This is a genomic window from Pseudomonas putida, from assembly GCF_030159595.1.
GTDB classification, from domain to species: Bacteria; Pseudomonadota; Gammaproteobacteria; order Pseudomonadales; family Pseudomonadaceae; genus Aquipseudomonas; species Aquipseudomonas putida_AC.
In genome coordinates this window covers 241,881-667,178 of record NZ_BSKJ01000002.1, presented here as the reverse complement: position 1 = coordinate 667,178, position 425,298 = coordinate 241,881, and the positions used below count along the sequence as shown (strand labels likewise).

The window sequence follows — 425,298 nt, the reverse complement described above, 5'->3', positions numbered from 1 at the left end:
CCTGATGAAAAATCAGGACGAATACATCACCAAAGGTGTCAAAACAGCTTGCTGAAAACCATAGAATCTCCCACAGGTTCGGCGTGGCCTGTCAGACCTGTGCAATCCCTGTGGGAGCGGGCTTGCCCGCGAAGAGGCCGTCACAGGAAAACGGTTGACTCAAACCCCACCAAACTGCGCCCGATACTGCGCCGGCGTCATGCCAATCCGCTCACAGAACACCTTGCGCATATGCCGGTCACTGCCAAACCCGCACTGCGCCGCCACCACCTTCAATGGCAGGTCGCTGCCTTCGAGCAGTTTGCGCGCCCTGTCGATCCGCGCGTTCTGCAGGTACTGCAATGGCGTCACCCCCACCTCGCGCTGGAACGTGCGGGCGAAGTTGCGGCTGCTCATGGCCACCAGGTCGGCCATTTTCTGTACGGTGAATGCCTGCTCGATATGGTCGACGATGTGCGCCTGTACCCGGGCAATGGGCGAATCATCACGCGGCACCGCCGCCAGCAACGGCCCGTACGGGGTCTGCCCACCCTGGCGATGACGGGCGACCAGCAGCACCTTGGCCACTTCCAGGGCCAGCGCCTTGCCGTGGTCCTCGGCCACCACCGCCAGCGCCAGGTCGATACCCGCAGTGATCCCGCCCGAAGTGATCAGGCAGCGGTCGATCACATAGATCTGCTCGGTCTCGACCTTGGCCTGAGGAAACGCCCGCGCCAGGCGCTCGACGTAATTCCAGTGGGTGGTGCAGCGGTAGCCGTCCAGCAGTCCCGCCCGGCCCAGCAGGAACACCCCGGTGCAGATGGCGCCAAAGCGCTTGGCGCTGCGCACCGCCTGCGGCAACCAGCGCTCCAGCGCTGGCACGGCAATGTCATACGCGCCCGGGCCGCCGGGCACCAGCAACAGGTCGACGGCGTCCGGCAAGTCTTCCAGGCGCAGGTCGGCCACCACTTTCAGCCCACAGGAGCCGCGCACCGCTGCTTGCCCTTCGGCCAGGGTGAGCAGCCGGTATTGCCGCTCTGCAGGCAAAAAACGGTTGGCGATGGCGAATGCATCCATGGGGCCCGTGACGTCCAGCAAGAGCACGTCGTTGAACAGCACCATGGCCACGGTGCGGTGAGCGTTTACCTGCATGCTTCTTCGCTCGATAGCTGAATACAACGTGCATCTTACGGTATACCGCCGCGCACAATTAAGAACAATTCAGGTTTGGCTCAGGACTTTGTCATGTGCCGGGGGCGAGACTTTCTGCATTCAACAGGAGAGTCGCCATGCACCCCGGCACGCCCCAAGAGCCGCTGCAAACCCCCGGCGCACTGACGCCCGCACGGTTGCGCCAGGCCAAGGAACTGATGCTGCGCAGCTCGCTGTCGATCATCGAGATCGCCGGTGTGTGCAACCTCACCCGCAGCCATTTCTCCCGCGCCTTCAAGGTCAACACTGGCCTTTCGCCCCAGGCCTGGCGCCTGCTGGCACGCATGGAAAAGGCCAAGCGCCTGCTCACCACCGAAGCACCGATCACCCATGTGAGCCTGGAGTGTGGCTTTTGCGACCAGGCCCATTTCACCCGCGCCTTCAGCCGCCTGGTTGGCCAGCCGCCCAAGGCCTGGCGTCAGGCGCAGGTCATTCCTTAAGCCGAATCTATCCATCGGTATAAGCCCCAGCGGACAGTGCCGGCCCGTATTCCCAACCCAAGGAGTCATCCCATGAGCCAACCCGATTACAAGCGCTTGAACAAAGACGACGCCGTGGTCCTGCTGGTGGATCACCAGACTGGCCTGATCTCGCTGGTGCAGGACTTCTCGCCCAACGAGTTCAAGAACAACGTGCTGGCCCTGGGTGACCTGGCCAAGTTCTTCGGCCTGCCGACCATCCTCACCACCAGCTTCGAGCAAGGCCCGAACGGCCCGCTGGTACCCGAGCTGAAAGCGATGTTCCCGGACGCGCCATACATTGCCCGCCCAGGCCAGATCAACGCTTGGGATAACGAAGACTTCGTCAAGGCGATCAAGGCCACTGGCCGCAAGCAACTGATCATCGCTGGCGTGGTGACCGATGTGTGCGTGGCGTTCCCGACCCTGTCGGCGCTGGCTGAAGGCTTTGAGGTGTTTGTGGTGACCGATGCTTCGGGTACCTTCAACGAAACCGTGCAGCAGGCAGCGTGGGTACGCATGACCCAGGCGGGCGCGCAAATGATGAACTGGTTCTCGGTGGCGTGTGAGCTGCACCGTGACTGGCGCAACGATATTGAAGGGTTGGGCAACCTGCTGTCGCAGCGCATTCCTAACTACCGCAATCTGATGAACAGCTATGCAGCGTTGACTTCGCGTTGATGTAAACCTGTACCGGCCTCTTCGCGGGTAAACCCGCTCCCACAGGAGGGGGGCGTAACCTGAGGGTTGCGCGATCCCTGTGGGAGCGGGTTTACCCGCGAAGAGGCCGGTACAGGCTACAAAGGATTCACAGGCAGGGTGAAGCGAATCCGGCACCCACCCAACTCCGACACCAAGGCCTGCAACTGCCCACCATGGGCCTGCACCACCGAACTGCAAATGGCCAACCCCATCCCCATCCCGCTGCTCTTGGTGGTGTAGAACGCCCCGAACACCTGCTCCCGCTCCTCGGGCGCAATTCCCGGCCCGTTGTCGTCCACGCAAATCTCCACCGCATCCCCAACGACAGCCGAAGCAATCCGCAGCACCCCGTCACCGCGATACCCCGCCAGCGCCTCCAGCCCGTTGTTGATCAGGTTGTACACCAATTGCTGCAGTTGCACCGGGTCGGCCATCACGCTCACCCCAGCCTGCAACCGTGTCTGCACGTCCACCGTGCCCTTGGCGGCATCGGCCGAGGTCAGGCGCACGACTTCGCGGATCAGCTCATCCAGCTTCACTGCCTTGAGCTGCACCGGCGATTGCTTGGCCAGCGAACGCAGTGCGCGCACGATATTGGCCGCACGTTCGCTGTCGTTGCGGATGTCTTCCAGGCCGGCAATCGCTTCTTCCAGGTCGGGCTTGGCGCGCTTGAGCCAGCGCAGGCTGGCGGCGGCGTTGGAGGTGATCCCCAGCAAAGGCTGGCTGATCTCATGGGCGATGGACGCCGACAGCTCGTTCATCACCTGCAGGTGCGCACTGCGGGCCAGCTCTGCACGGGAGCGGCGCAGTTCGGCCTCCATCTGCGCGCGGCTCTGGTTGTCTTCGGCCAGGCGCGTATAGAACTTGGCAGTTTGCAGCGACACCGCCGCCTGCGAGGCGAGGATTTCCAGCATCGCCAGGCGCTGGCTGCCGAACAGGTTCGGCACCAGGCGGTTTTCCAGGTACACCAGGCCGATCAGCACGCCCTGGATCACCAGCGGCAGGCACAGCACTGAACGGGCATTGCGCGCCTGCAGCTCCTGGCGGAAGGCTTCGGGACAGTCGCTTTGGGCATCGTTGAGCACCAGTGGCTTGCGGGTGCGCATGGTGGCGTTGATGACCGACAGTGGTGCCTGGGTCATGAATTTCTGGCAGTTGTCCATGCTCACATGCAGCCCGGCATCGTCGATGTAGGCGAGGGCGGCCATCTGGAATTCGGCGCCACTGACGATCAGCAGTGCGCCATGGTCGGCACCGGAATGCTGGGTCAGGTGGCCCATCAGGGTTTCGATCAGCCCTTCGAGCAGTACTTCTTCGGACAAGGCGCGCGCCGCTTCTATGCCCGCTTCCAGGTCCAGCTTGGCCTGGTGGTTGGTGTGGCAGGTTTCCTGGATCGGCTGGGTGCGCAAGAAGGGGTGCAACGCCTCCAGCTGATGCACCTTGCCGGTCGCCCCCCAGATATGGAAACAGTCGCGGGCAATGCGCAGGTGCAGGTTGGCACCGGAAATCAGGCCGCTGGGGATGCACACCTCGGCCAGCTGTTCGTGGGCCAGGGCCTGTTCGTGGGTGAAGCCGGCAGCGGCGGCGGCGATCTGCGCCTGGTCGAAGCAGCGGATGGCGGTCAGGCCGTCGCCTTCGAGCTTGGCGATCACGCCTTCAATCAGCAACAGCTTGTTGCGGAAGGTGGCCGGGTTGAAGCCTGCCCAGCGGCCGAAACGCTCGCGCAGGGCCCGCAGCTCGCGCAGCTTGTCGGCAACGCTGCCAGCGGCCTCGGGGCTGCCCAGCGCCAGGCCGCGGAACAGGTGATAGTCGGCCAGGTTGATGTGCGCCGGTACCGCCCAGGTGTTGTCTGCGGCCAGTGCCAGGTTGCGCATGGCGTGCGGGATATTGCCCAGGTAGAAGTCGCACATACCGGCCAACAGGTACTGGAAAAACCGCGTGGTGGGCGATTTCGAGGCTACGGCCGAGGTTGGGCAGGGCGTGCCGCTCAAGTTTGCGACGAACGCTTGCTGGGCCTGCAGGATCAGCTCAACGTCGCGGTAACCGTAGCGACGCACGGTGGCCAGGCCTTGCGCCAATTCCTCGACCACGTCCGGCAGGTAGCGGCCCATGAACAGCGAGTCGGAAACCAGGTGGTTGCAGGCATAGCAGCTCATTGCCAGGTCGCCGCTCAGGCGCCCCGAATCGACCGCATCCAGCGCGGTGCGGCGGGCGAACTCGATGGGTGAGGTCCAGGCGCTGACCTGGTCCAGGGCCAGCAGCGCGCTGGTCAAGTCAGCGTCGAAACCGTGCCGTTCGATCAGCTTGAGCGCGGCCAGGCAACAGGCGTGGCCATCATGGTACGCACCGAAGCGCTCGGCAATCATCACCCCGTACCAGGCCATACCATAGGTGCTGCCTGGGGCAACGCCGTGCAGCAGCGACAGCTCCATGAGCTTGGCCAGGTGCAGGAAGCAGATGTCGTCCTTTACGAAAAAAGATGAAGACAGGGTGGCCAGCAGGCTGATGGCAACCGTCACTTCCTCCGAGTCGGTGCGCTGCAGCGACTCCAGGCAGTGCCGTCCTTTCTGTTCGACCAAGGCCTGAACATGGGCATGACTCGCCTCGACCTGTTGCCAGCCGATGCCCCGTACCGGGCTCATACCCAGTAAGTCCAGGCCGGATATGGCGCTGTCGATGGCCGCCTGATAGTCACCGTGCAAGGTACACAGCAGTGCCTGCAGCCGGCACACCCGTGCCTGGTCCAGCACAGAGCGCGCACGCTGGCGGCATTCAGTGATGCGGGCCTCGGCTGCGATCATTCGCGACAGTTGCATGTCGCACTCCGTCGCCATGCAGGCGATGGCAAAGCCATGCGCGGCGTGGCTTTCCAGCGTGGCGCCGTGATGCAGCAACTGCTCGGCCGTGTGCAGGTAGCCAGCGGCCTGCTCGAAAGCGCCGCTGTCGCGTGTACGTGCTGCCGCTTCGCGCAAAAGCCGCAGGAACGCTTCGCAGTCATCCGCTGCAAACCCGCATGGGCTGGCGCGTTGCAGCTGGCTGGCGAGCTCGAACGGTGCCTCGTGCAGGTGGCCCGGCCAGGCCTGTCGCATGGCCAAGGCAATATGTGCATGCAGCTGGGTACGCTCGCGCATGGGGGTGAGCGCGTACGCGGCTTCCATTACCCGCTCATGGGCAAAGCCCAGGCCGTTCTGGCCCTGCTGCAGGAAACCCGCGCCAATCAAGGCTTTCAACGGTTCGCCCGGCGCCTGGGCGAGGACCTGGTGCAGCAGGCGCTCATCGCAGCGGCTGCCCGCCGCGCTGGCCACCCGCAGCAGGTCGCGCTGCGGCACCGGCAGGCGCGCCAGGCGGTGGACCATCAGGTCGGCGACATTGTCGGAATAGCGGTGGCGGGCCACGGCCTGCAGGCACCATGACCAGCGCATGGCCTGGGTGTCGAAGGTGAACAGCTGGTCCTCGACCATGGCCCGGAGGATCTGATTGATGAAGAACGGGTTGCCCGCCGTCTTGTCGTGCACCAGTACGGCCACCGGCAATGCGTCCTCGGGGCCGACGTGGTAGCGCTCGCCGATCAGCTCGGACACCGCGCCCACGGCCAGAGGCCTCAGGTTCAGCGTGGTGCTGCGCACCGCTGCGGGTAGGGTAAGGGGGGTACTGCTGGCTGGCGCATCATTGCGCCGGGCGAAGATCAGCAACAGATTGCCGGGCGCGTGAGCCAGCAGTTGCGTCAGCAGTTGCTGGCTGGCGTCGTCGGCCCACTGCAGGTCATCGAAGAACAGCACCAGCGGCTGGCCGGGGCGGCTGAACACCTGCAGGAACTCGACAATCGCCCGCAGCTCCTTCTGCAGCGCCAGGCGCGTGGGCTTGGCCGGCAACTCGGGCAGGGGGCCAAGGATCAGTTGCAGGTCTGGCGCCAGCTTGCCGAGCAGCCGGCCCTGGCCTTTGATGCGGCGCAGGATTTCGCGGCGCAGGGTGTCGAGGTCCTGGCTGTTCTTGGCCAGCAACTGGGTGGTCAGCGCGCCGAGAATGTCGACCCAGGGTGCGTAGGGCCCGGCTTGGGCAACGCCGTTGCACTTGCCGATGGCCCAGTAACCCTGGGCGTTGGCCTTGAGCGCTGCCTCGACCAGGCTCGACTTGCCCATGCCGGTAGCGCCGTTGATGAACAGGGCTTGCGGCTTGCTGTCGCGGCGCAGGGCCTTGAGCAGCAGGGCGATGGCCTTCTGTTCGGCGCAGCGGCCATACAGGCGTTCGCGGCTGGGCGTGGCGGGGTCGGCGCAGCCGGGTTCGAAGCCCGGCATGGTCTTGCTGGCGGCCCATTGCCGCTGGCAGTGGGCCAGGTCTATCGCCAGGGCGCGAGCACTCTGATAGCGGGTGTCGGGCTCCTTGGCCAGCGCCTTGGCCAGCACCCGGCTGAGTGGCTGCGGCACGTTGCTGTCCACGTCGCAGGCCGCCCTCGGCTGCACCCCGGCATGCAGCTGGCGCCAGTGCTGAGTGTCGCGCCCAGACAAAGGCAGTTCGCCCAACAGTAACTGGTAGAGGATCGCCCCCAGGGCATAAACGTCACTGCGCCGGTCGCTGCTGCTGCCATGCGGGCAGACCTGCTCTGGCGCCAGGTACGACCAGTTGCCGAGCGGGGTGCCCTGATCGCTGATCAGCGCCGTTGGGTCGGCGCGAAAGCAGCCTAGCCGGACCCGCTGGTTGGCGTACAGGCACACATGCTCGGGCTGCAGCGCGCCATGCAGCACATTGCGTTCGTGGGCCTGCGCCAAGGCATTGGCTGCGCTTACCGCAATGTCGAGAAATGGCGCCAGGGCAGCGGGGCCTTCGGCGATCAGGTCGGCAATGGAGTGGCCGGCCGGGTACACCAGCAGTGGGCCTTCGGCCGAACGCACGAACGCCGAGGGGATCACCGCCCACTGTGGGTCGAGTTGCAGGCGGTAGTCCCGTTCCAGGCGCTGGCAGGCGGCGGGGGCCTCGCGTGGGGCGCGCACGGCGATCCAGGCCTGGTGGGTGGCAGGGTCGCGCAGGCGAAAGTAGCTGAGCTCACCTTCCTGGCCCAGCGTGCTGATGTCGCACCGGTTCAACCAGCCCTCGTCGACCGACGGGTCGTAATCGATGGGCCTGTGGGCGAGGCGTTCATCGAGCATAAAGCACCCCCTGCTAGCGACATCCTGAGGCGCGAGTATACGCAGTGGGCCCAGTAGGGATGCGGGTTGCAGCCTGCCTGGCAGGAACGGGCACGCTGTTGTCCGTTATCGCCCCCTGGGGGCTGGCGGGCTTTTGTATAGTCCTGAGGGCAACCTATCCCTCGGGATAATTGATTGAACGCGTACGCTGGCCTAGCCTGCCCGGGGCTGCGTAAACGCCCGTGCCCGCGCGAGGAAGCCATGATCCGAATAGGCAATGCCCAGGTGTCGCTGGAGCGGCGAGAAGTGTTTCTCGACGGCAAGCCGATCCTGTTGGGTGGCCGCGCATTCGAGGTGCTGGCCACGTTGATCAAGGCCAAGGGCCGGGTGGTCGGCAAGGACGAACTGTTCAGCCAGGTGTGGGCCGGCACGGTGGTCGAGGACAACAACCTGCAGGTGCAGGTGTCGTTGCTGCGCAAAGCCTTTGGCGACCGCGGGCTGATCCAGACCGTACCCCGCCGGGGTTACCGCCTGGCCGCCGAGATAAGCCTTGATGTCCCTTGCCAGGCGCTGGGCCACTCGCCGCTGGGTGCCGGGGCCGGCACGTTTGAACCTTTGGAGGACAGTGTGAGCGTGCCGGTGCTGGTGGTGGACGACGACCCGTCGGTGCGTACGGCACTGGGCCGTCTGCTGCGCTCACAGGATATCCCGCATCATTTGTTCGCCAGTGCCGAGGCGCTGTTCGACGCCCACTTGGTAACCCCCTACGCCTGCCTGCTGCTGGACATGCACCTGCCTGATACCAGTGGCCTTGAGGTGCAGCATGCCCTCTGCCGGCTGGGGATGCCCTGGCCGATCGTGTTCATGACCGGTTTTGGCACCATCCCGATGACGGTGCAGGCCATGCGAGCCGGGGCTGTGGAATTCTTGACCAAGCCTTTTGACGAAGACCAGTTGCTGACGCTGCTGCAGGCCGTGCGTACGCGGGCTGTGATCGATGGGCGCAAATGGCACCATGCGCGGCAGGTCGAGGCAAAGTACCAACGCCTGACCCAGCGTGAGCGCCAGGTGTTCTCGCTGGTGGTCGATGGCCTGTCGCACAAGCAGATCGCCAGGCAGATCGGCACCAGCGAGGTGACGACCAAGGTGCACAAGAAGAACATCATGAACAAGATGCAGTCCCGCTCGCTGGTGGAGCTGGTGGCCATGCACAACGTCATCGGGGCGCGGGTAGAGGGCCTGGCCGGCGCATGAGCAGATGGGTGTGCATCGTCGACGACGATGCATCGGTGCGCAAAAGCCTGGCCAACCTGCTGCGTTCGGCCGGGTTCGAGCCCTTGCCGTTTGCGGCGGGGGATGCCTTCCTGAGTTCGGCGCTGGCGCGGCAGGCGGGCTGTGTGCTGCTCGATCTGAAAATGCCCGGGATGAGCGGGTTGGCGGTGCAGCGTGAGCTGGCCAGGCAGCAGTGGCGGTTGCCGGTGATCTGCATGTCGGCGCATTGGGATGATGACGCGGTGCATGCGGCAATGAGCCTCGGGGCGCTGGCCTGCCTGGGCAAGCCTTTCAGTGAAGAGGTGTTGCTCAGGGTGGTTGAGGAGGCGTTGGCTGGCTAACTGCTCCCCGGCCGGTACTGCAGGGCCTCGGCCAGATGTGGTCGGGCAATTGCCTCACAACCCTCCAGGTCCGCCAGTGTCCGCGCCACTTTCAATAACCGGTGCGCCGCCCGCAATGACAAGGTCAACCGCTCGCAAGCGCCCTCCAGCCACGCCTGGTCCGCAGCCGTTAATACGCAATGGCGACGCAATCCATCAAGGTCGAGAAACGCATTCACACACCCTTGGCGGCGCTGCTGTACTTCACGCGCCTGCGCCACCCTGGCTGCCACATCGGCACTGGCTTCACCACAGGGCTGGTTGTTCAGCGTGGTGCTCTCGCGGGCCACGGTCAGGTGCAGGTCGATACGGTCCAGCAGCGGCCCCGAGAGCTTGTTACGGTACCGCGCGATCTGCTCGGTGCTGCAACGGCAGCGTCCAGTGGGGTCGCCCAGGTAGCCACAAGGGCAGGGGTTCATCGCGGCGACCAGCTGAAAGCGTGCCGGGAAGCGCACCTTGTCGCGGGCCCGGGCAATCACGATTTCGCCCGACTCCAGCGGCTCGCGCAGCACTTCCAGCACGCGCCGCTCGAACTCTGGCAGTTCATCCAGAAACAGTACGCCATGGTGGGCCAAGGTGATTTCGCCCGGTTGCGGCCGGCTGCTGCCCCCAACCAGTGCCGGGCCGGAGGCGGAGTGGTGGGGGTGGCGAAACGGCCGCTGCGGCCAGCTGTTCAGTGGTGCATGCCCACTGACCGACTGGATGGCCGCTACCTCCAGCGCCTCGTGTTCGTCCAGCGGTGGCAGCAGCCCGGGCAGGCGGCTGGCGAGCAAGGTCTTGCCGGTGCCGGGCGGGCCAGTGAACAGCAGGTTGTGTGCCCCGGCCGCTGCCAGTAGCAAGGCCCGCTTGGCCGCCAGTTGACCCTGCACTTCGCTCAGGTCCGGGTAGGGCCTTTGCTGCAGGATCAAGCCATTGGCAGCATACGGCGGCAGCGGCACCTGGCCGTTCAGGTGCGCGACCAGCTCCAGCAGGTGCCCCACCGCATACACCACCAGCCCGCCGGCCAGGCTGGCTTCCTCGGCATTTTCCTGCGGCACTACCAGCGCTCTGCCTGCCGCTCGTGCCGCCAGTGCAGCCGGCAGCACGCCCTGCACCGGGCGCAGCTTGCCAGACAGCGCCAGTTCGCCCAGGCATTCGACCTCGGCGAGGGTGGCAATGGGCACCTGGCCGTCGGCGGCAAGGATGCCCAGGGCAATGGCCAGGTCGTAACGCCCGCCGTCCTTGGGCAGGTCGGCAGGGGCGAGGTTCTGGGTAATGCGGCGCTGCGGGTAATTCAGGCCGGAGTTGACGATGGCGCTGCGCACCCGGTCTTTGCTTTCTTTGACGGTGGTTTCCGGCAGGCCGACCAGGGTGAGATGGGGCAGGCCATTGGCCAGGTGGGTCTCGACACTGACTGCCGGTGCCTGCACGCCGACCTGGGCGCGGCTGTGGATAAGAGCTAGGGACATGGACACTCCGTTGTCGCGGCTGGGGGCCGCTTCCTGCGGCTGGGCCAAGAATAGCCAGCCTGGGCAAGGCAGGCGCAAGAAGTGTGCGTCGTGGTTTTTCAGGGCAGGGGTTTTCCCTGTGTTTTCATGCAAATTGGCATAAATGGATCCAATTATCTTTGCGCAGGTGCCCGCTATGGCTTAGTGTTGTCGAGCAACTGCCGTTGCCATGGGATGGCACTGCGGCTTCTCTCAAATGGACTTGAGGTATTGCTCCGTGCAAACGCTCGCCCGCACGCGCCAGGTTATCCGCGAACTGGTGCAGGCCAATTCATTCATTGAACTTACCCGCTTTTTCGACAGCCTCGAGGCGCAATGGCACCAAGCCCCGCCCGGCGAGTTTCCCGCCTACATGGTGGCCCTCGAGGGGCATATGCTGGTCGACCTGGGCAGCCAGGGCGACAGGGCCCTGAGCCAGGTGCTCAAAGCCTGGATCGATGCCTGCCCCAAGGCCTACCACCCGCAGGTGGTAATGGGCCTGCATTGCTTCCACCGCGCCTGTCAGGTGCAGGGCGGCGGTCAAAGCAACGCGGCACGCGTGCTGGCCGTCGAGCAGATATGTGAACGCGCGACGGCGCACTTGCTACGCGCCATGGACCGTTCTGCCCAGCCCGTGGCAGCGGCCATTGGCATGCTGCGCATCAGCGCGCAGTTCCGCGAGCCCGGCTGGTTGGTCGAACTGTTCCAGGGGCAGCCCGCACGCTTCAGGCCCAGTGCTCATGCCGACGTGGAAGTGCAGGAGGCTGCGGCGCCATTGCTGGTGAAGCATGGGCTGTTGCCGCTGGCCGAGTTGCCACAGGCGTTGCCGGGATGCCTGAGCTGGCGGGCCAATCATGAGAACGAAGCTCCCCGCTATTACTGGTTGCGCCATGCGCTGGTTGCCCGCCCTGGTTGCTTTGAAGCGATCCAGGCCCTCGCCGTTTACCTGCTGCCCCGTTGGGGCGCCAGCTTCGATGCGCTGGAACTATTGGCCAATGGACCGTTGTGCGAGGCGTGGGACGAAGCGTTGCGTAATGCGTTGCGCTGGATGGCCGTCGAAGACAGGCTGAAACTGCCACACGCCGACCAGTTACAGGCCGTCGCTGATTGGCAGCAGCTATTTGACGTCTGGTTGCAACGCCCGCTAAGGCCCAGGGAGGGGGCTGTCGTGTTGGCTTGGCGAGCCGCGCTGCGCTGCAGTGCCTTGCAAGACCATGCTGGCGGTATGCGCGACTTCGCCGCGAGCTTGGCGTGCAACGTCGATCATGGCGCAATCCGAGCCATGGGCGTGCCATTTCGCTGCTTGGTCGAGCTGATACTGCGCGATGGCCTGGTAGATGAACAACAGCTATTGCGCACCGCCATCGAGCGCCTGTGTGAAGGCCGCTCGCATGCTGGCGCGAGTGCACTGCGCGCTGCCGGGCATCGCTTCGGCCTGTGGGGGCTGGCGCGCTCGGCCGAGCAGGCAAGGGCATGGTCGCAGGTGGCTGTGAAATACCAGCGCGCGGGCCAGACATCGGGCCTCGAGGTGCTCGGGGTGGCACGGCTGCTGTGGGCCGCCAACCGGCATGAGCTGACCTGTTACCTGTATGAGCGCTGTGCCGAGCTGAACCTGCCGGGGGCTGCCCTGGGGCTGTACGAGCTGCACAGCGGCGGCATGAGCAACACCCCGGCGCACTATCTGGATGACGAGGCGGCTGAGTACTGGCTGCAACGTGCGGTTGAGGCGGGTAGCCGGCAAGCCAAATACAACCTGGCCTGCTTGCGCATGGAGGGTGATGAGGATCTGAACGAGCGCAGTACCATGCTGGCCGTCAGGCGCCTGCTGGTCGATGCGCTGGGCAACGCGCAAACCAATGCCCGTGCGCGCTTGCACCTGGGGATTCTGTTGCGCCAGTTTGGTGAAGCGCAGGAACGGGCAGAGGCGGTCGCCTACCTGTCGAGCCTGGTCGAGCACCCGGACCCATGGATTGCCGGGCGTGCCAGCGCCGAACTGGGGCTGGCCTGGATGCAGGGGCGCGGCACCCGCAAGCAGAGCCGCTTCGCCGCCATCGAATGGGTCAATCGGGCGGCCACCTTGCAGCCAGGGGACTCGGCCATCGAGGATATCCAGGCCGAGATACTCAATTCACACAACCGGGTGAAAACCTTGTTCACCCAGTGCGGCGCTGCCCTGTTTCGCGGCACCCTGCATGCCAGCGAACTGCCGCCGAAACAGGTAGCACCCGAGCCCGCCCACCTAAGGGCCTCGGCCTGAGTGCAAACGGGGTAGGGGGTAGCCTCAGGGCTTGGCGCCAAGAATGATGTGCGAGGCCTTGATCAGTGCAGTGGCTTTCACACCGGGTGCAAGGCCCAGTTCCTGCACGGCTTCGCGGGTCACGATGGCATACACCTCGGTACCCCCGGCCAGTTTCAGCACAACCTCGGCATTTACTGCGCCATCGCCCACCCGCACCACTTCACCTTCCAGTGCATTTCGGGCCGACAGCTTGTAGCCGGCAGCGTCGGTCAGCAGCACCACCCACGGCGCCTTGACCAGGGCTACGGCCTCTTTGCCAACGTTGATGCTGAGGTTATGCAGGCTGGCCATGGTGACCACCGCCACCAGCTTTTCGCCGCCGCCCAGGGTCAGTTCGACTTCGGCATTGACAGCACCGGGCTGAACGTTGGTGACTTTGCCTTCAAAAACATTACGTGCGCTGACTTTCATGGGGAAACGCTCCGTGTAACTACCCGCGCCAGAGGGATTCAGGCGCGCACATAAACCCAGGCGGTCAGGCCCGAGGCGAGGGTGACGGCGACGCGCTTGTAGTCGGCGACTTCATAGCGGTCCGCCGCCGCCAGCTCTTCTTCGCTGATCTGGAAGACCATGCCGGTCACGCTGTCATCGGCCTGGCTGCTGGGGGTAACGATGGGATGATGGGCCTTGCCGCTGGTTGCCAGCACGGCCGGGTCGGTGATCTCGACCCAGTCCTGGCGGTAACCCGGCATGCGGTCGGCCTGGCCGTTCAGCTCACGGCCGAAGTTGGCCAGCTGCACGGCCTTGTCCTGCAAGGTGCCGTAGGAAAACAGCAGTACCGGGTAGGCGCTGGAGGGCTGCATTCACTCACCCTGTGGGGTCGGGTTCAGCCGTGCTTCCAGCTCGGCTACTTGCTTTTCCAGGGCCTCGAGGCGTGCGCGGGTGCGCGCCAGCACGACCATCTGGCTGTCGAATTCATCGCGGCTGACCAGGTCCAGCTTGCTGAACGCACCTTGCATCAGCACCTTGAACTGGCTTTCCAGCTCTGCGCGGGGCTGGGCGGTATCGCCGCTGAACAGACGCGAGGCCTGGTCGCTCAGGGCATCGAGAAGGGCTTTGGGCGCGAGCATGGGGCAGTCCACTGAAACTGAGAAATGGCCGGCAGTGTAGCACGGGCGATTGTGCCGCTTGGGTTCGCGGCATTGCACGTTTTTCGCGCAATGCGCCGTGCCGGTGCGCACCGAAATTGTGCATGTTTTCCATGCTGGCGACTGGCCAATCCCGACAAAATCACATAACCCACTGTTTTCCGGTGCTTTGATGGAACTGGCAAGGTTTCTGCAAAGACCTGTACGAGCCATGCACTGATGCAGTTCCTTGTGACCAGGCAGTGCGCACGCGGAGACGGATGCCGACGACGCGTTACAAAGCCAAGCGCTGCGCTTAGACTTGAGACGGGTTTGTTTTCCTGGGGCAAGTCCACCAAATCGGGAGAGAGTTTCATGAAGCTAGTCACAGCCATCATCAAGCCGTTCAAGCTGGACGACGTGCGCGAGTCACTGTCGGAAATCGGCGTGCAGGGCATCACGGTCACCGAAGTCAAAGGCTTCGGTCGGCAGAAAGGCCACACCGAGCTGTATCGCGGTGCTGAATATGTGGTCGATTTCCTGCCCAAGGTGAAGATCGATGTTGCCATCGATGACAAGGACCTTGATCGGGTAATCGAAGCCATCACCAAGGCAGCCAACACCGGCAAGATCGGTGACGGCAAGATTTTCGTGGTGAATCTGGAGCAGGCGATCCGCATCCGTACCGGCGAAACCGATACCGACGCGATCTAAGCAGCAAAAAAAGCCTCACCAAACCCAAAGCCCCAGGAGAAAACAACATGACTCTGCGTAAGATCGCAGGGCTAGGAGCCCTATTGTCCCTCGTAATGCCCGGGCTTGCCCTGGCAGAGGAAGCTGCCCCAGCGCTGAACTCCGGCGACACCGCCTGGATGCTGACTGCAACGGCGCTGGTGCTGTTCATGACTATCCCGGGCCTGGCCCTGTTCTATGGCGGCATGGTGCGTTCCAAGAACGTGCTGTCGGTGATGATGCAGTGCTTTGCAATCACCGGCCTGATGAGCATTCTCTGGGTCGTCTACGGCTACAGCATGGCCTTCGATACCACCGGTATGGAAAAGGGCGTGCTCAACTTCAACTCCTTCGTCGGCGGCTTCTCCAAGGCCTTCCTCAGCGGCGTCACGCCCGAGAACCTGACGTCGGCCACCGCGCTGTTCCCTGAAGCGGTGTTCATCACCTTCCAGATGACCTTTGCCATCATCACCCCGGCGCTGATCGTGGGTGCCTTCGCCGAGCGCATGAAGTTCTCCGCGATGCTGGTGTTCATGGGCATCTGGTTCACCCTGGTGTATGCGCCGATCGCGCACATGGTGTGGAGCGGTGACGGTGCACTGATGTGGGACTGGGGCGTACTGGACTTCGCGGGCGGCACCGTGGTGCACATCAACGCCGGTATCGCAGGCCTGGTCTGCTGCCTGGTGCTGGGCAAGCGCAAGGGCTACCCGACCACCCCGATGGCCCCGCACAACCTGGGCTACACCCTGATGGGCGCGGCCATGCTGTGGATCGGCTGGTTCGGCTTCAACGCAGGCTCCGCAGCTGCTGCCAACGGCACTGCCGGCATGGCCATGCTGGTCACCCAGATCGCCACCGCTGCTGCGGCACTGGGCTGGATGTTCGCCGAGTGGATCGGTCACGGTAAACCAAGCGCTCTGGGCATCGCCTCGGGTGTGGTTGCCGGTCTGGTCGCCATCACCCCGGCTGCAGGCACCGTGGGCCCGATGGGCGCTCTGGTGATCGGCTTGGCTTCGGGTGTGATCTGCTACTTCTGCGCCACCACCCTCAAGCGCAAGCTGGGCTATGACGACTCGCTTGATGCCTTCGGCGTGCACGGTATCGGCGGCATCATCGGTGCCATCCTCACCGGCGTGTTCGCGGCCCCGGCGCTGGGCGGCTTCGGCGCCGTCACCGACATCGGCATGCAGGTCTGGATCCAGGCCAAAGGCGTGATCTTCACCGTGGTCTACACCGCCATCGTCACCTATGTGATCCTCAAGGTGCTGGATGTGGTGATGGGCCTGCGGGTCAACGAAGAAGAAGAGTCGGTCGGCCTCGACCTGGCTCAACACAACGAACGCGGCTACAACCTGTAACTGCGACGCTGTAAAAACTTGCCCGGCTTGCCGGGCATTTTTTTGCCAGATTTTTAGCATTTCGCGCACGGCAAACGGTTTATTCGGCACGTTCGCGACGTAGGTAAAAAACTTACAAGTCGTAGGGCGTTTATGGAGCTTTGCTTTTTCCACGGGCGCGCTAGAATGCGCGCCGAAGGGTGTTTGACGTGAAGTCCACACGCTTCTCCAGCCTTTGCTAGGCTTGCCAATAGCGTGTGGCCAGCAGGGGCTAATGGATTTGTCAGGTCCTGCCAGGAGCAGGGCCTGCTGGGTGCCGCCTCCCATCAGGAGCGCCGACCCAAGGGCAGTGGCCTAACCCACGGCCAGTTGAATTTTCACTGGTGGCTGCCGGTCTACGGCTGCACTGGTCTATAACTAACCTGCTTTTCGCAAGTCATGAGGTAGAACATGAGCGACGACGATCTGGAAAACGACGACCTCGAAGTAGGCGACGAAGACGAGGGTGATGAAGGCCTGGAAGCGGCGGCTGACGACGGCGCCGAAGACGCTGGCGATGACGACAGCAGCCCGGCACCCGCTGCCAAGGGCAAATCCAAGGCGGCCGTCTCGGTAGACGAGATGCCGAGCATGGAAGCCAAGCAGAAAGAGCGTGATGCACTGGCCAAGGCGATGGAGGAATTCCTTTCTCGCGGTGGCAAGGTGCAGGAAGTCGAGGCCAACGTGGTCGCCGACCCGCCCAAGAAGCCGGACAACAAGTACGGCAGCCGCCCTATCTGAGTGGCTGATCGCAAAAAAGCCCGCCGTCGCTGCGGGCTTTTTTGTGGGTGCTGGAAAATTGGAGAAATTTCCCACAAGAAAAAAGGACGCATCTGATAGATCTTATTTGCGCCGCCAGGCAAGCATCACGCTTCAAGCCTGGAGGATTTATGGACAAATTGGTTCGTCGTCGCGAGCTTTGCAAGGAAGACTTGCTCAGGGTGGAAGACCCTTTTTTTGCTGAGGGGAAAGTAAGGCGCGCGCTCTCAAGCTGGGAATACTTGCAAGGCAAGACTGAGTTTTTGGAGGATTGCGGCATCACTTTCGGGCGAGCGCTCTCTGAGCGAGACCTAGAGAGGCTATTAAAAGAGATCAGGGATGGCAGGTGGCTGTTTTTGACTAGCCATCCATTCAGGCCGATGAGGCTGGATGGCCATTTAGGTGAGGCGCAATGCTTCCCTATACCTGAGCAGAGCAACAGGCAGGCTGAAAACGAAAGAGGCCCCGGTAAATGGCGCACCATCGACATCGATTATGCCGGGTTGAAGAATACATTTGCCATTTTGCAGAACCGCCTGGGTTCGCTAGGTGACGAGGGGCGTCTTTTCGGTTCTGAAGGCAAGGATTATGACAACACCTCGCGTGTCGTGACTCAGCAGTGGGTACCCCTTGATGGCCACGATGATCATTTGGCATCGCGATCAGTCATTCATAGCTATGGCGAGTTACGGGCTATCACGCAACGGTACTTCGAGGGGGAGGACAAGTGGCAGATCAGTGGAAAGTCTTGGCACTGGCAACCCGCTCTTCCGTTTGAAACCTATGAACACCGAGAAAAGAAATGATGCCTTCTGGACGAAAAGCAGAGGGCTGGGTATTGAGGTTTTGGGGAGGACTGGATGCCCTTTACCTACTGCTATACGTCGTAGGTAATATTCGGCGTGGACACTTCCCGGTAGTTACGGACCTGCAGAACATGCTGGGCATTTGGAGCGAGCAAGGCTTGCTCACCGTCGCGCTGATGGTGATCAATGTAGGTTTGCAGGCGTCGATCATTTTCAGCAGTGTGCTTTTGCTGCGCGCCCGAAAAGCGGGAATCTATGTTGGGTTAGCACAAATACCTTGGAGGCTGCTGTTCGCTGTGCCGTCGCTTTCGGTGTTGTTGGTTTGGGCCAGTTTGGTAACTGACTACAACCCGTGGTTGATGCTCGGTTTGATTGTTACTTCAGAGTTCATCAAAGGCGGCATGTTGATGCGGTTGTTGCGTCGTCAAAAAATGCTTCGCAGGTTTGCTGGCGGTTGAGCAAAGCGGCCCGCAGTCGCTGCGAGTTTTATTGTGCCTGTCAGATTTGTACTGCCTGTGCAGGCCTCTTCGCGGGCTTGCCCGCGAATGGGCCGCAACGCGGCCCCTGTCAGCGCCAGCGCGCGAGGATGTCGGGCAACTGCGACAGCCGCTGGATCTCGGCATCCGGTGCCTGCTCACCTGTCCAGGCCTTGCCTTGCGGGTTGAACCACACGGCCCGCAGCCCGGCGCGCTGGGCGCCGGCGATGTCATCGCCGGGGTGATCGCCAATGTGCACCGCCGCGCTGGCGTCCGCCTCACCACGGCGCAGGGCTTCCAGGAAGGGTGCCGGGTCCGGCTTGCCGATGCCGAGGTCCTCGGCGCACAGGGCAAAGCGGAAGTAGTCCGCCAGCCCCAACCGGCTCACATCGGCATTGCCGTTGGTGACCACGCCCAGGGTGTAGTGATGGCGCAATATCTCCAATACCGGCTGCACCTCGGGGAAGATCTCCACCTGGTGGCGAGCATGCAGGAACACTTCAAAGCCTTCGTTGGCCAGCGCCTGCGCGTGTTTCTCGCTATAGCCGACCTCTTCCAGGGCATGGAACAGCACCCGTCGGCGCAGCGCGCTGATGCGGTGCTTGAGGCCGGGCTCGGCCTGCACCAGGCGCTCGCGGATGGCGAACAAGTGCTCCACCGGCACGCCGCCCAGGATCGGGGCGTTGGCTTCCAGCCAGTCGCGCAGCACGACTTCTGCACTGGCAATGACCGGCGCGGTGTCCCACAGGGTGTCGTCAAGGTCGAAGGTGATCAGCTTGATGCTCATGAGTCTGTGCCTTTGCTGCGTTTGGCCCGAGGGTGGGCGCTGTCGTACACCGCGGCCAGATGCTGGAAGTCCAGGTGGGTGTAGATCTGGGTGGTGCTGATGTCGGCATGGCCGAGCAGCTCTTGCACCGCGCGCAGGTCCTGAGACGATTCCAGTATATGGCTGGCGAAGGAATGGCGAAGCATGTGAGGGTGCAGGTGCTGGCCCAGCTCGCGTTCGCCGGCAGCCTTCACCCGTCGCCGAACGTCCCGAGGGCTGATGCGGTTGCCCTGGCGGGTGATGAACACCGCGCGATCGCGCGGGTTGCCGATGCCGCGCAGGCGGTACCAGGCCTGCAACGCCTCGCGGGCCTTGCGCCCCACTGGCAGTACGCGCGCCTTGCCGCCTTTGCCCAGCACTTGCACCAGGCCGGCGGCGAGGTCGAGGTGATCGAGGTCGAGGTTGGTCAGCTCGGACAGCCGCAGGCCCGACGAGTAGAGCAGCTCCAGGATGGCGTGGTCACGGCGGGCGAAGAAGTCGTCGTCGACGCCACCCTCGAGCAACTGCTGGGCGCGGTCGGTGTCCAGCACCTTGGGCAGCCGTCGTTCACCCTTGGGCGCGCTCAGACTGGTAGCCGGATCGTGCTGGCACAAGCCTTCGCGGATGAGGTAGCGGTACAGGCCACGTACCGCTGAAAGTAGCCGCGCCAGGCTGCGCGAGGACTGGCCGTGGTGGTGCAGGCGGGCGATCAGCTGGCGCAACGGCTGGATCTGCAGCGCCTGCCATTCGGCAATGCCGTGTTCCTTGCAGTAGGCCATGACCTTGTCCAGGTCGCGACGGTAGCCCAGCAATGTGTGCTCCGATACCTGGCGCTCGTTGCGCAGGTGTGCGCAATAAGCCTCCAGCTGGCGTTCCATCAGCGTACCGAGCGCAGGGTCTGGGTAACGCGTGGTACAACGCGGCCCAGCACCTCGGCAATGTAGCCGAGGAACAGGGTGCCGACGCTGCTCTTGTAGTGTTGCGGGTCGCGGCTGCCGATTGCCAGCACCCCATGCAGCCCTTGGTACTCAAGGGCGGCCACGGCGCTGGAGCCTACTTCTCGGCGCTGTTCCTCACCGAACAGGAAAGCCAGCTCGTGTTCGCGCAGGTTGCCACTGACCGTCTTGCCACCGCCCAGCAGGGCACCGATGGCCTGTTGCGCCTCGGCATTGCTGACCCAGCGCCCAACCGGCGCGATGTTGTCACCGAACAGGATCAGGCTGACGAAGGGCACCTGGAACTCCTGGCGCAGGCTGTCTTCGACAGCCATCACCACTTCTTCCAGGCTGCCGGCATCGAGCAGGTCGAGGATCAGCCGGCGGGTCTTGTCGAACAGCCGGTCGTTGTCGCGGGCCACGTCCATCAGTTGCGACAGGCGATGGCGCATCTCGATGTTGCGGTCACGCAGCAGTTTGAGCTGGCGCTCCACCAGCGACACGCTGTCGCCACGCTGGTGGGGGATGCGCTGTTCGAGCAGCAACTCGTCGTGCTCGGCGAAGAAGGTGGGGTGGGCGCGCAGGTAGGCGACCACCGCTTCGGCATCGAGCTCGGCGGACTGCTGGGGTACAACCTGGGGCTGATCGGTCATGGCGGTTACTCGCTTAGAGACGAACCTGTCCTTCGTAGACGCGTACGGCCGGGCCGGTCATCAACACAGGCTTGCCGGGGCCAGCCCATTCGATGTGCAGGCGCCCGCCGGGCAGGTCGAGGGACACCGGGGAGTCCATCCAGCCTTGGCTGATCGCCGCCACGGCTGCGGCGCAGGCGCCGGTACCGCAGGCCTGGGTTTCGCCCGCGCCGCGCTCCCACACGCGCAGGTTGGCGCGGTGGCGGTCGATGACCTGGATGAAGCCGGCATTCACCCGCTGCGGGAAGCGTGGGTGGTTTTCGATCTTCGGGCCCAGTTCATGCACGGGGGCAGTATGCACGTCGTCGACGCGCAGCACGGCGTGCGGGTTACCCATGGACACGGCGGCGATCGAATGCAGCTGGCCGTCGACTTCCAGTGGATAGTTCAGCGCCTGCTCGTCAGCGACGAAGGGGATTTCGGCAGGGTTGAAGCGCGGTGGGCCCATGTCGACACTCACCTGGCCGTCGTTCTGCACGTCCAGCACGATGATGCCGCTCTTGGTTTCCACACGAATGCGCTTTTTCGCGGTCAGGCGCTTGTCCAACACGAAGCGGGCGAAGCAACGCGCACCGTTGCCGCACTGCTCCACTTCGGAGCCGTCGGCGTTGAAAATGCGGTAGCGGAAGTCCACTTCCGGGTTGTTCGGTGCCTCGACGATCAGCAACTGGTCGAAGCCGATACCGGTGTGGCGGTCACCCCATTGCTTGGCGTGCTTGGGCTGGATGTGCGCGTGCTGGCTGACCAGGTCGAGGACCATGAAGTCGTTGCCCAGCCCATGCATCTTGGTAAAACGCAGTAGCATGGGCTTACTCCGGCAGCAGGCTTTCGCCAGCGTACAGTTCGGCGATGGTCTCGCGGCGGCGTACTTCGAACGCCTGGTCGCCGTCGACCAGGATTTCAGCGCAACGGCCACGCGTGTTGTAGTTGGAGCTCATGACAAAACCATAGGCGCCCGCAGACGCTACGGCCAGCAGATCGCCTTCGGCCAGGTTCAGCACGCGGTCCTTGCCCAGGAAGTCGCCGGTCTCGCAGATCGGTCCGACCAGGTCGTAGGCACGGCCTTCGCCCTCGCGGGGCGTTACCGCGCTGACACCCATCCACGCCTGGTACAGGGCTGGTCGGATCAGGTCGTTCATGGCCGCATCGATGATGGCGAAGTCTTTGTGTTCGGTGTGCTTGAGGTATTCCACGCGGGTCAGCAGCACGCCGGCGTTGGCCACGATGTAGCGGCCTGGCTCGAACACCAGGGCCAGGTCGCGCTTGCCTACACGCTCGCGGATGGCCTTGATGTAGTCGGCCACCAGCGGTGGTTCTTCATCGCGGTAGCGCACGCCAACGCCGCCACCCAGGTCCAGATGGCGCAGGTGGATGCCGCAGTCGGCGAGGCGATCGACCAGGTCCAGCAGGCGGTCGAGAGCATCGAGGAAAGGCTCGACGGTGGTCAGCTGCGAACCGATGTGGCAGTCGACACCGACCACTTCCAGGTTCGGCAGCTGCGCGGCGCGCACATAGATGGCCTCGGCGTCGGCGATGGCGATGCCGAACTTGTTTTCTTTGAGGCCGGTGGAGATGTACGGGTGGGTACCGGCGTCGACGTCCGGGTTGACCCGCAGCGAGACCGGGGCCACCTTGCCCATCTCGGCGGCCACCACTTGCAGGCGCTCCAGCTCGTCGGTGGACTCGACGTTGAAGCAGTGCACACCGACGTCCAGGGCACGGCGCATGTCTTCGCGGGTTTTGCCGACGCCGGAGAACACCACGCGGTCAGCGCGCCCGCCAGCGGCCAGTACGCGCTCCAGCTCTCCGCCGGAGACAATGTCGAAACCTGCGCCCAGGCGCGCCAGCACGTTCAGCACGCCAAGGTTGGAGTTGGCCTTGACCGCGAAGCACACCAGGTGCTCGGTGCCTTGCAGGGCGTCGGTATAGCTGCGGTACTGGGCCTCGATGTGGGCGCGCGAATACACATAGGTCGGGGTGCCGAACTGTTCGGCGATAGCCGACAGGGCCACGCCTTCCGCGAACAGCTCACCGTCGCGGTAGTTGAAAGCGTTCATCTGGTTTCCTTACTGCGCTGGCGATTGCTCGGGCTCGGACTGCAGCTCGGGCTGCTGCGCTTGCGCGGGGGCCGGCTTGGCTTTTGGCTGGTGCTGGTGCGCCTTGTGCGCTTTGCCATTATCGCCGTCTTCAGGCAGATACAGCGGGCCTTTCTGGCCGCAGGCCGAAACGAGGCAGGCAACAGCGACCAGCGCCGCGAAGGAGGAAATCAGGCGCTTCATGGGTGAAATCCTTAGAAAAATGCAGTATTGCGCCCGAGTATACCGAGCGACCGGCGGCTTGCCTATGCAAGGGCCAGTCCGCCGGGCGGGCTATTCTTGGCGCCTTCAATGGCTAAACTTTGCATTCGGCGCCCAGCGCCCGTATCTTGCCCGGCTTGCCTGTAACGCAGCCAATTTCGAGGTTCCTGCAATGAGTTTGAGTGAAGCGCGTTTCCATGATCTGGTCGACGCGACCCAACAGGCCCTGGAAGACCTGTTCGACGAGAGCGGCATGGACCTGGACATGGAGAACTCCGCCGGTGTCCTCACCGTCAAGTTCGAAGGCGGCGCCCAGCTGATCTTCAGCCGCCAGGAGCCGCTGCGCCAGCTGTGGCTGGCCGACCGTTCCGGTGGTTTCCACTTCGACTACGACGAAGAGAGCAAGAAGTGGGTGTGCGAGAAGAGCGAAGAGCTGCTGGGCGAAATGCTTGAGCGCATCGTCTGGGAGCGGGCCGGCGAAAAGCTGGACTTCGACGAGATCTGACATGAGCAGCGCCCAGGCCCGGCCACCTAAACCGCTCTTCAGCAACGTCAGCCCTGCCGTGCCTTCGCCTTGCATCAGCGTATGTCGGCTGGATGAACAGCGGGTGTGCACCGGCTGCCACCGGCATGTCGAGCACATTCGCGAATGGCGCTCGGCCGATGACGAACGGCGTCGGCAGATCTGCCGCCAAGCCCAGGCCTTGCGCGAGCAGGCTAAGGCACACTGAGCGCAGGGGCTTGAGTATTTACCCGGCTGTGGTAGTGTCGGGTTCTGCGTCGGTGACGCCAAAGCCTTCTCAAACCCCGCCCTTGGGCGGGGTTTTGCTTTATCTGCACACTGAAAACTGCCTGTTCAAAGGAGTCTGACTGGATCATGAGCACCAAGCCTTCCCTCATCCTCACCCGATTGGACGTACAGCGTCTGGAGCGTCTGATCGACAGCCTCGACGAGAGTACGCCGGGTGTGCTCGCCCTGCAGGACGAGCTGGACCGCGCCGAGCAGGTGGTGGGTCACGAGGAAGTGCCGGCAGGCGTGGTGACCATGAACTCCCGCGTGCACTGCCGTGAGGAAGCCAGTGGCAAGGATTACCACCTGACCCTGGTGTACCCGAAGGATGCCGGGCCGGAAGGCAAGGTCTCGATTTTGGCGCCGATTGGTTGCGCCTTGCTGGGGCTGTCGGTGGGCGAGCAGATCGACTGGCCGGCACCGGGCGGCAAGACCCTCAAGCTGAAACTGCTGGAAGTGGAATACCAGCCGGAAGCGGCGGGCGATTTCGACCTGTAAGACCTGAGGGGGCTGCAAAGCAGCCCCCGGTCATTCCCTCAGTACCTGCTCCAGCCCCTCATTCAACGCCTGCTCCAGCACCCGCTTGTAGCTCAGGTACACCTGCGTCGCCCCCAGCCGGTCATCCAGCAGCTCGGACAAATCCAGGTCGGTGATGTAGCACCGGTACTGTCCGGCACCGCGTCGTTGCCCGATGATCTGCCTGGCCACCACCGCATACAGCTGTTCACCATGCTCCAGCTCGGAAAATTCTTGCTGGCCACAGTACAGCGTCACATGCGCCGCCCCCGCGACACCGGCCTGGATGATGGCCTGCACCTCGTAGTAAGGCTGGTCGATGCCCTCGACCGGGGCCAGGCATGGCTCGATGCTGCGCGCCTTGCCTGTCCCGGCCGGCAACAGCTGTGCGTAGTGGATGTCCAGTGAGGTTGCGCGCTGGCTGTCCAGCGGTAACCGGGCATCGCGGCGCATCACCACCGAACGCAGGAAGCGCTGCAGTGGCAGCAACAGGTGGGATTCGTCATGCAAGGGCAGGCGTTGTTGCCACAGGGCATTGTATTCATCCAGCACATACAGGTCGGCCCAGCCACCTTGCAGGCGATAGAACACCTGGATGCACGCTGGGCGGCCTTGCTCCAGTACCAGGCGCAGGTCGTGGTCTTGCAACGCATTGGCATCCAGGTACAGCGGGCTGTAGGCACTGCGTTCCTCGCCCAGGTGACCCAGCAGCGCATCCTGCTCGGCCAGGGTCGTCAGGCTGACATGCCCGGGTAGCAGCTCCAGAACATGGGTGTGCTGGGCCACTTGCAGCAGGTAGCGGTGGTTCAGGCCCTGGTCCAGCAATAGCTGCACGGTGTCGAAAATTTCCTCCACGCGCTGGCCGATGGCCTGGGCGCGGCTCTGGCAGAAGCAACGCACGCGTAGCCGTGGCCGGTGGCCGCGCAGCACCGGGCTGTTGAGGAAGTCGCGCAGGCAACGCACCAGCGCGTGCTCGCCGTCGTAGCGCTGCACCAGCACCTCGTTCCAGCTGTTCAGGGTGACTTGGTCCAGGGTCAGCACCAGGTTCTCGCGTACGCCGGCATAGCTCAAGGCGTCGGTGCGTTCGGTGGTCATCAGGATATTCAAGTCGCGGTGGTGGCGCAGCGGGTCGACGGCGACGTTGACCAGCAACAGCACCTCGTCGGCGACGCTGGGTTGCAGCAGGCGCACTTCGCTGACAATCGGCAAGGGCAGCGCAATGCTGTGTTGCAGGCAGCCAACCAGGTTGGACAGCTCGTACTCGGTGAGGTCGCTGACACCCGGGTGCAGCGCCAGGCGCGTGCTGCTGTCGATCACGCCATTGCGATGCGCCCAGGCCAGCAGTTCAAGCAGCTCGCGACAGCGTTTGATCGGGCTGAAGTGCTCTACCTCATGGGTATTCAGGTTGCCGGTGTAAATCTCCCAGTGGTTGCTGCCAGGTTCCTTGCGGTTAGGTGCCTGGACCAGGGTCAGGGTGCCTTCGGCAAGGTCCGGGGCGATGCCGGGGTTGATCACTTCGACCTTGCCTGCGCGGCGCTCGAAGGCCGCGTACAGGCGCCGACCCAGCACATTGAGGTCGCGCTGGTCGGCGCGGCTGCTGGCGTTGCGGGTGCGCGCAAACTCGCTGAGGAAGCGGTAGCTATGGTTCAGCTCGGCTACCAGTTCGCGGCGCTCGGCGGCGACCTGCTGCACTTTCCATTGGCTGCGGCTGTCCAGCAGGGCCAACTGACGTTCGTCCCAGCCCCACTCGTCTGCCAGGCGCTGCAGCAGCCGGCGTTGCCAGCCATGGCTGCGACCTTGGTCGCTGAGCTTCTTGTTCACCTTCAGGTACAGGCTGCGCCGTACCAGTTCCAGACGCGCGGGTTCGCCCCGCTGCAGCAGGTAGCGCTCGATGCGCCGGTAGACCATCACATACGGGTCCAGCTCGTCGAGGTCGAGCTGGTTGGCGAACACCGCCTGCTTGTAGTCCAGGCTCAGGCAGCTAACGGCCGGGTGCTCGCTGGCGTAGGCCTCGGTCAGCAGTAGCTTGAGCAGTGATTTATAGGGTGAATCGATACCCTTGAACAACTGCCACAGGCCGGCACCGACGAACTCACCGGAAGGGATGTGCGCCAGGTTACCGAGGTCGAGCGCGTCCTGGCTGCGGATGAAGCGCTTGGTGAGCAAGGTCTGGGTGTAGGCGTGGTAATTGTGTTCCTGATAGACGGGTACCAGCCACCAGAGTGGCGTGCGCCCGGCCAGCCAGAGGGTAGTGCGGTAGAACTCGTCCAGCAGCAGGTAGTGCTGGGTGGTACCGCAGTCGTCGGAGCCCAGTTGGCCATCGCGCTGGCCCTGTGCAAAGCCTTGCGTGTCGATCAGGAAGAAATGCGCCTCGGCGCCCAGGCTGGCTGCCCAATCTTCCAGCAATTGGCACTTGCGGCGCAGTTCATCCAGCAGCGGCTCAGGCAAGCCGGGCGCGTGGCACACCCACAGGTCCATGTCGCTGTGTTCGGCCTGTGCCAGCGAGCCCAGGCTGCCCATCAGGAACAGGCCGTGGATCGGGCGTGGCGGGTTGCCATGGCGGGCCTTGTAGGTGAACGAGCGCGCCAGGCGCTGGGCCTCGGCCACCCGGTCGGCGCTTGGCTCGTAACCCGACACGCCCGCCGGGGTGCTGCCCGAGACGTAACCCGGCAACAACGGATGGTTCACATGGAACAGCAGCGGCAGCAGCGTCAGTACCTGTTGCTGGCGCGTCGACAGGCCTTCCATGGCCCGCTGCAGCCGCCCTTGGTTCAGCCGCAGGAAGCGCGCACGCAACGTCGCCAGGACCTTGCGGTCGATGCCTTCGTCCAGGTCGGGGCGGATTTCGTGAGGGTGGTTCATTGCGCACTCGGGCAGGCCAGTGGAGCTGTGGCGAGTTTAGCCTGAGTGGCGGGGTCGGATAAGCGGCAATTGAAATATTGGCGCCATTTTTACAGCGCTTGCCGGGCGGCTGCAGTTTTCACCGAGCTTGAGGCATGATGGGGGTCTTGAATTCATGAAGAGTAGTCCGATGCGTGTATGGATCGATGCCGACGCCTGTCCCAAGGCGGCCAAGGATCTGATCGTCAAGTTCGCCCTCAAGCGCAAGTTCGAAGTGGTGATGGTGGCGGGCCAGGCCGTGGCCAAGCCGGCGTTCGCGATCGTGCGGCTGATCGTGGTGCCCAGCGGCATGGATGCGGCCGACGATTACCTGGTGGAGCACGCCGTGCCTGGCGAACTGGTGATCTGCAGTGATGTGCCGCTGGCTGACCGCCTGGTGAAAAAGGGTGTGGCGGCGCTGGACCCGCGCGGGCGCGAATTCGACGAACGCAACATGGGCGACCGCCTGGCGGCGCGCAACCTGTTTACCGACCTGCGTGAGCAGGGCCAGGTGGGGGGAGGGCAGGCGGCCTATGGTGAGCGCGACAAGCAGGCGTTTGCCAATGCGCTGGACCGCATCATTGCCCGCCTATCCAAGCCCTGAGGCGACCCTGCGAGGGCATGGTGTGGGTTAACTGTCTTCTGCAAATACTGGAAGCTTGCGCGGTACCTGTGGGAGCGGGCTTGCCCGCGAACACGGGCGAAGCCCGTGCCATCCACCGCGGTGTCTGCTTCGCGGGCTTGCCCGCTCCCACAGGGATTTGCGTAATACTTGCGGGTTACTCGTGTGTGAGTTCCAGCACCCGGTCCACCAGCTTGTAGATCCCGCCAGCCGCCTCGCTGATCGACTTCGCCTCCATGTACGCCGGTGTCGTCACCAGCTTGCGCTGGGTATCTTCGACAATATCGTGCACATCGCACTCTTCATGGGTGCCGCCCATCTTCGTCACGGCCGCCGCAGTGCCTGCGTCGGTGCCGATGGTGCAGACCACGCCTGGTCCATAGATCTTCGCCGCCAGCGCCGGCGAGATGCAGATCAGGCCTACCGGCTTGCAGGCGTCGGCAAAGGCTTCGGCCAGGGCCAGTACGTCCGGGTTGACGGTGCAGTTGGCGCCTTCCACGGCGAAGTTGGACAGGTTCTTCGCCGCACCAAAACCGCCAGGCACGATCAGCGCATCGAAGTCATCGGCCTTGGCCTCGCGGATGTCCTTGACCTCGCCACGCGCAATGCGCGCCGATTCCACCAGCACATTGCGCGACTCCGGCATTTCTTCGCCGGTCAGGTGGTTGATGACATGCATCTGCGCAATGTTCGGTGCGAAGCACTGCACCTGCGCACCGCGCTGGTCGAGGCGCAGCAGGGTGATCACGCTTTCGTGGATTTCGGCGCCGTCATACACGCCACAGCCGGAAAGAATCACCGCTACTTTTTTTGTCATGTTCACTACTCCTGAGTCGAGGCGCTAAATGTCCTCTAGTTTGGCAGATGTCGCCATAGGGGTTGCTGCTAGCGCGGCCTAATCTTGAGGGATACCGCCTGAGGCCGTACCCATGGACCTGATACTGCTGGCCGTGCCGTTCTTCTTCGTGCTGATCGCCGTGGAGCTGGTGGCCGACCGTGTGCGCGGCCAGCGCAACTTCACGTTGGCCGACTCGATCAACAGCCTGAGTACCGGCGCGTTGTCGACCAGCACCGGGTTGCTGACCAAAGGTGTAGGGCTGGTGACCTATGCCCTGGCGTTCGAACACCTGTCGCTGGTGCGCCTGCCGCCCGAGGCCTGGTGGGTGTGGCTGCTGGCATTCGTCCTGTACGACTTCTGCTACTACTGGCTGCACCGCCTGGGCCATGAGCGCAACGTGCTGTGGGCCGCGCATTCGGTGCATCACCAGAGCGAGGAGTACAACCTCACCACGGCGCTGCGCCAGACCAGCAGCGGCTTCATCTTCTCGTGGGTGTTCTACTTGCCGCTGGCGCTGCTCGGCGTGCCGCCATTGGTATTCATCACCGTGGCATCGCTCAACCTGCTGTACCAGTTCTGGGTGCATACCCGGCACATTCCCAAGCTTGGCTGGCTTGAGTGGGTGTTGATCACGCCCTCCAACCATCGTGTCCACCATGCGCAAAACCCTGCTTATCTGGATCGCAACTACGGCGGCGTGTTCATTCTCTGGGACCGTCTGTTCGGCACCTTCAAAGAAGAAGACCCGGCCGAACCGGTCGTGTTCGGGGTGACCACGCCGCTGGCCAGCTGGAACCCGCTGTGGGCCAACCTGCAGTTCTATGCCCAGCTCTGGCATGACGCCCGGCGCGCCACAAGCCTGTGGGACAAGCTGCGCATCTGGTTCATGCCCACCGGTTGGCGCCCGGCCGATGTGGCCGCACGCTACCCGCAGGCCAAGCAGGACCTGGCGCTGTTTCGCAAGTTCGAGATTGCCCTGGGTCGTGCCCAGCAGGCCTATGTGGCGGTGCAGTTCGTGCTTTATGTGGCGTTGGGCAGCTACTTGATGGATGTGGCCGAGCGCGTGCCAGTCGCTGCGTTGGTGCTCGGCTGGTCGCTGATGGGGTTTGGCTTGTTCGTGCTGGGCGCGTTGCTGGAGAACCGGCCCTGGGCTGCGCGCCTGGAACTGACGCGGCTGGTGGTGAATGCGCCGGCGCTGTACCTGGCTGGCGCACTGGGCCTAGCGGTGGTCGCGCCGCTGGCCTGGGTCCTGTTCGTGGTCTACAGCCTGCTCAGCCTCTGGAGCCTGGGCCTCGCTCGCCGCCTTGCGCTCCGCGCGCAGGGTGCGGAAGCGCCGGCGCAGCCACAGCAGGGCGCCCAGCCCCAGCAGGCCACCGAGCACCCATAGCTCGTAACGCTTCACGTTGCCCAGCAGGCCTTCGAGGATGGCGCCGAAATGATACGCGGCCGCGCCCAGCGCTATTGCCCAGATGGCTGCGCCAATCCCGTTGAGCAGCAGGTAGCGGCGCGGCGGGTAACCAGACAGCCCAATGGCCACCGGCATGACCGTGCGCAGGCCATACACGAAGCGGAAGCTCAGCACCCAGATGTCGGGGTGGCGACGGATGTGGTCCAGCGCCCGGTCACCCATGGCCTGCCAGCGCGGCTTGCGCGCCAAAATCCTGCGCCCGTGGCGGCGGCCCATGAAGTACCACAGCTGGTCGCCGGCGTAGCTGCCGAAGAACGCCACCAGGCACACCAGGTTGATGTCCATGTAACCGCGGAACGCAAGAAAACCCGCAAGCACCAAGATGGTCTCGCCTTCGAAGAAGGTGCCTAGAAAAAGGGCGAAGTAGCCGAAATCCTGCAGGAATTGTTGAAGCATTTTCTGAGGTGCTGGCGAAATGAACGCGAAGCCTACCCCTTCGCGCGCATTCGTGAAAGTGTCCAAATGTGTCTCGACATGAACAATCCCTACTCTGACAATGCCAGGGGCCACGCGCTATGGCTTGCCCTGGCGTGTAACACAGGCGTCATAATGGGCGCTTATCTTGCCGCTCAATTGATGATAGGGCGTTAACGTCCTCAGGAACGCCAGATGAATAACGAAGTGCTCACCCCTGTCGCGATCAAGGATGCCCAGGAGCTCCCAGAAGAGATGGTGCAAACCCCGCCAGACCTGCCGCCGGCACCCGAGCCTGAGCCTGCAGCGGAACTGGTGGCGGAGCCTGTGGCCCCGGCGCCCGCGCCTGCCCCGGCAATCGCCGTCCCTGGCCTGGACGACAGCAGCCTGTACATTCATCGCGAGCTCTCGCAGTTGCAGTTCAACATCCGCGTGCTGGAGCAGGCGCTGGACGAGAACTACCCGCTGCTCGAACGCCTCAAGTTCCTGTTGATCTTCTCCAGCAACCTCGACGAGTTCTTCGAGATCCGCGTTGCCGGCTTGAAGAAGCAGATCAACTTCGCCCGTGAACAGGCCGGCGCGGACGGCCTGCAGCCGCACCAGGCGCTGGCACGCATCAGCGAACTGGTGCATATCGAGGTAGAACGCCAGTACGCGATCCTCAACGATGTGCTGTTGCCGGAGCTGGAAAAGCACCAGATCCGCTTCATTCGCCGCCGTTACTGGACGCCCAAGCTCAAGACCTGGGTGCGCCGCTACTTCCGCGACGAAATCGCCCCGATCATCACCCCGATCGGCCTCGACCCGACGCACCCGTTCCCGCTGCTGGTGAACAAAAGCCTCAACTTCATCGTCGAGCTCGAAGGTGTCGACGCCTTCGGCCGCGACTCGGGCCTGGCGATCATCCCGGCTCCCCGCCTGCTGCCGCGGGTTATCCGCGTGCCGGAAGAGGTGGGGGGGCCAGGCGCCAACTACGTATTCCTGTCGTCGATGATCCACGCGCATGCCGATGACCTGTTCCAGGGCATGAAGGTGAAGGGCTGCTACCAGTTCCGCCTGACCCGTAACGCCGACCTGGCGCTGGACTCCGAAGAGGTCGACGACCTCGCCCGTGCCCTGCGCGGCGAGCTGTTCTCACGCCGTTACGGCGATGCCGTGCGCCTGGAAGTGGCCGACACCTGCCCGAAACACCTGTCGGACTACCTGCTCAAGCAGTTCAGCCTCAGTGAAAGCGAGCTGTACCAGGTCAATGGCCCGGTCAACCTCACCCGCCTGTTCAGCATTACCGGCCTGGACAGCCACCCGGAGTTGCAATACACGCCGTTCACCCCGGCAATCCCCAAGCTGCTGGTGAACGCCGACAACATTTTCAGTGTGATCGGCAAGCAGGACATCCTGCTGATGCACCCGTTCGAGTCCTTCACCCCGGTGATCGACCTGCTGCGCCAGGCCGCCAAGGACCCGCATGTGCTGGCCGTACGCCAGACCCTTTACCGCTCCGGGGCCAACTCGGAAATCGTCGACGCCCTGGTGGACGCGGCGCGTAACGGCAAGGAGGTCACTGCGGTGATCGAATTGCGCGCGCGCTTCGACGAAGAGTCCAACCTGCAGATGGCCAGCCGCCTGCAAGCAGCCGGTGCGGTGGTGATCTACGGCGTGGTCGGCTTCAAGACCCACGCCAAGATGATGCTGATCCTGCGCCGCGAGCAGGGCGAGATCGTGCGTTACGCGCACCTGGGTACCGGCAACTACCACGCCGGTAACGCCCGCCTGTACACCGACTACAGTCTGCTGACCTCTGACGACGCCCTCACCGAGGACGTCGGCAAGCTGTTCAGCCAACTGATCGGCATGGGCAAGACCCTGCGCATGAAAAAGCTGCTGCACGCGCCGTTCACCCTGAAGAAGGGCATGCTCGACATGATCGCGCGGGAAACCCAGTTTGCCCTCGAAGGCAAACCGGCGCACATCATTGCCAAGTTCAACTCGCTGACCGATGCCAAGGTCATCAAGGCGCTGTACAAGGCCAGCCAGTCGGGCGTGAAGATCGACCTGGTGGTGCGTGGCATGTGCTGCCTGCGCCCAGGCATTCCGGGGGTTTCACACAATATCCAGGTGCGCTCGATCATCGGCCGCTTCCTGGAGCACACGCGGGTGTTCTACTTCCTCAATGGCGGCGAAGAGCAGATCTACCTGTCCAGTGCCGACTGGATGGAGCGCAACCTCGACAAGCGTGTCGAGACTTGCTTCCCGGTGGAGGGCAAGAAGCTGTTGCTGCGGGTGAAAAAGGAGCTGGAAGGCTACCTGACCGACAACACCCACGCCTGGACTTTGCAGCCGGACGGGCGCTATGTGCGCATCACCCCGACGGGCAACCAGAACCCGCGCAGTGCCCAGGCGACCCTGCTGGAGCGCCTGAGCAACCCGCTCCTCAACGTACGCTGAGGACGAAGCCGACCCGGGCCAGCCACTCCGCCTCGTTGGCGAAGTCGGCCTGGGTCAGCTGGTTCTGCTCCAGCCAGCCTTCCGGGAAGGCCACATCCAGGCTGTTGTCGCCGGCCTTCAGTTCCACCTTTGGCATTTGCTGGTTGCCGCGGATGTGGTGGAACAGGATGGCGAAGCGCAGCAACACGCACAGGCGGATCAGTTGCACGCCTTCATCGCCGAACTCGGCGAACTTGTCCTTGGGGATGTTGCGGCGGTGGCCGCGCACCAGCAAGGCCATCATCTGCTGGTCCTCGCGGGAGAAGCCCGCCAGGTCGGAGTGCTCGATCAGGTAGGCGCCGTGCTTGTGGTAGTGATAGTGGGCGATATCGAGGCCGACTTCGTGCACTTTCGCCGCCCAGCCCAGCAGATCGCGCCAGTTTCCATCTTTCAGCTGCCAAGCGTCAGCCACTTGATCGAAGGCGTGCAGGGCTTTGCGCTCGACGCGCGCTGCCTGGCCCTGGTCCACATGGTAGCGCTCCATCAGCGAATTGAGCGTTCGCTCACGCACATCTTCGTGGTGGTGGCGCCCCAGCAGGTCGAACAGCACGCCTTCGCGCAGGGCGCCGTCGCAGTGGTCCATGCGCTGCAGTTCCAGGGCGTCGAAGATTGCTTCGAGAATCGCCATGCCCGCCGGGAAGATGGTGCGGCGGTCCGGCTTGATACCGTCGAAGTCGATCTTGTCGACCTCGCCCAGCTTGAACAGCTTGCGCTTGACCCAAGCCAGGCCCTCCGCGTTGACCTCACCATTGCCCAGACCGCCGGCCTTGATGGCGGCGCCGATGGCGCGAATGGTGCCGGACGAGCCGATGGCCTCATCCCAGGTCAGGCGATGCAGGGCGTGCTCGATGCTCATCAGTTCCAGGCGTGCGGCGGTGTAGGCCTGGGCATAGCGCGCCGGGGTGATCTTGCCGTCGCGGAAGTAGCGCTGGGTGAAGCTGACGCAGCCCATCTGCAGGCTTTCGCGCAGCAGCGGCTCGAAGCGCTGGCCGATGATGAACTCGGTACTGCCGCCGCCAATGTCGGCCACCAGGCGCTTGCCGGGTGTATCGGCCAGGGTGTGGGACACACCCAGGTAGATCAGGCGCGCCTCTTCACGGCCGGAGATGACCTCCACCGGGTGGCCAAGGATGGCTTCGGCACGCTGGATGAATGCATTGCGGTTGCGCGCTTCGCGCAGGGCGTTGGTGCCCACGATGCGCACGGCGCCAGCCGGCATGCCGTTGATCAGCTGGGCGAAGCGCTTGAGGCATTCGAGGCCTCGTTCCATGGCTTCTTCGCTAAGCAGGCGGTCCTCGCCGATGCCGGCGGCCAGCTGAACCTTCTCGCCGAGCCGCTCGAGAATGCGGATTTCGGTATGGTGGGCCTTGGCCACGACCATATGGAAACTGTTGGAGCCAAGGTCGATGGCAGCGATCAGGGACAGGTTCTTCGCGATGGTATGCGGCATGATCTGGTTGTTCTCGGTCGTTAACCCGGCAATCGTGCCACGATAGCAGGCTGTCGCCAACGCGTGACACGCAGCCGGTGTGCTGGCCTTGATGCAAGGCAATGTGCCATTCGATTCTATGACGGCTGTGTGACAGTTTCGATTCGCGGCGTCTTGCACAACTATAGTTACACTCAATCGTCCGTGGCTTCCTGTAGGCGGCGGGGGCGGCTATGATGGGCAACGTTTTTATTGCTTACGACCTTGGAGATTTCCATGAGCGACAAAATCAAACACGTCACCGACGCCAGCTTCGACGCCGATGTACTGCAGGCTCAAGGCCCGGTGCTGGTCGACTACTGGGCTGAATGGTGCGGCCCATGCAAGATGATCGCTCCGGTTCTGGACGACATCGCTGCCACCTACGAGGGCAAGCTGACCGTCGCCAAGCTGAACATCGACGAGAATCAGGAAACGCCGGCCAAGCACGGCGTGCGTGGTATCCCGACGTTGATGCTGTTCAAGAACGGCAACGTCGAAGCCACCAAGGTTGGTGCACTGTCCAAATCGCAGCTGGCCGCGTTCCTCGACGCCCACCTGTGATGTGAAAAGGCCCCGCAAATGCGGGGCTTTTCTTTTTCAGAGCACTAGACGCAGAAAAAAGCAAGTGTTACATTCGGCCTCGCACTGCTTTTCCAGTGCCCTCTACACGCCGTCGCCGAAGCATCCCTAATTCGAATCAGTACGCGATCCTGTCGCCATCTAGCGGCGCGGCCTCATTAAGCCAGAAGCTTAATTCTCCCTTCTTACATGATTACGTCACTCCCCTTATGAACCTGACTGAACTCAAGCAAAAGCCGATTACCGATCTTTTGGAAATGGCCGAACAGATGGGCATCGAAAACATGGCCCGTTCGCGCAAACAGGACGTGATTTTCGCCCTGCTGAAGAAGCACGCGAAAAGCGGCGAAGAGATCTCGGGTGACGGCGTGCTGGAGATTCTCCAGGATGGCTTCGGTTTCCTGCGTTCGGCTGATGCGTCCTACCTGGCCGGCCCAGACGATATCTACGTCTCGCCCAGCCAGATCCGCCGTTTCAACCTGCGTACCGGCGACACCATCGTCGGCAAGATCCGCCCACCGAAGGAGGGGGAGCGTTACTTCGCCCTGCTGAAGGTCGACACCATCAACTTCGACCGCCCGGAAAACGCGAAGAACAAGATCCTCTTCGAAAACCTGACGCCGCTGTTCCCGAACAAGCGCCTGAAGATGGAAGCCGGTAACGGCTCCACCGAAGACTTGACCGGTCGTGTCATCGACCTGTGCGCCCCGATCGGCAAAGGCCAGCGTGGCCTGATCGTTGCACCGCCAAAAGCGGGCAAGACGATCATGCTGCAAAACATCGCGGCCAACATCACCCGTAACAACCCCGAGTGCCACCTGATCGTCCTGCTGATCGACGAGCGCCCGGAAGAAGTGACCGAAATGCAGCGCACCGTGCGCGGCGAAGTGGTCGCCTCCACCTTCGACGAGCCGCCAACCCGCCATGTGCAGGTTGCCGAAATGGTGATCGAGAAGGCCAAGCGCCTGGTCGAGCACAAGAAGGACGTGGTCATCCTGCTGGACTCCATCACCCGTCTGGCGCGTGCCTACAACACCGTGATCCCGAGCTCCGGCAAGGTGCTGACCGGTGGTGTCGACGCCCACGCCCTGGAGAAGCCGAAGCGCTTCTTTGGTGCTGCGCGTAACATCGAGGAAGGCGGCTCGCTGACCATCATCGCCACCGCGCTGGTCGAAACCGGCTCGAAGATGGACGAAGTGATCTACGAAGAGTTCAAGGGCACCGGCAACATGGAGCTGCCACTGGACCGCCGCATCGCCGAGAAGCGTGTGTTCCCGGCCATCAACATCAACCGTTCCGGTACCCGCCGCGAAGAGCTGCTGACCGCCGACGACGAACTGCAGCGCATGTGGATCCTGCGCAAGCTGCTGCACCCGATGGACGAAATCGCCGCCATCGAGTTCCTGGTCGACAAGCTCAAGCAGACCAAGACCAACGACGAGTTCTTCTTGTCGATGAAGCGCAAGTAAGCTTCCCGAGCAGGCAGTAATTGGGGCCGCTTCGCGCCCCTTCGCGGGCAAGCCCGCTCCCACAGGGTCAGTGCGATCCTTGTGGGAGCGGGCTTGCCCGCGAAGGGCTGCGAAGCGGCCCCAATGCATTTTTGCCCCCAAACAAAGACCGAACGGCGCTACACTCTGCACCCCCGACCGATACGGCCAACACGAGGCTCATGCATGCAGTATCGCGACTTGCGCGACTTCATCCGTGGCCTGGAGCAGCGCGGCGAACTCAAGCGCATCCAGGTTCCGATCTCCCCTGTTCTGGAAATGACCGAGGTCTGCGACCGCACCTTGCGTGCCAAGGGCCCGGCGTTGCTGTTCGAAAAGCCCACCGGCTTCGACATCCCGGTACTTGGTAACCTGTTCGGTACGCCAGAGCGCGTGGCCATGGGCATGGGCGCCGAGTCGGTCGACGAACTGCGCGAGATCGGCAAGTTGCTGGCGTTCCTCAAGGAACCCGAGCCGCCGAAAGGCCTGAAGGACGCCTGGTCCAAGCTGCCGATCTTCAAGAAGGTCGTGTCGATGGCGCCAAAAGTGGTCAAGGACGCGGTGTGCCAGGAAGTGGTGGTCGAGGGTGACGATGTCGACCTCGGTGCGTTGCCGATCCAGCACTGCTGGCCCGGCGATGTGGCGCCACTGATTACCTGGGGGCTTACCGTTACGCGTGGCCCGAACAAGGACCGACAGAACCTGGGCATCTACCGCCAGCAGGTGATCGGCCGGAACAAGGTCATCATGCGCTGGCTCAGCCATCGTGGTGGCGCCCTCGACTACCGCGAGTGGTGCGAGAAAAACCCAGGCCAGCCGTTCCCGGTTGCCGTGGCGCTGGGCGCTGACCCGGCGACCATCCTTGGCGCTGTGACCCCGGTACCGGACACCCTCTCCGAGTACGCCTTCGCGGGCCTGCTGCGCGGTAATCGTACCGAGCTGGTCAAGTGCCGAGGCAGCAACCTGCAGGTGCCGGCCACCGCCGAAATTATCCTGGAAGGTGTGATCCACCCGGGCGAAATGGCCCCGGAAGGCCCGTACGGCGACCACACCGGGTACTACAACGAAGTGGACAGCTTCCCGGTGTTCACCGTCGAGCGCATCACTCACCGGCAGAAACCGATCTACCACAGCACCTACACCGGCCGTCCGCCAGATGAGCCGGCGATTCTCGGTGTGGCGCTGAACGAAGTGTTCGTGCCAATCCTGCAGAAGCAGTTCCCGGAAATCACCGACTTCTACCTGCCGCCGGAAGGCTGTTCGTACCGCATGGCCGTGGTTACTATGAAAAAGCAGTACCCGGGCCACGCCAAGCGCGTGATGCTGGGTGTGTGGTCGTTCCTGCGACAGTTCATGTACACCAAGTTCGTTATTGTCACCGATGACGATATCAACGCCCGCGACTGGAACGATGTGATCTGGGCCATTACCACGCGCATGGACCCCAAGCGTGATACGGTGATGATCGACAACACCCCGATCGACTACCTCGACTTCGCGTCGCCGGTATCGGGATTGGGGTCGAAGATGGGCCTGGACGCCACGCACAAGTGGCCGGGCGAGACTACACGCGAATGGGGACGGGTCATCGTCAAGGACGAAGCCGTCACCCGCCGTATCGATGAGCTGTGGGATCAGTTGGGAATAGATTGATGCAGGTAACGTTGCAGCCGTCCGGGGCGGTGCTGGCGCTCGAACCCGGGGAGCGGATCCTGGATGGAGCGCGGCGGTTGGGCTATGACTGCCCGAACAGCTGCCGCAATGGTAATTGCCATGTCTGCGCCGCGTTGTTGGTCGAAGGCCGGGTACGCCAGGATGGCGAAGTCCGCGACCATGGCGAGTTGTTCACCTGCATCGCCGAACCGCTGGAGGACTGTGTGTTGCTCTGGGATGGTGTGCTCGCCCTGGGCGAGCTGCCGGTGCGCAAGCTGGCGTGCAGCGTCAGTGAGTGCGTCGACGTCGGTGGCGACGTCTGGCGGGTGCGTTTGCGCGCGCCAGCCGGCAAGCCGCCGCGCTACCACGCCGGGCAGTACCTGATGATCGAGCGCGAGGGCGGCAAGCAGGCGGCCTTCTCGCTGGCCTCCGCGCCCCACGCCGGGCGTGAGCTGGAGCTGCATGTGCTGGCGCGTGAGCCCAGTGCACTGCAACTGATCGAGCAACTCAAGCGTGACGGTCTGGCGCGCATCGAAATGCCCTTTGGCGACACCCACCTGGCCGAGTTGCCTGAGGGGCCGCTGGTGCTGATTGCCGCTGGCACCGGCATGGGCCAGATGCACAGCCTGCTCGAGCACTGCCGAGCCCAGGGCTTCAAGCACCCGGTGCACCTGTACTGGGGTGTGCGCAGGCCAGAAGATTTCTACCAGATCGAGCACTGGGAAGAATGGCAGCGCCTGCCCAACCTGTTCCTGCATCAGGTCGTCAGCGACCTGTGTGGCTGGGAAGGCCGTTGCGGCATGTTGCACGAAGCGGTTTGCGAGGACATTGCCGACCTCAATACCGTGCATGTGTATGCCAGTGGTTCGCCAAACATGATCTACGCCACCCTCGATGCCCTGGTCGAAGCCGGCATGGATGCGCACCGCATGCGTGCGGATGTGTTTGCCTACGCACCACGCGGTTAATAACCGAAGTTCGAGAGTGTGGGTATAAGGCGGTAATTGTTACCGCCTTGGCTAATAACTTTCACCGTTGTTGAAACAGTACTCCCCAGTCGTCGGAACCGCGCATGAAACACTGACGCGAGGGCTTGAGTATTCCTGCAGTTCTGGCCTATGGTTACTGCAAGCGCCCTTGGTATAGAGGCTTTGGGCCGCACCGTAATCGAATCTCGCTACATCCGTAGTTCACAGGGATAATGGCGGCAGCTTATGTCGGCACTTGAAAGTATGTCCTGGGAAGTTTCATATCCTCCGGCACTCGACTTCGGTCAGCAACATACTCACGACCAGTTGTTCAACTCCATGAAGACGACCATGTCGCGCCATCAGGGTGGGCCCGTGTGGTTGTTTGCCTATGGTTCGTTGATCTGGCGGCCGGAGTGCAATTCGGTAGAACGCCAGCGCGCGCGGGTGCACGGTTACCATCGGGGCTTGTACCTGTGGTCGCACGAACACCGTGGCACCCCGGAAACCCCTGGACTGGTGTTTGGCCTGGACCGGGGTGGCTCTTGCAGCGGTTTTGCCTACCGGCTGGATGAAAGCAACCTGGATGACTCGCTGATGGCCTTGTGGCAGCGGGAGATGCCGTACCCGGCTTACCGGCCACACTGGCTCACCTGCCGGCTGGGCGATGGCAGCAAGGTGCAGGCCCTGGGTTTTGTGCTGGAGCGGCATTTGCCGTGCTATGCGGGGAACCTGCCGGATACCTTGCTCAGCCAGATCCTGGCCAGTGCCAAGGGGCGTTATGGCACCACGCGTGATTATGTCGAACAGACCTTGAATGCCCTGCGCAGCCACCAGATGCCCGATCGCAACCTGGAGGCACGGTTCCGGCGCTGCCATAACCTGCGCGAAGTGTGAGTAACCTGTACCGGCCCTTTCGCGGGCAAGCCCGCTCCCACAGGTACTGCACATTTCTCAAGGTCGGTGCAATCCCTGTGGGAGCGGGCTTGCCCGCGAAAGGGCCAGAACTGTCTTACCTAGCCAGCACTACCAACTTACCCACAGCCTGCCGTTGCCCCAGTTTCTCAATGGCAGCCCCGGCCTCGGCCAGTGGATAAGTCTGCGACACCAGCGGCTTCAACCTGCCTTCGGCATGCCAGGCAAACAGCTGCCTGAAGTTGGCCGCGTTATCTTCCGGCTGGCGCTGTGCAAACGCTCCCCAGAACACGCCCATCACTGCCGCGCCCTTGAGCAATACCAAGTTTGCCGCAAGTTGCGGGATGGCTCCGCTGGCAAAACCCACCACCAGCAACCGGCCATTCCAGGCCAGCCCGCGCACTGCCTGCTCGAACAGTTCGCCGCCCACCGGGTCGTAGATGACGTCCACACCCTGACCGCCGGTCAGGCGTTTGATCTCGTCGCGCAGGCTGGCCTGGCTGTAGTCGATCAGCTTATCCGCCCCGGCCGCCTTGGCCACGGCCAGTTTCTCGGCGCTGCTGGCCGCCGCGATCACCCGCGCGCCCATGGCCTTGCCGATCTCCACAGCAGCCAGGCCGACCCCGCCCGATGCGCCCAGTACCAGCAGCGTCTCGCCCGCTTGCAACTGGCCGCGCTGACGCAAAGCATGCATGGACGTGCCGTAGGTCATGCCGAACGCCGCAGCGGTGGTGAAGTCCATGCTCGCCGGGATCGGCAGCACGTTGTAGAACGGCACCGCCACCTGCTCGGCAAACGCGCCCCAGCCGGTCAGCGCCATGACTCGGTCACCCACCTTGAACGCGCCAGCCTTTTCCCCGACTGCGGCCACCACGCCTGCGGCTTCGCCGCCAGGGGAGAACGGCAACGGCGGCTGGAACTGGTACTTGCCTTCGATGATGAGGGTATCGGGGAAGTTGACCCCGGCGGCCTGCACATCCAGCAGGATCTCGTTCTTCTTCGGCAGCGGGCTGGCCACGTCTTCCAGCACCAGGTTGCGCGCCGGGCCCAGGGTTTTGCACAACACAGCTTTCATCGGGGCTATTCCTTTGCGGGTAGTGGCCGATAAGTGTAGGAGGGCCGCCTGCCGGGTCAACGAGCATGGCCCGTCCTGATGTGTAGGCATAAGTGGCGGCATAAGCCCGGGCTTGGGTTTGAGCGGTGTGCTGGGTAAGCTGGCGCCAACTGTATTGAGGAGCGAATTCGTGAAAGCGTGGATCTTGATGGTACTGGCGCTGCTGCTGCCGGCTGCGGCCATGGCCGAGGAAGCCAAGGAAGGGGCGCCCAAGGTCGCCTACATCAGCCTGAGCCCGCCCTTTGTCGGCAACTATGCCCTCGACGGCGGCCCACGGCTGCGCGTGTACAAGGCTGACGTGGCCCTGCGCGTGACCGGTGACGAAGCGGCCAAGGCGGTGAAGCACCACGAACCGCTGATCCGCAACCAACTGGTGGCGCTGTTCACCCAGCAGACGGTGGACAGCATGAGTAATGTCGAAGCCAAGGAAAATCTTCGCCAAGAGGCGCTGAAGCAGGTGCAGCAGGTGATGGAAGCGGAAGAGGGCAAGCCGATTGTTGAAGATCTGTTGTTCAACAACCTGATCGTGCAGTAACTCGCTTTATCTGAGCTGGCTCGGTCTGGGTAGAAATGCTTTCAATGACCTAGCAGGGACTTGTGGGAGCGGGCTTTCGTTCAGGACGCCAGGCTCCGGCGAAACCGCGCCAGCGCTACGCTGAAGAACACCAGACCGATCAGGCCCAGCGCCAGGATATCCGGCCACACCACCGTCCAGCCGGCATCCCGGAACAGGATCGCCGCACCCAGGCTGACGAAGTGCGTCGACGGCGACCCCTGCATCACCCACTGCAACCACTGCGGCATGCTGTCCAGCGGGGTGCTGCCACCAGACAGCAACAGCATCGGGATGATTACCGGGATCGCCAGCAGGCCGAACTGGGGCGTCGAGCGTGCCAGGGTGGCGAGGAAGATGCCCAGCGCGGTACTGGCAAACAGGTACAGCGCCGTCACGGCCAGGAACAGCCCCATCGAGCCGGACAGCGGCACGCCCAGTGCGCCTTTCACCACGACCACCAGCGAAATCCAGGTGCAGATCACCACTACCAAGGCGTTGCTGCCGATCTTGGCCAGCATGATCTCCAATGCCGTCAGCGGCAGCACCAGCAGGTGGTCGAGGGTGCCATGCTCACGTTCGCGCAGCAGCGCAGTGCCGGTGAGGATGATCGCCAGAATGGTAATGTTGTTGACGATCTGGATCACCGCCAGGAACCAGCCACCCTCCAGGTTGGGGTTGAACAATGCCTTGGGGTTGATCAGCACCGGGCTTTGCACGTTGCCACGCGGGCTGTAGTCGAGCAGCTCGCGCTCGAAGATGCGGCCGATGTAGCCGGCGCCCATGAACGCCTGGCTCATGGCCGTGGCGTCGACGTTGATTTGCAGCTCCGGCGAGCGACCGGCCAGCAAGTCGGCCTGGAAGTTCACCGGCACATTGATCACGAACGTGTACTGGCCGCTGTCCATGGCCTGGTCCAGGTGCTCCGGTGCCAGCGGCACGGCGGGCTGGAACTCGGGCGGCTGCAGGGCTTCGCTGAGCTTGCGCGAGAGCAGGCTGTGGTCTTCGTCCACCACGGCGACGCTGGCGTTGTGCACGCCGATCACCGAGCCGGCTGCCGGCATGTAGATCGCCACGCTGAAGGCATACAGCAAAAACAGCAGCAGCACGCTGTCATGACGCAGGCTGGTCAGTTCTTTCAGGCCCAGGCGCAGGGTGTGGTTCAGGCGCGACATGTCAGGCCTCCTGCTTCTTCAGCATGGCCAGGCTCAGGCCGGTAAAGGCAGCAAAGAAGCCCAGCAGGATCAGGCACTGTGGCCACAACTCGCGCAGCCCCAGCGCTTTAGTGAAGGTGCCGACCGCGATATCGAGAAAGTAGCCCGCCGGGAACAGCTGGCCCATCACCGCCGCTGCACCGTCCAGCGACGAGCGTGGCACGATCAGCCCGGAAAACTGGATGGTCGGCAGGCTGGTGATGATCATGGTGCCCAGGATGGCCGCGATCTGGGTGCGGGTGAAGGCCGAGATCAGCAGGCCCAGGCTGGTGGTGGCCAGCAGGTAGGCTACGCCACCGCAGGCCAGCGCCAGCACACTGCCTTTGAGCGGCACGGCGAACAGCCAGCGGTTCATCGCCACCAGCAGCGCCAGGTTGACCAGGCTTACGGCCAGGTAGGGCATCTGCTTGCCGAGCAGGAACTCCAGGCGGGTGAGGGGGGTGGCGTAGAAGTTGGTGATGGAGCCGAGTTCTTTCTCGCGGACAATGCCCAGCGCGGTGAGCATGGCCGGGATGAAGGCCAGGATCAGCGCCATCACGCCCGGGCCGATGGCATTCACGCTGACCACGTCCTGGTTGTAGCGAAAGCGCGTTTCCAGCCGCACCAGGTCCTGGCGCGGCTGCGGCTGTGGGCTGGCCTTTGCCAGTTGCTCAAGGTTGGCCTGGTGCACGGCTTCCACATAGTTGCGGCTGGTTTCTGCGCGGAACGGCATGCCGCCGTCAAGCCAGGCCGCCACCACCGGTTGGCGCCCGGCGTACAGGTCGCGGCCAAAGCCGGGTGGAATCTCCAGCGCCAGTTTGATTTCCGAGCGCTGCAGGCGCTGATGCATTTCGCGGCTGTCGCGGATCGGCGCTTGTTCAGCAAAATAGCGTGAGCCACGGAAGGCTTCGAGGTAGGCCCGACTTTGCGGGCTCTGGTCCTGGTCGTGTACGGCGAAGGCGAGGTTTTCGACATCCAGCGAAATGCCGTAGCCGAAGATCACCATCATGAACAGCGCGCCCAGCAAGGCGAAGGCCAGGCGCACTTTATCGCGCAGCAGCTCCTTGCCCTCACGGCTGGCCACCGCCAGCAGGCGGCGCAGGCTGAAGCCCTGACGCAATGGCGGGGTGGCTGTGGTTGCCTGCTCCAGCACGGCGGTATCCGTGGCTTGCGGCGCAAGCTCCTGGGCCTGCTCCAGGCATCGCACGAACGCGTCCTCCAGGGTGTCGCCCTGGTATTGGCGCTGCAGGGCATCCGGTGTGTCGCAGGCGAGCACCCGCCCGGCATGCATCAACGAGATGCGGTCGCAGCGTTGGGCTTCGTTCATGAAATGGGTGGAGAGGAAAATGGTCACGCCCTGTTCGCGTGACAATTCCACCAGCAGGCGCCAGAAGTCGTCGCGGGCAGCCGGGTCGACGCCGGAGGTCGGTTCGTCGAGAATCAATACTTCCGGGCGATGCAGCACCGCCACTGCCAGAGACAGGCGCTGGCGCAGGCCAAGGGGCAGGGCGCCGGACGGCTGGTCGGCGATAGCGGCGAGGTCGAAGCGCTCGATCAACTCATCGATGCGCTGGGCGCTCTCGGCCTTGGGCAAGTCGAACAGGCGGGCATGCAAGGCCAGGTTCTGTCGGGTGCTGAGCTCGCCATACAGCGAGAAACTCTGCGACATGAAACCGACCCGCTTGCGCGTGGCCAGGTCACTGGCGTCCACCGGGCGCCCCAGCAGGCTGGCGCTGCCCTCGCTGGCCGGCATCAGGCCGGTGAGCACCTTCATGGTGGTGGTCTTGCCGCAGCCGTTGGAACCGAGGAAGCCGAAAATCTCGCCACGGCCAATGGCGAAACTGACCTTGTTTACCGCCGTGAAATCGCCAAAACGCAGGGTCAGGTCGTGGGCCTCGATGGCGACCGGGCCGTCCGTGGCCGGGCGCGACGGGATGCTCAGCGGTTGATGCTGTGCCTTGCCCGCGCCCTGGTAGTGGGTGAAGGCGTCGTCCAGCTTGCCGCTGGGGGTGACTGCAGCCAGTTCGTGGCTGGGGCCTGCGGCCAGCAGGCGGCCGCCATCGAGCATCAGGCAATGCTCGAACTGTTCGGCTTCCTCCATGTACGCGGTAGCCACCAGCAAGGTCAGTTGCGGGCGCTGTGCGCGAACCTGTTCGACCAGCTCCCAGAAGCGCCTGCGCGACAGCGGGTCGACGCCGGTGGTGGGTTCGTCGAGGATCAGCAGGTCTGGCTCGTGGATCAGCGCGCAGCACAGCCCCAGCTTCTGCTTCATGCCACCCGACAGCTTGCCGGCCGGGCGCTCGGCAAAGCGTTGCAGGTCGGTGGCTTGAAGCAGGTTGGCCATGCGCTGCTCGCACTCGCGGCGGCCCAGGCCGAACAGGGTGGCGAAAAAGCGGATGTTCTCGCTGATCGACAGTTCCGGATACAGGTTGTTGCCCAGCCCCTGCGGCATGAACGCCACTTTCGGATACAGCGCCGCGCGATGGCGCCTCTGGCGGATCGAGCCACCCAGCACCTGCAATTCGCCCTGTTGCAAGCGTTTGACGCCTGCGATCAACCCCAGCAAGGTCGATTTACCGGCGCCGTCAGGGCCGATCAGCGCGCAGCGGGTGCCCGCAGGCAGGCTGAAGCCGAGGGTGTGCAGGGCCACCAGGTCGCCGTAGCGGTGGCTGATGCCCTCGGCCAGCAGTGCCGGGGCGTTCATTGCAGGTTGGCCGGCCAGTCCACCTCAGCCGTGCGCACATAGCCGGCGCCCGGCATACCCGGCTTGGCCTGCGGTACGGCACCTGGGTCGGTCAGGCGAAGCTTCACGCGGAACACCAGCTTTTGCCGCTCGTCGCGGGTTTCTACCTGTTTGGGGGTGAACTGGGCCTTGGCTGCGACGAAGGCCACTTTGGCCGGCAGGGCGCGGTCAGGAAGGGCGTCGAGCACGATGCGCGCCTGATCGCCTACGGTCAGCTGGCCGCTGGTGGAGGCCGGCAGGTACAGGTTCATGTACTGGTCGCTGGGGTCGATCAGCATCAGCACGCGGCCGCCGGCACCCAGCACTTCACCAGGCTCGGCCAGGCGCAGCTGGATAATGCCGTTGATGGGCGCGCGCAGGCTGCTGTCGTCAATTTCGCTGGTGAGCTGGGCAACCTGAGCCTCGGCGGCTCCGATAGCGGCCTTGATCGCCGCCAACTGGGCGCGGGAGGCGACCACGGCGGCGTTGGCCGTGTCGAAGCGCGCCTGCTGCTGGTCGAGCAACTGCTGGCTGGCGTATTTACGCTGGAAAATCTCGCGCACGCGCTTGAGCTCCTGGCTGGCCAGCAGCAGTTCGCTTTGCCGCAGCTGCACGCTGGCCTGGGCGGCGGCGTAGTTTTCCCGGGCGCGCAGCACTTCGGCCTCGGCCTGGGTGCGCTGGGCTTCCATGGTGCGGGTGTCGATGCGTGCCAGCAACTGGCCGCGGGTAACCTTGTCACCTTCGTCGACCAGCACGTCGGCAAGGCGGCCAGGGATTTTACTGGCGATCTGTACTTCGGTTGCTTCAAGGCGGCCGTTGCCCATGCTCAGGCCTTCGGGCAACTGGTCGTGGAGCGACTTCCAGTACCCCAGCCCTCCGGCTGCAGCGAGCAGGGCGATCAGCGCGGTGGCGAAGATTCTGGGGGCGTATCGGTTCATCGTTCTGCATCCTTGCGGTCATGCACACCACATCATGGCGCGCGGCCATATGTGGCGTGTTGATATCGGTCAAACCCTTGACCTTAGCTGCACATTCAACGCAGCGCGACAATCACCGCCCATTGCTCGGGCGTCACCGGCATCACCGACAGGCGGCTGCCTTTTTGCACCAGCGGCAACTCGGCCAGGCCGGCTTGCTGTTTCAGCCAGCCCAGCTCCAGCACGCGTGGCAGGGTTTGCACATGGGCCACATCCACCGCGCTCCACGGGTTCTTCTCGGGCGTGGCCTTGGCATCGTAATAGTGGCTTTGCGGGTCCAGCGCGGTCGGGTCCGGGTAGGCCGCGCGAGTGATTCGGGCAATGCCGGCGACGCCCGGTTGCGGGCAGCTGGAGTGGTAGAAGAAGAATTCGTCACCCACGTTCATGGCCCGCAGGAAATTCCGCGCCTGATAGTTGCGCACGCCGTCCCAGCGGGCTTCGCCCAGGCGCCCGAGGGTTTCGATGGAGAGCTCGTCGGGCTCGGACTTCATCAGCCAATAGGCCATGGATGCTGCTCCTGAAAAGGTTTGAAATAACCTGTTGCACGAAACCGACAGCCGGTTGGCGTCAAGGTTTGCGTGCAGACGCAGGTTGTCGGAAAATGCGCCCCGTTTAAAGCGCTATGCGCCGGCGGTACCCAGAAAATCGCCGTGCACTGAACAGTTTGCCTGGGGGGCAATCTTCGATGAATCAACGTAAAAAGCCGGATCTGCTGTGGATCCTGGTGTTCATTTTTGGCCTGGGTGTGGTCACGACCGGTTATGCGCAAGGGTTCTGGGAGCGCAAGCTGGACAACGCCTATCAGATGCCGGTCGACGCCAGCCAGCCACAACAACGTTGATGCCCTGCTGGCACCGCTCAACGCGGCGCCAGGTACCAGCCACGGTCCGAGACCGTCCCCTGCAGTGGTACATCCCAACTGGCCTGCGCCAGCCGCTCGACCTTCTGGCATTCATGCGCCAGCCCCAATAGCAAAGGCTTCTTCCAGGTTTTGCGACGCCCTTGGTAGGCCAGGCTGCGATCATAAAAGCCGCCGCCCATGCCCAGGCGACCGCCTACCTCATCAAAACCGACCAGCGGCAGCAGGATCAGGTCCAGCGCCCAGATCGGCCGTTGGCGCTTGCGGTCGGTGACCGGCTCAGAAATGCGGAAGCGGTTGGGCTTGAGCTTTTCACCCTGCTCGAAACGCTGGAACACCATGCGCGTGCGCGGCCAGGCGTGCAGCACGGGCAGGTAGGTGCGCTTGCCGCGCCGCTGGGCCTCGCGCAGCAGCAGGCTGGGGTCTATTTCGCCGTCGTTGGGCAAATACAGGGCAATGTGCCGTGCGCGGCGGAACAGCGGGTTTTGCGCCAGCTGGCGGTACAGGCCAAGGGTGGCCTGGCGTTGCTGGGCAGGGGTGAGGGCGCGGCGGGCATTGCGAAGCAAGCGACGGAGCTGGGGGCGGGTGAGCGGCGCGGTGTCGGTCATGGCACGGGCGATCCCAGGAGTGCTGGCCAACATCAAGACGGTTGGCCAAAACGAATTGCCCGCCGGAAGGGGCGGGCAAGAAAATTCAGGCTCCCCGATCAGACCGCTGTCGGTGTAGCCCTTGAACCCGAAAGTTCAAGGTGGAGATTGCAGGGGGCGTTAAGGCTTTCCGTCGGGCGGACATGCACACCGGCCCCAGCGTGCAACCCCCGTGGTTGTGCGTATCGGCTCAGGGACATAACCGACTGGCGCATCCACCAGGGAGTGGCGCCAGTATACCAATCTCAGCCGATTTTGGTATCCGTGTCGTCGGACAAAGCCTTGTCTACCCGATCCAGCAGGTCGCGCACCTGTTCGCGGTTGGTGCCGCTGACCGGAGCATCGGCGCGGTCTTCCTGGCGGTGCAGCATTTCGTGGGTAATGTTCAATGCCGCCATGACCGCGATACGGTCGGCGCCAATCACCTTGCCGCTGCTGCGGATCTCACGCATCTTGCCGTCCAGGTAGCGGGCGGCGCTGACCAGGTTGTTGCGCTCTTCCGGCGGGCAGATGATCGAGTACTCCTTGTCGAGGATCTGCACGGTGACGCTATTGCTTGAACTCATGAGTCTTGCTCCAGAGCCTTGAGGCGTAAAATCATCGACTCGACTTTGCGCTTGGCGATCTCGTTCTTTTCGATGAGGTGGGCGCGCTCTTCGCGCCAGGACTTTTCCTGAGCTACTAGGAGTGCATTTTGCCGTTTTAGTTGCTCGACGCGGTCGATCAGCAACTCGAATCGGCTCATCAGTGCCTGCAGGTCGTTCTCTTGCGTGGGTTGCACTCGATTCGCTCCGTCGTTCAGTCACCTGGCGATGATGCCTCTCCCTGGGCGGCGACGGCCAGTGCCGATGGTCTTGGCGCGCCTGCCGGTGCTAGGATACAAGGTCTCCATTCTAGTCATTGCGCCGTCTGGCGCCTAGTTGCCCATGCCCAATACCCAATCGCCTTACATCGCCTTCGCCATGCTGCTTTCGAGCAATGGCCACCCCGTCACCCCGGCCGAGCTGCACGGCCTGCTGATCGGTCGCAGCTGCGCCGGTGCCGGCTTTGACGCCGACAGCTGGCTGGCCGATGCCGCCCAACTGCTGGAAACAGAGCCCGGTGATACCGTGCGCAATGCTCTGGTCGGCCTGCAGGAAATGGTCAAGGGCGAGCTCACCAGCGACGACATGGCCATCGTCCTGCTACTGCCTTCCGACGACGCTGCACTGAGCGACCGTGCCACCGCGCTGGGCCAATGGTGCCAGGGCTTCATTACCGGTTTCGGCCTGAATGCCGGCGGTAAGGACCTGTCCGACGAAGCCAAGGATGTGCTGCAGGACCTGGTGGCCATTTCCCAGGTACAGGAAGCCCTCGAAGAGTCCGAAGACGGCGAGAGCGACTACATGGAAGTCATGGAATACCTGCGCGTGGCGCCCCTGCTGCTGTTCTCCGAGCTGGCCAAGCCGGCCGCACCCGCGCCCAAGCCATCGCTGCACTGATCAACCGGGGGTAGTCTGCCCATGAGCCACATTCCCAAGGCCGAGTATGCCCGTCGGCGCAAGGCGCTGATGGCGCAGATGGTCCCCAACAGCATCGCCATTCTGCCCGCCGCCGCCGTTGCCATTCGCAACCGCGACGTCGAGCATGTGTACCGCCAGGACAGCGATTTCCAGTACCTCAGCGGCTTCCCGGAGCCGGAGGCGGTCATTGCGTTGATCCCCGGGCGTGAGCACGGCGAGTACGTGCTGTTCTGCCGTGAACGCAACCCCGAGCGCGAACTGTGGGACGGCCTGCGGGCCGGCCAGGAAGGTGCCGTACGCGATTTTGGCGCCGACGATGCGTTCCCCATTACCGACATCGACGAAATCCTGCCGGGCCTGATCGAAGGCCGCGAGCGGGTGTACAGCGCCATGGGCAGCAATGCCGAGTTCGACCGCCGGCTGATGGACTGGATCAATGTGATCCGCTCCAAGGCCCGGCTGGGTGCCCAGCCGCCGAACGAGTTCGTTGCGCTGGATCACCTGCTGCATGACATGCGTCTGTATAAATCGGCAGCAGAAGTGAAGGTGATGCGCGCTGCTGCAGACATTTCGGCGCGGGCCCATGTGCGCGCCATGCAGGCCTGTCGCGCCGGGTTGCACGAATACAGCCTGGAAGCCGAACTGGACTACACGTTCCGCAAGGGCGGGGCGAAGATGCCGGCCTACGGCTCGATCGTCGCGGCTGGGCGCAATGGCTGTATCCTGCACTACCAGCAGAACGACGCCCCGCTCAAGGATGGCGACCTGGTGCTGATCGACGCGGGCTGCGAAATCGACTGCTACGCCAGCGACATCACCCGCACCTTCCCGGTCAGCGGGCGTTTTTCGCCCGAGCAGAAGGCCATCTACGAGCTGGTGCTCAAGGCCCAGGCGGCGGCCTTTGCCGAAATCGCCCCGGGCAAGCACTGGAACCACGCCCATGAGGCGACCGTGAAGGTGATCACCGAAGGCCTGGTGGAATTGGGCCTGCTGAGCGGCGAGGTGCAGGCGCTGATCGACAGCGAAGCCTATCGCGCCTTCTACATGCACCGTGCCGGGCACTGGCTGGGCATGGATGTGCACGATGTGGGCGAGTACAAGGTCGGCGGCGAGTGGCGGGTGCTGGAGCCCGGCATGGCGCTGACCGTCGAACCGGGCATCTACATTGGCGCCGACAATCAGGCCGTGGCCAAGAAATGGCGCGGCATTGGTGTAAGGATCGAGGACGACGTGGTGGTGACCAGGCAAGGTTGTGAAATCCTGACGTCGGGCGTGCCGCGCACGGTCGCCGAGATCGAGGCGCTGATGCAGGCCGCCCGTAAGGACGCGGCATGAACCGGGTAAACCTGGCGATCATCGGTGGTGGCTTGGTCGGTGCAAGCCTGGCCCTGGCCCTGCAAGCCGGGGCCAAGGTGCGCGGCTGGAAGATCCTGCTGATCGAGCCATTCGCCCCCGGCGACAGCTTCCAGCCCAGCTACGATGCGCGTTCTTCGGCGCTGTCGTTCGGCACCCAGCAGATCTACCAACAGTTGGGCCTGTGGCAGGCCATCGGCCGTCGCGCCGAACCGATCCGGCAGATTCATGTGTCCGACCGTGGCCGCTTCGGCGCTACCCGCCTGGATGCCCTGGAAGAGGGCGTGCCGGCTTTGGGCTATGTGGTGGAAAACGCCTGGCTGGGCCAGTGCCTGTGGCAAGGGTTGGACAGTGAAGTGGTGAGCTGGCGCTGCCCGGCGGAAGTGACCTCGATGCAGGCGGTCGAAGGCGGTTACCGGCTGCGCTTGAACGACGATACCCAGCTGGAGTGCGACCTGGCGGTACTGGCCGACGGTGGCCGTTCCGGCCTGCGTGAGCAGCTGGGCATTCATGTACGCCACACGCCTTACCAACAGAGTGCGTTGATCGCCAACATCACCCCGGGTGAGGCCCACGGCGGCCAGGCGTTCGAGCGCTTCACCGAAGAGGGCCCTATGGCCCTGCTGCCGCTGCCAGAAAACCGCTGCGCGCTGGTGTGGACACGCCAAGGCATGGATGCGCGGCGCCTGGCCGACATCGACGAGCGCAGCTTCCTGCGCGAGCTGCAGGGCGTGTTTGGCTATCGCCTGGGCGCGTTGCGCCAGGTCGGCGCACGGCACCTGTACCCGCTGTCACTGATCGAGGCCCAGGAACAGGTGCGGCCGCACCTGGTGGTACTGGGCAATGCCGCGCACAGCCTGCACCCCATTGCCGGCCAGGGCTTCAACCTGTCGCTGCGCGATGTGCAGTCGTTGGCCGAAGCGCTGCTGGCTGGGCCCCAGCAGCCTGGCGACCTGGCCACGCTTCAGGCTTACGCCCAGCGCCAGCGCCTGGACCAAGCCATGACCATCGGCTTTTCCGACCAGGTCACCCGCCTGTTCGGCAGCAATCAACCGTTGCTGGCCGCCGGGCGTAACCTTGGCCTGCTCGGGCTCGACCTGCTGCCGCCCGCCAAAAGCTGGTTCGCTCGCCAGGCCATGGGCCTGGGCACCCGCCCCGATCCGCGGGGTCAGGGATGAGCAACCCGCGTAAAATGGCACGTCGTGCACGCATGTTGCGTTGGATACTGAACCTCTACCCACCCTATTTGGGCGCGGGTATCCGTGTGCAGCACATCAGCCCGGACCTGCGCAGCGTCAAGGTGGCGATGAAGCTGACCCGCTGGAACCGCAACTATGTCGGCACCCAGTTCGGTGGCAGCCTGTATTCGATGGTCGACCCGTTTTACATGTTGCTGCTGATCGAGCAGCTGGGGCGTGACTACATCGTTTGGGACAAGGCCGCCAGCATCGATTTCATCTCGCCGGGCAAAGGCCCGGTGTATGCCGAATTTCACGTCGATGACGCGCTGTTGGACGACATCCGCCAGCAGACCGCCACCGGCAAGAAGTGCCTGCCACGTTTGCAGGTCGATATCCGCGATGGCGCCGGTGAGCTGGTGGCGCGGGTCGATAAAACCCTATATGTGCGGCTCAAGCCGCAAGCGAGGCTGGCGTAAGGCATGGAAATGCGCGCAGATCTGTTGATTGTCGGTGCCGGTATGGTCGGCAGCGCCCTGGCCCTGGCGTTGCGCCACAGTGGCCTGCAAATCCTCTTGCTCGATGGCGGGCCGCTGACAGTCAAGCCGTTCGATGCCCAGGCCCCGTTCGAGCCGCGTGTCAGCGCGCTGTCGGCGGCCAGCCAGCGCATCCTGGAGCGTCTTGGCGCCTGGGACGGTATTGCCCAGCGGCGTGCCACGCCGTACTCCGACATGCAGGTGTGGGATGGCAGCGGCACCGGGCAGATTCACTTCTCGGCTGCTAGCGTGCATGCCCAGGTGCTCGGCCATATCGTCGAGAACCGGGTGGTGCAGGACGGCCTGCTGGAGCGCCTGCACGACAGCGACATTGGCCTGTTGCCCAATGCGCGCCTGGAGCAGCTGCGTCGCTCCGGCGATGAATGGCTTCTGACCCTGGCCGATGGCCGACACCTGCGCGCGCCGCTGGTGATCGCGGCCGACGGTGCCAACTCGGCCGTGCGGCGCCTGGCAGGTTGCGAAACCCGCGAGTGGGATTACCTGCACCACGCCATCGTTACCAGCGTGCGCTGCAGTGCCGGGCACCAAGCCACGGCCTGGCAGCGCTTTACCGATGAGGGGCCACTGGCCTTCCTGCCGTTGACCCGCGATGGCCAGCAGGACTGGTGCTCGATTGTGTGGTCGACTACCCCGGAGCATGCCGAGCAGTTGATGGCGCTCGATGAAGCGGCCTTCCTGAAGGCGCTGGAGCGGGCGTTCGAAGGGCGCCTTGGCGATGTGCTGCAGGCCGACCCTCGGGTGTGTGTGCCGCTGCGCCAGCGCCACGCGAAACGCTATGTGGATGAAGGCCTGGCCTTGATCGGCGATGCGGCGCACACCATCCACCCGCTGGCCGGGCAGGGCGTGAACCTGGGCTTCCTCGATGCCGCAGTGTTGGCCGAAGTGCTGGTCAATGCCTGCGAGCGCGGTGAGCGGCTGGCAGATGTGAAGGTGCTGAGCCGTTACGAGCGACGGCGCATGCCGCACAACCTGGCGCTCATGGCGGCAATGGAAGGCTTTGAGCGGTTGTTCCAGGCCAACCCGTTGCCGTTGCGCTGGTTGCGTAACAGCGGGTTGAAGCTGGTAGAGCAGATGCCGGAGGCCAAGGCGGTATTCGTGCGTCAGGCGTTGGGTTTGAGTGGGGACCTGCCGGATTTGGCCAAGGCTTGAGATTGTCGGGTCCGCTTTGCAACATCTGGTAACGGCACAAAGGATGAGCCGTAAAATGGGATTCACTACCATTTGCACCTCTCAAACGATCCGAGGAGTGCTTCACATGTTGCCACGCAAGCCCCTACTGGCCGCCCTGGCCCTGACCCTGTTCGGCGGCACCGCCCAGGCGGCAGACGAAGTGGTGGTGTACTCCTCGCGCATCGACGAGCTGATCAAGCCGGTGTTCGATGCCTATACCGCCAAGACCGGGGTCAAGATCAAGTTCATCACCGACAAGGAAGCCCCGCTGATGCAGCGCATCAAGGCCGAGGGCGACAACGGCGTGGCCGACCTGCTGCTGACCGTCGATGCTGGCAACCTGTGGCAGGCCGAGCAGATGGGCATCCTGCAGCCGATCAAGTCCGACATCATCGACCAGAACATCCCGTCGCAGTACCGCGCCTCGTCCCATGACTGGACCGGCCTGAGCCTGCGCGCGCGCACCATCATCTACTCCACCGAGCGGGTCAAACCCGAGGAGTTGAGCACCTACGAGGCCTTGGCCGACAAGCAGTGGGAAGGCCGCCTGTGCCTGCGCACGGCGAAGAAGGTGTACAACCAGTCGTTGACCGCCACCCTGATCGAGACCCATGGCGAGGCCAAGACCGAGCAAATCGTCAAAGGTTGGGTCAACAACCTGTCCACCGACGTGTTCTCCGACGACAACGCGGTGATCCAGGCCATCGAGGCCGGCCAGTGCGACGTGGGTGTGGTCAACACCTACTATTACGGCCGCCTGCACAAGCAGAACCCGAACCTGCCGGTGAAGATCTTCTGGCCCAACCAGGGTGACCGTGGCGTGCACGTCAACCTGTCCGGTATCGGCCTGACCAAGCATGCACCGCACCCGGAAGCGGCGAAAAAGCTGGTTGAGTGGATGACCGGTGAAGAAGCGCAGAAGCTGTTTGCTGACATCAACCAGGAGTTCCCGGCCAACCCGAAGGTCAAGCCTTCGGAGGAAGTGGCGGCATGGGGCAGCTTCAAGGCTGACAGCATTCCGGTGGAAATCGCCGGCAAGCGGCAGGCTGAAGCCATTCGTCTGATGGATCGGGCTGGTTACAACTAAGCGCCAGGCTTTATCCTTCCGGGGCCCGCAAGGGCCCTTTCGCGGGCAAGCCCGCTCCCACAGGAACTGCACAGAGTCCAAACCTTGTGCGGTCCCTGTGGGAGCGGGCTTGCCCGCGAACGACCGCAAAGCGGTCGCAAATCAGCCACAGAGACATTGAACTTGCCCCACACCCCCCAACGCCGCTGGTACCTCCCGGTCTCCCTCATCGCCGCCCTGGTGCTGTTGCCCCTGAGCGTCCTGCTACTGTCCTGGCAGTCGATCGATACGCAGATCTGGTCGCACCTGCTCGACACCCAGATGACCCGCCTGCTCAGCAATACCCTCACGCTGGTGGTGGGTGTAGGCATCGGCGTCACCGTGCTGGGCGTCAGCCTCGCCTGGCTCACCAGCCTCTGCGAGTTTCCCGGCCGGCGCTGGCTGGATTGGGCGCTGATGTTGCCATTCGCCATCCCGGCCTATGTACTGGCGTTTGTCTTCGTCGGCCTGCTGGACTTCGCCGGCCCGGTGCAAAGCGCCCTGCGCGAGGTGTTCGGGCCGATGCGCCTGCCGCGGGTGCGCTCCACCGGCGGAGTGATCATTGTTCTGGTGCTGGTGTTCTACCCCTACGTCTACCTGCTGGCGCGCACGGCCTTCCTGGCCCAGGGCAAGGGACTGATGGAAGCGGCGCGGGTATTGGGGCTGTCACCCTTACAGGCATTCTGGCGCGTGGCCTTGCCCATGGCGCGGCCAGCCATCGGTGCCGGCATCGCCCTGGCCTTGATGGAGACCCTGGCCGATTTCGGCGCGGTGGCGGTGTTCAACTTCGATACGTTCACCACCGCTATCTACAAAACCTGGTACGGCTTCTTCAGCCTCTCCAGCGCTGCCCAGCTGGCCAGTCTGCTGTTGCTGGCGGTGATGCTGGTGCTGTACGGCGAGCGGCGTGCCCGGGGTGCCAGCCGCAGCGGCAACGAACGGCCACGCGCGCAGGCGCTGTATCACCTGCGCGGGCTCAAGGCGCTGCTGGCCAGTGGCTGGTGCCTGGTGGTGTTCGCCTGTGCCTTTGTCATCCCGCTGCTGCAACTGCTGGCGTGGTTCTGGCAGCGCGGCCGGCACGATCTGGACGAGCGTTACGTCGGCCTGGTGCTGCACACTTTGTACTTGGGCGGCATGGCGGCGCTGGTCACGGTGTGCGTGGCGCTAGTGCTGGCCTTTGCCCGGCGCCAGGCGCCGACTGGTGGCATTCGCGCCGGGATCGGCCTGGCCAACCTGGGCTATGCCTTGCCCGGCTCGGTGCTGGCGGTGTCGATCATGCTGGCCTTCAGCTACCTCGATAACCACCTGGTCATCCCGTTGTCCAGTTGGCTGGGCGGGGCAGGCAAGCCGCTGCTGCTGGGCAGCCTGTCGGCGTTGTTGCTGGCCTACCTGGTGCGTTTCATCGCGGTGGCCTACGGGCCACTGGAGAGCAGCCTGGAGCGTATTCGCCCGTCACTGCCAGAGGCTTCCCGCAGCCTGGGTGTCGGTGGCGTGGGATTGTTTTTCAAGGTGTATCTGCCGCTGCTGGTGCCCGGCGCCCTCAGCGCCGCGCTGCTGGTGTTCGTCGATGTGCTCAAGGAAATGCCGGCTACCCTGCTGATGCGACCGTTCGGCTGGGATACCTTGGCGGTACGGGTGTTCGAGATGACCAGCGAGGGCGAATGGGCACGCGCATCGTTGCCGGCACTGACGCTGGTTGTGGTGGGCCTGCTGCCGGTCATCGGCCTGATCCGCCGTTCGGCACGTCGACCCGGTCACAGTCACTGAGGGTGCCAGCCTGCGTCCTTGCGGCTACAATGCGCGGCATTCGCGCGGCGGGTCCTTACAACAAGAGCTGACGACCAACGTCATCGACCGCCGCCGCTTCGCCACGCCCGGAAGGAGAAACCCATGGGACAGCGCACGCTTTTGTTTGACCTGCACCTGGCGCTAGGCGCCAAGACGGTCGATTTCGGTGGCTGGGACATGCCCCTGCACTATGGCTCGCAGGTCGAGGAGCACCACCAGGTGCGCAGCGACTGCGGCGTTTTCGATGTTTCCCACATGACCGTGATCGATGTCGATGGCACCGATGCCTGCGTTTGGCTACAGCGTATGCTGGCCAACGACGTGGCCCGCCTCGACGACGTCGGCAAGGCACTGTACAGCCCGCTGCTGAACGCGCAGGGTGGGGTAATCGACGACTTGCTCGTCTACCGCACGGAAAACGGCTACCGCCTGGTTACCAATGCCGCCACCCGGGCCAAGGTGCTCGGCTGGTTACAGCAGCAGCGGGCTGGTTTTGCCGTGAACTTCCAGCCCCGCCCCGACCTTGCCATCCTCGCCATCCAGGGGCCGCATGCCCGCGAGAAGGTCGCGGCCTTGCTCAGCCCCGCACGCGCTGCACTGATCCGCGAGTTGCGTCCGTTCGAGGGCGTCAACGAAGGCGACTGGTTCATTGCCCGCACGGGCTATACGGGTGAAGACGGCCTGGAGATCATCTTCCCAGGCGATCAGGCTGTGGCTTTCTTCAACGACCTGGTCGGCGCCGGCATTGCCCCAAGTGGCCTTGGTGCTCGTGACACCCTGCGCCTGGAGGCCGGCATGAACCTGTACGGCCAGGACATCGATGAAACCCACACCCCGCTGACGTCCAACCTGGGCTGGAGCATCGCCTGGGAGCCGGCCGAGCGCGACTTCATCGGCCGCGCCGGCCTGCTGGCGGAAATCGAGCAGGGTGTGCAGGAAAAACTCGTCGGCCTGGTGCTGGAAGAGCGCGGTGTGCTGCGCGCCCACCAGGTGGTGCGCGTAGCCGGGATTGGCGAAGGGGAGATCACCAGTGGTAGTTTCTCACCTACGCTGAGCAAGTCCATTGCCCTGGCGCGCGTACCCATGGCGACCGGCGACCGGGCCGAGGTGGAAATCCGCGGCAAGTGGTACCCGGTGCGGGTGGTCAAACCGACCTTCGTGCGCCACGGCAAGGTTTTGATCTGAACAAATTTTAACCGGCGGGCGTACCGCTGAGCCAATCGAGGAATTCAAGACATGAGCAATATCCCCGCCGACCTGCGTTTTGCCGAAAGCCACGAGTGGGCCCGCCTGGAAGCCGACGGTACTGTGACCGTGGGCATCAGTGACCACGCCCAGCAAGCCCTGGGTGATGTGGTGTTCGTCGAGTTGGCCGAAGTCGGCAAGGTGTTCGCTGCTGGCGACGCCGCCGGTGTGGTCGAGTCGGTCAAGGCCGCTTCCGACATCTACGCCCCGATCGGTGGCGAAGTGATCGCGGTCAACGAAGAACTGGCCGACAGCCCTGAACAGCTCAACGAAGAACCTTACGGTGCATGGATCTTCAAACTGAAGCCAAGCAACCCGGCCGAGCTGGACAAGCTGCTGGATGCTGCCGGCTACCAGGCCGCCATCGGCGAATAAGGCTTCTGGCCTCATCGCCGGCAAGCCAGTTCCCACAGAGATAGCGCGCGCCCTAGGGCCTGTGATTAACCTGTGGGAGCTGGCTTGCCGGCGACAGGGTCGGTACTGCCAAGCAAGATTCCCCGCAGAATCGGCAATCCTTCCTAGACTTATAAGTCTCCATGAGACCCGGTCTAGGAAGAGAGCGTCGTCATGTCCCAGTCGCCATCCCTGCATCAACTGCAAGAGCTCAACCCTTTCCTGCGTCGCCACCTGGGCCCCGATGCCGCAGAGCAGCAGGCCATGCTCAACGCGCTGGGTATTGCCAGCCGCAATGAGCTGATCGAGCAGACCGTACCCCCCGACATCCGCCTCAACCGCCCCCTCGACCTACCCCCGGCGCTGGACGAGCAGGCCGCCCTGGCCAAGCTCGCCGCCTACGCCGAACAGAACCAGGTGTGGACCAGCCTGATCGGCATGGGCTACCACGGCACCATCACCCCCACGGTCATCCTGCGCAACGTGCTGGAGAACCCCGGCTGGTACACCGCGTATACACCGTACCAGCCCGAAATCGCCCAAGGCCGCCTTGAGGCGCTGCTGAACTTCCAGCAAATGGTCATCGACCTTACCGGGCTGGCGCTGGCCAACGCCTCGCTGCTCGACGAAGCCACCGCCGCCGCCGAAGCCATGGCCCTGGCCAAGCGGGTGGCGCGCAACAAGAGCAATGCCTTCTTTGCCGACGAGCACTGCCACCCGCAAACCCTGTCGGTGTTGAAGACGCGCGCCGAGGGCTTTGGCTTCGAACTGATCGTCGACGCTGTGGATAACCTCGGCAAACATGCGGTGTTCGGCGCTTTGCTGCAGTACCCTGACACCCACGGCGAAGTGCGCGACCTGCGCCCGTTGATCGACCAGTTGCACAGCCAGCAAGCGCTGGCCTGCGTGGCCGCCGACTTGCTCAGCCTGGTGGTACTGACGCCGCCCGGAGAGCTGGGCGCCGATGTGGTGCTGGGCTCGACCCAGCGCTTTGGCGTGCCGATGGGCTACGGTGGCCCCCATGCGGCCTACTTCGCGTGCCGCGACGACTACAAGCGGGCCATGCCGGGGCGCATCATTGGCGTGTCGCGCGATGCCCGTGGCAACACCGCGTTGCGCATGGCGCTGCAAACCCGCGAGCAGCACATCCGCCGCGAAAAGGCCAACTCCAACATCTGCACGGCGCAGGTACTGCTGGCCAACATTGCCGGCTTCTATGCGGTGTACCACGGCCCGGAAGGCCTGCAACGCATCGCCCAGCGTGTGCACCGGCTGACCTTCATTCTGGCCGCTGGCCTTGAGGCCAAAGGCATCAAGCGCCTCAATCAGCATTTCTTCGACACCCTAACCCTGGAGGTTGGTGGGGCCCAGGCGGCCATCATCGAAAGCGCCGAAGCGGCGCAGATCAACTTGCGTATTCTTGGACGCGGGCACCTGGGCGTGAGCCTGGACGAAACCTGTAACGAACAGACGGTGCTGCGCCTGCTCGACATCTTTCTGGGGGTGGATCACGGCCTGGAAATCGCCGCCCTTGACCAGTTGGCCCTGCCCGAGGGCATCCCCGCCAATCTGGTACGGCGCACACCGTTCCTCGCTCATCCGGTGTTCAACCAGCACCACAGCGAAACCGAGATGCTGCGCTACCTCAAGCAACTGGAGAACAAGGACCTGGCGCTGAACCAGTCGATGATCCCGCTGGGTTCCTGCACCATGAAACTCAACGCTACCAGCGAGATGATCCCCATCACCTGGCCCGGTTTTGCCCAACTGCACCCGTTTGCCCCGGCGGGCCAGGCCACGGGCTACAAGGCGATGATCGACGAACTGGAAAGCTGGTTGTGCGCCATTACCGGCTTCGATGCCATCTGCATGCAGCCCAACTCCGGTGCCCAGGGTGAATATGCCGGCCTGATGGCCATTACCCGTTACCACCGCAGCCGTCACCAGCCACAGCGAACGTTGTGCCTGATCCCGTCGTCAGCCCATGGTACCAACCCGGCTTCGGCGCAAATGGCGGGCATGGAGGTGGTGATCGTGGATTGCGACGAACACGGCAACGTCGACCTGGCCGACCTCAAGGCCAAGGCCCACGCGGCCGGGGAGCGCTTGTCTTGCCTGATGGTCACATACCCGTCCACCCACGGGGTGTACGAAGAGGGCATTCGCGAAATCTGCGAAGTGGTCCATCAGCACGGCGGCCAGGTGTACATGGATGGGGCGAACCTCAATGCCCAGGTGGGCTTGGCTCGCCCGGCCGACATTGGGGCCGATGTCTCGCACATGAACCTGCACAAGACCTTCTGCATCCCCCACGGCGGTGGCGGCCCGGGCATGGGGCCGATCGGCATCCGCGCGCACCTCACGCCGTTCGTCGCCAGCCACCCGGTGGTACCGGTGCCCGGCCTGGACCCGAACAACAGCGCGATCAGCGCCGCACCCTGGGGCAGCGCGAGCATCCTGCCGATCAGCTGGATGTACATCGCCATGATGGGGCCGCAGCTGGCCGATGCCAGCGAGGTGGCAATCCTCTCGGCCAACTACCTGGCCAGCCAGCTGGGCGGCGCCTTCCCGGTGCTCTACCGGGGGCGCAACCAGCGTGTGGCCCACGAATGCATCCTCGACCTTAGGCCGTTGAAGGCGCAGACCGGCATCAGTGAAGAGGACGTGGCCAAGCGCCTGATGGACTATGGTTTCCACGCCCCGACCATGTCATTCCCGGTGCCGGGCACGCTGATGGTGGAGCCGACCGAGAGTGAATCGAAGGCCGAGCTGGACCGGTTTGTCGAGGCGATGCTGGCGATTCGTGCAGAGATTGCCGAAGTGCAGGAGGGCAACTGGCCGGCGGAAAACAACCCGCTCAAGCATGCGCCGCATACCCTGGAGGATGTGTTGGGGGTGTGGGATCGGCCCTATAGCCTGGCGCAGGCAGTGGCACCTAGTGCTCATGTGCGTCAGCACAAATACTGGCCGGCAGTGAACCGGGTCGACAACGTGTATGGGGACAGGAACCTGTTCTGTGCGTGTGTGCCGGTGGAGGCGTATCGCTGATCGTTGTTTGCCTGTACCGGCCTCTTCGCGGGTAAACCCGCTCCCACAGGTACTGCACAGCATTCAAGGTCTGTGCGGTCCCTGTGGGAGCGGCTTTAGCCGCGAAGCAGGCGACGCGGTTATTCGGCTACCGCATTCTTGGCCAGAATGGCATTCGCCAGCTCCATATCAGAAGCCTGCATGCCTGGATTCTCCGCCCGCACCTGCTTCAACGCCGCCTCCAGGAACGGCCCACGAATGGCGCCTTCGCTGGCCACGAAGCTGCCGGCATCATCCTGTGCGGCTACTACCAGCTTGTGATCGTGCGAGGTCAGGTAGCTCGATGCCGTGGTAGCACCGGAAGTCATCACGTTACGCCAAAAGGTATCGGCCATGGCCGAGCCAATAGGCAACGAAAGCAAGGCAGCGGCGGCGATGGCGGTTTTGAGACGCATGTTGAAACACCTCGAAGGGTGAGGGTTGAAGATGCGCCGTTGGATCTTTTCCGATGAGGCAAGTTCCTTGAATACAAAGGACTTTTCGTCAGGTGCAGACGCGCAGCACTTCCTCTGGGCGGGTATGCCCGCAAGCCACTTTGGCCTCCCCGCAACGGCGCAGGTCAATCAGTCCATCGGCCAACGCCTGGCGCCGTAGATCGGTCAGGTCGGCGTTCGGGCCAATCAAAGCGCGCAGGCTTTCGCTGGGTTGCAGCAGTTCGAACAACCCCGTGCGCCCGTGGAAGCCGGTGCCACGGCAGGTTCGGCAGGCTGTTGATGCATGTGCCTGGCAGTCTGTACACACGGTACGCACCAGGCGCTGGGCCATGACCCCGACCAAGGTCGCCTTGATCAGGTAGTCGGCCACACCCAGTTCTTGCAGGCGGGTGATGGCCGCGCAGGCGTCGTTGGTATGCAGGGTCGACAACACCAGGTGCCCGGTCAACGCGGCCTGCACCGCCACCCGTGCGGTTTCGCGGTCGCGGATTTCGCCGATCATGATGATGTCCGGGTCCTGACGCAGCATGGCCCGCACCCCATTGGCAAAACCCAGGTCCAGCGCGGGCTGCACCTGCAGCTGGTTGAACGCGGGCTCCAGGCGCTCGATCGGGTCTTCGATGGTGCACAGGTTGACCTGTGGCGTCGCCAGCAGCTTGAGGCTGGCGTACAGCGTGCTGGTCTTGCCAGAGCCAGTGGGGCCGGTGACCAGGATGATGCCCTGGCGCTGGCGCAGCAGGCTTTGCCACTGGGCCAGTTGCCGTCCTTCCAGACCGAGGCGGTCGAAGCCGTCGTGCAACTGGTGTGGGTCGAACAGGCGCAGTACCAGTTTTTCGCCGAACGGGGTCGGCAGGGTAGACAGCCGCAGCTCCACCTCGCCGCCGCCTGGCAGCCGGCTTTGCAGGCGACCGTCCTGTGGTCGACGCTTTTCCGCGACATCCATGCGGCCCAGGTGTTTCAGGCGGCTGACCAGCGCCAGGGTCACCCCGGTTGGGAAGGCGTAGACGGTGTGCAGCAGGCCATCGATGCGGTAGCGCAACTGGCCCTGTTCGCGGCGTGGCTCCAGGTGGATATCGCTGGCGCGTTGCTCGATGGCGTACTGCAACAGCCAGTCGACAATATGCACGATGTGCGCGTCGTCTGCGCTGGCCTCGGATTGACGCTTGCCCAGCTCCAGTAGCTGTTCGAGCTCGCCCAGGCTGGCCGACTGCTGGTGTTGCGCGCCTTTCACCGACTGGGCCAGGCGCTGGAACGATTGCCCTGACTGGCGGATCTGCGCCGGGCTGGCCAGCACGCGGCGGATTGGCCGGCCCAGGCTGCGGGCCAGGTCTGCCTGCCAGTCATCCTGGTAGGGCTGGGCGCTGGCGACGGTAACGCTGGACGCTTCGGCGGCGACGATGAGGATGCCGTGGCGCTGGGCGAAGGCCGGAGAGATCAGGCCGGCGACTTGGGGCAGGTCGAGTTGCATCGGGTCGATGCGCAAGTAGGGCTGGCCGACCTTGCCGGCCAGCCATTGGCAGAGGTGGTCCAGGTCCAGAAGCTGGCCGGGGTGTTGGCGGTCTTGCAGTCCGCAGGCGGCTATCTGCTCAAGCGGGTGGCCGGCCGGGTGGGTGGCGGCGTATTCGAGGACTGGCAAGGTGTCGTTGGCGTGCAGGTGCTGGTCGGCGAGCAGGGCTTCGAGCACGCGCTTGAGGTCGAGTGCCGGGTTGTCGGGGGTGTGCATGGTTGGCGTCCGTGCCTGATGAGGGAGTCCTGACCAAGGCTAGTCGGGCGCGGGACGTTTACCGACGCTGAAGGATTTCGGGATTTTGCTGTGCCTGTACCGGCGATAGGGCCGGTAAATATTTACACGGCTGCCAGCGCCACCCGCTGCTGGTTGCTCAGGCTCACTTCACCCACACACACCAGGTTACGCAGTTTCTGCGCAATCACTTCGGCCCGGTGCCAGCTCAGCCCGCCAATGCCGACTTCGATATCCAGCCAGTCGTCCTGCTGGCTGACCTGCACGCTGTGCGGGGTCAGGAACTGCAGGGCAAACAGGTTGAGCACCCGGCACAGGCTGTCAGGCTCGGCGTCGGCTTGCAGGCGATAGTGCACGGTGCTGTGGGCGTTGCTGGCGGCCCAGGCGTCGGTACGGGGCTGTGCGTTCATGCTGGTCTCCGCGAATGTGGGAGAAATTCTTGCACGTTGGTAGCGGTATTTTTTCGCTATGATTTGATCATTTCGCTGTGTTGGCGAATTGATTAATTCAGATATTGGCTTTCAGGAGATTGAATAATGCATAGCGAGCTGGACGCCTACGACCGCCGTATTCTAGAACTGCTGCAAGAGGACGCTTCTCTGTCCAGCGCGCAGATCGCCGAGCGTGTTGGGCTTTCGCAATCGCCGTGCTGGCGGCGCATTCAGCGCTTGAAGGAAGAGGGGGTGATTCGCGGGCAGGTGACCTTGCTGGACCGCAAGAAGGTTGGCCTGAACACGCAGATTTTCGCCGAGGTGAAGCTGAATGCTCACGGGCGCTCGAACTTTACCGAGTTCACCGAGGCGATCCGTGGGTTCCCGGAGGTACTGGAGTGCTATGTGCTGATGGGGTCGGTGGACTTTCTGTTGCGCATCGTCACATCGGACATCGAGGCTTATGAGCGCTTCTTCTTCGAAAAGCTATCGAACGTGCCGGGTATTCAAGAGGTGAACTCGATTGTGGCTTTGTCGGAGATAAAATCCACCACGAGCTTGCCACTTTCGCGTTAAGGCTATTCGCGGGTAAACCCGCTCCCACAGGGTTATCAGTGAGCCAGAGATCAGCGCGATCCCTGTGGGAGCGGGTTTACCCGCGAAGCAAGCGACGCGGTCTTACGCCTTGAGCAGGTGCTTCCAGCCACGGCTCTGATCCACCGCCCGAGCTTGCTCGATACGCGCCTCAAGCACTTCATCGCTGATCGGCAACTCCGCCAGCTCATGCAGTTTCTTCAGGTCGCCATACAGGCGGTCCATCTGCGGCGCCTCCAGTACCTGGCGGGCATGGTGCAGCCAGGCCAGCAGCTGTTCGATACGCGGCAACTGCTCGGCCAGGTCTTCCGGGCGCTGGGTGTACAGCGGCAGCTTCAGCGCACGGCCTTCTTCGCCCAGCAGGTGCCCCAGCCAGCTGGCCAACTGCGCCTTGCCCTGGCGTTCGCCACGGCCTTTGCGTTCTGCGGTCCAGGCACGGGCCAGCAGCCAGCGCGAGGTTTCCAGCGAGAATTGGCCCCAACGCACGTCTTCCAGCTCTTCGGCGAATTGTTCTGGGGCGGCGCGGCGGATGTCTTCGTCATCGTTGCCGGCCTGCACCAGCGGGCGCCAGTCTTCCAAAAGAGCGTCCAGGTTGCTGCGCAAATCGCGGGTAGTGGCACGCGGCGCGGCCTGGCCCAGGCTGGCGGTGATGGCGCGCAGTTCGCTCAGGCACTCGACCCAGTCTTGCAGCAGGCGCCAGTGGCCATTATGCCGATATTGCTCCGCCAGGCGCTGGCTGCTGCCCAGCAGTTGCCAGGCCAGTGCGGCGTAGGCATCGTCCACAGCCATTTCGGCGTCCAGCTCGGTGTGCGGCAGGCCCAGCTCGTAGCTGTCCGGCTCCAGCAGGCGGTAGCCACGCTCGGCCTTGCTGATGTCGCACGGCATCAGTGGCAGGCTGGCGGCCAGCTCGGCAGCCAGCTCCAGCAGTGCCTGCGGTTCACCTTCGCGCAGCTCCAGCTCCAGCTCGCAGATTTCTTCCTTGCGCTTGCCGGCGATCACGAAGCCCTGGTCCAGCGCGGCCTCGATCACCACTTTGCTCTTGCCACGGCCCCAGGCGATTTCGGCGTATTCACGGCTGAAGTCGGTGGTGAACAGTGGCTTGATGGTTTTCTTGTCCAGGTTGGCCAGTTGCTCGGGCCAGCAGGTGGCGTCCAGCTTCTTCAGGTCGAGCTTGACCTTGTCCAGGTTCCACTCGTACTCGTTGCGCTCGGACAGGCCAGCCACGCTGGTACCGCGGCACTTGAGGGTCTGGATGACGGCGTCGCCGTCGCGGCGCAGGCGCAGGGCGACACGGGCGGCGGACAGCTCACGCTCGGGGGTGTCGAAGTACTGGTTGAGCAGTTCGCGGGTCTGCCAGCCGGACTTGTTGCGCTTTTTCAGCAGAGGGTGCTCGCGCAGGGCGGCAAGGGTCTCGCGGCTGGCGCGGAGCTTCAGTTCGGTTTCTTTGTGCATCACAGACTCGAAGGGGGGCGTGGTTGGCAGAGAGTCTACAGCAGTCCGCTGCCAACGGTTTATTCCAGACAGCGGATAGTCCTATGATGGGCAACGCTTCCGAGGAGTATGTGCATGCCGTTGCCGACGCTGAAAGACCAGTTTGCCGCCTTGATCGCCGCGCCTTCGGTCAGCTGCACCCAACCCGCGCTGGACCAGTCCAACCGCCAGGTCATCGACCTGCTGGCGGGATGGCTGGGCGATCTGGGTTTCACATGTGACATCCAGCAGGTCACCCCCGGCAAGTTCAACCTGCTCGCCAGCCGTGGCGCCGGCCCGGGTGGCCTGGTGCTGGCAGGGCACAGCGACACCGTGCCCTATGACGAACAACTGTGGGCCAGCGACCCGTTGAAGCTGACCGAGGTCGATGGCCGCTGGGTTGGCCTGGGCAGCTGCGACATGAAGGGCTTCTTCGCCTTGGTCATCGAAGCCGTCATCCCATTGCTGGAGCACGACTTCAAGCAGCCACTGCTGATCCTCGCCACCTGCGACGAAGAAAGCTCCATGTCCGGCGCCCGCGCCCTGGCCGAGGCCGGCCAACCGCTGGGCCGTGCGGCAGTAATCGGTGAGCCGACCGGTCTGCGACCGATCCGCATGCACAAGGGCATCCTCATGGACCGCATCGACATCCTCGGGCGCAGCGGCCATTCGTCAGACCCAAGCCTGGGCCGCAGCGCCCTGGAGGCCATGCACGCGGTAATGGGCGAGCTGATGGGCCTGCGCCAGCAATGGCAGCAAACCTATCGCAACCCACAGTTCACCGTGCCGACCCCGACCTTGAACTTTGGCTGCATCCACGGCGGCGACAACCCCAACCGCATCTGCGGCCAGTGCGCCCTGGAGTTCGACCTGCGGCCGTTGCCGGGCATGGATGTGGAGCAGCTGCGCGCCGCCATTCGCGAAAAGCTGGTGCCGGTCGCCGAGCGTCATGATGTGCGCATCGATTACGCACCGCTGTTTCCGGAGGTGCCGCCGTTCGAGCAGGCCGCCGATGCCGAACTGGTGCAAGTGGCGGAACGCCTGACCGGCCATCGCGCCGAAGCAGTGGCGTTCGGCACTGAAGCGCCTTATCTTCAGCAACTGGGCTGCCAGACCATCGTGCTGGGCCCTGGCGATATCGCCTGTGCCCACCAGCCTGGCGAATACCTTGAAATGTCACGAATCGAGCCTACCGTGCGTCTATTGCGTGACCTGATCCGGCACTATTGCCTGCACTAAACGTCAATCGAGTTGATTCGTTCCTGCCTAGAGGAGACCGCGCGTGACCGCAAGCCTGTTCCGACGATGATCCTGAACGCCCCTGTACCGCCGTTCTCCGTCCACTTATCCACAGGCCCTGTCATGCCCGACTACGTCAACTGGCTGCGTCATGCCTCCCCGTACATCAATGCCCATCGCGACTGCACTTTCGTGGTCATGCTCCCAGGCGATGGGGTGGAACACCCTAATTTCGGCAACATCGTCCACGACCTGGTGCTGCTGCACAGCCTTGGCGTGCGCCTGGTGCTGGTGCATGGCTCGCGCCCGCAGATCGAAAGCCGCCTGGCTGATCGCGGGCTGACCCCGCACTACCACCATGGCCTGCGCATCACCGACGCAGCCACCCTCGATTGCGTGATTGATGCCGTTGGTGCCCTGCGCCTGGCCATCGAGGCACGTTTGTCGATGGACATCGCCGCGTCGCCGATGCAGGGTTCGCGGCTGCGTGTGGCGTCCGGCAACCTGGTCACCGCGCGGCCTATCGGCGTGCTGGAAGGGGTGGATTACCACCACACCGGTGAAGTGCGCCGTGTCGACCGCAAGGGCATCAGCCGCCTGCTCGACGAGCGTTCCATCGTGCTGCTGTCGCCACTGGGCTACTCGCCTACCGGCGAAATCTTCAACCTGGCCTGCGAAGACGTGGCCACCCGCGCTGCCATCGAGCTGGGTGCTGACAAGCTGCTGCTGTTCGGTGCCGAGCCAGGGCTGCTGGATGCAGATGGCAAGCTGGTGCGAGAGCTGCGCCCGCAACAGGTTGCCCCGCATCTTCAGCGCTTGGGCAGCGACTATCAGGGCGAGTTGCTGGATGCTGCTGCCGAGGCCTGCAAGGGCGGCGTGGCGCGCAGCCATATCGTCAGCTATGCCGAAGACGGCGCCTTGCTGACCGAGCTGTTCACGCGTGGCGGTGGCGGTACGCTGGTGTCGCAGGAGCAGTTCGAAGTGGTGCGCGAGGCGACCATCGAGGACGTAGGCGGCCTGTTGGAGCTGATCAGCCCGTTGGAAGAGCAGGGCATCCTGGTGCGTCGTTCGCGCGAGGTGTTGGAGCGTGAGATCGAGCAGTTCAGCGTGGTTGAGCGCGAGGGCATGATCATCGCCTGTGCGGCGCTGTACCCGATTGCCGATTCCGAGGCAGGGGAACTGGCGTGCCTGGCGGTGAACCCGGAGTACCGTCATGGCGGGCGTGGGGATGAATTGCTGGAGCGTATCGAGAGCCGGGCGCGGCAGATGGGGTTGAGTACCTTGTTCGTGCTGACGACGCGTACGGCGCACTGGTTCCGCGAGCGCGGGTTTGCGCCTAGCGGGGTTGAGCGGCTGCCGGCTGCACGGGCTTCGCTGTACAACTACCAGCGCAATTCGAAGATATTCGAGAAGTCCTTGTAACCTGCACCGGCGATAGGGCCGGTACAGCCAATGCATTTCCCGGAATGAAAAACGCCGCCCTTGGGGGCGGCGTTTTTGTTTACACGGTATGCAGGTACCAGTTGTACTCAAGGTCGGAGATCGAATGCTCGAACTCCTCCAGCTCGCTCTCCTTGCACGCGACGAAGATGTCGATGTACTTCGGATCGATGTACTTGTTCAGGATCTCGCTGTCGTCCAGCTCGCGCAGGGCATCGCGCAGGTTGTTCGGCAGGCTCTGCTCCAGTTGCTCGTACGAGTTGCCTTCGATCGGCTCACCCGGCTCGATCTTGTTGGTCAGGCCATGGTGCACGCCAGCCAGCACGGCAGCCATCATCAGGTACGGGTTGGCGTCGGCACCGGCCACGCGGTGCTCGATGCGCACGGCGTCCGCCGAGCCGGTCGGCACGCGCAGGGCCACGGTGCGGTTGTCCAGGCCCCAGCTTGGCGCGTTCGGTACATAGAACTGCGCGCCAAAGCGGCGGTACGAGTTGACGTTCGGGCAAAGGAACGCCATGGACGCAGGCAGGGTCTCGAGCACACCGCCGACAGCGTGACGTAGCGCGGCGTTCTGCTCGGGATCCTCGCTGGTGAAGATGTTGTTGCCATCTTTGTCCAGCACGGAAATGTGTACATGCAGGCCGTTGCCTGCCTGGCCCGGGTAGGGCTTGGCCATGAAGGTGGTGTCCATTTCATGGTCGTAGGCGATGTTCTTGATCAACCGCTTGAGCAGTACCGCGTAGTCGCAGGCCTTGAGCGGGTCGGCCACATGGTGCAGGTTGACTTCGAACTGCGCCGGGGCGCTTTCCTTGACGATGGCGTCGGCCGGGATGCCTTGTTCTTTCGCGCCTTCAAGGATGTCCTGCAGGCAGTCGGCATATTCGTCGAGGTCGTCGATCAGGTACACCTGGGTCGACTGTGGGCGTTTGCCCGAAATGGGCGAGCGTGGCGGCTGCGGGCGGCCGTTCACGTTCTCCTGGTCGATCAGGTAGAACTCCAGCTCGAATGCAGCGCAGATGGTCAGGCCCATCTCGGTGAACTTGCTCACCACTTGGCGCAGCACTTCACGAGGGTCGGCGAAGAACGGCTCGCCTTCGATCTCGTGCATGGTCATCAGCAGCTGGGCAGTGGGGCGCTTTTGCCACGGCTCGTTACAGAGCGTGTCAGGGATCGGGTAGCAGATGCGGTCCGCATCGCCGATGTCCAGGCCAAGCCCGGTGCTTTCGACGGTGGAACCGTTGATGTCCAGGGCGAAGAGGGAGGCCGGCAGGTTGATGCCTTTCTCGTAAACCTTGTGGAGGCTGGTGCGCTCAATGCGCTTGCCACGCACCACACCATTCATATCTGCAATCAGAAGGTCAACGTAGAGAACCTCAGGATGTTCCTTAAGGAACGCGTTCGCTTCGTTAAGCTGAACGGCACGCGGGGGTACCGACATGATGCAACACCTTTGTTGTTAAAAATATCAATCAAGGGGGGCTTGCAGGACCAGTCAATCGAAAAGCCATACTGATGTCAAGCCAACCCCATGATGCCCTGAAATGGCACATCTACGGCAGATTTGCTGCATATCGGGGCGTGCCATTATCCGCTATTTCCGTTGTGAAGGGCTATCTCAAGCGCACCGTCTTTTATTTTTTACGCAGGTGTTGTGTAAAAAAATGAACAAGGCTAAGCTCGGTCTCAACCCAAAACACAATAATACGAGGGTCACATGGTCCGCTTGCCGCGACCTGAAAGCACTGCCTGCGCAGCGCCATCGGGTACCTCCGTCGTTTTTGCAAGCTTCGTCAATGGCGTGGCCGCCCTGGCCGCAATAATTGACGTTTGGCGCGCCCGGGCCCGCCCTCGTAGCGGCTTGCCGCCCTTCGTTTCGTCTTCCTGCCTTTCGAACTCATTACGGATACAGCTGTTTTCAGTGTATCCACTGCGGCGCTGCGCGGGGGTTTTTGCTTTAGCAATGTACTCCATCCAGAATCAGAGCGCGGACCACCTTACCTCCTGAGGTATTTATGAGTAACAACCTCGACCAGCTCACCGATTGGTTGAAAGAGCACAAGATCACCGAAGTCGAATGCATGATCAGTGACCTGACCGGCATCACGCGCGGCAAGATTTCGCCTACCAACAAATTCATCGCCGAAAAAGGCATGCGCCTGCCCGAGAGCGTGCTGCTGCAGACCGTGACCGGCGACTACGTCGACGACGACATCTATTACGAACTGCTCGACCCGGCAGACATCGACATGATCTGCCGCCCTGACGAAAAGGCCGTGTTCCTCGTGCCGTGGGCCATCGAGCCGACCGCTCAGGTGATCCACGACACCTACGACAAGAAGGGCAACCCGGTCGAACTGTCGCCGCGCAACGTGCTGAAGAAGGTATTGAAACTCTACGCCGACAAGGGCTGGCAGCCGATCGTCGCGCCCGAGATGGAGTTCTACCTGACCAAGCGCAGCGAAGACCCGGACTTCCCGCTGCAGCCCCCGGTTGGCCGTTCAGGCCGCCCGGAAACCGGCCGCCAGTCGTTCTCGATCGAAGCCGCCAACGAATTCGACCCGCTCTTCGAAGATGTCTACGACTGGTGCGAACTGCAGCAGCTGGACCTCGACACGCTGATCCACGAAGACGGCACGGCGCAGATGGAAATCAACTTCCGTCACGGCGACGCGCTGCACCTTGCCGACCAGATTCTGGTGTTCAAGCGCACCATGCGCGAGGCGGCGCTCAAGCACAACGTGGCCGCCACCTTCATGGCCAAGCCGATGACCGGCGAACCGGGCAGTGCCATGCACCTGCACCAGAGCGTGGTCGACGTGGCCACCGGCAAGAATATCTTCAGTAACGAAGACGGCAGCATGAGCGCGCTGTTCCTCAATCACATTGGTGGCCTGCAGAAGTTCATCCCCGAAGCGCTGCCGCTGTTCGCCCCCAACGTCAACTCGTTCCGCCGTTTCCTGCCCGATACCTCGGCGCCGGTGAACGTGGAGTGGGGCGAGGAGAACCGCACCGTGGGCCTGCGTGTACCGGATGCCGGGCCGCAAAGCCGCCGGGTCGAGAACCGCCTGCCGGGCGCTGACGCCAACCCTTACCTGGCCATCGCCGCCAGCCTGCTGTGTGGCTACATCGGCATGGTCGAAGGCATCGAGGCCAGTGCGCCGGTGCAGGGCCGTGGCTATGAACGTCGCAACCTGCGCTTGCCGCTGACCATCGAAGATGCCCTGGAACGCATGGAAAACAGCCGTGCGCTGGTGCAGTACCTGGGCAAGAAATTCATTACCGGATATGTCGCCACCAAGCGCGCCGAGCACGAAAACTTCAAACGCGTCATCAGTTCCTGGGAGCGTGAGTTCCTGCTGTTCGCTGTCTGATCAACCCTGGTGCCGCAGGAGCGCGGCGGTCGAATTACGGAGAAGCACATGAGCGTCAACAACCCGCAAACCCGTGAATGGCAAACCCTGAGCGGGGAGCATCATCTCGCACCTTTCAGTGACTACAAACAGCTGAAAGAGAAGGGGCCGCGCATCATCACCAAGGCCCAGGGTGTGCATTTGTGGGACAGCGAGGGGCACAAGATCCTCGACGGTATGGCTGGCCTTTGGTGCGTAGCGGTGGGCTATGGGCGGGAAGAGCTGGTGCAGGCGGCAGAAAAGCAGATGCGCGAGCTGCCGTACTACAACCTGTTCTTCCAGACCGCCCACCCGCCCGCGCTGGAGCTGGCCAAGGCGATCACCGACGTGGCGCCCGAAGGCATGACCCATGTGTTCTTCACCGGCTCCGGCTCCGAAGGCAACGACACCGTGCTGCGCATGGTGCGCCACTACTGGGCGCTGAAGGGCAAGCCGCACAAGCAGACCATCATCGGCCGTATCAACGGCTACCACGGCTCCACCGTGGCCGGCGCCAGCCTGGGTGGCATGAGCGGCATGCATGAGCAGGGCGGCTTGCCGATTCCGGGCATCGTGCATATACCGCAGCCGTATTGGTTCGGTGAAGGTGGCGACACGACCCCGGACCAGTTTGGTGTGTGGGCAGCCGAGCAGTTGGAGAAGAAAATCCTCGAAGTCGGCGAAGACAACGTCGCCGCCTTCATCGCCGAGCCGATCCAAGGCGCTGGCGGCGTGATCATCCCGCCAGAAACCTACTGGCCGAAGGTGAAGGAGATCCTCGCCAAGTACGACATCCTGTTCGTCGCCGACGAAGTCATTTGTGGTTTCGGCCGTACCGGCGAGTGGTTCGGTTCTGACTACTACGACCTCAAGCCCGACCTGATGACCATCGCCAAGGGCCTGACCTCCGGTTACATCCCCATGGGCGGTGTGATCGTGCGTGACACCGTGGCCAAGGTGATTAGCGAAGGTGGTGACTTCAACCACGGTTTCACCTACTCCGGCCACCCGGTGGCGGCGGCGGTAGGCCTGGAAAACCTGCGCATCCTGCGCGACGAGAAAATTGTCGAGAAGGCGCGCACTGAAGCGGCACCGTATTTGCAAAAGCGTTTGCGTGAGCTGCAGGACCACCCGCTGGTGGGTGAGGTACGCGGCCTGGGCCTGCTCGGCGCGATCGAGCTGGTCAAGGACAAAGCCACCCGCAGCCGGTACGAAGGCAAGGGCGTAGGCATGATCTGCCGTAATTTCTGCTTCGAGAACGGCCTGATCATGCGTGCGGTGGGTGACACCATGATCATCGCGCCGCCGCTGGTGATCAGCCACGCCCAGATCGACGAGCTGGTGGAAAAGGCGCGCAAGTGCCTGGACCTGACGCTCGAAGCGATCAACTGAGCACCTGCTAGGCTAGCGATGTGACATTAAGTCGTTACAAGGCCCTGCTTTCCTTGAAACAGAGCCTTGTAACTTGCCAGACTAGCGACTGCTTCAGTCGCCCAAACGCGTGTACTGCGGGACCTGGCTGCTGAACGGATGGCTAATCAAAAAAATCTGGAGCATGACGCATGAATAAAATGGGCAAGACGTTGCTGGCCGCAGCCCTGATGGGTGCCATGGCTACTGCTGCACAAGCTGACGACAAGGTGTTGAACGTCTACAACTGGTCGGACTACATCGCGCCAGACACCATCGCCAAGTTCGAGAAGCAGACCGGTATCAAGGTCAAGTACGACGTCTTCGACAGCAACGAAACCCTCGAAGCCAAGCTGCTGGCCGGCAAGTCGGGCTACGACATCGTCGTGCCGTCCAACAACTTCCTGGCCAAGCAGATCAAGGCCGGCGTATACGAGGAACTGGACCGTTCCAAGCTGCCGAACTGGAAGAACCTCGACCCGGACCTGCTCAAAGCTGTTGGCGACGCCAGCGACAAGGACAACAAGCACGCCTTCCCGTACATGTGGGGCTCGATCGGCATCGGCTACAACCCGGAGAAGGTCAAAGCCGCGCTGGGCGTGGACAAGATCGACTCGTGGGACGTGGTGTTCAAGCCGGAGAACATCGCCAAGCTCAAGAGCTGCGGCGTAAGCTTCCTCGACGCGCCGACCGAAATGCTGCCAGCCGCGCTGCACTACCTGGGCCTGCCGAGCAACAGCACCAAGAAAGAAGACCTGAAGGCCGCCGAGGACCTGTTCCTCAAGATCCGTCCTTCGATCACCTACTTCCACTCGTCCAAGTACATTGGCGACATGGCCAACGGCAACATCTGCGTGGCCGTCGGTTACTCGGGTGACCTGGAGCAGTCCAAGGCCCGCGCCCATGAAGCTGGCGACAAGGTCAAAGTGGACTACGTCATTCCGAAAGAAGGTGCCGGTACCTTCTACGACATGGTCGCCATCCCGAAAGATGCCGAGCATAAAGACGCTGCCTACCAGTTCATGGACTTCCTGATGCAGCCAGAAATCATGGCTGAAATCACCAACGCCGTGCGCTTCCCGAACGGCAACGCTGCTGCCACCCCGTTCGTGGACAAAGACATCACCAGCGACCCGAGCATCTACCCGCCTGCCGAAGTGAAGAAGCAGCTGTACGCGATCGCTGCGCCTGACGCTTCCGTGCAGCGTGTGATCACCCGCAGCTGGACCAAGATCAAGTCGGGCAAGTAAGCCCGATGCGGCACCTCTGGGCCGGGGTTTTCCGGCCCAGAACCTGTGAAAGGCAATTGATGATTGCGGCATCGAAGCTGCGAAGGTAAGTTGCGCGCCGGTTTTGCGTGTGCGGCAGCATTGTCGCTACCCAGGCACTGATTGTGAGGAGCACCCACTTGTCTATTTCTGTATTCCGCAAGGCCTTGATGGCTGGTGCGGGCCTGACGCTGGCATGCAGCGTCCAAGCGGCGCCTACGGTGCACTTCTACAACTGGTCCGACTATATCGGCCCGACCACACTCGCGGACTTCGAGAAAGCGACGGGCATCAAGCCCGTGCAGGACGTGTTCGACTCCAACGAAACCCTGGAAGGCAAACTGCTGGCCGGTAATACCGGTTATGACGTGGTGGTGCCGTCCAACCATTTCCTCGGCAAGCAGATCAAGGCGGGCGCGTTCCAGAAGCTCGACAAGAACCTGCTGCCCAACTATGCCAACCTCGACCCGGCGTTGATGAAACGCCTGGAAAAGAACGACCCGGGCAACCAGTACGCCGTGCCTTACCTGTGGGGCACCAACGGCATCGGTTACAACGTCGACAAGGTGAAGGCCGCGCTGGGCGTGGACACCATCGACTCCTGGGCCGTGCTGTTCGAGCCCGAGAACATGAAGAAGCTCTCCAAGTGCGGTGTGGCTTTCCTCGACTCGGCAGACGAAATGCTCCCGGCGGTGCTCAACTACATGGGGCTCAACCCCAACAGCACCGACCCGAAGGACTATGCAAAAGCCGAGCAGAAGCTGCTGGCCGTGCGCCCGTATGTGACCTACTTCCACTCGTCCAAGTACATCACCGACCTGGCCAACGGCGACATCTGCGTCGCGGCAGGCTTCTCGGGTGATGTGTTCCAGGCCAAGGCCCGCGCTGAAGAAGCGAAGAAGGGCGTGAACCTGGCCTACGCCATTCCCAAGGAAGGCGGCAACCTCTGGTTCGACGTGTTGGCGATCCCCGCGGACGCCAAGAACGTCAAAGAGGCGCATGCCTTCATCAACTATTTGCTGAAGCCTGAGGTTATCGCCCAGGTCAGTGATTACGTCGGTTACGCCAACCCGAACCCCAAGGCTGGCGACCTGATGGACCAGGCCGTGAGGACTGACGCCGCGGTTTACCCACCGCAGGAAGTGCTGGACAAGATGTTCGTGAATTCAGAGTTGCCACCCAAGGTGCAACGTTTGATGACGCGTAGCTGGACCAAGGTCAAGTCGGGCAAGTAACAATCCAGGCCCGCCGCCCAAGCCGGGGCGGGCACACAAATCTTGTTGGGAGTTTCACTCATGGCAGTTGCCTCCGGTGCCTATAAGAAAGCCCTCGAGGGTGGCCAGCAACCCAAGCAGGTGCTGGTCAAAATCGACCGGGTCACGAAGAAGTTCGACGAAACCATCGCCGTAGACGATGTGTCTCTGGAAATCCGCAAAGGCGAGATCTTCGCCCTGCTGGGTGGCTCCGGTTCCGGCAAATCGACCCTGCTGCGCATGCTGGCCGGCTTCGAGCGCCCTACCGAAGGGCGGATCCTGCTCGACGGCGTCGACATCACCGACATGCCGCCCTACGAGCGGCCGATCAACATGATGTTCCAGTCCTATGCGCTGTTCCCGCACATGACCGTGGCGCAGAACATCGCCTTCGGCCTGCAGCAGGACAAGCTGCCCAAGGCGGACATCGACGCCCGCGTGGCCGAGATGCTCAAGCTGGTGCACATGACCCAGTACGCCAAGCGCAAGCCGCACCAGCTGTCTGGTGGCCAGCGTCAGCGCGTGGCCCTGGCCCGCTCTCTGGCCAAGCGCCCCAAGTTGCTGCTGCTCGACGAGCCGATGGGTGCGCTGGACAAGAAACTGCGGTCGCAGATGCAGCTGGAACTGGTGGAGATCATCGAGCGTGTGGGCGTGACCTGCGTGATGGTGACCCACGACCAGGAAGAGGCCATGACCATGGCCCAGCGTATCGCCATCATGCACCTGGGCTGGATCGCCCAGATCGGCTCGCCTGTGGACATCTACGAGACGCCCACCAGCCGCCTGGTGTGCGAGTTCATCGGCAACGTCAACCTGTTCGAAGGTGAAGTGGTCGACGACGCCGAGGGCCACGCGATCATTGCCAGCCCGGAGCTGGAGCGCAAGATCTATGTGGGCCACGGCATCACTACCTCGGTGGAAGACAAGCACATCACCTACGCTCTGCGGCCGGAGAAGATGCTGGTCACCACTCAGCAGCCGACCTGCGAGCACAACTGGTCGCGCGGCAAGGTGCACGACATTGCTTACCTGGGCGGCCACTCGGTGTTCTACGTCGAGCTGCCGAGCGGCAAGGTGGTCCAGTCGTTCGTCGCCAACGCCGAGCGCCAGGGCACCCGCCCTACCTGGGGCGATGAAGTGTATGTGTGGTGGGAAGACGACAGCGGCGTGGTACTGCGGTCATGAAACTGCGCAAGCTCAAGCGAGCCTTCCAGCGCCTGACCCCGAAGGGGCGGCACATGGTGATCGGCGTGCCGTTCATCTGGCTGTTCCTGTTCTTCATGCTGCCGTTCTTCATCGTGCTGAAGATCAGCTTCGCCGAAGCCGACGTGGCGATCCCGCCGTATACCGAGATCTACAGCTACGTCGAAGACAAGATCCAGCTGGTACTCAACCTGGCCAACTACGGCCTGCTGACCGAGGATGAGCTGTACCTCTCGGCTTACCTGGGCTCGCTGAAGATGGCGTTCTTCAGCACCCTGCTGTGCCTGCTGATCGGCTTCCCGATGGCCTACGCCATCGCCAACGCCAAGAAGGAGACCCAGACGGTCCTGCTGCTGCTGATCATGATGCCGACCTGGACCGCGATCCTGATCCGCGTCTACGCCTGGATGGGCATCCTCAGCAATAACGGCCTGCTCAACGGCTTCCTGATGTGGACCGGGTTGATCGACCAGCCGCTGCAGATCCTCAACACCAACCTGGCGGTGTACATCGGCGTGGTCTATTCGTACCTGCCGTTCATGATTCTGCCGCTGTTCGCCAACCTGGTTAAGCACGACCCGAGCCTGCTCGAAGCGGCGTCCGACCTGGGGTCGAGCACCTTCAACAGCTTCTGGAAAATCACCGTACCGCTGTCGAAAAACGGCATCATCGCCGGCTGCATGCTGGTGTTCATCCCGGTGGTGGGCGAGTTCGTGATTCCTGAACTGCTCGGCGGCCCGGAAACCCTGATGATCGGTAAGGTGCTGTGGCAAGAGTTCTTCAACAACCGTGACTGGCCGGTAGCCTCTGCCCTGGCGGTAGTGATGCTGGCGATCCTGATCGTGCCGATCCTGCTGTTCAACCGCAGCCAGGCCAAAGAAATGGAGGGCCGCGCATGAAACGCTTCAGTTTCTCCAAGCTGATGCTGGTGCTCGGCTTGCTGTTCATCTACTTGCCGATGCTGATCCTGGTGATCTACTCGTTCAACGCCTCCAAGCTGGTGACGGTGTGGGGTGGATGGTCGATCAAGTGGTACGTCGGCCTGCTCGACAACACCCAGCTGATGGGTTCGGTGATGCGCTCGCTGGAAATCGCCTGCTACACGGCGGTGGCGGCGGTGGCGCTGGGTACCCTGGCGGCCTTCGTGCTGACCCGGGTCACCCGCTTCAAGGGTCGCACGCTGTTCGGTGGCCTGGTCACCGCACCGCTGGTCATGCCTGAAGTGATCACGGGTCTGTCGCTGTTGCTGCTGTTCGTGGCCATGGCGCAGATGATCGGCTGGCCGCAGGAGCGCGGTATCGTCACCATCTGGATCGCCCACACCACGTTCTGTGCAGCGTATGTGGCGGTGGTGGTGTCGGCACGCCTGCGTGAGCTGGACCTGTCGATCGAAGAAGCGGCAATGGACCTGGGTGCCAAGCCGTGGAAGGTGTTCTTCCTGATCACCATCCCGATGATCGCGCCATCGCTGGCGGCGGGCGGCATGATGTCGTTCGCGCTGTCGCTGGACGACCTGGTACTGGCCAGCTTCGTGTCCGGCCCTGGTTCGACCACCTTGCCGATGGAAGTGTTCTCGGCGGTGCGCCTGGGCGTGAAGCCTGAGATCAACGCCGTGGCCAGCCTCATTCTGCTGTCGGTGTCGCTAGTGACCTTCTTTGTCTGGTACTTCAGCCGCCAGGCCGAAGAGCGTCGTCGCAAGGCGATTCAGCAGGCGATCGAAGAGGGTGCGGCGGCCAATGCCTCGCAGCCTCAGGTCAAGCGCCCGGCGCAGGTGGCTGCGTCGGCCTGACCTGGCCTCTTCGCGGGTGAACCCGCTCCCACAGGGAATTGCACAACCTTCAAACTGTGCACGGTCCCTGTGGGAGCGGGTTCACCCGCGAAGGCCCCAGCACAATTTCAAAGCCAGATTGCATCCCAGTGTGGATAGTCCCTGACACTCCTGACCAGTCCAGCCCGCAAGGGGTTGGCAACGATGTATCTGGCTACATGCACCATGCTTTCCTCTCTTCTCAATGCCCGGTCCTGATACCCAGGCTGCCACACCGGGTCATGCTCAACCCCCGCCTGATGCAAAACCAGACTGGATCTGGATTTGAACCTGCGCATCAATGTACCCAGCGTTGTGCCTTTCAACTCGATCAGCCAATGCAGATGGTCTGGCATCAGTACCCAGGCCAGTGAACGGCAGGCGTGCTCCTGATCGGATTGCCGCATTTGGTGAATGACCAGCCTTGCATGGTGGAAATCATGGAACAGTGGTTTGCGCTGATGTGTAACCGTGGTCAGCAGGTACAACCTACCGAGTTCTGAATAGCGACCACGGCGCAGCAGATGGGATTGGGCTAGAGGCATTGGCTTCTTCCTTGAAAAGTGACCTCTCCAAGGTAGTGGCTGTGAAACCGCGAAAGTGCTTTGGATAGTTTCTGGATATGGCAGGGGGCTTGTGGGTGGCTGTACCGGCCCTTTCGCGGGTAAACCCGCGAAGAGGCCCTCAAACCGTACGACTTTTCATCAATTCAAACCCAATGCTTCAGTCAGAGCAGCTTGGGAATTATCCTACGACCCGTGTGGAAGCTGCTCTGTTGTAGGGGAAATGCCCCAGGGATAACGTCGTTGGGTCGCCACTTCGGTGACTGGGTGTGAGAACCCAACGATATAGTGCTTCGTCATGGCAGCCGTGCGCGGGCAGGCTTACGTCTGGCTGCGTTCCTATATCCGCGGTTTCTCACCTCGCGTACGGTTGCCGCCCTGATCCGTGAGAAAGATGAGGGTGGCAGCTCCTTGACCAGATATAGGAGATCCACCATGACTAACCATCCAACTAGCAGCACCACCGTCGGCCAAGAAACCTGCATGGACCTCTTCCGCGTCCAGGCCAATATCCCCTTCAACCATGCCTTCTCCGAACTGTCAGTGATGCTCGGATGCATCAACCACCTGACGACCGAAGCCGAGATGGAAAATGACCGGTTGGCCGGTAGCGCAGCGCGAATCCTGAGTGGCTTTGCCAAAGCACTGATCGATGACATTGAGCTGGGGCTGAACAAGGCTTCCGTCCAGGTTTGACCTGTTCTGGCCTCTTCGCGGGCACGCCCACATCCACAGGAAAAGCAGAGGCGTGAGGCCGGCGAGCATCTTTCGAAGGCGGGCCGGGAAGAGGCCCGCTCAGACGCTGAAATTACCGAGCTGACCCCTTCCAATGATCCTTTATGCATGTGTAATTATGCTGGTTTGGTTATAGCCCCCGACGGGGCTGTGTTCGATCAATCACTGTGGTTTTGGTGGCGCTAAATCCTGCGCGGCATCGTCTCTACTATTTTGCGAACGATAAATTTCTGTGCGGAGGTTTTTTGATTTGTTTTGGACTTTTATGAACTCAAGGACTCGTTTGTTATCTGCGGGAAGAGCTTTTATAGCTTCAGCGTTTTTTCTAAGAAATGCTAATGCTTTATAGTAGGTGTCTTCAATGTGTTCGTTTCCATTTGAGTATTCTGAAGTGGACGTTTTTTTCGGAGAAGCAACCACGTCTTGTTGGATGCTTGGTTTCAATATGCTGTTTGAGGGGGTAGTGGATTTAAGTTTTTGCGAGGAGATTTTTTCACTGGACTTGAAGGTTTTTATTGTGTCTTCTCCCCAGCTGACGGGTACATTTTTAATCGGGTGTCGTTCTATATTAGGGCGCTTTGAAATCGTTGGATTTTTCCTTCTGGCTACCAGGTTGAAAACGCCGGCTTCCCCAGAGTGATCTGAAAGATTTACCGGGTCACCTGAGCAGTAAGCGTATGCATTTAGGCCGCCCCGTCCGAATGGGCTCCATTGATCGGGAGAATAGAAACGCATGAGTTTGGGGTTGTAAAGTCTGCGGCCACTACCGAGGTGATAGGTATCTATATTCCAGTCAAAACGCTCGCCGGTGAACAAGGTCATAAGCGTTGGCGGAATATCGTTGGCGACATGTCCATAGCAGGAAAATGCAAGCGATTTTTCATCATTGCAAGTTTTGGCGGTAAGTACAGAGAGGGCGTTGTCAGTAGCAAGAATGGATGTGAGGGTGTTATTGGCTACTGTTTCAATTTCTGCATGATTACCGCTTTGGGTTGAGAGAAAGGAGTGGGAGCCTGAGTCATTAATTGTGGTGGCCAGCTTCTGGTTGGTTCGATAAAATAGTTTCATGTAAATTATCCTTGGTTGCTGGGCGTTCTGTACAAGCTTCGGATTATTATTCAAGCTGCGTGTTTGCGGAAACTGGCATTTTTACTAGTTTTTTATCCGATTGCTTGTCTCACATTCATTGTCAACGATCGGGAAGGGTCCTTTTCCTGTCAGAGACTATTCTCTAACAGTGTATCCACCCAAGGTGCTCCATTCTAAAAATAGGTATGGCTCTCGTCTGTGCCTTTAGCCAACCCTGAACTACGCTGACAGTCGCATCCCACAAATCATTTGTGCGCAAGCAAGGAGCCAGCATGGCGTTGGTGCGTCCGCTGTCGGTCATTTGCCTGGGGCTGCTGTACGTGCTCACCGGCTGTAGCAAGGAAGAGTTCCCCGAGACGCTGCCTCGGGTTGGTGTGCAACAGGTTCAACCCACCGATTTCGCTGCCAGGGTCACCCTGACGGGCGATGTGCAAGCGCGGGTGCAGACTGACCTGTCGTTCCGTGTGGGCGGCAAGATCATTTCGCGCAGCGTCGATGTGGGCGACCACGTCAAGGCCAACCAGGTGCTGGCGCGGCTGGACCCGAAAGACCTGCAAAACAACGTCGACTCGGCCAAGGCCGAGGTGTTCGCCGCCCAGGCGCGGGTCACCCAGACCAGCGCCGCCTTTGTGCGCCAGCAAAAGCTGCTGCCCAAGGGTTACACCAGCCAGAGTGAATACGACTCCGCTGAAGCCGCGCTGCGCAGCAACCAGAGCGCGCTCAAGGCCGCCCAGGCGCAACTGGCCAACGCCAACGAACAGCTCAGCTACACCACACTGGTCTCCGAGGCCGCTGGGGTAATCACCGAACGCCAGGCCGAAGTGGGCCAGGTGGTGCAGGCCACCATGCCCATCTTCAGCCTGGCCACCGATGGCGACCGCGATGCGGTGTTCAACGTGTACGAATCGCTGCTGGTGGCGCCGCCCAGCGATGCCGGGGTGATCGTCAGCCTGCTGGACAACCCCAAGGTCCAGGCACATGGCTTCGTGCGTGAAATCACCCCCACGGTATCGGCGCAAAGCGGCACGGTGCAGGTCAAGGTAGGCCTGAAAGATGTGCCCGCGGGCATGCAGTTGGGCGCACCGGTCACCGCCACCACCAATGCCCAGGGCCGGCCCAGCGTCGAGCTGCCGTGGTCGGCACTGACAAAAGCCCTGCATGAGCCTGCCGTATGGGTGGTGGGCGAGGGCGACAAGGTTGAACTGCGCAAGGTCGAGGTCAGCCGTTACCTCACCGGCAAGATCGTGGTCGCCAGCGGCCTGAAAGGCGGCGAGACCGTGGTGGTCAATGGCGGCCAGTTGCTGCACCCCGGCATGCAGGTGCAGAAGATCGACGCCAAGGCCCAAGGGGGTGAGCTATGAAGCGCCTGCTGCTGATGCTGTCGGCTGGCGTGCTGCTGGTGGGGTGCAGCAGCGAGGACGAGGCGCCAGAGCCGATTCGGCCTGTGTTGTCGGTCAAGGTAGAACCCCAGGTGCAGTCGCAACTGGGGCGTTTTGCCGGCAGCATTCAGGCGCGCTTTGAAAGCACACTGGGCTTTCGGGTTTCCGGGCGTATCGCCCGGCGTTGGCTGGATGTGGGCGCCCAGGTGAAACCGGGCGATACCTTGGCCACCCTCGACCCGACCGACCAGCAAAACCAGCTGCGTGCTGCCGAAGGCGACCTGGCCAAGGTGCAGGCCCAATGGATCAACGCCCAGGCCGATGCCCGCCGCCAGCAGCAACTGTACGACCGTGGGGTAGGCGCCCAGGCCCAGCTGGATATCGCCCAGACCAACCTGAAAACCACCAGCGCGGCGCTGGAACAGGCGCGCTCGGCGCTCAGCCAGGCGCGTGACCAGCTTGACTACAGCACCTTGCGAACCGACCACGCTGCCGTGATCACCGCCTGGCAGGCCGAAGCCGGGCAAACCGTCACCGCCGGCCAGGCCGTGGTAACCCTGGCCAGGCCGGATGTGAAGGAAGCGGTGATCGACCTGCCGATCGGCCTGGCCGAGCAGTTGAGCCAGGGCCTGACCTTTACCGTGGCCTCGCAACTGGACCCGACCATCAACACCACGGCCAGCCTGCGCGAGCTGGAACCCCAGGCCGACGCCACCACCCGCACCCGACGCGCCCGCCTGACCCTGGCCAGCACACCGGCGGCGTTCCACCTGGGCACCGCCATCAGCGTGACCTTGAGCTCGGAAGTGACCCCACGCAGCGAGTTGCCCGCGAGCGCCTTGCTGGAACGTGACGGCAAAACCCAGGTATGGGTGATCGACACGCAGCAGAAGACCGTGGCAACCCGTGACGTGGCGCTGATCGAACGTACCGCCGACAGCATCGTGCTGACGTCGGGCGTGCAGCCCGGTGAGCGCGTCGTTACCGCAGGTGTGAACAGCCTGAAGCCTGGCCAAAAGGTCACCTTCGACGAGGATGCGCAATGAAAGGAAGCTTCAACCTGTCCGATTGGGCACTCAAGCATCAATCCTTCGTCTGGTACCTGATGTTCGTTGGCTTGCTGATGGGGATTTTTTCCTATTTCAACCTGGGCCGTGAGGAAGACCCGTCGTTCACCATCAAGACCATGGTGATCCAGACCCGTTGGCCAGGCGCAACCCAGGACGAGACGCTGTACCAGGTCACCGACCGCATCGAAAAGAAGCTCGAAGAGCTCGACTCCCTCGATTACACCAAAAGCTATACCCGGCCGGGTGAGTCCACGGTCTATGTGTACCTGCGCGACACCACCAAGGCCAAGGACATCCCGGATATCTGGTACCAGGTGCGCAAGAAGATCCAGGACATTCGCGGCCAGTTCCCTCAGGGCATCCAGGGGCCTGCGTTCAACGACGAATTCGGTGATGTATTCGGCTCGATCTACGCCTTTACCTCCGATGGCCTTACCCTGCGCCAGTTGCGCGATTATGTGGAGCAAGCCAGGGCTGAGGTCCGCGATGTTCCCAATATTGGCAAGATCGAGTTGATCGGTACCCAGGATGAAGTGCTGTACCTGAACTTCTCTACCCGCAAGCTGGCCGCGCTGGGCATTGACCAGCGCCAGGTCATGCAGGCCTTGCAATCGCAGAACGCCGTGACCCCGGCCGGCGTGATCGAGGCGGGCCCCGAGCGCATTTCGGTGCGCACTACCGGGCAGTTCGCCTCGGAAAAAGACCTGGAAACGGTCAACCTGCGCATCAATGACCGCTTCTTCCGCCTGGCGGATATTGCTGATATCGAACGCGGGTATGTCGACCCGCCGTCACCCATGTTCCGCTACAACGGCCAGACTGCGCTTGGGCTGGCCATCGGCATGAAGGCGGGTGGCAACATCCAGGTGTTCGGTGCGGCGCTGAAAAAGCGCATGGACAAAGTGGTCGAGGACTTGCCGGTAGGGGTTGGGGTACACACCGTGTCGGACCAGGCGGTGGTGGTGAAGCAGGCTGTCGGCGGCTTCACCAGCGCGTTGTTCGAAGCCGTGGTGATCGTACTGGGGGTGAGCTTCATCAGCCTGGGCGTGCGCGCAGGCCTGGTGGTGGCCTGCTCGATCCCGCTGGTGCTGGCCATGGTGTTCGTGTTCATGGAGTACAGCGGCATCACCATGCAGCGGATTTCGCTGGGCGCCCTGATCATTGCGCTTGGCCTGCTGGTAGACGATGCGATGATCACCGTGGAGGTGATGGTCACGCGGCTGGAGATGGGCGAAAGCAAGGAGCAGGCGGCAACCTTTGCCTACACCTCCACAGCCTTCCCCATGCTGACCGGCACCCTGGTGACTGTGGCCGGTTTCGTGCCGATCGGCCTGAACGCCAGTTCGGCCGGTGAGTATACCTACACCCTGTTTGCCGTGATTGCCGTGGCGCTGATCGTGTCGTGGGTGGTGGCGGTGTTCTTCGCGCCCGTGCTGGGCGTACACATCCTTAGCAGCAAGGTCAAACCCCATGAAGCCGAGCCTGGCCGCCTGGGCAAGGCCTTCGAACATGGCCTGCTGTGGTGCATGCGCAACCGCTGGTTGACCATCATCGGTACCGTGCTGTTGTTCGTGCTAGCCATTTTCTGTGAGCGTTTTGTGCAGAACCAGTTCTTCCCGTCCTCGGACCGCCCGGAAATCCTGGTCGACCTCAACCTGCCGCAAAACGCCTCGATCGAGGAGACGCGCAAGGTGGTCGACCGCTTCGAGGCACGGATCAAGGATGACCCAGACCTGGTTCGCTGGAGCACCTACATCGGCCAGGGGGCTATTCGTTTCTACCTGCCCCTCGATCAACAATTGCAGAACCCGTACTACGCGCAGTTGGTGATCGTCAGCAAAGGCTTCGAAGAGCGTCAGGCCATGATGGATCGCTTGCAGAAGATCCTGCATGAAGAGTTCGTCGGCATCGGCACCAACGTACAGTCGCTGGAAATGGGCCCGCCGGTAGGGCGGCCGATCCAGTATCGGGTCAGTGGTGGCAACATCGACGAGGTGCGCAAACACGCCATCGAACTGGCCACCTTGCTCGACCAGAACGAGCACATCGGCGAGATGATCTACGACTGGAACGAGCCGGGTAAGGTACTGCGGGTGGAAATCGCCCAGGACAAGGCACGCCAGCTGGGGCTGTCGTCGGAAGACGTGGCCAATGTGATGAACAGCATCGTCAGCGGTGTGCAGATCACCCAGGTCAACGACAACATCTACCTGGTCAACGTGGTGGCCCGTGCCGAAGACAGCGAGCGCGGCTCGCCTGATACCCTGCAAAACCTGCAGATCCTCACGCCCAACGGCACTTCGATCCCATTGCTGTCGTTCGCCACGGTGCGTTATGAGCTGGAGCAGCCGCTGGTGTGGCGCCGGGACCGCAAACCGACCATCACCATCAAGGCTTCGGTCAATGGCGACATCCAGCCCACCGACCTGGTGGCCCAGCTGAAGCCGAAGATCGACGAATTCGCCAGCAAGCTGCCGGTGGGCTTCGAAGTGGCCACCGGCGGTACGGTGGAGGAGAGCGCCAAGGCGCAAGGGCCGATCCGCAAGGTGATTCCGTTGATGCTGTTCCTGATGGCCACCTTCCTGATGATCCAGCTGCACAGCGTGCAGAAGCTGTTCCTGGTGGTGAGTGTGGCGCCGCTGGGGCTGATCGGCGTGATCATCGCGCTGGTGCCGACAGGCACGCCGATGGGCTTTGTCGCGATCCTTGGCATCCTCGCGTTGGCGGGCATCATCATTCGTAACTCGGTGATCCTGGTGACCCAGATCGACGAGTTCGAGGCCCAGGGCTTCTCGCCGTGGGACGCGGTGGTGGAGGCTACCAACCACCGGCGCCGGCCGATTCTGCTGACGGCGGCGGCGGCGAGCCTGGGCATGATCCCGATTGCCCGCGAAGTGTTCTGGGGGCCGATGGCCTACGCCATGATTGGCGGGATCATCGTGGCCACCCTGCTGACGCTGCTGTTCCTGCCGGCCTTGTATGTGGCCTGGTACAAGATCCGCGAGCCGCAAAAACAAAACTGAAGCCTTACTCGGACCCTGTGGGAGCGGGTTTACCCGCGAATGCGATGGTGCATTTACCGCCGCATTCGCGGGTGAACCCGCTCCCACAGGGCCTTCTGTTGCCTTCAAGAAAGTATCTTGAATTTGGTTATATAAACATTCTTAAACAGTATTTTTAAGAATAACTCCGCCTCACTACTATTGCCCTCAAGCCAGGCGCAAATCCCCTTCAAACCTCTGCCCGGCACCCTCACTCCAAGGAGAACGAGCATGAGTGCATCTCTGCGTAGCATCGACGGTCAGGACGAAGCCACCATTCTGCGTGAAATCCAGAGCGCCCTGCGCGACCTGCGATTTGGTGCGGTGGAGATCACCGTGCACAACGCTCAGGTCGTACAGATCGAGCGTAAGGAGAAGTTCCGCCTGCAACAGCCCGGCAACAAGTCCGGCTGATCGCACCTCACATCCAAAATTAGAAAAATGCCAATCGGGAGCTTCACCATGTCCATCCGCCGTTATGCGCTCGCCGCCCTGGCCAGTGCTGTTTTTGCCGGTTCCGCCATCGCCAAGGACTACGAACTGCTGAACGTGTCCTACGACCCGACCCGCGAGCTGTACCAGCAGTACAACGCCGAGTTCATCAAGCACTGGCAGCAGGCCCACCCGGGCGACAAGGTGAAGATCCAGCAATCCCACGGCGGCTCGGGCAAGCAGGCCCGTGCGGTGATCGACGGCCTGCGCGCCGACGTGGTGACCCTGGCCCTGGCCGGTGACATCGACGAAGTGGCCAAGCTCGGCAAGACCTTGCCGGACAACTGGCAGACCCGCCTGCCGGATGCCAGCACCCCGTACACCTCGACGATCGTGTTCCTGGTGCGCAAGGGCAACCCGAAAGGCATCAAGGACTGGGGCGACCTGATCAAGAAGGACGTTTCGGTCATCACGCCCAACCCTAAAACGTCTGGCGGTGCGCGTTGGAACTTCCTGGCGGCCTGGGCCTATGGCCTGAAAGCCGGCGGTAGCGAAGACAAGGCCAAGGCCTATGTGCAGGAGCTGTTCAAGCATGTACCGGTGCTGGACACCGGCGCCCGTGGCTCGACCATCACCTTCGTCAACAACGGCCAGGGCGACGTGTTGCTGGCCTGGGAAAACGAAGCCTTCCTGGCGCTGAAGGAAGACGGGGGTGCCGACAAGTTCGACATCGTCGTGCCGTCTCTGTCGATCCTGGCTGAGCCGCCAGTGGCAGTGGTGGACAAGAACGCCGAGAAGAAGGGCAATACCGACATTGCCACCGAATACCTCAAGCACCTGTACAGCCCGGCCGGGCAGAAAATTGCCGCCGAGAACTTCTACCGCCCGCGTGACGAGAAGGTCGCTGCCGAATTTGGTAAGCAATTCCCGAAACTGGACCTGGTAACCATCGACAAGGACTTCGGTGGCTGGAAGACTGCACAGCCCAAATTCTTCAATGATGGCGGTGTGTTCGACCAGATCTATCAGGCACAGTAAACGCCAGGGAAAAGCGGGGCCGCAAGGCAGCCCCAAGATTCAGAAGCTTGCACCGGCCCGGGATTGATTCCGGGCTTCGTGCGTTCAACCAGGGATACTTATGTCACGTCGTATTTCCCCCGTCATACCCGGCTTCGGGCTGACGCTGGGCTACACCTTGGTGTACCTCAGCCTGATCGTGCTGATACCGCTGGCAGCCATGTTCATTCATGCCTCTCAGCTGACCTGGGAGCAGTTCTGGAACATCATCAGTGCGCCGCGGGTGATCGCCGCGCTCAAGCTGAGTTTCGGCACCGCCCTGTTCGCCGCCATCATCAACGGGGTGATCGGCACCCTGCTGGCCTGGGTGCTGGTGCGCTACACCTTCCCAGGCCGCAAGATCATCGACGCGATGATCGACCTGCCGTTCGCGCTGCCCACCGCCGTTGCCGGTATTGCCCTGACTGCCCTGTACGCGCCTGCGGGCTGGGTCGGCCAGTTCGCCACCGACCTTGGCTTCAAGATCGCCTACACCCCGCTGGGCATCACCCTGGCGCTGACCTTCGTCACCTTGCCGTTCGTGGTGCGCACGGTGCAGCCGGTACTGGCCGACATCCCGCGTGAAGTGGAAGAGGCCGCCGCCTGCCTGGGGGCCAAGCCGCTGCAGGTGTTCCGGCATATTCTGGCGCCGGCCCTGCTACCCGCCTGGCTCACCGGTTTTGCCCTGGCCTTCGCCCGTGGCGTGGGTGAGTATGGATCGGTGATCTTCATTGCCGGCAACATGCCGATGAAAACCGAGATCCTGCCGCTGCTGATCATGGTCAAGCTCGACCAGTACGACTACACCGGCGCGACCGCCATCGGCGTGCTGATGCTGGTGGTTTCCTTCATCCTGCTGCTGCTGATCAACCTGCTGCAGCGCCGCATCGAAACCCCTTGAAGGAGGCCGGCATGTCCAGTTCATCCCTGAGTGCAAGCGCCGCCGCCAACGCCGCCCGCCGTGGCAGCGCTACTTCCCGGCGCATTCTCATCGGCCTTGGCTGGCTGGTGTTCGCGCTGTTCCTGCTGCTGCCGCTGGTGATCGTGGTATCGCAGGCGCTGAAGAACGGCTTTGGTACCTTCTTCGAAGCGATCTTCGAGCCTGATGCCTTGTCGGCTCTGAAGCTGACCCTGCTTGCCGTGGTCATCTCGGTGCCATTGAACCTGGTGTTCGGTGTCAGCGCCGCCTGGTGCGTGAGCAAATACACCTTCCGTGGCAAGAGTATCCTGGTCACCCTGATCGACCTGCCGTTCTCGGTGTCGCCGGTCATCGCCGGCCTGGTCTATGTGCTGATGTTCGGTGCGCAAGGCCTGTTCGGCCCCTGGCTGCAAGACCACGACATCCAGATCGTCTTCGCCCTGCCGGGCATCGTCCTGGCGACTATCTTCGTTACCGTGCCGTTCGTGGCCCGTGAGCTGATCCCGCTGATGCAGGAGCAGGGCACGCAAGAAGAGGAGGCCGCGCGCCTGCTCGGTGCCAATGGCTGGCAGATGTTCTGGCATGTGACCTTGCCCAACATCAAATGGGGCCTGATCTATGGCGTGGTGCTGTGTACTGCACGGGCCATGGGCGAGTTTGGCGCGGTGTCGGTGGTGTCGGGCCACATTCGTGGCGTGACCAACACCTTGCCGCTGCATGTAGAGATCCTCTACAACGAGTACAACCACGTCGCGGCCTTTAGCGTGGCCAGCCTGTTGCTGATCCTGGCGCTCTTCATCCTGCTGCTCAAGCAGTGGAGCGAGAACCGTATTAACCGCCTGCGCCACAGCGCCGCGGAGGAATGATTCATGTCGATCGAAGTTCGTAATGTCAGCAAGCGCTTCAACAGCTTCCAGGCCCTGAACAACATCAACCTGGACATCAACAGCGGCGAGCTGGTGGCGCTGCTGGGCCCGTCCGGCTGCGGCAAGACTACCCTGCTGCGCATCATCGCCGGCCTGGAAACCCCGGACCAGGGCAACATCGTGTTCCATGGCGAGGATGTATCCGGCCATGACGTGCGTGACCGCAACGTCGGTTTCGTGTTCCAGCACTACGCACTGTTCCGCCACATGAGCGTGTTCGACAACGTCGCCTTCGGCCTGCGCATGAAGCCCAAGGGCGAGCGTCCGAGCGAGAGCAAGATTGCCGAGAAAGTGCACGAGTTGCTGAACATGGTGCAGCTGGACTGGTTGTCCGACCGCTACCCGGAGCAACTGTCTGGCGGCCAGCGTCAGCGTATTGCCCTGGCGCGCGCCTTGGCCGTGGAGCCCAAGGTGTTGCTGCTGGACGAGCCGTTCGGCGCGCTGGATGCCAAGGTGCGCAAGGAGCTGCGCCGCTGGCTGGCGCGGCTGCACGAGGATATCAACCTGACGTCGGTGTTCGTTACCCACGACCAGGAAGAAGCCATGGAAGTGGCCGACCGCATCGTGGTGATGAACAAAGGCGTGATCGAGCAGATCGGTTCGCCGGGCGAGGTGTACGAGCAGCCGGCCAACGACTTCGTCTACCACTTCCTGGGCGACTCCAACCGCCTGGCCCTGAGCGAAGGGCACCATGTACTGTTCCGCCCGCACGAGGTGTCGCTGTCGCGGCATGAGACCGAGGGACACCATGCGGCTGAGGTGCGGGATATTCGGCCGTTGGGTGCTACCACGCGGGTGACCTTGAAGGTGGAAGGGCAGAGCGAGCTGATCGAGGCCGAGGTGGTCAAGGACCATGACAGCCTGACCGGGTTGGCGCGAGGGGAGACATTGTTCTTCCGGCCGAAGGTTTGGCAGAAGGTGGCGGATATCTGAGCCGCCCTTGATGATGAGAAGCCCGGGCTTGGTCCCGGGCTTTTTTATACCTGTCAGATTGCCGGCGATCGAGGGCGCAGCCCTCGCGGCTATCTCATGCCTTGCACGAATATTTTGCATGCCTGCAATGCATCGTTTTTGCACCGACCAGCCGCAGCCCGCGCAATCCGCGGCTTTCACGCTATCCACTCAAGATGTTATTCACTTAAGTTCTAACCATAATTTTAAACATTACTTTAAGAGATAAGCCTCTGGCCCCGATGATTCAGCCACACACCTGAATCGAGACCCCAGGAGTTTGATCAATGGGTAATGTCCAGTCGGCCGTCAGGGCCTACGACCAGCCATGGCGCCCGGCCCCGGGCGACCTGGTCGAGCTTGGACGCACGCTTCGCCTCCCGCTGGGCCAGCTGCGCCTGCAACGCACGCCTGTCAGCGGGCTCAAGCGCCGCGACAAGCTGGTCTTGGGCCTGCTGGTGCTGGCCCTGCATGGCGCTGCAGCGTACTGGGTCAGCCAGGCACCGACGCCCGAGCTGCCGGTGGTGCCACCACAAGTGCCGCCCATGACCATCGAGTTTGCCGCACCGGCACCGCCCGTGGTCGAGCCGCCACCGCCAGCCCCCGTGCCGCCCGTGGTCGAGCCGCCACCACCACCTGTAGTCGACGAACTGGCTGCCAAGCCCAAACCCAAGCCAAAGCCCGTGCCCAAGCCTGTGGTCAAGCAAGCGCCCAAACCACAGCCAAAACCGGTCGAGGCACCGCCGCCAGCCCAGGTGGCCGCGCCGGCGCCGCCTGCACCCGCACCACCTGCGCCGGCCCCGATAACCCCGGCATCGGCCAACGCCGCGTACCTGAAGAACCCGGCGCCGGAGTACCCGCAGATGGCCCAGCGCCGTGGCTGGGAAGGCACCGTGCTGTTGCGCGTCGAGGTGCTGCCCAGCGGCAAACCAGGGCAGATCCAGATCCAGAAGAGCAGTGGCCGTGATGCCCTCGACGCTGCCGCGCTGGCCGCCGTGAAACGCTGGAGCTTCGTGCCCGCCAAGCAGGGCGACGTGGCCCAGACCGGCTGGGTCAGCGTGCCGATCGATTTCAAGCTTCGCTAACTATTTCGCAGAACACAGGAAGACACCATCATGAGCCTGCTGGCATCCCCCCTCGAATCCGTTGAAAGCGCAGTCATCTGGCTGCTGGTCGGTTTCTCTGTCGTCACCTGGGGCCTGGCCCTGGTCAAGGTCGCGCAGTTCGTGCGGCTGAAGAACCAGGACAAGCGCTTCCACCAGCAGTTCTGGGCTGCTTCCAGCCTGGACTCGGCCGCCGAACTCAGCCATGAGTTGCCTGGCCCGGCTGCACGCGTTGCCCAGTCTGGCTACGCCGCCATTGCCGTTGGCGACACCCAGGCCAACGACCTGAGCCATGCCATCAACCACCAGGACCGCCTGGAACGCGCCTTGCGCCAGCAGATCGTGCGTGAACGCCGCTCGCTGGAAACCGGACTGGCGGTGGTCGCCAGTATCGGCAGCACCTCGCCTTTCATCGGCCTGTTCGGCACCGTGTGGGGCATCATGGAAGCGCTCAAGGGCATCAGTGCAGCCGGCTCCGCCAGCCTGGAAACTGTCGCCGGACCGATCGGCGCGGCACTGGTGGCTACCGGTGTGGGTATTGCCGTCGCCGTGCCTGCGGTGCTGGTCTACAACTACTTCCTGCGCCGCCTCAAGCTGACGGCCGCCGACCTGGATGACTTCGCCCACGACTTCTACAGCCTGGCGCAGAAGAGTGCCTTCCGTGTGCTGGTACACCCTGCTGTGCAAAAAGCCCAGGCCGGTTTTACCCAGCCGGTGAAGGAGGCGTCCTGATATGGCCTTTTCGACCCAGGACAGCGACGAAGTCCTCAGTGAAATCAACGTCACGCCCTTGGTGGACGTCATGCTGGTGCTGCTGGTGGTGTTCATCGTCACCGCGCCGTTGCTGACCAACGCCATCCCCATCAACCTGCCCAAGACCGAGGCCGTGGCCCCGGTGGAGCAGAAAGACCCGCTGGTGGTCAGCATCGACGGTGAAGGCAAGTTGTTCATCAACAAGGACCAGATCCAGCCCGACCTGCTGGAAACCAACCTCAAGGCCGCCAAGGACAAGGACGCAGACGTGCGCGTGCAGCTGCAGGCCGATGACGGCGTGAACTACGGCGAAGTGGCGCGGGCCATGGCGGCCATCGAACGTGCGGGGATCAGCAAGCTGGCGGTGATAACCGCGCGCTGATAGCTGCAAAACCTCTTCAGGCAAGTGCTTATGGGCCACATCTCTTGGCAGGGGTTGGCCCTCTTTTTTTTGCCGGCGATAGGGCCATTAGCCAAAATCAAATTTTTAGTTATTAATAAATAGCTTCTTATTCCTTTACGAATATAACTCCCTCCCTATACTTGTCTCCAAGCACGCAAACTTACTGGAGGCGTCCCCATGCGCAATGAGTCAATTCGTTACCTGATTGTGCCGGGCTGGCAAGGATCGCCAGACAACCATTGGCAAAGTCACTGGCAGCGCACCCTGCCCAACAGTGCGCGGGTCGAGCAGCACGACTGGCTCACCCCGCAACGTCAGGACTGGGTGCAGGCGCTGGAGCAGGCGATTGCCGCCGAGCGCTCGCCAGTGATACTGATTGCCCACAGCCTGGGGTGCATCACCGTCGCCCATTGGGCCGCGCAGGCCAGCCCAGCCTTGCTGCGCAGGGTGCGCGGTGCTCTGTTGGTGGCCCCGGCAGATGTCGAACGGCCCACCTGCGCGCCAGCCCTGCGCAACTTCGCGCCGATCCCGACCGAGGCGCTGCCGTTCCCCAGCCAGGTGGTCAGTTCGGACAACGATCCGGCCGTGAACGTGCCACGGGCGCTGTACCTGGCCCAAGCCTGGGGCGCCGAAGCGGGGTTGCTGAGCAACGCCGGGCACATCAACGTCAAGTCCGGCCATGAGCGCTGGGAACAAGGCTTCGCCTACCTGTACCGCTTGCAGAGCCGGGTTGAGCAGCGCGCACTGCGTCGCGCCTGACAGCCCTTACTGTTTACCGTTTACCTGACGCCCGGCCAAAGCAGGCCTGGGGCGGGAGTTCGTCATGACGTTTCAAAACCCGTTTGGCCAGCCGCTGCTGACCTTCCCCGAGCTGGACAAGAGCCCGCTGAGCATCCGCGCCAAGGCCTTGGTGTTCATCGACCCGCGTTCGCAGCAGCTGCGCGAAGACCTTGAGCGCCTGGCGCCGCAACCCTTGCCGGTGCTGATCCGTGGCGAAACCGGGACGGGCAAGGAGCTGCTGGCCCGTCAGATTCACCGTGCCAGCGACCGTGGCGGGCTATTCGTGTCGGTCAATTGCGCCGCCATCAGCCCCACTTACGCCGATGCCGAACTGTTCGGTTACAGCGCTGGCAGCCATGGCGGCACGGCCAGCAGCCGTGCCGGCTGGTTTGGCTCGGCCAACGGCGGCACGTTGTACCTGGATGAGATCGCTGACTTGCCGCTGGCCATTCAGGGCAAGCTGCTGGCGGCCCTGGAAAACCGCGAGGTCACCCGGGTGGGCGCGCAGCAGCCACAGCCGGTGGATGTGCGGCTGGTGGCTGCGACCAGCATCGACCTGGCGCGAGTGGTGCGTGCGGGGCGCTTCAACGAGCGCTTGTACCAGTACCTGCGCGAAGGGGCACTGGTGCTGCCACCGCTGCGTGAGCGGCCAGGCGATATCCTGCCGCTGGCCGAGTACTTCGTCGGTATCTACAGCGTACGCCTGCAGCGGCCTGTGCCCCTGGTGAGCGAAGCGGCGCAGCAGGTGCTGGAAGCGCACCCTTGGCCCGGCAATACGCGTGAACTGGAGAACGTCATCCACTTTGCCCTGCTGGTGAATGACGGCGAAGAGATCCAGCCAGAGGACCTCGACCTGCTCAACCCCGCGCGCTAGACATCGCTCATAAGCAAAGTGGCTGATGGCAGTTTGTTTTTGGAATAAGCAGCTAAGTAAAAGATATTGTTACGGAATAAAAAATCTAGGTATTGTCCGCCTCACGCCCACTGATGAAGCGGTTGGGCACCCGATTCGCCATCGTCGATGGCCCAGATTCAGAACAAGGACCACCATGAAGAAGACCCTGCTGACCACCGCCCTGGCTGCTGCCCTGTCGTTCTCCGGCCTGGCCGCCGCCGCCGAAAAACTGGTGGTTGCCGCTACTCCGGTACCGCACGCCGAAATCCTTGAGCTGATCAAGCCGACCCTGGCCAAAGAGGGCGTGGACCTGCAGATCAAGGTCTTCACCGACTATGTGCAGCCGAACGTGCAGGTGGATCAGAAGCGTCTGGACGCCAACTACTTCCAGACCCTGCCTTACCTGAAGAGCTTCAACGAAGGTAAAGGCACCCACCTGGAAACGGTGATCGGCGTACACGTCGAACCCTTCGGCGGTTACTCGAAGAAGATCAAGAACCTGTCCGAGCTGAAGGAAGGCGCCACCGTTGCCATTCCTAACGAAGGCAGCAACAGCGGCCGCGCCCTGATCCTGCTGCAGAAGGCTGGCCTGATCACCCTGAAAGACCCGAAGAATGCCCTGGCTACTCCCAAGGACATCGCCGAGAACCCGAAGAAGCTGAAGTTCCGCGAGCTTGAATCGGCCATGCTGCCGCGTGTGCTGGACCAGGTCGACCTGGACATGATCAACACCAACTACGCCCTGGAAGCCGGCCTGAACCCGGCCAAGGACGCACTGGTAATCGAAGGCGCCGACTCGCCGTATGTGAACTTCCTGGTTGCCCGCCCGGACAACAAGAACAGCGAAGCCATCCAGAAACTGGCCAAGGCCCTGACCAGCCCTGAAGTGAAGGAATTCATCGCCAAGAAGTACCAGGGTGCGGTGCTGCCGGCGTTCTGATCCGGTTGTAGATTTTTTGCGTGACCAACGCCGGCATCCTAGTGCCGGCGTTTTTGTTTCTGGGGCTGCAAGGCAGCCTCCAAATGTATGGCCAGGTGAAAAATTCTCGGTGATATGCATATGCGATAAAGGTATTTATTAAAAAGTTTTTTAGATCATTAGAGTCTAGTCATTGTGCCCCGCGCACCCCGCAGACTTGCTCTACCATGACCCTCGACATCGCATTCATCCTCAGCACGCTACCCGCCTTTCTCAAGGCCGTGGGCGTGACCTTGCAGGTCGGCCTGATCGCCATCGCCACCTCGCTGCTGGTCGCCCTGGTCAACGCCACCCTGCTGGTGCTGCGTACCCCCTACCTGTGGCGCCTGGTCAAAGCCTATGTGGAGCTGGCGCGTAACACGCCGCTGCTGATCCAGCTGTTCTTCGTCTACTTCGCTCTGCCGAGCCTGGGCCTGAAGATTTCCGGTTTTTCCGCTGCGGTCATCACCATGACCTTCATGGGCGGTGCCTACCTCACCGAAGTGTTGCGGGCCGGCATCGAGGCGGTTCCGCGTGCCCAGCTTGAGTCCGGGCGCTCCATAGGCCTGTCCGAGGGCCAGTTGCTGCGCCATGTGCTGCTGCCCCAAGCCGGTATCCTCAGCCTGCCGGCACTGTTCGCCAATTTCATCTTTCTGCTCAAGGAAACCACCGTGGTGTCGGCGGTGGCCGTGCCGGAAATCCTCTACACCACCAAGAACTACATCGCGCTGTACTACAAAACCTACGAAATGCTCACCGTGCTGACCTTGCTCTGCGTGCTGCTGTTCCTGCCGCTGTCGTTGCTGCTGCGCTATGTGGAAAGGAGGCTGCAACATGGCCAGTTCGGGATTTGAACTGTTGCTGCAGACGCTGCCGCAACTGGCCGGCGGCGCCGCGCAGACCTTGGCCATCTCGGCGCTGGGCATGCTGTTCGCGACGCTGGGCGGTGTGCTGTACGGCGTGCTGGCAACCCTGGGCAACCGTGCCCTGAACATCGTCTTGCAGGTGTACCTGGAGCTGTTCCGCGCCATCCCGGTGCTGGTCTGGCTGTATCTGGTGTTCTTCGGCCTGCCGATCTTCTTTGCCCTGAGTATCCCCAGCTTCTGGTGCGCCGTGCTGGTACTGGCCCTGTGGGGCGCCAGTGAGGTGGGCGAGGTGGTGCGCGGTGCACTGGCTTCGCTGCCGCGGGGCCAGCGCGAGGCCGGGTTGTCGATCGGCCTGGCCGGCTGGCAGCTGTATGGCTATGTGCTGCTGCCGCAGGCGCTCAAGCGCATGACCCCACCGACCATCAACATCTACACGCGGATCATCAAGACCAGTTCGCTGGCGGTGCTGATCGGCGTGGTCGAGGTGATCAAGGCCGGCCAGCAGATCATCGAGCGCACCTACGAATCGGTGCTGATCTACGGTGCCTTGTTCCTGTTCTTCTTCATCGTCTGTTATCCGCTGTCCGCCGCTTCACGCGTGCTGGAACGCCGCTGGGCACACTCATGAGCGCATTGATCGAATTCCAGGGTTTCAACAAGTTTTTTGACCAGCACCAGGTGCTCAAGGACGTCGACCTCAAGGTGGCGGCCGGCGAAGTGGTGGTCATCCTCGGCCCCAGCGGTTGCGGCAAGAGCACACTTCTACGCTGCCTCAACGGCCTGGAGCAGGCCCACAGCGGCCACCTGCGCCTGGCCGGGCAAGAGTTGCTCGCCCCGCGCACCGACTGGCGCGACGTTCGCCAGCGGGTGGGCATGGTGTTCCAGAGCTACCACCTGTTCGGCCACATGAGCGTGATCGACAACCTGCTGCTCGGCCCACTCAAGGTGCAAAAGCGCGAACGTGCCGAAGCACAGGCCCAGGCCGAAGCGCTGCTGGCGCGGGTCGGCCTGCTGGACAAGCGCGACGCCTTCCCCCGGCAGTTGTCCGGGGGCCAGCAACAGCGCATCGCCATCGTGCGCTCACTGTGCATGAACCCCGAGGTGATGCTGTTCGACGAGGTTACCGCCGCCCTTGACCCGGAAATGGTCAAGGAAGTGCTGCAGGTGATTCAGGGCCTGGCCCGCGACGGCATGACCCTGCTCATCGTTACCCACGAAATGGCCTTCGCTCGCGCGGTGGCCGACCGCATCGTGTTCATGGAGGCCGGCAGGATCCTTGAACAGGGCGACCCCGAGAGCTTCTTCACCCGACCGCAGACCGCACGCGCGCAGCAGTTCCTGGAGAAATTCTCCTTCGTAGAAAGCCTGCCAAAGAAACTGCACAAGGAACTGTCATGAAAACTGCCAACCTCACCAAACTGCTGGCGCCGTTGTTTGGCCTGGCCCTGCTGGCCGGCTGCAACAAGGCCGAAGAGCCACCCAAGCCAGCAGCGGCATCGCCAGCCACCAGCTACCTGGAAACCATCAAGGCCCGTGACAAGCTGATTGTCGGGGTGTTCACCGACAAGCCGCCGTTCGGTTTCGTCGATGACAAGGGCCGCTATGTGGGCTTTGACACCGACATTGGCCGGCGCCTGGCCAAGGACCTGCTGGGTGATGAAAACAAGGTCGAGTTCGTTGCCGTGGAACCGGCCAGCCGTATTCCGTTCCTGCAGAGCGACAAGGTCGACCTGATCCTCGCCAACATGACCGTAACCCCGGAGCGCAAGGAAGCGGTGGACTTCACCAACCCCAACCTGCGCGTTGCCGTGCAGGCCATCGTCGCGGACGGTAGCCCGGTGCAGAAGCTCGACGACCTGGCCGACAAGACCATCATCGTCACCACCGGCACCACTGCCGACATCTGGCTGACCAAGCACCACCCGGACTGGACACTGCTCAAGTTCGAGAAGAACAGCGAGTCGCTGCAAGCCTTGGCCACCGGCCGTGGCGATGCTTATGCCCAGGACAACCTGATCCTGTTCAGCTGGGCCAAGCAGAACCCGGGTTTCCGCGTGCTGCCCGAGTTGCTGGGTGAAGAAGCACCGATTGCGCCGGCGGTGAAGAAGGGCAACACCGAATTGCGTGACTGGGTGAATGCCGAGCTGGCGAAGCTTGGGGAAGAGAAGTTTCTGCTGAAGCTGTATGACCAGTATGTGCGCAAGGAACTGAGCGATGACACCAAGCCGGAAAGCGTGATTGTGGAAGGGGGCAAGTGGCAGGGCTGACTGTGTAAACGGGGCTGCGCAGCAGCCCCCTCGGTTATCTGGCGGGCACTAATCTCAGCGTGCTCTGCGCCGGAATCACCCCCATCTGTGCCCGCTGATACTGCCCCTGCACATACCCCTCGGCCTGGTCCGCATAATGCCTGTCGAACGGCACGCCACTCTGCCCGACCGGGTTGGTGGTCAGTGCTTGCCCGGCGTCGGCGAAGTCGATCAGACGCCGCGTCGACGGCCCATAGGTCACCGGCCATGGCGCCGGGCCGATCTTCGCCGAGAGGTTGTTCGGCACTTCATGGGTACCGGGTGCGGCGAACGGTCCGACGTTGAACAGCAGGTTCAGCGGCTTTTTCACCCCCAGCGGGTGGTTGTGGGTCAGGGTATGGGCCTTGCCCCATTGCCAGCTGGCAGGGTCGCTGCCCAGCGTATCGCGCAGGTGCTTCAGGCTGTGCTGCCAGGCCTGGCGCACGATGGCGGTGCGGTCGGTGCGCTGGTTGCCCCCGCGGGTGGTCCACCAGGGGGAGTCGGCATCCGCCGCCAGGCGCGGCAAGGCGGCATCGATGGCGCGGGTGCTGATCAGCACGGGGAACCAGGTGTCGCCCAGTTCGTCATGCAGGGCCGCGAAGGCCAGTTCGTAGAGGAACTGGTTGAACAGCGTGGCGCTGGTCGAGTCCAGCGGGTAGTCACCGCGCCAGGCGGCCAACTGCTCCACCAGTTCCTTCTCCTCGCCACCCTCGGCCACGGCGCGCAGGGTTGCCAGTAGCGGCGCAAGGGTGCGCGGGCCGTGGTCACTGGCGGTATCCAGTTGCAGGGCCTGGCTGTTCTGCGTATCCCATTTCACCTCAGGGTTGGCCAGCTGACGGTCGAGCTGGCGGCCACGGTCGGGCAGGTTGTAGTAGCCCGGAATCGGCACCACTGCCGGTGGCTGGAAGTTGGCCGAGACGATATAGCCACGCGCCGGGTTTTCCTGCTGCGGGTTGGCGCTGAAGGGGTAGAAGCCGAGCTTGTCGGCCTGCGCGCTGGCGCCATCGAGGATGAACGCCGGGTCGACGCCGTCGGGTCGGATGGGTAGCTGTGCAGCGGCCCACCAGCCGATATCGCCACGGGCATTGGCCCAGACAAAGTTCAGCCCCGGCGCATGGACCTTGGCCGCAGCCTCGCGCATCTTGCCCAAGGTGTCGGCACGGTTGAGCTGGTAGAAACCTTCGAGGATCGGGTTTTCGGTTTCCAGAAACGCCCACCACATGGCGATTGGCGTGGGGCCGGCCGTGGCGCCCAGCACGTCGTTGACGATCGGGCCATGGGGCGATCGGCGCAGGCTGAGGGTGACCGGTGCTTCGCCTTTGACCGCGATCTGTTGCTCGGTCTTTTCCAGTGCCTGCCATTTGCCATCGACCATCACCTGGTTGGTATCGGCCGGGTGGGTGCGTTCGGCGATCAGGTCGACGTCATCGTTCTGGAACATGGTCAGGCTCCAGCCGAAATCGCGGTTATGGCCGAGCAGGGCAAACGGGTTGAGCGCCTGAAAGTAGCCGTACAGGTTGAAACCGGGTGCCGAGAGTTCGGCTTCGTACCACACCGCCGGCACTGCGAAGCCGATGTGCGGGTCGCCAGCCAGCAGCGGCTTGCCGCTGTGGGTATGGCTGCCGGCCACCGCCCAGGCGTTGCTGCCTTCGAATTGCGGGATGCCGGCCTCGCCCAGTGCCTCATGGCTGAGGCGGGCGAGGGCTTCCAGGCTTTCCCAGTCGGCAGCGGCCAGTGGCGTGTCCAGCGCCCCCTCGGGTTTCCAGCCGAGGTCGAAGATGTTCAGGTAGTCGGGGCCGAGCTGGTCGCGGATGTAGGTTAGCGCGGGCTCGGTGCGGAACGCGGCAGCGAAACTGTAGGCCAGGTAACCGGCGATGCTCAGGGTGTCTTCGGCAGTGAACGGGCGCGGGGTGATGCCGAGCAGGTCGAATTCCATGGGTTTGGGATGACTGACCTGCCAGCTGTTGACCCCGTCGAGGTAAGCGTGCAGGGCCTGCCAGGCGGGTGACTGGCGGTCCAGTCGCTTGGCCATCAGCGCCGCCTGATCGCGAATGCGCAAGCTGCGAAACAGGGTGTCGGTGGGCAGCAGCTTGTCGCCCAGCACCTCGGCCAGCTCACCACGGGCCAGGCGACGCAGGATCTCCATCTGGAACAACCGGTCCTGGGCGTGCACATAGCCCAGGGCGCGGTACAGGTCTGCCTCGTTCTGGGCCTGCAGGTGCGGCACACCGCGTGCGTCGTAACGCACACTGACCGGCGCCTGCAGGCCGGCCATGGCCACCTCGCCCTCGCGCTGCGGCAGCTTGCCCTGCATGTACCAGTAACCGGCGCCAGCGGCCACGGCAACCACCACGGCCAACAGGGTCAGGCTGCGTTTCATGAAGTCTCCTTGTGCATGCGTCATTCGGCCCAAGGACAATAGCAGCCCACGGCCAGCGTATTCGAGGCGCTGACTTTGCGGCCGTCGAGCAGTGCGTTAAGGATAGGCTCGATGAAACTGTTGCTGGCATTGCACACCGCGCCTTCGCTGTACGGGCCGAAGTAGGCCAGGCGACCTTGTCGGTCCCAGATGGCCACGGCCGGGGAGGCGGGCAGGTGCTCGCTGCCGGGCAGGCTGGCGATGGGCTTGAGGGCGGTGAGGTTGGCAGGCAACTGGCCGTGGCTGCCGGGCTTTTGCAGCACATGGAACGTTACGCCGTGGCCTGCGAACTGGCTGACCAGGTCGCCCAGGTGCTGCTGGTTGCCGACGTTGCAGGGGCAGGCTGGGTCCCAGAAGTGCACGACGCGGACTGGGCCTGGGCCGGCAAGTTCGGCAGGCAATTGCAGCTGGCTGCCGTCGAACAGTGTGGTCTGGTTGTCGAACGGGCGCAGGTAGCGTGCCTGGAAGGTGGTGTAGGCCTGCCAGAGGATGGCGGTACCGACCAACAAGGCGATTACCGTGCACAGCGGTTTGATGATTTGGCTATTCATGAAGAGTCGGTGGCCCTTTGTGGGAGCGGGCTTGTCCCGCGAAGCAGGCGACGCGGTGGATGGCACCGGCGTTGCCGGTGTTCGCGGGGCAAGCCCGCTCCCACAGTGATCGCGCCAGCTTTCAGGTTTTGTGCATGACAGTTGATCCAACAGTTTGATCGGTGCTGGTTGTTCAAAGGTGAGCAAGCTTGCCATGTCGCCGGCCAGAGCTGAAGATTCCAGATCAATACATTGCATCAATGTGGATGTGCTCGATGCCTGCTGCTTTTCACCCCGACCACCTACGCTCACGCCTGGCGCCGTTGACCGCTCGCCAGCCGTTAACAGCCGAGGCGCAGGACTACCAGCGCTTCTACGGCCTGAACATGCCGGTACACAGCTGGCTGGGCGGGTTCCAGGCGTCGGGGTTCGACCTGGTCGGGCAGGTGTGGCTGCCCGAGCGGCAGACCGCGACGCTGTTCCTGCTGCACGGCTATTACGACCACATGGGCCTTTACCGGCATGTGATCGAGTGGGCGCTCAAGCAGGGTTTCGCCGTTGTCAGCTGCGACCTCCCCGGCCACGGCCTGTCCAGTGGTGAGCGGGCCAGCATCAGTGACTTCGCGGTGTACCAGCAGGTGCTGGAGGCGTTGTTCGAGCAGGCCCGCACGCTGCAACTGCCGCGCCCCTGGCACCTGTGCGGGCAAAGTACAGGTGGCGCCATTGCGGTGGATCACCTGCTGCATCAGGGCGCGCGCAGCCCGATCGATGGCCAGGTCATCCTGTTGGCACCGTTGGTGCGGCCTTGTTCGTGGCGCTGGTCGAAGTTGAGTTATCGCGTGCTGCGCCACTTCGTGAACGGCATCGAACGGCGCTTCAGCGAAAACACCAACGACCCGAGCTTCCTGCCGTTCCTGGAGGCCGACCCGTTGCAACCGCGACGTTTGCCGACTGCCTGGGTGGGCGCACTGATCGCCTGGGTCAAACGTATCGAGGCCGCGCCGCGTAGTTCGCGGCAGCCGTTGATCGTACAGGGGGAAGCCGATGGCACGGTGGATTGGCCCTACAACCTCGAAGTGCTCAAGGCCAAGTTTGCCGAGCCGCAGATATTGATGTTGCCCGAGGCCCGCCACCACCTGGCCAACGAGCTGCCGGGCATTCGCCAGCGCTACTTCGACTTCATCGACCAGCGCCTGGGCTGATCACTTCAAGTCGTTGGTGCTTTGGCCAACCGCCAGGCCGGCGCGCACGGCGGCCAGGGCGGCCTGGTAGTACGCCTTGCCGTCGGGTGACTCGGCAAAGGTGGCGAACGCTTCCAGCTCGGCGTCGGACAGGTCGCGGTAGACATACAGCAGGGTGTTGTTGAGGTCTTCGCCGATCTGGCTCATCAGGCGCTGGCGCTGGCCGTCGAGCAGGCCTTGGGCCTGGCCGCCGCCAAACAGGCCGGGGATCATCGAGCTGAGGCTGTCGGCCGCCACGCCGGCGATGGCCAGGCTGACTTCGGCGCCGGCCTCACGCGCTGGCAGGGCCTGGGCCAGGTGGCCGATGACCAGCAGGCGGTCGTCGCTGGCCTGGATCTTTGGCAAGCCCTTGGCATTCTTGGCCAGTTCGTCCTTGCGTGTGGCTTTGAGTTCCGCTGCCACCACCTTGCGTCCCAGCGGCGACTGGAAGAACGCCAGGGCCGGTGCCGGATTGGCCAAGGTGGCGCGCAGCTGCGCCTGGGCGCGACGGTCCACCGCCTGGGCCTGGAAGCGCTGGTTGCTGTTGTTGACCAGCGCCTGGTAGACGGCGGGTGGCAAACTGTTGCGATAGCGCGCCTGGGCGGCGGTGAGGGCATCGTTGAAGTGGGCGCGCTGGTCGGGCCAGCCGGCGGCCTTGTACAGTTGATCCAGGTTGTCTGCCCAGACAGGCATGGTGCAGATCATCAGCAGAATCAGGGAAAACAGACGGCGCATTCAGGACTCCTGTCGGCAGGCGGCTATTGTCCTTGGCCCGGCGCCGGTTTGTCGAGATATCCGCGAACTTCTCGGCCAAGTGGCGCTGTGCGCCGGCATGGCTAATGGATATGATGCGCGCCATGCACAACTCCCCCGAACACCCGATGCTTGCGGCCGTCGTCGACGATCTGGCCACCCATGGCTGGTCCCAGCAGGCGCTGTTTCTGCCTGCCGACCTGGTACGCGCGCTGGCGGCCGAATGCCGGCGCCGTGATGCCGAAGGCGAACTCAACCCAGCAGGGGTTGGGCGCGGTGTTGCCCAGGAAGTGCGCGAGGCCATCCGTGGCGACCAGATCCAGTGGATCGACCCTGGTCAGGCCGAGGCCTGCGACCAGTACCTGGCGGCCATGGACCCGTTGCGGCTGGCCATCAACCAGGGGCTGTTCCTGGGCCTTGAAGACTTTGAATGCCATTTTGCCCTGTACCCACCGGGGGCGTTTTATCGCCGGCACCTGGACCGTTTTCGCGACGATGACCGGCGCATGGTGTCGGCCGTGTTGTACCTGAATGAAGGCTGGCAGCCAGAAGACGGTGGCCAGTTGCGCATGTTCCTGCCCGATGGCGTCGAGCACGACATTGAGCCAGTGGCGGGCAGCCTGGTGGTGTTCCTGTCGGGAGAAGTGCCGCACGAAGTGTTGCCAGCCGGGCGTGAGCGGCTGTCGTTGACGGGCTGGTTCAGGCGCCGTGGCAATGACCCGTTCTGATCTGCCCAAGGTGCTGGTCAGCGCCTGCCTGCTCGGGCAGCCGGTGCGCTATGACGGCCGGGCCAGTGGGCACCCGGACCTGTTGCAGCAGTGGCAGGCCGAGGGGCGCGTGGTGCCGTTGTGCCCGGAGGTGGCAGGTGGCTTGCCGACCCCGCGCCCGCCAGCCGAGATACCCGGCGGGCAGGGCGGCGAGGTGCTTGATGGCACTGCACAGGTGCTGACGATGGCGGGCGAAGATGTCAGTGCCGCGTTTCTGGCCGGGGCGCAGCTGGCGCTGGAACGGGTGCGTCGGCATGGCATCCGTGTGGCGGTGCTGAAGTCTGGCAGCCCCTCGTGTGGCAACCGGTTGACCTATGACGGCACGTTCAGCGGTGTGAAGGTGGCGGGGGAAGGGGTGACCACCGCGTTGCTGCGGCGGGAGGGGGTGCGGGTGTTCAGTGAGCTGGAGCTGGAACAGGCGCAGCAGGCGCTGGCCGGGCTTTCAGTTTAAGCCTGTCCTGGCCCTTTCGCGGGTAAACCCGCTCCCACAGGTACTGCACAGGTCTTGAGTCATGTGGTGATCCTGTGGGAGCGGGTTCACCCGCGAAGAGGCCGGTACAGGCTGTAAAAAATCTTACTGCCCGGCCGCAGTCTCCTGCACACCCTTGAACCACTTCTGCTCAAGCTCGGCCGTGCGGCCACTGTCTTTCAGCCGTTGCAGCGCATTGTTCACCGCACTTTCGAACGCCGGGTTGTCCTTCTGGAACGGGATCACCAGCTTCTTCTCGCCAAACGGAAGGCTCACATCGAGCGGGCCGTCGCCCTTGAGCGCATCACTCGATGGTGTGAATGCGACGTCATATTTGCCACTCTCGACACCGCTCAATACTTCGGCTGCCGGGGCTTCGACGAACTCGGCGCGCAAGTCCAGTTCCCGGGCCAGGTCCTGGCCAAATTCGATGTCGAAACCTGTCAGATGGTCGTCTTGCTTGAAGGCGTACGGCGAATTGTCAGCCTGTACCGCAATCCGCAGTTCGCCCCGGTCGGCGATTTCGTCTATCAGCTCCGCCTGGGCCAATGGACTGATCAGTACTGCCAGCAGTACCCCTATGGTCGAACGCATGAATGCCCCTTTTCTTTTAGCAGATGAATAACTTTCGCCACGGCTTTCTTCCTCGCCGTGATCGAGCGCAGCCTATGACCTTGAAGCCTCGGCATTGTTTAACCCTGACCGAAATATTTCTGTCAGGCAATGTGAACACCTTGGCGAATATTTCAACTAAGGTGAACTACCGCTGCCTTTGGATCCCAGGCTGCGGTCAATAAGTGAATCACAGGAGAAGTGAATGAACAGCCTATTTTCGCGTGCTGCCGTTGCCGGTCTGCTGATGGGAGCGTCGATGTTCGCCAGTGCCGCGGACGCCCTGAAGAGCCAGGAGCCGCCCAAGGAGGCCAAGGTCTTCATCGTTTCCCCCGCCGAGGGTGCCACGGTCGACAAGACCTTCACCGTCAAATTCGGCATCGAGGGTATGGCACTCAAGCCAGCGGGTGACCAGACCCCGCACACCGGGCACCACCACCTGCTGGTGGATGTGGATAAAGAACCCGTGGCCGACATGCCGCTGCCAACCAGCCTGATGCCCGAAGCTGGCACTGCACTGCCGGCGGGCCCGCAGGTGTTGCACTTTGGCAAGGCGCAGACCGAAACCAGCATTACCCTGACGCCGGGCAAGCATACGCTGCAACTGATCCTGGGTGACCAGTATCATGTACCGTTCAAGCCGAGCGTCGTGTCGAAGAAGATCACGGTTGAAGTGAAATAAAAAAAGGGAGGCCACCAGGGCCTCCCTTTTTTATCCTGCAAGAAAACTTAGAACAGAACGCGGGAACGGATGGTGCCCTTGACCTGTTGCAGTTTCTCTTGCGCCAGGTCGGAGTACTCGGCGTCAACGTCGATTACCACATAGCCGACTTTCTCGTTGGTCTGCAGGAACTGACCGGAGATGTTGATGCCGTTCTCGGCGAAGACTTTGTTGATCTCGCTGAGCACGCCCGGGATGTTTTCGTGGATGTGCAGCAGGCGGTGCTTGCCTGGGTGGGCCGGCAGGGCAACTTCCGGGAAGTTGACCGAGGACACCGAGGTACCGTTGTCGCTGTACTTGACCAGCTTCTCGGCCACTTCCAGGCCGATGTTGGCCTGGGCTTCGGCGGTGGAACCACCGATGTGCGGGGTCAGGATCACGTTGTCCAGGCCGCGCAGCGGGCTTTCGAACTCTTCGTCGTTGGAGCGTGGCTCGACCGGGAACACGTCGATGGCGGCGCCGATCAGGTGCTTGTCCTTGATGGCGGCGGCCAGGTGGTCCAGCTCAACCACGGTGCCACGGGCGGCGTTGATCAGGATCGCGCCTTTCTTCATTGCACGGATTTCCTTCTCGCCGATCATCCACTGGGTGGATGGCAGCTCAGGCACATGCAGCGAAACGATGTCGGCCAGGCCCAGCAGCTCGTTGAGGCTGGTGACCTGCACGGCGTTGCCCAGTGGCAGCTTGGTCAGCGGGTCGTAGAAGTACACCTGCATGCCCAGGTTTTCGGCCAGGACCGACAACTGGGTCCCGATCGAACCGTAGCCGACGATGCCCAGCTTCTTGCCACGGATTTCGAACGAGTTGGCCGCGCTCTTGATCCAGCCACCACGGTGGCAGGAGGCGTTCTTCTCGGGGATGCCGCGCAGCAGCAGGATGGCCTCGGCCAGGACCAGCTCGGCTACCGAACGGGTGTTGGAGTACGGCGCGTTGAACACGGCGATACCGCGCTCACGGGCCGCTTCCAGGTCAACCTGGTTGGTGCCGATGCAGAAGCAGCCAACGGCTACCAGTTTCTTGGCGCAGTCGAAGATCTCTTCGGTGAGCTGGGTGCGCGAACGGATGCCGATGAAGTGGGCATCGGCGATCTTTTCCTTCAGCTCGGCTTCCGGCAACGAACCAGTGAGGTATTCGATGTTGGTGTAGCCGGCGGCCTTGAGGGTATCGACCGCGTTCTGGTGCACACCTTCAAGAAGAAGGAACCGGATCTTGCTCTTGTCGAGAGAAGTCTTGCTCATCTGCGTAAACCTGTATCCCGGAGAAAAAATGGCGAGGGGTGATGCCAGGCGCGAGGGCAGCCTTAGCATGAACAGCGGGAGGGCTATGCTAGCATACGCGACACAATCTGAGCTTATCCCGACAGGTGAAGAGTGCTCAGGGTGACTATGAATAAGTCGAGAGTTCCAGCGATGACCCACCCCGCTGTAATTGAAGAACTGATGACCCTTGTCGACCCTGGCAAGGTCCTGACCGACGCGGCTTCCCTCGAAGCCTTTGGCAAGGACTGGACCAAGCATTACCCGCCGGCGCCCAGCGCCATCGTCTTCCCCAAGACAGTAGAGCAGGTGCAGGCGATCGTGCGTTGGGCCAATGCGCACAAGGTGGCGCTGGTCCCGTCCGGCGGACGTACCGGGCTTTCTGCCGGTGCCGTGGCGGCCAATGGCGAAGTGGTGGTTGCCTTCGACTACATGAACCAGATTCTCGGCTTCAATGCTTTCGACCGCACCGTGGCCTGCCAGCCTGGGGTGATCACGCGTCAGTTGCAAACCTTCGCTGAAGAGCAGGGCCTGTATTACCCGGTGGACTTCGCTTCCAGCGGTTCCAGCCAGGTAGGCGGCAATATTGGTACCAATGCCGGCGGGATCAAGGTCATTCGCTACGGCATGACCCGCAACTGGGTGGCCGGGCTGAAAGTGGTCACCGGCAAGGGCGAGTTGCTGGAGCTGAACAAGGACCTGATCAAGAACGCCACCGGCTACGACCTTCGCCAGCTGTTCATTGGCGCTGAAGGTACGCTGGGCTTCGTGGTCGAGGCCACCATGCGTCTGGACCGGGCACCGCGCAATCTCACGGCGATGGTGCTGGGTACGCCGGACTTCGACTCGATCATGCCGGTGTTGCACGCCTTCCAAGGCAAGCTGGACCTGACCGCCTTCGAGTTCTTCTCGGATAAAGGCTTGGCCAAGATTATGGCGCGCGGCGATGTGCCCGCGCCGTTCGCGACCGACTGCCCGTTCTATGCGCTGCTGGAGTTCGAGGCCAGTACTGAAGAGGTCGCCAACGAAGCCTTGGCCACCTTCGAGCACTGCGTCGAGCAAGGTTGGGTACTGGACGGCGTGATGAGCCAGAGCGAAACCCAGCTGAAAAACCTGTGGAAGCTGCGCGAGTATCTGTCTGAAACCATCTCGCACTGGACCCCGTACAAAAACGACATATCGGTCACTGTGTCGAAAGTGCCTGCGTTTTTGCGCGATATCGACGCCATCGTCGCAGAACATTACCCAGATTACGAAGTGGTGTGGTACGGCCATATCGGCGATGGCAACCTGCACTTGAACATCCTCAAGCCCGAGCACATGAGCAAGGACGCGTTCTTTGCCTCGTGCACCAAGGTTAACAAGTGGGTGTTCGATATCGTCAAACGCTACAACGGCTCGATTTCCGCCGAGCACGGCGTGGGCATGACCAAACGCGACTACCTGGGTTACAGCCGCTCGCCTGAAGAAATCGCCTGCATGAAGGCAATAAAGGCCGTGTTCGACCCTAACGGCATCATGAATCCGGGTAAGATCTTCGCACCTGAATAAAAAGCAGTATCCAGAGGAGTCGGCCATGAGTTACCAGCACCAGTATGTAGACGGCACGCGCATTCACTTCCCGTTGGGCAAAGTGGTATGCATCGGCCGTAACTATGCCGAGCATGCCAAGGAGCTGGACAACCCGATCCCCACCGAGCCGCTGCTGTTCATCAAACCGGGCAGCTGCGTGGTACCGGCCGAGGGTGGCTTCAAGATCCCGGCCGAGCGTGGCTCGGTGCACTATGAGGCGGAGATTGCCGTGCTGCTGGGCAAGCCACTGTCGACTCACCCGAGCGAGGAAGAGGTGCTGGACGCCATTTCCGGTTACGCCCCGGCGCTGGACCTGACCCTGCGTGATGTGCAGGCCAAGCTGAAAGAGAAGGGCTTGCCGTGGGAGCTGGCCAAGTGCTTTGACGGCGCCTGCGTACTGCCGCCGTTCGTATCGGCTGGCAGCTTCGAGGACGTGACCGACATCCCGGTACGCCTGACTGTCAACGGCGAAGTACGCCAGGACGGCAACAGCGCGATGATGCTGAACCCGATCGTGCCGATGATCCAGTACATGGCGGCGCATTTCTCGCTGCAGGCGGGGGATGTGATCCTCACTGGCACCCCGGCGGGCGTGGGGCCGTTCAATGTCGGTGACGAGCTGGTGCTGGAGCTGCCGGGTGTAAGCCGCTTCGAAAGCCGGGTGCTCTGAGCCGAAACCGCGTCGCCTTCTTCGCGGGCAAGCCCGCTCCCACATGTACAGCGTCGCCCTTGAGCGTTGCGCAGTTCCTGTGGGAGTGGGCTTGCCCGCGAAGAGGCCGGTCCTGTTTACTGATTTTTCACACCCTATCCGGATAATGCGCGGACGTACGCCCATTTCCCCAGGACCCGCGCATGCCATCACCCTCCGCTCCGGCAACCCCCAAACGTCGCTTCTACCTGCGCTGGCCCTTCGGCCTGGCCGTGGCGGCGGTGATCGGTTATGGCGTGGCCGTTGCCATGCACTGGGATGACCGCGGTGCGCTATGGGTCAAGGAAAGCTTCGAAAGCACCGCCGAGCGCAGCGAAAGCGTGTGGCTGCCGGACTATCAGGTCGACATCGATGCCAAGCCACTGCCGGGCATGGACGATGACGAAGCCTCGGACCTGTCCTTCAACCCGCATACCCGTACCCTGTTCGCGGTCATGGGCAAGAACCCGATCCTGGTCGAGCTGAGCCTGGATGGCGATGTACTGCGCAAGATTCCGCTCAACGGCTGGAGCAACCCGGAAGGCGTCGCTGTGCTGGAAGACGGCTACCTGGCGATCACCGACGAGCGCCTGCATGACCTGACCGTGGTCAAGGTGGATGCACAGACAGCGGTGTTGAACCACGACGATTTCCAGAGCCACGATCTGGGCCAGTCGGTCAAAAGCAACAAAGGCTTCGAGGCCGTGGCCTGGGACCCGCTGCGCCAGCGCCTGGTCATCGGCGAGGAGCGCCCGCCCAAGCTGTACACCTGGAACACCGATGGCCGCAGCCCGCTCAAGGGCCAGAAGCAGCCGTTGCCTAGCGAAGAACTCGACCTGCGCAACCTCTCGGCGCTGGGCGTCGACCCACGTACTGGCCATCTGCTGGTGCTTTCGGCCGACTCCAACATGCTGCTGGAACTGGATGAGCAGGGCCAGCAAGTCAGCTTCATGACCTTGCTGGGCGGCTTCAACGGGCTTGAAGACACCATCCCGCGCGCCGAGGGGGTGGCCATGGACGACAAGGGCAACCTGTACATGGTCAGCGAGCCGGCGCTGTTCTATCGCTTCAAGAAGAACTGACAGCATCATCAGATTTGCCTGACGCTGGTATTAAGCTTTGCTTCAGCCGTTAATGGTTAGATTCGCCACCCCTGTGCCGAGTCTGCCCTTATGCGCCGTTTTATTCGCCTGTTCCTTGTTCTGGCCGCCCTCGGCCTGCTCCTGCTTGGCTGGGCCGGGCAGGAGTTTCGCCTGTTCGAGCGTGGCTGGTTCAACCTGAAGACCTGGTGGCAGCCTGCCGAGCAGAGTATTGGCCTGGACCGTTACCGGGTGGTGGTGGAGGCGAAGGTGGTCGAAGGGCTGGATGACGACATCTCGGCGCTCACCTACGACCCGGACCGCAAGACCCTGTTCACCGTCACCAACGCCCGTTCGGAGCTGATCGAGCTGTCGCTGGATGGCCGCATCCTGCGCCGCGTGCCGTTGACCGGCTTCGGCGACCCGGAAGCCGTGGAATATGTGGGCCCCAACAGCTATGTGATCACTGACGAACGTCAGCAGCGGTTGATTCGCGTGCGTCTGGAAGACGACACGATGTTCCTCGACGCCGGTGACGCCGAGCAGCTCAGCCTGGGCATCGGCCTGAACGGCAACAAGGGTTTCGAGGGGCTGGCCTACGATTCGGCGGGCAAGCGCCTGTTCGTGGCCAAGGAGCGTGACCCGATGCTGATCTACGAGGTGCACGGCTTCCCGCATGACAACCCGGAAAAGCCTTACGCGGTGCATGTAGTGCAGGACCGCAAACGCGATGCGCGGCTATTTGTGCGGGATTTGTCGAGTTTGCAGTTCGATGAGCGCAGCGGGCACTTGTTGGCACTGTCGGACGAATCGCGCCTGGTGCTGGAGCTGGATGTAGAAGGCAGGCCGCTGAGCACCTTGTCGTTGCGCAAGGGCTTCCAGGGTTTGCAGGCGACGGTGCCGCAGGCGGAGGGGATTGCAATGGATGAGGCGGGGACCATTTATCTGGTCAGTGAGCCGAACCTGTTCTATGTGTTCAAGCAGCCGGCTGATTGATCGCCTGTCAGGGCCTATTCGCGGGTGAACCCGCTCCCACAGGGATTTCACAGGCCTGAGGCCAGCGCAGTACCTGTGGGAGCGGGTTTACCCGCGAAGAAGGTTACTCGGCCTTCAGGGTCTTCACACCTTCAGCGGTACCCAGCAGCAACAAATCCGCCGGCCGCGCCGCGAACAGGCCGTTGGTCACCACGCCTACGATGGCGTTGATTTGCGCTTCCAGCTCCACCGGGTTGGTGATCTGCAGGTTGTGCACGTCGAGGATCACGTTGCCGTTGTCGGTCACCACGCCTTCGCGGTACACCGGGTCGCCGCCCAGCTTGACCAGCTGACGGGCCACATGGCTGCGAGCCATCGGGATCACTTCGACCGGCAGCGGGAAGGCGCCCAGCACCGGCACCAGCTTGCTGCCGTCGGCGATGCAGATGAAGGTCTTGGCCACGGCCGCGACGATCTTCTCGCGGGTCAGGGCTGCGCCGCCGCCCTTGATCAGGTTCAGGTGCGCGTCGCTCTCGTCGGCGCCATCCACATAGAATTCCAGCTCGCTCACGCTGTTCAGCTCGTAGACCGGGATACCATGGCCCTTCAGGCGCTGGGCGGTGGCTTCGGAGCTGGCGACTGCGCCATCGAAGGCGGTCTTGTGCTGAGCCAGGGCGTCAATGAAGAAGTTGGCGGTCGAACCGGTACCGACGCCGACAACGCTCTTTTCATCCAGCTTGGGCAGAATGAAGTCGACAGCGGCCTGGGCGACGGCCTGTTTGAGTTGGTCCTGGGTCATGCGGGCTCCGAAAAGGGGCAGGGCGGTTTTCAAAGTTGCCTAGTATAACGGCTTGGGCGGCTTTGCTGTGGTCGCCCGACGTAGCGCTGGGGTAGACTCCCAGCCCTTGTCCCGCGGCCCAGTGATGCTTTCCCGATGCTCGAACAGTACGTCAAGAAGATCCTCACCTCGCGCGTCTATGACGTTGCCGTCGAAACCCCGTTGCAGAGCGCCGGGCAGCTGAGCAAACGCCTGGGCAACCAGATTCTGCTCAAGCGTGAAGACCTGCAGCCGGTGTTCTCGTTCAAGATTCGTGGGGCGTACAACAAGCTGGCCCAGCTGAGCCCGGAAGAGCTGGCCCGTGGCGTGGTTACCGCTTCGGCTGGCAACCACGCTCAAGGCCTGGCCCTGGCCGCGCGCGAGCTTGGTATCAAGGCCACCATCGTGATGCCCAAGACCACCCCCGAGATCAAGGTCGAAGGCGTGCGTTCGCGTGGTGGCAAGGTGGTGCTGCATGGCGACTCGTTCCCCGAGGCACTGGCCTATTCGCTGAAGCTGGTGGATGAGAAGGGCTTCGTTTATGTCCACCCCTACGACGACCCGCACACCATCGCCGGGCAGGGCACCGTGGCCATGGAAATCCTGCGCCAGCACCCTGGCCAGCTGGACGCCATCTTCGTGCCTGTGGGCGGGGGCGGCCTGATCGCCGGCATTGCTGCCTATGTGAAATACCTGCGCCCGGATATCAAGGTGATCGGCGTGGAGCCGGACGATTCCAACTGCCTGCAAGCAGCCATGGCGGCGGGTGAGCGCGTGGTGCTACCGCAGGTCGGGCTGTTTGCCGACGGCGTTGCGGTGGCGCAGATCGGCCAGCATACCTTCGATATCTGCCGCCACCATGTGGATGAAGTCATTACGGTCAGCACCGACGAGATTTGTGCGGCAATCAAGGATATCTATGACGATACCCGCTCAATCACCGAACCTGCTGGCGCCTTGGGCGTGGCGGGCATCAAGAAATATGTCGAGCTGTACGGCGTGGCCGGGCAGACCCTGGTGGCCATCGACTCTGGCGCCAACGTCAATTTCGACCGCCTGCGCCATGTGGCCGAGCGTGCCGAGCTGGGCGAAAAGCGCGAAGCGATCATCGCCGTGACCATCCCCGAGCGCCCGGGCAGCTTCAAAGCCTTTTGCGAGGCCATCGGCAAGCGCCAGATCACCGAGTTCAACTACCGCAAACACACCTCCGACGAGGCGCACATCTTCGTTGGCGTGCAGACCCACCCGGAAAACGACCCGCGTGCGGCGCTGGTGCAGCATCTGACCGAACAGGGCTTCCCGGTTACCGACCTGACCGACAACGAACTGGCCAAGCTGCACATTCGCCACATGGTCGGCGGCCATTCGGCCGGTGCCAGCGACGAAATGGTGCTGCGCTTCGAGTTCCCCGAGCGGCCGGGGGCGTTGTTCAACTTCCTCAACAAGCTGGGTGGGCGCTGGAACATCTCGATGTTCCATTACCGTAACCATGGCGCGGCTGACGGGCGCGTGGTGGCGGGGTTGCAGGTGCCGGAGGACGAGCGCCACCTGGTGCCGGCAGCATTGGCCAAGATCGGTTATCCGTACTGGGACGAGACCGAGAACCCGGCCTACAAGCTGTTCCTGGGCTGAGCGGCTAAGCTTGGCTTATCGCTCAAGGATGTGAAGACATGGAACACCTGACCACCCTCAAGACCTTGCACATGATCGCCACTGCACTGCTGGTTTTGGGTGCCCTGGGCCTGGCGATCTGGACCGTGCGTGCCCGCAGGCAAGGCGATGCCGAAGCCTACGCCAAGTTGCTGCGTCGACCACTGGTGTTCGTCTGGCTGGTGATGGGCCTGTGCCTGGTGAGCATGCCGTTCACCGGTTGGTGGCTGGTGCATCTGGTGGGCTGGCCGCTGGGGCAGACCTGGGTGCTGGCGTCCAGCGTCATCTATACCTTTGGCGCTTTTGCCGTGTGGTGGCTGCTGGTGCGGCTGAACCGGCTGCGCAAGGCTGAGGTGGTGGGGCTGCGGTTTACCCTGGCGCTGGCGGTGTTCAGCGGGGTCTGCTTCCTGTCCATTGCCGGGCTGATGGGGGCCAAGCCAGTGTGATGGAATTTGGGCCGCAAAGCGGCCCTGGCAATTCAAGCCCTGAGCGAAACCACCGGCCACCCATGCTTCTCAGCCTCGGCCCGAAGATTCGGGTCCGGGTCCACCGCCACTGCATGAGTCACCCGCTTTAACAGCGGCAAATCATTCATCGAGTCGCTATAGAAATAGCTGTCCTCAAGATCAAAGCCGTTCTCCAGCATCCAGCGCTCCAGCCGCGTCACCTTCCCTTCACGGAAACACGGTATATCGGTACTACGCCCGGTATAGCGGCCTTCATGCATTTCGCATTCAGTCGCCAACAACACCTTCACCCCAAGGCGCCGGGCAATCGGTGCGGTGACGAAGCGGTTGGTAGCGGTAATGATCACCAACTGATCGCCCGCCTCGCGGTGCTGCTGCAGCAAGGCCAAGGCCTTGGGCAGGATGATCGGCTCGATGCAGTCGCGCATGAAGTCGCGGTGCCATTCGTCCAGCTGGGCTGTGGGCGTTGCCGCCAGGATTTCCATGGAAAAGGCCAGGTAGGCCTGCAGGTCCAGGGTGCCATTGAGGTAATCCTGATAGAAGCCATCGTTGCGCTGCTTGTAGGCAACCGGGTCAAGGATGCCGCGCTGGCACAGGTAGTCACCCCAGGCATGGTCGCTGTCGCCACCGAGGAGGGTATTGTCCAGGTCGAATAAAGCCAGGCGCATCGCGGTCACTCGTGTCAGCCACAGGGTAGGCCCGCAGAATACGGAGTTTTCACGCGGCTGCACATAAGCTTGGCGGGCGCGTTGCTGCGCTCGCAAGCTTTGTGGAACAATGCGGTGACATGCGTTTGCGAGGTTGCTGCCGTGATCGACCCGGATGGTTTTCGCCCCAATGTCGGGATCATTCTCACGAATGATGCCGGGCAGGTGCTATGGGCTCGCCGGATCAACCAGGATGCCTGGCAGTTTCCCCAGGGGGGTATCAACCCTGACGAGACGCCGGAAGACGCCCTGTACCGCGAGCTGAACGAAGAAGTTGGCCTTGAACGCGATGATGTGGAAATTCTTGCCTGCACCCGCGGCTGGTTGCGTTATCGTTTACCCCAGCGACTGGTCCGTACCCACAGCCAGCCGCTGTGCATCGGGCAGAAGCAGAAGTGGTTTTTGCTGCGCCTGGTCAGCAACGAACAGCGGGTGCGGATGGACCTGACCGGCAAGCCGGAGTTCGATGGCTGGCGCTGGGTGAGCTATTGGTACCCGCTGGGCCAGGTTGTGACATTCAAGCGCGAGGTGTACCGGCGCGCCCTGAAAGAGCTAGCACCGCGTCTGCTGACGCGCGACTGACGACGGAGTTCGACCCCGAGCCATGCTCAATACGCTGCGCAAGATCGTCCAGGAAGTAAACTCCGCCAAAGATCTCAAGTCGGCGTTGGGGATCATTGTCTTGCGCGTCAAGGAGGCCATGGGCAGCCAGGTCTGCTCCGTCTACCTGCTCGACCCGGAAACCAACCGCTTCGTGCTGATGGCCACCGAGGGCCTGAACAAGCGCTCCATCGGCAAGGTCAGCATGGCCCCCAATGAAGGCCTGGTCGGCCTGGTGGGCACCCGGGAAGAGCCGCTGAACCTGGAAAACGCCGCGGATCACCCGCGTTACCGCTACTTTGCCGAAACCGGCGAAGAAAAATTCGCCTCCTTCCTCGGTGCGCCGATCATCCACCACCGCCGCGTGGTCGGGGTGTTGGTCATCCAGCAGAAGGAGCGCCGCCAGTTCGACGAGGGCGAAGAGGCCTTCCTGGTCACCATGAGCGCCCAGCTTGCCGGCGTTATCGCCCACGCCGAGGCCACCGGCTCGATCCGAGGTCTGGGTCGCCAGGGCAAAGGTATCCAGGAAGCCCGCTTCGTCGGTGTGCCGGGCTCGCCTGGTGCTGCCGTGGGGCGCGCGGTGGTCATGCTGCCACCCGCCGACCTGGAAGTGGTGCCGGACAAGACCGTCGATGATATCGACGCCGAACTCAAGCTGTTCCAGAACGCCCTCGAAGGCGTGCGCGACGACATGCGCAAGCTCTCGGCAAAGCTGGCCACCCAGCTGCGCCCGGAAGAGCGTGCGTTGTTCGATGTGTACCTGATGATGCTCGAGGACGCGGCCCTGGGCGGTGAGGTGACCGAAGTCATCAAGACCGGCCAGTGGGCCCAGGGCGCCTTGCGCCAGGTGGTGGGCGAGCACGTCAACCGCTTCGAGCTGATGGACGATGACTACCTGCGCGAGCGCGCTTCCGACGTCAAGGACCTTGGCCGGCGCCTGCTGGCCTATCTGCAGGAAGCCCGCTCGCAGTCGCTGGTGTATGCCGACAACACCATCCTGGTCAGTGAAGAGCTGACCCCGGCCATGCTTGGCGAAGTGCCGGAAGGCAAGCTGGCTGGTCTGGTCTCGGTACTGGGCTCGGGCAACTCCCATGTCGCGATCCTTGCGCGTGCCATGGGCATCCCTACGGTGATGGGCCTGGTCGACCTGCCGTATTCCAAGGTCGACGGCATCGAGCTGATCGTCGATGGCTACAAGGGCGAAGTGTTCACCAACCCCAGCGAAGTGCTGCGCAAGCAATACAGCGAAGTGGTCGAGGAAGAACGCCAACTGGCCCAGGGCCTGGATGCCCTGCGCGAACTGCCCTGCGTCACCCCGGACGGCCACCGCATGCCGCTGTGGGTCAACACCGGCCTGCTGGCCGACGTGGCCCGCGCCCAGCAGCGCGGCGCTGAAGGGGTGGGCCTGTACCGCACCGAAGTGCCGTTCATGATCAACCAGCGTTTCCCCAGCGAGAAAGAGCAGCTGGCCATTTACCGCGAGCAGTTGGCGGCCTTCCACCCGCTGCCGGTGACCATGCGTACCCTCGACATTGGCGGTGACAAGGCGCTGTCGTACTTCCCGATCAAGGAAGAAAACCCGTTTCTCGGCTGGCGCGGCATCCGCGTTACCCTCGACCACCCGGAAATCTTCCTGGTGCAGACCCGCGCCATGCTCAAGGCCAGTGAAGGCCTGAACAACCTGCGCATCCTGCTGCCGATGATTTCCGGCATCCACGAACTGGAAGAAGCGCTGCACCTGATCCACCGTGCCTGGGGCGAGGTGCGTGACGAGGGCACCGATGTGCCGATGCCGCCAGTGGGTGTGATGGTGGAGATCCCGGCAGCGGTGTACCAGACCAAGGAGCTGGCGCGGCAGGTGGACTTCCTGTCGGTGGGGTCCAACGACCTGACCCAGTACCTGCTGGCGGTAGACCGCAACAACCCACGGGTCGCCGACCTTTACGACTATCTGCACCCAGCGGTGTTGCAAGCGCTGAACACGGTGGTGCGCGATGCCCATGGTGAAGGCAAGCCGGTGAGCATCTGCGGTGAGATGGCCGGTGACCCTGCGGCGGCGATTCTGTTGATGGCCATGGGCTTTGACAGCTTGTCGATGAACGCCACCAACCTGCCGAAGGTGAAGTGGATGCTGCGCCAGGTGAACATGGGCAAGGCCAAGGAGTTGCTGGCTGAAGCCTTGAGCCATGACAACCCGCAGGTTATCCACAGCTCGCTGCAGTTGGCCCTGAAAAACCTTGGGCTGGCGCGGATGATCGGGCCAGGGGCCAATAAAACCCTCTGAAATTTTGGGGCCGCTTTGCGGCCCCATGGCCCTCAAACCGATAGCTCAACTTCCCCAAGATGCCCGCCAAAGGGCCCGAAACTGCGCTCAATCAGCCGCCTTCGTCCCTGATCATCCACAATCAGCACCGTGCTCGCCCGGGTCCCGTAATTCTGGCTGGCGATGAACACGCTCGACAGCAACTTCTCGGTCGCCATCCCAACACCGGTCTCAGGCAAGTCGCCATCAGCCGCTGGCTCGTTATCCGCCAGCAAAGCCAGCAACCGGCGCGGTTCCGGCGTTTCCAGCAGCCCCTCCAACCCGCTGCGTGCCTTCACCAGCTTCGGCCACGGCGTGTCCAGCCCGGCGTTGGATAACCCGTACACCCCGGCGTCCAGCAGGCACGGCGTAGCGTCACGGGCATGCAGGTAACCCAGCTGCCGCCCATCACCCACCAGCAGGTTGAACCCCGAATACAGCCCGCTGCGGCTGGCCACCTGGTCCAGGTAAGCCTCGACCCCCAGCTCGCCCTGCAGGTATGCCGCCACCAGTTCACCCCGCGAGCGGGGCCCCAGTGCCTGGCCCGGGTCGCGGATATTGGTCAGCGCGGCAAAACGCCCCTGCGGCCCCACGCCAAGCCAGGTACCACCGGCCTCCAGGTCGCGCCCGGCGTACACCCCGGGCGCATCCTCCCAGGCCGCCAGGGCCTGGGTGGGGCGGGCATGGAATTCGTCGCGGTTGGCCGCGACGATCAGCGGCAGGGCATGCCCCGGCCGCCAGGCAAATACGATCAGGCACATCGGTTGGGCCTCTGTGTTTTATGCCACTGTACCCACAGCGGCGGGGCGGATCCATCCTGACACAGAGTTCACTAGAGCCCCGAGCCCGGCTTCCGTTACCATGCCGGATTGTTTTGCTGGGGAAGCCGAATGGAATTCGTGCTCTATCTGTTGTTGGGCGCCTGCGCTGGCGTGCTGGCCGGGCTGTTTGGCGTGGGCGGTGGCATTATCATCGTACCGGTGCTGGTGTTCAGCTTCACTTTGCAGGGCTTCGATGCCTCGGTGCTGACCCACCTGGCAGTCGGCACGTCGCTGGCCACCATCGTGTTCACCTCGATCAACGCTGTGCTGGAACACCACCGCAAAGGTGCGGTGCAATGGCCGATCTTCGCCTGGATGACGTTGGGCATTCTCATCGGCGCCGGCATCGGTGCCAAGACCGCCTCGCTGATCCAGGGCCCGCTGCTGCAGAAGATCATCGGCGTGTTCGCCTTGGTCATTGCCGCGCAGATGGCCCTGGACCTCAAGCCCAAGGCCAGCCGTGGCATCCCCGGCAAACCCGCGCTGATTGGCGCGGGTGGGGTGATTGGCTGGGCCTCGGCCATATTTGGCATTGGCGGCGGTTCGCTGACCGTGCCGTTTCTCACCTGGCGCAGCCTGCCCATGCAACAGGCAGTGGCTACGTCCTCGGCTTGTGGCTTGCCGATTGCCGTGGCCAGTGCCCTGAGCTTCATGCTGCTGGGCTGGCACGAAGAGCATCTGCCGGCTCATAGCCTGGGTTATGTCTACTTGCCGGCGATGATCGGTATTGCCGTGACCAGTATGTTTTTCGCCCGCTTCGGTGCGCGCCTGGCGCACAAGCTGTCGCCCCGTTTGTTGAAACGCCTGTTCGCAGCCCTGCTGTTCTGTGTTGGCCTCAGCTTTTTGATTTGAATCGAGAGGAAGTTCCATGCTGCCTTACCCGCAGATAGACCCCGTGGCCCTGGCCATCGGGCCGTTGAAAATCCACTGGTACGGCCTGATGTACCTGATCGGCATCGGCGGCGCCTGGCTGCTGGCCTCGCGCCGGCTGAACCGCTTCGACCCTACCTGGTCGCGGGAGAAACTGTCCGACCTGGTGTTCTGGCTGTCGATGGGGGTGATCGTCGGTGGCCGCCTGGGTTATGTGCTGTTCTACGACCTGCATGCCTACCTGGCCAACCCGACGCTGATCTTCGAGGTGTGGAAGGGCGGCATGTCGTTCCACGGCGGCTTCATCGGCGTGATGCTGGCGGCGTTGTGGTTCGGCAAGCGCAACAACAAGTCGTTCTTCGAGCTGATGGACTTCGTTGCCCCACTGGTGCCGATTGGTCTGGGCGCCGGGCGTATCGGCAACTTCATCAACGCCGAGCTGTGGGGTAAGGCGACCGACGTGCCGTGGGCGATGGTGTTCCCGCCGTTCAGCGACCCTGCCCAGTTGCCCCGTCATCCGTCGCAGCTGTACCAGTTTGCCCTGGAAGGTGTGGCATTATTCGTGATTCTCTGGTTGTACTCGCGCAAACCGCGCCCGACCATGGCCGTTTCCGGCATGTTCGCGCTGTTCTACGGCATTTTCCGCTTTATCGTGGAGTTTGTGCGGGTGCCTGATGCCCAGCTTGGCTACATTGCATTCGGCTGGTTGACCATGGGTCAGTTGCTCTGCGTGCCGATGATCGTCGGCGGCATCTTCTTGATCTGGTTGGCCTACAACCGCAAACCTACGGCAAAACCAGCCGTATGATTTTCACGGCAGGGGTGATCCCCCTGCCGTTCTTGTTACAGGAACGTCATGAAACAGTATCTAGATCTGGTCCGTGAAGTCATCGAGAACGGTACGTTGCAAGGCAACCGCACCGGCATCCGTACCATCAGCCTGCCGGGCGCCATGCTGCGCTTCGACCTGCAGAAGGGCTTCCCGGCCATCACCACGCGCAAGCTGGCGTTCAAGTCGGCGATCGGCGAGATGGTCGGCTTCCTGCGGGGCGTGAAAAACGCCGGTGAATTCCGCGAGCTGGGCTGCAAGGTCTGGGACCAGAACGCCAACGAAAACGCCCAGTGGCTGGCCAACCCGTTCCGCCAGGGCCATGACGACCTGGGCGAGATCTACGGCGTGCAATGGCGCCAGTGGCCGGGCTACAAGCGCATTCCGCTGAGCAATCCTGCCGCTATCGAAATGGCCGAGAAGGCCGGCTTCCGTCGCATTGCCCAGGACGAAGAAGATGGCCAGGCGTTCGTGGTGCTGTACAAGGCCATCGACCAGGTGCGCCAGTGCCTGGACACCATCGCCAACGACCCGGGTAGCCGGCGCATCCTGTTCCATGGCTGGAACTGCGCGCAGCTGGACGAAATGGCGCTGCCGCCGTGCCACCTGCTGTACCAGTTCCACCCGAATGTAGAGACCAAGGAAATCTCCTTGACCCTTTACATCCGCTCCAACGACCTGGGCCTGGGTACACCGTTCAACCTCACCGAAGGCGCGGCGCTGCTGTCGCTGTTTGGCCGCCTGACCGGTTATACCCCGCGCTGGTTCACCTACTTCATCGGCGATGCCCATGTGTATGAAAACCACCTGGACATGCTCAACGAGCAGCTCAAACGCGAGCCGCTGGAAGCGCCGAAGCTGGTGATCAGCGACCGCGTACCGGCGTTTGCCGAGACGGGCAAGTATGAGCCGGAGTGGCTGGAGAAGATCGAGCCGCGTGATTTCTGGCTGGAAGGGTATGAGCACCATGCGCCGATGACCGCGCCGATGGCGGTCTGATAGATCTCTATTGTTTGAACTGGCCTCTTCGCGGGTTCACCCGCGAAGCTTTTGAATCAATGCCCGTGACTCCGCCCCACATGCGAATGCTCGGCATCCGGCACCGATACCGCCCCGTTCGTCTCCAGTTGCTGCAGGATCGCGCATTCACTCCCCTGCGCATTGCAGCGCCGCCGCAGCTCCACCAACTGCTCCTGCAACGCCACCAAGCCATCGATCCGCGCCTGCACATGCTCGATATGCTCGTCGATCAGCGCATTGACGCTGCCGCACGAGCCTTCCGGGCTGTCGCGCAGGCTTAGCAGGCTGCGGATTTCGTCCAGGGTCATGTCCAGCGTGCGGCAGTTGCGGATGAAGGTCAGCCGCTCGACATGGGCTTGGGTATACAGCCGGTAGTTGCCTTCGGTGCGCGCAGGCTCGGGCAAAAGGTTTTCACGCTCGTAGTAGCGGATGGTTTCCACCGCGCAGTCGGTGGCTTTGGCCAGTTCTCCGATCTTCATCACGAAATCTCCAGCAAATGGCTTGACCCTATAGTGGCTACAGGGTGTTCACTTGGCAACAGGCTCAACTTAAGGATGACCCCATGAACCAGCCTGTCAGCCACGAACACAAGCACCCGCACGATCACGCCCATGGCGATGACGACCATGGCCATGCCGCCCACGGTCACAGCTGCTGCGGCTCCAAAGCAGCGCCGTCTCTGGTGCAACTGACTGAAACGGCCAGTGCTCAGGCACAGCTCAGCCGTTTCCGCATCGAGGCCATGGACTGCCCCACCGAGCAGACCCTGATCCAGGACAAGTTGGGCAAGCTGGCCGGGATCGAGCAGCTGGAATTCAACCTGATCAACCGCGTGCTTGGCGTGCGCCACACCCTGGGCGGTACCGCCGACATCGAGCGGGCCATCGACAGCCTGGGCATGAAGGCCGAGCCGATTGGGGCCGAAGACGACAACACGGCAGCCGCACCACAACCGGCCAAGACCCGCTGGTGGCCACTGCTATTGTCGGGTATTGCCGCGATCGCCGCCGAAATCGTGCACTTTGGTGCGTTTGCGCCGGAATGGGTGGTGGCGGCATTGGCGCTGGCGGCTATTGTTGGCTGCGGCTTGGGTACCTACAAAAAGGGCTGGATCGCCCTGAAGAACCGCAACCTCAACATCAACGCGCTGATGAGTATTGCCGTGACCGGCGCCGTGCTGATCGGTCAGTGGCCGGAAGCGGCCATGGTGATGGTGTTGTTCACCGTCGCCGAGTTGATCGAAGCGCGCTCGCTGGACCGTGCACGCAATGCCATCGGGGGGCTGATGCAACTGACCCCGGACATCGCCACGGTGCAGCAGGCCGATGGCCAGTGGCGCGAGGTGGAGGTGCGGGAGGTGGCCATTGGCGCCTTGGTGCGGGTGCGCCCCGGCGAACGCATTGGCTTGGACGGTGAAGTGACCAGCGGTCAATCCAGCGTCGATCAGGCACCGATCACCGGCGAAAGCCTGCCTGTGGAGAAAGCGGTGGGCGACAAGCTGTTCGCCGGCACTATCAACCAGGCGGGGGCGCTGGAGTTTCGCGTTACCGCCGCTGCCGGGCAATCGACCCTGGCGCGGATCATCAAGGCCGTGGAGGAGGCGCAAGGCGCGCGGGCGCCGACCCAGCGCTTCGTCGACCGTTTTTCGCGCATCTACACCCCGGTGGTGTTTTCCATCGCCCTGGCTGTGGCGGTGATTCCGCCGCTGCTCATGGCTGGTGGGTGGTTCGACTGGATCTACCGCGCCCTGGTGCTGCTGGTGGTCGCGTGCCCGTGCGCCCTGGTGATCTCGACCCCGGTGACCATCGTCAGCGGCCTGGCCGCTGCGGCGCGCAAAGGCATCCTGATCAAGGGCGGTGTTTACCTGGAGGGCGGTCGTCACCTGGACTTCCTGGCCTTGGACAAGACCGGCACCATTACCCACGGCAAGCCGGTGCAAACTGACGCCAAGGTGCTGGAGCCGCTGTTCGAAGGCCGCGCACAAGCCCTGGCCGCCAGCCTGGGTGAGCGCTCGGACCACCCGGTTTCCCGCGCCATTGCCCGGTTCGGCAAAGAGCAAGGCCTGGCCTTGAGCGAAGTGGATGACTTCGCTGCCCTGGCCGGGCGTGGCGTGAAGGGCACTGTCGACGGTGAGGTCTACCACTTGGGTAACCACCGCCTGGTAGAGGAACTGGGGCTGTGCTCGCCCGCGCTGGAGGCCCAGCTGGATGCGCTGGAGCGTCAGGGCAAGACGGTGGTCCTGCTGCTCGACCGCTCTGGTCCGCTGGCGCTGTTCGCCGTGGCCGACACGGTCAAGGACAGCAGCCGCCAGGCCATTGCCGAACTGCATGAGCTGGGCATCAAGACTGTCATGCTGACCGGCGACAATCCGCATACCGCGCAGGCCATCGCCGCCGTGGTGGGTATCGACCGTGCCGAGGGCAACCTGCTGCCTGCCGACAAGCTGAAAGCCATCGAGGCCCTGTACGCCCAGGGCCATCGGGTGGGCATGGTCGGTGACGGCATCAACGACGCCCCGGCACTGGCCCGTGCCGAAATCGGCTTTGCCATGGCGGCGGCCGGCACAGACACCGCCATCGAGACCGCCGACGTGGCGTTGATGGACGACGACTTGCGCAAAATCCCGGCCTTCGTCAGGCTGTCGCGCCAAAGTGCGGCGATCCTCATGCAGAACATCGTTCTGGCGTTGGGCATCAAGGCGATATTCCTGGCGATCACCTTTGCCGGCATGGCCACCCTGTGGATGGCGGTGTTCGCCGACATGGGCGTGAGCCTGCTGGTGGTGTTCAACGGCTTGCGCCTTTTGCGCAAATAGAGGACGTGCATGCTGAGTTCGGAGCTGAAAGCCTTCTACATGGTGGCCCGCCTGGGCAGCATCACCTTGGCGGCGAAGAAGCTCGGGCTCAGCCAGCCCACGGTGACCACGCAGATTCGCAACCTGGAAAGCCAGTACGCGGTAGAGCTGTTCTACCGTGGCGGGCGGCGCCTGGTGCTGAGTGAAGAGGGCGTGCGCCTGCTGCCGATGGTGAAGGCGCTGCTGCAGCAAGAGGCCGATATCGAGTTCGAGCTGCGCAACAGTGGTCAGGCTCAGGGCAGCTTGCGCATCGCCGCCACAGCGCCTTACTACATACTCGACTTGGTGAAGATCTATCGCGAGCGTTTGCCGCAGGTGGAGGTGGCGGTGGAAATCGGCAACTCGCAGCAGGTGCTGGAAATGCTTGAAGACTACCGGGTGGACATCGCCGCTTCGTCGCAACTCGTGGAGGACGCACGGCTGGTGCGCCGGGTACTGGGCACCGATCCGTTGGTGGTGGCGGTGCACCGCAACCACCCGTTGGCCCATCGCCAGACGGTGTCCATCGACGTGGTGGCCGGGCATTGCCTGTTGATGCGCGAGAAGGGCTCGACCACGCGCAAGCTGACCGAGCAGATGCTGCAGGAGGCCGGGGTGAAGGCCGGAGCTTTGCTGGAAATCGGCAGCCGCGAGTCGATCCGCGAGGCGGTGCTGCGCAACATCGGTATCAGTGTGATTGCCCGGCATGAGGTGCCACATAACCCCGAGTTGCGGGTGCTGGCGCTGGAGGATGCGCCGGTGATGCATGAGTATTTGTATTGCCTGAAGGAACGGCGCCAGGCCCGGTTGCCGGCTGCGTTTCTTGGGCTGGCGCAGGAAGTGGCGGGCTCACACTTCTGATCGTTCTGTAATGGCTGTACTGGCCTCATCGCCGGCAAGCCGGCGATAGGGCCCTCACAGCCACTCCAAAATCTGCCTATACCACTATCACCCGCTTTTGCCCAAACGCCACAGAACCTTCGCACAGCCTTCCTAGCATGGCCCCATCTCTTCGATGAGGCCCTGCCATGAACCACGCCACTCCCGGCGCACAAATGAAAGTGCGCAACATCCACAAGCGTTTCGGTGCCTTCACGGCGCTCAACGATGTCTCGCTGGACATCGCCGCCGGCGAGCTGGTGTGCCTGCTTGGCCCGTCCGGCTGCGGCAAGACCACGCTGCTGCGCTGCATCGCCGGCCTGGAGCGCCAGGACCGTGGCACACTGTACATCGGCGAGCGCGATATCTCGGAGCTGCCGCCCCAAGCCCGTGACTACGGCATCCTGTTCCAGTCCTACGCGCTGTTCCCCAACCTTACCGTCGAAGCCAACATCGCCTACGGCCTGACCGGCAGTGGCCGCGAGCAGGCCCGCCAGCGGGTGGCCGAAATGCTCGAACTGGTCGGCTTGGCCGGCAGCGAGAAGAAGTACCCCGGCCAGCTCTCGGGCGGCCAGCAGCAACGCGTGGCCCTGGCGCGTGCGCTGGCGCCATCGCCATCGCTGTTGCTGCTCGACGAGCCGATGTCGGCGCTGGACGCCCGGGTGCGTGAGCACCTGTGCACCGAGCTGCGCCAGCTGCAACGCCAGCTGGGCATTACCACCTTGATGGTCACCCACAACCAGGACGAAGCCATGCTGATGGCGGATCGCATTGCGGTGATGAACAACGGTCAGGTCGAGCAGTACGCCACCCCACAGGAAATCTACGACCAGCCGGCCACACCGTTCGTTGCCGAGTTCGTCGGCCAGGGCAACTGGCTGCCATTCCAGAGCAGCAGTGAAAGCCACGCCCAGGTCGGTGGCATGAACATGCGCCTGGCGCCGGGTTCGACCCAGGCCAGCAGTGGCCGGCTGTTCTGCCGCCCGGAGGCAATCACGGTCAACCCGGTGGTGCATGAAGAAAACCTGTTCCCGGCCAAGGTCCGCGAAATCACCTTTCTGGGTAACCGTTGCCGTATGAGCTTCGAGCTTAAGGCCTTGCCAGGCCACGCCCTGCTGGCCGAGGTGGCCCCCGAGGCCATGCCGCGCCTAGGCTCGCAGGACATCTGGGTGGCGCTGCCACCGCAGAGCCTGCAGGTGTTTGCCTGAGATGGCCGCGCCAATGTCCCTGCCGCTGAGCCAGGCCAAAGCCGCGCCGCGTGCAGGCGTCGCCCTGGGTGACCGGTTGTTCGTCGTCGGCGGCAAGAGCCTGCTACTGATCCTCTTGGTGCTGGCCGTGCTCATGCCGCTGCTGGCGATCTTCTGGCGTGGCTTCAGCGCTGACGCAGGCCAGGGCGGCGGCCTGCTGGCTGCCCGCGAACTGTTCGCCAGCGACAACTTCCACTGGTTGCTGGGCAACAGCCTGTCGGTGGCCTTCACCGTCGCGGCCATCGTGGTGCCGCTGGCTTATCTGTTCGCCTATGCCCTGCAACGTACACTGATCCCGGCCAAGGGCCTGTGGCGGGGGATTTCCCTGCTGCCGCTGCTGGCGCCGTCGATGCTGCCGGCCATTGCGCTGGTCTACCTGTTCGGTAACCAGGGGCTGTTGCGGGGGTTGCTCAGCGACAACATCTACGGCTTCTGGGGCATCGTGCTTGGCGAGGCCATCTACACCTTCCCGCATGCGCTGATGATCCTGCTGTCGGCGCTGTCGCTGGCTGATGCTCGTCTTTTTGATGCTGCCTCCAGCATGGGCGCCGGCCCAGGTCGGGCGTTCACCAGCATCACCTGGCCGGCCACGCGCCAAGCGGTGTTCGCGGCATTCTGCCTGGTCTTTACCCTGACCATTACTGACTTCGGTGTACCGGTGGTGGTGGGGGGCGACTATCAGGTACTGGCGCTGGAAGCCTACAAGGCGGTGGTCGGCCAGCAACAGTTCGGCCGTGGCGCGCTGATCGGCATGGTGCTGCTGTTGCCGGCCCTGTTCAGCTTCAGCGTCGACGCCTGGCTGCGCCGGCGCCAGGGCGAGGCCATGAGCGGTCGTGCCCAGGTGTTCGAGCCCAAGCCATCGCGCAGCCGCGATGCCTGCTTCCTGGCCATCGTGCTGCTGGTGTGCGCGGCGTTGTTGCTGGTGATTGGCATGGCGGTGTATTCCTCGCTGGTCACCTTCTGGCCCTACAACCTGTCGTTGTCGCTGCGTCACTACATGTTCGAAGACACCGCAGGGGGCGGCTGGCTGGCCTACCGCAACAGCGTGACCATGGCCATCGGCACCGCGCTGATCGGCAGCGTCGTGATCTTCACCGGTGCTTACCTGATGGAGAAAACCCAGGGCCAGCGCCTGCTCAACCAGATGCTGCGCCTGCTCAGCTTCATCCCCATGGCCGTGCCCGGCCTGGTGCTGGGCCTGGGCTACGTCTTCTTCTTCAACCTGAACGGTAACCCGCTGCATGTGTTGTATGGCGGCATGGGGCTGCTGGTGGTGTGCACCATCGCCCACTACCTGACCACCGCGCAGATGACCGCGACCACCGCCCTGCGCCAGCTCGACGGCGAGTTCGAGGCCGCCGCGCTGTCGCTGAAGGCGCCGCTGTACAAGCACTTTCTGCGGGTAACCGTGCCGATTTGCTTGCCGGCGCTGCTGGACATCATCCGCTACCTGTTCGTCTCGGCCATGACTACCGTGTCGGCGGCGATCTTCCTGTACAGCCCCGACACCATCCTGGCTGCCGTTGCCGTGCTGAACATGGACGACGCCGGCAACGTTGGCGGTGCTGCTGCCATGTCCACCCTGATACTGCTGACCAGTGCCGGCGCTTCATTGCTGCTGGCTGCAGCCTCACGCGGCCTGCTGCGCCGCTCTCAAGCCTGGCGCCAACGCGCCGCGACCGTCTGACCTGTAAGGAACCTACCCATGTACAAGCACCTTGCACTTGCCGCTGCCGTTTCCGCCGTGTTCAGCCTGCAGGCTTCAGCCGCCGCTACCCAGCTGACGGTCTACACCGCGCTGGAAGCCGAGCAACTGAAGAGCTACAAGCAGGCCTTCGAAAAGGCCAACCCGGACATCGAGATCAAGTGGGTACGCGACTCCACCGGCATCATCACCGCCAAGCTGCTGGCCGAGAAAGACCGCCCGCAAGCCGACGCGGTATGGGGCCTGGCAGCGTCCAGCCTGGCCATCCTCGACCAGAACGGCATGCTTGAAGCCTATGCACCCAAGGACTTGGGCAAAATTTCCGGCAACTACCGGGACGCTGCCAACCCACCTGCCTGGGTGGGCATGGACGTGTGGGCCGCGACCCTCTGCTTCAATACCATCGAGGCCGAGAAGCAGGGCCTGAGCAAGCCGGTGAGCTGGCAGGACCTGACCAAGCCTGAGTACAAGGGCAAGATCGTCATGCCGAACCCGGCCTCGTCGGGTACTGGCTTTCTTGACGTGAGTGCCTGGTTGCAGACCTTTGGCGAGCCGCAGGGCTGGGCCTACATGGATGCGCTGCACCAGAACATCGGCCAGTACGTCCACTCCGGCTCCAAGCCGTGCAAGCTGGCAGCGGCGGGCGAGTTCCCGATTGGGATTTCGTTCGAGTATCCGGCGGTGCAGCTCAAGCGCCAGGGCGCGCCGCTGGACATCGTGCTGCCGAAGGAAGGCCTGGGCTGGGAGATCGAGGCGACTGCGGTGATCAAGGGCTCGCCCAAGGCGGATGCGGCCAAGCGCCTGGCTGACTTCTCGGCCAGCCCGGCGGCCATGGAGTTGTACAAGGAGAACTTCGCTGTGCTGGCGGCACCGGGCATTGCCAAGCCGCAGACCGAGTTGCCAGCGGATTATGAGCAGCGCCTGATCAAGAACGACTTTGCCTGGGCCTCGAAGAATCGCGACCAGATCCTGGCCGAGTGGCGCAAGCGTTATGACGGCAAGTCGGAGAAGGTGGCTCAGCAGTAACCAGCACTTTGCAGGTCTGGCCTCTTCGCAGGCAAGCCCGCTCCCACAGGATCACCACAGGGCTGAATGCTGTGCAGTACCTGTGGGAGCGGGCTTGCCCGCGAAGAGGCCAGACCTGCTCACTCAAAATTGTGAAACCAGCGCCTCCAGCTGTTCCTGCCGTTCAGCCTGATTCAGCTTCGACCCTGGATTGAGCGTCGACCACTGCGGATGTGCCCGCGCCTTGACCAGCGCCTCTGGCAACTTGCCCTCCCGCCACGTCTTCTCATCCAGCTCTCCCAGCCGAATGCTGTCCTGCGCCGCATGCCCGCGGTTGTCCAGCGCAACCATCAACTGCTGCTGACGCAAGGCCAGCAAGCGCAATACCGTGTCGTCCACGGTCAGCTCACGTTTGCCCTTTAGCTTGCTCATCAACCGCGAACCATAGTTGCGTGCCGTCTGCAGCGCACCGCCGGCAATTGCACCTGCCAAGGCCGCTGCACCGAGGGTAAGGCCGCCAACCAGCAAATCAACCCCGGCACCGGCTGCCGCCCCCGCTGCCACACCGCTGCCCAGGCGTACGCCCAGCAGCTTCAGGGTTTCGGGGTTGAACAGGTCGTCACCCCACCGGCCATCCAGCAATGGCAGGTCACTGGCATGGGCGTCTTCGCGGCGGAAGGCATACAGTTTGAGTAATGCCTCCACGCAGCGCTGCTCCCGCTGACGTATGTCCCGGCGTAGCGCTTCGATGGCCCGGGCTTCGGCCGCCGGCTCAGCCTCGACACTGCGCCGGCAGGCGGCGCAGTCCAGCAGCAGCTCGGCGATCAGGCGCTTGCCACTGTGCTGGCGCGCCAGGCGCTGCGCCTGCTGGTCGTCGATCAGCCGCTGCAGGGCAGGGCGAGCGTCTTCCAGCAACAGGGCCAGGCTTTCGTACAAACGCCGCTCGCCATCTTCGGGCGGGGCCACGCTGTCGAACCTCACCAACGCGTGAAGCCCAAGCCTGGCAAGGGCTTCACGCCATTGCGGCTCGCGGTGCTGGTGGCTGGCGACGAAGTTGAGCACCGGCAGCAACGGCTTGCCGCAGCTGGCCAGCACTTCCAGTTCATCGCGGTATTTAGCCAGTACCGGCTCGCGCGCATCGATCACATACAGGCCGGCATTGCTGGCCATTAACTGGCGCAGCACCTTGGCCTCCTGCTCGAAACGCTGGCGCGCTTCACTGCCTTGCAGAAAACGCTCCAGGCGGGCAGGGCCGTCCAGGCGTTCGCCCGGGCGCTCCAGGCGTTCGAGGTAGTCGAGCAGGGCGATGGCGTCTTCCAGGCCTGGGGTGTCGTACAGCTCCAGCAACGGTTCGCCGTCCACCGACAAGCGCGCACCTTCTACATGGCGGGTGGTGCTGGGGCGGTGGGACACTTCGCCAAAGCCGATGTCACGGGTCAGCGTACGCAGCAGCGAGGTCTTGCCGACGTTGGTATGGCCGACCACGGCCAGTTTCAGTGGCTCAGTCATGGCCATGCTCCAGCCAGGTCAACGGTGAGGTGTCGGCGTGGGTCAGGCCAAGGCGGTCGAGAGCCTCGTGCCAGTCGCCCAGGCGCTGGGCATCCAGGGCCTGGCCGGGGGCGGCCTGGAGCAGCCAGATTCGCGTTGCGCCGGCATTGCGCGCCAGTTCGGCGAGCAGTGCGAGGCTGCCGCGGTCGGGCGAGCGCCGTGGGTCGCAGGCGATGGCCAGGCGTGCAGGGGGGAAGCGGCTGAGTTGTTCGAGCAGCCGGTTACGCGATTCGCGGCTGTCGAGCACACCGGCATCGATCACGTTTTTGGGCAGGGCGGGCGGCCAGGGGCGCTGGTCGTCCAGTTCCAGGCCGACCAGCAGGGCACCGCTGCTGCCGCTTTCCAGCTGGCCGGCGGCAAACTGTGGCAAAGCCTCGGGGGCCGCGTCCTGCACGCCGATACGCTCGCTGCGGGGCATCAGCACATCACGCAGTTGCGCGTAGCCGGGCAGGCTCAGGTCCAGCGTCAGGCGCTCGCGGCCCTGGCGCCAACGCCACAGGCACACCCCGGCCAGCAGCAGGCGTGGCAGCAGGCCATACACCAGCACTACGCCTAGCAGCCAGCTGGCCCAGGCCTGGCGTGCCAGGTCCAGGGCGGGCAGTGTGTCGCCGCTGGCGCGGATCATGGCTTCGTCGGGCACGGCAAAGCCCAGCAGTGAAGGCAGGGCGCCCAGGGCTTGGGTCAGGTGGATGAACGGGTCGGCGGCAAGCAGCGTGGTTTCCCAGACGAAGCCATAGCGCCGGGTCGCCAGCAAGGCCAGCAGCATGCCCAGGGCGGTGAGCATGGCCAGCAGCCACAGGCCATGCACCAGCAGGCCGAGCAGCCAGCGGTTGAGGCGTTGACGTTGCAGCAGCACCAGCAGCGCAGGTGCCAGGTGTGCGGCCTTGGCATCGCGGGCAAAGCGTTCACTCAGCCATAGCCACAGGCGGCCCAGCCCCGCGCCGTGCTCGCCGCTGAGGGCAAATCCGACGGCCCAGCCCAGCAGCATGAGCAGGTTCAGGCCGAGCAGGCTGCCCAAGGCCCAGAATACGTTGACCGGCCGTTGCCCATCGCCCAGGGCGGCCAGCGCCATGCCGGCGCCGCTGAGCACGGCCAGCAGCAACAAGGCTAGCAGCGCCAGGCGTGCACCCTGCTTCCAGTGGTGCAAGGCGACAGTCATGCCGTCGCGTTCGGCCAGGCACAGCGCACGGGTTTCGATACGGGCTGCCAGGTCGCCGCCCAGCTGGCGCGCGCGGCGGTTGGCTTCCTGGTCTTCCAGGGGGCCGGCATGTTCCTCGCGCAGGCGTACCGCTTCGGTGAGCCAGCGCTTGTCCAGTGAAGTGGGTGCAGTCACAAGGTCTTCCATTGCACAGGTCAGGGCAGAAGCATAACCCACACGCCCGGTGCTATCCTCGCTGGCATGAATACATCACTCCCCCTCAGCCTGATCGCGGCTTACGCCGAGAACCGCGTGATCGGCGTCGACAACTCCATGCCCTGGCATTTGCCGGGGGACTTCAAGTACTTCAAGGCCACCACCTTGGGCAAGCCGATCATCATGGGGCGCAAGACCTGGGACTCACTGGGGCGGCCACTGCCCGGGCGGTTGAACATCGTCGTCAGTCGCCAGCCGGGGCTTGAGCTGGCAGGCGCCGAGGTGTTCGCTTCGCTGGAGGAGGCGCTGGTGCGGGCCGAACAGTGGGCGCGCGAGCAAAGCGTTGATGAGCTGATGCTGATTGGCGGGGCGCAGCTGTATGGGCAGGCGCTGGAGAAAGGGCTGGTCAGCCGCATGTACCTGACACGGGTGGAAATGGCGCCGGAAGGGGATGCGTGGTTCCCGGCGTTTGATGAGGGGCAGTGGAAGCTGGCGTCGAGCGAGGCGCAGGCTGAAGAAGGCAAGCCTGCCTATCACTTCGAGGTTTGGGACAAGGTTTGATATTGCCGGGGCTGCGCAGCAGCCCCGGCGATCTGTCAGGTATGGCTCAACTCGGCATGCTCATCGCCCGCCAGCACAGCCTTGTCGGTCTCTTTCAGCAGTTGGCTGGTGACCACGCCCGCCGTCATCGAACCGTTCACGTTCAACGCCGTACGCCCCATGTCGATCAGCGGCTCCACCGAAATCAGCAACGCCACCAGCTCCACCGGCAAGCCCATGGCCGGCAGCACGATCAATGCAGCAAAGGTGGCCCCGCCGCCCACGCCGGCAACGCCTGCCGAACTCAGGGTGACGATCGCCACCAGGGTGGCGATCCACAGCGGGTCGAAGGTATCGATGCCTACCGCCGGCGCCACCATCACCGCCAGCATGGCTGGGTAGAGGCCAGCGCAACCGTTCTGGCCAATGGTGGTGCCGAACGAGGCGCTGAAGCTGGCGATGGATTGCGGCACGCCCAGGCGACGGGTTTGCGCCTCGATGTTCAGCGGAATGCTGGCGGCGCTGGAGCGGCTGGTGAAGGCGAAGGTCAGCACCGGCCACACCTTGCGGAAGAAGCGCAGCGGGCTCACGCCAGTGGCGGCGAGGATGATGCCGTGCACCACGAACATCAGCGCCAGGCCCAGGTACGACACCACCACGAAGCTACCCAGCTTGAGGATGTCTTCCATGTTCGAGCTGGCCACTACCTTGGTCATCAACGCCAGCACGCCATACGGGGTCAGTGTCATCACTACGCGCACCAGGCGCATCACCCAGGCTTGCAGGGTGTCGATGGCCGACAGGGCACGTTCGCCTTTCTCGGCATCGTCCTTGATCAGCTGCAAGGCCGCCAGGCCGATGAACACGGCAAAGATCACCACGCTGATGATCGAAGTCGGCTTGGCCCGCGCCAGGTCACCCACCGGGTTGCTGGGGATGAACGACAGCAGCAGCTGCGGGATGTTGAGGTCGGCGACCTTGCCGGCATAGTCGCTGTGGATAACCTGCATGCGCGCGCTTTCCTGGGCGCCGGCCACCAGCCCCTCGGCGCTGAGGCCGAACAGGTTGGTCAGCACGATGCCGATCAGCGCGGCAATGGCGGTGGTCAGCAGCAGGGTGCCGATGCTGAGTACGCTGATGCGGCCCAGCGAAGAGGCATTGTGCAGGCGCGCCACGGCACTGAGGATTGAGGCAAAGATCAGCGGCATGACGATCATCTGCAACAGGCCGACATAGCCGTTGCCGACCAGGTCGAGCCAGGCGATGGTGGCCTTGAGCACCGGGTGGCCCGCGCCGTAGACCGTGTGCAGGGCCAGGCCGAAGAGCACACCCAACACCAGGCCCAGTAGCACCTTCTTGGCCAGGCTCCAGTCGGTGCGGCGGGTTTGCGCCAGGCCTAGCAACAGGGCCAGGAACGCCAGCAGGTTAAGAGACAGCGGCAGGTTCATTGAAGCTCCAGCGAAAAAAAGCAAAAGAAGCATCGCCTCTGTGAGCGATTGCGAACGGAAATGCTAACAGCCTGAAAACAAACGAATTTATACCCAAATGGAATGTGCATAGTCGTTTATGGAATAACTGCGTGTCGCGGATTGCAATGAACGCGGCGTTTGCAGCTGCCTGGACGTCGTTATCGGGGGTTGCCGGAAGGGATTGTTGCACTAGCGTTTCCGGGTCATTTCAGGAGATTCGTACATGAAAGTCGCTGTGAAAGCTGCCGCCATCGGCCTGTCCCTGCTGTTCAGTATCGAAACTTTCGCCACCGAGCTCAAACATTGGCCTGTCGAGGCTGCCAAGCAGCTCGACAGCATGATCGCTGCCAATGCCAATAAGGGTAACTACGCGGTGTTCGACATGGACAACACCAGTTACCGCTATGACCTGGAAGAAGCCCTGCTGCCATTCATGGAAAACAAGGGGCTGCTGAGCCGCGACAAGCTCGACCCGTCGTTGAAGCTGATGCCGTTCAAGGACACCGCCGAGCACAAGGAAAGCCTGTTCAGCTACTACTACCGGTTGTGCGAAGTTGACGACATGGTTTGCTACCCGTGGGTGGCCCAGGTGTTCTCGGGCTTTACCCTGAAGGAGTTGAAGGTGCAGGTGGATGAGCTGATGGCGTCTACCAAGCCGATCCCCAGTACTTATTACGAAGGCGATCAGGTCAAGACCATCGAAGTACAGCCGCCCAAGGTCTTCAAAGGCCAGGCCGAGCTGTACAACAAGCTGATGGAGAATGGCATCGAGGTGTATGTGATTTCGGCGGCCTCCGAAGAGCTGGTGCGCATGGTCGCGTCAGACCCCAAGTACGGCTACAACGTGAAGCCGCAGAATGTGATTGGCGTGAGCCTGCTGCTCAAGGACCGTGCCAATGGTCAGCTGACCACGGCACGCAAGCAGATCAGTGCCGGGCACTATGACGCCAAGGCCAACGAAGGGCTGGAACTGACGCCTTACCTGTGGACCCCGGCTACCTGGATGGCGGGCAAGCAGGCGGCGATCCTGACCTATATCGATGAGTGGAAGAAGCCGGTGCTGGTGGGGGGCGACACGCCGACCAGCGATGGCTACATGCAGTTTCATGGGGTGGATGTAGATAAGGGCGGTATCCACCTGTGGATAAACCGCAAGGCCAAGTACATGGACCAGCTCAATGGCATGATTGCCAGGAACGCGGCGGCGCAGGCCAAGGAAGGGTTACCGGTGACGGCGGACAAGAACTGGGTGATCGTGACGCCGGAGCAGATCCAGTAGGCTCATGGTATGTGCACCGTGATTCGATAACTGCCGCTGGAAACACGTTTGCCGTAGCGGTCGTGGAGGGTGAACGTGTGGCCTGCCTGGGTCTCCTGCTGAATGACCGTGGCGGGCTCGCTGGAGAAAATATTCTTGGCGTGCAAATGGGCAGGAGGTACGTCGGGTGCGGTGATGGCGCTGGGGCAATCGGCAAATACCAAACGCCCTCTTTCGGCATCCCAGGCATGGCGACAACCCAGTGCATGTACCGAGCCCCTGAAACTGATGGTTCCGGTAAGTGCGCGCTCCTGACCTTGGGTAGAGGTAGGTAGCAGGCATACATACCCTATGGTCATGCGGTACAGCAGACGTTTCCAGCTCATGGCTGCCATTCCCCCCGAGGCTGCTTTTTAGGCAGTATGGGAGCGAAAAGCAAAAAAAAACCGGCGCACGGGGCGCCGGTTGGTGTTTTCAGACGCTTCTTACAGGCCTTCCAACATCGCCTTGTTGCGCACGGCACCCTTGTCGGCACTGGTTGCCAGCAGGGCATAGGCCTTCAGCGCGGTGGTCACCTTGCGTGGGCGTACTTCGGCAGGCTTCCAGCCCTTCTTGTCCTGCTCGATGCGGCGCTCGGCCAGCTCTTCGTCGCTGACAAGCAGGTTGATCGAACGGTTAGGGATGTCGATCAATACCTTGTCGCCGTCGCGCACCAGGCCGATGGCGCCGCCAGCAGCCGCTTCCGGCGAGGCGTGGCCGATCGACAGGCCCGAGGTACCGCCCGAGAAACGGCCGTCGGTCAGCAGGGCACAAGCCTTGCCCAGGCCTTTGGACTTCAGGTACGAGGTCGGGTACAGCATCTCCTGCATGCCCGGGCCGCCTTTCGGGCCTTCGTAGCGGATGATCACGATATCGCCGGCCTTCACTTCGTCGGCGAGGATGCCGCGCACGGCGCTGTCCTGGCTCTCGAAGATCTTGGCGTTGCCTTCGAACACATGGATCGACTCGTCGACACCGGCGGTTTTCACCACGCAGCCGTCGAGGGCGATGTTGCCGTACAGCACAGCCAGACCGCCTTCTTGCGAGTAGGCGTGCTCGAAGCTGCGGATGCAGCCGTTTTCACGGTCGTCATCGAGGGTTTCCCAACGGGTCGACTGGCTGAACGCAGTCTGGGTCGGGATACCGGCAGGGCCGGCCTTGAAGAAGGTGTGCACGGCTTCGTCATCGGTCTGGGTGATGTCCCATTTGGCGATGGCTTCTTCCATGCTGCGGCTGTGCACGGTCGGCAGGTCGGTGTGCAGCAGGCCGCCACGGGCCAGCGAGCCGAGGATGCTGAAGATGCCGCCGGCGCGGTGCACGTCTTCCATGTGGTACTTCTGGATGTTCGGCGCCACTTTGCACAGCTGTGGCACTTTGCGCGACAAGCGGTCGATGTCACGCAGGTCGAACTCCACTTCGCCTTCCTGGGCTGCGGCCAGCAGGTGCAGGATGGTGTTGGTCGAACCGCCCATGGCGATGTCGAGCATCATGGCGTTTTCGAACGCCTTGAAGTTGGCGATGCTACGCGGCAGTACCGACTCGTCGTTCTCGCCGTAGTAGCGCTTGCACAGCTCGACGATGGTGCGGCCGGCGGTGAGGAACAGCTGCTCGCGGTCGGCGTGGGTGGCCAGGGTCGAGCCGTTGCCCGGCAGGGCCAGGCCCAGGGCTTCGGTCAGGCAGTTCATCGAGTTGGCGGTGAACATGCCGGAGCACGAACCGCAGGTCGGGCAGGCACTACGCTCGTATTCGGCGACTTTTTCGTCCGAAGCCGAGGAGTCGGCCGCGATGACCATGGCGTCGACCAGGTCCAGGCCGTGGCTGGCCAGCTTGGTCTTGCCGGCTTCCATCGGGCCGCCGGAAACGAAGATCACCGGGATGTTCAGGCGCAGGGCGGCCATCAGCATGCCGGGGGTGATCTTGTCGCAGTTGGAGATGCACACGATGGCGTCGGCGCAGTGGGCGTTGACCATGTATTCCACGGCGTCGGCAATGATCTCGCGGCTTGGCAGCGAGTACAGCATGCCGTCGTGGCCCATGGCGATGCCGTCATCGACCGCGATGGTGTTGAATTCCTTGGCCACACCACCGGCGCGCTCGATTTCGCGGGCGACCAGCTGGCCCAGGTCCTTCAGGTGCACATGGCCCGGGACGAACTGGGTGAACGAGTTGGCGATGGCGATGATCGGTTTCTTGAAGTCTTCGTCCTTCATCCCGGTGGCGCGCCACAGGGCACGGGCGCCGGCCATGTTGCGGCCTTGGGTGGACGTCTTGGAACGATAATCAGGCATGAAGCACTCCTGGCGGCTTAATCAGGTCACATAAAGGGGAGTGAGCTTCTCTTGTCCTTTGTGCCGCAGGCCGGTTGCCACTGGCACGGATGGGGCCGAAGACACCACGGGATCGCCGCGTGCTTGGCCAGAGCTCATAAACCCGCCGGGGATGACTGGCGATGAATAGGCCGATTCTACACCGCTGGCGCGGCGAGGGAATGGGGATGTGTCTGGGCGGTGGCTTTCACCTAATGACCGGTCGCTTGTAGGACGCTTCCGAAACGCCGGTCCAGGGGCTGACCTGCCGTCCCAAGCTGACTATAGATCCGACCGCCGCATGTGCGGCTTCACGAGATACACCCTCAATGGACCTTCCCAGTTTCAGTTCATACCGAACTCGCAAATTGGCACTGAGCGCGTCGTCGCCAGGGCTTCCGAAGGCTTGAGCCCGTGTGGCTGAGGTGCGCGGGTGCCTGCGTCGGCGCCTCAATCACCAACCATGTGGGCAACCTGCGCGACGCCACCGTCAGCCTGTTGTACCGCAAACGGGTGCTGTGGCTGGTGTTGCTGGTCTTCGGCAACCTGTTCTCGGGGGCGGGGATTGCGGTGTTCGAGGAAACCATTGCCGCGCACATTGTGCTGGTGTTCTTCCTGCTGCTGCTGGTGTACTTCGGGATTGCTTCGTATGTGCTGGGCATATGATTACGCTAGGGTGCCCATGATCACGTCGGTGTGCTTTTCGGCAGTTTCAGGTGCTGCAGGTGCGGCTTTGCAAACGATGCCTCTATAGGCCTCCAGATATCGGTTCAGTACGAACCGATATCTGGTACTCAGCGAGCGGTCGTCTCGGGTTTGTCGAAGGGCTTCCGTGCAAGTTTAGTATGAGTCTACTGCTTTGGGCTGTGTTTTAGGCCAGCGTTACGACGTGCGTGTTAGACGTGTAGGTGCCTGATGAAGTGTGTATCAGTGCTATTAGTTTGAAGGTTCCTAGGTAAGAAAGTGTGGATTTTGAAAGTGTGTGCTCTACTGTTTTTGTAGGCGCTGTTATGGTTGTTTGAGAAATCTCATTCTGGATGTATGCGCTATTCAGTGCTAACAGGAAAACCTCTTCGCCCCCTTGTAGTGGTGCGCCCAGCTCTGTGCTAAATGCCATTTTTCCTGTGCCAGACCCGACGCGGTCCATGAAGGTGGGACTGCACTCGCCAGCTTGAATTATGTGTGCGGGATTTGGGGCGGAAATTTGAGCTTCGCTCATGAAACTTATTGAAGGGGAGGTGCGTGTCTTGCCATCGCGGATGATTTGATAGATGACGTGAACTTCTCCTCCATTTGTCTGGATGGATAGCGCTTTGTCGATACTGATATCGACAGGTTCATCCAGATTTTCGAGAGGTACGTCAATTATTCCGCTGGAGCGTGGATAGGATCCAACGAAGAAGAGTCGAACGATATCGGCTAGCGTTGCGTCAGGGTAAATGGGTATTGATATGCTAAAGCCATTTTCCACAGTGTCCCACGGAAGGACTCCATTCTGTAAATTATCAATAACAGGACGGTAAAGCTCTGCCCCAAAATCATAATTTGTGGGGGGCGGGGTATTCTCGGGTATTCTAACGTTTAGGTAAGAAAGATTAACGCGGCGCCCATGTTCCTCGCGTAGTCTCTCGCCAGGGATGAAGTGTTCCATCGTGCTGCCAATGTTTTCTTCTGCTATGAGGAAAAAGCTGACTGCGGTGCCCACGTTTATTGTGATGTGGTCGCCTTTCTCAAACAGGTCCGACCAAGGAATGATCACAGTGATGCCCGTGTTCAAAGTTTCGAGCGGTACGAAATTTTCGTCGTTTGCTTCTTTGAGTGTGGGTGCCTTTAATTCTACTTGATGCGGGTCGTTGTTCATTGGCGTAGCCTCCAAGGATTACCCGATTGGGTGGCCTATTGGAATCCCGCGACTTGGCGAAGGCAACTGGCAAAAATGCTAGGTGCCCGCCATGTATTAACAGTGTTGTACGAGGTGAAGGAAGGGCCTCGGCTGTGTGCGCCGAGGCCGCGAGCGTTAAGTCCGGAAATTGTCCTTAACTGTTTGGCAGCAACCGGCAGGTGATGCTCTTGATGTAGCGGGTTTCGGCAATGGCCGGGTGCACCGGGTGGTCTGGGCCCTGGCCACCGCGCTCGAGCAGTTGCATGTTGCGGTCCAGGTGGCGGGCGCTGGTCAGCAGGATGTTGTTCAGGTCATCCTCAGGCAGGTGCATCGAGCACGAGGCGCTGACCAGAATGCCGTCCTTGTTGAGCATGCGCATGGCCTGTTCGTTGAGGCGACGGTAGGCCGCTTCACCGTTTTTCAGGTCTTTCTTGCGCTTGATGAAGGCGGGTGGGTCGGCAATGATCACGTCGAAGCGTTCTTCGGCGGCCTTCAGCTCGCGCAGCGCTTCAAATACGTCGCCTTCGATGCAGGTCAGTTTCTCGCTGATGCCGTTCAGTGCGGCGTTACGCTCCACGCCGTCCAGGGCGAAGCCCGAGGCATCGACGCAGAACACTTCGCTGGCGCCGAAGGCACCGGCTTGCACGCCCCAGCCACCGATGTAGCTGAACAGGTCGAGGACACGCTTGCCCTTCACATAGGGGGCCAGACGTGCACGGTTCATACGGTGGTCGTAGAACCAGCCGGTTTTCTGGCCTTCACGCACCGGGGCTTCGAACTTGACGCCGTTCTCTTCCAGCGGCACCCAGTCCGGTACTTCGCCGTACACGGTCTCGACGTAGCGCTGCAGGCCTTCGGCATCGCGCGCGGCGGAATCGTTCTTGAACAGGATGCCGCTAGGCTTGAGCACCTGCACCAGGGCAGCGATCACGTCGTCCTTGTGCGCTTCCATGGTGGCCGAGGCCAGCTGCACCACGAGGATGTCGAAGAAGCGGTCGACCACCAGGCCCGGCAGCAGGTCGGAGTCGCCATAGACCAGGCGGTAGCACGGCTGGTCGAACAGGCGCTCGCGCAGCGACAGGGCCACGTTCAGGCGGTGAACCAGCAGCGACTTGTCCAGCGGCAGCTTGATGTCGCGCGACAGCAAGCGGGCGCAGATCAGGTTGTTCGGGCTGAGTGCAACGATGCCCAGCGGCTTGCCGTTGGCTGCCTCGAGAACGGCCTGCTGGCCGGCCTGGAAGCCTTGCAGCGGGGTCGCAGTGACGTCGACTTCGTTGCTGTAGACCCACAGGTGGCCGGCGCGCAGGCGGCGGTCGGCATTGGCTTTGAGGCGAAGGCTGGGCAGGGACATGACGTCGCTCCGGGAAAAAAGAGCGGGAGTATACCCTGTTGGCCCGCACTTCGGTTCGAGGGCGCGACAAAGCGCTTGCGCGCTCAACTGGGTTAGAATCCCCGGTCCTAAACGAGTGTGCACGTATGTCCCAAGAACTCAGCGCCGAACAGATCCAGCAAGCCTTGCAAGGCATTACCATCCCGCCGCAACCGCAGATCATGGTCGACCTGCAGTTCGAGCAGTACATGCCAGACCCTGACCTGGAAACCATCGCCAAGTTGATTTCCCAGGACCCGGGCCTCTCCGGTGCCTTGCTCAAGCTGGTCAACTCGCCGCATTTCGGGCTTTCCAACAAGATTGGTTCGATCCAGCGCGCGGTGAACCTGCTGGGCAGCCGTTCGATCATCAACCTGATCAACGCCCAGTCGATCAAGGGCGAGATGAGTGACGAGACCATCGTTACCCTCAACCGCTTCTGGGATACTGCCCAGGACGTGGCGAACACCTGCCTGACCCTGGCCAAGCGCACCGGCATCCAGGCTGCGGACGAGGCCTATACCTTGGGCTTGTTCCATGACTGCGGCGTGCCGCTGATGCTCAAGCGCTTCCCCAACTACATGGATGTGCTGGAAGAGGCCTATGCCAAGGCTGGTGAAGAAACCCGCGTGGTCGATACCGAAAACCACACGTTCAACACCAACCATTCGGTGGTCGGCTATTTCACCGCCAAGTCCTGGCGCCTGCCCGAGCACCTCAGTGCAGCCATCGCCAACCACCACAATGCCCTGGCGGTGTTCCGCGACGAGAGTTCGCGCAATACCCAGAGCCAGCTGAAAAACCTGTTGGCGGTGCTGAAGATGGCCGAGCATATCTGCGCCTCCTACCGGGTGCTGGGCAACCAGGCGGTGGATCATGAATGGAACGTGGTGGGCCCGCTGGTGCTCGATTACATTGGCTTGTCGGAATACGATTTCGAAAACCTCAAGCAGAACATTCGCGAGCTGGGCGGGCACTGACACATGCCGGAATTACCCGAAGTAGAAACCACCCGGCGCGGTATAGCGCCCCACCTGGAAGGCCAGCGCGTCAGCCGCGTGGTGGTGCGTGACCGGCGCTTGCGCTGGCCGATCCCGGAAGACCTGGATGTGCGTCTGTCGGGGCAGCGCATTGTCAGTGTCGAGCGGCGCGCCAAGTACCTGTTGATCAATGCCGAGGTCGGTACCTTGATCAGCCACCTGGGCATGTCGGGCAACTTGCGGCTGGTCGAACTGGGCTTGCCGGCGGCCAAACATGAGCATGTCGATATCGAGCTGGAGTCGGGGCTGATGCTGCGTTACACCGACCCGCGCCGCTTTGGCGCCATGCTCTGGAGCCTGGACCCGCTGAACCACGAGCTGCTGCTGCGCCTTGGGCCTGAGCCGCTGACTGATCTGTTCGACGGTGAGCGCCTGTTTCAGCTGTCCCGCGGGCGGTCGATGGCGGTCAAGCCGTTCATCATGGACAACGCCGTGGTGGTGGGGGTGGGCAACATCTACGCCACCGAGGCGCTGTTTGCTGCGGGGATCGACCCACGCCGGGAGGCGGGCGGGATTTCCCGGGCGCGCTACTTGAAGCTGGCGATCGAGATCAAGCGGGTGCTGGCGGCGGCAATCGAGCAAGGGGGTACCACCCTGCGCGACTTTATTGGTGGCGATGGGCAGCCGGGGTACTTCCAGCAGGAATTATTCGTCTATGGTCGCGGTGGGCAGCCGTGCAAGGTGTGTGGCACGGTGTTGCGCGAGGTGAAGCTGGGGCAGCGGGCGAGCGTGTACTGCCCGCGTTGCCAGCGCTGAGGCAAGGGCGAGGCCCTTGCCAGGCGGCGATCAGTCCTTGCCGGTAATGCGGCGGTACTTGGCCATCAGCTGCTCTTCGGTTTCTGGGTGGGCTTCATCCAGCGGGATGCAGTCGACCGGGCAGACCTGCTGGCACTGCGGCTCGTCGTAGTGGCCCACGCACTGGGTGCACAGGTTAGGGTCGATCACATAGATCTCTTCGCCTTGGGAGATAGCCTCGTTCGGGCACTCGGGTTCGCAGACGTCGCAGTTGATGCAATCGTCGGTGATGATCAGGGACATGGGGACTCCGGCCGGGGCTCTTGGCCCGGGCATGTTCAACGCAATGGGCACAATTGTGCCGCATTCGCGCCCGCAGTGCACGCGGGCGCGACAATCAGGCGATGGGGCTTACTTCTTGAAGCGTTCGGTCAGCGCGTCGGCCACCACCGGATGGACGAACTTGCTGATATCTCCGCCCAACGCAGCGATCTCCCGGACCAACGTCGAGGAAATGAACGAATAGCGCTCGGAAGGTGTGAGGAACAGGCTCTCGACATCGGGGGCCAGTTGCCGGTTCATGTTCGCCAACTGGAACTCGTATTCGAAGTCGGACACGGCACGCAGGCCACGCAGGAAGACGTTGGCGCCCTGTTCCTTGGCGAAATGCGCCAACAGGGAAGAGAAGCCGATGACTTCGACATTGGGCAGGTGCTTGGTGACCTCACGGGCTAGCGCCACCCGTTGTTCCAGCGGGAACAGGGGGTTTTTCTTCGGGCTGGCCGCCACTGCGATGATCACATGATCGAACAGTCGCGAGGCGCGCTCGACCAGGTCGCCATGGCCTTTGGTAATGGGGTCGAAAGTACCCGGGTACAACACTCGGTTCATCGCGTCATCCTGGCTGGAGTGCGTTGGGGAGTCGGATGGTAGCGCAGCGACGGCGCCTCGGCCAAGTCATGCGGCCGGCTGATGGCACTATAGACAGGGGGCGTATTCGTTGTCATGCATTGCGTGCCAGGCGGGCGATCAGTGCTTCGGTGAGCTTGGCGCTGATGGCATACACCGACAGTTGCGGGTTCGCGCCGATGCTGGTGGGGAACAGCGAACCGTCGTGGACGGACAGGTTTTCCAGCTGGTGGTGACGGCCCAGGCTGTCACACACCGCTTGGCGCGGGTCTTCGCCCAGCGCACAGCCCCCCATCACATGGGCGCTGCCCAGGCGTGTGCGGAAGGGTTCCAGGCGCAACGTGTCGATCATGGCCAAGGCCTGTTCCAGGCTGGACGTGGCGCTGGCATCGCTGTGCACGGGGGTGACCTGGGTAGCGCCGGCGGCAAACTGGATCTGCGCCATGCTGCGGTAGGCGCGACGCAAGCCGTCGCGCAAGTAGTCGGTGACCGGGTAATCGAGCACCGGTGAGCCATCGCCACGCAGTTCCACGGCACCGCCCTGGCTCTCAGGGTGGAAGCCATCGCGCAGCAGCGCCAACATCACATGGGTGTGCGGCAACTCGGCCATACGCTGCGCGTTCTCTTGGCCGTGCCCGCCCAGCAGGGTGCTGGCCAGGGCTGGGTGCAGCGGCGGCACTTCCAGTTTGTAGCCGACCGGGCCATCCGTGCCGCCTTGCCACTGGAAGTGGTCGCTGTAGATGGACTGCGGGGCGCCGTAGTAAGGGTCGATACGGTCCTTGAAGTGCGCTGCGCTGAAGTTCACCAGGTGCAGGAAGGTGCGTTTGCCCAGGCGGCCATGAGGGTCCGGTGCGTCGGAACGCAGTAGCAGGGCCGGGCTGTTGATGCCGCCGCCGGCGAGCAGGTAATGGCGCGCGCGGATGCTGACCTGCCTACCGGTGGGGTGTACGCCTTGGGCATCCAGAGCCAGGCATGTGAGGCCCTGGATGCGCTCGCCGTTGTGGGTGAAGCGCTCGGCCCGGGCCAAGTACAGCAGTTCGCCTCCATGGTCGAGGGTGGCGGGAATACGGGTTACCAACATCGATTGCTTGGCATTCACCGGGCAGCCCATGCCGCAGTAGCCCAGGTTCCAGCAGCCGCGTACGTTGCGCGGGATAATCGCCCAGCGGTAACCCAACTGTTCGCAGCCTTGGCGCAGTACGTCGTTGTTGGCGTTGGGTGGCATGGCCCATGGCGTAATGCCCAGGTCCTGCTCCATGCGCTCGAACCAGGGGCGCAGGTCATCTTCGCCCAGGCCCGTCACGCCGTGGGCCGAGGCCCAGTGCGCCAGCGTCTGCGGCGGGGTACGAAAGCTCGACGTCCAGTTCACCAACGTGGTGCCGCCTACGGCGCGGCCTTGCAGGATGGTGATGGCGCCATCCTTGCTCATGCGCCCCAGGCCCTCCTGATACAGGGTTGCATAGGCTTCGTTTTCCAACAGGTGGAAGTCGCTGCTGGTCTTGAGCGGGCCTTCTTCGATCAACAGCACCTTGAAACCGGCGGCGCTGAGCATGTGTGCGCTGGTGGCGCCGCCGGCACCGCTGCCAATCACGGCAATATCGGCCTCCAGCAAAAGGTCGTGCTCCAGGCGTGACGCGTCATGGGTGATCCAGCCGCGTTCGAGGCCTTGGCGAAACGGGTCGGCTACAGGCATTGGCGATGCTCTTGTTGTTTTCAGATTTTCGGTGGGCCCGGGTAACCGCAGGCGGCCCAGGACTCGGGGCGTTCGTACCAGGCCATTTGCAGCAGTTGCAGCAATGAAGCGTGGCCCATGCGTAGCAGGTTCAGTGAGCTGTCCTGCCAACGTTGCAGGAAGGCTGTGACTTGGGTGGGGCTGGCCTGTTCCCAGGCGCCCCAGACACCGGTCAACGGGCCACGCGTAAGCGGCAGGCTGAGCACGTCGAACAGTTGCCGGGTGAGCTTGAGCATTTCCGGCGACAAGGCCGCCAGCTTGTGGTCGAGGCTGTGCAGCACCGACGTTTCGGTGGCCAGCGTGCCGGCCAGCACCACCGGAATCAGCGCCCGTAGCAGCGGCAGGTCGTCGTCGCGCAATACCTGATAACCCCGTGCGCTGGCTTGCCCGGTGCAGCCGACCAGGCTGGTTGCGCTCAGAAAGACGCTGGCGCCAAGGGTGAAGCGCAGCAAATCACGGCGGTGCATGCGGCTGGCCCTCAGCGGATGAACAGCTTGTAGACCAGGCGCTGCAAGGCTTTGCCATAAGGTGGGTAGATCAGCCGCGCGGCGTTGAAACGCTGCTTGGCCAGCACGGCCTTGGCCTTGCTGAACGTAAGGAAACCGTCGTGGCCGTGGTAATGGCCCATGCCCGAAGGGCCTACGCCGCCGAAGGGCAGGTCGTCCTGAGCCACATGCAGCAGGGTGTCGTTCAGGCATACCCCGCCCGAGTGGGTGTGGCTTAGCACATGCTCTTGGCCGGCCCGGTCATAACCGAAGTAGTACAGCGCCAGAGGGCGCGGACGTTGGTTGATATAGGCCAACGCCTGGTCGAGGCTGTCGTAAGGCACCAGTGGCAGCAGCGGGCCGAAGATTTCGTCCTGCATCACCTGCATGTCATCGCTCACCCCCGCCAGCAGGTGCGGTGGCAGGCGCCGGCCCTGGCGGGTTTCGCCAGGGTACAGGTCGAGCACTTGCGCGCCTTTTTCCCGGGCATCGTCCAGCAGGTGCTGCAAACGCTGCAGTTGGCGCGGGTTGATGATGGCGGTGTAGTCAGGGTTGTTGGCGATACGCGGGTACAGGCGGTGAACGGCGCGCTGGTAGGCGTCGCTGAAGGCCTCCAGCCGCTCGCGTGGCACCAGCACATAGTCGGGGGCCACGCAGGTCTGGCCGGCATTGAGGGTTTTGCCGAAGGCGATGCGCTCGGCGGCGGTGTCCAGCGGCACGTCGGCCGACACGATGGCCGGCGACTTGCCGCCTAGCTCCAGGGTGACCGGGGTCAGGTTCTGCGCCGCAGCCAGCATCACCTGACGGCCCACGCTGGTGGCCCCGGTGAACAGCAGGTGATCGAAGGGCAGGCGGGCGAAGGCTTGGCCCGCCTCGACCTCACCGAGCACCACGCTGACCAGGTCGGTGGGAAACACACGCGCCAGCAACTGCTTCAATGCCTGGCCACTGGCGGGCGTGGCTTCGCTGAGCTTGAGCATGACCCGGTTGCCGGCAGCCAGTGCGCAGGTCAGCGGGCCAATGGCGAGGAACAGCGGGTAGTTCCACGGCACGATGATACCCACCACCCCTAGCGGTTGGTAACGCACCTGCGCGCTGGCCGGCTGGAAGGCCAGACCAACGCGTCGCCGGCTGGCGCGCATCCAGCGCTGCAGGTGTTTTTCGGCGTGGCGCAGGCCCTGTATCGAAGGCAGCAACTCGGCCAGCAAGGTCTCGTCGGCGCTGCGCCCGGTAAAGTCCTCGCTGATGGCCTCGATCAGTTCATCCTGGCCGGCCAGCAGGGCTTGGCGCAGGCTTTTCAGCCATTGCCGGCGCTGGGCGGCAGGTGGCAGGGGGTTACCTGCAAAGGCCTGGCATTGGGCTGCGAACAACGCTGCAAGGTCGAGGTCGGAATGCACAGGGGGCAAGGCACTGGGCGAGTTCATGGCGGTGTCGAGTCCGGGCAGGGAATCTCTAGAGCCTATACTCTAATTTGGACCATGGTGCGAATTTTTCCACGCTTTCGAACGGTGCATTCCACCTGCAATACGCCGTAAGATGGCCCTTTGAAGAATGCCCGTAGACTGGGAGCTGAGCATGGCCCCGCGCATGAAGACCCGAGAGCGCATCGTGCAGAACAGCCTGGAGCTGTTCAACGAGCAGGGCGAACGCAGCGTCAGTACCAACCACATTGCTGCGTACATGGAAATGTCGCCCGGCAACCTGTATTACCACTTCCCCAACAAGCAGGCGATCATCGCCCTGTTGTTCAGCCAGTATGAAGAACTGGTGGACAGTTTCCTGCGCCCGCCGCAAGGCCGCGCAGCGACCGTGGAGGACAAGCGCTTCTACCTCAAGGCCTTGCTGGCGGCGATGTGGAACTACCGCTTCCTGCACCGTGACCTGGAGCATCTGCTGGAAAGCGACGCGGAGCTGGCCGCCCGCTACAGGCGCTTTTCCGAACGCTGCCTGCGCCAGGGCCAGGCGATATACCGCGGGTTTGTCGAGGCCGGCATCCTGGCCATGTCACCCGCGCAGATCGAATCGCTGACCATCAATGCCTGGATCGTGCTGACGTCGTGGGTGCGTTTTCTCAGCACCACGCGTGAACATTCCGCGCACTTGGGTGAAGAAGCCTTCAAGCGCGGCGTCTATCAGGTGCTGGTGCTTGAACTCGGCTACGTTACCGACAACGCCCGCAGTGCCGTGGACAGCCTGTGCCAGGAGTTCCATGTACCGTTCAACCAGGCCCTGGAACAGTAACCCAGGGCCCTAGTGCCATCGATCAGGAGATTGTCATGCCCCTTGCGCAATTGATCACCCCGCAGCAGTTGGCAGAGCGTCTGGACTCACCCAAGTTGGTGATTCTCGACTGCCGTTTTGCCCTTGAGGATGTGGACTATGGCCAACGCAGCTATGCCCAGGGGCATATTGCCGGGGCGCATTTTGCCGACCTTGACCGCGACCTCAGCGGGCCGGTGAGCAAGGGCCGCACTGGGCGCCACCCATTGCCCGATGCGCAGCGGCTGGTCGCGCGCCTGCGTGAGTGGGGCCTGGACAACGACAGCGAGGTGGTGCTGTACGACGACGGCCCCGGCGCCTTTGCCGCCCGTGCCTGGTGGCTGTTGGTCTGGCTGGGCAAGCGCAGCGGTGTGGCGATTCTCGACGGTGGCCTGAAGGCCTGGCATGCAGCGCACCTGCCGCTGAGCCTGGACCCGCCGCCCAAACGCGAGGGCAATTTCAAGGGTGAGCCGGACGCCAGGCTGCTGATCGATGCCGACCATCTGGGCAAGCGTCTGGGTAGCAGTGACCTGACCTTGATCGATGCGCGTGCCTTGCCGCGTTTTCGCGGTGAAGTGGAGCCGATCGATCCGGTGGCGGGGCATATTCCCGGGGCGCAGTGCGCGGCGTTTACCGACAACCTTGCGGCTGATGGGTGCTTCTTATCGGCAGATCAGCTCAAGCAGCGCTTTGCCGAGAAGCTGGCCGGGCGCGCGCCGGAGCAGTTGGTGTCTTACTGCGGGTCAGGGGTAACCGCTTGCCATAACCTGTTTGCGCTGGCGTTGGCGGGGTATCCGTTGGGCAAACTGTATGCCGGGTCGTGGAGCGAGTGGATCAATGATCCGAAGCATGGTGTAGCCACTGGCGAGTAATCGGTGAACGCCTTATTGGCCGTCCACCAGCCACTGCGGAATCCGCCGCTCCAGGTAGTACCCCGGGTTTCGCAGGCTGCCGTCGACAAAACCCACATGACCACCGCGGCTGTGCAGTTCGAAGCGGGTCTGTGGAGCCAATTCTCGGGCCGTAGGCAGGCTATGGCCAGACACGAACGGGTCATCGCTGGAGTGGATGATCAGCGTCGGCGTGCGGTTCTGGCCGAGGAAGAAGTGGCTTGATGAACTGCGATAGTAGTCGTGCGCATCCCGAAATCCGTTGAGTGGGGCAGTGACTTTGCCGTCGAAGTCCCAGAATGTGCGCAAGTTGGTCAGTTGGCCCAGGCGTTCCAATGTGGCCAGCCGATCATGCTGGCCGTTGTTGTGGAAGTGCCGCTGCTTGAGCTGAACATACGCCCGCATCTCGCGCATGAAATGCGCCTGATACACCTTGGAGAAACCCTGGCCGATACGGTCGGCGCAGTGGTCCAGGCGAAAGGGCACCGACACGGCAACCGCTGCTTCCAGTTGGCTGGCAACCCCGCTTTCGCCCAGGTATTTCAACAGTACATTGCCACCCAGCGAGTAGCCCACCGCATACAGTGGCGCCAAGGGGCGTTGGGCACGCAGGTGGTTGACAATTTCCGCCAGGTCTTCACTGGCGCCGGAGTGGTAGCTGCGTGGTAGCAGGTTGGGTTCGCCCGAGCAACCGCGCCAGTTCGCTGCCACGCTGGCCCAACCGCGCCCTTGCAGCGCTTGCTGCAAGCCTTTGACGTAGGGTGAATGTGACGAGCCGGTCAGCCCATGCAGCACAAGCACCAGCGGTGCATGTGCTGCATGGGGGCCATGCCAGTCGAGGTCGATGAAGTCGCCGTCGGCCAGCCACAGCCGCTCGCGGTTGCGCTGCAGTTCAGGCAGCTTGCGCCACAGGGGCCCCCACAGGGTTTGCAGGTGGGGGTTGGAAAGGCCGGTGGCCGGGCGAAATGTGGCGCTTTGGCTGGGCATGCTGGGCGACTCGTGATGTGCCTGCCTAGAGTGCCATGAAAAAGCGCCACAGTACCTGCGCTATTGGTCGGTTGTGGCCCTTTGCCAGAGCGCGTAGTGCACCTGGCCGGTTTTCTTCTCGCGGTGCAGGCGCCAGTTGCCTGGCAGTTGCAAGGTTGAAGGCGCGGCTTCGCTTTCGGTGTAGACCCACGCCTGTTCGCGCAGCCACTGATTCTGCTCCAGCAGATTGCAGGTGTTGGCCAGCAGGTCCTGGTGGAACGGCGGGTCGAGGAACACCACATCGAACTGCTGCTTGGCCGGGCCTTGCAGGTAGCGCAGGGCATCGGTTTGCAGGATCTGCCCGCGTGGGCAGCGCAGGATTTCGAGGTTGTTCTTCAGGTTGGCAATGGCCGCCGGATTGCTGTCCAGTGCCACGGCGTCCTCGGCCCCGCGCGACAGGGCTTCGAGCACCAGGGCACCGCTGCCGGTGAAGGCGTCCAGCACGCGGGCACCCTCGATGTAAGGTGCCAGCCAGTTGAAGACGGTTTCCCGCACGCGGTCAGGCGTTGGCCGCAGGCCTTCGCCTTCCGGTACCGCCAGGCGGCGGCTGCGCCACTCGCCGGCGATGATGCGCAGGTGGCCCTGGCCCTTGCTTTGGCCCGACTGCGGGCGGGCGGGAGGGGTGGATCTTGGCATTAGTGCTCCGGTACCCCGAGCGGCTGCTCGGAGGGCTTGTCAGTGGGGGCTGGCAGCGGTTTTTGTGGCACTTTCGGGCCAGCGGTGACGATCACCAGTTTATCGGCTGACAGGTGTTTGTTCATGGCCGCCTTGACCTGCTCGACGGTGAGGGCCTGGGACTGCTGCATGAAGTCCTCCAGCCAGGTCAGCGGCAGGTTGTAGAAGCCGATGGCACCCAGTTGCCCGACGATGCTGGCGTTGCTGGCATTGGACAGCGGGAAGCTGCCTGCCAGTTCGCGCTTGGCATCGTCCAGCTCTTGCTGGGTAGGGCCCTGTTTGAGGTAGTCGGCAAGAATGCCCTGCACCAGCTTCAGCGTGCCTTCGCTCAGCTCGGCGCGGGTTTGCAGGTTGATCATGAACGGGCCGCGCACCTGCATCGGGCTGAACACCGAGTACACGCCGTACGTCAGGCCGCGCTTCTCACGCACTTCGCTCATCAGCCGGGTGCCGAACGCGCCGCCACCAAGGATCTGGTTGCCCAGCGACAAGGCAGGCCAGTCCGGGTCCTGGCGGTCGATACCCAGTTCGGCCAGCATCAGGTGGGTTTGCTTGGACGGGAAGTCGATGTGGGTCAAACCTGGCTTGGGTTCGGCGGGCTGGGCCGGTGCGGCCAACGCCGGGCCTTTGGGCAGGCCGGCGGACACCTGGGCGGCGATGGCTTCGGCTTCGCTGCGGCTGAGGTCGCCGACCAGGGCGATGACCGCGTTGCCGGCAGTGTAGGCTTTGGCATGGAAGGCGCGCAGCTGCGCCAGGGTGATGCCGTTGATGCTGTCGGCGGTGCCGTCGCTCGGGTGGGCGTAGGGGTGATCACCGTAGAGGTTGCCGAACAGCGCCTTGCCCGCGATTTTGCCGGGGTTCTGCTTCTCGTATTCGAAGCCGGCCAGCATCTGGTTCTTGATGCGCTTGAGGGCGTCCTCGGGGAAGGTCGGTTTGCCGGCCACTTCGGTGAACAGCTTGAGCGCAGGTTCGCGCTTGTCCTTGGTGCTGAGGCTGCGCAGCGACGCTACGGCCATGTCGCGGTAGGAGCCGTTGCCAAAGTCTGCGCCCAGGCCTTCGAAACCTTCGGCGATGGCGGTGACGTCCTTGCCGGCCACACCCTCGTTGAGCATGGCGTTGGTCAGCGCCGCCACGCCGGGTGTTCCTGCGTCCTGGCTGCTGCCGGCGGCGAAGGTGACGCGCAGGTCGAACATCGGCAGTTCGCGGGCTTCCACGAACAGCACCCGGGCGCCTTCAGCAGTGCTCCAGTGCTGGATGTTCAGCTGACGCCGGCTGGGTGCCTTGCCATCCAGCTCGGCCAGCGACTGCAAGGTGTTGGCGGGGCGGGCGGCGCTGGTGTCTGCCTTGGCGGCGTTGTCGGCCAAGGCCGGTGCGGCCAGCACTGTCGCCAGCGCCAGGGCGCGGATGCCCGTGGCCAGCAGGGTTGGGCGCGGTGCGCGACGATCACTCATGAGCGGACTCCTCGGGCAGTACATGGGCAACGCTCAGGCGTTCACGGGTGAAATAGGTGCGCGCGGCGTCCTGGATGTCCTGCGGGGTGACGCGCTTGAGCTCGTCCAGTTCGCTGTCGATCAGCTTCCAGGACAATCCGACGGTTTCCAGCTGGCCGATGGTGGTGGCCTGGCTGCTGATGGAGTCGCGGTCGTAGACCAGGCCAGCGATGACCTGGGCGCGTACGCGTTCCAGCTCTTCGGCGCTAGGTGGGGTGGTCTTGAGTTCTTCAAGCAACTGCCAGATGCCTTTCTCGACATCGGCGAGGGTTTTTTGCTTCTGCACGTTCGGCGTAGCCGAGATCAGGAACAGGCTGTCGCCGCGGGTGAAGGCGTTGTAGCTGGACGAGGCACCGGCCACCAGCTCCTGACCGCGCTCCAGGCGGGCCGGCATGCGGGCGCTGTAGCCGCCATCGAGCAGGGCCGAGATCAGGCGCAGGGCATGCACGGTGCGCGGGTCCTTGGCGGTGGGCAGGCCGGGCACGTTGAAGCCGTAGATCAGGCTGGGCAGTTGGGTGCGTACATGCAGGGTCAGTTGACGCTGGCCAGGCTCGGCCAACTCCAATGGCAGCTTGGCCGGCGGTACGGCGCGCTTGGGGATGCTGCCGAAGTACTTCTGCGCCAGGCCCTTGACCTCGTCGGCGGTAACATCACCGACCACCACCAGGGTGGCATTGTTGGGGGCGTACCAGCTTTCGTACCAGTGGCGCAGTTCCTCGACCTTCATGCGCTCAAGGTCGGCCATCCAGCCGATGGTCGGGGTGTGGTAGCCACTGGCCGGGTAGGCCATGGCGCGGAACAGCTCGAATGCCTTGGAATTGGGCTGATCGTCGGTGCGCAGGCGGCGTTCTTCCTTGATTACCTCGATTTCTCGGCTGAACTCGTCGGCAGGCAGGCGCAGGCTGGCCAGGCGGTCAGCCTCCAGCTCCAGGGCTACCGGCAGGCGGTCGCGGGCCAGCACCTGGTAATAAGCGGTGTAGTCGTCGCTGGTAAAGGCGTTTTCGTCAGCGCCCAGGTCTCGCAGGATGCGCGAAGCTTCGCCGGGGCCGACCTTGGCGCTGCCCTTGAACATCATGTGCTCCAGCGCGTGGGACAAGCCGGTCTGGCCCGGGGTTTCGTAGCTGGAACCGACCTTGTACCAGATCTGCGAGACCACCACCGGGGCGCGATGGTCTTCACGCACGACTACCTTCAGGCCGTTGTCGAGAATGAATTCGTGGGTGGGTTGCACATCGGCGGCGAAGGCCGCGAGCGGCAGGCAGAGCGTGCCGAACAACAGGCCAGCGGCGCGGCGGGCTAGAGCATTCATACGGTGTTTAACCTGTTCGGCGGCCCGCTGGGTTTAGCGTCGACGGGCCAGGAGGTGCTAGGATACTGATCCGGTTGCCTGGCGACCATGCCTGTCGCCGTTCTGGCCCACAGGACACTAAGACAAAACGTTGCGCATGAACCAGCCGGCTTCAAGATAGTCTGTTCTGCGTAGAGAGAATTCCCGATGTGCCGTTGCTGGCCCATCGCTACCCTGAGATAGCCGTCCTCCATGTTTGGTTCCAACGACGACAAAAAAGCGCCGGCCGAGGCTGGCGAGAAGAAAGGCCTGTTCAGCTGGTTTCGAAAGAAGCCGCAGCAACCTGTCGCCGAACAGCCACAAACCCCCGAACCCCAGGCTGCAGAGCCTGTAACGCCGTCGTCCGCCGTCGAGCACACTGAAGCTGCTCCGGTCGAGACGGTGGTTGCACAAGCCCCCGCACCTGCACCTGAGGCCCCTCGGGCTGCTGAGCCGGCAACCGCCCCAGTGGTTGCCCCGATCCCAGAGCCTGCACCCGCCCAAGGGGTTGCGCCGGTCCTTGAGCCTGTACCTGCCCCAGTGGTTACCCCGGCCCCTGTGGGAGCGGGCGTGCCCGCGAATGTGGAGCCTGCCACCCCGCAGGTCGAACCCCCTGCGCCAGTAGCGGCCCCGGTCATTCAAGCTGTCGAGCCCCCTGTCAGCAACCTGGTCCTGCCCGTTGCCGAAGAGCCGGTCGCCCTGGTCCCAGACCTGGAGCCAAAGGCCCCGCCAGCGATCCCCGAGCGTCAGGTGGCAGCGCCCGTTGAGCCCGAGCCAGCTCCCGCAGCCGCCGCAACCGTTCCCGAACAAGCCAAACCCGGCTTCTTTGCCCGCCTGAAGCAGGGCCTGTCCAAGACCAGCGCCAGCATCGGCGAAGGCATGGCCAGCCTGTTCCTCGGCAAGAAGGTCATCGACGACGACCTGCTCGACGAAATCGAGACGCGCCTGCTGACTGCCGACGTCGGCGTGGAAGCCACCTCGGCCATCGTCCAGAACCTGACCCAGAAGGTCGCACGCAAGCAGCTGGCCGACGCCGACGCGCTTTACAAGTCGCTGCAGGAAGAACTGGCCGCACTGCTGCGCCCGGTCGAGCAGCCGCTGAAAGTGCAGGCGCAGAACAAACCCTATGTGATCCTGGTGGTTGGCGTGAACGGCGCCGGCAAGACCACCACCATCGGCAAGTTGGCGAAGAAGCTGCAGCTGGAAGGCAAGAAGGTGATGCTGGCTGCCGGTGACACCTTCCGTGCCGCAGCGGTCGAGCAGTTGCAAGTGTGGGGCGAGCGTAACCAGATTCCAGTGATTGCCCAGCATACTGGCGCCGACTCCGCGTCGGTGATCTTCGATGCTGTGCAAGCCGCCAAGGCCCGTGGCGCCGACGTCCTGATCGCCGACACTGCCGGCCGTCTGCACACCAAAGACAACCTGATGGAAGAGCTGAAGAAGGTCCGTCGGGTTATCGGCAAGCTCGACGCCGATGCGCCACACGAGGTACTGCTGGTGCTCGATGCCGGCACCGGCCAGAACGCCATCAGCCAGGCCAAGTACTTCAACCAGAGCGTCGAGCTGACCGGCCTGGCCCTGACCAAGCTGGACGGCACTGCCAAGGGCGGGGTGATCTTCGCCCTGGCCAAGCAGTTCAACATCCCGATCCGCTTCATCGGTGTTGGTGAAGGCATCGACGACCTGCGTACCTTCGAAGCCGAGCCGTTCGTCAAGGCTCTGTTCGCCGAGCGAGACTGAACATGATTCGATTCGAACAGGTTGCCAAGCGCTATCCCAATGGTCATGTGGGTTTGCATGAGCTGAGTTTCCGGGCGCGCCGGGGCGAGTTCCTGTTCGTCACCGGTCATTCGGGCGCCGGCAAGAGCACCTTGCTGCGCCTGCTGCTGGCCATGGAGCGCCCGACCAGCGGCAAGCTGATGCTGGCCGGGCAGGACCTGGGCCAGATCAGCAATGCGCAGATCCCGTTCCTGCGTCGGCAGATCGGCGTAGTGTTCCAGAACCACCAGCTGTTGTTCGACCGCACCGTGTTCAACAACATCGCCTTGCCGCTGCAGATCCTTGGCTTGTCCAAGGCCGAAATCGCCAAGCGGGTGGACTCGGCCCTGGAGCGTGTGTCGCTGTCTGACAAGGGCGAGCTGTTCCCGGCCGACCTGTCCACCGGGCAGCAGCAGCGGGTGGGTATCGCCCGCGCCATCGTCCACCAGCCGGCCCTGCTGCTGGCCGACGAACCTACCGGTAACCTCGACCCGCGCCTGGCCGCAGAGATCATGGGCGTGTTCGAAGACATCAACCGCCTGGGCACCACGGTATTGATCGCCAGCCACGACCTGGCACTGATTGCGCGCATGCGCCACCGTATGCTGACTTTGCAGCGCGGCCGTTTGATCGGCGATGGGGAGGCCGGGCAATGAGCACTACACGTACGCCAAAGGTTTCCGAGCGGGTTGCGCCAAAGCCGGCCGACGCGCAGCCGGCGAAGAAGAAGCGCGGTGAAGACGATGACGGCCCGGATTTCCGTACGCTGCTGCATGCCTGGCTGGAAAGCCACCGTGCCAGCATGGCCGACAGCCTGCGCCGTCTGGGCAAGCAGCCGATCGGCAGCTTTTTTACCTGCCTGGTGATGGCGGTGGCGCTGAGCATGCCCATGGGCCTGTCGTTGCTGCTGAAAAACGTCGAGCAGCTGGGTGGCTCGTGGCAGCGCGCTGCGCAGATTTCGCTGTACCTCAAGCTGGATGCCGGCAGCCGCGATGGCGAAGCCCTGCGCGACGAGATCAAGGGCATGCCTGGCGTGGCGGACGCGCAATTTGTCAGCCGCGAGCAGGCGCTGGAGGAATTCCAGCAGCAGTCCGGCCTGGGCGAAGCCCTGCGTGAGCTGCCCGACAACCCGCTGCCGGGTGTGGTGGTGGTGACCCCGAGCGAGGTCGACAAACCAGCCTTGGAAGCCTTGCGTCAGCGCCTCTCAGAGCTGCCTCGGGTGGAAGTGGCGCAACTGGACCTGGTGTGGGTCGAGCGTTTGGCGGCCATCCTCAAGCTGGGTGATCGCTTCGTTTTCGGCCTGGCCGTGATGCTGATTTCTGCCCTACTGTTAGTAATCGGTAACACAATTCGTCTACACATTGAAAACCGCCGAATCGAGATCGAGGTCATCAAGCTGGTCGGCGGCACAGACGCCTATGTACGGCGGCCTTTCCTGTACATGGGGGCCCTGTATGGCCTGGGTGCGGGCCTGCTGGCGTGGGGTATCCTGGCGTTTGGCCTGAACTGGCTGAACGAGGCGGTGGTAGGGCTTTCCGGGCTGTATGGCAGTGATTTCGCACTGGGTGGAGTGCCTGCGTCCGATGGTCTGTCCCTCTTGATCGGAGCAGTGTTGTTGGGGTATATCGGTGCATGGATTGCCGTCGCTCGTCATCTGAACGAGCTGGCGCCGCGATAGTTTTTATGTGCCAGCATTGACATTTTCTTCACTGCGGAACTTGTACCGTCGTTCCAGGTCAATGTTGGCAGCGCCCACAAGGCGCGAGTTTGGTAAGTCGGAGGTTCTTGAATGACCACATCGTTGCAACCTGCCTATGCCCTGGTGCCCGGTGCGAACCTGGAAGCCTATGTGCACACGGTCAATAGCATCCCGCTGTTGACGGTCGAGCAGGAGCGTGATCTGGGCGAGCGTCTCTATTATGAGCAGGATGTCGAGGCCGCTCGTCAAATGGTGATGGCCCACCTGCGTTTCGTCGTACATATCGCCCGTAGCTACGCAGGCTACGGGCTGGCCCAGGCCGACCTGATCCAGGAAGGCAACGTCGGCTTGATGAAAGCGGTCAAACGCTTCAACCCGGAAATGGGCGTGCGCCTGGTGTCGTTCGCCGTGCACTGGATCAAGGCAGAAATCCACGAGTTCATCCTGCGCAACTGGCGCATCGTCAAGGTGGCGACCACCAAGGCCCAGCGCAAGCTGTTCTTCAACCTGCGCAGCCAGAAGAAGCGTCTGGCCTGGCTGAACAACGACGAAGTGCATCGCGTGGCAGAAAGCCTTGGCGTCGAGCCGCGTGAAGTGCGAGAGATGGAAAGCCGTTTGAGTGGCCAGGACATGGCCTTCGACCCGGCAGCCGAAGCTGACGACGACAGCGCCTTCCAGTCGCCTGCGCATTACCTGGAAGACCACCGGTACGACCCGGCGGTGCAGTTGGAGGACGCCGACTGGAGCGACAACTCCACCAGCAACCTGCATGAAGCCCTGCAAGGGCTGGATGAGCGTAGCCGCGATATTCTCTACCAGCGCTGGTTGGCTGAAGAGAAAGCCACGTTGCATGAGCTGGCAGACAAGTACAGCGTCTCGGCTGAGCGGATTCGCCAGCTGGAGAAGAATGCGATGAACAAGGTCAAGGCGTTGATCGCGGTCTGATCGAGCCTGGTTGTATTGAAAAGCCGCTGGCCCGGGTAGGGTTGGCGGCTTTTTTATTTGTGTTGGCTGTGCAGGCCTCAGCGCTTTCTGGATGAATCGAGCTGCATCAGGTAGCTGGGCCCGCCCAACTGGCTCATCTGCCGGCGAATCCAACCGGCCCGGCTGGCCACATAGGCACTCGGCCGGCTCGCACTCCACTTGATCGGACTCGGCAGTACCGCCGCCAATTGCGCGGCCTGCTGGCGGCTGAGCCGGCTGGCATCGACACCAAAGTGATAACGCGCCGCCGCCTGGGCACCGAACACGCCCTTGCCCCATTCGGCACTGTTGAGATAGACCTCGAGAATGCGTTCTTTCGACCAGAACAACTCGATCAGGGCCGTGAACCAGGCCTCCAGCCCTTTACGGAACCAGCTGCGCCCAGACCACAAGAACAGGTTCTTGGCCACTTGCTGGGTCAGGGTGCTGGCCCCGCGAACATTCCCGCCGCGCTCGTTGTAGGCCAGCGCCGCCTGGATGGCCGGGATATCGAACCCCCAGTGGCTGGCGAACTTCTGGTCCTCACCCGCAATGACGGCAACCTTCAGCTCATCGGAGATGCTCTCCCACGGCTCCCAGTCGCGTTGCAGGTCGATCGGCTCGCCACTGACCCACGACTGCACCTTGCGCTCGACCATCAAGGCTGTACCGGGCGGCGGCACCCAGCGGAACACCAAGACCAGCACGATGCTGCCAGCAGCGAACCAGAGCAGGGCACGGGAAAGGCGGCGCAGGAGAGTTGGAAGCATGGCGATAGCTTGGCCGTACGGGTGGAAGGGGCCATTATACAGACCCGATACAAGGAGTCGTCCCATGCTTCGCAGCTTCCTGATGCTTGCCGCCTTTTTCGGCTTTACCGGGGTCGCCCTGGGTGCCTTCGCCGCCCACGGCCTGAAAAGCCGCCTGACGGCAGACTACCTGGCGATCTTCCACACGGGCGTGACCTACCAGCTGGTGCATGCCCTGGCGATCTTCGGTGTCGCCGTGCTCTCGGCGCACCTGCCCGGGCGCCTGGTGGGCTGGGCTGGCGGCCTGTTTGCCCTGGGTATCGTGCTGTTTTCCGGCAGCCTGTACCTGCTGACCCTCAGCGGCCTGGGCAAGCTGGGCATCATCACGCCGATTGGCGGCCTGTGCTTCCTGGCCGGCTGGCTGTGCCTGGGCCTGGCAGCCTGGCGGCTGGGCTGACCGGGTGGTCCACAATCGCGACTAATGGCGCGCACCGCCCTTGGGTTGCGGGGCGGTTCGGCGCTAGAATGCGGGCCCCAAAGAACAATGGTGGCCGTGCGCATGCGCATTCAACTGAACGGTGAACCTTACGAACTGCCTGCTGGCGAAAGCGTTGCAGCCCTGCTGACCCGCCTTGAGCTGGCCGGGCGCCGTGTCGCAGTGGAACTGAACCTGGATATCGTGCCGCGTAGCCAGCACGACAGCACGCTGCTGAACGACGGCGACCAGGTCGAAGTGGTCCACGCCATTGGTGGCGGCTGACAGCAGCCCGGCGGTTCACAAGCTAGCCCTGCAACCTTTTCCCGAGGAACAACGATGAGCAACGTTCGTAGCGACAAGCCCTTCACCCTGGCCGGGCGCACTTTCCAGTCGCGCCTGCTGGTCGGTACCGGCAAGTACCGTGACATGGAAGAAACCCGCCTGGCCACCGAGGCCTCGGGTGCCGAAATCGTCACCGTCGCCGTGCGCCGCACCAACCTTGGCCAGAATGCGGGCGAGCCGAACCTGCTCGACGTACTGTCGCCCGACAAGTACACCATCCTGCCGAACACGGCAGGCTGCTTTGACGCGGTGGAAGCGGTGCGCACCTGCCGTCTGGCTCGTGAACTGCTGGATGGGCGCAAGTCGCACGAATCCCGCACGCTGGTAAAGCTGGAAGTGCTGGCCGACCAGAAAACCCTGTTCCCCAACGTCATCGAAACCCTCAAGGCCGCCGAAGTGCTGGTCAAGGAAGGTTTCGACGTGATGGTGTACACCAGCGACGACCCGATCATCGCCCGTCAGCTGGCTGAAGCCGGCTGCATTGCGGTCATGCCGCTGGCTGGCCTGATTGGCACCGGCCTGGGTATCTGCAACCCCTACAACCTGCAGATCATCCTGGAAGAATCCAAGGTGCCGGTGCTGGTCGATGCCGGCGTAGGTACCGCTTCCGACGCCACCATCGCCATGGAAATGGGCTGCGAGGCGGTGCTGATGAACTCGGCCATCGCCCACGCCCAGCAGCCAGTGCTGATGGCCGAAGCCATGAAGCACGCCATCGTTGCCGGTCGCCTGGCCTACCTGGCCGGCCGTATGCCGAAAAAACTCTACGCCAGCGCCTCTTCGCCGCTGGATGGTCTGATCAAGTAAGAGCCCCTGATGACTGAATCGCACGATACGCCGATCACCCCTGACGGCGACGCCCGCCCGCACCGCCGCATCAAGAGCTTCGTGATGCGTGCCGGGCGCATGACCGAAGGCCAGCAGCGCGGCCTGGACCAGGGCGGTCCGCTGTATATCCTGCCGCTGGCTGACAGCCAGGTGGACTACGACCAGGTATTCGGCCGTTCGGCGCCGCGTACCCTGGAGATCGGCTTCGGCATGGGCCATTCCCTGCTGGAAATGGCGGCTGCCGCGCCTGAACAGGACTTTATCGGTGTGGAAGTGCACCGTCCGGGCGTGGGTGCGCTGCTCAACGGCGTGCTGACCCAGAACCTGAAGAACCTGCGGGTGTATGACTGCGATGCCATCGAAGTGCTGAACCGCTGCGTGGCGGACAACAGCCTCGACCGCTTGATGCTGTTCTTCCCCGACCCATGGCACAAGGCGCGCCACCACAAGCGCCGCATCGTCCAGCTGGAGTTTGCCGAGTTGGTACGGCGCAAGCTCAAGCCGGGTGGGGTGTTCCACATGGCGACCGACTGGGAGCCGTATGCCGAGTACATGCTGGAAGTGATGAGTGCTGCGCCGGGTTATCGCAACCGTGCGGCCGACGGCACCTATGTGCCACGCCCGGAAGAGCGCCCGATCACCAAGTTCGAACGCCGCGGCGAGCGACTAGGGCATGGGGTGTGGGACTTGAAGTTCGAGAAGGTGGATTGATCGGCTGATACGGCCTTTCGATGTGCTGGTGCTTGCAGAAATGCAGGCGAAAAAAACCGCCTTGAGAAAGGCGGTTTTTTTGTGAGCGACAGGACTGAGTATCCTTCGCTCTGGGACTTCACTGAAAACCCCCACCTGGTAGAACGATCATAGGTAGCCCGCGAAAGCGCGTCAATGCATGAAAACATGCGGCATCACGTGTGTCGGAGCTGTTAACAGCTTTGGGAGGCTGCTCCACATATCATCGCATGGCTCCCTTGTGGATGGATTCAGTGATGGGCCGGGTAGGAGAAGAATGCTGCTTTCCGGCCCCTTCGACACGGCCTGAGAACCGTGCCGGTAAATGTTTATCGAAGGGCCATTGACCTGGCCACTTCACTGAAAGCCTTCACCTGGTTTTCGAAGGCATCGAAGTGCCGGTTAGATGCTGGAAGATTGGCCCGCCAACATGGAGGCCAAGGCATATGAAGCGATTGCTTGATGCGCTGAGCCGTGTTTGGAAGCTCATTCGGATCTTGACCTTGCTCAAGACCGTTTCGGGATTTCATGCGCGACCACTTCGATGATGCCCGTTAAAGGCTAGTCAGGTGGTAGGGCTGCCCTGGTATCCCGGGGCAGCTTTTAGCAATGCTTACCCGCGGCGATCCGCCACCACACCAATCAACACCAGCACCACCAACAGCACCGGCGCCAGCGCGTAGTTGTTGAACTGGCTCAACCCCTTCACCACCCACGGTGTGGCATAGATTAGCGCCGCACCGCTGCCGATCATCACCATCAGCGCCATGAACGGCACACGCAATGCGCCCGCCAGGCCACCAATGCGTTGCTCGGCCCAGGCTTTGACATCACTGCCGAACAGCACCAGCAGGCAGCCTACCAAGGCCAGTGAAATCTCCGACAGGTTACCGCGGCTCCAGCGGGAAACCGTCGCGAGCAGATCAAGTACCAGATCCATGGGTCATCCTTAGGTCAAGAAATACTGCAGCAAGTCATTGAGGAACAACTGGCCCCTTGGCGTGGCTACCAGTCGATCCGGTTCGACCTGTAAAAGGCCCTTTTGTTCGGCAGCGTGGCGTGCCTCGCGCAGTTGCTCCAGTGGCAAACCTGTGCGCTGGGTGAACAGCTCGGCTTCCACGCCTTCAGTCAGGCGCAGGGCGTTCATCAGGAACTCGAACGGCAGCTCGTCGACCGGCAGCAGCTTCTCGCCGGCTTTGAACGGCTTGGCCAGGTTCAGGTAGTCCTTGGGCAGACGGGTCTTCCAGGTGCGCAGGATGCGCCCATCGGCAAAGGTCAGCTTGCCGTGGGCACCGGCGCCGATGCCGATGAAGTCGCCGAAGCGCCAGTAGTTGAGGTTGTGTCGCGCGGCGCGGTCCGCCTGGGCATAGGCCGAGACCTCGTACTGGCGAAAGCCATGCTCAGCCATCAGTGCTTGGCCGGCTTCCTGGATGTCCCAGAGAATGTCGTCTTCGGGCAGCTCTGGCGGCTGGTTCCAGAACACCGTGTTTGGTTCAACGGTCAGCTGGTACCACGACAAGTGGGTTGGCCCCAGGTCGATGGCCTGGCGCAGGTCGCCCAGCGCATCATCCAGCGACTGGTCGGGCAGGCCGTGCATAAGGTCCATGTTGAAGTTGTCGAAACCGGCCGCACGCGCCATGCCGGCAGCACGGACCGCTTCATCGCCATTGTGGATGCGCCCCAGTGCCTCCAGCTTGGCCGGCTGGAAACTCTGCACACCGATGGACAGGCGGTTGATGCCGGTTTGCCGGTAGGCCTTGAACTTGTCCTGCTCGAACGTGCCTGGGTTGGCTTCCAGGGTGATCTCGATCTCCGGCGCGAACGGGATGCGCTGTTCTACACCGCGCAGCAGCCGGCCAAGGGCGTTGGCGCTGAACAGGCTGGGCGTGCCGCCACCGAAGAAGATCGAGCTAATGGGACGGCCCTGTGCGGCAACAAGCTCTTGATCGAGGTCGTCCAATAGCGCCGTGACGTAGGCGTCCTCCGGCAGTTCAGGCCCGGCAGCGTGGGAGTTGAAGTCGCAGTAAGGGCATTTGCGTACACACCACGGGATGTGGATGTACAGCGCCAGCGGCGGCAGGTTGGTAAAGCCTACCGCGCCGGGGGTGGACAGCGTTGCGATCATGCCAGGCCCAGACGTTGGCGCAGCAGGGCCATGGCACGGGCGCGGTGGCTAAGCTGGTTTTTGTCCACAGGGGCCAGGTCGGCGCTGGAGCAGTTGCGCTCCGGCACCCAGAACAGCGGGTCGTAGCCAAAGCCGTGCTCGCCGCTGGCCTCGAAGAGGATGCTGCCGTGCCACAAGCCTTCGCACAGGATCGGCAGCGGGTCGTCGGCATGGCGCACCAGCGCTAGCACGCAGACGAACTGCGCGCCACGCTCGGCTTCGGGCACGTCCTTCAGGGCTTCCAGCAGCTTGGCGTTGTTGGCCGCGTCACCCTTGCCGTCGGCATAGCGCGCCGAGTAGATGCCTGGCGCGCCACCGAGGAAGTCCACCGCCAGGCCGGAATCGTCGGCCAAGGCCGGCAGGCCTGAGATTCGTGCGGCGTTGCGCGCCTTGAGGATGGCGTTCTCGACGAACGACAGGCCGGTTTCTTCCGGCTCGACCTGGCTGAATTCACCAATCGAGCGCAGCTGCACGGACTGGCCGAGCATGGCCTGGAGTTCCTTGAGTTTGCCAGCATTATGGCTGGCCAATACGAGTTGCTGGAAATTCATCATTCGCCGGGGAAAACTTCCTGGTTGAAGCTGAGGGAATTGCTGATTCCGCCGGTTTCGATATTCAGGTCGAAGGTGACGGTTTCTGGCTGTTCGATCTTGAACTGGGCGATGTAGTACACCGCGCCCTGTTCGGTAATCTGCTTGAACGACAGCGGGCTGCTGCGCCCGGTCAGGTCCTTGACCGTGCCGCTGACCACCGCCATGGCGGGTTTGTTGGCCTTGAGCACGGCAATGTTGAGCACGCCCTGGTTCTTGCTGCGTACAAGGCCGGTGGCTGCGGCCACTTCGGGTGTGAGCATGCTCGACGTGAACGCGCTGTAATGCACCGTCACGTCGCCAAACACTTCCTTGCGCTCGGGGCGGGCGGCATCGGCAGCCAGTACCGGCAAGGCCAGGCACAGGCTGATCAGGAACAGGGCTAGGCGACGCATGGGGCGATTCCTCCGGTGGGCGTCAGACCGCGAGCTGGTGCTCTTGCAGGCCCGGGCTGCTGACGCGATAGATGCCGATCTCACCTAGAAGATTAGGCCAAAGCCGGCCACCCCACCCGTTGCGGTGCATGTTGTCGACGGCCAGGCGGTCGAGCACCTTCGCCCGGCGTTCGTGCACCAGCTCTTCGAAGTCGGCGAAGGTGCAGAAGTGGATGTTCGGCGTGTTGTACCAGGTATACGGCATGAAGTCCGATACCGGCATGCGGCCCTTGGTGGCCAGGTACCAGCGGCAGCGCCAGTGGCCGAAGTTGGGGAAGGTGATGATGCACTGGCGGCCCACGCGCAGCATCTCGTCGAGGATGCGGTCGGGGTACTCCACGGCCTGCAGGGCCTGGGTCATGATGACCACGTCGAAGCTGTTGCTGGCGAAGTTGCCCAGGCCCTTGTCCAGGTCCTGCTCGATGACGTTGACGCCCTTGGCCACGCAGGCGGCGATGTTGTCGGCGTCGATCTCCAGGCCATAGCCGGTGACCTGCTTGCGGTCACGCAGCGAGGCCAGCAGTTCGCCGCTGCCGCAGCCCAGGTCGAGTACCCGGCTGCCGGCGGGGATCCAGTCGTGGATGATTTCCAGATCGGCTCTCATGCTGTCCTCAGATGGCAATGCGGTTCATGTAGTTCGAGAAACCCTGCATGTAGCGAGGTGTGGGGATCAGGAAGGCATCGTGCCCGTAAGGCGAGTCGATCTCCAGGTAGCAGACGTTCTTGCGTGCCGCCATCAGGGCGTCGACGATCTCGCGCGAACGGGCCGGCGAGAAGCGCCAGTCGGTTGTGAACGACATGATGCAGTAGTCCGCCTTGACGTGGGCCAGAGTGGCAGCCAGGTCACCGCCCTGGGCGGCGGCCGGGTCGAAATAGTCCAGCGCCTTGGTCATCAGCAGGTAGGTGTTGGCGTCGAAACGGCCGGAAAACTCCTCGCCCTGGTAGCGCAGGTAGCTTTCCACCTGGAACTCGACACTGTGGAAGTCGTAGTTGAGCTTGTCACTTTTCAGCTCACGGCCAAACTTTTCACCCATCGAGTCGTCGGACAGGTAGGTGATGTGGCCGACCATGCGCGCCAGCATCAGGCCACGTTTGGGGATTACACCCTGGTCCTGGAACGAACCGCCGTGGAACTCGGGGTCGGTGAGGATGGCCTGGCGTGCGACTTCGTTGAAGGCGATGTTCTGTGCCGACAACTTGGGTGCCGAGGCGATGTCGACGCAATGGCGTACGCGCTCGGGGTAGGTCATGGTCCATTGCAGCGCCTGCATGCCGCCGAGGCTGCCACCGACGATGGCCGCCCATTGCGCAATGCCCAGGCGGTCTGCCAGGCGTGCCTGGCTGTGCACCCAGTCTTCGACAGTCAGCACGGGGAAGTCGGCGCCATAGGGCTTGCCGGTCGCCGGGTTGATGCTGCTGGGGCCGGTGCTGCCATTGCAGCCACCCAGGTTGTTCAGGCTGACCACGAAGAAACGGTTGGTGTCGATCGGCTTGCCTGGGCCGATGCAGCTGTCCCACCAGCCCGGCTTGCGGTCGGTGGCGGCATGGTAGCCAGCGGCATGGTGGTGGCCGGACAGGGCATGGCAGATCAGCACGGCGTTGCTCGCGCTGGCGTTCAGGGTGCCATAGGTCTCGTAGACCAGATCGTAACTGGCCAGGGAGCGACCACAGGCCAGTGCCAGCGGTTCATCGAACCGGGCGGTTTGCGGTACTACCAGACCGACGGAATCTTCGGGAAAGACAGTGGACATCGACCCTGCTCACGCTTGACGGAGGCGTAAGTCTAAAGAGCGCTACCCCCAGCGGCAAGCAAAGGCTTGCCACTGGAAGCAACCAGGGTCAGATCATGCGCCACAGTTCTTGTGGCATGCTGGCGTAGGCGGCCAGTGGGGGCATGACGAACGACTGGATCACCTGGATCGCCAGGAAGGCGAAGATTGGCGAGATATCCATCCCACCCAGGTTGGGCACGATGCGGCGGAACGGTGCCAGCACCGGCTCGCTGATCTGGTAGGCCAGCTCGGCCGCCGGGTTGTGGCTGTTGGGCGCAACCCACGAAACGATCACCATCACGATCATCGCCACCCAGAAAATCTTCAGGAACAGCGAGGTGATGCCGATGATTGCCCACATCAGCAGGTGCAGGATGTCGCCGAAAGTGCCGTAGGTGACCATCAGCACGAAGCCCATCAGCAGGGCCTGGATGATAACCGCCAGCAGCAGCGACGAGGTGTCCAGCCCGCCGATGCTGGGGATGATCCGGCGGATGGGCTTGAGCAGTGGCTGGGTGGCACGCACCGCGAACTGGCACAGCGGGTTGTAGAAGTTGGCTTTGACCAGTTGCAGGACAAAGCGCAGCAGAACGATCACCAGGTACAGGCTGACCAGGGTTTGCACCACGAAGATCGCGGCGCCGGACAGTGCATTCATCTAAAGCTCCTTATTTGCCCAGTTGTTCGGCCAGCTCGGCGGAGCGCGTGGCCGCAGCCTGCAGTGCCTGCTCGACGATGGCTTCGAAACCGCTGGCCTGGAACGACGTGATCGCCGCTTCCGTGGTGCCGGCGGGCGAGGTGACGCGGCGGCGCAGTTCGGCGGCATCGACATCGCTGGCAACGGCCATGCGGGCAGCGCCAAGCGCGGTCTGCAAGGTCAGCTGGGAAGCGGTTTCACGTGGCAGGCCGAGTTTTTCGCCTGCTGCGGTCATGGCCTCGATCAGCAGGAAGAAGTACGCAGGGCCGCTGCCGGACACAGCGGTCACAGCATCCAGTTGTTGTTCCTGCTCCAGCCACAGGGCAGTGCCCACGGCCGACAGCAGTTGTTCGGCCTGCTGGCGCTGCTCGGCAGACACTTCAGCAGTGGCGTACAGGCCGCTTACGCCCTGGCGCAGCAGTGCCGGGGTGTTGGGCATGCAGCGTACAACAGGGCGAGTGCCCACCCAGCTTTGCAGGCTGGCGCAGGTGATGCCGGCGGCGATGGACACGATCAGCTGGCCATCCTGCAGGTTGGGTTGCAGGGCCTGGCACACGGCTTTCATGACCTGTGGCTTGACTGCCAGCACGATGACGTCGGCGCCGTCGATGGCCTGGGCGTTGTTCTCGAAGGTTTCGATGCCGTGCTCGGCCTGGATGCGGCTTCGGGTCTCGGCGCCCGGGTCGCTGGCGCGGATCTGCGAAGCTTCCAGGCCCTGGGCACGCAGGCCACCGATCAGGCTGGCGGCCATGTTGCCGGCGCCGATAAAGGCAATGCGAGTCTTGCTCATGTCAGGTCCTTGTGGAAAAGAGTGAGTGAAGCATAGAATCAGGTGTTGCCGTAGTCGCGCGCGCCGAACAGGGCGGTGCCGATGCGTACCCAGGTCGCACCCTGGGCAATGGCCGCTTCCAGGTCGTGGCTCATGCCCATGGACAGGGTGTCCAGGCCAAGATCCAGGCCTTCCTGCAGCTTACGCAGGCTGGCGAAGGCGGTCTCCTGGGCAGCGCGGTCATCGGTGGGTTCGGGGATTGCCATCAGCCCGCGCAGGCGCAAATTGGGCAATGCGGCTACCGCCTTGGCCAGTGCCGGCAGGTCGGCGGGGGCGCAGCCGGACTTGCTGTCTTCACCACTGACGTTCACCTGTAGGCAGATGTTCAATGGTGCCAGCCCGGCAGGGCGCTGCTCGGACAGACGTTGGGCGATTTTCAGGCGGTCCACGGAATGCACCCAGTCGAAATGCTCGGCGATGGCTTTGGTCTTGTTCGACTGAATGGGGCCGATGAAGTGCCAGATCAAGGGCAAGTCGCTGAGCGCCTGCTGCTTTGTCAGCGCTTCCTGTAGGTAGTTTTCCCCGAAGTCGCGCACGCCGGCGGCATGGACCTCGCGGATGGCGCTGGCGGGCTTGGTCTTGCTCACGGCCAGCAACTGGACGCTGGCCGGATCGCGCCCGGCTGCCTGGGCAGCACTGGCGATACGGGCGGAAATCGCGGAAAGGTTGTCTGCTAGGGTGGACATGGATGGATGCCGGCAGCTGTAGGGTTTGCGGCATTCTACCTACTTGAAGGCCTTTGAGGAGTCTCATGGATGTGACTGACCTGTTGGCCCGGGCCGTGGAGGCGGGGGCTTCGGACCTGCACCTGGCGGCGGGCCAGATACCGATGTTGCGCCTGGAGGGTGAGTTACAGCGCATGAACTTGCCACCGATGGTGGCGATAGAACTGGCCGATGGCTTGGCGCCCTTGCTGGCTGAGCAGCAACAGCGGCAATGGGCCCAGGGCGATGAGCTGGACCTGGCGTTGGCGTTGCCCGCACTCGGCCGCTTTCGGCTGAACCTGTTTCGCCAGCTGAATGGCCCCGGGGCAACCTTTCGGCTGATCCCCGGGCGGATCGCCACGTTGGATGAACTGGACCTGGGGGATGTGTATCAAGCTGTTGCGCAATGCCGAGATGGCTTGATCCTGGTGGGTGGTCCGACCGGCAGTGGCAAGTCCAGCACGCTGGCGACCTTGCTTGACCATCTGAACCGCGAGCGGGCGCTGCATATCATCACCCTCGAAGACCCGGTCGAAGTTATTCACAGCAGCCAACGCAGTCTGGTCAATCAGCGTGAGATTGGCCGCCATAGCGGCGGCTTTGCTCAAGGGTTGCGCAGTGCGATGCGCCAGGACCCGGATGTGATCATGATTGGCGAGTTGCGCGACCTGGAGACGGTTCGCCTGGCGTTGCGCGCGGCCGAAACCGGGCACCTGGTGCTGGCGACGGTGCATACGCGCTCTGCAGCCAGCAGCATCGACAGGTTGGTGGAGGTGTTTGCTGCCGAAGAGAAGCCGTTGGTGCGGGCGATGTTGGCCGAGTCGTTACGCCTTGTGGTGGTGCAGATGCTGGTCAGGCGCGTGGGCGGCGGGCGGGTGGCGGCGCGGGAAGTGCTGGTGGCGACGCCGGCAGTGCGTAACCTGATTCGGGAGGGGCGGATGGCGCAGTTGTGTTCGGTGATGCAGGCGGGTGGTGCAGAAGGGATGCGGACGATGGAGGGGGCACTGCGGAGGTTGATAGAGAAGGGGCTGATCAAAGATCTGTAGTGCTTGCACTGGCCCTTTCGCGGGCAAGCCCGCTCCCACAGGGACAGCACAGGGTTTGAGAACTGTGGGATCACTGTGGGAGCGGGCTTGCCCGCGAAGAGGCCGGACCTGCTTAGCGCTTGGCCAGGCTCAGCTGCTGCTGTTCTTTCGGCAGCACCCGCTTGGCCACTACATAGTGCTTCTGCCAGTAGGGCTTGCTCAGGGTGTCGATGCTCACCCGCTTGCCACGCCGAGGCGCATGGATGAAGCGGTCGTTGCCCAGGTAGATGGCAACATGGTTCACCCGACGGCTCTTGATGTTGAAGAAAATCAGGTCACCAGGCTTCAGGTCACCCTTGGCCACTTTCACACCGTGGCCTTGGGCCATGGCATTGGAGGTGCGCGGCAGGTCGACGTCGGCGACGTCGTTGAAGGCGTATTTGACCAGCCCGCTGCAGTCGAAGCCTTTTTTCGGGCTGCTGCCACCCCAAACATAAGGGGTGCCGAGCACATTCACCGCACGGCTGAGCACATCGCTGCTCTGCTTCGGCGACATGGCAGCAACGGGCACGCCGCGGCTGCTGGCAGCGTTGCTCGGGCGCGCGCGCAGGGTGGTCTGCTTGACCGGCGCATGTTTCACCGAGGCATTGGTGGTGTAGCCGGTGAAACCATTGGGAAGACGTTGCTCACGATTGGTGGCGTGGGCGGCCAGGGGCAATAATAGACAGAGGGTCAGCCATGTCTTGAATAAAGGCGGCATAGATGAAGCTCTTATGAATAGTTATGTGTTGGGCGCGCAACTTTATAACAGCTTTTTGATCAATCTATGATCCGTTTGTCGATTGCCCAGGTGCCGTACGTCGGCCTGCGACGAAAAAGTCACATTTTTTTTTAGAAAATTTTCGGATAACCCACAGGGGCTATGAATGAACAGTTATCAACAGGGGGCGCCCTTTCACGACACTCACAGCAAGACCATCGGCTACCTGCTGTGGATTTTCGGCTTCACCGGGTCACATCGCTTCTACTACGGCAAGCCGATTACCGGGACCCTCTGGTTCTGCACCTTCGGCCTGTTGGGCATTGGCTGGTTGATCGACCTGTTTCTGATCCCGTCCATGGACCGTGAGGCAGACCTGAGGTTCCAGTCCGGGCGTATCGACTACAACATTGCCTGGATCCTGCTGACCTTCCTCGGAGTGTTTGGCCTGCACCGGCTGTATCAGGGCAAGTGGATCAGCGCGATCGTCTATTTCTTTACCGGCGGGCTGTTCCTGTTAGGTGTGCTGTATGACTTCTGGACGTTGAACAGCCAGGTTTCCGAGGTGAACAGCAGCCGGCATTGACACCAAGCCAGTGTGGGAGCGGGCTTGTTGACACCAAGCCCGCTCCCACAGGTCCCATTTCCAGATTATTGGCGGGTCTGTCGCTGTTGCAGCAACAGGTTACTGAATCCAGCCCCGGCCAGCTGCTTTTGCGCCCCGGTCAGCTGTTCACGGTTGCTGAACGGCCCGACCAGTACGCGGTACCAGGTTTCGTCCTTGACCGTGCCCGACTCCACCTTTACCGACTGGCCCAGCAGGATGATCTGCGCGCGCACCTTGTCGGCATCAGCCTGCTTGCGGAACGAGCCGGCTTGCAGGAAATACTGGGTGGTGGCTGCCGGCTTGATCACCGGCGGTGCGGGGGGAGGGGTCTGGCCCAGCAACGCCGCCTGGGCCCGCGCAGTGTCGATTTTCGCAGCTTCTGCCGGCGTCACCGGGGTCACCGGCTGGGCGGGTACCGGTGGCGTCTTCTCGGGTACGGCCTCTGGCGGCACGATCACCTCAGACTCCGGCAGCAAGGTGTAGAAGTCGTACTTCGGCTTCACCGGTTGCTGTGGGGTGGCCTGGGCCGGCTTGCCGGCTTCGACCACTTTCTCCGGCTTCTGCTGCTCGGGCTTGGTGCGTTTGATGTCTTCGCCACCCGGTTCGAGCTTCATCAGAAATACGATGAACGCGCCTACGGTCAGGCCGACGGCCATCCATACCCAGCCGGGGATCGGCTGTTTGGCCGGTGCCGTCTGGCGGCTGGCGCCGCGCTTGGGTGCGGGTTTTTTCTTGGCAGCCAACTTACATGCGCTCCAGGGTTTCCAGGCCGAGCAGTTCCAGACCTTGTTTGAGGGTACGGCCGGTCAAGGCGGCCAGGCGCAGGCGGCTTTGCTGCTGCTCAGGGGTTTCGGCGGCGAGGATCGGGCAGTTCTCGTAGAAGCTGGAGAACAGGCCGGCCAAGTCGTACAGGTAGCTGCACAGTACATGTGGCGTGCCCTTGTCGGCGACGTTGTTGAGGATTTCGCCAAACTGCGCCAGACGTGCAGCCAGGTCTTGCTCGTGGGGCGCTTGCAGCACGATGTTGCCATCGACTTCGTCAAAGCCCTTGCCCAGTTTACGGAATACGCCGGCCACGCGGGTGTAGGCGTACAGCAGGTAAGGGGCGGTGTTGCCTTCGAAGTTGAGCATCAGCTCGAAGTTGAAGCTGTAGTCGCTGGTGCGGTGCTTGGACAGGTCGGCGTATTTCACCGCGCCGATGCCTACCACTTCACCGATGTGACGCAGGTCTTCGTCGGCCAGGCTCGGGTTTTTCTCCTTGACCAGCGCATAGGCGCGCTCCTTGGCCTCGGTGAGCAGGTCGATCAGCTTCACGGTGCCGCCGTCACGGGTCTTGAACGGGCGGCCGTCGGCGCCGTTCATGGTGCCGAAGCCCATGTGCTCCATCTGCATCGGGTGGCCGACGAAGCCAGCGCGGCGTGCCACTTCGAACACCTGGTTGAAGTGCAGGGCCTGGCGCTGGTCGACGAAGTACAAGGCGCGGTCAGCCTTGAGCACGTTGCTGCGGTAGCGCACGGCGGCCAGGTCGGTGGTGGCGTACAGGTAGCCGCCGTCAGCCTTCTGCACGATCACCGGCAGTGGCTCGCCTTCGCTGTTCTTGAATTCTTCGAGGAACACGCACTGCGCGCCTTGGTCCTCGACCAGCAGGCCCTTGGCCTTGAGGTCGGCCACCACGTTGGCCAGGTCGTCGTTGTAGGCGCTTTCGCCCATCACGTCGGCCATGGTCAGTTTGACGTTGAGCAGCTCGTAGGTCTTCTGGCAGTGCGACAGCGAGATGTCCTTGAAGCGTGTCCACAGGGCCAGGCACTCAGGGTCGCCAGCTTGCAGCTTGACCACCAGGCCACGCGCGCGCGTGGCGAACGCTTCCGATTCGTCGAAGCGCTTCTTCGCCGCCCGGTAGAAATTTTCCAGGTCGGACAACTCGTCGCTGGTGATCGGGTTTTCCTGCAGGTAGGCCATCAGCATGCCGAACTGGGTACCCCAGTCGCCCACATGGTTCTGGCGAATGACGTTGTCACCCAGGAATTCCAGCACGCGTGCGACGCTGTCACCGATGATGGTCGAGCGCAGGTGGCCGACGTGCATCTCTTTGGCCAGGTTCGGCGCCGACATGTCGATGACGACTTTCTCGCTCGGGCCGGCCTTGCGCACGCCCAGGTGGGCATCGGCCAGGGCAGCGTCCAGGCGGTTGGCCAGGGCGTCGGTGTTCTGGAAGAAGTTGAGGAAGCCAGGGCCGGCGATCTCGACTTTGCTGATGTCGGCGCTGGCCGGCAGGGCATTGATCAGTTTTTCGGCCAGGTCACGCGGCTTCATGCCCGCCTGCTTGGCCAGCATCATGGCGATGTTGCTGGCGAAATCGCCGTGGGTCTTGTCCCGGGCGTTTTCCACCTGGATCGCCGGCGACAGCCCTTCAGGCAGCACACCGTCGGTGACGAGTTGGGTGAGGGCTTGCTGGATCAGCTGGCGAATGGTGTCTTTCATGGGGATCTCTTTTCGACCGCAAGCGCGGTGAGCGCCTGGATGCGCAGGTGGAAAAACTGGGCATTATCCGTGGCTGGGAGCGGGTTGCCAACCTTTGGGGCTGCAAAGCAGCCGGACGTCAGTACAGGTCGACCGGGTCGACATCCAGTGACCAACGCACCTGGCGCCCGCTCGGCATCTGCTCCAACACTAGCAACCAGGCGCTGATCAGTCGATGCAAAGGCGCCCGGGTATTGGCCTGTATCAACAGTTGCGCCCGGAAGCGCCCGGCGCGGCGTTCCATGGGGGCCGGTACCGGGCCCAGCAATTCGATGCCCGGCAGGCGCTGTTCAGTCACCAGTCGCTCGGCGGCGGCGCAGGCTTCGTCGAGGAAGCCTTCGGCCTGCCCTGGCTTGTGCGCTTCGGCACGCAGAAGGGCCAGGTGAGAGTAAGGCGGCAGCCCGGCGGCGCGGCGTTCGTCCAGGGCCTGCTCGGCAAAGGCGAAGTAGCCCTGCTCGGTCAGTTGCACCAGCAGCGGGTGGTCGGCCAGGTGGGTCTGGATGATGACCTTGCCGGGTTCTTCGGCGCGCCCGGCACGCCCCGCCACCTGCACGATCAGCTGCGCCATGCGTTCGCTGGCGCGGAAATCACCCGAAAACAGCCCGCCATCGGCGTCGAGGATGGCCACCAGCGTTACGCGTGGGAAATGGTGGCCCTTGGCAAGCATCTGCGTGCCGACAAGGATGCTCGGCTGGCCGCGCTGGATGGTGTTGAACAAGGTGTGCATGGCGTCCTTGCGCGCCGTGCTGTCACGGTCTACCCGCAGGATCGGGTAGTCCGGGAACAGCACCTTCAGGCGTTCTTCGGCGCGCTCGGTGCCGGCACCGACCGGGCGCAGGTCAACGTGGTTGCACTGCGGGCACTGGTGCGGAAGGCGCTCGTCATAGCCGCAATGGTGGCAGCGCAGCACGCCGGAACGCTGGTGCACGGTCATGCGCGCATCGCAGCGCGGGCATTCGGACAGCCAGCCGCAATCGTGGCACAGCAAGGTCGGGGCAAAGCCACGGCGGTTGAGGAACACCAGCACTTGCTGGCCTGCCTCCAAGGTCTGGCGGATGGCTTGTTGCAACGGGCCGCTGATGCCACTGTCCAGTGGCAGGCTTTTCACATCCAGGCGCAGCATGCGCGGTGGCCGCGCGCCGCCGGCGCGCTGGTTCATGCGCAGCAGGCGATAGCGGCCGGTCAGGGCGTTGTGCAGGGTTTCCAGCGACGGCGTGGCTGAGCCGAGCAGGATCGGGATGTTTTCCTGGTGGGCGCGCACCAGTGCCAGGTCGCGGGCGTGATAGCGCAGGCCCTCCTGCTGTTTATAGGAGCCGTCGTGCTCCTCGTCGATGATGATCAGGCCGGGGTTTTTCATCGGCGTGAACAAGGCCGAGCGGGTGCCGATGATGATATCGGCTTCGCCGTCCCTCGCGGCCAGCCAGGCATCCAGGCGCTCGCGGTCGTTCACTGCCGAATGCAGCAAGGCGATGCGGGCGTTGAAGCGTTGCTCGAAGCGCGCCAGGGTTTGTGGGCCGAGGTTGATCTCTGGGATCAGCACCAGTGCCTGCTTGCCGGCCTCCAGGGTTTCACGGATCAGTTGCAGGTAGACCTCTGTCTTGCCGCTGCCGGTGACGCCGGCCAGCAGGAATGCGCCGAAGCCGCCAAAGCCCTCGCGCACGGTGTCGAAGGCGTCGCGTTGCTCTTCATTGAGCGGCAGTTCCGGCTGTGCCAGCCAGTGTTCATGCCGTAGCGCCGGCAGGTGGCGGCGAACTTCGATCTGCACCAGGTCCTTGGCCAGCAGCAAGTCCAGGCTGTCCTTGTTCAGGTTGAGCTTGGCCAGCAGGCTGTGGGCCACGCCGTGCGGGTGCTGGGCCAGGGTCTTGAGGGCGTCGCGCTGGCGCGGTGCGCGGGCGATGCGCGGGTCCTCCAGGCGTGCGCCGGGGGCAATGTGCCAGAAGCGTTCCTGGCGCATTTCGGCGGGTTCGCCTTGGCGCAGCAGCGTGGGCAGGGCCCAGCTAAGGGTGTCGCCCAAGCTGTGCTGGTAGTACTGGGCGGTCCACAGGCACAGCTTGAACAGCGACGCCGGGATGGGGGATACCGGGTCGAGCAGGGCGCTGGCTGGCTTGAGCTTGTCGGCAGGCACTTCGCTCTGCGCGCACACGTCCACCAGCACGCCGATCATTTCACGGCGGCCGAAGGGCACGCGGATGCGCATGCCCGGGGTCAAAGCCTGGCGCGCCATGCTCGCCGGCGCCTTATAGTCGAACAGGCGACGCAGCGGGGAGGGTAGGGCAAGGCGCAGGATGACGTCGGACACGCGGAAAGTCTCAGAGGGCGTTACAAGGACTGGCGAGCCTAGCAGACGACGGTCGGTGCAAGCGACATCTTGCGCTGACAGGATGCTCTGGTATTATTCGCCGCCTAATTACGTGCGGTATTCAACAATTGGTGTTGGGTGGCGGCACGCAGCTCGAGGAAGTGACCATGAAAGAAGGTATCCACCCGAACTACGAAGTAGTTGCAGTCACCTGCAGCTGCGGTAACAAGTTCGAAACCCGTTCGACCCTGGGCAATGTCCTGTCGATCGACGTTTGCAACCTGTGCCACCCGTTCTACACCGGTAAGCAGAAAGTCCTGGACACCGGCGGCCGCGTACAGAAGTTCGCCGATCGCTTCGGTATGTTCGGTACCAAGAAGTAATCATGCACATGGCGAGCCCTTCGGGCTTCGCGTTGTTGCTGAAGAAGGCGCCCCTTGTGGGCGCCTTTTTTGTGGGCGTTATCTGGCATGTCCCGGCCCTGGCGTTCTGTCCGCTGGCTGAGCAGGCGCAGCAAGTTGCGGTACGTCAGGTGGTAGATGGCGATACCTTGCGCCTGGCCGATGGCCGCAGCGTGCGGCTGATCGGCATCAATGCACCGGAAATCGGCCGCAAGGGGCGTACCAGTGAGCCCTATGCCGAAGCTGCCAGGCGGCGCTTGCAGGCCTTGGTCAACGCCAGTGGTGGGCGTGTCGGACTGGTGCCCGGCATTGAAGGCAAGGACAAATACGGCCGTACACTGGCGCATATCTACGGCCGTAATGGCGACAATCTGGAAGCACAGTTGCTCAGCGAGGGCTTGGGTTACCAGGTGGCGATTGCCCCGAATGTGCGCCTAAGCGGCTGCCAGCAACTTGCCGAGCGAGCGGCGCGCAAGGCGGGCAACGGCTTGTGGCGCCGTTCGCCCGTGGTGCCTGCCGAGGATGTCAGGCAGTCGGGTTTCAGTGTGGTTGGCGGCCGTATCAAAGGTATCGAGCGCAACCGTGGCGGCGTCTGGCTGACCCTCGACGACGCTGTGGTGCTGCAGGTTCCCGCTCGTCTGCAACGTCACTTCCCCGCCAGCTTCTTCGATAATCTCAAGGGACGCCAGGTCGAAGCGCGTGGCTGGGTGCTGGACCGTTCCCGCAAGGGGAGGCTGAAGCCCGGGCAGCGCCGCTGGGTGTTGCCATTGACCGATCCGAGCATGTTGGAGCGTATTTCAGGCTAAAAGATGTAGACATTTCGCTATTGGATTGTACACACTGTGAGCCGTATGCCACCGTGGGTTATAGCGTAAAGTCGTAGGCTAAAGGCCTTGACACAAGTGACCGACCAGTCTTGTGACTCCCCGGCTCTTTGCGTATCCTCGGCGGTCCGTCAGAACAGTAAATAGCGGAATGCCCACCATGTCAGACCTGAAAACCGCCGCTCTCGAATACCACGCTCAACCTCGTCCGGGGAAACTGAGCGTCGAACTCTCCAAGCCCACTGCCACCGCCCGTGACCTCGCCCTGGCTTACAGCCCAGGTGTTGCTGAGCCCGTGCGTGAAATCGGCCGTGATCCAGAGCTGGCTTACAAATACACCGGCAAAGGCAACCTGGTTGCGGTGATTTCCGATGGTACCGCCATCCTCGGTCTGGGTGACCTCGGCCCACTGGCTTCCAAGCCGGTCATGGAAGGCAAGGGCGTTCTGTTCAAGCGTTTCGCAGGTATTGATGTGTTCGACATCGAAGTCGAATCGGAAAGCCCGCAAGCGTTCATCGACACCGTTCGCCGCATCTCGATCACCTTCGGTGGCATCAACCTCGAAGACATCAAGGCACCTGAGTGCTTCGAAATCGAGCGCACCCTGATCGAACAGTGCGACATCCCGGTATTCCACGATGACCAGCACGGTACCGCCATCGTGACTGCGGCCGGCATGATCAACGCCCTGGAAATCGCCGGCAAGAAGCTGGAAGACGCCAAGATCGTCTGCCTGGGTGCCGGCGCTGCCGCCATCTCCTGCATGAAGCTGCTGGTGAGCATGGGTGGCAAGGTCGAGAACATCTACATGATCGACCGCAGTGGCGTGATCCACGCTGGCCGTGACGACCTGAACCAGTACAAGGCGCAGTTCGCCCACGCTACCGACAAGCGCACTCTGGCTGACGCACTCGACGGTGCCGACGTGTTCGTAGGCCTGTCCGGCCCGAACCTGCTGAGCGCGGAAGGCCTGAAGTCGATGGCTGCCAACCCGATCGTGTTCGCCTGCTCGAACCCGGACCCGGAAATCTCGCCAGAGCTGGCGCACGCCACGCGTAACGACGTGATCATGGCCACCGGTCGTTCCGACTACCCGAACCAGGTCAACAACGTGCTGGGCTTCCCGTTCATCTTCCGTGGTGCCCTGGACGTTCGTGCCAAGCGCATCAACGAAGAAATGAAGATCGCTGCCGCCATTGCCCTGAAGGATCTGGCCAAGCTGCCAGTGCCGAAGGAAGTCTGCGAGGCTTACGGTGTCGAAGGCCTGGAATTCGGTCGTGAGTACATCATTCCGAAGCCGCTTGACGCTCGCTTGATCACCGTCGTTTCCGACGCTGTGGCCAAGGCTGCCATCGAATCCGGCGTGGCTACCCTGCCGTATCCGAAGCATTACCCGCTGACCAGCGTGGATGAAGTGTTCAACGGCTGATTGCCGCTGTAGCGACACGAAAAAGCCCCGGCTCGTATGAGCCGGGGCTTTTTATTTGCCTTCAGGTTTTGCGCGATCGCAAGCCCTTTGCGGACCCTGTGGGAGCGGGTGAACCCGCTCCCACAGGGTCGATGTCGCCTTGGCGACTGATTTAGAACAGATCCATCGGCGCCGCTTCATCCGCTGGCAGCGGGCTGCCCGGTGCTCCGCCATTGCCCAGTTCATCCACCGACGGTGGCGAGTCTTCGGCCTTGAACAGCTCGAAATAGGCATTCGGCGTACTCGGCGAGGCGGCGCGGCCACTGACCGGGTCCACGCGAAGGCTAAGGATGCCTTCTGGCTCCGCCGGTGCATGGTTGGGCTTGTCCTTGAGCGCCGCGCCCATGAAGCTCATCCAGATCGGCAATGCTGCCGTACCGCCATACTCACGACGGCCAAGGGTTTCCGGCTGGTCGAAGCCGACCCACACAGTGGTCACGTAATCGGCGTTGTAACCGGAGAACCAGGCATCCTTGGATTCGTTGGTGGTACCGGTCTTGCCTGCCAGGTCGGTGCGGCCCAGTGCCAGTGCCCGGCGGCCGGTGCCGCGCTTGATCACGTCCTGCAGCATGCTGGTGAGGATGTAGGTGGTGCGCCCGTCGATGATCTGTTCGGCCACTGCGGGAGCCTGTGGTGCAGTCGCTACCTGGCCGAAGGCCGGTGGCGCCTCACCCGGCATGGCTACGGTGCTGATTGGCTGTTCGGGTGCGGCCAGGCCCGCCTGATCCTCGGCACCTTGCGGTACGCGGGCCGGGTTGGCGGTGAACAGCGTCTCGCCGCTGCGGCTTTCGATGCGGTCGATCAGGTACGGTGTGATCTTGTAGCCGCCGTTGGCAAAGGTGCTCCAGCCAGTGGCGATTTCCATCGGGGTCAGGGTGGCGGTGCCGAGAGCCAGCGACAGGTTGCGCGGCAAGTCTTGCTTGTTGAAGCCGAACTTGGCGATGTAGTCGATCGTGCGGTCCACGCCCATGGCCTGCAGCAGGCGGATCGACACCAGGTTGCGCGACTTGTACAACGCCTCGCGCATGCGGATCGGGCCGAGGAAGGTGTTGGTGTCGTTCTTCGGTCGCCACACTTTATCTACGGACTCGTCAACGAACACGATCGGTGCATCGTTGACCAGGCTGGCTGCGGTATAGCCACTGTCCAGCGCAGCGCTGTAGATGAATGGCTTGAAGCTCGAGCCTGGCTGGCGCTTGGCCTGCATGGCGCGGTTGTAGTTGCTCTGCTCGAACGAGAAGCCGCCAACCAGTGCGCGAATGGCGCCATTGTACGGGTCTAGGGTGACCAACGCACTTTGCGCGCCAGGCACCTGGCTGAACTTGAATTTGCCATCTTCCAGGCGCTGCAGGCGCAGCAGGTCACCGACCTGGGCCACGTCTGCCGGTGATTGCGGTGAACGGCCCTGGGCGTTGCTGTTGATGAACGGGCGTGCCCACTTCATGGTGTCCCAGGCTACCTCGGCTTGCTGGCCATCACGGGTCAGTACCTGAAGGCCGGCCTTATCCACATGGGTGACGATGGCCGGCTCGAGGCCGCCCAGGGTGCGTTGCTTGCCCAGCTCCTGCAACCAGGCTGCCTGGGTGCGGCCCGGGAAGCGTGCTTCAGGGCCACGGTAGCCGTGGCGTTCGTCGTAATCAGAAAGCCCGTTGAGGACAGCCTTGTTGGCCATTTCCTGCATGTCGCTGGGCACCGTGGTGGTGACCCGGAAACCCTCGGTGTAAGCATCGCTGCCGTAACGGCCGACCATCTCCGCGCGGGCCATTTCGGCGATGTAGGGGGCATTCACCTCAGGCGTCGGTACATGGTAGCTGGCGTTGAGCGGCTCGGCCAAGGCGGCCTGGTAGCTGGCCTGGTCGATTTTGCCCAGCTTGTACATGCGGCCGAGGATCCAGTCGCGTCGCTCCTTGGCACGCACCGGGTTGGCCAGCGGGTTGAAGCGCGACGGCGCCTTGGGCAGGCCGGCGATCATCGCCATCTGCGCCAGGCTCACGTCACGGATCGACTTGCCGTAGTACACCTGCGCGGCGGCGTCGATGCCGTAGGCGCGGTTGCCCAGGTAGATCTTGTTCACATACAGCTCAAGGATTTCGTCCTTGGTCAGCTCACGTTCGATCTGCAGGGCCAGCAGGATTTCGTTGGTCTTGCGCGAGAAGCTGCGTTCGCTGGTGAGGAAGAAGTTTTTCGCCACCTGCATGGTGATGGTGCTGCCGCCGGTCTGGATATGCCCGGTTTTTACCAGCTGGGTTGCCGCGCGCATCAGGCTGCTGGGGTCGACACCGTAGTGGTTGAGGAAATTGTCGTCCTCGGCTGACAGAAGCGCCTGAATGAACTGTGGCGGAATTTCCGCGAAGCGGATGGGTGAGCGGCGCATTTCGCCAAACTCAGCAATCAGCTTGCCATCGCTGCTGTACACCCTGAGGGGGATCTGCAACTGGATGCTTCTGAGCGACTCGACCGAGGGCAGGCTGGGGCTAAGATACAGAAACGCACCGCTCACACCGAGTACGAGCGCGCAGATGACTGCGACGGAAGACCACCAGAAGAACTTCAGCAGACGTATCAAGGCTTTTCGGTGTCCAGGTTGGGAGTGGATTGCACGCAGGTCCGGCGGACCAAAAAACGCTGGGCATTATAAGCATTTTTTCGCCTCTCCGGGTTACCGGCCAGGCTGCCCGTCGCCTCGATGAGCAGCCCCGGCCCAGTGTTGCCGCGGGGTTGCGACAGATCGCTGCGACAGGCAGCAAGGAAGCCGCGATGTTAGGACGCTTCGGCAAGGATGCCGGTTCACTTGTAGGGGTAGAAATCGCCCCGGACGCTGTTCGGGTTGTGCAGCTTCAGCGGCGCAGCCGGCGTTGCCGGGTGCTCGCCTCGGCCCAGGAGCCGTTCGAGTCAGCGGCTGGCGAGGATTGGACAGCGGAGCCCGCTGTGGTGGTGGCAGCCTTGCGTCGTGCCTACCGGCGCAGTGGCCTCAGGCAGCGGCGGGTAGCGTTGGCGTTACCCGCCAACCAGGTGATCTGCAAGCTGTGTCATGTCCCGATGGAGCAGGCCGGTGCAGCGCTGGAGGCGCAATTGCTGGCCGATGCTGAGCGACTGTTTCCGTTTCCGCTGGAGGACCTGGCCCTGGATTTTCAGGTGTTGGGGGCGTCTCGCGCACAGCCGGGGTGCGCCGAGGTGATGGTGGCCGCATGCCGGCAAAGTGCGTTGGCGTCACTGGAGGCCATCGTTGGGGACGCAGGGTTGCAGTTGGAAGCCGTCGAAGTCGATAACATCGCCCTGTGCCGCATGTTGCCTCAGGGCGGCTTCGAAGGCTCGGCATTACTGCGTGTCGAGGCGCATGGCGCCGTTCTTTATGACTGGCATCCCGGTCGACCCAGCCAGCGTCGTGAATTGCAAGCGCAGGGGCCCAAGGGTACGGGGCGGCTGTCGGAGGGGCTGCATGCGCTACTGGCCGATGAGCCTCTACCTGGGGGCCTGTGGATAGCCAGCAGTTGTTCGGTGGACCCTGACTGGCTGCAAAGCCTGGGGCGTCAGTTGAAGACGACGTGCCGGCATTTGCCTGGCCCGGCCGGGCTTGAGCATGTTGACGGGTCGATGCTCCTGGCGTGCGCCTTGGCGCTTGGAGGATTGCGGCCATGATGCGACTGAATCTGCTACCTTGGCGCGAACGGCAGCGCGAGGCCGCGCTTCGACGCTTTCGCACCCAGTTGGTTGCCGGCGCCATTCTGGCGCTGTGCGCTGTGATGCTGGTCGACCAGTTGGCCCGTCAGCGCGGGCAGCAGCAGGCGCTGGCCAATGCCCGGCAACAGGCTGCCCTTGGCAGCCTGGCCGAACAATTGAGGCCGTTGGATGATGTGCGTGCGCAGCATCAGGCACTGCTTGCCCGTTCGGCTGCGCTTGAGCGTTTGCGCGCTCAGCAAGGTGTTCTGGGTGATGTGTTCACGACCCTCGAGGGGGCGCTGCCGATGGGCGTCCAGCTGCACGGCCTCAGCCTGGAAAAGGGTCACTTGCAGATGGCCGGGCTGGCTACGTCCGGCGCCGTGGTTGCGCAGTTCATGCGTGATCTGGAGCGTTCAGGTGTTCTGCTCGACCTGGAGCTCAAACACGTCAGGAGCTTGCCGGGTGGCGATGAGTTTCTGCTGGCTGCACGCGTTTCGGCGTTCTGGTCGTGAATGCAGCGCCGATCGTCACCTGGCTGGCGGTAGCCGAGAGCTCCAGCCGTATCAGGTGCATAGCGCCAGTGCTGGTCGCTGTGCTGGTGTTCGGTATGGGGTGCGCGTTGCGTCTGCCAGCAGGGCTTCAGCAGCAGGCGCAAGAGACGACCAGGCAAGCTTCATTGGGCGAGCAGCGGTCAGTCAGCGCGGCGAAGCTGGTCGAGCTGGAGCAACTGCAGGCAGCGCGGGTGGTGGCCGAGCAGGCGCTAAAGGTGGCTCACTGGCGCCTGGCCAACGGGGAGGACATGAGCGACTTGCTCGACAGTCTGGCTTCGTCGGGGCATGCGCACGGCTTGCTGGTCGAGCAGCTCGATGTGCATGAAACCGAGCAGCAGGCAGGCTATCGCAAAACACCCCTGCAGGTGCAGGTGGTGGGGCCTTATGTGGCCTTGCGTCAATGGCTGCACGACTGGCTGGGCCAGGCGCGCCTGCTGCGTAGTGGTGACATGAGCCTGGCCGCTGTCGCGGGGCAGCCGGGGCTTTTACGCCTGCAGCTGCGTGTAGAGGCCTTCCAGGCGGCCGCACCTGTACCGGCACCCGATGTGCTTGCGCGCACCCCGGCCAGGGCCGCAACGCCAGAGCCAATGGTCGACCCATTCGCGCCAGCAGCGAGACGAATGGCAGGCTCTGGGCTGGCCAGTGTGCCGCTGGCACAGTTGGAAATGGTCGGCAGCCTGTCGCGTGGGACGTCGCACGAGGCGTTGCTGATGGCGGCTGGCAGGCTCTACCGCGTGCGGGCAGGCGAGCCTTTAGGGCGTAACCACGGTGTGGTGGAGAGGATCGATCAAGGCCGGGTCGAGGTACGCGAACGGCTTTTCATGGCGGGGGAGTGGCACGAGCGCACGGCGTTCATCACCCTTGCAAAACGCCTGGGCAAGGAGGCCCCGGACCGGAATGAAAATGTTGATGAAATGGGTGTTGGCAGCCTTGCTGCCGATCCCGCTGGCGTCGGCGACGCCTTTCCAGGGTGAGCCCCTGTCGTTGAATTTCCAGGATGTGGAAGTGCGTTCAGTGCTGCAGGTGCTGGCTGATTATGCGGGCGTCAACCTGGTTGCCGGCGATGACGTACAGGGCAACGTGACCTTGCGCTTGCAGGATGTGCCCTGGGATCAGGCCCTTGACCTGGTCCTGCGTAGCAAGGGCCTGGCCCGTCGCCAGGAGGGCAATGTGCTGCTGGTGGCGCCTGCGGCAGCGTTTGTCTCGCAGCCGTTCGATACCCCTGTGGGGTCGGTGCCAGATGCGCAGATGCAGCCGTTACGTCGTGAGCTGATACCTGTCCATCATGCCAAGGCCGCCGAGCTGGTTGAGCTTTTGCTGACCAGCCTGGCGGATGATGGCACCCTCACCGCTAGCGGCAGCCTGGGTGTCGATGAGCGCACCAATACCCTGGTGGCGCATCAGTCCGCCGACCGCTTGGCGGAATTGCGGCAGCTGGTTGCGCAGCTCGATGTGCCTGTGCGGCAGGTGGCGATCGAGGCGCGTATCGTCGAGGCCAACGTCGATTACGAGAAAAGCCTGGGCGTGCGCTGGGGTGGGCCGCTGTACGGTGAAAACCTGCGGCCGGGCAAGGAGCTGTTCGTCGATCTCGGTGTAGAGCGTGCGGGCGGTAGCGTTGGCTTGGGTTTGCTGCGTGGCGACGTGCTGCTCGACCTGGAACTCAGTGCCATGGAAAAAAGCGGCAACGGCGAGATTATCTCGCAGCCCAAGGTAGTCACGGCTGACAAGGAAACGGCCAGGATCCTCAAAGGCACCGAGGTGCCTTACCAGGAAACCAGCCAGAGCGGCGCCACTTCGGTTTCCTTCCGCGAAGCTTCGCTGTCGCTGGAGGTGACCCCGCAGATCACACCGGACAACAAGGTGATCATGGCCGTCAGGGTGACCAAGGACGAGCCGGATTACGTCAATGCCTTGAACAACGTACCGCCGATCCGCAAGAACGAGGTCAATGCCAAGGTTCGCGTGGCGGACGGCGAAACGATCGTGATCGGTGGCGTGTACTCGACTTCGCAAAACAATGTGGTCGACAAGGTGCCATTTTTGGGCGATCTGCCGTATGTTGGGCGGCTGTTTCGACGCGATGCATTACAAGAGAAAAAATCCGAGCTGCTGGTCTTCCTGACTCCGCGTATCATGAGTGACCAGGCGATTGCTGTGAGTCGTTGATTCTGTGCGAAATTTGATACTTGTGGGGCCCATGGGCGCTGGTAAAAGCACCATTGGACGCCTATTGGCCAAAGAGCTGCGCCTGCTGTTCAAGGATTCCGACAAGGAAATCGAACTGCGATGCGGCGCCAACATCCCGTGGATTTTCGACAAGGAAGGCGAGCCGGGTTTCCGTGACCGCGAGCAGGCGATGATCGCCGAACTGTGCGAACTCGACGGCGTGGTCCTGGCGACCGGCGGTGGTGCAGTGATGCGCGAAGCCAACCGCCAGGCATTGCACCAGGGTGGCCGGGTGATTTACTTGCATGCCTCGGTGGAACAGCAGGTTGGTCGCACCGCGCGCGATCGCAATCGCCCGCTGCTGCGCACCGCCAACCCCGAGGCGACCCTGCGTGCCCTGCTGGAAACCCGTGACCCGCTCTACCGCGAGATCGCCGACGTGGTGGTGGAAACCGACGAGCGGCCGCCACGCATGGTGGTGATCGATATTCTCGAACGCTTGCAGCAGTTGCCGCCCCGTTAACCCGGGACTATTCTCGGCCACCAGCGCCGAGGCGAGGTTCAACGTTACCGCGTGAGTTGCCCGAACGGCGCCGCGCCCAAGTACATTGTGGGGATACATGCAGACACTTAAGGTCGACCTGGGCGAGCGTAGCTACCCGATCTACATTGGCGAAGGCCTGCTGGACCAGCCCGAACTGCTGGCGCCGCACATTGCCGGCCGGCAAGTCGCCATCGTTTCCAACGAGACCGTCGCGCCCCTGTATCTCGAACGCCTGACCAAGACCCTGGGTGCCTATTCGGTGCTGCCGGTGGTATTGCCCGATGGCGAAGCCTACAAGAACTGGGAAACCCTGCAGCTGATCTTCGATGGCCTGCTGACCGCCCGCCATGATCGCCGCACTACCGTGGTCGCTCTGGGCGGCGGCGTGATCGGTGACATGGCCGGCTTCGCGGCCGCTTGCTACCAGCGCGGTGTCGATTTCATCCAGGTGCCGACCACCCTGCTGTCCCAGGTCGACTCCTCGGTGGGCGGCAAGACCGGTATCAACCACCCACTGGGCAAGAACATGGTCGGTGCCTTCTATCAGCCCAATGCGGTGCTGATCGACACCACCAGCCTGAAGACACTGCCCGCGCGCGAGCTGTCGGCAGGCCTGGCCGAAGTGATCAAGTACGGCCTGATTTGCGACAAACCGTTCCTCGCCTGGCTCGAGGACAATATGCAGGCCCTGCGCGCCCTGGATCCTGTGGCCCTGACCGAGGCAATCAGCCGCTCCTGCGCCGCCAAGGCTGCGGTAGTGGGGGCCGATGAGCGCGAGTCCGGCGTACGGGCCACGTTGAACCTGGGGCATACCTTCGGGCATGCCATCGAAACCCACATGGGCTATGGCGTGTGGCTGCACGGCGAAGCCGTGGCAGCGGGCACGGTGATGGCCCTGGAAATGTCCATGCGCCTTGGCTGGATCGACCAGGCCGAGCGCGATCGCGGAATCCGCCTGTTGCAGGACGCAGGTTTGCCGGTGGTGCCACCACTGGAAATGACCCCGGCGCATTTCATGGAGCACATGGCGGTCGACAAGAAGGTGCTCGACGGTCGTCTGCGTCTGGTGCTGCTGCGCCAGATGGGCGAGGCCGTGGTGACCGACGACTATTCGAAAGAGATTCTACAGGCCACGCTGTCGGCGGATTACCGCGCGATCGTGGCCCAGCTTTGAGGTTGTGACAGCGCAATGACCAGTTTGCATGCCGATGAGGCCTTTCTCGACCATTACCAGTTGAGCCACGATCCGTTCGCGCCGCGTGTGCCCGGCTTCAAGTTCTTCCCGGCCCAGCGCAAGCCTGTGCTGGGTCAGTTGCACCACTTGGCGCGCTACAGCCAGTTGATGCTGGTAGTCAGTGGCCCGCTGGGCAGCGGCAAGTCGCTGCTGCGCCAGGCCCTGGTGGCCAGTACCAACAAGCAGGCGGTGCAGAGTGTGGTGGTGTCTGCCCGCAGTGCCAGCGATGCCTCTGGCATGCTGGCCCAGGTCGCCCAGGATCTGGGCGTGGACCAGGCGCAGGTGCAGGCGATCCTGTCCAAGGTTGTACAGCTGGCGCTGACCGGGCAGGAAGTGTATTTGCTGGTGGACGATGCGGAACAACTCGACGAGTCGGCACTCCAAGCGTTGCTGGAATTGGCGGCGGGTGTACCGGAAGGACGTCCGCATGTGTTCCTGTTTGGTGAGCCGTCACTGATTGCCGGGCTGGATGAGCTCAATATCGAGGAAGAACGCTTCCACATCATCGAGCTCGCCCCCTACAGTGAGGACGAAACCCGCGAGTACCTGGAGCAGCGCCTGGAAGGGGCTGGCCGGGGCATCGAGGTATTCAGCCGTGAACAGATCGTCGATATCCATGAACACTCCGACGGTTGGCCTGGCAACATCAACCAGGTCGCCCGTGACACTTTGATCGAAGCCATGATCGCCAGCCGCTCGACGGCCAAGCGACCATCCATGGGGTTCAAGATGCCTAAAAAACATGTGCTCGCGCTGTCCGCTGTGGTCGTGGTCGCCGTTGGCGCCGCGGTGTTGATGCCCAAGAAAGGCGATAAACCCCCGGCCGAAGCGCCAACCGCCCAGGCCCAGTTGCCGCTTGGCGAGGGCAAGCAGGGTGCTGCCATCGAGTTCTCTGGCTCGTCCCAGCCGATGCCGTTGCCACTGGTTGGCCAGTCCCAGCCGGTGATGCGCGAGCCGCTGGCCCAGGCCGCAGGCATGGGGGAGGGAGAAGAAGGCAGCCCGGCGGGTGACACTGCCCTGCAGCCCGGCAACCCGCCGCCAACCGTGACCACCATTGCGCCGCCGCAAGGCGTGCCGGCCGGCCCCGCGCCTGTGCCTGCCCAGCCAGTAGCCAGTGTGCCTGCCCAGCCTGTGCAGCCGGTAGCGCCTGCGCCAAAACCCGTCGCAACCCAGCCTGCCAAGCCGGTTGCACCTGCCAAGCCTGCGCCAGCACCGACCCAGGTCGCCGTGGCCAAGCCAGTTGCCAAGCCTGTTGAAAAACCAGCGGCCGCTGGTGGTGGTGGCGGTGGCTGGTACGCCGGGCAAAAGCCGGGCAATTATGTGGTGCAGATCCTTGGCACCAGCTCCGAGGCTTCGGCCCAGGCGTACGTCAAGGCCCAGGGTGGCGACTATCGCTACTTCAAGAAAAACCTGCAGGGCAAGCCGCTGTATGTAGTCACATACGGCAGCTTCGCCAACCGCGACGCAGCGGTTGCGGCCATCAAGAACTTGCCAGCGAAGGTCCAGGCTGGTAAACCTTGGCCACGTACCGTCGCCAGCGTCCAACAAGAGCTGGCCTCGGCCCGCTGATACCTTCCGGGCGGCACCACCCCGCCGCCCAGTTGCTGAGCGATTACTGACTTTCGACTAGCCTGCTGCGTTTCAACGCGGCAGGCTTTTCTGTCCCAGACTGCCGGCCACAAGCCCCTAGTTGCAGTCATGGCTGAAACGCTTCAGACTCGAGCCAAGCCGCTATCACGGCGCATGGCGCAAAAACATTCAAAATTGCGACATAAATTTTCAATGGTGAGACATGAAAATTTGTGGGCATCGCTGTCGCTGTGCAACAATGGTTTTCCATGACCACCGCAAAAAAGCTGGCGTTTGATCGGCGTGGATGGTAAGTGGTTGTTAAAAAAGAGATTTACCTCCGGTTGAGAGGTGAACCTGGTGAGAAAAGTGTCTATGAAAACAGGTCTGTACCATCCCGAAGAATTCAAGGACAACTGTGGTTTTGGCCTGATCGCCCATATGACGGGCGAACCGAGCCACCACCTTCTGCAAACCGCCATGCAGGCGCTGACGTGCATGACCCACCGCGGCGGTATCAACGCCGACGGCAAGACCGGTGACGGTTGCGGTCTGCTCATGCAGAAGCCCGATCAATTCCTGCGTGCCGTGGCCCAGGAACACTTCGCCGTCGAGCTGCCCAAGCAGTACGCCGTTGGCATGGTGTTCTTCAACCAGGACCCAGTCAAAGCTGAAGCCGCTCGCGCCAACATGGATCGCGAAATCCTCGCTGCCGGCCTGAAGCTGGTCGGCTGGCGCAAGGTGCCAATCGACACCAGTGTGCTCGGCCGCCTGGCCTTGGAGCGCCTGCCGCAGATCGAGCAGGTGTTCATCGGCGGTGAAGGCCTGAGCGATCAGGAATTCGCCATCAAGCTGTTCAGCGCCCGTCGCCGCTCGTCGGTGGCCAACGCCCACGACGCCGACCACTACATCTGCAGCTTCTCGCACAAGACCATCATCTACAAAGGCCTGATGATGCCGCGCGATCTCGCGGCGTTTTACCCAGACCTGGGTGACGAGCGCCTGCAAACCGCGATCTGCGTGTTCCACCAGCGCTTCTCCACCAACACCCTGCCGAAATGGCCGCTGGCGCAGCCGTTCCGCTTCCTCGCCCACAACGGCGAGATCAACACCATCACCGGCAACCGCAACTGGGCCATGGCCCGTCGCACCAAGTTCGCCAACGACCTGATCCCCGACCTCGAAGAGCTCGGCCCGCTGGTCAACCGCGTCGGTTCCGACTCGTCGAGCATGGACAACATGCTCGAGCTGATGGTGACCGGTGGCATCGACCTGTTCCGCGGCGTGCGCATGCTGGTACCGCCAGCCTGGCAGAACGTCGAGACCATGGACGCCGACCTGCGCGCCTTCTACGAATACAACTCCATGCACATGGAGCCGTGGGACGGCCCGGCCGGTATCGTCATGACCGAAGGTCGCCACGCGGTGTGCCTGCTCGACCGCAACGGCCTGCGCCCGGCGCGCTGGGTGACCACCACCAACGGCTACATCACCATCGCCTCGGAAATCGGCGTATGGGGCTACCAGCCTGAGGAAGTACTGGCCAAGGGCCGTGTCGGCCCGGGTCAGATCCTTGCCGTGGACACCGAAACCGGCCAGATCCTCGACACCGACGCCATCGACAACCGCCTGAAGTCGCGCCACCCGTACAAGCGCTGGCTGCGTCAGTACGCCACCCGCATCCAGGCGACGCTGACCGACGACCAGGGCGCGGCCAGCTACGACGCTGACCAGCTCAAGCAATACATGAAGATGTTCCAGGTCACCTTCGAAGAGCGTGACCAGGTGCTGCGCCCGCTGGGTGAGCAGGGCCAGGAAGCCGTTGGTTCGATGGGGGATGACACGCCGATGGCCGTGCTCTCGCAGCGCGTGCGTTCGCCTTTCGACTTCTTCCGCCAGCAGTTCGCCCAGGTGACCAATCCGCCGATCGACCCGCTGCGCGAAGCCATCGTGATGTCGCTGGAGATCTGCCTGGGCGCCGAGCGCAACATCTTCCAGGAGTCCCCGGAGCACGCTTCGCGGGTCATCCTCAGCTCGCCGGTCATCTCGCCTGCCAAGTGGCGTTCGCTGATGAACCTGGAGCGTGAAGGTTTCGACCGTCAGCTGATCGACCTCAACTATGAACAGAGCGTTGGCCTGGAAGCGGCCATCCGCAATATCGCCGACCAGGCTGAAGAAGCCGTGCGCGCCGGCAAGACCCAACTGGTGCTGAGCGACCGCTACATCGCCCCAGGCAAGTTGCCGGTTCACGCTTCGCTGGCCGTTGGTGCAGTGCACCACCGCCTGACCGAGCAGGGCCTGCGTTGCGACAGCAATATCCTGGTGGAAACCGCCACCGCCCGCGACCCGCACCACTTTGCCGTGCTGCTGGGCTTCGGTGCCTCGGCCGTATACCCGTACCTGGCGTATGAAGTGCTGGCCGACCTGATCCGCACCGGCGAAGTGCTGGGCGACCTGGACGAAGTCTTCAAGTACTACCGCAAAGGCATCTCCAAGGGCTTGCTGAAGATCCTGTCGAAGATGGGTATCTCCACCATTACCTCGTACCGCGGTGCGCAGCTGTTTGAAGCCATCGGTCTGTCCGAGGAAGTGGTTGGCCTGAGCTTCAAGGGTGTGTCCAGCCGTATCAAGGGTGCGCGCTTCGAAGACCTGGAAAACGACCAGAAGCTGCTGGCGGCCGAAGCCTGGAGCGCGCGCAAGCCGATCCAGCAAGGTGGCCTGCTGAAGTTCGTCCACGGTGGCGAGTACCACGCCTACAACCCGGACGTGGTCAACACCCTGCAAGCCGCCGTGCAGCAGGGCGACTACGCCAAGTTCAAGGAATACACCACGCTGGTCGACCAGCGCCCGGTGTCGATGATCCGCGACCTGCTGAAGGTGAAAGTGGCCGACCAGCCACTGGCGCTGGAGCAGATCGAGCCGCTGGAGGCCATCCTCAAGCGCTTTGACTCCGCCGGTATCTCGTTGGGCGCACTGTCGCCAGAGGCCCACGAAGCGCTGGCCGAGGCGATGAACCGCCTGGGCGCGCGCTCCAACTCCGGTGAGGGCGGTGAAGACCCGTCGCGCTACGGCACCATCAAGAGCTCGAAGATCAAGCAGGTGGCCACTGGCCGCTTTGGCGTGACCCCGGAGTACCTGGTGAACGCTGAAGTGCTGCAGATCAAGGTTGCCCAGGGCGCCAAGCCGGGTGAGGGCGGCCAGCTGCCAGGCGGCAAGGTCAACGGCCTGATCGCCAAGCTGCGCTATGCGGTACCAGGCGTGACCCTGATTTCGCCACCGCCGCACCACGACATCTACTCGATCGAAGACCTGGCCCAGCTGATCTACGACCTCAAGCAGGTCAACCCGCAGGCGCTGGTTTCGGTCAAGCTGGTGGCGGAAGCTGGCGTCGGCACCATCGCCGCTGGCGTGGCCAAGGCCTACGCCGACCTGATCACCATCTCGGGCTACGACGGTGGTACCGGTGCTTCGCCGCTGACTTCGATCAAGTACGCCGGCGCCCCGTGGGAACTGGGCCTGGCCGAAACCCACCAGACCCTGCGCGGCAACGACCTGCGCGGCAAGGTACGGGTACAGACCGACGGCGGCCTGAAAACCGGCCTGGACGTGATCAAGGCGGCCATCCTCGGCGCCGAGAGCTTCGGCTTCGGCACCGCGCCAATGATCGCCCTGGGTTGCAAGTACCTGCGCATCTGCCACCTGAACAACTGCGCCACCGGCGTAGCCACCCAGAACGACAAGCTGCGCAAGGACCACTACATCGGCACCGTCGACATGGTGATCAACTTCTTCACCTTCGTCGCCGAAGAAACCCGAGAGTGGCTGGCCAAGTTGGGCGTGCGCAGCCTGGGCGAGCTGATCGGCCGTACCGACCTGCTCGACGTGTTGCCAGGCGACACCGAGCGCCAGCACCACCTGGACCTGACGCCGCTGCTGGGCAGCTCGCATATTCCGGCTGACAAGCCGCAGTTCTGCGAAGTGGACAAGAACCCGCCGTTCGACCAGGGCGAGCTGGCCGAGAAGATGGTGGAAATGGCCATGCCGGCCATCCGCGATCAGGCGGGTGGCGAGTTCAACCTCGACATCTGCAACTGCGACCGTTCCATCGGTGCGCGTGTGTCGGGTGAAATCGCCCGCCTGCACGGCAACCAGGGCATGGCTGCGGCGCCGATCACCTTCCGCTTCAAAGGCACTGCGGGCCAGAGCTTCGGCGTGTGGAACGCCGGCGGCCTGAACCTGCACCTGGAAGGTGACGCCAACGACTACGTCGGCAAGGGCATGACCGGTGGCAAGGTCACCATCGTGCCGCCAGCCGGCAGCCCGTTCGAAACCCAGCACAGCGCCATCGTCGGCAACACCTGCCTGTACGGTGCCACTGGCGGCAAGCTGTTTGCTGCGGGTACTGCGGGCGAGCGCTTCGCTGTACGTAACTCCGGCGCCCACGCTGTTGTCGAGGGCACTGGCGATCACTGCTGTGAATACATGACCGGCGGCTTTGTCTGCGTGTTGGGCAAGACCGGTTACAACTTCGGTTCTGGCATGACTGGCGGCTTCGCCTATGTGCTCGATATGGACAATAGCTTCGTCGACAAGCTCAACCACGAACTGGTGGAAATCCAGCGGATCAGTGGTGAAGCGATGGAGGCCTACCGCAGCCACCTGGCGCGTGTCCTTGCCGAGTATGTGGAAGAAACCGGCAGCGAGTGGGGGCGCGAGCTCTCGGAGAACCTGGACGACTATGTGCGGCGCTTCTGGCTGGTGAAGCCGAAGGCAGCCAACCTGAAGCAACTGTTGTCCAGCACGCGTGCCAACCCGCAGTAAAAACAGCTGCAAGTGGCAAGCCTCAAGCTGCATGTAAAGGCAGTACGAGGTTTGCCCGGCTTAAGTGATCGTCTTGCGGCTTGCAGCTTGTAGCTTGCAGCTGCTGTAAAGAGGTTTTGAAAAATGGCTGAACGTCTGAACAACGACTTCCAGTTCATCGAAGTGGGCCGCAAGGACCCGAAGAAAAAGCTGCTGCGCCAGCGCAAGAAGGAGTTCGTGGAGATCTACGAACCGTTCAAGCCGCAGCAGTCCGTGGACCAGGCGCACCGCTGCCTGGGCTGCGGTAACCCGTATTGCGAATGGAAGTGCCCGGTGCACAACTTCATCCCCAACTGGTTGAAGCTGGTGTCCGAAGGCAACATCCTGGCTGCCGCCGAATTGTCACACCAGACCAACACCCTGCCGGAAGTGTGCGGCCGTGTGTGCCCGCAAGACCGCCTGTGCGAGGGTGCCTGCACCCTGAACGACGGCTTTGGCGCGGTGACCATCGGCTCGGTGGAGAAGTACATCACCGACACCGCTTTTGCCATGGGCTGGCGCCCGGACATGTCCAAGGTCAAGCCAACCGGCAAGCGCGTCGCCATCATCGGTGCCGGCCCGGCCGGCCTGGGCTGCGCTGACGTGCTGGTGCGTGCCGGCGTGACCCCGGTGGTGTTCGACAAGAACCCTGAAATTGGCGGCCTGCTGACCTTCGGCATCCCCGAGTTCAAGCTGGAAAAGACGGTGCTCAGCAACCGCCGTGAAGTGTTCACCGGCATGGGCATCGAGTTCCGCCTGAACACTGAGGTGGGCAAGGACGTCACCCTGGAGCAGCTGCTCGCTGAGTACGACGCCGTGTTCATGGGCATGGGTACTTACACCTACATGAAGGGTGGCTTCCCAGGCGAGGACCTGCCGGGCGTGCATGACGCGCTGGATTTCCTGATCGCCAACGTCAACCGCAACCTGGGCTTCGAGAAGTCGCCGGAAGACTTCGTCGACATGCAGGGCAAGAAGGTCGTGGTGCTGGGCGGTGGCGACACTGCGATGGACTGCAACCGCACCTCGATTCGCCAGGGCGCCAAAGCGGTGACCTGCGCCTATCGCCGTGACGAAGCCAACATGCCGGGTTCGCGCAAAGAGGTGAAGAACGCCAAGGAAGAGGGCGTGAAGTTCCTCTACAACCGTCAGCCTATCGCCATCGTCGGCGAGGACAAGGTCGAAGGTGTGAAGGTGGTCGAGACCCGTCTTGGCGAGCCGGATGCCCGTGGCCGCCGCAGCCCCGAGCCGATCCCGGGTTCTGAAGAGATCCTGCCGGCCGATGCCGTGGTGATCGCTTTTGGCTTCCGCCCAAGCCCGGCGCCGTGGTTCGAGCAGCATGGTATCCAGCTGGACAGCCAAGGTCGTGTGGTAGCCCCGGAGAAAGGCAAGTTCAAGCACCAGACCAGCAACCCGAAAGTGTTTGCCGGTGGCGACATGGTGCGCGGTTCGGACCTGGTGGTGACGGCAATCTTCGAAGGGCGTACCGCTGCTGAAGGCATCCTGGACTACCTCGAAGTCTGAAGTCATTTAGATTTTGTATACAAAATCTATTGATCCAGGACATACCCATAGAGAAAAGGCACGGCAAACAGCCGTGCCTTTTCTTTGTGCGTCTGAGAAAATGCCCGCACTATTTTTCCGGATGCCGACATGACTGCCCTGAAGAACGATCGTTTCCTGCGTGCACTGCTCAAGCAACCCGTAGACGTCACCCCGGTGTGGATGATGCGCCAGGCCGGCCGCTACCTGCCGGAGTACCGCGCCAGCCGTGCCAAGGCCGGTGACTTCATGAGCCTGTGCATGAACCCGCAGTTCGCCTGCGAGGTCACCCTGCAGCCGCTGGACCGCTACCCGCTGGATGCAGCGATCCTGTTCTCGGACATCCTCACCATCCCCGACGCCATGGGCCTGGGCCTGTACTTCGAAACCGGAGAGGGTCCACGCTTCAAGAAGGTCATCAGCACCCCGGCAGACATCGAAGCACTGCCAATCCCCGACCCGCAGAAAGACCTGGGCTATGTGATGGACGCGGTCAGCACCATCCGCCGCGAGCTCAACGGCCGCGTGCCGCTGATCGGCTTCTCCGGCAGCCCGTGGACCTTAGCCACCTACATGGTCGAAGGCGGCTCGTCGAAGGACTTCCGCAAGACCAAGGCCATGGCCTACGACAACCCGCAAGCCCTGCACCTGCTGCTGGACAAGCTGGCCCAGTCGGTCACCAGCTACCTGAACGGCCAGATTCTGGCTGGCGCCCAGGCTGTGCAGATTTTCGACACCTGGGGCGGCAACCTGTCGGCGGCGGCCTATCAGGAATTCTCCCTGGCCTACATGCGCAAGATTGTCAGCGGCCTGATCCGCGAGCACGAAGGGCGCAAGGTGCCAGTGATCTTGTTCACCAAGAACGGTGGCCTGTGGCTGGAAAGCATCGCCGACGCCGGTGCCGACGCACTGGGCCTGGACTGGACCTGCGAGATTGGTGATGCCCGCCGCCGCGTGGGTGACAAGGTGGCGCTGCAAGGCAACATGGACCCGACCGTGCTGTACGCCAAGCCCGAGGCCATTCGCCAGGAAGTGGCGCGCATCCTGGCCAGCTATGGCAAGGGTACCGGCCATGTGTTCAACCTCGGCCATGGCATTACCCCGGAAGTCGACCCGGAGCATGCTGGCGTGTTCATCAACGCCGTGCATGAGCTGTCGGCGCAGTACCATCAGTGAGTTGATCGCTGAAAACCAAAGCCCGGCCCTGTGCCGGGCTTTTTGTTGCATTAAGTTTTAATTCAGCGATCGTCGTTAATCTGGTCCCATCGAAACCCAAAAAGGACCCGATCCCCATGAAAGCACGTTATCTCGCCCTGATCCTCGCCCCTCTGTTCAGCACCGCCGCACTGGCTGCGAGCTATACCGGCCCCGGCGCCCAGTCGGTCACTACGGTGGCGGCCGCCAACGACGCTGCCGATGACACTCCGGTGGTGCTGCAAGGCTTCGTGACCAAGAAGATCAACAACGACGACAAGTACGAGTTCAAGGACAACACCGGCACCATCACTGTCGAGATCGATGACGAAGACCTGCCGCCTACGCCGTTCAATGACAAGACCAAGGTCAAGCTGACCGGTGAGGTGGAGAAGCACCTGATGAGCCGGGAAGTGGATGTGGATATTGTCGAGATCATCAACTGATCCGAGGGCCTATTCGCGGGTAAACCCGCGAATGGCCCTCAAGCCATTTTCGGTGGAAGCTTGCTCAGGTGCAACGCTACCAGCAACGCCACCGCCAGCAAGCTGCCAATGAACAGCCCGATGCCATTCCAGCCCCACTGGTGCCAGAACACCCCGCCCGCAGTACCCGCCACGCTCGACCCGGCGTAATAGCTGAACAGGTACAGCGACGAGGCCTGCCCCTTGGCCTTCAGCGCCCGGCGGCCGATCCAGCTGCTGGCCACCGAGTGCGCGCCAAAGAAGCCGAAGGTGAACACCAGCATGCCTAAGATCACCATCGTCAGCGGGCTGGCCAGGGTCATCAGTAAGCCTCCCGCCATCACCACGATACTGGCCCAGAACACCTTGCGCCGGCCCAGCTTGTCCGCCAGGGCGCCCACTTGCGCTGAGCTGTAGATACCTGACAGGTAGACCACCGACAGCAAGCCCACCAGCGCCTGGTTCATATGGTAGGGCTCGGCCAGCAAGCGGTAGCCGATGTAGTTGAACAGGGTGACGAAGGCCCCCATCAGCAGGAAGGCTTCAAGGAACAACCAGGGCAGGCCGGCATCCTTGAAGTGCATGAAAAAGCCGTCCAGCAGGCTGCGCGGGTTCATCGACTGTGGGCGGAAGTTGCGCGATTCGGGCAATACCTTCCAGAACACCAGCGCGGCCACCAGGGCCAGGCCGCCGATGGTCAGCATCGCCGTGTGCCAGCTGACGAAGTCGATCAGTACGCCAGTGATGAGCCGCCCACTCATGCCGCCAATCGCGTTGCCCCCGATGTACAGGCCCATGGCCAGGCCGATGTGCTGCGGGTGGATTTCTTCGCTCAGGTAGGTCATGGCCACTGCCGCCAGGCCACTCAACGACAGGCCGACCAGTGCGCGGGTGACCAGTACCAGCTCCCAGCTCGGCATCACTGCGCTGGCCAACGTGGAGAGGGCTGCGCAGACCAATGCAAAGACCATTACCGGCTTGCGCCCGATGCGGTCAGAAATGGGGCCGGTGATCAACAGGCCGAACGCCAGCATCGCGGTTGAAACCGACAGCACCAGGCTGCTTTGCGCCGCATTGATGGCAAATTCCTTGGACAGCAGCGGCATCATCGGCTGCACGCAGTACAGCAGGGCGAAGGTGGCGAAGCCGCCGCTGAACAGGGCCAGCACGGTCTTCATGAAGGCGGGGGTGCCTTTCTCGATCCACATTTCGTTCAGGGGGGCAGGTTCTGGGTCGGCGGGAAGGGGGGCTACAGCAGTTTTCACGGGCGGGTACCTCTGGCGCAATGAAAAAAGCATATAGCTGGCTAATGATTAGATCCAATATATTGTTCGACCTATTTAAGATGTTTTGCGACCTGTTTGGAGCTGATCATGGAACTGCGCCATCTGCGTTACTTCATCGCTGTGGCCGAAGAGCTGCACTTTGGCCGCGCCGCCCAGCAGCTGGGTATTTCGCAACCACCTCTGAGCCAGCAGATCCAGGCGCTGGAGCAAGAGCTGGGGGCCCGGCTGTTTGAGCGTACCAATCGTCGGGTCGAGCTGAGCGAAGCTGGGCGGCTGTTCCTTGAAGAGGCCCGCCAGGTGCTGGCGCAGGTGGAAAAGGCAGCTGATGTGGCCCGGCGTGCGCAGTTGGGAGAACTGGGTGAAATGAAGATCGGCTTTACCTCGTCTGCGCCCTTCACCTCGAAGATCCCCAAGGCCATCCATGCCTTTCGCCAGCGCTTCCCGGCGGTGCACCTGAACCTCAAGGAAATGAGCAGCCGCGATGTTGCCGAAGGGGTGTTCGACGAGTCCATCGAAGTCGGGTTGATGCGGCCGATGCCGCTGCCTGAAGGTTTGCAGGTCACCGAGTTGTTTCGTGAGCCGCTGGTGGCAGTCATCAATGCTTCGCATCCGCTTGCCGAGGGCACTGAACAGGGTGTGCACATGGCGGCGCTGGCCCATGAGCCATTCGTGTTCTTCCCACGCAGTTATGGCAGCGGCTTGCATGCGCAGTTGCTGAGCCTGGCGCGTCAGGCAGGTTTCAGCCCGCACTTTGCCCAGGAGGCGGGGGAGGCGATGACCATCATCGGGCTGGTGTCGGCGGGGTTGGGGGTGTCGGTGTTGCCGGCGTCATTCCAGCGCATGCGCATCGAGGGGGTGGTGTACCGCACCTTGCTGGATGAAGGGGCGATGTCGGCGGTTTGGCTGGTGCAGCGCGAGCACGGCAATTCGGTGATGGCCAAGGCGTTTGCCGAGCTGTTGACGGGGCAGGTGGTCGGCCAGGGCTGATGCCGGTCAAATGGCACTGGTCATTGCCGCAGTGCCGCCACATACTCGGGCATTCGTTGAAACACGGAGGTCAATCATGCGGCGCGTGGTGTTCAATCAGAAAGGTGGCGTGGGCAAGTCGAGCATTGCCTGCAACCTGGCGGCGGTCAGTGCCAATGAAGGCTATCGGACCCTGTTGATCGACCTGGATGCCCAGGCCAACTCGACCCAGTACCTTACCGGCCTCACCGGCGAGGACATCCCCATGGGGATTGCCGACTTCTTCAAGCAAAGCCTGTCCAGCGGGCCGTTCAGCAAGAAGAACAAGGTCGATATCTACGAAACCCCGTTCGACAACCTGCATGTGGTCACCGCCACGGCAGAACTGGCCGACTTGCAGCCCAAGCTTGAGGCCAAGCACAAGATCAACAAGCTGCGAAAGCTGCTGGACGAGCTGGACGAGGACTACGAGCGGATCTACATCGATACACCGCCGGCGCTTAATTTTTATGCGGTCTCTGCGCTTATTGCCGCCGATCGCGTGCTGATCCCCTTCGACTGCGACAGTTTCTCGCGTCAGGCGCTGTATGGCCTGCTGGCGGAAATCGAAGAGCTCAAGGACGACCACAACGAGGACCTTCAGGTTGAAGGAATCGTGGTCAACCAGTTCCAGTCCCGCGCCAGCCTGCCGCAGCAGATGCTCGACGAACTACTGGCCGAAGGCTTGCCGGTGCTACCCGTGTACCTGGGCAGCTCGGTGAAGATGCGTGAATCGCACCACGCCAGCCTGCCGCTGATTCACCTGGAACCGAAGCACAAGCTGACGCAGCAGTTTGTCGAGTTGCATTCGCTGCTTGAAGAAAACGCTTAAACCCCTTGGCTACGCACCCACTCCAGCAATGACTGAAGTGGAAATGCCCCGGCTTGCCGGCTGATTTCGCGGCCGTTCTTGAACAGCAGCAGGCTGGGGATCGAGCGGATGCCCAGTTGCCCGGCGAGGTTGCGGTTGGCTTCGCTGTCGAGCTTGGCCAGGCGGCAACGGCCGGTCAGTTGGCGGGCGGCCTGTTCGAAGGTGGGGGCGAAGGATTTGCACGGGCCGCACCAGTCGGCCCAGATGTCGACCAGCAGCGGCAGGTCGCCTTTGATCTGGCTGGAATAGCTGGCTTCGGTGAGCTCGAAAGGGGTGCTCAGCAGCACATCCTGTTTGCAGCGGCCGCATTTCGGGGCGTCACCCAGGCGCTCGGCGGGCAGGCGGTTGAGGCCGTTGCAGTGGGGGCAGGGGATTACCAGTGGGTCAGACATTTCATCTCCGGGGTTGGATTCTCGTTTCCCTTGTGGGAGCGGGCTTGCCCGCGAACACCGGCGAAGCCGGTGCCATCCATCGCGTTGCCTGCTTCGCGGGCAAGCCCGCTCCCACAGGGTTGGGCGTTAATCATGAAGAGCAGCTGATTTCCAAATGCTTGCCCCATTCCGGCGGCCGCTCGGCGTAGGCCTGCATCCCGGGCTGTTCCTCAAAGGGCCTGGTTAGCACCTGATGCAACCGCCGCACTTCACTGTAATCCCCCGCTTCGGCCGCCTCGATGGCTTTCTGCGCCAGGTAATTGCGCAGCACATACAGCGGGTTCACTGCATGCATCCGCTCCCGGCGCCCTTGGGCATTGCCGGGTTCGCGTTCACAGCGGGCCAGGTAGTCCGCGCTCCAGGCATCGAAACCGGCCAGGTCGATGAAATCATCGCGTACTACGTTCAGCGCTTCGGCAACCGGCTGTTCGCCCAGCTTGCGGAAGAACAGGCTGTAGTCCACGCCACCACGCTGCATGCACTGCAGCAGTTTCTCGACCAGCGCCATGTCCTCATCCTCGGCAGTGGTCAGGCCCAGGCGCCTGCGCATCAGGTCCAGGTAATGGGCCTGGTACAGCGGCAGGAACAGCCCCAGTGCCTCTTTAAGTGGCTCCACCTCGATCACCGTGGTCAGGGCCTGGGCCAGTGCGCTGAGGTTCCAGTGGGCGATGGGCACCTGATTGGCGTAACTGTAGCGACCACGGTCGTCGGAGTGGTTGCAGATGAAGTTGGCGTCGAAGTCGTCGAGGAAGGCGTAGGGGCCGAAGTCGAAGGTGATGCCCAGGATCGACATGTTGTCGGTGTTCATCACCCCGTGGCAGAAACCATAGGCCTGCCAGCGGGCGATCAGTTCGGCATTGCGCTCGACAAGGGTGTGGAACATGGCCAGGTACGGCTGTTCGGCATCGCGGCATTCGGGGTAGTGCTGCTGAAGTACATGGTCGATCAGCACGCGCTGCTGCTCGGGCTGTTTGGTGTAGTAGAAGTACTCGAAATGGCCGAAGCGCACATGGCTCTGCGCTACCCGGGTGAGCATGGCGGCGCTTTCGCGGGTTTCGCGCCATACCGGGGTGCTGGAGCCGACTACGCACAGCGCCCGGCTGGTGGCGATGCCCAGCGCGTGAAGGGCTTCGGAAGCGAGGAACTCACGGATCGAAGAACGCAGCACGGCGCGGCCGTCGCCCATGCGTGAATACGGGGTCTGGCCGGCACCCTTAAGATGCAGGTCCCAGTGTTCACCTTTGTCGTTGAGCACTTCGGCCAGCAGCAGGCCACGGCCATCACCCAGGCGTGGGTTGTAGGAGCCGAACTGGTGGCCGGAATACACCATCGCCCGTGGGTCGGCCTCCTCCCACAGCTTTTGGCCGCTGAACAGCTCGGCGAACACCGGCAGCTCAGCCTGGGCCGGGTCGAGGTCGAGCAGGGCCATGGCCGACTCACTCGCTACCACCAGACGTGGCTCTGCAATGGGTTCGGGCAGGACCTGAGTGGAAAACGCATCGCCCAGGCGGGCGAAGCGGTTGTCGAAATCGAGTTGGTCGAGGGCTTTCACGGGCTGCTCCTGAGATTCAGCACAGAATAAAGCATTCGAGCCCACTCAGGCCGGTGCAGTGCCATCCGGCTTAGGTTGCTCCATCGGAATCAACTGCTGTTTACCGCCGCTGGCGTCCATCAGGAACACCTCGACCTGGCGCACCGAGATCTTGATGTTGTGCGCCTTGAACTCGCGGCTGATGTAGCGGTTTATCTCGTCCAGCGTCGGGTTGCGGTCGCCCAGGTCGCGTACATGCATGCGCAACTCATGGTCCAGCGAGCTTTCGCCAAAGTTGAGGAAGTACACGATCGGTTCCGGGTCTTTGAGCACCCGTGGGTTCTCATGTGCGCCTTTGAGGAGCAGGTCGCGCACCAGGTCGAGGTCGGAGCCGTAGTCGATGCCCAGCTTCAGCGTCACCCGGGTGACCGTGTCGGTCAGCGACCAGTTGATCAGCTGGCCGGTGATGAAGGTCTTGTTGGGGACGATGATGTCCTTGCGGTCGAAGTCGGTGATGGTGGTGGCGCGGATGCGGATCTTGCTGACCGTGCCGGACAGGTTGCCAATGGTGATGGTGTCGCCGATCCGCACCGGGCGCTCGAACAGGATCATGATGCCGGAGATGAAGTTGGCGAAGATTTCCTGCATGCCGAAGCCCAGGCCCACCGACAGCGCGGCCACCAGCCATTGCAGCTTGTCCCAGCTCACCCCCAGGGTCGACAGGGTGCTGACGATGCCGATGCCGACGATGGTATACGACAACAGCGTGGTGGTGGCGTAGGCGCTGCCCTGGGCCAGGTTCAGGCGTGACAGCACCAGTACCTCCAGCAGGCCCGGCAAGTTGCCGGCCAGGGCGAAGGTGATGCCGACGATCACCAGCGCACCCAGCAGGTCGCCAAGGCTGATTGGCACCATGCTGGCGGCGGCACCGGTGCCGCTGGTGTATTCGTACAGGACGAAGTTGTTGAGGTAGGCGAACACGGAGATCAGGTCCGACCACACCCAGTACAGGCCGGCGATGAAGCCACCGAGCAGGGCCAGGCGGATCAGGCGCAGCGACTGCTGGTTGACCTGCTCGATGTCCAGCGTCGGCTCTTCGGTGATGACTTCGCCATCCAGCCCTTCCTTGGCCGCTGCCCGTTTGCTGAGCGCGCGCTGATAGGCCAGGCGCCGTGCCGCCACCGACAGGCCGCGCACGAACGCGGCCTCGATCACCAGCCAGAACAGCAGCAGGTACAGGGTGTAGATCAGCCGGTCTGTGAGCTTCAGCGCGGTGTAGTAGTAGCCGAAGCACACGGCGACGAACAGGGCGATGGGCAGGGCGGTGAAGGCTACGCCCACGGCCCTGCGGAACAGCGAGGTGTCGCGGTGTGCCGGGCTGCTGAGCAGCAGGCGGCTGAGCAGCCAGGCCATCAGCGCGTAGCAAGTCAGCACCACGCCGATACCCAGCACGTCGTCGGCCAGCGCCGAGGGCTGGTGCTCGGCCACCGCCACCACACCGACCAGCGCCAGCACCACGGTGCCCAGGCGGCGCACCCAGCCGCGCAGGAACTCGACCTGTGGCTTGTGCCAGCGGAAATGGATTTCTGCCACGCCACCCGGGGCAAGGATGCGGTAGGCGGTGTAGAACACCAGCCAGGCCTGGGCCAGTTGCCAGAGGGCGGCGCCCAGGTTGGCGTTTTGCCCGCGGGCGTCGATCTGCAGGGCATAGCTGCACAGCGCCAGGCCAAGGCTGACCGGCATCGCCAGCAGGATGTTGATGAGGATCGCCTGGGGTGTGTGCCACTGGCTGTCACGGCGGAAGTGGCCAATGTCCTGGTGCACCTTGCCCAGGCGTTGGTACAGGTATTTGCGCCGCCATAGCAGGGCTCCGATCACCAGCAGCAGTGGCAGGAACAGCAACGGTCGCTGGCTGAGGCCGTCGGCCAGCTCCTTCAGGCCCGAGCCCCATGGCAGGTTGGCGACCTGGTCGGCCAGGCGCTCAGGTACATAGCTTAGCCAGTCCCAGTCCAGCGGCTTGTTGCTGGGGATCCAGAACATCTGCTCGTCGAGGGTGGTGCGCAGGCTCTGGGCAGTACCCAGCAGTTGCTTCTGGTTCAGCTGCAGGGTGATCGACTCATTGAGCAGCGCCGACAGTTCGCGATTCAGTCGTTCAAGCAGGTCGCTGCGGTTGATTGCCACTTCCAGCAAGGCTTTGCGCAGTTGTGGGTTCACGTCTTCCTGCGGTTGGACGGCCAGCAGCTTGTCGACGTAGGTGACCGGGCTGCTCATCTGCTCGCGTTGCTGGTTGACCTCGAACTGGTACAGGCGGGTGTCGGCGATCTGGTCGGCCAGGTCGCGGTCGACTTTCAGGTGCGGCAGGGTCTGCTTCTGCTTGTAGAGGATCTTCGACAGCAGCAGGCTGCCCTTGAGCACGTTGATCTGCTCGTCCAGCGCCTGATCGGCCTGCGTCAGGCTGTCGAGCTGCTGCTTGGTGCGAAGGTTCTGCTGGGTCAGCTCGTTGAGGCGGTCTGTGCTTTTCAGCAGGTAGTCGGAAAGCTTGAGGTTGAGCGCGCTTTCGGTGGCCAGCAGGCTGCTGCCGCCGACCTTCTGGGCTTCGATCGACTGCTGGGTGACCGCTTCCTGGGACTGGGCCAGGCGCTTGTCGTTGATCAGGGTCTGCAGGTCCTGGATTTCCTGCTCAAGGCGCGCTGCACGTTCGATCAGCAGGTCGTGGCGGGCGTTGCCCAGGTCTTGCAGCAGGCTGTTGCCGGCCAGCTCCTGGCGGCGCAGCAGGGTCAGCGCGTTGAGCGAGGCCAGTTCGGCATTGAGCTGGTTACGCTGGTCGGCGTTGATGGATTTGCCGCCGTCCTTGCCGGTTTTAAGGATGTTGTTGATCTGCTGGGTACGGGCCTGGCTGTTGCTGATTTCGGCCTGGGCGCGTTCCGGGCGGGTTTGCGAATTGATGATCAGGCTGTTGGCTTCGGACAGCGCTTTCTGCAGCTCGCCCTGTTGGGTGTTGCGTTCGCTGAGCATTTGCTCCAGCTGTGGCACGCTGAGGTTGGCGTAGCGTTGAGCCACGGGCTGCGGCTTGCTTTCCTTGAGCCTGGAGAGCTCTTTCTGGCTGTCGCTGGTTTCTTTGGGGGCGCCGGTCAATTGCTGCTTCAGCGCGGCAAGCTTCTTCTCGTTGTCTTCCTTGCTGGCGAGCAGGCTCAGCGTCTGCTCCAGCACCTGCTGCAGGGCCTTCTGGTCAGCCTCGGGCAGTTTGCGCTCGGCGATCTTGTCGAGGCTGTTCTGGATGCTGGCGGTGGTCGGAGCCTCTGCTGCAGTGGCAGCGAAGGAGAGGGACAGGCACAGCCCGAGGAGGGCTGTGCGAAGGTACACGCGCAGGGACATAGGCAGACTACTTGTGGATCCGGCAGAAACGAAGTTTAGAGGAACAATCCTGGTCCGGGTCGCGTTCCTTCGGGGAATCTGACGCCTACTTTCTGGATCTTGTTCCCGTCCATGGTCGCTACGGTCCAGATCGTGCCATGCCATTCGACCTGGTCACCTACTACTGGAGCGCCTCCGACCTTCTGTCGGATGAACTGCGCCAGCGGCATCTTGGCGTCCAGGCCATCGAGTTTCAGGCCGTACAACGCTGCTACCGCGCCCAGCTCGGCATCGCCTTCGAGCACGAAATCGCCGAAGAAGCGCAGGTCCAGGCCGCGCTGTGGCGCCTGGCTGAACAGTTTGCCCAAGGCCGGCAGGTTGTGCTCGTGGCCGATCACGCAGAGCATGTCGCCCACTTCCAGCACGGTGCTGCCAGACGGGTGCAGCAGTTGCTCGTCACGGAACAGGGCGGCAATGCGCGTGCCCTCTGGCATTTTCAGCTCGCGCAGGGCGGCACCAATGCACCATTTTTCGGCACCCAGGCGGTACACGAACAGTTCCCACTCGCTGGTGATGTGCACTTCCAGGGCAGAGCGGGAAATCGGTGCCGGGTCTGGGGGTACCGTCACCTTCAGCAGTTTGGCCATCCACGGCAGGCTGGTGCCTTGCACCAGCAGTGACACCAGCACGATGAAGAACGCCAGGTTGAAGAACAGCTGGGCGTCCGGAAGGCCGGCCATCAGCGGAAACACCGCCAGAATGATCGGCACCGCGCCGCGCAGGCCTACCCAGGAGATGAAGCCCTTTTCGCGGCCATGGAAGGCCTTGAACGGCAGCAGGGCGGCGACCACCGACAGCGGTCGCGCTACCAGGATCATCCACAACGCCAGGCCCAGCGCTGGCAGGGCGATGGGCAGCAGGTCGTGAGGGGTGACCAGCAGCCCCAGTACCAGGAACATGCCGATCTGGGCCAGCCAGGCCATGCCGTCGAGCATGTGCAGGATGCCGTGGCGGCTGCGGATCGGTTTGTTGCCCAGCACCAGGCCGCACAGGTACACGGCGAGGAAGCCGCTGCCATGCAGGGCATTGGTCAGCGAGAACACCACCAGGCCGCCGGCCACTACCAGGATGGGGTACAGGCCGCCGGCCAGGTTGATGCGGTTGACCAGTTGCAGCATCAGCCAGCCGCCACCCAGGCCCAGCAGGCCGCCGATACCGAACTCGCGCAGCAGGTGGCCCAGCAGGCTCCAGTGCAGGCCGGTCTGGCCGCTGGCGATCATGTCGATCAGGGTGACGGTGAGGAACACCGCCATCGGATCGTTGCTGCCCGACTCGATTTCCAGGGTGGCGGTAACCCGCTCGTTCAGGCCTTTGCCGCCCAGCAGCGAGAACACCGCCGCAGCGTCGGTTGAGCCGACGATGGCACCGATCAGCAGGCCCTGGATCAGGCTCAGGTTGAACAGCCAGGCGGCAACCAGGCCGGTGAGGGCGGTGGTGATCATCACCCCGACCGTCGCCAGCGACAGCGCCGGCCACAGCGCCACGCGAAAGCTTGCCACCCGCGTGCGCAGGCCACCGTCGAGCAGGATGACGGCGAGTGCCAGGTTGCCCACCAGGTAGGCGGTCGGGTAGTTGTTGAAGATGATGCCGCCACCATCGACACCGGCGACCATGCCGACGGCGAGGATGATGACCAGGATAGGGATGCCCAGGCGCGACGAGAGCGAACTGACCAGGATACTTGCACCCACCAGCAATGCGCCGATCAGGAACAGGCTATTGATGGTGCTTGCATCCAAAGGCAGGTACTCCGAAACAGCGGGGGGAAGGGACTTGGTAGCGGACTTTTCAGAAAAAGCTAGCAGGTCGCGTGCCAATCGATTCTAACCTGAGGCTGATGCGGGCTGTAAAGCGATACCGCACTGTAGTTACGGCTTGCGGATGTAGTGGTGCCCCCCACAGTCAGGTAGCCGAGTAGCATGAACGACAAACAACGCCTCCCCCTTGCCCAAGTGGCCCAGCGCCTGCTCGGGCAATTTCCTGATTTGCACGGTCTGGCGCGCCAGGCGGCGGGCCATGTGCTGCGCCACCAGTTGGGCTACTGGCTGGACCCGGACAAGCTCTTCTGGCACGAATTCCAGTCGGCGGCGAGCAGCTCACGCAGTTACACCGGCTGGCGCCACCGTGGGCCGCCACGGCGGTCCCTGAGCCTGACCGAGCTGGTTATCCAGCGCTTCAGCCCTCAGCAGCAGACTGCTGCCGATGAGTTGAGTGTCTACGGCGGTTTCTACCGGGTGGATGCCAGCCATAGCGATTATGACGAGCGTAACGAAGTGCGGCTCGACCCGCAGGCGATGCTAAAGGCGTTCTGGCAAATGGATTTTGCGGGGCGCTACAGCGAGGCACTGAGCCGTTTTCGTGAGCAGCGTGGCGAAGATTACTGCGTACTGGCCCGCGCCCGCTTTCTTGCCGCTGTCGGTCAATCCGTGCTGAGCGAACCTGAGCGGCGTGAACTGCTGGCGGCAACACTCCGTGTGACGATGCTGCCGAGTAGTCTGAAAGCGTTGCGCGAGGATTACCCTGCAAATGCCCGGGGTGGCTGGTGTGCGCTGTCCAGCCATGCCCCTGATGCCAGGCCACTGTTCTTGTACACGCTCAAGACCGGTAGAGCGTGCGCTTTTCTACCCGATGCGCAGGATGTGCTGCTGGTATTTGGCGGCCGCGAGGCGTTACAGGCCTGGATTGCAGCGCATGCTTTTTCGAATGACACGCAGCGGCAAGCTGTTGTGGGTGACCTGTTCATTCGTGTTCGTGAGATGTTCATGGATGCGCTGGTCCATGAGGCCCACGAACGGCTGACCACCAATGCACAACTGCGCAAGGCCGAATGGCTGGCCGGGCTACAGGCTGCAAACAGGGTGATTGCGCCTATGGCGCCACTGGGCTGGCCAGTGATACTGACATCGCTCGGGCTTGGTACTGCGAGCCTGGCCCTGCACCTGGATCGAGCGCTCAATGGCAAGGCTGCCTGGCTTACGGCTGCCTGGTGGGCGGTGGTTGTGGATGTGCTGTTCATTCTGCTCGACGTGGCAATGCTGCGTGCCAGTGAGCTGTTCAACGATGCCCGCTTGCCGCCGCATGTGGCAGGCCAGGCGCAGACCGCTGTTGCTGAGGTTGACTGGGGGCGTTACATGGCACCGGCGGCGGACGAGTTGCTGGCCATGTCGGATCAGGCCTTGGCTCGCCAGGCAGCTTTGCTTGGAGCGGTGCCTTGGGCCGATCTCGACAGGGTAGGTGCTGGCGGTGCTTATCTTGATGCTTTCAGTGAGCCCTACCCGGTGTACCGCGATGAGCATGGCTTTGGCTCGGCCGCCATTGCCGAATACACCAGCTCGCCGGAGCGCTACAACAACCTGTGGCAGGGGCTGCCTTTGGAAGGCTCACATGCCGAGAGTGTCCGGCGCAGCCAGGACCTTGCCCATGCGCTTGGGCAAATAGGTGTGGACAATCAGGTGCGGCTGTACCGCGCGGCTTCCGGCCTGCGTAGCTCTGGCATCCCGACGACAGGCGAGGGTGCCCTTGCCGTAGGGGACGTGTTGGTGACCAGCGACTTCACTTCGTTTACGGAGAACCCTTATGCCCTTTGGGAGGTATTCAATGACCCGCAAACCCAGGTAAGCGGCAAGGGGGCGTTTGGCGACAATGCATTGGTGTATGTGCTGGAGCCGGGTGAGGACGTGCAGGCAACGCCGATTGGGCCTTTTTCAAGGCGTCCGGACGAGGCGGAGTCGCTGATGTTACCAGGGCGCTATTTGCAGGTTGAAAAGCTGACGCCGGTGAAAGGGGGGAATCATCGCTTCATGGAGGTGTGCCTGAAGGCACTGGCGCAGGCGCCGGAGGGGGCAAGGGTGCGTGAGATGCGCACGGGGGCGTTGTTTGATCGCCAGGTGATGGCTGAGCGGTTGGGTGTGGAGGATGACGGGTTGATGCGCACGTTCTTTGCGCTACCGACCTGATGCCAGTCAACCAAGGGATTTGGGGCCGCGTTGCGGCCCTTCGCGGGCAAGCCCGCTCCCACAGGTTGCGCGCTGGTTCAGGAAGGCGCTATCCCTGTGGGAGCGGGCTTGCCCGCGAAGGGCTGCAAAGCAGCCCCAATGGTGGTGATGTCAGGCCTGCTTCACTTCACGCATTGGCTTGCCCTTGACCGGTGCATCGCCTGCCACGTAGTACTTGGCAGTGCTGCGCGCCAGCGGCTTGCGGCCACGGATCTTGTCCGAGATCTTCTCGGCGATCATGATTGTGGTGGCGTTGAGGTTGCCGGTGATGATCAGCGGCATGATCGACGCATCGACCACGCGCAGACCCTTCATGCCGTGCACGCGGCCTTCGCCGTCGACCACTGCCATGTCATCGGTGCCCATCTTGCACGAGCAGGATGGGTGGAAGGCGGTTTCGGCGTGCTCGCGGATGAACTTGTCCAGCTGCTCGTCGGTTTGCACGTCGGCGCCCGGGCTGATTTCGCGGCCACGGTACGGGTCCAGCGCCGGCTGGGCCATGATTTCACGGGTCAGGCGGATGCCGTCACGGAATTCCTGCCAGTCCTGCTCGGTGGACATGTAGTTGAACAGGATGCTCGGGTGCTGGCGCGGGTTCTTCGACTTGGCCTGGATACGACCGCGGGCAGGCGAACGCATGGAGCCCATGTGCGCCTGGAAGCCGTGTTCCTTCACGCCATTGGAACCGTTGTAGTTAATGGCCACCGGCAGGAAGTGGTACTGAATGTTCGGCCATTTGAACTCAGGGCGGGTACGGATGAAACCGCCAGCCTCGAACTGGTTGCTGGCGCCGATGCCGGTGCCGTTGAACATCCACTCGGCACCGATGGCCGGCTGGTTCCACCACAGCAGCGAGGGGTACAGCGATACGGGCTGGGTGCACGCGTATTGCAGGTACAGTTCCAGGTGGTCCTGCAGGTTTTCGCCAACGCCCGGCAAGTCGTGCACCACCGGGATATCGAGGCTTTCCAGCAGGGCGCGCGGGCCGACGCCGGAGCGTTGCAGCAGTTGCGGCGAAGCGATGGCGCCGGAGCTGACGATCACTTCCTTGCGGGCACGGGCTTCAACGCGTTCTTCGCTGTCGCCAACCAGATAGGTCACGCCAACGGCGCGCTTGCCGTCGAACAGCACGCGGTCGCTCAGGGCGTGGGTAACGATGGTCAGGTTCGGACGCTTCTTGGCCTGATCGAGGTAGCCACGCGCGGTGCTGGAGCGGCGGCCGTTCTTGGTCACCGAGCGGTCCATCGGGCCGAAGCCTTCCTGCTGGTAGCCGTTGAGGTCTTCGGTGCGCGGGTAACCAGCCTGCACGCCGGCATCGACCATGGCGTGGAACAGCGGGTTGTTGCCGGCCTTTGGCGTGGCAACGCTGACCGGGCCTTCGCCGCCGTGGTAGTCGTTCGGGCCGATGTCGCGGGTTTCAGCTTTGCGGAAGTACGGCAGGCAGTCCAGGTAGGTCCAGTCAGCGAGGCCTGGCAGTTCTGCCCAGCCGTCGAAGTCCATGGCGTTGCCGCGGATGTAGCACATGCCGTTGATCAGCGACGAGCCACCCAGGCCTTTGCCGCGACCACATTCCATGCGGCGGCCGTCCATGAACGGCTCCGGGTCGGTCTCGTAGGCCCAGTTGTAGCGGCGACCCTGCAGCGGGAAGGCCAGGGCGGCTGGCATCTGGGTGCGGAAGTCGAAGCGGTAGTCGGGGCCACCGGCTTCCAGCAGCAGTACGGTAACGCCGGCGTCTTCGGTCAGGCGGGTAGCCAGGGTGTTACCGGCGGAGCCTGCTCCGACGATGATGTAATCGAATTCTTGGGACATGAAAGTACCCTCGTGTTGGCGGTGATCAGGGAGCGGGAACGCCCGTGCGCAGAGGCACGGGCGTGGCTGGACAGGGCCTTAGAAGACCGAGTTGTAGCCGCCCAGCTCGACCTGGACCGACTTGATGCGAGTGTATTGAGCCAGCGAGCTGACGCCGTTCTCACGGCCGACGCCCGACTGCTTGTAGCCACCGACCGGCATTTCGGCCGGCGATTCACCCCAGGCGTTGATCCAGCAGATACCGGCTTCCAGCTTGTGGATGATGCGGTGGGCGCGGGTGATGTCGTTGGTGCACACACCGGCGGCCAGGCCGTATTCGGTGTCGTTGGCACGACGGATCACTTCTTCTTCGGTTTCGTAGGTGAGGATGCTCATCACTGGGCCGAAGATCTCTTCCTTGACGATGGTCATGTCGTCGGTGCAGTCGGTGAACACGGTCGGGGCCACGAAGGCGCCCTTGGCGAATTCACCTTCGGTCAGACGCTCGCCGCCGCACAGGACGCGGGCACCTTCTTCTTTACCCTTGGCGATATAGCCCAGCACGTTTTCCATGTGGGCGAAGCTGACCAGCGGGCCGAAGTTGGTGTTTTCGTCTTCCGGGTTGCCAACACGGATGCGGGCAACGCGCTCGGCGATCTTGGCTTCGAAAGCGGCTTTCATCTCGGCAGGGATGAACACGCGGGTGCCGTTGGTGCACACCTGGCCCGAGCTGTAGAAGTTGGCCATCATGGCGATGTCGGCGGCCTTGTCCAGGTCGGCATCGGCGCAGATGATCAGTGGCGACTTGCCGCCCAGTTCCATGGTGACTTCCTTCAGCGAGGAGCTGGAGGCGCTGGCCATGACTTTCTTGCCGGTGGTGGTGCCGCCGGTGAACGAGACTTTTTCGATGCGTGGGTGTTCGGTCAGCCAGGTGCCGACTTCGCGGCCGCTGCCGGTCAGTACGTTGAACACACCGTTCGGCAGGCCGGCTTCGGTGTAGATCTCGGCCAGTTTCAGGGTGGTCAGCGAGGTGACTTCCGACGGCTTGAAGATCATCGCGTTGCCAGCGGCCAGGGCCGGGGCGGACTTCCACAGGGCGATCTGGATCGGGTAGTTCCAGGCGCCGATACCCACGGTCACACCCAGCGGCTCGCGGCGGGTGTAGACGAAGGACGACTCACGCAGCGGGATCTGCTCGCCTTCGATGGCCGGTACCAGGCCTGCATAGTATTCCAGCACGTCGGCGCCGGTGACGATGTCGACGTAGCGGGTTTCGGAGTACGACTTGCCGGTGTCCAGGGTTTCCAGCTGAGCCAGCTCATCGTTGCGCTCGCGCAGGATGTCGACGGCGCGACGCAGGATGCGCGAACGCTGCATGGCGGTCATCGCAGCCCAGACTTTCTGGCCACGCTCGGCGCTTTCGACAGCTTTCTCGACGTCAGCCTCGGTGGCACGTTGCACGTGGGCGAGGACTTCGCCGGTAGCCGGGTTGATGGCTTCGAAAGTGGCATCGCTGCCAGCGTCGACGTAAGCGCCATCAATGTAGAGTTTTTGCGTTCCGAAACGGGCCATAGTGTCCTCGCAAGTGCAGTGTGTGGTTTGGCTTGCGCGTCACGCTCCAGCCGGGTTGGCAAGGGCCGTGCGCGCTTGTTCAGCGGCCTGGTCGTTTTTGCCCAGGGTGTGCTGTTTAGCCAGTTGTAGATCCATGTATTCGTAAGCAATCCGTATCGCCTGGTCGGTGTCGAATGCATCACCCGACAGGGCACCACGCAGCCACAAACCGTCGATAAGGGCTGCCAGGCCGCGGGCTGCCTTGCGCGCATGGTAGAGCGGCAGGGCGCGGCGGAACTGGCAGCACAGGTTGGAATACAAGCGGTGGTCGTTGATCCGCTGCAACCTGTGCAAATCGGGCTGGTGCATGCTGGAAGCCCAGAAGGCCAACCAGGTTTTCATTGCCGGGCCGTTCACCTGGCTGGCATCGAAGTTGCCCTCGATGATCACTTTCAGGTGGGCGCGCGGGCTGTCGTCCGTCAGGGCCTGGCGACGTGCTCGAACGCCTTCGTTGAGCATGTTCATGATGTAACCCATCGTCGCTGCGATCAGGCCGTTCTTGTCCCGAAAGTAGTGACTGATGATGCCGTTCGACACACCGGCCAAACGGGCAATCAGCGCAATGCTGGCGTCCCCCAGACCGACCTGATCGACCGCCTGCAACGTGGCTTCGATCAACTGCTGGCGGCGGATGGGTTGCATACCGACCTTGGGCATCTTGCTATCTCCTCAGGCCTGCGAGCAGACGACGGGCGGCTGACTCGGCGAAGGCCAGTCTATTTTGTTTTGATTGAACGTTCAATCAATAAAGAATAAGCTCTGCGACAATTTGTGCCATTGACAGTTTTTCAGGCGGTCGAGAAGGCACGAGTTGACACCCCAGGAAATCGCGTAACCCCCGGAATACAAGGCGTTGACGGGCATGAGCGATGCGAAATGCAGATTCTGCCGTACGGTCACTGGCCCTGCGACAGGCCCTTGGAGCGGGCGGGGTGATCTGTGACGAATGCGCGCACCTCAGCCGAGGCGTGGGCATTTTCAGCAGGCCACCTGTCTGTTTTTTGCAACGTATCGATTCGGGATCACGGTTTCCAGGGTGCTTTTATAACACCTGACGCAGTGGGGATATTCCACCAATTGCTCGGGAAAGACTGATTAGCCTCCACAGCCGTACTGCCCGGAGCATTCGTGCAATGAGTTCTGCCTCACTTACCAAGCCCCCCGCCGAGAGGGTACGGGTCAACCGCGTGGTGTTCTTCACCTCCGCGCTGATGATCCTTGTTCTGACTGCCTTGCTGATCGCTGTACCCGAAACCGCCGGCCAGGTGCTGGGCGTGGCCCAGAAATGGCTGACGCGCACCTTCGGCTGGTACTACATGCTGGTGATCTGCGGTTACCTGCTGTTCGTCGTCTACCTGGCCTTCTCCGACTACGGCAGCCTCAAGCTGGGTGGCAAGGACGACCAGCCGGACTTCAGCTACGGCGCCTGGGCCGGCATGCTGTTCTCGTCGGGCATCGGCATTTCGCTGCTGTACTTCGGCGCTTCCGAGCCGCTGGACCACTACTTCAACCCACCAGAAGGCACACCGGCCAGCCTCGAAGCCGCGCGCCAGGGCCTGCAACTGACCTTCCTGCACTGGGGCCTGCATGGCTGGGCGATCTATGTCTTGGTCGGCCTGGCCGTGGGTTACTTCGCCTATCGCCACAACCAGCCGCTGGCACTGCGCTCGGCGCTCTACCCGCTGGTGGGTGAGCGTTGGGTCAAGGGCGCTGCCGGCAACGCCGTGGACATCTTCGGCATGTTCGTCACCCTGCTGGGCCTGGTGACTAACCTGGGTATCGGCTCGATGCAGGTGTCATCCGGCCTGGAATACCTGTTCGGCATGGACCACAGCAAGACCAACCTGCTGGTGGTGATCCTGGTCATGGCGGGTGTGGCCACCGTGGCTGCGGTCTCGGGTGTGGAAAACGGCATTCGTCGCCTGTCCAACCTGAACATCATGCTGTTCAGCGGCCTGCTGATCTTCGTGCTGCTGGGCGGCGAAACCCTGCACCTGCTCAATGGCTTCGTGCAGAACATCGGTGACTACCTCAACGGCATCGTGCTGAAAACCTTCGACCTGTATGTGTATGAAGGTGAGGCTGGCAAGTCCGAGCGCTGGCTGGGCCTGTGGACCGTGTTCTATTGGGCTTGGTGGATCTCCTGGGGCCCGTTCGTCGGCATGTTCATTGCCCGTATCTCCAAGGGCCGCACCGTGCGCCAGCTGGTGATGGGCGTGCTGCTGATCCCGTTGGGCTTCACCCTGGCCTGGCTGTCGATCTTCGGCAACACCGCACTGGACCTGGTCATTAACCAAGGTGCTGTGGAACTGGGCAAGACCGCGCTGGAACAGCCGTCTATGTCGATTTACCAGCTGCTGGAATACTTCCCGGCGGCCAAGATCGTGATCGGTGTGGCGGTGTTTGTCGGCTTCGTGCTGTTCCTCACCCCGGCCGACTCCGGTGCGGTGATGATGGCCAACCTGTCGTGCAAAGGCGGCAAGGTCGACGAAGACGCCCCGCACTGGATGGTGGTGTTCTGGTCGGTGATCATCACCCTGGTCACCATCGGCCTGCTGTTTGCCGGTAACTTCGAAGCCATGCAAACCATGGTGGTGCTGGCAGGCCTGCCGTTCTCGGTGGTGCTGGTGCTGTTCATGTTCGGCTTGTACAAGGCCATGAAGCAGGACGTGGTAATTGAAAGCGAGCGCGCCGAACTGGCTGCCCGTGGCCGCCGTGGCTTCACCGAGCGCCTGACCCAGCTGGAACTGCAACCGACGCAGGCCGTGGTGCAGCGCTTCATGGACAAGCAGGTCAGCCCTGCGCTGAAAGAAGCCGCTGCGCAGTTGCAGACCCTGGGCTTCGAGGTGGAAACCCGTGTTGGCCAGTCGCGCAACATGATGGGGCTGCGGGTGATGATGGACGAGGGTAACCCGTTCGTTTACGAAGTGAGCCTGGACGGCTACATGGCCGCGCCGAGCGAGGCGCCGGTGGAAGGCGAGCCGGAAGTGCGCCAGCGCTTCTACCGTGCCGAGGTGTACCTGCACGACGGTAGCCAGGAGTACGACCTGATGGGCTTTGCGCCGGAGCAGATCGTACGGGATGTGCTGGATCAGTTCGAAAGCCACCGCCAGTTGCTGGGGCGTGTGTATAGCTGATTGCTGTTGAGGCAAAAGAAAACCCCGCTCAGGTGAGCGGGGTTTTTTATTGGAGCTGCAAAGCAGCCCCAGCTTCTCAGCGGTTGGTGTAGCGCCCGTTCTTGCCGTGCCCCGGCATCGCCTGGTTGCTACGCACGGCGATCATCTGCTTGAGCCTGATCAATTCGATGCCTTGGCGCTTGAGCCCCGGCAGCTCCCTTTCCAGCACTTCCAGCGTTTGCGGGTAAGGATGCCCGATCAACACCGCCGAACCCTGCTTGCGCGCCAGGGCGATGCCTAGCTGCAACTGGCCGCGGATTGCCTCGGTAGTGCGCACATCGTCGAGGAATACATCACGCGAAACGTGGGCCAGTCCGATGCGCTGGGCCTCGGCAGCAGCCACGGTGGCGGCGCTGGTGCGGCTGTCGACGAAGAACAGGTGGCGTTGTTGCAACTCGCCCATCAGCCAGGCCATGGGTTCACGCTGTGCGGTCATGCGGCTACCCATGTGGTTGTTGATGCCGGCAGCGTACGGCACCTTGGCCAAGGCTGTCTCCAGGCGCCGGGCCAGTTCCTCGATGGCGATGCCCGGGTGCCAGGCATAGGGCCCGGTGGCGGGGTCCATGGGCATGTGCAGGATCACCGTCTTGCCGGCCTTGTGGGCCTGGCGGGCGAAGTCGCTGGCGTGCGGGGTGTCGGGCATGATCGCCATGGTCACCGGGCCGGGCAGGGCGAGGGTGCGGCTGTCCCGCTCGCTGTTCTGGCCCAGGTCGTCGATGATGATGCTCATGTAGGCCTTGCCGGCCGGCGCCGCTTGCGCGACGCCGGCCAACAGGCAGAACAACAGGCACAGCAAGTAACGCATCGCGTGGATCATTTGCCCGAGGTGATGTTCAGCCCTTTGAGCAGGCTGAGGGCCTGGCTCAGCTGGAAGTCATCGTCCTGTGGGCGCTCCTTGCGCTTACTGCTGCCGGTCGGGCGGTCGGCGCCGCCGTTGCCGTTGCCCAAGTGGCCCTGCAGGTCGGCTTCCTTGAAGTTGTCGGTGTCGACTTCGGCGGTGAGCTTGGCCGGGCGTACTTCGATGTCGGGGACGATGCCCTGGGCCTGGATCGAGCGGCCATTGGGGGTGAAGTACAGCGCGGTGGTGAGCTTCAGGGCACGGTCGTTGGCCAATGGCAGCACTGTCTGCACCGAGCCTTTGCCGAAGCTGTCGGTGCCCATCAGCACGGCGCGCTTCTGGTCTTGCAGGGCGCCGGCAACGATCTCTGAGGCGGAGGCGCTGCCACCGTTGATCAGCACTACCAGTGGTACGCCTTCGCTAGCGTCGGCCGGGTCAGCCGAGAAGCGCAGTTCGGAGTTGGCGATGCGGCCTTTGGTGTAGACGATCAGGCCTTTGGTCAGGAAGTGGTCGGCCACTTCCACTGCCGATTGCAGCACGCCGCCGGGGTTATTACGCAGGTCCAGCACTACCCCGCGCAGTTTCTTGCCGTTGTCCTTGCGCAGCTTGGCCAAGGCCTTCCCCACTTCCTCGCCGGTCTTGACCTGGAACTGGGTGATGCGGATGTAGCCGTAGTCGTTCTCCAGCAGTTGGCTCTTCACGCTCTTGACCTGGATGACCGCGCGGGCCAGGGTCACGTCAAACGGGTTGCCGCCGTCGCGCACCAGGGTCAGGGTGATCTTTTCGCCAACCTTGCCGCGCATCTTGTCGACGGCCTCGGTCATGGTCTGCCCGCGAGTCGGGGCACCGTTGATCTTGACGATCAGGTCGCCGGCCTGCACGCCGGCACGCGAGGCCGGGGTGTCGTCGATCGGTGACACCACCTTGATGAAGCCGTCTTCCTGGCCCACTTCGATGCCCAGCCCGCCGAACTCGCCGCTGGTGCTTTCTTGCAGCTCCTGGAAATCCTCGGGGCCGAGGTAGGCCGAGTGTGGGTCAAGGTTGCTGAGCATGCCCTTGATGGCGTTTTCCAGCAGGGTCTTGTCGTCCACCGGCTCCACATAGGCCGCCTTGATGCGGTCCATGACCTCGGCGAAGGTGCGCAGCTCTTCCAGCGGCAGCGGCGCCTTGGCGGTCACCTCGGTCGCAGGCACTGCGGCGGCCTTGGCCGGCTCGGCGGCGGTGGCCAGGGGCGCGCCGACCGCCAGGGCGATGGACAGGGCCAGCTGGGTGAGACGAGGCGAGTGCAGCATGTCGAACGAACTCCTGATCCTGTAAGCGCTCCCTGGGGAGCATCGGCGCAGCACGCAGGCTACGCCGTAGAAATTTGACTAGCCCCGGCACCATTGCGAAGGGTCGGTTGGCCGGCCCTGCTGGCGGATGGCGAAGTACAAGCCTGCCGCGTCCTGGCCACCGCTGTCGCCAACGGTGGAAATGGCTTCACCGGCCTTGACGATATCACCGGCGCTCTTGAGCAGGCTCTGGTTGTGGCCGTACAGGCTCAGGTAACCGTTGCCATGGTCGAGAATGACCAGAAGCCCGGCACCGCGCAACCAGTCGGCGAACACCACACGGCCACCGTGGACGGCGCGAACCTGGGTGCCTGGGTTGGCGCTGATCATCACCCCGTCCCATTTGGCGCGGGCATCGCTGCCGCGGGCATCACCGAAGCGTGCCAGCAATCGACCGTTGACTGGCCACGGAAGTTTTCCCCGTGCGGAAGAAAATGCACCGCCGTAGCTTGCGCCGTCGGTGGAAACCATTGGGCCGAGCGTGGTACGGGCCTTTTTCGGCGGTTCCACTGGTTCCTTGGCCTGTTCGCGGGCGGCGGCGGCGGCCAGGGCTTCCTGCTGGCGGCGTTTTTCCGCTTCCTGCTGGGCCAGCAAGGCTTTCTTGCGCGCCTCTTCGGCTTCGCGGGCTTGCCGGGCCAGGGTTTCCTCAATGGTCTTGAGGACTTTGGACAGGTCAGCCTGGTCCTGCTCACGGGCCTGCAACTTCTGGTCGCGGTCCTTCATGTCACCATTGAGCTTGGCCAGCACCTGCTGGCGCTTGCCGCGCTCGGATTCCAGGGCTTGGCGGCGGCTGTCGAGGTCGGCGCGCTGGGCCAGCAGCTGTTGCTGCTGGCTGGCAATTTCCTGCTCGACGTTGGCCAGCTGGCGCAGGGTCTCGTTGAAGGTGCGCAGTTGTTCCAGGCGCGCCTTGCTGATGTAGTCGTAATAAGTGAGGGTGCGGGCGAACTTCTCAGGATTCTGCTGGTTGAGCAGCAGCTTGAGGTATTCCTCGCGGCCGTTGTTCTGGTAGGCCGAACGGGCCTGGATAGCGATCAGTCGCTGTTGTTCAACGCGGGCGCTCTGGAGTTTTTTTTTCTCGGTATCAAGGCGCTCCAGATCGCCCTCGGTCTTTTTTAGTTCTTGTTGCAGTGCCTCCACCTGCTTTTCGAGGTCGCCGATGTCGGTCTCGGTGGCTTTGAGGTCCTTTTGCACACCGGCTTTTTCTTCCTGGAGCTTGCCCAGCGTCTTCTTGAGCTCGGCAATGTCCTGGCGGGTGGCGTCCAGTTGCTGCTGGGTCTGTGCACGCTCATCGGCGAAGGCCGGGCTGAGCAGGCAAGACAGGGCGAGTAGGATCAGGGCGCGAAGCATGGGGTTTGGCGTACCAAGGATGGAGACTGGCCTAGTATGCCCGCCCGGGCGGGCAAAAAAAACGCCTCGCTGCGGGTGCCGCGGGGCGTTTGTCCGGAATTCATGTGCAAAGGGGCCGCAAAGCGGCCCCCGAACACAGAATCAGGCGTCAACCAGGATCGAAGTGCCGGTCATTTCCACCGGCTTCTCCAGCCCCAGCAGCTTCAGCATGGTCGGCGCCACGTCGGCCAGCACGCCGCCGTCACGCACTTTCACGTTGCGCTTGCCCACATAGATGAACGGCACCGGCTCGGTGGTGTGTGCGGTGTGCGCCTGGCCGGTGCACTCGTCTTCCATCTGCTCGACGTTGCCGTGGTCGGCGGTGATCAGCGCTTCGCCGTCCACCTTGTCCAGTGCTTCGACGATGCGGCCGACGCAGGTATCCAGCGCTTCAACCGCCTTCACCGCCGCCTCGAACACGCCCGTGTGGCCAACCATGTCGCCGTTGGCGTAGTTGACCACGATCACGTCGTAACGCTGCTGCTCGATGGCTTCGACAATGCGATCGGTCACTTCCGGCGCGTTCATTTCCGGTTGCAGGTCATAGGTGGCGACCTTTGGCGACGGGATCAGAATGCGTTCTTCGCCTTCGAACGGCTCTTCGCGGCCGCCGGAGAAGAAGAAGGTGACGTGGGCGTACTTCTCGGTCTCGGCAATCCGCAACTGGGTTTTGCCGTTCTTTGCCAGGTATTCGCCCAGCACATTGTTCAGGCTGGCCGGTGCAAAGGCTGCCGGTGCCGGGATCTTGGCCGAGTACTGGGTCAGGCCGATGTAGGCCGCCAGTTTTGGCAGTCGGGCGCGCGGGAACTCGTTGAAGTCGGCTTCGACGAACGCGCGTGACAGCTCGCGAGCGCGGTCGGCGCGGAAGTTCATGAAGATCACGGCATCGCCGTCTTCGACCTTGACCGCTTCGCCAATGCGCGTGGCCTTGACGAACTCGTCGCTCTCGTCACGGGCGTAGGCCGCTTCCAGGCCGGCCAGCGCGCTTTCGGCGGTGTATTCGGCAGCGCTGTCGACAATCAGTTTGTAGGCGGCGCTGACGCGGTCCCAGCGGTTATCGCGGTCCATGGCGAAGTAGCGGCCGATCAGGCTGGCGATGCGGCCCTTGCCCAGCTTGGCGAAGGTGGCGTCGAGCAGTTCGATGGACGACTGCGCGCTGCGTGGCGGGGTGTCGCGGCCATCGAGGAAGCCATGCAGGTAGATCTTCTCGGCGCCACGCTGTGCGGCCAGTTCGGCCATGGCCACCAGATGGTCCTGGTGGCTGTGTACGCCGCCATCGGACAGCAGGCCGAGGATGTGCACGGCCTTGCCGGCGCTGGCTGCCTTGTCCACGGCACCGGTGAGCACCGGGTTCTCGAAGAACTCGCCGTCGCGGATGGCCTTGGTGACGCGGGTGAAGTCCTGATAGACGACGCGTCCGGCACCCAGGTTCATATGACCGACTTCGGAGTTGCCCATCTGCCCGTCCGGCAGGCCGACATCCATGCCCGAGCCGGAGATGAGGCCATGCGGCTGGGTGGCGCGCAGGCGATCATAAACCGGCGTATTGGCGGCAAAGATGGCGTTGTGTTCGGGGATTTCGCTGTGGCCGAAGCCATCCAGGATGATCAGGACCAAGGGTTTGGGCGTACTCGTCATCAATCAAACTCACGGTTGTTCAAAGATGATAAAGACACGCATTTTAGGGCAAATCCGCCACCTGCGGCGAATATTCGTCCTGCTCCCTGACCAGCGCGGCCACTGCGGCAACATGAAGGTACCTTTCCGGCCGGCCCGTCGGGCTTTGGTGGCACTGGGGGGCTGTGTATACTGGCCGGCATTTTCAATCGCCTGGAACACCGCTGATGGTTGCTCACCTGATTCAATTCGCGACAGATCACTACATCCTGGTTGCGATCTTCGTTGTTCTGCTGGTCCTGCTGCTGCTCAATGAAATCCGCCGTGGCGGCCAGAGCCTGAGCAATGGCCAACTGACCGCCCTGGTCAATGCCGACAAGGGCCTGGTCCTCGACATCCGTACTGCCAAAGAATACGCCGCCGGCCACATCGTCGGTGCGATCAACATTCCGCAGGACAAGCTGGCCGCCCGCATGAGCGAGCTGGACAAGCACAAAGAGAAGACCCTGATCGTCGTCGACGCAATGGGCCAGCAGTCCGGCACCCACTGCCGCGAACTGCTCAAGGCTGGCTACACCGCTGCCAAACTGAGCGGTGGCGTTTCCAGCTGGAAAGCCGATAACCTGCCCCTGGTGAAGTGATATGAAGCCCGTCATCGTCTACTCCAGCGACTACTGCCCCTACTGCATGCGCGCCAAGTACCTGCTCGAGAGCAAGGGCGTGGCCTTCGAGGAAATCAAGGTCGATGGCAAGCCGCAGGTTCGTGCCGAGATGAGCCAGAAGGCCGGCCGTACGTCGGTGCCGCAGATCTGGATCGGCAGCACCCATGTCGGTGGATGCGATGACCTCTATGCCCTGGAGCGCGCCGGCAAGCTCGACGCGCTGCTGGCGGCCTGATTTGCACTGCATTCAAAAACATTAGGATAAGGATCTGCCATGACTGACCAACAGACCAACGGCGCTGCTGCAGAAGACAACAGCCCACAGTTCTCCCTGCAGCGCATCTATGTGCGCGACCTGTCGTTCGAAGCCCCGAAAAGCCCGCAGATCTTCCGTCAGACCTGGGAGCCGAGCGTTGCGCTGGACCTGAACACCAAGCAGAAAGCCCTGGAAGGTGACTTCCACGAGGTGGTGCTGACCCTGTCGGTTACCGTCAAGAACGGTGACGAAGTGGCCTTCATCGCCGAAGTGCAGCAGGCCGGTATCTTCCTGATCGCCAACCTCGACGCAGCTTCGATGAGCCACACCCTGGGTGCGTTCTGCCCGAACATCCTGTTCCCGTACGCCCGTGAGACCCTGGACAGCCTGGTGACCCGCGGTTCGTTCCCGGCCCTGATGCTGTCGCCGGTCAACTTCGACGCCCTGTACGCGCAAGAACTGCAACGCATGCAGGAAGCGGGCGCTGCGCCAACTGTGCAGTAATAGCTGCCGGTATCAAGAAAGCGCCTCTCGGGGCGCTTTTTTATTGCCTGTACCGGCCCTTTCGCGGGCTTGCCCGCGAAGAGGCCAGAGCAGGCTACAGATCAGCTCCCGGCAAACCCATTCTGCCGCCACGCTTCATACACCGTCACTGCCACCGTATTGGACAGGTTCAGGCTACGGCACCCCGGCCGCATCGGCAGGCGCAGGCGTTGCTCGGCTGGCAGGCTGTCCAGCACCTCGGCCGGCAACCCGCGGCTCTCTGGCCCGAACAGGAAGGCATCGCCCGGCTGGTAGGCCACTTCATGGAACGGGTGCGAACCCTTGGTGGTAAAGGCGAACAGCCGTGGGTTGCCCAGGCTTTCCAGGCATCCGGCCAGGCTCTCGTGGCGCTTGAGCGTGGCATACTCGTGGTAATCCAGCCCCGCACGGCGCAGGCGCTTGTCATCCAGTTCGAAACTGATGGGTTCGATCAGGTGCAGGTCGCAGCCGCTGTTGGCGCACAGGCGAATGATGTTGCCGGTATTCGGCGGAATTTCTGGTTGAAAAAGGATGACGTGAAACATGCACGGCTCCAAGCGTGAAGATGACGGGCATTCTACCCCTGAACCGGACGTGCGTTCGAAGGCCTTCCCACGGGTGATGCTGTCATTGGCGATCGTTGGCGTTATGGTCGGGTTGATGATTGGCCGCCTGACGACGCCCGAAGAGCGGGTGTTGCAGCAGGTGGAAGTGGTGCAGAACGGCCTGGACCTTTGGTTCAACGAAGAACCACAGCTGCATGGCGAGAACGTGGAAGGTACGGTTGCGTTGCTGTTCCAGGCGCAGGGCAAGGCCCAGCAGGGGCAATTGAGCCTGGAAGGGAAGCCGGTGAGCTGGCGGGTGCAAAAAAGCGAGGAAGGCTTGTTGCTGACGGTGGTGGCCGCCCGCCCTCTGCACGGCGAGTGGGCCGGTGCAGAGGACGAGGGGCGCTGGCGGGTACAGGTGAAACTGCACGAATAAAAGAGGGGATATCCCGGCCTGCCTGTACCAGGGTCCCCAAAAGGGGTTACTGCGTATAAAGGGGGGATGTCCCGGCCTGCCTGTACCGAGGTCCCCAAAACGGGCGGTGTTGCGAATAAAAGAGGGGTTCACCCGGCCTGCCTGTACCAGGGCCCCCGAAACTGGGTATGTATTAGCTATTGCAGGGGGCGTGCCAGTTTTGCAAAGCCCGTGAATATTGGGCTTTAAGGGGTATTTGGCCGGTTTTTGAGGGGATTTGTGCCTTTGCGAGGTGCAGCGGGCACAGGATCGGTGCATCAGAGGGCGGAAATGCCTGGGGCCGCAAAGCGGCCCCAGAAGTCTTGCGGGTTGAAGACGGGTTAGTGCTCGTCACCTTCCTCATCATCACCACCCGCGACATTCATGCCTAGCTCCTTGATCTTGCGCGTCAGGGTATTGCGCCCCCAGCCCAGCAACAGCGCCGCATCACGGCGCCGACCGGCGGTGTGCTTGAGCGCCGTCTCGATCATGATCCGTTCAAAGCTCGGCACCGCACTGTCCAGCAGGTTCGACTGCCCACGCGCCAACGCCTGGTCGGCCCACTGGCGCAGGGCCTGCTCCCAGTTGGTCACCGGTGCGGCATCCTGTGGCAGGTTCAATAGCTCAGGCGGCAGGTCGCCGATCAGCACCTCGCGGCTGGAGGCCATCACGGTGATCCAGCGGCAAGTGTTCTCCATCTGCCGCACGTTGCCCGGCCACGGCAGGTTGCGGATGAACTCTTCGGTCTCTGGCTTGAGGATCTTCGGCTCCACCGCCAGCTCCTGGGCGGCGCGGGCGAGGAAATGGCGAGCGAGGGCGGGGATGTCCTCGCGGCGGTCTGCCAGTCGTGGAATATGGATGCGGATCACGTTCAGGCGGTGGAACAAGTCCTCGCGGAATTTGCCGGCCTGCACCAGTGACTCCAGGTTCTGGTGGGTGGCGGCAATGATGCGCACGTCGACCTTGACCGGCACATGGCCGCCAACGCGATAAAACTCGCCATCGGCCAGCACCCGCAGCAGGCGGGTCTGGGTGTCGGCGGGCATGTCACCGATCTCGTCGAGGAACAGCGTGCCGCCATCGGCCTGTTCGAAGCGTCCCCGACGCAGGTTGGCCGCACCGGTGAAGGCGCCTTTTTCATGGCCGAACAGTTCGGACTCCATCAAGTCCTTGGGGATGGCGGCCATGTTCAGGGCAATGAACGGCGACGCCGCACGCGGGCTGTGGCGGTGCAGGGCGTGGGCGACCAGCTCTTTACCGGTACCGGACTCACCGTTGATCAGCACCGTGATGTTGGAGTGGCTGAGGCGGCCGATGGCGCGGAACACCTCCTGCATGGCCGGTGCTTCGCCGATGATTTCCGGGGTGCGCGCCAGGTTCTGCGGCACATCCAGGCCTTGTTGTTCCTGGGCATGCTGGTTGGCGCGCTTGACCAGCGAGACAGCCTCGTCCACGTCGAACGGCTTGGGCAGATACTCGAAGGCGCCGCCCTGATACGACGCCACCGCGCTGTCCAGGTCAGAATGGGCGGTCATGATGATGACCGGCAGGCGCGGGTGCTGCTCGCGGATCTGCGCCAGCAGGTCGAGGCCGCTGGTGCCCGGCATGCGGATGTCGGAAATGATCACGTCCGGTTGCTGGCGTGCCAGGCGGCCCATCACACCATCTGCGCTGTCGAAGCTCTGGGTGGTCATGCCTTCTTGTTGCAGGGCTTTTTCCAGGACCCAGCGGATGGAGCGATCATCGTCGACGATCCATACGGTTTCACTTCGGCTCATGAGGCGGTGGCTCCTTGTTCCAGGGGCAGGTAGATCGAGAAGGCGGTGTGGCCTGCGTGGCTTTCACACTCGATCAGGCCCTGGTGCTGGCTGATGATGTTCTGGGTAATGGCCAGGCCCAGCCCGGTACCGTCCGGGCGGCCACTGACCATGGGGTAGAAGAGGGTGTCTTGCAGTTCCGGCGGGATGCCCGGGCCGTTGTCGATGATCTCGACCCGGGCTACCAGGCGATGGCGCACATGGCCGATGGTGAACTGGCGCAAGGCGCGGCTGCGCAGGGTGATGCGGCCCAGACGCAGCTCGTTCTGCGAACTGATCGCCTGCATGGCGTTACGCACGATGTTGAGGACGGCCTGGATCATCTGCTCGCGGTCGATCAGCACGTCCGGCAGGCTTGGGTCGTAATCGCGCACCAAAGTGATGCAGCCCTGGCTTTCGGCATCGACCAGGCTGCAAACCCGCTCCAGCACTTCGTGGATGTTGGTCATGGCCAGCGACGGCAGCTTGTTCGAACCGAGCATGCGGTCAACCAGGTTACGCAGGCGGTCGGCCTCTTCGATGATCACGTTGGTGTAGTCGCGCAGGCCTTCCTCGGGCAGTTCGCGCGACAGCAACTGTGCTGCGCCGCGGATGCCGCCGAGGGGGTTCTTGATTTCGTGGGCCAGGCCGCGCACCAGCATCTTGGTGGTTTCCTGCTTGCTCAGTTGGGCCTCTTCCTTGGTGATGCGCAGCAGCCGGTCGCGCGGATGCACCTCCAGCAACAGCAGGGTCTGGCCCTGGTTCAGGATAGGGGTTACCGCGTAGTCGACGGTGATGGTCTGCCCGGTCAGCGAGGTGAGTTGTGCTTCGCGCTTGGTGAACGGGTGCGCCTGTTCGACCGCCTGGCGCAACGAGCTGAGCGCTTCGGTCGACTCGGTGAACAGCTCGCTGATGAACTGCCCATGGCTACGTTGGCCGCTGACGGCCAGCAGCATTTCTGCGGCAGGGTTCATGTACTCCAGGCGCAGCTCGGCATTGAGCAGCAACGTGGCGGTGGTCAGGTTGTCCAGAAGCAGACGGTGCTGTGCATCGCTGATGGTCATAAGGCGTCGTTGACCTCTTTTGGCGCTTGCCTGGCACTGCTTTGGCCAGGGCCAGGTGCGGTGGTCCCGCTGATGCGAAACTCTCTACCCGCAAGAAATGCAAGAAACAAACCAAAGCTCCGAAAAGAAGCGGGATTTGCCGATAAAGGCCTGTTTCTGCGCAAATTCGGATCAAAAACTCTGGATGAAACGTTTAATTTGAACCAGATTGGGGAGCAAATCGGGGCGCGGCATTCAAATGTGCACCAAGATAGAGCATAGCGCGGGCCGCGAGGATTCTGTGTGACGCAGAAACGAAAACGGCCTCCAGAGGGAGGCCGTTCCTTGATCATGTCATCGGCGCGAGGCGCCGATCAGATCAGCAGCTGTAGTACAGCTCGTATTCCAGCGGGTGCACGAAGGTACGGACCTTGATTTCTTCTTCCGACTTCAGCTCGATGAAGGCATCGATGAAGTCGTCGGAGAACACGCCGCCCTTGGTCAGGAACGCACGGCCTTTGTCCAGCTCTTCCAGGGCTTCTTTCAGGCTGCCGCACACTTGCGGAATGTCCTTGGCCTCTTCGGGTGGCAGGTCGTACAGGTTCTTGTCGGCAGCATCGCCTGGGTGGATCTTGTTCTGGATGCCGTCCAGGCCAGCCATCAGCAGGGCCGCGAAGGCCAGGTACGGGTTGGCCGATGGGTCCGGGAAGCGTGCTTCGATGCGGCGGGCTTTCGGGCTGCCGACGTATGGAATACGGATCGAGGCGGAACGGTTGCGCGCCGAGTAGGCCAGCATTACCGGCGCTTCGAAGCCTGGGACCAGACGCTTGTACGAGTTGGTCGACGGGTTGGTGAAGCCGTTCAGGGCCTTACCGTGCTTGATGATGCCGCCGATGAAGTACAGGGCGGTGTCGGACAGGCCGGCATAGCCTTCACCCGAGAAGGTGTTCTTGCCGTCTTTCCAGATCGACATGTGTACATGCATGCCCGAGCCGTTGTCGCCGTACAGTGGCTTCGGCATGAAGGTGGCGGTGCGGCCGTAAGCGTCGGCAACGTTGTGCACGACGTATTTCAGGGCCTGTACTTCGTCAGCTTTCTTCACCAGGGTGTTGAACTTGACGCCGATTTCGTTCTGGCCGGCAGTCGCCACTTCGTGGTGGTGAACTTCAACGGTCTGGCCCATTTCTTCCAGTGCGTTGCACATGGCAGTACGGATTTCGTGGTCGTGGTCGAACGGCGGAACCGGGAAGTAACCGCCTTTCACGCCTGGGCGGTGGCCTTTGTTGCCGCCTTCCACGTCAGCGCCGGTCATCCACGAGCCTTGCTCGGAGAAGATCTTGAACATCGAACCGGAGATGTCGGACTGGAACTTCACTTCGTCGAAGATGAAGAACTCTGGCTCTGGGCCGGCGAATACGGTGTCACCGATGCCGGTGCTCTTCAGGTACTCTTCGGCGCGCTTGGCGATTGCACGTGGGTCGCGATCGTAGCCCTGCATGCTCGACGGATCGACGATGTCGCAGGTGATGATCAGGGTTGGTTCTTCGGTGAACGGGTCCAGAACGGCAGTGTCGTCGACCGGCATCAGGATCATGTCGGAAGCTTCGATGCCTTTCCAGCCAGCGATGGAGGAACCGTCGAACATCTTGCCGACTTCGAAGAAGTCCTCGTCCAGCGCATCACGCGACGGCATGGTCACGTGGTGCTGAATGCCTTTGGTGTCCGTGAAACGCAGATCAATCCACTTGACGTCATGATCTTTGATGAGTTGAACCGACTTCGACATGTTGTCCTCCGGATGGTCTAGAGCGCGGTGGGCCGCTGCCCTGGAAAAGGGGTGTTGCCAGGCGCGGATAGTCGGCCAAGCTTACCTGCCTCACAAGAGAGCAAATTGCATGCCAGTGCCCGAAAATGGCGAGGGTGGGATAAAAGAAGGCGTTTGCGGGCATTTGGCGGTGGGTTGGCGGGGAAAAGTGCACCCTTAAGATGCGATTTTTGGTGGCGACGCACCAATATCGTGCATGAGGGGGCTGATGTGTTTTCTTCGAGGGCCTCTTCGCGGGCAAGCCCGCTCCCACAGGTACGGTGTGCTCCCTGAAGCTTGCATAGCTCCTGTGGGAGCGGGCTTGCCCGCGAAAGGGCCGGCATAGGCGCTGCAAAACCCACTCCCTGCATTTATCTCAAAGCTTCTGATCAAAAGTTGGTCAAATCCTGAGCAATTTCCGCTATAATTCGCGCCCCTCATTTTCGGCAGGCCCTGCGCGCGCTGTTAACCAATGAAACTTATCGTCAAAGTCTTCCCAGAAATCACCATCAAGAGCCGGCCGGTGCGCAAGCGCTTCATCCGCCAGCTCGCCAAGAACATCCGCAACGTGCTCAAGGACCTGGACCCTGAGCTCGCGGTCGATGGTGTGTGGGACAATCTCGAAGTGGTCACCCGCGTCGAAGACGAGAAAGTCCAGCGCGAGATGATCGATCGCCTCACCTGCACGCCGGGTATCACCCACTTCCTGCAGGTAGAGGAATACCCGCTGGGTGACTTCGACGACATCGTCGCCAAGTGCAAGCACCACTTCGGCCACCTGTTGGCCGGCAAGCACTTTGCCGTACGCTGCAAGCGCGGCGGCCACCATGACTTCACCTCGATGGACGTTGACCGTTACGTCGGCAGCCAGCTGCGCCAGCAGTGCGGCGCCGCCGGCATCGAGCTGAAGAACCCAGAAGTGCTGGTGCGCATCGAAATCCGCGACCAGCGCCTGTATGTGATCCACAACCAGCACAACGGCATCGGTGGCTACCCGCTGGGCGCTCTGGAGCAAACCCTGGTGCTGATGTCTGGTGGCTTCGACTCCACCGTGGCGGCCTACCAGATGATGCGCCGCGGCCTGATGACTCACTTCTGCTTCTTCAACCTCGGCGGCCGTGCCCATGAGCTGGGCGTGATGGAAGTGGCCCACTACCTGTGGAAAAAGTACGGCAGCAGCCAGCGTGTGCTGTTCATCAGCGTGCCGTTCGAAGAAGTGGTCGGCGAGATCCTCAACAAGGTCGACAACAGCTACATGGGCGTGACCCTCAAGCGCATGATGCTGCGCGGTGCCGCGCACATGGCCGACCGCCTGCAGATCGACGCGCTGGTGACGGGCGAGGCGATTTCCCAGGTGTCCAGCCAGACGCTGCCGAACCTGTCGATCATCGACTCGGCCACCGACAAGCTGGTGTTGCGCCCGCTGCTGGCCAGCCACAAGCAGGACATCATCGACCAGGCCACCGAAATCGGCACCGCCGACTTCGCCAAGCACATGCCAGAATATTGTGGCGTGATTTCGGTAAACCCGACCACCCACGCCAAGCGTCATCGCATGGAACATGAAGAGAAGCAGTTCGACATGGCCGTGCTGGAGCGCGCCTTGGAACGCGCCAAGTTCATTTCCATCGACCATGTGATCGACGAGCTGGGCAAGGACATCGAAATCGAGGAAGTGGCCGAAGCGCTGCCAGGCCAGATCGTCATCGACATTCGTCACCCTGATGCCCAGGAAGACGAACCTCTGGTGCTGGAAGGTATCGACGTCCAGGCCATGCCGTTCTACGCGATCAACAGCAAGTTCAAGCACCTGGATCCAACGCGCCAGTACTTGCTGTATTGCGACAAAGGTGTGATGAGCCGTTTGCACGCACACCACCTGCTCAGTGAGGGACATGCCAATGTGCGTGTTTATCGTCCGACATAAGACGCCGGGGCTGTATGGCGGCAGTATCCGCCATCGCCCTCCCGACCGCCGGGCCCGCTGAGCCTTAAACAGTACATATTGGCCGCCTACACTGGGCGGCAACCGAATCCTCTGATCGAGATACACTTGTGATCGAAAATCTGCGTAACATCGCCATCATCGCCCACGTTGACCATGGTAAAACCACCCTGGTCGACAAACTCCTGCGTCAGTCCGGCACTCTGGAGCGTAACGAGCTCAACGACGAGCGCGTCATGGACTCCAACGACCAGGAAAAAGAGCGCGGTATTACCATTCTGGCGAAAAACACCGCCATCAACTGGAACGGCTACCACATCAACATCGTCGACACCCCCGGCCACGCCGACTTCGGTGGCGAGGTTGAGCGTGTAATGTCGATGGTCGACTCGGTGCTGCTGCTGGTCGATGCCCAAGACGGCCCGATGCCGCAAACCCGCTTCGTGACCAAGAAGGCCTTCGAAGCCGGCCTGAAGCCAATCGTCGTGATCAACAAGGTCGACCGCCCGGGCGCGCGTCCTGACTGGGTTCTGGACCAGATCTTCGACCTGTTCGACAACCTCGGTGCTACCGACGAACAGCTGGACTTCAAAGTCGTCTACGCCTCGGCCCTGAACGGCATTGCCGGCCTGGACCACACCGAGATGGGCGAAGACATGACCGCGCTGTACCAGTCGATCGTCGACAACGTACCAGCACCGGACGTTGACCGTGACGGCTCGTTCCAGATGCAGATCTCCGCACTGGACTACAACAGCTTCCTCGGTGTTATCGGCGTTGGCCGTATCGCCCGTGGTCGCGTCAAGCCGAACACCCCGGTCGTCGCCATCGACACCAACGGCAAGAAGCGTAACGGCCGTATCTTGAAGCTGATGGGTCACCACGGCCTGCACCGTGTAGACGTTGAAGAAGCCCAGGCTGGCGACATCGTTTGCATCAGCGGTTTCGATGAGCTGTTCATCTCCGACACCCTGTGCGCCCCGGATGCGGTAGAAGCGATGAAGCCGCTGACCGTTGACGAGCCGACCGTTTCCATGACCTTCCAGGTCAACGACTCGCCGTTCTGCGGTAAAGAAGGCAAGTTCGTCACCAGCCGTAACATCAAGGACCGTCTGGACAAAGAGCTGCTGTACAACGTTGCTCTGCGCGTTCAGGAAACCGATTCCCCTGACAAGTTCAAGGTATCGGGCCGTGGTGAGCTGCACCTGTCGGTACTGATCGAAACCATGCGCCGTGAAGGCTTCGAGATGGCCGTAGGCCGTCCTGAAGTCATCATCCGTGAAGTCGACGGCGTGAAGCAGGAACCGTTCGAGAACGTCACCATCGACATCCCTGAAGAATCTCAGGGCAAGGTGATGGAAGAGATGGGTCTGCGTAAAGGCGACCTGACCAACATGGTTCCGGATGGCAAGGGCCGTGTGCGCCTGGAGTACAACATTCCAGCCCGTGGTCTGATCGGTTTCCGTAACCAGTTCCTGACCCTGACCAACGGTGCAGGCATCCTGACCTCGATCTTCGATCGCTACGACACCATGAAGTCGGGCCAGATGTCCGGCCGCCTCAACGGCGTACTGGTTTCGGTCGAGACTGGCAAGGCACTGACCTACTCGCTGGAAACCCTGCAGGCGCGCGGCAAGCTGTTCGTCGAGCACGGTCAGGAGATCTACAACGGTCAGATCATCGGCCTGAACAGCCGCGACAACGACCTGGGCGTGAACCCGACCAAAGGCAAGAAGCTCGACAACATGCGTGCTTCGGGCAAAGACGAAGTCATCGCCCTGGTACCGCCAGTTCGCCACACCCTGGAACAGGCCCTGGAATTCATCCAGGACGACGAGCTGTGCGAAGTCACGCCTAAGTCGATCCGTCTGCGCAAGAAGATCCTGGACGAAGGCGAGCGTACCCGCGCTGCCAAGAAAGCCAAGAACTGAGTTAGCTCAGGCTGAATGAAAACGCCCCCGGTCGAAAGGCCGGGGGCGTTTTTTTATGCCTTGATGTTTCAATGGAAGTAATTGCTTACCAAGCAGTTTTTGGCAAGGGTCGATAGCCTCAGTAGGCTGCCTGCTGAAAATTGCTTGAGACTGACAATGAAAGGCAAGGGGTGGAAGGAGCATTTGGCCAGTGGCCAAATTGAGGTCGCCGGTACCTGCTGGAGTTTGCTTCACTTGCGTCCTGTATCACATCTGTTGGTGATCCCAGGGTTTGAAGCGCAGGGGCTGCAAGCGTTGACACTGGTCGTCGAGTATTCCAGCCACTGTGTCAGTTATGGTCCTAAGCAAGGCATGGAGCTGGATTTTCATGATATTGGCCACGATCATCTGCTAATCGACCATCGAGGAATTCGGCGAGCATTTTGTCCTAGGCGACACAGGCTTTCATTTCAGCTGCCCGCCATCCTGGCTACTTTGGCCGAGCGGCAATGTTTGTTTACGGGCCATAGCAACTGGCTGACACTGGAAGGCAATCAGTTTGGCTATCCAGATGGGAGCCGATACGAGGTGTATTTCAACTTGCGCCGCGATTCAGCTCGTAGCCTCAAGGTTCATGTTGAGAGTGCCTATGTGCGTGACCACGGCCATCCTTCAAGTCGGCCGACGAACCTGAAACGGCATGAGAAGATCAAAGGTTGGTTGCTGATGCTGAAGAAGCTGAGAAATGAGCCGATTCGACGACCTGTAAGGCGTTAGCAGGCTGTAAAAATACGAAACCCCCAATGAAGGGGGTCGTATCGCGGATGCCCTTAGGGATTTCTCCCGTCAACCGGCACGGCCGGAACCAGGTGGCGGCGTCTAGACACTTCCTGAAGGAAGCTCCGTGTACATCAAGACGAGTAAAAGTCTATTGAGTCTTGGCGTGGCCGTCAACGGCCAACCACCTTGGGCTTGTACGCACAGTACCCCGGCCGCGGCCCGACCTTGGGGTGGTTGCGGCAGGTATCCGGGCGCTTGTCATAAATGGTGCACAGCCGGCTCTTACGATCCAGATACATGCAGTCATCGTTGCTCATCCGGGTCAGGGTGAAGATCCCCGACTTCTGGTTGAAGCGCTCGATGATGCCTTCCTTCTGCAGGCGTTTGGCCACGTTTTTCGGCGGTTCGTCTTTTTCGAACTCGTCTACCACGCCGATACGGATCAGATCCTTGATCTTCACCTCCACTGGCAGGGTGCAGCAGGTCGAATGGCAGCCATGGCACATGTTGCTGGTGTAGCGCTGCCAAGTTTCCAGGCGGTCGACTTCGGCGGCGGCGATCAGGGTCGTTTTCATCTTTATAGGGGTGTATCACGGTCTCGGGGCGCGCGATCATACCGGAATTGTTCAATTTATGAACAACCTTTTGCCGGATTCGCAGAGTGGGCATGAAAACTGCGAACGGTAACTGTCACTCCCTGTCGAAGGGTCTAGTCTCAACAATCTCCCTCCGCTTTCGTCAACTTGCCCGAGGATGTCGCATGTCCCAGGAACCCAAAGCACGTGACGCCGAAGTCGCGGATTTTCGCGCCGCTGTACTGAACAAGCTGACCTATGCGGTTGGCAAGGACCCGGAGCACGCCTTCGACCATGACTGGTTCGAGGCCATTGCCCTGGCTGCGCGCGATCACATGGTCGACCACTGGATGGACCATACCCGCCAAGCCTATCGACGCAGCCAGAAGCGGGTCTATTACCTTTCCCTGGAGTTCCTCATCGGGCGCTTGCTGTACGACAGCCTGAGCAACCTGGGCCTGCTGGACATCGCTCGCGATGCGCTGGAAGGGCTGGATGTGGACCTGGAACGCATTCGCCTGCTCGAGCCGGACGCTGCGCTGGGCAATGGCGGCCTTGGCCGCCTGGCGGCGTGCTTCATGGAAAGCATGTCGACCTTGGGCATCGCCGCCCATGGTTACGGCATTCGCTACGAGCATGGGCTGTTCCGGCAGGCCGTGGTCGATGGTTGGCAGCAGGAGCAGACGGAAAACTGGCTGGATTTCGGCAACCCCTGGGAGTTCGAGCGCGCCGAAGTGATTTACCCGATCAGTTTCGGCGGTAGCGTCGAAACGCTGCACGATGCCAATGGTGCCCAGCGCCAGGTCTGGTCGCCGGGCGAAACGGTGCGGGCGGTGGCCTATGACACGCCTGTGGTCGGCTGGCGAGGGTCCAGCGTCAACACCTTGCGCCTGTGGCGTGCGCGGGCGTTGGAAGAGTTACACCTGGAGCGCTTCAATGCCGGGGACCATTTGGGTGCCGTGGCCGAAGTGGCCCGGGCAGAGAGCATATCGCGCGTGCTGTACCCGGCCGACAGTACAGAGGCGGGACAGGAGCTGCGCCTGCGGCAGGAGTACTTCTTCGTGTCGGCTTCGTTGCAAGACTTGCTACGCCGTCACCTGAACATGCACAAGGACCTGCTGAACCTGCCCGATGCAGCAGCCATCCAACTGAACGACACCCACCCTTCAATTGCCGTGGCCGAGTTGATGCGGTTGTTGGTGGATCAGCATGAAGTGCCGTGGGAAAAGGCCTGGGAACTGACCGTAGGTACGCTCGCCTACACCAACCACACCTTGCTGCCCGAAGCACTGGAAACCTGGCCGGTCGCACTGATGGAGCGCATGCTGCCACGGCACATGCAGATCATCTACCTGATCAACGCCTTCCACATCGACGCCTTGCGGGCCAAAGGGTTGCACGATTTCGACGTGCTGCGTGCGGTGTCGCTGATCGAGGAAGACAACGGCCGCCGTGTGCGCATGGGCAACCTGGCGTTCCTTGGCTCGCACAGCGTCAACGGCGTTTCGGCATTGCACAGCACGTTGATGAAGAGCACCGTGTTCTCCGAGCTGCACAAGCTTTACCCGCAGCGCATCAACAACAAGACCAACGGGATTACCTTCCGCCGCTGGTTGTACCAGTCCAATCCGCAGTTGACCGAGATGCTGGTCGAAGCACTCGGGCCGGAGCTCAAGGACGACCCTGAGGGGCGCCTGGCCGGGCTGGTGCCATTTGCCGACAAGCCCGGTTTTCGCAAGCAGTTCGCCGCCCAGCGCTTGCACAGCAAGCGGGCCCTGGCCAGCATCATTCAGGACCGCATCGGCGTCACGGTGAACCCCGAGGCGTTGTTCGACGTGCAGGTCAAGCGCATCCACGAGTACAAGCGCCAGTTGCTCAACCTGCTGCACACCGTGGCGCTGTACCAAGCCATACGCAACGACCCCGGCACCAACTGGGTGCCGCGGGTGAAGATCTTCGCCGGCAAGGCAGCGGCCAGTTATCACCAGGCCAAGCTGATCATCAAGCTGGCCAACGACATCGCCCGGGTGGTGAACAATGACCCGACCGTTCGCGGCCTGCTGAAGGTGGTGTTCCTGCCCAACTACAACGTCAGCCTGGCTGAAAGCATCATCCCGGCAGCAGACCTGTCCGAGCAGATATCCACTGCCGGTTATGAAGCTTCGGGTACCAGCAACATGAAGTTCGGCCTGAACGGTGCGCTGACCATCGGCACCCTGGACGGTGCCAACGTGGAAATGTGCGAGCAGGTGGGCGCCGACAACATGTTCATCTTTGGCCTGACCGCGCAACAGGTCGAGGCGCGCAAGAAGGACGGTGATTTTGGTGCCAGTGCTGCGATTGCTGCGTCCAACCGCCTGAATGATGTGCTGCAGGCGATTCGCAGCGGTGTGTTCTCGCCGGACGACCCTTCGCGCTATGCCGGGTTGATCGACGGGCTGGTGGTCTATGACCGCTTCTTGGTGTGCGCCGACTTCGATGCGTACTGGGATGCCCAGCGGCGGGTCGAAGACCTGTGGCATACACCGCAGGAGTGGTGGCGCATGGCGGTGCTGAACACGGCGCGGATGGGCTGGTTCTCGTCGGACCGTACCATTCGCGAATATGCCACCGAGATCTGGAAGGCGCTGGATTGAGCATTTGGGGCCGCGTTGCGGCCCATTCGCGGGCTTGCCCCGCGAATGGACTGCAAAGCAGGCCCACTCGACAGCCGGCCTGGCGCTGGCTGAACTAGCGACCTATTGTGCCGTCAGAGAGCCGTGGCGAGTCTCATCACTCGCTAGCCTGCAACTCTCCCTGTAAACTGCGGGGGTTTTTCATCCCCCCCAATCCGTTCGGAGCCATACATGTCCCGCGTTACCCTGAGTCGCTATCTGATTGAGCAGACCCGCAGCAACAATACCCCTGCCGATCTGCGCTTCCTGATCGAAGTGGTGGCGCGTGCGTGCAAGGAAATCAGCCATCACGTGTCCAAAGGCGCCCTCGGTGGTGTGTTGGGCAGCATGGGCACTGAAAACGTGCAGGGCGAAGTCCAGAAGAAACTGGACGTGATTTCCAACGATATCCTGCTGGAAGCCAACGAGTGGGGCGGCCACCTGGCCGGCATGGCTTCCGAAGAAATGGACAACGCCTACCAGATCCCGGGCAAATACCCGAAAGGCGCTTACCTGCTGGTCTTCGACCCGCTGGACGGTTCGTCGAACATCGACGTCAACGTCTCGGTCGGCACCATCTTCTCGGTGCTGCGTTGCCCTAACCAATACCTGAGCCAGAACGAAAGCCTCAACGAAGAAGCCTTCCTGCAGCCAGGCACCGAGCAAGTCGCCGCCGGTTACGCCATCTATGGCCCGCAGACCATGCTGATCCTCACCCTGGGCAATGGCGTCAAGGGCTTCACCCTGGACCGCGAACTGGGCAGCTTCGTGCTCACCCACGAAAACATTCGCGTGCCGGAAACCACCGCCGAGTTCGCCATCAACATGTCCAACCAGCGCCACTGGGAAGCCCCGGTGCAACGCTATGTAGGCGAACTGCTGGCCGGCGAAACCGGTCCGCTGAAAAAGAACTACAACATGCGCTGGATCGCCTCGATGGTGGCCGACGTGCACCGCATCCTGACCCGTGGCGGCCTGTTCATGTACCCGCGTGATGCCCGCGAGCCAAGCAAGCCGGGCAAGTTGCGCCTGATGTACGAAGCCAACCCGATGTCGTTCATCATCGAACAGGCCGGCGGCGCCTCCACCAACGGTTACGATCGCATCCTCGACATCAAGCCAGAAAGCCTGCACCAGCGCGTGTCGGTCATTCTCGGCTCGAAGGAAGAGGTCGAGCGCGTTACCGCCTATCACAAGGAGTAAGTCATGCTCGCACCTTGGCAGCCGTTGCTGGAGTGGTGGTTCGGTTGGGGCACCAGTCCCCAGGCCGTGGCTGACGAGAAGAGCACGCTGTGGTTTGGCAAGCATCACGATGCCGAAGCCCAAGCGCTGTTTGGCGACCTGGTCGAGCAGGCCCTGGCGGGCGGGCTCGACGAGTGGCAGCAAAGCCCGCAGGGCTGGCTGGGCCTGCTGATTCTGCTGGACCAGTTGCCGCGCATGATCTATCGCGACGCGCCGCGTGCCTTCGAGGGCGACCGGCGAGCCCAGGTCGTGGCCATGCAGGGCCTGCAGAAGGGCTGGGACTATCAGCTGCTGCCGATCCAGCGGGTGTTCGTGCTGCTGGTGCTGGAGCATGCCGAGGTGCTGGACTGGCAGAACCTGTGCGTCGAGCGCTATCAGGTGTTGCTTGAAGAGCAGCCTGAAGCCAACCGCCGGTTGTTCGAAGGTTTCCTCGACTATGCCGAGCAGCATCAACGGGTGATTGCCCGGTTCGGGCGCTTCCCGCATCGCAACCTGTTGCTGGAACGGCCAAGCACCAGTGAAGAGATGGACTTTTTGCTGGAGCCTGGGTCCAGGTTCTGAGGCCCAAAGGGCTTGCTGCACAGGCCATCGCGACGCAAGGCCGCTCCCACTGGGAGCGGCCTTTTTTATTGGGGGATGACTATTACTTTGTGATTAGTCGCACAGTAATGGCCACCCGACCAATGGTGTAGGTGCAAAGGGGGTGGGGTAGGGAACCCGGGAGGGATTTTTGCGTCGAAGGTCACTGCAGGCCACTCGCCTGTATCCCCTCTCCAGGAGTGTCCTTCATGTCGTTGCGTTCCCTCGCCCTGTTGTCGCTGTGCGTCTTCCTGACTGCCTGCAGCAAGATCAACCAGGAAAACTATTCCAAGATCAAGGCCGGTATGAACAAGGCCGAGGTCGAGCAGCTGCTTGGCACGCCGACCGAGTGCTCTGGCGCGCTGGGCATGAGCAGCTGCACCTGGGGGGACGAGAAGAGCTTCATCAGCGTTCAGTACGCGGCTGACAAGGTGCTGATGTATTCAGGGCAGGGTCTCAAATGAGGCGTGTGTACCTGCTGATGGGGGTGTGCCTGGCGCTGCTGCTGGGCGGTTGTGCAGGCTCCGTGCATGACCCGCTGGCGCCGAAAACCGCCGGTAATGTCGACCTCAAGCGCTACCAGGGCAAATGGTTCGAGCTGGCGCGCCTGCCCATGCGTTACCAGACCGGCTGCGAACAGTCAGAGGCGCACTACAACCTCAAGCCTGATGGCACCTTTGGCGTGCTCAACCGCTGCCGCACCATGGGTGATGAGTGGCTGCGTGCCGAGGGGCACGCCAGCATTCAGGAGCCTGGGCATACCGACAAGCTGTGGGTCGAGTTCGATAACTGGTTCACCAAGCTGGTGCCGGGCGTGGCTCGGGGCGAGTACTGGATTCTTTACGTGGACGATCGCTACCAGACGGCAGTAGTCGGCAGCCCGGATCGCAAGCACTTGTGGATTCTGTCGCGTACGCCGATATTGCCGGCGTGGGAGCGCGAGAACCTGCTGTCCAAGGCACGGCAGCAGGGGTATGACACCAGCCGGTTGATCTGGCGGGCTTCCGACCAGCAAATAGTAAAAATGCACTGATTTTTTGGGGCTGCTTTGCAGCCCCAGTACACTCAACCTAAAAGCTGTCGCAACACCCCGGCAAACGCTCGCGCGCTTTCCTCTTCCTGTGCATGCCTCCCCTGGCGCACCACCCACTGCCCATTCACCATCACATCGCGCACCTGGCGATCGCCACCCGCAAACAGCCAGCGGTTGAGAATGGCATCGCCGTCGGCCAAGGCGATGTAAGGGTCCTGCCCGTCGAGCACCAGCCAGTCGGCACGCTTGCCCACGGCCAGTTCCCCAACCCCTTGCCCCAGCGCCTGCGCACCGCCTGCCAGTGCCGCGTCATACAACGTGCGTCCGACCATCGGCTGGTCGCCGCGGTACAGGCGGTTGCGCCGCTGGTCACGCAGTCGCTGGCCATATTCCAGCCAGCGCAATTCTTCCACCACGCTCAGCGACACATGGCTGTCCGAACCAATGCCCATGCGTCCGCCCTGGGCCAGGAAGTCCACCGCCGGGAATATCCCGTCGCCCAGGTTGGCCTCGGTCGTCAGGCACAGCCCGGCCACCGCGCCGCTGCGGGCCATGGCGGTGACCTCATCCGGTTCTGCATGGGTGGCATGCACCAGGCACCAGCGACGGTCCACATCCACATGCTCGTACAGCCATTGCAGCGGGCGCAGGCCGCTCCAGGCCAGGCAGTCGTCCACTTCCTTCTGCTGCTCGGCGATATGGATGTGCACGGGGCATTGCTTGTCGCTGGCCGCCAGCACTTCAGCAATCTGCCCAGGCGTTACCGCTCGCAACGAGTGGAAGCACAGGCCTAGTTGCTGCGCAGATTGTGCCGCCAGCACCGGCGCCAGTTGCGCCTGAAGTTGCAGGTAACCCTCGGTGGAGTTGATGAATCGCCGTTGCCCTTCGTTCGGCGCCTGGCCGCCAAACCCGGCGTGGCTGTAGAGCACCGGCAGCAAGGTCAGGCCAATGCCGCTGTCGGCCGCAGCCGCGCTGATACGGCGGGAGAGTTCGGCCGGGTCGGCGTAGGCCTTGCCGGCGTTGTCGTGATGCACATAATGGAATTCGGCCACCGAGGTGTAGCCGGCCTTGAGCATCTCGATGTACAGCTGGTGGGCGATGACCTGCAGTTGGTCCGGGGTAATCTGCCCGACCAGGCGGTACATCAGGTCGCGCCAGGTCCAGAAACTGTCGTTGGGGTTGCCGGCGACTTCCGCCAGGCCCGCCATGGCGCGCTGGAAAGCATGCGAGTGCAAGTTGGGCATGCCGGGCAGCAGCGGGCCGGCCAGGCGCTCGGCGCCTTCGGCCGAAGCGCCGGGCTCGATGCGGGCCACATGGCCATCACTGGCGACCTCGATACGGACATGGCTGGCCCAGCCCGTTGGCAGCAGGGCGCGTTCGGCGAAGTAGGCGGACATCGGTGAAATCCTGTTATTGTTAACTTGTATATACATATACAGGCGTTTGCCTGCCGGGTAAACTGCGGCAAGCTACCGCTCATTCCATTGCAAAGGACTCAACGCCGTGCCGACACCTCCTGTCTCCGCGCTGGTTGCCCAGATGGGCGAGGGCCCGGCGCCGCTGTATGCCCGGGTCAAACAAATGATCATCCAGCAGATCGACAACGGCAGCTGGCCGCCACACCACCGGGTTCCCTCGGAGAGCGAACTGGTCAGCGAGCTGGGCTTCAGCCGCATGACCATCAACCGCGCCCTGCGCGAGCTCACGGCTGAAGGCCTGCTGGTGCGCATGCAAGGCGTGGGTACCTTCGTGGCTGAGCCCAAGGGCCGTTCGGCGTTGTTCGAAGTCAACAACATTGCTGACGAAATTGCCGCGCGTGGCCACCAGCATAGCTGTCAGGTGATCACCCTTACCGAGGAAGCAGCCGGTTCTGAGCGGGCCCTGGCTCTGGACATGCGTGAGGGCCAGCGGGTGTTCCACTCGTTGATTGTGCATTTCGAGAACGGCGTGCCGGTGCAAATCGAGGATCGCTACGTCAACGCGGCCATTGCACCTGATTACCTCAAGCAGGATTTCACCCGGCAGACGCCTTATGCCTACCTGTCCCAGGTGGCGCCGCTGACCGAGGGTGAACATGTGGTTGAAGCAATTCTGGCCGAGCCGGAAGAATGCACCCTGTTGCAGATCGAGCGGGGCGAACCTTGCCTGCTGATCCGCCGTCGTACCTGGTCCGGCCGCCAGCCGGTGACCGCTGCACGGCTGATCCACCCCGGTTCCCGTCATCGCCTGGAAGGACGTTTTAGTAAATGAGCCAGTTGCAGTGGTTGCGCGCGCAGGATTACCCGCGCATGCCGTGGAAGAATGGTGGTGGTTTCACCGAGGAAATTACGCGCGACAGTGGTGAAGGACTGGACGGCTTTGGCTGGCGTTTGTCGATTGCCGACATCGAGGAGTCTGGCGGCTTTTCCACCTTCGCCGGCTACCAGCGGATCATCACTGTGCTGCAGGGTGATGGCATGCGCCTGTCGGTCGATGGCCATGCCAGCCGGCCGTTGTTGCCGCTCGATGCTTTTGCCTTCAGCGGCGAAAGCCAGGTCAGTTGCAAGTTACTGGGCGGGCCGATCCGTGATTTCAACCTGATTTATTCACCGCAGCGGTATCGGGCGCGGTTGCAGTGGTTTGACGGCACCAGCCGGTTGTACAGCTCGGCGTCGACGGTGATGTTGTTCGCGGCCAGCAATCAGGTGGAAGTGACCATGGCGGGGCGTGAGACCCAGCGATTAGGGTTGTATGACTGCCTGCGGCTCGAAGGAAATGACGAATTGCTTGGGCTGGAGGTTCAAGGGCGGTTCTGCCTGATCGAACTCATTTCACGTTGAAATAGCCGGGCCCTGTGGGGGCGGGTTCACCCGCGAACACCGGCGAAGCCGGTGCCAGGCACTGTGTTGACGTCTTCGCGGGTAAACCCGCTCCCACAAGGGCCGCTTTAGCGGCCCTGTTTTTTTCAGCCATTCAGCGCACAGGTCCAATTATTTTGGTTGTCCATGCTTGTACATACAAGTAAAGGTGTGTTTGTATATTGACCACGACATACCCGCCCGCGGACGACCGCAGAGGACCTTTCCCGTGACCGACAACAACAAATACCGTGACGTTGAAATCCGTGCCCCACGTGGCAACAAGCTGACCGCCAAAAGCTGGCTGACCGAAGCGCCACTGCGCATGCTGATGAACAACCTCGACCCGCAGGTCGCGGAAAACCCGAAAGAGCTGGTGGTGTACGGCGGTATCGGCCGCGCCGCCCGTAACTGGGCCTGCTACGACAAGATCGTCGAAACCCTGACCCGACTGGAAGACGACGAAACCCTGCTGGTGCAGTCGGGCAAGCCGGTCGGTGTGTTCAAGACCCACAGCAACGCCCCGCGCGTGCTGATCGCCAACTCCAACCTGGTGCCGCACTGGGCCAACTGGGAACACTTCAACGAACTGGATGCCAAGGGCCTGGCCATGTACGGTCAGATGACCGCCGGCAGCTGGATCTACATCGGCAGCCAGGGCATCGTCCAGGGCACCTACGAAACCTTCGTCGAAGCCGGTCGCCAGCACTACGGCGGCAGCCTGAAAGGCAAGTGGGTACTCACCGCTGGCCTGGGCGGCATGGGTGGCGCTCAGCCACTGGCCGCCACCCTGGCCGGCGCCTGCTCGCTGAACATCGAATGCCAGCAGAGCCGCATCGACTTCCGCCTGGAAACCCGTTACGTCGACGAGCAGGCCACTGACCTCGACGACGCCCTGGCACGCATCGCCAAGTACACCGCCGAAGGCAAGGCCATCTCCATCGCCCTGCACGGCAACGCTGCCGAAATCCTGCCAGAGCTGGTCAAGCGTGGCGTGCGCCCGGACATGGTCACTGACCAGACCAGCGCCCATGACCCACTGAACGGCTACCTGCCTGCCGGCTGGACCTGGGAGCAGTACCGCGACCGCGCGCAGACTGAACCGGCTGCAGTGGTCAAGGCCGCCAAGCAGTCGATGGCCGTCCATGTACAAGCCATGCTGGACTTCCAGAAGCAGGGCATCCCGACCTTCGACTACGGCAACAACATTCGCCAGATGGCCAAGGAAGAGGGCGTGGCCAATGCCTTCGACTTCCCAGGCTTCGTTCCGGCCTACATCCGTCCGCTGTTCTGCCGTGGCGTTGGTCCGTTCCGCTGGGCGGCGCTGTCTGGCGAGGCCGAGGACATCTACAAGACCGACGCCAAGGTCAAGGAGCTGATCCCCGACGACGCCCACCTGCACCGCTGGCTGGACATGGCCCGCGAGCGCATCAGCTTCCAGGGCCTGCCGGCACGTATCTGCTGGGTTGGCCTGGGACTGCGCGCCAAGCTGGGCCTGGCGTTCAACGAAATGGTCCGCAGCGGTGAGCTGTCGGCGCCGGTCGTGATCGGCCGTGACCACCTGGACTCGGGTTCGGTCTCCAGCCCCAACCGTGAAACCGAAGCCATGCGTGATGGCTCGGACGCTGTTTCCGACTGGCCGCTGCTCAACGCCTTGCTGAACACCGCAGGCGGCGCCACCTGGGTGTCGCTGCACCATGGCGGCGGCGTAGGCATGGGCTTCTCCCAGCACTCGGGCATGGTCATCGTCTGCGACGGTACCGATGAAGCCGCCGAGCGTATCGCCCGTGTGCTGACCAACGACCCAGGGACTGGCGTGATGCGCCACGCCGATGCCGGTTACGACATCGCCATCGACTGCGCCAAGGAGCAGGGCCTGGACCTGCCGATGATCTCTGGCTGATCGCCACGCTTTGGATCGCACCCCACAAGGGGTGATACTGAACAACAAGAAGGAGCGCGCAGGCACCCATTCACGGGCCTGCGGCTCCACGCGATTTGGAGTAGTAACGTGACCGAACTCACCCTCAAGCCTGGCACCCTGACCCTGGCCCAGCTGCGCGTGATCCACGCCGCGCCCGTGCGCCTGCAACTGGATGCCAGCGCCGCGCCGGCCATCGACGCCAGCGTTGCCTGTGTCGAGAAAATCATTGCCGAAGACCGTACCGCCTACGGCATCAACACCGGTTTCGGCCTGCTGGCTTCGACCCGCATCGCCAGCCACGACCTGGAAAACCTGCAGCGCTCGCTGGTGCTGTCCCACGCCGCCGGTGTCGGCGCGCCGCTGGATGACGACCTGGTACGTCTGATCATGGTGCTGAAAATCAACAGCCTCAGCCGTGGTTTCTCAGGCATTCGCCGCAAAGTCATCGACGCGCTGATTGCCCTGGTCAACGCCGAAGTCTACCCGCACATCCCGCTGAAAGGCTCGGTGGGTGCGTCCGGCGACCTGGCGCCGCTGGCGCACATGTCGCTGGTGCTGCTGGGCGAAGGCAAGGCCCGCTACAAGGGCCAGTGGCTGTCGGCCACCGAAGCCCTGGCGGTTGCCGGCCTCGAACCGCTGACCCTGGCTGCCAAAGAGGGCCTGGCCCTGCTCAACGGTACCCAGGCGTCCACCGCCTACGCCCTGCGTGGCCTGTTCCAGGCCGAAGACTTGTACGCTGCGGCCATCGCTTGCGGCGGCCTGAGCGTCGAAGCCGTGCTGGGCTCGCGTTCGCCGTTCGATGCGCGTATCCATGAAGCGCGTGGCCAACGCGGCCAGATCGACACCGCCGCCTGCTTCCGCGACCTGCTGGGCGACTCCAGCGAAGTGTCGCTGTCGCACAAGAACTGCGACAAGGTCCAGGACCCGTACTCGCTGCGCTGCCAGCCGCAGGTCATGGGCGCGTGCCTGACCCAACTGCGCCAGGCCGCCGAGGTCCTGGGCATCGAAGCCAACGCCGTGTCGGACAACCCGCTGGTGTTCGCCGCCGAAGGTGACGTGATCTCCGGTGGTAACTTCCATGCCGAACCTGTGGCCATGGCTGCCGATAACCTCGCGCTGGCCATTGCTGAAATCGGCTCGCTCAGCGAGCGTCGCATCTCGCTGATGATGGACAAGCACATGTCCCAGCTGCCGCCGTTCCTGGTGGAAAACGGCGGGGTCAACTCCGGCTTCATGATCGCCCAGGTGACCGCCGCCGCCTTGGCCAGCGAAAACAAAGCCCTGTCGCACCCGCACAGCGTCGACAGCCTGCCGACCTCGGCCAACCAGGAAGACCATGTGTCGATGGCCCCCGCTGCCGGCAAGCGCCTGTGGGAAATGGCTGAAAACACGCGTGGCGTGCTGGCCATCGAATGGCTGGGCGCCTGCCAGGGCCTCGACCTGCGCAAGGGCCTCAAGACCTCGGCCAAGCTGGAGCAGGCGCGCAAGGCGCTGCGCAGCGAAGTGGCGCACTACGACCGTGACCGCTTCTTCGCGCCAGACATCGAAAAGGCTGTGGAACTGTTGGCCAAGGGTAGCCTGACCGGTTTGCTGCCGGCGGGTGTGCTGCCAAGCCTGTAATGCCCCTTGGGGCCGCGATGCGGCCCATTCGCGGGACAAGCCCGCTCCTACAGGAGTACCAAAGGTTTCAGACCTGTGCGGTACCTGTGGGAGCGGGCTTGTCCCGCGAAAGGGCTGCAAGGCAGCCCCTCCTGATCTCACGACCACAAAAACAATTTAAGGACGTGACATGCAACAAGCTCAAGGTCTCAAGCGCGGGCTAAGTGCCCGCCATATCCGTTTCATGGCCCTCGGTTCCGCCATCGGTACCGGGCTGTTCTACGGCTCTGCCTCGGCCATCCAGATGGCCGGCCCGGCCGTGCTGCTGGCCTACCTGATCGGTGGCGCCGCCGTGTTCATGGTCATGCGCGCCCTTGGCGAAATGGCCGTGCACAATCCGGTGGCCGGCTCCTTCGGCCACTACGCCAGCACCTACCTCGGCCCCATGGCCGGCTTCATCCTCGGCTGGACCTACGCCTTCGAGATGGTCATCGTCGCCATCGCAGACGTGACCGCTTTCGGTATCTACATGGGCTTCTGGTTCCCGGAGGTGGCCCGCTGGATCTGGGTACTGGGCATCGTCTTCCTGATCGGCGGCCTCAACTTGTGCAACGTCAAGGTGTTCGGCGAGATGGAATTCTGGCTGTCGCTGCTCAAGGTCGGCGCCATCGTGGCGATGATCCTGGCCGGCCTCGGCATCATGGCCTTCGGCTTCAGCCAGGTGGGTACCGGGCATGCGGTGGGTGTGAGCAACCTGTTCGACCACGGTGGCTTCATGCCCAATGGTGTGGGCGGCCTGATCGCTTCCTTTGCGGTGGTGATGTTCGCCTTCGGTGGCATCGAAATCATCGGCGTCACCGCCGGTGAAGCCAAGGACCCGCAGCGCGTCATCCCCAAGGCGATCAACGCCGTACCTCTGCGTATCCTGCTGTTCTATGTGCTCACCCTGTTCGTGCTCATGTGCCTGTACCCATGGCCGCAGATCGGCAGCGAAGGCAGCCCGTTCGTGCAGATCTTCAGCAACCTGGGCATTGGCTCTGCCGCCGCCGTGCTGAACGTCGTGGTGATTTCCGCCGCCATCTCGGCCATCAACAGCGACATCTTCGGCGCTGGCCGCATGATGTATGGCCTGGCCCAGCAGGGCCATGCGCCACGCAGCTTCGGCAAGTTGTCGAAACATGGCGTGCCGTGGATGACCGTAGTGGTGATGGGGGCGGCGCTGCTGATCGGCGTGCTGCTCAACTACCTGATCCCGGAAAACGTGTTCCTGCTGATCGCTTCCATCGCCACCTTCGCCACCGTGTGGGTGTGGCTGATGATCCTGCTCACTCAGGTGGCCATGCGTCGCAGCATGAGCCGCGAAGAAGTGGCCCAGCTCAAGTTCCCGGTACCGTTCTGGCCCTACGGCCCGGCCATGGCCATTGCGTTCATGGTGTTCATCTTTGGTGTGCTCGGCTACTTCCCGGACACCCAGGCGGCATTGATCGTCGGTGTGGTCTGGGTGGTGTTCCTGGTGGCGTCCTACCTGCTGTGGTGCAAGCCACGCGCAGGGCAGGGCAAGCCCGCAGCAGAGCCCGTCGAGCTGCACCGCTAGCAAAGGAGATTGTGCATGAGAACCCTCTGGCAGCATTGCCATGTGGCAACCATGGCCGAGGGCCGTTACTCGGCCATCGAGGACGCGGCCATCGTCACCCGCGCCGGGCTGATCGAGTGGATCGGCCCACGCGCCGAGCTGGCGCCGGTCGACGCTGACCGCACGGTGGACCTGGGCGGCGCCTGGGTCACCCCGGGGCTGATCGACTGCCACACCCACGCGGTGTTCGGTGGCAACCGCAGCGGCGAGTTCGAGCAGCGTCTGCAAGGCGTGAGCTATGCCGAAATCGCCGCGCAGGGCGGCGGTATCGCCAGCACCGTGCGGGCCACCCGCGCGGCCAGCGAAGACGAGCTGTTCGCCAGTGCACGCCAGCGGGTGCAGGCGCTGATGCGCGATGGCGTGACCACGATCGAGGTCAAATCCGGCTATGGCCTGGACCTGGCCAACGAGCGCAAGATGCTGCGCGTGGCCCGGCGCCTGGCCGACGAGCTTCCGCTGGCGGTGCGCGCCACTTGCCTGGCCGCGCACGCCCTGCCGCCGGAGTACGCCGGCCGGGCCGACGACTACATCGCGCACATCTGTGACGAAATGCTGCCGGCCCTGGCTGCCGAGGGCTTGGTGGACGCGGTGGATGCCTTCTGCGAACACCTGGCGTTCTCCCCGGCTCAGGTCGAGCGGCTGTTCATCAAGGCGCGCGAGCTGGGCCTGCCGGTCAAGCTGCACGCTGAACAGCTGTCGTCGCTGCACGGCTCCAGCCTGGCCGCGCGTTACCAGGCGCTGTCGGCTGACCACCTGGAGTTCATGACCGAGGAAGACGCCATCGCCATGGCCGCCGCTGGCACCGTTGCCGTGCTGCTGCCAGGCGCCTTCTACTTCCTGCGCGAAACCCAGTTGCCGCCCATGGATGCACTGCGTCGCCATGCGGTGAAAATTGCCTTGGCCAGCGACCTCAACCCCGGCACGTCGCCAGGGCTGTCGCTACGGCTGATGCTGAACATGGGCTGCACCTGTTTCCGCATGACCCCTGAAGAAGCCTTGGCTGGCGTTACGGTTCATGCTGCCACGGCACTGGGCCTGGGCGACAGCCACGGCTCGCTGGAAGTGGGCAAGGTGGCCGACTTCGTCGCCTGGCAAATCGAACGCCCTGCCGACCTGGCCTACTGGCTGGGTGGTGACCTGCCCAAGCGCGTGGTGCGCAAGGGCAACGAAATCTCCAATTGAGCGAGGCACGATGGACAAGGTACTGAGTTTTCACCAAGGCCACCTGCCGCTGCTGATCAGCATGCCGCACGCCGGCCTGGGCCTGAGCAACGCGGTGCGCGACGGCCTGGTCGATGAGGCGCGCAGCTTGCCGGACACCGACTGGCACATCCCCCGGTTGTACGACTTTGCCCGCGACATGGGGGCCAGCGTGGTCGCGGCGGAGTATTCGCGTTTCGTCATCGACCTCAACCGCCCGGATGACGACAAGCCGTTGTATGCCGGCGCTACCACTGGCCTGTATCCGGCCACGTTGTTCGAGGGCGAGCCGCTGTTCATGGATGGGCTGGAGCCCTCAGGCGAAGAACGCAAAGGCTACCTGGAGCAAATCTGGCGTCCCTACCATGGCACGATCCGCAGCGAGCTGGACCGGTTGCGCGAGCAGTTTGGTTACGCCCTGCTGTGGGATGCCCATTCCATTCGTTCGCTGATCCCGCACTTGTTCGACGGCAAGCTGCCGGACTTCAACCTGGGCACTTTCAACGGCGCCAGTTGTGATCCGGCATTGGCTGAGCGGCTGCAAGGCGTGTGCGCCAAGGCGCAAGGTTATAGCCATGTGCTTAATGGCCGCTTCAAAGGCGGGCACATCACCCGGCATTACGGTGACCCGGCCAACCATATCCATGCGGTGCAACTGGAGCTGGCGCAAAGCACCTACATGGAGGAAACCGAGCCGTTTGCGTACCGAGAAGACCTGGCGCAACCGACACAAGCGGTATTGAGGCAGCTTTTGCAAACACTGCTGGCTTGGGGCGCCGCGCGTTACAAGCGTTGAGTGAAAGAGGCGACGCCGATGGCGTCGCCAATCTTCGTAGGGATCAGTTGCTGGATGTCTGCGCAATGGTCAACTCGCGCAGCAGCTCCGCTTCCTCCTGTTCCTTGTCGTGTTGCAAGCCCTTCTGCAACTCCAGCTCTTGCGCAAGCGGGTAGTCGGCACTGGCCAGTTCGAGTACGCGCAGACCGAAGCGAGCCTCTATTTCGTCGAAGCGGTCCGCATACTCGGCACGCAGGCGTGCAGTCCAGTCGCTGTTCGCCAGCATGTAGTCGACCAGTACGTCGCTGCGTTCAATTTTCCGAACCTTTTCCAGCACACTGGAAAGCTCATTGCGCGCCAGGTTCGCAGCACCACGAAAACGCATGCTGTCGGCGATCGGCAGGTCCAGTTCCTTGGCCAGCTCGCGGCGGTAGGCCAGGCGTACCGACACCAGGTCACCTGAACCAGAGCGCTTGTTGGCCAGCAACTCCAGCTGGTCGATCCGAAACAGCTGCAACAAGCGCTGACGCAGCGTTTGCAACGTATCGCCCGCATCGACCAGCAATCGCTGACCCATCAGGTACAGCTCGATATTGTTGAATTCCTGCAAGGCACCATCGTGGCAGGTTTGCGAGCGGGTTTCCGGGTCTGGCAATGCGGCTGCGGCAATGCTTTCCATCACTGGGCGCTCGGTTTCGTTACTTGCCGCCACTACCAGCATCATGCGTACCCGCTCGCAGAAGCTGACGCGTGTGTTTGGGTCCACATACGGCGCGGCATTGTGCAGCCGGCCTACCAGGCGCAACAGGTCGCTGCCTTCCAGCGTTTTCCAGCAGTCCTGGAGTGCTTCGTTCTGCAACTGATTACCAAGCATCCAGTCTTCCAACCTTGGACTATCGTCGCCCAGCAGTGGGAAGTGCGGGTGGTCGAAGTCGAGTGATCCTTCGCTGGACGTATCGACAAGCATGAGGTCGCCCGGGATATCCAAGGCAAATGAGTAACTGTGCTGGCTGTCCGAGAATGTACGCACGCGCAAAATCGTTTCAAGCGGCAAAGGGTTGTCGAACAAGGCGATCGATGAGATCGGCATGGGGTTGTTCAGGTTCGTGAGGATGTGTTCGGGCAACTGGGTGATGCTGTTGGAGCTCAAATCCAGAAGCTCCAGCGGCAGCAGGCTGTCGCACCAGCTTGGCCAGGCTTGCAGGTTCATGTTGGTCAGCGCGAGAGACTGCAGATTGCTGGCCAACCGTGCAGGTACCTGGTTGACAGTGCCCATGCGGTTGCCCGACAAATCGAGCGATGTCAGGTGCTCAAGCCTTGCCAGGGTTTCCAGCATGGCCTGATCGACTTCCAGGCCCATGTTGTGAAATTCCAGGTGCGAGAGTTGCGGGAGGCGTAGCAACGCAGATGTCAGAGAAGAGGTGGCTGCCTGGTGGGCATCGATGTTCAACCGGGTGATGTTGGGGAAGCGGCTGAGCAGGTCATCAAGCTGTGAGGCGGTACCACGCAAACGTGTCAGGCTCATGGCTTGCACGCGTTCGGCAAAAAAGGATGGAAGGCGCCTGGGGAACTGTTCGATGGCTACATCCACGAGTTGCAGGCGAAGGTACTGCTGGCCCTGTTCCTGCTGCTCCCAGAATTCGCTGATGGCGGTTTCGATGCTGTGTCGATCGGCCAGCGCCGCCTGGGTCAGTGGGTTGCTTGAGCTTGAGGCCTGGGACCAGCCATCGATCGCATCACGCATTTGCTGCCGTTCACTGCGAATACGCGCAAGTCTTGCAGTGAGCTCTGGTGGCACATCAACAGCAATGTTGGCCCGCTCGGCCTGCTCCCTCAACAGCAAGCGTTGCAGGTGGTTATCGTTGAGGTTGTTGCCCTGGAGCGAGATCTCCGGCGTGTTGAGCAATGCGTCTGTGTCATTGAGCAAGAACGTGGGTAGCGACCTGAGGTTGTTGTTGCGCAGCGACAGGCGGGCGATACGGCCCAAGGCATCGCTGCCGATCCCGATAGGCCATTGAGCCAGCTGCATGTGGTCCAGCCCCAGATAGTCCAGCGTCAGTTCGTGGAAGCTTGGGCTGTTGTGCTGTGCCAGCCGGTTGCCACTCAGGTCCAGGTGCCTCAGTCGGCGAAGGCCAGCCAACAGGTTCAGGTCGTTTTCGGAGAGTGCGATGTTCTGGTTGGTCAGCACCAGCCTTTGCAGTTCGGGCGCGCTCTCAGTGATGGTGGGGACGCTGAAAAGGAAGGACGAAGGTGTTGCTCTGGGGTCATAAGGCCTGCTGACCTCCAGCGATTCCAGCTGCGGTACCTGCCTGAGCAGGCGTTGCAGCAAGCGCTCGTTCTGGGCCCAGCCTGCAAGGGCTTGAGAGGATAAGTCGAGCAATCTCAGGCAGCGAACGCGCGAACTGAAAAAATCAGGCAGGTTCATCGGAACGTCGGCCAGGGGGACGCGCGTTATCAGTAGCTCCGCCGAGTGCTGAGTATCTTCCAGAGCGGTGTCATACCAGTGCTGCAATATTGCATTGCCCAAGCCTTCATGATCGAGTGCAGCTTGCTCTGTCGCTGGCGTGATGGCTTCGCTCCAGTCCGCCAGCCTGCTTTGCAGCTCATTGCGCTGTTCCAGCAACATTTGCAAATGTTCGAAAATCTGCAAGCGGGTGCGCCCGGGGCTGGCGAGTGCCAGTAGTACCTGATCCGCCGACCGTCCCGTTCGCGCTGGCAGGCCTGTTGCTTCGACTGCGTCGATCAACTGTTGGCGGGTGACGCCTTGCGCAGCTTCGCTTCCACCACTGAGCGGGTAACCCAGGCGGCCATCGGCCAGGCGCATGGGCGAACGGTAGCCAGGACGTACGGGTTGCATACCCAGCACCTCCCTCAAGGATGGGCGGGGCAGCAGGGGGCTTGCTTGTACCAGGCGCTGCAACGCTTGCTGATCGGTGGCCCCCAACTGCGCCATGGCCTTTGGCAGCGCCTCATGCAACGCGGCAAAAAGGTTTGGGTAGGCAGTCACTGCCGTGCTCAGCTGGCGCTCATCGTGGACGATATACCCAGCCCTGGCATGGGTGATGGTTGTGTACGGACGCGCGTCCAGCGGGCCAATGGCATGCTCCTGGGCCGGCCAGGACATGCGTTGGAACACTTGCAGTTTTGTCTCGGCGGGCCAGCCCGGCAGGTGCTGGAGCGTATGCATGATCAGGCGGTCGCTATCCCAGCTTGGCACACAGGACAGGTACAACCCTTCGTACGCGCGGGCCAGGCGGATCTGTTGCTGGTAAAGGCGGATCTCCTCGCCAAGGCGCAAGGGCACCTTGCCGGTGTCGAGCATGTGCAGTTCGCGGGTGCTGGCGCTGCGTGCCAGTTCATCGATGACCGCGGCCGGTAGGGCAGGGTACGCCCGCTGTAGGGCTGCGGCACCCGGCGCCGAGCTGACAGGAAGGCGGGCGTAGGCGCTGGCAAACTCGGCTTGCCAGGTACTGGCGTCGGGCAGGCGGCTGACCGTTTCGTCCAGCTTGAAGCGTTGCATCGTGTCTTCCAGCAAGGCGGGTAGCCGCTGGTTTTCCGCCAAGGCCTTGCGCAGCACGTCTTCTCGCGTGTCGCTGACGGCGATAATGCGCTGCAGCGTCGGGTCGTCGAAATGCGCGTTCAAGTGACCGATTCGGCGCAACAGTGCCATTCCCGACCAGCTCAGCGGCTTGTCCGTAATCTGCAGCCAGGCCCCAGCACCGTTATGCCGTACGGGTGGCCGGTAGCGGCGAGGGTTTTCCGGGTGTTGCAGGCGGTATTCACCTGTTGCTGGCGCCTGCTCGACGAGGTACTGGTTGCCCTCCAGCACCAGCCAGCGCTTGCCCTGGTGGTGCAGCAGGCTGTGTTCGTCCGGCATCAGGTCGTCGGGTAGCACTTGGGAGGTGTGGTACGGCGTAAGGTCGGGCTTCCACAGTCTGCGTTGGCCATCCGGTGTCTCGATGTCGTCCAGCTCTTCGATGAAGGAGGGGGTCTCCACCGGAATACGCTCCACCTCGGGCGCTTCGATTTCGGGCTCCTCCACCCCTGGCCCTGCCTCGGCACCGCCCGTTTCGCCGCTTTTGGCACCTTTCAACCCCTTGGCCGCTGCGCTAAGGGCGGCCATTACCGCCACGTTTTCAATCACATCGATCATGTACCCGTAAGCGGTGTCGCGCTCATCGTTTTCCCACGCTTCGATGCCCTCATACACTTCATGGGCCAGTTGGGCCACGCACACGGCGAGCATCAGCTCACCCAGCCCTGGCACGAAGAAGCCGGCGATGTTCAACGCCGTCAGCACGCGGCCGGCAATCAGTTCCCGGTGCGCCTGGGCAGTACGCCGGTCGACGATTTCGGTCGGTATGGCGTGGTACAGCACATCCATCTCGTGGCGCTGGGCTTTCTGGAACGCCATGACGCCCTGGAAGGCATGGGTGAAGGGCTGTGGGAGCGGGTGCAGGGTGGCATGTGGGGCCGGGACCGGCTCATGCAAGCCGCGTGTACTCCAGCCGAGCGGTGTGAGCCGGTCCTTGAGGCGGGCAAGTATCGGCGCTTTGTCGCGGTCGGCGAGGTGCTTGTCCAGGTAGTGGAGATTGGCGTGAAGCCTGTCGCGCAACCCGTCCTGCAAGGCTTCCCAGGTGGCGAACTCTTTTAGCGGCGTCGTGCTGTCCTCGGGGATGTACAGGGCCATGGCCGGGTGTCCTGCAGTTTGCAGGCTGATGAGCGCAACGCCGGTCAGTTCGGCCTCCCACAGGTTAAGCAGGCTGAACGACACGGGCGAGCTGGCCTGTGGGGCTTGATCAAGCGGCGTGGCAAGGGCAGCGGTGTAAAGCGCCTCGCTGATGTCGCCCTTCAAACGGGCGAAATGCAGGGACTGCCTGTAGGCCGAGACTTCGGCCCGCCCCAGGGTCTCATAAACGGCCAGGGCAGCTTCATCGGCGCTGAGCTGTGCCGTGGCCGCAGGGTAATAGATGGCATGCACCAGCGCATGGTATTTACCGCCGATGTCCAGGGTTCGGCACAGGTCGGCGAAGTCTTCGGCGCCGATCCCGACCGCATTGGTGATCGGGACGGTGCCCATGAAGCGTCGGTGATCGAGGATGACGGATTTCTTCAACAATGCCTTGGGTGCATCCATGCCGTGCTCGGCACGGGCGGCCAGGTCGAAGTTGTGCAAGGCGCTGTGAAGCAGCGAGCGGGTGGCCTGGTTGATCGCCAGGCGAGCATCGCTTGCGTTGGCCGTGTCGATCAGGCGGGCATCGACCAGGTAAGTGTTGCGAACATCCAGGTCCAGCCCGAACCGTTGCGTGATGGCGTCGGTCAGGGCGTTGGCAGCGTAGGTTTCCAGGTCGGGTAGCTGTTCGAACAGTTTCTGCACCTGTGCCTGGTGTTCACGGTGGCGGGCATGCTCCGCCTGCCACGCCTTGGCGATGTCCGGGTGTTGCCGGGTCGCTGTTGCCAGCCAGGCAGGTGCCTGCTGCCAGTTACGCATCGCGCGGTGGGTTTCAGCAGGGGCTTGCCTGAGCCAGGCAGGGAGCCTGCGTTCGATGGTGGCGTAATGAATGCTGGGCGGTGCGGTAAGTGGCGTTGGCATGGAAGGAGCCCTTGCAGGATAGGAGGCGAGGGACTATCGCTGGGCCGCTTGGCCAGCTGGGGGTAGATATGTGTGCCCTGCAAGGTTGGCCGTATCAGCGAGGACGGTGCTGAAAGCGCAATTCAGGTTTATGATGGCCCACGGCCGAATAATCCTCACACGGAGTGCGCAATGCAGACCCTCTACCCGCAGATCAAACCCTACGCCCGGCACGATCTGGCCGTGGAAGCGCCGCATGTGCTGTATGTCGACGAAAGCGGCTCGCCTGAAGGTCTGCCGGTGGTGTTCATCCACGGTGGCCCGGGCGCCGGTTGCGACGCCCAGAGCCGTTGCTACTTCGACCCCACGTTGTATCGCATCATCACCTTCGACCAGCGCGGCTGTGGCCGCTCCACGCCGCACGCGAGCCTGGAGAACAACACCACCTGGCACCTGGTCGAGGACCTGGAGCGCATTCGTGAGCACCTGGGTATCGACAAGTGGGTGCTGTTTGGCGGCTCCTGGGGCTCCACCCTGGCACTGGCCTATGCCCAGACCCACCCCGAACGCGTGCATGGCCTGATCCTGCGTGGCATCTTCCTGTGCCGGCCGCAGGAAATCGAGTGGTTCTACCAGGAAGGCGCCAGCCGAATGTTCCCGGACTACTGGCAGGACTACATCGCGCCGATTCCACCCGAAGAGCGCGGCGACCTGGTCAAGGCCTTCCACAAGCGCTTGACCGGCAATGACCAGATTGCCCAGATGCACGCCGCCAAGGCCTGGTCCACCTGGGAAGGTCGCACTGCCACCCTGCGCCCCAACCCGCTGGTGGTCGATCGTTTCTCCGAGCCGCAACGTGCGCTGTCGATCGCCCGCATCGAGTGCCACTACTTCATGAACAATGCCTTCCTCGAACCGGACCAGTTGATCCGCGACCTGCCGAAAATCGCCCACTTGCCGGCGGTTATCGTGCACGGTCGCTACGACGTGATCTGCCCGCTGGACAACGCCTGGGCACTGCATCAGGCCTGGCCGAACAGCGAGCTGAAAGTCATCCGCGACGCTGGTCACGCGGCTTCCGAGCCGGGTATTACCGATGCGTTGGTGCGCGCGGCCGACCAGATGGCCCGGCGCCTGCTCGACCTGCCTCTGGAAGAAGCATGAGGGGCCTGCTCCAGCGCGTGCGCGGTGCGCGGGTTGAAGTAGCGGGGGAGGTGGTGGGTGCCATCGACCAGGGTTTGCTGGTGCTGGTGGCCGTCGAGCCTGAAGATTCGCGTGAACAGGCCGATAAGCTGTTGCACAAGCTGTTGAACTACCGTGTGTTCAGCGACGAGCAGGGCAAGATGAACCTGTCGCTCAAGGATGTCGGGGGCGGTTTGTTGCTGGTGTCGCAGTTCACCTTGGCAGCGGACACCCGCAACGGCATGCGCCCGAGCTTTTCGACGGCAGCGCCACCGGCCCTCGGCGCCGAGTTGTTCGACTATCTTTTGCAGCAGGCGAACGCGCAGCACACCGACGTGGCCAGCGGCCGCTTCGGTGCGGACATGCAGGTGCACCTGGTCAATGATGGCCCCGTAACATTTATGTTACAAATGTGAGCTCGAAAAACCCTTTGTTTATAGGAAAACAAGGGGTTTTGTACGATAAATAGTTGTTCCAGCCTGATGCGTTGTCACGCGACCTGCTGGATAATCGCGCGCTGCATGGACCTGCGTTCGCAGGTTCGTTTCACTCTGACTCGAGCATTGTCTGGATCCGTTTGGGGAATCATTACGCCCTCACGGGGTCCGAACAGTGCTCGCCAACCCGGCATTTGTCGCTGGCCGTTGGTTTCATGATCTGTTTTCGGCGAGGGTTGCTCGTGATTGTTAGTCCCCAAAAAGCATCAAGAATCCCCGGAACCGGGCTGCGCAAGGCCCTGATGGCCAGTGTGGCACTGGTCGGCCTGATGAGCGCGGGCCAGCTGTGGGCATTCAATCTTGACGATGTTGCAGCCAAGGCAAAGGATCTGGCCGGCCAGAAGTACGACGCACCCAAAAGCAACCTGCCGGCAGCGTTTCGCGACATGAAGTTCGCGGACTACCAGAAAATCCATTTCCTGCAGGAAAAGGCTGAGTGGGCCAAGGACAAGACCCCGTTCAAACTGTCGTTCTATCACCAGGGCATGCACTTCGACACCCCGGTGAAGATCAACGAGGTCACCGCCACCAAGGTCGAGGAAATCAAGTACGACCCGAGCCGCTTCGAGTTCGGTGACGTGCCGCACGACCCGGAAACCACCAAGAACCTGGGTTACGCCGGTTTCCGCGTGCTGTACCCGATCAACAAGGCCGACAAGCAGGACGAGATCATGACCCTGCTTGGCGCCAGCTACTTCCGCGTGGTCGGCAAGGGCCATGTGTACGGCCTGTCGGCGCGTGGCCTGGCGATCGACACCGCGTTGCCGTCGGGCGAGGAGTTCCCGCGCTTCACCGAGTTCTGGGTCGAAAAACCCAAGCCGGCCGACAAGCATCTTGTAATCTACGCCCTGCTGGATTCGCCGCGTTCCACCGGTGCCTACAAGCTGACCCTGCGCCCGGGCAACAACACGGTGGTCGACGTGCAGTCCCAGGTATTCCTGCGTGACCACGTCAGCCGCCTGGGCATTGCGCCGCTCACCAGCATGTACCTGTTCGGCCCCAACCAGCCGTCCAAGGTGCTCAACTACCGCCCGGCCCTGCACGACTCCGAAGGCCTGTCGATCCACGCTGGCAACGGCGAGTGGATCTGGCGCCCGCTGAACAACCCGAAACACTTGGCGGTGAGCAACTTCAGCGTCGAGAACCCGCGTGGTTTCGGCCTGATGCAGCGTCAACGTGCCTTCAGCGACTACGAAGACCTCGACGACAACTACCAGAAGCGCCCAAGCGCCTGGATCGAGCCGAAGGGTGACTGGGGCAAGGGTACCGTCGACCTGGTCGAAATCCCGACTGCCGACGAGACCAACGACAACATCGTAGCCTTCTGGAGCCCGGAAAAGCTGCCTGAGCCAGGCAAGCCGTTCGAGTACGCCTACCGCCTGCACTGGACCATCGACGAGCCGAAGTTCCAGGCCCCTGAGCTGGGCTGGGTCAAGCAGACCCTGCGCTCCACCGGCGACGTCAAACAGTCCAACCTGATTCGCCAGCCAGACGGCAGTGTGGCCTTCCTGGTCGACTTCGCCGGCCCGGCCCTGGCCGCATTGCCGGAAGACACCGCCGTGCGCAGCCAGATCAGCGTGGGCGACAACGCCGAGGTGGTCGAGAACAATCTGCGCTATAACCCTGAGACCAAGGGCTGGCGCCTGACCCTGCGTTTGAAGGTCAAGGAAGCCAACAAATCGACCGAAATGCGTGCCGCGCTGGTGCGCGATGTGCCGGTCGAACCCGCCAAGCCTGCGCAGGATGCCAAGCAGGACAAGGCCGCAGCCAAGCATGCCAAGGCCGAGAAAGCCGTCAAGGCTGAGCAAACGGCCAAGGCCGAACAACCTGCCGCCGATGCGGCGCCCACCAATGGGGCCCCGGCCACCACCGAGAAGGTGCTGACCGAGACCTGGAGCTATCAGTTGCCTGCCGATGAGTAACTCAAGCGCAAGGCCAGTATCGCTTGGCGAGTACCTGGCTCACCTACCACTGAGTGACGAGCAACGGGCGGACCTCGCCAGCTGCACGTCATTCAGTGAGCTGCACCAACGCTTGGCGGCCAACCCGGCCGCCGACGCTGCCGAGGCCGTGCAGGCCTCGGTAGGCCCGCGCCTGACCGTGGGCAGCGCCGCCGAGCTGGAAGACGCCGAAATGCTCGGCGTCGACGGCAGCGGCCGCCTGTGCCTGAAAATCGCCCCACCGATCAAACGCACCAAAGTGGTGCCAGAGCCGTGGCGCACCAACGTGCTGATCCGCATGTGGCGGCGCATGACCGGCCGTACCAATGCCCCGCAGCCACCCAAGCGCGAGCTGCCGCCGGCGCGCTGGCGTACGGTCGGTTCGATCCGCCGCTACATCCTGCTGGCCCTGATGATCGGCCAGACCATCGTCGCCGGTTGGTACATGAAGGGCATCCTGCCGTACCAGGGCTGGTCGTTCGTTGACCTCGACGAAATCCTCAGCCAGTCGCTGTGGGACACGGTGGTGCAGGTGTGGCCGTATGCCTTGCAAACCTCCATCCTGATCCTCTTCGGCATCCTGTTCTGCTGGGTGTCGGCGGGCTTCTGGACCGCGCTCATGGGCTTCCTTGAGCTGCTTACCGGGCGTGACAAGTACAAGATTTCGGGCAGCAGCGCCGGCAACGAGCCGATTGCGCCCGAGGCGCGTACCGCGCTGGTGATGCCGATCTGCAACGAAGACGTGCCGCGCGTGTTCGCCGGCCTGCGCGCAACGTTCGAGTCGGTGGCCGCCAGCGGCAACCTCGACCGTTTCGACTTCTTCGTGCTCAGCGACACCAACGACACCGACATTGCCGTGGCCGAGCAACAGGCCTGGCTGGACGTGTGCCGCGAAACCAAAGGCTTTGGTCGCATCTTCTACCGCCGCCGTCGGCGCCGGGTGAAGCGCAAGAGCGGTAACCTCGACGACTTCTGCCGTCGCTGGGGTGGCGAGTACAAGTACATGGTCGTGCTCGACGCTGACAGCGTCATGAGCGGCGAGTGCCTGAGCAGCCTGGTGCGCCTGATGGAGGCCAACCCGGACGCCGGTATCATCCAGACCGGGCCGAAAGCCTCGGGCATGGACACCCTGTACGCACGCATGCAGCAGTTCGCCACCCGCGTGTACGGCCCGCTGTTCACCGCCGGCCTGCACTTCTGGCAGTTGGGCGAGTCGCACTACTGGGGCCACAACGCGATCATCCGCATGAAGCCGTTCATCGAGCACTGCGCCCTGGCGCCGTTGCCGGGCAAGGGTGCGTTCGCCGGTGCGATTCTCTCCCACGACTTCGTCGAAGCTGCGCTGATGCGCCGTGCTGGCTGGGGCGTGTGGATCGCCTATGACCTGCCGGGCAGCTACGAAGAACTGCCGCCAAACCTGCTCGACGAGCTCAAGCGTGACCGCCGCTGGTGCCACGGCAACCTGATGAACTTCCGCCTGTTCCTGGTCAAGGGCATGCACCCGGTGCACCGTGCGGTGTTCCTCACCGGGGTGATGTCGTACTTGTCGGCGCCGCTGTGGTTCCTGTTCCTGGTGCTGTCGACCGCGCTGCTGGCGACCAACACCCTGATGGAGCCGCAGTACTTCATCGAGCCGTACCAGCTGTACCCGCTGTGGCCACAGTGGCACCCGGAGAAGGCCGTGGCGCTGTTCTCCACCACCATCGTGCTGCTGTTCCTGCCCAAGCTGCTCAGCATCATCCTGATCTGGGCCAAGGGTGCCGTCGAGTTCGGCGGTCGGGTGAAGGTCACCCTGTCGATGCTGATGGAGATGCTGTTCTCCATGCTGCTGGCACCGGTGCGCATGATCTTCCACACCCGTTTCGTGCTGGCCGCGTTCCTCGGCTGGGCTGCCACCTGGAACTCGCCGCAGCGTGACGACGACTCCACGCCGTGGAGCGAGGCCGTGCGCCGCCATGGCCCGCAAACCCTGCTGGGCATTGCCTGGGCTGGGCTGGTGGCCTGGCTGAACCCGAGCTTCCTGTGGTGGCTGGCACCCATCGTTGGTTCGCTGATGCTGTCGATCCCGGTGTCGGTGATCTCCAGCCGCACCCGCCTGGGCCTGGCGGCCAAGGACGAGAAGCTGTTCCTCATCCCCGAGGAATACGCCACCCCACAAGAGCTGCTGGCCACCGACCAGTACACCCACGAAAACCGCTGGCATGCCCTGCATGACGGCTTCGTGCGGGCTGTGGTCGACCCGCGGCAGAACGCCCTGGCCTGCGCCATGGCCACTGCCCGTCATGGCCAGGCGGCGCCGATCGAAGCGCTGCGTGCCGAGCGCGTGGCCAAAGCGATGGAAGTCGGGCCGAAAGGGCTGGACCTCAATACCCGCCTGGCCCTGCTCAGTGACCCGGTGGCACTGAGCCGCCTGCACGAGCAGGTGTGGGCGCAACACAATGCGGCGTGGATCGATGTGTGGCGCGCGTCCATCAAGAACGACCCGCACTCGCCGCTGTTGCCGCTGCACCCAGAGAACGAAGGCCAACCGGCACTCGTCGGCGCCTGATCGGGCCTCTTCGCGGCACAAGGCCGTTCCTACAGGAATATGCATTCCCCTGTAGGAGCGGCCTTGTGTCGCGAAACGAGGGCAAAGCCCTCGCCAGCAATTCCCCTGCATAACGGATTTTGGCCAACAAAGTCCCCCCCGGCTCTAGGTCCCCGAGCCGCCATGCGTTAGCATCCCATTCCGATACGACGTCTCGGCCAGTACGGCCGTGCCAACACAATAAGATTCGCTACTTTTCTTGCTAGGGGACTTGGTGATGATCAAGAAATACCTTTCGCGATTGCTGGTCGGTGTAACCGCCCTGGTCGCTGTAACTGCGGCCCAGGCAGGCGCCATCGATGACGCGGTCAAGCGCGGCACCCTGAAGGTGGGCATGGACCCGACCTACATGCCGTTCCAGATGACCAACAAGCGTGGCGAGATCATCGGCTTCGAAGTCGATATCCTCAAAGCCATGGCCAAGTCCATGGGCGTGAAGTTCGAGGCTGTTTCCACCGCCTATGACGGCATCATCCCGGCCCTGCTGACTGACAAGTTCGACATGATCGGCAGCGGCATGACCCTGACCCAGGAACGCAACCTGCGCCTGAACTTCAGCGAACCCTTCATCGTGGTTGGCCAGACCCTGCTGATCCGCAAGGAACTGGCGGGCGAGATCAAGTCGTACAAAGACCTGAACAACGAGAAGTACCGCCTCACCTCCAAGCTCGGCACCACGGGTGAAATGGTTTCCAAGAAGCTGATCGGCAAAGCCAAGTACCACGGCTACGACAACGAACAGGAAGCGGTAATGGACGTGGTCAACGGCAAGGCGGACGCCTTCGTCTATGACGCGCCGTACAACGTGGTAGCGGTCGAGAAGGCTGGCGCTGGCAAGCTGCTGTTCCTCGAAGAACCCTTCACCTACGAGCCGCTGGCCTTCGGCCTGAAGAAAGGCGACTACGACAGCATCAACTTCATCAACAACTTCCTGCACCAGATCAAGCATGACGGGACCTACGATCGTATTCACGACAAGTGGTTCAAGAACAAGGACTGGCTGAAGGAAATGGAATAAGGCCCAGGCCACAAGCCCGGCTTTTGACCCCGACGCGCAGGCAAACCCTGCGCGTTCGCATTTACGGAAGTACCTCACGTGATCAAACACAAGAAAGCCCAGTGGCCCTGGCATGGGCTGACCGCCCTGGTGCTGGTGGGCCTTGCGGTCAGCCTGTACATGGCCACCTCGATGATGTCCTACGAGTGGCGCTGGAACCGCGTACCGCAGTACTTCGCCTACAAGGCTGAGGAAACACAGCGCGCTGCCAATTACGGCACCGTGCAGGAAATCGTCATCTCTGGCGATAACGCCCGCGTCACGCTGAAGGATGAAAGCGGCGCCGAACAAGTACTCGATGTGGCCAAAGACAGCCTGCAACTGAGCCGCGGTGACGATGTTGCCGAAGGCGACCAGATCGGTGTCACCCGCCACTGGGCCGCCGGTCCGTTGGCCTGGGGCCTGTGGACCACGTTGTGGTTGTCGGTGGTATCTGGCGCCCTGGGCTTGGTCATCGGCCTGTTCGCTGGCTTGTGCCGGTTGTCGAACAACCCGACCCTGCGTGACCTCTCGACCGTCTATGTCGAGCTGGTGCGTGGCACGCCGCTGCTGGTGCAGATCTTCATCTTCTACTTCTTCATCGGCACCGTGCTCAACCTGTCCCGCGAGTTTGCCGGGGTGGCGGCGCTGGCGCTGTTCACTGGCGCCTATGTGGCGGAAATCGTCCGTGCCGGCGTGCAGTCCATTGCCAAGGGCCAGAACGAAGCGGCCCGCTCGCTGGGCCTGAACGCCGGCCAGTCGATGCGTCATGTCATCTTGCCGCAGGCGTTCAAGCGCGTGCTGCCGCCGCTGGCTGGCCAGTTCATCAGCCTGGTCAAAGACACCTCGCTGGTGTCGGTGATCGCCATCACCGAACTGACCAAGAGCGGCCGCGAGGCCATCACCACCTCGTTCTCGACCTTCGAGATCTGGTTCTGCGTGGCAGGCCTGTACCTGTTGATCAACCTGCCGCTGTCGCACATTGCCAGCCGGCTTGAGCGGAGGCTTGCGCAAAGTGATTGAAGTCCGTGATCTGCTGAAAGTCTTCGACACCCGTGGCCATGTGGTACGGGCTGTGGATAACGTCACCACCCAGGTCGCCAAGGGCGAAGTGGTGGTGGTGCTCGGCCCATCGGGTTCGGGCAAGTCGACCTTCCTGCGCTGCCTCAACGGCCTGGAGCATTTCGACGAAGGGCATGTGGCCATCGACGGCCTGCAACTGGCCGACCCCAAGACCGACATCAACGCCTACCGCCGCGAAGTCGGCATGGTGTTTCAGCACTTCAACCTGTTCCCGCACATGACCGTGCTGGAAAACCTGTGCCTGGCGCAGAAGGTAGTGCGCAAGCGCAACAAGGCCGAGCGTGAAGCCAAGGCCCGTGCGTTGCTGGAAAAAGTGGGCATTTCGCAGAAGGCCAACGAATTCCCGTCGCGCCTGTCGGGTGGCCAGCAGCAGCGGGTAGCGATTGCCCGTGCCTTGGCGATGGACCCGAAAGTGATGCTGTTCGACGAGCCCACCTCGGCGCTCGACCCTGAAATGGTCGGCGAAGTGCTGGACGTGATGAAGACCCTGGCCCAGGAAGGCATGACCATGGTCTGCGTCACCCACGAAATGGGCTTCGCCCGCGAAGTGGCGGACCGGGTGCTGTTCTTCGACCATGGCAAGCTGCTGGAAGACTCGGCCCCGGCCGCCTTCTTTGCTGCACCGAAAGACCCAAGGGCCCAGGCCTTCTTGCGCCAGGTGCTGTAAAAAAAGCGGGGGCGCTATGCGCCCCATTCGCCGGCAAGCCAGCTCCCACAGGTATGGCGCTGGCCTGCTTTTTGTGGGAGCTGGCTTGCCGGCGATTGGGCTGCAAAGCAGCCCCGACAATCTCAAATGTTGAACCGCCCCACCATCCCCCGCAACTGCTGCCCCAACTGCTCCAACTCCCCACTCGAAGCCGCCGTCTGCTCACTGGCCGCACTGGTCTGATCTGACGCATCCCGCACACTGATGACGCTTCGGTTGATCTGCTCGGCCACCACGCTCTGTTCCTCACTGGCCGTGGCGATCTGCTGGTTCATGCCCTGAATGCTCGACACCGTGTCGGTGATCTGGCTCAGTGCGGCCCCGGCGCGTCGGCTCAGGTCCACGCTCTGCTCGGTCAGGTTCTTGCTGTTGTCCAGCAAGCGGGTCACTTCGTCGGTGCCGTTGTGCAGGCTGTCGATCAGTTGGCCAATCTCCTCGGTGGCCGTCGAGGTGCGTTGGGCCAGGCCGCGTACTTCATCGGCCACCACGGCAAAGCCACGCCCGGCTTCACCGGCCCGTGCCGCTTCGATCGCCGCGTTCAAGGCCAGCAAGTTGGTCTGTTCGGACACCGACTTGATCACATCGAGGATGCTGCCAATCCGTTGGCTCTCGCCCGCCAAGTGCTGCATGGCTGCCAGGCAATGGTCCATCTGCCCGGCCAGTTGCTCGATGCGGCCGATGGCTTCAGCCACCACCTGGTCGCCCAGTTGCGCCTGTTGGTCAGCGTTGGTCGCGGCCAGCGAAGCCTGCTCGGCGTTCTGTGCCACTTCCTGCACAGTAGCGCTCATCTGGTTCATGGCGGTGGCTACCTGATCGGTTTCCTCGCGCTGCTGGTTGATGCGCAGCTTGGTGTCCTCGCTGCTGGTCGCCAGCTGTGTGGCGGCCTGTGACAGCTGGCCGACACCTTGGTCGATGCCGCCGATCAGCTCGCGCAGGCTCAAGGTCATTTCGCGCATGCTGGTTTGCAGCTGGCCCATTTCGTCGCGGCGGTGCACGGTGTCAACCTGGCTCAGGTCACCCTTGGCGATGCGTGCGGCCACGGCCAGTGTCTGGCGCAGTGGTTGGGTGATCTGCAGGGTAATCAGCCAGGCGGCCATCACCCCAAGCACCAGTGCCAGCAATGCCACGCTGGTCAGCAGCGAGCGTGCGGCCAAGGCTTCGTTGTCACGTTGCTCCACTTTGCGCGCGGCCAGTTCGACACTTGCCACGCCCAGTTCGTCGCCCATTCTTTCCATGTTGCCCTGCAGCTGTTCAGCGCGCACCGCTGCACGGCGGTACTGTTCCAGGCTGGCCCTGTACTTGGTCAGCTCGATACCAGGTTGCTCGGTAAGTGATCGTGGCAAGCCAAGCGGTGCCAGGGCCTTGAGCAATTGCTCAAGGCTGCTGTCGGCGGCGTCCAGTGCAGTGTCGCCGACCTTGGCGAAGTCCTCGACGGGCGAGAAGGTGTAGGCCGGCACAAGGCTCTGCTGGTTGGCGACATCAACATGCCGGCCGAGCGTTTCCATCAGGCCCAGTGTGCTGCCTTGTTGGCTGTCAGCCATGGTCAGCAGCGCTTTGGTCTGCAAATCTTCAATGACATCGTTCAGCTTGAGCTCCTGCGCTTGCATGGCCTGGCGCAGTGTCATGCGACTGGCGACGGTCTTCTGCAGCTCGCTGAAGTCTTCGCGCAGCTGTTGCAGCAGTTGCAGTTTCTGCGTGAGCAACTGACGGGACTCGTCCACGTTGCTGCGCTGCTGCAACGTGGTCAGCATGCGCTCCAGTTGCTCGATGGCCTGCTGGATGCGTGCCTTGCTGGTGTCGTCGCTGAGTACGCGGAAGGTGATGCGCTCGGCACGCAGGTCCTTGACCAGATCGTTGATCTGGCCAATTTCACTGAGCTGTTGCGAGCGGTTGATGGCGCCATCCAGAGCACGCCAGCCGCTGATGGTGGTGGCCAGGGTGAGCAGCAGGACCACGGCGAAGCCGAGGGCCAGCTTGGCGGCGACACTGATGTTGCCGAGCTTGCGGTTGAGGTAGCCGAGCATGGGAAGTCTCCGTGCGATTGGGGGAGGGCATGCAGGCGTATTGCCGGCATTACACCTCTGCCAATCGGCTGCGGAGCTGTAGGACTTGACCTGATAATCAGGTAGGAAATTTCACCGCTGAATGTAGGAAAGTTCTTCCAGCCCTCTGGTTAGAGCCTGAACCGCCCCACCAGCGCCTGCAGATGGGTACCCAGCCGCGCCAGCTCCACGCTGGAACTGGCCGTCTCTTCACTGGCCGCCGAGGTCTGGTCGGAAATGTCCCGCACATTCATCACGCTGCGGTTGATCTCTTCGGCCACGGCCGTCTGCTCTTCTGCGGCCGTGGCAATCTGCTGGTTCATCGCCTGGATGGACGACACGGTACGGGTGATGGTTTCCAGCGAACTGCCGGCACGGCGGGTCAGCTCGACGCTGCTGTCGGTGAGCTGGCGGCTGTTGTCCATCACGCTGGCCACCCGTTGGGTGCCGCTTTGCAGCCCGGCAATCAGCTCTTCGATCTCTTCGGTCGACTGCTGGGTGCGTTGGGCCAGGCTGCGCACTTCGTCGGCCACCACGGCAAAGCCACGCCCGGCCTCGCCGGCACGGGCGGCTTCGATCGCCGCGTTCAGGGCCAACAGATTGGTCTGCTGGGCCACCGACTTGATCACGTCGAGCACGCTGCCGATCTTGTCGCTTTCAACCTTGAGCTGGTTCATCGCTTCGCTGGAGTTCACCACCTCGCCCGCCAGGCGCTCGATCTGCGCCACCGCTTCCCCCACCACCCGGTCACCTTCGCGGGCTTGCTGGTCGGCCATCAGGGCGGCTTCCGAAGCCTGCTCGGCATTGCGTGCTACCTCGTGCACGGTAGCGGTCATCTGGTTCATGGCGGTCGCCACTTGGTCCGTCTCGACCTTCTGGTTGTTGACCCCGGCGCTGGTTTGCTCGGTGACGGCAGAGAGCTGTTCGGCGGCGCTGGCGATCTGCGTTACCCCGTCGCCAATGCCGCCGATCAGCTCGCGCAGGCCCTGGGTCATGCGCTGCATGCTTGCCTGCAACTGGCCCAGTTCGTCGCGGCGCTGTACGGGCAGGCTCTGGGTCAGGTCGCCATTGGCTACGCGCTCGGCGGCGCGCAAGGTCTGGCGCAGGGGGATGATGATCTGTCGGGTAATGGCCCAGGCAGCCAGCAGGCCAAAGGCCAGGGCCAGTACGGTGGCAACCGCGAGCAGGGTCTTGGCCTGGGCTGCAGCGGCGTCGCGCACCTCGGTTTGAGAAGTGGTCATCGCCTGGCTGGTCTGCAGCAGTACCGTGCCTTGTTCGGCCATGCGTTGCAGGGCTTGCTCGCTGGCGGTCTGGGCATTGCCGAACTGGGTGACCGCATCACGGTAGCCACCCATGGCTGTGGCGGCATCGTCCAGGCTGGCGGCATGTTCGGCAGGCACCTTGGCCGGCAGCGCGCGCAGCTCGGCCAGCGCCTGGTCGATGGCCTTCAGCGCCGTTTGCTGGAAGTCGGCGTTGCCGCTGTAGGTGTAGCCACGCACTTGAAAGCGCGCCTGCTGCAGCAGGGCGCTCACATCCACCGCATGCTGGTACTGGTTGATATCGCCACCTTGCAGCAGGCCTCGCTGCACGCGGCCGATCAGGTCCACTGCCTTGTCGGCGCTGTCGCCGAGCACGTCACGGCTGGCTTCGCGGCGCTGGCCGGCCTGCTTCAGCTCGTTGAATGCCTGCTGGTAGGTGCGCACGGCCTCGCGCTGCTGCTCCAGGCGTTGGCGATCGCCGGGGTGTTCGATCTGCCCGAGCATCAGCTGTACCTGGCGGTCGAGATTGGCCAAGGCCTTTTCCAGCTCGGCCACCGAGGCATCGTCACGCCGGCGCTCGTAGTGCTGGCGAGCAATGCGCAGCTCCTGGGTGTACTGCTGGATGACCGAGATGTTCCCCAGCTTGTCGCCACGGTCGATGATGTTGTCCATGCCGTGCCAGCCGGTCAGGGTAATAGCCAGGGTCAACAGCAGCACCAGGCCGAAGCCCAGCCCCAGTTTGCGATTGACGCTCACATTGCCCAGCGATTGGGCTAACCATTGATACATGTACGACTCCCTGGCGACTTGGCAGTACAAACAGTTGTTGTATTGCCAAGGCATCGGCCTGGGAGCGGGAAACTTGATGGGCGAAAAAGCGGCGTTTGTGTCAGAAAATGCGCGAAAGCAGCGCTGTTACCGCGGTCTCGACCCGCAAGATGCGCTCACCCAGCTGCACCGGCGCCAGCCCGGCTTTGCCCAGCAGGTCGACTTCGTAGGGGATCCAGCCGCCTTCGGGGCCGATGGCCAGGGTAACGGGTTGCTCCACGGCACGGGGGCAGGCGGGGTAGGGGCCGGGGTGGCCGACCAGGCCCAAGGTGCCAGCCGCGATGGCGGGTAGGCGGTCTTCGACGAAGGGCTTGAAGCGTTTTTCGATGATGACTTCGGGCAAGACGGTGTCGCGCGCCTGTTCCAGGCCAAGGATCAGGTTCTCGCGAATGCTCTCGGGCTGCAGGAAGGGCGTTTGCCAGAAGCTTTTCTCGACTTTGTAGCTGTTCACCAGGATCAGGCGTGGCACGCCCAGGGTGGCCACGGTCTGGAACAGCCGACGTAGCATTTTCGGCCGAGGCACCGCCAGCACCAGGGTCAGCGGCAGCTTGGCCGGCGGCGGCTGGTCAAACGCAACTTCCAGCTCGGCTTCGTGCTTTTCCAGGCGCAGCACCGTGGCCTTGCCCATCAGGCCGTTGATACGGCCCACGCGCAGGTTGTCGCCCACCGCCACGCGGTGGATGTCCTGCATGTGGGTGAAGCGCCGGTCAGCGAGAACGACGCGGTCGGCCGAAACGAAGTCGGCCTCTTCAAGAAGCAACAGGTTCACGGTTGGGTCGCAGGTGGCTGGTCGTTATGGTCGTCGGCGGTTTCATCATGGGCACTGCGCTTGCGGATCATGCTGCCGCACAGCACACCCACCTCGAACAGCAGCCACATGGGCACGGCCAGCAGGGTCTGGGAGAAGATATCAGGTGGGGTGAGGACCATGCCGACCACGAAGCAGCCGATGATCACATAAGGACGGATCTTCTTCAGGTACTTCACGTCGACCACGCCGATCCACACCAGCAGCACCACCGCTACCGGGATTTCGAAGGCCACGCCAAAGGCGAAGAACAGCGTCATCACGAAGTCGAGGTAGCTGGCGATATCGGTCATCATCGACACGCCTTCCGGCGTGGCGCTGGCGAAGAAGCCGAAGATCAGCGGGAACACCAGGAAATAGGCGAACGCCATGCCGGCATAGAACAGGAAGATGCTCGACACCAGCAGCGGAATGGCGATGCGCTTTTCATGGCGGTACAGACCGGGCGCGATAAACCCCCAGATCTGCTGCAGGATGAACGGGATCGCCAGGAACAGCGACACGATCATGGTCAGCTTGAACGGCGTGAGGAACGGCGAGGCCACGTCGGTGGCGATCATCGTCGCATTGGCCGGCAAGTGCTCGCGCAGCGGCGCCGAGACCAGGGTGTAGATCTGCTGGGCGAAGGAGAACAGCCCGGCAAAGATCAGGAAAATGACGGCAACGCACCGCAGCAGGCGGGTGCGCAGTTCGGTCAGGTGCGAAACCAGCGGCATTGGCTGGTCGTGTTCCGGGATCTCGCTCATGGGGCTCGCGGCGGTTGAGGCGGTTCAGAAGGCATGGCCGGGGCGGCAGGTGGCTCGACCGGCCTGGCTTCCAGCCCGGCAGGTGGCTGCACGCTGGCCGTGGTCACCGGCGGCTGTGCGGGTGGCGTCAGCGGGTTGAGGATGCGCTTGGCTTCCTCTTCCATCTGCAGGATGTGCTCGTTGTGCAGCTGGCGGCGGATGTCGTCGGCGCCGATTTCGCGCTCCACTTCCATCTTGATGCTGTTGAAGCTGCGCTTGAGCCGACCGATCCACAGGCCTGCCGTGCGCGCGGCACCCGGCAGGCGCTCGGGGCCGAGCACCAGCAGAGCGACCAGGCCTACGAGCAGCAGCTCGCTGAAACTGATGCCGAACATGGGTCAGTCTTTCCGTTGTGGCTCTTGGACCGGCTGGGCCTGGCCTTCGATGGTGTGGCCTTGGCTCTGCTGTGCGCTGCTCTGCACAGGTGGAACAGGTTGGGCAGGCGGCGGGGTTTGCTCGGCCGGCTTGTTCTCTTCCTCGTTCATGGCCTTGCGGAAGCCTTTGATCGACTCGCCCAGGTCACTGCCGAAGTTCTTCAGTTTCTTGGTGCCGAACACCAGGACCACGACGACCAGCAGGACGATCCAGTGTTTCCAGTCAAAAATACCCATGGTGCTCTCCTAGAATGCGTTGTGCTCAAGCCGAAGGCTGTCGCGCGGCCTTTTCATCGTGCCCGGACAGTCCGAAACGGCGGTCCAGCTCATCGAGCACGGCTTGCGGATGCTGTCCCAGCGCGCTGAGCATCACCAGGCTATGAAACCACAGGTCGGCGGTTTCGTAGATGACATCGCTGTAATCCTTGCTCACGGCGGCATCTTTGGCCGCGATGATGGTCTCGACCGACTCTTCGCCGAGCTTTTCGAGGATCTTGTTCAGGCCTTTGTGGTACAGGCTGGCCACATAGGAGCTGTCAGGCGCCGCTTGTTTGCGTTCTTCAAGCACTTCGGCCAGGCGGTTGAGGGTGTCGCTCATGTCAGTGTCCTGCGCTGTAGATGGCATCCGGGTCCTTCAGGACCGGATCGACGATTTTCCACTGGCCGTCTTCATACACGCGGTAGAAGCAGCTTTCACGGCCGGTATGGCAGGCGATATGACCCAGTTGCTCGACCATCAGGATGATCACGTCGGCGTCGCAGTCCAGGCGCAGCTCATGCAACTTCTGCACATGCCCGGATTCCTCGCCTTTGCGCCACAGCTTGCCACGCGAACGCGACCAGTAGATGGCACGTTGCTCGGTGGCGGTCAGGGCCAGCGATTCACGGTTCATCCAGGCCATCATCAGCACGCGTCCGGTCTTGTGGTCTTGCGCGATTGCCGGTACCAGGCCATCACTGTTCCACTTGATCTCGTCCAGCCAGTCTTTCATCGTCGACTCCAAAGCGGGCCCGCTCCTGTATCGGGCCCTTTGCGCTAGTGTGCCAGCCACAGGCGCGGCTGGCTATTGGCGCACGATCAGGTAAACGCCCGCGACCAGCATCAGCCAGGCCGGCCAGGCGGCAGGGGCGGCCAGGCTGGCGGCCTCGGCGGCTCCTGCCGCTAGCACCGCGCCGCCACCGAGCAGGCCGGCACCCAGCAGGCGCAGCGCCCAGCGGTCGCCCTGGCGGCGACGTTCTGGCAGTTGCGGGTCGTGCAGGTGCGGCTGTGACAGGCGTTCGAGCAGGTCGCGGGCCATGTTGGCCAGGTGCGGCAATTGTTCGACCTGACCATGAATGTTGCCGAACACGGCCTTGGGGCTGTAGCGGTCGCGCATCCAGCGTTCGAGGAATGGCTTGGCGGTGCTCCACAGGTCCAGGTCAGGGTACAGCTGGCGGCCCAGGCCCTCGATGTTGAGCAGGGTCTTCTGCAGCAGCACCAGTTGCGGCTGTACTTCCATGTTGAAGCGCCGCGCGGTCTGGAACAGGCGCATCAGCACTTGGCCGAAGGAAATATCCTTTAACGGTTTTTCGAAGATCGGCTCGCACACGGTGCGGATCGCTGCTTCGAATTCGTTGACCTTCGTGTGTGCCGGCACCCAGCCCGAGTCGATGTGCAACTGGGCGACACGGCGGTAGTCACGCTTGAAGAAGGCAATCAGGTTGCGCGCCAGGTAGTCCTGGTCCTCGGCGGTCAGGCTGCCGACGATGCCGCAGTCGATGGCGATGTACTGCGGGCTCCACGGCTTGACCGTGCTGACGAAGATGTTGCCTGGGTGCATGTCGGCATGGAAGAAGCTGTCGCGGAACACCTGGGTGAAGAACACTTCCACCCCACGCTCGGCCAGCAGCTTCATGTCGGTGCGCTGGTCGGCCAGGGTGGCCATGTCGGTCACCGGCACGCCGTAGATGCGCTCCATCACCAGCACCTTGGGGCGGCACAGGTCCCAGTACACCTGGGGCACATACATCAGCTCGGAGCCTTCGAAGTTGCGCCGCAGCTGGCTGGCATTGGCCGCTTCGCGCAGCAGGTCGAGCTCGTCGTAGATGGTTTTCTCGTAATCGCCGACGATTTCCACCGGGTGCAGGCGACGGGCGTCGGCCGAGGCGCGTTCGGCGGCCTTGGCAATCAGGAACAGCCAGGCCAGGTCCTGGGCGATGACCGGCTTCAGGCCCGGGCGCACCACCTTGACCACCACTTCTTCGCCGGTTTTAAGGCGCGCGGCGTGTACCTGGGCCACCGAGGCCGAGGCCAGTGGTTCTACGTCAAAGCGGTTGAAAAGCTGAGCAACCGGGGCGCCCAGCTGTGCCTCGATCAATGCCACGGCCTGTTTGGGGTCGAAGGGTGGCACGCGGTCCTGCAACAGCATCAACTCATCGGCGATGTCGTTGGGCAGCAGGTCGCGTCGGGTGGACAGCAACTGGCCGAACTTGATGAATATCGGGCCCAGGTCCTGCAGTGCCAGACGCAGGCGTGCGCCACGGCTCAGTTCGGACGGCTTGCGCGGTAGCCAGCGCCACGGCATCAGCAGGCGCAGGCTCATCAGCCACCAGGGCAGCGGCAGGTCGAACAGCAGGTCATCGAGACGGTAGCGGATCACCACACGCTGGATGCGAAAGAGACGGCGGACGGCGAGCAGCTTCATGCGTTATCGCTGGTATCAAGGGATCGGGAGAGGCGTTTGAGGCGGGCCTCAAGGCGTTCTGTGTCGAGCTTCAGGGCATCGAGTTCGCTGAAGGCAGCTTCGGCTTCGCGCTTGCCCACCAGGGTGCGGGACTCTTCGGCCAGGTACTCGGAAAGGTTCTGGCTGAAGCGCGCCAGGCCCTGGCGGGTCCAGCGTGTGCGCAGGCGGATATGACCGGCCAGCATGGCCGTGGCGACCGGGCCAAGCCAGCGTTGCAGCTCGTGCTCCCAGTCCAGCTCCAGGTCTTGCAGCACGCCGAACAGGTCGAGCAGTACGGCACTGTCGCCATGCAGCTCAACCTGCGGGCTGTGCAGCACGGCGGTCTTGTCCTTGGCCAGGGCCAGTTGCGCCAGGCTGCCAGCCGGGGCGCGCAGGCTGCAGTCGACTTCGCCCTGCCAGTGCGCGGCCAGCATCAGGCCTTCTTCATCGGGCAGGATGAACACCTGCAGGGCCGGTTGGCGGCAGTCGATCTCGATGACCTTGCCTTCCAGCGCGGCCAGGCGCGGCAGGGCCGTGCTGTCCATGCGCAGGATGCGGTTCAGGCCATGTTCGACGCTGGCGAGCAGCCCGGCCAGCAGCATCAGGGCTTGATCCCCCGGTGCACGGCAACGATGCCGCTGGTCATGTTGTGGTAGGTGACGCGGTCGAAACCGGCCTCGACCATCATGCTCTTCAGGGTTTCCTGGTCGGGGTGCATGCGGATCGACTCGGCGAGGTAACGGTAGCTCTCGGAGTCATTGGTGATCAGCTTGCCAGCCAGCGGCATGAAGGCGAAGGAGTAGGCGTCGTAGGCCTTGGACATCAGCTTGTTGGTCGGCTTGGAGAACTCCAGGATCAACAGGCGGCCGCCGGGCTTGAGCACGCGCAGCATCGAGCGGATTGCTTCGTCCTTGTGGGTGACGTTGCGCAGGCCGAAAGCGATGGTCACGCAATCGAAGTGGTTGTCGGGGAACGGCAGCTTTTCAGCGTCGGCCTGGACGAACTCGATGTTGCCAGCCACACCACGGTCCAGCAGGCGGTCACGGCCAACCTTGAGCATCGATTCGTTGATGTCGGCCAGTACGACCTGCCCGGTGGGGCCGACCAGGCGCGAGAACTTGGCCGCCAGGTCGCCGGTACCGCCGGCGATGTCCAGCACGCGGTTGCCGCTGCGTACGCCCGACAACTCGATGGTAAAGCGCTTCCACAGGCGGTGCATGCCGCCAGACAGCACGTCGTTCATCAGGTCGTACTTGGCGGCCACCGAGTGGAACACTTCGGCGACTTTCTTCGCCTTCTGGCTTTCAGGCACGTCCTGGTAGCCGAAATGGGTGGTGGGTTCGGCGTGTTCGCCTTTGCGCTGGTCGTTCATATCGCTTCACCGGAAAAAATTACCGCCATTCTAGGGCGAACGGGCGGATTTGTCTTGGCGGGGTGTGCCAGTGGGCAGGGGCGGGCATAATGCTGATTATGTCTACATCTTCAGGAACACCCGCATGACCCAGATCAGCGTCGAACGCAAACACTCCCTCGGCCGCGATGCCGCCCGCGCCAAGGCCGAAGCCCTGGTCGACAAGCTCAGCCGCGAATATGACCTGAAGGCCACCTGGAACGGTGACCGGGTCGAGGTGGCGCGCAGCGGCGCCAACGGTAGCGTGCACATCGGTGAGGACAGCATCCGCGTGGAGCTGAAGCTGGGCATGATGCTGTCGATGATGAGCGGCACCATCAAAGGTGAAATAGAGCGGGCGCTGGACAAGGCACTGGCCTGACGCCCGCTGCGCTCAGTTGTCGGGGAACGGGACAAGGTCCTCGATCTGCTCCAGACGCAGGTCACCCCGATAGATCTGATAGCGCTCCGAGGGCGCCAGTACCCGTTGCAACCGCTCGTCACGGCTCATGGCGTCCGGGAACTTCAAATGCCCTTTGGCAAACCGCCGGGCATTGGCAGTGGCGCTGGTGTAATGGAAATGCGCTTCCCAGAGCTTGGCTCTGGGCTGCAGCCGATAAATGTCATACACATCCAGAAAATCGTTGGCCTTGAGCCGCTTGCGGCTTCTGGTCAGCCTGACCTCGACTTCGCCGGCCTCTACCAGGAAGCGCAACGCTTTGCTGTCCGGGTGCTGGGTGTCAAGGTAAGCAGTGGTCAACAGGCGTTGTTTTTCAGCCTGTACCTCGGTTACTGCCTGTTCCAGCCTGGCGGCCAGTGGATGCCCTTGATCCGGGCCGGTACGCAACTGGGCGGCAATGTCCCCCATGTCCTGAATATAGAAGTCGAGTTGGTCGGCCAGGCTGTTGGGGCCTTCCAGGTGGCGGGCAGCGTAGGCGACCCTGGCGGTTTTCTGGGCCAGCAGGTCGTTACCGGTACGGCGAAGGCGAGCGTAGTCAGTTGCCGGCGCAACGTGCGGCACGGCCTCCCAGTGATCTGCTTGTTGCTGATAGCGCGCAACGGTCTGTTCGGTCAGCGGGTCGATCTGCACGGCTTCGCTGTTTTCATCAGCCTGCTCGACAATCAGGGATCTGCCCCGGTTGGTGCGGATCACCTTGCGCCTGACAGGGCGCACCCTATGCGTCACAGGTTGTTCGGGCACTGCAGCCTGCGTGTCGGCCGCAGCAGAGATCAAGCCCAGGTCATGCTCGGTCAGGTTTATCAGTGCATGCAGTTCAGTGATGTACTCATTGAGCTTGCCGCTGTCCACTGCCGGCATGTCGCGCGAAAGCAGATACTCGGCATTGCCCAGTGACAGTTTGTATTCGCTCAGTGCGCTCTCCAGCGGCTCTTTCTGCTCCTCTGGCTTCAGGCCGGCTGCAGCGAGGCTGTCATGGCTCAGCAGCGCTTCGTGCAGATGTTTGCTGCGCAACGTTTTCTGTGAGAGCAGGGTGCTTTCGAAGCTCTCAGCGGTCAGCCGGTCTCTGTTCACGACCAACTGATACAGGTCGCTGAGGATCTGGGCTCGGGTAATCAGCGTCGAATATCGCCGGTTGTTGATGATGGCATCAAGCTTCTTGCGCTTGCCAGAAAATTGGATCTGCCGATCTGTCAGCGCTTCGCTGAGGTTTTGGTCGAGGTGTTGGCTGACGTTGAAGAGGCGCCTATGGGTCGCCAGTGCTGCCTCGACGTGCTTGCTGTAATCCAGGTACAGCTGGGCCTGCTCGTGGCCAAAAGGCAGCTGTACGAGCCGGCGCGATTGGTCTTTGAGTGCCCCATAGTCATTCATTTCGAGCAGGCGGCGGAACTGCTGCACGTCGGCGGTGAGCAACTGCTCCCACCATTGCCCACGGGCATAGGAGGCACTCGCCTTTGGGTCGAACCTGGCGTATTTCGGGTCACTCATGCTGGCGAAAAGCTGCGCTTGATCCCTTATCAGGGCGGCCTGTTTTTCGTAGGTAAGGGCCAGCACATCAAAGTTCGCACGCGCCTCGTTGCGCAGGGCCTGTAGTGCCTGTCGTCGTACCTGCAGTTCCTCTGGCAGGTCGCCAAGGTCTACACCGGGGTGAGCATCCAGGGACTGCTGGAATGCCAGGTGCGCCTCGTCATACGGTTTTACCCGTTCCAGATACCCATTGAGGAACGTTTCCGTGCTGGTGAGTTTTTTGTCATTCGCCGCGCGGCTTTCCAGCATTTTCGTGAAAGCTTGTTTCTTCTCATCAATCAGCACCTTGGTCGCTTTCGGCATCCCGCCCGGCAGGTGCAGGTCGAGCATCCATTCGCCGTTCCAGCGCGTCAGCCAAGGCCCACGGCTGCGTTCGCGGCCGACAATGTAGTAACCGTCAGGTTCTGCGCCCCACGTCTGTGACCATTCACTCTGGCTGACTTCCGGTCCGATGATGCGCATGCCGCTATAGGTCTCTTCAACCTCATAGGCAACGTCCTGCAGTTTCACATAGTAGCGGTCGTCAACCTTGTACAGGCCTCGCATTCGGCCGTTGGCCACTGCATTTTGCCCGTTGAGGTTGGCCTTGGCGCGTAAGGTGCTGAGCGCCGCACGGGCTTCACGCGGCAGGTTGCCGAGCCGCTGGTCGCGGCCCCATTGGCTGACGTTGAGCGCAGCAGGCCCGGGTTGCTCGGTGGCAGGGGCCCAGGCTGATTCCTCGGGTGGCTGTGGTGCAGTTGGGCTGGAAACTCGGCGCGGTCCGGGCTGAACGGGGCGTTCCGGTTCGGGGCTGGCGGTCGCGGGCCCATGGGCTAGCAACATGGCCAGGTTCAGCAGGATGTCGGCACCGGCGAGCCACTTTTCTTCGATGCTGCCTTGGGTCAATGCGACCAGGTCGTCCTTGATACTGAGCAAGGCTGTGACCAGCCAGGCCAGCAAACCTGCAGGCCCTCGCAGCAAGGGCGTGGCCGTATTGAACGCCAGCCATGCGAACTGCCTGACCAGGGCCCAGCGTTGCTGGGCGTTGGAGATGCTCTGCCATGAGGCCAGCAACACGAGCATGTCAGCCCTGGCTTGATACATCACATTGTCCAGGTTGCCCGACCACGGAGTGAAGGCCAAGGTGACAGGCGCCCTCAAGCGCTCGATCGCGTCAGCGGTCATTGCCGATCCTGGCCCCACCAGATGCGCCAGTTCAGTGAGGCCCGCATGCAGATGCGGATGGGAAAAGCCATGGTTGGCATAAACAGGACGCGCGTCGTCATCCAGCCAGGTGAGGATGTCCTGCTGCAGGGCTTGTTCGGTCCGGATGGTGTTCATCAATTGATTGCGGCTGCTGAACTGTCTGATGGCCTGCGTGGCGTACATGGGCCGGTAGAGTATCCAGGCTCCGGTGGCGGACACCTCGATGACGAACATGGCCTGCACCCGGTTTGCCTTTGGGCCACCCGGCACGCTGCTGAACGACAGTGGCCCCATCTTCAGCGATGTGTTCGAGTGGGCGTCGCGGTGGCAAAAGTCTGCGATGACCTGCCAGTTGCGTTCGCTCAACTGCCCCGCGATCTTGGCGTGTAATGCGCTCAGCAGTAAGGCATTACGCCATTCTTCGGCAAAGCGCTGGCGGCGTTTGTCGGTGTCAGTGCGCGTCTGCAACTGGTCGTGGACAAACTGCGGATACTGGCCACCGACATCCACGGCAACGATCAGTGCGTTGACATAGTCAAGGTCCAGCCAGCTGCTTGTCGGCTGTTGCCCGGTCAATTGAATAGCCGAGGCCACCTGGTCGCTACCCAATTGCAGGCGTGAGATGGCCAGCTCGGTCAGGCTGATGGTTTTCAGGTACTCAAGCTTTGCGGGCCCTATGGAGGACACCTGTACAACTTGTGAAATTGTGATCAGCACCTGGTCTGGGTTGCACGGTTGCTGGTTCGGGTGGTCATCGCGCATTTGCTCACACAGGCGACGAACCGTGTATTGCTGCAGGTTTTCGATCCCGTCCAGGGAGGTTTCACCTTGCGCCAGCATTTGCCCTGCCGACAGCTTCAGCAGTGCCGTGTGGTACTGGAAACGGTCAGTCACGGTGGCGCTCTCGAGCCAGTCAGGCAGCGGGATCGCGGGTGTCGATTGCACGAGGTGGAAGCTCGCCGGGAATATCGATGAGGGGTCGCTCAGCGTGTTGAAGCGCGCCTCCAGATCTGCAATGTGTTCGATGGCGCCCAGCTGCACCCGGTCAATCTTTTGCAGCAGGCCGTTGAGCAATTGCCGAGCCTGATAGCTGAACGGGTCTTCGCTCAATGCCGTGCAGGCCCAGGACATCGTGTCGAACGTATGGTGCTCTGAAAGCTCGTCGCGCAGGGCTGTGGCGAACGCAGTGATCCCGTTGAAGCCGCGCACGGTGCCTGAGGGCTTGCACCACAAGACCAGCTCGCGCGCATTTTGTTTGCCAGTGATGAGCAGGTCCGGCAATACCTCGTGAACCGTGCTGCCTGGGTTGCCGAGTGAAACCTGCAACCCCTGCACGTTTGCCTCTGTACTGGCTTGAGCAAGAATGGCGTACAACACGGCCTTCTGATCGCTGTCCAGGCCCTGGCGTTCAAGTGTGCCGAGCAGTGCGGCCTTGAGTACCTGCTGCATCCAACGCAGGCGGGTTACATCCGAATCACCGTCGCGGCTGTTCCAGAAACTGACCTGCGCCTGTTGAAAGGTCTCGGAAAGGGTTGCAAGCACATCGTCGTAGGCAGTGTTCAGGTCGGCCATGCGAATATCGATGGCCGGCGCAACATGCTGGGGACGAAAGATGGCGGGTGGGTTCAGGCTGAGTTGGTCCGTGGGCTTGAGCGCCATGGGTTGGCCGTTGAGGAAATGTTCGAGCAATGTATCTACCAGGTTGCCTGGCAGTGTCGGTGGTCCTTCATCCAGGTCATGCAGGATGCTGAAGCCGGTTATGGACTGCAGCTGTGGGTGGTTCTTGCGGGTCCATGGGTAGCGTGCTGCGAGTGCGTCGAAACCCGCGCAGGCCACGACTTCGCGCAGGCCGGGGCGGCTGGCGAACTGCGTCGCTACCAGATGCTTGAAGGAAATAGAGGGTGGGGGCAGTGATTGGGGCATGGCATCAGGCTCCGGTCAAAGGGGAGCCGAATGCTGAAACGCTAACCTGAAGCCGCTGCGGTAGATAAGTCAGCGCGGCCATCTTAGGGTGAAGATTCTAATTCCAGACCCTACCTTATGCTCAAGCCCAGCCTCCATGGGCGGTTCCTCCTCCACTCATGAGCATGAGGTACAGAGCATGGCCAAAGTGACGGTGAAGAAAAAGGACGACGCCCCGGGTACGCTGGGCGAAGTGCGCGGCTACGCGCGCAAGATCTGGCTGGCTGGCATTGGCGCTTATGCGCGTGTGGGCCAGGAAGGCTCCGACTACTTCCATGAGCTGGTCAAGGCCGGCGAAGGCGTCGAGAAGCGTGGCAAGAAACGCATCGACAAAGAGCTCGATGCTGCCAACAACCAGATCGACGAAGCCGCTGAAGAAGTCAGTCGCGTACGCGGCAAGGTAGAAATTCAACTCGACAAGATCGAAAAAGCTTTCGACGCACGGGTAGGACGCGCCTTGAATCGCCTCGGCATTCCGTCTAAACATGACGTTGAGGCGCTGTCGATCAAGCTTGAACAGTTGCACGAGCTGCTTGAGCGCGTCGCGCACAAACCATAAGGAGATCAGGATGGCTGGCAAGAAGAACACCGAAAAAGAAGGCAGCTCCTGGATCGGCGGGATCGAGAAGTACTCCCGCAAGATCTGGCTGGCGGGGCTGGGTATCTACTCGAAAGTCGACCAGGACGGCCCGAAGCTGTTCGACTCGCTGGTGAAAGATGGCGAGAAGGCCGAGAAGCAAGCCAAGAAAACCGCCGAAGACGTAGCCGAAACCGCCAAGTCGTCGACCACTTCGCGCGTGTCTGGCGTGAAGGACCTCGCGCTGGGCAAGTGGAGCGAACTCGAAGAGGCCTTCGACAAGCGCCTGAACAGCGCCATTTCGCGCCTGGGTGTACCGAGCCGCAATGAGATCAAGGCCCTGCACCAGCAGGTGGACAGCCTGACCAAGCAGATCGAGAAGCTGACCGGTGCTTCGGTTACGCCGATTTCGTCGCGCACTGCCGCCGCCAAGCCGGCTGCGAGCAAGGCAGCGGCCAAGCCACTGGCCAAGGCAGCCGCGGCCAAGCCTGCGGCGAAAACCGCGGCGGCCAAACCTGCAGCTAAAACGGCAGCGGCGAAGCCTGCGGCCAAACCTGTAGCTGCCAAGCCTGCGGCTAAACCGGCAGCGGCCAAGCCCGCGGCAGCGAAGAAACCTGCGGTGAAGAAAGCACCGGCCGCCACCAAGCCAGCAGCACCCGCTGCCAGCGCCGCCCCGGCCGCTACCGCCGCCCCGGCACCTGCCACCGCCCAGGCCAGCAGCGCGCCATCGGCACCAACGGGCACCGGTACCCTGATCTGATACCGCGTCGTGCTTTTCGTGGGTAAGCCCACTTCCACAAGGACGCTGCTGTCCACTGTGGGAGCGGGCTTGTCCCGCGAAGAGGCCGGCCCGGACACCGGGGTTTCATGGCCAGGGCTTCGCCCTGGTTCGCGGGGCAAGCCCGCTCCCACCAAAGCAGTGCCGGTTCAGCGGTTTACCTCTCCAGATACCGCACCGCCAACTGCTCCGCCGCCGCCCGCGCCTGTGCCTGCAGATGCGGCGCCACCAGCATCATCACCTGGTACACCACAATCCCCACATCCGCCTCGCGCCCCAGCACCCGCTGGTAATCCAGCGAGAACAGCAGTGTCATCGTGATCTGCTCCACCAGTTGTCCCAACGCCTGGGTCTCGCTTTCTACCAACCCTTGGCCCTTGAGGCTGGCCAGCAACGCCGCCAGCGTACGCTTGAGTGCATTGATCAGGCTGCGCATGCCGCGCGCCAGCTTGGGCAGGCGGCCGGTGAGGTTGGACAGGTCCTGGAACAGAAAGCGGTACTGGGCCATGTGCTCGGCGATCAAGTGCAGGAACAACCAGTAGTCTTCGGCGTCCAGGCGCACGTCCAGGGGCGGGTCGAGCAGGGGCATCAGCGCTTCTTCGAAGCGCTCGAACAGGCCCAGCACCAAGGGTTCCTTGCCGTGGAAGTGGTAGTACAGGTTACCCGGGCTGATGCCGAGCTCGTTGGCAATCTCCAGGGTCGATACATTCGGTTCGCCCTGTTGGTTGAACAGTTGCAGGGCGCATTCGAGGATTCGGTCGCGGGTCTTCATCCAGTCGTCAGGCTCATCGGGTCAGGACATAGGTGCCTGGCGCCGGGCCGAGCGGTGGATAGGTGCTGTTGCCCAGTTCGGTACGGGGCGCCTTGAGCGGGCCGGAACGTGGCGTGATCCACTCCAGCCACAAGGGCCACCAGCTGCCGTCGCTGCGTTTGGCTTCGTAGAACCAGGCGCGTGGGTCGCCCGAAAGCTTGGGGTTTTCCAGGTAGTAAGCCTTGGGGTTGCCAGGTGGGTTGATGATGCTTTGGATGTGCCCGCTGTTGGCCAGCACGAAACGACGCTCGCCACCGAGCAGCAAGGCCGAGCGATACACGGCGTCCCACGGGGTGATGTGATCGTTGCTGCCGGCCACGGTAAAGCTGTCCAGGTTGACCTGCTTGAGGTCGATGGGCGTGCCGCACACTTCAAGGCCTGCCGGGTGGGTGAGCGGGTTGTGCTTGAAAAAGTCCAGCAAGTCGCCGTGCAGTGCTGCCGGCAGGCGCGTGTTGTCGGCGTTCCAGTACAGGATGTCGAACGCGGGTGGCGCTTTGCCCAACAGGTAGTTGTTGACCCAGTAGTTCCAGATCAGGTCGTTGGGGCGCATCCAGGCGAAAATCCTCGCCACCTCACCACCGTCCAATACGCCCCGTTGATACGAGCGGCGCTTGGCGGCCTCGACGGTCTGCTCGTCGGCGAACAGGCTGGCCGGGCTGTCGAACTTGCTGTCGAGCAGGCTGACCAGGTAGGTAGCGCTGCGGATCTTGCGCAATTGATGCTTGGCTTGCAGGTGGCCCTGCAATGCGGCCATGGTCAGCCCGCCGGCGCAGGCGCCCATCAGGTTGGGGTCGCGGTTGCCGCTGATGCTGCGGCAGGCGTTGAGCGCTTCTTCCAAGGCCTGCACATACGAGGACAGCCCCCATTCGCGGTGGCGCGGGTCGGGGTTGCGCCAGCTGATCATGAACACCTGCAGGCCGTTCTTGAGCATGTACTGGACGAAGCTGTTGTGCGCTTGCATGTCGAAAATATAGAACTTGTTGATTTGCGGTGGCACCACCAGCAAGGGCCTGGCGTGCTGTTTTTCGCTCATCGGCTTGTACTGGATCAGCTCCAGCAGCTCGTTGCGAAACACCACCGCGCCGGGCGTCGCCGCCAGGCTGCCACCCACCTCGAAGGCGCGTTCGTCCACCTGGCGCGGCAGGCCGTCGTTGTGGCGCAGGTCGTCGAGCAAGTGGGCCACGCCACGCACCAGGCTTTGCCCGCCCGTGTTCAGCAGCTCTTTGACCGCCAGCGGGTTGAGCAGCGAGTTGCTCGGTGCCAGGGCGTCATTGATCATGCCGAACAGAAAGTGCGCACGGGCCCGGTCATCGTCGTCGAGGTGGCTTTCGTCGATCCACTGGCGCGTCTGCTTCTGCCAGGCCAGATAGGCTTGCAGCCCCCGGCGATAAAACGGGTTCTGGCTCCAGGTCGGGTCGCTGAAGCGGCTGTCGCGAGGGTTGGGCTGGTAGGGCGAGTCGCCCAGCATCACGCGGCCCAGCTGGCTGCCGAGCGCCAACAAGTGCCGCGCCGTGTGCAGCGGGTTGGTCAGGCCGTGGCGGCCGACCTTGCGCAGGGTCGACACCAAGTCGCGCCCGCGCAGGCCGAGTATGGCGTTCTGCACGTTCATGCTGGTGGCGGGGAGCGTTTTCGTTCCTTTGGCCGGTTTGTCTGTCATGGCAACACTCCCTCGTCTTACCCGATCATTGGGCAGCGACAATCAACCGCCAGAGGCGGGGCGCGGGTGCATGACCGCGCGCTGACGTTCTTCCTGGAGAAACTTCATGATGATCGGTGCGACGGCCTCGGCCCGGGTAATCAGGAACAGGTGGCCATCGTCGATTATGTGTAGCTGGGCATTGGGAATCCGCCAAGCCAGCAGGCGCATGTTCACCAACGGGATCAGCGGGTCGTCGTCACCCGCCAGTACCAGGGTCGGCTGGTGGATCTTGTGCAACCAGTGAATGCTGGTCCAGCCCAGCCCGGCGAACAGTTGCCAGTAGTAGCCCAGCTTGCCGCCGGAGCGCACCTTGGACGCATGGTGCATGGCCAGGTCCGGGTCGCGGCGGAAGGCGCCGCCGTAGATCATTGGCGCAATGCGGATCACATGGGACGGCTGCACATAGCGCCTGGGGCTGGCCATCATCCACAGCACCTTGGGCTTGCCGGGCACCATGACCGCGCCTGCGGCGGTGGCGGCCAATACCAGTTTCTTGCAGCGTTCCGGGTAGTCATGGGCAAACTGCTGGGCCAGCGCGCCGCCCCAGGAAACGCCGATGGCGCTGACCTGGCCGTAGTTCAGGTAATCGAGCATGCGTGCCGTGAGCTTGGCCAGGCCAGGAAAGCGATAGGGGTGACGCGGGGTGGATGAACCACCCACACCGGGCACATCGAAGGCGATCACCTCCAGGTCCGGGTCAAGCGCCTCGATGAACGGGAACACCAGCTCCAGGTTGGCGCCGATGCCGTTGAAGATCAGCAACGGTGTCAGGTGCGGCTTGCCCGGGCGGACGGCGGTGCGAATGGACTGGTCGTCCAGTTCGACGGTCCTGAAGATGTAGGGTTCCGGCATGCGTTCGACTCTGTCGTGAAAAGAGTGCCGTGGCCCGCTCATGGCGACCACGGCAAGGCAACTCAACGCTCGTGAACGTAGGTGCCTGGGGCGGCTTCGCCAGCGGCATAAGCGCGGTTGCCCAGGCGGGTCGGTGCTTTTTTCAGCTCCCCGGCACGTTCGCTCAGCCAGCTCTGCCAGTGCAGCCACCAGGAGTCGGCGTGCTTGGTGGCGTTTTCCTGCCAGGCCACCGGGTCGCCCGGGCGATCAGCGCCGGTCATGAAGCGCGACTTGGGGTTGCCTGGCGGGTTGAGAATGCTCTGGATGTGGCCGCTGTTGGACAGCACGAACTCGATCTTGCCGCCGAACAAGTGCGCCGAGCGGTAGCACGATTGCCACGGGGTGATGTGGTCGGCGGTACCGGCAACGCTGAAAATGTCGCAGTGCACATTTTTCAGGTCGATCGGCGTGCCGCACACTTCCAGTGCGTCCGGGCGGATCAGCGGGTTGCTCTTGAACATTTCGATCAGGTCGCCGTGGAAGGCGGCCGGCAGGCGCGTGGTGTCGTTGTTCCAGAACAGGATGTCGAACACCGGCGGCTCGTTGCCGAGCAGGTAGTTGTTGACCCAGTAGTTCCAGATCAGGTCGTTGGGGCGCATCCAGGCGAACACCTTGGCCATTTCGCTGCCTTCCAGCACGCCCGCCTGGTAGGAGTGGCGCTTGGCGGCTTCCAGGGTCTGTTCGTCGACGAACAATGCGACCTGGTTGTCCATGGTGGTGTCCAGCACGCTGACCAGCAGGGTCAGGGCATTGACCTTGTTTTCGCCGATGGCGGCATAGTGGCCCACCAGCGCGGTGCAGGTGATGCCGCCAGAGCAGGCACCGAGCATGTTCAGGTCCTTGCTGCCGGTAATCGCCAGCACGGCGTCGACCGCTTCCTTGAGTGCATCGATGTAAGTGGACAGGCCCCATTCGCGCTGGGCCTTGGTCGGGTTGCGCCAGCTGATGATGAAGGTCTGCTGCTGCGAACGCAGGCAGTAGCGCGCCAGGCTCTTTTCCGGGCTCAGGTCGAACACATAGAACTTGTTGATCTGCGGCGGTACCACCAGCAAGGGGCGGGCATGCACCTGTTCAGTGATGGGGCTGTACTGGATCAGCTCCAGCACATCGTTGCGGAACACCACGGCACCTTCGCTGGTGCCCAGGTTCTTGCCCACTTCGAAGGCATCCATGTTTACCTGGCTGGGCATGCCGCCGTTGTTGACCATGTCCTTGGCCAGGTTGGACAGGCCATCGAGCAGGCTCTTGCCGCCGGTTTCGAAGAAGCGTTTGACCGCTGCCGGGTTGGACAGGGTGTTGGTCGGCGCCATGGCTTCGGTCATCAGGTTGATGACGAACTGGCCGCGGCTGATGTCTTGCGGTGACAGGTCGCTGCTGCCGATCCAGTCCTGCAGCTCCTTGCGCCAGGCCAGGTAGGTTTGCAGGTAGCGGCGGTACAGCGGGTTGTTGCTCCAGGCCGGGTCGTTGAAGCGACGGTCGTCGCTTTCCGGGGCCAGGCTGGATTTGCCCAGCAGCACGTTCTTCAGCTCCAGGCCAAAGTGGGCCACATGCTTGGCGCTGTGCAGCGGTTGGCGCACGGCCTGGCGCAGCACGGTACGTGCCGAGCTCAACAGGTCCTTGCGGCGAATGCCGATGACCGGGTTCAGCCCCAGGGTGTTGTCCGAGGCCTGCCGCTGCAGCTCATCGTTGTTCTTGTTACTCATCTACGACGCTCCGTTGTCCTGAGACGAGTACCGGTTGCTGTGACGGGTGCACAGCCCTGAGCCCGGTACTGCTACTCGGGTGACCAGTGATAAGGAACAGCGGTGCTGCGGGGGTTCTGACTGCCTGCAAAAGGATGCAGGGAACTTGCCACACCCATTGGTTACCCGACTTTCATGTAATGCGCAAGACAGCCCTTCACTGGGCTGTCTGTAAGTCATTCAAACAGATGAATTTAGAAAATGCGCTCTAAACCCTGCAGGCCTTGCGCTAGAGCATGAGCTTAACCACCGACTCGGCCGGGTCGCGGGATTTTCCGGCCTTGTGCAGCTCGTCGAGGTATTCGGCCCATAGCTGCTCCTGGCGCAGGCACAGCTGCTCAAGGTATTCCCAGGTGAACAGGCCGCTATCATGGCCGTCGTCGAAGGTCAGTTTCAGTGCATATTGGCCGGCAGGTTCCAGGCCGAGGAGGCCGACGTTGATCTTGCCAAATTGCAGGATGGGGTTGCCGTGGCCCTGGACCTCGGCGGAGGGGGAGTGCACGCGCAGGAGTTCGGCGGGCAGGTGGTAGACCTCGCCGGGGGCGTAGGTGAGGGTGAGGGTTTTAGAGGCTTTGTGCAGGTTGATGGCGGTGGGCAGGCGGGCCATGGTGGCATCTCTCCAGAGCTGATGAAGCAAGCTTCCAGCTTATGGTGGAGGGATTCAAGGGCCTATTCGCGGGCAAGCCCGCTCCCACAGGATCACCACATGCTTCAGGCCTGTGGTGATCCTGTGGGAGCGGGCTTGCCCGCGAAGAAGAAGACGCCGTATTTACAGGATGTAGCGCGACAGGTCTTCGTTCTGCGCCAGCTCACCCAGGTGGCTGTTCACATACGCCGCGTCGATCTGGATCGGCGTTTCGTCATGGGCACTGGCCAGGTCGCCAGCGCTGAACGACACTTCTTCAAGCAAACGCTCAAGCAGGGTGTGCAGGCGACGGGCACCGATGTTCTCGGTCTTCTCGTTCACCTGGTAGGCAATCTCGGCCAGGCGCTTGATGCCGTCAGCCTGGAACGCGATGTTCAGGCCTTCGGTTTTCAGCAGTGCCTGGTACTGCTCCGTCAGCGAAGCATGCGGCTCTTGCAGGATGCGCTCGAAGTCTTCCGGGGTCAGTGCCTTCAGTTCAACACGGATCGGCAGACGGCCTTGCAGCTCGGGCACCAGATCGCTTGGCTTGCTCAGGTGGAATGCACCCGAGGCAATGAACAGGATATGGTCGGTCTTGACCATGCCCAGCTTGGTGTTGACGGTGCAGCCTTCGATCAGCGGCAGCAGGTCGCGCTGTACGCCTTCACGCGATACGTCGGCACCGCCAACATTACCACGCTTGGCAACCTTGTCGATTTCGTCGATGAACACGATGCCGTGCTGCTCGACCGCTTCCAGTGCCTTGGCCTTGAGCTCTTCCTCGTTGACCAGGCGGCTCGCTTCTTCATCGCGAACCATCTTCAGCGCTTCTTTCACCTTCAGCTTGCGCGCCTTGCGCTTGCCTTTGCCCATGTTGGCAAACAGGCTCTGCAGCTGGTTGGTCATTTCTTCCATGCCGGGTGGCGCGGCAATTTCGACGCCCACGGCATCGGCCACCTCGATCTCGATTTCCTTGTCGTCCAGCTGGCCTTCACGCAGGCGCTTGCGGAACAGCTGGCGGGTGTTGGAATCGGTGCTGGTCTGCGCGGCTTCTTCAGCGAAGCTGCTGACCCGTGCCTGCGGCAGCAGGGCATCGAGGATACGGTCTTCGGCGGCATCTTCGGCGCGGTGGCGCACGCGGATGATCTCTTGCTCGCGCAGCATCTTCAGCGCGGCGTCGGCCAGGTCACGGATGATCGACTCGACGTCGCGGCCCACATAGCCCACTTCGGTGAACTTGGTGGCTTCGACCTTGAGGAACGGTGCGTTGGCCAGCTTGGCCAGGCGACGGGCGATTTCGGTCTTGCCGACGCCGGTAGGGCCGATCATCAGGATGTTCTTCGGGGTCACTTCGGCACGCAGCTCGGCAGGCAGCTGCATGCGCCGCCAGCGGTTGCGCAGGGCAATGGCCACGGCGCGCTTGGCGTCGTCCTGGCCGATGATGTGGCGGTTGAGTTCGTGGACGATCTCGCGGGGGGTCATGGACATGGTCAATACGGTCCTTGGGCGGATGAATCAGCGTGGAAAAATCCCGCTCGCAGCGGGACGCCAGAACAACTGATTAATCGGCCAGGTCCTGCTCCTCGATGGTCAGGTTGTGGTTGGTGAACACGCAGATGTCACCGGCGATGTTCAGGGCGGTTTCGGCGATTTCACGCGCCGAGAGGTCGGTCTTGTTCAGCAGGGCGCGGGCTGCGGCCTGGGCGTAGGCGCCACCGGAACCCATGGCGATCAGGCCGTCTTCAGGTTCGACCACGTCGCCGTTGCCGGTAATGATCAGCGAGGCGTCCTTGTTGGCCACAGCCAGCATGGCTTCCAGGCGGCTCAGGGAGCGGTCGGTACGCCATTCCTTGGCCAGCTCGACGGCGGCGCGGACCAGGTGGCCCTGGTGTTTTTCCAGTTGGCCTTCAAAACGTTCGAACAGGGTGAAGGCATCGGCGGTCGCACCGGCGAAGCCCGCAATGACCTGGCCGTGGTACAGGCGGCGCACCTTTTTGGCGTTGCCTTTCATCACGGTGTTGCCGAGGGATACCTGGCCGTCGCCACCCATGACGACTTTGCCGTTACGGCGGACAGAAACGATGGTGGTCAAGGGGAGAGTCTCCACGCAGCGGGGCGAAAGTGCCTGATGCAGACTCATATGGGGGTGGGGGGAAGGATTTCAACCGTGTGGGATGAATGGTCGCGCTTGGCAGGTACAGCTACGTTGGATCATTCGCGGGTAAACCCGCTCCCACAGGGACAGCGCTGCTCTCAAGGGCAGCGCAACACCTGTGGGAGCGGGTTTACCCGCGAATGGCCTTACTCAGGCCTCGTGGCAAACATGCCCATCGACCAAGGTATAACGCACCGCACCCGGCAGGCAGTGGCCGATGAACGGGCAGTTCTCGCCACGCGAGAACCATTGCTCGCCAGCAACGGTGGACGCTTGCGGGTCGAACAGCACCAGGTCGGCCGCGCCACCCACTTTCAGCTCGCCAGCCGGCAGGCGCAGGGCGGCAGCCGGGCCGCTGCTCAGGCGGGCCAGCAAGGTCGGCAGGTCGAGCAGGCCGTCCTGCACCAGGGTCATGGCCAGTGGCAGCAGCAATTCGACGCTGCTGATGCCCGGCTCGGTGGCGCCGAACGGGGCCAGCTTGGCATCGCGTTCGTGTGGCTGGTGGTGGCTGGAAATCGCCTGGATCACGCCCGATTTGACGGCGGCGCGCAGGCCATCGCGGTCTTTGGCAGTGCGCAGCGGAGGCTGCACATGGTACAGGCTGGAAAACTCGCGCAGCGACTCATCGGTGAGGATCAGCTGGTACAGCGCCACATCGGCGGTTACCGGCAGGCCGAGTTCCTGGGCCTGGGCAATCAACTGGGCGCCACGGGCGCTGGTGATCTGGGTGAAGTGCGCACGCACGCCACTCTGTTCCACCAGTAGCAGGTTGCGCGCCAGGGCCACGGTTTCGGCACTTTCCGGAATGCCAGGCAGGCCTAGGAAGCTGGCCATGGCACCTTCATGGGCCAGGCCACCCTGGGCCAGGTCACGGTCCTGAGAGTGGAACACCACGGTCAGATCGAAGGTGGCGGCGTACTCCAGGGCGCGGGCCAGGGTCCGGTTGTTGGGGATTTCCTTCAGGCCGTTGCCGAAGGCCACGCATCCGGTGTCACGCAGGGCCACCAGCTCGGCCAGTTGTTCGCCTTCCAGGCCCTTGGTCAGGGCGCCGATCGGGTAGACCTTGCTGTTGGCGGCCTCGCGGGCGCGGTCCAGGATCAGCTCGGCTACCGCCGAGGTATCCAGCACCGGCTTGGTCTGCGGCGGGCAGCACAGGCTGGTAACACCGCCCGCCACGGCAGCGCGGGTTTCACTGGCGATGTTGCCTTTGCGGCTGTAGCCCGGCTCGCGCAGGGATACACCAAGGTCGACCAGGCCGGGCGCGGCGACCAGGCCATCGGCCTGGATCGTGCGGCTGGCGCTGAAACCGGTCGGGGCGGCGCCGATGGCGGCAATGCGGCCACCGTCCAGGTGCAGGTCGGTGACCTGGTCCAGGCCGGTGTTGGGATCGATGACCCGGGCGCCAAGAATACTGATGGTCACTGGGCGTTCTCCTGGTCGAATTGACGTTGCGCGTTCTGCCCGCTCATGGCCATGGACAGCACGGCCATGCGCACGGCGATGCCGTAGGTGACCTGGTTGAGGATCACCGAGTGCTTGCCATCGGCCACCGCCGACTCGATTTCCACGCCACGGTTGATCGGGCCTGGGTGCATGACGATAGCGTCAGGCTTGGCCCCGGCCAGGCGCGCGGTGGTCAGGCCGAACAGGCGGTAGAACTCGCCCTCGCTGGGCAGCAGGCCGCCGGCCATCCGCTCGCGTTGCAGGCGCAGCATGATCACCACGTCGACGTCCTTCAGGCCTTCGGCCAGGTCGGTGTAGACCTTAACGCCGTACTGTTCGATGCCGATCGGGATCAGGGTTTTCGGGCCGATCACGCGGATGTCCGGGCAGCCCAGCGCCTTGAGCGCCAGCATGTCGGAGCGGGCCACGCGCGAGTGCAGGATGTCGCCGACGATGGCCACCGAGAGGTTCTCGAAGCTGCCCTTGTGGCGGCGGATGGTGAGCATGTCGAGCATGCCTTGGGTCGGGTGCGCGTGGCGGCCGTCACCGCCGTTGATCACCGCGACATCCGGGCACACATGCTCGGCGATGAAGTGCGCGGCACCGGAGTCGGAATGGCGTACCACGAACATGTCGGCAGCCATGGCTTCGAGGTTGCGCAGGGTGTCGAACAGGGTCTCGCCCTTGCTGGTCGAGGAGGTCGACACGTTCAGGCTGATCACGTCGGCCGACAGGCGCTGGGCCGCCAGTTCGAAGGTGGTGCGGGTACGGGTGGAGTTCTCGAAGAACACGTTGCACACGGTCTTGCCGCGCAGCAACGGGACTTTTTTCACGGCCCGGGCACCGACTTCCAGGAAGGAGTCGGCGGTGTCGAGGATCTCGGTGAGCAGTTCGCGGGGCAAACCGTCGAGCGAGAGGAAGTGGCGCAGCTGGCCCTGATCATTGAGCTGCAGCGGGCGCTTGGCGTCGATTGGCGTCATCGCGGGGGACTCTTAAAGGGCGGAGGCGGAGGCGAGGTCCTGGCGCTCGAGGGCGAGCGGTGCGGGTCCGGTCAATTTTACCCGTTCATGGGCGGCCAGCGACAGGGTGGCACCCAGCACATTCGGTCGAATGGGCAGTTCGCCGGCATCCAGGTCCAGCAGGCAGACCAAGGTGACGCTGGCGGGGCGGCCATAATCGAACAGTTCGTTGAGCGCGGCGCGGACGGTGCGGCCGCTCATCAGCACGTCATCTACCAGCACCAGATGCTGGCCCTCGACCTCGAACGGCAGCTCGGAAGGGCGCACTTGCGGGTGCAGGCCGTTCTGGCTGAAGTCGTCGCGGTAGAACGAAACGTCCAGGGTGCCCATGGGGCTGGTATCGCCCATGGCTTCCTGCAGGGCCTGGGCGACCCAGACACCGCCGGTGCGGATGCCGATGTAACGCGGCTCGCTGATGGTGCGGCGGGCCAGGTGGGCGCGAAGGTCGACAGCCATCTGCCGGATCAGCTCGGCGGGATTGGGTAGGCTCATTGCGGGCTCCTCGGAAGGGTGCGCCGGGTGGGCCCGGCGGCAAAGATGATCAGGTATTGGCCTCCAGCCAGCCTTGCAGCAACAAGGCGGCGGCGATGGCATCGACCGGGTTGTCGCGGTAGCTGCCGCGCTGGCCGCCACGGGCCATGCGCTCGCCTTTGGCCTCGAAGGTGGTCAGGCGCTCGTCGTGGGTGTGCACGGGCAGGTTGAAGCGGCCATTCAGGCGGCGTGCGAACTTTTCGGCACGGGCGCTCATTTCGCTGGGGGTGCCGTCCATGTTCAGCGGCAGGCCGACGACGATGGCATCGGGTTTCCACTCAGTGATGAGTTTTTCCACCTGAGCCCAGTCTGGCACACCATTCTGCGCCTTCAGGGTGCACAGTTCGCGGGCCTGGCCGGTGACCACCTGGCCGACGGCCACGCCGATCTGTTTGCTGCCGTAGTCGAAGCCCAGTAGCAGGCGTAGTTCAGCCATCAGGCGTGGCCCGCCTGGCTGGTCAGCAGGTTCAGGTTGATGCCCAGGCTGGCGGCGGCAGCGTCCAGGCGCAGGTCGCTGGCCAGACCAAAGATGATCTCCGGGTCGAATGGGCAGTTGAGCCAGGCGTTATCGGCCAGCTCGGCCTCCAGTTGGCCTGCTTCCCAGCCGGCATAGCCCAGGGTGATCAGGCTCTGTTTCGGGCCTACCCCGGCAGCGATGGCCAGCAAGATGTCCTGCGACGTGGTCAGCGCCAGCCCTTCCAGCGCCACGGTGGCCTGGAAGCTGCATTCGCTGCTGTGCAACACGAAACCGCGGTCGGTCTGTACCGGGCCACCCTGGTAGATCGGCACCTGCAAGGTACTGGCCGGCGGTGTTTCGTCCGGGCGCAGCTGCTCGAGGATGTCGGCCAGGCTCAGCTCCTGCGGCCGGTTGACCACCAGGCCCATGGCGCCATGCTCGTTGTGCTCAACGATGTACGTGAGGGTCTGGGCGAAGTTCGGATCGGCCATGTGCGGCATGGCGATCAGGAACTGGTGCTTGAGGTAGCTCGGGGCGAGGGTTTTCATGGGGGATAGTGTGGCGCCAGGTGGCGAGGCTGACAAGGTGCGGATTTGTGTCGTTTGTGCTGGCCTCTTCGCGGGCAAGCCCGCTCCCACAGGTACCCCTCAGGACTTGGCGTCGATGAAGATCCTGTGGGAGCGGGCTTGCCCGCGAAAGGGCCGGTACTGCCAATAAATCAGTTACTGGACAAACGGTCGCCACGCGCAAAGCGCCAGGTCCGAATGATCTCCAATCGGTCAAACTCGGCCAAGTCCCCGGTAAACGGCGCAAACGGCGCCGCCAGCCTCACGATGCGTTGTGCCGCCTGGTCCAGCACCGGCTGTCCGGACGATTCCAGCACCAGCACCTCATACAACGAACCATCGCGGTTGATCGACACCATCATCCGCAAATTGCCGTAAATCTGTTGCCGACGTGCTTCGTCGGGGTAGTTCAGGTTGCCTACCCGCTCGACCTTCTTGCGCCATTCTTCCTTGTACCAGGCGCCCTTGTCGCGCATGGTCGAGGCGGCGTTCAGGCGGTGGATGCGCGGGCGCTTGGCGTACATCTGCTGTTCGTTGGACAGCTCTGCCTCCAGGCTGGCGATCTGGCTGGACAGCTGTGAGCTGTCGAAGTCTGGCGCTGGCGCGGCCGGCTTGGGCTGTGCCTTGCTTTCCTTGGGCTTGGGTTCGACTTTCTGCGGCTTGGGCGCAGTCGTCACTACCGCCGATTTCTGCGGGGTAGGGGGGGGGACCACCTCGGGCCTGGCGGCAGGCGGCGGGGTGATCTTGTTGATCTTGCTGTCCTGGAAGGGTGCCAGCTCGGTGGTGGTGGGCACCGCTTTCTTGTCCAGCGTGCCGCTGCCCTGCTGGTTTTCCTGAGCCTGGAAATCGGCCTTCTCGGGCGCTTTCTCGCTCTTGAAGGTGGCCAGGGTGATGTCCATGGTGTGGCGGATTTCGGCAGGTTTGACCACGCTGAAGCCGACGCCAAGAATCAGCGCCAGGTGCACCAGGGCAGCCAGGAACAGGGTAAAGCCAAGCCGGTCCACCGGGCGAACACGGGGAGGCAGCAGGTCGGCGGGGATGTCAGCGGGCAGCGTCATCAGGTATCCAGCAACCGCAGGGCGGGGCAGCAGCTCAGTCGAATAGGACCGGCATCATACCCCACTCTACGCGTTTGCTTCGCGTTGGCTGTCAGCGCGCCTTCAGCTTGCGATCAATGGCATCCATCAGCTTGCCACCGATATCGGTGTTGTAGGCGGCATCGATCTCGCGGATGCAGGTAGGGCTGGTGACGTTGATTTCGGTGAGGTAGTCGCCGATCACGTCCAGGCCCACGAACAGCAGGCCCTTTTCGCGCAGGGTCGGGCCAACCTGGGCGGCGATCCAGCGGTCGCGGTCGGTCAATGGGCGGGCCTCGCCACGGCCGCCGGCGGCAAGGTTGCCACGCGTTTCGCCGCTGGCCGGGATACGCGCCAGGCAGTAGTCCACCGGCTCGCCATCGATCATCAGGATGCGTTTGTCGCCGTCCTTGATCGCCGGCAGGTAAGCCTGGGCCATGATCTGCTGGGTGCCCAGTGCGGTCAGGGTTTCCAGGATCACCGACAGGTTGGGGTCGCCAGCCCGGTGACGGAAGATCGACGTACCGCCCATGCCGTCCAGCGGCTTGAGGATCACGTCGGCGTGCTTGGCCGCGAATTCGCGAATGATGTCTGGCCGACGGCTGACCAGGGTGGGCGTGGTGCACTGCGGGAACAACGTGGCGAACATCTTCTCGTTGCAGTCGCGCAGGCTCTGCGGGCGGTTGACCACCAGCACGCCGTCATTCTCGGCCTGCTCCAGCAAATAAGTGCTATAGACGAACTCCATGTCGAACGGTGGATCCTTGCGCATCAGGATCACGTCCAGTTCGGCCAGGGGACTGTCCTGTTCGTCGCCCAGCTCGAACCAGCGAGCCGGGTCGGCAAACACCTTCAGCGGGCGCATGCGGGCGCGGGCCTTGTTTTCGCCCTGGTACAGGTCTTGCTGTTCCATGTAGAACAGGCTCCAGCCGCGCGCCTGGGCGGCCAGCAGCATGGCCAGCGAGCTGTCCTTCTTGTAGGAGATGGACGCGATGGGGTCCATGACAATGCCGAGGCGAACGCTCATGGGTGGTTCCTCTTGGCGGCAGGTGGCCGCGATGGATCGAAAGAAAAGTGGCTCAGGGTGGCGCCGCGAACGCCGCCGGTCAAGGGGCGGCGCAGATGGAATGGCCACCCGGAGTGTGCTAAAAGTGCAGCTAATTTCCATTGGTAGGCGTCTATGGAACAACCCCTGAAGGTGATGGTGATCGACGACTCCCGCACGATCCGCCGCACCGCACAGATGTTGCTCGGTGAAGCGGGCTGCGAGGTGATCACCGCCAGCGATGGCTTCGATGCCCTGGCCAAGATCGTCGACCATCAGCCCAGCATCATCTTCGTCGATGTGCTGATGCCGCGCCTGGACGGTTACCAGACCTGCGCCGTGATCAAGCACAACAGTGCTTTCAAGGACACCCCGGTGATCCTGCTGTCGTCGCGCGACGGCCTGTTCGACAAGGCCCGCGGGCGGGTGGTCGGCTCTGATCAGTTCCTGACCAAGCCATTCAGCAAGGAAGAGCTGCTCGACGCGATCCGCGCCCATGTGCCCGGTTTTGCCGCAACCCAACAACCCGCACCCTGACCGCGCCCCGCCATGGCACGGTCTTACTTTCCTGATGGGGAAACAGCATGGCCCGAGTTCTGATTGTCGACGACTCGCCGACAGAGATGTACCGATTGACCGAATGGCTGGAAAAGCACGGCTACCAGGTGCTCAAGGCCAGCAACGGTGCCGACGGTGTGGCCCTGGCCCGGCAGGACAAGCCCGATGCGGTGCTGATGGACATCGTCATGCCCGGCATGAACGGCTTTCAGGCTACCCGCCAGCTCAGCAAGGACCCGGAAACCGCCGCCATCCCCGTGATCGTGGTCACCACCAAGGACCAGGAAACCGACCGCATCTGGGCCACGCGCCAGGGCGCCCGTGACTTCCTGACCAAACCGGTGGAAGAGGATGCACTGATCGCCAAGCTCAAAGAAGTGCTGGGGGCTTGACCACCCGCCCGCAGGGCGCGTCGCTGACCGCCTTCGAGTTGTTGCTGGATATCGACCGGCGCTGCCGCCTGCTGGTCGCTGACCAGCCCCCGCAGGACAACCGCCTGCAACAGTGGAGCGGTATCGGCTTTCGCATCGCCGGGCAGTGGTTCGTCGCGCCCATGGGCGAAGTGGCCGAAGTATTGCGCGAACCGCGCAGCAGCCGCGTCCCGGGTGTGCAACCGTGGGTGTGCGGGGTCGCCAACCTGCGTGGCCGGCTGTTGCCGGTGATGGACCTGAGCAGCTTCTTCGGCCTGGGTCACGTCGCCCCGGGCAAGCAACGGCGGGTGCTGGTGCTGGACCACGACGACCTGTTCGTCGGCTTGCTGGTGGACGAGGTACTTGGCCTGCAACACTTTGCCCTCGACAGCCTGCAGCTGTCGCCGCCGCAGCCATTGATCCGCGCCGCTGCACGCTTCGTGCAGGGGCACTTCCCGCGTGAACGCAACTGGGCAATCTTCAGCCCCTTCGCCCTGGCCCAGGCGCCGGGCTTTCTTGATGTGGCGTTATAGGACCTGCGAACGTGAACAAGCCTGCCGCCCCCGTCACAGCCACCACCGTGACCCCACGTACCCGCAGCATCGCGCAGATCACTGTGCTGTTCCTGATTCTGATCCTGTCGATCATCCTGCTGTTCGCCAATTTTGCCTACCTGAACACCCAGTCCAACTACGACAAGCAGTACATCGGCCATGCCGGCGAACTGCGCGTGCTCTCGCAACGCATTGCCAAGAACGCCACTGAAGCTGCCGCCGGCAAGGCCTTGGCTTTCAAGCTGCTGTCGGATGCACGCAACGATTTCGAGCGGCGCTGGGGCTACCTGCGCCAGGGTGACAAGGCCACCGGGTTGCCCGCTGCGCCGCCTACGGTGCGTGACGAGATGGAAGCGGTACGCCGCGACTGGGAAAACCTGCGCAAGAACACCGACACCATCCTGGCCAGCGAACAGACCGTGCTGTCGCTGCACCAGGTGGCGGCGACGTTGGCCGAGACCGTGCCACAGTTGCAGGTGGAATACGAAAAAGTGGTCGAGATCCTGCTGCAAAGTGGCGCCCCGGCCAACCAGGTGGCGGTAGCGCAGCGCCAACTGTTGCTGGCCGAGCGCATCCTCGGCTCGGTCAACACCGTGCTGGCCGGTGACGATACCGCAGCCCAGGCGGCTGATGCCTTTGGCCGCGATGCCGGGCGCTTTGGTCAGGTGCTGGAGGGCATGCTCAGTGGCAACTCGGCCATTCAGGTCACGCGCGTCGAGGATGCCGACGCCCGCGCGCGGCTTGCCGAAATTGCCGAACTGTTCCAGTTCGTTGCGGGTTCGGTTGATGAAATCCTCGAAACCTCGCCCGAACTGTTCCGGGTCCGCGAGGCTGCCGGCAACATCTTCAGCCTGTCGCAAACCCTGCTGGACGAGGCGTCGCACCTGGCCAACGGTTTCGAGAACCTGGCCGGCGGGCGTACCCTCGATACCGTTGGCGGCTATGCCCTGGGCCTGCTGGCACTCGCTTCGATCATCCTCATCGGCCTGGTCATGGTGCGTACCACCAACCGCCAGCTGCGTGAAACGGCGGAAAAGAACGAACGCAACCAGCAGGCGATCATGCGCCTGCTCGACGAAATCGAAGAGCTGGCCGATGGCGACCTGACCGTGACCGTCTCGGTGACCGAAGACTTCACTGGCGCCATTGCCGATTCGATCAATTATTCCGTAGACCAGCTGCGCGACCTTGTGGCCACCATCAACCACAGCGCCGTCCAGGTCGCCGCTGCCGTGCAGGACACGCAAAACACCGCGCGCCAGCTGGCCAAGGCCTCCGAGCACCAGGCCGCGCAGATCAGCGAGGCGTCGGAGGCGGTTGGCGATATGGTCGAGTCGATCGACCGGGTCTCGGCGCATGCCTACGAATCGGCCAAGGTGGCCGAGCGCTCGGTGGCCATCGCCAATAAGGGCAACGAGGTGGTGCACAACACCATCAATGGCATGGACAACATTCGCGAGCAGATCCAGGACACCGCCAAGCGGATCAAGCGCCTGGGTGAGTCTTCCCAGGAAATCGGCGACATCGTCAGCCTGATCGATGACATTGCGGACCAGACCAACATCCTTGCCCTCAACGCGGCGATCCAGGCCTCGCTGGCCGGTGAGGCCGGCCGTGGTTTTGCCGTGGTCGCCGACGAGGTGCAGCGCCTGGCCGAACGTTCGTCGTCGGCCACCCGGCAGATCGAGGCGCTGGTGCGTACCATCCAGGCCGACACCAACGAGGCGGTAATCTCCATGGAGCAGACCACCGCCGAAGTGGTGCGCGGCGCTCGCCTGGCCCAGGATGCCGGCGTGGCGCTGGCCGAGATCGAAGGGGTATCGCAGAACCTCGCCGATCTTATCCACAGTATCTCTGACGCTGCCCAGTTGCAGACCTCGTCGGCCGGGCAGATTTCCCACACCATGGCGGTGATCCAGCAGATTACCGCGCAAACCTCCGCCGGCTCAGGCGCCACCGCCGACAGCATCCGCCACCTGGCCCGCATGGCCAGCGAGATGCGCCGTTCGGTGTCCGGTTTCACCCTGCCGCCGCCTGCGCAAAGCCCAACTGATGCGCCGCGCTGAGGAGTACCCATGGCTTCTGCTGCTGTAAGCCCCGAGCGCCATGACACGGTGGCGCTGGCCTGGACCAAGGCGGCCATCCTCGATTGCCTGGGCCAGGCGCGCCAGGCGCTGGAGCGTTTTGCCGGCGAGCCGGGCGACCTCTCGATGCTGGCCTTCGTGGTCGACAACCTGCACCAGGTGCACGGTTGCCTGCGCATGCTCGAATTACGCGGGGCAACGCGCCTGGCCGAAGAGCTGGAACTGTTCGCCAAGGCCTTGGCCGACGGCCAGGTGAGCCCACGCGGTGATTGCCTGGGCGCATTGTTTCGTGGCCTGGAGCAATTGCCCTCGTACCTCGAACGCTTGCGCGGTGCCCGCCACGACCTGCCCTTGGTGATGCTGCCGCTGCTCAACCAACTGCGTGCCTGCCGAGGCATCGAGCCGCTGGCCCAGGCCAGCCTGATCAGCGGTGCTGCGCAGCGCTTTGCCGGTTCCGACGACCTGGCCAACCTCGACCTGTCGCTGGGCAACTGGCGCGAACAGTTGCAGGCCGGGCCGGGCCGCGATGCGCTGCGCTCGGTGGTGACCGCACTGTGCGACGACCTGATGCGCATCAAGGAACGCCTGGACCAGTTCGTGCGCAGCGACCGCCAACACAGCGAGCAGCTTGATGCCCTGCTGGCGCCGTTGCGCCATGTGGCCGACACCCTGGCCGTGCTGGGTTTCCAGCAACCGAGGCGGGTGATTATCGACCAGGTGCTGGCGTTGCAGGCCCTGGCTCAGGGCGAGCGCGTGGTGGACGACGCGGTACTGATGGATGTGGCGGGCGCCTTGCTGTATGTGGAGGCTTCTCTGAACGGCATGGTCGGCCCACTGGAAGAAAACGGGCAGGGCGGGCTGCCAGGCTCGGACCTGGCCGAGATACGCCAGCTGGTGCTGAACGAATCGCTGAACGTGTTGCAGCAGGCCAAGGACCTGATCGGCGACTACCTGGAGTCCGACTGGCCGCGCCAACGCCTGCAACCCTTGCCGGGGCTGTTGCAGCAGGTTCGCGGGGCATTGGCCATGTTGATGCTGCCTGCCGTGGCCGAGCTGTTTGCCGGCTGCGCCAACTATGTACTGCGCTGGTTGCAGCACCTGGACGTGGAGCCGCCTGCTGATGAGCTGGCCCACCTGGGGGAGGCCATGAGTGCTGCCGAATGCTACCTGCAATGGCGGGTGGCCGACCCACTGGCGGATGCCCAGCCGTTCATCGACATGGCCCGTGCAAGCCTGGCGGCGCTGGGCGTGTACTGTGCCCAGGCCGACACCCGTGCAGGACTGGACGGCAGTGACGATGGCATCGATGACGAGCTGCGCGAGGTGTTTCTCGATGAAGCCGGCGAGTTGCTGCCAGACATCGAGCGGCACTGGCTGCGCTGGCGTGCCGACAACCAGCAGCGCGCAGCACTGGGGGAGGTGCGCCGTGCGCTGCATACGCTCAAGGGCAGCGGCCGCATGGTGCACGCCGAGGCGGTGGCCGAACTGGCCTGGGGCGCCGAGCATCTGCTGAACCGGGTGCTGGAGGGCCGCAGCGTGCTGAGCCCGGAAGGCGTGGTGGCCCTGCAGCAGGTGTTTGTCCACCTGCCTGATTTGCTGGCTGACTTTGCTGCCGGCCAGTTGCCGCAACTGACCGAAATCGAACAGCTGGCCGGGCACCTGCATGCCTTGGCTGAAAACGATGCACCGGCAGCTACCGAGATTGATGGCCTTGATCCGCAGTTGCTGGATATCTTCCGCAGCGAGGCGCAGGGCCACTTGGCCAGCCTCGCTATTTTCCTGCAGGGCGCCGACGGCCACGACACGCCGGTCAGCGATGGCCTGCAGCGTGCGCTGCACACGCTCAAGGGCAGTGCCGCCATGGCCGGGGTGATGCCGGTCGCCGAGCTGGCCACCGCCTTCGACCGCCTGGCCCGTGAATACAAGGGCCACCAACTGCCTTTGCAAATGGCCGAGATCGAATGGCTGGAAGCCGCACGCTCGCTGTTCCATCTGGGCCTGGCACAACTCGACAGCACGCCGCTGGCCGCCATCCCCGGCGCTGGGGAACTGATCGAACAGGTTGGGCAGGCAGTGGACGCTCGCCTGGCCAGCTTGCATGACGACCCGCAGCATGTCCGGCGCGGCAAGCGCGACCCACAGTTGGTCGCCAGCTTCCTGGCCCAGGCCATGGACATCCTGCTTGATGCCGAGTCGTTGCTGTCGCGCTGGCAGCAACAGCCCGGCCAACGTGATGCACTGGATACCCTGCTCGACCAGTTGACTACCCTGGGCCACGCCGCGCACCTTGCCGACCTTTGGCAGATGGATGACGTGTGCGAGGCCCTGCTGGACCTGTATGGCGCCATTGAAGAGGGCAGCTTGCCTGCCAATGCACGCTTCTTCGCCCACGCGCGGCGCGCCCATGAAGCCCTGCTGGACATGCTCGATGAAGTGGCGGCTGGGCAGGACATCGCTCCACGGCCAGACACTGTCGACGGTCTGCGAAACCTGCTGGACCAGGCCTTGGCACCCGATGCCACCGGCCTGGTGGGTATCGACTCGGTCACACCATTGCACCCGGACATGGACCTGACGGATACCCTGGGGCTGTCGCATGGCCCTGTGCTGCCAGAAGGGGGCGAGCCGCAGCCTGAAGAGCCGGAAAGCCCTGGTGAAGAACTGCTGGAAGTGTTCCTGGAAGAAAGCTCGGACATCGTCGAAAGCGCCGCCGCAGCGCTGGCGCGCTGGCAGGCCGAGCCACGCAACAGCGTCGAGGTGGACAACCTGATGCGCGACCTGCACACCCTCAAGGGTGTGGCGCGCATGGTCGAAATTGCCCCGATCGGTGACTTGGCCCACGAACTGGAGTTTTTGTACGAACTGCTGGCTGCCGGCCGCTTGCCGCCGAGCGCGCCTTTGTTCGCGCTGTTGCAGAACTGCCACGACCGCCTGGCACACATGCTCGACGCGGTGCGCCTGGGGCAGCCGCTGCATGCTGCCACGGCACTGATCGACTACATCCGCAACTTCAGCAGCGCGGCCCTTACCGACAGTGCTGCCGGGCAGGGGCCGCTCGAAGCCGCTGCCAGCGAGGTACCGGCGGCAGCGCCAGAGCGGGCGCCAGGCGATATGGTCAAGGTCGATGCCGAGTTGCTCGACGACCTGGGCAACCTGGCGGGCGAGCACTCGATCATCCGGGGGCGCATCGAGCAGCAAGTCAACGATGCACAGTTCACCCTCAACGAGATGGAAACCACCCTTGAGCGCATGCGCGACCAGCTGCTGCGCCTGGACATCGAGACCCAAGGGCGAATCTCCAGCCGCCAGCAGTTCGAAGGCGATGCTTATGACGACTTCGACCCGCTGGAAATGGACCGCCATTCACAGCTGCAGCAGCTTTCGCGGGCCTTGTTCGAGTCTGCCTCGGACTTGCTCGACCTGAAGGAAACCCTGGCCCAGCGCGCCCAGGAAGCCTACAGCCTATTGCAGCAGCAGGCGCGGGTGAACAGCCAGCTGCAAGAGGGCCTGACCGCGACCTTGATGGTGCCGTTCGAACGCCTGGTGCCGCGCTTGCAGCGTGTGGTACGGCAAGTGGCCAGCGAACTGGGCAAGCAAGTGGAACTGGTGGTCGGCAACGCCGAAGGCGAACTGGACCGCAGCGTACTCGAACGCATGGTGGCGCCGCTGGAGCACATGTTGCGCAATGCCGTCGACCATGGTCTGGAAAGCCGCGAGGCGCGCTTGGCTGCGGGCAAGCCGGAGCAGGGCACCATCCACCTGAACTTGCTGCACGAAGGCGCCGATATCGTTATCGAGATGACCGACGATGGCGCTGGCGTTCCGCTTGAGGCGGTGCGGCGCAAGGCCATCAAGCGCGGCTTGCTGGACCCGCAGGCACACTTGAGTGATCACGAGATCCTGCAGTTCATTCTGCGCCCGGGCTTTTCCACCGCCGAGAAAATCACCCAGATTTCCGGGCGCGGCCTGGGCATGGACGTAGTGCACGAAGAGGTCAAGCAACTGGGGGGCTCGATGAGCATCGAGTCGGCCCAGGGCAAGGGTGCACGCTTTCTGATACGCCTGCCGTTCACCGTATCGATCAACCGTGCGCTGATGGTGCACCTGGGCGAAGAGCAGTACGCCATTCCGCTCAATACCATCGAGGGCATCGTCCGCGTGCCGCCGGCAGAGCTGGCGGCGTGTTATCAACTCGATACGCCACGCTATGTCTATGCTGGCCACGAATACGAACTGCGCTACCTGGGCGAGTTGCTGCAAGGCCTGCCACGCCCTGCACTGCTGGGGCAGAGCGTGCCGTTGCCGGTGCTGCTGGTGCATGCCAAGGAGCAATCGTTCGCCATTCAGGCCGACAGCCTGTCGCCCAGCCGCGAGATTGTGGTGAAGAGCCTAGGGCCGCAGTTTGCTGCGGTTGCAGGGCTGTCGGGGGCGACGCTGCTGGGCGATGGCCGGGTAGTGTTGATTCTCGACCTGCTTGGCCAACTGCGCGGCCAGCAGCGGCGCCTGGCCCGCTTGCCTGGTGGAGGCTCTCAGCGCCAGTTGCTCGGCCCGGCGCCGCGCCGCGCATTATTGGTGATGGTGGTGGACGATTCGGTGACTGTGCGCAAGGTCACCAGCCGCTTGCTGGAGCGCCATGGCATGAGCGTGCTGACGGCCAAGGATGGGGTCGATGCCATGGCCTTGCTGGAAGAACACCGCCCCGACGTACTGTTGCTGGATATCGAAATGCCACGCATGGACGGTTTCGAGGTGGCCACACGCATTCGCCGTGACGAACGGCTCAAAGACCTGCCGATCATCATGATCACTTCGCGTACCGGGCAGAAGCATCGCGACCGTGCCATGGCCATCGGCGTCAACGAATACCTGGGCAAGCCGTATCAGGAGTCGCTGCTGTTGCAGAGTATCGCCCACTGGAGCCAGCCCCATGCTTGAACTGATCGCCGGACAGCGCAGCAGCCTGACCGGGCTGTTGCTGCCCTTGGGTGACCGCACCCTGGTGTTGCCGAACGTGGCGGTAGCCGAGCTGAGCGGCCAGCGTAATCTGGTGTGCCAGCGCGGTGAGCCGGCCTGGCATTTGGGCTGGATCGACTGGCGCCAGCAAAGCCTGCCGCTGATCGGGTTCGAGGCAGCGTGTGGCGGCGAGACGCCGTGCGGCGAGCGGGCGCGGGTTGTCGTGCTCAACGCCTTGGGCGATACCGGCCTGCGTTATTTGGCGGTGTTGCTGCAGGACATACCGCGCTCTTGCAAGCTCGACAGCCAGCTGAATTATGTGGATGTGGCGCTGGGGCGCCTGGAACTGGCGGCGGTGCAGGTGGGCGAGCAGGTGGCGAGGGTGCCGGACCTGGCCGGGCTGGAAAGGCTGGTGCGTGACGCGCAACTGCAACCTGAGCTTGGGTAGGATGATGCCTGTGCGGGCCTCTTCGCGGGCAAGCCCGCTCCCACAGGTGCACCACTGACCTTGAGCGTGTGCATTACCTGTGGGAGCGGGCTTGCCCGCGAAAGGGCCATCAGCATCACAGCAGGAACCCAGCCCACCTCAGGAGGTCTGTGTTTGCATGTATTACGGTGAACGCTTCAACGCCTGGACCCACCTGGTCGGCGCTGTCCTGGCCTGTATCGGTGCCATCTGGCTGATCGTGGTCGCAGGCCTGCAGGGTGATCCCTGGAAGATCGTCAGTTTCTCTATCTACGGCAGTACCCTGCTGTTGCTCTACAGCATCTCGACCCTCTACCACAGCACCCGCGGGCGGGCGAAGGTGATCATGCGCAAGCTCGATCACCTGTCGATCTACCTGCTGATTGCCGGCAGCTACACACCATTCTGCCTGGTCAGCCTGCGCGGTCCCTGGGGCTGGAGCCTGTTCGGTGTGGTCTGGGGGCTGGCGGTGATCGGCATGCTGCAAGAGATCAAGCCGCGCTCAGAAGCGCGGATTGTGTCGATCATCATCTATGCCGTGATGGGCTGGATCGTGCTGGTGGCGGTCAAGCCGCTGGTGCAGTCACTCGGTAGCGCCGGCTTTGCCTGGCTGGCGGCTGGCGGCGTGTTCTACACCGTGGGCATCATCTTCTTCGCCCTCGACAGCCGATTGCGCCACGCGCACGGCATCTGGCACCTGTTCGTGATTGCCGGCAGCCTGCTGCACTTCGTGGCGGTCTCGTTTTATGTGCGCTAGTTATAAGTCGCCCCACAGTTGCTGTGCTACCGACAGCGCCACCACTGGCGCGGTTTCGGTGCGCAGCACGCGTGGACCGAGGCGGGCGGCGTGGAAGCCAGACGCGTTGGCCTGCTCGACTTCGGCTTCGCTCAGGCCGCCTTCCGGGCCAATCAGAAATGCCAGGGTCGCGGGTTTGTCGTGGCTGGTGAGCGGCTCGGCCACCGGGTGCAGCACCAGTTTCAGGTCAGCCTTGGTGCTACCCAGCCATTCGGCCAAGGTCACGGGTGGGTGGATGACCGGCAAGGTAGAGCGGCCGCATTGCTCGCAGGCGCTGATCGCCACCTGGCGCCAGTGGGCCAGGCGCTTGTCGGCGCGTTCGTCTTTCAGGCGTACTTCGCAGCGTTCGCTGACGATCGGGGTGATTTCATTGGCGCCAAGCTCGGTGGCTTTCTGGATCGCCCAGTCCATGCGCTCGCCCCGGGACAGGCCCTGGCCGAGGTGCACATGCAGTGGCGAGTCGGCCTGGCCGGGCAGGGCCCGGTCGAGGCTGACGCGGACGGTTTTCTTGCCCACTTCAAGCAACTGGCCGAGGTATTCCTGGCCGCTGCCGTCGAACAGCTGTACGGCGTCGCCGGGGGCCATGCGCAGTACGCGGCCGATGTAGTGTGCCTGGGCCTCGGGCAAGTCGTGCTCGCCAAGGCTCAGGGGGGCGTCGATGAAGAAGCGGGACAGTCTCATGGTTCAGCTCGGACGAAAAGGGATCATGTGACCCTGTGGGAGCGGGTAAACCCGCTTCCACAGGGTTCGGCGGCGGGCTTTCGGGCCTAGCCCGGGTCGCGGAAGTCGGGGTGGAAGTTGGCCGGTACGGCAACACTGACGCTGTCGCGGGTGGCAATATCGATGCCTTCGCTGGCCACCTCGGCCAGGAAGTCGATCTGCTCCGGGGTGATCACATACGGCGGCAGGAAGTACACCACGCTGCCCAGCGGGCGCAGCAGGGCGCCGCGAGTCAGGGCGTGTTCGAACACCTTCAGGCCGCGTCGCTCCTGCCAGGGGTAGGCCACCTTGCCGGCCTTGTCCTGGACCATCTCGATGGCCAGGGCCATACCGGTCTGGCGAATTTCGGCAACGTGCGCATGATCGGCCAAGTGCGCAGTGGCAGTGGCCATGCGCGTGGCCAGGGCCTTGTTGGCCTCGATCACGTTGTCCTGCTCGAAGATGTCCAGGGTCGCCAGCGCTGCAGCGCAAGCCAGCGGGTTACCGGTGTAGCTGTGCGAGTGGAGGAACGCGCGCAGGGTCGGGTAGTCGTCATAGAACGCCTGGTACACCTTGTCGGTGGTCAGGCAGGCGGCCAACGGCAGGTAACCACCGGTCAGGGCCTTGGACAGGCACAGGAAGTCGGGGCGGATGCCGGCCTGTTCGCAGGCGAACATCGTGCCGGTGCGGCCGAAGCCTACGGCGATCTCGTCATGGATCAGGTGCACGTCGTAGCGGTCGCAGGCCTCGCGCAGCAGCTTGAGGTACACCGGGTGGTACATGCGCATACCGCCGGCACCCTGGATCAGCGGCTCGACGATCACGGCGCTGATCGAGGCGTGGTGCTCCGCCAAGGTCTGCTCCATGGCGGCGAACATGTTGCGCGAATGTTCTTCCCAGCTCATGCCTTCTGGGCGCAGGTAGCAGTCGGGGCTGGGCACCTTGAGGGTGTCCAGCAGCAACGCCTTGTAGGTCTCGGTGAACAGCGGCACATCACCCACCGACATGGCGGCGATGGTTTCGCCGTGATAGCTGTTGGTCAGGGTAACGAAGCGTTTCTTATCTGGCTTACCGACGTTCTGCCAGTAATGGAAGCTCATCTTCAGCGCCACTTCGATGCACGACGAGCCGTTATCGGCATAGAACACCCGGTCGAGCCCGGCCGGGGTCATGGCTACCAGGCGCTCGGACAGCTCGATTACCGGCTGGTGGCTGAAACCGGCCAGGATCACATGTTCCAGCTGGTCGACCTGGTCCTTGATACGCTGGTTGATGCGCGGGTTGGAGTGGCCGAACACATTGACCCACCAGCTGCTCACGGCATCCAGGTAGCGCTTGCCTTCGAAGTCCTCCAGCCACACGCCTTCGCCGCGCTTGATGGGGATCAGCGGCAGCTGCTCGTGGTCTTTCATCTGGGTGCAGGGGTGCCACAAGACCTTGAGGTCACGTTGCATCCACTGATCATTGAGGCCCATGGGCACTTCTCCTGGCTTTGCGGCGTGGTTCGACCGCGTAAGCCTAAGCAATGCCGCAGGGCAGGACAACCGCTGGCGTTCAATGGCGGTGGGTGCCGCTCCATTCGAGGCGCCGGATGTGCACGGTGCCGGCTTGAGAGGTGGAGATGGTCAGGCGTCGGAAGGGCCCGTCGATCACTTGATGGTAAGGGTGCGTGGCGATGGGGCCTGGGCGCAGGTCACGCGAGCCGCAGCCTTCAAGGGTGAGCCAGTAGAAATTGCGCGGAGCCGGTGCAACCAGGTCGTAGTCATGATTCTCGGCATCGAACAGCATGTGCAGTTCGTCACAGAGAAAGTCGCTGACCACATAGTATTCCAGCCGCAGGCACTCGACTTCCTGGGCGAAGGTGATTTCCACGTCGCTGTGCTCACCGATGACCAGTTCGGTACCGTCTTCGCCCTTGAATGCTTCATGAAAGCCGGTCCACGACGTGCTGTTGGAGCGGATGCTCAGGCCGGAGGCCATATGAAGTGTCTGCTTGTGCCACAGAAACTGCCGTTCTACATGTTGGAAATGCTCCTCGAAGATCATGTGCGTGCCCTCCTGGCGGGGCGTCTGGCCATCTTCGCCCAGCATCGCGTGCGGCCGTGTGACATGGCTACTGGCAAAAATGTCAGTTGCCAAAAGCACTTGATGTCACTGTGCTGGCGGGGTTAGCGGAGGTGACGTATTCTTAACGCATCTCTCTCGGGGCATTCCTGCCTCTCCCCGTTTCTGTAACCTCTGACTCGGAGTTCGCCGACATGGCTGCTGCTTGGGTGCGCCTGTGCGCGTTGGTATTGATTGGTGTGTCCAGCGGCGCCGCGCTGGCAAAGGACAAGACACCCTCGGCAATCGTGGTAGGTGGCGGCCTGGCGGGCCTGACGGCAGCCTACGAGTTGCAGAACAAAGGCTGGCAGGTAACCCTGCTGGAGGCCAAATCGGGCATGGGCGGGCGTTCTGGCCTGGCCACCAGCGAATGGATCGGCAACGCCAAGGCGCAGCCGGTGCTCAACCAGTACCTTGACCGTTTCAAGCTTGAAACACTGCCTGCGCCAGAGTTCGTACGCACCCCCGGTTACCTGATCGACGGCGAGTACTTCAGCGCCACCGACCTGGCCACCAAACAACCTGCTACCGCCGAAGCGCTCAAGCGTTACGAGAAAACCCTCGATGACCTGGCCCGTTCGATCGATGACCCGCTGAACCCGCAGGCCACCAGCACGCTGTTCGCCCTCGACCAGATCAACGTCTCCACCTGGCTCGACAAACTGCAACTGCCGGCCACCGCCCGTCAGTTGGTCAACCAGCAGATCCGTACGCGCTACGATGAGCCGTCGCGCCTGTCGCTGCTCTATTTCGCGCAGCAGAACCGCGTGTACCGCGGCGTCAGCGACCGCGACCTGCGGGCCGCGCGTTTGCCAGGCGGCAGCCCGGTGCTGGCTCAGGCCTTCGTCAAGCAGCTGAAAACCATCAAGACCAGCTCGCCGGTCACCGCCATCGTCCAGGACAAGGATGGTGTAACGGTAAAAGTCGGCAGTGTCGGCTACCAGGCCGACTACCTGGTCATGGCTGTGCCCCTGCGTGCCTTGGCCAAGATCCAGATGACCCCAGGCCTGGACAACCAGCACCTGGCGGCGCTCAAAGGCACCAACTATGGCTGGCGCGACCAGCTGATGCTCAAGTTCAAGAAGCCAGTGTGGGAAAGCCGCGCACGCATGTCGGGCGAAATCTTCAGTAACGCCGGCCTCGGCATGCTGTGGATCGAGCCGGCGCTCAAGGGCGGCGCCAACGTGGTGATCAACCTGTCCGGCGACAACGCCCGCCTGCTGCAGGCGTTCGGCGACAAGCAGATGGTCGATCAGGTGCTGATCCGCCTGCATGCGTTTTACCCGCAGGCGCGTGGTGCGTTCACCGGTTACGAGGTCAAGCGTTACAGTGTTGACGCCAGCACCGGTGGTGCCTACCTGGCCTATGGCCCAGGTCAGATCAGTAAGTACTGGCGCCTGTGGGAGCGCCCGGTGCAGCGCATCACCTTTGCCGGTGAACACACTGATGCCCTGTACCCAGGCACTTTGGAAGGCGCCCTGCGCAGTGGCCAGCGTGCGGCCAGCCAAGTGCAGGACCTGTTGGCCGGCAAGTCGTTCGACCCGGCCAAGGCGGCGCCGGTTGCGGCAGCAGCAGCCGGTGCGGTGGCTGCCAAGGAGAGCAAGGGCGGGTTCTTCTCCAACCTGTTCGGTGGTTCGTCCGACAAGGGCGACAAGGCTGACAAGGCACCCGTCAAAGCCGAGCCGAAGAAGGTCGAAGAGGCCAAGCAGGACAAGCCAGGCTTCTTCAAGCGCCTGTTTGGCGGGGCTGAAACGCCAGAGGTGAAGGCTGAGCCAATCGCCAAGGCCGAGGAAGTGGCGCCGGCACCGGCACCTGCTCCACAAGCCGCACCGGCCCTGGTAGCACCGGCGCCTGTGGTCAAGGAAGCGGCTGCCAAGCCTGCGGCAACCAAGGCCGTCCCGGCCAAGCCTGCGCCCGCGCACAAGCCAGCGCATAAGCCTGCCGAAACCAAGAAGGCGACAGCCAAGTCCGAGCCGACCAAGAAACCTGTAGCCAATTCCCAGGCCAAGGCTGGTTGATTTGTTGGCAGTGCCGGCGATAGGGCCGGTACTGGCAACCCCGAATTCCCCGACTATCGTTAATGTTTCCTTAATGGGAAGCTTACACAATACATATCGGATTTCTCGATAATCCGAAGCAATTTTTTCCGCTTTTCTTCGATACGTTACGCGTTAGTCTGTGCACAGCTTTCACGGGGAACACGCCAACATGCAACTGCGCAATTCACCTTCTCGCTACGGCGTGGTCAGCATCGTCCTGCACTGGGGCGTGGCGCTGGCAGTTTTCGGCCTGTTCGGCCTGGGCCTATGGATGGTCGGCCTCGACTACTACAGTCCATGGCGCAAGGCCGGCCCGGACCTGCACAAAAGCATCGGCCTGGTGTTGTTGGCGGTGATGCTGCTACGCGTAGTCTGGCGTTTCCTCAGCCCGCCACCACCGGCACCGGCCAACCATGGCGCATTCACCCGCCTGGCGGCCAAGCTGGGCCACTTGGCCCTGTACCTTGGACTGTTTGCGGTTATGGCAGCCGGTTACCTGATTTCCACCGCCGACGGCGTCGGTATTCCGGTATTCGGCCTGTTCGAAGTGCCGGCACTGATCAGCGACCTGCCCGACCAGGCAGACGTGGCGGGTGTGATTCATCTGTGGCTGGCCTGGGGCCTGGTAATTTTTGCTGTATTGCATGCCCTGGCAGCACTCAAGCACCATTTCATCGACCGTGACGCGACCCTGACCCGCATGTTGGGCCGCAAAGCTTGACTCTCAACCTCAATTGCATAGGAAGGATATAAGGATGTTGAAAAAGACTTTTGCCGCTCTGGCGCTCGGTACCGCTCTGCTTTCCGCCGGCCAGGCCATGGCTGCCGAGTACAAGATCGACAAGGAAGGCCAGCACGCGTTCGTCGACTGGAAAATCAGCCACCTGGGCTACAGCTTCATCCACGGTACCTTCAAGGACTTCGACGGCAACTTCAGCTGGGACAGCGCCAAGCCTGAAGCCAGCAAGATCAGCGTCGACCTGAAAACCGCCAGCCTGACGTCCAACCACGCCGAGCGTGACAAGCACATCGCCAGCGCTGACTTCCTCGACGTGAAGAAGTACCCTGAAGCCAAGTTCGTCTCTACCTCCGTCAAGTCGACTGGCGCCAAGACTGCTGACGTGACCGGTGATCTGACCATGCACGGCGTGACCAAGCCGGTCACCTTCAAGGCTACCTTCAACGGTGAAGGCAAGGACCCATGGGGCGGTGAGCGCGCTGGTTTCAACGCCACCACCACCTTGAACCTGAACGACTTCGGCATCAAAGGCCCAGGCCCGACGTCGCAGACCCTGGACCTGGATATCAGTGTGGAAGGTGTGAAGCAGAAGTAAGCATTGCCTAGGCAATAGAAAACGCCGCCCATTGGGCGGCGTTTTCGTTTTCTCAGCCTTTACGCGTCAGCAGCGCCGGACGCTCACCGCGTGGGCGGCTCGGCACGTCATCCAGCTGCTCAGGCGTCGGGTAACGGTCGAGCTTGGATTCCTTGCGGATGATCACCGGCTGTTTTTCCGGCTGGCGTGGGTTACGCACGGCCGGTTCCTGCCGGGACGCATCTTCGCGGGCCGGGCGGCCACGGCCAGCGCCGCCGCCATCACGACGTGCACCGCCACCGTTGTTGGCGCGAGGCGGGCGTTTTTCGCCGCCGCCGCTACCACTGCGCTGCTGGCCGCCATTGCGGGCCTGGCCCTGGCCACCGGCATTGCTGCGTTGGCCGTTGCCTTGGCCCTGACCTTGGCCTGCACCAGCACCAGGGCGACGATTGCGGCCCTGGTTCTTGCCCTGGTACGGGCTGACGTAGTCGGCGCGGTTACCGAAGTTGTCGACGTCGTCGTCCAGGAACTCTTCCGGGTCGCGGTTAGCCTGTGCTTTAGGCACGCTGTTGTTGCTGGCCTGCTGCTGTTGCTGGCGCGGTTTGTTGTCACGCGGTTTACGCTGCTGCTGTTGCTTGTCGCCGCTCTTTTCTTTATCAGCCGTCTTGTCTGCAGCCTGCGGCTTGGCCTTGCCTTTATCCTTGCCTTTGTCCTTGCGGCCACCGTTGGTGTCTTTGCCGCCTTCGCCACGGGCCTGCTGGTTGCGACCACCACGGCCGTTGTTCTGCGGGCGCTCGCGTACCTCGGGTTTCTCGGCTTCCACCTGGCTGGCATCAAAGCCCATCAGGTCGCCGTCCGCGATCTTCTGCCGGGTGACCCGTTCGATGCTCTTGAGCAGCTTCTCTTCATCCGGTGCGACCAGCGAAATGGCCTCGCCCGAACGACCGGCGCGGCCGGTACGGCCAATGCGGTGAACGTAGTCTTCCTCGACATTCGGCAGCTCGAAGTTGACCACATGGGGCAACTGGTCGATGTCCAGGCCGCGAGCGGCGATGTCGGTGGCGACCAGTACGCGAACGCTGTTGGCCTTGAAGTCGGCCAGGGCCTTGGTGCGGGCGTTCTGGCTCTTGTTGCCGTGAATCGCGGCGGCGGTCAGACCCTGCTTTTCCAGGTACTCGGCCAGGCGGTTGGCGCCGTGCTTGGTACGGGTGAACACCAATACCTGTTCCCAGGCACCCAAGGTGATCAGGTGTGCCAACAGCGCACGCTTGTGGCTGGCGGGCAGGCGGTAGACGCGCTGCTCGATACGTTCGACGGTGGTATTCGGCGGGGTGACCTCGATACGCTCCGGGTTATGCAGAAGCTTGTCGGCGAGGTCGGTGATGTCCTTGGAGAACGTGGCCGAGAACAGCAGGTTCTGGCGCTTGGCCGGCAGGCGGGCCAGTACCTTCTTGACGTCGTGGATGAAGCCCATGTCGAGCATGCGGTCGGCTTCGTCGAGCACCAGGATTTCCACATGGGCCAAGTCGACCTTGCCTTGGCCAGCCAGGTCGAGCAGGCGGCCCGGGCAGGCAACCAGCACGTCAACGCCTTTGGCAATCGCCTGGATCTGCGGGTTCATGCCAACGCCGCCGAAGATACAGGCGCTGACCAGTGGCAGGTCGCGGGCATACACCTTGAAGCTGTCATGCACCTGGGCTGCCAGTTCGCGGGTCGGGGTCAGGACCAGTACGCGTGGCTGGCGCGGGCCGTGACGCTGCGACTTGTCGGGGTGGCCGGCCGGGAACAGGCGCTCGAGAATCGGCAGGGCGAAGCCGCCGGTTTTACCCGTACCTGTCTGTGCGGCAACCATCAGGTCGCGGCCTTGCAACACGGCGGGAATGGCCCGCTGTTGCACGGGAGTCGGCTGGGTATAGCCCGCAGCCTCGATAGCGCGGACAAGAGCCTCGGAGAGACCGAGGGAAGCAAAGGACATGGGCGATCCTGTTCTCGTGTGGGCTGGGCCCGTTGGGATGTTCTGCCTGGCGCGACGGGCATCGATGGGATGCGATCGCGTCCGGTCCAGCTGGGCTTTCACTGCACATCCGGGAAACGGAGCGTGGACGCGAAGGGGCGTCGGTGCCGATCGGGATGCCTGTTGCGAGGCCGAGCGTCCGGGCGTGAGCCGGGCGGGAAGGCCCGAGTATAACAGAGCTATCGCGCTGTGCTGCTTTCCTGCTGCTCAACGGCGTTGAGAATGTTTCCGATGTCGCCTGTGTAGCGGTGGCTGATGGCGGCAAAGGCCGGTTCCTGCTTGAAACGCTGCAGCTCTTCGGCAAAGGCCAGTGCCAGTGCCTCACGCCCGGGTTTGCGTACCAGCCCCAGGTACTGGGCCTGGTGGTTGATCAACAGCGGCAGTTCCTCGACCTGCTGTTCCAGGCCTAACTGCCGGAGCAGGTAATGGCCAACCTTGCGGTCGGTGATCGCCAGGTCGATACGGCCCAGCAGCAGCTTGCCGAAGTTGGCTTCCTGGGTTGGTGCGGCTTCCCGGCGAAACTGTGTGGCCTCGTTGAACGCGGCACCATAGGCATAGCCGGGCGAGGTGCCGACGGTGAGGCCAGCGAGGTCGTCTAGCCCGGTCACAGGATGGCGACGTGCGCGGGCCTGGAACAACACGAACTCGACCTGCGACAAAGGCTCGGGGGCGTAAACCAGATAGGGGTGCCGGGCTTCGTTCTGAAAGATGTCCAGAATGCCGTCGGCCAGGCCCTGCTCGATCATTGCCAGACAGCGCTTCCATGGAAGGAACTGCCATTCCACCTCGACGCCGAGGCGTTTGAACACTTCGCTGGTCACTTCGTAGTCGATACCGCGGGGCTGGCCATTGTGCTGGTAGATATAGGGTGCCCAGTCATCGGACACCAGGCGCAAGCGCTCGCCCAAGGCCAACGGGCTCAGGCAGGCGAGCAGCAGGATGCAGAACAGGCGGGCGACGAGTGGCATGGCCGGAGATTACGCGCTCGGCCTGTTCTAGGCCAGTGGGGGGGTGTTCTCCTGTGCCGGCCCACTCAAGTGTGAGATGACCTCAGCAGATGTGCCTCGATTTCCTTGCGCCGCTCACCCAGCGACAGTCGCAGCCCCGGGTGGCGCAAGCACTGGCGCAGTTGCTCGGGCTGCATCTGGCCGCAGCGGGCGTTGAGGTTTTCCAGGGCCTTGTCCCACCAGGCCGGCGCGCAGGCGCGGTCGAATTCATTGGGGTAGGGGTAGCAGCCATACAGGAGCTCGCGGGCGAACTGACGCTCGTGGCTGGGCAGGGTCAGGCTCAACGCCTTGTAGCCCAGGCGGTGCAGGGCTGGTGGCCGGGGTAGCTGGTCGTTGACCAGCTTGACGTCAGCCAGCGCCGGTTGGCTCAGCGGGTCGTGGCCATGCTTGCGCAGCCAAGCCTGGATCTTGGCGCGGAATTGCGCCTTGCGGCTCCAGTAATGGTGAATGACATCGGTGCACTCGACCAGCTCCAGCTGGCGGTAGGCCGCCACCGCCAGACAGAACTCTTCAAGGGTGTAGGCCTCGCGGGCGAGGGGGTAGAACTCGTCCATCATGGCGATGGAACGGTCCAGTGTGCTGGCGTCCTCGGCTGTGAGGCCGATCACCCCGGAGTTGATCAATGGCATCTGGCAGTCGGCCAGGCCCCGGGCTTGCAAGAGGGTCAGCAGGTTCTTGTACAGCAGGCACTTCTGGTTCGCGCCGTAGCGCGGGCCGATGGCATTGCACAGCAGCTTGCCTGTGGCCACACGGGCGAACAGTTGCAGCGGCGATGTGCGGAAAAAGGTGTCGGTGTCGATCAGCACTGCCAGCGGGTGTTGTTGCAGCACCTGGCGCAACAGCACATGTTTGCTGCGAAAGTGGTAACCGTGAGGCGCGTTCCATGCCTGGCGCGTGGCTTCGTCCAGCAAGTGGACGGTGACGGGCAGTTTGGCATAGGGCTGCGAGTTGTCGGTGTACACCTGGATGTCCATGGCATCGCCTGCTGCCGTGCCGAGATGGGCAAGGGCACTGACGATGCTGAAGCAGGCTTCCTGATGGTAGGTTGCCGGGCCAAAAGCCAGGTAGACAAGCTGTGGGCGCGATGGCTGGGGATGCTGCATGGCAGGCGAGACCTGTGTAACCCGTAAATGAATAAGGCTTTAGTCTATGACCAAAGCCTTAATCATTTCTTAAGCAGACTTTGCCAAAAGATTTCAGCGCGGCAGCTTGAGGTTATTCCAGATCGCCAGGCTCGGTTCGGCCTGGTTCAGGGTGTAGAAGTGCAGGCCCGGTGCGCCGCCTTGCAGCAGCTGTTCGCACATGCGGGTGATCACTTCTTCGCCGAAGGCCTGGATGCTGGCGGTATCGTCGGCATAGGCTTCAAGCTGCTTGCGGATCCAGCGCGGGATCTCGGCGCCACAGGCGTCGGAGAAACGTGCCAATTTGCTGTAGTTGGTGATTGGCATGATGCCAGGCACCACCGGGATGTCCACGCCCAGCTTCTGTGCGCGCTCGACGAAGTAGAAGTAGCTGTCGGCGTTGAAGAAGTACTGGGTGATGGCGCTGTCGGCACCGGCCTTGACCTTGTGCACGAAGTTGGCCAGGTCAGCCTCGAAGTTGCGCGCCTGCGGGTGCATTTCCGGGTAGGCGGCCACTTCCAGGTGGAAGTGATCAGCGGTTTCCTGGCGGATGAACTCGACCAGGTCGCTGGCATAGCGCAGCTCGCCACTGGCCATGCCCATGCCCGAAGGCAGGTCGCCACGCAGGGCGACGATGCGCTTGATGCCGGCGGCCTTGTACTCGGCCAGCAGCGCACGCAGGTCGGCCTTGGTGTCGCCCACGCACGACAGGTGCGGCGCGGCAGGCACCTTCACTTCGCTTTCCAGCTGCAGCACGGTGTTCAGCGTGCGGTCGCGGGTCGAGCCACCGGCACCGTAGGTGCAGGAGAAGAAGTCCGGGTTGTAGGTGGCCAGCTGGCGGGCGACGCCCATCAGCTTTTCGTGGCCTGCGTCTGTCTTGGTCGGGAAGAACTCGAAGCTGTAGCGGCGTTCTTGTGACATTACTCGTTCCTCAAGCAGCCTGCTTCAAACGGCAGGCTGCAAGTAAAAGCCAGGACGGTGTGGGCCGGCCTGGCTTGGGCATCGTTGCGAAGCGTTGCCTGCGACTACTTAGTAGCGGTAGGCGTGCGGCTTGAACGGGCCTTCGACGGTCACGCCGATGTAGTCGGCTTGCTGCTTGGTCAGCTGGGTGACCACGCCGCCGAAGCCGCGGACCATTTCCAGGGCCACTTCTTCGTCGAGTTTCTTCGGCAGCACTTCAACGGTCAGGCGCTCGGCTTTCTTCTCGTCCGACAGGTCGGCGAACTTCTGCTCGAACAGGAAGATCTGGGCCAGTACCTGGTTGGCGAACGAACCGTCCATGATGCGGCTTGGGTGGCCAGTGGCGTTGCCCAGGTTCACCAGGCGGCCTTCGGCCAGCAGGATCAGGTAGTCATCGTTCTGCGGGTCGAAGCTGCCAGCGCCGGTGCGGTGGATCTTGTGCACCTGCGGCTTGACCTCTTCCCAGGCCCAGTTCTTGCGCATGAAGGCGGTGTCGATCTCGTTGTCGAAGTGGCCGATGTTGCAGACCACGGCACGCTTCTTCAGGGCCTTGAGCATGTTGGCGTCGCAGACGTTGACGTTACCGGTGGTGGTCACGATCAGGTCGATCTTGCCCAGCAGGGCCTTGTCGATGCTGGCCTCGGTGCCGTTGTTGATACCGTCGATGAACGGCGAAACCAGCTCGAAGCCGTCCATGCAGGCCTGCATGGCGCAGATCGGGTCCACTTCGGTGACCTTGACGATCATGCCTTCCTGGCGCAGGGACTGGGCCGAGCCCTTGCCCACGTCACCGTAGCCGATCACCAGGGCCTGCTTGCCCGACAGCAGGTGGTCGGTACCACGCTTGATGGCGTCGTTCAGGCTGTGACGGCAGCCGTACTTGTTGTCGTTCTTGCTCTTGGTGACCGAGTCGTTGACGTTGATCGCCGGGACTTTCAGCTCGCCCTTGGCCAGCATGTCCAGCAGGCGGTGCACGCCGGTGGTGGTTTCTTCGGTCACGCCGTGAACACGGTCCAGCACAGCCGGGTATTTCTTGTGCAGCAGTTCGGTCAGGTCGCCGCCGTCGTCGAGGATCATGTTGGCGTCCCATGGCTGGCCATCTTTCAGGATGGTCTGCTCCAGGCACCACTCGTACTCTTCTTCGGTTTCACCTTTCCAGGCGAATACCGGGATGCCGGCAGCGGCGATCGATGCGGCGGCCTGGTCTTGAGTCGAGAAGATGTTGCAGGACGACCAGCGCACTTCGGCACCCAGGGCAACCAGGGTTTCGATCAGCACGGCAGTCTGGATGGTCATGTGGATGCAGCCCAGGATCTTCGCACCCTTGAGCGGTTGCTCGGTCAGGTACTTGCGACGCAGGCCCATCAGCGCAGGCATTTCCGATTCGGCAATGATGGTTTCGCGACGGCCCCAGGCGGCCAGGGAGATGTCGGCGACTTTGAAATCGGTAAAACCAGCAGGCATGTTTGCAGCGCTCATGAGAGCCTCCATTCGTAGTGTGCGAATGGGCGCCGTTGTGCGTTAAGCGCCCGCGAGAGCGAGCAACGCCCCATCCGAGCCTGACAGGCCTAGCCTGCTGCAGCGCCCCTCGGACAGGTGGCGGGCATGGCACCGCTGTGGGCAACCATGTGAAGCGGCGCAGATTATAGCTGCCCCTGCCAGGTTGCCCAAGGTTTTCTGTCGATTAATCGCGACGATAGTCGATGTTCAATGGAGCGAGGGCGGCGGCTCTGCCATCATTGCTCTACGTTAGCCAAGCAGGTCAGGAGTACAGATGAACTTTCACACCCGCAAGTGGGTTAAACCCGAAGACCTCAACCCCAATGGCACCCTGTTCGGTGGCAGCCTGTTGCGCTGGATCGACGAAGAGGCCGCCATCTATGCCATCGTCCAGCTGGGCAACCAGCGCGTCGTGACCAAGTACATATCGGAAATCAACTTCGTCAGTGCTTCGCGCCAGGGCGACATCATCGAACTGGGCATCACCGCCACCGAGTTCGGCCGTACCTCGATCACCCTCAAGTGCGAAGTGCGCAACAAGATCAGCCGCAAGGCCATCCTCACGGTCGACAAGATGGTCTTCGTCAACCTGGGTGAAGACGGCCTGCCGGCGCCGCATGGGCGTACCGAGATCAAGTACATCCAGGACCAGTTCCCGGACAGTGCAGTAGAGTAGATCCAGGTTTTCAGTGCCGGCCTCTTCGCTGGTAAACCCGCTCCCACAGGATTTTCGCTACCTTCCAGGCAGTGAATAACCTGTGGGAGCGGGTTTACCCGCGAAGAGGCCGGCACATGTAATCAAGGTTGGGCGCTGACCTTGCGCACCACCCGGCCGATGCTCAAGCCCTGCACCAGGATCGACGACAACACCACGATGTAGGTGATCGACAGCAGCAGATCCCGCTCCTCGCCCAGTGGCAACGACAGCGCCAGGGCCACCGACACCCCGCCACGCAGGCCACCCCAGGTCAGCACCCGCACCGTGCCTTTCGGTACCGGCCGCCAGCGGCGCAGCAACACGATGGCCGGGGCCACGGTCAGCAGCCTCGACAGCAGCACCGCCAGCGCCAGCACACCGCCAGCTGCCAGGTGCATCCAGTTGAACGGCAGCAGCAACAGCTCCAGGCCGATCAGCGCGAACAACAAGGCGTTGAGCATGTCATCGATCAACTCCCAGAAACCGTCCATGTAGCGACGGGTCATGTCGTTCATCGCCAGGTTGCGTCCCAGGTTGCCGATGATCAGGCCGGCCACCACCATGGCAATCGGTGCCGAGACGTGCAGTTCGTAGCACATCGCCGAACCACCGATGACCAGCGCCAGGGTCAGCATGACCTCGACCTGGTACTGCTCGACGCTCTTGATCATACGGTAGGTGGCGTAGCCGATCAGGCCGCCGAACACCACACCGCCGATGGCCTCCCGGGCGAACAGTATCGCGGTGTCGGTCATGCTCGGCGTTTCGCCCAGCTGGATGATGCCCAGCAGCACGGTGAACACCACAACCGCAGTGCCATCGTTGAACAGCGATTCGCCGACGATGGTGGTTTTAAGCGGTTTGGACGCATTGGCAGTACGCAGCGCGCCCAGCACGGCAATCGGGTCGGTGGGCGAGATCAGTGCACCGAACAGCAAGCAGTAGATCAACGGCACCTGCCAGCCGAACAGGGCGAATACCCAGTGCGACAAGTAGCCGATGACCACGGTGGCGATCAGCACGCCCAATGTCGCCAGCAGGCCGATGGGCCAGCGGTAGCTGCGCAGGTCGCTGAGGTTGACGTGCAGTGCGCCGGCAAACAGCAGGAAGGCCAGCATCCAGTGCATCAGCAGGTCGTTGAAGTCGATCTGGTTCATCAAGCCTTCGACGCGTTCTTCCAGGCCAGGGAAGCCGATCAGGCTCAGGCCCTGCAGCATCAGGGAGAACAGCAATGCCGTGACCATGACGCCGATGGCGGGGGGCAGGCCGATGAAGCGGTAATTGACGTAGGTAAGGAGGGTGGTGAGGCAGATAAACGCGGCAACTAATTCAAGCATCCCGAATCCTGTAACAGTGGCTTCCAAGTCGTTACCCGAATGGCTCGGGCAGTTCTTTGATGACCTGGCGCGGGGTTCGGGACACAGGGTTTGACCGGAATAGTCCAAATCGTTCCCCGCCAGGGGCGCGCAGCGGCCCCTTGGAAAGCTATATATTCAACCCTTGGAAAAATCTTACAAGGATAAGAAGGCGTGTTGGCAACATCCCTGGTGCTGGTCGCCGCCCTGCTGCATGCGACCTGGAATACCCTGATCAAGTTCAGCGGCGAGCGCTTGCTGGTGATCGCCAGCATGGACACGGTGGCACTGGTGTTCGCGGTGCTGGCTGTGGCCTTCGTCGATGTGCCGCCGGTTGAAATATGGCCCTGGTTGATAGCCTCGGCGTTTGCCGAGCAGCTGTACCGCTACCTGCTGATCCAGGCGTACCGCGTGGGCGACCTGGGGCTGGTCTATCCTCTGATGCGCGGGCTGTCACCGCTGGTGGTGCTGGGGCTGACCCTGGCCTTTGCCGGCGAGTCGCTGAGCCAGCAGCAGATCATTGGTATCCTGCTGATCCCGTGTGGCATGGCCTGCCTGCTGTGGCAGGGTGGTGGCGGCGACCGGTTGCCCTGGTCGATGCTGCCAGTGGTTGCCCTGATCGGCTTGTGCATCGGCTGTTACACCTGGTTCGACGGCCAGGCAGTGCGCTTGTGGGGCAAACCTTGGGATTACCTGGTGTGGCTGACGCTGCTCAGCGCCTGGCAATTTCCGCTGCTGGCCAGCGTGGCGCGGCGAGCCCCGTTCGTCCTGTTCTGGCGAACGCAATGGCGGCTGGGGTTGGCGGTCGGTTTTTGCGTATTGTTCAGCTATGCCTTGGTGTTGTGGGCCATGCACCTGGGGTCGGTGGCCGAGGCGGCGGCACTGCGGGAATTGAGCGTGATTCTGGTGGTGCTGTTCGGCATGCGCTACCTCAAAGAACCTTTTGGCGGCCCGAGACTCCTAGCTTGCGGGCTGGTGCTGGCAGGCATGCTGGTGATGAAGCTCTAACCCATTTTCGAACAAGGAGTCCTGAGCATGACCGTTGCCCTGTGGTGCATCCTGATCGCGCTGCTGTTGAACCCGCTGTGTGCCTTGATCGCCAAGGTGAGCAGTGGCCGCTTTGGCCTCAAGGACAATCATGATCCGCGGGCCTTCCTCGATACCTTGTCGGGCTTGCCGCGGCGTGCACACGCTGCGCAGCAGAATGGCTACGAGGCATTCCCGGCGTTCGCCGCAGCGGTGCTGGTGGCGGACATCGTCGGCAATGCCGAGCAGGTGACGCAGGATGTGCTGGGGGTGATGTACATCACCAGCCGCTTGCTTTTCATCATCTGCTACCTGGCCGATTGGGCTGCCTTGCGGTCGCTGGTGTGGTTTGCCGGGTTGGCGCTGATCGTGTCGTTCTTCGTGGTTTCCATCTGAAACCGAGTGCGGTCCCTGTGGAGCGGCTTTAGCCGCGAACACCGGCGAAGCCGGTGCCATGCACCGAGTGGTCTTCTTCGCGGGTCAACCCGCCGCTCCCACAGGTTTAGCGTATCGTCAGGGAACCTTAGGAACTTCGGGCAGTGGTTGGCCCTTGGGCCACAGCATCCAGATCTGCCCCTGTTGCTTCATGTTGCCGGCCAGTTCGCCGGCTTGCGGCCCGGTCCCCCAGAACAGGTCCGCACGCACCTCGCCAGCGATTGCCCCACCGGTGTCCTGTGCGCCTACCGGGCGCACCACCGGCGAGCCGTCCGGGCGAGTCGTGGACAGCCACAGCAGGCTGCCCAGCGGAATCACCTTACGGTCGATGGCTACGCTGTAGCCGGCAGTCAGCGGCACGTTCAGCGACCCACGCGGGCCTTCGTTGCTGTCCGGGCGGGTGCTGAAGAACACATAGCTGGGATTGCTGGCCAGCAGTTCCGGCACGCGCTGCGGGTTGGCCTGGGCCCAGGCATGAATGGCGCCCATGCTCACCTCTTCTTTCTTCAGCTGGCCCTGTTCAACCAGCCAGCGGCCGATTGGCCGGTAAGGGTGGCCGTTCTGGTCGGCGTAGCCCAGGCGCAGTTGCCGGCCATCTTCCAGCTGTACCCGGCCAGAACCCTGGATCTGCAGGAACTGCAGGTCCATCGGATCGGTCAGCCAGGCCAGCACCGGCGCCTTGACGCCGTCACGGTTGATCACTTCGGCGGTGTCGTAAGGCTTGAGCACCCGGCCATCGAGGCGGCCGCGCAGGCGTTTGCCCTTCAGTTCGGGGTACACGCTGGCCAGGTCGACAACGATCATGTCTTCAGGGGGACCGTAAACCGCCACATGATTGGTCGCCGACTGGCTCAGGCTGCCAGGGTAGACCGGCTCGTAGTAGCCGGTGATCAGGCCGTTGGCATTGTTCTCGGCGGAGCGCAGGCCGTACACCTGCAGGTTCTGCTCAAGGAAGGTACGCACCTGGGCAGCACTTGCCGTGGCGCTGCCGGCCGCTTCGCAGGTGGCGGCCCATACCGGGTCGCGCTTGAGCTTCTCGCAGCCGCTGCGCCAGGCGTAGAAGCCGGCCAGCAGGTCTTCATCGCTGACTGCGGGCAGGTCTTTAAACGTGGCCGGGGCGTAGGTGGCGATGGCGTGGGGCTCGGGCTTGGCGTTCTCGCCGCCATTGCAGCCGGCCAGCAAAGCCAGCACCGGGAGTGTCCAGGCCAGGTGGCGCAGGGCAGATTTCATGTGTGCATTCCTGTCATGGGCGAACATGAATATTCGCCCCTGTTTTTTATGTGGCTATTGGTGTTTGGCCCCTGGGCAGCGATACTGGCCGCCCATTTGCGTAGGCCGAAGTGAGCGTGATGTTGAAGCGATTGACCGTTGTTCTGCTGGCAGCCCTGGCCCTGAGTGGTTGTGACCGGGTTGACCCGAACTCGCCACTGGGTAAGCGCAAGGTAATTTTCAAGGACATGCTCAAGACCAGCGAAGACCTGGGCGGCATGCTGCGTGGCCGGTTGCCGTTCGACGGGGTGAAATTTGCCGACGGTGCGCTGAAGCTGGACAACCTCTCGCACCAACCCTGGCAGCACTTTCCGCAGGTACGCGATGGCGGCGACAGCGCCGCCCGGGCCGAGGTATGGGAGCGCCAAGCGCGCTTTCATGACCTGGCCCGACAGCTGGAGGGCGTTACCGGCGAACTGGTCGGCGTAACGCGCAGCCCGACGCTGGACGCCGCGCAGTTGAAGGCGCCAATGGACAAGGTCGAAGCGGCGTGCAAGGCCTGTCATACCGAGTTTCGTAATCATTGATAGCCTGCAGTGGCCTCATCGCCGGCAAGCCAGTAAATACAACGCGAATCGCTGTCAGCGGTCGAGGTCGTCGACTGCTTCCTGCAGCTCTTTACGCGACTCGGCCAGCTTGTCCTTGCGCTTGTTGATCTTCTCGGCGTCGCCTTTCTTCTCGGCCTTCTTCAAGTCTTTTTCCCGCTGCGCCACTTCATGGCGGGCATCGAGCACCTTCTGCTCACGTTCCTTGCGCAGGCTGGCGTCGGTGCAGTTGTCCACCCCGCGCAGCGCTTCTTCCAGCCCTGCCACCTGGTCGTTGTTGCCGTGGTCACGGGCAATCTTCAGCTGGTTTTCGATGGCACTGCGCTTGGCGGCGCAACCGGTCAGGCCGGCATCCGGCGCGGCAGCCTGGGCAGCGCCCGCAGCCAAGCCAAGTGATGCGAGCAGCAAAAGGGTCGAAATACGTTTCATGAAAAGCCTCCTGGACGGGGCGGGGCAGCAAAAGTTGGTGGAAATCCTGCCTTGGTTTTGCCCATTTAGAAACCCTTGGTGAGGTTTTCCCGTTGAATCTCGGGTTTTTCCTACGCGCTATTTGGTAAAAAATCATTGCTCAATGCGCTGGGGCGTGGCTGGGAACCCTTCTATTCCGTCTTTCGCCAACTGTGCGGCAATAGCTTGCACCTCAGCGGCGGCGAAGAAATCCACAAGTTGACGTGAGCGTTTTGCCCCGATGCCGGGCACGCTTTGCCATTGTCCGGCACTGCGTGAAGCCAGCTCCGGCCAGTCGCCCGTCCATTGCAAATGCTTGCCTAGGGGCGCGCCAAGGCCGCGCAGCCACTTATCGAACGGGCGTGAGCGGGCCTGGTCGAAACTGTCCAGCAGCTGCGCTGCAGTGACGCTGCTGATTCCGGGGACCTGCTGCAGGCGCTCGACATCGAGCTGTAGCCAATCGGTCATCGAAGTTACCAGGCCAGCGCCGACCAGCCGACGCCATGTCCCGGGCCCTGTGCGTGGCAGGGCCAAGCCCTGTTTGCCGCTGAGCCAGGTAAGCCGAGCAATGAATTGCGCCTCACAACCCTCGCTGGCCTTCCAGCAGCTGTGGGCATGATGCTGGTCGGGTGCAGGCGCGGCCAGTGGCTGGCGCTCGACAGCGCGGTGCACGACGTGGTCGAAGCGTGGAATGGTCAGCCCGGCAAGGCTGATGGCCACCTGGTCGCCGGGGCGAATGTCCAAGGCTTGCCAGCGCGCCAGTGAGCCAAGGCTTACCTGGGTAATGCGCCGATCATCGAGGGTTACCGGCTGCACATGCACAATGGGCGTGACCCTGCCGGTGCGGCCGACCCGAAAGCGCACGTCATGTACTTCGGCCAAGGCCAGCATGTAAGGGTATTTCCAGGCCGCGATCCAGTACGGCGCCTTGGCCTGCCAGCGCTGCGCGGGTGGCCGACTGCCCTGGCGCAGGATCACGCCATCGCTGGCGAAGGGCAGGGGGGAGCGATACCAATGCTCACGCCAGTGCGCTGCATCCTCCAGCGTATCGATGGCGATGCTGTAACGCTGGCTATCCGGGAAACCCAGTTGTGCCAGCTGTGCAAGGCGTTCGGCCTGTTGCTCGGGGCCATGCGGCCAGCCCCACACGAACAGGCCGATCGCGTTCCCCTGCTCGTCGGTCAGTTGCTTGCGTGCGAGCAGCCCGGCCACGGTGCCGCGGGCATTGGCACTGCCTGCCTTGGCTTGCACATGTTCGCTCAGGCGCAGGTACAGCTCACCTTGCAAGTGCAGATCAACCGCCTGAGGTAACTGTCGGGTGACTGCGCCGAGCTGGGGAATGTGCCGGCTCCAGTCATGCCCTTGCACCCCGTCACCCCGGCTGATCAGTTGTACCAGGCGACCTTGTCGATAGAGGAGGGAAACCGCAACACCGTCGACCTTGGGCTGCACCCATATCCCGGTCTTGCCGGCCATCCAGCGCACCACGGCCTGGTGGTCTGCCAGCTTGTCGACGCCGGTATGCGGCACCGGGTGGTTGATCGGGCCGCGCGCGCTGGCCAAGGGAGACGGACTGGCAGTAAGGCCAAAGCACTGCTGCAGGTGCCCCAGACGTTGCCTGCTTTGGTCGTACAGCTCGTCGGCAACCAGTGCGATGCCTTGGCGGTGGTAGTGGTCGTCCCAGCGGGCAAGTGTGGCCCGCAGTTGTGCGACCTCGGTGTCGACCCGTTGTGGCGTCCAGTCGGGGCACTGCTCGGCCCAGGCCAATGGGGCCTGCAGCAACAGCAGCAGGGAGAACAACAGCGTGTACAGCATGGCCAGCATCCTTGCGTGGCGGGGGGGAAGCCCCAGCCTAGGCAGGTTCGCAGGTGCTTGCCGCAGCGCGATTGTCAGCCGATATGTCACAAAAAAGCCCCTGCCGATCACTCGGCAGGGGCTTTCGCCTGGCGCTGTAGGAAACTTACAGGCCGGCAGCGTCACGCAGCGACTGGGCGCGGTCGGTGCGCTCCCAGGTGAAGGTGGTGAAGGTGTCGTCGCCGACAGTCTTCTGCTGCGGCTCGCGGCCGAAGTGGCCGTAGGCAGCGGTTTCCTGGTACATCGGGTGCAGCAGGTCGAGCATGGTGGTGATGGCGTACGGACGCAGGTCGAAGCACTCGCGCACCAGCTGGATGATCTTGTCGTCGGAAACCTTGCCGGTACCGAAGGTGTTGATCGAGATGGAGGTCGGCTGGGCCACGCCAATGGCGTAGGACACCTGGATCTCGCAACGCTCGGCCAGGCCAGCGGCAACGATGTTCTTGGCGACGTAGCGACCGGCGTAGGCGGCGGAACGGTCGACCTTGGACGGGTCCTTGCCGGAGAACGCGCCACCACCGTGGCGGGCCATGCCGCCGTAGGAGTCGACGATGATCTTGCGGCCGGTCAAGCCACAGTCACCCACCGGGCCACCGATGATGAAGTTACCAGTCGGGTTGATGTGGTACTGGGTGCCCTTGTGCAGCAGCTCGGCAGGCAGGGTGTGCTTGACGATCAGCTCCATCACGGCCTCTTGCAGGTCTTTCTGCGAAACCTCCGGGTTGTGCTGGGTCGACAGCACCACGGCGTCGATACCGACCACCTTGCCGTTTTCGTAGCGGCAGGTGACTTGCGACTTGGCGTCCGGGCGCAGCCATGGCAGCAGGCCGGATTTGCGCGCTTCGGCCTGGCGCTCGACCAGGCGGTGCGAGAAGCAGATCGGTGCTGGCATCAGCACTTCGGTTTCGTTGCTGGCATAGCCGAACATCAGGCCCTGGTCGCCAGCGCCCTGGTCTTCAGGCTTGGAACGGTCCACGCCCTGGGCGATGTCCACCGACTGCTTGCCGATGATGTTCATCACGGCGCAGGTGGCACCGTCGAAGCCGACGTCGGAACTGTTGTAGCCGATGTCGATGATGACTTTACGCACCAGGTCTTCCAGGTCGACCCAGGCTGAAGTGGTGACTTCGCCGGCGATGATGGCGACACCGGTCTTGACCAGGGTTTCGCAGGCTACGCGGGCGTATTTGTCCTGGGCGATGATGGCATCTAGGACAGCGTCCGAAATCTGGTCGGCGATCTTGTCCGGATGCCCTTCGGACACGGACTCGGAGGTGAAAAGGGAGTATTCGCTCATCTCGAAGGTTCCTGAAATTTACCGATGGTGTATGTCGCCAGCTGTCCGCTGGAAATGGCGGACCTGGATCTGGAAACCGTTACGCAAGCCCACATACAGGCTGTCCCCGTGGGCCAGCCCGGCAGCGTTGGCCCAGCGGGCCAGGTCGTCCTGTTCGAAGCCAAGCCACAGGTCGCCGCAGGCTTCGCGCGCCCACCCCTGGTCATGGCTGCACAGTTCGGTGACCAGCAGGCTGCCGCCTGCCTTTACCCGTTTGGCCAGCTGGCGCAAGGCCAGGGCCGGGTCGCTGAAATGGTGCAACACCATGTTCAGCACAACGCAGTCGGCGGCCACATCCGTTGCACCCAGTGCATCGGCCAACTGCAGGTTGACGTTGTGAAGCCCTTCGCGCTGGCACACCTGGCGCGCCAGTTCGAGCATGGTCGGGCTGTTGTCCAGGGCGGTGACCTGGGCGAAGCGCCGGGCCAGGTCGGGGAGGAAGCCGCCGTCACCGGGGCCGACCTCCAGGGCGCTGGCGGCCGGGTCGAAATGCAGTTTGTCGAGCAGCGCCAGCAGGCTTTCGCGGTACTGCGGCAGGCCGGCGATCAGGTCTTGCTGGGCGCGAAACTTCTCTTCCACGCGCTGGAAGAAGTCCTGGCTGGTGGCCGCGCGGCGCTGCTGCACCTGGGCGACCCGCGCCTGCACATCGGGCGGCAGGGCCAAGTCGTCGACTTCTTCGAGTAGCGCCGCATGCAGCCGCCCCCCCAGGCGCAGGCCGTCGGGCAGGGCGCGGCGATAGAAGATGGCGTTGCCTTCGCGGCGGGTTGCCACCAGCTCGGCCTGGGCCAGCACCTTCAGGTGGTGGCTCATGCCCGACTGGCCGATGTCGAAGATCTGCGCCAGCTCCAGCACGCCGAACGAGTCGTTGGCCAGTGCGCGCAATACGTTCAGGCGCAGCGCGTCGCCACTGGCTTTGCACAGGGCGGCCAATGCTTCGCGTTGCTCGGGGATCGATTGCGCACGGAGGTTCATGGGGCGGCAGTCTAGACAGGCATCGATGCCCTAGCAAGGCCAATATCAAAAAGTTTTGATATTGGGTGATGGGCGGGACGGTTAACCCGGTTTTGCCCCGAATTGAAGGCCAATCACAGGAAAATCCCCCGACTGCGACCATACGTCATTGCCCCAAGCCCCCCCAGTGGGCGAAAATGGCCGCCTTTTTTCGTGACACCACCTATTCAAGCCCCCCAGGAGATCAGCGATGCCCAGCCGTCGTGAACGTGCCAACGCCATTCGTGCCCTCAGCATGGATGCCGTGCAAAAGGCCAACAGCGGCCACCCAGGTGCCCCCATGGGCATGGCGGATATCGCCGAAGTGCTTTGGCGCGACTATCTGAAGCACAACCCGAGCAACCCGAATTTCGCCGACCGTGACCGCTTCGTGCTGTCCAACGGCCACGGCTCGATGCTGATCTACTCGCTGCTGCACCTGACCGGCTATGACGTCACCCTCGATGACCTCAAGTCGTTCCGCCAGTTGCACAGCCGTACCCCGGGCCACCCGGAGTTCGGCTACACCCCGGGTGTCGAGACCACCACCGGCCCGCTGGGCCAAGGCCTGGCCAACGCCGTGGGCTTTGCCCTGGCCGAAAAAGTGCTGGGCGCCCAGTTCAACCGTGAAGGCCACAACGTCGTCGACCACAACACCTATGTGTTCCTGGGCGATGGCTGCATGATGGAAGGCATCTCCCACGAAGTCGCCTCGCTGGCCGGCACCCTGGGCCTGAACAAGCTGGTTGCGTTCTATGACGACAACGGCATCTCCATCGACGGTGAAGTGGAAGGCTGGTTCACCGACGACACGCCGAAGCGTTTCGAGTCTTACAACTGGCTGGTGATCCGCAACGTCAATGGCCACGACGCCGACGAAATCCGTACCGCCATCGAGACCGCCCGCAAGAGCGACCGCCCGACCCTGATCTGCTGCAAGACCATCATCGGTTTCGGTTCGCCGAACAAGCAGGGTAAGGAAGACTGCCACGGTGCTCCGCTGGGTAATGACGAAATCGCCCTGGCCCGCAAGGAACTGAACTGGAACCACGGTCCGTTCGAAGTCCCTGCCGACATCTACGCCGAGTGGGACGCCAAGCAGGCCGGTGCCAAGGCCGAAGCCGAGTGGAACACGCGTTTCGACGCCTACGCCGCTGCCTTCCCGGAGCTGGCCAGCGAGCTCAAGCGCCGTCTGAGCGGTGAGCTGCCGGCCGATTTCGCGGAAAAAGCCGCTGCCTACATTGCTGAAGTCGCGGCCAAGGGCGAAACCATCGCCAGCCGCAAGGCCAGCCAGAACACCCTGAACGCCTTTGGCCCGCTGCTGCCGGAACTGCTGGGCGGCTCGGCTGACCTGGCCGGCTCCAACCTGACCCTGTGGAAAGGTTGCAAGGGCGTCAGCCATGAGGATGCCAATGGCAACTACATGTACTACGGCGTGCGCGAGTTCGGCATGACCGCCATCATGAACGGCGTTGCCCTGCACGGTGGCCTGGTGCCTTACGGCGCGACCTTCCTGATGTTCATGGAATACGCCCGCAACGCCGTGCGCATGTCCGCCCTGATGAAGCAGCGCGTGATCCACGTCTACACCCACGACTCCATCGGCCTGGGCGAAGACGGCCCGACTCACCAGCCGATCGAGCAACTGGCCAGCCTGCGCAGCACGCCGAACCTGGACACCTGGCGCCCGGCCGACGCCGTGGAATCCGCCGTGTCCTGGAAGCACGCCCTGGAGCGCAAAGACGGCCCATCGGCGCTGATCTTCTCGCGTCAGAACCTGCAGCATCAGGTGCGCAGCGATGCGCAGATCGCCGACATCGCCCGTGGTGGTTATGCGCTCAAGGACTGCGCTGGTGAGCCTGAGCTGATCCTGATCGCCACCGGTTCCGAAGTGGGCCTGGCCGTTCAGGCCTTCGACAAGCTGACCGAGCAAGGCCGCAAGGTGCGCGTCGTGTCGATGCCGAGCACCAGCGTGTTCGACGCTCAGGACGCTGCCTACAAGCAGTCCGTACTGCCGCTGGAAGTGGGTGCGCGCATCGCCATCGAAGCTGCTCACGCCGACTTCTGGTACAAGTACGTCGGCCTGGAAGGCCGTATCATTGGCATGACCACCTACGGTGAGTCGGCGCCAGCTTCGGCACTGTTCGAAGAATTCGGCTTCACCCTGGAGAACATCCTGGGCACTGCCGAAGAGCTGCTGGAAGACTGATACAAGGAAGTCGAGGGCCTTTGGCCCTCGTTCGCGGCACAAGGCCGCTCCCACAGGGTATTGCGCACGCCGTCCTCTGTGGGAGCGGCCTTGTGCCGCGAATGGGCCGCGCAGCGGCCCCGTTCAACTGCCGGAGTTCAAGAGCTACCTATGCCTCACCTGCGTCCCTACAAAGTTGCACTCAACGGTTATGGCCGTATCGGCCGCTGTGTCCTGCGCGCGCTGTTCGAGCGGGGGGCGAAGGCCGGTTTCGAGATCGTCGCGCTGAACGACCTGGCCGACCAGGCCAGCCTGGAATACCTGACACGCTTCGACTCCACCCACGGGCGTTTCCCCGGTGAGGTGAAGGTCGATGGCGATTGCCTGCATATCAATGGTGACTGCGTGAAGGTAATGCGCAGTGCCACGCCCGAAGGCATCGACTGGGCTGCGCTGGGCATCGACCTGGTACTGGAGTGCTCGGGTGCCTATAACACCCGTGCCGATGGCCAGCGCTTCCTCGACGCCGGAGCACCCAGGGTGCTGTTCTCGCAGCCCATGGCCAGCGAGGCCGACGTTGACGCCACGGTGGTCTACGGGATCAACCAGGCCTGCCTGACCGGCAGCGAGCGCCTGGTGTCCAACGCCTCGTGTACCACCAACTGCGGCGTGCCGCTGCTGCGTGTACTGGACCAGGCGTTCGGCATCGAATATGTGCAGATCACCACCATTCACTCGGCGATGAACGACCAGCCGGTGATCGATGCGTATCACCACGAAGACCTGCGCCGCACGCGTTCGGCCTTCCAGTCGGTGATCCCGGTGTCCACCGGTCTGGCGCGTGGCATCGAGCGCCTGCTGCCGGAACTTGCCGGGCGAATCCAGGCCAAAGCGGTACGTGTACCCACCGTCAACGTCTCGTGCCTGGACATCACCCTGCAGACCGCCCGCGACACCAGCGCGGCCGAGGTCAACCGGGTGCTGCGCGAGGCCGCGCTGGAAGGCCCGCTCAAAGGCTTGCTGGCCTACACCGAGCTGCCGCACGCCAGCTGTGATTTCAACCATGACCCGCATTCGGCGATCGTCGATGCCAGCCAGACGCGAGTTTCCGGCCCCCGCCTGGTGAACCTGCTGGCCTGGTTCGACAACGAATGGGGTTTTGCCAACCGAATGCTCGACGTTGCCGAACACTTTCTGCACGTCGTTCACCCAACCCGCAACAAACAGCCCTGAAGGACTGCATTCATGACCGTGTTGAAGATGACCGACCTCGACCTGCAAGGTAAGCGCGTACTGATCCGCGAAGACCTCAACGTGCCTGTGAAGGACGGTGTGGTAGCCAGCGATGCGCGTATCCTGGCAGCGCTGCCGACCATCAAGCTGGCCCTGGAGAAGGGCGCAGCGGTAATGGTTTGCTCGCACCTGGGCCGCCCGACTGAAGGCGAGTTCTCTGCCGAGAACAGCCTCAAGCCGGTTGCCGACTACCTGAGCAAGGCCCTGGGCCGTGACGTGCCGCTGGTTGCCGACTACCTGGACGGTGTCGAGGTCAAGGCCGGTGACCTGGTGCTGTTCGAGAACGTGCGTTTCAACAAGGGCGAGAAAAAGAACGCCGACGAGCTGGCGCAGAAGTACGCCGCCCTGTGCGACGTGTTCGTCATGGACGCATTCGGCACCGCTCACCGCGCCGAAGGTTCGACCCATGGTGTGGCCAAGTTCGCCAAGGTCGCTGCTGCTGGCCCGCTGCTGGCTGCCGAGCTGGATGCCCTGGGCAAGGCCCTGAAAGCCCCGGCCAAGCCGATGGCGGCCATCGTTGCCGGTTCAAAGGTTTCCACCAAACTGGACGTGCTGAACAGCCTGAGCGCTGTCTGCGATCTGCTGATCGTGGGTGGCGGTATCGCCAATACCTTCCTGGCTGCAGCCGGTCACCCGGTCGGCAAGTCGCTGTACGAACCTGATCTGGTCGACACCGCCAAAGCCATCGCTGCCAAGGTCAACGTACCGCTGCCCGTTGACGTGGTGGTTGCCAAGGAATTTGCCGAAAGCGCCGAAGCCACTGTCAAAGCCATTGCCGACGTTGCTGCCGACGACATGATCCTGGACATCGGCCCGCAAACCGCAGCCAACTTCGCCGAGCTGCTGAAGTCGTCGAAGACCATCCTGTGGAACGGTCCGGTCGGCGTGTTCGAATTCGATCAGTTCGGCAACGGCACCCAGGTGCTGGCCAAGGCCATCGCCGACAGCGCCGCGTTCTCCATCGCCGGTGGCGGTGACACCCTGGCTGCTATCGACAAATATGGCGTCAGCAAGGAAATCTCCTACATTTCTACCGGTGGTGGCGCCTTCCTCGAATTCGTCGAGGGCAAGGTCCTGCCAGCCGTGGCAATCCTGGAAGAGCGGGCCAAGGCCTGATGACGTCGGCGCTTGGCAAAGGGAGTGGCCTGATGGTCAAGCAATTGCCTGTGATGATGCTGGCCGGCCTGCTGAGCGCCTGCTCTGGCAGCCCGGCTTCTGATGCCGACCCGGCGCATTCGCCCAAGGGCGGCTGCTATCAGTCCGAATGGCAGGCTGAAACTGTGCCGGTCATCAGCAAGCGCGTGGGCCCGGAAGGCCTGGAAAAGTACGACGAAGACCACCAGCGCAAGGCGCCGGGTTGCCCTTGACCCCGGCGTTTCGTCGGGCCAGGCAACCAAGCGACCGCTGTGTGGTCATCTAGAGGATATGTAATGAAAGCGCTTTTGGCCGTGACGGCCCTGGCGACACTGGCAGGATGCTCACTGCTGCAGCCGGCGCAACCCGCCCCGGCAGACAACTGGACCCGTTGGGTCTGCGACACCCAGGCCGAAGTGCTGTGGCGCTTCGCCGATGCACAACGCGACCAGGTCGACGTGCGCCTTGGCGGCGGTGACCAGGTTTACCGGCTCAAGTCCGAGCCGGGTGCGTCGGGAGCGCTGTACAGCGATGGCATGCTGGCCTTCCACACCAAGGGCGATGAAGGCCTGGTGTACTGGGTGGCAACCAACGATCTGATTGGGCGGGGCTGCAAGGCACCGTGACTGGCCGGGCCGCGACGGTGGCCCACACTACTTGAACAGCAACCGCCCCTGCGGCAGGCTTGCACGAAACATACGACGCTTGTCGGGAGAGAGATACACAATGGCACTCATTAGCATGCGCCAGATGCTGGACCACGCCGCCGAGTTCGGTTACGGCGTACCAGCTTTCAACGTCAACAACCTCGAGCAGATGCGCGCCATCATGGAAGCGGCCGACAAGACCGACTCCCCGGTGATCGTCCAGGCCTCGGCCGGTGCCCGCAAATACGCTGGCGCCCCGTTCCTGCGTCACCTGATCCTGGCGGCCATCGAAGAATTCCCGCACATCCCGGTGTGCATGCACCAGGACCACGGCACCAGCCCGGACGTCTGCCAGCGCTCGATCCAGCTGGGCTTCAGCTCGGTGATGATGGACGGTTCGCTGGGTGAAGACGGCAAGACCCCGACCGACTACGAGTACAACGTCCGCGTTACCCAGCAGACCGTTGCCATGGCACACGCCTGCGGTGTTTCGGTAGAAGGCGAGCTGGGCTGCCTGGGTTCGCTGGAAACTGGCATGGCTGGTGAAGAAGACGGTATCGGCGCCGAAGGCGTGTTGGACCACAGCCAGATGCTGACCGACCCGGAAGAAGCGGCCGACTTCGTCAAGAAGACCCAGGTCGACGCCCTGGCCATCGCCATCGGTACCAGCCACGGTGCCTACAAGTTCACCAAGCCACCAACCGGTGACGTGCTGGCCATCGACCGCATCAAGGAAATCCACAAGCGCATCCCTAACACCCACCTGGTGATGCACGGTTCTTCCTCGGTGCCGCAAGAGTGGCTGGCGATCATCAACCAGTACGGCGGCGACATTAAAGAAACCTACGGTGTACCGGTCGAAGAGATCGTCGAAGGCATCAAGTACGGCGTGCGCAAGGTCAACATCGACACTGACCTGCGTCTGGCCTCTACCGGTGCCATGCGCCGCCTGATGGCACAGAACCCGAGCGAGTTCGACCCACGCAAGTTCTTCGGTGAAACCGTCAAGGCCATGCGTGACGTGTGCATCGCTCGTTATGAAGCTTTCGGCACTGCCGGCAATGCCTCGAAGATCAAGCCGATCTCCCTGGAAGGCATGTACCAGCGCTACCTGAAAGGTGAGTTGGCCGCCAAGGTCAACTGATCGACTGGCAGCATGAAAAACCCGCAGCGATGCGGGTTTTTTTATGGCTGACAGAACCTGCACATAAATCCGGCAAACCGACCGTTAGTCGGCTACCGTACAGTTGAGCCACTGATAGCGTTCTGATTGCATTGCGCGTTACAGCCTCGGGTCTAAAGTACTAATGGATCCAACCGTATTTTGAAGTCGGTCACATAACAGAGAAGCAGCATGGATGGCGCTCAAGCTCAACCACAGCCACTGGATGGCAGCTCGGTTCTTCTGGTGGTAGACGACTACCCCGAGAACCTCATCAGCATGCGGGCCTTGCTGGCCCGACAGGACTGGCAAGTGTTGACGGCAAGCTCGGGGATGGAAGCCTTGAGTGCGTTGCTTGAACACGATGTCGACCTGGTCCTGCTGGATGTACAGATGCCGGAAATGGACGGTTTCGAAGTCGCCCGGCTAATGCGTGGCAGCCAACGCACCCGGCTGACCCCGATCATCTTCCTCACCGCCAACGAACAGTCCGAAGCGGCCGTGCTCAAAGGCTACGCCAGCGGCGCAGTGGACTACATGTTCAAACCATTCGACCCGCAAATTCTCAAGCCCAAGGTGCAGGCCCTGCTCGAGCAGCAGCGCAACCGGCGCATGCTGCAACGTCTGAGCCGAGAGCTGGAGGCCGCCAGGGCGTTTAACGCATCGATCCTGGAGAATGCTGCCGAGGGCATCCTGGTGGTGGATGCCCAAGGTGTCATCAGTTTTGCCAACCCGGCCATTTCGCGCTTGCTGTCGGCACCGGTGCAGCAGTTGCAGGGCGCCCACCTGCTTGACCTGGTGCAACTGGCCAGTGCCAGTCTGTGGGGCGAGTCAGACTTCTACCAGGCCTACCTGGGCCGGCGTATTTTCCGCGTGCACGATGCCCAGTTGCGCACCTTGGGGGGCGAGCTGGTGCCGGTGGCGCTGTCCTGTGCTCCGCTGCCGGCCGACCAGCAGGCCATGGTGGTGACGGTGCTGGACATGTCAGTGGTGCGCAACCTGCACCAGCAGCTGGAGTACCAGGCCGTCACCGACCCGCTCACCGGGTTGCTCAACCGCCGGGGTTTCTACCAGGCTGCCGAAGGGGCGCTGCTGCGAAACGAGCGCTCGGACAAGGCGCAGGCGCTGATGTACATGGACCTCGATGGCTTCAAGCGCATCAACGACTCGTTGGGCCACGAAACCGGTGACCGTGTGCTGCGCTGGGTGGGCGAGCAACTCAAGGATTGCCTGGGTAGCGAGGCGTTGCTCGCACGGATGGGCGGTGATGAATTTACCGCGCTGTTTGATAGCCTGCCTTACCCCGAGCAAGCAGGGCGATATGCCGAGAAATTGCTTGAACGCATTTCCATCAGCCATCAGATCGAAGGGCTTGATGTGACCCTCGGCGTCAGTATCGGCATTGCGACTTACCCCGATTGCGGGGCCAACGTCGAAGGCCTGTTGCGTGCGGCCGATGCGGCGATGTACGCAGCCAAGCAGGCCGGGCGCCAGCAGTACCGTTTCTATGACCAGGAACTCAATGGCCGGGCGCGCTCGCGGCTGATGCTGGAAGACGGCGTGCGCGCTGCCATCGAGCAGCAGGACTTTACCCTGGTGTACCAGCCGCAGGTGTCCTTCATCGATGGCCGTCTGCGTGGCTTCGAGGCCTTGTTGCGCTGGCAGCACCCCAGCGTTGGCGACGTACCGCCGGGGCTGTTCATTCCGTTGCTGGAAGAAGCGCGCCTGATCAACCGCCTGGCCAGCTGGATCTATCGTCAGGGGGCCGCCCAGCGTCAGGCCTGGTACGAACGCTTCCCCGCAGACCTTGTGCTCGGCATCAGCTTGAGCCGCGCGCAGTTCGTCATGCCCGGCCTGGTTGAAGAGTTGCAGCGGGTGATCCAGCTGTACCAGCTGGACCCGGCGCAGTTGGAGGTGGAAGTTGCGGAGACCTCGCTGATGTACAACATCGATGCGGCGGTCAAACAGATACACCGCTTGCGCGAGCTGGGGGTGCGGGTGGCCCTGGATGATTTTGGCGCAGGCGACTGCTCGTTGCGCATGCTGCGTGACTTGCCGATCGACACCTTGAAGCTCGATCGCCACCTGGTGGCGCGCTTGCCCGATTCGGCGGTAGATGCTGCCTTGGTCCGCAGTGTCATCGGCCTGTGCGCCGATTACAGCATCACGGTGATCGCCGAGGGTGTGGAAACCCCGGCCCAGGCGGCTTGGCTCAAGGCCAATGGGTGCGAATATGTGCAGGGCTTCCTGGTGGGGTACCCGATGACCGCGGCGGATGCCAGCGGCTTTCCGGCGATTTTCTCCTGGCCAGGGCCTTGATTGGCTAGAATCGGCATTCGTTACGCCGAATGCAGCGCCATGACCGTATTACGTTACTTGCAAGCCTACCCCCCGCACCTGCAAGAACAGGTGCGGCAGATGATCGACAGCGACCGCCTGGGTGAATACCTGCAGCGCCGCTACCCCGACCGCCATGACGTGCAAAGCGACAAGGCGCTGTACGGCTATGCCCAGGACTTGCGCCAGCAGTACCTGCGCAGTGCGCCGAACCTGGACAAGGTGCTGTTCGACAACCGTCTCGACCTGACCCATCGGGCCTTGGGCCTGAACACGGCGGTGTCGCGGGTGCAGGGCGGCAAGCTCAAGGCGAAGAAGGAAATCCGCATTGCCTCGCTGTTCAAGGAGGCCGCGCCACAGTTCTTGCGCATGATCGTGGTGCACGAACTGGCGCACCTGCGCGAGCGCGATCACAACAAGGCGTTCTACCAGCTCTGCCAGCACATGGAGCCGGACTACCACCAACTGGAATTCGACCTGCGCGTCTACCTGACCTATCGGGAGCTGCCGGGCAACGTTTAAGGACCACGTAGCATGGAAGTGAGCAAGACCAAGAGCAGCTTCTACCGTCGCCTGTATGTGGCCTGGCTGATCGACAGCCAGACCGCGACCAGCGTGCCCGCCCTGATGGAAGTCACCGGCATGCCGCGACGCACCGCCCAGGACACTATCGCCGCCCTGGCCGAACTGGATATCGTCTGCGCGTTCGAGCAGCAGGAAGGCGCGCGCAACCATGCCGGGCATTACCGCATTCATGACTGGGGGGCGATCGACAAACAGTGGATCATCCAGCATTTGCGGCAGATCCGCGAAGTCTTGGGCTACCCGTGAGCATCGGGGGCCGCAGAGCGGCCCCGGCAGTCTCAACCTTTGCGCATGCCGATATGCGGAATGTCGTCTTCCAGGTATTCCTCACCCACCACCACAAACCCATGGCGGGCATAGAACCCCTGCAAATGCGCCTGTGCCGACAGGTACACCGGCACCCCTGGCCAGCACTGCTCCGCTGCCTCCAGCCCCTTGAGCAGCAACGGATGCCCCAGCTTCAACCCGCGCGCTGCCGGCGAGGTCACCACCCGCCCGATAACCACATCCCCACCCTGGGACTGCGGGTCGAGCAAGCGTAGATAAGCCACCAGCTTGTCTTCCTGCCAGGCCATCAGGTGCAGGGTATCGCCGCTCAGGTCCTGGCCGTCGACGTCCTGATACGCGCAACGCTGCTCAACCACAAACACTTCCGTGCGCAATTGCAGAATGGCGTAGAGCTGGTCCTTGCCGAGGTCGGTGTGGTGCTTGCAGAGCCAGTCGATGGACATTGGCGCGAACTCCTTGAGTGGGCTGTCGATCATCGCACGGCCTATGCCCTTCGGCCAAAATAGAGGCTAAATGACACTATTGGCCGCTGCCCTCGGCGACGGCTTTGTGTAATCTCATCGGCAGTGTGTGCCCCCCATTGCGAAAGGACGTGAGCATGCGGCCACTGCTTTGTGTTCTGGGATTACTGGCAATGATGCTGGCAACACCCGCTGCGGGTCACGACAAGCTGCGCCTGGTGGCCGACAGCTGGCCGCCGTTCACCGATGCCAGCATGCCCGGCGGCGGCCTGGCGACCAGCATCGTCACCACGGCGCTGGCCCGTGCGGGCTATGCCAGTACATTCGAAGAAGCGCCTTGGGCCCGGGCGTTGCTGGGGGTGAGTGAAGGGCGTTACGACGTGTTGATCAATGCCTGGCAGAATGACGCGCGTGCCCGTATCGGGCAGTTTTCCAGCGCTTACCTGACTAACCGTATTCGCTTGCTGCAACGCAAGGGCGAAGCGTTCCATTACAAAGGCCAGTCGGACCTGTACCCCTATAGCATCGCCGTCGTGCGTGATTACGCCTATTCACCGGAGTTTGACGGCGATACCCGCCTACACAAGGTGCCGGTGCGCAGCTTTTCGTCGGCGGTACGCATGCTGGCGGCAGGGCGGGTGAACCTGGCGGTGGAAGACGAGTATGTGGCCCGCTACAACCTGCAGCGTGAGCCGCAGGAGGTGCGTGATGGGGTGATGTTGGTGGAGCCGCCGTTGGGGGAGAACACCCTGCATATCCTCGTAAGCCTGAAGCACCCGGAGCACAAGCGCATCGTCGAACGGTTCGAGCAGGCGATTGCTGCGATGAAAGCCGACGGCAGCTATGCCCGGCTGATGCGCCAGCATGGCTTCTGATCTCTATCGCCAGTGCCGGCCTCTTCGCGGGTAAACCCGCTCCCACAGGAAAATGTGCAAGTCTTGAAGCCTGTGGTGGTCCTGTGGGAGCGGGTTTACCCGCGAAGAGGCCAGCACTGGCAACACAAATGTCAGGCTGGGGCACCCTCCTTGATCAGGTGTGCCGCCAAAGTCCGCAGCGGCCCCAATTGCCGGCAAATCAGCGCCAACTGTGTCTGCACCAGCCGCTGATGCTCATCCAGCTCTTCCGGCATCTGCTCCAGGGCATTGGCCAGCGCCTCTTCGGCATCGCTGTGAATCGCCACCGGTAGCCGTGCGGCCAGGCCGTTGGCTATCTCGTCCAGGCTGCTGGCCAGGCTTTGCCCGGCGCCTTCGATCAATTGCTCCTGGACCTCCGCCGGCAACGCCGTGTCGCGGTGTGCACCCAGCCCGGAGAGGTAGCTGAGCAAGGTGTGCGACAGCACCAGGAAGCGGAAGCCCACATCCGCCTCCTTACGGAAATGCCCAGGTTCCATCAGCATGTTGGCCAGGGTAGTGGACAGCGCCGCGTCGGCGTTGTGGGCATTGCGCCGGGCCAGGCGGTAGGCCAGGTCGTCGCGCTTGCCGTGGGCATATTGCTGCATGATCTGCCGCAGGTACACGCTGGCGCAGGCCAGGGTGTTGGCCAGCGCCTTGTTTAGCCGCCGCCCTTGCCAGTCAGGCAGGAACAGGAATACCGCCAGGATGGCGATCAGGCTGCCCACCAAGGTATCGAACAGGCGTGGCAGGAACAGGCCATAGCCATCGCCGATCTGGTTGAAGCAGAACAGCACCATCAGGGTAATTGCGGCAGTGGCCAAGGCGTAGCGGGTGGTGCGGTTGACGAAGAACACCACCCCGGCGACCACGGCGAACAGTGACTGGATGAGCGGGTTGGGGAACAGGTCGAACAGCGCCCAGCCTACTGTCAGGCCGACTGCGGTGCCGAGCACCCGCTGCACCAGCTTGCGTCGGGTTGCACCGTAGTTGGGCTGGCACACGAACAGCGTGGTGAGGATGATCCAGTAGCCCTGGGTGGGGTGGATCAGGTGCACCATGCCGTAGCCAATCGACAGCGCCAGTGGCAGGCGCAGAGCATGGCGGAACAACAGCGAGGTCGGTGTGAGCTGGGTGCGCAGGCGTGTCCACACGTCTTTCAGCGAGCGCGGCGAGCGGTCAAGCAGGCTGCTGTCGCTGGCGTCGGCCAGGCTGTCGGGGTTGCTGGCGGCGCTTAGCAAGCGGTCCAGCGTTGCCAGGTTGGCAGCCAGTGCCCGCAGCGAACGCAACAGGCCGCGCCAGGCCGGGTTGCTCTGGAGGCGCAGGTGCTCGAGCGAAGCGTTGAGGTCTTCGAGGGCTTCTGGATAACCGCTGGCCAGCACGAAAGGCTGGCGCAGGCGAATCGAGCGCGCCAGTTCCTGGCAGGACGAACCCTGCTTGCGCAGCAGGCGCTGGCAGCGAAACATCACATCGCTGTGGAAAAAAGCGTCGGTCAGGGCGTTGTAGGGGTAGTGCGAGGCACTGACCCGCTCGTGGATATCCTGGGCCAGGAAATACAGCTTGAGGTAGCGGCTGACCTTGGAGTTCGGCTGGCTGTTGCCCACCCGGTGCAGGATGATTTCCTTGGCTGCGTTGAGCGCCGCCACCACCTTGCCGTTCTGCTGCGCCAGCTCCAGACGCCGGGCCTCGACGTCGAGGGTGCGTACCGGCTCGAACAGGCTGGCCTTGAGCTTGAGGTAGCTGCCCAGCTCGAAGAACAGCTTGGCCAGGCTTTGTTGCACCGGCTGGTTGGAAAACAGCGCTTGCCACAGCACCGACAGCAGCCCGTACCAAGCCGCACCGGCCACCAGCAGCAACGGCTCGTGCCAGAAGTCCGTCACCTCGCCTCCGCGCTGGTCCACCCCGATCATGGTGTACACCGCCGTGATCAGTGTTGCCGAGGCAATCGCCCCATAGCGCTCGCCCAGGGCACCGAGCATGGTCAGGCCGAATGCGGCCAAGGCCAAGGCTACGACGAAGATCCAGGGGTAGGGGAACAGCAGCTCGACCGCCAGCGCGGCGATGGCAAAACACACCAGGGTAACGGCCAGGGCGCTGAGGCGGCCCTGCCAGCTGTCGTCGGTTTCCGCCAGGGCGCTGGCGATGATGCCGAGGAACAGCGGAATCAACAGGGCCATCTCGTTCTGGTACCAGCACAGGGCCAGGCTGCCGGTGAGGGCGATGGTGACCCGGATGCTGTAGCTGAACTTGTCTTGGCCCCACAGGCGACGCAGTGACTGACGGAACGAGCTCGATGACATGATGGCCTGCTAGGCAGTGTTCGAAGAATGCAGTGCAGCACGGGCCAGCAAGAAGCGTTCCGTGCTGCTGAATGGATTCTACTCTACACGAACTGCGCTGCGGCGTTGGCCGATGCCCAGGCCCACTGGAAGTTGAAACCGCCCAGGTGGCCGGTCACGTCGAGCACTTCGCCGATGAAGTACAGCCCGGGGCTCTTCAGCGATTCCATGGTCTTGGACGACACTTCGCGGGTATCCACGCCGCCCAGGGTCACTTCGGCGGTGCGGTAGCCTTCGGTGCCGGCCGGCACCACTTGCCAGTTCGCCAGTTTTTCGGCGATTTGGGCCAGTTCCGCCGGGGTGTACTGCTTCATCGGTCTGGACTCGAACCACTGTTCGGCCAGCAGGTTGGCCAGCTTGCGGGTGAACACTTCGCCCAGCACGGTCTTGAGTTCTGCGTTGGCCCGCTCGGCCTGCATCTGTTGCAGCCAGGTGAGCGCATCGCGGTCGGGCAGCAGGTTGATCTCCACCGTGTCACCGGCTTCCCAGAACGACGAAATCTGCAAGATCGCCGGGCCGCTCAGACCACGGTGGGTGAACAGCAGGTTCTCGCGGAAGCTGGTGCCGTTGCAGCTGGCGGTGCAGTCCAGTGAGGTGCCGGACAATTCGGTGCACAGTGCCTTCAGTTGGGGCTCGGTGATGGTGAACGGCACCAGCCCGGCGCGGGTTGGCAGCAGGGTGTGGCCGAACTGGCGCGCTACCTGGTAGCCGAAGCCAGTGGCGCCCAGGGTCGGGATCGACAGGCCGCCGGTGGCGATCACCAATGACTGGCAGGCGAACTGGCCACCGCTGGTCTGCAGCAGGTAGCCGGTTTCGGTTTTCTCGATCTGTTCGATGCTGGTGTGCATGCGGATTTCGGCACCGGCCTCGTCGCACTCGGCCAGCAGCATGTCGAGGATGTCGCTGGCCTTGTTGTCGCAGAACAGCTGGCCGAGCTTCTTCTCGTGGTACGCCACGCCGTGCTTGCACACCAGTTCGATGAAGTCCCACTGGGTGTAGCGGGCCAGGGCCGACTTGCAGAAGTGCGCGTTCTGCGACAGGAAATTGGCGGGCTCGGTGTACAGGTTGGTGAAGTTGCAGCGCCCGCCGCCGGACATGAGGATCTTCTTGCCGGGCTTGTTGGCGTGGTCGAGCAGCAGCACCCGGCGGCCACGGCGGGCGCTGAGCTGGGCGCACATCAGGCCGGCGGCGCCGGCGCCGAGGACGATGACGTCGGTGGAATGCACAGTGTTACCTCATGGATAGCCGGGGCCGCTGCGATGGGCTGCAAAGCAGCCCAAAAAATATCAGACGATGCGGACTTTCAGGGCGCGGCCCTTGATCTTGCCGCTGTTCAGCCGCTGCATGGCCTGCTTGGCCAGCGCGCGTTCCACGGCCACAAACGCCTGGAAGTCGAAGATGGCGATCTTGCCCACCTGCTTGCCCGGGATGCCGGCATCACCGGTCAGTGCTCCGAGAATATCGCCAGGGCGCAGCTTGTCCTTGCGGCCAGCGGCAATGCACAGCGTGGTCATTACCGGCAGCAGCGGCTCGCCGCCCTTGTTCTTCAGGCTGTCCAGCTGGTCCCAGCGCAGCGGGCTCTTCTGCAGCTCTTCGATGGCCTGGGCACGGTGGCCTTCGGCCGGCGCCACCAGGCTGACCGCAACGCCTTTCTCGCCGGCACGGCCAGTTCGGCCCACGCGGTGCACATGGATTTCCGCATCACGCGCCAGCTCCACGTTGATGACCATGTCCAGGCCATCGATATCCAGGCCGCGTGCGGCCACGTCGGTGGCCACCAGCACCGAGCTGCTGCGGTTGGCGAACATGGTCAGTACCTGGTCGCGGTCACGCTGCTCCAGGTCGCCGTGCAGGGCCTGGGCAACGATACCCTTGGCCGTCAGGTGGGCAACCACGTCCTCGCACTGCTGCTTGGTGAAGCAGAACGCCACGCAGGACTGCGGGCGGTAGTGGCCGAGCACGCGGGTGACGGCCTCCAGGCGCTCCTGCGCATCAATCTCGATGAAGCGCTGTTCGATCTGGTTGTCGGTGTGCAGGCTCTCGACCTTGACCTGCTGCGGGTTGCGCATGAAGTCGGCAGCCAGTTGCTTGATACCGGCCGGGTAGGTGGCCGAGAACAGCAGGGTCTGGCGGCGCGACGGGGTCTTGCCGATGATGCTGGCGATGGCGTCGAAGAAGCCCATGTCGAGCATGCGGTCGGCTTCGTCCAGCACCAGCGTGTTCAGGCCGTCGAGGACCAGGGTGCCTTTGTCCAGGTGCTGCTGGATACGCCCCGGAGTGCCGACGATGATGTGCGCACCGTGTTCCAGCGAAGCGATCTGCGGGCCCAGCGAAACGCCACCGCACAGGGTGAGGATCTTGATGTTGTCCTCGGCGCGGGCGAGGCGGCGCAGCTCTTTGGCCACCTGGTCGGCAAGCTCGCGGGTAGGGCACAGCACCAGCGCCTGGCAGCCGAAGTAGCGCGGGTTGATCGGGTTGAGCAGGCCGATGCCGAAGGCGGCGGTCTTGCCGCTGCCGGTCTTGGCTTGGGCAATCAGGTCCTGGCCCTTGAGGATGACGGGCAGGCTCTGGGCCTGGATTGGCGTCATCGAGGCATAGCCGAGGGCGTCCAGGTTCGCCAGCATGGCGGCGGACAACGGCAGAGTGGCAAAGGCGGTGGATTCGGTGGTCACGAGGCGGGCCTGCGTTGCGAAGCGAAAAATGCCGCACAGTCTACCAGCCTCGTGGCCATTCGCCCTACGGTTCCATGTGTTGTTCCGGACGACGGGCACGCCTTCCGTCCGTCGGCGCCAGTTGCAGGAAGATCGCTGCCGCCAGCATGGCCATCACGCCGATGGAGACAAACGTCAACTGGAAGGCGCCCAGGGTGCTCTCCACGCCCTCGGCACTGCCCGCTGCGGTAAAGCCGCCCAGCAGTGCGCCGGCACAAGCCACGCCCAGGCTCAAGGCCAGCTGTGCGACCACCGACAGCAGGCTGTTACCGCTGCTGGCGCTGGCGTCGTCCAGGTCGATCAGGGTCACGGTGTTCATCGCGGTGAACTGCATCGAGTTGACCGCACCCAGCAAGCCCAACTGGATCAGCAGTACGGCATAGGGTGTCTGTTCGTCGACCAGGCCGAGGCTGGCCAGCAGCAAGCCCAGCAGCAAGGTATTGCCGGTGAGGATGATGCGGTAGCCGAAGCGCTCGATCAGTGGGCGGGCGACGGACTTGGCCAGCATGGCCGCCGCCGCCAGCGGGATCATGCTCATGCCGGCCTGGGCGGGTGAGTAGCCCAGCGCCACCTGCAGCAGCAACGGCACCAGGAATGGCAGCGCGCCGCTGCCCAGGCGAGCGAACAGGTTGCCGAGGATGCCGATGGCGAAGGTGCGCACGCGGAACAGGCTGGGCGAGAACAGCGGCTCCGGGTCGCGCCCGGCACGCAGCCAGTAAGCCGCCAGGCAGGCCATGCCGGCGAACAGCAGCAACATCACCCGCAGGTGCGGCAGGTGCAATTCGCCCAGGCCTTCCATGGCGATGGTGATCAGCACCATCGCGGCGCCAAACAGCAGGAAGCCAGGGCCGTCGAACGTAGTGCGCTCGGCGCCGCGCAGGTCCGGGATGAACTTCCAGACAGCAATGCAGCCGAGCAGGCCGACCGGCAGGTTGAGCAGGAAGATCCAGTGCCAACTGAGGATTTCCACCAGCCAGCCGCCGACGGTTGGGCCCAGCAGCGGGCCGAGCAGGCCAGGGATGGTGATGAAACTCATGATCCGCACCAGCTCGCTGCGCGGGTAGGCACGCAGCACCACCAGCCGCCCGACCGGCAGCATCAGCGCACCGCCCAGGCCCTGCACGACCCGGGCGAAGATCAGGAACCCGAGGCTGTTGGCGGCGGCGCACAGCAGCGAGCCAAAACTGAACAGCAGGATGGCGCTGAAGAAGATGCGCTTGGTGCCGAAGCGGTCGGCGATCCAGCCCGAGGCCGGGATCAGCAAGGCCACGGTGAGCATGTAGGCGATGATCACGCCCTGCATGCGCAGCGGGTCTTCGGCCAGCGAGCGGGCCATGGCCGGTAGTGCTGTGTTGAGGATGGTGCCGTCCAGGGACTGCATGAAGAAGGCGATGGCCACCACCCAGGGGATCCAGCGGGCGGTGACGGGGTCTAGCGGTGGGCGTTCGGGCATGACTTCCTCGTTTGTCAGTGCCGGCCTCTTCGCGGTTAAAGCCGCTCTCACAAGGGTTATGCGATCCCTGTAGGAGCGGCTTTAGCCGCGAAAGGGCCAGCAAATCCAGTCACAATGTCAGTGTGAGACCTTTGACCAGTGCCCCCGGCAAATGACTCGACCCGGTACTGCGCTGTCCATAGGTGCTGGTCGACAGGATCATCTCGCGCTCGCGGGTCAGGTCCTCCAGCTGGCTGCCGAGCAAATTGTAGAGGCTGTCATCGAAGCGCATGGTGCTCACCGGCCCCTGAATCTGCCCGTTTTCCACCCAGAAGGTAGCGAATCGGGTCAACCCCGTCATGCGCGCTGCCGGCAGGTCAGAGTAGTTCAGGTACCACAGGTTACTGATGTACAGCCCGGTACCCAGCCGCTCAAGCACCTGCTCGCTGGCCAGAGTACCCGGCGCCAGGCTCAGCGCACACGGCGATTCGTAACTGTCGGCACCATTGGCCAGCAACGCGAACTCGGCTGCACTGCGTGCACTGATCAACCTCTGCTGCGCCTCGCCTTGCTGAATCAACGGCACATCCAGGCGCGGTGCCCCCTCATCGGAAAACGCCGGGCTCAGCGACCCGCTAACCTGCTCGGAGAAACTCACCAGCGGGCTCAGCCGGGCATCACCGTTGTACAAACGCTGCAAGGCGCTGTTGCCAGTGGCCAAGGCCTGCGCGGAAAAACCGCCCCAGCACAGCATGCCGGCGATTTCGTCCATGGCTGCCGGGGCCAGGTAGGCGCGGTAGCTGCCGGGCTTGAGGGTGACTACCGGGCGACCGAGAAAGCCCAACTGTTCCCGCGCCTGACGCAGGCGTGCCGTGAAGTCATTGGCGCTCCACAGTTGGCCAGCGTAGTTGGCCTTCACCGCTTGGCCGTTTTCGTGGAACAGGCTCCAGTCAAAGTTGAAGCTGTTGGCCTGGTGCCAGCCAAAGGCCCCGAACGAACTGGCAAAGCCCCGGCAAATCGGGCCGGCGGCATAGATACCGACCAGGTCCAGGTCACCGGCCTCGCTGTCGAGCAAGGCCAGCACTTCGTCTAGCTGCGGCAGGGGATGCTCCTGCAGGCTGTGGCTGTGCCAGGCACTTTCGTCCAGACGCAGGTAAGGGTCGACAGCCAACAGCGGCAAGGTCTGGCGCAGTTGCGCCAGGGCATCGATAAGGCGCTGGCGGTCCAGTTGCGAATCGCCACTCAAGGTCACCTGCTGTTCCGCCTGGCGCCCGTCGCGGACCAGCCGCAACTGTGCGCTGGCCTGGCGCACTTCACCGGCCTGGCGCACCTTGGCGTGGTTGAAGCGCACGAATTGCGACTGTTCGGCGCTGTAGCCGAGGGTGAACTGCTCGCCTGCTTGCAGGGCGGTGCGCACATCCCCGACCAAGGTTTCGAAAGCATGCTTCATCAGGCGTCTCCTCCGAATACGTCGATCTGGCGGAATACGCAGGCCGGCGAGGCATGCCCGACCCGCACCACCTGGTTGGGCTCGCCCTTGCCGCAGTTGGGCGTGCCGAGTACCTGGAAGGTGCTGCGGTCGCCAACCGCCGCCAGGTTGCGCCAGAACTGTGCGGAGATGCCGCGGTAGTTGGGATTCTTGACGATGCCCTTGAGCTCGCCGTTTTCGATCAGTTGGCCCCATTCGCAGCCGAACTGGAACTTGTTGCGCGCATCGTCGATGGACCAGGAACGGTTTGTACGCATCAGGATGCCGTGCTCGATACCCTTCACCAGTTGCTCCAGGCGTTGGTCGCCCGGCTCGATGTTCAGGTTGGCCATGCGGTCGATCGGTGCACGGTTCCACCCGCAGGCGCGGCTGTTGGCCACGCCGTCCAGGCCAGAGCGGAATTGCGACAATGCGCCGCCCAGCGGGCGCAACAGCAGGCCGTCGCGGATCAGGAACTGCTTGCTGGCCGGGGTACCGTCGTCATCGAAGCTGTAGCTGGCCAGCTCTTCGCCGATGGTGGGGTCGAAGGTCACGTTCAGCAGGCTGGAGCCGTACTGCAGGTGTCCGAAATCGCTGGCTTTGACGAAGCTGGTGCCAGCGTAATTACGCTCGTCACCGAGGATGCGGTCCATTTCCAGCGGGTGGCCGATGGACTCGTGGATTTGCAGCATCATCTGGTCAGGCATCAGCAGCAGGTCGCGCGGGCCGCTGGGGGTGTTGGGCGCCAGCAGCAGTTGCAGTGCCTCGTCGGCGACCTGCCGGGCGGCGCCGACCAGCCCGCAGCGCTCGATGATCTCGAAACCGCCCTGCTGGCCGAAGTTGTCGCGGCCCAGGCTACGGCTTTGGCTGTCCTGGCCGTCGCTGGCGGTTACGCCCAGGCCCGGGAACAGGAAGCGTTGGGCATGGCGCAGTTCGGCGCCGGCCGAGTTCAGGTAGGTTTGCTCGACCAAGGTCAGGCCCAGACTGGCCTGCCAGTCCACCAGGCGGCTGTCCTTGGGTACGCTGGCTGATTCGGCGGCCAGCAGGTCAAGGCAGTCGGCGAGGGAGGGTACAGGCTGGTCGAAGTTGGGCGAGATGTGGTCGTGGCGGGCGTCGGTCACGGGTTGGTCGCGCAGGTCGAGCAAGCTGTGCGGGGCGATCTGCCGGGCCAGCGCCTCGGCCTGCTCCAGTGCGCGTTGCAGGCCAGCCTGGGACAGGTCGGCGGTGGCCGCATAGGCCTCCACGCCGTTGACCCGCACGGTGAGCATGGCACCTTCGTCCTGGCTGAATAACGGTGGTTCGGCAACGTTGCGGCGAACCGACAGCGCCTGGTGCGACTGTTTCACATGGCGCAGGGAAAACAACTCGGCCGTACTGCGCAGCGCGGCAAAACGCTGGCGCAGCAGGGCGCTGGAATCAAACATGCACAAGCCTCCGTGTACACGGTGGCTCCCCCTAGAACCACCCCTCTAGCAATGCCAGCTCATTATGGCAGCCCGGTACTTGCCTGGTCAGGAAATAACGCGCGGCGGGAAATGGTCGGGCGTTGCCACCCCTTCTTTCTGGATGGCGGCTTTCAACATCCCGTTCAAATGCAGCGCGACATGGTGAGAGGTGTCCGTCAGCAGGTAGACGTGATGCTCGACGAGGTCGGGCAAGCCCATGCCCTCCATGTAGGTGAGCGATGGGTCAGCGTTATCAAGCCCTTCGACGATGCCGACTGCCAGGCCACTCCTCATGCAGGCCAGCACCGCATGCCAGTTGGCACTTTCCAGTAGAATGCGGTACGCGATGCCTTGGGCTTTCAGTGCCTGCAAGGCCGCTTCCCTGTACGGGCAGCCTTTCAGTTGCAGAGCCAGTGGCAAGGGGCGGCTGGCATCATGATTGAACCCGGGGGCGGCGGCCCAGCGAGGCTGGGTCGATCGTATCCATTCACCTTGCTGCCAGTCTTCACTGCTGACCGCCACTGCCAGGTCCAGCCGCTGTCGGGCAAACAGGTCGATGAGCTCGGCGCTGGATCGTGCCACGGCTTCCAGTTCCAGCTTCGGGTTGCTGGCAACAAACACCGGCAAGAAGTCGCTCATGAGGTTGGCGGCATAGCCGTCGGGCACTCCCAGGCGCACTTTGCCGGTCATCTGCTGCGGTGACAGCGTAGCCAGCAACCTGTCATGCGCCATCAGGAAACGGGTTGCCTCGCCCAGCAAGTGCCGGCCTGCCGGTGTCAGCTCCACCGACTGGTTGCTGCGGGCAAACAGTTGTTGCCCCACCTTTTCTTCCAGCTTCTGGATTTGTGTCGTTACCGCCGAAGGGCTGCGGTGGACGTAGTCGGCTGCATCCTTGAAGCGGCCCAGCCGCGCTACTGCCTGGAAGGTTCTCAGTACGTTGATGTCGAGGCCTTTACCCATTGAGCCACCTGATTTAGCCGGATCGAACCAGCGCTTCGATTTATTCAACTGTACAGGCTTTATACCCCCTCTTACTGTGAGGTCAAAGCACGCCTACCTCCCGAAAATGCAATGGAATGATACGGATGAGCCTGAACGACTTCGTTGTAGATGCACTTGTGCATACCCCTTCGTACCAGAACGCGCGGCTATGGACGGTCGAGAACCACGAGAAGTACTCGACCCTGGCTCAGCCTGAGCCTGGGCCTCAAAGCGATCATCGTTTCAACCACGAGATATTTCTGCTGATGCGGGCCTTGAATGAACAGGGAGTGGGGCAGGAGGGGCTGTGCGCCGATGCGCGGGGGCAGGGGGCGCTCAAAAGTGTCATTGGCAATGTTGCCGATCGCCTGGCAGCACTTGGCAATGGGCGCAGGGTGCACTATGTCGAGTTGGGCCCTGAGCCGATCAAGAGCGCTTGCCTGCTGAAGCGAATGGCCGAGACTTCCAGCTCCATTCGCTACACCGCCATCGATATCAACCAGACTTCGGAGCCCGCGATGAGTGATGCGGTGCGGCCGATTGTGCAAGGTGACGGGAGCTTCAATTACATCGCCGCCGACTATCGCACGGTCACCCATGACGATTTACGTCATGACCAGGAGCTTACCCTGATCACCCTGCTGGGCTTTCAGGAGGGTAACGAGTTGCCGGTGAGCACGGGGAGGCTGATCCGAAATCTTGCGGGTGCCACGACCTACATTCTTTCGGAAATGCAGGTATACGAGGAAGGGCTGGAACAGCCCATCCTTGGGTTCTACGCCAACCAAAACATGCTCCAGTTCTCCCGAATGGTTGCACTTCAACAAGGCTTCACACCGTCGGGGCCGCATGAAGCCATCCTCATACCTTTGCGAATCCTGGGTGAGTCGATCCATGTGGCCGTGACCCTGCAGCCTGTTCAGCGGCTGCATCAACACGGGTACCTGCTGACCAACATCTGCCTCAAATACACGCCCGAACAGTTCCGTCGCATCAGAGCCCAGCACTGCAACTGCAGCGTGACGGACGAATTCGCCAGTGGCGACGGCTCGGTGCGCTATCAAATCGCGAAGTACCTCCAGTAGCGGCTTACAGGGACAGACGCATCATGAACCACTCAGATACCTTACCTTTGTTCGAGCGCGGCGTTGGCCGTGTGAAGCTGGCGCTCAAGTCAACGTTGAAGCGCGCGCCGCGACCTTCGTCGGCCTGTCTGGATGAGGAGGTCGCCTGGCGGGACGATCTGCTCAGGCCCCAAGGTGCCACCATCGCCGACACCCGAACACTTGGCGAACTGGGCTATACCCGCAGCCCGCACGCCAAAATTGCGGTCGATAGCATCACTGGGGTTGCGGTTGTCCATCGGCTGTTCACGCCTGAGGGTGTTGCAGCCTTGCAAGACATCTGCGCACGCCTGGAGGAGGCCGCCGGCGACAGTGACTGGATCATTTCCCGGCGTACGCGAGGGGTAACGGCGCTGTCGTCATTCATAAACGACATGATGTGCAGTCGCGCATTCCTGTTGGCCGTGTCGCGCATTGCGGGCGTGCCGCTCGTGCCTTACCCCATGCTCAACGCCCGCTCGCAGATCAACTATTTCTATCCCAAGCCTGCGGAGCAACAGCAGCAACTGGGCATGTGGCACACGGACGGCACCAATTATGTGCTCAACCTCGTGTTGTCGGGGCCTTCCGATTACAGCGGCGGCGAGTTCCTGTTCCACAACGGTACAGTCGATACCTTTGATGCCCTGGATTACCGCACCTTCGAAACTGCGCGCCTGGACGAGCCAGGTGATGCGTTGTTCATCTACGGCAGCCGATTGTTTCACGGTGTTCGCCCGGTGCTCAGCGGGCGGCGCATGTCACTGGTGTTGTCCTTTCATTGCCCCTGGTTCAGCGACGACTCCAACCGTTTCTGGCACCTGGCTTCTGACGACGGCATTCCCGCGACCCTCCCGAACTGGCTGGGGTTACGCTGGGCCCTGCACCGGTCGGCTGCCCGGCACTATGCGCGTATAGGTATTGAGCCGATTACGTTCGAGGAATTGCATCACACAGGGGCGTGAGTATGCCAAGCAGTGCGCTCTACCTGATCTTGCTGCAAGCCATTTTTGTCCTGTCCTGGAGTTCGGGCTTCATTGGTGCCCGGTTGGGTACAGAGGACGCTGGCGCAATCAACTTGCTCTTCTGGCGCTTTCTGCTGGTCAGCATCTGCCTGCTGCCCATTGTCGCGCATCGACTGGGCGCATTGTCGTGGGCACAAATACGCTACAACGCCGTGATCGGCTTTTTGGCTCAGTTCGCCTACCTGGTAAGCGTTTACATCGCTATTCGAGGTGGGTTACCGGCCGGGATCGCTGCCATTATTTGCGCGCTGCAGCCACTGATAACGGCATCGATGAGCCGCAAGGACCAGCATGAGCGCAGCGGCCGGCAGGAGTGGCTGGGGCTTGGGGTCGGGTTCGCGGGTGTCAGTGTGGTCGTTCTGGGAGAGTACAGCCTGTCCACGACCCGGCTCGAGCTTTGGCTATACGCTCTGCCGCTGATCGCTGCCGTCACGTTGTCCATCGCCACCCTCTATCAGCGGCGGCAATCGGTTTTGGCAACAGACCACAGCAAGGACGGCCTGCTGATGCCGCTGTTCCTGCAGTCAACCGCGACGCTGGTGCTTCTGGCAGCCACCGGCTTGCCGCTGGGGCTGATCGAGGTGCCTGCCAGCACGCAAGTCTGGGCGGCTGTTGCATGGCTGACCCTGTTCTCGACGTTCATCGCCTACTTGAGCCTGTGGATATTGCTGACAAAGCTGTCGGCGACTCGCGTTTCGGCACTGGTCTATCTGGAGCCGCCAGTGACCTTGCTATGGGCAGCGCTGATGTTCGGGGACGCGATCCACTGGACAACCTATGCAGGCGTCGCAGTGGTCGCGGCGGGAATCGCCATTGCGCGTAGCCCGCGCAGGTTGGCTTCGCCTGCACATGCAGTGGAGAGATAGACGCCGGGCATGAAGGCGCGCAGGTACTCCCCTAGAACCAGGCGTCTTGCATCGCGAGGCAGGTGTCGTCGCGTGCCTCGAGCAATGCCAGTTCATTATGGCAACCCGGTACTTCCCAGGTCAGGAAGTAACGCGCTGCTTGCAGCTTGCCCAGGTAGAAGTCGCGGTCGCTGGAGTTGCCCTTGAGCAAGCCGAGCTCGGCATGAATGGCCTGTTCCAGCCAACGCCAGCCGATCACGCAGTGGCCGAACGCCTTGAGATACAGGGCCGAGTTGGCCAAGGCACCCGTAACCTTGCCCTGAGCCAGGTCGCCGAGCAGGGCAAGGGTCACGCTTTGCAGTCGGTTGACCAATTGCTCCAGCGGCTGGCGCAGCGGGTCGAGGTTCGGATGATGGCTGGCGCGCTCGCCCGTACCGGCGATCAGGCGGATCAGCTGCTTGAGGCCGGCACCGTTGTTCTGTGCCAGCTTGCGGCCAAGCAAATCGAGCGACTGGATGCCCTCGGTGCCCTCGTGGATCGGGTTCAGGCGGTTATCGCGGTAGTACTGTTCCACCAGGTATTCGCGGGTGTAGCCGTGGCCGCCGAGGATCTGGATCGCCAGTTCATTGGCCTTGAGGCAGAAGGCCGAGGGCCAGGATTTGACGATAGGGGTCAGCAGGTCGAGCAGCTCCTGGGCCTGTTTGCGGGCGCTTTCTTCGCTGGCGGTCTGGGTGTCGTCGAACAGGCGAGCGGCGTACAGGCCCAGGTCGAAGGCGCCTTCCACATAGGCCTTCTGCGCCAGCAGCATGCGTTTCACATCGGTGTGCTCAATGATCGGCACCGCCGAGCTGTGCGGGTCTTTGTTGTCCGGCAGCCGACCCTGCGGGCGCTGGCGGGCGTACTCCAGCGAATACAGATAACCGGCGTAGCCGAGCATCACCGCGCCCATGCCGACGCCGATGCGTGCCTCGTTCATCATCTGGAACATGCAGGCCAGGCCTTGGTGTGGCTGGCCGACCAGGTAGCCGACGCACTCGCCGTTGTCGCCGAAGTTCAGCGCGGTAGAGGTGGTGCCGCGCCAGCCCATCTTGTGGAACAACCCGGCCAGCAGCACATCGTTACGCGGGCCACGGCTGCCGTCCGGATTGACGTTGTACTTGGGCACGATGAACAGCGAGATGCCTTTCACCCCGGGCGGGGCGTCCGGCAGCTTGGCCAGCACCATATGCACGATGTTTTCCGACAGCTCGTGGTCACCGCCGGAGATGAAGATCTTGTTGCCCTTGAGCTGGTAGCTGCCGTCGCCCGTCGGTTCTGCGCGGGTGCGGATGTCGGCCAGTGATGAGCCTGCGTGGGGTTCTGTCAGCGCCATGGTGCCGAAGTAGCGGCCCTCAATCATGGGTTGCAGGAACAGGCGCTTCTGTTCGTCGGTGCCGAAGCTCTCGATCAGGTTGGCCGCGCCCATGGTCAGGAACGGGTAGGCCGTGGTGCCGGCGTTGGCGGCCTGGAAGTGGGCAAAGCAGGCCTGCGAGACCAGGCTGGGCAGTTGCATGCCACCGACCTCGAAGTCCCGGTTGGCGTTGAGGAAGCCGGCTTCGAGGAAGGCATCGACGGCGGGTTTCACTTCCGAGATCAGTTCAGCGCGGCCGTCGACGTAGCGCGGCTCGTTTTCATCGGCTTTGCGGTTGTGCGGGGCGAAGAACTTTTCGGCGATGGTGCGGGCGGTGGTCAGTGCCGCGTCGAAGGTTTCGCGGCTGTGTTCGGCGAAGCGCGGGCGCTGGGTCAGGGCTTCGGCGTCGAGGACTTCGTAGAGTTCGAAGGCGAGGTTACGGGGGCTGAGCAGGGTCTCGGGCATGGTGGCGGTCCTTGGACGGGCGTGAGCCGAGTCTAGGAGTGGCCGGAAAGCGCTGGCTACCATGATTGATTCAGATGATGTTCAGTCACAGGCTCCTACATTTCGTTCGCACTGCATGGTGAGCTTTCCTCAAGGGTTGCCAGCATTACGCTTCCAAAAATCCTGAAAATCTCAGACTTCTACTCTATCTTGTAGTCCATTTCCCAAACATACTCCCAACCCCCTCCAAGCCATTGCGGTGCTCTGGGTAGGGCCCTAGTCTCGGGTGGTCGCTGCCAAATCAGTGACCGGCTTTGACAGGCCGACCTGAAAATTCTCATGGCTTTCGCCTTTATGGCGGCTGTGTATGGGGCACTTCGCGTGCGCCGGGTTTTTCGGATTTTTCTGCCGGTCTGTCAACCCATGCACAGCTGCCACCCTCTTGTTTGACAGCAGACGGTGGTGGCCCTACCGAGAAAAATCCAATGCTGAAGATAGCCCCCGATCCACCCCGCAATCCCCATTCGCTTGAAGACACCCTGATCCAGGCCACGGACTACGCGCTGTGTGGCGTGACCGTTGTGCATCAGGCCATGCTGCTACAGCCCAAGTCGCCGGCGTCGATCCTGATGATGACCTCCATGCATGAGCTGGAAACGCTGCGGGCTTTGCTTGAGTCGGCATTGATTCAGGTGCAGATGCCTGCGGAGCCTCGGACTTCGCACTAAGGCTGATTAATGTGTTGCTTGGGCCGGCCCTTTCGCGGGCAAGCCCGCTCCCACAAGATCGCCACAGCTTTCAAGGTTTGCACATTACCTGTGGGAGCGGGCTTGCCCGCGAAGAGGCCCGCCCAGGCAATCGAGAACTTTCAGGGGATTGAACAATGACAACAGAAGACACCCAGTTCACCGTCGGCAAGACCACCTTCTATCAAGGTGAAAACGGCACCCACCCGATGTTCCGTATCGAGCCTGGCATTCCTTGCCGAGATGCCCGAGAGCAATCTTCGGAGTTGATGGGCTATGTACGCGAGCTGACCATCACCGGCCTGATGGACGAGAAACCGATGATGATCTGGGCTGCGCACTACCTGAGTGCGATGGCCAAGGCGCTGATGGATGATGCCGAATTAGGCATGAGGCAGTGAGTTTGTAGAAGCGGCGGGAAACGAAAAAGGAGAGCCGAAGCTCTCCCTTTTCTTCAACAACCCTCAGCCTCAGCCAATGGTCATCAGGCTGGCGTTACCACCCGCCGCCGCAGTGTTCACACTCACCGCCCGCTCGATCACCAACCGCTCCAGCGCAATCTGGTGATCACCGCTGGACAGCCCGTGCACACCGACGATCGCCCCGGCACGCTTGGCCACCTGCTGGCACACGCCGCGCAGCTGGTCCGAGTCGCCATGATGGATCACGGCGTCGAACGCCACATCGTCTTTGTTCCAGTCCGCGACCAGCTTGACCTTGGCCTGCAGCTCACGCGGCAGGCGCTGGCGCAGGGCCTTGCCGGGTTCGCCGTCAGCCCATACCGCCGAGCTGCCCACCGCCAGCACGGCAGCGAACTGAGCCAGCAGGTCAGCCTCGCTGTCGGCCAGGCACAGCACGTGCTCGCGCGGCAGTATGGTGTAGCTGTTGCGCTCGCCGGTCGGGCCTGGCAGCAGGCGGGCGATGCCGCTCTGCGACTGGCTGGCGAACTGGCTGCACAGCGCGGCCAGGTCGGCCAACTGGTTGCTTTCTGCCCAGGTCTTCAGGCCGTGCAGCGGCTTGATCAGCTGTTCATGCAGGGTGCGGTCCGGCTTGCCTTCGCCATCCTGCTGCTGGAAGTGGCGGCCAATCGCGTCGGCCGGGCGGGTCGACAGCAGGCGGTACAGGTACAGCGGGCCGCCGGCTTTCGGGCCGGTGCCAGACAGGCCTTCACCACCGAACGGCTGCACGCCCACCACTGCACCGACAATGTTGCGGTTGACGTACATGTTGCCGGCGTTGGCGGTTTCCACCACCTTGGCGATGGTCTTGTCGATGCGGGTGTGCACGCCGAGGGTCAGGCCATAGCCGGAGTTGTTGATCTGCTCGATCAACTGGTCCAGGTTGCGGCGGTTGTAGCGCACCACATGCAGCACCGGGCCGAAGATTTCGCGCTTCAGTTCGTCGAAGCTGTCCAGCTCGATCAGCGTCGGCATCACGAAGGTGCCACGCTTGACCTCGGCAGCATCGGCAATGGCCACCTGATAGACCGAACGGCCTTTCTCACGCATGCCCTGGATGTGCTTCTCGATGCCGGCCTTGGCTTCGGCGTCGATCACCGGGCCGATGTCTACAGCCAGGCGGTCCGGGCAACCCAGGCGGCTTTCAGCCATGGCGCCCTTGAGCATTTCGATCACGCGGTCAGCGGAGTCTTCCTGCAGGCACAGCACGCGCAGGGCCGAGCAACGTTGGCCGGCGCTGTCGAAGGCCGAGGACACCACGTCGATCACCACCTGCTCGGTCAGTGCCGAAGAGTCGACGATCATGGCGTTCTGGCCGCCGGTTTCGGCGATCAGCGGGATCGGGCGCCCCTGGTTGTCCAGGCGGCCGGCGACGTTGCGTTGCAGCAGGCGGGCCACTTCGGTGGAACCCGTGAACATCACGCCTTTGACGCGTTCATCGCCCACCAGGCCGGCACCGACGGTCTCGCCGCGGCCTGGCAGCAGTTGCAGCACGCCTTCAGGGATGCCGGCATCGAGCAGCAGGCGCACGGCCTGGGCGGCGATCAGTGGGGTTTGTTCGGCAGGTTTGGCCAGTACCGGGTTGCCGGCTGCCAAGGCAGCGGCCACCTGGCCGGTGAAGATCGCCAGCGGGAAGTTCCATGGGCTGATGCACACCACCGGGCCCAGTGGGCGGTGGGCGTCGTTGCTGAAGTCGTTGCGTGCCTGCACCGCGTAGTAGCGCAGGAAGTCCACGGCTTCACGCACTTCGGCGATGGCGTTGGCGAAGGTCTTGCCGGCTTCGCGGATGAGCAGGCCCATCAGCGGCTGGATTTCGGCCTCCATCAGGTCGGCGGTGCGTTCCAGAATGGCAGCGCGCTCGGCGGGCGGGGTGGCTTGCCAGATCGGCGCAGCGTTCAGTGCGCACTGGATGGCGTTGTCCACGTCGGCAACGGTGGCTTCCTGTACATGGCCGACCACGTCGCGGTGGTCCGCCGGGTTCAGTACCGGCGCGGCAGCGCTTTCGCTGGCGGCGCAGGCCAGCAGCGGGGCGGCCTTCCAGTCGTTGTGAGCGGTGGCCAGCATGGCGCAGGACAGCGACGCCAGGCGGTGTTCGTTGGCCATGTCGATGCCGGCCGAGTTGGCGCGTTCGCTGCCATACAGTTCACGCGGCAGCGGGATGCGCGGGTGTGGCAGGCCGATGTTGCCTTCCTGGGTACCCATGCGCTCGATGCTGGCGACCGGGTCGGCGACCAGTTCCTGGATGGAGATCGAGTGGTCGGCGATGCGGTTGACGAACGAGGTGTTGGCGCCGTTTTCCAGCAGGCGGCGCACCAGGTAGGCCAGCAGCGTTTCGTGGGTGCCGACCGGTGCATACACGCGGCACGGGCGGTTCAGCTTGCCATCGGCAATCTTGCCGACCACTTGCTCGTACAGTGGCTCGCCCATGCCGTGCAGGCACTGGAACTCGTACTGGCCCGGGTAATAGTTTTGCCCGGCAATGTGGTAGATGGCCGACAGGGTGTGGGCGTTGTGGGTAGCGAACTGCGGGTAGATGGCTTCTGGCACGGCCAGCAGCTTGCGGGCGCAGGCGACGTAGGACACATCGGTGTACACCTTGCGGGTGTACACCGGGTAGCCTTCCAGGCCTTCGACCTGGGCGCGCTTGATCTCGCTGTCCCAGTAGGCGCCTTTTACCAGGCGGATCATCAGGCGGTGGCGGCTGCGCTTGGCCAGGTCGATGACGTAGTCGATCACATACGGGCAGCGCTTCTGGTAGGCCTGGATGACAAAGCCGATACCGTTCCAACCCGCCAGCGACGGCTCGAAGCACAGGCGTTCGAGCAGGTCGAGCGACAGCTCCAGGCGGTCGGCTTCTTCGGCGTCGATGTTCAGGCCGATGTCGTACTGCTTGGCCAGCAGGGTCAGCGACAGCAGGCGTGGGTACAGCTCTTCCATCACGCGCTCGTACTGGGCGCGGCTATAACGTGGGTGCAACGCCGACAGCTTGATGGAGATGCCCGGGCCTTCATAGATGCCGCGGCCGTGGGAGGCCTTGCCGATCGAGTGGATGGCCTGCTCGTAGGACGCCAGGTACTTCTGCGCGTCATGTTCGGTCAGTGCGGCTTCGCCGAGCATGTCGTAGGAATAGCGGAAGCCCTTGGCCTCGAAGCGGCTGGCGTTGGCCAGGGCTTCGGCGATGGTCTCGCCGGTGACGAACTGCTCGCCCATCAGGCGCATGGCCATGTCGACGCCCTTGCGGATCATCGGCTCGCCGCTCTTGCCGATGATGCGGGTGAGCGAGGAGGTGAGGCCGGATTCGTTATGGGTGCTGACCAGCTTGCCAGTCAGCAGCAGGCCCCAGGTGGCAGCGTTGACGAACAGCGACGGGCTGTTGCCCAGGTGCGGCTGCCAGTTGCCGGTGCTGATCTTGTCGCGGATCAGTGCATCGCGGGTGCCCTTGTCAGGGATACGCAGCAGGGCTTCGGCCAGGCACATCAGTGCCACGCCTTCCTGGGACGACAGCGAGAACTCCTGCAGCAGGCCCTGGACGATGCCGGCACGGCCGCCAGCGCTCTTCTGGTTGCGCAGTTTTTCGGCGATGCCGGCGGCCAGCTTGTTGGTGGCTTCGGCCAGCGGAGCGCTCAGGCGCGCCTGCTCCAGCAGCATCGGCACCACTTCCTGCTCGGGGCGGCGGTAGGCGGCGGTGATCGCCGAGCGCAGTACCGATTGTGGCAGGATGCTTTCGGCAAATTCGAGGAAGCACTGGTGGCTGTGGTCGGCCTGAACATCACCGGCGTCATCGGCCAGGCTGGTGGCGTGGCCGTTGAGTTCGGTCAGGGTGGCACCACCCTCGAGCTTCTCCAGGTAGTTGAAGATCGCTTGCTTGATCAACCAGTGCGGCGTGCGGTCAATCGACTGCGCAGCTGCTTTGAGTCGCTCACGGGTCGGGTCATCGAGTTTGACCCCAAGGGTGGTCGTCGCCATTTCTTATCCTCGTTATTGCCACGGCTGTGGCCTAAGCTGGCGCCAAGAGTAGCTGTAGGACAATTCGGGTGCAACCAGGTGCAACCCGAATTTTTTGTGTAACAGGTGCAACTCGTCTGACAGACATTTCCACACCCTGAAAAGGGGCGTTTACGGTGCGTTTTATTCTGAAAAGCCGGCTTGATGCGCCAAAAAGGAGCAAAAAAGCGGCTTTTACAAAAAATGCTCAAGCGGGTGCAACTTGCAAATGAAAAAGGGTTGCACCTGCTTTGCGTTGTAGCATAGGATTCGCCGCCTGGGTGCAACCGCCATGGCTGCGGTTGTACATGAGATAAAAACAAACGCCAGGGCACACGCATGGGCAATCCAATCACGATCACCTTTGTGATCTACATCGCGGCAATGGTGCTGATCGGCTTCGCGGCCTATCGCGCTACCAACAACCTTTCCGACTACATCCTTGGCGGTCGCAGCCTGGGCAGCGTGGTCACCGCGCTTTCCGCCGGTGCTTCCGACATGAGCGGCTGGTTGCTGATGGGCCTGCCGGGCGCCATCTATTTCTCCGGTCTCTCCGAAGCCTGGATCGCCATCGGCCTGACCGTCGGCGCCTACCTGAACTGGCTATTCGTTGCTGGCCGTCTGCGGGTGCAAACCGAGCACAACGGTGACGCATTGACCCTGCCGGACTACTTCGCCAGCCGTTTCGAAGACAAGAGCGGCATGCTGCGGATCATCTCGGCCATCGTCATCCTGGTGTTCTTCACCATCTACTGCGCATCCGGCATCGTCGCTGGCGCCCGCCTGTTCGAAAGCACTTTCGGCATGTCCTACGAGACTGCGCTGTGGGCTGGCGCCGCGGCCACCATCGCCTACACCTTCGTGGGTGGTTTCCTGGCAGTGAGCTGGACCGACACCGTGCAAGCCACGCTGATGATCTTCGCGCTCATCCTTACCCCGGTGATCGTGCTGATCTCCACGGGTGGTTTCGATCAGACCTTCGCCGCCATCGAAACGGTGAACCCGGCCAACTTCGACATGCTCAAGGGTGCAACCTTCGTTGGCATCATCTCGCTGATGGGCTGGGGCCTGGGCTACTTTGGCCAGCCGCACATCCTGGCGCGCTTCATGGCCGCCGATTCGGTGAAGTCGATCGCCAACGCCCGCCGCATCTCCATGACCTGGATGATCCTGTGCCTGGCCGGTACCTGTGCCGTGGGCTTCTTTGGCATCGCCTACTTCTCGGCCAACCCTGACCTGGCAGGCCCGGTCACCGAGAACCACGAGCGTATCTTCATCGAGCTGGCCAAGATCCTGTTCAACCCATGGATCGCCGGTGTACTGCTGTCGGCTATCCTGGCGGCGGTGATGAGCACCTTGAGCTGCCAGCTGCTGGTGTGCTCCAGTGCACTGACCGAAGACTTCTACAAGGCTTTCCTGCGCAAGAACGCTTCGCAGGTCGAGCTGGTATGGGTCGGCCGCCTGATGGTGTTGGCTGTTGCCCTGATCGCCATCGCCATGGCTGCCAACCCGGAAAACCGCGTGCTGGGCCTGGTGGCCTATGCCTGGGCTGGCTTCGGTGCTGCCTTTGGTCCGGTGGTGCTGATTTCGGTGCTGTGGAAAGGCATGACCCGTAACGGCGCGCTGGCCGGTATCGTGGTGGGTGCGCTGACTGTGATCCTGTGGAAGAACTTTGACACCCTCGGGCTGTACGAAATCATCCCGGGCTTCCTGTTCGCCAGCATTGCCATTGTGCTGGTGAGCAAGCTGGGCAGCCCATCGCAGGCGATGGTGCAGCGCTTCGAAACTGCCGATGCGGCGTATCACGCTGACAAGTAACACCCGTTGAGTCGGCGGCGCCTGCTTCGCGGGTGAACCCGCTCCCACAGGAACTCCACGGCCTTCAAAAGCTGTGCAGCCCCTGTGGGAGCGGGTTCACCCGCGAAGCAGGCGCCGCCGATCGACAGCCAGGCCTGACTCCGCCTGCAAGGCAAGGTAAACTTGCCGCCTTCGCAGGAGTTGCCATGAACTATCGTCACGCCTTCCACGCCGGCAACCACGCCGACGTCCTCAAACACATCGTGCTGACCCGCCTCATCGCCTTGATGTCGCGCAAGGAGCAGCCGTTCGCCTACATCGATACCCACGCAGGGCTCGGCCTGTACGACCTGCAGGGCGACCAGGCAACCCGTACCGGCGAGTACCTGGAAGGCGTCGCCCGCCTGTGGGGTCGCGATGATGTGCCGGCCATGGCCGCCGATTACCTGCGGGTCATCAAGCGCCTGAACGCCGACGGCGAGCTGCGTTACTACCCCGGCTCGCCCGAACTGGCTCGCCGCCTGATGCGCCAGCAAGATCGCGCGCTGCTCAACGAGAAGCACCCTGAAGACGGGCCGCTGCTCAAAGAGAACATGAAAAAAGACCCGCGTGTGGTCGTGCACCTGGGCGAAGGCTGGCATGTGCCGCGGGCCTTGCTGCCGGTGCAGGAAAAGCGCGCGATCATGCTGATCGACCCGCCATTCGAGCAGGCCGATGAGCTCAAACGCTGCACCAATTCCATGAAAGAGGCGATCAGCCGCATGCGCCAGACCGTCGCGGCCATCTGGTACCCGATCAAGGACCAGCGCTCGCTGACCCGCTACTACCAGGACCTGACCAGCACCGGCGCGCCGAAACTGCTGCGGGTCGAGCTGTATGTGCACCACCAGGACAGCCCGCAGGGCCTCAATGGCTCGGGCCTGGCCATTGCCAACCCGCCGTGGGGCCTGGAAGAAGAGCTCAAGGAGCTGCTGCCATGGCTGGCCAAGGAGCTGGCGCAGACGGACGGTAGCTACCGCATGGACTGGCTGATTGCCGAGTAAACCACTGTCTTGGAATCTCTGTGGGAGCGGGCGTGCCCGCGAAGCAGGCGCTGCGGTGCATGGCACCGGCTTTGCCGGTGTTCGCGGGCGCGCCCGCTCCCACAGGTTAAGCAGTGCCTCCACTGATGTTTGCGTTATAATCCCGCCCTTTAGCCGCCACCCGCCCAAGAGGCCGCTGGCGCATTTTTACCGAATGAAGAGGCTAATCCCTTGGCATTGACGATTCTTGGCCTGTCCGGCGCCCTTAGCCATGACCCTTCCGCGGCCCTGTACATTGACGGCAAGCTGATTGCCGCCGCCGAAGAAGAGCGCTTCGTGCGTGACAAGCATGCGAAGAACCGCATGCCCTACGAGTCGGCGAAGTTCTGCCTGGAGCAGGCAGGCATCAAGCCGTCCGACGTCGACGTGGTAGCCATCCCGTTCGCCCCGATCAGCCTGTTCGGCAAGGCGCGCTGGCACTATGCCAAGCGTTATTGGTACGCCCCGGATCGCGCCCTCGACGCCATCCTGATGGGTAACCGTCGCTATAAGCGCTACCGCAAGAAGATCGTCTGGTGCCTGGAGCAGCTGGGCTTCGACCCGAAAAAGGTCAAGATCGAGCCGGTCGAGCACCACCTGGCCCACGCCTCCAGTGCTTACCACTGCTCGGGCTTCAAGGAAAAAACCGCGATCCTCGGCATCGACGGTAAAGGCGAATACGCCACCACCTTCTTTGGCTACGGCGAAAACGGCAAAATCCACAAAATCAAGGAATTCTTCGACCCGGACTCCCTGGGTGGCCTGTACGGCGCGATCACCGAGTTCCTTGGCTTCGAGATGCTCGACGGCGAGTTCAAGGTCATGGGCATGGCGCCGTACGGCGACGCCAGCAAGTACGACTTCTCGCGCCTGGCCAGCTTCGAAAACGGCGAACTGGTGATCAACACCGAGTACGCCAACGTCATCGGCCTGCGCCGCTATAAAGAGAAGGGCAAGGGCTTCTACTTCTCGCCGAAGCTGATCGAATGGCTGGGCCCCAAGCGCGAAGGCGATATCGCCGACGAGCCTTACATTCATTACGCGGCCAGCATGCAAGCGCTGTTCGAGAAGCTGGCGCTGCAGATGATCGACCACTACCTGGGCGATACCCTGCGTGAAACCGGCAAGCTGGCCTTCGCCGGCGGCTGCGCCCTGAACGTGAAGCTGAACCAGAAGATCATCGCCCGCCCGGACGTGAAAGAGCTGTTCGTCCAGCCGGCCTCCGGCGACGCCGGTACCGCCGTCGGCGCCGCAGCCTATGTTTCCCACGCCCGTGGCGTACCGGTCGAGAAGATGGAACACGTCTACCTCGGCCCGTCGTACTCCAACGAGGATGTGATCGCTGCCTGTGCCCGTCACCCGAACCAGCCGAAGTGGCGCAAGCTCGAGAACATGCCCCAGCAGATCGCCCAGATCATGGTCGACGGCAACCCGGTGGCCTGGTTCCAAGGCCGCATGGAGTTTGGTCCGCGCGCCCTGGGTGGCCGTTCGATCATCGGCTGCCCGAGCGTTGAAGGCGTGGCTGACCGCATCAACCACCAGATCAAGTTCCGCGAACGCTGGAGACCTTTCTGCCCGTCGATGCTCGACACCGTCGCCCCGCAGATGATCAAGGTCGACCACCCGGCGCCGTTCATGACCTTCACCTTCGAAGTGGCTGAAGAGTGGAAGACCCGTGTGCCGGAAGTGGTGCACGAGGACGGTACTTCGCGTGCCCAGGTGCTCAAGCGTGAGTACAACCCGCGCTACTACGACATGATGAAGGCGCTGGAAGACCTGACCGGCAATGGCGTGTCGCTGAACACTTCGCTGAACCGCCGTGGTGAACCGATGATCTGCTCGCCGACCGATGCCCTGAACATGTTCTTCGGCTCGGACCTGCAGTACCTGATCATGGAAGACATCCTGGTCGTGAAGGACGGCGCCGCCGCCTATGACCAGCCGCTCTGAACCGCGCATCCTGCAGTTCTGCCATGGCTATGACGGGCCGTTCCTCGACTGCGCCCGTCAGTACGCCAGCCTGTTCCAGGGGCGTGGCTACCAGGTCACCACGGTGTTCCTCACCGGCGCTGCCGATCCGCAGGTAGCGGCCGGCTGCGCGTCGGACGAGGTGCTGTTCCTTGAATTCAGCTCCAAGGCCGTGCGCGGCCTGAAGCTTGGCGCCATCCGTGCTTTGCGGCGGGTCGCGGCCGAGCGCAATTTCGCGTTCTGCATTGCCCACCGCTTCAAACCGATCTATGTGGCCCTGCTGGGTACCGGCCTGCCAGTGATTGGCGTGCACCATGCCTTTGGCGACTATGAGCGCAAAGGCCGTCGGCTGTTCGCCAACCTGTTCAGCAAGCGCCTGAGCCTGCTGGGTGTGTCGGACGCGGTGCGTGATGATATGCGCCGTTGCCTGCCACAGTGGCCGGTCGAGCGAATCCAGACCCTGTACAACCGCATCGACATCGGCGCCTTGCAAGCGGCGCTGGTGTCGCGCGCTGACGCCCGCCAGGCCCTGGGCCTGGATGCACAGGCGTGGATCGTCGGCAATGTCGGACGGCTGCACCCGGACAAGGACCAGGCCACCCTGTTGCGTGGTTTTGCACTGGCGCTGCCGGGGCTGCCAGCCGGCGCCCGTCTGGCGGTCCTCGGCAAGGGCCGCCTTGAGGCCGAGCTCAAGGCCCTGGCCGCCGAGCTGGGCATTGGCGGGCAAGTGGACTTTTTGGGCCAGGTGCCGGATGCACGGCGCTATTTCCAGGCGTTCGACGTGTTCGCCCTGAGCTCCGACCATGAGCCGTTCGGCATGGTCCTGCTCGAAGCCATGGTCGCCGGTGTACCGGTGCTGGCCACGGCTTGCGGCGGGGCTCGCGAAGTGGTCGAAGGTGTGGGCGTGCTGTTCCCGCTGGGCGATGCCGCACAGTTGGCGCAGGGTCTGAAGCATCTGGCCGTGCTGGACAGCGAGCAGCGCCAGGCCTGTGCCGAGCACATGCTGCAACACCTGCAAGAGCGCTTCTCCGATCAGGCGGTGCGCGAGGCCTTCTGGCAGCTGCCGCAGGTATGTGCGCTGGTGGGGCAGGCCTGATGCTCAATCGTATCCAGGCCTTCCGCGAACGCGGTTGGCAAACCATCGAGGCCAAGGACTATGCCGAGGCGTGGGCGCGTTTTGGTGGCAGTGTTGCCACCCATCCGCGGGTGGTCGAGCAACTGGCTGACCTGGCACAGATCCCGGTACGTTACCTGGGCTGGTACCAGGCCGGCGAGCTGAAAGCCGCCATCCCTACCTGGGGGCGACACTTGGCGCTGGCTAAGGACGTACTCAAGCGTGCTGGCAAGAAAGCCCTGTTCGACCTGGGCAATGCCGAAATCATCCTGCCTGCGGCGGCCGATGCCGCTGCGCCGTTGCGCCATACCGCGCGCTACCTGTCCGAACTGAACCAGGGCCGCTTCAGCGGCCTCAAGGCGCAGAAGGAACAGCTGGCGATGGCTCGGGCGCACGAAGACCTGTCAAAGAAGTTCCGCTACAACCAGCGCCGCGAATTGCGCTTGCTGGAAGAGGCGGGGGGCGTGGTACGCCCGATCAGCGACTTCAGTGCGCAGGAAATCGCCAGCATGTACTGCGACCTCTTCCAGCGCCGCTGGGGCTTCCCGGCCACCGGTGCCGAGCACATGGCCGAGGTGCTGGAGCGCCTGCGCGAGCTGCTGATCGGCTCGGTACTGCTGCTGGACGGCAAGCCGATCGCCATCCAGCTGGTGTACCGCGTCGAAGCACCGGAATGGATCAGCGTCGAGTACATCAATGGCGGCGTCGATCCTGAAACCAAGGCCTTCAGCCCGGGCAGCGTGCTGAGCTTCCTCAATACCCAGGCCGCCTGGGAGGACGCCCGTGCGCGCAACAAGCCACTGCGGTTCTCGTTCGGTCGTGCCGACCGCGAGTACAAGGACCGCTGGTGCAACCCCGTGCCGGTGTACCAGGCGTGAGCCGTAAGCAGCAGTTGCTCAAGCGCCACCGACGCAACAAGCGTCTGGGCCTGCTGGCGGGCCTGGTTGCGCTGGTCGCCTTGGGGGTGTTCACCTGGTGGTGGCTGCCGCTGCTGTTGTTGCCGCTGCTCTGGGCTGCCCATGAGGCCTGGTTTGCCGACCACCTTTTCTATGCACCAACCGAAGACTACGCCTACGCGTTCGGTGAGCAGTCACGGTCAGTACCTGCCCGCTTGCACGATGGCCAGCTCAAAGCCGACTGTGCGTTACAGGGCGACGAAACCCTTATTCTTGAGGTCCAGGTAAAAAGCACCTGGCTGGGGCGGTTTCTCGACCCTCGTGTCGAGCTGGCTGGTGCCGATCAAGCCGACCGGCAAACCTTCGAGCGTGGCGTGGAGGGTGTGCGTTTCCTCAACCTGACCGGCCTGGCTGCGCCGCTGCAAGCTGGAATGTTGCGCCTGCGTGGTCGTCATTGCCGACTGTTGGGTCAGCCCCGCCTGTGGATAACCCCAGCGGTCGAGTTGCAACGGCGCCGGGTGATGGTGATTGCGCCGCATGCCGACGACGCCGAGCTGGCTGCGTATGGCCTTTACAGCCAGGCTGATGAAACCTGGGTGGTGACACTGACCGCCGGTGAAATCGAAGCCGAGCACTACCAGCAGATGGGCCTGGAAAAAGCCGAGGCCGCACGCCTGAAGGGCCGCCTGCGCGCCTGGGACAGCATCGCCGTGCCGCGTTGGGCTGGTGTGCCGGAGTCCCGTTGCGTGCAACTGGGCTACTTCTGCCTGCAACTGCCTGCCATGCAGGCCGCGCCCGACCAGCCGGCCGCTTCGCGTGAAGCCGACCTTGCCGATATCCGCATGTTCCGCCAGTTCAACCCGTTCCCACTGCCGGCCGATAGTGATGGCGCGCCAACCTGGCACAACCTGCTGGCCGACCTGCGCGCCTTGCTGGAAATGGCCAAGCCAGAGGTACTGGTGATGCCGCATCCGCAGCTCGATCCACACCCCGACCACATCTGCGCCCAGGCAGCGGTGCTGGAGGCCATGCAAGGTTTGACCTGGCAGCCAAAAACCCTGCTGTGCTACGCCAATCACCTGCATGACAACGACCGCTGGCCCATGGGCGACAGCGGCGATGGCGTGGCTTTGCCTCCGCAGATGAGCGCGGCCCAGGCTTGGGCGCCTTGCAGCCTGGTGCTGGACCTGGCTACCCAGCGCGACAAGGCCATGGCCTTGGGCATGATGCACGACCTGCAGCCATCCGCGCCGTTCAAACGCCGCTTGCGGCGCTTCCTGCAGCGCTGGCTGGCCGGGCGGCGCCCGTCGCCTTATGGGGAGAACGAGTTCTTCCGCAAGGCCGTGCGCCGACACGAATTGTTCTGGCGGCGTGAGCTGTAAGCACGCCCCATGGTTGACCGCGAAGGCGCAGAGCGCACAAGGAAATCAATGAAAGTCCTATTTCTGGTACAGAAGGAACAGCGGGCAATTCTCGACCGCCTGTACGATGGCGTCGCGGCCAACTGCGAGTGCGACCTGCGGTGGCTGACCAGCGATGACCAGCGCAACCTGCGCCGCTATTTCAAGCGAGAAGTGCAGGTCGAGCGTTATGACCGCATCGTGTTTTTCCTGCGCTTCAAGCAGGAGATCCGTCAGGTGGCGTTCATCCGCACCGTGCCGAACCTGGTCATCCTCGAGCACGACGCCTACCAGAACTACATCCCGTGCAAGTACACCGGCAAGTTCAGCGCCCATTACCGCCAGTTGCCGTGGGCGCGGGTGATCAGCTCGGGCTATAGGGTCAGCGAGCGCCTGCGCCAGGAAGGTTTCGACGCGGTATTCGTGCCCAAGGGCTATGACGAGCAGTTACTGGCTGACCAGGGGCGTGAGCGCGACATCGAACTGGCCTTCGTTGGCAGTGTCAACAGCGTGGCCTACAGCGGCCGCAAGGCGCTGCTGGACGAGTTGGGGCAGGTCGAGAACCTGCTGGTAACCCGTACCAAATCGGGTGAGGACTACTGCAACACGCTCAACCGTATCCGTTTCTTCGTCAGTGCCGACGTTGGCATGGGCGAATACATGATCAAGAACTTCGAAGCCATGGCCTGCGGTTGTGTGTTGCTGGCGTACGACCAGGGCGAGGAAGAGAACCGTGCATTGGGCCTGCAGGACATGCACAACGTGGTGTTCTATGACAGCATCCCGACCCTTCAGGAAAAGCTCCGCCGTTTGCGGGCGGAGCCTGAACTGGCCCGGATGATTGCAGAAAATGGCCGCCATCTGGCGGTTTCCCGTTTCAGTTTCGCCGCAGTTGGACGTAGCATCGTCGACCACATGCGCCCGGCGCTCAGGCCCCACCCGCCATTGTCTGCATGGCAGCGGCTGCGCCTGAAGCTAGGCATCTAAATAAGAGCCTTCACGCCCAGGAGCGGGTTGTTGAAGGCCGATTGTCGCAATGCGGAGGGAGTCCGGTGCGCTTTTCAAATGAGAGTGACGTCACGCTCGTCGTGACCAGTTGTGGGCGGTTCGATCTGCTCAAAGACACCCTTGAGAGTTTCGATCGCTACAACACCGCGCCCATTCGCGAGGTATTCATCACCGAAGATTCTGGTGACGATGCCGTGCATACCGCTGTGCCAGAGCACTGGAAACCGCACTGCAAGGTGTTCGTGAACCGGCCCAAGCTTGGCCAGTTGCCGTCTATCGACCTGGCCTACAGTCACGTCAAGACGCCGTACATCTTCCATTGTGAGGACGACTGGCACTTCTATCGCCAGGGCTTTGTTGAGGATTCCCGGGCAATTCTGGACGTCAGCCCCAACCTGTTGCAAGTGTGGCTGCGCAGCCATGCCCACGACCTGGCTGTCCACAGCCCGTACATCCACCTGGGCGATCGCCAGGTGATCGCCGGTGTGCCTTGCTACCCGTTGCTGTCCGACAAGGCTGAATGGCAGGCCTTCTCGCTCAACCCTGGCCTGCGTCGTTTGAGCGATTACCAGCGCTGCGCGCCATTTGCCGCCTATGCTGGAGAGAAGGCGCTTTCCCGACGCTACGCTGAGATGAATCTGACAGCGGTCACCCTGGAGGGTGATGCAGTATTGCACACTGGATTCGGTAATCATGTGACCTTGCCCATCGAAGTGGAGCGCAAGGCCAAACGCCGTCAACGTGATCGAATCAAACTGGCATTGACGCTGGTGACAGGTGCCTTGATCGGCATGGGAATCACCCTTTTTGTTCAATGAAGTCGCTGTCCCACCTGACATGAGCGGGAGAGGGCCCATGAACATCGTCAATATGATGTGGGCGGGTGGCACGCCGTACATGTCCATCCACAAGGTGCATCGGCAAGTGCTGTCGCACGCAGGTAGCGATGCCCGAATCAGTAACTGGTTGCTGCTGGGGAGCGGGCTGTGCTGTGGGCTTGGCTCGACCCGGGAGTGGCACATGCCACTGCGTGCGCTGAAAGGGCGACACCTGTGGCGCCTGCTGCGCCCATGGTTGCGCATGCGTTTGCGCAAGGCGCTGGCCGAGGCCAAGGCCGAAGTCGTGCTGCTCGACGGTATTGGTGTCGCGCGGCTGGTACTGCCGTTGTTGCAGAACATTCCCCAGGTGCGGGCAAAGGTGCTGTTCCATGGCAAGACGCGCCTGAACAGTAGCGATGTACGCCTGTTGCGTATGTTCCCGGCCGAGCGCCTGAGCATCGCAGCGGTGTCGCACACGTTGGCTGAATCGCTGGAGCATGACTTGGGCAGGCCGGTGCAGACCCTGCGCATGGCGCTAGATCCGCTGGCGTTCGTCGAGCCGTTGTTGAGCCGGGACGAGGCCAGGCAGGCGCTGCAGTTGCCTCTGGCGAGCGGGGTGATGCTGGGCGCGGTAGGGCGGTTGGTGGAAAGCAAAGGCTTCGAGATGCTGATCGAGGCATTTGCCCAGGCCAGCGCACATCAGCCGGACCTGCAGTTGGCAATTATTGGCGAAGGCCCCCTGCACGCGGTGCTGCAGGAACGTGTCGATGCGCTGGGCCTGGCCGCGCGCATTCACCTGTGCGGTCACCGTGAAGACCTGCAGCAGTTGTACCGGGCGTTCGATTGGCTCTTGGTACCTTCGCGCTCCGAAGGCCTGGGGCTGGTGGTGCAGGAGGCGGTCATGGCCGACGTGCCGGTGGTGTGCAGCGACCTGCAAGTGTTTCGAGAGCAGTTGCAGGATACCGGTGGTTACCTGCCGGTGTCCGATGAGGGGGCGTGGGCCGAGGCGATCGAGCGTTGCACAACCCTCAGCGCCCCGGAGGTGGCCGCGCGGCAGCGTCAGGCGCTGGCGCCGGAGCAAGCCTGGCAGGCCTTCTGCAACGGCTCGCAGAGCCTGTTGCGCAACTGAGGCTCAGCGTGCCAACAGGGCTGCCTCGAAAGCAGCGAGGGGGAACCGGTCGCCCAGGTTCTCCCGCTCGATATAGCGCACCATGTGCTGCACATTTCGCCGAATCATGCGTGCCGACAGCGGCGGGCGCAGAAAGCGCATGTCGGCCACGTCGATCAGGCCCAGGCGCTGGTCGGGGGTGACCACCACATTGCCGAGATGCAGCGAGCGGAAGTACACGCCGCTGCGGTGCAACTGGCGGACCAGTTCGGTCAGTTGCGGGAGGTAGGTGTCCCAGCTGAAACCTTCATCGCGCGACATTTGCAGCAGGGTACGCCCAGGCAGCGGGCGATACAGCACGGCGGTGCGGCCTGGCAGGTCGAGCTTGTGCTGGCTGATCACCTCGAGCGTAGGGATGCCCAGTTGTGTCAGGCGCGCGGCGTTATCGACGAAGCGTTGCGAGTAGGGGCGCAGCAGTGCAGATGAAATCAGCCGCTTCCTACGAAAAACCTTGAGGAAATTACCATCCTTGAGCAGGTAGACTTTGGCGCCATGGCTGTCTGCCTCAAGCACCTGTGCGCCTTGTGTCAGCTGATCGAAGTCGACCTGGGTGAGCCGGGAGCATTGCATGAATAGAGCCTTGTCGTCTGGCGAGCAAAATGACCGGCAATAATGCCGAAAATAATGCGGTAGCACCATGGATGGTGTCTTTGATTCATCGGGGGAGAGGATGTTGTATCAAAAAAACTGGGCACGTGCCTGGTTGGGTTTGGGTCTGGTCTGGTTCCTGGCAGCAATTGCCCTGGCACCGAGCAACAAGGTTTATCAGCAGGGACTGGTGTTGTTTCTGTGGCTGCCAACGCTGGTTCTGGCGTGGTCTGCTCGTGGGGTGTTGGTGCAAGCCTGGAAGCGTCAGCCCGCGCTGTGGGCAGGTGTGTTGCTGTTGTTGGCATGGTGCGGGCTGAGCCTGGCCTGGTCACCCGCAGAAGACCCAGGGCGCGAGATCAAGCGCCTTGTCTACATTCTGGTGTTCCTGCTGGCATTCCCGCTGCTGGCGCAGCTTGGTCTGGCCCGCGTTCGTCAGCTGTTGCTGCTTGGCAGTGGCCTGCTGGCCCTCGCTGCGCTGGCCTCGATCATCAATTTCTACGGTTTGCAGGGCAAATCGTTGCTGGCCCGTCTGGCAGGCATTGGCGAGATCTCGCACCCGATTCTGGGGGCTTATGTCATCGGCTCGGCCGTGCTCTTCTTGCTTTACGAGCCGCCGCGCCAGCGTGGCATGCAGCTGTTATGGCTGGCTGCACTGGTCTGTCTGGGTGTGTTTGCCATGCTCAGCCAGAGCCGCGGGGCGATTCTGGCCCTGGTGATCACCGTCGTGATCGCGCCGCTGTGGTTCCGCGATCGCCACAGCCAGGTGTTTTCTATCCTGGCGCTGATTGCCACTGGCCTGGCGTTCTTCGTCGTGTACGATCTGATCGCCAAGCGCGGCTCGTCCTATCGGCCGGAAATCTTCAATGCCGTCATCGATATGATTGCCGCGCATCCCTGGACCGGCCTGGGCCTGGGGGCTGGTTACGAAGTGAGCGCTGTCGGCAAACACTTTGATCACACCCATAACATGTTCACCCACGTTGCCGTGGAAGTGGGCCTGCCCGGGATGGTGCTGTGGGTACTGGTGTGGTTATACACCCTAGGTGAAATCGTGCGTGCGCGTGGCACGCTGTTCGGCAAGATCCTGCTGGGGTTCTGGGTGTATTCGACCCTGGCCATGCAGTTCGATGCCGCCAGCCTCACCGGCACGCCACGTGCCGAATGGTTCATCAGCTGGCTGCCTGTCGGCCTTGCCATGATGCTGCCATGGGGGCGTGCCGAAAATGGCGCCTGTGGTAAAATTTCCGGTTCAACCTGAACAGCGAGCTCGATAATGGCCGAAACACCGCGACCGGCGGAGCACACCTCCAGCCTGAAGATCTACTTCCGGCTGCTGAGCTATGTGAAACCCTATGTCGGCATTTTCCTGCTGAGCATTGTCGGTTTCGTGATCTTTGCCTCGACCCAGCCGATGCTGGCCGGCATTCTCAAGTATTTCGTCGATGGGCTGAGCAACCCCGAAGCGGTGTTGTTCCCCAACGTGCCCTACCTGCGCGACCTGCAGCTGCTGCAGGCGGTGCCGCTGCTGATCATCCTGATCGCCGCGTGGCAGGGTCTGGGCTCGTTCCTCGGCAACTACTTCCTGGCCAAGGTGTCCCTGTGCCTGGTACACGACCTGCGTGTGGAGTTGTTCAACAAGCTGCTGGTGCTGCCCAACCGCTACTTCGACAACCACAATTCCGGGCACCTGATTTCGCGTATCACCTTCAACGTGACCATGGTCACCGGTGCTGCCACCGATGCAATCAAGGTGGTCATCCGTGAAGGCCTGACCGTGGTGTTCCTGTTCGCCTACCTGCTGTGGATGAACTGGCACCTCACCTTGGTCATGGTTGCCATCCTGCCGGTGATTGCGGTGATGGTCAGCGTTGCCAGCAAGAAATTCCGCAAACAGAGCAAAAAGATCCAGGTGGCCATGGGCGACGTCACCCACGTTGCTTCGGAAACCATCCAGGGATACCGCGTGGTGCGCAGTTTCGGTGGTGAGGCCTATGAGGAGCAGCGTTTCAGCAAGGCCAGCCAGAGCAACACCGACAAGCAATTGCGCATGACCAAGACCGGCTCGCTTTACACGCCGATGCTGCAGCTGGTGATCTACAGCGCCATGGCTGCACTGATGTTCCTGGTGCTGTTCCTGCGCGGTGAGTCCACTGCGGGTGACCTGGTGGCCTATATCACCGCCGCCGGCCTGCTGCCCAAGCCGATCCGCCAGCTTTCGGAAGTCAGCTCCACCATCCAGAAGGGCCTGGCAGGTGCCGAGAGCATCTTCGAGCAGCTGGACGAAGAGCCTGAAGTGGACACCGGCACCATCGAGAAGGAGCGGGTGGAGGGGCGCCTGGAAGTGCGCAACCTGAGCTTCACCTACCCGGGCACCGAGCGCGAAGTGCTGAGCGACATCAGCTTTGTCGCCGAGCCTGGTCAGATGATCGCCCTTGTCGGCCGTTCCGGCAGCGGCAAGTCGACCCTGGCGGCGCTGATTCCGCGCTTCTATCACCACGACCAGGGGCAGATCCTGCTCGATGGCGTGGAGATCGAGAACTATCGCCTGCGTAACCTGCGTCGCCATGTTTCGCAGGTTACCCAGCATGTCACCCTGTTCAACGACACCGTGGCCAACAACATCGCCTATGGCGACCTGGCTGGCGCTCCGCGTGCCGACATCGAAGCCGCTGCGGCCGATGCTTACGCCAAAGAGTTCGTCGACCGGCTGCCAAAAGGCTTCGATACCGACGTGGGTGAAAACGGCGTGCTGCTCTCTGGCGGCCAGCGCCAACGCCTGGCAATCGCCCGCGCACTGCTGAAGAACGCGCCGTTGCTGATCCTCGACGAAGCCACCTCGGCGCTGGATACCGAGTCCGAACGGCACATTCAGGCGGCCCTGGACCATGTGATGCAAGGCCGTACCACGTTGGTGATCGCCCACCGCCTGTCGACCATCGAGAAGGCGGACCAGATCCTGGTCATGGACCAGGGCCGTCTGGTCGAGCGCGGCACTCATGCCGAGCTGCTCGCGGCCAATGGCCATTATGCCCGCCTGCATGCGATGGGGCTGGATGAGCCGGCAAAGGCCGATATCACCTGAAACCGCCTTGATCGGGGCCGTCATGGCCCTGATTGTCACGGGAATTTTCCGGGGACGATCTGGCCATAAAGCCGTCGTCTACCCTGTGCTAATATCCTGCCCCTGTTCATTATTTTCATATGGGTTGCCCATGAAGTTGTCCATGCCGCGTTTCGATCAAGCCCCGGTACTGGTGGTCGGCGATGTCATGCTCGACCGCTACTGGCATGGCGGTACTTCGCGTATTTCGCCTGAGGCGCCAGTCCCGGTGGTCAAGGTCGATCAGATCGAGGATCGCCCCGGCGGCGCGGCCAACGTTGCCTTGAACATCGCCGCCCTGGGCGCACCGGCTTCGCTGATCGGTGTCACCGGCCAGGACGAGGCCGCCGATAGCCTGGCCAACAGCCTGCAGGCTGCCGGTGTACGTTCGGTGTTCCAGCGCATCGCGCACCAGCCGACCATCGTCAAGCTGCGGGTCATGAGCCGCCACCAGCAGTTGTTGCGTATCGATTTCGAAGAGCCGTTCGCCACCGACCCGCTGTCGCTGGGCGCGGAAGTCGACAGCCTGCTCGAAGGTGTAAAGGTGCTGGTCCTGTCCGACTACGGCAAAGGTGCGCTGAAAAACCACCAGAGCCTGATCCAGGCAGCGCGGGCCAAGGGCATTCCGGTGCTGGCCGATCCCAAGGGCAAGGACTTTTCCATCTACCGCGGTGCCAGCCTGATCACCCCGAACCTCAGCGAGTTCGAGACCATCGTTGGTCGTTGCGCCGATGAGGCCGAGCTGGTTGCCAAAGGCGTACAGCTGCTGCAGGACCTGGACCTGGGGGCCTTGCTGGTAACCCGCGGCGAGCACGGCATGACCTTGCTGCGTACGGGCCAGCCAGCGCTGCACCTGCCGGCGCGGGCGCGTGAAGTGTTCGATGTGACCGGTGCCGGAGATACCGTCATTTCCACCCTCGCGGCGGCCATTGCGGCTGGCGAGGACCTGCCCCACGCGGTTGCCCTGGCCAACCTGGCGGCAGGCATCGTGGTCGGCAAGCTGGGTACGGCTGCGATCAGCGCCCCCGAACTGCGCCGGGCCATCCAGCGCGAGGAAGGCTCCGAGCGCGGCGTGCTGGGCCTGGAGCAACTGCTGCTGGCCATCGATGATGCGCGCGCGCACAAAGAGAAAATCGTCTTCACCAATGGCTGCTTCGACATTCTGCATGCCGGGCATGTCACCTACCTGGAGCAGGCGCGGGCCCAAGGCGATCGCCTGATCGTCGCGGTCAACGACGACGCCTCGGTCAGCCGCCTGAAAGGGCCGGGTCGGCCGATCAACAGTGTCGATCGGCGCATGGCCGTATTGGCCGGGCTAGGTGCGGTGGACTGGGTGATCAGCTTCCCCGAGGGCACGCCGGAAAACCTGCTGAGCCAGGTGAAGCCGGATGTGCTGGTGAAGGGGGGAGACTATGGCATCGACCAGGTGGTGGGTGCCGATATCGTCAAGGCCTATGGCGGCACCGTGAAGGTGTTGGGGCTGGTCGAGAACAGCTCGACCACGGCGATTGTCGAGAAGATTCGCAAGAACTGATAAAGCCGGGGCTGCAAAGCAGCCCCAGGCTTTCACTTGTGAAGTGAGGTACGCGCCCGCTCCAGCAGCGCCCGCGCTTTGTCACCAAACCGCTGCAAGTGCGATGCCCGCAGCGGCTTGGCCTCCACCAACCCCTGTTGCTTCACCCAATCCCTCCAGCGTACCCGCTCGTCCGTCACTACCCAGCCTTCCTGCCGGGCAAAACTCTCTGCCAGGTAAAGCCCGCGCGTACTCGCCGGCACCAGTTCATCCTTCTTCAGCGTATACAGCTCCGCCAGCGGTTGGCCGTCCTTCAACGGCATCAGGTACAGGTCTGGCCGTTTGCGGTTGAGCCGCGCTACCAGTTGGCCGCCCTCCAGTCGCTCATCGACGTGGAACAGGCTCAGTTTCTTGGCTTCACGCGGCACCTGCAGGCGCATGTCGTAGATCAGTTGCAGCGAGGCGGTGGGCAAGTGCACATAGGCCCGTGGCCGCTCCAGCAGCATCAGGTTGCCGCAGTGCACGGGGCGGGCGGCGCCGGACTGGGGGGTCAGCAGGAAGTGCGGTGTTTCGCGATAGTGCAGGGCGGCGGCGTATGGCACGGGCAGCCAGGTATCATTGAAGCGCCCGCCCAGCCAGCCTTCCGGGGTTTCCAGCAGGCATTCCTCAGCCACTTCCTGCACCGCCGTGTGCAACGGCAGGTTCAGCTCCTGCGCAGGCACATAACCGGAGATCAGTTTCAGCACCACGTCGCCACGGTCTTGCCGGCGCTGGCGCACCAGCACCCAATAATCGCGGTTTTGCCAATGCAGGGTAAGGCGCACCGACACACCCAGGTTGGCCAGTTCGGCCACGAAGTGCTGTGTGTCGGGTAGCTGGATGGCCTTGCGCCGTTGCTGGGTCTGGGCAAAGTTGAGCGGCATGCCGATGCTCTGATAGATCAGCCCTTCGGGCGTGGCCTCGACATGCAGTGGCAGTGTCTTGAAGTTGCTCGGGTTCTTGCGGATCAGCGTTCGCGCCACGAGGCTCCTCCTTGCGTCGGGTCAGTCGCCAGGCCCTTGGGCCTGGAGTAACTCAATGCTGGCCCAGGATACGGGCGACGGTGGCCACGTTGTGGGCCAGGTGCAGCGGGTTTATGGTGCCGACGATAGCACTGCTGACGCCCGGGTGGGCGAACAGCAGCTCGAAGCTGGCCTGGACCGGGTCAACGCCCGGGGCCAGGCAGATATGTCCGCTGGCCAGGGCCTTTTTCACCAGGATGGCCTTGCCGTGTTCGGCAGCGTAGTCCAGTACTGGGCGTTCTGCCTGCTCGTTGAGGTTGTAGGTGACCATGGCGCAGTCGCCCTGTTCCAGTGCTTTCAGGCCGCCGGCCACGGTCTTGCCGGACAGGCCGAAGCCGAGGATCTTGCCCTCCTGCTTCAGTTCGGCCAGGGTCTGGTAGACCTCCTGCTGTTCGAGGATCGCCAGGTCATTGCCGTCGGAATGCACCAGCACCAGTTCGATGCGGTCGGTTTCCAGGCGGCGCAGGCTACGCTCCACCGAGCGGCGGGTGTGGGCGGCACTGAAGTCGAAGTGCGACAGGCCGTGGTCGAACTCTTCGCCAACCTTGCTGACGATCACCCACTCGTCGCGTTGACCGCGCAATAGCGGGCCGAGGCGTTCTTCGCTGCGGCCATAGGCCGGGGCGGTGTCGATCAGGTTGATGCCCAGCTCGCGGGCCTGGGCCAACAGCAGGCGGGCTTCGTCATCGCTGGGGATGGTGAAGCCGGTGGGGTACTTCACGCCTTGGTCGCGGCCCAGCTTGACCGTGCCCAGGCCTAGCGGTGAAACATTGAAACCGGTGCTGCCCAGCGGGCGATGGAAGTCGTGCAGGGTTGGCAGGCTCATGGCAGCAGTTGCTCCCAGGCCGGAACACCCAGCGGTGGGCGTGGCAGGTCGGCCAGGTCGGCTTGCGCCTGTGGGCGGATGCCGTCGCGCTCCAGATGGCTGATGACCCGGTCGCTGAAGTCCGGTGCCAAGGCCAGCTTGGTCGGCCAGCCCACCAGCAGGCGTTGCTGGTCGGCGAGGAAGGCGTTGTCGGGGCGTACCAGGCCCGATTGCGCCGGTTCTGCACGGTCCACCCGCAGCGTGGCCCAGCGCACCTGGCTCTGGTCTACCCATGGCAGCAGGCTGGCGATCTCCTTTTGCGCTGCGGCAATTTGTGCGGCGGGCTCGCGGGCGACGCCATCGGCTTCGGCCAGATCGCCGCCCAGATACCAGACCCATTGCCCATCGGCAGCCGGGTGGGTAGTGACGGTCACTCGCGGCTTGGGCCCGCCGCCCAGGCAGTGGGCATACAGCGGCTTCAGGTTAGCGCCTTTGGCCAGCACCATGTGCAGCGGACGTGTTTGCATGGCCGGCTGGTTCAGGCCCAGGGCATGCAGCAGGTCCTCGGTGCCAGCGCCGGCGCTTAGCACAATGCGCTGGGCACGGATGTCGCGGCCATCGACGCGCAGGCCGACCAGTTCGTCGTTTTCGCGCAATGGCTCGATGCGTTCCCCGGCCAGCAGGCTGTCACCTGCCAGTTCGGCCAGGTTGGCCAGCAGGGTGGGCACGTCGATGACCAGTTCTGCCAGGCGGTAGACCTTGCCCTTGAAGGCGCGGTCTTGCAGGGCGGGCGGCAGTTGCTCGCCTTTAACCTGGTCGACGCGGCCGCGTACGGCCTTGCTGGCGAAGAAGCTGGTGAGGTTGCCGGCCAGGGTGCCTGGCGACCACAGGTAGTGGGCATCGGATAGCAGGCGGGTGCCGGTCAGGTTCAGCTCGCCGCTGCCGCTCAAGGCTTCGCGCCAGCGGCGTGGCATGTCGGCAATGGCTTCCGATGCACCGGTGAGGGCACCGTGCAGGGCGTACTTGGTGCCACCATGGATAATGCCCTGGGACTTGATGGTCTGCTCGCCGCCAAGGCTGGCACGCTCCACCAGCACTGTCGAATACCCCAGGCGGCGCAGGCGGGCATTGAGCCAGAGGCCTGCGACCCCGGCGCCGACGATCAGTACGTCAGTGGAAATGGCAGATGGCATGGTGTACCTCGAAGACTGGGACAGCTGGCAAGTATACAGGCAGCTTCAGTGCCCGGCAGTCTTGGAAAACAGCTGAATCACCACCACCCCGCCCACGATCATCGCCATGCCCAGCATTGCCGGTACATCCAGCTTCTGCCCGTAGATCACCAGCGCCGCCACACTGATCAGCACAATCCCCAGCCCTGACCAGATGGCATAGGCAATGCCCACCGGAATGCTGCGCACCACCAGGGTCAGCATCCAGAACGCGATGCCATAGCCAACCACCATCAGCAGCAACGGCAATGGCGTGCTCAGACCCTTCACTGCTTTCATCGAAGCGGTGGCAATAACTTCGGCGCAGATGGCAATGGCGAGGTAGGTGTAGGCATTCATGGCGGGTTCCTCCGGTAACTGGTCGGGCATTCTAGACGCTACCTGGATGGGGTAAAGTCATTACCTATCAATAGGGGAGATAGGTTGATGGCCGAGCAGTGGAACCTTGAGCAACTGCGCACGTTCTTGCGCGTCGCTGAACTGCGCTCGTTTTCTGCCGTGGCCCGCGAACAGCGCAAGGCGCAGTCGGCAGTCAGCAGCGCGATTGCCCTGCTTGAAACCGACCTGGGCGTCACCCTGTTCGAGCGCAGCAGTGGCCGGCAGCCGAAGCTCACCGAGAACGGCAGTGCATTGCTGGAAGATGCCCGCGAACTGTTGCGCCAGTGCGAACGCCTGGATGGCCGCGCCCTGGCGTTGATGCGCGGGCAGGAGGCTTTGCTGCGGGTAGCGCAGGACGAAGCCATGCCTTATCAGCCGGTGATCGACAGCCTCGACGAACTGGCCAGCCGCTTCCCGTTTCTGGAGGTGCAACTGGCCAGTGGCGCGCAAGGCGATGTGGCGCGCAAGCTGGTGGAGCGACGCGCCGATCTGGGTCTGTTCTTCCACCACGAAAGCATGCCGGCATCGCTGGAGCGACGCGCCCTGGGCAGTGTAGAGATGGTCACGGTATGCGCCGTCGGCCATCCGCTTGCAGGTGAGGGCCGGGTCACCCGGCAGCAACTGGCACGCCACCGGCAACTGCTCGTCACCCCCCAGCAAAGCGGCTACCCCGGCGGCGAGGCGGTCAGCCCACAGGTGTGGCGTGCCGACAGCTTCTACGCCATGGCCGAACTGCTGATGCGCGGCCTGGGCTGGGCCTGGCTGCCGCGGCATGTGGTGCAGTACCCGACTTATCAGGCGCACATGGTCGAACTGGACAGTGAGTGGCGGCCACCGGCGCTGGTGGCAGAGCTGGCCTGGCGCCGTGATGAACCACTGGGGCCCGCTGCGCAATGGCTGGCCGAGCGCTTTGCAGTGCACCTGCGCGCGATCGGGTAAACTCCGCCGCCATGAACAAAACACTCTATACCTTGCTGTTTCACCTGGGCCTGCCGTTGGTTGCGCTGCGCCTGTACCTGCGTGCGCGCAAGGCGCCGGCCTATGGCCAACGCATCGGCGAGCGCTTTGCCTTCACGTTGCCGGCCATGCGCAAAGGTGGCATCTGGGTGCATGCGGTTTCGGTGGGCGAAAGCATCGCAGCAGCGCCGATGGTGCGTGCCTTGCTCAAGGCCTACCCGGACCTGCCAATCACGCTGACCTGCATGACCCCGACCGGTTCCGAGCGTATTCGCGCCATGTTCGCCGACGAACCGCGTGTTCAGCATTGTTACCTGCCCTATGACCTGCCTTGGGCGGCCGGGCGTTTCCTCGACCATGTGCAGCCGAAGCTGGGCATCATCATGGAAACTGAACTGTGGCCCAATCACATCCATCAGTGTGCCAAGCGCGGCATTCCAGTGGCGCTGGCCAATGCGCGCTTGTCCGAGCGCTCGGCCCGTGGTTATGGGCGCTTTGCCAAGCTGACACGGCCCATGCTGGCCGAGATGAGCCTGATTGCCGTGCAAACTGAAACCGAGGCGCGACGCTTCCGTGACCTGGGGGCGCGCCCTGAGTGCGTGCAGGTCACCGGTTCGATCAAGTTTGACCTGAAGATCGATGAGCAACTGCTGCCGCGTGCCAAGGCATTGCGTGAGCAGTGGGGAGCGCAGCAGCGGCCGGTGTGGATTGCCGCCAGTACCCATGACGGTGAGGATGCGCTGATTCTTCAGGCCCACCGGCAGTTGTTGCAGGTGCATGGCGATGCCTTGCTGATCCTGGTGCCGCGCCATCCCGAGCGCTTCAACGCTGTGCATGCGCTGTGCAGCGAGCAATTCACCACCGTACGCCGTTCTGCTGGTACGCCGGTCGATGCGCAAACCCGCGTGTTGCTGGGCGACACCATGGGTGAGTTGCTGTTCCTCTACGCGCTGGCTGATATTGCCTTTGTCGGCGGTAGCCTGGTGGCGACCGGTGGGCACAACCCGCTGGAGCCGGCAGCACTGGCCTTGCCGGTGCTGATGGGGCCGCATGTGTTCAACTTCCTTGAAATCAGCGCGATGTTGCGTGAAGCGGGGGCGTTGCAGCAGGTGGACGATGTCGACGGGCTGACCGAAGCGGTGCGGCGGCTGGTCGAGTTGCCGCAGGATGCGCAGCGCATGGGCGAGGCGGGCAGGGCGGTGATGCGGGCCAATCAGGGCGCGTTGCAGCGCTTGCTTGATGGGCTGGGCGCGCTTATCCGCTGATCTTCGCAGCGATGCGATCCCTGTAGGAGCGGCCTTGTGTCGCGAAAGGGGTGCGAAGCACCCCCGGGATCTTCGCATAACTGCAAGATTGCCGGGGCCGCTGTGCGGCCCTTTCGCGACACAAGGCCGCTCCTACACTGTCCGCGTGCTCCCTGAGTTCAAGGGCGGCGCTCGAAGTTCTTCGCGGCAGCCGCAGCCAGGTCTGGTGGCAGGAAGTCCTTGTCCGGGTTGTAGTCCGGCTTCAGGTAACGCTTGAGGTCTTGCAGGTCCTGTGGGCTCAACGTACCCGCCGCTTGTTTCAGGCTCAGGTTGTCCAGAATGTAGTCATAGCGGCTGTTGTTGTAATCCCTCACCGAGGTGTACAGCTGGCGCTGGGCATCGAGCACGTCGACAATGTTGCGGGTACCCACCTGGTAACCGATTTCAGTGGCTTCCAGCGCGCTCTGGTTGGAGATGATCGACTGCTTGCGCGCCTGTACCTGTTCCACGTCGGTGTTCACCGCGCGGTGCAGGTTGCGGGTGTTTTCCACCACCTGGCGGCGCAGGCTCTCGCGCTGCTGCTCGCTCTGGCTCAGACGCTGGTAGGCCTCGCGTACCTGCGAGCTGGTCAGGCCACCGCTGTAGATCGGGATGTTCAACTGCAGGCCGATGCTGGTTTGCTCGACGTCACCGCTATAGCGTGAAACAGGGGCCGGTGCAGGGTTGGTGAAGCCGAAGCTGTCGTTGTCGCCTTTCTGGTACTTGGCCACCGCATCGAGCGTCGGCGCATGGCCTGCCTTGCGCTGACGCAGCGTTTCTTCAGCGGCGGAAACCGCATAGTTGGTAGCCAGCAGGTTGAGGTTCTGGCGCCCGGCGGTTTCGACCCAGGCCTTGGCATCGTTCGGGGTCGGCACCTGTACCGGCAGGGTATGCACCACGCCCTGGATCGAGGTGTATTCGCGGTTGGTCAGGGTGACCAGCGCTTCGAATGCATCCTGCACCTGGCGCTCGGCGATGATACGGTTGGCCCGGGCGGTGTCGTAACTGGCCTGGGACTGCAGCACGTCGGTCTTGTCCGAAAGGCCCACATCGAAACGTTCGTTGGACTGGTCCAGCTGGCGCTTGAAGGCCGCTTCTTCGGCTTTGGTAGCGGCCAGGTTGTCCTGGGCGCGCAGCACGGCGAAGTAGTTTTGCGCGGACTGCAGGATCAGGTTCTGTTCAGTGGCCGACAGCTCCAGCGCTGCCTGTTCGTTGACCGCTTCGGCAGCCTGCAGCTGGAACCAGCGGTCCGCGCGGAAGATCGGCTGCGCCAGGGTGGCGCTCCAGGTATTGCCGCTGCGGTTGGTGGTGGCAGACGGCTCATCCAGCTTGGTGCGGGTGTTCATCATCTCGGCGCCAGCCGACAGGTTGGGCAGTAACCCGGCACGAGCCTGTGGCACCACTTCGCGGCGGGCGCCGTAATCAGCGCGGGCAGCGGCCAGGTCGGCGTTGTTGTCCACCGCTTCCTGGTAGACGCTGACCAGGTCGGTCTTCACTGTTTGGGGCACGTCCGCTGCCCAGACCACTCCGTTGGACGCACAAGACACGGCTATCGCCAGTGAGAGTTTGCGCAGCATAGAGGCAATCCTTGTACGAAATTTAATTACTGAACTGTTGAGTATCGAGCGACGGGCCAGTGTAGTGCCATGCGCCCCCGGCAACAATCGCCCGGTGTGCCTTTCATCAACCGCGCATTTACCCGCTTGGCTTTGCCGACCACTCCAGTCTAGACTGCGCATGTTCTTGTCGGGGTGCCTTGAAGCAAAGGCTGAGATCGCAGAGGTGCGGATCCCGTTGAACCTGATCAGGTTAGCGCCTGCGTAGGGAACAAGATTGCTCGCCTTCCCGGGGAGCCTCTTGTGCCAGGTCCGGGAATGTCGCAGCTGCATGCAGCTTCAGGCACCCCCATATCCGGCACTGCATCCATTCATGGGTGCGTCCGCGCCATTCAGGTTCACCCCGACATTCCACTGCTAGGAAGCCGTCTGGAGAGCCTGTGATGACCAAACAAGAAAAAGCGATCAACCTCAGCGAATCGGCACAAGTCGATCAGCAGTCCGTGCAACCGTTCCCGCGTTCGCGCAAGGTGTATGTCGAAGGCTCGCGCCCGGACATTCGTGTGCCCATGCGTGAAATCAGCCTGGACGATACCCCGACCGATTTCGGTGGCGAAACCAATGCCCCGGTGCTGGTCTACGACACCTCTGGCCCGTACACCGACCCCAACGTGATCATCGACGTGCGCAAGGGCCTGGCCGACGTGCGTTCGGCGTGGATCGACGCCCGTGGTGACACCGAGCGCCTGGGCGGCCTGAGCTCCGATTTCGGCCAGCAGCGCCTGAACGATGCCGAACTGGCCAAGCTGCGCTTCGCCCATGTGCGCAACCCGCGCCGCGCCAAGGCCGGCGCCAACGTCTCGCAGATGCACTATGCCCGCCAAGGCATCATCACCGCCGAGATGGAGTATGTGGCCATCCGCGAAAACATGAAGCTGCAAGAGGCCCGCGCAGCCGGCCTGCTGAACGAGCAGCACGCCGGCCACAGCTTCGGCGCCAACATCCCGAAAGAAATCACCCCCGAATTCGTCCGCCAGGAAATCGCCCGTGGCCGCGCGATCATTCCGGCCAACATCAACCACCCGGAAGTGGAGCCGATGATCATCGGCCGTAACTTCCTGGTGAAGATCAACGGCAACATCGGCAACAGCGCCCTGGGGTCCTCGATCGAGGAAGAAGTGGCCAAGCTGACCTGGGGCATCCGCTGGGGCTCGGACACGGTCATGGACCTGTCCACCGGCAAGCATATCCATGAAACCCGTGAGTGGATCATTCGCAACTCGCCGGTGCCGATCGGTACCGTGCCAATCTACCAGGCACTGGAAAAGGTCAACGGCGTGGCCGAAGACCTGACCTGGGAACTGTTCCGCGACACCCTGATCGAGCAGGCCGAGCAGGGCGTGGACTACTTCACCATCCATGCCGGTGTGCTGCTGCGTTATGTGCCGCTGACCGCCAAACGCGTCACCGGCATCGTCAGCCGTGGTGGCTCGATCATGGCCAAGTGGTGCCTGGCGCATCACAAGGAAAACTTCCTGTACACCCACTTCGACGAAATCTGCGAAATCATGAAGGCCTACGACGTCAGCTTCTCGCTGGGCGATGGCTTGCGCCCTGGCTCGATCGCCGATGCCAACGACGCAGCGCAGTTCGGTGAGCTGGAAACCTTGGGCGAGCTGACCAAGATCGCCTGGAAGCATGACGTGCAGTGCATGATCGAAGGCCCCGGCCATGTGCCGATGCAACTGATCAAGGAGAACATGGACAAGCAGCTGGAGTGCTGCGACGAGGCGCCGTTCTACACCCTCGGCCCGCTGACCACCGACATTGCACCGGGTTACGACCACATCACGTCGGGCATTGGTGCGGCGATGATCGGCTGGTTCGGTTGCGCCATGCTTTGCTACGTCACGCCCAAGGAGCACCTGGGCCTGCCGAACAAGGACGACGTGAAGACCGGCATCATCACCTACAAGATCGCCGCGCATGCCGCCGACCTTGCCAAAGGCCACCCCGGCGCGCAGATTCGCGACAACGCCCTGTCCAAGGCGCGTTTCGAGTTCCGTTGGGAAGACCAGTTCAACCTGGGCCTAGACCCGGACACTGCCCGTGCCTACCACGACGAGACCCTGCCGAAGGAGTCGGCCAAGGTCGCGCACTTCTGCTCGATGTGCGGGCCGAAGTTCTGCTCGATGAAAATCACCCAGGAAGTGCGTGAATACGCCGCCAGGATCGAGACCGTGGACGTGTCGGTCGAAGAAGGCATGCGCGAGCAGGCCGAGCGTTTCCGCCAGGAAGGCAGCCAGCTGTACCACAAAGTGTAACTGACCTTACACCGGCATTGATCCGGCTGGCCCTTTCGCGGGTAAACCCGCTCCCACAGGTTCCCCACTGCCTTCAGCATTGTGCGGTCCCTGTGGGAGCGGGTTTACCCGCGAAAGGGCCGGCCGATTCAGCGCAAATCTCAAACCTTTCGGCGATCATAACAATGACCACCCCCAGCCAATTCTCCCCCGACCACCCGGTCCCCACCCACCAGCGCATCTTCGGCGCCCGCGACCTGTTCTCGCTGTGGTTCTCCCTCGGCATCGGCCTGATGGTGCTGCAAGTCGGCGCCATGCTCGCCCCAGGCCTTGGCCTTGCCGGCGCGGTGCTGGCCATCGCCTTGGGCACCGGTGTCGGTGTGCTGTTGCTGGGCGCCGCCGGTGTGATCGGCAGCGACACCGGCCTGTCCGCCATGGGCACCCTGAAACTCAGCCTGGGTAGCCACGGCGCGCGCCTGCCGGCGCTGCTCAACCTGCTGCAACTGGTGGGCTGGGGTGCGTTCGAGATCATCGTCATGCGCGATGCCGCCAGCCTGCTGGGCGCGCGCGCCTTCGGCGAGGACAGTGCCTGGAACAGCCCGATGCTGTGGACCCTGTGCTTCGGTGCCCTGGCCACCTTGCTGGCAGTGAGCGGGCCACTGGCCTTCGTGCGCAAGGTCCTGCGCGCCTGGGGTATCTGGTTGCTGCTGGGTGCTTGCGTCTGGCTGACCTGGAACCTGTTCGCCAAAGCTGACCTGGCTGATCTGTGGAACCGCGCCGGGGACGGCTCGATGTCGCTGGCGGTAGGCTTCGACATCGTCATTGCCATGCCCCTGTCGTGGCTGCCGCTGATCGCCGACTACTCGCGTTTCGCCCGTAATGGCAAGCATGTGTTCGGCGGCACGGTAGTGGGTTACTTCATCGGCAATACCTGGCTGATGAGCCTGGGCGTGGCCTACACCCTGGCCTTCGCCGGCAGTAGTGAGGTCAATGCCCTGCTGTTGGCCCTGGCGGCTGCCGGCATGGGTATTCCGCTGCTGCTTATTCTGCTGGACGAGTCGGAAAAGGCCTTTGCCGACATCCACTCGGCAGCCGTTTCCACCGGTGTGCTGGTGCCTGTGAAGGTCGAGCACCTGGCCTTGGCCATCGGCGTACTGTGCACCCTGATCGCCCTGCTGGCGCCACTGGCCCAGTACGAAAACTTCCTGCTACTGATCGGTTCGGTGTTCGCGCCGCTGTTCGGCGTGGTGCTGATGGACCACTATGTGGTGCGTCGTCGCCGCCTGCCGGCTCAGGTGAGTGGCTTGCACTGGCAGGCATTGCTGGCGTGGGTAGTGGGCGTGGCGGCGTACCATGTGATTGCAGCGCAGGCGCCGGACCTGGGGGCAACCCTGCCGGCATTGGTGCTGGCAGGGTTACTGCACGCGCTGTTCAGCTTCAGCCGCGGCCGGGAAACAGTTCAGGCTTGAGCACGCCGTTCAGGCGTGGGTAGGGGATCTTCAGTTCCACATGGCCCATGGAATAGGGCGCGATGGCATAGACCTCGTACTTGACCACCACCGCGCCGTACGTCAGGGCGATGTGCGGCGATTTCTTGAACGGCCAGGTTTTGACGAACTCGGCGTCCTTGTCCATGCCCACGCTCATCAACCAGGCGCGGTGCGACTCCTCGACGGTTTTCCAGAAGGTGTCCTCCTGGCCCGGCACCAGCATGTCCTGCAGGGTCAGCACCTTGTCCAGCTTGCGCGAATAGTTGATGAAGCCACGCCCAGGCATGCCGTGGGCGCCACCGCTGTCCAGATAGCTGGACAACTCGACGATCACCAGCCCGTCATGCTGCTCGCGTACCTTGGCTTGCAAATAACTGCTGTTACGTTTGTCGGCACTGGTCAGGTATTGCTGTTCGTAGGCCTGCAAGGTGCTTGGGGCGGTGCCATGCTGATTGTCTTCGGTCAGTTGCAGCAGGCGCTTTTCGACGATGCCGTCGAGCTTGGGCAGGGCCGGGAAGTGGACCATGTCGATGTTCACCAGCGGGCAGTCGCTTTCGCTGCAGCCGGGTTTGACATGCTCCCAGGCGTCGCGCTTGACCTCGAGCGGGGCCCGGTAGTTGGGCGTGAACAGGCTCTGGCAGGCGCCCAGAGCGAGTGCCAGCACGGCCACGGACGTCAGTTTGACAAGTGTCATGATGATCCTTGCAGAACAGGGAAAGTCGGCCTTTGACCGTCTGCGCGGCCTTCAGTTCGCCACTAAGCTAACAGAGTGAAGACGCGCTGTCCCGAGTGTGCGAACGGTTGCCGGAAAGGGGTGAAACGCGAAAGCGTGCAGAGTAGGATGGCGCGATGCGGTAATTGAGGTAACGAGGATTTCCATGTCAGACACGTTGAATTCGGTGCCCAAGGCGGTCGAGATCGTCACGCGGGCCAACTGCTTCCAGGGCTTCTACAAGCTCGACAAGGTGCACCTGCGCCACGAGCTGTTTGCCGGGGGCATGGGCCGCGAGATCAGCCGCGAATTGTTTGTGCGCCATGATGCGGTGTGTGTGCTGCCTTACGACCCGTTGCGCGATGAAGTGGTGCTGATCGAGCAGTTCCGCGTCGGCGCACTGGACAAGGTCGCCAACCCTTGGCTGATCGAGATGGTTGCCGGGCTGATCGACAAGGATGAGCAACCCGAGGAAGTCGCCCACCGCGAAGCCGAGGAAGAAGCCGGCCTTGCGTTCAGCGCCCTGTGGCCGATGACCCGCTACTTCCCGTCGCCCGGCGGCAGTGACGAATACGTTCACCTGTTCCTTGGCCGTTGCAGCAGCGAGGGCGCCGGGGGGCTGCATGGCCTGGAAGAAGAGGGCGAAGACATCCGCGTGCGCGTGTGGTCGTTCGAGGATGCCTTGCAGGCGGTGCGCGACGGGCGCATCTGCAACGCGGCGACCATCATTGGCCTGCAATGGCTGGCGCTGAACCGTGACGAAGTACGAGGTATGTGGAAGTGAACCTGCTGCGCGAGCGCTATCGAGTCGACCTGGTCGGGCTGCAAGCTGCCTGCGAGGCCAACTACGCTCGGCTGATGCGCCTGTTGCCCGACATGCGCACCACCCAGAGCTCGCGCCGCATCGGCATGACCCAGGGCGACCAGATGCTCGGCGTGCTGGTGCTCGACGTGGTGCTGGCCTGCCCGTACACCACCACCCTGCATGTACGCCAGGAGCACAGCCTGCCGTGGCTGCCGGTGCCGCACCTGGAAGTGCAGGTGTACCACGATGCGCGCATGGCTGAAGTGGTCAGCGCCGAGCACACCCGGCGCCTGCGCAGCATCTACCCGTACCCGAACGAGGCCATGCACCAGCCCGACGAAAAGGCCCAGCTCAACCTGTTCCTCGGTGAGTGGCTGAGTCACTGCCTGGCCTGTGGCCACGAACTGGCAAGTGTCCGCTGACATGCGTCCAGATCTGACGCGCCCTGTGCATGTGGTGCAACTGACCGACGCCCATCTTTTTGCCGACCCGGATGGCAGCATGCTGGGCCTCAAAACCCGTGACAGCCTGCGCCATGTGGTGGCCCAGGTTCAGCGGGAGCAACCGCTTGTCGACGTGCTGCTGTGCACGGGCGATTTGTCCCAGGATGCCAGCGTTGCCTCTTACGAAGCATTTCGTGAACTGACGGCACCGTTTGGTGTGCCCACCCGCTGGTTGCCGGGCAACCATGACGAGGCCCGGGTCATGGCCGAAGTGGCCCCGGAGTTGGTGCAGGCGGTCACCGATGTTGGCGCCTGGCGTATCGTCATGCTCAACACCGCGGTGCATGGCGCGACACACGGTCTGCTGGAGGATGATCAGTTGGCCGTGCTGGAGGCTGCCTTGAAAGGGGCGGGCGAGCGGCATTGCCTGGTGTGTTTCCATCATCAGCCGGTGGACATCGGTTGCGCCTGGATCGCGCCGATCGGCTTGCGTAATGCCCAAGCCCTGTTCGATATCGTCGAAGGTTATCCGCAGGTGCGGGCGTTGCTGTGGGGGCATGTGCATCAGGAGTGGGATGAACTGCGCGATGGCCGGCGCCTGCTGGCTACGCCGTCGACCTGCATTCAGTTCGCGGCGCGCAGCGAGCAGTTCCAGGTGAGCGAAGAGCAGCCGGGGTACCGCTGGTTGCGCCTGCATGCCGACGGGCGGCTGGAGACTGGGGTGGAGCGGGCCACGGACTTTGAGGTGAAACTCGACTTCGATAGCCCAGGTTATTAGAGGTATTCAGGGCTGCTCCATCCCTGTGGGAGCTGATACTGGCAATTTGAAGAAATTATTGCGATGCCCGTTGTACTGCGTCAAAACCCGGCGAACGCGCTACACTGCGCGTCCCTGCGCCCGCATCATCAGGCGCGAAGCCGCAGATTCCGGGGGCAGCATGTCGGGTTCCATCCTCTATATCCATGGCTTCAACAGCTCGCCGCTTTCCACCAAGGCGCGCCAGCTCGAAGCCGTGATGCAGCAACTGGGCTTGTCGGCCCAGCTCCGAGTGCCCGCCTTGCACCACCACCCACGCCAGGCCATCGCCCAGCTCGAAGCGGCCATTACAGCGCTCGGTGCGCCATTACTGGTGGGCAGCTCGCTCGGCGGCTACTATGCCACCCATCTGGCCGAGCGCCATGGCCTGAAAGCCTTGCTGGTCAACCCGGCGGTAACCCCGCACAAGCATTTCGACGGTTACCTGGGCACCCAGCGCAATCATTACAGTGGTGAAACCTGGGAGCTGACCCACGATCATGTGCAGGCCCTGGCCGAGCTGGAAGTACCGGCCCCGGTCGATGCCAGCCGCTATCAAGTGTGGCTGCAGACCGCTGATGAAACCCTGGATTATCGCCACGCCGAGCACTATTACCGTGCATGCGCCCTGCGCATCCAGGCCGGTGGCGACCACAGTTTTCAGGGCTTCGCCCAGCGCCTGCCGGCACTGCTGGCCTTCGCCGGCGTTGCCCGTGGGCAGTATGCGGCGCTCGACTTTTCTGTATTTTGACTTTTTTGCATTCACCAGACTGACGAAGAGACCCTATGGCCAATCCCAGCGCTAGCGCCTATAACGCAGACGCCATCGAAGTCCTCTCGGGCCTTGACCCGGTTCGCAAGCGGCCGGGCATGTACACCGATACCAGCCGCCCCAACCACCTGGCCCAGGAAGTCATCGACAACAGTGTCGACGAAGCCCTGGCCGGCCACGCCCGTTCGGTGCAGGTCATCCTGCACGCCGACCACTCGCTGGAAGTCAGCGACGATGGCCGTGGCATGCCGGTGGACATCCACCCGGAAGAGGGCGTGTCCGGGGTCGAGCTGATCCTGACCAAGCTGCATGCCGGCGGGAAGTTCTCCAACAAGAACTACCAGTTCTCTGGCGGTTTGCACGGTGTGGGTATCTCGGTGGTCAACGCCCTGTCGACCCAGGTGCGCGTGCGCGTCAAGCGTGACGGCAACGAATACCAGATGACCTTCGCCGATGGCTTCAAGGCCAGCGAGCTGGAAGTGATCGGCTCGGTTGGCAAGCGTAACACTGGCACCAGCGTCTACTTCAGCCCTGACCCGAAGTACTTCGACTCGCCCAAGTTCTCCATCAGCCGCCTCAAGCATGTGCTCAAGGCCAAGGCCGTACTGTGCCCGGGTCTGCTGGTCAGCTTCGAGGACAAGGCCAGCGGCGAAAAGGTCGAATGGCACTACGAGGATGGCCTGCGCTCCTACTTGGTCGACTCGGTCAGCGAGTTCCAGCGCCTGCCTGACGAGCCGTTCTGCGGCAGCCTGGCTGGCAACAAGGAGGCCGCAGACTGGGCGTTGCTGTGGTTGCCGGAAGGCGGCGACAGCATCCAGGAAAGCTACGTCAACCTGATCCCGACTGCGCAGGGCGGTACCCATGTCAACGGCCTGCGCCAGGGACTGCTGGATGCCATGCGTGAGTTCTGCGAGTTCCGCAATTTGCTGCCGCGAGGCGTGAAGCTGGCGCCAGAGGACATCTGGGAGCGCATCTCTTTTGTGCTGTCGATGAAAATGCAGGAGCCGCAGTTCTCCGGGCAGACCAAAGAGCGCCTGTCGTCGCGCGAGGCGGCTGCCTTCGTCTCCGGCGTGGTCAAGGATGCCTTCAGCCTGTGGCTGAACGCCCACCCCGAACTGGGCATGCAGTTGGCTGAGCTGGCCATCAGCAACGCCGGGCGCCGCCTGAAGGCCAGCAAGAAGGTCGAGCGCAAGCGCATCACCCAAGGCCCGGCATTGCCCGGCAAGCTAGCCGACTGCGCTGGCCAGGACCCGATGCGTGCAGAGCTGTTCCTGGTCGAGGGTGACTCGGCAGGTGGTTCGGCCAAGCAGGCGCGAGACAAGGAATTCCAGGCCATCCTGCCGCTGCGCGGCAAGATCCTCAACACCTGGGAAGTGGACGGTGGTGAAGTCCTGGCCAGCCAGGAAGTGCATAACATCGCCGTGGCCATTGGCGTCGACCCAGGGGCCACCGACCTTGCGCAGCTGCGTTACGGCAAGATCTGCATCCTCGCCGATGCCGACTCCGACGGCTTGCACATCGCCACGCTGCTGTGCGCACTCTTCGTCCAGCACTTCCGGGCACTGGTCGAGGCTGGGCATGTGTATGTGGCCATGCCACCGCTGTATCGCATCGACCTGGGCAAGGAAATCTACTATGCCCTCGACGAAGCCGAGCGTGATGGCATTCTTGACCGGCTGGTGGCCGAGAAGAAACGTGGCAAGCCGCAGGTCACCCGCTTCAAAGGTCTGGGCGAGATGAACCCGCCACAACTGCGCGAAACCACCATGGACCCGAACACCCGGCGCCTGGTGCAGTTGACCCTGGACGACGTCGAGGCCACCTGCGAGCTGATGGACAAGTTGCTGGCCAAGAAGCGCGCGGGCGATCGCAAGAGCTGGCTGGAAACCAAGGGTAACCTGGCCGAGGTCATGGTTTGATTCGGCAGCTTCTTGCCGTTTGCCTTGCGCTGGTTGCCTTGCCTGCCCTGGCGGGTAACTGGCCGGAGCTGAAGCTCAGTGCCGAGCACCCGATCGACGGCATGCGCGGTGGCAACCTGTCTGGCCTGGTGGAATGCCGAGGCGGGCTGTGGGGTGTGTCTGACCGCGACGACGACCGCATCTACCGTTTCGATCAGCAAAACCCGACCTGGCGCGCGCAACCGCTGACCTTTACCCCGCCATCGCCGCCGGAAAGCGGCCTGCCGTGGGGGCTGAAGTCGCGCAATTGGGCGGCGTCGTACATTCGCGGTGGCGAACTGGATTTCGAAGGCATCACCTGTGACCAGGCGGGTAACCTGTACCTGGCCAGCGAAGCCCATGCCGCCGTGTTGCAGTTGCCGGTGGAGGGCGAACCGGACTGGTTGAAGATCGACCCGGCCATGGTCCGCCAGGCACGGGCCAGCGGCATGCTGCTGAACTTCAATGCCTTGTTCGAAGGCCTCGCGATCAACCCGGCGGGCGACCGCCTGTGGCTGGCCGCCGAGCGCGAGCGACGTGGCCTGGTGGCCATCGAGCGCCAGCAATCGGTGTGGACCTGCGGGCGTAGCTGCGTGCTGCTGAGCGAGGCCGGGGTCGAGATGCAGCCGCCGCAAATGCCCGATGCCCGGGCACTGTCGCGCGACTTCGCCGACCTGGCCTGGTACGAGGGCAAACTGTTCACCCTCGAACGCAATGCCTATCGGGTGTGCCGGCGTGATACCGACAGCGGCAAGGTTGAGCGCTGCTGGTCGTTCGCGGCCGACGCGCTGGTGGAGTCGCGCCGTTATGCGCAACCGTTCGGCTTGGCCGAGGCGCTGGTGATCGATGCCAAGGGCGCCTGGATTGGCCTGGACAACAACAACGGCGCCCGTGCCGATGGCGAGACCCGCCCGATTGTCTGGCGCTTCGATGCGCCGGAAGGCGGTTGGAGCGCCAAGCCATGAGCCAGGCGCCGGGCAAGCGCGCGGGCAGGGTGCTGATGATTGTCGCCTGGGCGGCGGCGTTGTTCCTTGCCACGCGTTTTTTCGGCCAATGGGAAGACAGCCAGCGCAATCCCAATACCCAGGTGCGGTCCGAGCATGGCGAAGGCTTTATCGAAGTGCGCTTGTTGAGTAACGGCCAAGGCCACTTCGTGGTGGATGGTGCCATCAATGGCCAAGTGGTGCATTTCATGCTCGACACCGGTGCCACCGACGTGGCTATCCCCGAGGCGTTGGCCCGTGACCTGAACCTTGAGCGTGGCAGCTCGGTGCTGCTCAGCACCGCCAACGGCCGCACCGAAGGCTACCGCACACGCCTGGCCAGCCTGCGACTGGGTGATATCAGTCTGCAGGATGTGCGCGCCACCGTGGTGCCGGGCCTGGACGGGCAAACCGTATTGCTGGGCATGAGTGCCCTGAAACAACTTGAATTCACCCAGCGCGGCGGCACCATGCTGCTGCGCCAGAACCTGAAATGACGAGGCCCGCATGAGCGACTCACTGGAACTCAGCCTGGACGGCGTAGAACGCCGCTCGCTGGCTGACTTCACCGAACAGGCCTACCTCAACTACTCCATGTACGTGATCATGGACCGCGCCTTGCCGCACATCGGCGACGGCCTGAAGCCGGTGCAACGACGCATCGTCTACGCCATGAGCGAGTTGGGGCTCGATGCCGATTCCAAGCACAAGAAGTCGGCCCGTACCGTCGGTGACGTGCTTGGTAAATTCCACCCCCATGGTGACTCGGCCTGCTACGAGGCCATGGTGCTGATGGCGCAACCGTTCAGCTACCGCTACACCTTGGTCGATGGTCAGGGCAACTGGGGTGCGCCGGACGATCCGAAGTCGTTCGCCGCCATGCGTTACACCGAGGCGCGCTTGTCGCGCTACGCCGAAGTGCTGCTGAGCGAAGTCGGCCAGGGCACCGTCGACTGGGTGCCGAATTTCGACGGCACCCTGCAGGAGCCGGCCGTGCTGCCCGCGCGCCTGCCCAATATCCTGCTCAACGGCACCACCGGTATCGCCGTGGGCATGGCCACCGACGTACCGCCGCACAACTTGCGTGAAGTGGCCAGCGCCTGTGTGCGCCTGCTCGACGAGCCAAAGGCCACCATCGAGCAGCTGTGCGAGCACATCCAGGGGCCGGACTACCCGACTGAGGCCGAGATCGTCACGCCTCGGGCGGAAATCCTCAAAATGTACGAGAGCGGCCGTGGCTCGATCCGCATGCGTGCCGTGTATCGCGTCGAAGATGGCGATATCGTCGTCACCGCGCTGCCGCATCAGGTCTCCGGGGCCAAGGTGCTGGAGCAGATAGCGGCCCAGATGCAGGCCAAGAAGCTGCCGATGGTCGCCGACCTGCGTGACGAGTCGGACCACGAAAACCCGTGCCGCATCGTCATCATCCCGCGTTCCAACCGCGTGGATGCCGACGAGCTGATGCAGCACCTGTTCGCCACCACCGACCTGGAAAGCAGCTACCGGGTCAACGTGAACATCATCGGCCTCGACGGCCGGCCGCAGTTGAAGAACCTGCGGGCGATCCTGGTGGAGTGGCTGGAGTTCCGTACCAATACCGTTCGTCGCCGCCTGCAGCACCGCCTGGACAAGGTCGAAAAGCGTCTGCACCTGTTGGACGGTTTGCTCACCGCGTTCCTCAATCTGGATGAAGTGATCCATATCATCCGTACCGAGGAGCACCCCAAGCAGGCGCTGATCCAGCGTTTCGAGCTGACCGAGATTCAGGCCGACTACATCCTCGAGACCCGCCTGCGGCAACTGGCACGCCTTGAAGAGATGAAGATCCGCGGCGAGCAGGATGAGTTGCTGAAGGAGCAAGCCAAGCTGCAGGCCTTGCTGGGTAGCGAAGCCAAACTGCGCAAGCTGGTGCGCAGCGAACTGATCAAGGATGCCGAAACCTACGGCGACGACCGTCGCTCGCCGATCGTCGAGCGCGCCGAAGCCAAGGCGCTGTCGGAAAACGACCTCATGCCGACCGAGCCGGTTACCGTGGTGCTGTCGGAGAAGGGCTGGGTGCGTTGTGCCAAAGGCCACGATATCGACGCCACTGGCCTTTCCTATAAGGCCGGCGACGGTTTCAAGGCTGCTGCGGCCGGGCGTTCCAACCAGTTTGCCGTGCTGATCGATTCCACCGGGCGCAGCTACTCGCTGGCCGCCCACAGCTTGCCATCGGCACGTGGTCAGGGTGAGCCGCTGACCGGCCGCCTGACGCCGCCACCAGGGGCCACCTTCGAGTGCGTGCTGTTGCCTGATGACGATGCGCTTTATGTGGTGGCTTCGGATGCCGGCTACGGCTTTGTGGTCAAGGGTGAAGACCTGCAGGCCAAGAACAAGGCCGGCAAGGGCCTGCTCAGCCTGCCCAACGGGGCCAAGGTGATGATCCCGCGCCAGGTGGCCGACCGCGAACAGGACTGGTTGGCGGCGGTAACCACCGAAGGCCGCTTGCTGGTATTCAAGGTCAGCGACTTGCCACAGCTGGGTAAAGGCAAGGGCAACAAGATCATTGGCGTGCCGGGCGATCGGGTGGCAAGCCGTGAAGAATTTGTCACCGATCTGGCCGTGATTCCTGAAGGCGCAACCCTTGTATTGCAAGCCGGCAAGCGTACCCTATCTCTGAAAGCGGACGACCTGGAGCATTACAAGGGCGAGCGCGGTCGGCGGGGCAGCAAGCTGCCGCGCGGCTTCCAGCGCGTCGATGGGTTGCAGGTGGAAGTGCCGGCTTAACGGGTAGAAATGTCTGGAACGGCAATTTCAGCGCCGTTCCGGGCAGAAACGCTGGAGTCGGACGGTTATTTCGCGGATGATATGGCCCTCGCGGTGCCGACGTAGTCGTGTGCCCGTTTGAATCTATATGTATCACTGCGGTATGCCTGTAGGCGACCGCCTGGATGGGATGATGAAATTTCTGCGCCTTCCCTTTGCGCTGTTGATGACTGGCCTGCTGGGCCTTGGCGGGTGCACCATGCACCAGCCGGTTGCCCTGTACCAGCTCGACAGTGGTGATCCTGGCCAGCCTTCGCAGAGTGCAGGCATGGCCGTGGTACTCGGCCCGGTATCGGTGGCCGATTACCTGCAGCGCGAGACGTTCCTGCAGCGTCAGGCCGATGGCAGCCTGAGTGCGGCGACCGACGGTCGCTGGGCGGGCAGCCTTTCGTCGGATATCGACCAGCTGCTGGTCCGTCAGCTTGCCTGGCGCCTGGATAGTCAGCGCGTGGTGTTGGCCCCTGCAACCGCTGGTTTCAGCCCGGATGTACAAGTGCTGTTGTCGATCACCCGCCTGGACTCGGGCAAGGACCAGCCGGCCATTCTCGATGCCCAATGGCGTCTGCTGGATCGTCGTGGCCATGTGCGTGACAACCGCATCGTTCACCTCGAGCAGCCGCACGAAGGTAGTGAGTCGTCGCAGGTGCAGGCCCAGGGCCAACTGCTGCAGAAGCTGGCCGAACAGCTGAGCACTGCGGTGAAGCCATTGGCCAATCAGCCGGCAATTGCCGAAGAGTCGCCTAAAAAGCCCGCTGCGCCGGTGCAAGTGAAGAAGGCGCCGGAGAAATCCAAGATTCCGATGGCTTCGCCGATTCGTACCGATATGGAGGTTTATCGGTTCTGATCAAGCCGCCAGCCACAAAAAAGCCCGCATATTTGCGGGCTTTTTCGTGTCTGCTGTTTTTCGCTACCAGTGCTGGCCTCTTCGCGGGTGAACCCGCTCCCACAGGGATATCACCGCCCTTGAAGGCTGCGCTGAACCTGTGGGAGCGGGTTTACCCGCGAAGAAGCCACCTCGGTATCAGGCCCTGCGCTCGTGCATCCGCGCCAACTGCCGCTCCAGCATCGACGGGTAAGGCTCCATCAAGCGCTCCACGCAGCAGGCACCCTCAGGGCTGGCAATCGGGCGAATACGCGCACGCTGGCGAATCAGCGCGTCATCGCTGATCTGCCGTTCCACCAGCAACAGGTTGCGGCTGTGCTGCGACAGCGCCAAGGCGTCCTGAGCCTTTTCGGCCATCAGCAGGTCCACCATCTCCAGCCCTTGCAGGTCGTTGCCCAGGGCCAGGCCCAGTTGCAGTTGCAGGGTGATGCCGCTGTCGGCCACTTCAATTTGCAGGGCGTGGCCCAGGGCGCGTAACAGCTCGCCGCAGCAGATGGCGTTGGTCAGGTAGTCTTCGCCGCACTCGCGGCTGTGGAACAGCACCAGGGTGCTGCCATCGTTCAGCGTGTGGGTTTCACCGTCGTAGAGCGAAGCCGCGTGCTCCAGGCAATCGCGGTAGCGTTCGGTCAGCTCGGTGAGGCGTGTGCGTGGCAAGCGGCGCAATTGCTCCTGCGAGCCCAGCTGCACGGCCAGCACGGCGCTGTACTGCGGCTCATCAGACGCGATCACTGCGGCGGCTTTGGGCGCACTGTCGTCGTCCAGCAGGCCGGCGAAGGCATCGTCGTCATCCTCGTCCTCCAGGGCGGCAACCTTGGCGCGAGGCGCGGCCTTGGGGGCCGGTGCTGCGTCGTGCAGGTCGTCGTAGTGCTCCTCGTCCTCTTCCTCCAGTTCGGGCTCTGGCGGTGGCGGCGGGGCCAGGCGCGCATGCAACTGGCGGGCGATGTCGCCAATCTCGTCCTGACGGTCGGTGGCCGGGGTGTAGGGTTGCGGGTCGCGCAGCCACACCCGCAACTGCAGCAGCGGCAGGGTGATGAAGCGGCCTTGGCGCAGGCTCAGGGTCAGGGCGAGCACCAGCAGGATAGCGGCCAGGATACCCATGCTCTGCAGGCTGATCAGCATCGGCTGCTGGAATTGGCTCATGTCCAGGCTAATGCGCAGTTGCCCGGCAGTGACGTCCTGGAAGGTGATCTTGGTCTGGTACAGCCCCTCGGCCTCGCCCAGCAGGCTGTTGCGCGGGCGCTGGCCGGCTTCGGCGAGGATGCGATTGTCCACGCTGTAGATCGCCGCATGGGCCACCAGCGGGTTTTTCACCAGGTTACCCAGCAGCACGTTGAGGCTGAGAATGTCGTTTGACACCAGCAGCTCGGTGGCGGACGTGGCCGTCTGGGTGGTCAGGCTCTGGCCCAGTGCATCGGCCTGCTCGTGCATGGCCTGCTTGAACTGCAGCCCCATCACGCAGGCATAGATCACCAGCGCCAGCGCCACCAGGAAGATGTTGGTGAAGGCGATGCGCAATGCCAGTGGCACACGACGTTGACTCAGGGCGCGATAGATCATCAGGAAGAAGTTGTCTGCTTTGACGGGCGTGGGCCGGTTCACTGAGCTCGGCTCTTAATGGCATGAAAGTGGGGGGAGTATAGCGAGCCGGGTTTTGTCGGCAAAGTATCGTCGGTGCCCGATGGTCATGGAAAATCGGTAGAATGCGCATTTTTCATCGAAGTCGGAGCAGGTAGTGCGCGAAATCGTCCTGATCAACATCACCGGTGAGGACCGTCCCGGTCTCACTGCGGCTATCACCGGCGTCCTGCTGCAGGGCGGTGTGAACATCCTCGACATCGGCCTGGCGGTCATGCACGGCACCTTGTCGTTCGGTATTCTGGTCGACATCCCGGACAACGAAGTGGCTACCGCGCTGCTGCAAAGTGTGCAGGCCAAGGCTCACGAGTTGAACTTGCAGGCCCGCTACACGCCGATTTCCGAGGCGGACTACCAGCAATGGGCTGACGGCCAGGGTGAAGCGCGCCATATCGTGACCCTGCTCAGCCGCAAGATCACCCCTGAGCAATTGCAGCGTGTGAGTGCGGTGATCAGCCAGTACGGCCTGACCATCGAGCGCATCGAGCGCCTGTCGGCCCGGGTAGCGCTGGATGCCGAAACCGACAAGGGCAAGGCGGCCATCGAGATTTCCGTACGCGGCGTGCCGAGCGATGCCCAGGCCCTGCGTGCTGACTTCTTCGCTTTGGCTGAAGCGCTGAGCATCGACATCGCCTTCCAGACGGATGACCTGTTCCGTCGCAATCGCCGCCTGGCGGTGTTCGACATGGACTCCACGCTGATCGAAGCCGAAGTCATCGACGAACTGGCCAAGGCGGCCGGTGTGGGTGAGCAGGTGGCGGCCATCACCGAGCGCGCGATGCGTGGCGAGCTGGACTTCCGCGCCAGCTTCAAGGAGCGGATGGCGCTGCTCAAGGGCCTGGATGTGGGCGTGCTGGACGAGATCGGTGCCTCGCTGCGCCTGACCGAAGGCGCCGAAAACCTGTTCGCCGAGCTCAAGCGCCTGGGCTACAAGACCGCGATCCTGTCGGGTGGCTTTACCTACTTTGCCCGCCAGGTGCAGGCGCGCCTGGGCATCGACTATGTGTTTGCCAACGAGCTGGAAGTGGTCGATGGCAAGGTGACCGGCGTGGCTGTCGAGCCGATCGTCGATGCTCAGCGCAAAGCCGAGCTGCTGCAAAAGCTGGCCAGTGAGGAAGGTTTGCAACTGGAACAGACCATTGCCGTGGGGGATGGCGCCAACGACTTGCCGATGCTGTCGCTGGCCGGCCTGGGCGTAGCGTTCCGCGCCAAGCCGCTGGTGCGTCAGTCGGCCAAGCAGGCCATTTCCACCTTGGGGCTGGATGGCGTGCTGTACCTGCTGGGCCTGCGCGACCGCGACGCCCGCGGCTGACCTGAAAACATGGGCTGCGAAGCGGCCCCAATAAAAAGGCCCTGCATGAGCAGGGCCTTTTTCATACCGCTCGAATCAAGCCTGAGCACGCTCTGCCAACAGCTGTCCCATGCGCACTGCGGAACCAGCGCCCAGGTTTTCAGCCCACTTCACCTGCTCCGGCCCGAACAGCACGATGGCGGTCGAGCCCAGCTTGAAGCGGCCCAGTTCGGCCCCTTTCTCCAGGTGGATCGGCGCGCGGCTGGCTTCGTCGTAACGGAACGTTTTCAGCTCCCGCTTGGGTGGCGTCACCAGCCCGGCCCATACGGTTTCGATCGAGGCGACGATCATTGCGCCGACCAGCACCACGGCCATTGGCCCGCGTTCGGTGTCGAACAGGCAGACCACGCGCTCGTTGCGGGCAAACAGCTCGGGAACGTTTTCTGCGGTGGTCTGGTTGACCGAGAACAGGCGGCCCGGCACATAGACCATTTCGCGCAGGGTGCCGGCCAGCGGCATGTGCACGCGGTGGTAGTCCTTGGGCGACAGGTAGATGGTGGCGAACTCGCCGCCCATGAATGGCGCGGCCATGGCCGGATCACCGCCCAGCAGCTCTTGCGCACTGAAACCGTGGCCCTTGGCCTGGAAGATGCGGCCGTGCTCGATCGGGCCAAGCTGGCTGACTGCACCGTCGGCCGGGCACAGGATGGCGCCCGGGGTTTCGTCCAGCGGGCGGGCACCTGGCTTCAGGGCACGCGTGAAGAACGCATTGAAGTGCTCGTAGGCGCTCAAGTCCTCGACCAGGGCTTCGGACATGTTGACCTGGTAGCGCTTGGCGAACCAGGCGGTGAAGGCGTTCTTGAACCAGCGCGCGCGGCACTCGGCGATACAGCCGGCCAGCCGCGACAGCAGGTGGTGCGGCAGCAGGTACTGGCTGATGATGAACAAACGGGATTTCATGCAGGTTCCTTAAACTTCTACAGGCGTGTCCGGGTGGTTGCCCCATTCGCTCCACGAGCCGGCGTAGGCCTTGACGCGTGGGTAGCCGAGGGCCTTGGCCACCAGATAAGTGAAGCCGGAGCGGCGGTGGGTCTGGCAGTGGGTGATCACTTCCTTGTCAGGGGTGATGCCCAGTTGCTCGAGGACCTGTTTGATGTCATGGCGAATGCGCAAGTGGTCGTTGAGGTCCATGCCAGCGGTCCACTCGAAGTTGATCGCACCGGGGATGTGGCCACCCTTGGCTGCCAATACCTTCTCGCCGCTGAATTCCTGCGGGCCGCGGGCGTCCCAGATGACCAGGTCATCGGCGCCCAGTCGGCTTTGCAGGTACTCTCGGGTGGCCGTGGGCGCGTTATCGATACGCAGATGCACCTGGCTGTTGCCGCCAGCGGGCACTTCGGTGGTCAGCTTGTCTGCCGGCCAGGCCTGGATGCCGCCATTGAGGTAGTGATAACCCTTGTGGCCGATCACATCGAGCAGCCAGATGAAACGCCCGGCCCAGCCGCCGCCTTCATCGTCATACACCACATAGACGGCGTCGTCGCGGTGGCCGAGTTCGCTGAACAGTTTTTCCAGCTCGCCCAGGGCCGGCAGCAGGCCAGGCGCGGGAGGCTGGCCAAGCTGGGTACGCTTGCCTTCGACAAAGCGCGCGCCGGGGATATGCCCGCTGACGTAGCGGTTGGCGCTGCTCAGGTCGACCAGGATCAGCTGTGGCGAACCCAGGCGTGGCAGCAGGTCCGCAGCTTCGATCACCAGGGGCAGGCCGGAAAAGTCAGTCATCCACGGTCTCCAGTGTGGAAAGAGGGGCGATTGTAGCGCAAGGCTCAGCCCTTGCGGTTGGCAAACACCGACAGCGCCCGCTCGGTGCATTGTGCGGTCTTGCCAAAGGCTTGCACGCTGATATCGGCCAGCGGCCGGCAGCCTTGGTCGGCCACCATCAGCATCAGCACCTGGTCGTTCACCGCCAGCGAGCGTAGCAGCACATGCTCGCTGCGGAACAGCGCACGCAGGGGCGCGGGTAACAGCGCCGAGAACTGGGTGTGGTTTTCTGGGGTGATGCGCAACTGCCCGGCTTGGGACAGCAGTTTTTGCAGCAGTTTGCTCTGCGAAACCTGCAGGGCCAGCGCTCCGGCCTCTTTCGGCAGGCCGGCGATCTGCTGTACGCGCAGGTAGTCGCTGGCCTTGTCCAGGCTCAACAGCATGATGCGTTGCATACCGCAGGCCAACAGTGCCTCGAGGGCCTGGGTGGCAAGGTGCACGGTGTTGGTAAACGGGCTGGGTTGGGCCAGAAGGTCCTGGCACAACTTGCGCCAGCGCGCCAGTTCGTCGCTGCTGGGTGGCGGCGGGGCCAGCATGTCCGGGTGCGGGCGGCGCTGGTGCCATGGCCAGATCAGCGCTTCGGCCGGGTGGAACAAGGCATGCCGGGCATGGCGCCGGGCGCTGGCGGCAGCCTGCTGGTGCACTTGCTGCTGCACGTCTTCCAGCGAGGTCTGCAGGTACAGCGCGGTCAGCAACTGCCAGCGCAGCAGGTGAGGGTTGTCCCAGCCAACCTGTGCTGCCAGGGCCAGGTTGTTGGCCAGCAGCACGGTGTTGGCTGGCTGGTTGAACCAACGGCGCAAGCCGGGCTCGGCATCCAGGCGGTGTTGCTGGCTGAGCAGGTCCTCGTCGCGAGCGATACTCAGCACTTGAGCCAGTTGTTCGCGCTCTTCCAGCAGCAGGCGGTAACCCTGGGTTACCCATTGCGGCAGGCGCCAATACTCCGCCATGGTCTGGCACAGCGCCATGATGCGCACGCCAAACAGTTCTTCCTCGACCTGGGCGGCGTCCTCGCCCTTGTGGATAACCCGCAACTCCCAGGTGTCGAGCAGTTTGGGGTAGGCCAGTGCCAGTGGCCACAGTGGCGACAGGAACAGCAGGCTGCCCCAGTGAATTTCCTGCCACAGGCGTGCCAGGCGGCTGGCGAACAGGCCGCTGGCCTGCTGCGAGGCGTGCTGGCTGATCAGCTGGAACTGGCTGAGCACTGGCGGGATATCTTCGACTGGCACCGAGGGTAGGCGCTTGAGCAGTTGTTCGCTGCGCTCCAGGCCCAGGCGGTTAAGGGCGACTTCCAGGCTTTCGGCAGGCTCGGCCTGGCTGGCATTGGTAGGGTGATTGGCTTCGCGCATCACCGACAGCACCAGTGCTGGGCTATCCTGCATCAGTTCGGCGATATCGCGCAGCGAGCGGCGGCTATCGTTAATGGCGGCCATGACCCGGTCGTAGCTGTGCTTCGGCACGGGGATGCGAACGCTCTCGAGCAGCTTTACCCAGGCCTCTAGCGTACGCGGGGCCTGAGCGGGCACCTTGGTTTCAATTGGCATTTTGACATCAGTCCGAACTGGCTTTTCGCATTGAGTGGCTATAGTCTGGCGCAGTTCTGCCGATAAGTAGAAGAAGAGTTTTAAAGCTCCCGTCTCTTCCCCTGACCACGACAGCAAGTGCTTTGAACCTATGGCTAAAATTATCGGCATCATCGTCGTATTCGCGAGCGTGCTCGGCGGGTACGTGCTCTCCCACGGCAAGATCGCGGCGCTGATCCAGCCGTTCGAAGTACTGATCATTGGTGGTGCGGCCTTGGGTGCATTCCTGCAGGCCAACCCTGGCTACATGACCATGCACGTCATCAAGAAGTCGATGAAGATGTTCGGCTCGCGCTTCACCCATGCCTACTACCTGGAGGTACTGGGCCTGGTGTACGAGATCCTCAACAAGAGCCGTCGCGAAGGCATGATGGCCATCGAAGCCGACATCGAGGACGCCGCCGCCAGCCCGATCTTCGCCAAGTACCCGACGGTGCTGGCCGATGAGCGCATGACCGCGTTCGTCTGTGACTACCTGCGCATCATGTCCACTGGCAACATGGCCCCGCACGAGCTTGAGGGCCTGTTCGACATGGAGCTACTGAGCATGAAGGAAGAGCTGGAGCACCCGTCCCATGCGGTGACCGGTATCGCCGACGGCATGCCAGGCTTCGGTATCGTCGCAGCCGTTCTGGGTATCGTGGTGACCATGGCCTCGCTGGGCGAGGGCGACCAGGCGGCCATCGGCATGCACGTAGGTGCGGCGCTGGTCGGTACCTTCTTCGGTATTCTGGCGGCGTACGGCTTCTTCGGCCCGTTGGCCAAGTGCCTGGAGCACGATGCCAAGGAAGAACTGAACCTCTACGAATCGATCAAGGCTTCGCTGGTTGCCTCGGCCTCGGGCATGCCACCTTCGCTGGCGGTCGAGTTCGGGCGCAAGGTGCTGTACCCCAAGCACCGCCCAAGCTTCTCCGAGCTGGAACAAGCGGTTCGCGGTCGCTGAGTCATGGAGAACAATCAGCCCATCATCGTCAAGCGCGTCAAGCGCTTTGGCGGCGGCCACCACGGTGGCGCCTGGAAAATCGCCTTTGCCGACTTTGCTACGGCAATGATGGCGTTCTTCCTTGTGCTGTGGTTGATGTCCACGGCCACGCCGGAGCAGAAGATCGCCATTGCCGGCTACTTCAAGGACCCGATCGGCTTTTCGGAGAGCGGCACGCCCTATGTCATCGACTTGGGTGGTTCGCCTGAACTGGCGCCGGAAAAAACCATCAACCCGGAAGTCAAGTCCGAGCCGATGCCCGAGACCACGACCCAGCTGAGCAAGGACCAGGTCGAGACCATGGCCGAGCAGGTTGAGCGCGAACGTCTGGAACTGCTGTTGCAAGAACTGCAGAACAAAGTGGAAGAGAACCCGCAACTGCAGAAGTTCAAGGACCAGATCCTGTTCGAGATCACCCAGGACGGCCTGCGCATCCAGATCATGGATGCCGAAAACCGGCCGATGTTCGACATCGGCAGTGCACGCCTGCAGCCGTACTTCGAAGACATCCTGTTGGCCATGGCCGACACCATCAAGGCGGTGCCGAACAAGGTCAGCATCAGTGGCCACACCGATGCCAAGCCTTATGCTGGCAGCGGTGAGTTCGGTAACTGGGAGCTGTCGGCCAACCGCGCCAACGCCGCGCGGCGTGCGCTTGTGGCTGGTGGCTACCCGGACGGCCAGGTGGCGCGTGTGGTGGGCTACGCCTCGTCGTCGCTGTTCGACCGCAAAGACCCGTTCAACCCGGTCAACCGCCGTATCGACATCATCGTGCTGACCAAGAAGGCCCAGCGCAACATCGAAGGCGAACAAGGCGCGCCGCAAGCGCCAGCTGCCGAGCCAGCGGCACCGCCAGCCAGTGGTGCTGCGCCAGGGGCTTCGGCGCCGGCTACGCCTGCTGCTCCGGGGGCGGGTACAAATACAGAGCAGGCGCCGCTGCAGCCGCGTGAGCTGCGCCAGAAGCTGAACATTTTCGAAGACGGGACGTTGAAGATGGACGAGGCCAAAGAGCAGTAAATCCTGCTCGGTCCTTGCAGGCGCGGCACTAGGCCGCGCCTTCAGCTCAGTAGCTGTCTTCCGTCAGGCTGGCGATGATCGAGCGATAGCTGTTCATCCGCTGCGGCTTGATGCGTCCCTCGTCCAGCGCCTTGAGCAGTGCGCAGCCCGGTTCGCGGTCATGCTTGCAGTCGCGGAAGCGGCAGGTGCCGAACAGGTCGCGGAACTCGATGAAGCCATCTTCCACATCGTCGCGGCTGACGTGGCCCAGGCCGAACTCACGAATACCCGGTGAGTCGATCAGGTCGCCGCCGTTAGGGAAGTGGTACAGCCGCGCCGTGGTGGTGGTGTGGGTGCCTTGGCCCGACCATTCCGACAGGTCGCCGACACGGGTGCCGGCATCCGGCAGCAGGCTGTTGACCAGCGACGACTTGCCCACCCCTGACTGGCCGACGAACACACTGATGTGGCCGTCAAGCAGCTGCTGCAAGCGCTGCATGCCGTCACCCTGGTGTGCCGATACTTCCAGCAGCGGGTAGCCCAGTTCGCGGTAAACCTCCAGCAGCGCATGCAGGCCGGGGCCATTCTCGTCGTTGATCAGGTCGGCCTTGTTCAGCAGCAGCAGTGGGCGCAGGCCCGCGTGCTCGGCGGCTACCAGGTAACGGTCGATCAGGTTCGGGTGCGGCTCCGGGGCCGGGGCGAACACGATCACGATCAGGTCGACGTTGGCTGCCACGGGCTTCAGTTGGCCGTGGTTGTTCGGCCGGCACAGCTCGGTGCTGCGCGGCATCTGCGCGACGATCACGCCAATGCCCTGGTTACCCGCACGCCACACGACGCGGTCGCCAGTGACCAGTGCCGGAAGGTTGGCGCGCAAATGGCAGCGGAACACTTGGCCTGCGGCTTCGCCATCCTGGGCTTCAACTTCTACCTGCACACCAAAGTGCGCGATTACCAGGCCCAGTTGCTCCGGCCCCAGGTCACCGCCCTCCAGTTCTTGCAGTGCATGCTGCTCGCGTTTGGCGGCGCGAGCGGCGCGCTCGCCCTGGATTTTTTCGATCCGCCAGTTCTGGCGGCGATTGAGCTGGCGTTTGGCCATGAAGGTACCGTGAGAGAGGCCCGGGGTGGGGCATTGAAAACGGCAGGCAGTTTAGCACGCCAGGCGTTGGACTTTTCCGCTTACCTTTGTGCGGTGAATGGGCGTGTCCTGACCACTAGGCTACTATGACGGCCTATATGAGGAGCCCCTGCATGCAAAACCCACAGAACCTGATCTGGATCGACCTGGAAATGACTGGCCTGGATCCGGACAGCGACGTCATCATCGAGATGGCCACCATCGTCACCGACAGCGAGCTGAACACCCTGGCTGAAGGGCCGGTGATCGCCATCCACCACAGTGACGAAGTGCTGGCGCGCATGGATGAGTGGAACACTCGCACCCATGGCGCTTCGGGCCTGACCCAGCGTGTGCGCGAGAGCAAGGTCAGCATGGCCGAAGCCGAGGCGCAGACCATCGCCTTCCTTGAGCAGTGGGTGCCGAAAGGCAAATCGCCTATCTGCGGCAACAGCATCTGCCAAGACCGCCGCTTCCTTTACCGCCACATGCGCAACCTGGAAAATTACTTCCACTACCGCAACCTGGATGTCTCTACCCTGAAGGAGCTGGCCGCGCGCTGGGCACCAGACGTACGTGACAGCTTCAAGAAGGGCAATACCCACCTGGCGCTGGACGACATTCGCGAATCGATCGCCGAACTGCGCCACTACCGTGAGCACTTCATCAAGGTGTGAGCCGAAAGCGCGCAGATATTGTATCTGCGCCCCCTTTTGGTGCTTCGGGCAACTGGTTAGACTGCGCGCCTTTCTCGCACGGACCCGCACCATGTTGTTGATGCTCTACCTCATCGCAATTACCGCCGAAGCCATGACTGGCGCACTGTCTGCCGGCCGCCGCGGCATGGATTGGTTCGGCGTGGTGCTGATCGCTTGCGTCACTGCCCTGGGGGGCGGCTCGGTGCGTGATGTGCTGCTCGGGCACTACCCGCTGACCTGGGTGAAGCACCCGGAGTATCTGGTGCTCACCAGCTTTGCTGCGCTGCTGACCATTTTCATTGCGCCGATGATGCGCCGCCTGCGCTCGCTGTTTCTGGTGCTCGATGCCCTGGGGCTGGTGGCCTTCACTCTGATTGGTTGCATGACTGCGCTTGAGATGGGCCAGGGCATGCTGGTGGCGTCGATCAGCGGGGTGATCACAGGGGTGTTTGGCGGGATCTTGCGGGATATCTTCTGTAACGACATTCCGCTGGTGTTCCGTCGCGAGCTATACGCCAGTGTGTCGTTTGCGGCGGCGTGGTTCTACCTGGGTTGCGTGTATTTCAAGGTGCCGGCAGAGCAGGCGATGCTGCTGACCTTGTTTGGCGGGTTCCTGGTGCGGTTGCTGGCTATTCGCTTCCATTGGGAAATGCCCAAGTTCCACTATAACGACCAGCAATAGGCGATATTTCAGGCTGATGCAGTCTTTGTGGGAGCGGGTTTACCCGCGAAGAATGCAACGCGGTGTATGGCACCGGCTCCGCCGGTGTTCGCGGGTGAACCCGCTCCCACAGGGGGCATGTGGTTACTGAATGCTGTGCTGGGCCAGCGCCCACTCCACATGCTCGCGCACCAGCTCCGACGTGTCCTCGCGCCGGACCTTCAGTGCCTCGATCACCGGAATGGTGGAGGGCGCATTGCCCAACCCCACCGCCAGGTTGCGCAAGAACCGCTCATACCCCGCCCGCCGCAGCGGCCCACCCTCGGTCTTGCGCAGGAAAGTTCTCTCATCCCACAGGAACATTTCCGCCAGCTCGGCATTTTCCAGCCCATGCCGTGGCTGGAAATCCTGCTCCTGGCTGTGCTTGGCAAAGCGGTTCCACGGGCAGACGATCTGGCAATCGTCGCAACCGAACACCCGGTTGCCCATCTTCGCGCGCAGCTCGACAGGGATCGCGCCCCTCAGCTCGATGGTCAGGTAAGAAATGCAGCGCCGCGCATCCAGCACATAGGGCCCGACGAATGCCTGGGTCGGGCAAATGTCCAGGCAGGCCTGGCAGCGGCCGCAATGCTCGCTGGTAGTGGCTTCGTCCACCGGTAATGGCAGGTCGACAAACAGCTCGGCGAGGAAGAAGTAGCTGCCCGCCTTGCGGTTGAGCAGCAGGGTGTTCTTGCCGATCCAGCCCAGACCGGCCTGTTCGGCCAGGGCCTTTTCCAGCACCGGGGCGCTGTCGACGAAGGCGCGGTAACCGAACGGGCCGATAGCCTCCTGGATGCGGTCGGCCAGGAACTGCACGCGCTTGCGCACCAGCTTGTGGTAGTCGCGGCCCAGCGCATAGCGCGAGATGTAGGCTTTTTCCGGCTGTGCGAGGCGTTGTGCCATCTGCGTGTCGCCTGACAGGTAGTCCATGCGCAGCGATACAACGCGCACCGTGCCGGGGATCAGTTGATCGGGGTGCGAGCGCTTGCTGCCATGCGCGCCCAGGTATTCCATCTCGCCCTGGTAGCCAGCATCGAGCCAGCGCTGCAGGTGGTGTTCGTGTTCGCCAAGGTCTACCCCGGCGATGCCAACGTGGGCAAAACCGAGTTCTTGGCCCCAAATCTTGATGGATTGGGCCAGTTGGGCGAGGTCAGGCGTACAGACGGACATGGATGGGCAAGGCAATACGGGTTCAGGTGCGTATAATTCTGCCAGACATTGGAGCCTTTGACCCCATGCCGCAGACCAAACACCCCGGCAATGCCCCGCAACTGCTCAGCAGCGTGACCGTCGCGCACCTGCCGGCCCGGCATGCGCATGCCCATAAGGGCGACTTTGGCCATGTGCTGGTAGTGGGGGGCGACCTTGGCACCGGCGGTGCTGTGCTGCTTAGCGCCGAAGCCGCGCTGCGTTGCGGCGCCGGGCTGGTCAGCGTGGCAACCCGGCCAGAGCACGTCCCGGCCAGCCTGGCGCGGTTGCCCGAGGTGATGTGCCTGGGCGCCCATTCGGCCAATCAGCTGATGGGTGTGCTGGAGCGTGCCGCGGTGCTGGTGGTTGGCCCGGGGTTGGGGCAGGCGGCGTGGGGCCGTAGCCTGCTGTCGGCAGTGGCCAATGCCGAGCGACCGCAGGTGTGGGACGCCGATGCCCTGAATTTGCTGGCGCGTACCCCGTTGGCCCTGCCCAGTGGCAGCATCCTTACCCCGCACCCGGGGGAGGCGGCGCGGTTGCTGGGCATTTCCACCGAGGCGGTGCAGGCCGATCGTCCGGGTGCTGCGCGCAAGCTGGCACGTCGGTATAACAGCGTCTGCGTGCTGAAAGGGGCCGGAACGCTGGTGGCCGATCCGGCCGGGCAAGTGATGCTGTGCGAGCGGGGCCATCCGGCGATGGCCGGTGCAGGTTTCGGCGATGTGCTGACGGGTGTGCTGGCAGCACTGCTGGCCCAGGGGCTGGATGCCTGGCAGGCCGCCGGCCTGGGGGTGTGGTTGCACGCCTGTGCGGGCGAGCGGCTGGGTGTGAAAGGTAGAGGCCTGGCGGCCAGTGATCTGGCGCCGGTCATTCGTGAGTTGTTGGAGGAGCATTCTGCGTGTCTGGCTTAAATCTGTTTCTGGCCGATGAAGCGGCTACGGTCGACTTCGGTGCAAAAATGGCCGAGGTGACCGGCGGTCGCGGCGTGATCTTTCTTGAAGGCGACCTGGGCGCTGGCAAGACTACGCTTTCGCGTGGGCTGATCCGCGGCTTGGGCCATACGGGTGCAGTGAAAAGCCCGACCTTCACCGTGGTCGAACCCTACGAAATCGGTGAGGTCCGAGCATTCCACTTCGACCTGTATCGCCTGGTCGATCCGGAGGAGCTGGAGTTCATGGGTATTCGTGACTATTTCGAGGGCGACCCGCTGTGCCTGTTCGAGTGGCCACAAAAGGGTGCGGGCGTTTTGCCAAAGCCCGACCTGACCATTACCATAAGCCCCCAAGCGGGCGGACGCTCGCTGATCCTTTCGCCGCAGGGGGCTCGCGGCGAGGCCTGGTGCGTGGCACTGGCCAAACACTATAAACAGTAAGTGGGGTAGGTATGCGCATACGCGCACTGGTCGCCATCGTTGGGCTGCTGCTGACAACGGTGACCGTTGACGCTCTGGCCGTCACTCAAGTCAAGAGCGTGCGCCTGTGGCGCGCGCCAGACAACACGCGGCTGGTCTTCGACCTGTCTGGCCCCGTGCAGCACAGCGTCTTCACCCTGAGCGCGCCGGACCGCCTGGTTATCGACATCAATGGCGCAACCTTGGCTGCGCCGTTGAACGTGGCCACCTCCAACACGCCGATCAGCAGCGTGCGTTCGGCTCAGCGTACCCCGACCGACCTGCGCGTGGTGGTCGACCTGAAAAAGTCGGTCACCCCGAAAAGCTTCACCCTGGCGCCCAATGCCCAGTACGGCAACCGCCTGGTGGTCGACCTGTATGACCAGGAAGCTGACGCCATTGCGGCCAGTACGCCACCTCCAGCCCCGGCTCCGGTGCAGACGCCCGCGACCACGCCTGCGGTGCCGGTAAGCCCGGCCCAGCCCGCGATCAAGTTGCCGCCGGTGCCTAGCGGCAAGCGTGAAATCGTGGTTGCCATCGACGCCGGCCACGGTGGCGAAGACCCGGGTGCGTCCGGTTCGCGCGGCCAACATGAAAAAGACATCGTGTTGCAGATTGCCAAAGAGCTGCAGCGCCAGATCAACAGCGAAAGAGGCTTCCGTGCTGAGCTGACCCGCACGGGCGACTACTTCATTCCGCTGCGCAAACGCACGGAAATCGCCCGCAAGAAGGGCGCCGACCTGTTCATCTCGATCCACGCCGACGCTGCGCCGTCGCGGGCTGCCTTTGGTGCCTCGGTGTTCGCCCTGTCCGATCGCGGCGCCACCTCCGAGACCGCGCGCTGGCTGGCCGACACGGAAAACCGTTCCGACCTGATCGGCGGTGCCGGCAACGTCAGCCTCGACGACAAGGACCGCATGCTGGCTGGCGTGCTGCTGGACCTGTCGATGACTGCCACCCTCAGCTCCAGCCTCAACGTGGGGCAGAAAGTGCTGGGCAACATGGGCCGTGTCACCTCGCTGCACAAGCAGCGTGTGGAGCAGGCCGGCTTCATGGTGCTGAAGTCGCCGGATATCCCGTCGATTCTCGTTGAAACCGGGTTCATCTCGAACAACAACGAAGCAGCCAAGCTGGCCACCGCCAGCCATCAACAGGCCTTGGCCCGTTCGATTCATACCGGTGTGCGTCAGTACTTCCAGCAAAACCCGCCGCCGGGGACCTATATCGCCTGGCTGCGTGACACCGGCAAGATTGCCGCTGGCCCGCGTGAGCACACGGTACGCCCTGGCGAAACCCTGGCGATGCTCGCCGTGCGCTACCAGGTCAGCGTGGCCAGCCTGCGCAGCACCAACAGCCTCAAGACTGATGAGCTGAAGGTTGGCCAGCGCCTCGACGTTCCTGCTACCACATTGGCCGCGCAATGAGTGGTGGTTCGCGCATCCAGCTGCTCAGCCCGCGGCTGGCCAACCAGATCGCCGCTGGCGAGGTTGTCGAGCGGCCGGCCTCTGTCGCCAAGGAGTTGCTGGAAAACAGCCTGGACTCCGGTGCCCGGCGCATTGACGTAGACGTGGAGCAGGGCGGCGTCAAGCTGCTGAAAGTGCGGGACGATGGCAGCGGTATTTCCGCCGACGACCTGCCGCTGGCGCTGGCCCGTCACGCCACCAGCAAAATCCGCGAGCTGGAAGACCTCGAAGGCGTATTGAGCCTGGGCTTCCGTGGCGAGGCCCTGGCCTCGATCAGTTCGGTGGCGCGCCTGACCCTCACCTCGCGTACCGCCAGTGCCACTGAGGCTTGGCAAGTAGAAACCGAAGGCCGTGACATGCTCCCGCGGGTGCAGCCGGCGGCGCACCCAGTGGGCACCTCGGTGGAAGTGCGCGACCTGTTCTTCAATACTCCGGCGCGGCGCAAGTTCCTCAAGGCCGAGAAAACCGAGTTCGATCACCTGCAGGAAGTGATCCGCCGGCTGGCGCTGGCGCGTTTCGATGTCGGTTTCCACTTGCGCCACAACGGCAAGAGCATCCTCAGCCTGCACGAGGCCCACGACGAGACCGCCCGGGCGCGACGGGTAGGCGCCATCTGCGGCCCAGGCTTCATGGAGCAGGCGCTGCCGATCGACGTCGAACGCAACGGCTTGCGCCTGTGGGGGTGGGTTGGCCTGCCGACCTTCTCGCGTAGCCAGGCAGACCTGCAGTATTTCTTCGTCAATGGCCGTGCGGTGCGCGACAAGCTGGTCGCTCACGCTGTGCGCCAGGCTTACCGTGATGTGCTGTTCAATGGACGGCACCCGACCTTTGTGCTGTTCCTGGAGCTGGAGCCCAACGGCGTCGATGTCAACGTCCACCCGACCAAGCACGAAGTGCGCTTTCGCGAAGGGCGCTCGGTGCACGACTTCCTCTATGGCACCCTGCACCGTGCGCTGGCCGATGTGCGTCCGGAAGACCAGTTGGCCGCGCCTGCCGCCGTACCTGAGATAATCCGGCCCACCGGCCAGCAGGCAGGTGAGTTCGGCCCGCAGGGCGAAATGCGCCTGGCCTCGCCAGTGCTTGAGCGGCCCCAGGCGCCGCAGCATGCAATCTCCAATGGTGGCAGTGGCGCCGGTTATCAGTATCAATACACCCCGCGCCCTTCGCAGCCGCTGCCGGCCGCCGAGGCGCAGGCGGTGTATCGCGAGTTCTACAAGCCGCTGGAAGACGGTGCGGCGGCGGTGACGACGCTGCCCGAAAGCCAGGGTGACATTCCCCCGCTGGGTTACGCGTTGGCGCAACTCAAGGGTATCTACATCCTGGCCGAGAATGCCATTGGCCTGGTGCTGGTGGACATGCACGCCGCCCACGAGCGCATCATGTACGAGCGCCTCAAGGTTGCCATGGCCAGTGAAGGCCTTAGCGGCCAACCGCTGCTGGTGCCCGAAACCCTGGCCCTGAGCCAGCGCGAAGCGGACTGCGCGGAAGAGCATGCGCAGTGGTTCCAGCGCTTGGGCTTCGAGCTGCAGCGCCTAGGTCCCGAGACCCTGGCGATCCGCCAGATTCCGGCCTTGCTCAAGCAGGCCGAGGCCAATCGCCTGGTGCAGGATGTGCTCGCCGACCTGATGGAATACGGCACCAGCGACCGTATCCAGGCGCATCTCAACGAACTGCTCGGCACCATGGCCTGCCACGGCGCCGTGCGCGCCAACCGGCGTCTGGCCATTCCCGAGATGAACGCCCTGCTGCGTGACATGGAAAACACCGAACGCAGTGGCCAGTGCAACCATGGCCGTCCCACCTGGACCCAGATGGGCCTGGACGATCTGGACAAACTCTTCCTGCGCGGTCGATGAAATGAGCGGCAAGCCCCCTGCAATATTCCTGATGGGCCCGACGGCGGCCGGCAAGACCGACCTGGCCATCGAACTGACCAACGTGCTGCCTTGCGAGCTGATCAGCGTCGATTCCGCGCTGGTCTATCGCGGCATGGACATCGGTTCGGCCAAGCCGTCGAAAGAAATACTCGCCGCCCACCCGCACCGGCTGATCGACATCCGCGACCCGGCCGAGAGCTATTCGGCCGCGCAGTTTCGCGCCGATGCCCTGGAGGCCATGGCCGACATCACCGCGCGGGGCAAGATACCGCTGCTGGTGGGCGGCACCATGCTCTATTACAAGGCGTTGATCGATGGCTTGGCCGACATGCCGGCGGCTGATGCCGCCGTGCGTGCCGACCTGGAAGCCCAGGCCGAGGCGCTGGGGCTGGCCGAACTGCACCGCCAGTTGGCCGAGGTCGACCCGGAATCGGCGGCGCGCATCCACCCCAACGACCCGCAGCGGTTGATCCGCGCGCTGGAGGTTTACCGGGTGAGCGGCGAGAGCATGACGGCTCATCGCCAGCGTCAATTCGCGGAAAGTCGCGGCGCAGACGCAGGCGCTGACGGACATTTGCCCTATACTGTCGCGAGTTTGGCGATTGCTCCTACAGATCGTCACATTTTGCATCAGCGAATTGCGTTACGATTTTCGCAGATGCTGGAACAGGGCTTCGTCGACGAGGTCCGATCGCTGCGAGCCAGAAGTGACTTGCACGCCGGGCTGCCGTCTATACGGGCAGTGGGGTATCGGCAGGTCTGGGATTACCTGGACGGCAAGCTGACTGAGAATGAGATGCGTGAACGCGGTATCATTGCGACCCGGCAGCTGGCCAAGCGGCAGTTCACCTGGTTGCGTGGCTGGCCTGATGTGCATTGGCTTGACAGCATGGCCTGCGACAATCTGTCCCGCACCTTGAAATACCTTGGGGCCATCTCCATATTGAGCTGAGTCCCTGCTGATTGCCGTCTATTCTTGCGAAGGGGCGGCCTAATTTATCGATTTTATTGATTTTCTATTATTTATCCTTACAGGAGTGCGGCATATGTCAAAAGGGCATTCGCTACAAGACCCTTACTTGAACACCTTGAGAAAAGAAAAGGTCCCGGTATCCATCTACCTGGTCAACGGCATCAAACTGCAGGGCTCGATCGAATCCTTCGACCAGTTCGTGGTTCTGCTGAAGAACACCGTCAGCCAGATGGTCTACAAGCACGCCATTTCGACCGTCGTGCCAGCCCGTCCGGTTCGCCTGCCAAGCCCGTCCGATTCCGAACACGGCGACAGCGAGCCAGGCAACGCCTGATAGGAGCCTGCATTGTTCTTTGAGCGCCACGGTGGTGGTGAGCGGGCATTGCTCGTTCACTTGGAAGGTCAGAACCCTGAGGCGCGCGAAGACCCGCAGGAGTTTCAGGAACTGGCATTGTCGGCCGGTGCCGACATCGTCTCGTTGGTCACGGTGTCAAGGCATCAGCCTTCCGCCAAATACCTGATTGGCAGTGGCAAGGTCGAGGAATTGCACGACCTGGTCCATGCCGAGCAGGTAGACCTGGTGATTTTCAATCACACCCTCACGCCCAGTCAGGAGCGCAACCTCGAACGTGTGTTCGAGTGCCGTGTGCTCGACCGTACCGGGCTGATCCTCGATATCTTCGCCCAACGGGCGCGTACCCATGAAGGTAAGCTGCAGGTCGAACTGGCCCAGCTTGATCACATGAGCACGCGACTGGTACGCGGCTGGACTCACCTTGAGCGACAAAAAGGGGGTATCGGCCTGCGTGGTCCGGGTGAAACCCAGCTGGAAACCGACCGCCGTCTGTTGCGGGTACGCATTCGCCAGATCAAGTCGCGCCTGGAGAAGGTACGCAGCCAGCGCGAGCAGGCGCGTCGCGGGCGCAAACGCGCGGACATTCCGTCGGTGTCGCTGGTGGGTTACACCAACGCCGGCAAGTCCACGCTGTTCAATGCCCTGACCGAATCCGAGGTGTATGCCGCGGACCAGCTGTTCGCCACACTCGACCCGACCCTGCGCCGGCTCGAGCTCAACGACCTGGGGCCGATCGTGCTGGCCGACACCGTGGGCTTCATTCGCCACTTGCCGCACAAGCTGGTCGAGGCATTTCGGGCTACGCTCGAAGAGTCGAGCAACTCCAACCTGCTGCTGCATGTGATCGACGCCCATGAGCCAGAGCGCATGGAGCAGATCGAGCAGGTCTTGGCCGTGTTGGGCGAGATTGGCGCTGAAGGCTTGCCGATCCTCGAGGTGTATAACAAACTCGACCTGCTCGAAGATGTCGAGCCGCAGATCCAGCGCAATGCCGATGGCAAGCCGGAACGGGTCTGGGTATCGGCACGCGATGGGCGTGGTCTGGAGCTGGTTGGCCAGGCGATTGCCGAGTTGCTGGGGGATGATCTGTTTGTCGGTACCCTGTGTCTGGAGCAGCGTTTTGCCCGCTTGCGCGCGCAATTCTTCGCTTTGGGTGCCGTGCAGAGTGAAGAGCATGATGAAGAAGGGCGCAGCCTGCTGAGCGTGCGACTGCCCATGGTCGAATTGAATCGCCTGGTCAGCCGCGAAGGCATGGAGCCGCAAGTGTTTGTCGAGCAACACACTTTGCAATAAATGCTCGTCGAGGTCGCCGGGCAGCAGTGACAGGCATTCTGTAGCATTGGACGGCGCGCCGTGGGCGCGTCTTTGCTTTATCAGATGGAGAGCGCTATGGCTTGGAACGAGCCGGGTGGCAACTCGAACAATCAGGATCCCTGGGGCGGCCGCCGTGGTGGCGGTGGCGGTGGTGGTGACAAGAAAGGTCCGCCGGATCTGGACGAGGCCTTCCGCAAACTGCAGGACAGCCTGAACGGCATGTTCGGCGGTAACAAGAAACGTGGCGGCGGTGACCGCAATGTCGGCAAGGGCGGTGGCCTTGGCCTGCTGGGCATCGGCCTGGCGGTGTTGGCTGCCATCTGGCTGTACAGTGCCGTGTATGTGGTCGACGAGCAGGAGCAGGCCGTGGTGCTGCGCTTCGGCAAGTACCATGAGACGGTCGGTCCCGGCCTGAACATCTACTTCCCGCCGATTGATCGCAAGTACATGGAAAACGTCACGCGTGAGCGTGCCTACACCAAGCAGGGCCAGATGCTGACCGAAGACGAGAACATCGTCGAGGTGCCGCTGACCGTGCAGTACAAGATCAGCAACCTGCAGGACTTCGTGCTTAACGTCGACCAGCCTGAGGTGAGCCTGCAGCACGCGACCGACAGTGCCCTGCGCCATGTGGTGGGTTCCACCTCGATGGACCAGGTACTCACCGAAGGCCGTGAGCAGATGGCCGTGGATATCCGCGAACGCCTGCAGCGCTTCCTCGACACCTACCGTACCGGTATCACCGTTACCCAGGTCAACGTACAGAGCGCGGCAGCCCCGCGTGAAGTGCAGGAAGCCTTCGACGACGTGATCCGTGCCCGCGAAGACGAGCAGCGTGCCCGCAACCAGGCCGAGTCCTACGCCAATGGCGTGGTGCCGGAAGCCCGTGGTCAGGCCCAGCGCATCATCGAGGACGCCAACGGTTACCGCGACGAAGTCATCGCCCGGGCCAAGGGTGAGGCCGACCGCTTCACCAAGCTGGTTGCCGAGTACCACAAGGCACCTGACGTGACCCGTCAGCGTCTGTACCTGGAGACTATGCAAGAGGTCTACAGCAATTCGAGCAAGGTCATGGTGGCGACCAAGGACGGGCAGAACAACCTGCTCTACCTGCCACTGGACAAGATGGTCGAAGGCAGCCGCAACCCGTCCGCGCCAACCACCAGCGTGTCGCCATCGGTCAACGATGCGGCTGCCCGTGCGGCGCAGGACCTGCAACAGCAACAGCAGCCGCTGCGTACTAGGGAGAGCCGCTGATGAGCAATAGATCGCTGATCGCCCTGATCGCCGCCGTCGTTCTGGCCATCGTGGCCTGGAACAGCTTCTACATCGTGTCCCAGACCGAACGTGCGGTACTGCTGCGCTTCGGTAAGGTGGTCCAGGCAGATGTTCAGCCGGGCCTGCATGTGAAGATTCCGTATGTGAACCAGGTGCGCAAGTTCGACGCCCGCCTCATGACCCTCGACGCCCCGACCCAGCGGTTCCTGACCCTGGAGAAGAAAGCGGTGATGGTCGACGCCTACGCCAAGTGGCGCGTCAAGGATGCCGAGCGCTTCTACACCGCCACGTCCGGCATGAAGCAGATCGCCGACGAGCGCCTGTCGCGTCGTCTGGAAAGCGGCCTGCGCGACCAGTTCGGTAAACGTACCCTGCACGAGGTGGTTTCCGGTGAACGTGACGCACTGATGGCTGACATCACTGCATCGCTGAACCGCATGGCCAACAAGGAGCTGGGCATCGAGGTGGTCGACGTTCGCGTCAAGGCCATCGACCTGCCGAAGGAAGTCAACCGCAGCGTGTTCGACCGCATGAGCACCGAGCGTGAGCGTGAAGCTCGCGAGCACCGTGCCAAGGGTAACGAGCTGGCTGAAGGTATTCGTGCCGATGCCGACCGCCAGCGCCGTGTGCTGCTGGCCGAGGCCTATCGCGAAGCAGAAGAAACCCGCGGTGATGGCGACGCCCAAGCGGCCGCCATCTATGCCAAGGCCTACAGCCAGGACGCTGATTTCTATGCGTTCCACCGTAGCCTGCAGGCATACCGCGAGAGCTTCTCGAGCAAGAGCGACGTGCTGGTCCTGGACCCGAAGAACGAGTTCTTCCGTTACCTGGACAAGAGCAGGCCGTGATGCTCAGGCCCTGATTTTCATGCAGCGGCACCCCGCCTGGCAGCAAAAGCACCCGGCGGGGTGCATCCTGAATGAAAAGGGGTGTATGATGAGGCAGCCGGGAAATTTCCCGGCTTTTTTGCGTCTGAAAGGTTGATTGGCAAAGCGCCAGTTGACGGTTTGGTCAGCTCGCAAGGCAATTCGAGGGTATCGGGTACGGTGGCTGCGCTGGGATCAGTGCTGCCCGCTGCTGTGCGCGATACCGGCTTTACTGACGGCTCGCCTGCTGGCTAGCCGCCCGGACCAGAGGGGAAAAGGCGTAATGGCAACGGTAGACCGCTGGCTGCTGCCAGATGGCATCGAGGAAGTACTGCCACCTGAGGCTGCGCGCATCGAGATCGCGCGCCGCCAGGTGTTGGACCTGTTCCAGAGTTGGGGCTACGAACTGGTCGTCACCCCGCATATCGAGTACCTGGAGTCGCTGCTCACCGGCGCCGGCCAGGACCTGGATCAGCGCACCTTCAAGGTGGTGGACCCACAGTCCGGCCGCCTGATGGGCTTCCGCGCCGACTTCACTCCGCAGGTGGCGCGCATCGACGCCCACACCCTGCGCCGTGAAGGCCCGAGCCGCCTGTGCTATGCCGGCAGCGTGTTGCACGCCCAGCCGCGTGCTTTGTCCACTTCGCGCAGCCCGATCCAGCTGGGTGCCGAGCTGTACGGCGATGCCAGCCCTACCAGCGACGTCGAAGTCATCAGCCTGATGCTGGCCACGCTGCAACTGGCCGATGTGCCGGATGTGCACATGGACCTGGGCCACGTCGGTATCTACCGCGGCCTGGCCCGCGCTGCCGGCCTGTCCGGTGCGGTCGAGCAGCAGCTGTTCGACGCCATGCAGCGCAAGGCCGTCGACGAAGTGCAGGCGCTGACCGCTGACCTGCCGAAAGACCTGGGCAACATGCTGCGCGCGCTGGTCGAGCTGTGCGGTGGCCGTGAAGTGCTGGCCGAAGCCCGGGTGCGCCTGGGCCGTGCCCCGGCCGGCGTGCTGGCGGCGCTGGACGACCTGCTGTCGATCGCCGATCGCCTGGCGTCGCGCTACCCGGACCTGCCGCTGTACTTCGACCTCGGCGAGCTGCGCGGATACCACTATCACACTGGCGTGGTGTTCGCCGTGTTCGTGCCGGGCGAGGGTCAATCGATCGCCCAGGGCGGGCGCTATGACGACATCGGCGCCGACTTTGGCCGGGCCCGCCCGGCCACCGGTTTCTCCACGGATTTGAAGACCCTGGTCACACTGGGGCGAGCGGAGGTCGTATTGCCAACGGGCGGCATCTGGATGCCGGACAGTGGCGATACGGCCCTCTGGCAGCAAGTCTGCCAGTTGCGCAACGAGGGCCAGCGTGTGGTCCAGGCTCTGCCTGGTCAGCCGTTGAGTGCTGCTCTCGAGGCGGATTGTGATCGGCAATTGATTCAGCAAGACGGGCGCTGGCAGGTTCTGCCGCTGGCCCAGTGAGTTTCTGCGTCGGCAACAGGCCGGCAACCAAGTTTGCGTGAATGAGGACCAATGTAATGGGTAAGAATGTCGTCGTCCTGGGCACCCAGTGGGGTGATGAGGGCAAAGGCAAGATCGTCGATCTGCTGACCGAACATGCTGCCGCCGTAGTGCGCTACCAGGGTGGCCACAACGCGGGTCACACCCTGGTGATCAACGGTGAAAAGACCGTTCTGCACCTGATTCCGTCCGGCATCCTGCGTGAAGGCGTACAGTGCCTGATCGGCAACGGCGTGGTCGTTGCCCCGGACGCCCTGATGCGTGAAATCACCAAGCTGGAAGAGAAGGGCGTACCGGTTCGCGAGCGCCTGCGCATCTCCCCGGCTGCGCCGCTGATCCTGTCGTACCATGTGGCCCTGGACCAGGCCCGCGAAAAAGCCCGTGGCGAAGCCAAGATCGGCACCACCGGCCGTGGTATCGGCCCAGCCTACGAAGACAAGGTCGCGCGCCGCGGTCTGCGCGTGGGCGACCTGTTCCACCGCGAGCGTTTCGCTGCCAAGCTGGGTGAGCTGCTGGACTACCACAACTTCCAGCTGGTGAACTACTACAAAGAGCCGGCCATCGACTTCCAGCAAACCCTGGACGAGTGCATGGCCTACGCTGAACAGCTCAAGCCGATGATGCTCGACGTCACCGCCGAGCTGCACAGCCTGCGTCGTGCCGGCAAGGACATCATGTTCGAAGGCGCTCAGGGCTCGCTGCTGGACATCGACCACGGTACCTACCCGTACGTCACCAGCTCCAACACCACCGCTGGCGGTATCTCCACTGGTTCCGGCGTTGGCCCGATGTACCTGGACTACATCCTGGGTATCACCAAGGCCTACACGACTCGCGTGGGTTCCGGTCCGTTCCCGACCGAACTGTTCGACGAGACCGGCGCTACCCTGGCCAAACGTGGCCACGAGTTCGGCTCCACCACCGGCCGTGCCCGTCGTTGCGGCTGGTTCGATGCCGTCATCCTGCGTCGCGCCATCGACGTGAACAGCATCTCGGGCATCTGCCTGACCAAGCTGGACGTGCTGGACGGCCTGGAAACCATCAACATCTGCGTTGGCTACAAGAACGAGAACGGTGCCGTCATCGACGCGCCATCCGATGCCGACAGCTACATCGGCCTGGAGCCAGTGTACGAAGAGATGCCAGGCTGGAGCGAATCGACCCTGGGCGTGAAAGCCCTGGAAGAGCTGCCGCAAGCTGCGCGTGACTACATCAAGCGCATCGAAGAGCTGGTTGGCGCGCCGATCGACATCATTTCGACCGGCCCGGACCGCAACGAGACCATCGTACTGCGTCATCCGTTCGCCTGATCTGCCCTCCAGGCTGATCTGACGCCGCAACCCTGAGAGGGGCTGCGGCGTTTTCTTTTCTGCGCTGAGCGAGAGCAGGTCACCCCCTTGCTAAACCTTGGCGTTTATCCCTGCTGCCCCCGGCACAACCCTTGCTGTAAGAAGTTTCTGTAGTTGCCATCAAAATAGTGGCGCCAGAAAACACGAGGGTTACACCGTGTCTGCCATCCTCTCACTGTTACGAAGCCGCCTTTTGCGGCCTGTGTTTGTTGCCCTTGGTATCGCTCTTTTGGTGCAGGTGCTGGTTGCCGTTGCGCTCACCCGAAGCACGGTCACCGCCCTGGAGGCCGACCTTGGCGAACGCCTGGGTAACGACAGCCGCCAGCTGGCCAATGACCTGGAGCAAGCCGGGCAAGATGTACGCTCGGGCCTCGACGGCCTGTCCAGCAGTACCCGCCAGCGCCTGAGCGCCGGGTTGTCGGAGCGCCTGCAAAGCGAACAGCAGCAACTGCGCAGCACTCTGGAAAAGAACCTGAAGGACTCTGCCAACGAAATGGCCGAGCTGCTGGCTTCGGTTGCTCCGCGGGCGATCTGGGACAACGACGTGCCAGTGCTCTCCGACTTTGCCCGGCGTGCCCAGCGCAACCCCAACGTGCTGTTCGTGGTTTACGACGATGCCCAGGGCCAGCACCTGACCCGTTACCTGAACCGGCAAAACCCGATCAACCAGGCGTTGATGGACAAGGGCCAGGGCGAGCGCGCTTTGGACAAAGTGATCGATGCCGCCCGGCGCGACCCGGCTGTGTACCTTGTCGAAGCTTCGATCAACCCCAATGGCGCAGAGATCGGCAAGGTGGTGATGGGGGTTTCCACGGCCGGTATCGACCAAGAGCTCAAGGCCTTGGACCAGCGCTTCGCGGCGCTGATCGCCAGCGGTGAGCAACTGGTTGGCGACAGCCTGGTGGGTGCTGCCGCCGACAGCGGCAAAACCCTGCGTGAGCGCCTGGAGAAGGCGCAAGGCAGTGCTGCAGCGATGCAGGCCAATACCGCACAGACCGTGCGCGATGCCGCTGCCGACCTGCGCTGGCGCATTGGCCTGGGCCTGGTGCTGGTCGGCCTGGGTGTGCTGCTGGTGGTGGCCGTGGTGCTTGGCCGCCGAGTGCTGAGCAAACTGCGCCTGCTGATTGCTGCCTTGGACGACCTGGCGGCGGGCGAAGGCGACCTGACCAAGCGCGTGCCGCTCGACAGCCGAGATGAAATTGGTGACATGGCTTCGGCGGTGAACCGCTTTGTCGACAAGCTGCAACCGATCGTGCGTGAGGCGGGAGAGGTGGCCCAGCGTACCGGTGTGGAGATAGGCGCGATGGCCCAGCGCAATGCCGGTGCCGATGCCGCCGCCGCGCTGCAGCGCGATGCAGTGGCCGCCAGCCTGCGCGACCTTTCGAGCATGGCCGACGAAGCCCAGGCCGAAAGCCATGCGATGCAGGCGGCCTTGAAACAGGTGGTGGATATTCGTCAGGCCACCGACGAAAACAGCCGCACTTCGACCCAGCTTGCGGGGTTGATCGAGAACCTGGCTGGCCAGGTAGAGACGGGCTCCCAGGTGATCGAGCGCCTCGCCAAGCAGAGTGAGCAGATCGAAGTGGTGCTGACGGTCATCCACGGCATTGCCGAGCAGACCAATCTGTTGGCGCTGAACGCAGCCATCGAAGCCGCCCGGGCAGGTGAGACCGGGCGCGGGTTTGCCGTGGTGGCTGATGAGGTGCGGGCGCTGGCGAGCAAGACGCAAAGCTCCACGGGGGATATCCAGGCGCATATCGCTGCGCTACAGAAGGGTGCCAAGGAAGCCGTGGCGACTATCAGTCAGGCTGGACTAAAAGCCAGCGAAGGGTTGCTGGTACTGCGTGACAACGAGCGCCGGCAGCAGTCGGTACAGGCAGCGGTGGAGCAGGTGCATGCAGCCATCGGCCTAGCCACCCGTGCGGCCGAGCAGCAGGCGAGCGGGGCGCAGGCGGTGCGCGGGCGGGTTGAGACCATTCATGCCCAGGCCGAGCGCTCGGCAGAAGTGGTGATGCAGACCACCGCCAGCAGCAAGGTGCTGGACGACTTGGCGGCGCAATTGCGGGCAAGCCTGGGCCAGTTCAGGGCGTAATCATCTGCAAGCGCATCGTAATCCCTGTGAGGGCGGGTAAACCCGCACCCACAGGGACCGCGCCGCTCTCCATGCTTGCGCTGTACCTTTGGGGGCGGGCGTGCCCGCGAAGAAGGTCATGCCTTGTTCAGATACATCCGCGTAGTCAGCAGATAAACCGGCAGCCCCGACACCACGATCAGCAATGCCGCATAAGGCGCCGCCGCCGCGAACTCGACGTTAGCGGTATGCGCCCACACCTCGGTAGCCAGTGTGGTCATCCCGGTGGGGCTGAGCAGCAGGGTAGCTGTCAGTTCTTTCATGGCGTCCAGGAACACCAGCGCAAACGCTGCCGCCATGGCCGGGAAGATGATTGGCAAGGTCACCCGGCAGAACGCCGTGAAGCTGCTGGCGCCCAAGGTGCGCGCAGCTTCTTCGAGCGTCGGTGAGGCTTTGTTAAGCGCTGTGCGCACCGGTGATTGGGCCAGCGGTAGGAACAGCAGCGCATAGGCCAGCAGCAGCAATGCCGTGGTCTGGTACAGCGCAGGCACATAGTGCAGGGCGAAGAACACCAAGGTCAGGGCAATCACCAGGCCGGGCAGGGCGTGCAGCAGGTACGGCAGGCGCTCGGCCCAGATTGCCAGGCGGCCTTTGTAACGCACAACCAGGAAGCTGATTGGCAAGGCCAGCAGCACGCAGAAGCCGGCGCCACCCAGCGACACCGACAGCGAAGTGAACAGCGCCTTGGAAATCGCTGCCACTGGAAACGCTGCCGACGAGCCCACGCTCAACCAGTAGCCAAGCATGGCAAGCGGAATACCACTGCCCAGCACTGCCAAGCCCACGCACAACAGCTGTGCCGGCACCGCCCAGCCACGCAAACGCACCGGTTGCGCACGGCGTGCCACGCCCTGGCCGATGCGTACATGGCGGGCTTTGCCGCGTACACGCAATTCCAGCCACAGCATTACCAGGCACATTGCCAACAGCACGGCAGACAGCATGGCCGCGTTGGCATTGCTGAACTCCAGTTCGAACTGCTGGTAGATCGCCGTGGTGAAGGTTTGCAGGCCGAGGATCGACAGCGCGCCGAACTCCACCAGCATGTGCAAGGCGATCAGCAGTGCACCGCCCAGCATCGATGGCCACAGCAGCGGTAGGGTGACCTTGATGAGCACGCCCCAGCGACTGCAACCCAGAGTGCGCGCCGATTCCTCCAGCGAGGTGTCGAGGTTGCGCAGGGTGGCAGCTACCGGCAGGAACACCAAGGGGTACTTGGACAGGGCCATGACCAGGATTGCCCCGCCCAGCCCTTCGAAGTCCGAGCTCAGCGACACCCAGGTGAAGCTGCTGACGAACGATGGCACGGCGAACGGCAGGCACAGCACTACGCCCCACAACCGGCGCCCGGCCAGGTTGCTACGTTCCAGCAGCCAGGCCAAGGCCAGGCCGACCACCATGCAGGTCAGCGTCACCCCGACCATCAGCATCAGGGTGTTGCGCATCAATCCCCAGACAAAGGGGCGCCACAGCAGGTGCAAGGCTTCGCGCCAGCCGGCTTCCCAGGCTTTGATGGCGACATAAGCCAGTGGCAACACGCTCATTGCCACAAGGAACAGTACAGGTAGCACCACCCAGATGGAGGGGCGCTTGCGGCGTGGTACGAAGCGTACCGGCGCCGGCTCGGACAGGGCGACGGTCATCAGAGCAGGCCGACCTCGCGCTCAAGCTCGATGGCTTCCTCGGCATTGCCCAGGTCGGCCGGCGAGATCTTCGGCGGGCGCAGGTCCTCGAACGGCTTCAGGCCACGGTCGGAAACCATGCCCTTGTGCAGCGGATACTCGGCGGTAGTCTGGGTGATCACGCGCTGGCCTTCTTCGCTGGCCATCCAGTTGAGCAGTGCCTGGGCTTCTTTCGGGTGCTTGCTGGCCTTGACCACTGCCGCGCCGGAGATGGTAACCAGGTTACCGGCATCGCCGTCGGCCAGGTAGTAGAGCTTGGTGTCCAGCTTGCCGCGTTCGCGCTCAAGCGCGTACCAGTAGTAGTTGTTCACCAGCACCGCAGCCACTTCGCCCTTTTCCACGGCCTTGAGGGCGACCATGTTGTTGGTGTAGGTCTTGCCGAAGGCTTTCAGGCCGGTGAGCCATTCTTCGGTGGCCTCGCGCCCGTGCATCTTCAGGATGGCCACGGCCTGTTCCTGGAACGCACCGCTGGTGGGTACATAGCCGACGCGGCCTTCCCACTCAGGGTTGGCGAAGTCCATCACCGTGGTTGGCAGGTCTTTTTCGTCGACCTTCTTCGGGTTGTACACCACGATGCGCGTACGCGCCGTGATGCCCATCCAGGTACCGTTGGCGCCAACGTACTCCTTGGGCATCATGCTCGAAGTGGCGTCGTCGATTTTTGCCAGCAGGCCCAGCTCGCCCAGGTTGTTCAGGGGCGGGGACTCTTCGGTGTAGATGATGTCGGCGGGCGAGCGATCGCCTTCCTCGATGATCTGGCTGGCCAGCTGGTTGCTGCTGCCCTTGCGGATATCGATGTGGATACCGGTCTTGGCCTCGTAGGCTTTGGCGATGGCTTCGCCGATTTCCTTGTGCTGACCGTTGTACATGGTCAGGGTGACCGGTGTGTCTGCCATGGCGGCCGGAGCGCCGATGACCAGGCTCAGCACGGCGGCGGCCAAGGTGCGCATCAGCGGTTGCGGGCGGATCGTCATGCGGGTACTTCCTCGCTTACGGCTACATATTTGGAAACAATGGTAAACGAAATTGTTTCTCAAGTGGCCGCGTGACGAGAAATTCATGGTCAGACCATGGTGCAAAAACCTTGAGTTGGGGAGGGGGAAGAAATCGCAGGCAAGAAAAAACCCACTAGCAAGCTAGTGGGTTTTTGTATGGTGCCCAGGAGAAGACTCGAACTTCCACGACCTTGCGGTCACTGATACCTGAAACCAGCGCGTCTACCAATTCCGCCACCTGGGCAAAGCTTTACATCATCTGTTGAAGGCGACTATCGTCAGCTTTCACACAGTAGTAACAGATCCTTGGTCATCTGTTACTTGAAATACTTGGTGCCCAGGAGAAGACTCGAACTTCCACGACCTTGCGGTCACTGATACCTGAAACCAGCGCGTCTACCAATTCCGCC

The 425,298-nt window shown here is 62.9% G+C and carries 371 protein-coding genes, 2 tRNA genes, 1 other RNA gene, 3 pseudogenes and 2 riboswitches; of the genes and pseudogenes, 218 read left to right on the top strand and 159 right to left on the bottom strand.

The window, feature by feature from the left end:
• Positions 1-159: 159 nt before the first annotated feature.
• Entirely contained in the window at positions 160-1,131 is a 972-nt protein-coding gene (locus tag QQL85_RS07320) for a GlxA family transcriptional regulator (RefSeq protein ID WP_284353006.1), read from the bottom strand.
• 137 nt (positions 1,132-1,268) lie between these two features.
• On the opposite strand from QQL85_RS07320, the gene QQL85_RS07315 reads away from it, so the two are divergent.
• The gene (locus QQL85_RS07315; protein WP_284353007.1) at positions 1,269-1,631 is read left to right on the top strand and encodes a helix-turn-helix domain-containing protein; all 363 of its coding nucleotides are present in this window, start codon (positions 1,269-1,271) and stop codon (positions 1,629-1,631) included.
• A gap of 72 nt (positions 1,632-1,703) precedes the next feature.
• A complete protein-coding gene (gene ycaC, locus QQL85_RS07310; protein ID WP_016712658.1) occupies positions 1,704-2,330 on the top strand; it encodes an isochorismate family cysteine hydrolase YcaC in 627 nt (208 codons plus the stop codon).
• A gap of 116 nt (positions 2,331-2,446) precedes the next feature.
• On the opposite strand, the gene QQL85_RS07305 is transcribed toward ycaC, so the two are convergent.
• Positions 2,447-7,495: an ATP-binding sensor histidine kinase gene (locus tag QQL85_RS07305; RefSeq protein WP_284353008.1), complete on the bottom strand. Its 5,049-nt coding sequence runs from the start codon at positions 7,493-7,495 to the stop codon at positions 2,447-2,449.
• A gap of 240 nt (positions 7,496-7,735) precedes the next feature.
• Between QQL85_RS07305 and QQL85_RS07300 the strand changes: the two genes are divergently transcribed.
• Together QQL85_RS07300 and QQL85_RS07295 are read left to right on the top strand one after the other, a co-directional pair.
• Complete coding sequence (locus tag QQL85_RS07300; protein WP_284353009.1) at positions 7,736-8,728, top strand: response regulator; 993 nt, start codon at positions 7,736-7,738, stop codon at positions 8,726-8,728.
• Positions 8,725-9,087: a response regulator transcription factor gene (locus QQL85_RS07295; protein WP_284353010.1), complete on the top strand. Its 363-nt coding sequence runs from the start codon at positions 8,725-8,727 to the stop codon at positions 9,085-9,087. The genes QQL85_RS07300 and QQL85_RS07295 overlap by 4 nt, the downstream gene beginning before the upstream one ends.
• Here the strand turns inward: QQL85_RS07295 and QQL85_RS07290 are convergent.
• Entirely contained in the window at positions 9,084-10,574 is a 1,491-nt protein-coding gene (locus QQL85_RS07290) for a YifB family Mg chelatase-like AAA ATPase (protein ID WP_284353011.1), read from the bottom strand. The two genes, QQL85_RS07295 and QQL85_RS07290, sit on opposite strands and share 4 nt — an antisense overlap.
• Before the next feature lie 256 nt (positions 10,575-10,830).
• On the opposite strand from QQL85_RS07290, the gene QQL85_RS07285 reads away from it, so the two are divergent.
• Positions 10,831-12,849: a DUF4034 domain-containing protein gene (locus tag QQL85_RS07285; RefSeq protein WP_284353012.1), complete on the top strand. Its 2,019-nt coding sequence runs from the start codon at positions 10,831-10,833 to the stop codon at positions 12,847-12,849.
• A 24-nt stretch (positions 12,850-12,873) separates the two neighbouring features.
• Here QQL85_RS07285 and QQL85_RS07280 read toward each other — a convergent pair whose 3' ends face one another.
• Genes QQL85_RS07280 through QQL85_RS07270 form a run of 3 tightly spaced genes read right to left on the bottom strand, consistent with a single transcriptional unit; the run spans position 12,874 to position 13,961 of the window.
• A complete protein-coding gene (locus QQL85_RS07280; RefSeq protein ID WP_284353013.1) occupies positions 12,874-13,302 on the bottom strand; it encodes a TOBE domain-containing protein in 429 nt (142 codons plus the stop codon).
• 38 nt (positions 13,303-13,340) lie between these two features.
• Positions 13,341-13,694, bottom strand: coding sequence for a gamma-glutamylcyclotransferase family protein (locus QQL85_RS07275; RefSeq protein ID WP_284353014.1), 354 nt, complete (start codon positions 13,692-13,694; stop codon positions 13,341-13,343).
• Entirely contained in the window at positions 13,695-13,961 is a 267-nt protein-coding gene (locus QQL85_RS07270; protein WP_284353015.1) for an accessory factor UbiK family protein, read from the bottom strand.
• Between the two features lie 372 nt (positions 13,962-14,333).
• Between QQL85_RS07270 and glnK the strand changes: the two genes are divergently transcribed.
• From glnK to QQL85_RS07245, 5 genes are all read left to right on the top strand, one after another.
• Positions 14,334-14,672, top strand: coding sequence for a P-II family nitrogen regulator (gene glnK, locus QQL85_RS07265; protein ID WP_002555808.1), 339 nt, complete (start codon positions 14,334-14,336; stop codon positions 14,670-14,672).
• A gap of 47 nt (positions 14,673-14,719) precedes the next feature.
• Positions 14,720-16,051, top strand: a complete 1,332-nt coding sequence (locus QQL85_RS07260; protein WP_019096449.1) for an ammonium transporter — start codon at positions 14,720-14,722, stop codon at positions 16,049-16,051.
• A gap of 429 nt (positions 16,052-16,480) precedes the next feature.
• A complete protein-coding gene (sutA, locus tag QQL85_RS07255) occupies positions 16,481-16,810 on the top strand; it encodes a transcriptional regulator SutA (protein WP_201207493.1) in 330 nt (109 codons plus the stop codon).
• A 149-nt stretch (positions 16,811-16,959) separates the two neighbouring features.
• The gene (locus QQL85_RS07250; protein WP_284353016.1) at positions 16,960-17,634 is read left to right on the top strand and encodes a hypothetical protein; all 675 of its coding nucleotides are present in this window, start codon (positions 16,960-16,962) and stop codon (positions 17,632-17,634) included.
• 131 nt (positions 17,635-17,765) lie between these two features.
• Entirely contained in the window at positions 17,766-18,092 is a 327-nt protein-coding gene (locus tag QQL85_RS07245; protein ID WP_284353017.1) for a hypothetical protein, read from the top strand.
• A 109-nt stretch (positions 18,093-18,201) separates the two neighbouring features.
• On the opposite strand, the gene QQL85_RS07240 is transcribed toward QQL85_RS07245, so the two are convergent.
• From QQL85_RS07240 to lptM, 6 genes are read right to left on the bottom strand one after another with little or no spacing between them, the layout of a single operon-like run.
• Positions 18,202-18,897, bottom strand: coding sequence for an HAD family hydrolase (locus QQL85_RS07240; RefSeq protein WP_284353018.1), 696 nt, complete (start codon positions 18,895-18,897; stop codon positions 18,202-18,204).
• On the bottom strand, positions 18,894-19,793 hold the full coding sequence (xerC, locus tag QQL85_RS07235; protein WP_284353019.1) for a tyrosine recombinase XerC: 900 nt from the start codon (positions 19,791-19,793) through the stop codon (positions 18,894-18,896). The genes QQL85_RS07240 and xerC overlap by 4 nt, the downstream gene beginning before the upstream one ends.
• Positions 19,793-20,503 (bottom strand): DUF484 family protein, encoded by a 711-nt coding sequence (locus QQL85_RS07230; RefSeq protein ID WP_284353020.1) that lies wholly within the window; start codon positions 20,501-20,503, stop codon positions 19,793-19,795. The genes xerC and QQL85_RS07230 overlap by 1 nt, the downstream gene beginning before the upstream one ends.
• A 13-nt stretch (positions 20,504-20,516) precedes the next feature.
• Positions 20,517-21,347: a diaminopimelate epimerase gene (gene dapF, locus QQL85_RS07225; protein ID WP_284353021.1), complete on the bottom strand. Its 831-nt coding sequence runs from the start codon at positions 21,345-21,347 to the stop codon at positions 20,517-20,519.
• 4 nt (positions 21,348-21,351) lie between these two features.
• The gene (lysA, locus tag QQL85_RS07220) at positions 21,352-22,599 is read right to left on the bottom strand and encodes a diaminopimelate decarboxylase (protein WP_284353022.1); all 1,248 of its coding nucleotides are present in this window, start codon (positions 22,597-22,599) and stop codon (positions 21,352-21,354) included.
• Between the two features lie 9 nt (positions 22,600-22,608).
• Positions 22,609-22,821: an LPS translocon maturation chaperone LptM gene (gene lptM, locus QQL85_RS07215; protein ID WP_284353023.1), complete on the bottom strand. Its 213-nt coding sequence runs from the start codon at positions 22,819-22,821 to the stop codon at positions 22,609-22,611.
• Positions 22,822-23,011: 190 nt separating this feature from the next.
• Here lptM and cyaY point away from each other — a divergent pair, with 190 nt between their 5' ends.
• The 3 genes from cyaY (at position 23,012) to rnk (ending at position 24,127) form a co-directional block, all read left to right on the top strand.
• Positions 23,012-23,344, top strand: a complete 333-nt coding sequence (gene cyaY, locus QQL85_RS07210) for an iron donor protein CyaY (protein WP_012274777.1) — start codon at positions 23,012-23,014, stop codon at positions 23,342-23,344.
• A gap of 1 nt (position 23,345) precedes the next feature.
• Entirely contained in the window at positions 23,346-23,570 is a 225-nt protein-coding gene (locus QQL85_RS07205; protein ID WP_284353024.1) for a DUF1289 domain-containing protein, read from the top strand.
• Positions 23,571-23,716: 146 nt separating this feature from the next.
• The gene (gene rnk, locus QQL85_RS07200; protein ID WP_016712630.1) at positions 23,717-24,127 is read left to right on the top strand and encodes a nucleoside diphosphate kinase regulator; all 411 of its coding nucleotides are present in this window, start codon (positions 23,717-23,719) and stop codon (positions 24,125-24,127) included.
• Between the two features lie 30 nt (positions 24,128-24,157).
• Here rnk and QQL85_RS07195 read toward each other — a convergent pair whose 3' ends face one another.
• Entirely contained in the window at positions 24,158-27,007 is a 2,850-nt protein-coding gene (locus tag QQL85_RS07195; RefSeq protein ID WP_284353025.1) for a class I adenylate cyclase, read from the bottom strand.
• Between the two features lie 169 nt (positions 27,008-27,176).
• Between QQL85_RS07195 and QQL85_RS07190 the strand changes: the two genes are divergently transcribed.
• A complete protein-coding gene (locus tag QQL85_RS07190) occupies positions 27,177-27,629 on the top strand; it encodes a YaiI/YqxD family protein (RefSeq protein ID WP_284353026.1) in 453 nt (150 codons plus the stop codon).
• A gap of 175 nt (positions 27,630-27,804) precedes the next feature.
• On the opposite strand, the gene elbB is transcribed toward QQL85_RS07190, so the two are convergent.
• A complete protein-coding gene (gene elbB / locus QQL85_RS07185; RefSeq protein WP_284353027.1) occupies positions 27,805-28,464 on the bottom strand; it encodes an isoprenoid biosynthesis glyoxalase ElbB in 660 nt (219 codons plus the stop codon).
• A 112-nt stretch (positions 28,465-28,576) separates the two neighbouring features.
• On the opposite strand from elbB, the pseudogene QQL85_RS07180 reads away from it, so the two are divergent.
• Positions 28,577-29,203, top strand: a pseudogene (locus QQL85_RS07180) (sterol desaturase family protein); the annotation flags it as partial.
• 501 nt (positions 29,204-29,704) lie between these two features.
• Here the strand turns inward: QQL85_RS07180 and QQL85_RS07175 are convergent.
• Positions 29,705-30,349: a DedA family protein gene (locus QQL85_RS07175; RefSeq protein WP_284353028.1), complete on the bottom strand. Its 645-nt coding sequence runs from the start codon at positions 30,347-30,349 to the stop codon at positions 29,705-29,707.
• A 213-nt stretch (positions 30,350-30,562) separates the two neighbouring features.
• Between QQL85_RS07175 and ppk1 the strand changes: the two genes are divergently transcribed.
• Positions 30,563-32,812: a polyphosphate kinase 1 gene (ppk1, locus tag QQL85_RS07170; RefSeq protein ID WP_284353029.1), complete on the top strand. Its 2,250-nt coding sequence runs from the start codon at positions 30,563-30,565 to the stop codon at positions 32,810-32,812.
• Here the strand turns inward: ppk1 and ppx are convergent.
• Complete coding sequence (gene ppx, locus QQL85_RS07165; protein ID WP_284353030.1) at positions 32,799-34,301, bottom strand: exopolyphosphatase; 1,503 nt, start codon at positions 34,299-34,301, stop codon at positions 32,799-32,801. The genes ppk1 and ppx overlap by 14 nt on opposite strands.
• A gap of 255 nt (positions 34,302-34,556) precedes the next feature.
• Between ppx and trxA the strand changes: the two genes are divergently transcribed.
• The 5 genes from trxA (at position 34,557) to QQL85_RS07140 (ending at position 39,906) form a co-directional block, all read left to right on the top strand.
• Positions 34,557-34,883, top strand: coding sequence for a thioredoxin TrxA (gene trxA, locus QQL85_RS07160; protein WP_016712622.1), 327 nt, complete (start codon positions 34,557-34,559; stop codon positions 34,881-34,883).
• A gap of 227 nt (positions 34,884-35,110) precedes the next feature.
• Positions 35,111-36,370, top strand: coding sequence for a transcription termination factor Rho (rho, locus tag QQL85_RS07155; protein WP_003253661.1), 1,260 nt, complete (start codon positions 35,111-35,113; stop codon positions 36,368-36,370).
• A 204-nt stretch (positions 36,371-36,574) separates the two neighbouring features.
• Positions 36,575-38,041 carry a 4-hydroxy-3-polyprenylbenzoate decarboxylase gene (gene ubiD / locus QQL85_RS07150; protein ID WP_016489755.1) on the top strand — a complete coding sequence of 489 codons (1,467 nt, stop codon included), beginning with the start codon at positions 36,575-36,577 and terminating at the stop codon, positions 38,039-38,041.
• Complete coding sequence (locus tag QQL85_RS07145; protein ID WP_284353031.1) at positions 38,041-39,009, top strand: CDP-6-deoxy-delta-3,4-glucoseen reductase; 969 nt, start codon at positions 38,041-38,043, stop codon at positions 39,007-39,009. The genes ubiD and QQL85_RS07145 overlap by 1 nt, the downstream gene beginning before the upstream one ends.
• A gap of 246 nt (positions 39,010-39,255) precedes the next feature.
• Entirely contained in the window at positions 39,256-39,906 is a 651-nt protein-coding gene (locus QQL85_RS07140) for a gamma-glutamylcyclotransferase (RefSeq protein WP_016712620.1), read from the top strand.
• Positions 39,907-40,021: 115 nt separating this feature from the next.
• Here QQL85_RS07140 and QQL85_RS07135 read toward each other — a convergent pair whose 3' ends face one another.
• Positions 40,022-40,999 carry an NADPH:quinone oxidoreductase family protein gene (locus tag QQL85_RS07135; RefSeq protein ID WP_284353032.1) on the bottom strand — a complete coding sequence of 326 codons (978 nt, stop codon included), beginning with the start codon at positions 40,997-40,999 and terminating at the stop codon, positions 40,022-40,024.
• A 169-nt stretch (positions 41,000-41,168) separates the two neighbouring features.
• On the opposite strand from QQL85_RS07135, the gene QQL85_RS07130 reads away from it, so the two are divergent.
• Positions 41,169-41,573, top strand: a complete 405-nt coding sequence (locus QQL85_RS07130; RefSeq protein WP_284353033.1) for a flagellar basal body-associated protein FliL — start codon at positions 41,169-41,171, stop codon at positions 41,571-41,573.
• 80 nt (positions 41,574-41,653) lie between these two features.
• Here QQL85_RS07130 and QQL85_RS07125 read toward each other — a convergent pair whose 3' ends face one another.
• The 4 genes from QQL85_RS07125 to QQL85_RS07110 all read right to left on the bottom strand — a co-directional run bounded on the left by QQL85_RS07125 (position 41,654) and on the right by QQL85_RS07110 (position 46,989).
• The gene (locus tag QQL85_RS07125; RefSeq protein WP_284353034.1) at positions 41,654-42,766 is read right to left on the bottom strand and encodes an ABC transporter permease; all 1,113 of its coding nucleotides are present in this window, start codon (positions 42,764-42,766) and stop codon (positions 41,654-41,656) included.
• Between the two features lies 1 nt (position 42,767).
• On the bottom strand, positions 42,768-45,488 hold the full coding sequence (gene rbbA, locus QQL85_RS07120) for a ribosome-associated ATPase/putative transporter RbbA (RefSeq protein WP_284353035.1): 2,721 nt from the start codon (positions 45,486-45,488) through the stop codon (positions 42,768-42,770).
• Positions 45,485-46,444 carry an HlyD family secretion protein gene (locus QQL85_RS07115; RefSeq protein WP_284353036.1) on the bottom strand — a complete coding sequence of 320 codons (960 nt, stop codon included), beginning with the start codon at positions 46,442-46,444 and terminating at the stop codon, positions 45,485-45,487. Before QQL85_RS07115 ends, rbbA begins: the two co-directional genes overlap by 4 nt.
• Positions 46,445-46,539: 95 nt before the next feature.
• The gene (locus QQL85_RS07110) at positions 46,540-46,989 is read right to left on the bottom strand and encodes an EVE domain-containing protein (protein ID WP_284353037.1); all 450 of its coding nucleotides are present in this window, start codon (positions 46,987-46,989) and stop codon (positions 46,540-46,542) included.
• A 179-nt stretch (positions 46,990-47,168) separates the two neighbouring features.
• On the opposite strand from QQL85_RS07110, the gene QQL85_RS07105 reads away from it, so the two are divergent.
• The gene (locus QQL85_RS07105) at positions 47,169-47,324 is read left to right on the top strand and encodes a hypothetical protein (protein ID WP_164525190.1); all 156 of its coding nucleotides are present in this window, start codon (positions 47,169-47,171) and stop codon (positions 47,322-47,324) included.
• A 17-nt stretch (positions 47,325-47,341) separates the two neighbouring features.
• Here QQL85_RS07105 and QQL85_RS07100 read toward each other — a convergent pair whose 3' ends face one another.
• From QQL85_RS07100 to QQL85_RS07085, 4 genes are all read right to left on the bottom strand, one after another.
• Positions 47,342-47,950 carry a 5-formyltetrahydrofolate cyclo-ligase gene (locus tag QQL85_RS07100; protein WP_284353038.1) on the bottom strand — a complete coding sequence of 203 codons (609 nt, stop codon included), beginning with the start codon at positions 47,948-47,950 and terminating at the stop codon, positions 47,342-47,344.
• 87 nt (positions 47,951-48,037) lie between these two features.
• Positions 48,038-48,217: non-coding RNA, 6S RNA (gene ssrS / locus QQL85_RS07095), on the bottom strand.
• A gap of 17 nt (positions 48,218-48,234) precedes the next feature.
• Positions 48,235-48,555 carry a cell division protein ZapA gene (locus QQL85_RS07090; protein ID WP_284353039.1) on the bottom strand — a complete coding sequence of 107 codons (321 nt, stop codon included), beginning with the start codon at positions 48,553-48,555 and terminating at the stop codon, positions 48,235-48,237.
• The gene (locus QQL85_RS07085) at positions 48,552-48,734 is read right to left on the bottom strand and encodes a TIGR02449 family protein (RefSeq protein WP_284353453.1); all 183 of its coding nucleotides are present in this window, start codon (positions 48,732-48,734) and stop codon (positions 48,552-48,554) included. Before QQL85_RS07085 ends, QQL85_RS07090 begins: the two co-directional genes overlap by 4 nt.
• Positions 48,735-48,915: 181 nt before the next feature.
• Here QQL85_RS07085 and QQL85_RS07080 point away from each other — a divergent pair, with 181 nt between their 5' ends.
• The 10 genes from QQL85_RS07080 to gcvP all read left to right on the top strand — a co-directional run bounded on the left by QQL85_RS07080 (position 48,916) and on the right by gcvP (position 61,328).
• Positions 48,916-49,470 (top strand): YecA family protein, encoded by a 555-nt coding sequence (locus QQL85_RS07080; protein WP_284353040.1) that lies wholly within the window; start codon positions 48,916-48,918, stop codon positions 49,468-49,470.
• A 21-nt stretch (positions 49,471-49,491) separates the two neighbouring features.
• The gene (pepP, locus tag QQL85_RS07075) at positions 49,492-50,826 is read left to right on the top strand and encodes a Xaa-Pro aminopeptidase (protein ID WP_284353041.1); all 1,335 of its coding nucleotides are present in this window, start codon (positions 49,492-49,494) and stop codon (positions 50,824-50,826) included.
• The gene (ubiH, locus tag QQL85_RS07070; protein WP_284353042.1) at positions 50,823-52,022 is read left to right on the top strand and encodes a 2-octaprenyl-6-methoxyphenyl hydroxylase; all 1,200 of its coding nucleotides are present in this window, start codon (positions 50,823-50,825) and stop codon (positions 52,020-52,022) included. Before pepP ends, ubiH begins: the two co-directional genes overlap by 4 nt.
• The gene (locus tag QQL85_RS07065; RefSeq protein WP_284353043.1) at positions 52,019-52,501 is read left to right on the top strand and encodes a DUF4442 domain-containing protein; all 483 of its coding nucleotides are present in this window, start codon (positions 52,019-52,021) and stop codon (positions 52,499-52,501) included. The genes ubiH and QQL85_RS07065 overlap by 4 nt, the downstream gene beginning before the upstream one ends.
• A gap of 9 nt (positions 52,502-52,510) precedes the next feature.
• Positions 52,511-53,728 (top strand): 2-octaprenyl-3-methyl-6-methoxy-1,4-benzoquinol hydroxylase, encoded by a 1,218-nt coding sequence (locus QQL85_RS07060; RefSeq protein ID WP_284353044.1) that lies wholly within the window; start codon positions 52,511-52,513, stop codon positions 53,726-53,728.
• 106 nt (positions 53,729-53,834) lie between these two features.
• Complete coding sequence (locus tag QQL85_RS07055; protein ID WP_284353045.1) at positions 53,835-54,836, top strand: extracellular solute-binding protein; 1,002 nt, start codon at positions 53,835-53,837, stop codon at positions 54,834-54,836.
• A gap of 162 nt (positions 54,837-54,998) precedes the next feature.
• Positions 54,999-56,621 carry an ABC transporter permease gene (locus QQL85_RS07050; RefSeq protein ID WP_284353046.1) on the top strand — a complete coding sequence of 541 codons (1,623 nt, stop codon included), beginning with the start codon at positions 54,999-55,001 and terminating at the stop codon, positions 56,619-56,621.
• A 123-nt stretch (positions 56,622-56,744) separates the two neighbouring features.
• Complete coding sequence (gene gcvT / locus QQL85_RS07045) at positions 56,745-57,827, top strand: glycine cleavage system aminomethyltransferase GcvT (protein WP_284353047.1); 1,083 nt, start codon at positions 56,745-56,747, stop codon at positions 57,825-57,827.
• A 51-nt stretch (positions 57,828-57,878) separates the two neighbouring features.
• A complete protein-coding gene (gene gcvH, locus QQL85_RS07040) occupies positions 57,879-58,262 on the top strand; it encodes a glycine cleavage system protein GcvH (RefSeq protein WP_284353048.1) in 384 nt (127 codons plus the stop codon).
• A 192-nt stretch (positions 58,263-58,454) separates the two neighbouring features.
• Positions 58,455-61,328: an aminomethyl-transferring glycine dehydrogenase gene (gene gcvP, locus QQL85_RS07035; protein WP_284353049.1), complete on the top strand. Its 2,874-nt coding sequence runs from the start codon at positions 58,455-58,457 to the stop codon at positions 61,326-61,328.
• A gap of 119 nt (positions 61,329-61,447) precedes the next feature.
• Here the strand turns inward: gcvP and QQL85_RS07030 are convergent, their stop codons facing one another.
• The 3 genes from QQL85_RS07030 to QQL85_RS07020 all read right to left on the bottom strand — a co-directional run bounded on the left by QQL85_RS07030 (position 61,448) and on the right by QQL85_RS07020 (position 63,952).
• Positions 61,448-61,762: a DUF2388 domain-containing protein gene (locus QQL85_RS07030; RefSeq protein WP_019098663.1), complete on the bottom strand. Its 315-nt coding sequence runs from the start codon at positions 61,760-61,762 to the stop codon at positions 61,448-61,450.
• Between the two features lie 88 nt (positions 61,763-61,850).
• Positions 61,851-63,524 carry a GspE/PulE family protein gene (locus QQL85_RS07025; protein ID WP_284353050.1) on the bottom strand — a complete coding sequence of 558 codons (1,674 nt, stop codon included), beginning with the start codon at positions 63,522-63,524 and terminating at the stop codon, positions 61,851-61,853.
• Between the two features lie 122 nt (positions 63,525-63,646).
• A complete protein-coding gene (locus tag QQL85_RS07020; protein ID WP_284353051.1) occupies positions 63,647-63,952 on the bottom strand; it encodes a hypothetical protein in 306 nt (101 codons plus the stop codon).
• A gap of 126 nt (positions 63,953-64,078) precedes the next feature.
• Between QQL85_RS07020 and QQL85_RS07015 the strand changes: the two genes are divergently transcribed.
• Positions 64,079-64,549: an Lrp/AsnC family transcriptional regulator gene (locus QQL85_RS07015; protein WP_043198918.1), complete on the top strand. Its 471-nt coding sequence runs from the start codon at positions 64,079-64,081 to the stop codon at positions 64,547-64,549.
• Between the two features lie 102 nt (positions 64,550-64,651).
• On the opposite strand, the gene QQL85_RS07010 is transcribed toward QQL85_RS07015, so the two are convergent.
• Positions 64,652-66,019 (bottom strand): CYTH domain-containing protein, encoded by a 1,368-nt coding sequence (locus QQL85_RS07010; protein WP_284353052.1) that lies wholly within the window; start codon positions 66,017-66,019, stop codon positions 64,652-64,654.
• A 114-nt stretch (positions 66,020-66,133) separates the two neighbouring features.
• Here QQL85_RS07010 and argE point away from each other — a divergent pair, with 114 nt between their 5' ends.
• Positions 66,134-67,276, top strand: a complete 1,143-nt coding sequence (gene argE / locus QQL85_RS07005) for an acetylornithine deacetylase (RefSeq protein WP_284353053.1) — start codon at positions 66,134-66,136, stop codon at positions 67,274-67,276.
• Positions 67,277-67,399: 123 nt separating this feature from the next.
• Complete coding sequence (argA, locus tag QQL85_RS07000) at positions 67,400-68,698, top strand: amino-acid N-acetyltransferase (RefSeq protein ID WP_284353054.1); 1,299 nt, start codon at positions 67,400-67,402, stop codon at positions 68,696-68,698.
• Between the two features lie 79 nt (positions 68,699-68,777).
• On the opposite strand, the gene QQL85_RS06995 is transcribed toward argA, so the two are convergent.
• Positions 68,778-70,154, bottom strand: a complete 1,377-nt coding sequence (locus QQL85_RS06995) for a glutamine synthetase family protein (protein ID WP_284353055.1) — start codon at positions 70,152-70,154, stop codon at positions 68,778-68,780.
• A 574-nt stretch (positions 70,155-70,728) separates the two neighbouring features.
• On the opposite strand from QQL85_RS06995, the gene QQL85_RS06990 reads away from it, so the two are divergent.
• The 7 genes from QQL85_RS06990 (at position 70,729) to QQL85_RS06960 (ending at position 79,028) form a co-directional block, all read left to right on the top strand.
• Entirely contained in the window at positions 70,729-72,087 is a 1,359-nt protein-coding gene (locus QQL85_RS06990; RefSeq protein ID WP_016712592.1) for a glutamine synthetase family protein, read from the top strand.
• A 48-nt stretch (positions 72,088-72,135) separates the two neighbouring features.
• Entirely contained in the window at positions 72,136-73,497 is a 1,362-nt protein-coding gene (locus tag QQL85_RS06985) for an aspartate aminotransferase family protein (RefSeq protein ID WP_284353056.1), read from the top strand.
• A 170-nt stretch (positions 73,498-73,667) separates the two neighbouring features.
• Entirely contained in the window at positions 73,668-74,765 is a 1,098-nt protein-coding gene (locus QQL85_RS06980) for a polyamine ABC transporter substrate-binding protein (RefSeq protein WP_284353057.1), read from the top strand.
• Positions 74,766-74,923: 158 nt separating this feature from the next.
• The gene (locus QQL85_RS06975) at positions 74,924-76,018 is read left to right on the top strand and encodes a polyamine ABC transporter substrate-binding protein (protein ID WP_284353058.1); all 1,095 of its coding nucleotides are present in this window, start codon (positions 74,924-74,926) and stop codon (positions 76,016-76,018) included.
• Between the two features lie 60 nt (positions 76,019-76,078).
• Positions 76,079-77,221 (top strand): polyamine ABC transporter ATP-binding protein, encoded by a 1,143-nt coding sequence (potA, locus tag QQL85_RS06970; RefSeq protein ID WP_043198900.1) that lies wholly within the window; start codon positions 76,079-76,081, stop codon positions 77,219-77,221.
• Positions 77,218-78,138 carry an ABC transporter permease subunit gene (locus QQL85_RS06965; RefSeq protein ID WP_284353059.1) on the top strand — a complete coding sequence of 307 codons (921 nt, stop codon included), beginning with the start codon at positions 77,218-77,220 and terminating at the stop codon, positions 78,136-78,138. Before potA ends, QQL85_RS06965 begins: the two co-directional genes overlap by 4 nt.
• Positions 78,135-79,028 carry an ABC transporter permease subunit gene (locus tag QQL85_RS06960; RefSeq protein WP_016712586.1) on the top strand — a complete coding sequence of 298 codons (894 nt, stop codon included), beginning with the start codon at positions 78,135-78,137 and terminating at the stop codon, positions 79,026-79,028. Before QQL85_RS06965 ends, QQL85_RS06960 begins: the two co-directional genes overlap by 4 nt.
• Before the next feature lie 107 nt (positions 79,029-79,135).
• Here the strand turns inward: QQL85_RS06960 and QQL85_RS06955 are convergent, their stop codons facing one another.
• Positions 79,136-79,591 carry an REP-associated tyrosine transposase gene (locus QQL85_RS06955; protein WP_284353060.1) on the bottom strand — a complete coding sequence of 152 codons (456 nt, stop codon included), beginning with the start codon at positions 79,589-79,591 and terminating at the stop codon, positions 79,136-79,138.
• 453 nt (positions 79,592-80,044) lie between these two features.
• Between QQL85_RS06955 and QQL85_RS06950 the strand changes: the two genes are divergently transcribed.
• A complete protein-coding gene (locus QQL85_RS06950) occupies positions 80,045-80,305 on the top strand; it encodes a DUF3077 domain-containing protein (protein WP_284353061.1) in 261 nt (86 codons plus the stop codon).
• Between the two features lie 201 nt (positions 80,306-80,506).
• Here QQL85_RS06950 and QQL85_RS06945 read toward each other — a convergent pair whose 3' ends face one another.
• A complete protein-coding gene (locus QQL85_RS06945) occupies positions 80,507-81,412 on the bottom strand; it encodes an RHS repeat-associated core domain-containing protein (RefSeq protein ID WP_284353062.1) in 906 nt (301 codons plus the stop codon).
• 293 nt (positions 81,413-81,705) lie between these two features.
• Here QQL85_RS06945 and QQL85_RS06940 point away from each other — a divergent pair, with 293 nt between their 5' ends.
• From QQL85_RS06940 to QQL85_RS06855, 18 genes are all read left to right on the top strand, one after another.
• A complete protein-coding gene (locus tag QQL85_RS06940; protein WP_284353063.1) occupies positions 81,706-82,794 on the top strand; it encodes an efflux RND transporter periplasmic adaptor subunit in 1,089 nt (362 codons plus the stop codon).
• Complete coding sequence (locus tag QQL85_RS06935) at positions 82,791-83,858, top strand: efflux RND transporter periplasmic adaptor subunit (RefSeq protein WP_284353064.1); 1,068 nt, start codon at positions 82,791-82,793, stop codon at positions 83,856-83,858. Before QQL85_RS06940 ends, QQL85_RS06935 begins: the two co-directional genes overlap by 4 nt.
• Entirely contained in the window at positions 83,855-86,905 is a 3,051-nt protein-coding gene (locus tag QQL85_RS06930) for an efflux RND transporter permease subunit (protein WP_284353065.1), read from the top strand. The genes QQL85_RS06935 and QQL85_RS06930 overlap by 4 nt, the downstream gene beginning before the upstream one ends.
• A gap of 249 nt (positions 86,906-87,154) precedes the next feature.
• Positions 87,155-87,337, top strand: coding sequence for a sulfur starvation response protein OscA (oscA, locus tag QQL85_RS06925; RefSeq protein WP_016489716.1), 183 nt, complete (start codon positions 87,155-87,157; stop codon positions 87,335-87,337).
• 48 nt (positions 87,338-87,385) lie between these two features.
• Positions 87,386-88,393, top strand: coding sequence for a sulfate ABC transporter substrate-binding protein (locus QQL85_RS06920; protein WP_016502136.1), 1,008 nt, complete (start codon positions 87,386-87,388; stop codon positions 88,391-88,393).
• Positions 88,394-88,493: 100 nt separating this feature from the next.
• A complete protein-coding gene (gene cysT, locus QQL85_RS06915) occupies positions 88,494-89,312 on the top strand; it encodes a sulfate ABC transporter permease subunit CysT (protein ID WP_012274724.1) in 819 nt (272 codons plus the stop codon).
• Between the two features lie 11 nt (positions 89,313-89,323).
• Entirely contained in the window at positions 89,324-90,196 is an 873-nt protein-coding gene (gene cysW, locus QQL85_RS06910; protein WP_004575843.1) for a sulfate ABC transporter permease subunit CysW, read from the top strand.
• A 3-nt stretch (positions 90,197-90,199) separates the two neighbouring features.
• Positions 90,200-91,189, top strand: a complete 990-nt coding sequence (locus QQL85_RS06905; protein WP_016489713.1) for a sulfate/molybdate ABC transporter ATP-binding protein — start codon at positions 90,200-90,202, stop codon at positions 91,187-91,189.
• A gap of 305 nt (positions 91,190-91,494) precedes the next feature.
• Positions 91,495-92,292, top strand: a complete 798-nt coding sequence (locus QQL85_RS06900; protein ID WP_284353066.1) for an energy transducer TonB — start codon at positions 91,495-91,497, stop codon at positions 92,290-92,292.
• Positions 92,293-92,322: 30 nt separating this feature from the next.
• A complete protein-coding gene (locus QQL85_RS06895) occupies positions 92,323-93,042 on the top strand; it encodes a MotA/TolQ/ExbB proton channel family protein (protein WP_012274720.1) in 720 nt (239 codons plus the stop codon).
• A 1-nt stretch (position 93,043) separates the two neighbouring features.
• The gene (locus QQL85_RS06890; protein ID WP_012274719.1) at positions 93,044-93,445 is read left to right on the top strand and encodes an ExbD/TolR family protein; all 402 of its coding nucleotides are present in this window, start codon (positions 93,044-93,046) and stop codon (positions 93,443-93,445) included.
• A gap of 198 nt (positions 93,446-93,643) precedes the next feature.
• The gene (locus QQL85_RS06885; RefSeq protein WP_284353067.1) at positions 93,644-94,225 is read left to right on the top strand and encodes an alpha/beta hydrolase; all 582 of its coding nucleotides are present in this window, start codon (positions 93,644-93,646) and stop codon (positions 94,223-94,225) included.
• Between the two features lie 64 nt (positions 94,226-94,289).
• Positions 94,290-95,120 carry a sigma 54-interacting transcriptional regulator gene (locus tag QQL85_RS06880; protein WP_284353068.1) on the top strand — a complete coding sequence of 277 codons (831 nt, stop codon included), beginning with the start codon at positions 94,290-94,292 and terminating at the stop codon, positions 95,118-95,120.
• Between the two features lie 175 nt (positions 95,121-95,295).
• Positions 95,296-96,081 (top strand): MetQ/NlpA family ABC transporter substrate-binding protein, encoded by a 786-nt coding sequence (locus QQL85_RS06875; RefSeq protein WP_234226424.1) that lies wholly within the window; start codon positions 95,296-95,298, stop codon positions 96,079-96,081.
• 206 nt (positions 96,082-96,287) lie between these two features.
• Positions 96,288-96,953, top strand: a complete 666-nt coding sequence (locus QQL85_RS06870) for an amino acid ABC transporter permease (RefSeq protein WP_284353069.1) — start codon at positions 96,288-96,290, stop codon at positions 96,951-96,953.
• Positions 96,934-97,593, top strand: a complete 660-nt coding sequence (locus QQL85_RS06865; RefSeq protein WP_284353070.1) for an amino acid ABC transporter permease — start codon at positions 96,934-96,936, stop codon at positions 97,591-97,593. The genes QQL85_RS06870 and QQL85_RS06865 overlap by 20 nt, the downstream gene beginning before the upstream one ends.
• Positions 97,590-98,363: an amino acid ABC transporter ATP-binding protein gene (locus QQL85_RS06860; RefSeq protein ID WP_284353071.1), complete on the top strand. Its 774-nt coding sequence runs from the start codon at positions 97,590-97,592 to the stop codon at positions 98,361-98,363. The genes QQL85_RS06865 and QQL85_RS06860 overlap by 4 nt, the downstream gene beginning before the upstream one ends.
• A complete protein-coding gene (locus tag QQL85_RS06855; RefSeq protein ID WP_284353072.1) occupies positions 98,360-99,232 on the top strand; it encodes a transporter substrate-binding domain-containing protein in 873 nt (290 codons plus the stop codon). Before QQL85_RS06860 ends, QQL85_RS06855 begins: the two co-directional genes overlap by 4 nt.
• Positions 99,233-99,266: 34 nt before the next feature.
• Here QQL85_RS06855 and QQL85_RS06850 read toward each other — a convergent pair whose 3' ends face one another.
• Both QQL85_RS06850 and QQL85_RS06845 read right to left on the bottom strand, forming a co-directional pair.
• On the bottom strand, positions 99,267-101,630 hold the full coding sequence (locus QQL85_RS06850; protein ID WP_284353073.1) for a penicillin acylase family protein: 2,364 nt from the start codon (positions 101,628-101,630) through the stop codon (positions 99,267-99,269).
• 20 nt (positions 101,631-101,650) lie between these two features.
• Positions 101,651-102,220, bottom strand: coding sequence for a DUF6436 domain-containing protein (locus QQL85_RS06845; RefSeq protein WP_284353074.1), 570 nt, complete (start codon positions 102,218-102,220; stop codon positions 101,651-101,653).
• Positions 102,221-102,474: 254 nt separating this feature from the next.
• On the opposite strand from QQL85_RS06845, the gene QQL85_RS06840 reads away from it, so the two are divergent.
• Positions 102,475-103,401 carry an alpha/beta hydrolase gene (locus QQL85_RS06840; RefSeq protein ID WP_284353075.1) on the top strand — a complete coding sequence of 309 codons (927 nt, stop codon included), beginning with the start codon at positions 102,475-102,477 and terminating at the stop codon, positions 103,399-103,401.
• Here the strand turns inward: QQL85_RS06840 and QQL85_RS06835 are convergent, their stop codons facing one another.
• Positions 103,402-104,154 carry a DUF2059 domain-containing protein gene (locus QQL85_RS06835; RefSeq protein ID WP_284353076.1) on the bottom strand — a complete coding sequence of 251 codons (753 nt, stop codon included), beginning with the start codon at positions 104,152-104,154 and terminating at the stop codon, positions 103,402-103,404. It lies immediately after the preceding gene.
• Between the two features lie 113 nt (positions 104,155-104,267).
• On the opposite strand from QQL85_RS06835, the gene QQL85_RS06830 reads away from it, so the two are divergent.
• Together QQL85_RS06830 and QQL85_RS06825 are read left to right on the top strand one after the other, a co-directional pair.
• Positions 104,268-104,900 (top strand): 2OG-Fe(II) oxygenase, encoded by a 633-nt coding sequence (locus QQL85_RS06830; RefSeq protein WP_284353454.1) that lies wholly within the window; start codon positions 104,268-104,270, stop codon positions 104,898-104,900.
• Positions 104,887-105,390, top strand: a complete 504-nt coding sequence (locus QQL85_RS06825) for a DUF523 domain-containing protein (protein ID WP_284353077.1) — start codon at positions 104,887-104,889, stop codon at positions 105,388-105,390. The genes QQL85_RS06830 and QQL85_RS06825 overlap by 14 nt, the downstream gene beginning before the upstream one ends.
• 123 nt (positions 105,391-105,513) lie before the next feature.
• On the opposite strand, the gene QQL85_RS06820 is transcribed toward QQL85_RS06825, so the two are convergent.
• Positions 105,514-106,002 carry a transporter substrate-binding domain-containing protein gene (locus QQL85_RS06820; protein WP_284353078.1) on the bottom strand — a complete coding sequence of 163 codons (489 nt, stop codon included), beginning with the start codon at positions 106,000-106,002 and terminating at the stop codon, positions 105,514-105,516.
• Positions 106,003-106,225: 223 nt separating this feature from the next.
• Here QQL85_RS06820 and QQL85_RS06815 point away from each other — a divergent pair, with 223 nt between their 5' ends.
• Positions 106,226-106,702: a DUF4399 domain-containing protein gene (locus QQL85_RS06815; protein WP_284353079.1), complete on the top strand. Its 477-nt coding sequence runs from the start codon at positions 106,226-106,228 to the stop codon at positions 106,700-106,702.
• Positions 106,703-106,749: 47 nt separating this feature from the next.
• Here the strand turns inward: QQL85_RS06815 and serA are convergent, their stop codons facing one another.
• A complete protein-coding gene (gene serA, locus QQL85_RS06810; RefSeq protein ID WP_016489694.1) occupies positions 106,750-107,979 on the bottom strand; it encodes a phosphoglycerate dehydrogenase in 1,230 nt (409 codons plus the stop codon).
• 171 nt (positions 107,980-108,150) lie between these two features.
• On the opposite strand from serA, the gene QQL85_RS06805 reads away from it, so the two are divergent.
• From QQL85_RS06805 to QQL85_RS06790, 4 genes are all read left to right on the top strand, one after another.
• Positions 108,151-109,548, top strand: a complete 1,398-nt coding sequence (locus QQL85_RS06805) for an FAD-binding oxidoreductase (RefSeq protein WP_284353080.1) — start codon at positions 108,151-108,153, stop codon at positions 109,546-109,548.
• A 25-nt stretch (positions 109,549-109,573) separates the two neighbouring features.
• Complete coding sequence (locus tag QQL85_RS06800) at positions 109,574-110,239, top strand: fumarylacetoacetate hydrolase family protein (protein ID WP_016712562.1); 666 nt, start codon at positions 109,574-109,576, stop codon at positions 110,237-110,239.
• Positions 110,240-110,421: 182 nt separating this feature from the next.
• On the top strand, positions 110,422-111,339 hold the full coding sequence (locus QQL85_RS06795) for an SdiA-regulated domain-containing protein (RefSeq protein ID WP_284353081.1): 918 nt from the start codon (positions 110,422-110,424) through the stop codon (positions 111,337-111,339).
• Positions 111,340-111,429: 90 nt separating this feature from the next.
• Positions 111,430-112,332, top strand: a complete 903-nt coding sequence (locus QQL85_RS06790; protein WP_284353082.1) for an SdiA-regulated domain-containing protein — start codon at positions 111,430-111,432, stop codon at positions 112,330-112,332.
• Between the two features lie 103 nt (positions 112,333-112,435).
• On the opposite strand, the gene rpiA is transcribed toward QQL85_RS06790, so the two are convergent.
• On the bottom strand, positions 112,436-113,110 hold the full coding sequence (rpiA, locus tag QQL85_RS06785; RefSeq protein WP_060485716.1) for a ribose-5-phosphate isomerase RpiA: 675 nt from the start codon (positions 113,108-113,110) through the stop codon (positions 112,436-112,438).
• Positions 113,111-113,245: 135 nt separating this feature from the next.
• On the opposite strand from rpiA, the gene ilvA reads away from it, so the two are divergent.
• Positions 113,246-114,760, top strand: coding sequence for a threonine ammonia-lyase, biosynthetic (gene ilvA, locus QQL85_RS06780; RefSeq protein ID WP_284353083.1), 1,515 nt, complete (start codon positions 113,246-113,248; stop codon positions 114,758-114,760).
• A 38-nt stretch (positions 114,761-114,798) separates the two neighbouring features.
• A complete protein-coding gene (locus tag QQL85_RS06775) occupies positions 114,799-115,224 on the top strand; it encodes a DUF2269 domain-containing protein (protein ID WP_284353084.1) in 426 nt (141 codons plus the stop codon).
• A 32-nt stretch (positions 115,225-115,256) separates the two neighbouring features.
• On the opposite strand, the gene QQL85_RS06770 is transcribed toward QQL85_RS06775, so the two are convergent.
• Positions 115,257-115,913, bottom strand: a complete 657-nt coding sequence (locus tag QQL85_RS06770) for an HAD family hydrolase (RefSeq protein WP_284353085.1) — start codon at positions 115,911-115,913, stop codon at positions 115,257-115,259.
• 141 nt (positions 115,914-116,054) lie between these two features.
• Here QQL85_RS06770 and QQL85_RS06765 point away from each other — a divergent pair, with 141 nt between their 5' ends.
• Both QQL85_RS06765 and ptsP read left to right on the top strand, forming a co-directional pair.
• Entirely contained in the window at positions 116,055-116,534 is a 480-nt protein-coding gene (locus QQL85_RS06765; RefSeq protein ID WP_003249017.1) for an RNA pyrophosphohydrolase, read from the top strand.
• A gap of 22 nt (positions 116,535-116,556) precedes the next feature.
• Positions 116,557-118,836 (top strand): phosphoenolpyruvate--protein phosphotransferase, encoded by a 2,280-nt coding sequence (gene ptsP, locus QQL85_RS06760; RefSeq protein ID WP_284353086.1) that lies wholly within the window; start codon positions 116,557-116,559, stop codon positions 118,834-118,836.
• A 32-nt stretch (positions 118,837-118,868) separates the two neighbouring features.
• On the opposite strand, the gene QQL85_RS06755 is transcribed toward ptsP, so the two are convergent.
• A complete protein-coding gene (locus tag QQL85_RS06755; protein ID WP_284353087.1) occupies positions 118,869-119,615 on the bottom strand; it encodes an NRDE family protein in 747 nt (248 codons plus the stop codon).
• A gap of 129 nt (positions 119,616-119,744) precedes the next feature.
• Between QQL85_RS06755 and QQL85_RS06750 the strand changes: the two genes are divergently transcribed.
• Genes QQL85_RS06750 through QQL85_RS06740 form a run of 3 tightly spaced genes read left to right on the top strand, consistent with a single transcriptional unit; the run spans position 119,745 to position 122,373 of the window.
• Positions 119,745-120,527: a sulfite exporter TauE/SafE family protein gene (locus QQL85_RS06750; protein WP_284353088.1), complete on the top strand. Its 783-nt coding sequence runs from the start codon at positions 119,745-119,747 to the stop codon at positions 120,525-120,527.
• Positions 120,528-120,543: 16 nt separating this feature from the next.
• The gene (gene lgt, locus QQL85_RS06745; protein WP_016489681.1) at positions 120,544-121,353 is read left to right on the top strand and encodes a prolipoprotein diacylglyceryl transferase; all 810 of its coding nucleotides are present in this window, start codon (positions 120,544-120,546) and stop codon (positions 121,351-121,353) included.
• 48 nt (positions 121,354-121,401) lie between these two features.
• Positions 121,402-122,373: a thymidylate synthase gene (locus QQL85_RS06740; RefSeq protein ID WP_284353089.1), complete on the top strand. Its 972-nt coding sequence runs from the start codon at positions 121,402-121,404 to the stop codon at positions 122,371-122,373.
• A gap of 56 nt (positions 122,374-122,429) precedes the next feature.
• Here the strand turns inward: QQL85_RS06740 and cadR are convergent, their stop codons facing one another.
• Positions 122,430-122,873, bottom strand: a complete 444-nt coding sequence (gene cadR / locus QQL85_RS06735) for a cadmium resistance transcriptional regulator CadR (protein ID WP_284353090.1) — start codon at positions 122,871-122,873, stop codon at positions 122,430-122,432.
• 83 nt (positions 122,874-122,956) lie between these two features.
• Here cadR and QQL85_RS06730 point away from each other — a divergent pair, with 83 nt between their 5' ends.
• The 5 genes from QQL85_RS06730 to QQL85_RS06710 all read left to right on the top strand — a co-directional run bounded on the left by QQL85_RS06730 (position 122,957) and on the right by QQL85_RS06710 (position 130,084).
• Positions 122,957-125,209 carry a heavy metal translocating P-type ATPase gene (locus QQL85_RS06730; RefSeq protein WP_284353091.1) on the top strand — a complete coding sequence of 751 codons (2,253 nt, stop codon included), beginning with the start codon at positions 122,957-122,959 and terminating at the stop codon, positions 125,207-125,209.
• A gap of 9 nt (positions 125,210-125,218) precedes the next feature.
• Positions 125,219-126,088 carry a LysR family transcriptional regulator gene (locus QQL85_RS06725; RefSeq protein ID WP_284353092.1) on the top strand — a complete coding sequence of 290 codons (870 nt, stop codon included), beginning with the start codon at positions 125,219-125,221 and terminating at the stop codon, positions 126,086-126,088.
• Between the two features lie 167 nt (positions 126,089-126,255).
• Positions 126,256-127,314: a putative 2-aminoethylphosphonate ABC transporter ATP-binding protein gene (locus tag QQL85_RS06720; RefSeq protein ID WP_284353093.1), complete on the top strand. Its 1,059-nt coding sequence runs from the start codon at positions 126,256-126,258 to the stop codon at positions 127,312-127,314.
• Between the two features lies 1 nt (position 127,315).
• Positions 127,316-129,040, top strand: coding sequence for a putative 2-aminoethylphosphonate ABC transporter permease subunit (locus QQL85_RS06715; RefSeq protein ID WP_284353094.1), 1,725 nt, complete (start codon positions 127,316-127,318; stop codon positions 129,038-129,040).
• Positions 129,041-129,058: 18 nt separating this feature from the next.
• Positions 129,059-130,084, top strand: coding sequence for a putative 2-aminoethylphosphonate ABC transporter substrate-binding protein (locus QQL85_RS06710; protein WP_284353095.1), 1,026 nt, complete (start codon positions 129,059-129,061; stop codon positions 130,082-130,084).
• Between the two features lie 123 nt (positions 130,085-130,207).
• Here the strand turns inward: QQL85_RS06710 and QQL85_RS06705 are convergent, their stop codons facing one another.
• Both QQL85_RS06705 and QQL85_RS06700 read right to left on the bottom strand, forming a co-directional pair.
• Entirely contained in the window at positions 130,208-131,572 is a 1,365-nt protein-coding gene (locus QQL85_RS06705; protein ID WP_284353096.1) for a GTPase/DUF3482 domain-containing protein, read from the bottom strand.
• Entirely contained in the window at positions 131,565-132,956 is a 1,392-nt protein-coding gene (locus QQL85_RS06700; RefSeq protein WP_284353097.1) for a DUF2868 domain-containing protein, read from the bottom strand. The genes QQL85_RS06705 and QQL85_RS06700 overlap by 8 nt, the downstream gene beginning before the upstream one ends.
• 54 nt (positions 132,957-133,010) lie before the next feature.
• Between QQL85_RS06700 and QQL85_RS06695 the strand changes: the two genes are divergently transcribed.
• Positions 133,011-133,526, top strand: a complete 516-nt coding sequence (locus QQL85_RS06695; RefSeq protein WP_284353098.1) for a dihydrofolate reductase — start codon at positions 133,011-133,013, stop codon at positions 133,524-133,526.
• Positions 133,527-133,561: 35 nt separating this feature from the next.
• On the opposite strand, the gene QQL85_RS06690 is transcribed toward QQL85_RS06695, so the two are convergent.
• Entirely contained in the window at positions 133,562-134,953 is a 1,392-nt protein-coding gene (locus QQL85_RS06690) for an L-cystine transporter (RefSeq protein WP_284353099.1), read from the bottom strand.
• A 244-nt stretch (positions 134,954-135,197) separates the two neighbouring features.
• Here QQL85_RS06690 and QQL85_RS06685 point away from each other — a divergent pair, with 244 nt between their 5' ends.
• Positions 135,198-136,253 carry a haloacid dehalogenase-like hydrolase gene (locus QQL85_RS06685; RefSeq protein WP_284353100.1) on the top strand — a complete coding sequence of 352 codons (1,056 nt, stop codon included), beginning with the start codon at positions 135,198-135,200 and terminating at the stop codon, positions 136,251-136,253.
• Positions 136,254-136,255: 2 nt separating this feature from the next.
• Here QQL85_RS06685 and QQL85_RS06680 read toward each other — a convergent pair whose 3' ends face one another.
• Complete coding sequence (locus QQL85_RS06680) at positions 136,256-136,618, bottom strand: hypothetical protein (protein WP_284353101.1); 363 nt, start codon at positions 136,616-136,618, stop codon at positions 136,256-136,258.
• 99 nt (positions 136,619-136,717) lie between these two features.
• Positions 136,718-138,559 carry a dihydroxy-acid dehydratase gene (gene ilvD, locus QQL85_RS06675; protein WP_284353102.1) on the bottom strand — a complete coding sequence of 614 codons (1,842 nt, stop codon included), beginning with the start codon at positions 138,557-138,559 and terminating at the stop codon, positions 136,718-136,720.
• Positions 138,560-138,991: 432 nt separating this feature from the next.
• Between ilvD and QQL85_RS06670 the strand changes: the two genes are divergently transcribed.
• Positions 138,992-139,243 (top strand): hypothetical protein, encoded by a 252-nt coding sequence (locus tag QQL85_RS06670; RefSeq protein WP_284353103.1) that lies wholly within the window; start codon positions 138,992-138,994, stop codon positions 139,241-139,243.
• Between the two features lie 205 nt (positions 139,244-139,448).
• On the opposite strand, the gene QQL85_RS06665 is transcribed toward QQL85_RS06670, so the two are convergent.
• Both QQL85_RS06665 and QQL85_RS06660 read right to left on the bottom strand, forming a co-directional pair.
• Positions 139,449-140,438: a hypothetical protein gene (locus QQL85_RS06665; RefSeq protein WP_284353104.1), complete on the bottom strand. Its 990-nt coding sequence runs from the start codon at positions 140,436-140,438 to the stop codon at positions 139,449-139,451.
• A 175-nt stretch (positions 140,439-140,613) separates the two neighbouring features.
• Positions 140,614-141,810, bottom strand: coding sequence for a class I SAM-dependent rRNA methyltransferase (locus QQL85_RS06660; protein ID WP_016489666.1), 1,197 nt, complete (start codon positions 141,808-141,810; stop codon positions 140,614-140,616).
• A gap of 179 nt (positions 141,811-141,989) precedes the next feature.
• Here QQL85_RS06660 and QQL85_RS06655 point away from each other — a divergent pair, with 179 nt between their 5' ends.
• Together QQL85_RS06655 and mutM are read left to right on the top strand one after the other, a co-directional pair.
• On the top strand, positions 141,990-142,808 hold the full coding sequence (locus QQL85_RS06655; protein WP_284353455.1) for an HDOD domain-containing protein: 819 nt from the start codon (positions 141,990-141,992) through the stop codon (positions 142,806-142,808).
• Between the two features lie 3 nt (positions 142,809-142,811).
• The gene (gene mutM / locus QQL85_RS06650; protein ID WP_284353105.1) at positions 142,812-143,624 is read left to right on the top strand and encodes a bifunctional DNA-formamidopyrimidine glycosylase/DNA-(apurinic or apyrimidinic site) lyase; all 813 of its coding nucleotides are present in this window, start codon (positions 142,812-142,814) and stop codon (positions 143,622-143,624) included.
• 30 nt (positions 143,625-143,654) lie between these two features.
• On the opposite strand, the gene QQL85_RS06645 is transcribed toward mutM, so the two are convergent.
• The 5 genes from QQL85_RS06645 to QQL85_RS06625 form a co-directional block, all read right to left on the bottom strand.
• Entirely contained in the window at positions 143,655-143,906 is a 252-nt protein-coding gene (locus QQL85_RS06645; protein ID WP_016489663.1) for a YfhL family 4Fe-4S dicluster ferredoxin, read from the bottom strand.
• A gap of 108 nt (positions 143,907-144,014) precedes the next feature.
• Positions 144,015-144,494 (bottom strand): pantetheine-phosphate adenylyltransferase, encoded by a 480-nt coding sequence (coaD, locus tag QQL85_RS06640; protein WP_016502083.1) that lies wholly within the window; start codon positions 144,492-144,494, stop codon positions 144,015-144,017.
• 112 nt (positions 144,495-144,606) lie between these two features.
• Positions 144,607-146,205: a GMC family oxidoreductase gene (locus tag QQL85_RS06635; protein WP_284353106.1), complete on the bottom strand. Its 1,599-nt coding sequence runs from the start codon at positions 146,203-146,205 to the stop codon at positions 144,607-144,609.
• A 20-nt stretch (positions 146,206-146,225) separates the two neighbouring features.
• Complete coding sequence (locus tag QQL85_RS06630) at positions 146,226-146,711, bottom strand: twin-arginine translocation pathway signal protein (RefSeq protein WP_284353107.1); 486 nt, start codon at positions 146,709-146,711, stop codon at positions 146,226-146,228.
• A gap of 11 nt (positions 146,712-146,722) precedes the next feature.
• Positions 146,723-148,153, bottom strand: coding sequence for a coniferyl aldehyde dehydrogenase (locus QQL85_RS06625; RefSeq protein ID WP_284353108.1), 1,431 nt, complete (start codon positions 148,151-148,153; stop codon positions 146,723-146,725).
• A gap of 151 nt (positions 148,154-148,304) precedes the next feature.
• Here QQL85_RS06625 and QQL85_RS06620 point away from each other — a divergent pair, with 151 nt between their 5' ends.
• Complete coding sequence (locus QQL85_RS06620; protein WP_284353456.1) at positions 148,305-148,970, top strand: TetR/AcrR family transcriptional regulator; 666 nt, start codon at positions 148,305-148,307, stop codon at positions 148,968-148,970.
• Positions 148,971-149,005: 35 nt separating this feature from the next.
• Positions 149,006-149,860, top strand: a complete 855-nt coding sequence (locus tag QQL85_RS06615) for a sulfurtransferase (protein ID WP_284353109.1) — start codon at positions 149,006-149,008, stop codon at positions 149,858-149,860.
• A 12-nt stretch (positions 149,861-149,872) separates the two neighbouring features.
• Here QQL85_RS06615 and QQL85_RS06610 read toward each other — a convergent pair whose 3' ends face one another.
• From QQL85_RS06610 to QQL85_RS06595, 4 genes are read right to left on the bottom strand one after another with little or no spacing between them, the layout of a single operon-like run.
• Positions 149,873-150,865: a hydrolase gene (locus QQL85_RS06610; protein ID WP_284353110.1), complete on the bottom strand. Its 993-nt coding sequence runs from the start codon at positions 150,863-150,865 to the stop codon at positions 149,873-149,875.
• Positions 150,866-150,925: 60 nt separating this feature from the next.
• On the bottom strand, positions 150,926-151,540 hold the full coding sequence (gene rsmD, locus QQL85_RS06605; protein ID WP_060498072.1) for a 16S rRNA (guanine(966)-N(2))-methyltransferase RsmD: 615 nt from the start codon (positions 151,538-151,540) through the stop codon (positions 150,926-150,928).
• Positions 151,540-153,030, bottom strand: coding sequence for a M16 family metallopeptidase (locus QQL85_RS06600; protein ID WP_284353111.1), 1,491 nt, complete (start codon positions 153,028-153,030; stop codon positions 151,540-151,542). The genes rsmD and QQL85_RS06600 overlap by 1 nt, the downstream gene beginning before the upstream one ends.
• Entirely contained in the window at positions 153,023-154,378 is a 1,356-nt protein-coding gene (locus QQL85_RS06595) for a M16 family metallopeptidase (protein WP_284353112.1), read from the bottom strand. The genes QQL85_RS06600 and QQL85_RS06595 overlap by 8 nt, the downstream gene beginning before the upstream one ends.
• Positions 154,379-154,609: 231 nt before the next feature.
• Between QQL85_RS06595 and ftsY the strand changes: the two genes are divergently transcribed.
• The 4 genes from ftsY to rpoH all read left to right on the top strand — a co-directional run bounded on the left by ftsY (position 154,610) and on the right by rpoH (position 158,798).
• Positions 154,610-156,136 carry a signal recognition particle-docking protein FtsY gene (gene ftsY / locus QQL85_RS06590; RefSeq protein WP_284353113.1) on the top strand — a complete coding sequence of 509 codons (1,527 nt, stop codon included), beginning with the start codon at positions 154,610-154,612 and terminating at the stop codon, positions 156,134-156,136.
• 2 nt (positions 156,137-156,138) lie between these two features.
• Complete coding sequence (gene ftsE / locus QQL85_RS06585) at positions 156,139-156,810, top strand: cell division ATP-binding protein FtsE (RefSeq protein ID WP_012274659.1); 672 nt, start codon at positions 156,139-156,141, stop codon at positions 156,808-156,810.
• Positions 156,807-157,832, top strand: coding sequence for a permease-like cell division protein FtsX (gene ftsX / locus QQL85_RS06580; RefSeq protein ID WP_284353114.1), 1,026 nt, complete (start codon positions 156,807-156,809; stop codon positions 157,830-157,832). Before ftsE ends, ftsX begins: the two co-directional genes overlap by 4 nt.
• A 111-nt stretch (positions 157,833-157,943) precedes the next feature.
• Positions 157,944-158,798 carry an RNA polymerase sigma factor RpoH gene (gene rpoH, locus QQL85_RS06575; RefSeq protein WP_015272155.1) on the top strand — a complete coding sequence of 285 codons (855 nt, stop codon included), beginning with the start codon at positions 157,944-157,946 and terminating at the stop codon, positions 158,796-158,798.
• 77 nt (positions 158,799-158,875) lie between these two features.
• Here the strand turns inward: rpoH and mtgA are convergent, their stop codons facing one another.
• Positions 158,876-159,586, bottom strand: coding sequence for a monofunctional biosynthetic peptidoglycan transglycosylase (mtgA, locus tag QQL85_RS06570; protein WP_284353115.1), 711 nt, complete (start codon positions 159,584-159,586; stop codon positions 158,876-158,878).
• 64 nt (positions 159,587-159,650) lie between these two features.
• On the opposite strand from mtgA, the gene QQL85_RS06565 reads away from it, so the two are divergent.
• The 4 genes from QQL85_RS06565 (at position 159,651) to trmB (ending at position 161,924) form a co-directional block, all read left to right on the top strand.
• Positions 159,651-160,022, top strand: coding sequence for a DUF423 domain-containing protein (locus tag QQL85_RS06565; protein ID WP_234226522.1), 372 nt, complete (start codon positions 159,651-159,653; stop codon positions 160,020-160,022).
• Positions 160,023-160,124: 102 nt separating this feature from the next.
• On the top strand, positions 160,125-160,325 hold the full coding sequence (gene thiS, locus QQL85_RS06560; protein WP_012274654.1) for a sulfur carrier protein ThiS: 201 nt from the start codon (positions 160,125-160,127) through the stop codon (positions 160,323-160,325).
• A gap of 54 nt (positions 160,326-160,379) precedes the next feature.
• Entirely contained in the window at positions 160,380-161,192 is an 813-nt protein-coding gene (locus QQL85_RS06555; RefSeq protein WP_019097203.1) for a thiazole synthase, read from the top strand.
• A gap of 9 nt (positions 161,193-161,201) precedes the next feature.
• Positions 161,202-161,924 (top strand): tRNA (guanosine(46)-N7)-methyltransferase TrmB, encoded by a 723-nt coding sequence (gene trmB / locus QQL85_RS06550; RefSeq protein WP_284353116.1) that lies wholly within the window; start codon positions 161,202-161,204, stop codon positions 161,922-161,924.
• Positions 161,925-162,555: 631 nt separating this feature from the next.
• On the opposite strand, the gene QQL85_RS06545 is transcribed toward trmB, so the two are convergent.
• The 9 genes from QQL85_RS06545 to QQL85_RS06505 all read right to left on the bottom strand — a co-directional run bounded on the left by QQL85_RS06545 (position 162,556) and on the right by QQL85_RS06505 (position 169,114).
• Positions 162,556-162,882, bottom strand: a complete 327-nt coding sequence (locus QQL85_RS06545) for a DUF3392 domain-containing protein (RefSeq protein ID WP_284353117.1) — start codon at positions 162,880-162,882, stop codon at positions 162,556-162,558.
• Between the two features lie 9 nt (positions 162,883-162,891).
• On the bottom strand, positions 162,892-164,067 hold the full coding sequence (hemW, locus tag QQL85_RS06540) for a radical SAM family heme chaperone HemW (protein WP_284353118.1): 1,176 nt from the start codon (positions 164,065-164,067) through the stop codon (positions 162,892-162,894).
• Positions 164,064-164,660 (bottom strand): RdgB/HAM1 family non-canonical purine NTP pyrophosphatase, encoded by a 597-nt coding sequence (gene rdgB / locus QQL85_RS06535; RefSeq protein WP_019097207.1) that lies wholly within the window; start codon positions 164,658-164,660, stop codon positions 164,064-164,066. Before rdgB ends, hemW begins: the two co-directional genes overlap by 4 nt.
• Positions 164,657-165,091, bottom strand: coding sequence for a DUF4426 domain-containing protein (locus QQL85_RS06530; protein ID WP_264311179.1), 435 nt, complete (start codon positions 165,089-165,091; stop codon positions 164,657-164,659). Before QQL85_RS06530 ends, rdgB begins: the two co-directional genes overlap by 4 nt.
• 22 nt (positions 165,092-165,113) lie before the next feature.
• Positions 165,114-165,734 carry a methionine biosynthesis protein MetW gene (metW, locus tag QQL85_RS06525; protein WP_284353119.1) on the bottom strand — a complete coding sequence of 207 codons (621 nt, stop codon included), beginning with the start codon at positions 165,732-165,734 and terminating at the stop codon, positions 165,114-165,116.
• Positions 165,735-165,741: 7 nt separating this feature from the next.
• The gene (gene metX / locus QQL85_RS06520; RefSeq protein ID WP_284353120.1) at positions 165,742-166,881 is read right to left on the bottom strand and encodes a homoserine O-succinyltransferase MetX; all 1,140 of its coding nucleotides are present in this window, start codon (positions 166,879-166,881) and stop codon (positions 165,742-165,744) included.
• An 88-nt stretch (positions 166,882-166,969) separates the two neighbouring features.
• Entirely contained in the window at positions 166,970-167,560 is a 591-nt protein-coding gene (locus QQL85_RS06515; protein WP_284353121.1) for a YggT family protein, read from the bottom strand.
• A 10-nt stretch (positions 167,561-167,570) separates the two neighbouring features.
• The gene (gene proC, locus QQL85_RS06510; RefSeq protein WP_284353122.1) at positions 167,571-168,389 is read right to left on the bottom strand and encodes a pyrroline-5-carboxylate reductase; all 819 of its coding nucleotides are present in this window, start codon (positions 168,387-168,389) and stop codon (positions 167,571-167,573) included.
• 38 nt (positions 168,390-168,427) lie between these two features.
• On the bottom strand, positions 168,428-169,114 hold the full coding sequence (locus QQL85_RS06505) for a YggS family pyridoxal phosphate-dependent enzyme (RefSeq protein WP_284353123.1): 687 nt from the start codon (positions 169,112-169,114) through the stop codon (positions 168,428-168,430).
• A gap of 65 nt (positions 169,115-169,179) precedes the next feature.
• Here QQL85_RS06505 and QQL85_RS06500 point away from each other — a divergent pair, with 65 nt between their 5' ends.
• Positions 169,180-170,178: a type IV pilus twitching motility protein PilT gene (locus QQL85_RS06500; RefSeq protein WP_284353124.1), complete on the top strand. Its 999-nt coding sequence runs from the start codon at positions 169,180-169,182 to the stop codon at positions 170,176-170,178.
• 112 nt (positions 170,179-170,290) lie between these two features.
• Here the strand turns inward: QQL85_RS06500 and QQL85_RS06495 are convergent, their stop codons facing one another.
• Entirely contained in the window at positions 170,291-170,917 is a 627-nt protein-coding gene (locus QQL85_RS06495; RefSeq protein WP_284353125.1) for a C40 family peptidase, read from the bottom strand.
• 166 nt (positions 170,918-171,083) lie between these two features.
• On the opposite strand from QQL85_RS06495, the gene QQL85_RS06490 reads away from it, so the two are divergent.
• Positions 171,084-171,503 carry an NINE protein gene (locus QQL85_RS06490; RefSeq protein WP_284353126.1) on the top strand — a complete coding sequence of 140 codons (420 nt, stop codon included), beginning with the start codon at positions 171,084-171,086 and terminating at the stop codon, positions 171,501-171,503.
• A 65-nt stretch (positions 171,504-171,568) separates the two neighbouring features.
• On the opposite strand, the gene QQL85_RS06485 is transcribed toward QQL85_RS06490, so the two are convergent.
• The 3 genes from QQL85_RS06485 to QQL85_RS06475 all read right to left on the bottom strand — a co-directional run bounded on the left by QQL85_RS06485 (position 171,569) and on the right by QQL85_RS06475 (position 176,343).
• Entirely contained in the window at positions 171,569-172,267 is a 699-nt protein-coding gene (locus tag QQL85_RS06485; RefSeq protein ID WP_284353127.1) for an SPOR domain-containing protein, read from the bottom strand.
• 1 nt (position 172,268) lies between these two features.
• Positions 172,269-174,005 carry an arginine--tRNA ligase gene (gene argS, locus QQL85_RS06480; protein ID WP_284353128.1) on the bottom strand — a complete coding sequence of 579 codons (1,737 nt, stop codon included), beginning with the start codon at positions 174,003-174,005 and terminating at the stop codon, positions 172,269-172,271.
• 118 nt (positions 174,006-174,123) lie between these two features.
• Positions 174,124-176,343: a primosomal protein N' gene (locus QQL85_RS06475; RefSeq protein WP_284353129.1), complete on the bottom strand. Its 2,220-nt coding sequence runs from the start codon at positions 176,341-176,343 to the stop codon at positions 174,124-174,126.
• A gap of 167 nt (positions 176,344-176,510) precedes the next feature.
• On the opposite strand from QQL85_RS06475, the gene rpmE reads away from it, so the two are divergent.
• From rpmE to QQL85_RS06460, 3 genes are all read left to right on the top strand, one after another.
• On the top strand, positions 176,511-176,726 hold the full coding sequence (rpmE, locus tag QQL85_RS06470) for a 50S ribosomal protein L31 (RefSeq protein WP_012274639.1): 216 nt from the start codon (positions 176,511-176,513) through the stop codon (positions 176,724-176,726).
• 2 nt (positions 176,727-176,728) lie between these two features.
• On the top strand, positions 176,729-177,550 hold the full coding sequence (locus QQL85_RS06465; RefSeq protein WP_284353130.1) for a thermonuclease family protein: 822 nt from the start codon (positions 176,729-176,731) through the stop codon (positions 177,548-177,550).
• Between the two features lie 178 nt (positions 177,551-177,728).
• Complete coding sequence (locus tag QQL85_RS06460; protein WP_284353131.1) at positions 177,729-178,997, top strand: malic enzyme-like NAD(P)-binding protein; 1,269 nt, start codon at positions 177,729-177,731, stop codon at positions 178,995-178,997.
• 151 nt (positions 178,998-179,148) lie between these two features.
• On the opposite strand, the gene QQL85_RS06455 is transcribed toward QQL85_RS06460, so the two are convergent.
• Positions 179,149-181,599, bottom strand: coding sequence for a penicillin-binding protein 1A (locus tag QQL85_RS06455; RefSeq protein ID WP_434482122.1), 2,451 nt, complete (start codon positions 181,597-181,599; stop codon positions 179,149-179,151).
• A 194-nt stretch (positions 181,600-181,793) separates the two neighbouring features.
• Here QQL85_RS06455 and pilM point away from each other — a divergent pair, with 194 nt between their 5' ends.
• From pilM to QQL85_RS06400, 11 genes are all read left to right on the top strand, one after another.
• Positions 181,794-182,675 carry a type IV pilus biogenesis protein PilM gene (gene pilM / locus QQL85_RS06450; RefSeq protein WP_284353133.1) on the top strand — a complete coding sequence of 294 codons (882 nt, stop codon included), beginning with the start codon at positions 181,794-181,796 and terminating at the stop codon, positions 182,673-182,675.
• Complete coding sequence (locus QQL85_RS06445; RefSeq protein ID WP_284353134.1) at positions 182,672-183,208, top strand: PilN domain-containing protein; 537 nt, start codon at positions 182,672-182,674, stop codon at positions 183,206-183,208. The genes pilM and QQL85_RS06445 overlap by 4 nt, the downstream gene beginning before the upstream one ends.
• An 11-nt stretch (positions 183,209-183,219) precedes the next feature.
• On the top strand, positions 183,220-184,221 hold the full coding sequence (locus QQL85_RS06440; protein WP_284353457.1) for a pilus assembly protein PilP: 1,002 nt from the start codon (positions 183,220-183,222) through the stop codon (positions 184,219-184,221).
• Positions 184,145-185,413, top strand: a complete 1,269-nt coding sequence (locus QQL85_RS06435; protein ID WP_284353135.1) for a type IV pilus secretin PilQ — start codon at positions 184,145-184,147, stop codon at positions 185,411-185,413. Before QQL85_RS06440 ends, QQL85_RS06435 begins: the two co-directional genes overlap by 77 nt.
• A 4-nt stretch (positions 185,414-185,417) precedes the next feature.
• Positions 185,418-185,936: a shikimate kinase AroK gene (gene aroK / locus QQL85_RS06430; RefSeq protein ID WP_284353136.1), complete on the top strand. Its 519-nt coding sequence runs from the start codon at positions 185,418-185,420 to the stop codon at positions 185,934-185,936.
• A gap of 97 nt (positions 185,937-186,033) precedes the next feature.
• A complete protein-coding gene (gene aroB / locus QQL85_RS06425; protein WP_284353137.1) occupies positions 186,034-187,131 on the top strand; it encodes a 3-dehydroquinate synthase in 1,098 nt (365 codons plus the stop codon).
• A gap of 15 nt (positions 187,132-187,146) precedes the next feature.
• Positions 187,147-188,760, top strand: a complete 1,614-nt coding sequence (locus QQL85_RS06420; RefSeq protein ID WP_284353138.1) for an AAA family ATPase — start codon at positions 187,147-187,149, stop codon at positions 188,758-188,760.
• 375 nt (positions 188,761-189,135) lie between these two features.
• The gene (gene gltB, locus QQL85_RS06415; protein WP_284353139.1) at positions 189,136-193,581 is read left to right on the top strand and encodes a glutamate synthase large subunit; all 4,446 of its coding nucleotides are present in this window, start codon (positions 189,136-189,138) and stop codon (positions 193,579-193,581) included.
• A gap of 123 nt (positions 193,582-193,704) precedes the next feature.
• Positions 193,705-195,123: an FAD-dependent oxidoreductase gene (locus QQL85_RS06410; protein WP_284353140.1), complete on the top strand. Its 1,419-nt coding sequence runs from the start codon at positions 193,705-193,707 to the stop codon at positions 195,121-195,123.
• 129 nt (positions 195,124-195,252) lie between these two features.
• Complete coding sequence (gene hemE, locus QQL85_RS06405; RefSeq protein WP_016712488.1) at positions 195,253-196,317, top strand: uroporphyrinogen decarboxylase; 1,065 nt, start codon at positions 195,253-195,255, stop codon at positions 196,315-196,317.
• Between the two features lie 116 nt (positions 196,318-196,433).
• A complete protein-coding gene (locus tag QQL85_RS06400) occupies positions 196,434-196,781 on the top strand; it encodes a YgiW/YdeI family stress tolerance OB fold protein (protein WP_019098288.1) in 348 nt (115 codons plus the stop codon).
• Positions 196,782-196,819: 38 nt separating this feature from the next.
• Here QQL85_RS06400 and QQL85_RS06395 read toward each other — a convergent pair whose 3' ends face one another.
• Complete coding sequence (locus QQL85_RS06395) at positions 196,820-198,007, bottom strand: MFS transporter (protein WP_284353458.1); 1,188 nt, start codon at positions 198,005-198,007, stop codon at positions 196,820-196,822.
• 165 nt (positions 198,008-198,172) lie between these two features.
• Between QQL85_RS06395 and QQL85_RS06390 the strand changes: the two genes are divergently transcribed.
• The gene (locus QQL85_RS06390) at positions 198,173-199,072 is read left to right on the top strand and encodes a LysR family transcriptional regulator (protein WP_284353141.1); all 900 of its coding nucleotides are present in this window, start codon (positions 198,173-198,175) and stop codon (positions 199,070-199,072) included.
• 76 nt (positions 199,073-199,148) lie between these two features.
• The gene (locus QQL85_RS06385) at positions 199,149-199,922 is read left to right on the top strand and encodes a ParA family protein (protein WP_284353142.1); all 774 of its coding nucleotides are present in this window, start codon (positions 199,149-199,151) and stop codon (positions 199,920-199,922) included.
• Here QQL85_RS06385 and trxC read toward each other — a convergent pair.
• From trxC to QQL85_RS06365, 4 genes are all read right to left on the bottom strand, one after another.
• Positions 199,919-200,353, bottom strand: a complete 435-nt coding sequence (trxC, locus tag QQL85_RS06380) for a thioredoxin TrxC (protein ID WP_284353143.1) — start codon at positions 200,351-200,353, stop codon at positions 199,919-199,921. The genes QQL85_RS06385 and trxC overlap by 4 nt on opposite strands.
• 130 nt (positions 200,354-200,483) lie before the next feature.
• The gene (selO, locus tag QQL85_RS06375) at positions 200,484-201,944 is read right to left on the bottom strand and encodes a protein adenylyltransferase SelO (protein ID WP_284353144.1); all 1,461 of its coding nucleotides are present in this window, start codon (positions 201,942-201,944) and stop codon (positions 200,484-200,486) included.
• A gap of 45 nt (positions 201,945-201,989) precedes the next feature.
• A complete protein-coding gene (gene mscK / locus QQL85_RS06370; RefSeq protein WP_284353145.1) occupies positions 201,990-205,298 on the bottom strand; it encodes a mechanosensitive channel MscK in 3,309 nt (1,102 codons plus the stop codon).
• Between the two features lie 35 nt (positions 205,299-205,333).
• Positions 205,334-207,076 (bottom strand): potassium/proton antiporter, encoded by a 1,743-nt coding sequence (locus QQL85_RS06365; RefSeq protein WP_284353146.1) that lies wholly within the window; start codon positions 207,074-207,076, stop codon positions 205,334-205,336.
• 180 nt (positions 207,077-207,256) lie between these two features.
• Here QQL85_RS06365 and QQL85_RS06360 point away from each other — a divergent pair, with 180 nt between their 5' ends.
• On the top strand, positions 207,257-209,293 hold the full coding sequence (locus QQL85_RS06360; RefSeq protein ID WP_284353147.1) for a dermonecrotic toxin domain-containing protein: 2,037 nt from the start codon (positions 207,257-207,259) through the stop codon (positions 209,291-209,293).
• Between the two features lie 150 nt (positions 209,294-209,443).
• Here QQL85_RS06360 and betA read toward each other — a convergent pair whose 3' ends face one another.
• The 3 genes from betA to betI all read right to left on the bottom strand — a co-directional run bounded on the left by betA (position 209,444) and on the right by betI (position 213,388).
• The gene (gene betA, locus QQL85_RS06355; protein ID WP_284353148.1) at positions 209,444-211,141 is read right to left on the bottom strand and encodes a choline dehydrogenase; all 1,698 of its coding nucleotides are present in this window, start codon (positions 211,139-211,141) and stop codon (positions 209,444-209,446) included.
• A 78-nt stretch (positions 211,142-211,219) separates the two neighbouring features.
• Complete coding sequence (betB, locus tag QQL85_RS06350; RefSeq protein WP_284353149.1) at positions 211,220-212,692, bottom strand: betaine-aldehyde dehydrogenase; 1,473 nt, start codon at positions 212,690-212,692, stop codon at positions 211,220-211,222.
• Between the two features lie 39 nt (positions 212,693-212,731).
• On the bottom strand, positions 212,732-213,388 hold the full coding sequence (gene betI / locus QQL85_RS06345) for a transcriptional regulator BetI (protein ID WP_284353150.1): 657 nt from the start codon (positions 213,386-213,388) through the stop codon (positions 212,732-212,734).
• A gap of 533 nt (positions 213,389-213,921) precedes the next feature.
• Here betI and QQL85_RS06340 point away from each other — a divergent pair.
• Positions 213,922-215,868, top strand: coding sequence for a BCCT family transporter (locus QQL85_RS06340; protein ID WP_284353459.1), 1,947 nt, complete (start codon positions 213,922-213,924; stop codon positions 215,866-215,868).
• A 76-nt stretch (positions 215,869-215,944) separates the two neighbouring features.
• Here the strand turns inward: QQL85_RS06340 and QQL85_RS06335 are convergent, their stop codons facing one another.
• The 4 genes from QQL85_RS06335 to gpmI all read right to left on the bottom strand — a co-directional run bounded on the left by QQL85_RS06335 (position 215,945) and on the right by gpmI (position 221,100).
• Positions 215,945-216,712 (bottom strand): divergent polysaccharide deacetylase family protein, encoded by a 768-nt coding sequence (locus QQL85_RS06335; RefSeq protein WP_284353151.1) that lies wholly within the window; start codon positions 216,710-216,712, stop codon positions 215,945-215,947.
• A gap of 8 nt (positions 216,713-216,720) precedes the next feature.
• Entirely contained in the window at positions 216,721-218,037 is a 1,317-nt protein-coding gene (locus QQL85_RS06330; RefSeq protein ID WP_284353152.1) for a S41 family peptidase, read from the bottom strand.
• Between the two features lie 78 nt (positions 218,038-218,115).
• Positions 218,116-219,423, bottom strand: coding sequence for a murein hydrolase activator EnvC family protein (locus tag QQL85_RS06325; protein WP_284353153.1), 1,308 nt, complete (start codon positions 219,421-219,423; stop codon positions 218,116-218,118).
• A gap of 141 nt (positions 219,424-219,564) precedes the next feature.
• On the bottom strand, positions 219,565-221,100 hold the full coding sequence (gene gpmI / locus QQL85_RS06320) for a 2,3-bisphosphoglycerate-independent phosphoglycerate mutase (RefSeq protein WP_284353154.1): 1,536 nt from the start codon (positions 221,098-221,100) through the stop codon (positions 219,565-219,567).
• A 206-nt stretch (positions 221,101-221,306) separates the two neighbouring features.
• On the opposite strand from gpmI, the gene QQL85_RS06315 reads away from it, so the two are divergent.
• From QQL85_RS06315 to secB, 3 genes are read left to right on the top strand one after another with little or no spacing between them, the layout of a single operon-like run.
• Positions 221,307-221,720: a rhodanese-like domain-containing protein gene (locus QQL85_RS06315; protein WP_284353155.1), complete on the top strand. Its 414-nt coding sequence runs from the start codon at positions 221,307-221,309 to the stop codon at positions 221,718-221,720.
• Between the two features lies 1 nt (position 221,721).
• Positions 221,722-221,976 carry a glutaredoxin 3 gene (gene grxC / locus QQL85_RS06310; protein ID WP_003249204.1) on the top strand — a complete coding sequence of 85 codons (255 nt, stop codon included), beginning with the start codon at positions 221,722-221,724 and terminating at the stop codon, positions 221,974-221,976.
• A 39-nt stretch (positions 221,977-222,015) separates the two neighbouring features.
• On the top strand, positions 222,016-222,501 hold the full coding sequence (gene secB / locus QQL85_RS06305; RefSeq protein ID WP_284353156.1) for a protein-export chaperone SecB: 486 nt from the start codon (positions 222,016-222,018) through the stop codon (positions 222,499-222,501).
• A gap of 101 nt (positions 222,502-222,602) precedes the next feature.
• Here the strand turns inward: secB and trmL are convergent, their stop codons facing one another.
• The gene (trmL, locus tag QQL85_RS06300; RefSeq protein WP_013974580.1) at positions 222,603-223,064 is read right to left on the bottom strand and encodes a tRNA (uridine(34)/cytosine(34)/5-carboxymethylaminomethyluridine(34)-2'-O)-methyltransferase TrmL; all 462 of its coding nucleotides are present in this window, start codon (positions 223,062-223,064) and stop codon (positions 222,603-222,605) included.
• Between trmL and QQL85_RS06295 the strand changes: the two genes are divergently transcribed.
• A complete protein-coding gene (locus tag QQL85_RS06295; protein WP_284353157.1) occupies positions 223,063-223,500 on the top strand; it encodes a hypothetical protein in 438 nt (145 codons plus the stop codon). The two genes, trmL and QQL85_RS06295, sit on opposite strands and share 2 nt — an antisense overlap.
• 359 nt (positions 223,501-223,859) lie before the next feature.
• Here the strand turns inward: QQL85_RS06295 and ntrC are convergent, their stop codons facing one another.
• The 3 genes from ntrC to glnA all read right to left on the bottom strand — a co-directional run bounded on the left by ntrC (position 223,860) and on the right by glnA (position 228,143).
• Positions 223,860-225,296 (bottom strand): nitrogen regulation protein NR(I), encoded by a 1,437-nt coding sequence (gene ntrC, locus QQL85_RS06290; protein WP_284353158.1) that lies wholly within the window; start codon positions 225,294-225,296, stop codon positions 223,860-223,862.
• Positions 225,293-226,378, bottom strand: coding sequence for a nitrogen regulation protein NR(II) (gene glnL, locus QQL85_RS06285; RefSeq protein ID WP_284353159.1), 1,086 nt, complete (start codon positions 226,376-226,378; stop codon positions 225,293-225,295). Before glnL ends, ntrC begins: the two co-directional genes overlap by 4 nt.
• A gap of 358 nt (positions 226,379-226,736) precedes the next feature.
• Positions 226,737-228,143, bottom strand: a complete 1,407-nt coding sequence (gene glnA / locus QQL85_RS06280; protein WP_060500655.1) for a type I glutamate--ammonia ligase — start codon at positions 228,141-228,143, stop codon at positions 226,737-226,739.
• A gap of 490 nt (positions 228,144-228,633) precedes the next feature.
• On the opposite strand from glnA, the gene thiI reads away from it, so the two are divergent.
• The 3 genes from thiI (at position 228,634) to QQL85_RS06265 (ending at position 232,793) form a co-directional block, all read left to right on the top strand.
• Positions 228,634-230,088: a tRNA uracil 4-sulfurtransferase ThiI gene (thiI, locus tag QQL85_RS06275; protein ID WP_284353160.1), complete on the top strand. Its 1,455-nt coding sequence runs from the start codon at positions 228,634-228,636 to the stop codon at positions 230,086-230,088.
• 128 nt (positions 230,089-230,216) lie between these two features.
• Positions 230,217-232,037 (top strand): translational GTPase TypA, encoded by a 1,821-nt coding sequence (typA, locus tag QQL85_RS06270; RefSeq protein WP_201203572.1) that lies wholly within the window; start codon positions 230,217-230,219, stop codon positions 232,035-232,037.
• A gap of 156 nt (positions 232,038-232,193) precedes the next feature.
• Complete coding sequence (locus tag QQL85_RS06265; protein WP_284368764.1) at positions 232,194-232,793, top strand: hypothetical protein; 600 nt, start codon at positions 232,194-232,196, stop codon at positions 232,791-232,793.
• Between the two features lie 173 nt (positions 232,794-232,966).
• Here QQL85_RS06265 and QQL85_RS06260 read toward each other — a convergent pair whose 3' ends face one another.
• On the bottom strand, positions 232,967-233,371 hold the full coding sequence (locus tag QQL85_RS06260; protein WP_003249225.1) for a YkgJ family cysteine cluster protein: 405 nt from the start codon (positions 233,369-233,371) through the stop codon (positions 232,967-232,969).
• 185 nt (positions 233,372-233,556) lie between these two features.
• On the opposite strand from QQL85_RS06260, the gene QQL85_RS06255 reads away from it, so the two are divergent.
• From QQL85_RS06255 to QQL85_RS06235, 5 genes are all read left to right on the top strand, one after another.
• Positions 233,557-236,007 (top strand): glycogen/starch/alpha-glucan phosphorylase, encoded by a 2,451-nt coding sequence (locus tag QQL85_RS06255; RefSeq protein ID WP_284353162.1) that lies wholly within the window; start codon positions 233,557-233,559, stop codon positions 236,005-236,007.
• Between the two features lie 210 nt (positions 236,008-236,217).
• The gene (locus QQL85_RS06250) at positions 236,218-237,228 is read left to right on the top strand and encodes a class 1 fructose-bisphosphatase (protein WP_003249230.1); all 1,011 of its coding nucleotides are present in this window, start codon (positions 236,218-236,220) and stop codon (positions 237,226-237,228) included.
• 3 nt (positions 237,229-237,231) lie between these two features.
• Positions 237,232-237,828 (top strand): DUF924 family protein, encoded by a 597-nt coding sequence (locus QQL85_RS06245; protein ID WP_284353163.1) that lies wholly within the window; start codon positions 237,232-237,234, stop codon positions 237,826-237,828.
• 227 nt (positions 237,829-238,055) lie between these two features.
• Entirely contained in the window at positions 238,056-238,310 is a 255-nt protein-coding gene (bamE, locus tag QQL85_RS06240; protein WP_266029090.1) for an outer membrane protein assembly factor BamE domain-containing protein, read from the top strand.
• Complete coding sequence (locus tag QQL85_RS06235; protein WP_284353164.1) at positions 238,307-238,879, top strand: lipocalin family protein; 573 nt, start codon at positions 238,307-238,309, stop codon at positions 238,877-238,879. The genes bamE and QQL85_RS06235 overlap by 4 nt, the downstream gene beginning before the upstream one ends.
• 32 nt (positions 238,880-238,911) lie before the next feature.
• Here QQL85_RS06235 and QQL85_RS06230 read toward each other — a convergent pair whose 3' ends face one another.
• Positions 238,912-240,276 (bottom strand): formimidoylglutamate deiminase, encoded by a 1,365-nt coding sequence (locus tag QQL85_RS06230; protein WP_284353165.1) that lies wholly within the window; start codon positions 240,274-240,276, stop codon positions 238,912-238,914.
• Between the two features lie 142 nt (positions 240,277-240,418).
• On the opposite strand from QQL85_RS06230, the gene hutC reads away from it, so the two are divergent.
• The 7 genes from hutC (at position 240,419) to hutG (ending at position 248,868) form a co-directional block, all read left to right on the top strand.
• Entirely contained in the window at positions 240,419-241,129 is a 711-nt protein-coding gene (gene hutC / locus QQL85_RS06225; RefSeq protein ID WP_284353460.1) for a histidine utilization repressor, read from the top strand.
• Positions 241,126-241,698 (top strand): HutD/Ves family protein, encoded by a 573-nt coding sequence (locus QQL85_RS06220; protein WP_284353166.1) that lies wholly within the window; start codon positions 241,126-241,128, stop codon positions 241,696-241,698. Before hutC ends, QQL85_RS06220 begins: the two co-directional genes overlap by 4 nt.
• Positions 241,699-241,945: 247 nt before the next feature.
• Complete coding sequence (gene hutU, locus QQL85_RS06215; RefSeq protein WP_284353167.1) at positions 241,946-243,619, top strand: urocanate hydratase; 1,674 nt, start codon at positions 241,946-241,948, stop codon at positions 243,617-243,619.
• A gap of 108 nt (positions 243,620-243,727) precedes the next feature.
• Positions 243,728-245,260: a histidine ammonia-lyase gene (gene hutH / locus QQL85_RS06210; RefSeq protein WP_284353168.1), complete on the top strand. Its 1,533-nt coding sequence runs from the start codon at positions 243,728-243,730 to the stop codon at positions 245,258-245,260.
• 169 nt (positions 245,261-245,429) lie between these two features.
• Positions 245,430-246,833, top strand: a complete 1,404-nt coding sequence (locus QQL85_RS06205; protein ID WP_284353169.1) for an amino acid permease — start codon at positions 245,430-245,432, stop codon at positions 246,831-246,833.
• A gap of 15 nt (positions 246,834-246,848) precedes the next feature.
• A complete protein-coding gene (hutI, locus tag QQL85_RS06200; protein ID WP_284353170.1) occupies positions 246,849-248,054 on the top strand; it encodes an imidazolonepropionase in 1,206 nt (401 codons plus the stop codon).
• Positions 248,055-248,064: 10 nt separating this feature from the next.
• The gene (hutG, locus tag QQL85_RS06195; RefSeq protein WP_284353171.1) at positions 248,065-248,868 is read left to right on the top strand and encodes an N-formylglutamate deformylase; all 804 of its coding nucleotides are present in this window, start codon (positions 248,065-248,067) and stop codon (positions 248,866-248,868) included.
• A 43-nt stretch (positions 248,869-248,911) separates the two neighbouring features.
• On the opposite strand, the gene QQL85_RS06190 is transcribed toward hutG, so the two are convergent.
• Positions 248,912-254,440 carry a dermonecrotic toxin domain-containing protein gene (locus tag QQL85_RS06190; RefSeq protein WP_284353172.1) on the bottom strand — a complete coding sequence of 1,843 codons (5,529 nt, stop codon included), beginning with the start codon at positions 254,438-254,440 and terminating at the stop codon, positions 248,912-248,914.
• A gap of 171 nt (positions 254,441-254,611) precedes the next feature.
• Here QQL85_RS06190 and pip point away from each other — a divergent pair, with 171 nt between their 5' ends.
• The 7 genes from pip to QQL85_RS06155 all read left to right on the top strand — a co-directional run bounded on the left by pip (position 254,612) and on the right by QQL85_RS06155 (position 263,411).
• Positions 254,612-255,583, top strand: coding sequence for a prolyl aminopeptidase (pip, locus tag QQL85_RS06185; protein ID WP_060500625.1), 972 nt, complete (start codon positions 254,612-254,614; stop codon positions 255,581-255,583).
• Positions 255,580-256,017 (top strand): D-aminoacyl-tRNA deacylase, encoded by a 438-nt coding sequence (gene dtd, locus QQL85_RS06180; protein WP_019098637.1) that lies wholly within the window; start codon positions 255,580-255,582, stop codon positions 256,015-256,017. Before pip ends, dtd begins: the two co-directional genes overlap by 4 nt.
• Before the next feature lie 263 nt (positions 256,018-256,280).
• Entirely contained in the window at positions 256,281-258,020 is a 1,740-nt protein-coding gene (locus tag QQL85_RS06175) for a glucan biosynthesis protein G (RefSeq protein ID WP_284353173.1), read from the top strand.
• Complete coding sequence (mdoH, locus tag QQL85_RS06170) at positions 258,013-260,586, top strand: glucans biosynthesis glucosyltransferase MdoH (RefSeq protein WP_284353174.1); 2,574 nt, start codon at positions 258,013-258,015, stop codon at positions 260,584-260,586. The genes QQL85_RS06175 and mdoH overlap by 8 nt, the downstream gene beginning before the upstream one ends.
• 259 nt (positions 260,587-260,845) lie before the next feature.
• Complete coding sequence (locus QQL85_RS06165; protein WP_284353461.1) at positions 260,846-261,643, top strand: transporter substrate-binding domain-containing protein; 798 nt, start codon at positions 260,846-260,848, stop codon at positions 261,641-261,643.
• Between the two features lie 78 nt (positions 261,644-261,721).
• Entirely contained in the window at positions 261,722-262,684 is a 963-nt protein-coding gene (locus QQL85_RS06160) for an amino acid ABC transporter permease (protein ID WP_284353175.1), read from the top strand.
• Positions 262,677-263,411, top strand: coding sequence for an amino acid ABC transporter ATP-binding protein (locus tag QQL85_RS06155; protein ID WP_284353462.1), 735 nt, complete (start codon positions 262,677-262,679; stop codon positions 263,409-263,411). Before QQL85_RS06160 ends, QQL85_RS06155 begins: the two co-directional genes overlap by 8 nt.
• 122 nt (positions 263,412-263,533) lie before the next feature.
• On the opposite strand, the gene QQL85_RS06150 is transcribed toward QQL85_RS06155, so the two are convergent.
• The 12 genes and pseudogenes from QQL85_RS06150 to ubiE all read right to left on the bottom strand — a co-directional run bounded on the left by QQL85_RS06150 (position 263,534) and on the right by ubiE (position 273,620).
• Positions 263,534-265,474, bottom strand: coding sequence for a methyl-accepting chemotaxis protein (locus QQL85_RS06150; RefSeq protein ID WP_284353176.1), 1,941 nt, complete (start codon positions 265,472-265,474; stop codon positions 263,534-263,536).
• A gap of 149 nt (positions 265,475-265,623) precedes the next feature.
• Positions 265,624-266,337, bottom strand: coding sequence for a methyl-accepting chemotaxis protein (locus QQL85_RS26720; RefSeq protein ID WP_434489046.1), 714 nt, complete (start codon positions 266,335-266,337; stop codon positions 265,624-265,626).
• 141 nt (positions 266,338-266,478) lie between these two features.
• Positions 266,479-267,423, bottom strand: a pseudogene (locus QQL85_RS26715) (methyl-accepting chemotaxis protein); the annotation flags it as partial.
• Positions 267,424-267,640: 217 nt separating this feature from the next.
• Positions 267,641-268,348 (bottom strand): 16S rRNA (uracil(1498)-N(3))-methyltransferase, encoded by a 708-nt coding sequence (locus tag QQL85_RS06140; RefSeq protein WP_284353178.1) that lies wholly within the window; start codon positions 268,346-268,348, stop codon positions 267,641-267,643.
• On the bottom strand, positions 268,345-269,133 hold the full coding sequence (gene tatC / locus QQL85_RS06135) for a twin-arginine translocase subunit TatC (RefSeq protein ID WP_016712436.1): 789 nt from the start codon (positions 269,131-269,133) through the stop codon (positions 268,345-268,347). The genes QQL85_RS06140 and tatC overlap by 4 nt, the downstream gene beginning before the upstream one ends.
• Positions 269,130-269,507, bottom strand: coding sequence for a Sec-independent protein translocase protein TatB (gene tatB / locus QQL85_RS06130; RefSeq protein ID WP_284353179.1), 378 nt, complete (start codon positions 269,505-269,507; stop codon positions 269,130-269,132). Before tatB ends, tatC begins: the two co-directional genes overlap by 4 nt.
• A 3-nt stretch (positions 269,508-269,510) precedes the next feature.
• On the bottom strand, positions 269,511-269,783 hold the full coding sequence (locus QQL85_RS06125; protein WP_284353180.1) for a twin-arginine translocase TatA/TatE family subunit: 273 nt from the start codon (positions 269,781-269,783) through the stop codon (positions 269,511-269,513).
• 25 nt (positions 269,784-269,808) lie between these two features.
• The gene (locus QQL85_RS06120; RefSeq protein ID WP_016489563.1) at positions 269,809-270,144 is read right to left on the bottom strand and encodes a phosphoribosyl-ATP diphosphatase; all 336 of its coding nucleotides are present in this window, start codon (positions 270,142-270,144) and stop codon (positions 269,809-269,811) included.
• Position 270,145: 1 nt separating this feature from the next.
• Positions 270,146-270,538 carry a phosphoribosyl-AMP cyclohydrolase gene (gene hisI / locus QQL85_RS06115; protein ID WP_012274571.1) on the bottom strand — a complete coding sequence of 131 codons (393 nt, stop codon included), beginning with the start codon at positions 270,536-270,538 and terminating at the stop codon, positions 270,146-270,148.
• A gap of 72 nt (positions 270,539-270,610) precedes the next feature.
• Positions 270,611-272,230, bottom strand: a complete 1,620-nt coding sequence (ubiB, locus tag QQL85_RS06110; protein WP_284353181.1) for a ubiquinone biosynthesis regulatory protein kinase UbiB — start codon at positions 272,228-272,230, stop codon at positions 270,611-270,613.
• Positions 272,227-272,850: a ubiquinone biosynthesis accessory factor UbiJ gene (locus QQL85_RS06105; RefSeq protein ID WP_284353182.1), complete on the bottom strand. Its 624-nt coding sequence runs from the start codon at positions 272,848-272,850 to the stop codon at positions 272,227-272,229. The genes ubiB and QQL85_RS06105 overlap by 4 nt, the downstream gene beginning before the upstream one ends.
• Positions 272,850-273,620 carry a bifunctional demethylmenaquinone methyltransferase/2-methoxy-6-polyprenyl-1,4-benzoquinol methylase UbiE gene (gene ubiE / locus QQL85_RS06100; protein WP_119371672.1) on the bottom strand — a complete coding sequence of 257 codons (771 nt, stop codon included), beginning with the start codon at positions 273,618-273,620 and terminating at the stop codon, positions 272,850-272,852. Before ubiE ends, QQL85_RS06105 begins: the two co-directional genes overlap by 1 nt.
• A gap of 124 nt (positions 273,621-273,744) precedes the next feature.
• Between ubiE and QQL85_RS06095 the strand changes: the two genes are divergently transcribed.
• On the top strand, positions 273,745-274,020 hold the full coding sequence (locus tag QQL85_RS06095; protein WP_284353183.1) for a polyhydroxyalkanoic acid system family protein: 276 nt from the start codon (positions 273,745-273,747) through the stop codon (positions 274,018-274,020).
• Positions 274,021-274,032: 12 nt separating this feature from the next.
• Here the strand turns inward: QQL85_RS06095 and QQL85_RS06090 are convergent, their stop codons facing one another.
• Entirely contained in the window at positions 274,033-278,730 is a 4,698-nt protein-coding gene (locus QQL85_RS06090; RefSeq protein WP_284353184.1) for a DUF6543 domain-containing protein, read from the bottom strand.
• Positions 278,731-278,908: 178 nt separating this feature from the next.
• Here QQL85_RS06090 and QQL85_RS06085 point away from each other — a divergent pair, with 178 nt between their 5' ends.
• Positions 278,909-279,328, top strand: coding sequence for a phasin family protein (locus QQL85_RS06085; protein ID WP_284353185.1), 420 nt, complete (start codon positions 278,909-278,911; stop codon positions 279,326-279,328).
• Between the two features lie 10 nt (positions 279,329-279,338).
• Complete coding sequence (locus QQL85_RS06080; protein WP_284353186.1) at positions 279,339-280,106, top strand: phasin family protein; 768 nt, start codon at positions 279,339-279,341, stop codon at positions 280,104-280,106.
• A 175-nt stretch (positions 280,107-280,281) separates the two neighbouring features.
• Here the strand turns inward: QQL85_RS06080 and QQL85_RS06075 are convergent, their stop codons facing one another.
• From QQL85_RS06075 to gshB, 14 genes are all read right to left on the bottom strand, one after another.
• Positions 280,282-280,896 (bottom strand): TetR/AcrR family transcriptional regulator, encoded by a 615-nt coding sequence (locus tag QQL85_RS06075; protein ID WP_284353187.1) that lies wholly within the window; start codon positions 280,894-280,896, stop codon positions 280,282-280,284.
• A 13-nt stretch (positions 280,897-280,909) separates the two neighbouring features.
• Positions 280,910-282,592, bottom strand: a complete 1,683-nt coding sequence (gene phaC / locus QQL85_RS06070) for a class II poly(R)-hydroxyalkanoic acid synthase (protein WP_284353188.1) — start codon at positions 282,590-282,592, stop codon at positions 280,910-280,912.
• A gap of 42 nt (positions 282,593-282,634) precedes the next feature.
• Positions 282,635-283,486 carry a poly(3-hydroxyalkanoate) depolymerase gene (gene phaZ, locus QQL85_RS06065; protein WP_284353189.1) on the bottom strand — a complete coding sequence of 284 codons (852 nt, stop codon included), beginning with the start codon at positions 283,484-283,486 and terminating at the stop codon, positions 282,635-282,637.
• A gap of 62 nt (positions 283,487-283,548) precedes the next feature.
• Positions 283,549-285,228: a class II poly(R)-hydroxyalkanoic acid synthase gene (phaC, locus tag QQL85_RS06060; RefSeq protein WP_284353190.1), complete on the bottom strand. Its 1,680-nt coding sequence runs from the start codon at positions 285,226-285,228 to the stop codon at positions 283,549-283,551.
• 268 nt (positions 285,229-285,496) lie between these two features.
• Positions 285,497-285,874: a DUF971 domain-containing protein gene (locus QQL85_RS06055; protein ID WP_284353191.1), complete on the bottom strand. Its 378-nt coding sequence runs from the start codon at positions 285,872-285,874 to the stop codon at positions 285,497-285,499.
• 162 nt (positions 285,875-286,036) lie between these two features.
• Positions 286,037-287,380: an ATP-dependent protease ATPase subunit HslU gene (gene hslU / locus QQL85_RS06050; protein WP_016712420.1), complete on the bottom strand. Its 1,344-nt coding sequence runs from the start codon at positions 287,378-287,380 to the stop codon at positions 286,037-286,039.
• 73 nt (positions 287,381-287,453) lie between these two features.
• Positions 287,454-287,984: an ATP-dependent protease subunit HslV gene (hslV, locus tag QQL85_RS06045; protein ID WP_003249309.1), complete on the bottom strand. Its 531-nt coding sequence runs from the start codon at positions 287,982-287,984 to the stop codon at positions 287,454-287,456.
• Between the two features lie 213 nt (positions 287,985-288,197).
• Entirely contained in the window at positions 288,198-289,469 is a 1,272-nt protein-coding gene (locus tag QQL85_RS06040; RefSeq protein ID WP_284353192.1) for a dihydroorotase, read from the bottom strand.
• Positions 289,466-290,470 (bottom strand): aspartate carbamoyltransferase catalytic subunit, encoded by a 1,005-nt coding sequence (locus tag QQL85_RS06035; protein ID WP_008099987.1) that lies wholly within the window; start codon positions 290,468-290,470, stop codon positions 289,466-289,468. The genes QQL85_RS06040 and QQL85_RS06035 overlap by 4 nt, the downstream gene beginning before the upstream one ends.
• Before the next feature lie 12 nt (positions 290,471-290,482).
• Positions 290,483-291,001, bottom strand: a complete 519-nt coding sequence (gene pyrR, locus QQL85_RS06030; protein WP_284353193.1) for a bifunctional pyr operon transcriptional regulator/uracil phosphoribosyltransferase PyrR — start codon at positions 290,999-291,001, stop codon at positions 290,483-290,485.
• A gap of 49 nt (positions 291,002-291,050) precedes the next feature.
• A complete protein-coding gene (ruvX, locus tag QQL85_RS06025; protein ID WP_105946381.1) occupies positions 291,051-291,476 on the bottom strand; it encodes a Holliday junction resolvase RuvX in 426 nt (141 codons plus the stop codon).
• Positions 291,476-292,045, bottom strand: coding sequence for a YqgE/AlgH family protein (locus tag QQL85_RS06020; protein ID WP_016712417.1), 570 nt, complete (start codon positions 292,043-292,045; stop codon positions 291,476-291,478). The genes ruvX and QQL85_RS06020 overlap by 1 nt, the downstream gene beginning before the upstream one ends.
• A 170-nt stretch (positions 292,046-292,215) precedes the next feature.
• A complete protein-coding gene (locus QQL85_RS06015; protein WP_284353194.1) occupies positions 292,216-293,121 on the bottom strand; it encodes an energy transducer TonB in 906 nt (301 codons plus the stop codon).
• A gap of 91 nt (positions 293,122-293,212) precedes the next feature.
• A complete protein-coding gene (gene gshB / locus QQL85_RS06010; protein ID WP_284353195.1) occupies positions 293,213-294,166 on the bottom strand; it encodes a glutathione synthase in 954 nt (317 codons plus the stop codon).
• A 153-nt stretch (positions 294,167-294,319) separates the two neighbouring features.
• Between gshB and QQL85_RS06005 the strand changes: the two genes are divergently transcribed.
• The 7 genes from QQL85_RS06005 to trhA all read left to right on the top strand — a co-directional run bounded on the left by QQL85_RS06005 (position 294,320) and on the right by trhA (position 303,966).
• Positions 294,320-294,721 (top strand): response regulator, encoded by a 402-nt coding sequence (locus QQL85_RS06005; protein WP_284353196.1) that lies wholly within the window; start codon positions 294,320-294,322, stop codon positions 294,719-294,721.
• A 47-nt stretch (positions 294,722-294,768) separates the two neighbouring features.
• Complete coding sequence (pilH, locus tag QQL85_RS06000) at positions 294,769-295,134, top strand: twitching motility response regulator PilH (RefSeq protein ID WP_016712413.1); 366 nt, start codon at positions 294,769-294,771, stop codon at positions 295,132-295,134.
• Complete coding sequence (locus QQL85_RS05995; RefSeq protein ID WP_284353197.1) at positions 295,131-295,685, top strand: chemotaxis protein CheW; 555 nt, start codon at positions 295,131-295,133, stop codon at positions 295,683-295,685. Before pilH ends, QQL85_RS05995 begins: the two co-directional genes overlap by 4 nt.
• A 47-nt stretch (positions 295,686-295,732) precedes the next feature.
• Entirely contained in the window at positions 295,733-297,772 is a 2,040-nt protein-coding gene (locus QQL85_RS05990; protein WP_284353463.1) for a methyl-accepting chemotaxis protein, read from the top strand.
• A 9-nt stretch (positions 297,773-297,781) separates the two neighbouring features.
• Positions 297,782-302,725: a hybrid sensor histidine kinase/response regulator gene (locus QQL85_RS05985; protein WP_284353198.1), complete on the top strand. Its 4,944-nt coding sequence runs from the start codon at positions 297,782-297,784 to the stop codon at positions 302,723-302,725.
• Positions 302,718-303,191, top strand: coding sequence for a chemotaxis protein CheW (locus QQL85_RS05980; protein ID WP_284353199.1), 474 nt, complete (start codon positions 302,718-302,720; stop codon positions 303,189-303,191). Before QQL85_RS05985 ends, QQL85_RS05980 begins: the two co-directional genes overlap by 8 nt.
• Before the next feature lie 157 nt (positions 303,192-303,348).
• Positions 303,349-303,966, top strand: coding sequence for a PAQR family membrane homeostasis protein TrhA (gene trhA / locus QQL85_RS05975; RefSeq protein WP_284353200.1), 618 nt, complete (start codon positions 303,349-303,351; stop codon positions 303,964-303,966).
• On the opposite strand, the gene QQL85_RS05970 is transcribed toward trhA, so the two are convergent.
• From QQL85_RS05970 to QQL85_RS05960, 3 genes are all read right to left on the bottom strand, one after another.
• Positions 303,967-304,686, bottom strand: a complete 720-nt coding sequence (locus QQL85_RS05970) for a 16S rRNA (uracil(1498)-N(3))-methyltransferase (RefSeq protein ID WP_284353201.1) — start codon at positions 304,684-304,686, stop codon at positions 303,967-303,969.
• Positions 304,687-304,772: 86 nt separating this feature from the next.
• Positions 304,773-306,179, bottom strand: coding sequence for an adenosylmethionine--8-amino-7-oxononanoate transaminase (locus tag QQL85_RS05965; protein WP_284353202.1), 1,407 nt, complete (start codon positions 306,177-306,179; stop codon positions 304,773-304,775).
• 79 nt (positions 306,180-306,258) lie between these two features.
• Complete coding sequence (locus QQL85_RS05960) at positions 306,259-306,750, bottom strand: hypothetical protein (RefSeq protein ID WP_284353203.1); 492 nt, start codon at positions 306,748-306,750, stop codon at positions 306,259-306,261.
• Positions 306,751-306,962: 212 nt separating this feature from the next.
• Here QQL85_RS05960 and QQL85_RS05955 point away from each other — a divergent pair, with 212 nt between their 5' ends.
• From QQL85_RS05955 to QQL85_RS05945, 3 genes are all read left to right on the top strand, one after another.
• A complete protein-coding gene (locus QQL85_RS05955) occupies positions 306,963-308,825 on the top strand; it encodes a flavin monoamine oxidase family protein (protein WP_284353204.1) in 1,863 nt (620 codons plus the stop codon).
• 190 nt (positions 308,826-309,015) lie between these two features.
• On the top strand, positions 309,016-309,567 hold the full coding sequence (locus tag QQL85_RS05950) for a cytochrome b (protein ID WP_284353205.1): 552 nt from the start codon (positions 309,016-309,018) through the stop codon (positions 309,565-309,567).
• A 34-nt stretch (positions 309,568-309,601) separates the two neighbouring features.
• Positions 309,602-310,180, top strand: coding sequence for a YceI family protein (locus QQL85_RS05945; RefSeq protein ID WP_284353206.1), 579 nt, complete (start codon positions 309,602-309,604; stop codon positions 310,178-310,180).
• Positions 310,181-310,232: 52 nt separating this feature from the next.
• On the opposite strand, the gene QQL85_RS05940 is transcribed toward QQL85_RS05945, so the two are convergent.
• The 5 genes from QQL85_RS05940 to ahcY form a co-directional block, all read right to left on the bottom strand.
• On the bottom strand, positions 310,233-312,134 hold the full coding sequence (locus tag QQL85_RS05940; protein ID WP_284353207.1) for a DEAD/DEAH box helicase: 1,902 nt from the start codon (positions 312,132-312,134) through the stop codon (positions 310,233-310,235).
• 218 nt (positions 312,135-312,352) lie between these two features.
• A complete protein-coding gene (locus QQL85_RS05935; protein WP_284353208.1) occupies positions 312,353-313,141 on the bottom strand; it encodes a substrate-binding periplasmic protein in 789 nt (262 codons plus the stop codon).
• Between the two features lie 65 nt (positions 313,142-313,206).
• Complete coding sequence (locus tag QQL85_RS05930) at positions 313,207-314,283, bottom strand: hypothetical protein (protein WP_284353209.1); 1,077 nt, start codon at positions 314,281-314,283, stop codon at positions 313,207-313,209.
• A 93-nt stretch (positions 314,284-314,376) separates the two neighbouring features.
• Positions 314,377-315,222, bottom strand: coding sequence for a methylenetetrahydrofolate reductase [NAD(P)H] (gene metF / locus QQL85_RS05925; protein ID WP_284353210.1), 846 nt, complete (start codon positions 315,220-315,222; stop codon positions 314,377-314,379).
• 108 nt (positions 315,223-315,330) lie between these two features.
• Positions 315,331-316,740, bottom strand: coding sequence for an adenosylhomocysteinase (ahcY, locus tag QQL85_RS05920; protein WP_284353211.1), 1,410 nt, complete (start codon positions 316,738-316,740; stop codon positions 315,331-315,333).
• A gap of 20 nt (positions 316,741-316,760) precedes the next feature.
• A riboswitch (S-adenosyl-L-homocysteine riboswitch) is annotated at positions 316,761-316,857 on the bottom strand.
• 178 nt (positions 316,858-317,035) lie between these two features.
• Here ahcY and QQL85_RS05915 point away from each other — a divergent pair.
• Entirely contained in the window at positions 317,036-317,437 is a 402-nt protein-coding gene (locus tag QQL85_RS05915) for an acyl-CoA thioesterase (RefSeq protein WP_016712397.1), read from the top strand.
• Between the two features lie 122 nt (positions 317,438-317,559).
• On the opposite strand, the gene QQL85_RS05910 is transcribed toward QQL85_RS05915, so the two are convergent.
• Complete coding sequence (locus tag QQL85_RS05910) at positions 317,560-318,795, bottom strand: cation:proton antiporter (RefSeq protein ID WP_016712396.1); 1,236 nt, start codon at positions 318,793-318,795, stop codon at positions 317,560-317,562.
• 192 nt (positions 318,796-318,987) lie between these two features.
• Between QQL85_RS05910 and QQL85_RS05905 the strand changes: the two genes are divergently transcribed.
• Together QQL85_RS05905 and QQL85_RS05900 are read left to right on the top strand one after the other, a co-directional pair.
• Complete coding sequence (locus QQL85_RS05905) at positions 318,988-319,821, top strand: EamA family transporter (protein WP_284353212.1); 834 nt, start codon at positions 318,988-318,990, stop codon at positions 319,819-319,821.
• A 27-nt stretch (positions 319,822-319,848) separates the two neighbouring features.
• Positions 319,849-320,235: an MAPEG family protein gene (locus QQL85_RS05900; protein WP_284353213.1), complete on the top strand. Its 387-nt coding sequence runs from the start codon at positions 319,849-319,851 to the stop codon at positions 320,233-320,235.
• Between the two features lie 117 nt (positions 320,236-320,352).
• Here the strand turns inward: QQL85_RS05900 and mltA are convergent, their stop codons facing one another.
• The gene (gene mltA, locus QQL85_RS05895) at positions 320,353-321,504 is read right to left on the bottom strand and encodes a murein transglycosylase A (protein WP_284353214.1); all 1,152 of its coding nucleotides are present in this window, start codon (positions 321,502-321,504) and stop codon (positions 320,353-320,355) included.
• Positions 321,505-321,623: 119 nt separating this feature from the next.
• Here mltA and QQL85_RS05890 point away from each other — a divergent pair, with 119 nt between their 5' ends.
• Positions 321,624-322,070 (top strand): c-type cytochrome, encoded by a 447-nt coding sequence (locus QQL85_RS05890; protein ID WP_284353215.1) that lies wholly within the window; start codon positions 321,624-321,626, stop codon positions 322,068-322,070.
• 54 nt (positions 322,071-322,124) lie between these two features.
• Here QQL85_RS05890 and QQL85_RS05885 read toward each other — a convergent pair whose 3' ends face one another.
• The 4 genes from QQL85_RS05885 to QQL85_RS05870 form a co-directional block, all read right to left on the bottom strand.
• Positions 322,125-322,517 carry a DUF1090 domain-containing protein gene (locus QQL85_RS05885; protein ID WP_284353216.1) on the bottom strand — a complete coding sequence of 131 codons (393 nt, stop codon included), beginning with the start codon at positions 322,515-322,517 and terminating at the stop codon, positions 322,125-322,127.
• A 132-nt stretch (positions 322,518-322,649) separates the two neighbouring features.
• A complete protein-coding gene (ligB, locus tag QQL85_RS05880; RefSeq protein WP_284353217.1) occupies positions 322,650-324,350 on the bottom strand; it encodes an NAD-dependent DNA ligase LigB in 1,701 nt (566 codons plus the stop codon).
• Between the two features lie 145 nt (positions 324,351-324,495).
• Positions 324,496-325,686: a methionine adenosyltransferase gene (metK, locus tag QQL85_RS05875; RefSeq protein WP_016489516.1), complete on the bottom strand. Its 1,191-nt coding sequence runs from the start codon at positions 325,684-325,686 to the stop codon at positions 324,496-324,498.
• 18 nt (positions 325,687-325,704) lie between these two features.
• On the bottom strand, positions 325,705-326,697 hold the full coding sequence (locus QQL85_RS05870) for an ArsR/SmtB family transcription factor (protein ID WP_284353218.1): 993 nt from the start codon (positions 326,695-326,697) through the stop codon (positions 325,705-325,707).
• Between the two features lie 229 nt (positions 326,698-326,926).
• Between QQL85_RS05870 and tkt the strand changes: the two genes are divergently transcribed.
• From tkt to QQL85_RS05825, 9 genes are all read left to right on the top strand, one after another.
• Positions 326,927-328,924 carry a transketolase gene (gene tkt / locus QQL85_RS05865; protein ID WP_284353219.1) on the top strand — a complete coding sequence of 666 codons (1,998 nt, stop codon included), beginning with the start codon at positions 326,927-326,929 and terminating at the stop codon, positions 328,922-328,924.
• A 150-nt stretch (positions 328,925-329,074) separates the two neighbouring features.
• Entirely contained in the window at positions 329,075-330,136 is a 1,062-nt protein-coding gene (epd, locus tag QQL85_RS05860) for an erythrose-4-phosphate dehydrogenase (RefSeq protein WP_012274524.1), read from the top strand.
• 12 nt (positions 330,137-330,148) lie between these two features.
• Entirely contained in the window at positions 330,149-331,312 is a 1,164-nt protein-coding gene (locus QQL85_RS05855) for a phosphoglycerate kinase (protein WP_284353220.1), read from the top strand.
• Positions 331,312-331,563: a hypothetical protein gene (locus QQL85_RS05850; protein ID WP_019097664.1), complete on the top strand. Its 252-nt coding sequence runs from the start codon at positions 331,312-331,314 to the stop codon at positions 331,561-331,563. Before QQL85_RS05855 ends, QQL85_RS05850 begins: the two co-directional genes overlap by 1 nt.
• A gap of 63 nt (positions 331,564-331,626) precedes the next feature.
• On the top strand, positions 331,627-331,956 hold the full coding sequence (locus QQL85_RS05845; protein ID WP_284353221.1) for an MliC family protein: 330 nt from the start codon (positions 331,627-331,629) through the stop codon (positions 331,954-331,956).
• 100 nt (positions 331,957-332,056) lie between these two features.
• The gene (fba, locus tag QQL85_RS05840) at positions 332,057-333,121 is read left to right on the top strand and encodes a class II fructose-bisphosphate aldolase (protein WP_016712383.1); all 1,065 of its coding nucleotides are present in this window, start codon (positions 332,057-332,059) and stop codon (positions 333,119-333,121) included.
• Between the two features lie 210 nt (positions 333,122-333,331).
• Entirely contained in the window at positions 333,332-335,458 is a 2,127-nt protein-coding gene (locus tag QQL85_RS05835; protein ID WP_284353222.1) for a putative bifunctional diguanylate cyclase/phosphodiesterase, read from the top strand.
• Between the two features lie 39 nt (positions 335,459-335,497).
• Positions 335,498-335,998 (top strand): M48 metallopeptidase family protein, encoded by a 501-nt coding sequence (locus QQL85_RS05830; protein ID WP_284353223.1) that lies wholly within the window; start codon positions 335,498-335,500, stop codon positions 335,996-335,998.
• 12 nt (positions 335,999-336,010) lie between these two features.
• On the top strand, positions 336,011-336,307 hold the full coding sequence (locus QQL85_RS05825) for a winged helix-turn-helix domain-containing protein (RefSeq protein WP_284353224.1): 297 nt from the start codon (positions 336,011-336,013) through the stop codon (positions 336,305-336,307).
• 32 nt (positions 336,308-336,339) lie between these two features.
• Here the strand turns inward: QQL85_RS05825 and QQL85_RS05820 are convergent, their stop codons facing one another.
• Positions 336,340-336,792 carry a GNAT family N-acetyltransferase gene (locus QQL85_RS05820; RefSeq protein ID WP_284353225.1) on the bottom strand — a complete coding sequence of 151 codons (453 nt, stop codon included), beginning with the start codon at positions 336,790-336,792 and terminating at the stop codon, positions 336,340-336,342.
• A gap of 155 nt (positions 336,793-336,947) precedes the next feature.
• On the opposite strand from QQL85_RS05820, the gene QQL85_RS05815 reads away from it, so the two are divergent.
• Complete coding sequence (locus QQL85_RS05815) at positions 336,948-337,685, top strand: substrate-binding periplasmic protein (RefSeq protein WP_284353226.1); 738 nt, start codon at positions 336,948-336,950, stop codon at positions 337,683-337,685.
• A gap of 131 nt (positions 337,686-337,816) precedes the next feature.
• On the opposite strand, the gene yccS is transcribed toward QQL85_RS05815, so the two are convergent.
• The 7 genes from yccS to QQL85_RS05780 form a co-directional block, all read right to left on the bottom strand.
• Complete coding sequence (gene yccS, locus QQL85_RS05810; RefSeq protein WP_284353227.1) at positions 337,817-340,000, bottom strand: YccS family putative transporter; 2,184 nt, start codon at positions 339,998-340,000, stop codon at positions 337,817-337,819.
• Positions 340,001-340,083: 83 nt separating this feature from the next.
• Positions 340,084-341,265 (bottom strand): NAD(P)/FAD-dependent oxidoreductase, encoded by a 1,182-nt coding sequence (locus QQL85_RS05805; RefSeq protein ID WP_284353228.1) that lies wholly within the window; start codon positions 341,263-341,265, stop codon positions 340,084-340,086.
• 60 nt (positions 341,266-341,325) lie between these two features.
• Entirely contained in the window at positions 341,326-342,663 is a 1,338-nt protein-coding gene (gene dbpA / locus QQL85_RS05800; RefSeq protein WP_284353464.1) for an ATP-dependent RNA helicase DbpA, read from the bottom strand.
• Between the two features lie 112 nt (positions 342,664-342,775).
• Positions 342,776-344,203 (bottom strand): multidrug transporter subunit MdtD, encoded by a 1,428-nt coding sequence (gene mdtD, locus QQL85_RS05795; protein WP_284353229.1) that lies wholly within the window; start codon positions 344,201-344,203, stop codon positions 342,776-342,778.
• 109 nt (positions 344,204-344,312) lie between these two features.
• Positions 344,313-345,632, bottom strand: a complete 1,320-nt coding sequence (locus QQL85_RS05790) for a TldD/PmbA family protein (RefSeq protein WP_284353230.1) — start codon at positions 345,630-345,632, stop codon at positions 344,313-344,315.
• Positions 345,632-347,074: a TldD/PmbA family protein gene (locus QQL85_RS05785; protein WP_284353231.1), complete on the bottom strand. Its 1,443-nt coding sequence runs from the start codon at positions 347,072-347,074 to the stop codon at positions 345,632-345,634. Before QQL85_RS05785 ends, QQL85_RS05790 begins: the two co-directional genes overlap by 1 nt.
• Before the next feature lie 87 nt (positions 347,075-347,161).
• Positions 347,162-348,055 (bottom strand): LysR family transcriptional regulator, encoded by an 894-nt coding sequence (locus tag QQL85_RS05780; RefSeq protein WP_284353232.1) that lies wholly within the window; start codon positions 348,053-348,055, stop codon positions 347,162-347,164.
• Between the two features lie 125 nt (positions 348,056-348,180).
• Between QQL85_RS05780 and QQL85_RS05775 the strand changes: the two genes are divergently transcribed.
• Genes QQL85_RS05775 through QQL85_RS05765 form a run of 3 tightly spaced genes read left to right on the top strand, consistent with a single transcriptional unit; the run spans position 348,181 to position 351,070 of the window.
• On the top strand, positions 348,181-349,161 hold the full coding sequence (locus QQL85_RS05775; protein WP_284353233.1) for a hypothetical protein: 981 nt from the start codon (positions 348,181-348,183) through the stop codon (positions 349,159-349,161).
• A gap of 23 nt (positions 349,162-349,184) precedes the next feature.
• Positions 349,185-350,144, top strand: coding sequence for a 2OG-Fe(II) oxygenase (locus QQL85_RS05770; protein ID WP_284353234.1), 960 nt, complete (start codon positions 349,185-349,187; stop codon positions 350,142-350,144).
• 2 nt (positions 350,145-350,146) lie between these two features.
• Entirely contained in the window at positions 350,147-351,070 is a 924-nt protein-coding gene (locus tag QQL85_RS05765) for a DMT family transporter (protein WP_284353235.1), read from the top strand.
• Between the two features lie 31 nt (positions 351,071-351,101).
• Here the strand turns inward: QQL85_RS05765 and QQL85_RS05760 are convergent, their stop codons facing one another.
• Complete coding sequence (locus QQL85_RS05760; protein WP_284353236.1) at positions 351,102-352,904, bottom strand: acyl-CoA dehydrogenase; 1,803 nt, start codon at positions 352,902-352,904, stop codon at positions 351,102-351,104.
• 464 nt (positions 352,905-353,368) lie between these two features.
• Here QQL85_RS05760 and QQL85_RS05755 point away from each other — a divergent pair, with 464 nt between their 5' ends.
• A complete protein-coding gene (locus tag QQL85_RS05755) occupies positions 353,369-353,611 on the top strand; it encodes a hypothetical protein (RefSeq protein ID WP_284353237.1) in 243 nt (80 codons plus the stop codon).
• Positions 353,612-353,766: 155 nt separating this feature from the next.
• A complete protein-coding gene (locus tag QQL85_RS05750; RefSeq protein WP_274080182.1) occupies positions 353,767-354,030 on the top strand; it encodes a DUF3077 domain-containing protein in 264 nt (87 codons plus the stop codon).
• 69 nt (positions 354,031-354,099) lie between these two features.
• Here the strand turns inward: QQL85_RS05750 and putA are convergent, their stop codons facing one another.
• The gene (gene putA / locus QQL85_RS05745) at positions 354,100-358,053 is read right to left on the bottom strand and encodes a trifunctional transcriptional regulator/proline dehydrogenase/L-glutamate gamma-semialdehyde dehydrogenase (protein ID WP_284353238.1); all 3,954 of its coding nucleotides are present in this window, start codon (positions 358,051-358,053) and stop codon (positions 354,100-354,102) included.
• A gap of 357 nt (positions 358,054-358,410) precedes the next feature.
• Here putA and putP point away from each other — a divergent pair, with 357 nt between their 5' ends.
• The 9 genes from putP (at position 358,411) to QQL85_RS05700 (ending at position 369,262) form a co-directional block, all read left to right on the top strand.
• The gene (putP, locus tag QQL85_RS05740; RefSeq protein ID WP_284353239.1) at positions 358,411-359,889 is read left to right on the top strand and encodes a sodium/proline symporter PutP; all 1,479 of its coding nucleotides are present in this window, start codon (positions 358,411-358,413) and stop codon (positions 359,887-359,889) included.
• A gap of 185 nt (positions 359,890-360,074) precedes the next feature.
• Positions 360,075-360,911 (top strand): 23S rRNA (adenine(2030)-N(6))-methyltransferase RlmJ, encoded by an 837-nt coding sequence (locus QQL85_RS05735; protein ID WP_016501929.1) that lies wholly within the window; start codon positions 360,075-360,077, stop codon positions 360,909-360,911.
• Positions 360,912-361,121: 210 nt separating this feature from the next.
• Positions 361,122-362,879 carry a carbamoyltransferase family protein gene (locus QQL85_RS05730; protein WP_016712363.1) on the top strand — a complete coding sequence of 586 codons (1,758 nt, stop codon included), beginning with the start codon at positions 361,122-361,124 and terminating at the stop codon, positions 362,877-362,879.
• Positions 362,863-363,993, top strand: coding sequence for a glycosyltransferase (locus tag QQL85_RS05725; RefSeq protein ID WP_284353240.1), 1,131 nt, complete (start codon positions 362,863-362,865; stop codon positions 363,991-363,993). Before QQL85_RS05730 ends, QQL85_RS05725 begins: the two co-directional genes overlap by 17 nt.
• Positions 363,993-364,889, top strand: coding sequence for an antimicrobial resistance protein Mig-14 (locus QQL85_RS05720; protein WP_284353241.1), 897 nt, complete (start codon positions 363,993-363,995; stop codon positions 364,887-364,889). Before QQL85_RS05725 ends, QQL85_RS05720 begins: the two co-directional genes overlap by 1 nt.
• Positions 364,886-366,289 carry a PIG-L deacetylase family protein gene (locus QQL85_RS05715; RefSeq protein WP_284353242.1) on the top strand — a complete coding sequence of 468 codons (1,404 nt, stop codon included), beginning with the start codon at positions 364,886-364,888 and terminating at the stop codon, positions 366,287-366,289. The genes QQL85_RS05720 and QQL85_RS05715 overlap by 4 nt, the downstream gene beginning before the upstream one ends.
• Positions 366,290-366,337: 48 nt before the next feature.
• Positions 366,338-367,294 (top strand): glycosyltransferase family protein, encoded by a 957-nt coding sequence (locus QQL85_RS05710; RefSeq protein ID WP_284353243.1) that lies wholly within the window; start codon positions 366,338-366,340, stop codon positions 367,292-367,294.
• A 65-nt stretch (positions 367,295-367,359) separates the two neighbouring features.
• The gene (locus tag QQL85_RS05705; protein ID WP_284353244.1) at positions 367,360-368,133 is read left to right on the top strand and encodes a glycosyltransferase family 2 protein; all 774 of its coding nucleotides are present in this window, start codon (positions 367,360-367,362) and stop codon (positions 368,131-368,133) included.
• 37 nt (positions 368,134-368,170) lie between these two features.
• The gene (locus QQL85_RS05700) at positions 368,171-369,262 is read left to right on the top strand and encodes a glycosyltransferase (RefSeq protein ID WP_284353245.1); all 1,092 of its coding nucleotides are present in this window, start codon (positions 368,171-368,173) and stop codon (positions 369,260-369,262) included.
• A 3-nt stretch (positions 369,263-369,265) separates the two neighbouring features.
• Here QQL85_RS05700 and QQL85_RS05695 read toward each other — a convergent pair whose 3' ends face one another.
• Positions 369,266-369,871: a lipopolysaccharide kinase InaA family protein gene (locus QQL85_RS05695; RefSeq protein WP_284353246.1), complete on the bottom strand. Its 606-nt coding sequence runs from the start codon at positions 369,869-369,871 to the stop codon at positions 369,266-369,268.
• Positions 369,872-369,971: 100 nt separating this feature from the next.
• Here QQL85_RS05695 and QQL85_RS05690 point away from each other — a divergent pair, with 100 nt between their 5' ends.
• The 3 genes from QQL85_RS05690 to hldE all read left to right on the top strand — a co-directional run bounded on the left by QQL85_RS05690 (position 369,972) and on the right by hldE (position 374,523).
• Positions 369,972-371,147 carry an O-antigen ligase family protein gene (locus QQL85_RS05690; protein ID WP_284353247.1) on the top strand — a complete coding sequence of 392 codons (1,176 nt, stop codon included), beginning with the start codon at positions 369,972-369,974 and terminating at the stop codon, positions 371,145-371,147.
• A gap of 15 nt (positions 371,148-371,162) precedes the next feature.
• Complete coding sequence (gene msbA, locus QQL85_RS05685) at positions 371,163-372,971, top strand: lipid A export permease/ATP-binding protein MsbA (RefSeq protein ID WP_284353248.1); 1,809 nt, start codon at positions 371,163-371,165, stop codon at positions 372,969-372,971.
• 130 nt (positions 372,972-373,101) lie between these two features.
• Positions 373,102-374,523 carry a bifunctional D-glycero-beta-D-manno-heptose-7-phosphate kinase/D-glycero-beta-D-manno-heptose 1-phosphate adenylyltransferase HldE gene (gene hldE / locus QQL85_RS05680; protein ID WP_019097686.1) on the top strand — a complete coding sequence of 474 codons (1,422 nt, stop codon included), beginning with the start codon at positions 373,102-373,104 and terminating at the stop codon, positions 374,521-374,523.
• A gap of 32 nt (positions 374,524-374,555) precedes the next feature.
• Here hldE and QQL85_RS05675 read toward each other — a convergent pair whose 3' ends face one another.
• From QQL85_RS05675 to QQL85_RS05660, 4 genes are read right to left on the bottom strand one after another with little or no spacing between them, the layout of a single operon-like run.
• Positions 374,556-375,524 (bottom strand): metal ABC transporter ATPase, encoded by a 969-nt coding sequence (locus tag QQL85_RS05675; protein ID WP_284353249.1) that lies wholly within the window; start codon positions 375,522-375,524, stop codon positions 374,556-374,558.
• Between the two features lie 52 nt (positions 375,525-375,576).
• Complete coding sequence (locus QQL85_RS05670) at positions 375,577-376,389, bottom strand: aldo/keto reductase (RefSeq protein ID WP_284353250.1); 813 nt, start codon at positions 376,387-376,389, stop codon at positions 375,577-375,579.
• On the bottom strand, positions 376,386-377,561 hold the full coding sequence (locus QQL85_RS05665) for an NAD(P)/FAD-dependent oxidoreductase (protein WP_284353251.1): 1,176 nt from the start codon (positions 377,559-377,561) through the stop codon (positions 376,386-376,388). The genes QQL85_RS05670 and QQL85_RS05665 overlap by 4 nt, the downstream gene beginning before the upstream one ends.
• 45 nt (positions 377,562-377,606) lie before the next feature.
• Positions 377,607-377,939 (bottom strand): DMT family transporter, encoded by a 333-nt coding sequence (locus QQL85_RS05660; RefSeq protein WP_008095055.1) that lies wholly within the window; start codon positions 377,937-377,939, stop codon positions 377,607-377,609.
• Positions 377,940-378,026: 87 nt separating this feature from the next.
• Between QQL85_RS05660 and QQL85_RS05655 the strand changes: the two genes are divergently transcribed.
• The gene (locus tag QQL85_RS05655) at positions 378,027-378,917 is read left to right on the top strand and encodes a LysR family transcriptional regulator (protein ID WP_284353252.1); all 891 of its coding nucleotides are present in this window, start codon (positions 378,027-378,029) and stop codon (positions 378,915-378,917) included.
• An 11-nt stretch (positions 378,918-378,928) separates the two neighbouring features.
• Positions 378,929-380,200 (top strand): lipid IV(A) 3-deoxy-D-manno-octulosonic acid transferase, encoded by a 1,272-nt coding sequence (gene waaA, locus QQL85_RS05650; RefSeq protein ID WP_284353253.1) that lies wholly within the window; start codon positions 378,929-378,931, stop codon positions 380,198-380,200.
• Positions 380,201-380,358: 158 nt separating this feature from the next.
• On the opposite strand, the gene QQL85_RS05645 is transcribed toward waaA, so the two are convergent.
• Complete coding sequence (locus tag QQL85_RS05645; RefSeq protein ID WP_284353254.1) at positions 380,359-381,795, bottom strand: TolC family outer membrane protein; 1,437 nt, start codon at positions 381,793-381,795, stop codon at positions 380,359-380,361.
• A gap of 160 nt (positions 381,796-381,955) precedes the next feature.
• A riboswitch (TPP riboswitch) is annotated at positions 381,956-382,062 on the top strand.
• Positions 382,063-382,217: 155 nt separating this feature from the next.
• Between QQL85_RS05645 and thiC the strand changes: the two genes are divergently transcribed.
• Positions 382,218-384,098 carry a phosphomethylpyrimidine synthase ThiC gene (gene thiC / locus QQL85_RS05640; RefSeq protein ID WP_284353255.1) on the top strand — a complete coding sequence of 627 codons (1,881 nt, stop codon included), beginning with the start codon at positions 382,218-382,220 and terminating at the stop codon, positions 384,096-384,098.
• Positions 384,099-384,262: 164 nt separating this feature from the next.
• On the top strand, positions 384,263-385,546 hold the full coding sequence (cytX, locus tag QQL85_RS05635) for a putative hydroxymethylpyrimidine transporter CytX (protein ID WP_284353256.1): 1,284 nt from the start codon (positions 384,263-384,265) through the stop codon (positions 385,544-385,546).
• Here cytX and QQL85_RS05630 read toward each other — a convergent pair.
• Positions 385,515-386,261, bottom strand: a complete 747-nt coding sequence (locus QQL85_RS05630; RefSeq protein WP_284353257.1) for an RsiV family protein — start codon at positions 386,259-386,261, stop codon at positions 385,515-385,517. The genes cytX and QQL85_RS05630 overlap by 32 nt on opposite strands.
• Before the next feature lie 184 nt (positions 386,262-386,445).
• Between QQL85_RS05630 and QQL85_RS05625 the strand changes: the two genes are divergently transcribed.
• The 9 genes from QQL85_RS05625 (at position 386,446) to QQL85_RS05585 (ending at position 395,664) form a co-directional block, all read left to right on the top strand.
• Positions 386,446-387,063, top strand: coding sequence for an NUDIX domain-containing protein (locus QQL85_RS05625; RefSeq protein ID WP_284353258.1), 618 nt, complete (start codon positions 386,446-386,448; stop codon positions 387,061-387,063).
• A complete protein-coding gene (locus QQL85_RS05620; RefSeq protein ID WP_016501905.1) occupies positions 387,054-387,506 on the top strand; it encodes a DUF1249 domain-containing protein in 453 nt (150 codons plus the stop codon). The genes QQL85_RS05625 and QQL85_RS05620 overlap by 10 nt, the downstream gene beginning before the upstream one ends.
• Position 387,507: 1 nt before the next feature.
• On the top strand, positions 387,508-388,305 hold the full coding sequence (cpdA, locus tag QQL85_RS05615) for a 3',5'-cyclic-AMP phosphodiesterase (RefSeq protein WP_284353259.1): 798 nt from the start codon (positions 387,508-387,510) through the stop codon (positions 388,303-388,305).
• Between the two features lie 160 nt (positions 388,306-388,465).
• Entirely contained in the window at positions 388,466-389,074 is a 609-nt protein-coding gene (locus QQL85_RS05610; protein WP_284353260.1) for a YqiA/YcfP family alpha/beta fold hydrolase, read from the top strand.
• A 35-nt stretch (positions 389,075-389,109) separates the two neighbouring features.
• A complete protein-coding gene (gene parE, locus QQL85_RS05605; protein ID WP_284353261.1) occupies positions 389,110-391,014 on the top strand; it encodes a DNA topoisomerase IV subunit B in 1,905 nt (634 codons plus the stop codon).
• Positions 391,011-391,997, top strand: a complete 987-nt coding sequence (locus tag QQL85_RS05600) for an esterase-like activity of phytase family protein (RefSeq protein ID WP_284353262.1) — start codon at positions 391,011-391,013, stop codon at positions 391,995-391,997. Before parE ends, QQL85_RS05600 begins: the two co-directional genes overlap by 4 nt.
• Positions 391,994-392,512 (top strand): retropepsin-like aspartic protease family protein, encoded by a 519-nt coding sequence (locus QQL85_RS05595; protein ID WP_284353263.1) that lies wholly within the window; start codon positions 391,994-391,996, stop codon positions 392,510-392,512. The genes QQL85_RS05600 and QQL85_RS05595 overlap by 4 nt, the downstream gene beginning before the upstream one ends.
• Before the next feature lie 10 nt (positions 392,513-392,522).
• A complete protein-coding gene (parC, locus tag QQL85_RS05590; protein ID WP_284353264.1) occupies positions 392,523-394,781 on the top strand; it encodes a DNA topoisomerase IV subunit A in 2,259 nt (752 codons plus the stop codon).
• Between the two features lie 172 nt (positions 394,782-394,953).
• Positions 394,954-395,664, top strand: a complete 711-nt coding sequence (locus QQL85_RS05585; RefSeq protein WP_119371612.1) for a PqiC family protein — start codon at positions 394,954-394,956, stop codon at positions 395,662-395,664.
• 177 nt (positions 395,665-395,841) lie between these two features.
• On the opposite strand, the gene QQL85_RS05580 is transcribed toward QQL85_RS05585, so the two are convergent.
• Complete coding sequence (locus QQL85_RS05580) at positions 395,842-397,302, bottom strand: AhpA/YtjB family protein (protein ID WP_284353265.1); 1,461 nt, start codon at positions 397,300-397,302, stop codon at positions 395,842-395,844.
• A 133-nt stretch (positions 397,303-397,435) separates the two neighbouring features.
• On the opposite strand from QQL85_RS05580, the gene serB reads away from it, so the two are divergent.
• Positions 397,436-398,650, top strand: coding sequence for a phosphoserine phosphatase SerB (gene serB, locus QQL85_RS05575; RefSeq protein WP_284353266.1), 1,215 nt, complete (start codon positions 397,436-397,438; stop codon positions 398,648-398,650).
• A 75-nt stretch (positions 398,651-398,725) separates the two neighbouring features.
• Here the strand turns inward: serB and asd are convergent, their stop codons facing one another.
• Genes asd through QQL85_RS05560 form a run of 3 tightly spaced genes read right to left on the bottom strand, consistent with a single transcriptional unit; the run spans position 398,726 to position 401,988 of the window.
• On the bottom strand, positions 398,726-399,589 hold the full coding sequence (asd, locus tag QQL85_RS05570; protein WP_284353267.1) for an archaetidylserine decarboxylase: 864 nt from the start codon (positions 399,587-399,589) through the stop codon (positions 398,726-398,728).
• Positions 399,590-399,598: 9 nt separating this feature from the next.
• On the bottom strand, positions 399,599-400,408 hold the full coding sequence (locus QQL85_RS05565) for a rhodanese-like domain-containing protein (protein WP_284353268.1): 810 nt from the start codon (positions 400,406-400,408) through the stop codon (positions 399,599-399,601).
• A 44-nt stretch (positions 400,409-400,452) separates the two neighbouring features.
• Positions 400,453-401,988 carry an HDOD domain-containing protein gene (locus QQL85_RS05560; protein WP_284353269.1) on the bottom strand — a complete coding sequence of 512 codons (1,536 nt, stop codon included), beginning with the start codon at positions 401,986-401,988 and terminating at the stop codon, positions 400,453-400,455.
• A gap of 130 nt (positions 401,989-402,118) precedes the next feature.
• Here QQL85_RS05560 and motA point away from each other — a divergent pair, with 130 nt between their 5' ends.
• Positions 402,119-402,970, top strand: coding sequence for a flagellar motor stator protein MotA (gene motA, locus QQL85_RS05555; protein ID WP_284353270.1), 852 nt, complete (start codon positions 402,119-402,121; stop codon positions 402,968-402,970).
• A 3-nt stretch (positions 402,971-402,973) separates the two neighbouring features.
• Positions 402,974-404,026 carry a flagellar motor protein MotB gene (motB, locus tag QQL85_RS05550; RefSeq protein WP_284353271.1) on the top strand — a complete coding sequence of 351 codons (1,053 nt, stop codon included), beginning with the start codon at positions 402,974-402,976 and terminating at the stop codon, positions 404,024-404,026.
• Between the two features lie 46 nt (positions 404,027-404,072).
• On the opposite strand, the gene rsgA is transcribed toward motB, so the two are convergent.
• A complete protein-coding gene (gene rsgA / locus QQL85_RS05545; RefSeq protein WP_264360956.1) occupies positions 404,073-405,104 on the bottom strand; it encodes a small ribosomal subunit biogenesis GTPase RsgA in 1,032 nt (343 codons plus the stop codon).
• 152 nt (positions 405,105-405,256) lie between these two features.
• Between rsgA and orn the strand changes: the two genes are divergently transcribed.
• On the top strand, positions 405,257-405,799 hold the full coding sequence (gene orn / locus QQL85_RS05540; protein ID WP_043198134.1) for an oligoribonuclease: 543 nt from the start codon (positions 405,257-405,259) through the stop codon (positions 405,797-405,799).
• 91 nt (positions 405,800-405,890) lie between these two features.
• On the top strand, positions 405,891-406,502 hold the full coding sequence (locus QQL85_RS05535; RefSeq protein WP_003249516.1) for a trimeric intracellular cation channel family protein: 612 nt from the start codon (positions 405,891-405,893) through the stop codon (positions 406,500-406,502).
• 123 nt (positions 406,503-406,625) lie between these two features.
• Here QQL85_RS05535 and queG read toward each other — a convergent pair whose 3' ends face one another.
• Positions 406,626-407,690: a tRNA epoxyqueuosine(34) reductase QueG gene (queG, locus tag QQL85_RS05530; RefSeq protein WP_284353272.1), complete on the bottom strand. Its 1,065-nt coding sequence runs from the start codon at positions 407,688-407,690 to the stop codon at positions 406,626-406,628.
• A gap of 65 nt (positions 407,691-407,755) precedes the next feature.
• Here queG and QQL85_RS05525 point away from each other — a divergent pair, with 65 nt between their 5' ends.
• The 13 genes and pseudogenes from QQL85_RS05525 (at position 407,756) to QQL85_RS26705 (ending at position 422,172) form a co-directional block, all read left to right on the top strand.
• On the top strand, positions 407,756-408,616 hold the full coding sequence (locus QQL85_RS05525) for an NAD(P)H-hydrate dehydratase (protein WP_284353273.1): 861 nt from the start codon (positions 407,756-407,758) through the stop codon (positions 408,614-408,616).
• Between the two features lie 2 nt (positions 408,617-408,618).
• Complete coding sequence (gene tsaE, locus QQL85_RS05520; protein WP_263298218.1) at positions 408,619-409,077, top strand: tRNA (adenosine(37)-N6)-threonylcarbamoyltransferase complex ATPase subunit type 1 TsaE; 459 nt, start codon at positions 408,619-408,621, stop codon at positions 409,075-409,077.
• 11 nt (positions 409,078-409,088) lie between these two features.
• Positions 409,089-410,519 (top strand): N-acetylmuramoyl-L-alanine amidase, encoded by a 1,431-nt coding sequence (locus tag QQL85_RS05515; protein ID WP_284353275.1) that lies wholly within the window; start codon positions 409,089-409,091, stop codon positions 410,517-410,519.
• Positions 410,516-412,414: a DNA mismatch repair endonuclease MutL gene (gene mutL, locus QQL85_RS05510; RefSeq protein WP_284353276.1), complete on the top strand. Its 1,899-nt coding sequence runs from the start codon at positions 410,516-410,518 to the stop codon at positions 412,412-412,414. Before QQL85_RS05515 ends, mutL begins: the two co-directional genes overlap by 4 nt.
• 1 nt (position 412,415) lies before the next feature.
• Positions 412,416-413,387, top strand: coding sequence for a tRNA (adenosine(37)-N6)-dimethylallyltransferase MiaA (gene miaA / locus QQL85_RS05505; protein WP_284353277.1), 972 nt, complete (start codon positions 412,416-412,418; stop codon positions 413,385-413,387).
• A 94-nt stretch (positions 413,388-413,481) separates the two neighbouring features.
• Positions 413,482-413,742, top strand: coding sequence for an RNA chaperone Hfq (gene hfq, locus QQL85_RS05500; RefSeq protein WP_003258160.1), 261 nt, complete (start codon positions 413,482-413,484; stop codon positions 413,740-413,742).
• Between the two features lie 12 nt (positions 413,743-413,754).
• Positions 413,755-415,056, top strand: a complete 1,302-nt coding sequence (gene hflX, locus QQL85_RS05495; protein ID WP_284353278.1) for a ribosome rescue GTPase HflX — start codon at positions 413,755-413,757, stop codon at positions 415,054-415,056.
• A 96-nt stretch (positions 415,057-415,152) separates the two neighbouring features.
• Positions 415,153-416,334 carry an FtsH protease activity modulator HflK gene (gene hflK / locus QQL85_RS05490; protein WP_284353279.1) on the top strand — a complete coding sequence of 394 codons (1,182 nt, stop codon included), beginning with the start codon at positions 415,153-415,155 and terminating at the stop codon, positions 416,332-416,334.
• Positions 416,334-417,203 (top strand): protease modulator HflC, encoded by an 870-nt coding sequence (hflC, locus tag QQL85_RS05485; RefSeq protein WP_197898565.1) that lies wholly within the window; start codon positions 416,334-416,336, stop codon positions 417,201-417,203. Before hflK ends, hflC begins: the two co-directional genes overlap by 1 nt.
• A gap of 301 nt (positions 417,204-417,504) precedes the next feature.
• Positions 417,505-418,692 (top strand): ATP phosphoribosyltransferase regulatory subunit, encoded by a 1,188-nt coding sequence (locus QQL85_RS05480; RefSeq protein ID WP_284353280.1) that lies wholly within the window; start codon positions 417,505-417,507, stop codon positions 418,690-418,692.
• Positions 418,693-418,748: 56 nt separating this feature from the next.
• The gene (locus QQL85_RS05475) at positions 418,749-420,041 is read left to right on the top strand and encodes an adenylosuccinate synthase (protein WP_284353281.1); all 1,293 of its coding nucleotides are present in this window, start codon (positions 418,749-418,751) and stop codon (positions 420,039-420,041) included.
• Positions 420,042-420,573: 532 nt separating this feature from the next.
• Positions 420,574-421,266 (top strand): annotated as a pseudogene (locus QQL85_RS26710) (methyl-accepting chemotaxis protein); the annotation flags it as partial.
• Positions 421,267-421,287: 21 nt separating this feature from the next.
• Entirely contained in the window at positions 421,288-422,172 is an 885-nt protein-coding gene (locus QQL85_RS26705) for a methyl-accepting chemotaxis protein (protein WP_434489044.1), read from the top strand.
• Positions 422,173-422,288: 116 nt separating this feature from the next.
• Here the strand turns inward: QQL85_RS26705 and QQL85_RS05465 are convergent, their stop codons facing one another.
• The 4 genes from QQL85_RS05465 to QQL85_RS05450 form a co-directional block, all read right to left on the bottom strand.
• Positions 422,289-423,854, bottom strand: a complete 1,566-nt coding sequence (locus QQL85_RS05465) for an ABC transporter permease (protein ID WP_284353283.1) — start codon at positions 423,852-423,854, stop codon at positions 422,289-422,291.
• On the bottom strand, positions 423,854-424,867 hold the full coding sequence (locus tag QQL85_RS05460; RefSeq protein ID WP_284353284.1) for an extracellular solute-binding protein: 1,014 nt from the start codon (positions 424,865-424,867) through the stop codon (positions 423,854-423,856). The genes QQL85_RS05465 and QQL85_RS05460 overlap by 1 nt, the downstream gene beginning before the upstream one ends.
• Before the next feature lie 178 nt (positions 424,868-425,045).
• A tRNA-Leu gene (locus tag QQL85_RS05455) sits at positions 425,046-425,132 on the bottom strand.
• A gap of 87 nt (positions 425,133-425,219) precedes the next feature.
• A tRNA-Leu gene (locus tag QQL85_RS05450) sits at positions 425,220-425,298 on the bottom strand.

Coding starts and splice junctions, on each gene's coding strand:
- motA (WP_284353270.1), top strand. CDS start 402,119: ATGGCTAAAATTATCGGCATCATCGTCGTATTCGCGAGCGTGCTCGGC.
- QQL85_RS06400 (WP_019098288.1), top strand. CDS start 196,434: ATGAAAGCACGTTATCTCGCCCTGATCCTCGCCCCTCTGTTCAGCACC.
- QQL85_RS05515 (WP_284353275.1), top strand. CDS start 409,089: ATGCGCATACGCGCACTGGTCGCCATCGTTGGGCTGCTGCTGACAACG.
- QQL85_RS06095 (WP_284353183.1), top strand. CDS start 273,745: ATGACCCAGATCAGCGTCGAACGCAAACACTCCCTCGGCCGCGATGCC.
- betI (WP_284353150.1), bottom strand. CDS start 213,388: ATGCCCAAGGTCGGTATGCAACCCATCCGCCGCCAGCAGTTGATCGAA.
- QQL85_RS06120 (WP_016489563.1), bottom strand. CDS start 270,144: ATGAGCGACACCCTCAACCGCCTGGCCGAAGTGCTTGAAGAACGCAAA.
- QQL85_RS07315 (WP_284353007.1), top strand. CDS start 1,269: ATGCACCCCGGCACGCCCCAAGAGCCGCTGCAAACCCCCGGCGCACTG.
- cyaY (WP_012274777.1), top strand. CDS start 23,012: ATGAGTTTGAGTGAAGCGCGTTTCCATGATCTGGTCGACGCGACCCAA.
- QQL85_RS06815 (WP_284353079.1), top strand. CDS start 106,226: ATGAACAGCCTATTTTCGCGTGCTGCCGTTGCCGGTCTGCTGATGGGA.
- cadR (WP_284353090.1), bottom strand. CDS start 122,873: ATGAAGATCGGAGAACTGGCCAAAGCCACCGACTGCGCGGTGGAAACC.
- QQL85_RS06360 (WP_284353147.1), top strand. CDS start 207,257: ATGAACGACAAACAACGCCTCCCCCTTGCCCAAGTGGCCCAGCGCCTG.
- gcvP (WP_284353049.1), top strand. CDS start 58,455: ATGTCCCAGTCGCCATCCCTGCATCAACTGCAAGAGCTCAACCCTTTC.
- QQL85_RS06985 (WP_284353056.1), top strand. CDS start 72,136: ATGAGCGTCAACAACCCGCAAACCCGTGAATGGCAAACCCTGAGCGGG.
- putA (WP_284353238.1), bottom strand. CDS start 358,053: ATGGCGACGACCACCCTTGGGGTCAAACTCGATGACCCGACCCGTGAG.
- QQL85_RS07240 (WP_284353018.1), bottom strand. CDS start 18,897: ATGAGCATCAAGCTGATCACCTTCGACCTTGACGACACCCTGTGGGAC.
- QQL85_RS05900 (WP_284353213.1), top strand. CDS start 319,849: ATGACCGTTGCCCTGTGGTGCATCCTGATCGCGCTGCTGTTGAACCCG.
- hfq (WP_003258160.1), top strand. CDS start 413,482: ATGTCAAAAGGGCATTCGCTACAAGACCCTTACTTGAACACCTTGAGA.
- QQL85_RS06445 (WP_284353134.1), top strand. CDS start 182,672: ATGATGCGACTGAATCTGCTACCTTGGCGCGAACGGCAGCGCGAGGCC.
- coaD (WP_016502083.1), bottom strand. CDS start 144,494: ATGAACCGAGTGTTGTACCCGGGTACTTTCGACCCCATTACCAAAGGC.
- msbA (WP_284353248.1), top strand. CDS start 371,163: ATGGCCGAAACACCGCGACCGGCGGAGCACACCTCCAGCCTGAAGATC.
- gltB (WP_284353139.1), top strand. CDS start 189,136: ATGAAAACAGGTCTGTACCATCCCGAAGAATTCAAGGACAACTGTGGT.
- QQL85_RS06890 (WP_012274719.1), top strand. CDS start 93,044: ATGGCCTTTTCGACCCAGGACAGCGACGAAGTCCTCAGTGAAATCAAC.
- QQL85_RS26705 (WP_434489044.1), top strand. CDS start 421,288: ATGGCTTCGGCGGTGAACCGCTTTGTCGACAAGCTGCAACCGATCGTG.
- hutC (WP_284353460.1), top strand. CDS start 240,419: ATGGGCGAGGGCCCGGCGCCGCTGTATGCCCGGGTCAAACAAATGATC.
- mdoH (WP_284353174.1), top strand. CDS start 258,013: ATGAGTAACTCAAGCGCAAGGCCAGTATCGCTTGGCGAGTACCTGGCT.
- QQL85_RS05910 (WP_016712396.1), bottom strand. CDS start 318,795: ATGCTTGAATTAGTTGCCGCGTTTATCTGCCTCACCACCCTCCTTACC.
- QQL85_RS06995 (WP_284353055.1), bottom strand. CDS start 70,154: ATGTCGGTACCCCCGCGTGCCGTTCAGCTTAACGAAGCGAACGCGTTC.
- QQL85_RS05915 (WP_016712397.1), top strand. CDS start 317,036: ATGAACTTTCACACCCGCAAGTGGGTTAAACCCGAAGACCTCAACCCC.
- ycaC (WP_016712658.1), top strand. CDS start 1,704: ATGAGCCAACCCGATTACAAGCGCTTGAACAAAGACGACGCCGTGGTC.
- QQL85_RS05850 (WP_019097664.1), top strand. CDS start 331,312: ATGACGTCGGCGCTTGGCAAAGGGAGTGGCCTGATGGTCAAGCAATTG.
- gpmI (WP_284353154.1), bottom strand. CDS start 221,100: ATGACGAGTACGCCCAAACCCTTGGTCCTGATCATCCTGGATGGCTTC.
- QQL85_RS06635 (WP_284353106.1), bottom strand. CDS start 146,205: ATGCCTGTAGCCGACCCGTTTCGCCAAGGCCTCGAACGCGGCTGGATC.
- QQL85_RS07140 (WP_016712620.1), top strand. CDS start 39,256: ATGTCGGCACTTGAAAGTATGTCCTGGGAAGTTTCATATCCTCCGGCA.
- QQL85_RS06980 (WP_284353057.1), top strand. CDS start 73,668: ATGAATAAAATGGGCAAGACGTTGCTGGCCGCAGCCCTGATGGGTGCC.
- QQL85_RS07190 (WP_284353026.1), top strand. CDS start 27,177: ATGCGTGTATGGATCGATGCCGACGCCTGTCCCAAGGCGGCCAAGGAT.
- ppx (WP_284353030.1), bottom strand. CDS start 34,301: ATGCCGCATACCATCGCGAAGAACCTGTCCCTGATCGCTGCCATCGAC.
- trxC (WP_284353143.1), bottom strand. CDS start 200,353: ATGTCTGACCCACTGGTAATCCCCTGCCCCCACTGCAACGGCCTCAAC.
- QQL85_RS06860 (WP_284353071.1), top strand. CDS start 97,590: ATGAGCGCATTGATCGAATTCCAGGGTTTCAACAAGTTTTTTGACCAG.
- phaC (WP_284353190.1), bottom strand. CDS start 285,228: ATGAGTAACAAGAACAACGATGAGCTGCAGCGGCAGGCCTCGGACAAC.
- QQL85_RS05985 (WP_284353198.1), top strand. CDS start 297,782: ATGGCTTCTGCTGCTGTAAGCCCCGAGCGCCATGACACGGTGGCGCTG.
- xerC (WP_284353019.1), bottom strand. CDS start 19,793: ATGGAACGCCAGCTGGAGGCTTATTGCGCACACCTGCGCAACGAGCGC.
- QQL85_RS06625 (WP_284353108.1), bottom strand. CDS start 148,153: ATGAACTCGCCCAGTGCCTTGCCCCCTGTGCATTCCGACCTCGACCTT.
- phaC (WP_284353188.1), bottom strand. CDS start 282,592: ATGACAGACAAACCGGCCAAAGGAACGAAAACGCTCCCCGCCACCAGC.
- QQL85_RS06090 (WP_284353184.1), bottom strand. CDS start 278,730: ATGCCCCAATCACTGCCCCCACCCTCTATTTCCTTCAAGCATCTGGTA.
- QQL85_RS06855 (WP_284353072.1), top strand. CDS start 98,360: ATGAAAACTGCCAACCTCACCAAACTGCTGGCGCCGTTGTTTGGCCTG.
- ntrC (WP_284353158.1), bottom strand. CDS start 225,296: ATGAGCCGAAGTGAAACCGTATGGATCGTCGACGATGATCGCTCCATC.
- dbpA (WP_284353464.1), bottom strand. CDS start 342,663: ATGCTGGCGAACCTGGACGCCCTCGGCTATGCCTCGATGACGCCAATC.
- trmL (WP_013974580.1), bottom strand. CDS start 223,064: ATGTTTCACGTCATCCTTTTTCAACCAGAAATTCCGCCGAATACCGGC.
- pilH (WP_016712413.1), top strand. CDS start 294,769: ATGGCCCGAGTTCTGATTGTCGACGACTCGCCGACAGAGATGTACCGA.
- ilvA (WP_284353083.1), top strand. CDS start 113,246: ATGCTCGAACAGTACGTCAAGAAGATCCTCACCTCGCGCGTCTATGAC.
- rbbA (WP_284353035.1), bottom strand. CDS start 45,488: ATGAACGCCCCGGCACTGCTGGCCGAGGGCATCAGCCACCGCTACGGC.
- QQL85_RS06595 (WP_284353112.1), bottom strand. CDS start 154,378: ATGAATGCTCTAGCCCGCCGCGCCGCTGGCCTGTTGTTCGGCACGCTC.
- QQL85_RS05750 (WP_274080182.1), top strand. CDS start 353,767: ATGACAACAGAAGACACCCAGTTCACCGTCGGCAAGACCACCTTCTAT.
- QQL85_RS06755 (WP_284353087.1), bottom strand. CDS start 119,615: ATGTGCCTGATCGTATTTGCCTGGCGGCCGGGGCATGCCCTGCCGCTG.
- rnk (WP_016712630.1), top strand. CDS start 23,717: ATGAGCACCAAGCCTTCCCTCATCCTCACCCGATTGGACGTACAGCGT.
- tkt (WP_284353219.1), top strand. CDS start 326,927: ATGCCCAGCCGTCGTGAACGTGCCAACGCCATTCGTGCCCTCAGCATG.
- QQL85_RS06385 (WP_284353142.1), top strand. CDS start 199,149: ATGCGGCGCGTGGTGTTCAATCAGAAAGGTGGCGTGGGCAAGTCGAGC.
- hutI (WP_284353170.1), top strand. CDS start 246,849: ATGAGAACCCTCTGGCAGCATTGCCATGTGGCAACCATGGCCGAGGGC.
- motB (WP_284353271.1), top strand. CDS start 402,974: ATGGAGAACAATCAGCCCATCATCGTCAAGCGCGTCAAGCGCTTTGGC.
- QQL85_RS07290 (WP_284353011.1), bottom strand. CDS start 10,574: ATGTCCCTAGCTCTTATCCACAGCCGCGCCCAGGTCGGCGTGCAGGCA.
- hldE (WP_019097686.1), top strand. CDS start 373,102: ATGAAGTTGTCCATGCCGCGTTTCGATCAAGCCCCGGTACTGGTGGTC.
- QQL85_RS06690 (WP_284353099.1), bottom strand. CDS start 134,953: ATGAACCTGCCGCTGTCTCTTAACCTGCTGGCGTTCCTGGCCCTGTTG.
- glnA (WP_060500655.1), bottom strand. CDS start 228,143: ATGTCGAAGTCGGTTCAACTCATCAAAGATCATGACGTCAAGTGGATT.
- QQL85_RS05710 (WP_284353243.1), top strand. CDS start 366,338: ATGAAAGTCCTATTTCTGGTACAGAAGGAACAGCGGGCAATTCTCGAC.
- QQL85_RS06410 (WP_284353140.1), top strand. CDS start 193,705: ATGGCTGAACGTCTGAACAACGACTTCCAGTTCATCGAAGTGGGCCGC.
- QQL85_RS07280 (WP_284353013.1), bottom strand. CDS start 13,302: ATGAAAGTCAGCGCACGTAATGTTTTTGAAGGCAAAGTCACCAACGTT.
- QQL85_RS06880 (WP_284353068.1), top strand. CDS start 94,290: ATGACGTTTCAAAACCCGTTTGGCCAGCCGCTGCTGACCTTCCCCGAG.
- QQL85_RS06230 (WP_284353165.1), bottom strand. CDS start 240,276: ATGTCCGCCTACTTCGCCGAACGCGCCCTGCTGCCAACGGGCTGGGCC.
- QQL85_RS05720 (WP_284353241.1), top strand. CDS start 363,993: ATGCTCAATCGTATCCAGGCCTTCCGCGAACGCGGTTGGCAAACCATC.
- QQL85_RS05930 (WP_284353209.1), bottom strand. CDS start 314,283: ATGCAGCATCCCCAGCCATCGCGCCCACAGCTTGTCTACCTGGCTTTT.
- cysT (WP_012274724.1), top strand. CDS start 88,494: ATGTCACGTCGTATTTCCCCCGTCATACCCGGCTTCGGGCTGACGCTG.
- asd (WP_284353267.1), bottom strand. CDS start 399,589: ATGAAATCCCGTTTGTTCATCATCAGCCAGTACCTGCTGCCGCACCAC.
- yccS (WP_284353227.1), bottom strand. CDS start 340,000: ATGTCATCGAGCTCGTTCCGTCAGTCACTGCGTCGCCTGTGGGGCCAA.
- QQL85_RS05825 (WP_284353224.1), top strand. CDS start 336,011: ATGGAAGTGAGCAAGACCAAGAGCAGCTTCTACCGTCGCCTGTATGTG.
- QQL85_RS07065 (WP_284353043.1), top strand. CDS start 52,019: ATGAGCAACCCGCGTAAAATGGCACGTCGTGCACGCATGTTGCGTTGG.
- gshB (WP_284353195.1), bottom strand. CDS start 294,166: ATGAGCGTTCGCCTCGGCATTGTCATGGACCCCATCGCGTCCATCTCC.
- QQL85_RS06495 (WP_284353125.1), bottom strand. CDS start 170,917: ATGCCGCCTTTATTCAAGACATGGCTGACCCTCTGTCTATTATTGCCC.
- pepP (WP_284353041.1), top strand. CDS start 49,492: ATGAGCCACATTCCCAAGGCCGAGTATGCCCGTCGGCGCAAGGCGCTG.
- hisI (WP_012274571.1), bottom strand. CDS start 270,538: ATGAAAGACTGGCTGGACGAGATCAAGTGGAACAGTGATGGCCTGGTA.
- QQL85_RS07110 (WP_284353037.1), bottom strand. CDS start 46,989: ATGGCCTATTGGCTGATGAAGTCCGAGCCCGACGAGCTCTCCATCGAA.
- QQL85_RS06820 (WP_284353078.1), bottom strand. CDS start 106,002: ATGCGTTCGACCATAGGGGTACTGCTGGCAGTACTGATCAGTCCATTG.
- ftsE (WP_012274659.1), top strand. CDS start 156,139: ATGATTCGATTCGAACAGGTTGCCAAGCGCTATCCCAATGGTCATGTG.
- QQL85_RS07090 (WP_284353039.1), bottom strand. CDS start 48,555: ATGAGTTCAAGCAATAGCGTCACCGTGCAGATCCTCGACAAGGAGTAC.
- QQL85_RS05890 (WP_284353215.1), top strand. CDS start 321,624: ATGTTGAAGCGATTGACCGTTGTTCTGCTGGCAGCCCTGGCCCTGAGT.
- ubiD (WP_016489755.1), top strand. CDS start 36,575: ATGCAGTATCGCGACTTGCGCGACTTCATCCGTGGCCTGGAGCAGCGC.
- ligB (WP_284353217.1), bottom strand. CDS start 324,350: ATGCTGTACACGCTGTTGTTCTCCCTGCTGCTGTTGCTGCAGGCCCCA.
- QQL85_RS05725 (WP_284353240.1), top strand. CDS start 362,863: ATGACCAGCCGCTCTGAACCGCGCATCCTGCAGTTCTGCCATGGCTAT.
- QQL85_RS26720 (WP_434489046.1), bottom strand. CDS start 266,337: ATGAACCAGATGACCGCTACCGTGCACGAGGTAGCACGCAATGCCGAG.
- QQL85_RS05775 (WP_284353233.1), top strand. CDS start 348,181: ATGAGCCTGAACGACTTCGTTGTAGATGCACTTGTGCATACCCCTTCG.
- QQL85_RS06705 (WP_284353096.1), bottom strand. CDS start 131,572: ATGACTGAGCCACTGAAACTGGCCGTGGTCGGCCATACCAACGTCGGC.
- trmB (WP_284353116.1), top strand. CDS start 161,202: ATGACTGAATCGCACGATACGCCGATCACCCCTGACGGCGACGCCCGC.
- QQL85_RS06620 (WP_284353456.1), top strand. CDS start 148,305: ATGGCCCCGCGCATGAAGACCCGAGAGCGCATCGTGCAGAACAGCCTG.
- bamE (WP_266029090.1), top strand. CDS start 238,056: ATGTCGTTGCGTTCCCTCGCCCTGTTGTCGCTGTGCGTCTTCCTGACT.
- betA (WP_284353148.1), bottom strand. CDS start 211,141: ATGTCCCAAGAATTCGATTACATCATCGTCGGAGCAGGCTCCGCCGGT.
- lgt (WP_016489681.1), top strand. CDS start 120,544: ATGCTGCCTTACCCGCAGATAGACCCCGTGGCCCTGGCCATCGGGCCG.
- QQL85_RS06645 (WP_016489663.1), bottom strand. CDS start 143,906: ATGTCCCTGATCATCACCGACGATTGCATCAACTGCGACGTCTGCGAA.
- QQL85_RS05760 (WP_284353236.1), bottom strand. CDS start 352,904: ATGCCCGAGACCCTGCTCAGCCCCCGTAACCTCGCCTTCGAACTCTAC.
- QQL85_RS06005 (WP_284353196.1), top strand. CDS start 294,320: ATGGAACAACCCCTGAAGGTGATGGTGATCGACGACTCCCGCACGATC.
- mutM (WP_284353105.1), top strand. CDS start 142,812: ATGCCGGAATTACCCGAAGTAGAAACCACCCGGCGCGGTATAGCGCCC.
- QQL85_RS06825 (WP_284353077.1), top strand. CDS start 104,887: ATGACCCGTTCTGATCTGCCCAAGGTGCTGGTCAGCGCCTGCCTGCTC.
- aroB (WP_284353137.1), top strand. CDS start 186,034: ATGCAGACACTTAAGGTCGACCTGGGCGAGCGTAGCTACCCGATCTAC.
- QQL85_RS05950 (WP_284353205.1), top strand. CDS start 309,016: ATGCAACTGCGCAATTCACCTTCTCGCTACGGCGTGGTCAGCATCGTC.
- QQL85_RS05630 (WP_284353257.1), bottom strand. CDS start 386,261: ATGACACTTGTCAAACTGACGTCCGTGGCCGTGCTGGCACTCGCTCTG.
- betB (WP_284353149.1), bottom strand. CDS start 212,692: ATGGCCCGTTTCGGAACGCAAAAACTCTACATTGATGGCGCTTACGTC.
- QQL85_RS05700 (WP_284353245.1), top strand. CDS start 368,171: ATGAACATCGTCAATATGATGTGGGCGGGTGGCACGCCGTACATGTCC.
- QQL85_RS05885 (WP_284353216.1), bottom strand. CDS start 322,517: ATGAAACGTATTTCGACCCTTTTGCTGCTCGCATCACTTGGCTTGGCT.
- QQL85_RS06015 (WP_284353194.1), bottom strand. CDS start 293,121: ATGACGCTGCCCGCTGACATCCCCGCCGACCTGCTGCCTCCCCGTGTT.
- ppk1 (WP_284353029.1), top strand. CDS start 30,563: ATGAATAACGAAGTGCTCACCCCTGTCGCGATCAAGGATGCCCAGGAG.
- dapF (WP_284353021.1), bottom strand. CDS start 21,347: ATGCTACTGCGTTTTACCAAGATGCATGGGCTGGGCAACGACTTCATG.
- mtgA (WP_284353115.1), bottom strand. CDS start 159,586: ATGCTTCCAACTCTCCTGCGCCGCCTTTCCCGTGCCCTGCTCTGGTTC.
- hflK (WP_284353279.1), top strand. CDS start 415,153: ATGGCTTGGAACGAGCCGGGTGGCAACTCGAACAATCAGGATCCCTGG.
- cytX (WP_284353256.1), top strand. CDS start 384,263: ATGACCACCCCCAGCCAATTCTCCCCCGACCACCCGGTCCCCACCCAC.
- QQL85_RS06500 (WP_284353124.1), top strand. CDS start 169,180: ATGGATGTGACTGACCTGTTGGCCCGGGCCGTGGAGGCGGGGGCTTCG.
- parE (WP_284353261.1), top strand. CDS start 389,110: ATGGCCAATCCCAGCGCTAGCGCCTATAACGCAGACGCCATCGAAGTC.
- QQL85_RS07100 (WP_284353038.1), bottom strand. CDS start 47,950: ATGACCGACACCGCGCCGCTCACCCGCCCCCAGCTCCGTCGCTTGCTT.
- thiS (WP_012274654.1), top strand. CDS start 160,125: ATGCGCATTCAACTGAACGGTGAACCTTACGAACTGCCTGCTGGCGAA.
- grxC (WP_003249204.1), top strand. CDS start 221,722: ATGAAGCCCGTCATCGTCTACTCCAGCGACTACTGCCCCTACTGCATG.
- QQL85_RS07175 (WP_284353028.1), bottom strand. CDS start 30,349: ATGCTTCAACAATTCCTGCAGGATTTCGGCTACTTCGCCCTTTTTCTA.
- QQL85_RS05625 (WP_284353258.1), top strand. CDS start 386,446: ATGTCAGACACGTTGAATTCGGTGCCCAAGGCGGTCGAGATCGTCACG.
- QQL85_RS05945 (WP_284353206.1), top strand. CDS start 309,602: ATGTTGAAAAAGACTTTTGCCGCTCTGGCGCTCGGTACCGCTCTGCTT.
- QQL85_RS05830 (WP_284353223.1), top strand. CDS start 335,498: ATGACCGTATTACGTTACTTGCAAGCCTACCCCCCGCACCTGCAAGAA.
- ahcY (WP_284353211.1), bottom strand. CDS start 316,740: ATGAGCGCTGCAAACATGCCTGCTGGTTTTACCGATTTCAAAGTCGCC.
- metK (WP_016489516.1), bottom strand. CDS start 325,686: ATGAGCGAATACTCCCTTTTCACCTCCGAGTCCGTGTCCGAAGGGCAT.
- gcvH (WP_284353048.1), top strand. CDS start 57,879: ATGAGCAATATCCCCGCCGACCTGCGTTTTGCCGAAAGCCACGAGTGG.
- QQL85_RS06850 (WP_284353073.1), bottom strand. CDS start 101,630: ATGAAACGCAGCCTGACCCTGTTGGCCGTGGTGGTTGCCGTGGCCGCT.
- QQL85_RS07060 (WP_284353044.1), top strand. CDS start 52,511: ATGCGCGCAGATCTGTTGATTGTCGGTGCCGGTATGGTCGGCAGCGCC.
- QQL85_RS06905 (WP_016489713.1), top strand. CDS start 90,200: ATGTCGATCGAAGTTCGTAATGTCAGCAAGCGCTTCAACAGCTTCCAG.
- ubiB (WP_284353181.1), bottom strand. CDS start 272,230: ATGAAGCTGCTCGCCGTCCGCCGTCTCTTTCGCATCCAGCGTGTGGTG.
- QQL85_RS06190 (WP_284353172.1), bottom strand. CDS start 254,440: ATGCCAACGCCACTTACCGCACCGCCCAGCATTCATTACGCCACCATC.
- QQL85_RS05655 (WP_284353252.1), top strand. CDS start 378,027: ATGGCCGAGCAGTGGAACCTTGAGCAACTGCGCACGTTCTTGCGCGTC.
- QQL85_RS07300 (WP_284353009.1), top strand. CDS start 7,736: ATGATCCGAATAGGCAATGCCCAGGTGTCGCTGGAGCGGCGAGAAGTG.
- miaA (WP_284353277.1), top strand. CDS start 412,416: ATGAGCGGCAAGCCCCCTGCAATATTCCTGATGGGCCCGACGGCGGCC.
- rpmE (WP_012274639.1), top strand. CDS start 176,511: ATGAAAGAAGGTATCCACCCGAACTACGAAGTAGTTGCAGTCACCTGC.
- ruvX (WP_105946381.1), bottom strand. CDS start 291,476: ATGGCTGAACTACGCCTGCTACTGGGCTTCGACTACGGCAGCAAACAG.
- QQL85_RS06920 (WP_016502136.1), top strand. CDS start 87,386: ATGTCCATCCGCCGTTATGCGCTCGCCGCCCTGGCCAGTGCTGTTTTT.
- mdtD (WP_284353229.1), bottom strand. CDS start 344,203: ATGCCCGAACGCCCACCGCTAGACCCCGTCACCGCCCGCTGGATCCCC.
- QQL85_RS05770 (WP_284353234.1), top strand. CDS start 349,185: ATGAACCACTCAGATACCTTACCTTTGTTCGAGCGCGGCGTTGGCCGT.
- QQL85_RS07025 (WP_284353050.1), bottom strand. CDS start 63,524: ATGCACACCCCCGACAACCCGGCACTCGACCTCAAGCGCGTGCTCGAA.
- QQL85_RS05735 (WP_016501929.1), top strand. CDS start 360,075: ATGAACTATCGTCACGCCTTCCACGCCGGCAACCACGCCGACGTCCTC.
- QQL85_RS06790 (WP_284353082.1), top strand. CDS start 111,430: ATGCGCCGTTTTATTCGCCTGTTCCTTGTTCTGGCCGCCCTCGGCCTG.
- QQL85_RS05665 (WP_284353251.1), bottom strand. CDS start 377,561: ATGCCATCTGCCATTTCCACTGACGTACTGATCGTCGGCGCCGGGGTC.
- thiI (WP_284353160.1), top strand. CDS start 228,634: ATGAAACTTATCGTCAAAGTCTTCCCAGAAATCACCATCAAGAGCCGG.
- QQL85_RS06545 (WP_284353117.1), bottom strand. CDS start 162,882: ATGGATCTGGTACTTGATCTGCTCGCGACGGTTTCCCGCTGGAGCCGC.
- QQL85_RS06490 (WP_284353126.1), top strand. CDS start 171,084: ATGAACAGTTATCAACAGGGGGCGCCCTTTCACGACACTCACAGCAAG.
- serA (WP_016489694.1), bottom strand. CDS start 107,979: ATGAGCAAGACTTCTCTCGACAAGAGCAAGATCCGGTTCCTTCTTCTT.
- phaZ (WP_284353189.1), bottom strand. CDS start 283,486: ATGCCGGAACCCTACATCTTCAGGACCGTCGAACTGGACGACCAGTCC.
- QQL85_RS06505 (WP_284353123.1), bottom strand. CDS start 169,114: ATGTCCACCCTAGCAGACAACCTTTCCGCGATTTCCGCCCGTATCGCC.
- QQL85_RS06930 (WP_284353065.1), top strand. CDS start 83,855: ATGAAAGGAAGCTTCAACCTGTCCGATTGGGCACTCAAGCATCAATCC.
- QQL85_RS05835 (WP_284353222.1), top strand. CDS start 333,332: ATGGATGGCGCTCAAGCTCAACCACAGCCACTGGATGGCAGCTCGGTT.
- QQL85_RS06395 (WP_284353458.1), bottom strand. CDS start 198,007: ATGTGGATCGAGAAAGGCACCCCCGCCTTCATGAAGACCGTGCTGGCC.
- QQL85_RS06740 (WP_284353089.1), top strand. CDS start 121,402: ATGAAACAGTATCTAGATCTGGTCCGTGAAGTCATCGAGAACGGTACG.
- QQL85_RS05690 (WP_284353247.1), top strand. CDS start 369,972: ATGTTGTATCAAAAAAACTGGGCACGTGCCTGGTTGGGTTTGGGTCTG.
- QQL85_RS06600 (WP_284353111.1), bottom strand. CDS start 153,030: ATGAGTGATCGTCGCGCACCGCGCCCAACCCTGCTGGCCACGGGCATC.
- QQL85_RS06150 (WP_284353176.1), bottom strand. CDS start 265,474: ATGCTCGGCTACCTCAACCGCAAGCTCGGCAACATCAGTGTCGCCGCC.
- ftsX (WP_284353114.1), top strand. CDS start 156,807: ATGAGCACTACACGTACGCCAAAGGTTTCCGAGCGGGTTGCGCCAAAG.
- QQL85_RS06725 (WP_284353092.1), top strand. CDS start 125,219: ATGCTGAGTTCGGAGCTGAAAGCCTTCTACATGGTGGCCCGCCTGGGC.
- QQL85_RS05780 (WP_284353232.1), bottom strand. CDS start 348,055: ATGGGTAAAGGCCTCGACATCAACGTACTGAGAACCTTCCAGGCAGTA.
- QQL85_RS05645 (WP_284353254.1), bottom strand. CDS start 381,795: ATGCTGCGCAAACTCTCACTGGCGATAGCCGTGTCTTGTGCGTCCAAC.
- QQL85_RS07135 (WP_284353032.1), bottom strand. CDS start 40,999: ATGAAAGCTGTGTTGTGCAAAACCCTGGGCCCGGCGCGCAACCTGGTG.
- QQL85_RS06315 (WP_284353155.1), top strand. CDS start 221,307: ATGGTTGCTCACCTGATTCAATTCGCGACAGATCACTACATCCTGGTT.
- QQL85_RS06610 (WP_284353110.1), bottom strand. CDS start 150,865: ATGCCCAGCCAAAGCGCCACATTTCGCCCGGCCACCGGCCTTTCCAAC.
- QQL85_RS06990 (WP_016712592.1), top strand. CDS start 70,729: ATGAGTAACAACCTCGACCAGCTCACCGATTGGTTGAAAGAGCACAAG.
- rsgA (WP_264360956.1), bottom strand. CDS start 405,104: ATGGCCAAACGCCAGCTCAATCGCCGCCAGAACTGGCGGATCGAAAAA.
- QQL85_RS07305 (WP_284353008.1), bottom strand. CDS start 7,495: ATGCTCGATGAACGCCTCGCCCACAGGCCCATCGATTACGACCCGTCG.
- QQL85_RS06875 (WP_234226424.1), top strand. CDS start 95,296: ATGAAGAAGACCCTGCTGACCACCGCCCTGGCTGCTGCCCTGTCGTTC.
- QQL85_RS05965 (WP_284353202.1), bottom strand. CDS start 306,179: ATGGGCCTCAATGATCAGTGGATGCAACGTGACCTCAAGGTCTTGTGG.
- QQL85_RS06420 (WP_284353138.1), top strand. CDS start 187,147: ATGACCAGTTTGCATGCCGATGAGGCCTTTCTCGACCATTACCAGTTG.
- rpiA (WP_060485716.1), bottom strand. CDS start 113,110: ATGACCCAGGACCAACTCAAACAGGCCGTCGCCCAGGCCGCTGTCGAC.
- mutL (WP_284353276.1), top strand. CDS start 410,516: ATGAGTGGTGGTTCGCGCATCCAGCTGCTCAGCCCGCGGCTGGCCAAC.
- QQL85_RS07080 (WP_284353040.1), top strand. CDS start 48,916: ATGCCCAATACCCAATCGCCTTACATCGCCTTCGCCATGCTGCTTTCG.
- rpoH (WP_015272155.1), top strand. CDS start 157,944: ATGACCACATCGTTGCAACCTGCCTATGCCCTGGTGCCCGGTGCGAAC.
- QQL85_RS05845 (WP_284353221.1), top strand. CDS start 331,627: ATGAAAGCGCTTTTGGCCGTGACGGCCCTGGCGACACTGGCAGGATGC.
- QQL85_RS05955 (WP_284353204.1), top strand. CDS start 306,963: ATGGCTGCTGCTTGGGTGCGCCTGTGCGCGTTGGTATTGATTGGTGTG.
- QQL85_RS06700 (WP_284353097.1), bottom strand. CDS start 132,956: ATGGAAGACCTTGTGACTGCACCCACTTCACTGGACAAGCGCTGGCTC.
- QQL85_RS05695 (WP_284353246.1), bottom strand. CDS start 369,871: ATGCAATGCTCCCGGCTCACCCAGGTCGACTTCGATCAGCTGACACAA.
- putP (WP_284353239.1), top strand. CDS start 358,411: ATGGGCAATCCAATCACGATCACCTTTGTGATCTACATCGCGGCAATG.
- sutA (WP_201207493.1), top strand. CDS start 16,481: ATGAGCGACGACGATCTGGAAAACGACGACCTCGAAGTAGGCGACGAA.
- QQL85_RS06105 (WP_284353182.1), bottom strand. CDS start 272,850: ATGCTGCTGGCCGGGCTGCTCGCCAGCGTCGAACATGGCCTGAACCGC.
- mscK (WP_284353145.1), bottom strand. CDS start 205,298: ATGTCCCTGCGCGTGTACCTTCGCACAGCCCTCCTCGGGCTGTGCCTG.
- QQL85_RS06020 (WP_016712417.1), bottom strand. CDS start 292,045: ATGAAAACCCTCGCCCCGAGCTACCTCAAGCACCAGTTCCTGATCGCC.
- potA (WP_043198900.1), top strand. CDS start 76,079: ATGGCAGTTGCCTCCGGTGCCTATAAGAAAGCCCTCGAGGGTGGCCAG.
- QQL85_RS06035 (WP_008099987.1), bottom strand. CDS start 290,470: ATGACGCCAATCGACGCCAAGCGCCCGCTGCAGCTCAATGATCAGGGC.
- QQL85_RS05670 (WP_284353250.1), bottom strand. CDS start 376,389: ATGAGCCTGCCAACCCTGCACGACTTCCATCGCCCGCTGGGCAGCACC.
- QQL85_RS06660 (WP_016489666.1), bottom strand. CDS start 141,810: ATGTCCCTGCCCAGCCTTCGCCTCAAAGCCAATGCCGACCGCCGCCTG.
- QQL85_RS06630 (WP_284353107.1), bottom strand. CDS start 146,711: ATGCACCGCCGTGATTTGCTGCGCTTCACCCTTGGCGCCAGCGTCTTT.
- QQL85_RS07010 (WP_284353052.1), bottom strand. CDS start 66,019: ATGCACAAAGAAACCGAACTGAAGCTCCGCGCCAGCCGCGAGACCCTT.
- QQL85_RS07245 (WP_284353017.1), top strand. CDS start 17,766: ATGCTGGGCATTTGGAGCGAGCAAGGCTTGCTCACCGTCGCGCTGATG.
- ubiH (WP_284353042.1), top strand. CDS start 50,823: ATGAACCGGGTAAACCTGGCGATCATCGGTGGTGGCTTGGTCGGTGCA.
- waaA (WP_284353253.1), top strand. CDS start 378,929: ATGAACAAAACACTCTATACCTTGCTGTTTCACCTGGGCCTGCCGTTG.
- glnK (WP_002555808.1), top strand. CDS start 14,334: ATGAAGCTAGTCACAGCCATCATCAAGCCGTTCAAGCTGGACGACGTG.
- metF (WP_284353210.1), bottom strand. CDS start 315,222: ATGTCACAAGAACGCCGCTACAGCTTCGAGTTCTTCCCGACCAAGACA.
- QQL85_RS06695 (WP_284353098.1), top strand. CDS start 133,011: ATGAATACATCACTCCCCCTCAGCCTGATCGCGGCTTACGCCGAGAAC.
- metX (WP_284353120.1), bottom strand. CDS start 166,881: ATGTCCACTGTCTTTCCCGAAGATTCCGTCGGTCTGGTAGTACCGCAA.
- QQL85_RS06125 (WP_284353180.1), bottom strand. CDS start 269,783: ATGGGTATTTTTGACTGGAAACACTGGATCGTCCTGCTGGTCGTCGTG.
- hemW (WP_284353118.1), bottom strand. CDS start 164,067: ATGATCGCAACGCTGTCCACCCCCGGCGCGGTAGGCTTTACCAACCTG.
- QQL85_RS06840 (WP_284353075.1), top strand. CDS start 102,475: ATGCCTGCTGCTTTTCACCCCGACCACCTACGCTCACGCCTGGCGCCG.
- QQL85_RS06205 (WP_284353169.1), top strand. CDS start 245,430: ATGCAACAAGCTCAAGGTCTCAAGCGCGGGCTAAGTGCCCGCCATATC.
- trxA (WP_016712622.1), top strand. CDS start 34,557: ATGAGCGACAAAATCAAACACGTCACCGACGCCAGCTTCGACGCCGAT.
- QQL85_RS06390 (WP_284353141.1), top strand. CDS start 198,173: ATGGAACTGCGCCATCTGCGTTACTTCATCGCTGTGGCCGAAGAGCTG.
- QQL85_RS06885 (WP_284353067.1), top strand. CDS start 93,644: ATGCGCAATGAGTCAATTCGTTACCTGATTGTGCCGGGCTGGCAAGGA.
- ilvD (WP_284353102.1), bottom strand. CDS start 138,559: ATGCCTGATTATCGTTCCAAGACGTCCACCCAAGGCCGCAACATGGCC.
- QQL85_RS05870 (WP_284353218.1), bottom strand. CDS start 326,697: ATGAACCTCCGTGCGCAATCGATCCCCGAGCAACGCGAAGCATTGGCC.
- thiC (WP_284353255.1), top strand. CDS start 382,218: ATGACCAAACAAGAAAAAGCGATCAACCTCAGCGAATCGGCACAAGTC.
- cysW (WP_004575843.1), top strand. CDS start 89,324: ATGTCCAGTTCATCCCTGAGTGCAAGCGCCGCCGCCAACGCCGCCCGC.
- hemE (WP_016712488.1), top strand. CDS start 195,253: ATGACTGCCCTGAAGAACGATCGTTTCCTGCGTGCACTGCTCAAGCAA.
- QQL85_RS06895 (WP_012274720.1), top strand. CDS start 92,323: ATGAGCCTGCTGGCATCCCCCCTCGAATCCGTTGAAAGCGCAGTCATC.
- QQL85_RS06965 (WP_284353059.1), top strand. CDS start 77,218: ATGAAACTGCGCAAGCTCAAGCGAGCCTTCCAGCGCCTGACCCCGAAG.
- QQL85_RS06835 (WP_284353076.1), bottom strand. CDS start 104,154: ATGCGCCGTCTGTTTTCCCTGATTCTGCTGATGATCTGCACCATGCCT.
- QQL85_RS05585 (WP_119371612.1), top strand. CDS start 394,954: ATGAAATTTCTGCGCCTTCCCTTTGCGCTGTTGATGACTGGCCTGCTG.
- QQL85_RS05960 (WP_284353203.1), bottom strand. CDS start 306,750: ATGATCTTCGAGGAGCATTTCCAACATGTAGAACGGCAGTTTCTGTGG.
- QQL85_RS06460 (WP_284353131.1), top strand. CDS start 177,729: ATGTCAGACCTGAAAACCGCCGCTCTCGAATACCACGCTCAACCTCGT.
- QQL85_RS05935 (WP_284353208.1), bottom strand. CDS start 313,141: ATGCCACTCGTCGCCCGCCTGTTCTGCATCCTGCTGCTCGCCTGCCTG.
- QQL85_RS06465 (WP_284353130.1), top strand. CDS start 176,729: ATGCACATGGCGAGCCCTTCGGGCTTCGCGTTGTTGCTGAAGAAGGCG.
- QQL85_RS07105 (WP_164525190.1), top strand. CDS start 47,169: ATGAATCAACGTAAAAAGCCGGATCTGCTGTGGATCCTGGTGTTCATT.
- oscA (WP_016489716.1), top strand. CDS start 87,155: ATGAGTGCATCTCTGCGTAGCATCGACGGTCAGGACGAAGCCACCATT.
- QQL85_RS05815 (WP_284353226.1), top strand. CDS start 336,948: ATGCGGCCACTGCTTTGTGTTCTGGGATTACTGGCAATGATGCTGGCA.
- QQL85_RS07260 (WP_019096449.1), top strand. CDS start 14,720: ATGACTCTGCGTAAGATCGCAGGGCTAGGAGCCCTATTGTCCCTCGTA.
- ptsP (WP_284353086.1), top strand. CDS start 116,557: ATGCTCAATACGCTGCGCAAGATCGTCCAGGAAGTAAACTCCGCCAAA.
- QQL85_RS07295 (WP_284353010.1), top strand. CDS start 8,725: ATGAGCAGATGGGTGTGCATCGTCGACGACGATGCATCGGTGCGCAAA.
- QQL85_RS05610 (WP_284353260.1), top strand. CDS start 388,466: ATGTCGGGTTCCATCCTCTATATCCATGGCTTCAACAGCTCGCCGCTT.
- QQL85_RS05755 (WP_284353237.1), top strand. CDS start 353,369: ATGCTGAAGATAGCCCCCGATCCACCCCGCAATCCCCATTCGCTTGAA.
- pyrR (WP_284353193.1), bottom strand. CDS start 291,001: ATGAGCCTACCCAATCCCGCCGAGCTGATCCGGCAGATGGCTGTCGAC.
- QQL85_RS06255 (WP_284353162.1), top strand. CDS start 233,557: ATGTCCCAGGAACCCAAAGCACGTGACGCCGAAGTCGCGGATTTTCGC.
- QQL85_RS05595 (WP_284353263.1), top strand. CDS start 391,994: ATGAGCCAGGCGCCGGGCAAGCGCGCGGGCAGGGTGCTGATGATTGTC.
- QQL85_RS06955 (WP_284353060.1), bottom strand. CDS start 79,591: ATGCCTCTAGCCCAATCCCATCTGCTGCGCCGTGGTCGCTATTCAGAA.
- QQL85_RS05790 (WP_284353230.1), bottom strand. CDS start 345,632: ATGAAGCATGCTTTCGAAACCTTGGTCGGGGATGTGCGCACCGCCCTG.
- QQL85_RS05820 (WP_284353225.1), bottom strand. CDS start 336,792: ATGTCCATCGACTGGCTCTGCAAGCACCACACCGACCTCGGCAAGGAC.
- QQL85_RS07270 (WP_284353015.1), bottom strand. CDS start 13,961: ATGCTCGCGCCCAAAGCCCTTCTCGATGCCCTGAGCGACCAGGCCTCG.
- QQL85_RS05980 (WP_284353199.1), top strand. CDS start 302,718: ATGCTTGAACTGATCGCCGGACAGCGCAGCAGCCTGACCGGGCTGTTG.
- QQL85_RS05460 (WP_284353284.1), bottom strand. CDS start 424,867: ATGACGATCCGCCCGCAACCGCTGATGCGCACCTTGGCCGCCGCCGTG.
- QQL85_RS06055 (WP_284353191.1), bottom strand. CDS start 285,874: ATGGCCCGCCTGCCCACCGCCATCAACCTGCACAAAGCCTCTAAAACC.
- QQL85_RS05475 (WP_284353281.1), top strand. CDS start 418,749: ATGGGTAAGAATGTCGTCGTCCTGGGCACCCAGTGGGGTGATGAGGGC.
- QQL85_RS06335 (WP_284353151.1), bottom strand. CDS start 216,712: ATGCGTTACTTGCTGTGCCTGTTGTTCTGCCTGTTGGCCGGCGTCGCG.
- rsmD (WP_060498072.1), bottom strand. CDS start 151,540: ATGCCAAGATCCACCCCTCCCGCCCGCCCGCAGTCGGGCCAAAGCAAG.
- QQL85_RS05535 (WP_003249516.1), top strand. CDS start 405,891: ATGTTGTTGATGCTCTACCTCATCGCAATTACCGCCGAAGCCATGACT.
- pilM (WP_284353133.1), top strand. CDS start 181,794: ATGTTAGGACGCTTCGGCAAGGATGCCGGTTCACTTGTAGGGGTAGAA.
- parC (WP_284353264.1), top strand. CDS start 392,523: ATGAGCGACTCACTGGAACTCAGCCTGGACGGCGTAGAACGCCGCTCG.
- QQL85_RS06795 (WP_284353081.1), top strand. CDS start 110,422: ATGCCATCACCCTCCGCTCCGGCAACCCCCAAACGTCGCTTCTACCTG.
- QQL85_RS06935 (WP_284353064.1), top strand. CDS start 82,791: ATGAAGCGCCTGCTGCTGATGCTGTCGGCTGGCGTGCTGCTGGTGGGG.
- QQL85_RS06945 (WP_284353062.1), bottom strand. CDS start 81,412: ATGAAACTATTTTATCGAACCAACCAGAAGCTGGCCACCACAATTAAT.
- QQL85_RS06260 (WP_003249225.1), bottom strand. CDS start 233,371: ATGAAAACGACCCTGATCGCCGCCGCCGAAGTCGACCGCCTGGAAACT.
- QQL85_RS06800 (WP_016712562.1), top strand. CDS start 109,574: ATGAGTTACCAGCACCAGTATGTAGACGGCACGCGCATTCACTTCCCG.
- QQL85_RS06435 (WP_284353135.1), top strand. CDS start 184,145: ATGAAAATGTTGATGAAATGGGTGTTGGCAGCCTTGCTGCCGATCCCG.
- gcvT (WP_284353047.1), top strand. CDS start 56,745: ATGGGACAGCGCACGCTTTTGTTTGACCTGCACCTGGCGCTAGGCGCC.
- mltA (WP_284353214.1), bottom strand. CDS start 321,504: ATGAAATCTGCCCTGCGCCACCTGGCCTGGACACTCCCGGTGCTGGCT.
- QQL85_RS06750 (WP_284353088.1), top strand. CDS start 119,745: ATGGAATTCGTGCTCTATCTGTTGTTGGGCGCCTGCGCTGGCGTGCTG.
- hutG (WP_284353171.1), top strand. CDS start 248,065: ATGGACAAGGTACTGAGTTTTCACCAAGGCCACCTGCCGCTGCTGATC.
- rho (WP_003253661.1), top strand. CDS start 35,111: ATGAACCTGACTGAACTCAAGCAAAAGCCGATTACCGATCTTTTGGAA.
- QQL85_RS06900 (WP_284353066.1), top strand. CDS start 91,495: ATGGGTAATGTCCAGTCGGCCGTCAGGGCCTACGACCAGCCATGGCGC.
- QQL85_RS06665 (WP_284353104.1), bottom strand. CDS start 140,438: ATGAACAACGACCCGCATCAAGTAGAATTAAAGGCACCCACACTCAAA.
- hflC (WP_197898565.1), top strand. CDS start 416,334: ATGAGCAATAGATCGCTGATCGCCCTGATCGCCGCCGTCGTTCTGGCC.
- QQL85_RS07195 (WP_284353025.1), bottom strand. CDS start 27,007: ATGAACCACCCTCACGAAATCCGCCCCGACCTGGACGAAGGCATCGAC.
- proC (WP_284353122.1), bottom strand. CDS start 168,389: ATGAGCAAGACTCGCATTGCCTTTATCGGCGCCGGCAACATGGCCGCC.
- QQL85_RS07055 (WP_284353045.1), top strand. CDS start 53,835: ATGTTGCCACGCAAGCCCCTACTGGCCGCCCTGGCCCTGACCCTGTTC.
- QQL85_RS06530 (WP_264311179.1), bottom strand. CDS start 165,091: ATGCGTCGCCTAGCCCTGTTCCTGATCAGCCTGTGCCTGGCCTTGCCG.
- QQL85_RS06325 (WP_284353153.1), bottom strand. CDS start 219,423: ATGCTTCGCGCCCTGATCCTACTCGCCCTGTCTTGCCTGCTCAGCCCG.
- QQL85_RS05480 (WP_284353280.1), top strand. CDS start 417,505: ATGGCAACGGTAGACCGCTGGCTGCTGCCAGATGGCATCGAGGAAGTA.
- QQL85_RS06775 (WP_284353084.1), top strand. CDS start 114,799: ATGGAACACCTGACCACCCTCAAGACCTTGCACATGATCGCCACTGCA.
- QQL85_RS05565 (WP_284353268.1), bottom strand. CDS start 400,408: ATGACTGACTTTTCCGGCCTGCCCCTGGTGATCGAAGCTGCGGACCTG.
- QQL85_RS06830 (WP_284353454.1), top strand. CDS start 104,268: ATGCGCGCCATGCACAACTCCCCCGAACACCCGATGCTTGCGGCCGTC.
- lptM (WP_284353023.1), bottom strand. CDS start 22,821: ATGAAGCGCCTGATTTCCTCCTTCGCGGCGCTGGTCGCTGTTGCCTGC.
- QQL85_RS05560 (WP_284353269.1), bottom strand. CDS start 401,988: ATGCCAATTGAAACCAAGGTGCCCGCTCAGGCCCCGCGTACGCTAGAG.
- fba (WP_016712383.1), top strand. CDS start 332,057: ATGGCACTCATTAGCATGCGCCAGATGCTGGACCACGCCGCCGAGTTC.
- tatC (WP_016712436.1), bottom strand. CDS start 269,133: ATGAGCGAGATCCCGGAACACGACCAGCCAATGCCGCTGGTTTCGCAC.
- ftsY (WP_284353113.1), top strand. CDS start 154,610: ATGTTTGGTTCCAACGACGACAAAAAAGCGCCGGCCGAGGCTGGCGAG.
- QQL85_RS06710 (WP_284353095.1), top strand. CDS start 129,059: ATGTACAAGCACCTTGCACTTGCCGCTGCCGTTTCCGCCGTGTTCAGC.
- QQL85_RS07020 (WP_284353051.1), bottom strand. CDS start 63,952: ATGAACGCACAGCCCCGTACCGACGCCTGGGCCGCCAGCAACGCCCAC.
- argA (WP_284353054.1), top strand. CDS start 67,400: ATGCCCGACTACGTCAACTGGCTGCGTCATGCCTCCCCGTACATCAAT.
- QQL85_RS06940 (WP_284353063.1), top strand. CDS start 81,706: ATGGCGTTGGTGCGTCCGCTGTCGGTCATTTGCCTGGGGCTGCTGTAC.
- QQL85_RS06730 (WP_284353091.1), top strand. CDS start 122,957: ATGAACCAGCCTGTCAGCCACGAACACAAGCACCCGCACGATCACGCC.
- QQL85_RS06565 (WP_234226522.1), top strand. CDS start 159,651: ATGCTTCGCAGCTTCCTGATGCTTGCCGCCTTTTTCGGCTTTACCGGG.
- QQL85_RS05940 (WP_284353207.1), bottom strand. CDS start 312,134: ATGTCCTTTGCTTCCCTCGGTCTCTCCGAGGCTCTTGTCCGCGCTATC.
- tatB (WP_284353179.1), bottom strand. CDS start 269,507: ATGTTCGGCATCAGTTTCAGCGAGCTGCTGCTCGTAGGCCTGGTCGCT.
- queG (WP_284353272.1), bottom strand. CDS start 407,690: ATGTCCGTCTGTACGCCTGACCTCGCCCAACTGGCCCAATCCATCAAG.
- QQL85_RS07145 (WP_284353031.1), top strand. CDS start 38,041: ATGCAGGTAACGTTGCAGCCGTCCGGGGCGGTGCTGGCGCTCGAACCC.
- QQL85_RS06295 (WP_284353157.1), top strand. CDS start 223,063: ATGCACGGCTCCAAGCGTGAAGATGACGGGCATTCTACCCCTGAACCG.
- QQL85_RS07030 (WP_019098663.1), bottom strand. CDS start 61,762: ATGCGTCTCAAAACCGCCATCGCCGCCGCTGCCTTGCTTTCGTTGCCT.
- orn (WP_043198134.1), top strand. CDS start 405,257: ATGCAAAACCCACAGAACCTGATCTGGATCGACCTGGAAATGACTGGC.
- QQL85_RS05765 (WP_284353235.1), top strand. CDS start 350,147: ATGCCAAGCAGTGCGCTCTACCTGATCTTGCTGCAAGCCATTTTTGTC.
- QQL85_RS06870 (WP_284353069.1), top strand. CDS start 96,288: ATGACCCTCGACATCGCATTCATCCTCAGCACGCTACCCGCCTTTCTC.
- QQL85_RS06680 (WP_284353101.1), bottom strand. CDS start 136,618: ATGAGCTGGAAACGTCTGCTGTACCGCATGACCATAGGGTATGTATGC.
- QQL85_RS06845 (WP_284353074.1), bottom strand. CDS start 102,220: ATGAATAGCCAAATCATCAAACCGCTGTGCACGGTAATCGCCTTGTTG.
- QQL85_RS07085 (WP_284353453.1), bottom strand. CDS start 48,734: ATGAGCCGATTCGAGTTGCTGATCGACCGCGTCGAGCAACTAAAACGG.
- QQL85_RS06235 (WP_284353164.1), top strand. CDS start 238,307: ATGAGGCGTGTGTACCTGCTGATGGGGGTGTGCCTGGCGCTGCTGCTG.
- QQL85_RS06715 (WP_284353094.1), top strand. CDS start 127,316: ATGGCCGCGCCAATGTCCCTGCCGCTGAGCCAGGCCAAAGCCGCGCCG.
- argE (WP_284353053.1), top strand. CDS start 66,134: ATGCCGTTGCCGACGCTGAAAGACCAGTTTGCCGCCTTGATCGCCGCG.
- QQL85_RS07115 (WP_284353036.1), bottom strand. CDS start 46,444: ATGAACCGATACGCCCCCAGAATCTTCGCCACCGCGCTGATCGCCCTG.
- QQL85_RS06805 (WP_284353080.1), top strand. CDS start 108,151: ATGACCCACCCCGCTGTAATTGAAGAACTGATGACCCTTGTCGACCCT.
- QQL85_RS06075 (WP_284353187.1), bottom strand. CDS start 280,896: ATGAAGACCCGCGACCGAATCCTCGAATGCGCCCTGCAACTGTTCAAC.
- QQL85_RS06720 (WP_284353093.1), top strand. CDS start 126,256: ATGAACCACGCCACTCCCGGCGCACAAATGAAAGTGCGCAACATCCAC.
- QQL85_RS06555 (WP_019097203.1), top strand. CDS start 160,380: ATGAGCAACGTTCGTAGCGACAAGCCCTTCACCCTGGCCGGGCGCACT.
- QQL85_RS05855 (WP_284353220.1), top strand. CDS start 330,149: ATGACCGTGTTGAAGATGACCGACCTCGACCTGCAAGGTAAGCGCGTA.
- argS (WP_284353128.1), bottom strand. CDS start 174,005: ATGAAAGACACCATTCGCCAGCTGATCCAGCAAGCCCTCACCCAACTC.
- QQL85_RS07205 (WP_284353024.1), top strand. CDS start 23,346: ATGAGCAGCGCCCAGGCCCGGCCACCTAAACCGCTCTTCAGCAACGTC.
- QQL85_RS07275 (WP_284353014.1), bottom strand. CDS start 13,694: ATGCAGCCCTCCAGCGCCTACCCGGTACTGCTGTTTTCCTACGGCACC.
- QQL85_RS06330 (WP_284353152.1), bottom strand. CDS start 218,037: ATGCTGCACTCGCCTCGTCTCACCCAGCTGGCCCTGTCCATCGCCCTG.
- dtd (WP_019098637.1), top strand. CDS start 255,580: ATGAGGGGCCTGCTCCAGCGCGTGCGCGGTGCGCGGGTTGAAGTAGCG.
- QQL85_RS06685 (WP_284353100.1), top strand. CDS start 135,198: ATGAAAGTCGCTGTGAAAGCTGCCGCCATCGGCCTGTCCCTGCTGTTC.
- secB (WP_284353156.1), top strand. CDS start 222,016: ATGACTGACCAACAGACCAACGGCGCTGCTGCAGAAGACAACAGCCCA.
- ubiE (WP_119371672.1), bottom strand. CDS start 273,620: ATGAACGACCAGCGCAAAGGCGAACACGCCGAACCCACCACCCATTTC.
- trhA (WP_284353200.1), top strand. CDS start 303,349: ATGTATTACGGTGAACGCTTCAACGCCTGGACCCACCTGGTCGGCGCT.
- QQL85_RS05525 (WP_284353273.1), top strand. CDS start 407,756: ATGCCGCAGACCAAACACCCCGGCAATGCCCCGCAACTGCTCAGCAGC.
- QQL85_RS06220 (WP_284353166.1), top strand. CDS start 241,126: ATGAGCCAGTTGCAGTGGTTGCGCGCGCAGGATTACCCGCGCATGCCG.
- QQL85_RS06770 (WP_284353085.1), bottom strand. CDS start 115,913: ATGCGCCTGGCTTTATTCGACCTGGACAATACCCTCCTCGGTGGCGAC.
- QQL85_RS05660 (WP_008095055.1), bottom strand. CDS start 377,939: ATGAATGCCTACACCTACCTCGCCATTGCCATCTGCGCCGAAGTTATT.
- pip (WP_060500625.1), top strand. CDS start 254,612: ATGCAGACCCTCTACCCGCAGATCAAACCCTACGCCCGGCACGATCTG.
- QQL85_RS06085 (WP_284353185.1), top strand. CDS start 278,909: ATGGCCAAAGTGACGGTGAAGAAAAAGGACGACGCCCCGGGTACGCTG.
- rdgB (WP_019097207.1), bottom strand. CDS start 164,660: ATGATGAATTTCCAGCAACTCGTATTGGCCAGCCATAATGCTGGCAAA.
- QQL85_RS06865 (WP_284353070.1), top strand. CDS start 96,934: ATGGCCAGTTCGGGATTTGAACTGTTGCTGCAGACGCTGCCGCAACTG.
- QQL85_RS06080 (WP_284353186.1), top strand. CDS start 279,339: ATGGCTGGCAAGAAGAACACCGAAAAAGAAGGCAGCTCCTGGATCGGC.
- QQL85_RS06960 (WP_016712586.1), top strand. CDS start 78,135: ATGAAACGCTTCAGTTTCTCCAAGCTGATGCTGGTGCTCGGCTTGCTG.
- QQL85_RS06615 (WP_284353109.1), top strand. CDS start 149,006: ATGCCCCTTGCGCAATTGATCACCCCGCAGCAGTTGGCAGAGCGTCTG.
- QQL85_RS06250 (WP_003249230.1), top strand. CDS start 236,218: ATGTCCCGCGTTACCCTGAGTCGCTATCTGATTGAGCAGACCCGCAGC.
- metW (WP_284353119.1), bottom strand. CDS start 165,734: ATGAGAGCCGATCTGGAAATCATCCACGACTGGATCCCCGCCGGCAGC.
- QQL85_RS05465 (WP_284353283.1), bottom strand. CDS start 423,854: ATGACCGTCGCCCTGTCCGAGCCGGCGCCGGTACGCTTCGTACCACGC.
- glnL (WP_284353159.1), bottom strand. CDS start 226,378: ATGACCATCAGCGATGCACAGCACCGTCTGCTTCTGGACAACCTGACC.
- QQL85_RS06245 (WP_284353163.1), top strand. CDS start 237,232: ATGCTCGCACCTTGGCAGCCGTTGCTGGAGTGGTGGTTCGGTTGGGGC.
- cpdA (WP_284353259.1), top strand. CDS start 387,508: ATGCGTCCAGATCTGACGCGCCCTGTGCATGTGGTGCAACTGACCGAC.
- QQL85_RS07125 (WP_284353034.1), bottom strand. CDS start 42,766: ATGTCGCGCCTGAACCACACCCTGCGCCTGGGCCTGAAAGAACTGACC.
- hslU (WP_016712420.1), bottom strand. CDS start 287,380: ATGTCCATGACCCCCCGCGAGATCGTCCACGAACTCAACCGCCACATC.
- QQL85_RS07230 (WP_284353020.1), bottom strand. CDS start 20,503: ATGACCGATCAGCCCCAGGTTGTACCCCAGCAGTCCGCCGAGCTCGAT.
- QQL85_RS06950 (WP_284353061.1), top strand. CDS start 80,045: ATGACTAACCATCCAACTAGCAGCACCACCGTCGGCCAAGAAACCTGC.
- QQL85_RS07320 (WP_284353006.1), bottom strand. CDS start 1,131: ATGCAGGTAAACGCTCACCGCACCGTGGCCATGGTGCTGTTCAACGAC.
- elbB (WP_284353027.1), bottom strand. CDS start 28,464: ATGACAAAAAAAGTAGCGGTGATTCTTTCCGGCTGTGGCGTGTATGAC.
- epd (WP_012274524.1), top strand. CDS start 329,075: ATGCCTCACCTGCGTCCCTACAAAGTTGCACTCAACGGTTATGGCCGT.
- QQL85_RS07250 (WP_284353016.1), top strand. CDS start 16,960: ATGGACAAATTGGTTCGTCGTCGCGAGCTTTGCAAGGAAGACTTGCTC.
- QQL85_RS06265 (WP_284368764.1), top strand. CDS start 232,194: ATGAAAGGCAAGGGGTGGAAGGAGCATTTGGCCAGTGGCCAAATTGAG.
- lysA (WP_284353022.1), bottom strand. CDS start 22,599: ATGAACGCTTTCAACTACCGCGACGGTGAGCTGTTCGCGGAAGGCGTG.
- QQL85_RS05785 (WP_284353231.1), bottom strand. CDS start 347,074: ATGTTTGATTCCAGCGCCCTGCTGCGCCAGCGTTTTGCCGCGCTGCGC.
- QQL85_RS06515 (WP_284353121.1), bottom strand. CDS start 167,560: ATGAATGCACTGTCCGGCGCCGCGATCTTCGTGGTGCAAACCCTGGTC.
- QQL85_RS05970 (WP_284353201.1), bottom strand. CDS start 304,686: ATGAGACTGTCCCGCTTCTTCATCGACGCCCCCCTGAGCCTTGGCGAG.
- QQL85_RS07015 (WP_043198918.1), top strand. CDS start 64,079: ATGCATAGCGAGCTGGACGCCTACGACCGCCGTATTCTAGAACTGCTG.